We start from the raw sequence: 352,813 nt of genomic DNA on the forward strand, positions 1-352,813 counted from the left end.
AATAGAGCTTGTTCACACTGATGGTTCTAAAGATGTTATTACGGCTAATCACTCATACAACGAGCAACAAATAGCCTGGTTTAAAGCTGGTTCTGCTTTGAATTTGATAAAAGAACAAAACAAGTAGAAAGAAAAATATCAATGATTATGCTGAGGCTGTCGAATTATCGGCAGCCTTTTTTTTTGCGGTTAATCAGGTAAACACCTATCAATACAACACCCATAAATAATAGATGGAAAGCCGTAATAATCTCGCCATCAAACACCCCCCATGAAATGGCAAAAATCGGAATTACATAAGTTACAGACGAGGCAAAAACAGGGGATGCATAACCAATAAGCGTATTCATCATTAACATTGCAATGGCCGTTCCCATAATTCCTAATACAGCGAGGGCTGCTAAATGCCATTGCCAATCAAAGCTCATTCCTACACTTTGCCAGTCAGACATAAAGAAGTTAATTATAGCTGGTGGACCTATAAAAAGGAACGAAAGCGCCGTTATTTTAACACCTGACAAATGACCCAAAAATGACTTTACCACATTAATATTAAAAGCATAGCAGATGGTAGCCAACACAATAAAAAAAGCATAGCTATTAATATTACTCAATGCCACATCTTTGCCCGATGTAATCAAACCTAGAGCCCCCAGCAAACCCAAGGAAATACCAATAAACTGCCGCCCTTTCACCTTTAATTTAAAAAACAACAAACCCACAAGCATTGTAAAAACAGGCGTCAGTGAATTTAACATACCTGCCAAAGCGCTATCAATGCGAGTCTGTGCTTTCGTAAACAAAAAAGCAGGCAGGAAATTCCCAAGAAACCCAGCAATAAACAATGGTAACAGGTCTTTTCGTTTCAATTGCTTTAGGTATTTAACTGATAATGGTAAAAGAAACAGCGATGCAAAACCTATACGCAACGAAGCGGTTTGAACACTGGTGAAGCTTTTCAAACCAATCTTCATTAAAATAAAAGAGCTACCCCATATAAAGGCTAACAGCAGCAAAACAGCAAATTGAAACCATTTCTTTTCCCAAGGCATAAGCAGATTTTTCAACGAAACTAGTATTTTTTTGCTTACCCTGAACGGATTCTAACTTATATCATACCCATTCCCTTTCAATCTTCATATCTTTATTTCAAATTCAATCATATTAATTATGCGTTCACTTTCTATTACCAGTTTTTTACTGGCCATATTGCTACTTGCAAGCTTTCAAACAATAGCTCAGGATGTTTTAACACCTGATGAATTACTTCATCTTAAATCAAGCAGAACGGTGCAGATGCACCCCGATGGTATAAAATTGATTTATACGGTTTATACACCTCGAACCCCCAATGAAGCACCCGGAGGTTCGCACGTAAAATATATGTTGGCCGATTTAAAAACCAACACAAGCACACCTCTTTTTAAGGATGATATTGCCGGAAGTTCACCACGGTGGAGCAACGATGGTAAACATCTGGCTTTTAGAATGCGAACAGAAGGAGCCAACCAAATATTTGTTATTCCTAAGGGCCAAGACGAGGCTATTAAAATCACCAATGAAAGTAATGGTGTAAACAGCTTTATGTGGAACCCGGACGGAAAAGGCTTTGCTTACCTGTCAACAACACCAAAAACAGACAGAGAAAAAGAGCTTAAAAAACGCGGCTATGACTTTATCTTTTACGAAGAGAACATCAAAAACGATAATCTGTTCCTGATTAAAATTGATGAGCATTTTAAGCTAACAGCCAGAACTCAAATTACGAAAGAGGTTAACATTTGGGATTTTAACTTCGACAAAACAGGTAAGCAGCTTGCTTACACAGCGACAGGCCTAAAGTTGATTGATCAAAAATATATGTTTCGCAAAATTCACATCTTCAACCTTGAAACCGGAAAAGTAAAACGTGTGCTTGACAACGTTGGTAAACTAGGCAATTACAGTTTTAGTCCCGATGGAATGCACTTGACTTACACCGGTGCTTTAAACATTAACGACCATGCTGTTAGCCAGCTTTATAAAGTTAATATTGAAAGTGGCGAAACCTCTAACTTAACTCCGAAAAACTACAAAGGCCATATCAGCTGGGGCGATTGGAAGAGCAACAAAGAAATTGTTTACCTGGTACACGAAGGTGTTTATCCAAAACTATACACCGTTGCGCTTAAAAACAGTAAACGAAAACTAATATTAGATGCTAAAACTAGCGGAACCATTTTCAGCGCACCTGTCTTCTCTGCTGATTTTAAGTCATTCGCTTTCAGTGGAAGCACTCCTAAAGACATGTCAAATATCTATAAATGGAATGGTAAAAGTGAGCCAAGCAAAATAACTGATATCAATCCTGAACTATCCAAAAATACATTAGGCGAACAAGAAGTGATTAACTTCTCTGCCCGCGATGGTTTAAACATAGAAGGTTTGTTGATGAAACCGGTTGGTTATAAAACAGGCGAAAAATACCCTTTAATTGTTTATGTACACGGAGGACCTGAATCTCACCATTCCAATGGCTGGCTTTCGGGTTATTCAACTCCCGGACAAGTGATGGCAGGAAAAGGCTATTTAGTAGCTTATTTTAACTATCGTGCCAGCACAGGTTATGGCGTTGATTTTGCGATGGAAGGCTTTAAAGACCCGGCAGGTAAAGAGTTTGATGACTTAGCTGATGGCATTGATTACCTGGTTAACAACTACAGTGCAGATAAAAACCGCGTTGGCATGGCCGGTGGCTCTTACGGCGGATATGCTTCTGCATGGTTCGCTACCTACTACACCGATTACATCAAGGCAGCAGCTGTTTTTGTAGGTATTACCAACATCATCAGTAAAAAAGGAACCACTGATATTGCTTATGAAGAGCTGTATGTACATAGTGGCGAACCGTTGGAAAAACAGTGGGATATGAACCTGAAACGCAGTCCTGTTTACCACGCTCATAAAAGTAAAACGGCCACGTTAATTTATGGTGGTGCTGCCGATCCACGCATCCATCCTTCACAAAGCATGGAGCTATATCGTCGTATGAAGATGAATGAACATCCGGCAGTTCGCCTGGTGCAATACCCGGGTGAAGGCCATGGTAACCGCAAGCAGGTTGGCCGCATTGATGTGCTTTACCGCCAAATTGGCTGGATGGATTGGTATGTAAAAGACCTCAAACCCTTGGATGGTGAGATGCCTCCGCTTGATATAAGCGATAAGTATGGTTTGGATTGGTAAAAAACTTGTATGCGCTACTTTAAAACAGGTAGCGCATTTTTTTTACTTCGAAATTCCCATCTTCAGCTTCTTGCCTTTTATTCTTTCATTTTTCAGAAGCTGTAGCACTTTCTTAATTTTCGTTCTTCGAACAGCAACAAAAGCGCTATAATCGAGCACATCAATCAATCCCAGTTCGTCTTTCTGCAGCTTTCCTTTTTTAAGAAAGAGACCAACAATATCTACTTTGTTAACTTTATCTTTTTTCCCACTGCCAATATAAATGGTTTGCCATTCGGGGAGTTCTGGCAAAGGCATCTCCATTGCTAAGTCTTCAAACACAATATTATCGGATACAAATTCGGGAACTGACTCTTCCTCTGCCATAACCAGATAAGCTGTCCCATCAGCGTGCATACGAGCTGTGCGGCCATTGCGATGCACAAAAGCATCCTCTTTAGATGGCAAGTGATAATGAATGACATATTGAATTTCAGGGATATCTAAACCGCGCGAAGCTAAATCAGTAGTTATCAACAAATGATGACTGCCATTTCGGAACTTTAATAATGCACGCTCACGCTCTTCCTGCTTCATACCTCCATGAAACACATCGTGCTCTACTCCTTGTTGCTTCAGGTGATTACTGATTCTATCAGCCGCATCACGGTGGTTAACAAAAGCCAGCATAGGAGCATTTCCCAAATAACAAATCAAGCGAACAAATACATCCAGTTTATCCTTTCCTTCTGCTCGAACGGCTTTCAATTCAAGCTTGTGAGGCACATTAGTTTCTTCTATAAAATTAAGTTCTTCAGGACTTTTTAATCGCGTAAATGTCGGTATTTCATCCATAGCTGTGGCCGATGTTAACACCCGCTGTCTGACATTTTTCAGTTCATTAATAATTTCCTTCATCTCTTTCTGAAAGCCCAGTTCCAGCGCTTTATCAAACTCATCTAAAACCAGAAAGCGAATGGAAGAAGCATTAAACGAACCACGCCGCAAGTGATCGGCTATCCGCCCTGGTGTACCAATCAGAACAGCTGGTGGATGTTGCAGGTTATTAATTTCCGTTTTAATCGAATGACCACCATAACAACAGTTAACTTTAAAACCTGTTCGCATTTGCTTAAATACCTGCTCTATTTGCAAAGCTAATTCGCGGGCCGGAGCCAAAATCAAAACCTGAACCCCTGAATTATCACGATCGAGCCCCTCTAAAAGTGGCAATAGAAATGCCAGTGTTTTACCAGAACCGGTTGGCGATAACAACACAACATCCTGCCTGTCTTTTATTGCACCAAACGCGGCCTCCTGCATAGGGTTAATTGCCTGTATCTTCAGATTATGTAGCGCTGCTTTACTTATTTTCTGTAACTGTTGCATAGCGCAAAGATAGACTTTAGTTTTCAAGTGGTGACAACAATAATACGTGGTGACATAATTTGAAAACTATTTTCGCTACTTTCCGTATTTCAATTGAAACATGATTTTATGCCCCAATATCTCCTTAGCATTGCCCTTATTATAAGTTCCTGCTTTTCGATACATGCGCAGAAACTCACTTCGCAACAGGAAATATGGTTGTATCGGATTGTACAAAAAACACCAGTATTAAAAAGCAACTGGGATTCGTACTTTTCTTTTGACCAACAAGCATTTATAAAAAACCATTATAGCGATAGTTACATCGATTATGATGCCATTGCGTATTATCAGAAGCACCAACCGCAAAGCCTTGAAATTGATTATTTAAGCATCGCACACTCATCACACGGTTTAATTGCCGAAGCTGCCATAAAACTGACTCTTTGGGAATTGAACGAAGCGTTAAAAAACTGCATCTATAATAAAGAACTTTGCAACGATTCTTTGTTTACTCAGCTGCAATCGACCTTAAAACCTTATATCCCGAGCCGTCTAAGCAATAAGAAAAAAGCAGAACTTTACACCAGTATTATGCACCCCTCCTTGCCCATATTCAAAAAGATGGAGCAACTGGATAGGCTCAAAATTGATGTAGAGAATCAAAAGCTGCTGCTAAACAAATGGAGCGAGACAGTAACCAACTACAGCTTTAAGAGAAGTCAGTATCATTTCAGCACTCTTTCGGGTGGCCAGACATTGGCCAGCACAACATTTTTGGCAGCGGGCGAAGGCAGTGGAACAGCAGGACTTTTATACGAATGGGAACTCAATCCACAGGACAGTACAAAGCGGTGGTATGGGAAAGGTATTGGTTTATTTACTTACCAAACACGAACCAGAAATAATGAATTGAAATTACGACCACACTTATCAAAAAAAATGACCATCCCAGCAGGCCAACCAATGGCCTTACATACGTCACTTTGGGGACTCGATTCATCGTTCAAACCCATGTTAATAGTAACAGATGATACGGTTAGTTACCATCTCTTTGCCATCTCAAACACTAAAAACCTGTCGCCTGATAGTCAATTGAGCACCGGCATCTCACCTATGGAACGCATTGAACAACATCGCCAGCAGAACATTGAAAAACCAATGCTGAAGCTCCAATCAAACAAACTGTTGCAGAAGGCATATAACAATAAACAACTTATTAATGAGCAGATTGAAAAATTGGAAAGTGAGATTGACACATTAAAAAAATATGAACCTGACAACACCGAAGCCATTGAGTACAGATTGCGCCTGATAGACGCCAAATTAACTTCATTGAGTGAAAAAGAACAACGCATTAAAGAACTGGAACAGGAAGCCTCAAAAGACTATAGAACCATTGACAATGCTGAGAAGAAATTACAGAGTATGATTGAGCTGCTAGGCCCCTCTCCACAGCAATGGACCTTCAAAGATGATATTTATACTTTTCCATCGGGCGTGAGGTTTAATGCACCTACTCAGGATTTGATATTTCCGGCCAGCCCACAGGAGCGCGAGTTGGAAATACGATTATTATCAGCCGGTTACTCATTAGAAGGAACAAAAAAAGATGAAGTTCAAGCCTATGTGAGCATTACCGATGCCATTGAACAACAACCAGAACACTTAATATCTGAAAAACTGTCCATTGATACTACCTTTCTTATCCACTTTAACCCAGATGAGTATCAAAAACCAATCAACCTCATTTGGACAAGCAAGCAATTATCTATTCTCCAGTCTTTTAAAAACATCAGGCTCGAAATTGGGAAATTACCCATGCCCGATTCGTTAAAAAGCACCGACATAAAATACCATAACCGCGTAAGAGAATACCAATCACCATTAACGAAGAACGCCATTAATCGTGTGGTTCAACTTCAGTTTATTTCAGAAGATAGCACCTTAATCATTCGTTCACTAGCCAGTGCCGATTTAGTTCCAACCCGACTCTCAAAAGCCCCTGAATCCTTGCGTAATTTGTTGAAAACAAAGTACTACTCTAACACCAATAATGAATACCTGATTGCTTTACGCGCCTATTGCGCCTTGATGAATGCTCTTGACTCGTTTGGCATTTCTACTGCAACAATTAGTAGCGATGAAATCCAGCACAACCTGAACCTTAACGATGAAACAATTCAGCTAATTTTAAACGCGGTAAAAAATAACTAACAGTTTACTTCCACTCAACTATATGGCCGCGGTCTTTATGCAACATTTCTTCTGGCACAGATGTTTTTATAGAATCAGAAAGCCGATCAAGTAACAAACGTTTATAGAAGGCACGCGAATACACTAAACTCACCTCACGAAGCGGAACAGGTGATTCAAATTCTTTGACCTGCTTATGCAAATCAAAAGCCAACTCCTCAGTAGCTAAACCCGGCAATAAGGTATAACCACCTTCTGTGTCCACCATTTTACGAATAGTATCTAAAGAACCACTTTCGAAATGCAAAGGTGATTCTGAACTGACATCGGCCTGCAGCTGACATACATTTAATACTTGTGAACGAAAACAGTGCCCTTCATCCAGCAGCCATAAGCCCGAGGGTGTTAACATATCAACTGTTAAAGAATCAACCTTATTGAGCAAATGATCCGGGTGAGCATAAATCAACACATCTTCATAAAACAAAGGTTGCTCAATGATGTCATTTTCTTCCAGGGGTGTAACGAGAATGGCGGCATCCAACACGTCTTGCTTAAGCGCCTTGACTAACTCCTCGGTTATCATTTCTTTAAAAGAAATTTTCACCAAAGGATTATTATTTTTAAAATGTCCCACAAACAGCGGCAATAAATAGGGTGCCAATGATGGAATGATACCAACCGTTAAATTACCTTCTATCCTTCCCGATTCCTCACGTACAATTTCTTCCAGTCGATTAAACTCATTAATCACAACACGAGCTTGTTCAATGATTTTTTTCCCCACAGGCGTTGTTAAGACCGGTTGTTTGGTTCGGTCAAAAATGACAATATCTAATTGCTCTTCTGCTTTCTTGATTTGCATACTCAAAGTAGGCTGAGTAACAAAACATTTCTCTGCTGCAATGGTAAATTGCTTATAATTATCAACGGCAACCAGATATTCAAGCTGTTGCAAATTAAGTCCAAGCATCTGTTTATCAATTATTATAAATATTACTGATGCAATATATAAAATTTATCTATTTGATTGATATCAATGCAACAGATATATTTGTATCAGAAAATTTAAACAAATAATTACAGTATAATATGAAGACAATTAACGAACTATTAGGACTAAAAAAACAAGAAAGTGCTCAATTAATAAACGACCTAAATAACTTGTTGGCCAACTACCAATTATTTTATCAGAACCTAAGAGGGTTTCACTGGAATGTAAAGGGTGAGAAATTTTTTGAATTACATTTAAAATTCGAAGAGCTATACAACGATGCTGTGGTAAAAATCGACGAAATTGCCGAACGTATTTTAACCTTAGGAGGCACCCCAATGCATGCTTTTGCCGATTACTTGGAAACTGCTGAGATTAAAACTACCAAAAACATTACCAATGGCAATCAGTGCATGGAGTTAACCCTAGAAAATATGGCAACTCTGGTTAAAGTTGAAAAAGCAATGCTACCGTTAGCACAAGACGCTGAAGATGAAGGAACAATTACCTTATTAACCGATTATATCAGCCAGCAGGAAAAAACCATCTGGATGTTACATTCATGGTTGACGAAATAATACTTGTATTGACCGCAAAGAGCGTCTGAAAATCTCAGGCGCTTTTTTTTATTTTAACTGCCCGGCCACAAATCCTGTTGACCAGGCTGCCTGTAAGTTATAACCACCAGTGATGGCATCAATATCCAACACCTCACCGGCAAAATAGAGGTTATCACACACCTTACTTTCCATAGTATTCAGGTTGATACTCTGAAGACTTACACCACCACATGTCACAAACTCTTCTCTAAACTTAGAACTACCATCAACTGAATAAATATCATTCACCAAAATATTAGTGAGCTTATTCATTCCTTTTTTGCCCAGCTCACCCCATTTTTTTCGACTCGACAACTCACACTTTTCCAATAAAAAAAGCCACAGCCTCTCCGATAGCCCATAAGGTTTTACATTGGCCAATACTTTGTTGGGCGATTGTTCTGCAATCGACTGCAGCGTATTGAATACCACATCATTTCGCTGCTCATTACACCAGTTAACCTGGAATTTAAAATGATAATTCGTCTCGTTAATCAAACGCGCACCAAAAGCCGATAGCTTAAGAATAGCCGGCCCACTCATGCCCCAATGTGTTATCAACAAAGGCCCTTGAGCCTTGAGCTTTGTTCCCTGAATGGCCACCATTGCATTCTCCACCACAACCCCCATTAGTTTCCTGACTTTTTCGCCTGGCATATTAAAAGTAAATAACGATGGAACTGGTGTTTCTATTTTATGCCCAAGCTCTTGAAGCCATTTTAAACCAATTAGTGTTGGAGAACCACCTGTAGTTACAATAACTTTATCAAATTGCTCAGGCTTACGAGCATCATCCACAAACTGCAACTCCAGACCTTTTGCCTTTGGTTTGATGGCATTAATTCCAGCATGCGTTATTATCTGAACCCCCAACCGGCGGCACTCTTTTAAAAAACAATCGATAATACTCTGAGAGTCCTGCGAAACAGGAAACACACAATTGTCATCCTGAACAACCAAGGGAACTCCGCGTGACTTAAACCACTTCATGGTATCTGAAGTACTAAATACATGAAAGACCTTTTTTAAACTTCGTCCTCCGCGCGGGTATGCTTTTAACAATTCAGGAATAGACGTACATCCGTTGGTAACATTGCAACGACCGCCACCCGATATCTTTACTTTCGACAATACTTTTCGCGACTTTTCAAAAATAATAACATCAGCATTGGGATAATTCTCCTTTACTGCCATAGCCGAGAAAAACCCGGCAGCTCCTCCTCCAATAATTCCTACCTTCATACTGCGCTATACATAACTTTTTAATAATAGTGGCTTATTCGTATCAAAAACACAAAAGTAATGAATTATCAGCTCCCGTTACTGAATTTCTCTTTTCGCTCTAATGTTTCAACACAAATACAATTGCTATTTCAAGCACATATAGTCCATCCATTATATAAGCCGATTCGAACAGTTTATTTGATAAATCTTCATTAAAAGTTATATTTTTATTACCCAAACAATAATACATACACAATGAAGACCGCAAATATAAAATGCCTCAACAACGGCAAGACCAGCTGTTATGATGTTGGTACATCATTAAAAGACATCGCCAAAGACATGAACATCAAGCTCAGGACCCCCATTCTTGGTGCCTATGTCAACAATAAGCTGCGCGAGTTGTCCTACGAAATATATCATCCTAAAACCATTGAATTTATTGACATTACACGGCCTGATGGTATGCGCATGTATATTCGCAGTTTATCATTAGTCTTATACAAAGCCGTCAATGAAATCTACCCCGACGCACAACTTCGTATTGAGCATTCTGTTTCGAAAGGCACCTACTGCTCGGTTGAAGGCGAAGAGCTTGATATAGATGATGTGATGCGTATTCATGATCGGATGCAAGAAATTATTGACTCCGACACCCCATTTTTTCATCGTCAGGAGGAATCAGAAGATGTGATTAAACGGTTTGAACACGAAAAACAAGCCGACAAGACAGCCCTTATCCGCCATCGCGGACAATTATATACATCCTATCACCAACTTGAAAAACACATTGGTTTATACTATGGGCACCTGGTACCATCAACTGGTTACCTCAAGGTTTTCGACCTCATCAAATATTATAATGGTATGTTGCTACAAATACCTAAGCGCACACACCCCGATGAGTTGGAAGATATTGTGGTGCAGAATAAGATGTTTGACATTTTCCAGGAATTTGCTGAATGGAATCGGGTGTTAAACGTACGTAACCTGGCTGATATTAACGACTCATGCTCCAATGGAAAAGCAGAGACGTTAATCAAGATTTCAGAAGCCTTGCACGAGAAGAAAATCGGTCACATAGCTGATATGATTGATGAACAAAAAAAATCAGTCAAACTGGTTTTGATAAGTGGTCCATCATCAAGTGGCAAAACAACCTTTGGGAAACGATTGGCTATCCAGTTGATGGTAGCCGGTATGAAACCACTTAACCTATCGCTGGATAATTACTTTGTCGACCGAGAAAACACACCTCGCGATGAAAATGGAGAATACGATTTTGAAGCATTAAATGCGCTTGATGTTGAACTATTCAATGAACAGCTGCTGGGGCTGTTGGCAGGCAAAGAAGTGGAGATTCCTAAATTCAACTTTGAAACAGGGCAACGTTACTACGATGGCGAAAAACTACAAATGAATAAGGATAATATATTGATTGTAGAAGGCATTCACGGGCTTAATCCACAACTAACACACTTAATCCCGGATCAATCGAAATTCAAAATATATGTTTCGGCCTTAACATCAGTCAATATTGATAATCAAAACTTGATACATACTACTGATAATCGATTAATACGCCGTATAGTGCGCGATTACAAATACCGCAAATATTCGGCACAGGATACTATTTCGCGTTGGCCTAGTGTAAGGCGAGGCGAAGACTCACATATTTTCCCATACCAGGAGGAAGCTGATGTAATGTTTAACACGGCATTGTTATATGAGTTATCGGTGCTTAAACAACAGGCCGAACCTATTCTTTTGGAGGTTCAACCTAATCAGGCTGAATATGCCGAAGCACGACGTTTACTGAACTTCTTCAGCTATTTTAAACCTATTCAGCCCAGCGAAATTCCTCCAACATCAATCATCCGTGAGTTTTTAGGAGGAAGTAGTTTTAGCTATTAAAGGAAGAATTGAAAAATTAAATCGGTTCATAATAGGAAAAACGGAGCCAAGAATGCGTCTTAGCTCCGTTCTTTTATTAAAAATTAAATTTTCCGTTTGTATTAATTGCTTCAGCATCCGGAATAATTTTTTCAATGGTATCCCAGTGTTCGACCACCTTACCATTTTCGATTCGGAAAATATCATAGAAAGATACCTTTTCCTTCATGAAGATACCTTCAGAAATACTTACCACGAAATTACCTTCCCCGAATATGGCATGATTCTTTTCGTATACCATTGGCATTCCGGCTTCGGCCAATGCAGTTAATGCCTCTCCCAACCCGGCCAGTCCATCTTTTACACCAGGATTGTGCTGATCGTATTGTTCTGTCGAAATATAATCTGTAATCTTATCAGGATTAGCACCAAAGAATACATCATCGAGCAACCCTTTTATAAGTGTTTTATTGGCACCCGTTAATTCTAAATTCTGCACCTCGGTCGGTCCGTCAATTTGGCTACGCCCCGAAGCTGTCTCCGCTACTTTTGCCTGCAGGTTATCCCAATGCTCCACGATTAATCCGTCCTCGAATCGGAAAATATCGATACCTATTTTAGGGCCAAAGAAGTTATAATCAGTATGCGTTATCACAAAATCACCATCTTCAAATACACGCACAGTACTTACTTTAGGTGCCATAGATGGGTCTTTAGTGGCTACTTCTGCCAATGCTCCTAAGGCGGCACCAAACCCTGCCAATCCATCGGCTACAGCTTGATTGTGCTGTATGTATTTCTCAGGATTAATATACGCCACAGGTTCTTGCGCACCGGTTTCGATGCTTTTTAATAACTCTACTACTTTTTGTTTGTTTGATTTATCCATTTTTTCATCCTTATTATCAGCCTCACACGACATAAAAAGGCCTAGGGTTAACACTGTAAGCAGATTAATTTCTTCATCGTTTTAAGTTTTAATGTTACAGTGCAAAGATGAAGGGAAACGGAAGGTGTATAAAGGTCAGTTTACGCCTTTGAATGGTAATTTTCTCCCGCTGGCATATTTAATATTGCTCCCTGAACTCAGAAGGTGTGGCTTCGGTATGCTTTCTGAAATACTTAATAAAGTTGGTTGGCTCACCGTAGCCCAGCTCATAAGCAATTTCTTTAATGCTTTGATTGCTGTGTACCAATAATCGTTTGGCCTCAAGCAACACCCGCTCATCAATTAGTTGTTTGGGTGTTTTATCTAATAAAGTAGTAGTTGCTTTATGAAGCTGTTTATCCGAAATACTCAACTCTCTAGCATACTTATTAACCGAACGCTCTTGATGAAAGTTCTTTTCCAGCAAATCTTTAAAAAGGATCAGGTAATCGAGATTAGCACACGGCTTTAATTCTTCATAGCCCTGTTGACGCATCTCGCGCTCGGCCTGAAACAGAAATATATGTAATAAACTATGTAAAATGCCATACTGCATATTATCGGGCTGGCGGTCAAATTCTACTTCCATGGCATTGAATACAGCCTTTAACTCGCTATTATGCGCCTTATTTAGCACAGCTGTATCGTACAAATCGCTATAAAGCATGGTGGTATTCAAATACCTGACATCGTCTGGGTTTTTACAAAAGAAGTTATCGGTGAATATAATGGACTTGCCCTCATAAATACCTTCCTCATCGAAGAGATTAACAGAGTTATGCGGCACAAAGATAATCTGATGATCCTCCAGCTTAACAGGGTTAAAGTCGATATAATGTGTACCTGCTCCTTTTTCAATCCAGAGAATATGATAGAACTGTGCACGATGTGGTACCACCATCATTTCTTTTTTCGATGAAAATACCTTAGTCAGATTTACAATCTCAAATTCTAATGGTAAACCGTGCTTAAAGCCGTATTTCTTAATATCTGACTTCATCAAGCTGTATAATTCTCCTTTTCCATCTGTTTCCTCCCCCATGCACCTACGTGGTCTAGAAATGGAATCAATTCCATCCCCGTTTGTGTTAACGAATACTCCACCTTTGGTGGCACTTGGGCATATACTTTTCGGTTAATTAACTTATCTTCCTCCAGTTCTCGCAATGTTTGCGTTAACATTTTAGGTGTTATATTACCTATCATCCGCTTTAACTCTCCATATCGCAGCACATTGTTCTTTTTAAAGATGTACCACATAATGCGCGCTTTATGTTTACCTCCAATCCGCCTGAATGCATAATCGAGTGCGCAAACCACCTCATCAGAATTATTTTTCGCCATTTCGTTACTTTTTCATCTCTACAATAAACTGATTAACAGCATTAGTATCTTTTAGCATACTATATATGCATTTAGTATGTACTTGCCTCAAAGCTATATATAAAATAATTTTGTCACAAAATAAAAACAGCAAAATGGATGCAATAGAACTGATTAAAGACCGCCGAAGCGTGCGCAAATACAAAAACGAAAAGGTGGATCGCGAGACCATGAAAGAAATTGTTGAACTCAGCAAGTGGGCACCATCCTGGGCTAATTACCAAATAGCACGTTATACCCTGGTAGATGACGATGCAGTAATAAAGCGACTGGCCGATGAGGGTGTTTATGGTTTTTCGTATAATATTAAAACGCTTCATAAGGCACAAGGTGTGGCTGTTTTGAGCTTTGTAAAGGGTAAAAGTGGCAAACTGGATACACCCAAAGGCAGCTACGAGCCATCGGCCAATAATGTGTGGGAAATATTTGATGCAGGCATTGCTTGCCAAACCTTTTGCCTGGCAGCACATGCCAAAGGTGTTGGTACCTGTATTTTTGGAGTTATCGATGATAAGAAAATAGGAGAAATCGTGAACCTGCCAGCTGAAGAATCAGTAGCCGCACTAATCGTATATGGTTACGAAGACGGCAAGCATGCTCAACCAACGCCGCGCAAAGAGGTAGATGACATTTTACGATTTGTGTAAATTACTGTGATATATTCAAGGATGGCATCTTTACCTGTATGGCTTAAATAAAGATACCATCCTTTTAACCTAATCGTGTGTCAAGTGACTAATTTCTTTTTCTAGATGAGGGAAAAGCTCTATTAATTCATTGCGTGGCTTCAGCTCAAAATCGTCGAAGCTAAAACCTGGTGAAACGGTACAACCAACTAACGAATAGGCCTCATCAGCCACCACCTCGGCACCAAACCAACAGCCACCCGGTACTACAAACTGTGGTATTTCACCATTAATGATATCCCAACCAATCCGGTGCTTTATATACAGTCCTTCGGGCGTAATTATATGCAGTAAAAGTGGAGAACCATCATAAAAGTGCCAGATTTCGTCCTGCTTAATGCGGTGAAAAGCAGAAAAATTATTGGAAGTAAGCAAAAAGTAAATGCAGGTGGAGTAGCTACGACTGCCTTTATAATCACTGCTTAAACTGTCGGCTTTAATCTCACCAACACTTCGGTAGGTCTCTTTAAAATAACCCCCTTCTGGATGTGGGCTTAGGTCAAGTTTTTTTATGATGGTGTCAATCTTGTTCATATCTGCTATTGATGAATAAACGTTTTGTATACATGCAAAAGTAAGGATTAATACCCCCTAATTATTTACAGAAACAGCTGAGGTTTAAGACTATCACTTAACTCCCCCCCTTACCAAAGGAGCGTAAAGATCTGAATATAGCAAATAATGCATTAGCCATTAACACTCCGAATAAAGGTATGGCATTAGTTATCTGCCAATACTTGTTCAATTGCTTCAGTGCATAGCTCCATCATAACCTCATAGCCAGCTTTATTGGGGTGGACACCATCTTCAGAATATTCTTTTTTCATTCCTTGACGGCTATCTACCATTGATGAATAATAGTCGAGGTAGTATAAGTCATGACTATCAGCATATGCTTTTATCATCTCATTGAGTGTTACAATCTTACTGGCTGGATTAAGTCCCGGTTTCCACGGGTAATCATAAACCGGCAAAACAGAACACAGAATAACCTTTATTCTATTGGCCTTTGCCAACTCTGCCATCGAAAAAATATTATCCGCAATCATTTCAAGCGTTGAAGGGCCCGTATTGCCTGCAATATCATTTGTACCAGCTAATATGGTCACCACAGTAGGTTTAAGCTTGATAACATCGGCTCTAAATCTCACTAACATTTGGGGTGTTGTTTGACCACTTATGCCCCTATCGACATAACCATTATCTGAAAAATAAGTAGGAAAATGATTAATCCACGCATCTGTAATGGAGTTACCCATAAATACAACCCTGTTTTCGCCAGCTTTGGGCAATCCTATTTTCAAGTTATCATCTTTGTAACGGTTGAGGTTAGCCCAATCTTGTCCATATGATGTTTGTCCAATAAGCATGCATAACAAAAGTACTAAAGTTAATTTCATATTTTTTCTATTTAATAATTCATTAATAAACACTAAACCATGCTAAAGAATTCACATGGCAGAAATCATAAGGGCTTGCTAATTTACAATTATAAACTTACTCCACTTATATAGAATCTCATAGACAATTTTTTCCTACAATTGCTATTGTGGCCGGTTGTAGGCAATAACGAAGTCTCAGAACGTTGAGCATATAAGACAAAGTACTTGTTTTAATCTCCTAGTTGTTCTTTTTTAACAAGAAACCACTTAGAATCAAGTTTCTTAAAGAAATACTTCACATTGACACCAGTTTCAACTCCTATCCATTGAAAGAGTCGCTCATCAGATTCTCGCAATTTACCTTCAAAATTATCGTATATCTGAGGCCTATAATTGTCGTTAGCATATAGATAGTCGTGCTGCCAATGTGCCTTTTCAATGCTTTTTGTAATAATTTCACCTCCTATTTCTTCAGGATTTTCCCAAGTCCTAAATTCAAGTGGAAATTTAATACGTTCTGCCTGAAATTCTTTATCAGTAGCAAATTTAAATAGGAAAGTATCAAAATTTGAATCATAATCCTGACATAATAACCAACTACATTGAATTATGGCTATTAAAAAGAGAGTGACCTTTTTCATAATTTAATTTGCTTTCTAATTTGGGTACATCCTTAAGATTCATCGTATAGTAACTAATGGCCTGCCGCATGAAGCCCTTAGGTTTGTTGGCAACCGTAATTTATTCTATTGTGTTTTTTATTTTATATCTAATCATTACCTCAATAGTAGGTATCTGATAATATGAATGATTAACTTTCATTAGTGCAGGTAATTTAGGCAATTCCACTTTTGCTGTTTTCTCAATCTCTTGTCCAATTAAAGAGTCTTCTTCTTTTGAATGTGCAAACCTCCAATCGTCAATCTTACCCAAATGATTAAAACCAATTATCAAAAGTATACCAGTTGGTTCCGAATGTTCCTCTTTCAAAGAATTGTAATCAAGATTGGTTTCTATGATATGACTAATAGTATCTTGAAGAAATTTTTCTTCTGGGTAAAGTAATGTATCATCAAATGTCAAATTATTCTTCTGGATTTCTCGTTTAACAATACCATTCCAAACATGATATTGTTTTTCTCTTTCATAAACGGAAGCATATCCCATATTGTGAAATTGTAATCTCTTCCCTCTTGGACTAATCAGTGTGCCTGTAAACCATTCTGCAAAGACCTTACTTGTGCCAAACTCCTCTATTAAATCATAACTGATTAGTTCATCATTATTATTTTTCCCTTCAATTTTAGTCAGAAATAGACTATCATTTTCTAATTTCCATGTTGCCACATATCCCCTCCAACAGGCCGTATGCAATGATTTTAATTCATTATGACTTATGGCCTTTTCATTCTTAAAATTTAAATATGCCGTTAAGGGATTTGTATATAGTTCAAATGTATCTGATTCTATGACTAAATAGTCAGGAATTTGGTGTGTTCCAAATGCATTAATTGATGACATAAATATCACAATAAACATTGCAACTTTGGTCAATCTAAGTTTAATATCCATATCGTTTTTTTATGGTTGCCAACACCACAATAACTGTACTTTTTTGTCCATATGTATGGTATCTGTCAGGCGTTTCGTCTTTTTATCATACTAATATAGATAAATAACAAGACAAAGCAAGTTGGTCAAAATCACATCTCATATAAATACAATACACCTCTTTAAAGCTGGTTCAAATTTGCAATTAGTGACAGCGACTATAAGCTATAAGCACCGATCACAAGTCGGCGTAAGCATGTTTAAAGCGAGCCAATTGCTCTCGATAAAGTTAATTCACACCACACGATCACCTGCACTTAGCCCCTGGGAGATTTAAATACCCGTTGCAAAACCCACTTAGCAAACAGTACCCGATAGTTGATTCATTAATTCGACAGTTCTTACTACCTTTAGCCCTTTATATAAACACATATCGCAACCAAGTTGGAACAAGCACATATGGAGAATACACGCAATCTCGTCATCATACCCACCTACAACGAAAAGGAAAACATCGAAGCCATTATCAATGCGGTATTAGAGTTACCCCGCCGTTTTGAGCTATTGATTATTGACGATAACTCGCCCGACGGAACGGCTTTAATCGTTAAAGGCCTGATGGAGAAGCATCCTGAACAGCTTCACATATTGGAGCGCGAAGGTAAGCTGGGGCTGGGAACGGCTTATATCACCGGTTTCAAATGGGCCGTTGAGCATGGCTATGAATATATTTTCGAGATGGATGCCGATTTCTCTCACCCGCCTAAAGATTTAATCAGTTTGCAAGACGCCTGCTTAAAGGGCGCTGATTTAGCCATTGGCTCACGCTATATTTCGGGTGTTAATGTTGTTAACTGGCCCATGGGACGCGTACTGATGTCGTACTTTGCTTCGGTGTATGTGCGCTTTGTTACCGGCATGAAAATAATGGATACCACAGCGGGCTTCAAGTGCTACACCCGAAAGGTATTAGAAACCATTGACCTGGATAATATCAAACTCAAAGGTTATTCGTTCCAGATTGAGATGAAGTTTACTACCTGGAAGTTGGGCTTTAAAATTGTGGAAGTCCCCATCATCTTTACCGACCGCACCCAGGGAACGTCTAAGATGAGTGGCGGCATTTTTAACGAGGCCGTGTGGGGTGTTATCAAAATGAAAATAGCCAGCTGGTTCAAAACATACAAAAGAGATTGAGGATGGATGATGTAAGGATGGATGATTTATGATGTGGGGATGTGAGGAATTCGGATAGATGATGTGAGATGTTCGATTTGAGATGTAAAACGCAGCTTGCCGGGCGAAGTCGAGGCACTACCAAATTAAAAACCTACTAACCTACATTCTATTGACCTATCGACCTATTGACCTAACAAATCATAATTCAGAACTTTACAAAAACCATCAACCAAACCTCAACTATCCTGTTAAACTACTAAATCCCAAACGAGAAACAGGAAACACGGAACAGAGAACCGAAAACGTATAAACTGATAAACTAATAAATACCATGTCAACGCTACTGATAAAAAATGCCACCGTTGTTAACGAAGGTACCAAAACCAACGGAAGTGTCCTTGTTGAAAATGATTTGATAAAAGCGATTATTACTAATGGCGATGTACCCAAGGCCGATAAAGAAATAGATGCTACTGGTTTATTACTATTACCCGGTGCTATCGACGATCAGGTGCATTTTCGCGAGCCGGGCTTAACACACAAAGCCAACATCGAGAGTGAATCGCGTGCAGCAGTAGCGGGTGGCATCACCTCTTTTATGGAGATGCCCAACACCAAACCTCAGGCCACAACACACCAAGTATTAGAAGAAAAGTATAAGGCAGCAGCCAAAGTATCGCCAGCCAACTATTCGTTCTACCTGGGTGCCACCAACGACAATATTGATGAGATATTAAAAACTGACCCAAAGAAAATTTGTGGTATTAAAATATTTATGGGCTCTTCAACCGGTAATATGTTGGTAGATGATGAGAAAACCCTTAGCCGTATTTTCGCCGAGAGTCCTACTCTATTGACAACCCACTGTGAGGACGAAGCCACTATTCAGGAAAACACCACTATTTATAAAAATAAGTTTGGTGAAGATATGCCATTCAAATACCACCCGGTGATTCGTTCGGCTGAGGCTTGTTACAAGTCGTCGAAGAAAGCATCGGAGCTGGCGCGTAAACATGGGGCGCGTCTGCACATCCTTCACCTGAGTTCGGCCGAAGAATTGGATTTACTGGATAAAGACCTGCCCCTTAAAGATAAAAAGGTAACGGGCGAAGTATGCGTTCATCACCTGTGGTTTACCGATGCCGACTACGACAAATATGGTTCGCGTATCAAGTGGAATCCCGCTGTTAAGAGCGAAAAAGACCGCAACGGATTGCGCAAAGGTCTTATCAACGGCAGCCTCGATGTAGTAGCTACCGACCATGCACCTCATACCATCGAAGAAAAGAACAATAAATACTTCAGTGCTCCATCGGGCGGACCATTGGTGCAGCATGCATTGGTTTCGATGCTGGAAATGGTGAAGCAGGGCATTTTTACGTATGAGTTGGTGGTTGAAAAGATGGCTCACAATCCGGCTATTCTGTTTGAAATTGAGAAACGAGGTTTTATCCGTGAGGGCTACAAAGCCGATTTGGTTCTGGTCAACCCGAACGACAGCTGGGAGGTAGCGCCCGAGAATATTTTGTATAAGTGTGGATGGTCGCCCTTTGAAGGCACCACTTTCTCACACAAGGTGGTTCATACCCTGGTTAATGGTCAATCGGCCTATGCCGATGGCAAAGTGAATACCGAAGTAAGAGGTGAGCGCTTAAGTTTTGACAGATAAAATAATTATTAACTATTAATTATCAATAATTAATGAATAGTAGAAGATACATCAAGCACATGACTTTTTTAGTTGTGTGCTTCTTTTTTGTTTTCAATGCCTGCAAACAAAAACAAGCACCTTCAACAACAGCAACACTTGAAACACCTGGCATTTGCATTGCCGATACTATAATCTATCCGGTAGTGATTATGAATCCGGATTCGTTGGATACCTGGACAGAGCAATGCCTCAGCCAACTGGAACGCCGTCAGTTTGTCGACCAAGTGTTTGATGCCATCTACAAGCACAAAGCTAAAGCCTATAGCTATTTCGACCATGAAGAGTTATCAATAGCTGACGTAAAAGCTATTGAAGAACAAGCGGATTTTAGTCGCGATAAAATAGCCAAACTACAGTTTTGGGAAACCTGGCACTTTGATGAGCATCAAGTGGTGATGACCAAGCAGGTCCATGCGATTCTTTTTGCCTATGAAATTCTGACCGAAGAAGGTGAATTGCGCGGTTATAAAGCTGCTTTTTATGTAAAAATGAAGGAATAATTCAATCCCCCTAATACTTTTACAAAAACATATTTTAAACACCTCCCCCTTCTCCAAGGGGGACAGCAAACAAAACATTTAGAGTGTAGAAATTACGGAGGATTGATTAAAACTGCCACTCCGAAGCCTTCAAGACGTAGCGCGCTGTTTTGCGGCTCACCTGTGAATCAACGACCTCTTTGCCGGCAATCACTTCATCAATGGCCGCATCGGTATAATGACGGATGGTCACCAGCTCCATATTCTCATTGTAACGCACATCAAACTGCTTTTGCAACTCTTCAATAGCTGCTTTCACATACTTGTTATCATCAGCACACACCGAAAAGTTAAGAGCCGATGTCTGCATCATATTCAAGCTCACACGATGCTTTGAGAAGATGTGGAAAATATCGCTCAGGCTTTCTTCGATGATAAAAGAAAAATCTTTCGGCGACATAGAGATAAGTACCTGGTTGCATTTCAACACATAAATTGGCAGTAACTCTCCGCTTTGCTCACTGGTTTTAATAACCGTGCCTTCATTATGAGGCTCTACAAATGATTTAACCAATAAGGGAATTTGTTTATTCTGCAACGGTTTTAAAGTCTTGGGATGAATCACCTGAGCCCCGTAATAGGTCAACTCAATAGCTTCCCAATACGATAACTCATCAATCTTAGATGCCTTAGGGTACCAACGAGGGTCGGCATTTAGCACACCAGGCACATCTTTCCATATTGCCAGATAATCAGCATCTAACACATGAGCAATAATAGCACCCGTATAATCTGAGCCTTCACGACCTAAAGTGGTGGTCAGGTTATTTTCCGTTGAAGCAATAAATCCCTGTGTAATAAATACACGTTTTTCACTTGCCACGTACGCTTCTTTCATTAACCTACTAGTCAATTCCCAATTAACATTGGCACTGCGGTATGTGTCATCAGTACGAATGTAGCGACGGATATCGAGCCATTCAGTATTTAGACCATCTGCAGCCAGGTAGGCATTAATAATGGTAGTACTTAACAACTCACCATACGGCACAATCTGGTCGTATTCAAAATCATAATTTAGTGAGGGTTCGCTCTCCAGCTTGGCTTTTAGTTGCTGTAAGAGTGTTTCAATGCAAGATGTCCCCACCTCTGTTAATCCATCGATAATTTGTACATGATAGTTTTTCAATGCCTCATATCGTTCCTCCAGCTTCGGCTTATCACCTTTCATATAGGCCTCCACAATAGCCTCCATGGCATTGGTTGTTTTACCCATAGCCGAAACAACAACAAACAATTCATCATTGCACCCCTTAACTATCTCTGCCAGATTTCTGACACCGGCAGCATCTTTAACCGATGCTCCACCAAATTTGAATACTCTCATGCTATAAAATTACATCTTCAATTGGTTTCGTAAAAACAAGCAAAACAAAAAATCACTTTCAATTTATAACTATTTCCTTTCACGCGACAACAAGTGAGCCATGTCATTGTTAACAATCAAACCATTGGGTAAACTTACAAATTATTACTAAAACCAATTTACATGACTAAATTTGAAGTAACCACCCTCAACGAATTTATACTGAAAAGCCAGATGGAACTGGACTACAAGGCAGATGGTGGATTCTCGCACATGCTACACCACGTTGGCACAGCAGCCCGAATCGTCAACCGTGAAGTAAACAAAGCTGGTCTGGTTGATATTTTAGGCGAAGCAGGCAACACCAACGTACAGGGCGAAGACCAAAAAAAACTGGACATTATTGCCAATGAGTATTTTATTGATGCCATGCACAGTTGTGGCGAAATATGTGCCATCGCTTCCGAAGAAAATGAGAGTTTTATCTTTTTTGACGATGAGATTGCAAAAAATGCCAAATACGTATTTATGATGGATCCTCTGGATGGCTCATCTAATATTGATGTTAACGTTTCAATCGGAACCATTTTCTCAATATATAAACGTGTGACACCCGAAGGTACACAAGCTACTATGGAGGACTTCTTACAAAAAGGAACCGAGCAAGTGGCTTCTGGCTACATCCTCTACGGCAGCTCAACCATGCTGGTTTACACAACAGGTAATGGTGTTAACGGCTTTACCCTGGACCCGTCGATTGGTGAGTTTTGCTTGTCACACCAAATGATTGAAACTCCCGAAGATGGCACTATCTACTCCATCAACGAGGGTAATTATAAGAAATTTCCCAAAGGTGTTAAGAAATACATTAAATACTGCCAGGAAAGGGACAAAAAAACCAGCCGTCCTTATTCGTCGCGTTACATTGGTTCGTTGGTTTCTGACTTCCACCGTAACCTGCTCAAAGGTGGCATTTTCATTTACCCCGAATTTGAAAACGCTCCAACCGGTAAATTACGTTTACTATACGAATGTAACCCTATTGCCTTTTTAGCCGAGCAGGCAGGAGGAAAAGCCACCAATGGTGAGCAACGCATTATGGAATTACAACCGACATCACTACACCAGAGAACGCCATTCTATACAGGTTCGAAAAATATGATTGAGAAGGTTGAGAACTACTTAAGAAAGTACGGCAAGGATAGTTAATCAATTATTTATATACTCGTTCTAAAGGCTTCTCAGATTGATCGGGAAGCCTTTTTATTTATTAAACACAAACACATACCTCCTATTTTTTTTACTTTTGCACGAAAACAGTAGAACGTGGAGATAAGCCAGATACTTGAGTTATTTCAGAATGACCAACGCATTAAGTCGATAGAAGAATACTTCTCAAAACCAGAAAGCCGATTTTATTTAAAAGGATTAAGCGGAAGTCTGAGGTCTGTTATTCAGGCATCTTTATTATCTCAAGGGCCGCACCTGGTGATTATGAACGATCGTGAAGAAGCGGCTTATTTATATAACGACATCTCCCAATTATGTGGCAGTAAATGCGTTTCTTTTCTACCTTCATCCTACAAACGTTCGCCCGAATATGGTCAGAAAGATTCGCAAAATGTATTGCTCCGCACCGAAGCACTAAGTCAGCTGCATAACAACAAGCAGCTTTTCGTAGTCACCTATCCCGAAGCCTTAATTGAACGCGTACTTTCAGCTGAGTCGCTCGATGAGAATCGCTTAATTATCAATAACGGTGACCAACTGGATATTTCATTTATCACGGATGTATTGAACGAATACCACTTTCAACGTGTCGATTTCGTTTTTGAGCCAGGGCAATATTCTGTTCGTGGAAGCATCATCGACGTCTATTCTTTCTCCGATGAAGATCCTTATCGCATCGATTTCTTTGGCGATGAAGTGGACAGCATCCGAAAATTTAACCTGGAAAATCAACTTTCGAAAGAAAAACTGGAGCAGGTCACCATCGTTCCTAACCTAACCGAAAACCAGGAATCACAAGAACTGACTTCCATTTCGGATTACCTGCCCAAACAATGTAAAATCTGGGTAGACAGCTTCGACTTTATCGAACAACGCATGACGGCCATTAACGAAAAAATCGCCGCGCATACCTTTGAAATTGACGAAGAAGAAGATGATGAAAAAAACTATAGTTTTCTGAGCGCTAAAGATATCTGTGACTTCAAGACTTTTTTTAAAGGATGTCAGCCATTCCCGTTAATTGCTTTTGGCAATGAATCACATCTGCCCGATGCAACGACCATTGCGTTCAACTCCGCTCCTCAACCGGTTTTTCATAAGAACTTTGAATTACTGGAAGAAAACCTGAAAGAAAAGCAGCGCGAAGAATACGATTGCTATATTCTATCAGATAACCCAAAGCAATTTGAACGCCTGCAAGCTATTTTTCACGACAGAGGCATCGAACTGAAGTATGGAGAAATCAACCATAGCCTGCACGAAGGTTTTATTGACCACGATACCCGACTTTGTTTTTATACCGACCACCAGATATTTGAGCGCTATCACAAATTCTCACTTCGCACCGAGAAAGCCAAAGCAGCACAGCAGGCCATCTCTCTGAAAGAACTTAATCGACTAAACCCTGGCGACTTTGTGGTTCATATCGACCACGGTGTTGGACGCTTTGGCGGCTTAGTAACGCAAACTGTAAACGGTAAACCGCAGGAAGCTATCCGACTGGTCTATCGCGACAATGATGTGCTGCTTGTCAATATCCATTCGCTTCACCGCATTAGTAAGTTTAAAGGTAAAGAAGGTACACCGCCTAAAATTAACAAACTTGGTACAGCAGCCTGGTCAAAGCTTAAAGAGAAAACAAAGAAAAAGGTTAAAGATATAGCCCGGGAACTGATTGCCCTATACGCCAAGCGAAAAGCAGAACCAGGCTTTACCTATTCACCCGACACCTATTTGCAAACGGAGTTGGAAGCATCTTTTTTCTTTGAGGATACGCCCGACCAAACCAAAGCAACTGCTGCTGTTAAAGATGACATGGAGAAGTCAACACCCATGGATCGCCTGGTGTGTGGCGATGTGGGTTTTGGCAAAACAGAAATTGCCATCCGTGCGGCCTTTAAAGCCATTGCCGACAATAAACAGGTGGCTGTTTTAGTACCCACCACCATTTTGGCACTTCAGCATTACCAAACATTTAGAGAGCGATTGAAAGATTTTCCGGCAAATATTGAATACGTCAGTCGCCTGCGTAAACCCAAAGATATTAAGGCAGCGCTTAAAAAATTGAAAGAAGGACAGGTTGACATACTCATTGGCACCCATCGCCTGACAGGAAAAGATGTTGAATTCAAAGACCTCGGCCTGTTAATTATTGATGAAGAGCAACGCTTTGGTGTAGCCATTAAAGAGAAACTGAAACAACTAAAAGTGAATGTGGACACATTGACTCTAACAGCAACACCTATCCCCCGCACACTACAATTCTCATTAATGGGAGCCCGCGATTTGTCTATTTTAAACACCGCACCGCCCAACCGCCACCCCATTATCACCGAATTACATGTGATGAATGAGGATATCATAAAAGAAGCCATTCTTTACGAAGTAGAGCGAGGCGGACAGGTATTCTTTATCAACAACCGTGTTCAAAACATAATGGAGGTACAGGCCATGGTGAATCGCATCTTGCCTGAGGTTAAAACAGTGGTGGCTCATGGTCAGATGGAAGGACCTAAGCTGGAAAGAATAATGCTTGACTTTATTGAAGGCGAGTACGATGTATTGATTGCCACCACCATTATTGAGTCGGGGCTGGATATTCCGAATGCCAACACCATCATTATTAACAATGCACACAACTTTGGACTGAGCGAGTTACACCAGCTACGAGGCCGCGTGGGCCGTTCCAATAAAAAGGCATTCTGCTACCTGATGACTCCTCCACTATCGACATTAACCCAGGAAGCCCGACGACGCTTGAAAATTGTGGAAGAATTCTCCGACCTGGGCAGCGGCTTTAATATTGCCATGCAGGATTTAGATATTCGTGGAGCTGGCGATGTATTGGGTGGCGAGCAAAGCGGTTTTATCTCCGACATTGGTTATGAAACTTATCAACGTATCCTCAACGAAGCTCTTCTTGAACTAAAAGAAACCGAATATAAAGAAACCTTTGAAGAGGAAAACAGCGAAACGCCAACCGTTTTTGTCACCGACTGCTTAATTGAAACAGATACGGAACTTCGCTTGCCCGACAGCTATATTGAAAATATAGCTGAACGTATGCACCTCTATCGCGAGCTGGACAACATGGAAGAAGAGGAAGCTTTGGTGACATTTGAAAACAACCTGATTGACCGCTTTGGCCCTATTCCAGAATCGGGGCAGCGCTTGTTTGAACTGGTGCGTATCCGACGAATGGCTAAAACACTAGGTATTGAAAAGATCATTTTCAAAAACAACCTCTTGTATTTCTATTTTGTATCAAATCAGGAATCGCCGTTTTATCAATCATCAATCTTCAGTGGCATCTTGATGTGGATTCAGCATAATTCTAAAAAAGCGGCCATGAAGGAAGGCAAAGAAAAGCTATACCTGATGATGCGTGACATACAGTCGATAAAAGAGGTGAAAGAGTTGGTAAGCAATATGCATGAAACAATTAATGGCTAAAGGCCTTAAAGTTTGGGCAAATAAACCAATTCATATGCTTTCCCAGAAGCATCATATATCTCATGGGCGAAAAAAGATTCCTGTTTGTCGCCATTTGTATAAAGCAGATGCTTTTTATCTATTTCATCAATTTGAAAGTATTCAGGTAGTCGATTGATACGTTGCTTAATTAAATCTGCTCCTTCAAATAGGGAATGAGAAGAAACAGTTTTAATTTTCATCTGGCTATCTGTAATAAAATAGGGCTTTTCATTAATCGTTAGATAATTCATTAACAGCTCGTTTCTCTTACGAGCATATACGGCCATACTATTATCAATCATAGTCACTTGAAGCGACTTCTTTTTATTGAATATTATGGACGAACCTGAAATCTGCGCATAGAACGACTGCCCATGCACATCGGTCATGGCTATATTGACACACTCAAAACCATGCCCATTTTTAGTAAATTCATCCAGCAATTTACCAATACGCTCTTTATCTTTTTCATCAATAAAATTCAGATATGGAGACATTAACACATCTTCCATATAATGCGTTTTAAACAAATCAAGTGCCAGGTTATTAAGGTATTGAATACGTCCATCTTGCAGAATCATCAATGGCATTGAAGCCTCACTGATAAATTGACGATAACCTCTTTCCCTTTCGCGTTGCTCCTGATCCACTTTATGTTTATAATACGCCAAATCGATGGCAATTCCCAATTCCTTTTTATTAACAGGCTTTACTAAAAATCCATAGGAATTAGATACAATAGCGCGCTTAATTACCTGACTACTGGTATCCGATGAAACATAGATGACTGGAATATCCAGTTCGCGCCTTAATTTTTCAGCCGTATGAATACCATCCAACTCCCCTTCAAGATGAATATCCATCAACACAACATCAGGCCTTAGTCGATGACTCAAGTCCACTGCATCTCTTCCATCAGCACATCTGCCAATCATTTCATGACCAAGCTCGCGCAAAAACATGGTGAAAATCGCCGAGATAAACTTATCATCTTCAACAACAAGGACTTTTCGCATAAAAAAGTAGAGTTATCCAAAACAAGCTGCAATGACATTTTGTATCTTTGCAGCTGATTTTAGGGTAAAACAAAATACGGTTTAGTTACAATTTAGCGTGAATTTAGTTATTGACAGAGGAAATACACAGGTTAAATACGGGATTTTTGACCAGTGTCAACTTATGCTTTCCGACTATTCGGATTTTCTTGATAAACAACTGATCAAACAATTAATCAATCAGTTTGAAATTAAAGGTATTATTGTTTCAACAGTTGTTTCGGACCGACACGATGAATTGATTAAAAACCTATCAATCATCAATTGCCCTATTCTTGAACTTAACGCTAATACTCCATTACCATTCAGCTCTTACTATCAATCTAAAGATACCATAGGAAAAGATCGCTTAGCAGCTGTTGCCGGTGCTATTAGTTTATACGAAAAAACAAATATGCTCGTTATTGATGCAGGCACGGCCATAACGTATGAGCTAGTTAATGATAAAAATGAGTTTATGGGGGGTAATATTTCACCTGGTATGAACATGCGCTTTAAAGCGCTCAATACGTTTACCAGCAGATTGCCATTATTGGAGAAGAACCCAGACCATGAGCTCATTGGAACTTCAACAACAGTGGCGATACAGGCAGGTGTTCAAAACGGCATGGTGTACGAAATAGAAGGGTTAATTAATGAATTATCGACTCAATATAAACACTTAAAAACAATTATAACTGGCGGCGATGCAGAATTTTTTGCGCAGAAGTTAAAAAATCCCATCTTTGTACATCCTAATTTAGTACTTATTGGACTTAACAGAATTCTCGAATACAATGCACAATATATATAAGGTTGTTGTAACTTTCTTTTTAGTAGCGATTATCGGACTTTCAGCTACAGCACAAAACAGAACATATTCGCCCTATTCCCGTTATGGCTTAGGTGAAATCCAGCAAGGTGGATTTGGTCGAAACGCTGCCATGGGTAACACTGGTATAGCACTAAGTAGTTCATTCAACCTAAATAATCTCAATCCGGCTTCATACTCTAGCATGGATTCGATTTCATTCTTTTTTGAAGGTGGTGTAACTGGTTTTGACCAAAAAATCAAAACAGATGATATGGAAGCCCATTTTTCGGATATGAACTTCTCCTATTTTGCAATTGGTTTCCCGGTTGCAAGTTGGGGATTTATGTCAATTGGGGTGAAACCTGAATCGATGGTCGGTTATGAGTTCTTCGATGACAATGAATCAACAGATATTCCAATTACCGATGGTAACTATACACGTTCTCAATACCAAGGTAGCGGTAATACCACTAAAGCATACGCAGGCTTAGCTGTAAGTCCCGTCAAGAATTTATCGCTGGGAGCACACTTTTCATATGTTTTTGGCAAAGTAAACCATTATTCCATTGCTCAATTCCCTAATGATGCCAATGCTTTTAAATTAGCTACATCAGAACAAGTATCCATTAATGATTTATACGTGGATTTTGGGGTGCAATACCGGTTGAAATTAAAAGAAAGACACAGCATGACATTTGGTGCTGTTTATCACCCAAAAACAGGTGTTAAAGGTAAATTAAAGAAATTAGTTGCTGCCGGAACAACATTTAATCAGGATGGCGTAACAATTATTAACGCAGATACTTTAAGTTTTAGTGAAACAAAATTCAATGGGAATGCGTTAGAATTGCCAGAGAAATTTGGCATTGGAGTGGCTTATAACATTGATGATTTACTAACGCTTACAGCTGATTACAGCATTGCCAAATGGAGTGAAACAGATTTTCCTAACCTGGCAACCACAACAACAGATGAGAATGCTTTTACCATTGGTGATGCGCAAACCATTGCTTTTGGTGCAGAATATATACCAAATTATAGAAGTGCAAGTTTCTACCCTAGCCGCATAAAATATCGCCTTGGTGCATCATATAAGCAAGATTATCTTGTAACACCTGCTTCGGCCGGTGGCGATCATTTGGAAGACTTTGGCATAACTTTTGGAATGGGATTACCATTAAAAAGAAGTAAAACGTCTTTCAACCTTGCATTTGAATGGGGACAAAGAGGGAGCACCAATGATGGTTTAGTAAAAGAAAACTACATGCGCTTTACGATGAACCTAACGTTACACGAATACTGGTTCAGAAAACGAAAATTTGATTAAAACTAATACAAAAACCAGAATACCATGCCAATGAAAATTGCTACATTATTAATCGCAGGACTGCTGTTTACAGGTTCTGTATTTGCTCAAAAGGGAGTAGAAGATGGGTCGAAGTATGGCCACGGTGAAGATAGCTTAAGATGTTTGGAAAATCTTTCACTTTATTACGAGTATTACAAACAAAAGAATTATGCTGAAGCATTCCCAAAATGGGAAATCGCCTTTAACGAATGCCCGGCTTCAAACAAAAATTTATACTCGCACGGTGAAAGAATCGTAGAAGGTCTTTATAAAAAAGAAAAAGATGCGGCTAAAAAAGCTGAATACTATGATCTTTTAATGAAGGTATATGACCAACGTGCGAAATACTTTGGTAGTGATAGAAAATACCCTACTGCATACATCATGGGTAAAAAAGCTATTACCATGTTGCGCTACAATCGTAACAACCCTGAGGTAATCAAAGAAGCACAACCATTATTAGAAGATGGTTTCAAGCAACTAGGTGCAAAAACTCAGCCTCCTGCATTACTTACATACATGGCCAACAGTGTTGCAATGTATAAGATGGATGCTTTATCGGGTGAGAAATTAGTTGAAGTTTATACAAACGTCACAACAACACTTGGCAAACAAAAAGATGCCACCAAAGAAGCTAACAAGCCGAAATTACAAGAAGTCATCAACCAGGTGGAAGGTTTATTTGCACAGAGTGGAGCTGCTAACTGTGAAACATTGGCTGAGATTTTTGGCCCTCAACTAGCTGAGCACACAACTGACCTTGATTGGCTAAAGCGTGTGAACCGTTTATTAGTGAAAGGTGATTGTGATGAGTCTGAATTATTCTACCAATCATCAGAGTACCTGCATAATATTGAGCCATCTGCTTCTTCAGCATTTGGTTTATCACACATGTACATGAAAACCGGCGATACTGATAAAGCAGTTGAATTCTTAAACGAGGCTATTACTTTAGAAGAGGATCCGACTAGTAAAGCCAAATACCATAACACACTTGGTTTGATATACATGTCGAAAAAGCAATATAGCCAAACCAGAGCTGAAGCTCGCAAAGCAATTGCATTACGTGGCGATTGGGGTGCTCCTTACATCTTAATTGGTAAAGCCTATGCAGCTGGTGCAGCATCATACGGTTCTAAAGAATTTGAAAAGAAAACGGTTTATTGGGCTGCAGTTGACCAGTTTGTTAAAGCTAAGTCGGTCGATGCTGAAGCCGTAGCTGAAGCTAACGAAAACATTGCCCTTTATTCGCAGTACTTCCCTAACACTGAAGAGATTTTCTTCCAGGGATTGAAAGTAGGCGATTCATACAAAGTAGAAGGGTGGATTGGTGTAACTACAACTGTAAGAGCTAAAAAATAAAGCCTTGATACCTATATTAAGAAATAAAACAAAATCAACATATACAGCAAGCGGTCTTGTACTGCTTGCTGTTTGTTTTTTATTAGTGGGCTGCCAGTCAAACAAGCCTGAAGAAATTGCTGCCATAACGAATCGTGAAGAGATTCCATCACTTATCTACGATGAGTTGGAGATGGAGTTAACAGACTCAGGGCGTATTGTTCAAAGGCTGATTTCACCCAAAGTATTGCGCTACGACAGATTGAAAGAACCATACATCGATTTTCCGGATGGTTTACACGTAATCATGTATAGTATCGATGGCGAAATTGATGCCCAGATTAAATGCAGAAGCGCTGTTCATTATGAAAAGAAACAGCTTTGGGAGCTTAATATTGATGTGGAAGCCATGAACCGAAAAGGAGAAGTATTGAATACAGAACAACTCTTTTGGGACATGAAAGAAAAGCGCATCTATTCTGAAAAATTTGTGACCATCACACAAGAAACCAGTGTTTACACAGGAACAGGCTTTGAGTCCGATGAAAAGATGGAAAACTGGTATATTAAAAACCTTCAAGGTGATCTTGAATTTGAAGAATAAACCCGTTTAACAACTTTTTCATATCTTTCCTTTTTTAATAGGTCTAGCTCAGACATGAATGAATACGTGATTATTGCACTAACCCTTATGCTATCCGCTTTTTTTTCGGGTTGTGAAATGGCATTTTTCAGTTCCAACAAATTATTGCTGGAGTTAAACAAAAAGAAGTATCCCATTCCTGCTCGTATTATCGATCGTTTTGTACGAAATCCGGGTGTATTTCTTTCTACAATATTAATTGGAAACAATGTTGCCCTGGTAATTTATGGTTTAAACATGGCCGACCTTATTGAGCCTGTCATCAACCAGTATTTCGAATCAGACATTGCCTTATTATTAATACAAACAGCTTTTTCTACGCTGATTATACTTATTACTGCAGAGTTCTTACCAAAAACTCTGTTCCGTATCCATCCAACCTTTATTCTTAATGTTTTTGCCCTTCCATTGCTGTTCTTCTACCTACTATTTTATCCGCTAAGCAGGTTAACAATGAGCATATCAGACTTTATCATCAAGAAAGTACTGAAGGCTAAAACAACGCACGAACAAGCTAACTGGATGCTCAGCAAAGTAGATTTGGATGATTTATTAACCGAACACCATGAAAAAAGCGACAAAGACGATGAAGGAGCCAACGAAATAAAGCTCCTAAAAAACGCGTTGGATTTCTCTAAATTAAAGATTCGCGAATGTATCATTCCCCGGACAGAACTTCAGGTTATTGAAGTCAATGATGAGTTAGAGCCTTTGCGTAAGCAATTTATGGAAACCGGCCTATCCAAAATATTAGTTTACAAAGATAGCATTGATAACATTATTGGTTATGTGCATGTTTCATCGCTTTTTAAAAACCCAAAGAAATTAAGAAACATCGTCAGCCCTATTTCTATAATTCCGGAAACAATGACTGCCAACAAAGTATTGGAGTTATTCACCAAGGAACATAAAAGCATTGCATTAGTTGTGGATGAATTTGGCGGAACAGCAGGCATTGTGACACTGGAAGATATTTTAGAAGAAATATTTGGTGAAATTAATGATGAGCACGATATACTAGAGCATATAGAGGAGCAGGTTAGCGATAATGAATACCGTTTTTCGGCCCGCTTAGAAATTGACTACCTCAACGAAAAGTATCCGATAAACCTCCCACAATCTGATGATTACGAAACAATTGCCGGACTTATACTTTTCCACAACCAGTCAATTCCTGAGATTGATGACATCATCGAAATAGAACAATTTACCTTTCAGATTTTAGAAGCAAGCAATGCGCGTATTGAGTTGGTTAAAGTGAGTTTTGTAGCTGATTAATCACGATCGAAAAACTTTCTGGCAGCAAAGATGAAAGCACCCTATCGTGTGTCCCATTTTTTTGTATATTCGTAACCTGATTTTAAAATCTACATAATTTTATAAGTAATAACAGAATGGCAACATTAGAGAGAATTAGAAATAAATCTGGATTACTCATTATCGTGATTGCGATCGGACTTTTAGCCTTCCTTTTAGGTGATTTGATGAGTTCGGGAGATTCCATTTTTAGACGACGTAACATGCAGATTGCTGAAATTAACGGTAATTCAGTTTCATATCCTGAATACCAAAGTTATGTAACTGAGTTGGAAGATTACTATAAATTAAACTCACGTTCTTCAGCATTAGATGAAAATACTTCTTACCAAATTCGTGAGCAAGCCTGGAACCAGATGGTACAGGACATCATCATGGATGAAAAATATGAAGAATTAGGAATTGCTGTTACTGCTGATGAAATTTATGAGATGGCAACTGGTAAAAACGTACATCCACAAATTCGTCAGATGTTTACTAATCCACAAACCGGATTATTTGATAAAGCACAAGTCATTAACTTCCTTCAGCAGAAAAACTTAGATCCTAATGCTAATTTCTACTGGTTATTCCTTGAAAAACAAATCAAAAAAGAGCGTTTATTCACAAAGTATCGCGAGTTGATTAAAAAGGGAATGTTTGTAACCACTGCTCAGGCTGAAGCTGAAGCAAAGGCTAAGCAAAACAAAGTTGACTTTGACTTTGTGGTGAAGCGTTATTCATCAGTTCCTGATTCAACTGTTTCAGTTTCTGAAAGTGAAGTTAAAGATTACTACAACGCACACAAAGAAAACTACAAGCAGGAAGCAACACGCGATGTTGTTTACGTAGCATTTGATGTAAAACCTTCGGATGAAGATCGTCAGATGGCTAAGGAATGGATTGAGAAGTCAAAAATTGAATTCGAAAATCCTGAAACAGACGCAATACAGTATGTAAACATGAACTCTGAGTCGAATTACATCGACCGCAACCTTAAGCTTGACCAATTGAGCTCAACGCTTCAAGGCTTTGTTCAGGGAGCTGCCGTTAACGAAGTTTACGGTCCTTACTTAGAAAATGAAACATACAAATTATCACGCATTGTTGCAATCAAGCAAATTCCTGATTCAGTAAAAGCGCGTCACATCTTAGTGAACGACCCTGCATTAGCTGACAGTTTATTTGCATTGATTAAAGGCGGCGCTAATTTTGCTAAAATTGCTCGTGAAAACTCAAGCGATCAAGGCTCTGCTATCAACGGTGGTGATTTAGGTTGGTTCGCCGAAGGAACAATGGTGAAGCCTTTCAACGATGCTTGTTTCGAAAACAAAAAAGGTGCTATCGTGAAAGTTGAATCTCAGTTTGGCATCCACATCATCAACGTTCAGGATAAAGGTAAACCGGTTACAAAGTACAACATTGCTACTTTAGAGCGTAACATTACTTTTAGCACTAAAACAAACCAGCAAGTATATGCACAAGCTGCTAAATTCGCCTCACAAAACAATACTATTGAGAAGTTTGACGAAGCCATTACTACTGACAATCTTGTTAAACGCTATGGAAGAAGCATCAGAGCTAATGACCGCACTGTAAATAACCTACAGCACTCACGCGAGATGGTTCGCTGGGCATTTGAAGCTGACATCAATGACATGTCTGACATCTTCGAATTTGGTGACTCATACATTATTGCATTCTTAACAGGTGCTAAAGAAGAGGGATATCAATCGGTTGCTGCTGTTAAAGGTTCAATTGAAAGACGACTTCGTAACGATAAAAAAGCAGAGGTACTAACGACCGAGCTTAACAGTAAAAAGCAAGGTAATGACATTGCCGCTTTAGCAACTGCTATTGGTAGCGAAGTAATGAGTGCCAACCAGATTGATTTTGGTGCATTCCAGGTTCCCGGAGCTGGTGTTGAACCTGCTTTAGTGGCATTAGCTACTAGTTCAAAAACGGGTGAGTTAAGCAATCCGGTTGCTGGTAACAATGGCGTATATGTTGTTAAAGTGAACAACGTAACCGAAAATACAACTGACGTTGCTGCTGAACTATCTCAATTGAAGCAAAGCAATGGTTTCAAAGTGGATTACCAGGCTACTGAAGCTATTCGCAGTAAAGCTGAAATCACAGACGAAAGAAGCAAATTCTTCTAAAAAACGAGGAATAGAAAATATAAAAGCGGAGCTTAACAGCTCCGCTTTTTTTTATATCTAATTGCCTGAAATTTTTAATCGATATTAAAACTACTTAGGTAACGCTCACCGGTATCGGGTAAAACAACTACAATTCGCTTTCCGGTATTTTCCGGTCTTTTAGCCACTTCAAGAGCGGCATAAAGTGCAGCTCCAGATGAATAACCACAAAGAACACCTTCCTTTTGGGCAGCTTTATGAGCTGTTTCAATAGCCGCCTCATTCGTCACCTTAACAACTTCATCAAACACATCTGTATTCAGCACGTTTGGCACAAAACCAGCGCCTATTCCCTGAATTTTATGTGGCCCAGGCTGACCGCCTGATAATACAGGAGATGCTTCTGGTTCGACTGCTACAATTTTGATAGTTGGCTTGCGCTCTTTCAAAACTTCACCTACTCCGGTTATTGTACCACCAGTTCCAATACCTGCAACAAAGATATCAATCTCGCCATCTGTATCTTCCCATATTTCTTCTGCTGTTGTACATCGGTGAATGGCTGGATTAGCTGCATTATTAAACTGCTGGGGAACAAATGATTTGGGCAATTCTTTGGCAATTTGCTCTGCTCTTTCAATAGCCCCTTTCATTCCTTTTTCAGCAGGTGTCAACACCAATTCAGCTCCAAACTTAACTAACAACTTTCTACGCTCAACACTCATACTCTCGGGCATAGTCAGGATAATACGATAGCCTTTAACAGCGGCCACAAAAGCTAAGCCGACACCTGTATTTCCACTGGTTGGCTCCACGATCACTGTTTCGGCATCCAACAGGCCTTTTTTCTCTGCATCATTAATCATTGAATAGGCAATTCGATCTTTTACCGAGCTGGCGGGGTTGAAAAACTCTAATTTAGCTACAACTTCAGCCTGCCCACCTTCATTTAAGCGATTCACTTTCACCAATGGCGTCTTACCGATTAACTCCGTTACGTTTTGTGCAATCTTACTCATGGTTTTATTGGTTTATATGTAATACATTATACTTTCATTCTCTTCAGTAAAATAGTTATGTAATTTCTCTAAAGTAACACGGCGCAACAATCGTCCATAATCATTACGAACACTTAATAAAAATCGACCTACAGCTTTCTCTGTGTTACTCCCGTCTGTTGCGATTGTCTTATCCAACTTTTCATCCAGAAGCAATACAATTTCATATAGGCTAATTTCCTTTAGAGGTTTAGCCAGCTGATAGCCTCCTCCTGCACCTCGCCGGACATTAACAATATGGCCTTTCCGCAAAGCAACAGCAATGGCTTCTAAAAACTTAAGCGATATATTCTCACGCTCAGCAACTTCCGCCACTCCCAAATAATTTCCTTCTGCCAGCCCAGATAGTGTTAATAATAATCGCAAACCATAATGCATTTTCTTTGGAAACATATCCTACTATTTTACTTTTTCTGTTAGCAAATATGAATCAGTTGATTACTATTTCCAAATAAATAAACACCTTTTTATCCTATTCATTTTATATGATATTAAGTAACAACCTGACTCACAAACCAGTAAAAGCAAAACAAAAAAACTACAAGAAATGGTATTATCCTACCATTTTAGTAGTATTAATAGAAGTATAATTGTAGGAATTTATTAGAATGCCTCACGAATTGTAAAGTAAACTCCCGTATCGCCATGATTAGAACGGCCAAAATCAACCCGGAAATTCAAACCTTCATCTGGTAAAACTTTGAAGCGAAGGCCGCCTCCCATCACCACATGAAGGTCTTTTAAAGGGGCTTGCATAAAGGCTGGAGAAACTTTTCCTGCTCCCGTGAACAACACACCGCCCAGGCGCCACCAAATATGCTTTCTCCATTCACTTTGTGCGTACCAAACATGTTTATCCATGTAACGATAAGGATGCGAAATTCCGCGAAGCAGCCGCGAACCACCAAGAAAAGAAAGTTTATAAAAAGGGACATCTCCCTCAGCTCCTGACATGTATGTCTGAAGAGCCAAAATTGACTTACTCCCCTGCAGAGGTATGTACTTTCTAATATCGAGAGTTGAGGTAAAAAACTCATAATCACTCCCTAAAGCATTACTGTAATAGCTGGTTGCAAATAGCACAAACCAACCACGTGAAGGATAAAGCTGATCGTTTCGGCTATCAAAAGCAAAGCCAGGCCCTAAACCATTGGCCCATCCCCCATGATAACCCATAACATCAGGGGTTAATACATCTCCTTCAATATTGGTAAGATTATCGTTATTGATATCAATACTAACGCCAACAAACCATTTTGCATTTAAGCCCTTAAGTATTTCACTTTTTATTTTGAAGCGATTGATTTCGAATTGTGAAAACGGCGGTACTTTAACCTCGTTGCCAATACCATAAAACTCATCGGGCAAATACAGATACTGGAATTTTGAGATAAACATCCATCTGTTTTTCGTATAAGCATTAACGTCCAACTCAACTTCATACATCCCTGTTGTGGAGAATTTTACAGATGGAGCTATCGTTGTGGGGCGATAGTACTCGCAGTCGATATTTGCATTGGGCTTAATCCGCCAAACAGGCATAACTCCTATATGAAAACCTTGACGGGGCGAATAACCAGCCATTGGATAAAATACCAAGCCATGACGTCCTTTTTCGAACGATACGAGATCGATAAGATCTTCAATCAGTCCAACAGCACCAGCCTCTTCAACAACACTTGTATCTTGCTTTTCTGATTCTTGAGCCTTAATTTGCAAGTGACTCAAAAAAGCAAGTAAAATACCAATCCCAATACTCTTCTGCATTCCTATATTATTGTAGCGCCTCGTTAAAATCATTAATTAAATCCTCACAATCCTCAATGCCAACTGACAGCCTCATCATAGTTGGCCTCACACCCATCGCACTTTTTTCGAAATCCGAAAACTCGGCATAAATCGTTGACTCCGGATGAATTATTAATGTTTTATTATCATTTAGATTAGTAGCCTTACGCACTAACTTTAAGCGATTAAAAAAACGATAACAGGCCTCTTTCGACTCCAGGTCAAACGTCATTACCGCCCCTGGCTTACCATCAAACTGCGCCTGAGCCAATTCATATCCTTTATTACCAACAACACCCGGATAATTATATTGAACAACTTTATTATGCGACTCAAAGAAAGAAGCCAATTGCTTACAATTCTCAACACAACGCTCCACTCTTAGCGGCATAATATCCAAACCCAAGTTCATAAAATGGGCTGTATGGGCTGTCATTGAACCCCCAAGATGCCGAAATATCTCTTTGCGAATACGAGCCACCAAAGCATTTGTTTCATACTTATCTGCCCATTCTTTTAATGCTGGCAATTTCGAATAGTCGTAGGTACCATTATCGAGCACAATACCTCCGAAAGCAGCTGCACCTCCAGAAATAAATTTAGTTGTTGACATTACTTCCACATCGACCCCAAACGACTTCGATTGAAAAACATATGGTGGCGTAATCGTACTGTCACAAACAACTGCAACTCCTTTATTTTTAGCTAATGCACTTAATTGTTTTAAATCAACAATTTCTAATTGAGGATTGGTAATCGTCTCAAAAAAATACACGCGTGTTTTAGCATCTGTAGCTACTTCTACAGTAGACAAATCAGTCATATCAGCAAAACGAACCTCTATTCCCAGCGAAGGTAAAGTTTGCTTCAGTAATGCATACGAATGACCAAACAAATGATTGGACGCAACAATATTACCACCCTGTTCAACCAAGCTTAATAATACATTAGATATAGCTGCCATTCCCGAAGCCAATGCAATAGCTGCATGCGCATCGCTCACTGCTAACATCTTTTTCTCAAAATATTCAACAGTTGGATTTGATGTGCGCGAATAGACATGAGCAAATTTCTTTCCTGAAAAAGTACCGGCAATCTCTTCGGCCGTGTCAAATTCATAGGCTACGCCATCGTACACAGGCATGTGTAAGGCATTGTAGGCGTCATCTTTAGGAAAACTAGCATGCAAAGAACGGGTAATAAATCCCTTTTTATTGTTATTCATCTGGTTTCGTTTCGCAATTTTAACGATTAAAAATAAGGAATTATTGCACTTCCAATACTACCGGAGCATTTTTACCTCATCTTCTGTGATAATATCACCCGTATTACCAAAACCAGCTCTTAAATAGTTCAACACATCAGCTATATCTTTATCTGACAAATTGCGATAACCTGCCATTACACCATTATATGTTTCTCCATTTACCTCTATTTCACCACTCATCCCATTTAAAACAATACCAATTAACTGTTCCTTTTCACCTGATATCACTTTATTTTTAGCCAATGGCGGATACATTTTAGGTATACCTCCGGCATTGGCCTGATGACACGCTAAACAATGCCTCTTATAGACTAACTTTCCATTCTGATTAGCCAACCCAGTCGATTCAACCGTCTTTTGCTCTACATGTTTCTTTTGGGGTGAACCACAAGCCACCAGACCCATTATAAAAACAATTACAATAATAATTTTATGCATTCTAATATTTATTTGATTTAAAAGCTAATCTCCAACAACTACTGAAGCTATAATTTCTTCACTTTCATTGCCTGCAACTCCCATTGCCTGTTTAATGATACCACCAAACAAATCACCCATTTTAACACTATTCATACGTGCCACATACACTTTCCCATCACTCTTTTCATATACTGAAATACGACAAGGCATCATTGTTGAAGCAATTCGTTCATCATCACGTTTAAGAATCAATTGTGCAACATCTGGCTTACACACCTCCATTACCTTTACTTTTTTAACATCGTAATTAAACTTTGCCATGGTGGCTTGCAAATCATGAACATGTGGCGTTTTCCAACCTTTTTCATCAATAGACAATTGCAAACGCTCAAGCGTTTCGTCAAAACCAAATTGACTCTCGCTTTCAATAAGCATCATTTGAGGCGCTTTGTATTTGATGTAAAACACCGTAATAATGGCACCAATTACCAATCCTACAATTAATATTATCACTCTTTCCATTACAGTTTATTTAAAGATTACTACATAGTAACAAATCTACATTTATCAATGTTTAAACCTTTTTGCATATCAAAACGTATTACCTCAATGTTATTTTTCATACTTTTGCTGTTCTGACCCAAGCAACCAAAAATAAGCGCGATGATTATTTATTTAAGGATTCTTTCCAATGAGGTGGAAGACTTTGTTAAGGAAGTGGCGATAGACGACACGCTTACATTTGCTGATTTGCACAATTGTATTCAAGGCACTTTAGAATACGATGCAAGTCAAATGGCCTCATTTTTCACAACCGATAGCGAGTGGAACAAAGAAATGGAAATAACGTTGTTTGACATGGCCGACAGTGGTTCTGAACTACTGAAAGTAATGCAAGACACGCTGATATCAGATTTTCTATTTGAAGAGGGACAACGCATGTTATATATTTTCGACTTCTTCTCGGAACGCGCATTTTTTATGGAAGTGATACAAATTGCCGACGGCAAACTTGATAAACCTAACTGCTACCGAAGTGAAGGGACAACTCCAAAACAAATTATGCTTGGCGACTTAAGTACAGATATTAAAGACACTTCCTACGATGATTTTGAAGATGAATTCGACGGCACACTGGATTCAATGAAATTTGATGAGCTGGATAATTTGGATCACGATGTTAACTTTGACGACCTTGCCGATCAATATTGATTGAGAATGACAAAAACATTAATTGTATTGGTAGGGCCAACAGGCATTGGCAAAACTGAATCATGCCTAAAGCTGGCTCAACACCTAAATACAGAAATTATATCGTCGGACAGCCGACAGATTTTCAAAGAGCTAAAAATTGGAACGGCGGCACCAACGCCAGAGCAATTAGCATTGGTGAAACACCACATGGTAGCCACCCACTCGGTTAACGATTACTATAACGCCTACGAATTTGAGCAGGATGTGCTTAAACTGCTTGAAAAACTTTTTCTGCAACACAACCAAATTTTAATGACAGGTGGTTCAATGATGTATGTTGATGCTGTGTGTAAAGGCATTGATGAACTACCAACCATCGATGCAGAAGTGCGGCAACATGTGATGGACATGCACAACAACGAAGGCCTGGAAGCCGTTCGTCGTCAGCTAAAAATACTTGATCCGGAGTTTTACAACCAGGTGGATTTAAAAAATCATAAGCGAGTGATGCATGCCGTTGAAGTATGTCTGATGACTGGCCACCCCTATAGCTCGTTGCGCACCAATTCGGCAAGAAAGCGCCCATTTAACATTTTGAAGATTGGTCTTGACATGGATCGGGAAGAGCTTTATAATCGTATTAACCATCGCGTTGATATCATGGTAAATGACGGGCTGTTTGAAGAAGCCAGGGAGTTCTACCATCTAAAAGACATCAATGCATTAAATACAGTAGGCTACAAAGAAATTTTTGCCCATTGGGATGGTGATTACGATGCCAACACCGCCATTGAGCTGATTAAACGTAATTCGCGCCGTTATGCCAAACGACAACTTTCGTGGTTTAGGCGCGACAAAGAAATCAATTGGTTTCACCCATCACAAACCGATGAAATTATTAAATTTGTAGATAATCATATTGATTAATTTAACCCACCGGGCCAGTAGCAAAATCCTTGCTCGCGGTTTACACATTAATGGCCCGGTGTTTTCTTTCAGCATGAACACTCCAAAGCAATTCAACATTCGCGTTTACGGGCTTTTAATTAACAAGCAACAAGAAGTATTGATTACCGATGAATTTAGAATTGGCATGTACATGACTAAATTTCCTGGTGGTGGGCTTGAATTTGGAGAAGGTACCATTGATTGCCTGAAACGGGAGTTCCGCGAAGAATTAAATCTCGATATAGAAATAAAAAGTCATTTTTATACAACTGACTATTTCCAACCTGCCATTTCGTTTGAAAACATGCAGCTAATAAGCATTTACTACCTGGTTAAAACACGTTCAACAAAGCCTATTCAAACAAGCAAGACTATTAATGACATTCCAATGAAAGATGGTGCGCAATCGTTTCGCTGGATGGCTATTAAAGATATAAAACCGGAGGAGTTTACATTTCCGATTGATAAGAAAGTGGCTGAGCTACTCCGCTCTACTTTGTAGCCTCTACCACTAAATGAAAAGTTGATCCTGACCAATCAGCCTTATTAAAACCGCCATAGCATTTTATAATAGAAAAATAAGGCTCTAACAGCTCTGTTACTTTCGCATGCGTTAGCATCAGCAAAGGCACTGTGTTTTTTATATCGCCAGAAGGAGTTGTTAAAATCGTCTCAAAATCCACTTTCCCGTCATTGCGATGATGATACTTTCGAACAAAAGTATAAGGCTCTTTTGATATCGTAGGCAGGCTTTTCACATCATCATTAATCACCCTGTCGTAATTAACCAGCTGGAGTAAAAACTTACCTCCTTCTTTTAGCCGATGAGTAGTCGCCATAATCATAGCCTCCACCTCGTCGAGCGAGTGCAAATGCACCAAAGTATTTCCAAAACACAGAGCCACATCAAATAATGCAGGCTGATAATACTCAGTCACCAAACGCATATCACCTTGCTGAAACTTTAAATCGAGTGCCTGTGGCCGCTTTTCTTCCGCTTTAGCAAGCATCTCCTCATCAAAATCAAAGCTTCTAACCCGGGCACTTCTGCGTGCCATAGCAATTGACAAAGAACCTGTACCACACCCAATATCAAGAATAGATTTAGAAACCAATGAACCTTTGCACGCCCCTTCGACAAACGCTAACTGTGCCTCGTTGAACGGGAAAATGGCATCATAGGCCTCCACTATTTCGCTATAGAAAGCCATTAGTCAATTTTTTCCGATACCTGATAATTATTACGTTCATGCCCATTACGCGATACTAACTCGGCTAAAAATCCTGCTAAAAATAATTGTGTACCAATAATCATACTCACCAATGAAATATAGAAATACGGACTATCAGTAACTAGTGGAGCTGAAATATGATAATAAAAAACAGATAACAACTTACTTACACCTAGCCATAATGCCGATAAAAAACCGACAACAAACATCAGCGTGCCTAAAGCACCAAACAAGTGCATTGGTCGCTTACCAAACTTAGAAATAAAAGTAACGGATAGTAAGTCAAGAAAGCCTTTAATGGTTCGCTCTATACCAAACTTTGACACACCATACTTTCTTTCTTGATGCTGCACCACTTTTTCGCCAATACGATTAAAGCCGGCTTGTTTGGCAATCAAAGGAATGTAACGGTGCATTTCGCCATAGACTTCAATATTTTTGATGACATCATGTTTGTAGGCTTTCAAACCACAGTTAAAATCGTGCAACTTAATACCTGACACCATGCGCACTGTACGATTAAAAAGCTTACTAGGCAGCGTTTTTCCAATGGGGTCAAACCGTTTCTTTTTCCAACCACTAACGATGTCGTAGTTTTCCTCGCGAACCATTCGAACCAATTCTGGTATCTCGTCCGGACTATCCTGTAAATCGGCATCCATCGTAATAACAACATCTCCCTGAGCTGCTTCAAATCCGCAATATAAACCTGCTGATTTTCCATAATTTCGGCGAAACTTAATGCCTTTCACCTCCGGGCACTCACCCTTCAGTTTAACAATCTCGTCCCACGAAGTATCAGTACTGCCATCATCGACAAAAATAACCTCATAAGACCAGTTCAGCGGGCTCACCACCCGCTGAATCCAAGTATATAATTCTTTTATTGATTCTTCCTCGTTAAACAAAGGAACGACGATCGATAAATCCATATTAAGCTTCTTCAAATTGTGAACCATCAAACATTGGAGGCTCTTTTTTAAATATAGCTGCTAAGATAAGTGAAATAATGGCTCCCATAATACCACTACCTAAAATACCCATTAACAAAATAGCCATTGGGCTTGTAAACATACGCACCATTTTTTCAACCATCTCAAGCTGCTCTTCCGGAGTTCCTTTTGCCATTGCATCCTCTAAGGCTTTATTAACAATTTGATCAATCAAAGCCGGATCAATATATTTCATCAAAATAAACGTAAAAACACTTGACAGCACTCCTCCATAAATAGCCGTTAAAGTTCCCAAACCAACGCCTTGACCATATTTTAAAAAGCCACCATTTACCTTATCACGATAATTCATCATGGCATATGCCAACATTCCGATAATAATTACGTAAGACAACCAGCTTGCTCCCTGATTACCGGTCAGACCAATTAAATAGATGATTAAAGAATATACGATTAATGCCAGACCTAAATAAAGGCCATAAGTCAATGCACTTTTTCCAATAGATGGGGTTTGATTTTCCATGATTCGTTTTTTTTGTGAATTTTAATGTCAACTAAAATACGAATATCCTTTTAAACTCAATGACTCCCCTTCTTTTTTCTTCACCAATGCATTTGAATAAAAAAAATGAAAAATTTTGTTTTTCATTATCACCACTTTAGATATTAAGAGTAAAAAAAGTGCAGCTGAAAATTTGCAGGGATAAAAAATTGCCCTACTTTTGCATCCGCAATCACAAAGAAACACGGGTAAGTCCCATACGACTAGCTCCTGTTGAACTCCCCCAGGGCCTGGCGGCAGCAAGGGTAGACGGTTGTAGCAGTGCGATATGGGTAGCTTACCCACCTTGCCTGTGTAGCTCAGCTGGCTAGAGCAGCTGATTTGTAATCAGCAGGTCGGGGGTTCGAGTCCCTCCACAGGCTCTCAACAACAAACGCGTTGTGAGAAGGAATTAAAAAATATTGAAAGTATTGATGGGGAGATACCAAAGTGGCCAACTGGGGCGGACTGTAACTCCGCTGACTTATGTCTTCGTAGGTTCGAATCCTGCTCTCCCCACCATTTGCCTGTGTAGCTCAGCTGGCTAGAGCAGCTGATTTGTAATCAGCAGGTCGGGGGTTCGAGTCCCTCCACAGGCTCTTAATACTAACAATATTATTTATTGCGAAAGTAGCTCAGTTGATAGAGCATCAGCCTTCCAAGCTGAGGGTCGCGGGTTTGAGCCCCGTCTTTCGCTCAAAGCCATTCATTAGGATGGCTTTTTTATTGAATTTTCAGTTGGGGAGATACCAAAGTGGCCAACTGGGGCGGACTGTAACTCCGCTGACTTATGTCTTCGTAGGTTCGAATCCTGCTCTCCCCACTTCAAAAGGTTCTGTTGAAAAAACAGAACCTTTTTTTTGTATCCATACTTTCCATTTTATTTGCTACATTTAAGCCAAACGACATGAGCATGTTAGTTAAGATATACCCTGAAAATCCAAATGATAAAGAAATACGCAAAGTAGTAGATATTTTGCGTAATGGTGGCATCGTTATTTATCCAACAGATACTATTTATGGCATTGGCTGCGACATTAACAATGCCAGAGCAGTTGAGAAGGTAGCCCGCATAAAAGACATCAACCTTAAAAAAGCAAACTTGTCGTTTATTTGCTACGACTTAAGCCACATCTCGGATTTTACCAAACCTTTGAACAACCATGTATTTAAGTTAATGAAAAAGCATCTTCCGGGGCCTTTTACCTTTATACTACCAGCCAACAGCAACGTACCAAAACTGTTTAAGAACAATAAAAAAACCATTGGTATTCGCGTACCAGACAATAACACCATTCGTGAATTGGTGAAAGAACTGGGCAACCCTATCCTATCTACATCAGTTAGAGACGAGGATGACATTATTGAATACACCACCGACCCGGAACTGATTTACGAAAAATTTGCCGACCAGGTAGATGTAGTGATTGATGGTGGCTATGGTGACAACGAACCCTCAACCATTGTAGATTGCACCAGCGATGAATTGGAAGTTGTAAGATATGGTAAGGGTGAGATTGAGTTGTAAGTAATTACTCCTTCATAAGAATAAATCAATCGTGAATATCAATTGTAACAGTTGAGCTATTTCCTTCCTCCCCATCCTTACCTTTAATACCATCTGGCCCATTATTACCACTTCCGCGTCTATACCCCAGACACCTCTTACCTGCTCCACCTGCTCCACCCCGTCCACCAGCACCGCCAGCGCCGCCATTTCCTGGAATAGATAGAAATAATGCATCACTGACGTTTAAATTTCCACGTTCAGCAATAACTTCAATTGACCCTCCATTTCCACCATATCCACCTGTTTTCCCGCGTCCGCCTCTTCCTCCATCTTCAGCTGCACTTCCCGTACACCTGGCAGGGCTACCAGTTCGACCAATATTACCCTTGCCACCTACTCCACCAAGTCCACCTTTACTTGCCACATATAGTTGATTATTAGGAGTGACCCACCTAGAAAAACAAATTCTACGAGGATTTGGTGGCAAAGGAGGAGGATATTGGATTACAACATAGCGTAAGCAAACCCTACGCGTCTGACCACGTCTAGTATCGTCTGCATTAATCCGACCGAGGTTAAGTGAAATATTTCTTCCATGCTGGCCTTGATCACCATTCTGACCTTGCCCTCCAGAAGCTCCACCAGTTCCGACAGTGTAAATAGAAGCACCCCATTCTAATCGGGTCCTTTCAGCGCTAAGAATAAATTTGCTATCGCCATTAGGAATTATTAATACTGAAAATGCTCCCAGTGAGAGAAGTCCAACTTCTAATGATTCCAAGCCTTCTGGCAAATAGTATACCTGACCTTCATTTAACGAAAGTTCATTTAATTTTTGATTTCTATTTTGATCCTCCAAAAAAACTTGCGGTTCTGAAAAAATTCGATCATAATGTACCTCTTCAGGTAATATATCAATAAAAGAATCCTCTTGTTCTATATATGATTCGTATGAAACCTGAACACTTGATTTATCTTGATCCATTGGGTTTATAGTTTATAAAATGTTTGTAACCTGATATAGTCAATAGCTTTTTTGCATTGCGGTACTTCTTTGTATGAATATATGTAGGTTATTACATAAAGTCAAATTAATCCTTCATTCAACTAATTTCGTCTAATGAAATCAGAATTATAATACTAATTGATTTCAAGCAGAATTAATAAAGATGTTGCTTAAATACTACGTTCTGCGAATATCAGATGTACAAAAAACCACTTATAGCCTAGTCATTAGACCTTTCAAGTACCTCTTTTATTAAATTAAAACATTGACTTCATAAACATAATTTAATAAATTACTAATGCAAATCTAATACCTAGATCAAATGAACGATAAAAAACAAACCTCAGCAAAAAGTCAAATAAATAACAAAAACGCATACATCAATGTATATCCAAAAATTCTAACTATACAAATTGGAGAAAATTGGAATGATTTTAAAGCTAATTGCTTTACTGTTGATGTATATGACTCATCTGGCAGCCTCATTTCAGAACCAAATACCGGATACAAATTGAAATACTTATGGCAGGTATCTGACTCTTCATCAATTAAAATGGATTATGTAAGATATTCTCACAATATAGACAGTGTGATAGACAATATGAAAAGGCCAGTGGGAAATAGAGAAGGCCTATACTCGGCAACTGTGGAAGTATACAATGAAGGACCTGAAATCCCAGATTGGCCCGATCGACTAAGGGCCGAAGTCGTTGTAAATATCAGGAAAGATCCACACGGATTTTGGGATAATGGAAAAGAAATAAAGAATAATTGGCCTAATAATAGAGAGAAAGTAGTAATTGAAATTTCACCTTTCGACGATGACGAAAAAGCTCCTCTTACTACAATAAAAATAGGAGACACACTATCTGTCAAAGCTACAGTTAAGACATATACTACTGAAGCTGGACGACCACGATTTGGGCATAGAATCGAAACAAAGTATTATGGTAAGATACTAAACCCATCTATAGAATGGGGTTATACGAGAAAAATTGCAGATGGAGAAGATAATATGTGGGGTAAATTTGCTTTGAAAAATGAGACAAACAGTTACAGTGCAGATCTGATAGCAACGACGGAAGGCTATACATTTGTTACTGCTACCTATAAAAATCAGACTACAAAAAGATTTATTCGAATTGCAAGAGATTGAGTTTGTTGAACGTTTAGTTTTTTTTTAAAAAAAATCTCTTCAATTTCATTCCCTCTTTTATTCCGGTAGTCTCTACAAATTCTAAAGCTCTCAAACGATGAATAACGATTGCGTCCAAAATAACTATGGTATTCAGTCTCCAGCTGCTCATAAGCTTCTGCATGAGTTGTTGTATTTGGCACAATGTCCCAAAATGCCGACATAAAACCATCGGTTGAGATAAGCTGTATAATGCGTGTTTGGTTACTCATTGGTTAAAACTCTTAAAGTGTGTTCCTTATATGGTTCAGCGGGTGCGTTGGCTTCAAAGCTCATGTAAGTACCACGGGCATTAATGGCAGCCACCACACCATCAATCTTGTTTTGGCTCTTTTTCTTATCAAATTTAATGTTGTCGTTGGCATCGGTTATGGTCACCGCGTTGCTAAACATCCAGCGCAGCACCGGGTTGCCCATCAAATCTACTTCCATCGCAGTCACTTCGCGCTCAATCTCACGGGTGGGCTGGCTCATATAGCGTATGCCCTGCGGAAACTCTTGCAGTATCTTTTCAAATCCAGCCTTTTGCAAACCTTGCACAACTCCGTGGTAGGCTTTAGCAGGGTCAAAACCAACCATCACTATATTAAACTGCGGTATTATCTCGCTTATATCCTCCACCAACTGGTCAATATCAATCACATCACCCTCAGTCATATTCATCCACCCCTCTTCAACCCACTTACGATAATCAACCCGGTCCTGCATTTCTTCCACTTTGGCTTCAGGTACCCAAAAGTAACTAAGCAACACCGGCCTGCCTTTTATATTAGGGAAGTAAAGCTCAAAAGCATTAATATCGACGTGCGATGCCAGATCGATACCACCGTAGCAGGTTTGGCCCTTCAGATCGTCGAGCGTAATGCCGTGGTTGCAGGCTACCACCTTCTCGTCACTAATCCAAGTTTCCGGAGCATCCACCCACAGGTTCAGGTTCTTAGTTTTAAATGTTACTTCGGTGCGGCCTCCACGGTTAATGGCTTTTTTCAGCTGCTCGCGCATTTTGTCCGGCTCCACCGATACACCATAGTTAGGGCTTGCCTTGGGCCAGTTGCGTTCATCCCTCCAGTCGTCGTCTTTATCCAGGGTAAATATCATCGCAAAAGTGTCATCCTGCTCTTTTATTCCTTCCAAAAATAAGGCGAGAACAACAAGATAACTGTAAACAATTCCAATCGACCAATCAACATTAAAAATGATAAGAACCACTTACCAAATGTTGGTACTTCGTAGAAGTTAAGAGCTGGTCCCACTTCACCCAGTCCCGGGCCAATATTCCCAATTGAAGTAGCCACAGCTCCAAGAGCTGTATCGAGGTCGTAGCCCATAATACTCATTATTATCATGGCTAGTCCCACCGTCATCATATAAATTACAATAAAGGCCAGCACATTGGTAATAATACCCGAATTTACCGCTCGCGTATTATAGCGAACCGGAATCACCGCATTGGGGTGTACCAGGCGCTTCAGTTCAAAGAAGCTGTTTTTCATCAACAGTACGATACGCACTATTTTAATACCTCCACCCGTTGAACCAGCCGAACCTCCGGTAAACATCAGCAAGAAGATAACAATACTTAAAAACGGCACCCACAACAAATAATCGGCCGTAGCATAACCCGTTGTGGTAATGATAGACACGACCTGGAATAAACCATCGCGCCACGCCTGCTCCACTCCATTGGCTCCTTTAGTAAAATACAATACTGCAGCCACTAAAGCGCTAACACCGATAATAATGCCTGCATAAGCCTGAAACTCTTCGTCTTTAATCACCTTTTGAAACTTACCACGCAAGGCACTAAATGACAAAGTAAAGTTAGCTCCGGCAATAAACATAAACAGAATGATAACATACTGAATATAAGGTGATGAAAAATAAGCAATACTAGCTTGTTTGGTTGAATAACCTCCAGTTGCCATAGTTGTAAACGAGTGACAGATAGCATCAAAAGGCGTCATACCACCAATAACTAACAGTACAGCCTCCACAAAAGTAAACAGTACATAAATACCGTATAAGCGCTTGGCTGTTTCTGTAATACGCGGATGCAGTTTATCAGGAGCGGGTCCAGGCACTTCAGCAATAAACATCTGCATACCCCCTACTCCTAACACGGGCAAAATAGCCAGCGACAACACAATAATTCCCATTCCGCCCAGCCATTGAATCAAGCTGCGCCAAAATAATAAGCCATGTGGTAACGCTTCGATATCATTTAGAATACTACTTCCGGTGGTAGTAAACCCCGAAATAGTTTCAAAGAAGGCATCGGTATATGAAGGAATTGCACCACTTAACCAAAATGGCAATAGTCCGAAGAATGAGAATACAATCCATACCAAAGCAACAATCAGGTAGCCCTCGCGCTTACCAATATCCTTTGGAGCCTTGCGCAATGAAAACCCTATCGATCCACCTAATACAATACAGATAGCAGCAGCAATCAAATGGTAAGGCAAATCATATTCACCATATAATAAAGCGACACCTGCCGATAATAGCATAAATACTCCTTCGACTACCAAAAGTAATCCAAGCACTAAAAGTATAAATCGTGTATTAAGCATTTTCCCTTCTCAGTATTTAGCGTGGCAAAGATGTTACTTTTTACAAAACTGTCCTAATAAAAAACTGTTACTTTCGGCTAATCTCGCTTGCCTACCTAATGTAAACGAATTTAAGTATTTATTTTGTCAACTCAAGCCCTTGTGATTTTCCTTTAACCTCTGGTGCTTCAATCTTTCATCCACCTTTTACTACTTTTTCCAAAAATGTGGTGAAAATAAAATCAGAACAGTAAATAACTCTAAACGCCCCAGCAACATCAAAAAAGAGAGAATCCATTTACCTGCCTGCGGTACAGCAAAATAGTTATCAACCGGACCAACCGTCCCCAAACCAGGTCCAATACCTCCCATGGTAGTAGCTGCTGCGCCCATAGCTGAATCCATATCCATCCCAACCACAGTTAAACCAAAGGCTCCTAATGAGAATATGGTCATGTACAACATTACAAAAGCCAACACTTTATACACCACATCCGAAGCTATCGGCTTGCCGTTGATACGCAACGGAATAACCGCATGAGGATGCACCATGCGCTTGAATTCCTGTAAGGTATTTCGAAACAAAATGCCATGCCGCATTATTTTTATGCCTCCCGATGTACTACCTGCACAAGCACCGCTGAACAACAACAAAAACATAAGGTAAGTCAGGTAAGGATGCCAGGCCGTATAATCAGCAGTTGCAAACCCCGTACTTGTAATCAAACTAACCACCTGGAACAAAGCCGTACGAAACGACTCTTCTCCTTCATGGTGATCCAGTATGGCTAGTGTAAATGTGACAATTGCGGTAATAACAGCTATAACAGTCAAGTACACTCTAAACTCCCGATTTTCGAACACCCTGGATATATTACCTTTCCATACAAAATAAAAAAGCGTGAAGTTAGTACCGGCAAAAAGCATAAATACAATAACGATATATTGGATATAGGGCGAATAACCGGCTATACTATCATTCTGAGTCGAAAAGCCTCCCGAAGCAATGGTTGCAAAGCTATGACACAAAGCATCGAAGAGTGGCATACCTCCAAGCATAAGAAAGATGGTTTCAGCTCCAATCAGAACCAGGTAAATACGCCACAACAATTTAGCGGTTTGTTTTATTCTCGGATGCAACTTATCATTACTAATACCTGCCGCTTCGGCATTATAAAGTGACATACCTCCAAATCCAAAATAAGGCAAAATGGCTACAGCCAACACGATGATGCCCATCCCACCGATAAAATGTGTAATGCTTCGCCAAAAAAGGATACCATGTGGCAAGCTTTCGATATCAGAAACAACCGAAGCCCCGGTTGTTGTAAATCCTGATATGGTTTCAAAAAACGCATTGGTGAAATTTGGAATGGTGCCACTAAGAATGTATGGCAAACAACCAAAAAGAGACATAATAACCCACACCGTTGAAACAATAACAAAGCCTTCGCGACGACCAATTTCCTTAGGAACCTTACGCCAAACCCATGAAGCAATACCTCCGGGAACGAGACAAACAAGTGCTGAAAAAATATGAGCATAGAAATCACCCTCTCCATACAGTAGAGAAACACCTGCACTTGCAAACAAAAACAAACTCAGAGCAACTAAAATATGCCCCAAAACTTTAGCTATAAATCGAAAATTTAACATTACTCGCCCATAGAATTGATATGCAAAGTTGTCACTTTTTTTAGCATTAATAAATTTTACGCACAAAAAAAGAGGACCTTTCGTCCTCTTCCCCTTATAGATTGTAGTAGGTAATCTCCCTCACATTTAATTTCTTGAAATCAACCATTCCTTAGCCAAATCAAGCGTTTCAAACGAACGCAAATCACGACCTGTAAGCTTCATAATACCATTATAAACGATACGTTGCAGCCCAGAAATACCAACGACAGCACCATGGCTTACATAAGGTTTGTTTCCACTTATAAACTCTGAGAAAATGTTTTTTATTTCGGCATTGAAATGCATACCTTGAATATTCGTCAATGAAATAACTGATTTTTCTGGCTGCATGCGGATGTAGTCTTTGCTTTCTGTTATTAAAGCTTCAATTTCCGAAATTTCCCTTAGGCCGGTAAAGTCCATAAAGAAAATTCGCTTTCCTTGATAATTGATAATTTCAGGCTTACTCATTTTGTCCATTTTTATTGCATACAAAAATAAAATGCAAACCACTTAGACAGTCACTCCTTTATCAACAATAAGTTAATCTTTATCAAACAGTTTTAAACTATTGACTTTCTTGTTCTAACAGTAAATAATCCATCACATGTTTAACTACACCTTCGTAATCATCAATCCCGGCTTCAACATTATTGGATTTCAGATAGGCATCATTCACTTTTGTAGCCACTAGTTCTACATTCCGATTCATCAAAGCCATCCAATGATAATGTGATTTGTAGAAGTCGTGCCTTACCTCGTAACGAATATTCTTTGCCACTTCTCTAAATCCTTCATGTTTATAGCATTCGTAAACAAAATACTGCAACAAATACAAATTCGCACTGTAAGCCAAGCATTTATCATCTGATTCTGAACACACCAACCAGGCGTAAAAATTAGCCTCCGCCTCACTCGTAACACCAAGCTTGTGAGCCATCTCATGTGCCAAAACCTGTGGATATTCCAATGGTAACACATAATTATTCAAATGAATTTCACTAAAGAAAGGCCCGTAATAACCCGATATAGTAGCGGCACCAAACAGTTGACTTAATGAAATAGATTTAGGCCTGCTCCTTAGTATTGCTATATCTATTTTTAAAAATGACGCTTGCTTCTGGTAGCCTTGCTGTACATGCTCAAGCACATCACTTTTATTTATCGCATAAATGGGCGTGTACGAAGCATTTATTTTATGAACCAGCCATTCAAAAGCCTCCATCAACTCATTAACATCAGCTTTGGCCGATTTCATATTAAGTCGCGCATTAATATCCTGACGATAATAATTAAACCCCCAAAGAACATTGAAAACCCAGTAAACAGTAGCCACTAAAACAACCATGCGCCCCAAAAAACGCTTGAATCGTAAGCGTCGAAACATGACCAATAAAAGGTTAAGCACTAAAAAAATGATTAACCCGGCATATAATACATCATCAATAGAAAATCTAAAATAATTGCTAAACCAAGCTAACGCTTGAGCCAACTTAGGATACAACGCTGAAGCATATATGTTTTCAACGCAACCAGGGCAATACTTACCAATGCGCGTCAGAATGAAGACTGTTAGCGCTAAATAAAGGCTGATGGCAACACTCGACTTATAATATTTCCCTGACATTTTTTTAATCATACTCAAAAATACACATTGTATGCAGCAAATCATCAAAGAGTGATTTCTATTATAGAAATTTATCAGGATTAACCCAAATTAATGTATTAACTTCGCAATCGGAAAACAAAACTATTTTCAAAATGGGTATTGTAATAAAAGAGGTAAACGATAAGAAAACACTAAACGACTTTGTCAATTTACCTTACATACTTTATAAAAACGAGAAGAATTGGGTGCCGCCAATGAAAAAGGACGAGCTCCATTCTGTTATTCCAGAGAAAAACCCGGCTTTTGAGTTTTGTAAAGTGAAGCTTTGGGTAGCGTACCAGGATGGCAAATGTGTTGGCCGAATTGGTGGTATCATTAACTCATTGTGGATTGAGAAGAAAGGTGAAAATATTGGTCGCTTCACGCGTCCTGAATTTATTGATGATAAAGAAGTCAGCCATTTGCTTTTCAACACGGTTGAAAACTGGTTTAAGAAAGAAGGTATGGTTGAAATGCAAGGACCTTTAGGCTTCTCGAATCTAGACCACCAGGGCTGTTTGATTGAAGGGCACGATTGGTTACCTTCGGTTGCTTCTGACTACCACATGGCCTATTACCAGGAGCATTTTAATGCTTTGGGTTACGAAAAAGAAATTGACTGGATTGAATTCCGGATTACTTTCCCCGATGCTTTGCCTGAGAAAGCTTTTAAAGTAGCTGACATGTTAACCAAACGCTATGGCTTAAAAGCACTTAATTTCACATCGAGTAAAGAGCTGGAACCATATAAAGAGAAAGTATTTGCCTTGTTCAACAAAGCTTTTGCAGAACTATTTGGCACTTTCCAGTTACCAGAGAAAATGGTGCAGTTTTACATCAACAAATATTTTCCAATCCTTAATCCGCGTTACGTTAAAATCATCCTTGATAAAGAAGATGAGTTAGCTGGTTTTTTAATTGCATTGCCATCCTTATCGGAAGCCATGCAGAAAGCAAAAGGTAAGCTATTACCCTTTGGCTGGTGGCACGTGATGAAAGCATTGAAAAAGCCCAAAGAAATGGATTTGATGCTGACAGGAGTCAAACCCGAATTACAGAAAATGGGCGTGGCTGCTTTACTAATGAATGATCTTTGGAAAACAGCTAAAGAAGATGGTGTGAAGTATGTTGAAACCACCGGTATGTTGGAAAATAACCATGTGGCCATTCAGATGTGGAAATCGTTTGACCATATTCAACACAAAAGGAAACGCTGTTATAAAAAAGCACTTTAAAACAACAACTATATTTAAAGATAGAAAGGTGCTTGTTTGACAGGCACCTTTTTTAATGCCTTAGAAATGACAAAAACAGAACTTTTAAAAGAAGTAAAAAGCTATGCCATCATCACACTAGGTTTGATGGTGAGTGCTGTTGGCTGGACCGGTTTTATTATCCCTTCCGATATTGTTGGTGGCGGCGTAATGGGGCTGTCCTCATTATTATATTTTGTTTTTGGATTGCCGGTGGGACCAACGAACCTGGTAATTAATGGTATTCTCATCCTTCTTTCGATGAAAATACTGGGAAAAGGTTTCGGTATTAAAACCATCTACTCGCTGGTAACCTTATCATTGTTCATCACGGTGTTTCCGTATTTTATCACAGACCCAATAGTGACCGACAAGTTTATGGCCGCAATTATTGGCGGTGGTATGGTTGGTGCCAGCATCGGCATTTTATTTGTGCAGGGTGGAAGCACGGGCGGTACCGAAATTGTGGCTATGATTATTAATAAGAATCACAACATCAGCCCGGGACGTATTATGATGTTTCTGGATATCATTATCATCAGTTCTTCCATCTTTGTCTTTAAATCGCTGGAAACAATGGTATATGGTTTTGTAGTAGTTGGCCTGATGTCGTACATAGCAGACATGCTGCTTACCGGTTCGCGACAATCGGTGCAGGTGCTGATTATCTCTCAGAAGCCAAAAGAAATTGCAGATAAGTTGTCATCGCAAATCAACCGTGGACTAAGCTTCTTAAAAGGCCGCGGCTATTACTATGCAGGCGACAGAGAGTTTATTATTACCATTGTTAAAAAGTCAGAATCGCACATGGTGTTTCAAATCATTAAAGAAACCGATCCCGATGCTTTTATCTCAGTAGCCAATGTAATGGCCGTTTATGGCCATGGTTTTGATCAGTACAAACCACCTCTTAGCAGCAAGAAACCTGCTAAGCCAAAGAATACTGAGCTCCCGAAAGCTGAGTAAGCACAACATCATAAGCCTCAGGCATTTTTGCTTCGAGGCTTAATTTTTCCTGATTCAGCGGATGTGACAACTCCAATGAAGCGGCGTGCAACAACAAGCGCTTCACCCCTGTAATTTCAGTCATTATTTTATTTAAGGTCCAGTCGCCATGCTGTGTGTCACCCAAAATATCGGTACGGTTCATGGCAAAATGCTGTCGTAACTGGTGCCAACGTCCTGTTTCAGGGGTGGCTCTTACTAGGCTTATTGACACATTCTCTTCCTGCTTGTAACATATCCCTGTTTCGATAGAAGAAATTGTTTTATAAGCAGTTTTTGCTGCCTGACGTTTCTTCTTTTTCTTGATAAGTACATTTTTATCGAAAACACCTTCTCCCGGAACTCCTTTTGCCAAAAGAAGATATGTCTTTTTCACTTGCCTTTGTTCAAACTGTTGACTAAGCACTCCGGCTATTTCGCGTGAGAAAGCCAGCACAATAACACCTGATGTTTTTGAATCGAGCCGATGAACAGGAAAAACAGGCTTATCGGTCAATTGTCCAACTTGCTTCGTCAAGTACTCAGCATCGGCTGGCATAAAATCATTTTTATGAACTGGTAAGTCAACAGGCTTATTAACGGCAATCATTACCTCATCCTGGAATAATATATCATCTGGTGTTATATGCATGTAACAAAGATAGAGGCTTCCAATTGGATTTAACCAACAGAATAAAAATACTTACTATTTTTGCACACTTATTTTATCGCCATATGCAAAAAGAAACCGTAAAGAACATTGTTTTAGCTATAATCGCTTGCTTATTGTGGTCAACTGCTTTTGTAGGTATCAAGATTGGTTTGCAATACACTACACCTATTCAGTTTGCCGGACTTCGTTTTTTCTTTTCAGGTTTATTACTATTACCACTGGTAAAGTCGCTTTCAAACTATTTCAGGGCTATCCGTCAGAACTTCTGGTTAATCATAAAAGTGTCAGCTACACAAACCTTTATATTGTATGCTCTTTTTTATTGGGGAGTGGACATGCTGGACGGTGCATTGGCTGCCATCATTATTGGTTCCCAACCACTTTTTGCTGCACTCACCGCTCATGTGATGATGAGTAATGATAAAATGAGCCTGCGCAAAACACTGACTATCTCATCGGGCATTGGAGGCATTATACTCATCGCTCTTCCTAAAGGACTTAGTGGCCCCGACAACTGGAGCGAGCTGCTTGGAATACTACTGCTAGTGATGGCTAATATTGCGTCGGGCATTGGTAATGTATTTGTCAGTAAAAACAGGGGCAGCATCTCTCCCATCATTTTAAACTCATCGCAAATGATTATTGGTGGCGCCTTCCTGTTTATTTTTTCGCTGTTTACTGAGCCATTTAATGGCTTTCGCTTCCCTGTTGAGTATTATGTGGCATTAACCTGGTTAAGCTTTTTATCTGCCACTGCCTTTTCTTTATGGTTTTTCTTATTGCAAAAACCAACCATTAAAGTCTCGGACCTGAATATCTATAAGTTTATTATTCCGGTGTTTGGCGCCACATTAAGTTGGATAATATTACCTGATGAGTCACCCGATTTCACCTCTTTACTGGGCATGTTAATTATCGGAGCCTCTGTTGTACTATACAGCCTTATTGCCACTAAAAATTAAGATACATCCTTGTAGAGGTGTACCAATGGTGAGTACCGGCTTTAAACTCTTTCGATTGCAGAAAAACATCGAAATTAATACCAAACGATTTATAGCTGACGCCCAGACCAGTTCGCCATTTACCAATGATTTTATTCATTTCGCTAAACTCGACGTAATGGATTTTCTCATTTTTATGCCAGCCTCCCATAAGCGTAGCATTATATCCTACCACCGTTAGCGTAGGCTCGGTATTAAAATACATTTGCCACTTGCTGCTACTCATCAATGGCAGTCCTAGATTATCCATGTAACTATCCATTTTTCCAAGTCTTAAAAGCAAGCCAACAGAAGCATCGTCATGCAATGTTCCAACACGGGCACCTCCTTTGGCATACATGTCGATGCCCGATGATTCGTAAAGTTGCTTCGATACCTCGAGGTTATAATTAACAATTGGCCAATTATACTGCTGATGATGCCAACCATTGGGCAATGTATTGTCCGACCATTCGTGATAGCGATATTGCACCCTACCAGCTCCAGAGGCAGGCCCCATTACTCCAATATCTAATTCAGAATTATACAGCCAACCTGTTTCACTGTTTGCAGCCCTTGAATGCGATGTAAACACTAAAACGCCCGCATATGGCCGGTCAGAATATTGAATCTCATCACTCCTAATATTCTTTGGTGTATATGTTTTCTGAAAACCAGAAAAACCATAAACCACTTTATCATATTCTTTAGGCTTAAGCAGGATTAAATTAGCCGGATTGTACTTAAAAAAGGGATGGAAAGTACCAAACGACATTCCTTGCGTGTAGTAATAATCAGTCATCATAAACACATCATTATCCCAACCCAATTGATAATATGCATTAGGTAATGGTTGCTGCGCCTTAGCTGACAAAGATATATTTGCAGCTATTACCATTATTAATATGTTTCTGACAAACGCTTTCACAAAGAAAAATTTTCTCTTTCAAAGCAAATCTGATTCCATTTAATCTTAAAAAATGCTAAACTTTATTATGATTTTTTTGTCCTTTAATATGCAACATCACAAACAAAGGCCTATTTTTACTATGCAATTGTTGATAACAATTTATAACCAAACATATTAATACCTTATTTATGAAGTTTATTACCACCCTCGTGTTAATGGCTGTTGGTGTACAATTATTGGCACAAAGTCAACTAAATGACTCGATTCAATCGACGAATAAACCGAAACGTTATAATGCAGTTGCTTTACGTTATCATGCAGGTAGAGTTTTGCAAACAAATAGTTTTCTTGAAGGTGAAAACAGTGCTAATCAGGTTATTGATTACTATCAGGCGCTAAATGTGTCTTATTCGATCCAAACCGATGGTAGTAAAGAATGGCACCATATTTTTAATTTCCCTTATTATGGTGTGGCTTTTTATAATGCCAACTTCTTCAATGTTGATGAATTAGGTACCCCCACCGCACTCTTTGGCTTCATGGGCTTTCCGTTTAGAAGAGGAGAAAAGAGTATGTGGGGTTATGAACTTGGCTTTGGGCTGACCTACAACTGGGAGCCCTATGATAAGTATACAAACCCGTGGAATGTAGCAATTGGCTCACATCGAACCGTGTACATTGATGCTAACCTGTTTTATCAATACCATTTGTCACCACGATGGGACATCAGAGGATCGTTTGGTTTTACACACTTCTCAAATGGAGGAACCAAGAAGCCAAATAGTGGCATTAACCTAATATCACCATCTATTGAATTAAGCTATAGTTTTAAAGACAAGCCTTTGCTGATTCGTGAAATTCAGCCAGCTTATGAACAACACTTCGAGGTAGCCATGCAATTTGGTATGGGTGCACGCAACATTTTATACGACAACCCCAATGGCTCTGATCTACCTGAAAATGTACAAGGTACTGCTGATGTAATGCACTCGTATTTTAACCTTTCGACTGCTGTACTAAAGCAAACTACCTGGAAAAACAAGTTTGGTGCAGGTATTGACTTAACTTACGATGAATCGCTCAATGTGACTGTTGATAACCCCGCAGATGGCAGCTTAGAGCCCAACGTTGTTTTTGCCGATAAGCTATCGCACAAAATGATGCTCGGCCTATTTGGTACCTACGAATTCACCATCGACCGTTTGTCAGTGGCCTCTTATTTTGGCGTGTTGGCTTTGCGAAAAAAAGGCACCAATGCCAATCCATTATTGTATCAAAAATTTGGTCTTAAATATCACTTCAAAAACGATATATATGCCGGTTTGTTAGTTCGAGCACATAATTTCTCGGTGGCTGAGGTAATTGAATGGAATTTTGGCTACCGATTAAAATGGCATTGATATTGATTTAACCTTACACAATTTGTGAACTAATATTTGTTACGATGAAAAAGATAGCTTTAATAGGTTTATTATTGAGTTTTACGTTGGTAGTCTTCGGACAACAGGAGGAAAAAAAGTTAACGCGTAAAGAACGTCGTGCACTTCACAAACAGCAGGAGAAAGAACGTTCAGAACTAATGGCTAAAGCACTGGCCATTGCTATTGACGAAAAGCAATGGGTACTGGAAGCCAACACTCTATCTGGTAAACGTGGCACAACAGTTAATGTGAGCAGTAGTTTAAACTTTATAGCCGTTGAAGGAGATGAAGCATTCGTTCAGCTTGGTTCAAATACCGGGATGGGACAAAATGGTGTTGGAGGTGTTTCGGTACGTGGCAATGTTACCAAATACGACGTGAAAAAAAATGAGAAAAAGGGCACTTACTTTATTACACTGTATGTCAGTTCTGCCCTTGGTTCTTTTGATATTCGCCTCGACTGTAATGCCGATGGACAAATTGCCAATGCAACGGTTCAGGGCAATACATCGCGACGTGTTCAGTACCGAGGTGTTATTGTACCAATTGGTCAGTCAAGCGTATATAAAGGAACTCCAATTATTTAAGAAGGTAAAAAAACACTTGTAAGGTCAGGTTATTCCTGGCCTTTGTTGTCTTTAGCTGCATCGTCAATGGGTATATAAAAGTAGAAAGTAGTGCCTTCGCCCAACTTTGACTGCAACCAGATCTGCCCACCCAACATTTCCACTAATTGCTTAACAATGCTTAACCCCAATCCTATTCCTCCATGAATATCGTGTCCATTTTCAACCTTTTGGAAGGGTGAGAAAATGTTATCATGGAAGTCTTCTGAAATACCAAGTCCGGTATCTTCAACGGCAAACAAAACAACTCTATCTCGCAGCTCTTTATTAATTGTTTCATAATGCTTGTCATCAACACCTTCTTTCACCACTAACCTGACATGCCCTTCAGAAGTAAACTTTAAAGCGTTATTTAGCAGGTTAACTAATATTTGTTTAAGTCGTTCGCCGTCAGAAAAAACCCTAAATTCGTTGTCTGAAAGCCTAATATCGAGTTCATAGTTCACCGTCAGACTATCAACATTCAGCTCCAATGATTTAAAAACGTCTTCACATAACTCTGGTAAATTAATCCACCTCTTATGAAGATTTACCTGCCCTGTTTCAATCCTTGAAATATCAATTATATCATTAATTAGTACAAGCAAGCTATCACTACTTTTTTGTACGACACGTGCAAACTCCTTTCGCTCCTCAATACTATATACCTCGCTGCTTAACAAAGTAGAGAAACCGACAATGGAATTCATTGGCGTCCTGATTTCGTGCGATAAATTGGCTAAAAAAGCAGTCTTTAAACGGTCTGACTCTTCTGCTTTCAGCTTAGCCCTTTCCAAGTCGATAGTCCGTTCTTTAATTAAATCTTCTAAATAATAACGATACCGCTCCAGCTCTTCTTTTTGCGAAATTACTTCTTCACGGCTTTCTTCCAACTCTGTATTGGTTAAACGAAGTTGAAACGTGCGATCTTCAATCCGTTTTTCCAAATACTTTTTCTGCCGATTTAAATACCTTACTCTGACCAAGTACATCAGGTATACACCGATAATAATCAGCAAAATCAATGCTGCTTTAAACAATCTACTATCTGTAAAGGTAGGTTTGACAATCAGAACAATAGAATCCCCATCATTATTCCAGTAATGATCATTATTGCAACCTCTTACTCTAAGTGTATATTTCCCTTCAGGCAAAGATGTATAAATCTTATTACTAAATGCCATTAAAGTGTCCCACGAATTCTCATATCCTTCTAGCTTCCATGCAGCTAAATTGCGTGATGAATTTTGATAATTAAGTACACTGGAATAAAACTTTATTGGTTTATGTTTGGTTGAAATTTCAAGTGTATCACTCTCTATTTTTTCCCAGTTAGAGTATACTTCTCCTCCAACTATAACATTATCATCTTCTCGTGAATAAGAGCTTAACTCAACATTTGGAATAGCCTTATTGAGATAAAAACTCTCTGGGTTAAATTCAATAAAGCCACCAAATCCACCCATTAAAATGGTTCCGTCTTTATCCTTAAAATAAGCACCTTCATTGAATTCTCGACACATGGTACCATCGCTTCTTCCAAAACTTAAAGCTGTTTTGTCATTTATAGAATAACGAATCACTTTTGAATTGGAGTTCATCCATAAGTAGCCCTCTTTATCCTCACTAATAGAATAAATATTTGTACTAAGCAACTCATCGTTATTATTCAATTGGGATACTTCTTTAGTTTGCTTATTAAAGCTCAATAAGCCAGTACCATAACTTGCAATCAATAGCATACTGTCATTTTGCATATACAAATGCATCGGACGGTTGTACCTTATGACTCCATGTTTGTTATTTAGTGCTATTGAAAAGCGTTCAAATTTTTTAGTTTTAGTATTAAACGAACTGATAAAGCCATCTTTATCCCCTAACCACAAAATACCTTTCTCATCAAACGAAGCAGTATTCACTTTCATCGCATTATGGTGCCTGAAAGAATCGGGATAAGCAAACGAGTGATATACAAAAGTTTTTGGATTAAGTCGAATGACCCCGTCATATGTAACCAGCCAAAGATAACCATCGTAAGGTTGAACTTCCTTAATAACATTTAGGTTTTGTGCTGTTGAGTTAGAACCTGCAAACCTTGTCCGTTTACAATTCATAGTATTTAAATCAATACTTACTAATCCGTCAAACGTTCCTAACCAAAACATTTGTTGTTCATCTTCATAACCGCAAGTAATGGTATCACGATTAAAAACAACACCATCTAATGCATCAATTCGTTCAGCTTTTTTCCCTTTAGATTTGGAAAAAAGTCCATTATAGGTCCACCACCAATAATTTCGCTTTGAATCTTTGTATAGGAAAAACAAATTATTGGCTAACTCGGTTTTATTCACATTCGTCTTAAACTGTTTAAAACGGGCTGCTGTTTCTTTAAATTTCGATAAACCGTCTTTTGTACCTATCCATGTAAAATCGAACATAGGTGAATAACAAATTGAACTGACCCAATTATTAGCTAAAGCATCATCATCTCCCGTTGCTTTATGTTGTTTAATAATTGAACCATCATCGCGTATCTGAAAAAGACCATTACCATAAGTTCCAAGCCAGATGTTACCCACTTCATCAGCCAGATGACAGGTTAGCATCGGACTATCAACCTTATTCTGATAGAGTATCTGAGCTTTCCCTGACACAATATTTTTGGCCACCAGGCGGTTTCCAAAGCAAACCAATAAAGTGGCGTTATCCTTAAAACTTATTGATTTAATTGATTCGGAGTATTCACAAAATGGTGCTTTTTTGAGTTCGTAATCATTATTCTCAATTTGCTCAACTGAGTATTGATACACGCCTTTATCTGTACCTACATACAGTATGCCTGCATGGTAAATAATATCATGCACATCATACCCACAATCGTACTTTTGAGTATAAAGATCGAAAAATAAGCCAGTTGAAATATCATAAACCTGCAAACCAAAATCAACCGTTCCGATGAAGAGCCAATTTTGAAGTCGGTAAATAGCATTCACTTTACCAAGTCCACGAATGTTGTCACCATTTGCCGGACGCTGAATCTGTTTAGATTTATACGTTTTAAGATTAAATTGATTGACTCCTCCATAATGGGTACCAACCCAAAGAAACTCATTACTCTTATCTACATGAAGGGTACTAATGTTGTTACCAGATAGTGATGTAGAATCATCCGATTCGTGTTTAAAATTATCGAAATAGGTTCCATCAAACAGATATAATCCCTCCGTTGTACCAATCCATGTATAACCAACAGAATCCATAGTTATGCATTGAATAAGCGGGTGTTTAAGCCCATTCTGCTCTCCATAACTAATAAAACTATTCTGTTGCCCTTCTGCAATGACTGATAACAATAGGAATAACACTCCTCCAATGAAGTAACTTCTCAACACACTTGTAGTTTACATTAATCCCCAAAAATTATATAACTGCTAACACAGATACATGAAAATATTATAACGATGATTCACTCTAAAAGTTACGACTGAATGCAACCTTTTACACACATTAAATAATTAAAGCCCAAGCACCTGAATCGCTAATCCGGAAAGAAAGATTACGAAACCAGCAATAGGATGACCAAGGTTTTCGAAGCGCCGAAGATTAACAAATGAAAGCCCATAAGAAATGGCTAACACTGCTCCTGTCATAGTAGCTAAAGTAACAAATCCGAACACACTTGTAACTAATACTAATGCGCCTACACTTTCAATAGCTGCCGGATACATTAATATGGGTATGAGGGGTTCGCATGGTCCTAAAGCAAAAATGATAAACAATACCCATGGGGTTACGTTTTTCGTATTCTCAATTTTATCGGTGTGACTGTGATTGTGCTTTTTGTATAAACGTCGAAGGCCCCATAAAGCATATAGAAGGCCAAAAGCGATTAACGCCCAAGCCGCCAAATTACCACGAATGGATTCAAACCAATTTAGTTTCTCAACTTGCAATTCTAATGCAATTCCTAAAAAACCGACTAAAACGGAACTCAATATATGTGCAATTCCACAAAGCACAGTTAATCCAATAACTTTCCTCAACTTCCACTCTTTAGCTTTCCCAATCATGATAAATGGCAAATAATGATCGGGGCCAAACAGGGTATGAATGAATCCTATTGAAGCAGCACTTATAACTAGAACTTGTAATTCCTGACTCATTTTTTTCTTTTAAAAATAAAAAAATATGACTGATGATACTCTCAATCATACAACTCTGTAGCTTATTTATTCTTAATCTAAATCAGTTTTTCATACGCCATAATGATATTTCTGATGGAGTCTGAACTAATCTCGCTGTAATCAATTTTATCCAGAGCAATAAATTCGAATCCTGAGATATCATCTTTGGCATGCATGTTATCAAAACTCTTTACCTGACATAAAAAACCTAAATCTGTTGTATAAACCGAGAAGCCTGAAAAAATATATTCATTCGGAAAAGAAGCAATATACTCCAAACTAACAACATCCAAATTCAACTCCTCTTTAATTTCACGAATAACCGACTCTTCGGCACGTTCCATCGGATCTACAAAACCACCAGGTAAATCCAGCTTGCCTTTCTCTGGTTCAAAAGCGCGACGCGTGAGTAAAATTTCCCCTCTATTATTAACTATTACGGCTGCAACAGCACAGGCCGAATTGATAAAAAAATGAAAATGACAGGATGCACATTTAAAGGATTTACTCCCATCAAACACAAAATTGGCGGAACCACATTTAGGACAAAATTGAAGTATATCTTGAGGCTGGGTCATAGTTTTGAGATTAGACCAATTAAATTTATTTAACAAAATCAATGCTAAAATTACTTATAAACATTTGATTAATTACGACTAAGCAACTTATATTTGTTGGTACTAAATGTACACAGTAATTTTTGAAACTAACCCTTCATGCCAAAATTAAAGCCATCACCTATTGTTAAATCAGCGTATGATATCCTGGCCTTTGCCTTGAATTTGCAGAGGCATCCGCAATATGAAAATATTTACGTTGATAAAAAGAAAATCAACTACCGACGAACCAAATGGGGCTTTGAAAAAGAAGAGAAGTATAATTTACGATTGGCCCTGATGCGAAAAGAAAGGCAACATGAGCAATTGAGGTATGATTACAATAACCTGGCATATGAATATGAACAATTGCTCAAACGCAAAACCGGTCTTATCCATCATCTAGAAATGGCCAACAACAAGTTGAAAGAATATCGCAAAGAGAAAGGCTTCTTAAAAAAACACCTGAAAGAAGTGTTGGATAAAAACATCTCGATTGAAAAACGCATGCAACGGATGCTTAAACAGGAAGAAAATCAACAACAGCAAATTGAAAAACTTAAAAGCTCAAAAGACAACCTGTTTGAACAAAATAATTACCTGACAGATAAAACCCGGCAACAAAAAACACAGATAAATGCCTTGCAAAAAACCATTGAGCAATTGAAATTGAACAGCACCGAAAAGATGCTTGAAAAAAAGGCCGAATTTTAAATTAAAACGGCCTGATGATTAACTGAAATGCATAGTCTTTAGGTCTGATCAAGTAAGGAGAATGAGGTTTGGCACCCCATGAGTTATCACCCCCTACGCCCATTATTTTATGATCGAGGTGCAAGTATACTTCATCACGCTTAGGCAAATCAAACGGGTGTAACACCCCTCTTTCCTTAGAAGTGAAATCGCTTACAGTATAATGCAAGGCTGAGAAACCAAAAGAACGATTAGCCAATACCTGCAAACCGGATCCTTGCGAATTGCTTAGCTTTAACCAACGAACATCCGTTTTGTATCCATTATCCTGAGGACTGGCATACTCCACATACTGCTCTTTAACCGTGCTGCTATATAAACCAACAAAAGCCGCTGAATTTCTATCGGGGTAATTTTCCCAGGGACCTCTACCATACCAGCTAACATCATTAAATTCAGGTTTTAAAGCTGCTTTCAATCCAATACGTGGCAACATTGGCATCGTAACATCTCCGACTTCAAAAACATAATTAACAATGATTTGTCCATTGCCAGAAACGGTATAGTCCAGGTTAATATACGAATCAACAGGTGGCAGATAGATACGAAAACTAACCACAGCCTGAAAATTACCCAAACGCGATAGTTTTGAATCAACCACCATGGCGCTGTCCATGATGTTTTGCCAAATAGCTAATTTTTCAACCATATTGTAACCATGATCATTATCGTTTGGTGCCTTCCAGAAGGTTGGCATTAAATCTTCGGCTAACAGCTCTTTATCATCATAGGTATAAGAATATAGGTTTCCTGATTCTTTATCAAACTGAGCTAAAAAACGCTCACCTCCCACCACATAGGAGTTATCGCCCTGCAGAATATGCACCGCCAGCTTTGTCTCTTTCTTTTCCGGCATATAGGCAGTCCCCAAGCTTATTTGCTCCGATGCCATTGTGCTTCCAGCTTTTAATAAGCCCCAATCGTCTTTTAAAACAGCGCGTAAATTCAAGAAGTACTCCTTATTTTCTTTTCGCTTCCAGGCATCCAAATAAAATGGCACTTTTTTGGTTTGTCCCGGTTCAATGCCTTCCAAAGACATATTTCCAGCCGAGATAACGTGCCCATCCTCCAACATCTCCCATTCCAACTCAAAGCCATTGAGTGTGACGAAATGATATTTATTGGTTATCCATAAGGCATTATTATCAAAGGGTACGGGATGAAATCCAATGTATTGATACACTTTTTTGACCTCATGAATTGCAGGATGCAAAGTTCGGTCGGGGTTTACCAGTCCATTCATACAGAAGTTGCGATCACTGGGAATATCCTTAGGGCCAAAATCACCACCATAGGCCCAATATTTCTGTCCATCATGGGTGTATTTTACCAAACCTTGGTCGACCCAATCCCAAATAAAACCACCTTGCAGATGATTGTATTGTTCTATCACACTCCAATAGTCCTGCAGATTACCTACGCTATTGCCCATGGCATGCGCATATTCACACAAAATAAGCGGACGCTTTTGCAGCTTTTCACCATAGCGAATCAAATGGGCAATGGGTGCATACATCGGACAAACAATATCAGTATGTGCACTTTCTCCAGCCCGCTCGTAGTGCACTGGTCGCGATGCATCAAAACCATGAATCCACTCAGAACATGCTTCGAAATTAACCCCATCACCGGCTTCGTTGCCCAATGACCAGATAATAATGGATGGATGGTTTTTATCGCGTTGCACCATCCGTTGCACCCGGTCAATATGCGCCGCTTTCCAGGTGGTGTCTTTGGCCAGTGAGCGCTCGCCATAGCCCATGCCGTGCGACTCAATATTAGCCTCATCGATAACATACAAACCGTGTTCATCGCAAAGCTGATACCAAAGCGGATCGTTAGGATAATGGCTGGTGCGCACCGCATTGATATTATACTCTTTCATCAATTGAATATCTTTAAGCATGGATTCACGAGACACAACATGCCCCGTATACTCATCGTGCTCATGCCGGTTAACACCTTTCAGGTAAATGGCTTTTCCATTCACCAATAGCTGTCCGCCTTTTATCTCTACTTCTCTAAATCCAACCTTGATGGCCGTTGATTCAATCACATTATTTTTATCGTCCTTTAAACTTATTTGCAGGTCGTATAAGTTGGGCGTTTCGGCGCTCCATAGCTGTGCTTGCTCAACCAATCCCCGCACCTGCAATTGGGTCGAAACCTTTTCTATCGGCACCAATTGGTTGATGAGTGACACTTGTCTGTTGCGATCCAATAAAGTCGCCTCAATATTATAATTACCTCGGGAATGCAAGGCCTCAATCTCCACATCAACCGTGTAGGTAGCGTTGCGATAAACAGAATCTAAATGGCAGCTAAAATGAATATCACGCAATCGGATATCATTGGTAGCATAAAGGTAAACATCGCGCTCAATGCCCGACAAACGCCAGAAATCCTGACATTCAAGATAGGAACCATCGCTCCAGCGATACACCTCTAAAGCCAGTGTATTTTCGCCTTGCTTAATATATTGACTTATCTCAAATTCGGCAGGTAGTTTAGAACCTTGCGAGTAACCAACCTTTTGACCATTGACCCAAATATAAAAAGCCGACTTGACAGCCCCTAAATGGATAAATACACGTTTACCATTCCAACTTTCATCTATGGTAAAATCCCTGCGATAAGAGCCTACCGGGTTCCAGCCATCAGGGATTTCAGGTGGCTGAGGATTGTCCATAGCAAATGGATAAGTCGTGTTAACATAGATGGGAATACCATGGCCTTCCAGCTCCCAGTTAGAGGGTACTTTTATACTATCCCATGCCGACACATCAAACTCCGCCTTATAAAAATCCACTGGTCGTTGCGAAGGTTCTTTCACCCAATGAAACTGCCAGTAACCATTTAGTAATTTAAAAAACTCAGCATTGTCCCGGCTAAACGAGAGGGCTTGTCTTGACTTTGTGAAGGAATAAAAACTGGCTCGTGCTGGTTCTTTGTTTATGGCAAAGATGGCGGGGTTTTCCCAATCGTTTTGCGCTGATGAACAAGCACTATAACTTGTTATTATTAGGAAACATATAATATGAATGAAACACTTTTGCATCTGAAAAACTTTATCGAACAAAATTAACCTATGTTCTGTGTTAGGGCAATGCCTATATGTACAAAAAAGGGCAGAAACGTTAATACCCCCTTCGCCTTCGGCACTTCCCCCTGTGATGGGGAAGAATGATTGACAGCTTGCAGAAAAGGGCAGAAACGTTATAATCTGCCCTTCTGTATTCAATTTTAACGATTACTAAAATCCGTTTAATTCCATGGTTACGGTTGGTATCAACAGTAAGAAACCAATAATGATTAAAGTTATAATAAGTGGTGCAATCCATTTTACCCACTTCGTATAGGGTATTTTGGCAACACCCAATACACCTATCAATACCGGTGATGTTGGGGTAATCATATTGGTAAAACCATCGCCAAACTGAAAGGCCATTACCGTTGCCTGGCGCGATAAACCAATTAAATCGCTGAAAGGCGCCATAATGGGCATGGTCAAGGCAGCTTTGGCCGAACCACTGGGGATAAAGATATTGATTAGCGTTTGTATGCAATACATGATACCCACCGAAGCAATGTTACCCAGGTCACTCATGGACTGTGCCATGCTATGCAGGATGGTGTGTACGATTTTTCCATCTTCCAGAATCACAATAATACCACCTGCCAAACCAACCACTAAGGCAGCTGACATAATATCCTTAGCACCTTCTAAAAACAGCTTGGTGATTTTATCGGCATCATTGCCCATAGCAGCACCCGACAGAATACCCATCGCCAGGAATAAGGCCGCTATCTCGGTGATGTACCACTCGTAGCCCATCACCCCAATAATTAAAAACAAGATGGTAAAACCCAGGAGGTTGAGAATAAAGAAATGCACCTTTTTGCGCAACGACAGAAATCCGGCAATAGCAAAAAAGCCAGCCATCACAGGCATTACGGGCCAGGTCACACCTTCGCCTCCTCCCATTTTTAAGGTCGTCATGGGATGCTTAATGGCAAATAATATCAATACCACAGTGGTTAAGCCATAGACCCACCAGGCCGAACGTGATGTTTTATCTTCCAGACCTTCGATGGTGCCTGCATTGCGCTGTCGCCAGTACTCATCTTCTTCGTACACGGCCGATGACTTGGGGTTTTTCTTCACCTTGCGGGCATACCATAGGATGTAGGCAAAACCAACTATATTAATCACCACCCAGCAAACCAAACGGTATTCGAAGCCTGAGAACAAGGGCAGCTCGGCTAAGCCCTGTGCAATACCAATGGTGAAAGGATTCAGCACCGCTCCGGCAAAACCCAATCCGGCTGCCACAAACACAATGCCCACACCGGTGATGCTATCGTAGCCCATGGAGATGGCCAACGGCACCAGCACCACCATAAAGGCAATGGTTTCTTCACTCATGCCAAAGACCGCTCCAAAGATGGAGAACATGAGCATGATGAGTATGAGTATAAGGTTATTGGCGCCCACCGCCCGAATGGCTTTATACTTATCGAGTTTCTTTACAAAATCGAGAAAGGATAAAATACCCACATCAATGGCACGCGAATCATTCATAATCCAGAAGGCACCACCAATCATCAGGATAAAGACAATGATACCGGCTCCTTTTTCAAAACCATGCACCATGGCTGCAAATATTTCCCAGGTCTGCGGTTGACTGTCAATACTGTGAAACACCATCTCGGTGGTTTCGACACCATCCACTATTTTGGTTTCTTGCACATACTCACCACCCGGCACAAACCAGGTTGCTACTGCTGCAAACACAATCAGCGAAAAAACGATAACGTAGGTATGGGGGACTTTTTTAAACATAGTTTTTTAAGAGTCAAGATTTAAGACATAAGTATCAAGATGACGCAATATCGCCATAAATTAACAGTGGGCAAAAATAGGATTTTAATTGGATTGTGCTGTATGCTATGGAACAGCTATGAATCCCCATCGCCTTCGGCACTTCCCTCCCGTTTATACGAGGCAAGCCAGGGAAAGAGTGTAATACCATATTGAAAAAAAATAAACACAGAGGCGCGGAGTCACTGAGTTTTTTATGTGGAGCCAAACTTCCCTGGCATCTTTGTGGTGCTTAGGTAGTGGCGAGGATGGAAAAACAGAAACCTGTCAGGTTTTGGAATCCTGACAGGTTTGCAATAATATGCGAGTCTTTATTTTAATTGCTAGCTTTTTACGGCTTTGCCTAAAGCTTCGAGCAGTTGAGGATCATCTTCGAGGGCAATGCGAGCCACGGCATAAAATTCCGACATCCAGTCGTCGAGCTTAGCGAGGGCTTCGTCTTTGGCCTTGGTGGCTGACTCCGACTCCCCTACTTCACGCAAATATGTCGTGCGCTTACTTTTCAGGTTGGCAATTAATTGTTTTGCCTGAGTAACATCATCAAGCGTTAACTTAAGGCGGGCCATTTTTGCCAACAGGGCTTCATCGGCAGCTAACACATCGTAAAAACGCTCTATTCCTGCCAATCGGCTGGCGTAAGCCACCGGCAAGGCTTTATGAATTAAAAGTTTGATTTGTGCATCCGGATCGTTTCGATACACCACCTTTGCCTTTTTGCGATGCAGGCGATAAACTATCTCTACAGCTTCCTTAGCCTCTTTAAAAGCGGTAGAAGCAACAGTGGTTTCATCGTCTTCGGTTTTATTAAACTTAAAGGCTTCGTGAGCCGCCTGGTTAAGTCCTTTACCTTCTTCAATAAGGGCACTGTCATAGCCCATTTCGGCCATTGCGGCGGCAATGGCGGGTTGTGCTACTACATTTTCAAGAGCCACATCGCTTCGTGTCAGCAACTCTGTTTCGGAGTTTTTAAATCTTGCTCCCATTTGTTACAAATTTTAAGATTAAACTTTGGTTAACACCAACCTGCGTTCAGGACTGGCTTCTTTCTGACAGATGCTGTTTATCCTTATCTTTTGTAACTCTGTTTTTCAATTCCTTCTGTATAATTATGTCTTCCTAGCGACCAATGAGGCACTCCTACCGGCCATTTGTTGACCCCGGAGGTCTAATCGTGCGCTCCGGAGCTCTTATCATGCACTCCTACCGGCTGATCATCGGTTCCGGAAGGCCGTTCATAGATTGCTACCGGCTCCTTGAGTATTCCTACCTGTCAATCATGGGTTGCTACGGGTGATTTATTATTGCCCACCAGGCGAGTTGTTGCTATACACTACCTTCTTACTCCATCTCTATGCTTTAAAGTTCTGCCTGCTTTTTCTTCTCCTGTCGATGGGATTGTATCACACTCAAAATAATCAGTACCATAGAGGCAATGCCTAAGTAAATGCCGGCATTGAAGAACCAGCTAAAATCGGTATCGCTCAACAGATACAGCTGAGCTGCTATAACAATAACTGCAAAAATGATGATTAATAATTTTTGTTTTTTCATGGTTGGGGGTTTGGGTAATTGTTAAAGTTTAATGTGGTTTGATATGGCGTAGCGTGACGCTACGCCAAACGGGGAGACAAAATGTTTATTCACTAGCCTACAATTTCTTAATCACATCAAGTATCACAGGAGGTACAGCCGGCATCCCTGTATTTGTTGCGATATTATTGTACAGCTCTGCCAGCTGAACACCATAATCGCGACCTTGCCGCATTAACTTTAATCCCTTGTGCAAAGATGATTCCTCATCGCCCAAAGCATTTATAAAACGTGTTAATCGTCCCTTTGATCTGGCTGGCAATTCATCATCATTATTTTGCGCTGTTTCTAATTGTTCTATAGCCTTCTCAGCCTTATTTATATCTTTAAGCGTAATTTCATAATCATCTTCTGACAAACCTCCGTTTAAAAGCAATTTTTTTTCATCCTCAAAATCTTCCGTTAGATTTTGAACCTCACCCAACATGTTGGAAATAGTTATGGTGACTTCACTTTTGGCAGTTGCTTCAGCCTTTGCATTGGCAGTTGCTGCTGACTGATTATTATTGTTGTTTATATTTTTAATGTGATTGATGCTCATACCCATTTCTTTTAACTGTTTCAATAAATGATTGTCTTTATTTTCATTTGCAGCGTTTTCAATGACAATATCACTAATGATTTGACCAATGTTAACTTGCTTCCACCTGGATTCCTGACAATCAACAAAGAAACTTCTGTTAATTACTTTATCCCAAAGCATATCATAATCGTAGAAGGATGGTTTTTCTTCTGATTGCATCCGTTTAAGACATGTTTCGCAATTGCAAGCGACCTTTGATTTAACGTTTATATTTTTAAAATCTTTATGAAGCTTATCTACAGCGTGGCGAATGTTAGATAACATATGCTTACATCCACTTTTATTGCCACTGATTTTTATATCAATTACTGTTTGGTTCTCTTGTGGATCATTAAATTGCTGAACCTCAGCAAAGGAATTTCCTCCATCAAAACTATCAATCAGCCTCATGCCTGTTTTCCATTGCTGTTCTTTTTCAATCTTATCATTAAGTTGTACAATTAAGCGAGAAAATAAACCATGAGGAATAAAACCATAGTGATACCTGAAACGAAGGTTAGTTTCATGCTCCCATCCATTTTTAGGCTTATCTGACGGCAACAGTAGAGGTGTAATAAAGACATCTTTTTGGTCGGGTATTTCATAACAAATATCAAACTTATCCTTAAGCAACAGATTAATTAACATGACCTTTTCTTCTTCGGAATAATTATTGGAATCCCATTTTGAAAAGGCCTGTTCCCGGGTAAAACGACCACCTCGTTCTTCAATTTTCTTATCAGATAGTATATAATACATACCCTTAGTTAACCAGTTTTGATCCAGGAATATATGTGTACATAAATCCCGATCATCAAAGTACACTAAATCACCCACCGACCTGAAATAATCGAGGCACCAGTCTGCCTGTCGTTTATTAAAGTCTATCGAGGGATCTTCACACAATTTATAATACTCATCTTTACGTATGTAACGCAATCCTTCTCGTTCCTTTAAAGCTTTCCGCACCAATCCCCACTTTCTAGGAACCTTACGGTTAACTAATTCAATGTCCGATAGCTTTTCAGCAATCATTTCCTGTAAGGATGCCCATCTCTTTTTATGCCTGGTCTGAATTTGATTTAGGTTGACTTCAATTGAGTTGATGGTTAATTCAGGGTATAACTCCTGGTACTTGTTTAATGCAAATTTCTCGTTGGCATGCTTTGCTTCCTTGGGGTTTTCTAAAACAATCACATTGCTTTTGGGGCCAAGCAGATTAATTATCTGAAACCAATAATCAAAATTGGTGTTTTCAGCTCGTTTATCCGAAACCAACACATAAAGGCACTCCTCTGTAATAAAGAACTGGTGCAACATTTTTTGGATATTTTGTCCACCAAAATCCCATAAATGCGCTTGTATATTAACGTTAGCTTCTTCAGTATGAACAAACTCTTTACCACGGTTAACTACCACACCAATAGTAGAATCTAACTTGCCTGGTTTTACTTCATATTTGGGATCGAGTAATAAATTCGCAAAAGTAGTTTTACCGGCTCCTCCTTGCCCCAATATCATCAATTTTGACTCGAAAAAAGGAGTTGATCCGGTTTTATCTATTTGTGAAAACCATTCCAATATAGCATCACTGCCTTGTTCTACTATATTTATTGGAGGACTGGTGATTGCATTATTAAACAAAGACACTCCACCCCACTTTCTTAAATTTTGCTGTTTATAGAGCCCTTTCTTTAACAACGGTACTAAACTATCCAATTCTTTGATTTGGTTCGAACTAAGATTTAAATTGACTAACTTTGATAACTCTGTCAAAGAACTTATATCACTAACTTTATTACTTTTAAGATCTAGGCTTGACAAATTAGTTAGATTTTTAAGGGGTAAGATATCACTGATTTGGTTTGAACTAAGATCTAAACTTGTAAGATCTATCATCCTTTCTAAGAAACTAATATCACTAATCTTATTATCACTTAAACGTAAAGTTTTTAAACCAGTTAAGTCTCTCAAAAATTCAGCTTCATAAATTTTATTTTCATGAAGATCTAAACTTTTTAATCCTGACAAGTTCTTTAAAAAAGTATAATCATTGATTCTGTTATTACCAAGATCTAGATTCTTCAAACAAGTTAGACTCTTCAAAAAGTTGTAATCACTAATCTGATTTTCTCTAATTTCTAAAGTTGTCAGACTTGTCAACTTTTCCATAAAGCTAACATCACTAAATTGAACATAACTAAGACCTAAAGTATTCAATCCTGTTAGCTTTTCTAGAAAATGTATGTTACTAATTTGATTGTTTCTCAAATTCAAATTAGTAATATTAGTCAATTTTTCTAACCAACTAATATCATTGATATTATTATAGCGAAGATCTAAGTTGGTTATTCCAGTTAAATTCTTTAAAAAGCTAATATCACTGATTCTACTAAAACTAAGGTCCAAATTAGTTAAACAGGATAGATCCGAAATACAACTCACTTCCTTAAGCGGATTAGAACTAAGTTCAAGATTTGCTAATTTATCCAAATTCTTCAAGGGGCTAGTATCAGTGATTGTATTATCACCAAGTTGTAAGAATTCCAATCCCGTTAACTCTTCCAAGAAACTAATATCACAAATTTGATTCGCTCTAAGAGATAAAGCAATTATGGAAGGTATCCTTTTTAGGACCGAAAAATCATTTAATGACCATTTTTCGAATACATCTCCACCAAAGGTAAAAGCCTTTAAATGTCTTAAGTGTTCGAATTTATCGGGTAGACCTGTTTTGTTAAACTTATTTTGTTTCCCTATATTTCTACTTAGATACCAACCTTGCATTCCAAAATCCCAATAGATCGAACAAAAATTTAGCTCTTCCAACCAATCCAATTCAAAGAGTTCATCCGGAAAATCGGTTAAACCACAATTTCCTAAATCAAGTTTTCCAGTTCTTTCTTCTTTTTCTTTTTTAATTAGTTGTAAGGCTAGTTCACTCATAATACTTGATAACTATTGAAATTAATGGCTTAATAATAAAATCAACTTCACAATTAAGCATACTAAAACATCTTATTATTTTAAACTAATAAATATATCCACTTCACTATATATCCAATATACCTTCTTAACATGCAGATACATATTAAACACCCACATGTATCTTCATCCATGTTCAGATACATTTAACTTTTAACTATTATTTACCGCCCCATTGAACTCTCACATTATCCCCGGTCAGGGAGGCGGTTTCATTTCCGATTAGTGGATACTAAAATAGGATTAAATTTTATTTGCACATCATTATGTTGACAAACAAACACCAACTCTTGAGGAATGAAGGGATATTGGAGATAAAGGGGTGTAAGCCCGTGCTGTCGCACCAATCCCTTCGTGTGATAAAGATAATACACCACGCGAAAGGATTCGCGCGGTAGCATTGGGAGAAACACCTCATCCTCACCTTCTCCTCAAGGAGAAGGAAAAGAACAATTCGAAGTTTTTAAGCACCTTTGAGGTTATTAAGAGCTGAAGGTGAGAAAACAGAAACCTGACAGGTTTGCATCCTTGCAATAACTATGAATCCCCCATCGCCTTCGGCACTTCCCTCTCGTTTATACGTGACAAGCCAGGGGAAGATGATTAACAGCTTGCTAAATTTTATAAACTCTGTGCCTTTGCGGCTCTGTGTTTATTTATTGCGGTATGCACTGCCACTGACTCCGGACTTTAAAAAACCCAATTGATTAAAATCATAGACTTACTATTAACAATTATTCTACTTTTAAATCCGTAAAAATCAGCTAATACAATTCTGATGAAGCAACTATTAATCAAGAACATAAAAAAACTGGTTCAGACCGAAAAAGAGAACCAGCCATATATTGCCGGTGCTCAAATGGCCCAACTTCCATTCATTGATGATGCCTACTTATTAATTAAAGGCGCCTACATCAGTGCCTATGGTTCAATGAGCGATTTGGACGAAGCAGCATTGCCGGCAGATATTGAGGTCATTGACGCCACTGACCGCTTGGTATTACCGGCCTGGTGCGATTCGCACACGCATTTGGTGTATCCGAAAAGCCGCGATGTGGAATATGTGGATAAAATCAAAGGCCTGAGCTACGAAGAGATTGCTGCCCGTGGAGGTGGTATTCTTAACTCGGCAAAGCTAATGGCTACAGCCAGCGAAGACCAGCTGTTTGAGGACGCCATGGTGCGTCTCGAGGAAATTATCAAATGGGGAACCGGTGCCGTTGAAATTAAGAGTGGATACGGTTTAACCACCGACAGCGAGCTAAAGATGCTACGCGTGATTAAACGCCTGAAAGAAGCCAGTCCGCTGACGATTAAATCCTCTTTCCTGGGTGCTCACTCCATTCCGATGGAATATCGCGGCCAGCAGGAGAAATATGTTGACCTGGTGATTAACGAGATGTTACCGGCTGTTGCCCAGGAAAAATTGGCCGACTACGTAGATGTATTCTGCGATGTGGGTTTCTTCACGGTTGAAGATACCGACCGTATATTAAATGCTGCTGCCAAACATGGCTTAACACCAAAGATACACGCTAACGAACTGGATTACTCGGGAGGTATTCAGGTGGGTGTTAAGTACAACGCCCTGTCAGTCGATCACCTGGAATTTACTGGTGAAGAAGAGATGAAAGCACTGAAAGATTCGGGCACGATGCCAACCATCTTGCCAGGAGCTGCCTTTTTCCTTAATATGGCTTATGCACCAGCTCGCCAAATGATGGAAGCCGGCCTGCCGGTGGCTTTAGCATCTGACTTTAACCCAGGCTCATCACCATCGGGTAATATGCAGTTAATTATGGCGATGGGTAGCGTTCTGTATCGCATGCTGCCTGAAGAGGTGATTCATGCCGTAACCAAAAATACAGCTTATGCCATGGGCGTAGACAAGGAGTTAGGTTCTATCTGTGTGGGTAAAAAAGCCAATGTGGTAATTACAAAACCGATTCCGGGCATTGAGTATTTGCCTTATGCATATGGCGAGAATAAGGTGGAATGTACCATCCTGAACGGATTGAAGATGTAAGAAGAAGACATCAGATAAAATTGAGGCTATGAAACATTAAGCCCCCTCTCCCTTCGGGTTTCTCCCCACGGGGAGAATTATAACCATCCAAAATCTTCCCCTGGGGGAAGTGCCGTTAGGCGATGGGGGAAGCAGAATAATAATAAAAAGACGCAAGACATAAGAGTATTTACAATTGTCAATCATCTTTTGTCTTAGGTCTTTCATCCATATAAAGTAAACAAATCGACAAAAACATATACTATGCAACAACTAATAGAATGCGTTCCTAATTTTTCTGAGGGATGCGACATGACAATCATCGATAAGATTACCGATGAGATAAAGAAAATAGACGGTGTTAAACTGATTGATGTTGACCCGGGCAAAGCAACTAACCGTACGGTAGTAACTATTGTAGGAACACCTAACGAAGTGTGCGAAGCTGCTTTTCAGGCGGTTAAGAAAGCGCAGGAATTAATCGATATGCGCTCTCACAAAGGTGCTCACCCTCGCTTTGGAGCCACTGATGTGTGCCCGTTGGTGCCGGTGGCTAACATCACCATGGAAGAGACGGTTGAGTATGCTCACAAATTAGCCGAGCGCATTGGTACAGAATTAAACATTCCAATCTATTGCTACGAGTTTGCGGCTAAAGAAGAGAAACGTAAAAACCTGGCAACTTGCCGCGAAGGTGAGTACGAAGCCATTCCTAAGCGTATTGGCACAGCTGAGTGGAAGCCTGATTTCGGTCCTGCTGAATGGAACGAGAGTGTAGCCAAGTCGGGTGTTACTGCCGTAGGCGCCCGTAACTTCCTGATTGCTTATAATGTGAACCTGAACACCACTTCAACTCGTCGTGCTAACGCCATTGCATTCGACGTGCGCGAGCGTGGTCGTGTTAAGCGCGAAGGCAACCCGGTAACCGGTAAAATCGTGAAAGACGAGAACGGTAATCCGGTGAACATCCCGGGTATGTTGAAGTCGGTAAAAGGTATTGGCTGGTACATTGAAGAATATGGTGTGGCTCAGATTTCGATGAACCTGACTGACATTACCGTAACATCATTGCACAAAGCTTACGAAGCGGTTTATGAACGTGCCAATGCGCGTGGTATCCGCGTGACCGGTTCTGAGATGGTGGGTGTTGTACCCTTGCAAGCCATGTTAGATGCCGGTAAATACTTCCTACGCAAGCAGGAACGTTCAACTGGCATCCCTGAGCGTGAAATCATAAAGATTGCAGTTAAGTCGATGGGCTTGGATGAGTTATATCCATTCGACCCGGATAAGAAGATTATTGAGTACATCCTAAAAGACGATAAGAAGCAGCTAATTGATATGAACCTGACTGAGTTTGCTGATGAGACAGCATCAGAGTCGCCGGCTCCTGGAGGAGGTTCTATCTCAGCTTATGTTGGTTCACTGGGTGCTGCCCTGGGTACTATGGTAGCTAACCTGTCAGCTCATAAGCGTGGCTGGGACGAGCGTTGGGAAGAGTTCAGCGACTGGGCTGAAAAAGGCATGGCTGTTGAAAAAGAATTATTGGCTTTGGTTGATGAAGATACCAACGCTTTCAACAAAATTATGGATGCTTTTGGTCTACCTAAGGGAACCGACGCCGAAAAAGCAGCTCGCAAAAAGGCGATTGATGATGCAACCAAATACGCTATCCAGGTACCTTTCCGTGTGATGGAAGTGGCTTTCAAAGGTTTTGAAGTGATTCGTGCCATGGCTGAGGTGGGTAACCCTAACTCGGTAACCGATGCAGGTGTAGGTGCTTTATGTGCCCGCTCTGCCGTGATGGGTGCTTACCTGAATGTGAAAATCAACGCGGCTGGTCTTGATGATAAAGCTTACGTTGAGAAAGTATTAGCTGATGGTAAAGTGATTGAAGACAAAGCCATCCAGGAAGAAAAAGAGATATTGGAGATTGTAAATGGCAAGATTTAAAAAGCTTCCAGCTGTTGGCTAATTGCTAATAGCGATTTACATGATGTAAGATATAAACGGCTGCCCCTGGGGTGGCCGTTTTTTTTGACGAACCCAATATTTAACACCACGAATGAAACCTTTCATATGACTAAAGGGTATAAATCATACACCCAAACACGTTAATATGAAATTCTATCGCCTCACAAACCTTACTACACTAAGGCTATGGCTCTTACTACTATCATTTGGACTCGCAGCCAGTTCGAGTGTTTTTGCTCAAGACAGTAAATGCAACGATTGCTTTTCAACGGAAGTCAATAGCATCATTGAAGATGGTAATTGTATTACAATTGAACTGCAAGTAGATGCATCCGAATGTGCACAAGCCTTATCACACTTTACGGTCGAAATACCATGTGGCACGGTTACTGAAGCCAGCAATTCAATGGGCTGGCCAATGGAGTTGAACAGCACCGACCCAACAACCAATATTTATGGTCTGAAGGTTGACGAAACTGAAGGCTTTGGTGAAGATGGTGTGGCTGCTTCATTCACGGTCAACTATACTGTTTGCACGGATGATGCCCAGTGCCTGGACCAATTGCTATATGACAACTTTACGCTTGGCTATAAAGCAGGTGAATGTGTTTTCACCGATGAACTTAAATTAAAAGACAATCAACTGGAAGCCTCCATAAATCCAACGCACATCATGTGCTATGGCAATACTGGAAGCATTGATGTGACGGTAACAAATGGCACAGAACCAATTACTTTTCAATGGAACAATGGCGCTACCAGTGAAGATATTGACAATCTGCAGGCGGGAAGCTATTCGGTTGTCATCACTGATGCCAGTGGCGAATCATTAACGCTGGAGACTGTTATCACAGAGCCTGAAGCAATTAAAGTGAATGCCTCTGTCACACATGCCAATTGTGGTCAATCAGACGGTAATATACACTTAGAAATTTCAGGTGGAACAAGCCCCTATGAAATATCCTGGAGCTCGGGTGACACTGGTGCTTCCATCAACAACATATCGGGCGGCACATATTATGCAACGATTACCGATGCTTTAGGCTGCTCACAATCATTTAAATATACAGTGATTGACCAAACTGACTTACAAGCCAGCATAAACACCAACACCATTGAATGTCATCAGGAAGGTAACGGAACGCTTACTGTTGTTGCCAGTGGAGGAACTGAGCCATATACTTACTTATGGAGTAATGGTGAAACAACTGAAACAGCTTCTAACCTTACCAGTGGTAACCATAAAGTAACCGTTACCGATGCTAATGGTTGCTCCATAACAAAAACCGGCTATGTGGTATTGGAGAAGCTTAGCGTTAACCATTCAATTGTAGAACCAACGTGTAATGGTGACGCCAGTGGCTCGGCAACAATAACCATTACAGATGGCACAGAACCTTACGACATCGTCTGGAACAACGGAGAAACCTCTTCAACTATTACTGACTTAACGGGTGGCTGGTATTGGGCCGATATTACCGATGCCAATGGATGTACTACCCGTGAATATGTAAAAGTAAGTGAACCCAACGCCATCAGCATTAATGCATCTGTTAAGCGAGCCTCATGCCAGGAGAATGATTCTTCAATCATCGTTTCTATTGAAGCAACTGGAGGAACGCCACCTTACGACATCTATTACAAGGACCAGCTTACCAATGGTGAAATCAATATTGATAAAGAGGGCTATTATGAATTTACAGCAACAGATGCCAATGGTTGTAGTATTACCGAAAGCATCTATATCACAAGACCTGAAGCAGCATTAGACTTTAGCGTATTTGTTAAACAACCCGATTGTCAAAGCACTTTAGGCTCAGCTGAGATAAACATCAATGATGGAACGGCACCTTACAACATTATATGGCCCGATGGCAACAATGGCTTATCTCGTTATGATCTTACAGCTGGTGAATACCTTATAACTATTGAAGATGCTAACGGATGTTCAGCATCACAAACTATCGTGATTAGTGAAGCGACAATCCCTTCAGTATCATTAAGTGTTCCTAATGCGGTCATTTGCGGAAGTGTTGATAATATCATGAATGCTAATGTGGAAAATGCCGAACTGTTTTCCTGGACCATAACTAATGCCGACGACACATGGTTTATTCAGGATGAACAACCAACTCAATTGCTTTACACTGCAGGCATTGGCGCTGCAACCATCACCCTCGAGGTAACCAGTATTGACGGTTGTACCGCCAGCGATTCAGTCACTCTTTCGTGTGATAACTCTGAAGACGACATAGATGGCACGGACGATGTTAATAATAACGACTCTACTCCTACAGAAGAATGCGAAAATACTTGCTTTGATATTATCCCGGTTGACTGGTACCAGACCTATGACGGGTGTTATACCTATCACGCAAGAGTAAGCACTGATGGCAGTTGTCGTCACGAGCTTTCGCACCTGACAGTAGAAGTATTGAATGGTTCTGTAAGCATTGTGGAGAATTCAAACAACTGGAAAACGGAGCTCAACAACACCGACCCTACTTCAGGCTTATATGGTTTTAAAGTGGATGATATATCCAACTTTGGAAAAGAAAACGATGCCTTCGACCTTAGCTATAATGTTTGCTTTAACAACACCGAAGCTCAGACAGAATTTGTGGTAGCCTACAAGGCAGCTACATGTATTATGCTGGATACATTAACATTTGAAAAGCCGCAAACAGAACCAACTGTCAAGAGTTATCCAAATCCGTTTGTTGACCAAACAACCATTGAATTTACGGCTGAGACGGATGGCAATGCGCTTGTTAATATCTACAGCATTAATGGTGAGCTCGTGAAAATTCTTTATAGCGGACCAGTTGAAGCTGGCACAACTTATTCTTTTGACTTTACAAGCCAAAGCAGTGGCAGCACTATATACTTCTATCGCATTATCTGCGGTGAACAATCAATGCAAGGAAAGATAATACAGACAAAAAGGTAGACCATTAATAATAGGACAATTTTGGTTATACGAAGTAGCGGCTACTGAGAATTCAGTAGCCGTTTCTTTTTGATTAAAATATCATAATTGCCACAGCACCTTGAAGATGTTTAAGAAGTTAATTCCTCCCCCTTAATTCAATCGCTCTAAACCCAAAGCATTCGACATCTTCTCAAGCTCAACTTCATCAAGCTTCGTCACCTGCTTTAATGGCATTAACTTCTGCCCATTTCCATCAAAGAGACAAATCAGGTGTTGCTTCTGCTCAATATCCAAAGCACGATTACTTCGGCTATAAGTGCGATACACCTTGTTAGAATGATAAACGCCAACTTTCATATCCGGTTTAACAGTTATCCACTGTCCGGTTTTAATAATTCCAAATAGCTTATCGCCATTACGCACTTGTTTATGCTCATAATCGATGGTTGTAATTGGTTTGGTAAAAGCTACAAATGCACCAATCACAACCACCACAATACCAGCAAAACCCGACATAACTGTTAAAAACAAGCCAGCACCAAAAATAACCAGTCCACTAAAAGAGCCAACCGGGCCAAAGGTTTTACCCAACGAATTAATTTCTTTCATAGAATGTGTAACTATTGTTAAACGAAGATAATGAATGGCAACGACATAAACACTAACGAAGCATACCTGCTGCTTTTTGGTACATCCATCCTAGTATCTGAACATTTTTCACCTATCAGCACATTCTCTCTTTCGTAACCTAATCATATCTTTACGAAACACTTCAAATACACAAAATATGAGATTTAAACCTTGGCTTATTTTAAGCGTTATTATCGTAAGTTTAACCAGCTGCCATAACAAAAAACAATCGGCTGCTATCCAGATTATTCCAGAACCGCTTTCTATAGAACAAAACAATGGCAAAGCATTCATTGTGGAGAATAGTCTGAAAATTCAGCTGTCCGACTCAGCAATGTTGCCTGCTGCAAGTTTGTTGCAAGATATTACAAAGCAAGACATTGAGCTTATCTGGAAGAATGAAAAAGACTCTTCAGCCGATTTTATCTTTGAATTAAATGCCTCTTTGGATTCATTATCGCACGAAGGCTATGTATTAAACATCAGCTCTGAACAGGTGCAAATACAATCGGCTGGAGCTGAAGGATTGTTTTATGCTGTGGAGAGTATTCGACAACTACTGCCAACTACATTTGATGCCGACGATGAATTAGCACTGCCTGCTTGTCGCATTATCGACAGCCCACGCTTTGCCTGGCGAGGTATGCACCTGGATGTGTCGCGTCATTTTATGCCGGTATCATTTATTAAAAAATACATCGATTACCTGGCCATGCATAAACTCAACGTTTTCCACTGGCATCTGGTAGATGGCATTGGCTGGCGCATTGAAATTAAATCGCACCCAGAGCTGACCGATATTGGTGCCTGGCGTAAGGTAAAACCAGGCTTACGCCCGATGCAAGAATTTGAAGTATGGCGCGAAGGCGATACAGAAGAGAAGTATGGCGGTTTCTATACCCAGGATGAAGTGAGAGAAATTGTAGCCTACGCGACCCAAAAGCACATTACCGTTTTGCCTGAGATAGAATTACCAGGTCACTCCGAAGTGGTGTTTCAGTGCTACCCTCACCTGGCTTGTAAAGATGCTAACGGAAAACACATTAAAAACACAGCTGTTTATTGTGCGGCCAATCCGCAAGGTTACCAGTTGTTGGAAGACGTATTGGAAGAGGTTCTGACCTTGTTTCCTTCGGAATACATCCACATTGGTGGCGATGAAGTGGATAAGAAGTTCTGGAACAAATGCCCCGATTGCCAGAAGATGATGAAGAAGAATGGCTACGATGCACATGAGCTACAAAGTCATTTTATCAATCACTTTGACACCTGGTTAAAAGAGAAAGGCCGCAAGCTGATTGGCTGGCACGAGATACTAGAAGGTCAATTGTCGCCATCGGCCACCGTGATGTACTGGGCCTCTGAAAAACAGGTAAAAGAGTACCTGGAGAAAGGCCACCCAACAGTTTTAACAACGGGCTCTCACTTGTATTTCGATCATTATCAAGGTTTGAGTAAGAATGAACCAAAAGCTTTTGGTGGTTATGCCCCCCTTAAAAAAGTGTATGATTACGAGCCAATTCCTGAGGGTCTTGAGCCACAATATGCCAACCTGGTGATGGGTGTTCAAGCGAATATCTGGACTGAGTTTATGCCTAATGAACAACAGGTGGAATACATGTTGTTCCCTCGAATAGCAGCCCTTTCGGAAATAGCCTGGCAACAAAAAGGCACCAAAAACTGGAGGCACTTCGAAAATAAGATGAATGGTATGCTAAAGCGCTATGAGAGCATGAATATTAATTATGCACAAAGTGCTTTGCGTCCTGGTATCACATTTGAATTTCAGCCCGAAACACACCAAATGAAAGTACGCATTGAAACAGAGTTGAAGGCCGATATTCGCTACACTATTGATGGCACTGAACCTTCATTTACTAATGGAATGACATACACAACCCCATTCTTCTTAGATGCTTCTGCCACTATTAAAGCAGTGACTGTTAAAAATGGTGAAGTGAATTGCGAAACTGAAGTGAAAGAAGCCATTCTTCACAAAGCGGCAGGTGCCGAGGTAGAATTATTCTCACAACCTATTGAAAAATATTCCAGCAATGGACCATTAACCCTCGTTGACACAGAGTTTGGTGGTAACAAATGGGGTAATGGCAAGTGGTTAGGCATCCTTCAAAAAGATTTTGAAGCGATTATCAAGCTTAAAGAAAGTACCGCCATCCAAACCGTTAAGTTCAGCTGCATTGAAGCACCTGGTTCGGGTATTTTCTATCCTGAAACAGTGCAAGTACTTATTTCAGACGATGGTGCCGACTATACACAAGCGGGCGAATGGCAATTGGATAAGACCTACCAAAAACCCTGGTCATTTGATGTTAACGACCTGATTATACCGATTGAATTCAATCGCACAAAGGCTCAATACATCAAAATAAAAGCCAGATATCCACGCCTGGAAGGCACAGGTGTCTTCTTATTTATCGATGAAATAATTGTTGAGTAAAAAAGACGAACAAATCATAGAAGTGGCTTCCATTGGGTGGTCGTCTTAATTACATATTAAAATCCTGTTAACCCAAAAGAGGCTGCCTTTCCAGGCAGCCTCTTTGTTGTTTAGAATGTATTAAGAAGTTGATAAATACAATAATTCACGAGAATAGAATAATGTATCTATCGATCGGAAAAAACTTAAATATGCTCAATAATAAGCTTCTCAAATTCAGCATTAGAAGGAGCCGGTGCAAACGCATCAATAAACTTACCTGATTCATCAATTACAATGAACCTGGGTACACCAAACAGTTCATATTCTTTAAATTCACTGCGGCTACAAATGAACTGCTTTGACTGTTTGTCATGCTCACTTATGTATTTGTTCCAGGCTTTCTTATTGGAATCGATACTGATTGCCATAAACTGGATGTTTTCGTTACTATACTTTTGGGCCAGCTCCTCAAAATAAGGGGCCTCGTTTTTACATGGCCCACACCAGGTAGCCCACACATCGATGACCACCATTTGACCTTTAAAATCGGACAAACTCACCATTTGCCCATCAGTGGTACTAAAGGTTAGGTTGGGAGCGGCATTACCAGGCCCCAGCACTTCATATTTATGAAACGCTTTACTGATCACCTTTTTATATCGTTCTGATTGTAGTTTAGTCTCCACTTCGCCCCTCTGTTCTAACACTTGTTTAACAGGCCCCAGTGAAGCTAAACCATAGCAAAGATTTGAAGCCTCGATAAAGTCGACCAATTCCTGATTCACTTGCTTGGCTCCAAACTGTTCCACCACTGATTCGCAAATACTGCGGTAAGTATCCAGGTTCAGGTAATCAGGATCGTTACCGTCCTTTAAATAGGCACTTACATAAGGTTTAAAATAAACATCAGCACTATCCTTGAAGCTTTTTGCATCGTCATCTTTAAGTTGCTTCATCCAGCTTGCATAAAACCCGTAACATTGCAAGGTATTAGCCGCATCAAATTCGATACGACCTTTCTCCAATTTCATAAAATACTCACTAACATTTGTCAAGCTGTCCAATTGCATATTAGCTTTTTCAACCACTTTTGCCAGGCGTTCAAGCACCTCGTCAAAATCAGGATGGTTATTTAAGTTAACATGGGGAATGTATGAGCCGCCCTTGGGGAAAGGCTTAGAACGCAGATACCTGTTCGCCTCAGCTCCTATTCCCTTAAACACAGCTGCATTTGGTTCATTCAGGTTCACCTCCATCGTAAGGTCATCGCCAGGTGATAAATACAAGGTATTGCGCCCTAAGCGAAAATAGGTCGGCTGCTCAAGCGGGATGGTGATATCAAAGTAGTTACTGGAATCGGTTTTAATTTCAACGGTCTCGCGTAGAATATACCCTTCAGGTGTTTCAATCCGCATGGTTTCCACCGGAGAAAAATTCTTTAGCGTTCCCTTTAAATGCACTTCTTGCAAAGGCTTTTGGGTACATGCCACACAAATTAGTGCCAGGCCTAATATCGTAAATAAAGTTTGTTTCATTTTCAAATCAACATTTCTGTAAACCATTCCGGACGCAGGCAGGCCCGGTCCGGAATGAATACAATTGGTTAAGGCTAATAGGTATTTTGTTTGATGACTCCTTCAGAAACAGTTATGTCATAAGTTGTAATTGGGCGGGCAAACTTCCTCGACTTCTTATCCAAGATATAGGTTACAGGCTCTTCCTTATCATGGATAGCCGATAAGTTGTATGGATAAAATTCACGGGTCATCACCACATCATCGCTTGCATCGTCGTTATTGTTGTAACGACGCACATCAAAAAAGCGCTGTGTAAATGGCATTTCTCGACGGCGTTCGTCAATGATGCACTGCAAGGCTTCATTTTTATTGGCGGCCGACAGGTTAATCACATCGGCTGGCGCATCGCTACTGATACGCTTAGCACGCAGCTGGTTAGCCGTGACCAAACCTTGCTCCCATTCACCTTGTCGAACCTGTGCCTCGGCTTTAATCAACAGCATCTCGGCAACAGTAGGTCCACTTGGCAAATAGCCATTTTCACAGAAAACGTAAGACGGATAGCTCAGCGGTGGATCAACCATACCACGCGTGTACGAGTAGTCTTCAACTACATGGTACTTATAACGTAAATCGTGTGTCTGGTCGTACAGCGCCAACAGGTCTTTAGAAGGTATGAAGTACTCAGTTCCATTATATAAATAACGGTAATAATATAATTCTTTCCAGGCCATGCTGTTCTGCGAATACATGCCTCCATCGAAGGTAATTGGATAATCGATTCGGACATCCTCACCATCCACGGTCACTTCCTCAACAAAACTAGAATAGCTCATTTCGGTATTGTAATCCACTAACACCCCGTGGTCGGCCAAAGCTGCTTCAGCATATTTCTTCGCATTTTTATAATCATGCATGCACAGATAGACACGAGCCGCAAAAGCATTTACAGCGGGCGTACTGCCTCGCCAGATACGATACTTATCATCATCAAACTTCAATTTGCGCTGCAGTTCAAGCGCTTTTCCCAAATCGCTTACAATCAGCGCCCAGGTTTCTTCAAGTGTTGCTCTTTCGGCCGATTCTTCAAAACTGGTGGTCTGCTTAATTGGCAGTCCCATCTCCTGCATGTTTTCATTACTATATGGCAAACAGTAGGTATTGGCCAACTGGTAATAACTGTAGGCTCTCACATAATGCGCCTCGGCTTCCAGAAGACTGATCTCTTCCTGTGTGCCCTCCATTATGTCAAGGTTCGATATAATCATGTTGGCTACAAATATTTTTTCCCATTCATGTGGCCAATAAGGACGCTCATAATCGGGCAAGTATTCCACATCCCAAGTGGCAAACTGCACGATATTAACCCCGTAAATATCTTTATTATCAAAGAGTTCAGTATAAAGACCATAGTCATCACTAGCATGTATTACATCACGGTTAGCCTCTGAAGCAAAACTACGGTAACTATTTAATAGGACATCGAAGTGCTCAACCTTGGTAGGCACCACATTTGATGATTTATTGGGCTCCTTATCCAGAAAGTCGTTACAAGCAGTCAATAGCAGAGCTATTAAAACTAAAAGTAAGCTACTATATTTTTTCATTTTGATAGATTTAAATTTTTAAATAACCGGATTTAGTTGTTACAATGTGAAGTTAAATCCAAAGGTGTACATCGCCTGTGGTTTCATGCCACCCATTGGGTATTCAGGATCCTCATCATAGTCATTAAATACGATGGTTCCCAGGTTATTCACCTGACCATATACCCTGATGCGCTCAAATCCTAATTTAGTCACAATGCGCTTTGGCACATTATAGCTAACATTCACTTCCTGGAATCGAATGTGCGATGCATCAGCGGTCAGGTAATCAAGGTATGGATAGAAGCGCCCCCAGAAATAGTACTTTCTCTCCTGTTCAGGGATTGGCACTATCTCATTTGGATCACCATTCACTACCTCGGAATATTTGTTATTTACCAGATTATTACCTTGCGACATAGCCGGGTAGTTAAACGAATGACGACGGTATACATGACCAAACTTACCGGTAATGATGAACGACACATCGAAATCATACACTTTAAACGAGTTCTGGAATCCTAAGGTATAAGGCGCTACCGTTGTACCTTCGTCAGACATGTACTCGCGAGCGTCCACTCCCGGAGGCCATGCACGGAAAGTGTATTGCTCATCATCAACACCATGGAAAGAAGGTGTCATCTCCGGGTCTGTCTCTGTTCCAACATTTGTCAGTCCGGCATAACGCAAAGCCCACAAAGTATTCACATTGTGACCCTCCATATATTTCACAGTAGGATCGCTACTACCGGTCATATCATAAAAACCGTAGCTTGTTTTATACAAACTCTCAATTTCATTTTTATTGTAGGATAGATTCAGACTACCGTTCCACACGATGTCTTTGCCAACTATTGGCAGATAACTACCAAGGGTTATCTCGATACCTTTGTTGAGCATGGAACCATTATTAAACCTTGCACTTTGCGTTCCATGTACCGAAGGGATTGACTGGGTTACAATCAGATCTTCACTACGTTTGTTATACACGTCCACGGTACCATTTAACTTTCCTTTTAACATGGCAAAGTCAACACCAACATCAATGGTACGGGTACGCTCCCAACGCAATGTTGGGTTACCATAGCTTGACACACTACCCTTAGTATCGTTGGTAATCGCATCAGGTGTACCTGGAATACTAATCAATGGTTTAAACGAAGTTGAACGATCGACGTTACCGTTAAAACCATAGGTAGCTCTCAGGTGTAAGCGATCTAGCCAATCCACATTACTTAAAAAGTCTTCTTTATGCATTTGCCAGCCAATACCCGTTGACCAGAATGGTGAATAGCGATATTTCGGATCATCGGTAATCAGGTTAGAAGCATCGGTTCGGATACTACCCGAAACCGTGTATTTATCATTATAGGTATAAGCCATATTAGAATACAGCGAGAAATAGCGGTCGGTACCATAGCCAAATGATGGCATGCTGTATAAACTTATTGGATGGAAATAACGAGCATATGCCAGTGGCCAGCCATTCCACATTTTCGCCGTTTTATAATCATTTAGTAAGCGTCCCACCGTTAGCTTATCATCATTATAGCCTAAAATATCTGCATCGTACTTCGATTCTGTCACCCGGTCGGTGATTTCACTACCGGCAATAATATTAATGGCGTGCTTTTCATTAAATGTACGGTTAAAACTCAACTGATTACGGAAGTTGTAGTTACGCACCATTGATGAGCTTTGCTGTAAGGCTCCTCCAAATGGTACATTCTGCGTCACTTCACCAGTTGTTCGGTTCCATTCAGAAGTCTCGTTAATCAAGCTACGCATAGTAAACGACTCCTCAGCGTAGTAACTTTTATTTGCCGAATTAAACTGCTCATACATAAATTTACTATCCAGCTTCAGACCAGGTAAAATCTTCACACCCAAACCTGCCTGCAGACGCACGTTCAATCGGCGATTGGTACGATCTCGGTGCTGAATCTCATCAATTGGGTTATACGACCAATCGGCATAAGGGAAGGCCTCCTTGTCAAGCAACTCGTTTAGAATTGGCTGGTAGTAGTTTAGATGATTTAAGTCAGTTAATGAACCATCCTCATTCTTCAACATATCGTAGGGCGATAAGGAGTTAATATCGCTAAGACTAACACCGTTATTGGTACGATTCGTTAGCTGTATCATGGCACCAAAGTCGAAATCAAGCCACTTGGTCACCTTCAGCTGATTGCGGTAATTAACCATGAATTTCTCACCCTTGTTTTCTTTGAAATTGTCTTTATCGCCTTCATACATCAAGGTCAACACGTTAGACATACGCTCACTGGCCCCCGACACACTTAAGTTATATTGCTGTGTAAACGGGTTTTGCAACAAGTTATCTTTAATCTGCTCTTTATTGTTCAGTTGAGATAATTGATTCAGACGCGCATTCATCTCCGACTCAGTGATACGTCCTAAACGGTAATCGTTCATGGTAATATAACCTAATGAATGAGGCGTATCTATGTTTGATAAGGTAAAAGATGGTGCTGCCCATGGCCCGCCAAACATATCGGAATTAAAGCCACGCTTCTCGTATTCAATCACCTCGGCACTGCTGGCCAGTGGATTCACATAGTCCAGATCCAGTTTTGGAGAGAATTTCCAGAAAGAAGAAAACTCCACCTTTGCTTTGCCTTTGGCTGCCTTTTTAGTTGTTACAACAATAACACCGTTAGCCGACTTAGCACCCCAGATTGAAGCTGCTGCCGCATCCTTCAGTAGGGTCACACTCTCCACATCATTCGGGTTGATGCTTGACAAACCACCTTGAATAGGGAAGCCATCAACTACAACCAAAGGCTGGTCGCCATATCTGCTTAAGCTGGTTTTACCACGTACCTCCATCGACACATTTCCATTAGCATCCACGGTTGTCTGCACACCGGCCAAGGTACCTACCAAGCGTTCTGATATATTCGTTGCCGGCTTATCAATCTGCTCCTTATCAACTTTATCGAACGCTCCAGTGGCCCTTTCCTTCGATAGTGTCTGGTAACCTGTTACCACTACTTCATCAAGACCTTGCATCTCTTGAATCAACACTACCTCGAAGCGTGTTTGTTGACCAACAACGATTTCAACATCGGTGTATGATAAACAAGAAACTACCAGCGCCATGCCCTCTTTATGTTCTACCTCCAGCTCAAACTGACCATTGATATCAGTAACACAACCCAAAGTAGTACCTTTAATGCTAATTGCAGCAAACTGAATGGGTGCGCCTTCTTCGTCTTTAACTGTACCTGTTAACTTAACCTTTTTATCTTGTGCAGGCATATTCAAATCTTCTACCTTGATAACAGGCGCTTTATGAATTAAGATCACCCCATTTTCAATCGAAAAAGCATATCCCTGTTCGGACAACAAAGGCTCCAACACATTATCAACCTGTTCATCTAGCACATTAATAGAAATACCTTCTATTTTACCTAACTCTCTACCATTGAATAAAAAGCCAAGGTTGGTTTGTTGCTCAATCGCTTTCAAACATTCCTTCAGCGTAACATTCTTTAAATTGAGTGTCACCCGCTCCTGGCTCAGCACTGTTGCCGATACTTGTAGGTTTAGAATGAATAATAATAGAATTAAATTCTTCATAAAAAATAACGTACGCCTTCGACTTCTCACAAAGCCGAAGACCCATTCTGACATTTTTTTCATAATTTTGTATTGATTATTGAATTAATAAAGGGATCTTCCTTTTATTACAGAGCGGAAAAAGGGCCAATTTTTCCGCTCTCTTTGTTTAGGATTGATCACACACTTTTCTATTTTATTGTTACTGTATTATCTTGTAAATTAAATTCGACATCACTTACCTTTTCAATCATATTTAGTATCACATCAATATTCTCAAATCTTGGCAGGCGTCCGCTAAATGATTCGTTGCGCTTTTCGTTATTGATAAAGAATACATCAATATCGTACCAGCGTTCTAGTTTTTTAAAGATGCTCTCCAACGAATCATCCTCAAAAATGAACCGGCCTTGCGTCCAAGCCATATAAACAGATGCGTTAACCTTTCTTACATTTGCATCCAACGTCGTTTTAGAGAAAACATATTGCTGATTGGGCTCAATAATGATGGGCTCCGGAATTCCTTTCTGATTACTAATTTTTATAAGCCCCTCAACAAGGGTCGTTTCGATCGCCTCATCATTTTTGTAGCAACTCACATTAAATGTAGTACCCAGAACCTCCACATCGTGACCAGGTGTTTTAACAATAAACGGACGTTGCTGGTCGTGTGCAACAGCAAAGCAGGCCTCACCACTTAATATTTCTACTTCTCTTACTGCTTTACTGAAATTGACCGGAAAGCGTAATTCACTCATTGAATTAATCCACACCTTCGTGCCGTCTGCCAATACAAGCGTGAACTCTTCGCCCCTATCTACCCGGATGGTGTTTTGCAAATCGTCAGCGCTTGCTTTTTGGTCATCGGCCTTGTATATTGCCTCTTCACTGGCCAGGTTTATCGTTGTTCCATTCTCCTCAACCAGCTCCTGACTGCCCTGACCCAGTCTTACCCTTTGTCCATTACTTAAAATCAGCTCTGCACTGCGATGTCCCGGCTCAATAGCAGTAACCTTTTGAGCCACCTGTACCTGCTCAGCAGGTTGTTTCACAACTAACGTTACCAGCGTAACCAAAGCCACAACGGCAGCTACCGAAGCCGCTGCCACCGTCCATCGTTTTACCAAACTATTCGTTCCGCGTTTTAATCGACGCGCTACCATATTCCAGGCATGCTCCCGATCTATCTTTTGTGCATTAAATACCCCTTTGGTTTTGTAATAAAACTGAGCTTTTTCATAGTAAGCTTTATTCGCCTTATCGGACGACAACCACGCCTCAAGGTGCTGTTCTTCCTCGTGAGAAAGCTCGTGACGCGCTTTTTTGCGAATCAGCTCAATATCTATACTAACGATGTCTTTTTTCATTTTTGAGTTGCTCATTTCAAGACAAAGACAAGCTCAAATGACAAAGGGTGACATAAAATTTTACTTTTTTTCACTCTTTTCATTAATAGGCTATTTAAAGCCCTGAATTTCTTATATGCAGATGTGCGATTACAAAAGAAATAATAGCCCTGTTCGCTGCAGCAATTTTTCACGCAAACGTTGCCGGGCGCGTTGCAACTGAGTTTTTACCGTATTCACTGAAACATTTAACTCCTCAGCTATCTTCTCCCTCGACAGGCCATCAAGCATTTTCATCCGAAATACTTTCCCCATCTGTTCGGGCAGATCTTCAATTGATTGCATTATCTCATTCAATAGCTTTGGATCAAAATGCTGCAAGTCATCATCGGCCTGCAATACACCATCCATATACAGCAGGTTGTTTTTATCCTTAACCTTAAGGGCCTTCAAATGATTTATGCATTTATTGCGGATCGATTGGTAAAAATAGGCCTTAATGGAAGTTGAAATATTTACCTTTGAAGCATGCTCCCACATGTAAACAAATAAATCCTGCACCAAGTCTTCGCTTTCGTGTTGATCGAACAAAAAGCTTTTGGCAAAAGCTACAAGCTTCTCATAATAATCATCAAACAAAGACTGATATACCTCTTTATTTCCTTTTTTTATTTCATTAAATATAATCTTATCCTCAATTCTCATCTGTGTAGGCTGTCTTAGAATTGGCCAAATATAAATATTTATAATAAAACACTTTAACATCAGTTCTCCACTGCACCATTATCTGCTTAATTTTCAACCATCATTTTAAGTGAAGTTGAAGACATACAAACCATTGAAACGGCTGCCATTAGGTGGCCGTTTTTTTATTCCTGCTCATTGACAGTGCAACATTTGTGTTAGCATTTGGATTATTTATGGTCGCCCATCGCTCCTATTCAACTATATTTTTGTGCTCATCGTAAGCTTACAATTTCATTGTTGAAACTTAAATTAAGTACCATGAAACGGCAAAAATTAATCGTAATTATAGTATCAACCATACTATTGGGCACTACTTGCTATGCCCAGAAGAATCAATACACCATTAACGCAGGTCAGGTACCTGCATGTACCCATGTTCATTTAGATGATTTTCCTCACGACCAGACTTTACCGATTATTAAAGGTTGGGGCGGCATGGCTGTAGACATTAATAATGCACCGGCCGGCACCGATTTCACACCATTGCTTCAGGGCTTGCAAAACGACCATTGCCAGGTGCCGCATTGGGGCTATGTTATCGAGGGGTCTTTACAGGTGATGTACGAAGATGGCTCTAAGGAAGTATTTGCTAAAGGCGAGGCTTTCTTTATGAAACCGGGGCATACGGCTGTTGTGATCGAAGATTTATTCCTCGTCAGTTTCAGCCCTGAGGATGCCATGGAAGAACTAATTAAACATATAGAACAACGTGTGGATGAGCTGAACGGCTCATCCGCCTCCAAATAAAACCAAATTCAAGCGTTCAAAAATACGGGATGAACATTTTCATCCCGTTGACGTTTACCTTTTTTACTCACCTATAAAATTTTAGCTATGCCATTATATATGGATTGTCACCACATGCCGGGCATACGCTTAGAAGATGCAAAAGTAGCCCATATACGTGATGTGGCCGTACAGGCTAAGTATGGCGTTAAATACCATCAATTTTGGATCAATGAAGAAAAGGAAATGGCTTTTTGTCTGATAGAAGGACCAAGCAAAGAAGCTTGTCAGGCCACTCATATGGAAGCTAATTTCATGACGGCGTGCAATATTGTTGAGGTAGACGGAGGTTTGTACTCTGCCTTTATGGCCTATGGTCAGACTATTGACCACGGTGTGGTAATGGAAAAGGACGACCTGCCAGATTCGGGTTTTCGCTTTATTTTAACCCTGGATATTATTGCTTTAACTCAGCTGATTAACTCTGTGGACTTTGAACAGCTCAAATTTCCGGAGGTGCCACGAAATGTTGCCAATGAGCACATTACAAAACACCAGGGGCGATTACTGAAGCAACTACAAAAAGAAAGTATCATTGCCACCTTTATGACACCAGAAGGAGCGCTTCGCTGTGCCTTAGCTATTAAAGAAGAATACGACAAACGATTTTCCGACTCAACAGGGAGCCCCTGGAATATCCGCTATAAAATGGGCATTAGCGTAGGACAGCCAGTGACCGAACATGAAGACCGCTTATTTGAAAAAGCCATTCGCGACAGTAGCCGACTTTGCAAGGTCGCCGCTGATGGGCAAATTAAAGTAGGTAGTGAAATAGGTAAACTCAGTTTTTTATGTGAAGACGAAATCATAAGCAATAATCTATCTGTTCTCGATATAACCGAACAACAATTCTTCAATCAGCTATTTGACCTGGTTGAAGCCCGCTACGCCGATGACGATTTCACGGTTGACAATTTAAGTCGTGAAATTGGTCTGAGTCGCACCCAATTATATCGTAGAACCCGCTCACTAACGGGTAACTCACCGGTGGAGTTTATCCGTGACATTAAATTACAAAAAGCCTTTTACCTGATACGCCAAAGTCCCAAAAACATATCACAAATAGCACTGGAGGTGGGTATTAATAACCCCTCGTATTTTTCTAAATGCTTTCAAAAGAAATACGGCATTGCCCCATCTCAATTAGCAGTTTAAGTACGCCTTAGCTCCCCACTCATTCGTAGTTTATTCACCATAAAAAAACAAGCTATGAACTTCGAATCTTTAAATCAAAAGTGCCGTGGTCAACTCATCCTACCTGATAACCCACAGTATGATGAAGCACGGAAAGTATACAACGCCATGATTGACAAACATCCTGCTGCTATTCTTTTTTGCGAAGATGAAGAGGATGTGAAAAACGGCGTTCTGTTTGCCAAAGAAAACAAACTGGATTTAGCCATTAGAGGAGGTGGCCATAATGGTGCTGGACTGGGCACTTGCGATGCCGGACTGGTACTTGATATGTCGCCCATGAAACAGATAGAAATTGATGTAGATAATAAACGAGCTAGGATTGGCGGTGGTTGCACACTTGGCGAGGTAGATAAAGCCACTCACGAACATGGACTAATGGTACCCGGAGGTATTATCAGTACAACGGGCATTGCCGGCTTAACACTCGGTGGTGGTATTGGATACTTTACCCGCAAGCTGGGGCTCACCATCGATAACCTACTTGGGGCCAGAGTTGTATTGGCTAGTGGCAAAATCGTTAATTGCAATGCTATCCAATATCCTGACTTATTTTGGGCCATCCGTGGTGGCGGTGGCAATTTTGGGGTGGTTGTGGAGTTTACATTTAAGCTCAGCCCAATAAGCATTGTGCATGCAGGCCCAATGTTCTGGGCCCTCGAAGACGCCAAAGAAGTGATGCAGTTCTTCGATAAGTTTACTAAGGAAACTGATAATGATTTATACGGTTTCTTCGCCTTTCTGGTGGTGCCTCCGGGCGACCCTTTCCCTGAGCACCTGCACCATAAAAAGGTATGCGGCATTGTGTGGAACTACACCGGCCCAGCCGACAAGGTTGAAGAAGTATATCGTCCAATACGTGAGTTCAAAAAGCCAATTTTTGATTTAATCATGGAGATATCTGTACCTGATTTAAACAGCTTATTCGACGACCTTTACCCGGCCGGCTATCAATGGTACTGGAAAGCTCACTATGTGAATGAACTAAGTGATGCGTGCATCGATGCCAATATCGGCTATGGCGAAACTTTGCCATCGCTCCACTCAACAACGCACTTCTACCCTATTGATGGAAAAGTACATCAGGTGGCAGCAGAAGAAACGGCTTGGGTTAACCGTAATACTCGCTGGGTACAGGTAATTGTAGGCGTTGATCCGGAACCAATCAATAAAGAAAAGGTGACACACTGGTGCCGTTCCTACTATGATGCCATGACACCATTCGCCATTAAAGGCGCCTATGTTAATTTTATGATGAAAGAGGGTGAAGAACACATCCGCTCATCTTACCGCGAAAATTACGATAAGCTTGTTCAAGTTAAAACAGAGTATGATCCGGATAATCTCTTCCATATTAACCAAAACATCAAACCTTCATAAACAGTTAATTATAAGTCCAAACGGCTATTGCAAATGCAGTAGCCGTTTTTCTTGTTCCTCACCTAAATGATATTATTCAAGGTTTATCTAAAGCAGATTAATTAACTTGCTTTTTAATTCTCAACTCAATATTCGAGCTATGCTTAAAAACTACATTTTTTTAATGACATTGCTGGCCATTTTCTCGACCAGCTGCCAGGCCAAGTACGACAAGTACTTTAGCAATGCAACCATGCGCCTTGATTATAACCACATTGGCAATGCCAGTGAGGAACATTTTGCTTTTGACCAGATGGTGAACGACGGCCAATGGGCCGGTAGTAAAACCATTCTCATCGACGACCTACGCCTGGGCAAGTACTTTTTTGATGTAAAAGACCCACAAACGGGCGAAGTTCTTTATTCCAGGGGCTATTCTAGTATTTATGGTGAATGGGAAACAACCCCTGATGCCAAAGATAACTGGGGTAGCTTCCATGAATCATTGCGTTTTCCATGGCCTAAACAAGAGGTGGATGTCACCATTTACAAGCGTAATATCAAAAACGGTTTTGACCTGGTGTGGACTTACAATGTTAATCCGAATCACCACAGAGCCTTTCGTGCATCAGCCGACAATCATTACAATACGTTTGATCTAGTGGTCAACGGAGCTCCTGAAAAACAAGTTGACATTGTAGTCTTAGGCGAAGGTTATGCCAAAGAAGATATGGGTAAATTTCGTAAAGATGCGAATCGCTTTGCTGAGGTATTATTAAGCACCGAGCCCTTTGCTTCGCATAAAGAGAAATTCTCCATCCGTGCCGTTGAAACACCGGCTCCACATTCGGGCGTTAACCATCCACACCAGGATATTCACACCCGTTCGGCATTATCGGTTACCTATGGTGCTTTCAACTCGGAGCGCTATGCCCTGGGTTACGATAATAAAACCATTCGCAATGCTTCAGCTGCCGTGCCCTATGAGTTCACTGCTATCCTGATGAACGATTCTATCTACGGTGGTGGCGGTATTTACAACCTGTATATCACCGCTGCTGTTAATAATGCCTTCCAGGAATATTTGTTTGTGCATGAGTTTGGCCATCACTTTGCCGATTTAGCCGATGAGTATTACACCTCGGCCACTGCCTACGAGATGGACGCCCAACACCTGGAGCCATGGGAACTGAATGTAACGGCCAACACCGACCCGGAAACCATTAAATGGAAAGATATACTGACAGCTGATACGCCTTTACCAACACCGTGGGAGAAGGAGAAATACGACAAACACAGTATTGAAGTTCAGAAGAAACGTGTTGAAATGCGTAAAGCCAAAGTAGACGAGAAAATTATGGAAAACTTCTTTCTGGATAAAAAGGCCTGGGATGAAAAACTCCTGTCCAACATGAGGTACAGTAACCACGTAGGTGCTTTTGAAGGTGCTCAGTACAAATCTAAAGGCTTATACCGAAGTGCCGCCAACTGCATCATGTTTACACGTCACGACCAATTCTGCCCCGCTTGCCAACGGGCCATCACCCTGATAATTGATCAATATACGAAGTAAAATATTGTCACTCGACAACAATGAAGCGGCTGCCTTACGGTAGCCGTTTCTGTTTTATATCGGATGTATTTCAACGCGTTTTCACTATCTTACTTCCATCAAATGAAGCCACGATGAATATTGTAAAGCTCAAGATACAAGTTACAAGCATTAGCAATGAAGTCATAACTTGCCTTGTTGAGCACCAGTCTGCAAACAATCAGATAAAGTATCATACTGCTTTAAAAGAACTAAGCATTAAGTTTAGCAATTCCTTATCCATCATTATTATCCGTAATCGTTTTCAACTGAAGAAGGTACTAAACTCAGCCTTAAAAGGTTGCGTAACAGTAGGGCAAAATATTAATTGTGTGTTTATTGAAGACTTTCCGTTTTTGAATGAAAGGCAGTTTAACCAATTCATTTGCATCGACAGGCGTCACAAACAGTTGACCATAAATGCTTCTAAAAGCTCTAATGGCAGTTTTCATAAACTGTATACCGATGGTTCACACGTATGTGAAACAGGCCACTCGGCCTATGCCGGATTGCTGGAAACTCCGGATGGTCATCAGGAAATCTTTAGCCGTTCGTTTGACAAGGGAAGCAGTAACCTCATGGAGCTGCTAGCAGTTATTGATGGCATGGAGCGGCTGCAAAAGAAAAATAAGGTGCAATTGTTTACGGACAGCCGCTTTGTAATTCGAGGCCTGGCTCAATGGGTTTACTTCTGGGAACACAACAATTGGCAAACAGCTTTTGGGGCCAAAGTAAAATTTGCCCGCTACTGGCAAGAACTGCATCAACTGTGCGATGGAAAATTAATGGTGCTAAAATGGATCAAAGGCCACTCGGGCCATGAAGAGCAAAGCTTTTGTCATCAGCTGGCCCGGCAAACAGCTGAAAAACAAAACCGGATGACTAAATGAACGATATAAACACCAACTGCTATGAAAAACCGCTTAGCCCATTTAAGGCGCTAAGCGGTTTGATAACTTTCAGGAAAAAAGGGAAACATATAGCTCCCTTTTTATAATTCAGTCAATCGATTACTCTGTTGGTTCTTCGGTTGTTTCAATCGCTGTTAGCTGTGCATCCTGTGTGGTTTTGTTGGCAGCTATAATCTCTACTGCCTCAACGACTACTTGCTCATAACCTTCTTTTTCAAACACTACGGAGTAGCTGCCTGCATCAACACCCAACACTGCATAATTGCCTTCGGCATCCGTAAATGAAGTGGTGTACACTTCCTCTCCCATCATTATTGACACCTGCACGCCTTCAATGGCCACCTGGTCAGCGTCAGTTACCACACCCGTTAAACGGCCGGCAGTTGACATATTGCTCGCCTTAATGGTTGGTTTAAAGTTAAACCCATTAATCCCTTCTGGCGAAGAAAAATCACCCTTCAGTACAAATGATTTGCTAACATCCATATCAAGCAATAGTTCACTGGTAAGACCGCCTGTTACAACAAGGGCTGGGTTAAGAAAAATCTTAATACCTGTTTGCGATCCACTTGGTACTTTAAGCGAATGTTCTGTACCATCCTTCAGCACAATAGAAGCTTCTGACACATACAAACGAATCAAGTCGTATTCGCCTGCTTCTATCTCGAGGTCAACCAAACCAGCTGTGACACCGTTGGTTAAGTCAAGAAGATTAAAGCTCATTTCTTCTTCTGAAACAACAATAAACGGTCCTTCTTCTTCATCCTCAGCATTCCTGATTTCGATTTTGTTAATGGTTACATTCGCTTCTGCAACAAGGTCTGTTGGGAAGGGCGCATCCGTTAAATTAATCTTTAAGGTTCCTGTTGATGAATGACCATCATCGTTGCTGCAAGCCATAAAAAGGCTCGACATTACAATTGCTACTAAAGCAATTAGTTGTTTTCCGTCCATAATCGTGAGATTTTAAATTGTTTTCCAAGCATAATATAAACGGAGAAAGATTGCTTTTAGTTTCGTGCAAGCCATTTTTTTTTGGAGCAAACCACTTGTAAATGGGTATTGAACCTACAGAAACATAATTAATCCCTTGAATGACATTCTGGGTAGTTAACATATCTGGGGGCGCAATACTTGCCCATATGTAATGTATTGTGCACCTTTAGATTCCGTATAGAAAATGTAAACACCATGCGGTTATAAATATATTGGCTGCAATGAAAAAGAACATGACACGAATAATAATCATATCAATAATTGCATTGCTCTCATTTGCAAAATCATTTGGGCAGAATCAAGAACCAATTACTATCGGGCAAAAATATATAATTGAATCCAAGGTTTTAAGTGAAAGTAGAGAATATTGGGTGTATTTACCATCTGACTATGATAAATCAATATATGACTATCCTGTAATGTATTTATTAGATGGACAAGAACACTTTCATCAAATTACAGGAGTTGTAAATCATATGTCTAGACTTGTACAAAGGATGCCAAGAATGATTATTGTTGGCATTGTTTCTAATGATAATGACAGAGTGAGAGATTATACACCTAATCCAATAGAAATATTACCGAATGGAGGTGGCGCTGACCAATTTATTGCATTTCTTAAGAAAGAATTAATCCCTAAAATAGATAATGATTTCAGGACAAATGATTATAGATTACTGTTTGGTCACTCGTTAGCTGGTGTCTGTGTTAACCATATTTTCACAAATTACAACGAGCTTTTTAATGTGTATTTTGCTGCTGACCCTGCAATATTTGTAGACCCAACAATTACAACAGATTTAGAATCTTATATTTCAAATCAGGACACCATAAAATCGAATTATTTCCTATCCGCATGCGGACTAGTTGATTCAACTACAATTGTACCTAATATCGAATTATCTGAGCTTGTAGAATCCAAATATTCTACAAAAGTATCCTGGGATTTTAAGTTTTACTCAAATGAAGACCATGTTTCAATGACTCTAAAAGCAATTTATGACGGCTTAGAACAGTTATACTCAGATTATAAAATTCCAATAGATATATCCATTCTTTTGACAAAGAGAACATCCTGAATCATATAAAACAAAATGAAGACAGATATAAGATTCATGTTGCATTACCCGAACAGCTGGTAAATGAGTATGCCATGCATTTCTGTACGAAACAAAAGTATGATGATGCTCTCGACCTTTTACGCTTAAACCTGGAGAATTACAAAGCTCCATACGAAACATATTATTTTTTGGGACAAGTATTCTCAATGAAAGGAAACAAAGATAAAGCAATAAAATCTTATGAAAGGTCCTATGCGATTAAAGAAATTTGGGATGTAAAAGATAAAATTAAACAAATTAAGAATGAATAAATTTGTAGCCAACAACGTATGAAAATAATAGCCGAAACAGTAGCAATTTAAAGGGCTAAAGTCCGCTTCAACTTTCAAGAATAAGCTATGTCAATTAAGAATAACGAAAAAACACAAACCCTTAATACGAAATTGATAACTGCCCTTGCTATTATTTCCATGATAGCAACTAGCTCCTGTCATCAAAAAACACCCGACACATTAAAGCCCAATATTGTTATTATCAACATTGATGATATGGGTTGGAGAGATGTTGGGTTCATGGGAAGCGGCTTTTACGAAACACCTAACATTGATCAGTTGTCAAGCGAAGGCATGGTTTTCACCAATGGTTATGCGGCCTCGTCCAATTGCGCACCCAGCAGAGCCTGTTTAATGACCGGACAATGGACGCCACGTCATGGCATTTACACGGTTAACTCCTCTGAAAGGGGTGATTCAAAAACCCGGAAAATTATACCTGCTAAAAACACAACGACCTTAGCCGAAGAACATGCCATCATTCCTGAATTATTAAGTAAAAATGGTTACAAAACATGTCATGCAGGTAAATGGCATTTAAGCGACAATCCGTTAACGCGTGGCTTTGATGTCAATATTGGAGGTGGACACAATGGCCATCCTAAAAGCTATTATTTCCCCTATCAAAATGTTAAAATTGAAGGAGGTGAAGATGAGTATTTAACCGACCACATCATGCACAGAACGTTGCATTTTGTCGATACTGTTGCTGATCCTTTCTTTCTTTACTACGCTCCTTATGCCGTGCACACGCCCATCCATCCTGTCAAAAGCCTGCTTAAGAAATACCAACAGAAACCAGCCTGGAATGGTCAGGATAATGCCAAATATGCCACCATGGTAGAAAACCTGGATAGAAATATTGGCTTGTTAATAACAAAGTTAAAAGAAAAGGGCCTTTTTGATAATACCCTGATAATTCTTACTTCTGACAATGGAGGCCTCTTTGGCATAACCAATCAGCATCCGTTAAGAGCCGGAAAGGGCAGCTATTACGAAGGTGGTATTCGTGAACCTTTCTTCTTTGTAATGAAAGGTAAAATAAAGGCCAATTCGAAAAACGATATCCCAATTACTCAACTGGATATTTCTCCAACCATCCTGCATTATGCCGGCATCAATTCGGATAAATTGACGTTAGATGGCAGTGATTTATCGCCCGTTTTAGAAGGCCAATCAGAGCAACTGAACCGCCCTTTATATTGGCATTTCCCCATATACCTGGAGGCATATCAAAAGCATAATAATGAAAACCGGGATTCCCTGTTCCGTACACGTCCTGGTTCGGTCATCCGCTATGGCGATTGGAAGTTGCATTATTATTTCGAAAATGACGAAGTTGAACTCTATAACCTGGCGCAGGATATTGGAGAGCGTAATAATCTGGCTCAAACAAACCAGAAAAAAACAGAAGAATTGTTGGGTTACCTGAAAAAATGGTGGAAAGAAACAAACGCTCCAATACCCGGCATGTTGAATCCGGAATATGAAAATTGAAAAAAGAAAGACATATGAATGTACTGAAAATGATTTTGTGCCTGTTAATGCTGCAAGCTTGTTCAACAAGTAAAGATAACCCGGCATTGGAAATACAAGCACTTCCTATTGATGCAAAGGTAGAAGAAGATATTCTTGTGGGACCATCGGCCCTGAATGACCCCAACCGATTTGTGTGGGGGGCGACTGTGGTCAAAGGGAAAGATGGTCGATATCATATGCTTTATAATACCTGGGAATGCGGGGATAGCATTCCTCCGTTTACTAATTCATGGGTTTTACATTCAAAGATTGCGTATGCCACTTCTGATTATCCGGATAAAGACTTTAAGTTTGAAAAAATTGTTCTCAAGGGAAGAGCTTTGGAAGGAGACTCAACCGCCTGGGATGCGCAAGTGGTAAGTAACCCCCATTTGCGACTATTTAATGGAAAGTATTACCTGTACTATATCGGCTCTGTTGACCCCGGGGTTCAACCCGTGGGTACAAAAGGTGAGAATGTCAATAAAAGAAACAGGGTTCAACAAAACTTTAAAATTGGAGTTATTGAATTTGATGATTTTGACAGTCTGGTGGCAGGCAATTTCATAAGGCCCGACGCTCCGCTTCTAAAACCTAGAACACGGGTTAAGGCAAATAATATTGTCAACCCATCGCCGGAAGGTACCCAACCCAAACCTGATAATATTATTGTGGTGAATCCGGCTGTTGTTCAACGTCCTTCGGATGGAAAATATTTACTATACTTTAAAGGAAATATTTATGAACCACATTGGAAAGGTGTCCACGGGATTGCCATTGCCGACTCCCCCACCGGTCCTTTTACAGCAACCGACCAATTTATTTTTGACATCAAACTGGACAATGGAAAATTGGCTTCAGCGGAAGACCCTTTTGTATGGTATCACAAGACTCACAATTGTTTTTATGCTGTACTCAAAGACTTTACAGGCAAAATAACAGAAGGTGAACCAGGGCTTGCTCTACTTCAATCTGAAGATGGTATTGAATGGGTAAAACCTGCCCATCCTTTTTTTATGAAAAAAGAGATTTCATTGAAAGACGATGGAAAAATAAAAGTGCACCGCCTGGAAAGACCTTTTCTTTTAATTGATGAAGATGGTAATCCTCAGGTTTTATATGCCGCATGTTCAATAGGAGATGTCAACAAAAGACAAGATGGTAGTTCGTTTAATGTCCAAATACCTATTCAACTAAAACTGGATAAGTAAACATGTAGCAATTTAGTAACACATAAACGCAGATCGAAATATGAATAAATGGCTTTTATACAATCTGACAGTCGGTTTTACTGTCTATTGGCTTTCTAACCTGATATTGTGGTTTCCATGGAGTGTCAATGCCACATTAGGCATGAGCTTAATGTTAACTGTTTCACCTGTTATCTGGTTCTTCTCCTCATTTTTATGCATTCGCACTTATCCCGGAAAAAATAGCATGGTCGCAGCGGCATACAACAGTTTGATCTTTCTTGTATTGGCCGTTATAATGGACTATATTTTTTTCGGACTTATCAGAAAGGCGATGGAAGACCTGTACCATCCAACTACATTCTATGGTTACGGCTTCGTAGCTTGCCTTCCGTTTATAGTGGTACTTGCATTTAAGAAACGCATAGAAAAACAAAAGCGTGAAAGCTATCCATCTGATTTTATAAAAGCAGGGCTTATCGGATTTGTTTGTTTTAGCCTGTTGACTATGATCATCCTTTTTGACATACAGGTATAGTTATGACCGATATCTCAACAGACAAGTATAACCCAGGTGCATTTCTGTAATAGATATACAACAAGCCGTAATAAGTATACACCAGCTTGTTGTTTTGAACCTATTTTTGCATTGTTCATTATACTATAAAGCTGTACTTTAACATCTTTAGTCTGTTTTAGTTGGGTTTTTTATATCTTAAAATCACAATAATGAAAGTAATTATAACAGGTTCAACAGGAATGGTAGGTAAAGGCGCTCTTTTGGAATGCCTCGATAGTTCGGCCATTGACAAGGTGTTGGTGATTAACCGCAGTACTATTAGTATGCATCACCCCAAGTTGGAAGAAGTTATACATGAGGATTTCACCGATTTCTCGCCTATCAAAGACAAACTGGCTGGCTATGATGCTTGTTTTCATTGCATGGGTATTTCAGTAGTTGGCCTGAACGAAGAACAATACACCAAAATAACCTATACGATGACTAAAGCGCTGGTCGAAACACTTTATAGCCTGAATCCACAAATGGTTTTCAGTTATGTATCCGGCACTGGTACCGATAGTACTGAAAAAGGTCGTGTAATGTGGGCACGTGTTAAAGGAAAAACAGAGAATCTGATTTTGAATAGAGGTTTTAGAGATGCCTATGCTTTCCGCCCAGGCGCTATTTTACCCGAAAAAGGCATCAAGTCAAAAACAGGCTGGTACAATGCGTTTTATGTCATATTTCGCCCGCTCTTTCCGTTAATGCGCCGCATGAAATCAGTGACAACTACTACCAAACTAGGGCAGGCATTGATTAATGTATCGCTAAAGCCTTCGAGCAAAAAAATACTGGAGAACGTGGATATTAATGGCTTAGTTTAGAAGTTTAATTGTTGATGAGTTGAACTGAAAAACTGAGGAATTGAGAAACGGATAAAGGGGTAAACAAAGAATTCGTAACGGTAACTGGAAACAAAAAACGGAATAAGCATGAAAGACATCATACATATAAACAGTATTAGCGAAGTTCATCAGCACATGGGCCTTGCAGCCCCAAAGCATCCTTTGGTTACCATTTACAAGCACGATGAAGTTACACCCAATATGGATTTGGCTCGTAAAACCTTATCGATTGACTTGTACCAGGTAATGTTTAAGGTATGCCCATCAGGCTCTCTCTCCTATGGCCGCAACAACTATGATTACCACGAAGGCACCTTAATATTTATGGCGCCGGGTCAGGTGGTTACTTTTGGCGATAAGCAGGAATGGGATAAAAATGAAGTAAAAGGAGGCTGGTCGCTTAACTTTCATCCCGATTTAATTCGTCGCTCGCACTTGGGGCAACACATCGATGATTACACCTTTTTCTCCTATGAAGTGAATGAGGCGCTTCACCTCTCAGACCAGGAAAAAACAACCATTGGCGAGATACGCGATAAGATCATTCACGAGTACAGCACTAACATTGACAAACACAGCCAGAAGCTGATTATATCGAATATTGAGTTGATGCTGGATTATTGCACCCGTTTTTACGACCGACAATTTTACACACGTGAAAATTTAAATAAAGACACTGTCAGCCGTTTTGAGAAAGTACTGAAAGCATACTATAACACAGGTAAACAATATGAAACCGGCGTACCTTCAGTGAAATACTGCGGTGCAGAACTCAACCTGTCATCCAACTATTTGAGTGATTTACTCAAAAAAGAAACCGGCAAAAATGCGCAGGAACATATCCACCACTTTGTGGTCAACCGGGCGAAAACGACGCTGCTGAACAGTTCCGATTCGGTAAGCCAGGTAGCTTATGCATTGGGTTTTGATTACCCACAACATTTCAGCAAAATATTTAAAAAGAAAACAGGCCTAAGCCCGGCTGAATATAGAAATGTGAACTAAACCTGATTTACATTCTTATTTAAGTAGCAAATAATTTCGGTGCCCTTGCCCAAAGTGCTCTGAACCTGCATTTGGCCGCCAATACTATGCAATAACTCCTGACACAGGAATAAGCCCAAGCCTGTACTGGTTTCACCATTGGTCCCATTGGCAAACTGATTAATACCCTCCTGCTTGTTTAAGGCCTCTAATTGTTCCTGAGACATACCAACGCCTTCATCTTTCACCCTAAGCACAACATGGTCTTTTTCATTTGTCCAGCTAATAAAAACCTGACCTCCTTCGCTGCTAAACTTAATGGCATTACTCACAACATTGCGTAGCAATACCATCAGTATGTTTTTATCTGACACAATATCGATATCCTCCCCCTCAAACAGCAGTGATATATTTTTCTGTCTCCTAAAGGATTGAAACCAATAATCAATTTCATCCATCAAAAACTCCATTGATAATGGCTGATAATCAGGCTTAAGGTTACCATGTACTTTTTTAAACCAAAAAAGCGTATTGTCGATAAACGACAGCATCATATTGGATGATTCTCCTACAGCATGCACCAATTGCAGGTCTGAATTTTCACTGATGGTCGGTGACATTTCCATCAACGATGTCATACTAACAATGCTGCTAAGTGGCGATTTCAAATCGTGACTCAATACCGAAAACAGTTTGTTTTTGACGGCATTGGCCTGCACCAGCTGCTCATTACTCTTAATCAGCTGGGCATTGCTCTTCTGCAACTCCTGTTTCTTTTGCCTGATATTGAGTAACGCACTAAAAACAACCAATGTTAAAAGACCTAATAGAGCTGAGGCAACGACCATACTTACCAATGAATGTTTATCGTTTTTGAGTTCCATCTCCAATAACTGGCTTTTGGTCTTAAGGAGTTCCGTTTCTTTTTCCTGCTTCATTAGCTCAAAGGCTTTTTGCAGGAATGCCATTTCATCTGTCTTTTTGATGTCATAAATACTGTCTTGCAGTTGAGAAGCTGCATCGGAATAAACATAGGCTTTTTCCCAGTGTCTCATTCTAGCCTCCGCTTCAGATAAAAGTTCCAGCGCTTCCAGTTTAATATCATCCTGCTGATATCTATTTGCCAGTTGCTGCGCTTTGCTTAAATATTGTATTGCCAAAGGATAATTATTTTGTGCTTCAGAATAATTGGCTTTTACAAACAGGTAATTAACATGTTCGCGTGGGTATTGGTCAATATCCTTATGCTGTTCAACCAGCTTGAGATAATAAGCTGCTGAATCTAATTGATTGACATCAGTAAGATACCTGGCTTTGTTGCATTGCGTATGCATAACCTGCTTTGAAATATCCATTTGCAGGTAATATTTAAGTGCCTTATCAACATAGTACAAAGCACTATCATGTTCATTTAAAAAGGCGTACGACAATGCTTTGTTATTCATAATACCCCCCTGCATAATAATATCCTCTACCTCAAGAGCCAGTTCATAGGCTTCGTCATAATATTTTATGCCCTGATGAATTTCATCTCTGCTGCGGTAGATATTGGCAATATTAAACAAGACATAGAGTCGTCCACGTTCGTCAGATATTTTCTCTAAATAATCAATACTCTGTTGATAATACCTTAACGCCAGTGTATAGTGCCCGTTATGCCAATACACATTACCTATATTGATTAACGAGCGACCTGTGTACTTATCATCATTTAGCTCACGCGCCAGATTTAAAGAGCGATCGAGGAATATCAAAGCCGAGTCTAACTCCGAAGTATATATTTTATATGCTCCTTTATAGAAATTATACGTCAGCATGCTTCTTGCACTAAGGTCTGACCTTACAAGTTTATCACCTTTTTGAATGTAAACATCACACTTCTCTGGCTCACCCCTCAGGTAATACATGATGCCTAAACTCATCAATGCCTTTACCTGCATTGAGTCTTGCTGATAAACTTCTGAATTGGTCAACAATAAATTGGCGTAGTAAATAGCACTATCAGTATGATTATAATAGTAATGTTCAAGCAAACGCTCGTACACCTCCGACTGATGCCTGGAATGTCCAGCATGCAATCGCCCCTTTAAACTATCAACATTAATCCCTTTTAATTGTAAACCAACCAGAAGCAATAGCACGATGGCTATATTCCTAGTGATTATTTTCCCCATGCTACTGCCTACGCAGGTTTATCCAATTGGTTACCTCATCAGAGTTCGCCAATGCTTGCTAAACACAAGCTTCCTGTTAACGCATTGGGTATACTAGCTGATTAACAACTCTTTTTGCGTCTTTATAATATCATCTTAAAAAAATATAAATTTCACGTTATATAGGCATCCAAATACCTATGCACTTATCACGTATTTTAAGTAATTAAATAACTTCAATTGCGTATATGCTCTTTTGATTGGTGATCATCTAACACCATCACGCTGGTAACGCCGAAGCCTCAACCGAATGATTCTCTTTTGCAGATGCTGGAGTATACCCAAAGAATAGTCCGAGGTATTTTACTCGTTTAATCAGTAATTCATAAACAAGCACACTCCCCAGTAAACTACACAATGTGACTAATACAAATTTAAGCTCAACAGGCAAGTTAATTGGGAGTATAAAAGCTGCCCCTGCATATAAAAAAATCATATGAAGTATATAAACCGGATATGCCGCCTTACTTAAATAACTCAACCATTTACCAGGCTGGTTCAGGTACTTGTATCCAAAACCTAAAACAGCGTAAATCCATGTCATCGTTTCGAATGGATATAAATATTTGGGTGGAAACAGATCAAAAACCAGCAAGCGCAGCATAAACAAGCAACATGCAAAGCCTGCATAAAGCCAGCGCCATTTCAATATACTTTTCCAAAAGCCATTGCCTACGTAGGCCATCACAAAACCAAAGGCAAAAGCCAGTATGCCTAAGTAGAATCCATGCCATGTTAAAGCATACATTTCATAGGATTCAGGACTTACCCAAAGCGTTTCTGCGACCAATAAACCTCCTAATAACAGCACTGAAAAAGGATGACTCATCAGCCTGGTTAAACGCTGATACAAGTTGGTATTAACCTTGACCTTTAAATAATAAAACAAAGGCAACAATAGGATGACGTAAGCGAATATATTACCAAGAAACCATAAATGTCCTCTGCTTAATGCATAACTAAACGGCTGACTATAATGATTTTGCCAAATCAATTCGTGCAAAGGCACCACCAATGCAACACCAGCCACGAAAGGCAGCAATATGCGCCGGCTTCGCTCACCAATAAGTTGCTTCCACGAACGTTTGCGAATGGCAAAACATACTCCCATGCCCGATACCAAAAACAGTAGCGGAATACGCCACACATTCATCATTGACATGGGAATCCATAGCCATTCTAAGGACTCGTTACTCTGGATAAATCTAATTAATATGCCCCAGGGCTGAAAAACAATGGCAGCATGGTAAATGAGTAACAAACCGATGGCAATCACGCGCAACCAATCAATATCGTATCTTCTTTCTGTTGTTTCCATGAGCTTGAAATGAAGGTTTTATATTGCAATCATTATTTTAATAAAGCGGCCACTTTTGGTCGATTCTCTTCTAAAAACTGATAGTCTAAACGAAGACCAAAAACACCTAAATCGCGATTTAGCTGCTCATAGATAGGTTTTACCTCATTAAACGGACCAGAAACAGCCTGGTAGGCGTTAGACCCATAAGCATCCACCATTGATTTATCAGCACCGTGCTGCAACAGGCATTTTACAATTTCGGTGCGGCAAAAAAAGGCGGCGACATGCAAGGCTGTTGAACCTTCTTTGTTTTTAATGTTCAAATCAGCTTTGGCTTCAATCAAAGCCTTGGCCACCTCAACCTTATTAAAAGTAGCAGCGGTGATTAAAGGTGTTGAACCATACTGATCTTTTTGGTTCAGATCGGTTCCTGCTTTTATATGGTATTTAATGGAATTGACATCGCCCATAAAAGCGGCTGCATGTATATCCATAACATTAGAAGGCTTAGGCTCCTGATTAACCTGTTTTTCGGTTTGTGCTTTTGTACCACACGCACACATAATAATTAAGCTTAGTGTAAACATTGCTGACATCTTCATTACCTTATTCATTTTTGACGTTTTCATAGCTATTAATTTTAACTCCAATTGCGGAGTGGTTTGTAATTGTATTTCGATGATGTAAAGTTGCATCAATTGATGACGCATGACCTATTAAGCATGTAGCCAAGAACATAAAGAATCGATATGTGATATAAATTATGACGCATCTGTGTAAAATATGATGCAGTTGAACGTATTTTCGCGAATTGAAGCCTCCAGATTCTACTCCATTCTCTAACTATAAATTTGTATCTTCAACAACTGAAAACACAAGCATTATCACCATTTATGAACAAGGCATTTAGCAAGCAACTGAAGGAAATCATCCTTAAAAACATATCCAACGAACAGTTTGGTGTTTCTGAATTAGCATCTGAAGTTGGGATGAGTCGCTCCAACTTATTACGCCGCATTCAAAAAGAAGACAATTGCTCAGCCAGTCAGTTTATAAGAAAAATACGTCTCGAAGAAGCCACCACCATACTTCAGCATGAAGACAAAACGGTTTCGGAAGTGGCATTTATGGTGGGATTTAACAGCATATCCTATTTTATCAAATGCTTCAGAGAACACTATGGTTATCCTCCCGGTGAAATGGGACGACAACCAATTGAAAAGGAAATTCCTGATGAAAAAGAAACGCAACACACAAAACCGATAACAAAGTACATCCTATGGGCATCGGCAGTGCTTATTATTCTGGCAGTAGCATTGGGCATCATCTTATCAACCACCAAAACAACACCGGTATTAGAAAAATCAATCGCCGTTCTGCCCTTTAAAAACGACAGTGATGATGCGAATAATGTGTATGTGATCAATGGTGTGATGGAATCGATTTTGAACAACCTGCAATCACTAAAGGGATTAAAAGTAATCAGTCGAACATCGGTTGAGAAATACCGGCATTCGAACCTGAGCATTCCCGAGATAGCCAAGGAGCTGAATGTAAGCTACATTGTTGAAGGCAGTGGACAAAAAGTGGGTAACCAGATTCTGTTGAGCGTTCAGCTGATTGAAGGAGAACGAGATAATCATCTTTGGTCGGAGCAATACAACCGACAAATTGAAGACATCTTCCAGATACAACAAGAGGTAGCCCAGGAAATTGCCAGCTCGGTACAGATAGCGATTGCCCCCGATGAGCAGGAACGCATTCAAAAGAAACCAACCCAAAATCTGCTTGCCTACGATTACTTTTTAAAAGGTGTAGAACAGCTTAATAAAGAAACTGAAGAAGGCCTGGTTAAAGGCATTCCACTGGTTAGAAAAGCGGTTGAAGAGGATGAACAGTTTGCCCTGGCCCATGCCGTTTTATCCATTGCCTATTACTACCACGATTTATTAGCTCCCGGAAATAAATATACCGACTCCCTTATTTACTTTGCCGACAAAGCATTGCTTTACGACCCAACGCTACCTCAAGCATTAACAGGTAAGGCACTCTACTACCTTCAGGTCAATAATTACAAGCAAGCTATTGAATACCTGGAAACAGCCTTGCAGTATAATCCAAACTCGGCTATTGTTATCAACTCTTTGTCGGATATTTACACCAATTATGTGCCCGACACAGAGAAGTACCTCGAATATGCCTTGCGAGGCATCAGCCTCGATATCAACTCACACGATGCCAACACAGCCAGCTACATTTACCTGCATCTTAGCAATGCCCTGGTTCAAAATGGCTTTGTTGATGAAGCCATCATCAGCATCAACAAATCCTTAGATTATTACCCCGGAAACTTATTCTCAGAATATGTGAAAGCCTACATTATGTATGCTAAAAACAAAGATTTAAACGAAACGCGACAACTCTTAATAGATGCCCTGGCTAAGGATTCGACGCGCTTTGATATTATGCAGGAAGTAGGCAATGTTTATTACTATCAGCGCAACTGGGAAACGGCGGCCAGGTATTTCGACCAGTTTCTGGAAATACGAGATTATTTGAACTCCAACGCGTTTGCTCACAAAGACCTTGAGATGGCCTATGTGTACAAACAATTGGGGCAGCACGATAAAGAGCAAAAACTGTTCAAGCAGTTTAAAAACCTGATGGAACACGAGCAATCGGTTTTTCAGTATTTATTTAAGGCCAGCTATTATGCTTACCTGGGAGAGGAGGAGCAATCAATAAAAAACCTTGAGCTGTTCACTCAAGGTAATAATATCCAATTGTGGGTGCCTTTATTCACGCCTCTCGACCCCATGGTTGACAGCTTCAAAAATAAACCTGAATTCATTGAGGTGATGAACCGAATGGAAGCCCGGTTCTGGCAAAAGCACCAGCGACTCAAAAAGAAGCTTGAGCAAGAGAATTTATTGCAGGTTATTCAAGCCTCCTGAACATACGAAGCAAATGCGAAGACTGTTCAGCGAGATGTTCCCTGGAGTCAGTGAACGATAACTTTATTGTTACTGGGCCTCCTCTTTGCTTAGCGTCAATGCCATATCGTCAGCACGCAACACCACCAATGAAGATGAGAATCGCTGTACCCGCCAGCGGTCATTGAGCACAATCAGTGCACTCTTACCAAATGCTAACGACACATAGAGGTCTTCGTTTTTCTCTCGGTCATAATTATCATCCAAATCGTCATAATCAGGATCATAATCATCATCGCTATCATAAAACAAGCTATAAGCGCCGTTGTAGGCATTCCACATCTCGCTCAAATCCGCTCGACTTTGAGCATTCACCATTCCTACTTCCGAAAACTGAAGCTGCACCTCGGTAATGTCGATACTGTTTCGCGTTAACGCATGCTGAAGGCTTACCTGCCAGCTTCCGTTTTTTAATGATTCAGACAATAGGTCTTTGTCTGATGGCACATCTGAATCGGAGCAACCAACTAAGCAGCTGACACATAATCCAAATACCAATGTAATAATCCCTTTCCTATTCATAGTATGAAGTTTTTATGGAAAATTACTACACTCATATTGAGTTAATATTAGCCATATATTAGCTGTGTATTAAAAAACAGCCCCCGCCTGACTTATACCGATTAGTTAATGACCTTAGCCTTAAAAAGACTAACATTTAACGCTGTCATTAATCTCCCGACTAAAGCGCTGAACAAGTTAACGGCATTACAGGGAAATCCCCTTAACTAATTTAACCACCTCACCCGCCAAAGCTACTCTTTACCCATATTATTGTTTAATATATTGATTTACATACGTCGCTCAAGCCGCGAAGGCTCAAACTTTTTCCTCGATGAAAAAGTTAGCAAAAAATCATTGACTACAATATTCAGCGACCCATAACGATACGCTTCGGTGAAAATTTAATGACTCACAGCTTCGGTTCCAAATTTTCTTTTCCTTCGCTTAATCTATGGGTACCCCGCTTAAAATATTGAGGTCAGGGTTCCTGCATACCTGATATTCGTCCTAATCGAAACGTAGTTTCGAACGATTGAAAGCCAGTGATAAGAGTGGATATTGCGAATTGGAACAAAGTGGAAATCGTGAATACATATAAAACGAACACTAATGAACAAATGACGGCTTTGACGAAGGAAAAGGTAAGTCTGAAGCAATAAATCCATCTCTGGTGCGCAGCAATCACCTCTTTCAATCAAATTTTGCATCCTTTTTAAAAAGGATGTGCCTGCCCGGCACTGAGGGCTAAAGATAAGTAAGTTGTATTTTAATACTTAACAATAAAGCGTATAAAGAGTAGTGAAATTCAGGGGAGAAAAAAGCTGACCCCGAGGCAAGCCTCAGGGAATCATATTAATTTAAACACCCGATAATGACATAGTACAGTATAAGAACTGGTGTAACGACCAATGACGCTTTCTATTCATCAATAAAAACAATCTATTCGTCAAACAAAAAGTACTCTCAGGCGCATGCCACCAACAATGCTGACATTTGTCATTTTTTCAAATGCAATCACAAGAGTAAGTTTATGATAAGTATTATGAAATAATCCGCCGGCAGGTCATCAACCGCGTGTTTGCAGACCCGATTGGAAGATGTGGCCGGCGGACTTTCGCAATATAAAACTAAATCGGTAAAAAGAAAGTTGACCATTGGGTATTAATTAATACCAGGCACTAACACAGGGACAGGAGTTAAATATGCAAAACAATAACCAACAAGCTTTTTTACTGATAAAATACAAATTGATATGGCAGTAAAATACAAAGTCATAGAAAGAGGGCAACCAGGTGTTGCGGGTGGAGGCGAAAAAAAATACTATGCCAATGCTGTAAGCAATGGTGAGCTAAGCCTTGAGAAACTAACAAAACGAATCGAAAAAATTAGTACTGTAGGCGGCGCCGATATCAGAGCTGTATTGTATTCACTAGTTGATGTGATGCAAGATGGCCTTGAGGAAGGTGCTATTGTGCGTTTAGGCGATTTAGGCAGCCTGCGCATCAGTATTAGTAGTAATGGCGAAAGCAAAGAGGAAGACATAACAGCACATTCCATTAAATCGTCGAAATGCATTTTTACACCAGGCAAAGAGCTGAAGAAAATGCTAAAAAATATAGAATACCAAAAGGCAGAATAATTTGTCATTTCTCCTGTCCTTAAAAAAAACGTGCCTATGTTTTTGCAAAAACGTAGGCACGTTTTACTAAAAACATGCTTACGTTTTGATCAAAACATAAGCATGTTTTTTTAGCCCCATCGTTAACATTGATTATCAACAACTTACAAAGCGTGCAAAAATGGTAGTTTTTTAGCTATTTCCAGGGTCAAAAACAATCGATAAAACCGCTAAACCTCTGTGTTAATCGACATCATCTATGCTTCCTTTTTATTTCTGGCTTAGACACCATCGCCACACAAAAACTCACTTGTTTAGGGAATAAAATTCTATTTCAGAAGCACTAATCAGGAAAGAGCCTTGCCACGCATAACTTAGAAAATAGAACCGACATAAGATATATACAGGAATGGCCTGGTCATGATTCGATTAAAACCAAACCGCGCTATGCACATATAACCAGAAGTTTAACATTTACCGACCTCTTAAACGATATGCTATATTATTTTTTATATTTTCGTTTGTAATAGATATGTACTAGTACATTTATATAAACGTTAGCGACAACCTTGAAACCTAACAATTACAGATGAATAAACTTAAAACATTATTTAGTTCAAATATTCCGATTGACTGTCATATTTTAAAAGGTAGATTAGAACGTGAAGGTTTAAATTGTTTTGTATTTGATGAAAATATAGTTTGGGTAAATCCTTTTAAAGCAGTTGCAATTGGAGGAGTTAAATTAAAAGTTCCTTCAGACCAATTTGAACTCGCAGAAAAAATATTAGAACAAATAAAGAAAGGCAATTTGTTTGATAAAAATGGAGAATATGAAATAGCATCAATTTTAAATTTGGAATTTGAAAAGCAAACAGAAATTTTAAGAATAAAATCTGACATTCGTAAAAATCCAGCTTTACTTATTAAGCCAATAAAAATTAAATCAACAATTCTAAGTCGAAACGACATTGGCTTAATAATTGATTCTGAAAAGGATTTTCAAACTTTAACTAATAAAAAGTTTAAATTCACTTGGAAAGATTTCTTTTATGAATTATTAGATTTTGATGGAGATGTTTTTAAATATCTAAAACCTAGGCCAGTCGAATATTATTTAGATAAAGAAATTGTAGATAATTATACATCTAAAAGTACATCCGATGCTGCTGTAATTTGTCCTAATTGTAAATCAAATAATACAAAGAATGGTTATGCAATAGATTATAAATGGGATATATTGTATTTGATTTTATCCTTGCTAATTGCTACCCCATTTCCCTTGTTTAGAAAGAAAACTCATTGTTTTGATTGTGGCTACGATTTTAAGAGACAAAAGGCAGCCGCTAACAATGGCTAATAAAGCATAAGTGAGCCGGCTAATTTTGGTTGGTTTGTAGCCTCGGCGACCAGCGCCAAGCAAAAACAGTACAGAACAGATAATGAATACTACAAAAAATAATAAAAATGGAACACTAAGAGGAATGTCATTAATAATCATTCTCTTAATGATTGTTTTGTCATGCTCAAGAAAAAGCGACTCTACCAAATCAGTTGAATATTTGCTTTCTGACACTCTAAATCTAAGGTTAACTAATATTGAGATTCAAATAGATTCTATGAATTCAGGAATCTCAAGAAACCTAAGAGAAATCTTACCATTGAGAGATTCAATAGAGGTAAACTTCAACGAATACTTTGACAAGACTCCAGTAATTTTAGTCCATAACAATAAGCATTTTTACCAAGATACACTTCAGACAACGGGAGGTATGGGATGGTCTTCTGCAGTAAAATTTAAGAGAAGTGAAGTACAAAACACCTTTGACTTAAGAATTGCAGGTAAAAGATATGTTTTCAAAGAATCAAATGTTTATAACTTCATTCACATTTTTTATCATAGTGAAAAGGGACTTGAAATAGTTTATACTAACAAAGGATATATATACGATTAACAAAAAATACCAGGCGCAAACCGCAATAGCGCATAGCAGAGTCAGTAGGATTTGATTGAGCGGTAGCCTTACCTGTGTTTCTTAAAACGGCAGATAAACACCCAGAAGCATGCATAAATCAATCATTTTATAAATTCTTGTAACATTTTTCATGCACTACGTATGCAATCACAGCACACATTATCCGAATAGTTCAATATAAGTAGCATGAAACTTTTTTTTACGCTTTCTCTCGTTTTATTGTCTTGCCTGGCCAATAGCCAGAACAAAGAGCTTAAAATTGCCTACAACTATATCAATCACGCCAAGCCCAATACCTATATGATGGAATTGGTCGCCAACAACGAACAGGTTTTTAGTTATACGATACGACTCACCAAAAGTGGAGCAGGCAAACGCGCTACCTACAAACAAACCACTGATTCGACTAAGTTATTTAAAGACTATACTAACAACTACTTTGTTTACGAAGAGCGCCTGGGACGTGATTACCATGTGATAGAGGAAGAGCTCAAACTGTTTAAATGGAACGAAGTAGGACAACGCGACACCATATTAGGCTACCCGTGCAAAACAGCTTTCGCCGAATTCCGTGGTCGTGAGTACCAGGCTTTTTACACCACCGAACTGCCTTTTACAGCTGCTCCGTGGAAATTACACGGACTACCGGGTGTTGTACTACGGGTGATGACAACTGATGATGTATTGGTGCTTGAAGCACAAGCGGTAGACATAACGGATAATTCAAATATCGTCTACAACCCCTTCAGCAACTACGAGGCTATTTCGTACGATGATTTTTGCAAGCACTACAAAAACTATCGCAAAGAGGTGATTAAAAAACGACACCAACGTGCCAAACAACAAAACCGTCCAGCGCCTAAAAACGATAAAGCACCCCGCATCGAAGTGATTATACCTGAAAACCGGTTTATTTTAAACGATTAGGCAAAACAAAGTCTTCGGATACAATTTAACGTACGCAAGCCATTTCGCTGAGAGGCAACCCATGGCAATCGCATTTAAAATTAAAGAAGTGTTTTGCTCGCGCTATACCGACATAAGCAACGCAGTTTGGGACCCATTGGCATAAACGGAGGGGAGAAAAATTTGATACCCAGCTGTCAGTCTTTAAATTTTTCCCGTAGTGATGTCATAATGGGTAAACGAGTGATTAAGTCGGCGGCCTTTTTCTCCCTTTTTTGGGCTGTAGGCAAAAAGGGGAAGCCTCAACGGCTTGAGTTGAAAAGACAATTTCTTAAATGCGATTGCCGTGAGAGGCAACCGTCTTTTAGTGTTAAAAAACAATTGTTAATTTTAATGCCATCGTTTACAGGCATTATCGTTTAATAATTGATAACACAAACCATGGCAACACTATCCTTCACACCCATTGGCACTATATACACCCCTCACACCACACTTCAAAATATGCCTATTCAACCACTAGGTGCAAAAGGCATTCGTGGAAAAATAGTTTTGAACAAAGCATTTGTTGAAGGACTCAAAGACCTGGAAGGCTTTTCGCACATAACCATCCTCTATCATCTCCATAAAGCAGAAGATTACAGTCTTTTAGTCACGCCATTTATGGATACTGAGAAACGTGGCTTATTCGCCACGCGTGCTCCTAAGCGGCCCAACCCTATTGGAATTTCTACCGTTCAATTAATTGCCGTTAACAACAACGAGTTAATCATTGAAGATGTCGATATGCTTAATGAAACACCCTTGCTCGATATAAAACCCTTCTTTTCAAAATTCGACAATCGGGATGGTTCAAAATCGGGATGGCTTGATGATTTATGGAATGAACAAAAAAAACATACCAAATCGGACGGACGGTTTGCTTAATCGAAAGAACAACTGTTTCTATTTTGCATTATCCCTTTTTTTACGCATTTTTGACACTCAATCAATTAACTGATTAAAGTGAATTATCCGCGCATCATAAAAGGATACCGCTGCTTATACGAATGCCTCATGTTCTATAAGCTCAATTTCTAATGCAGTTAGCTCAACTGTAGCCCCATCTTTTTTTGTTAAAATTGACAACCCATGTTGTTTATGTTATTGTTGTATAACAAGCCTTTAATTCGATTATCATGGCAAAATCAAACATAACTAAAGGTCGCCCCGATCCGAATGGAGCCGGCCTGCCTACCATTAAAGAAATTCTTGGAAAGAAAGATACTGTAAAAGATGCCGAAAGAGCTGCATCAGCAGAAGGTAACTTTTACCAGCCTTTGGGCGATAAATTAGGTCCGGGAATGAATCCACGAATCCAGCGCCTGCGAAAGCTGAGCTTTGAAGCTGAGCCAAGCATTTCTATTGAAAGAGCGCTTCACCAAACAGCCTTCTACAAAGAGCACTACGGCAAATATTCAATCCCCGTTTTGCGCGCATTAACCTTTTTAGATCATTGCCAAAAGAAAACCCTTTACATGGGCGATGATGAATTGATTGTAGGCGAGCGCGGCCCTTATCCCAAAGCCGTGCCTACATTCCCCGAATTAACCTGCCATAGCGTGGAAGATTTTCATGTACTTAACACACGCGACCAGCAACGCTATATCACCAGCCAGGAGGACATTGACATTTACGAGCGTGAAGTCATTCCGTATTGGCAAGGACGCACCCAACGTGAGCGCATCTTCAACCATGTGCCCGAAGAATGGAAACGCGCCTACGAAGCCGGCTTGTTCACCGAATTTATGGAACAGCGGGCACCCGGCCACACCTGTCTCGATGGTAAAATCTATAAAAAGGGAATGCTTGATTTTAAAAAAGACATTAAAGCACACCTTGACGCGTTAGATTACCTCCACGACCCGGAAGCCAATAACAAGGCCGAAGAATTGAAAGCCATGGCTATTTCCTGCGATGCGGTGATAGTATTTGCTGAGCGTCATGCCAAACTGGTTGAAGAAAAGGCCAAGGCAGAAACTGATGCCAAACGAAAAGCCGAGCTGTTAAAGATAGCCGAAGTGTGTCGCTGGGTACCCGCCAATGCGCCACGTAACCTGCACGAAGCCATTCAGATGTATTGGTTTGTTCACCTGGGAACCATCACCGAACTCAACGGTTGGGATGCCATGAACCCAGGCCATTTCGACCAGCACCTGGCACCTTTCTACGAAAAAGAAATTGCCGAAGGAACCATCACACGCGATGAAGCCAAAGAGCTTATCAGCTGCCTATGGATTAAAGTTAATAACCAAACGGCACCGCCCAAAGTAGGTATCACTGCCAAAGAAAGTGGCACGTACAACGATTTCACCAACATCAACATTGGTGGCGTAAAAGCCGATGGTTCCGATGGTGTCAGCGAGGTATCTTACATGATGCTCGAGGTGGTGGAAGAGTTGCATTTACTGCAACCTGGCTCGTCGGTTCACATCAGCCATGTAACACCCGATAAATTTCTGAATGCCGCCTGCAAAGTGATCCGTCAGGGGCACGGTTATCCATCCGTCTTCAGCCCGGAAACCTACATCACAGAACTGCTGGCTCAAGGAAAATCATTGAAAGATGCCCGCGAAGGAGGCTGCAGTGGCTGTATCGAAGTAGGTGCTTTTGGCAAGGAAGCCTATGTACTAACCGGCTACCTGAATGTTCCGAAAATATTGGAAGTGACCCTTAACAATGGTATCGACCCCGTAACAGGTAAACTCGCTGGTTGTAAAACTGGTGACCCACGCAGCTTTAAAAGCTATGATGAATTGTACGCCGCTTTTATAAAGCAGTTGGAATTTATTGTTGACCAAAAGATGCGTGTTAGCAACTACATCGATACCATGTTTGCCAAATATGCCCCGGCCCCTTTCCTATCGGTGGTTATTGATGATTGCATCAGCAAAGGACGTGATTATTACAACAGTGGCCCTCGCTACAACACCAACTATATTCAGTGCACAGGCTTGGGTACAGTAACCGACAGCTTAGCAACAATTAAACATCATGTTTTTGAGAAGCAGACGTTTGGTATGGAGCGTATTTTAACAGCTGTTGCCAATAACTTTGATGGTGATGAAATACTGCGACAGACCATTGTGAACCGCACCCCATTCTTTGGCAACGACAACGACTATGCCGATGATATTGCCTTAAAAGTATACGATGATTTAGTAAAAACCATTGATGGCAAACCGAATATTAAAGGTGGAAAATATCATTTAAACATGTTATCAACGACTTGTCACGTATATTTTGGCAAAGTAATGGGAGCCACACCTAATGGTCGTTTGGCTGGTAAATCCATTTCTGATGGAACGTCTCCTTCGCACGGCTGCGATGTGAATGGTCCTTCGGCAGTTATTCGTTCGCTCACCAAACTGGATCACACACGCTCAGGCGGAACTTTACTGAACATGCGTTTCTTGCCAAGTCTGCTCAAGCGCGATGAAGATGTGGCCAAGATGGGTCAACTCATTCGTAGTTATTTCACCATGGGAGGGCATCATGTGCAGTTTAATATTGTGGACACGGCGACGCTTCGTGCCGCGCAGGAAAACCCGGAAGATTACAAGGATTTATTAGTGCGCATGGCCGGTTACAGCGATTATTTTAACGATATGAATGCCGATTTACAGCAGGAAGTGATTGATCGAACGGAGAATGAATCGTTTTAATTCACATAACCACCTCCCCTCGCTATAAGCGAGGTACTCCTCCTTAAAGGAGGAGAGTTGATTGGCAAGATGTCAATAATTATTCAAACATCTGAATTACAGATTGTAAATCACTCCCCTCCAATTTTAGGAGGGGTGCCGTAGGCGGGGAGGTAAAAACGATTAAACTCTTTGTTTTAAAAAATAATACCACTTAACAATTAATCTTCTTAACAAAACCTAAGTAAGCAATGGTAACTCCCTCTTTAATATTCGATATAAAACGCTATGCCATTAACGATGGTCCGGGCATACGCATCACCATCTTTCTAAAGGGTTGTCCGTTGCGCTGCAGGTGGTGTCACAATCCCGAAAGTCAGAGCAAACTACAGCAGAAAATGTACAATAACAGCAAGTGCATTGCCTGCGAAGAGTGCGTAAAACAGTGTCCAGAGAATGCCTTGTCGCTTGCGCCTGATGGCATTGTAACCAATATTGAAAACTGCAAGTTATGTGGCATCTGTGCCGACGTTTGCCCAACCCTAGCCATTGAGATGACTGGCAAAGTGATGAGCACCGAAGAAATGATGACGCAAATTAAAAAGGAAACCATGCTGATGGATAAATCAGAAGGAGGCGTTACTTTTTCGGGTGGCGAACCTTTGCTTCATCATGAGTTTTTGATTCCTCTGCTGGATGCCTGTGGCAAAGAAGGCATCCACCGCTGCGTAGATACAACTGGCTATGCCAGCCCCGAAATATTGATGGAAGTAGCTAAGCGAACCGAGCATTTTTTATATGATTTGAAAATGATGGATTCGGTTAAACATCAAAAATGGACTGGCATGCCCAACGAGAATATTATTAAAAACTTAAAAATGCTGGCTAAAACCGGTGTTGATATCAATATCCGCATACCGCTCATTAAGGGAGTCAACGATGATGATTGGAACATTCATGAATCGGCCAAGCTATTGGCTGATTTAAATGGAGAAAAGCCAATGGTTAACCTACTTCCTTTTCATAACATCGCCGAAAAAAAATATACAAAGCTAGGTGAAGCCTATGATAAAGGCCAAATGGAAGCACCATCACCAGAACGTATGCAGGAGATTATAGATATTTTTGAGTCTTATGGTATAAATGCCATTATTGGGGGATAACGAAAGGGTAGCTTGTGCGTATCACTCCCTCAAAACAATACGGATGTCATCTTTATTTGTGAACAACCAATAGAGATGACATCCGTTAAAGTTCATTTCTGATTTTTAACTACTCTTTAATAAACTTCTTATAATGCTCGTAACGTTCAAAAATTTGCTGTACATAGGTGTAAGGCTCTGTGCCTCTTAGATAACCATGCTTAACGACTGGATCATTAAAATTTTTAGGGTAACGCAATGCCAGTATCATCTTCTCCACGTTCTCATCCCAAACATCCGGATTCAAATTATACTTTCTGGCCAAAGCACGTGCATCTGTTACATGACCATGACCACAATTATAGGACGCCAAAGTAAATTTAATTTTCTGAATAGGATCGCTCACATCATCGTAATAGCCAATTATTCGTGAAAGATAACGAACACCACCATCCATGCTTTGTTGGGGGTTGCTGCGCCAATGAACGCCTAACTCTTTGGCGGTGGCGGGCATCATCTGCATCAAGCCAACCGCCCCGGCCCAAGACACGGCCGATGGGTTAAACTTCGACTCTTGATAGACTTGTGATGCTAACAAACGCCAATCCCAATCAATCTTTTTCGCCTCTTCTTTTATCAGATCGTCGTATTTACTTATCTGGTTATGCTTCAGGCTATAGAAATCACTTTTTACCCGACGACGATAATCTTTTTTGTTTTTATAGTACTTGTTATAGATGACATAATACTCACTTTTCTTTTTATACGCCGTCAGCCACTTATTAATTTCTTTCAATAGTTTAGGCGACGTTTTTCGAACTACCCAAGCCATATTTTGGGTGGTACTAACCGGTACGTCAATATTTAAAATAGGATAATACGAAGCCATCAGTGTGGCAATATTTAAATCAGCTACCGTTTGTTTCACACGACCATCGGCTACCATTTCAATAATTTCTTCCGTTGTTAATTCGCCAGACAATGTATCGATAAATATCTCTCCACCAATCTCATCAGCCAGGTTCTTTAATCGCTGATGGTATGATGAATGCACGCGCACAGACACTGTATCTCCCATCAATTCAATGGCATCATGCAGCAAAGCATCTTCTATTTCTTTCCAATGAAGGTCGAACCATTTATCGGGCATTTTCTGCACCAGTACTTGTCGGCTCGTATAAAGAGGCTCAGTAAAACTGACAAATTCTTTACGCTTCCGGGTTTCAGTAATGCCGTGAGCCACCAAATCAACATCACCCCGATTGAGGTAATAAAACAGGCTATCGATACTGCCTACTATTTGCAAGTCAATTTTTAATTCTTTGGCTTTGGCAAACTTCTCCAATAGTTCATACTCAAAACCCATTGGTCGCCCTTTATACAGAAAATAACTGGTTCCACTATAGGTGGTCAGCACCTTTAGTACTCCATCTTCTTTTATCTCCTCCCAGTCTTTCTCATATGAAAATAAACTCCCGGTAATATCATCAGCAACCTCATCTATTGCCTCTTCCTGATTGCTTTCCTGATTGTTATCCTCATTATTTCCACAAGCAACAAACATCAGTACAAATACCAATGTTAGTAGAACATTATACCATTTCATGCATGTTGGTTTAGGTCGTTAATAGTTCTTAAAAATATTATTTCTTTACAAATCAGCCAATTTCAAGACATAAAATCAGCATCTAAACGAACTGCGTTGACAATAAAACCACTGCTCCATCGTTTTTTATGTGTCTAATAATTATTTATTTTTGGTTCTTTATAAAAATTCGGACCTGATGCCCATTAAAGCAGACTTCAAATACCTTATATACTTTTTTGTAATCTCTACTGCCCTAAGCGGATGTATTGGAGGCAGCAAACTTGGAAATGCCAATAAAGCTTACCTCATTGGTGAATATGACCGAGCTGCCGTGCAGTTTAAGAAGGCCTACCGTAGAGAGAAACAGCGTTACACAAAAGGTGAAATCTCCTATTACCTTGGAGAATGTTACCGCAAAACAAACAAACCCAGGAAAGCACATTCGCAATACAAAAGAGCTGTTCGTTATAATTACGAAATGGCAGATGCTGGTCTTTATCTAGGCGATTGTTTGTTGGCTTCTCAAAAATATGAGGACGCCATTGAAGCCTACGAAGCCTACCTGGAAAAAGAGCCACTGGATAAACGTGCTCATAACGGCATTGCATCGTGTAAGCTGGCTATGAACGACTCCATTAGAACACGTTATACTGTTGAGAAAATTAAAAAGCTAAACAATACGCGATACAGCGATTTTTCACCGGGTTATGCCAGTACCGACTACGACCAAATCTATTTCTCATCGATGCGCACCGAAAAGAAAAAGCGCAAGAAGAGCCGAATAACAGGCCAGGGAGGTTCGAATATTTACATGGCTAAGATTGATGCCAAAGGCGAATGGACCGATCCTGAGTTACTGGACGAAACCATCAACACACAATTTGACGAAGGCAGTGCCACCATGTCGGCCGATGGGAAAGAAATGTATTTTACCCGCTGTCGCTATGATAATGAGCAAGCTCGAAGTGCAGAAATGTTTTTGGTCAGTCGTTCGGGCGGCAAATGGGGCGAACCTGCACAGATTGAGATTGCAGATAGTTTGCTTGTAGCCCACCCGGCTATCTCACCCGATGGTGAAACATTGTATTTTGTAAGTGACATGCCAGGTGGACAAGGTGGTAAAGACATCTGGAAAACTAAAAAAGGTGGCGAAGGAGGCTGGGGCGAACCAGTTAATATGGGCAGTGTCATCAACACGGCCGGTGATGAAATGTTTCCTTCCGTGCGCCTTGATGGCTCTATCTACTTTAGTTCTGACGCACATATTGGCTACGGTGGTTTAGATATTTACCGTGCTGTGTTTAACGAAGAAAAGCAAGACTGGGAAGTGCATAACCTAGGACATCCTATCAACAGTGAAGGTGATGATTTTGGCATTGCTTTTAAAGGCCTGGAAGAAGCAGGCATATTCAGCTCATCGCGAGGCAGCTCCAAAGGGGTTGATAATCTGTATGAATTTAGTTTACCAAAACTTGAGTTCAGTATGAAAGGCCAGGTGTACAGCCAGAAAACGGATGAACCAATCACGGATGCCTATTTACGTTTGATTGGAACGGATGGCACCAATGTCAAGCTCAACATACGAAACGATGGTAGTTTTGGTGCTAAGCTGGCTCCACGCACCGAATATGTATTTATGGTGGCTTCAAAAGGTTACTTTAACTACAAACATAAGCTATCGACCATAGGATTGGCCGACAATAAGGAATTTGACTTTGAAGTAGGCATGATGCCTATGGAAGACGCCATCGTTCTGAAAAACATTCATTTTGCCAAGGATGACCCGGAATTGAACCATGATGCACAGCAGGAATTGAACCGTTTAGCAGCCATCTTAGGCATGAACAAAGAAATTGTATTGGAGATTGTGGCCCATGCTTCAGGCGAAGGCTCCAATTCGCAGGCCGTGGTTCTATCACAAAAAAGAGCACAGGCTGTTATGGATTACCTGATGGACAAAGGCATTACTACTGAACGCTTATCAGCTAAAGGTGTTGGAGATTCCGAACCAATAACTGTCACTAAACGTCAAGCTAAGAAATATAAGTTCTTAGATGAAGGTGATGAATTATCGCAGCGTTTTATCAAGCAAATAAGAGGTAATTCTAACAAAGAGGCGGCGCACAATTTAAACAGGCGTATTGAATTTAGAATTAAGGAGTGAAATTTCAGTTGCCAGAGGCTAGTTTCTAATGGCTAGCAACTAATTTCTTAACCAGAATAACCATTGGCTCCGACAGATAAGTTATTCCAAAGCTCCACAACACAATACCTACTAGTAGGTAAAGCAGAAACTTTCGCGTATTATCAAGCAGAGTCATGCCAATAATCAAGGCGATAAAGGGGCCCAGCAAACCAGTTACCATCAATCCTAAACCATGAACCCCATATTTTTCCATCCAGGTGGAGAACTTGGCTTTCTTCGCTTCAAAAGTCTTAGTGCCATATTTCTTCATCAGCCACTTACGAAACGGTTCGCCTGAAAAATAAACCAGTAAAGCCGAAGAAACAGCGCCTAATGAAACCAACGATGCCGTCATCCAAGGTTTCAGACCAAAAGCAATGCCAACGGGAATTCCTTTCCAGATACCTGATGCTCCGGCTAAATAAACGGCGACATATTTTCCTATTTCTTCCATGGCGATTTATAAATGGCTGCAATGATAGTAAAAAATTACCGCCTCGCCTGATGTGCTGCTAATTTACTTGTACCTCATCGGCAAATATCCACGAAGGAAGACCAACAGCATGATGCCAGTCCGGAGCTACCTTCATATTTTCAGCTTCTATTCTGATATACCTGGCTTTCGTTTTCGGAAAGGATACACTAAATAGTTGGGTATCGTTTATTTTGCTGTCCTTTTTTAATGGCCGGCGATTAATGGCTTTTCCTAAGGCATTGTAATGAATCCCATCGGTCGATGCAGAATACTTAACCACCTGAGGGAAAAATACCACATGGTTCATCACTTGAAGAAAACCAGTTGACAAATATTGAATCATTTCTTCTTGCTCAAGATCAATAACAGCCACCATATCATTACCTTCGAAACCTAACCAATTGGCATAAAAACTTCCGCCACCAAAAGCATTATCAGTAAGTGTTTGCGGATTTTCATCGGCATATTTTTTAGGTTTCGTCAAGAGTGTCACTGTTTTACCTGATGCCAGATTATTAATAGCAGCGCGTTCCTGATGACGTTTATATAGCTCCAGATAATCAGTCACCATAAAGCAGGTTTCATTCATCATGTTAATATCACCATCGCTACAACTCTGCTCAAAAGCATCGACTTCTTTCTTTACAAAATCACTATTACGCAGGGAATATTTCTCCGAAAGATTAGCCCTACAAGCTTCCAACGTAGCATACCTTACTCCAAGCCTTGCCCGTCTTACACGCTTTAATAATTCTGGCGCATCAACCACTTTTTCCTCGGCCTGGTCAAAGATTCCGTTATAGATATCCAATGCTTCCGGCCTCAAAAAAGAAGCAAAAGCCTGAGATGGTCCTCCATACAAAAACAGGAAGAAATCAGGTTTCAGCGCCAATTCATTATGCAACTGACTAATATATTCGGCTATTTCATGACCGGCCTTACCATAATAACCATCGCAAAACTCGCGAATAAGCACATCGGTATTGCGTTGCGGATCCCATAGCAGGCGTGCCATCACATACGAACGGAGTTCAAATAATTCACTCGGGTTATGGCTATGCTGTTCAAAAATCCACTTAGCATTATTATCTGCAAAAAATCGGATATTGGGCGCCAGCGTATAAATATTGGGGAAGGGTGCTAAGAAATTAGTAAACTGAGTAGTATAATCCCAAATACGAATGTTTTCAGTTAGTTGTTTCCAGTCTTGTAAATCAGTTGCAAAATCAGTACAACCTTCTTCAATAGGTTTACTACGATCGCATTCGATGGAGCAAAGTGTAATCAGCACATTGTCCAGCGGCTTTGTTTTGCATGCTTTACGGGTATATTGATACGCCAGCGTTGATATTGTTTTATCAGGAAAAGATTGAGCGACGGCATTCACAAAACGAATCATCGAACCGGACGGACTGCCTTCTTCTTTATCAACAGCAGCACATTTTTCACATTGACAATATTGGGTATTATCATCCTGGCTAACCGATACAACAGATGCAGTTGGATTATTGATAAAAATATCGGCAACCTTTTCTTTAACAATTTTCAACACATCCGGATGATTTAAACAAAGCTGAGTAGGTCTCCTTTTCCCGTTAATCATGGCATAATATTCCGGATGTTCCTCGAAGTACTTATCTGCGGGAACAAAACGATGAAAAGTATGTACTCTTGCTCCCGGAGCATACATTGGGAAAGCTTCGTATGTCACCCTTTGCTTATCGGCAAAACCGTGATGCTCGTAAAATAACTTCGAATGAACAGTGCGCACATGTACAGGCGGCGAATAGCTATAACTTTTATCTTTATTAATCAGTAATTTTGCCTGTAGTGGAACTGTTTCTGCATCCGGTGCCCAAAACCGGCAGGAAAGTTCCCGCTCCAAAAACTCATAAACAGCATACCTTAGGTATTGTGCGTCACTCGCCACAATGTGTAAATCGGCACCATTCATGCGGTAAGCTATAAACGGACTATCGCTATCCTCATCAATTATAAGCTTAATAACAGGCCCTTCATATACCTCTGATCCATTTATTATAGACAGCTTTGCCTTGGTCGATTTTAAAATATATTGCTGTAATGCTTCAGCAGCTTCTTTCTCTGAAGATGTAGCATTAGCACTTATTGCAATTTTGTAATCTGATTTGCCATTTTTGATTAAAGTCATCGTTGAAGACTGACAGGCAAATAAAAATAGTGCCAACAATAGGCTTAAAAGGACTTGTCTCATAGCTGTATATTTTCAATCAATTTAAAGGGTTATTGACAAGAGTCAGATTGAAGTATCCAAATATATTAACTATCAACATCATCTGGCGGACAAGTATGTTCAATAGTTGACCAACTATGTTTACGAGATACAAACAGAGGTTATTTTACATCTGCTTTCCTTTTTTCTGCGCGATAAAACTCACTATAATTAATTGAAAAGCATGATAAATCATGATGGGCACCAAAAACAATCCTTGCCCGGCCACATTCTGAAACAGCACTTTAGAAAATACTGTTCCGTGCACCAACGACTTTTTTGAACCACAAAACAAAGCAGCAATCTTATCTTCACGATTAAAATTCATTAACCCTGACAGAAAACCAATTACACCATAAACAATAATGAACAGCGCTAAGACCGAAATACCAATTAACAATAAATCAAGCCAGCTAATTTCTTCAAATAGTCCGGCAGTGAACGACTTGCTAAAACTCTTGTAAACGATAAGCAGAATCACCATTTTATCAAAACGAGCCAATTGCTTTATATGTTTTTTTATAAATGCACCAAAGTATTTGTGTAATACTAGCCCCACAATGACAGGTACTAATATCTTGAGTAACAAGTCAAGTATGATTTCTGAAAAATCAAAAGCACCTTCGGCAGTCCAGAATAACCCCATCCAAAGGGGCGTAACAACTATTCCTATCAATCCGGATATGCTGGCATTAAAAATAGCACCGGCCATATTTCCTTTGGCTAACACCACCATTACCACCGACGATGAAACAGTGGATGGCAACGCTGCTAAAAAAAACATCGCTAACCATATCATTTGTTGCTCCTCGCTCCTCATCAAAGGCTTGAAAGCTATAATTATCAAGGGAAACAATACGAATGTTGCCAATTGAACGAGCAGATGAAGACGATAATTACTCAATCCTTCTTTCATTTGTTGCGGACTTAGCTTCAAGCCATAAAAGAAGAATATAAGCGTAATGCCTACATCAGTTAATAACTCCAAATTGATTTTTCCATTATAGATACCTGGTTGTGGAAAAAACCAAGCCAATGCAATCATTGTTATAAGGCCAATTATAAAAGGATCGAGTTTTTTGAGCATATGAGAAAGCGATTATTAGACAAATGTAATATATCTCACAATTATATAATTGTAACAACCTGGGTTCGATATGAAATCAATTACTCAAACCTCTTGATAACAGCTATTTAAAAGTTGCAAGCCATGCCTTTATTAAATGTTTAATCTACTTCTCTAAATTTTATTACTATACTAAAATACAGAAACAAAAAAGAGGGAGCTAGTTACCTAACTCCCCCAATTCATTGTTTCCCGATTAGTTGTTATTCTTTTGTTCGTCCCGTCCACCAAACTGGTGTATCGTGGTCATTTTTGTATGCAACTGCTGCAAAGTTATCAGGATTAGTTGTCTCTTCACTTGATGGATAATAGAAACGCTCCATCCACACAAAAATATCAGAAGTAGGTGTTAAAACACCGTAATCCTTCTGAAGGCGTCGAGTTTCACTCCACACTTCCCAATAGTTTAAAATGCTCAAATGAGCCATTTTTTGATAAAAGATCTCTTTAATCTTATCATAGTCACTCATCGCATTAAATGCAGCCACTTTATTATCAAGGAATGCAGCTATAGTAGCAGCATCAGGCTTTGAAGGTTGTGAACCATCCATAATGGCAACTGGTATAGCTGGAGACGATGCATCATCAAACGTGTTACTTCCATTCACCTCGTAAAACCAATCAATAGACTGTGAAATAGCTGTACGATACTCCTCGGCAGCATTAACACTTCCAGCAACACCCGGATATCTGATGGCAGCTTCAGCCAATAACAGGTGCGTTTCAGTTGGTGAAAATGCAGGGTACTCCATGTCAAAGTTAAAAAAGGTTTTCTTGTTATAGAACGAGAAATAAGGTTCTAAATGGTCATCATATGCCCAGTTCTTAGCATTGTCAATACGCTCCTGATCATACCCTAAAGCTTCCATATCCGTTTGGATTTTGTCAAACTGAGTAGGTCCCCAACTATCACAACCTACATAATCACCCCATTGATTAGGTTGAAATACTACATATGTCCTTGGATCAATCTGATCGGCAGGTGCAGTTGGTGAAGTATATCCAAAGATATCCTGCATTACAAAACGTGGTGCATGAAAATTATACCACATTTCCTTCATGGCTCTTGGCCAATACCATGCCATCACGTGCGCATAGTCGGTTTCTGCCAACCCAATGAAATCCTCGGCCTCAGAAACTACTGGTTGATTATTAGAAATAATATCGCCAATAATTTCCTGTGCTTTAGCCGCATCCACATTGCTTAAACGCATGGCCATTCTTAATCGTAAGGAATTAGCAAATTTTCGCCACTGCTCAATATTACCATCATTAAGAATATCATGTACCAAAAACTTCTGGTGAGCCAGGGAGCTATTTAATTCATAACCATCTAGTATGGTTTGAATTTCATCTAATGACTCCAATAATGTTGTATAGATATACTCCTGGGTATCATACTTCGCCCAGAATTTTTTCTGATAAGCTCCATTTGCCTCAGAAAATGGCACATCATCATAAATATCAGTCAGACGCTGAAACATGTAGGCCTTAACGATATTAATACAATGTACATAAATGGCATAGTCTTCCTGTTCTTCTTCCGACAAATTATTGAGCAACAAGTTCATCACCGGGATGTTCTTGTTGAAATCCACATATGTTTTATTGAACTGAGTATTTCTCAATGTTGCTCCAGACCAACCTGTCCATAAGGTATATGAACCTGGCTCATAATTATTAAATGCTGCATAAGGGAATGTTCCCAAACCAAACAAACGATTAAAAGCACGGCACTGGTGATAACCAGGTCCATATTCGAGACGAAACAGTTCAGTTGGCTGAAGCGCACCTGTAAAGAGCATAGCAAAATCTGCCTGGGTCACTTTATCCGGGTTGTAAAACTCTTCTTCCAGTTCATCCTGACAAGAAGACAATCCTAAAACGAGGCCTGTCAACATTAGTAAAAGTAGTTTACTAATCAGGTCATGTATCTTATATATTTTCATAGTATTTTATTTAGAAAGCAAGTTTAACTTCAAATCCATAACTTCTTACACCTGGTAAACCAGAGTACTCAGTAAACTCATTGGTACCTGCAAATGATTCCGGAGTAACGTTTGGAATATCCTTATATAGATAAGCAATATTGGTTCCGAAAACTGAAACTCTGGCTCTGGTCAGGAATGTATTGCTTAAGTACTTCTTTGGTACTTCATAAGCAAAAGTGATGCGACGTAAGGCTAAATAATCACTCTTAAATACCACATCTTCTGTAATATCCATATAGCCTTGCCAATAAGTTCTTTCGTAATACTGCTGAGCACTGATTAATTGATCATTAGGCGTTCCATCACCTTTTACACCGTCCAGAATAACTCCATCATGGAATATCCATTCATACTTCGAATCAGTAGGTGCTGCATCTGAATGAGAACTTAATCCTACTAAATCACCATTGTTATTGATATAATATGGCAAACCTCCTCTTGCTTCATCGCGATATTTTAATGACTCAACACCTGTACCATTGCCTCGCAAGTACATGTTTGTTTGAGAAATTAACGTTCCTCCAAACTGGAAGTCAAAGTCAAAATCCAGATAGAATCCTTTATAACCAAAATTAGTATTAAAACCACCTATTACATCAGGTAATTCTTTACCTACTTTAACCTGATTTTCAGTATCAAACTCATAAACACCATTTGAGCCAACTACAAGGTTACCATTTTCATCGCGTAACCATGGATTAATATAATATTCACCAAATTCACCACCTACACGTGCTTCACGACTTGCACCTGTAACACCCCATAATGGAAGTATTTCAACACCTTCTGCTAATTTTTTAATCTTAGTGTTATACTTAGCCAGGTTAAGGGTAGCACTCCATACGAAGTTATTTGTCATAATTGGCTTACCGGTCAATTGCAATTCAATACCATTATTTTGAACATCCCCAGCATTAGTAATAATACGGTTTACACCTGATGAGCGCGGAACATCCAAAGCCATTATCTGGTCATATGTATTGGCTTTAAACCATGAGAAATCAATTCCTAAACGATTACCCTGAAACATATTAGCTTCAAAACCCATCTCTATTTCACGCTTACGTTCTGGCTTCAGGTTTTCAGTTGGGAATGTACCTTCGGCAATCGCTTTATCAAAATCAACTGGTGGCATATCACTTGATGCTGTTTGATATGGAATACCATTGTAACTATCAACATTAAAATTCAGGTTACCAAAATAGGCTGGTCCTGGACGCCCCACATCAGCATAAGATGCACGGAACTTAGCATACTTAATAAAATCAGGCAACGCCAATGCTTCACTTGCAATCCATGACAGACTGACACCTGGGTAGAAATAGCTATTGTTAGCAGGAGGTAAAATACTTGACCAGTCATTCCGTCCTTGTACCTCTAAATACAAATAATCGCGGAAAGCTATTTGCGCCGAACCTAACACACCATAAAGAGTATATGAAGTACGACTCCCGCTACCTTCAGATTTCACATCTTTACGTGAATTAGTTAAAGAGAACCAATTCTCAATTAAAAATTCCTGTGTTAATGACTTTAAACTTCGGTCCATACTATATTCATAAACACCACCTATAAACCCAGATAACCTGAAATCATCATTGATTTTCTTATCGAAATTTAAGAGTGCCTGATTAGTTAGCTTAAGAATGTTTCGCTCACTAACCGAGTAATAACCTTGTGTAGGATCTTCATCCAACGGACGCATTACTTTCTTTTTCACTTCACCCAATTTGCGTGTCATATCAAATCCTGAGCGTAAAGAAAGTGACAACCAATCGGTGAATTCAATACCCAAATTAGCCGACTGGATAAAGTGGTGACGTTCTTCATCAAAATCATTCTGTGTCTGGTTCCAGAAGTATGTAGAACCAATCTGACTAGCTGCAGAACCTGCTGCCTCACGACGTTCCTTGTCTCTAAAATACCAATAAACACCCGTTTCGTCATGGATATTCTGTTTCCATAATTCAGGCTTCATATCGCGATTCACACCATATGTCACCAACTCATCCTGCATTCGGAAAGGTGCATTGTGGTTAAATGTGTAATAATAATTACTGATATAGCCTAGCTTGATTTTGTCGGAAATATTAATATTTCCATTAAAACTTAGTATGTGGTTTTTCTGCTCAGCACCTATAATTGTACTTGTATACTGCTTATTAGTGTATGAAAAACGGAAGTTTCCAACTTCACCAGCATTTGATAATGCAACGCTATTAGTTGCCAAGTGACCAGTTTGAAAAAGATCACTGTAGTTATCCGGTTGTGCTGTATAAGGCCTCATCTGTCCATCCCACCATAATATTTCACGACCATCCATTTTAGGTCCCCATCCGGCAGCACCACCAGAACCCCAAAATACAGGCGTTTTCACACCATTAACATCTTGATACTTAAATCCATACTCATCAGTCATATCGGCATCAAGCCCTTCAACAGCCATGGTATTACCTGTACCAAACTCATTTTGTAAATCAGGCACAAAGGCTGTATTGTCCCAGGTATAACTTGATGCCACTTCAACACCAAAACCTTTTTTGCTTTTACCCGATTTAGTAGTGATTAAAACAACTCCATTCGCACCCGCATGCCCATATAACACAGACGCCTTAGCTCCTTTTAGAATTTCCACCGACTCAATATCTTCAGCATTGATATCGTTGATACCAGTACCACGGTCACGTCCATCCCTATCATTTCTGTTCATTCCTGAATTCTCATCAAAGATTGGAATACCATCCACCACAAATAAAGGACGAGTAGATGAAGATTCTGTCAGCGATACTGAGTTACGGATATTAATAATCATACCTCCGGTAGGACCATTAGCTGTGCCTGAGATTTTAACACCTGCAGCCTTACCATATAACGATGTCAAAGGGTTTACCGGCACACCACTTTTTACCAATTCATCAGACTTAATAGAACTTACCGAGTAACCAAGAGCTTTTTTATCGCGCTTAATACCCAAAGCTGTAACCACTACTTCGTCCAAACCAGTTGTTTCTTCAATCAGGGTAATATTAATTTCACGGGTTCCTCCAACAACAACCTCCTGATCTGTAAACCCGATGTAGGAAAATACTATTACATCATCGGCATTGTCTACCTCAATATTATAAGTTCCATCGATACCGGTGATAACACCGTGTTGAGGGTTCGTCTTTTCATAAACATTAACGCCTGGAAGCGGCTCACCATTAATATCGGTGACTTTCCCGGTGACTGTTAAGGTTTGTTGTTGAATACTATTGTTATTTTTTACAACAGCTGACAACACAACATGATTCTCAATCATAGAGTACCGCACATCACTGCTTTTAAATACAGTAGCCAGCAGGTCTTCTAACGACTGGTTGTCAGCTTTAACGGTTATACCTTTATTTACATCGATATTTGAATCGCTGTAAATAAAAGTTACATCGGTCTGTTTTTCAATCTCCTCAAGAAGCTGCTTGATGCTAACATCTTTGAGATTTAGGTTCACTTTTGATTGCGAGTAAACATTGGCTGATAACTGCAATGTACCCACCAATACAAATAGTATCAGTAGTTTCATAATTCTTAATGTTTGTAGCCAGGAAGCATACCAGCCTCCCGAACAGGCTTTTTCTGCACTTTTTTTCATAGTTTTGTAATGAATGTTAATGAATATCCAACTGCAATTGGATGTTTTAAATCTTATCAGGAGTATGTTGGCGCATATTCCTGATTTTGGCTAACAATCTCTTTTAATTTCTTTTACATAGGCTAAAGGTTTAGAATTGTAATAGAAACCCGCTCTCCATCAATATGATATTCAAGCGGCTGAACTAGTTTCATAATATTTAGTAATTCACTCAATGATTCAGACTTAACCGTAAACGTAAAACGTTTCTGTGCCAATAGCTCACTATTATTTAGCTCTATAGCAACACCATACCATTTATCCAGCTTCTCAATCACCTCAGTAAGAGGTGTATTATCAAACTTCAACACATTATCTTTCCAGCAGATAATATTGTTAATATTACCTTCAATTATTTGCAGACTATTTCTGTAGCCATTGGCCAAAGCCACCTGACCAGGTAGTATTCCCACCTTTTTCCCATTCAACAAAGACACATCAACTCTACCTTCGAGTAAAGAGGTTTCTGTATGTGGCGATGAAGCGTAGGCCATCACATTAAATTTTGTCCCTAACACTTTCACTTCACAATCTTTAGTGTGCACCAAAAATGGCAAATCGGCGTTGGAGGCCACTTCAAAATAAGCTTCACCTTCAAGGCTAATGTTACGGTTGACACGCCCATAATCCGTGTTATAGGTCAACACTGAGGCAGAATTAATCCATACAATTGTACCATCAGGTAGTTCGAGTCGACTTTTTTCTCCACTTGGCACAACCGTTTTAACGAGAAGCACCTCAGTACCTGCATTTTGTTGATAAAGCATTAAGAAACTGACCCCAGCTAACAAAACCACAACTACAGCAGCTACAGCCTGCCAGATTCTCAACACCTTTTTAAGCTTTAAAGCAGAGTTAACAGACACATTTTGAATATGAGATTTAAACTTCAACCATTCTTGCCTGGTATCAGCCACCTCATTGGCATCAAGATAAGAGCTTTCCCATACATCTTTTATTTCAACATAATATCGAGCATTGCCTTCGTTCTCTTTAACCCAATCAACTAGCTCATATTGCTCCTTAAGAGACAAATCACCTTCCAGGTAATCAATTATTCTTTTTTCTATTGTTTGTAAATCCATTTCTTTTCAGGCTTCATTGCTATAACACATCAACTGCTTTTTACCCTACCCATAATTTTAAGATTTTTTACATTTTTTCACATACCCAATAGAATAACAACGCTTCACCACCTTACAAGTAAGTAGTGTGCTGCATTGAAAACTAAAACATCTAATGATTTATAAGAAAATAGATAGCAATTCGGCAAATTCCTTCCTGAACACAAATAACGCTTTGGTAATCTGTTTTTCTACCATTTTAACAGAGACTCCCATCCTTTCAGCAATTTCTTTGTTTTTTAAGCCTTCATTACGACTCATTTGAAACACCTCTACACATCCCTTTGGCAAACGATTCATAACCTGTCCGAACTGCTCTTCGAGTTCCAACTCCAAAAGACTTGTGAAGGGATTATCTGGATTGCAAACAACAGAACGCTCAGCCGCATTCATCACGGCAGCCGGAGTTTCGTCAATAGTTTGTAGTTTTTTGTTATCTCGTATTGTATTTAAGGCCTTGTTTCTGACCGCCTGAAATAAATAGGCTTTCGCATTACCTTTAAAAGTCCGATGTTCAATCTGTTTCCAAAAAGCAGTAAAAACCTCCTGAACAATATCTTTAGCCAGCTCAGTATCATGCACATATTTATTAACATACAAAACCAATCTGCCATGATATTTCATATAAAGCTGTTCAAAGACAACAGCTCTTTCATCAGACGACAGATTTCCAATTTGCATATCAATTAATTTCCCTTCCATTACCTCCTTAATTATATACAACCCTTATATGTCTATAATTATTTTGTGTTTTCCTTTCGTCGTTATCGACAATACAAATGACAACAGTTTTTAACCATTGTTAACGTTTGCAAATTACGGATTTCTGCAGACAAAATCATTCTCTTGATAGATATACAACTTAAAAAGAACATAATTCCCCTAATAAAGAACATTATTTTAGTATTCACTGACACACCATAAGCCACTGAATCCTTCACTAAATGGATTTTAGCATAAAACACGACTCTATAGACGCTTTTTTTGATGATGCCGAAAGATTGTACTATTTTTGCACTCCGAAATAGGGTAAAAAACTGATAAATTTATACTTGTGAGCTCAGATTCGAGATACAACCAACGCGGCGTTTCCGCTTCAAAAGAAGATGTACACAACGCCATTAAAAACATTGACAAAGGCGTATTTCCACAGGCATTCTGCAAAATTGTTCCTGACATACTTGGGGGCGATGATGAATATTGTAATATTATGCATGCCGATGGCGCCGGAACAAAGTCATCACTGGCTTATCTCTACTGGAAAGAAACAGGTGATGTATCGGTTTGGAAAGGAATAGCTCAGGATGCCATCATCATGAACGTGGATGACTTGTTGTGTGTTGGTGCTACAGAAAACATCCTGGTTTCATCAACCATTGGTCGTAACAAAAACCTGATTCCGGGTGAAGTCATTTCTGCCATTATTAATGGAACAGATGAACTACTGGCTGAGTTGAGAGAAATGGGCATCAGCATATACCCTACCGGGGGCGAAACAGCTGATGTGGGTGATCTTGTAAAGACTGTTATTGTTGACAGCACGGTAACTTGCCGCATGAAGCGTAGTGATGTGATTTCGAACCACAACATTCAGCCCGGCGATGTTATTGTTGGTTTATCATCATCAGGTCAGGCGACTTACGAAAAAGAATACAATGGTGGTATGGGAAGTAATGGTTTAACTTCTGCCCGCCACGACGTTTTTGCCAAATACTTGGCAGGAAAATACCCTGAGAGTTTTGATGGTTCAGTACCGGAAGATTTGGTTTACTCAGGTAACTACAAATTAACCGACAGCGTAAAAGACTCCCCGCTTGATGCCGGCAAATTGGTACTTTCGCCTACCAGAACCTATGCCCCGGTAATCAAAAAGGTATTGGACGAAATGCGCAGCGATATTCACGGTATGGTTCACTGTTCGGGTGGTGCTCAAACCAAAGTATTGCACTTTGTGGATAATGTCCATGTAATTAAAGATAACTTATTTGATGTTCCGCCTCTTTTCAAAACCATTCACGAAGAATCAGGTACAGACTGGAAAGAGATGTACAAAGTGTTTAACATGGGACATCGCTACGAAATATATTTATCACCTGAAAAGGCTGATAAAATTATTGAAATTGCCAAATCATTTAACATCGACGCACAAGTTGTTGGTCGTGTGGAAGCGCACGAAGGCAAAAAACTGACCATCGAAAGTGAATTTGGTACTTTCGAATATTAAAGGCAACTGAAAACACTTGCTCACTGAGCGAAGCCGAAGTGATTATCTATTGATAATATATATTCATATAATTTCATCTCGACTTCGCCCGATGACCAACGTTCATTTTCAGAACAGCTAATTGAACGATAGACGTTTATACGCCTGTCAATTGTTTAATGATTGTCAACAACTAAGATATGGCACAACACGATTTATTAGAAAAACTGGAAGGTCTTCGATTGCGTTTCCTGGAGGTATCTGAGCAGATTACCAATCCGGAAGTTATTGCTGACACCAAAAGATATGTTAAGCTCAACAAAGAATACTCAGAGCTTGAAAAAGTGGTTACAGTTCGTAACGAATTTGAAAACACTTTAAACAACATCGAATCAACAAAGGAGATGCTCAAAGAAGAGACGGATCCAGAGATGAAAGAGATGGCCAAAATGGAGTTGGACGAGTTGGAAGCCAAGCTTCCAGTGATGGAGGAAGAAATTAAAGTACTTCTCATCCCTGCCGATCCTCAGGACAGCAAAAATGCAGTGCTTGAAATCCGTGCCGGAACAGGTGGTGATGAAGCCAGTATTTTTGCCGGCGAATTAGCACGTATGTATACCAAATATTGCCAGGACAAAGGCTGGCGCGTTGAAATCACCAATAGCAACGAAGGGACGTCCGGAGGTTATAAAGAAGTGGTGATGAACGTAACGGGAACTGGGGTGTATGGTATTTTAAAATATGAATCAGGTGTTCACCGCGTTCAGCGTGTGCCACAAACCGAAACACAAGGGCGTGTTCATACATCAGCTGCCACTGTAGCGGTTTTACCTGAGGCCGAAGAGTTTGATATTGAATTAAAGACTGAAGATATCCGTAAAGACACTTACTGTGCATCAGGACCTGGTGGACAGTCGGTTAACACCACTTATTCAGCTATCCGATTAACACACATCCCATCAGGCATTGTGGTTACTTGCCAGGATCAAAAATCACAGCTGAAGAACTTAGATAAAGCCATGGCTGAACTACGTACGCGTCTTTACAACTTGGAATACCAGAAATACCTGGATGAGATTTCATCGCAGCGTAAAACGATGGTGTCATCAGGCGACCGTTCGGCTAAGATCCGTACTTACAACTATCCGCAAGGACGAGTTACCGATCACCGCATCAACCTGACAATGTACAACTTGCCAGCCATTATGGATGGTGATATTCAGCAAATCATTGATAAACTAATCGTTGAAGAAAATGCTGAGCGCTTGAAAGCAAGCGAAATGTAAAAATGCGATTCGCATTTTTACAGCTGACAGCTATTAGCTATTAGCTATTAGCTTTTTTTAAACAAATAATCATTTTGCTAGCAGCTAACAGCTAGCAGCTAACAGCTATACAATATGACATCACAAGAGCTTTTTGAAAACATTAAAAAGAAGAAGAGTTTTTTATGCGTTGGGTTGGATACCGACATCAATAAAATTCCACGTCACTTATTAGACACGACTGATCCTATCTTTGCTTTCAACAAGCAGATTATTGATGCAACACACGATGTAGCGGTTGCCTACAAACCAAATTTGGCATTTTACGAGAGCCTGGGCGTAAATGGCTGGAACTCGTTGGAAAAAACGGTTAACTACATCAAATACAATTACCCTGACATTTTCATTATTGCCGATGCCAAGCGTGGCGATATTGGCAATACCTCAGCGATGTATGCCAAGGCATTCTTCGACCACATGGAGTTTGATTCAGTAACCGTTGCTCCATACATGGGCGAAGATTCGGTAAAGCCATTCTTAACACATGTTGACAAGTGGGTAATTTTATTGGCATTGACCTCAAACAAAGGTGCTTTCGACTTCCAGTTTATGGAAGAGAAGGACGAGAAGTTATATGAGAAAGTGATTAAAACCAGTGCCACATGGGGAACGGAAGAAAACTTAATGTATGTAGTAGGTGCCACTAAAGCTGAAATGCTGGCAGATATACGCAAACTGATTCCAAATCACTTCTTATTGGTTCCTGGAGTGGGTGCACAAGGAGGAAGTTTAGAAGAAGTGGCTAAAAACGGAATGAACAGTAAATGTGGTCTGTTAGTCAACTCAAGTCGAGGTATTATTTACGCCAGCGATGCTGAAGATTTTGCTGAGAAAGCGCGCGAAAATGCCATTGCTGTTCAGCAAGACATGGAGAAGTTACTAAAACAGCATGGTCTGATTTAACAACCATCTATAATATATGAAAGCCCGAAGCAGTTTTGTTTCGGGCTTTTTTGTTGCTCTAATCACAATAGCAACTTGCGCTTCTTAACAATATATTTTAATTTCAGTTGCTAAACCAATCCTCATGAACGAAGAATTTCTACATTACATCTGGCAGCACAAACTTTACAAACCCGAACTCACTACTGTAGCTGGCGAACAAATGGAAGTCATTCATCCCGGCACCAGAAACACCGATGGAGGCCCTGACTTTTTTAATGCGAAGATTAAAATAGACGACACACTTTGGGCAGGCAATGTGGAAATTCATCAGAATGAAAAAGAATGGTATGAGCATCAACATCACAAAGATTCGACCTACAATAATGTTATCCTGCATGTTGTTGAACAGCATACATCATCCACCTTAAACTCAAAAGAAAGGGAAATTCCCGTATGTCAGATTGAGATCAGCCCTGAATTACGAAATAATTACCAGCAACTATATTTTAACGAAAGTTGGATTCCTTGTGCAGATGCCATTTCAGCGGTTCAGGATTTCACCCTCCATCAATGGATTGACCGACTCTTGATTGAAAAATTACAGGAAAAATCACTTCTTATCGAATCCTTACTTGAGGAATCAAATAATAATTGGGATCAGGTCTTTTTTGTGCTACTGTGCCGCAGTTTTGGTTTTGGGATAAACGGCTTACCTTTTGAACTCATGGCACGACAAACACCTTTTAACACCATACTTAAGCATGCCGATAATTTATTTCAGGTAGAAGCTATTTTATTTGGTCAGGCAGGTTTTCTGGCTAATGCAATGACGGATAATTATTCTATTGCACTAAAAAAAGAATATGAGTTTCTGAGAAAAAAATACAATTTCAAACCTATTGAGCAACACCTTTGGAAGTTTCTTCGCCTTCGGCCAGCCAATTTTCCAACAATACGCCTCGCACAGTTAGCGCAACTCATTGTTTATACAAAAGGATGCTTCGATACATTGCTCAACCTGCAAAACAAGAAGCACCCTTTAACTTTGATAGACATTACTGTTTCAGACTACTGGAAAAATCATTATCGACTAAATACTCAGTCATCAAACTCATCCAATAAAACATTAGGAAAACCATCACGACTAAGGATAATTTACAATACAATTATCCCTTACCTGTTTATATATTCGGCAAAACACCATAACGAAGTACAAAAAGAAAAAATCATTGACTATCTTTATCAACAGCCCGCAGAAAAAAACATCATCATTGATAAATGGGCTGAATTAGGAATTATTTCAGAAAATGAGGCACAAGCTCAAGCACTCATTTACCTGAAAAAGACCTATTGCAATAATAAGAAATGCCTGAGTTGCAGAATCGGACATGAAGTTTTATGCAAAAGATAGAAAACAATACAGTATACCACGATACAATCAAAGCCCTCTTAACAGCCGCAGGCCTGTTGATACTGACTATTGCCATCGGTTCGGCCGGCTTTATACTTATTGAAGGCTACCGATTTGTCGATGCTGTTTACATGACAGTTATAACAATGGCTACTGTTGGTTTTCGGGAAGTTGTACCTTTAACCGATGCAGGTAAGATTTTTACCGTTTTTCTTATTATTTTTAGCTTAGGAATTTTTGGTTATGTCATCACCCAGGTAACACGTATTGTTTTTGAAGGCGTATTGCATCAATCATATAAAGCTTATCAATTGAGAAAAAAGATTGTCAAATTAGAAGATCACGTTATTGTTTGTGGATTTGGACGCAATGGCTACCAGGCTTGTGTTGAATTGTCGGAGCACGGAGAACAGTTTGTTATAGTTGAAAAGCGCGACCATGTGGTTTCGCGCATCCTTGAAGATCCTGAACTTTTATATGTACAAGGAGATGCCAGCTCTGAAGAGGTACTGGATGCCGCACAAATAAGGAAAGCCAGAGCTTTGATTACAGCTCTTCCTAATGATGCGGATAACATGTTTGTGGTTTTGACAGCTGCCGAAATGAATCCTTCACTGAAAATCATCAGCCGTGCAAGTGACTTCCGTTCCGACACCAAACTTAGACGAGCAGGTGCTACCAATGTGATTATGCCTGATCGAATTGGTGGCCAGCGCATGGCTAAATTAGTTACACAGCCCGATGTGGTTGAATTTATGGAGTACATCTTACTACAACGCTCCAAAGACGTACAGCTCATGGAAATCGATTGTAACAAACTGGCTGTTGTTAATTACAAAAAGACCATCCGAGAGTTAAAATTGAGAGAAAAATCTGGTGCAAACCTGGTGGGCATAAAAACAGGAGAAGGTGCATACCTGTTCAACCCCTCACCCGACATTGAAATTACACCAGCAGATAAATTATTTGTATTAGGCTCTCCAAATCAAATTGAGCAGTTCAAATTAATTCTCACGGGTGCCGAACAAGTCGTAAGCAACTCAACCAGTCTTAGTTAACATTAACTTGAACTTTTATTATTAATTAAATATATTTTTAGCTACAACCTTTTTTGACACAATAGAGTATACATTAAAATGGCGCTGATTTAAAAACATTTGTTAAGCACTGTTAATTTTTGGTTCGCTTTTTGATATGTAATTCAGCGTAAAATAAAATTGGAAACCCAAATACTAATATTATGAATACGAAAAGATTTTTTGGAGCAGCGATTTTAACTCTTGTCGTTTTATTGAGTTTCAACAGCTGTAAATCAAAGGAGAAAGTAAGCACAAATGCCGAGGTAGGAACCATCCTTGAAGATATGCCTTGTGAAGACAAAGGTCGTTCTGACAAAAACTATTTCCGCGCCAGTGCCATGGCTACCAGCTCAGACCTAAGCTTAGCTGAAGAAAAAGCCCTTCTTAATGCCAAGCAGAGATTGGTGACCTTAATTAGTTCAAACACTAAATCGGTAACCGATCGCTATGTCAACGAACGTGAATTTGGCGATGCATCAGAATTTGAAGCTAAATTTGAGAACCTAACACGCGAAGTGGCAGATGAAACCATTTCAAATGTGGTTGTTGCCTGTCAGAAAAAAAGCGTATTACCAAATGGCAAATACAGAGGATTTGTTGCTGTTGAGGTAAGCAAAGAAGACATTCTTAATGGCATTAGTAACAAACTAAGCGGCAACCAAAAGCTTCAGGTTGATTACGACAAGGCCAAGTTTGAAGAAATCTTCAACCAGGAAATGGAAAAATTAGCAAAAGAACAAGGTTACTAAGATGAGCATCGGGATGTAGATGAGAATAACAAACATCCCGTTCTCAGATAACAATACACAAAAGCAGGCTAATACAAGTTAGCTTGCTTTTTTTTGTAAAAAACTAATAGCCATTCGCTTGCTGCTAAGAAATTAATATCTATCTTTGCACCCGCAAAATATATTTAAATAAAGTATTATGTACTTAACAAAAGAGAAAAAGCAAGAAATCTTCGAGAAGTACGGGAAGTCGAATACTGATACTGGTTCTACTGAAGGCCAGATTGCATTATTTTCATACCGTATTGCTCATTTGACTGAACACTTAAAGTCAAATCGCAAAGATTATAGCACGCAGCACGCGTTGATTAAGTTGGTAGGTAAGCGTCGTAGCTTATTAGACTACTTAAAGAAAAAAGATATCGTAAGATATCGTGAGCTAATTGCAGACTTAGGTATTCGTAAGTAAGCAACTCTTAAAAAACATTCAGAAGGCAATTACCACAGGTAGTTGCCTTCTTTTTTTAATATATTCTTCTTCCATCCTCAATAAATCACTATTTCACTTAATTTATTGAGTTTAAATATAAAACAATCCCCTTCTTTTTTATCGTAATCAAAGTTTAATACATATCTTTGGCGGTGATAAAAGAAGGATAAAAAAAGATTAAAAAATTGTCATGATTAAACCATTTGAAAAAGTTATTGAACTGGGTGATGGCAGAACAATTACCATTGAAACAGGAAAGTTAGCTAAACAAGCTGACGGATCGGTAGTTGTAAAAATGGGTGGTACCTATTTATTAGCAACGGTAGTTTCTGCAAAAGAAGCAAAACCAGATGTGGATTTTATGCCACTAACCGTTGAATACAAAGAAAAATACGCAGCTGTTGGACGATTCCCTGGTGGATTTCAGAAAAGAGAAGCGCGTCCATCGGATTATGAAATATTAGTTTCACGTTTAATTGACCGTGCACTACGTCCACTATTCCCGGACGATTACCATGCAGATACTTTTGTAACAGTTAATCTAATCTCAGCTGATGCGGAAATTCTTCCTGATCAATTAGCTGGTTTAGCTGCTTCTGCCTGTTTAGCCGTTTCAGATATTCCGTTCAACGGTCCTATTTCTGAAGTACGCGTGGCACGTGTCGATGGCGAATTGTTGGTAAACCCAACGGCTACTCAATTAGCTGAGGCCGATATGGACATTATTGTAGCCGCTACCTTGGAAAACATTATGATGGTAGAAGGTGAAATGTCAGAAGTTTCAGAGGCTGAGTTGTTAGACGCTATGAAAGTGGCTCACGATGCAATTAAAGTTCAGTGCCAGGCGCAGATTGAAATGATGGAAGCGCTAGGTAAAACTGAAAAACGTGAGTATTGCCACGAAGAAAATGACGAAGAACTTGAAAAGAAAGTTTGGGAAGCTACTTACGACAAAGCATATGCAGTAGCTAAATCAGCGAATCCAAACAAGCACGAACGTATTGATGCATTTGGTGCTATATGCGATGAATTTATTGAAGCCAATTATCCAGAGGATGCTGAAGAAGAAGCTCCAATTGGCCTTATTAAAAAATATTACCACGACGTTGAGAAAGAAGCAGTTCGTAAAGTTGTATTGGACGAAAAAGTTCGTTTAGACGGTCGTAAGACTGACGAAATTCGTCACATCTGGAGCGAAGTTGATTACTTACCAGGACCACACGGTTCAGCCGTATTTACACGTGGTGAAACACAATCGTTAACAACCGTTACCTTAGGAACTAAGTTAGATGAGAAATTGATTGATGATGTAATGAACAAGAGCTACGAGCGCTTCTTATTACACTACAACTTCCCTCCTTTCTCAACTGGCGATGCGCGTCCTGCGCGTGGTATCAGCCGTCGCGAGATTGGTCATGGTAACTTAGCATTCCGCGCCTTAAAACGCATGCTTCCTCAGGACTACGCCTATACTGTTCGTATTGTTTCTGACATTCTTGAGTCAAACGGTTCGTCATCAATGGCTACAGTTTGTGCGGGTACCTTAGCTTTAATGGATGCTGGTGTACCAATTAAGAAGCCTGTTACAGGAATTGCAATGGGATTAATTACCGACACTGAGACAGGAAAATTTGCTGTTCTTTCAGATATCTTAGGTGACGAAGACCACCTTGGAGATATGGACTTTAAGGTAACCGGTACGCGCGAAGGTATTACAGCTACGCAGATGGATATTAAAGTCGATGGACTTTCATACGAAGTATTAGAGCAAGCACTAAACCAAGCAAGAGCTGGTCGTTTGCACATTATGGATAAAATCGAAGAAACGATTAAAGAACCTCGTGAGGATTACAAACCACACGCTCCACGTATCATTAGCTTCGATATTCCTAAGGATATGATTGGTTCAGTAATTGGCCCTGGTGGTAAAATCATTCAGGAAATACAAGCGACTACCGATACTGTTATCACGATTGAAGAAGAAGGTGATGTAGGTCACGTTGCTATCTCGGCTTCTAACAAAGACTCTATCGATGCAGCGACAGCTAAAGTGAAAGCTATTGTTGCTGTTCCTGAAGTGGGTGAAGTATACCGCGGTAAAGTGAAATCAATTGTTCCGTTTGGTGCATTTGTTGAAATTCTTCCAGGTAAAGACGGTTTATTACACATCTCTGAAATTGAGTGGAAACGACTTGAAAAAGTGGAGGATGCTCTTAAAGAAGGAGAAGAAGTTGAAGTGAAGTTAATCGAGGTTGACCAACGATCAGGTAAATTAAAGCTTTCGCGTAAGGTTCTGTTACCAAAACCAGAACGCAAAGAAAAACCTAAGAAAGACTAAGTATTAATACTTATATAGATGACAAGGCCGGCTCAAAAAGTCGGCCTTTTTTTTATTTTCGATTTTACTTTCTATATTTTCGCTTTAAACAATTGGCATAATGAAACATCAGGAAGCATTTGATTTGCTCAACGAACAATTAAACGATATACCCAAGGCTCAAATCCGCTCCTTAAGCCTGGCCGTTTTACCGCGTTTAATGAACGCCTTAGACGAGAACAGCGAAGCTTGTCCCGACTGTAAAAAGTTAGGGAATGAAGGCGAACATTTTGTTCGTAATATTCGTCCACTTTTTCAGCAAGACACCAATGCCACAAAGCAGTTTGAGCAATGGGTGGAAGAAGCTCAAAAACACCTAAAAATAAAACATCAGCAGCATGTAAAAGGTCGATTAACCTCGACCTACACAACTATTGGCATGGCCATAGGAACACTAATCGCCTTCGGATATATTTATTTATCCAATAATGAACATATGTTGGGAGGTATTAGCATTGGTTGGGCCATTGGCATGCTAGCTGGTTATATCTTTGGCAAAGTTCAGGAACGTAAACTCTCGCAACAAAATAAACTCTATTAAACCTCATTTTATGAAACACCCATTTTTAATTGCACTCTCATTTTTATTAATTATGAATGCATGTAACTGCGACAAAAGCAAGATCGCTTATCCCGAAACACGAAAAGGCGATGTTGTTGATGATTATTTTGGCACCCAGGTAGCCGATCCTTATCGCTGGCTAGAAGATGATCGTTCCGACGAAACTGGTCAATGGGTTAAAGCACAAAACCAGGTAACAGACGCATACTTGGAAGCTATCCCTTTCCGAAGCCAAATCAACGCAAGGCTAACAGAGATTTGGAATTACACACGTCAATCGGCTCCTTTTAAAGCTGGCGACAGGTATTTCTTTACTAAAAATGATGGGCTGCAAAACCAGAGCGTTTATTACATGCAGGAATCACTAGACGATGAGCCGGTTTTGTTTCTCGATCCAAATACCTTATCTGACGACGGCACCGTTTCATTAACCAATTTCTCAGTTTCCAACGATGGTAAATATTTAGGTTATGGCATTTCGCGTGGCGGCTCCGACTGGCGCGAGTTCTTCGTTAAGAATATTGAAACTGGCGAAGTATTAAAAGACCATCTACAATGGATTAAGTTTTCAGGTATTGCCTGGTACAAAGATGGCTTTTTCTATAACCGTTATCCTACTCCTGCCAAGGGCGATGAACTAAAAGGAGAAAACAAAAACAGCCAGATTTTCTACCACAAAGTAGGAACGCCTCAAGAGCAAGATAAACTGATTTATGAAGACCCGGCAAACCCACTTTGGGGATTTAGCGCATCTGTGACAGATGACGAAAAATACCTCATAATTGGCGTGACCGAATCGACCAGCGGAAATGCCCTCTACATTAAAAACCTGGAAAAGGATTCTGAAATTGTTAAAGTAATAAGCAATTTCGAAAAAGATTATAGTGTTATTGAACACGTTGATAATCATCTATGGGTATATACTAATGATAATGCTCCCAAGTACCGCGTGATGGCCATTGACACAAATAAACCAACACGTGAGAATTGGACAGAACTAATTGCGGAAGATGAGAAAAATGTGCTGCAGAGCGCCACATTAACAGGCGGTAAAATATTTGCCAATTATATGAAAGATGCTCGCTCACTTGTTAAAACGTTTGACAAAAAAGGTCATTATCTTTATGATGTTGAGCTTCCTTCTATTGGTACAGTAAGTGGCTTTTATGGCAAAGCTGATGAATCAGAAACATTCTACACATTCTCTTCATACACCTACCCATCAGTAGTATACAAGTATGATACCGACAAAAATGAATCATCGCTTTATCATCAGACAGAGATTGATTTTGACATCAACAATTACGAAACCAAGCAGGTGAAGTATAAAAGTAAAGATGGTACGGAAGTACCAATGTTTATCGTACATAAAAAAGGACTGGACTTGGATGGAAATAATCCGACCTGGTTATATGGCTACGGTGGCTTCAACATTAGCTTAAATCCCCGTTTTGATGTGCGACGCCTTTTGTGGCTCGAGAATGGTGGTGTGTATGCCGTTGCCAACATCAGAGGCGGTGGCGAATATGGCGAAGAGTGGCACAAAGCCGGAACATTAATGAACAAACAAAATGTTTTCGACGATTTTATTGCTGCTGGGCACTATTTAGTCGATAATGGTTACACCGCCCCTCAATATCTGGCCATCCAGGGGGGCTCAAACGGCGGCTTATTAATTGGGGCAGTCATTAACCAGGCACCAGACTTGTTTAGTGTTGCTTTTCCTCAGGTAGGCGTCCTTGATATGCTTCGCTACCAATACTTTACCATTGGCCGCTATTGGGCTACAGATTATGGAACAAGCGAAGACAGTAAAGAAATGTTTGAGTACTTATACAATTATTCGCCACTACATACAATCAATGGTAAGTTAAACTATCCATCAGTAATGGTGATGACAGCTGACCATGATGATCGGGTGGTTCCAGCACACTCGTTTAAGTACATTGCCACTTTGCAGGAAAAATATAAAGGCAAGAATCCAACCTTAATCAGAATTGAATCCAATGCAGGGCATGGTGCAGGAACACCAACTGCCAAAATCATTGAAGAATGGACCGATTTATATGCTTTTGCTTTTTACCAAATGGGATTAACGCCTAATTAAATAATTAATAAGCATAATATGAGTCATACTAAATGATTGAAACATGGCGATTAAAAAACTTTATGCATGACTCTGTTTAGACAAAAAAACTAAAAATCAGTTTAATAAATAGTACTAACCATTAAATGAAAAGCTATGTTTTTTTACAATAAAACGGCATTTATTGTGTTATTTAATTATCTTTAGTCGATGATTACATCATTTAATGGCGTATCTGTCTTTAATTTTTTAAAAACATTTTTAATTTTGCAGGAAACACTGTAGATTAAAGTCAAAAACAAATAATTGGGTAAACATTATGAAAAGAATTAGAATTTCTCTAATTGCATCTCTAGCCGTAGCAGCTTTGTTAGCTAGCTGTTCAGGTTTAGATAAAATGAACAAAGGTGCTAAGGACGTTAGTTATTCAGTCAATCCTCCAGTATTAGAAGCTCACGGCGGACAAGTTGATCTTGATGTGACTGTTCAGTTCCCTGAAAAATACTTCGACAAAAACGTAAGCATTGAAGCTACTCCTGTATTGGTATACGAAGGAGGCGAAACTGCTTTCCCTTCATACCGCGTACAAGGTGAAAACGTTGACGGTAACGACAAAGTTATTTCTAACGCTACAGGTGGTACATTCACTTACAGCAACTCTGTTCCTTACAACGAAAACATGCGTGTTTCTGATTTAGTTGTTCGTATTAAAGCAACTAAAAAAGGTACTACGAAAGAATTTGATGATTACAAAATCGCTGATGGTGTAATCTCTACTTCTGAATTAGTAGCTGACCAGGGTGCTCAGTCAGCAATTGGTGATGACGCCTTCCAAAGAATTATCGCTGAGGCTAAAACTGCTGACCTATTCTTCTTAATCCAGCAAACTAACATCCGCGGTTCGGAGCTAAGAAAAGAAGACATTGCTGCTTTGAAAGAATATATGAAAGAAATTCAAGGTACTGAAAATGTAAACTTCAAAGGTGTTGACATTACTGCTTATGCTTCTCCAGACGGACCAGCTGACTTAAACAGCAAATTAGCAACACGTCGTGAAAAAGTAGCTAAAGACTACATGACTCGCGAAATGAAGAAAGCTAAAGTTGAAGGCGGTACTGATGATGCAATGTACACGTTGAAAAACACTCCAGAAGACTGGGAAGGTTTCCAGGAGTTAATGGCTAAATCAGACGTTCAGGACAAAGAACTTATCTTACGTGTTCTTTCTATGTACAGCGACCCTGAAGTACGTGAGCGTGAAATCAAGAACATGTCAGAAACTTTCAGTGTAATTGCTGACGAGATTCTTCCAAAATTACGTCGTTCACAAATGTCTATCAATGCAGAAATCATTGGTAAGAGCGATGAAGAAATTAAAGAAATTGCAGCTAACAACCCAAGCGAGTTGAACCTTGAAGAAATTCTTTATGCTGCAACTTTAACTGAAGATTTAGATGAGCAATTAAAGATTTACAAAGATGCTGCTGCTAACCACACTCAATGCTGGAGAGCTCAGAACAACATCGGTTGTGTTCTTTATGCAAAAGGTGATATCGCTGGTGCTAAAGCTGCTTTTGAAAAAGCTAACAGCCTTAAGTCAGGTGTTGCTGAAGTAAACAATAACTTAGGTGTTATCGCTCTTCGCGAAGGCGATGTTGCTAAAGCTGAAGAATTCTTCGGTGCGGCTGCAGGTGCTGGTGCTGAGCTTGATAATAACTTAGGTATTGTATCAATCCACAAAGGTGACTACGATGCTGCTATCCGTTACTTTGGTAACAGCACAAGCTGCAACGCTGCTTTAGCTAAAATCTTAGCTACTAAATACGATGCTGCTTTGTCAACTATCAACGCTAACACAATGGAAGTAGGTTTCAAATACTACTTAAAAGCAATTGTTGGAGCAAGAACTGCTGAAAACGACATGATGTTCGACAGCTTACGCAAAGCTTGTGAGTTAGACGCTAAATTCAAAGCTGCTGCAGCTACTGACATGGAGTTTGCTAAATTCTTTGAAGATGCAACTTTCAAGTCTATCGTTCAGTAATTAACATTACAACATACAAAAAAGGGTGAATCGTTTGATTCACCCTTTTTTTTGTCTTTATAAAATAAGATCTAACTCATTTTACGAAACAGCTCCCACAAAGCAATCCCCGCACTTACCGATACATTAAACGAATGCTTAGTTCCATACTGCGGTATTTCCAGGCATATATCGCTCAAGTCAACAACTTTCTGCTGCACTCCTTTTACCTCATTCCCTAATACCAAGGCAATCTTCTGCCCAGCCTGTGGCTGAAAATCAATTAAAGATGTACTATTTTCGACTTGTTCTAAACTGCAAACGGTATAGCCAGCCTCCTTCAATTGTGAAATAGCATCTTCTGTTTTTTCCTCATATAACCAATCCACCGAGTCCTCAGCCCCCAAAGCGGTTTTATGAATTTCCTTATTGGGAGGTGTCGCTGTAATGCCGCATAAAATAATCTTCTCCACTTTTAAGGCATCCGAAGTTCTGAATACGGAACCCACATTATTCAAACTTCGTATATTATCCATCACAACAGTAATAGGCATTTTATCACTGTTTTTAAACTCTTCAACGGTCATGCGATTTAACTCGCTCGTTCTTAATTTTCTCATTCACGGTAATTTTGACAACAAAAATAGCACTATTCCTGTTTTTATAGGTAATTGAATATTAATCGTACCCTTTATTGGAATATTAAATCCTAAAAAATATGAATATACACGAATACCAAGGAAAGGAGATATTGAAGTCATTTGGCGTAGCCATTCAAGAAGGAATAGTTGCTGAAACACCAGAAAAAGCCATTGAGGCCGCCAAGCAACTCAAGGAAGAAACCGGCACTGGCTGGTGGGTTGTTAAAGCACAAATTCATGCTGGCGGACGAGGCAAAGGCGGCGGAGTTAAATTGGCCAAATCATTAGATGAAGTAAAAGAAAGAGCCTCTGATATCATTGGCATGAACCTGGTGACACATCAAACAGGACCTGAAGGCAAACTGGTGAACAAAGTATTGATCGCACAAGATGTTTATTATCCTGGAGAAAGTGAAACAGATGAATTTTACATGAGCGTTTTACTCAACCGTTCTACTGGCAAGAATATAATCATGTATTCAACCGAAGGAGGAATGGATATTGAGGAAGTTGCGGACAAAACACCTCACCTGATTCATAAGGAAGAAGTTGAGCCAGGCGTTGGACTCCTGCCTTTTCAGGCTCGTAAAATTGCTTTTAATCTTGGTCTATCAGGAAACGCATTTAAGGAAATGACCAAATTTGTTGATGCCTTATACAAGGCATACGTGGCAACTGATTCATCAATGTTTGAGATAAATCCGGTTTTAAAAACATCGGATAATAAAATATTGGCTGTTGATGCTAAAGTTAATTTGGATGATAATGCGTTGTTCCGTCATCCTGACTATGCAGCCATGCGCGATTTAAGTGAAGAAGATCCTTCTGAGACCGAAGCCAGCAAAAGCAACCTCAATTTTGTGAAACTGGATGGTAATGTTGGCTGTATGGTGAATGGAGCCGGCTTAGCCATGGCTACTATGGATATCATTAAATTATCTGGTGGTGATCCTGCCAACTTCCTCGATGTTGGTGGTGGTGCCAATGCCACTACAGTTGAAGCCGGACTTAAGATTATACTTAATGACCCAAATGTAAAAGCAATCCTTATCAATATTTTTGGCGGCATTGTGCGCTGCGACAGAGTTGCCAATGGTGTTGTTGAAGCCTATAAAAACATTGGAGAAATAAATGTCCCAATTATTGTACGTCTGCAAGGCACCAATGCTGAAGGTGGTAAAAAGATAATTGATGAGTCAGGGCTAAAAGTTTATTCAGCCATTACGCTAAAAGAGGCGTCTGATTTAGTACAACAGATTGTAAATTAATAGCCAATCGACAAATAAGAAAGCGGGATTGCTCACCTGAACAATCCCGCTTTTATAGGCTCTTTATAATTGATTACCACTTAACTGGTTTACGACGTACCGGCATGCTCATACAACGAGCACCACCACCACCACGAGATAGTTCTGAACCACCAATGGTCACAACATATTTTTCATAATCCTTTAAGTCAACTACTCCACTAATAACATCGTTGGCTTTGATAATTTCAAAACCGTTTTTGTTCATCTCTTCCATGGTATAAACGTTGCGTGCATATCCCAATACTTTTCCTGGTCCCATAGCAAAGAAGTTAGCACCACTATGCCATTGCTCGCGTTCCTGAGTCCAAATATCACTTGAACCACCACAGCATATAGGTTTCATATCCATCCCTAAATCTCTCAGGCACGAAACCAGATTCTCTTTCTTCTCAATAGAAGCCACTTCTCCATTATCAACCGTAATAAGAATAGTACTGTAGCGACTGTCTTTCATGATTAGCGGTTCATACACCATACAGGCATCCTTATCAAGGAAAGTAAACACCATATCCAGGTGAATAAACGACTCAGGTGTATCAGGCAGTTGCTGCACTACCACATAATGACGTTCTTTCTTTTGCTTTAACTGATTAATGATAAAATCAATTCCTTGCGATGAAGTACGGGCACTGTTACCAATGACTAGCACATCTTCACGGGCAATTTGTACATCACCTCCTTCAATCATGGTTTCGGCACCAACATTATAGAAGTTAAGTGGATTAACCGTTTGAGTTTTAAAACGAGCCGAATGGTTAAAAATAGCCTCCATTACAATGGCCTCACGTTCACGCACTTTATTAGCCATTTTTGAGATCAGCACTTTATCATACATGGTCACGCTGGCATCGCGCGTAAAGAAAAAATTATGCAATGGTCGTAATGAGTAGCGATCATCGGATAAAAAAGTGGTTAAAGAATCTGTTTTTAAGCTCACTCCCTCAATTAACTGACGTGCCAATTCAGGAGCAGGCAACTCTAACAAATCCTCTTTAATATTTAAAACCTGCTCATAGGTGCAAATCTTTTCAATCAGGCTAAGCTTAATCTTTGGCTGTTCTAATATCTCAGCCAATAAATCTTTAACTTGGTAAGTTTGCGTTACTTTTTCCAGAACACCCGAAAACTGCTTGTATTCATCAACAGCAACTGACAAGTTTAAAATGTCACTATATAAAGCGCGCTCTGCATTAGAGGGCGTCATATTCTCCACCTCTTTGCCCGGCGTGTGCAATATTACACCTTCCAACTCTCCTATTTCGGAGAACACACCAGTATCAATGGTTTTTATCATGGACTATTTGGTTTAAATTTTATTTGGTTTCTTCTTCGTCGCAAATTTAAAAACCAAAACCAATTAAAAAAATGATTGAATGCACTTCTTTAAATTATTCAGCATTAGCTAGTAATGCATAAAAATACAGTCCATTGAATAATTACTCATCTATGACCCCATCGCGAATGAAAAGCTTAGCTTTGGAGGCAATGGCAACTCTTTATTGACTTTGTTTTTATCCCATTGTTCAAAAAGGGCTTGCTGATATATTTTTGCACGCTCCTTATCATTCAGAAAAACAGATGACAGTAGTTTTCCATCAGCATAATACATAAAACGATGAATATCACCCTGCTTTTCCTCTATTACTTCGTGATGACCAGGTATAACCAATTCATAAGCTCCCGAAAACATAAACAGGCCGAACACCTCCGATTTTAAACGATATGGCGGAAGCGTATGTTTCTCAGGAGTACCCAAAACATTGAGAGCCGCCAGTTTACCCTGATGCTCGGCCGCATGCCATAAGCCCGTCACGACACCTCTTGCATGTTGTGCCACATCGCCGGCAGCCAAAATATCATTATCCGATGTCTGTAAATACTCATTGACAACAATGCCTCGCTCAACTTTTAAATCGGCTTTGATAGCCAGCTCAACATTAGGGATTGCACCCGTGCAGGCAATAATGGCATCAAACTCGAGTTCTTGCCCTTGAATATTTGCCTTATAAACATCGCCACATTTTTGAACAGCATTGACCGACACTCCTGAAAACAACTTAACATCTTTAGCCAGCATTTTCTCTACCAACACATTTAATAATGCTTCGGGAAACAACTTTTGTAACGGTTGCTTCATTCGACTAGCCAATATTACCTGTTTACCTTTTCTGGTTAACTGGTCAGCCGTCTCAACACCTTCAACACCTCCACCAATAATCAGGAATCGCTCTTTGTCAGCACATGCCTCCAGCACCTGATCCACATCATAAGCATTTTGGACCCCAAAAATTTCTTTTGTCTTTATACCGCTTAATTTAGGAACAACGGACATTGCCCCGGTAGCAATCAGCAATTTGCCGTAACTAAATACCTTACCTGATTTGGTGCTAATAATCTTCTCAGCACTATTGACATCAATAACACGATCAAACAATAGAGTCACATTATTATCTTCGTACCACTGTTCATCAGCAATTTTAAATTCATCTTTATCAAAACCACGCACCATATTTTTGTTAATCTTGGTGCGTTTATATGGTAACCTGTCTTCGCCATGCACAAGGAGTATTGTTCTTGTATCTCCCTGTTCGCGCAATGTTCGAATAAAACTTATAGATGCTATACTGGCTCCTATCGCAATAATTGGATAGTTCTCTGAAATCATATCTTATTTATTTTTATTCAATAATTAGAAAATCATTATAATATCTTTGCATTACTTAATAATTATAACAATCCGAAGCCATTTGGGTTGAATACGATTATAAACAATGAATAAAAGATTAGCATTAGCCCTCCCTCTGTTATTTATCGTCCTGATGGTCGACGCACAACAGCAATTTGATTTTAATTTATTTAATGGTTCGGGTGAGCTACGTTCAATCTATGTCCAACGCCATCGCATTAATGACAAATACACAATTAATCTTGATGCTGGTTCATACCTGGGATTAGGAAATAATATATGGACCAGGTGGGGTTTTAGAGGCAGTGTTCAGCGCACGCTTTCTCATAACTATAAAGTAGATTTTGGTTTTATGTACAACCGGACTCACTATAAAGGTGAAGTTGAACTCAATAATACCGACGAAGAAATTGATGCTACGCGACATGAGTATCGCCCGTTTCAATCGTTTAACATTAGCTACCCGCGTTTTAAAGCCTCAGCACTCCAACATCGTTTTCGTTTGGAGGAACGTTTTTTTATTCATAAGGATGTTCGCGATTTTAAAATGCGTCTCCGCTATCTCATCCAGCACATGGGACGATTCGATGGGAAAGCCATTGCACCCAAATCACTTTACTATCGTGCTTTTGCTGAGTTTAATTTCAATATTTACCAGGAAGCTGAAGATGTTTTTTGGGTTAGAGGACGTTATTGCCTTGGCTTAGGTTATCAATTTAGCTCAAAGTTCACTGCTGATGCCAATTACTATTATGAACACACCAAAGTAGCCAGTGGTATTGATCAGATAATCACACATATCTTTCAACTAACAATACGACAAACAATAAATTGGAACAAATAAATCAGATATTTATTCGTTTATTAAAAATGCAGCTATTTTCGTGGTAAATTACCAAAGTATGAATCAAACAGGCACTTCTAAAGCAATAACAAAGTTTCTATTACATCTTCATCCCCCAAGAGTGAATGCGCAAGCCATTAAATACACGCGCACCTTTGGATTGGGAGGAATAGCTGTACTCTTATTTGTACTGCTGTTTATTACAGGTATGCTGCTGCGTTTTATATATGTACCTTCTGAGAAAGGCGCCTATGATTCAATAGTATATTTACAGCAAGAAGTATTATTTGGACAGTTGCTACGAAACATGCACTACTGGAGTGGTATGCTGCTGGTGATTGTATCATTCCTACATGTCATCCGCGTTTTTTACAGCCAATCAATTTACAACGAACGACGCAAAAACTGGCTCTATGGATTATTGCTGATGTTTTTAGTCATCCTATCCAATTTTACAGGGTACCTGTTACCATGGGACCAATTGGCTTACTGGGCAGTTACCATCATGACCAACATGTTAAGTTACATTCCTATTATTGGCGAAAGTTTGGCTTCACTTGTCCGTGGAAGTACTGACGTGAATGAAGGAACTTTATTGCGTTTCTATCATTTTCACACAGGCCTTTTACCGCTTTTAATGGTATTTGTGATGAGCATCCATTTTTGGTTAGTTAGAAAAGCGAAAGGTGTTACAGTGGCCGATGCTACAAAAAAAGACATGGTCAAAACTAATCCTGAATTGGTTTATAAAGAAATTGTTGTAGCTCTTTCATTAATATTACTACTCATCATCTTTTCAATGGCGGTGGATGCACCATTACTTGACAAAGCTAATCCACTCATTAGCCCCAACCCAAGTAAAGCACCCTGGTATTTTATGGGATTTCAGGAGTTATTACTGCATATGCATCCAGGATTTGGGATATTTATTGTACCTGTATTAGTTACAGCTTTCCTAATCTACATTCCATACACTAAAGACATTAATATTAATACTGGCGTATGGTTCAATAGTGAAACAGGTAAAAGAGTTACTATTTGGTGTGCCTTTTATGCTATTGTTTTCACCATGCTCATTATCATCAACACCGAGTATTTGCTTAAATTTCAGCAATGGGCACCCGATTGGCCGGTGCTGATAACAACAGGCTTGTTTCCACTACTGATATATGTGGCACCTACCTATCTGTTTTTACTGTTTATTCAAAACAAACTAAAAGCGAACAAGATAGAATTAATAATGGCCTTGGTTACCATATTACTCACAGCCTATTTGGTAATGACCTTTGTAGGAAGCTTGCTAAGAGGAGAAGGCATGCATTTATTTGCCTAAAAATCAAACTATGGATTTTATTAAAAAAATAACAAGGCGCAGTTTTATTAAGAAAGCCATTATTACTTTGGTTTCTCTTGAACTTATCTATGTACTTGTCAATTTACTTAAGAAGGGAAATCAAACAACCTCATCATCAAATCTATTTGAAGCTGGCGATGTTGATTTGTTTGAAAAGGGGAAAGTTTATCCGTTTAGCACCGAGCGTTTCTACCTGACACGCCTCAAAGATGGTGGCTTTTTAGCATTGTCAACCAAATGTACACACCTGGGATGCACAGTTCAATATAAATCAAAAGAGGACAAATTCCTCTGCCCATGTCACGCGTCGGCCTTCAATAAACAGGGCGAAGTCTTATCGCCTCCCGCCACGCGAGCCTTAGATATTTTACCGGTTAGTATTCATGATGGTAAAATATGGGTTGATACAGCTAACCCGGTGAAACGCAACAAATACAATCGCTCACAAATAACATACGCTTAAATGATTAATACGCGACTTTATAATAATATGATGCTGGCACTTGTGGGTGCATTGATTTTACTTTTACCAGCCTATCTGCTCATCAAAACATACAGTCAGCAGCCTGATCGGGCAGCTATAGAGGAGCCTCATTTTGTTGGTCGCGAAACATGTATTGAATGCCATTTACCTGAATATAACGACTGGGTGGGTTCGCACCACGACAGAGCGATGGATCTTGCCAATGACACTACCGTGCTGGCTAATTTTGACAATGTGACCATTGAAGGCAACGGCATGACGCACCGCGCCTTTATGAAAGACGGCAAGTTTATGATTAATACCGACGGTGAGGATGGCACGATGCAAGATTTTGAAATCAAGTATGTTTTTGGATTCACACCGCTGCAACAGTTTTTAGTTGAATTTGATGGCGGACGCTTGCAAACATTGCCTTTAACATGGAATACCCTGGATAGCTGTTGGTATCATATGGTTGATTCGATTTATCACAACGAAGATATTCACCACGACAACTGGCTGCACTGGACCAACCAGGCACAAAACTGGAACAGCATGTGCGCCGATTGCCATTCTACCAACTTACAAAAGAATTATGACCATATTAATGACACCTACCACACTACCTGGTCGGAGATTGATGTGAGTTGTGAGGCCTGTCATGGTCCATCATCGAACCACCTGAAGTGGGCCGCACTGCCAGAATATGCGCGCGATGAATACGAAAACTATGGCCTGCCAATTAAAACGAGTGGCATCTATAACGAGCAATATGTCGATAACTGCGCCCGCTGTCATTCGCGCCGCAGTTCATTAGGCGATTTTGATTATACCACACAAAATATTCATAACCACATCATTCCTAACCTCCCTGATGTTCCTACATGGCATCTTGACGGACAGATTCTGGAAGAGGATTACGTGTATGCTTCATTTACGCAAAGTAAAATGTATACTAAAGAGCGCGAAGTACAGTGCAACGATTGTCACAATGTACATAGTGGCAAACTGTTGTTTGGTGATGACTACAATGCTCTGTGCCTGCAATGCCACACTGCAGATGTATACGACACACCCGACCACCATTTTCATAAAGAAGTAGGCATGCCGGGCCAGGCTGTTACATCATACGATGGAATTACTTACGATGTAGGCTCAGGAACTTTATGTATCAACTGCCACATGCACGGCGGCTATTACATGGGCGTTGACTATCGTCGCGATCACAGTTTTAGAGTACCTCGCCCCGACTTATCAATAAAATATGATGTGCCAAACGCCTGTAATCAGTGCCATGCGGACAAAAGCAACCAATGGGCCGAAAATTACATTACGAAATGGTATGGCGAGAACAGAACCTATCATTTTGCCCAGGCTTTTGACGATGCCCGAAATGGAAGCACAGAAAGCATTCAGCGCCTGAAAGGTATTATTAACGATGAGCTTTATCCGCATAACATTAGAAGCCTATCGGTTCAGTATCTTGGTAATTACTTTCAGGATACATTGAAAAAGGAGGTGGACACCTACTTAAGTAACCTTTATCCTGATATGCGATTGGCAGCTATTAGAGCCATTCAACTAACTGCCGAAGATGATTTAAACCTGCTCTACCCGATGCTGCGCGATGACACCAAAGCCATCAGAACGGAAGCGGCTCGTATTATTTCGGCAGCAGGACTTGAGCAGATACCAGCCAAACACAAAAAGGCATACGACAAAGCCATAAAAGAATATGAAGAGATTTTGATTTACAATGCCGATTTCCCCATCGGTAAATTCAATCTGGCTAATCTATACTATAACAGAGGTAACTACACCGAAGCTGAAACATTCTATTTAAAAGCTCTTCAACAGGATGAAGAATTGCATTTTGTCAAACTCAACCTGGCATATCTGTATAACAGGACTAAGAAAAATGAACAAGCAGAATTACTGTTTCGTGATTATTTAAAACACGAACCGGAAGATGCCCAGGCCATGTATTCCTTTGGCTTGTTATTATCTGAAGTACAAAAGTATGACGAGTCACTTACCTTCCTGGTTAAATCATATAACCTGCAGCCAGACAGGCCTCGTGTAGCACATAACATTGCCATGATGTACGATTTCAGGGGCAAAAAAGCCAAAGCTGAAGAGTTTCTGAAAAAAGAAATTGAGCTTTTAGATAATTACAATAGCAATGCTGAACTATTACGTTTTTACCTGACTAACAACATGAAGGAAAAAGCCCTTGCGTTGGCCACTCAAATGAAAAAGAATTACCCAGATGTTGAGGATTTAAATCAGGTGATTAAGCAGATAAAACAATAACAAAATTCACACAAGCCCAACGACCTAAGGTATCCGTGTGCGAATTGTCATGTTTTAAATAATCTCAAAAAGAATATATTTGTCGTTTACTATCGATTGATACAATCATAGTATATCCCATTCCTACAAAACTTTAACTAGAATTCAGTTAAACAATCATATGCACTCCTGCGTAAATGCCTGAGTGTTAAAAAAAACTAACCAAATGAAGCAATTTTTATTTTTAGTGCTGATGTTCTGTATCATGTCGGGTACAGCAACTGCACAGTTTGATTTAAATGCACCGGTTCCTGTTGATCCTGAGGTTCGGACAGGTGTACTTGATAATGGATTGACGTATTATATCCGCCATAATCAGGAACCGAAAGAACGCGCCAGCTTTTACATTATTCAGAATGTAGGTGCTATTCTTGAAGATGATTCACAAGATGGTTTAGCTCACTTCTTAGAGCACATGGCCTTTAATGGCACCAAGCATTTTCCTGGTAAAGGAGTAATTTCTTCTTTGGAGCGCCATGGAGTCGCTTTCGGACGTAACATCAACGCCTACACAGCGCAAGACGAAACCGTTTATAACATCTCAAATGTACCAGTTGGACCAAATGGATTACTGGACACTTGTTTGTTGGTATTACACGACTGGTCAAACTATTTGCTTTTGGAAGAAGAAGAGATTGATGCCGAGCGAGGTGTGATCTCCGAAGAGTGGCGTACGCGTCGTAATGCTGGTTTCAGAACCCGCAACCAAATGATGCCAGCCTTATTAAATAACTCAAAATATGGCGAACGTGACGTCATCGGCGAATTAGATGTTATTAAAGGATTCGAATACGATGAATTACGCCGCTTCTACCACGACTGGTATCGTACCGATTTACAAGCCATTGCTGTCGTTGGTGATTTTGACGCAGCTGAAATGGAGCAAAAGGTGATTAAGCTATTCTCTAAGATTCCGGCCGTTGATAATCCTAATGAGCGTTACGAGATTAAGGTAGAGCCCAAAGCTGAGCCAACTTTTAAATTGGCTTTAGATAAAGAAAACCCTCAATCGAGCGTTTCCTTGTATGTGCGTCACCAGGCAGAAACTGCAGCTGACAAAAACCACAATACACTTCGTACAAATTACATGCAGAGCCTTATAAAAAGCATGATTAGTACACGCATTAATGAACTATTACAAAAAGGAAATCCTCCATTTATTAATGGTTCTGTCAGCTTTTATAATTACCCTCGTACGGTTGAGATGCTAAACATCAGCACAACGGCTAAAGAAAATGAAGAAGCAAAAGCATTTGAAGCCATCTTAACTGAAGTAGAGCGCATTAAACGCTTTGGGTTTACCGAAGGTGAGTTGGAACGCATGAAAGCTCAAATGCTAATGGGCTATGAAAACTACTACAAGCAACGTGATAAAATAAATCACGACAGCTACTGTAAAGAGATTGCTGATTTATATCTTGAGAATGTTCCAATGCCTGGTATTGAGTATGAATTCAAGTTTGCTCAGGCTATTATACCAAGCATCACAACACAAGAGCTACAGGATTACTTCAATACTATGTACACAAAAGAAAACCGTGTAGTCATTGTGACAGGTCCTGAAAAAGACGGTATTAAGCATTTAAACGAAACAGAAGCATTTGCTATTATCAGCAAAGTTGAGAATAATGCCAATATCGCAGCTTATGTTGATGAAGCTGTTAGCTCATCATTGGTTGAGGACCTACCTATTGAAGGCAAAATCGTGTCGGAGAAAGCACTACCTGAGTTTGATGCCGTTGAATGGACACTAAGCAACAACACTAAAGTTGTTTATCGTTATGCCAACTACAATAAAAACCAGGTGGCATTGAGCAGTTACAGTAAGGGTGGTTCCTCGTTGTACGAAGTGGTTGATTTACCAACAGCCAGCATGGCTAGCGATTTTGTACCTGCATTTGGTATTGGTAACTATGATGCTATTGCTCTTCAAAAAGCGCTTACTGGCAAAAATGCAAAGGTTTCATTTGACATCAGCGGTTTATCAGAATCTATTAGTGGCAGCTGTCGAACACAAGACTTTGAAACCATGATGCAGCTGGCCTATCTTCACTTTGAGCAACCACGTTTCGATGAAGAGGCTTTCAATGCTTTGATGGCACGATACATGGCATATGTGGCTAACATGGGCGATAATCCTAAAAAAATAATGCAGGATAGCATAAGCCAAATTCGCACTAACTACCACGAGCGTAACCTAACATTCGACACAGACTACCTGAAAAAAGTTTCGTTCAATCGCATGGAAGAAATTTACAGAGAGCGCATTAGTAATGCCTCTGACTTTACATTCTTCATTGTTGGTGATATTGAAAAAGACCTGGCTAAAGAAATGACTGCCAAATACATCGGTGCTATTTCTTCAAACGACACAAAAGAAACCTGGAGAGATAACAATGTAAACGGTCCTGAAGGTATCACTCAAAAAACCATTCCTGTTAAGCTCTCAGAACCCAAAGCAACCGTGCAGATTTTCTACAACGGAGCATTGGATTATACTCCTGAAAACCGTCTGGGAATGTCATTCATCAGTGCAGTTCTTCGTTTACGATACACCGAAAGCATTCGCGAGAAGGAAGGTGGAACCTATGGTGTAGGTGTTAATGCATCGGTTAACCACTTCCCAAAATCAGAAGGTACAGTAGCCATTCAGTTCGACTGTGACCCTGAGCGCGCCAATGATTTGATTCCATTGGTATATGCCGAGATTGATAAACTTACTAAATCAGGTGCATCAACCGAAGATCTGGATAAAACACGTAAGAATATCCTTAAAAGTCGTGCCGAAAGCAAAGAGCAAAACAGCTATTGGCTAGGTAATATCCGTAGCTATTACGTCAATGGCACCAATATGACTTTAGCCGAAAACTATGAAGATATTGTAGAAAACATGAATGCTAAAGACATTAAAAAGCTGGCGAAGAAATTCTTTAAGAAAGCTGATAAAATTGAAGTAGTATTTGTTCCAAAAGAGGACTAGTCCATAAAAACCAACATAAAAAAAGGCAGCCTATGAGCTGCCTTTTTTTGTTACCATCCTCCAAATAGAATTACAAATTAAAAACTTATTAACAAAAACACGCTTTCAGGCTTAGGATGTAAAGGCTATATTTGCAACAATGTTGCATTTAATCACCTAATACACATCCAATGGATAATAAAAAAATACCGGTCACAATAATCACTGGTTTTCTTGGAAGCGGCAAAACCACCCTTCTGAATAATATCATTCAGAAACACAAAGACAAGAAATTTGCCATCATTGAAAATGAGTATGGAGACATTGGTATTGATAGTGACCTTATTATCAACAATGATGAAACGATATTTGAACTAAACAATGGTTGCATTTGCTGTTCTTTGCAAGATGGTTTTCAAAATACAATCAGCAGCTTATTAAACAGCTCACACAACTTTAACCACCTGTTGATTGAAACAACTGGCATAGCCAATCCCGATTCGGTCATCAGTACTTTTATTGCCACCGAAGAAATTCAGAAACAGTTTATAATCGACAGTGTTATATGTGTGGTTGATGCCGTTAATATTGAAGACTTTATTAACGAACAAGCTGAAGTACGTAAGCAACTGGCGCTGGCCGACATCACACTCATCAACAAATCCGAATCGGTGCATCAGGATTATTTGAACACAATACAAAAGCTTATTGGTGACCTCAATCCGATGACACACACTCACACTGTTTCCTATTCTAACATCGATGATATCAATATGCTGGATAACTGCTACTTCACGAGTCAAGCCATAGAACGCAAAACGATTAATTTCTCACTTGCCAATGGATTCAGGCTTGATAAACTGATGAACCAACACGATATCTCAACAGAAGGCTTTATCTTGACGGAAAATATCGATATGGAAAAATTTGAGACCTGGCTCAAAGGCTTTCTGTTCTTCAATAGTCATTCTATATTTAGAGCAAAAGGTATTTTAAGCGCTCCCAATTCAAATCAAAAACTAATCTTTCAATCCATCAAGACATCGTACCAACTGGGATACGGGAAAGACTGGGGCCAGGAGAAACGCTTTTGTAAATTGATAATTATCGGGAAATACATCGACCGGGATATGATAGAAAGCAGCTTAAAACAATTAATTGTTAAAGCATAAGGTATACTCACACTGATTGACAATCACACAAAAATAGGACACCTATGATATCAACCAAAGACTTAACCATAGATTATAAACGAGGAAAGCAACTCTCTTTTCAAGACATCCAAATTAATAAAGGAGAACAGTGGCTATTAAAGGGTAATTCTGGTACTGGCAAAACCACACTACTACATATGCTGTCAGGCATACTATGCCCTTCTTCAGGTACGATCATTGTCAATGGGATTAATTTTAATCAACTTAACCAATCTAAGAAGGATACATTCAGGGCTAATACCATTGGCCTGATCTTCCAAAAAAACTTGTTTGTTTCATCATTAAACATGTATAGCAACCTGGTGATTGCCCGTAAACTGGCCGGTCAAAGCATTGATAAAAAAGCCATACTTCAATTAACGGATGAATTGGATATATCGGCTTTATGCGATAAAAAACCTTTTGAGTTAAGCCAGGGCGAACAACAGCGCTTCTCAATCGCTCGCGCTTTAATAAACCAACCCAAGGTTATATTGGCCGATGAACCCACATCGAGCCTGGACGACACAAATTGCCAACGATTTATCGATACCATCACCAAGGTATGTAAGCAGCATGATGTGACCCTATTGGTTGCCACGCACGATAATCGATTTAACACACAATTTAAAAACACGATACATCTAGCATAAGCATGAAAGAAATACTTAAACTTGCTATCGCTCAGTTACGAGCCAAACCATTCAATACCTCTTTAAGCATTGTAATGTTCACTATTGGCATGAGCATTATTTCCATTCTTATGCATTTTGAAAACCACACGCAAAGCAGGATGCAAAACGATATTGCCGGCATTGATTTGGTGGTTGGTGCCAAAGGCAGTCCACTTCAACTGGTTTTATCGTCAGTTTTTCATGCCGATTATCCTACCGGTAATATCAGCTTGCAGGATGTCGATAAAATTAATCAGCATCCACTGGTTAAACAGACCATACCAATTGCGTTGGGCGATAATTATAAAGGCTACAGAATTGTAGGTTCGAATAGTGAGTACCCCCAGCTTTATGAGGCTAAACTATCTGACGGCCAATGGAACAGCAACGCCATGGAAGTGACACTTGGTGCTAAAGTAGCCGCCCAAACAGGACTAAAGCCAGGCGACCAGTTTACTGGAGTGCATGGCTTTATGGAAGTAGGTCACCACCACGATGAGGATATATATACCGTTACCGGTATTATGGAAAAGAATCATTCGATCATCGATCAGCTTATTCTGACAAAGGTAGAAAGCGTGTGGGCAGTGCATGACAATGGACACGAGGCCTGCACGCATGAACACCACGAAGAATGTGACCACAACCAACAGCATGAGAGTAATCACGAACACCATGAAGGCTGCAGCCATAATCATTCAGATGAACATCAACATAATGCTTCATCTTCGCTGGAAAATGTGCTTGCCAAGGTTGATAACAATGAAGAGTTAAGTGCTGAAGAAATGCAGGTTTTCAATGAGCACAGAGGTCATTTGTCTGAAAAACAGCTTAAGGCGAATGAGGCGATTACCTCGTTACTGGTGTTTTACAAGAGCCCCATGGCAGCGACTACCCTGCCACGCATCATTAACCAGAATACGGTGATGCAAGCAGCTTCACCTGCTATTGAATTAAATCGTTTATTGTCGTTAGTTGGCATTGGCTTGACAACACTTAGATTATTGGCATGGATTATCATTATCTTTTCAGCCTTCAATCTGTTGATTCATATGCTCAATCGTCTTAACCAGGAATTAAATGAGCTTGCTCTGCTGAGAGCTCTCGGCATATCGCGATTCAAATCATTGCTTTTATTACTGTCGCATGGCCTCTTATTAGTACTAAGTGGTTGGATGCTTTCTATTGTTACAACCAGAATTGCCCTATTGGCTCTATCTCATTTTATCGAACACATCGACTTTTCAATCGTTCAACCCTTGTTGAAAGGTGAGTATTATTTATTAATCTATGCCGCTGCAATTGGCGTATTAGCCGCTCTTATTCCGGCTATAAAGGCTTACAAAACTAACATCCATTTCCTGCTCAATAAGCTTTAAACAAACTCGTGTTAATTTTTTGGTTGTACTTTAGTCCTCAGGATTTCGTAACATATAGAAAATGAAGAAAATAATTGCTTTATTACTCCTCACAATAGTTGTACAAATAAACTTGTCAGCTCAAACCAGCAAAACAAATGATGCGTGGGACTTATTACTGAATGATGTAAAAGTACGTTTTCTCTATTCTATCACCTATAACACGTATCTGCCCAGGCCTAAGTTTGGCAAAGAACTAAAGCAACTGAATGGAGCGGAAATTACTGTCAAAGGCTTTTTTCTGCCGGTTGATGTAACAGGCAGTGTCTTTGTGCTGTCGTACAACCCAATGAATACTTGCTTCTTTTGCACTGGCTCGGGCATCGAAACCATTATTGAGATCAATCCAAAAGATGACCACATTAAAAAGTTTAAAAACTTAAAAACAGACAATTACATACAAGTAGAAGGCACATTAAAACTGAATGCCAAAGATTATGAACACCTGGTGTATGTATTAGATAATGTGGAGTTGGTGAAAGTAATTAAATGAGTTTCAAATTAGTACTTTTACCAACTAATCTCGTTTCCTTTTGTATCGAATCTGCGGTACCTTATCCAAATACACTTTAGAAGAAACATACTCAAAGTCTAGCGGCTGAACTAAATCACCAAATAATGTATAGCCTCCGCCCAGCAGCACTGGAATGGTGGTAATAATTAAATCATCGATTAAATCTTCCTTTAAAAAGTTTTGAATGGTATTACCCCCATCGATATACAAACGGTGATAACCACGCCAATTTAATTGCTCTACTATCTTGGGTATTGTTCCTTTCACGAGTTCAGCTTTACCGGTAAATTCTTCGGGAATACTTTCCAACGAAGCGCTCAATATAAATACAGGCTTGGTATAAGGCCACGGACAATCAAACCCGCATACCGTTTCAAAAGTTACGCGCCCCATAACAATGGCATCTACTTCGCTCATAAACGATTCGTAGCCCATATCTACCTGGTCGGGGTTAGGAATACTGAACAACCAATCTAAACCACCATCTTTATCAGCGATATAACCATCGAGGCTGGTGGCGATAAATACCTTATTTCTTTTTTCCATCGACTTAAATATCAATTAATCTAACGAGCCCAGGCATGGCCAACTACCAGGTAAAAACCAAAATCATCATTACTCCAGGCGAAATCCATTCCTCCGCTTAAACCAAACACACGCGCTATGAGATAACGAAATCCTGTACCTATAGTACGAACCGATTGATTTGTCTTCAACCATCCTTCTTCCAATGGAGAGGTAATACCCATTCCCGTAAACCCGAGTACCTCCCAACGGTAATTCAGCTTATAATTAGCCTGTAACTCCAACAGATTTGTATTATTTCCCTGATATTTAGCTGCCGGGACACCACGCATATTTATGCCTGGTATAGACCAAAAAGGTGTATGCTTGCTGGCATACTGTGTTTCCAACCTTGCTCCAAGCGTTGCTCTATCGCTTAAATCACCAAAAGCCAAGATCACTCCAGTCAGGCGGCCGTATTGGCCTGCTCCCCCCATCCAATCATCACTATAGGTTCCTTTTATCTGAGCATAAACTCCTTTAGATGGCGAAAAAACATTATCACGCGTATCAAAATCAACCATTAACGACAATTCGCTTAGTGTAGAATTAAACTGTTTACCAGTATACTCCGGTATATCTATTGGTAATTTAAAGGTATTAGTGCCATCGTAATAAAAGTAGCGACCGCCAACAAAGAAATCGGACTTACCCAAACGAAACTTAAGCTGCTGGATACTCATCCAGGTATCCATATTCATCTCAATAGGAGTTGACAATATATTATTTGGCCCATAATAGTCAATGTTGACATAGCCTTTCATAACGGCACCCATATATCGTATCCTGTCCTGTTTCCAAAAGCCAAGGTGAAAAAGCCCGCCAAACCAGGTGCCATTCTCTGTAAAACCGCCAAAGCCACTGGTGATATCGGGTATATTTCCTTTTTCCATGATAGAGCCATGAAAATAAGACAAGGCCATTCCACCACCATATCCAACTGCGGGTTCAGTTATAAACATAGGAACGGGCAGTACCCCTTTCTTCTCGGTCAGAAAAGTACTCATGTCAAGGGCATTGTCAAGCGTGTCTCTGAATGTGGATGTTTTTGCTTGTGAAAAGACAACAACATTAATCAAGCTGCAGCCCAGAATAAGAAGAAACTTTCTCATTTTAGTTGGTTAATTTGGTGGTTAAAAATTAGCTGAACGAGTATTTCAAATGACTTCAAAAAACATATCGTTCTTAACAAACGTACTAATAAATTATATAAGTTTCTATACAAAAAGACAATGCGGCTATCAAATAAAATACTCTGGCTCTTTTCGTTCCGAACAATTGGTATAGAGTCGATCCCTAATTTCATCTATCATGGCGTTATCCAAGACTCTGGCCTGTTCGGGACAATAACGGGTGCAGGCACAACAAACAGTGCATTGTGCTCCGTTAGTCTCAAGCGTTTCGGACATAGTAATTGCATTTGTAAGACATACACCGACACAAATTCCACATTTGGTGCATCGCTCAGGAACGGTAGTAGGGTAAATTGTAGCGGGCATTTGTTTATAGGGTTTATAGGGGTAGTTGCCTTGAATAGCAGGCTCAACACACCCCCCTTCTACCTCCAGCTTCTGACTAATAAGGTCTGCAAAATCTTTACATTTCTGCAAATCATCGCTATCGGGACGATGCTGAGCAATTGGTTGTGCTTTGGTTGAATAGGAGTGTTCGCCAATAAAAGCCGCTGCAGCTAACACCTTAAAACCACCATCATGCACAATGTTGTTAAGTTCCAGCAAGGCATCATCGTAATCGCGGTTGCCATATACAACCACAATAACTACCGGCGACTGATTGCCCTTCAATTGTTTAAGATTTTTAATGATTTGTTGTGGCAAACGCCCACCATACACAGGCAAGCCTATTATAGTGAGACTATCAGCTGATACCGTATGCAACAATCCCACAGGTTCCTTGGCCAGGTTGGTTTCTGAAGTGGGCTCCAACTCAATATGCCGGGCTATTTCATTAACAATTGTTTTGGTAGTTTGCGTTGGCGAGTAATAAATGATGTTTATGCTCTTCATTTTCGTTAATCGTGTTTATCGGCATCACTACATTCAGTATCTGTTTTCAACCAGTCAGAACGCTTAACTATTGTGTTGCCTTATTTTTCATCTTAAATACATGTATAACTATCACTATTTCGATAGAAATACCTCTTTTATCAAATTCTATTCTTCTACTCGTTTCCTGAGAAGAAATAGTAATTACAAACTGCTAATATCCGTGCTTTCGCAACAGATTTCCTTAGTTTCAGAAGGATTAAGGTTAACAACAAGGAAAGGTGGCGAAGCAAATTGACCTTTCATCCCTTTCTCAAACATATCCTTTTAACAAACCTCTTGTATAACTTGATTAGAACAAGCTGAGACGAATATCACCAAAACAATTGCAGGTATAATTTCATCTGGTTTTTTTTATGAAACACATCGTTTATTTATACAGTCATATATTTGCTCATTACAAAATCCAAAAGTGCACAATATATACCATTTGAGCATGCATTGTACACAATCATATGTTATATCACACGATATAAAAAACTCACTTCTACAAGACCCCTGTTAATCTCGCATCTTATTTAATCTTCGGTTTTAAATTTTGTTTTACGGTTGCACTATCGTACAAACCTGCCGAAAGTAAAAAAGGCTGCCCTAAATAACAAGACAGCCTTCATATCATATAAAAACTAAGTTAAAATCGCAAACCTATATTAACAATAAAACCGCTCATATTGGTGACTCCCATTTCCATAATACTGCCCGATGATTGCTTACTGGCAGGTACATTACCAATCCGGTTTTCGAAAGGCGCAGCCTGCTTCTCAATATAGTCTGAGCTGCCCAGGTAATAGATGCCTTCGATAAAAAAAGCAGTTTTACGACTTGGGAAAACAATGCCTCCGCCCACAAATGGTTCAAAAGCATCTTTCCAGAGTAAATCGCCGCTCTCACTAACAGATCTATTCGTATAAAAACCCTGATTGAGAAGATCATCAATTAACAGGTCCCACTGCTCGTAATAAGCCTGGTTAGTGAATTTACCACTTTGCTCATAAGTAGCAGTGAGGGCATGGCGGTACTCCACTCCCCCCTTGGCAAAGAACTCCCAGTTACCGGCAAAGGCATTTAGCTTAATAGCAATTGGCACATTAAGCAGCGCCAAATCTTGCGACTCTTCCAGTTCATTAGCTGAAAACCGATAACTAACATCATCCCCTTCACTATCTACACCTTTTAGGGTTGTGGCATACGATTCAATACTACCTTTAAATGAACCAATAAAATAACTGGCACCTGTTTCAATACCAACATATTTAATGGGTCGATACTCAATAAAAAAGCCCCCATTTAAAGGAGTAATTGCTTCTCCTGAGTAAGAATCCAAATCATTATCCCAAAGCATCTGACCGCCTCCGGCTTTCAGTCCCCAATATACTTTTTTATAACGTTTCTCTGGTTTTACCGGTTTATTCTGCTCTACAGCCACCGCAGTAGAATCTGTTTGTGCATCTACTGTAGTTAACAGCAACATACATCCGAGTACGATATATAGAATTTTCTTCATCATCAATTTAATTAAGAGTGAGAGGCACATGGCCTCACACTCATTTTATCTACTTCTGAATAATAATTTTACGTTTCTCAACCAAGCCTTCGGCCTGTACCTCTAACACATAAACACCCGGTTTTACGTTGGTATCATCGTAATCAATCAACCTGGTATTTGTGTACTCGTTCTGAGATACCAAATGACCTGCGATATCGTACAATCGCACAACGGTTTTATCTTGCTGTTGAGGCAATTTAATAACCAGTTGCTGGCTTCGCTGAACAGGATTCGGATGTACGCTCATAGCCTTTAATCCGCCACCTTCAACTGTAAGTGTATCGGAATAAACAGTACAGCCTGATTTAGCATCAAGAGCCGTTACAAATACATCACCACTGATATTAGCCAAATCAAAATATTGCTTAGTGTCTTCCACATTATCACCAATATACCATTTGAAATCAGAAAATTGCTGTTCCGAATTATCTACAAATACCACATCATCCCATTTATCTTTTAATAGTATCTGATTGCTCAATTTCAGATCCAGTGTTACATCTTTGGTTATTGAGTTGCCACACATATCGTTCACAACCATGGTATACACACCGGCATACTTTTCAGAGAATCGTTCCACATTAAGATTTGGAGAATATAGGTCATCCGAATAAACAGTACCTTCTCTCATCCATTTATAACCAGCCAGGTAATCGCCATCAAACGTAACAGGCAAGTCAACGGCATCAAACAAGCATAAGTCTAATTGACTAGCTTCAGGTTTGATTACAGCCGGCTTACAACTTCTGATGGTAAATGAGAACTTAACATCTGTTGTTGGAATTTTGCTGTTGTAGGCAAACTCAATAGCTTCTGCCGGAATTTCAATGGTGTATGTTTCATCAAAAGCCATTGGATTATTATGATTAAGGTTAAGCTTAATACCCTGATCCACTAACTCGGTTTCATAAAACACTTTCTCTGGTGTCATAACAACCGCATCATAATCCACTACTTTAATAGCCTGGTTAAAACTGATGCTTATTGGTGCATCATATTCCACATCCACAGCATCGTGACCGGGCGTAAAGCTTACTGCTTCTATTTTGCCTAACTGATAAGGGCCAACCTCAGAAGCACCTATATCAACCTGACCATAGAATGAACGGCTCTCATTCTTATATAAATCCATATAAGCAAAACCAGGCAAATAAGTATCGGTACCCTGGTTGTAACATGAGCTAAACTTACCAAGACGATAATCCTTATTGGCGGCATCCATAAAATCAGGATTGCCTTCTACAATATTGGTTCCCGCATATCCATTCTCAATACATGAGTAACTTGCCTCTGCATCGCTCAATTGCGTTCCGGTGTTGCCATACAAAATTGTATTCAACACATCTCCAGGCGATTTTATGCCTGATGTATTGGCCGTTACAGTGGCATTAACCATTTCGAGTTTCGAATTGACATCGCCATAAACAACGGCATCTGTAGAGGTATTATTATCAATTTGCGAATTATACACATACACCTCCGAATTAGCATTGTAAATAGCTGCTCCATTACCACTCTTATTGTCCGACAGGTATGAATTCAATACCTGGTATGATGCATAATTCGCATTGATGGCGCCGCCATTGTTGGCATCGGCATTCGCTTTTGTGAGAGTAAAACCATCAATCACAACACCTTCAACCGGCTCCTGCGAATTACCAGTAATGGTGATTAAGTTTTCTGAGTTATCACTATCATCATCCTGAGTTCCGATATCACCACTAATAATAGTATGGTCTTTATTGCTGAAACGCTCATAACGTTGTGTTTCTGTTCCGGCAAAGCCCCCATATAATCCAATATACGAAGTAAGGTGTAGCGTTTCACTACGGCTGGTGCCGGATGTCACCTTATAGGTTCCATTGGCCACCCATATTTCATCACCTTTAACTGCCGCATCAACAGCTTCATTAATCGTTCCAAAGGCATTATCCCATGATGAACCATTGCCAGTTGAACCGGCTTTAACATACAATGGTTGTTCACTTCCAATATAAAAAGTAGCAATGTCCGACCAATAGGTATAAGCTTCAGTTTGAACACCAACCTTCCACTGGTAGCCCTGGCGATAATCAAAGTTGAACGATAACATTCCCCAATATCCTAAATTATCCACCTTCTCATATACCTTGGTTTCATCATCAACATCCCAGGATTTAAAGCTCATCTTGTACTCTGTTGCATCCATTGCATTAGGATCAGGCGTTACACCATCTATATCAGCTCCCAATGTCCAGGTATAACCCAATACACCAGAGGGACTCTCGGGCGATTTATCAGCCGGACGAACGGTTTTAGGATACGATGCTTCATACGCCCCCATATCAACAACACCCCAGCTTACACGGCCAATACCATCCAAGTCGTAACGAACACCGTCAGGTATTGAATCGTTGAAGCCAGCATTAATGGCTGGTGAATTGGGCTGTAATCGGTAGTTACCATTTTCAGCATCCACAAACAAAGGATCTTCATTGATTACTGCATCGCCATTATTCATCCCTTCAATACATGAATACACATATTCACTTTCGTAATATCCGGAGACATTACGTTCTCCATTGTTCCATATGATTGAGTTACTTACATAAAATACACCTCTACTATTGCTGTTTAGGCCACCACCATCATAAGCCGCTTTATTATCAACTATTGTACTGTTATTTACATAAACATCACATTCATAAGCACCCACAGCCCCCGAATTATTGTTACTAATATTTCGGGTTAATAATGAATTATTGATTCTCATGGTTGATCTCGTAAACACACCTGCTCCAACACTTTCAGATGTATTATCTCTTACAATCAAATTATTCAATTCAACGTAACCACCCTTCGAATTAAGTCCTGCAACCTGACCATAATTGTGACTTCCTTCAGCAACCCCATTACAAATTGTTAATCCATCAATTATAAGCGTATCTGTTTCCTGCAACGCTACCTCTATTATACGATGCGCATTATCAGTAGTCACATTCGGCAATCCAATATCACCACTTAACAATGTTAATTCAGGATTCAGTTTTCTATCTGTTAAATAGACTTCCGACCCTTTAAAACCACCGTAGATTTTCAGTTGCTTATTTATCTCAAATGATTCGGTACGATCATCTGCTTTACTAGGATAATAAGTTCCTGCTGCTATCCATATTTCATCGCCAGGTACAGCTTCGTTTATCGCATCCTGCAGGTTACCAAAAGCATAATCCCATCGGTCGCCATAGCCACTCGAACCTTCTTTAACCTTTATGGCATAATAATGAGTTAAGGAAAATGACATTACCTGCGAGGGTATTTCTTCACCATTCATAATAGCTATAACCTGCCACTGATATTCATTACCATTGCTTAAGCTTGCGGTATAACTCATTTCGGTGAGGTCGGCAACGATTGTTTTGTCATTACTATCTGTCCAGTATTCTAAACGATAGCTTTCAAAACCAGGATCAGTAACCCCTTCAGGCATGCCCCATTCAAAAGTAACATCAGTACCTAAAAAGACCCCTTTTATTATTTCGTGGCTTACCGGACTTGTTGCTATTGGTGTTATCACCCCACCTTCGAAGCAGCCCATATCTACCACCTCTTCAAGAATACGCTCACCACCGGCAAAATCGGTAGTTATAGCATCAGGTATTGAATCATTTATCCCGGCGTTAATACCTGGCGAAAGAACTTGTAAGCGGTAATCGCCATTTTCTGCATCGACAAATAATGGATTACCAACAATATTTCCGTCACCATAATAAGACTCTTCGAGTAATGAGTATGTTACCTTGGCTCCATAAACATTATTACTTGTGTTACCTGTATTGTTGCATATTATTGAGTTAACAGCCTCCAGGCCTTTTGTATCATTATCGCTATAAATACCACCTGCATTATTACTTGTGTTATTATACACCACCGAATTAATCAGTTTGGTGGTTCCTGTCTCATGATGCACTGTAGTACCATTGTTATCAGGAGCTGTATTATTACTAATGATCGAATTAGTAATAATAATATCTGCACCATTGTTATAAAGAGCACTTCCCCTATTATCACTCTTGTTTTCTTGTATCCAGGTATTATTTAACAACAGAGTACCTCCTGTTGCATATACTCCACCTCCGTATTGGTGCCCGCTATTCCAATAATTTGAGTTACCATCTTGAATGATAACACCATCAATCCAAGCTGAATCAGAAGCTAACATTTCACATTCAACAACATGTGTGCTGTTATCTTCCTGAGATGTTAGGTCATTGATTTCACCGCTTAAAATGGTTGAATTCGTGTTCCAATTGCGTTCTGTTAATAGAGTTTCAGTACCATTAAAACCACCATACAGCTTAAAGCCATTTTGTAAGGCAAATACTTTCAAGCGATCCGATTCGGCAGGTTTATAAGTGCCTGCTGCTATCCAAAACTCATCGCCTCCAACAGCACTTTGCATAGCTTCTTGCAGATCTCCAAAAGCACTTCCCCATGAAGTTCCATCCCCGGTTGCCCCTTCTTTTACATATATCGGATGATTATGAGGCACATTAAATGACTGTATCAGGCCATTAATAACATCACCTCCCACAACATGGGTTACAATGCGCCACCTCACTATGCTACCAGCATTTACCGTAATATTTGTAAACTCGTTAGGAGTATAAGTGGTTTTCATTTCGCCATCATTCAGCCAGTAATCGATTGAGTAGGACTCTACATCAGGTTTTGTAACTCCTTCTTCCCATTCCCACGACAACAGCACATAACTACTTGCTGCATCAATTTCAATTACTTCATTATTATAAGGCTCTTTTACCAGAGGGGTAACAATGCCACCCTCTAACACTCCCATATCAACCTCATCGTTGATAATACGGTTGTTACCTCCAAAGTCCTGCTTCAGTGTTGCCGGTAATTTTGTTTTATCTCCGGCATCAATACATGGTGACAAATAATGTAAACGGTAATCACCTTCGTCTGCATTGATAAACAAAGGATCTGAGTTAATATTACCATTACTTACACTTCCTCCTTGAATACATGAATTGGTAACATCTATAGCTGAAACACCACTTTCCATGTTAGTATTACCCCATATGATGTTGTTGGTAAATAAACCGTTACCGGTAATCATTATATTCGCCTCATTATTAACAAAAACGCAATTACTCAAGTGATTTTGCGCCCTGTACCCATCCACAACATATGTCCACTCAGCCTTGTTTTTACTAAAAATTGTATTGTAACAATTAAGCTGTCCACCTTTGTTTTCGATAGCTGCACCATCGTAGGCTCGGTTGTTATCAAAGATACAGTTAAGCACATTGGCTGTACCTTTATTTATGTGCATTCCTCCACCTTCACTATAACTATATGCATCTCTAATAATCAGGCCATCAAAAGTTGCAACATTCCCATGCTCGTTGCTATAGTAAATAATTCTATTGGTATTATCTGAGTCATCCAGCTTATCACCAATTTCACCACTTAATACCGTTTTATTTAATCGCCAGTTACGCTGGTCAATACTTTCTTCATCACCAGCAAATCCACCAATCAATTTAACGCCTGTTGTTACATCAAAACTAGCCTCTCGATTAAGATCATCAGTGGTCGTATAGTATGTACCGGCGGCAATCCAAATTTCATCACCATTAACAGCCAGCGCCAAAGCTTCATTGATGGTTCCAAAGGCATTGGCCCAACTACTTCCATCACCGCTACCTCCTTCTTTGACAAAGTAAGGCGTATCCTGAGCTATGGAGAATGTGCTGATTTCAGAGTAGTTGACATCTCCTGATTCGGCAATAACACCCGAACGCCACGTGTACTCCTTAGCGGCAGCCAAACTAAGATTGATTGTAAAATCGGTGCTTACTTCAGCTCGTGTAACAGCACCATCTTTCTCCCAATACTCAATAATGTATTTAGAGATGGTGTAATCGGCCTCAGTCATCCAACCTCCTGTTAAGTCAAGTGGGTAATTGGCCTCACTGGTTTTAAACACTGTACCGTTGGCAGGAGTATTGGCAACAGGACAGATAACTGCGCCTTCAAAAGCTCCCATATCAACTATATTATCCTGTATACGTTCTTTTCCGGCAAAATCTTTTACCAACCAGCCTGGAAGCGAATCGTTACAAGCCGAATTGATACCAGCGGATGCACTATTAAGTCGGTAATCATCGTTATCGGCATCAACAAAAATGATTTTATCACTAATATTCTCATAGCCATAATCTCTGTCAAATCGGTTATAATTAGTTTTTGAGCTACTACATTCGTAATAATTATATTGCGAAACGTTATTAGTGAAAATTGAATTACTAACACTATTGACATTATCAACGGCACTTGTTTGGTATGCTGAGTTTGAATCAAAAACAGAATTTATAATGGCAGAGTTGCCACTTAACATACTTATAGCACCGCCATCGTCTGCCGAATTATTTTTAAAAATACAGTTAGCAATAACAGTCTCGCTATTATTTAACACAATGGCACCGCCATCTTCATCGGCTTCATTATTTTTAAATAGCACATTACTAATAATCTGGCTGCCATTATTAACCATTAAACCGGCACCCATACTGCCATCACCGCGCCAATCTCCCGCAAATCCATCCTGAATAATAAAACCATCAAGAATAATGGAGCCTCTGGCATTGATAACCATAACATGTTTCGAGTTATCTTGTTTTTTGGCGACATCGCCAATGTTTCCGCTCAGAATTGTTTTATTGACCAAAGCATTGCGCTCGTCTAAGCTTGCTTCATTACCTTTAAAACCACCATAAAGCTTAACGCCGGTTGCTACATTAAAGCTAACTTCTCTATCTCCAGTTGATGATGGCAAATAAGTACCTTCGGCGACCCATATTTCATCTCCATCAACAGCCACATTCAAAGCCTGATGAATATCTCCAAAAGCATTAGCCCATGATGAACCATCGCCTGTTGCACCAACCTTTACAAAATATGGTGTTCCAGTAGGCAATGAAAAGTAGCTTACCTGAGAATAATTTATGGTACCGTCGTCTAACTCAACACCATAGCGCCAGCTTACATTCTGTCCTACTGTAAATGATGTGCTATACGCCAGATCACTTCCTACATCAACTGAGGTGATATTGGCAGGGTTATTCCAATACTGAATAAAATACCTGACGATTGAATAATTGGGTGTCGCAGGCCATTCTCCTGTAAAATTAACAACGCCAGTCCCTCCATTACTTGCGATAGTTTCAAAATTAGCGGGACTTACGGTCGCAGGTGTTATAGTTCCACCTTCTGACGGTCCTGCATCAATGATATCATTAACTAATCGAGCATTACCAAAATAATCGGTGTCAACGCCTTGCATATATGAATTATCACCAGCATCAATGGCAATTGCATTGTATCTTAACCTAAAATCACCATCCATTAAACTAATAAAACCTGGATCTGTCGATTTAACATTAGAACGTTCAATAAGACCATACGTCGCTCTTCTGGCTCCGGTATTGTTCAATGTTTCAACAAAAATAGAGTTGGCAACAACGGCATTGCCAGAATTATAGCTATATAAATCAACGCCAAAACCTTCAGCACTTGTACCATAGTCGGCTTCAGATTTATCCATTACATTATTATACCACAAACAGTTATAAAAACTACCTTCTCTTTGAACATAGGCTCCAGATCCCATATAAGCAGTATTTGAGGTAAATATGCAATGCACAAAAACAGGATTTGAGCCATCTTTACAATATACTCCACCACCATCATTACGGGCCTTATTGTTATCAAACACTACATTAATAACAAAAGGGGATGCATTTTCGCAACGCATTCCTCCACCGCTACCAGCTTCCCATCCATAAATCTGATTATTACCATGCTGCACGATAAAACCATCAAATATGGTAGACTTATTAATAACATTATACTCGGATCCAATGGCCTTTACCACTGTGTAGGTATTGTCGCTCTGATCTAACGGCATACCAATATCACCACTAAGTATAGTTTGATACTCGTGCCAATTACGCTCCTCCAGGCTAGTCTCCGTTCCAATGAAGCCACCATAGAGCTTTACACCTGGCTGAAGTTCAAAAGAAATAGTCCGGTCATCAGATGTGGTAGGTTTATATATCCCTTCAGCTACCCATATTTCATCTCCACTAATGGCATCAGCCAAAGCTAATTGAAGATCAGAATAGACAGTTGATTGTGATTGCCAGGCATTACTCACGTCATTAGGCTTTACATACCTAATGGTAGACATGGCATTTGAGGTAATCGTACATAAGAGTATTAGAACTATTATGCTACGCATGTTGATGTATTTCATTTTATAATAATAAGTAAGGTTGTCATTGTTAAGAAAACGCACAAATATACATTCATTAAGTAAAGTAGACTTATACGCCCATCTGTTCAAATAGTTATAAACTTAGACCACATACCATGCACAAAAGTATAAATCTCCCGAAACGCCTGTTACAAACAACTATTAAACAACACAATACAATCTTCAACCAATTCACCTCTAAGCATAATTTAGAGAGATTATACTTAATATAATTTGATGAAATTTGTATTTTATTTGATGAAATAAAATGAATGTACAAATGATAGCAGACTTGCTTAAAATACCTTATTTTTAATCTTCATTATAACACAATTATCATGACAACTAAAAAAAAAATAGCCGTTATTTTATCAGGATGCGGTGTATACGATGGTGCAGAAATTCATGAATCGGTACTAACGCTTTTGTCCATTGCCAAACAAGGTGCTGAATACACCATTTTTGCCCCTGATGTAGAACAGCATCATGTTATCAATCATCTTAAAGGAGAACCAACTGATGAGAAACGTAACGTACTGATTGAAGCTGCGCGCATTGCTCGAGGTGCAATCAAACCTTTAAACGAATATAAAGCCACTGATTTTGATGCATTGGTGTTACCTGGCGGTTTTGGCGCAGCTAAAAACCTTAGTACGGTTGCTTTTGATGGCCCCAACTGCACTGTAGAAGCTGAAACCGAAAGAGCAGTAAAAGAAACGCATGCTGCCGGCAAACCAATTGGAGCCTTATGCATTACTCCAGCAGTGATTGCAAAAATATTAGGTGAAGTAACCGTTACCATTGGTCAGGATGAAGGTACAGCTCAGGCCATTGAAGCCATGGGAGGCAACCACGAGACAACCAATCATGGGGAAGTGGTGGTTGATGAAGCCAATAAGATTGCCACAACACCTTGCTATATGCTGGATGCTAACATTCTGCAAATTGCCGAGGGTGCCAACAATGTGGTGAAAGCAGTATTAGAGATGGCGTAAAATTGACAAACTGTCGAATCGTTAACTGCTTAACAAAAAATGATGTGTACAGAGCTACATTACACTATAAGCCACAACAAATAGGGAAAAACAAAAAGGTTGCAACATATGCTGCAACCTTTTTTTGTGTAGATTTTTTTCCTTTTCTTTCAATTAAAGGTATATAGGTCAATAATCAATTATATACTATTCACCTAACAACCTATCTTATCTGTGGAATAACAGTTCACGGTATTTTGGTAACGGCCACATCTCATTATCAACCGTTAGCTCTAACTTATCGATATGGTAACGAATAGAATCAAGGTAGGGACGCACCTCTTTGTCGTAAGCATATGCTTTTTCAGTTTCTGATTCAATGATGTTACATTTCTTACGTGCTTCAACCATCTCAGCCGTTTTAGCCTTAATAGAAGAAATATGTCCAGAGATTGTCTTAATTAACTCCTTACGTGCTCCAGCCAATTCTGCAAACTCTTTATCATCAAAGATATCACGCATACCTTGTACGTTGTGAATCAACTCCGTTTGGTACTGAATAGCTGTTGGTACAATATGATTAATGGCTAAATCACCTAATACACGTGCTTCAATCTGAATCTTCTTGGTAAATTTCTCCATCTCTACCTCCACACGAGCTTCCAGCTCACGATCAGACATTACCCCTGTTCCAACTAAAATATCTTTAGAACTCTGATCCAAATACTTAGACAACGACTCAGGCACAGAAGTAATATTGGTTAAGCCACGCTTAGCCGCTTCTTCTTTCCACTCATCCGAGTATCCATCACCGTTGAAACGGATAGGATCCGACTCCAAAATCACCTTCTTAATCGTTTGGAAGATAGCTTCGTCTTTCTTAACACCACTTTCTATTAAAGCGTCAACATCTTTTTTAAACGCTTCTAACTGAACAGCCATAGCAGCACTTAAAGCTGTTAAAGGAGCAGCACAGTTGGTCATTGAACCAACAGCACGGAACTCAAAACGGTTACCTGTAAAAGCAAATGGCGATGTACGGTTACGATCGGTGTTATCTAATAAAATCTCAGGAATACGTCCAATACCAAGTTTTAGAGCTGTCTTCTCATCTGGCGTCATCTTTTGGTCGGTAATACGCTCAGCCAAGTTATCCAACATATCTGCAATTTGCGAACCAGTAAATACAGATATAATCGCTGGCGGTGCTTCGTTTGCTCCCAAACGGTGGCTATTTGAGGCTGTTAAAATAGAAGCGCGCAATAAATCCTGACTCTTATATACAGCGGCCATGGCATTCACCACGAAGGTTAAGAACTGCAGGTTGCCTTTAGGGTTTTTACCTGGAGCCATTAACACCACGCCTGTATCTGTTGCCAATGACCAGTTGTTGTGCTTACCCGAACCGTTAATACCAGCAAATGGTTTTTCATGAAGAATAACTTCAAATTTGTGGTGACGAGCCACGCGCTTCATCACATCCATCAACAACTGGTTATGGTCATTTGCCAGGTTAGCCTCTTCATAAATAGGAGCAACCTCAAACTGGTTTGGTGCCACCTCGTTGTGACGTGTTTTAACAGGTATACCTAATTTATGACACTCTATCTCAAGTTCAATCATAAATTTACCCACGCGCTCAGGAATAGAACCAAAATAGTGATCATCTAGCTGTTGATCTTTAGCTGACGAATGCCCCATTAAAGTACGGCCAGTTGTCATCAAGTCAGGACGAGCCTGGTATAATGCCGTATCAATTAAGAAGTACTCTTGCTCCCATCCTAGGTTAGTGTGTACTTTTCTTACGTCTTTGTCAAAATATTGAGCAACACCTACAGCAGCCTTATCAACAGCGTGCAATGCTTTAAGGAAAGGTGTTTTATAATCAAGCGCTTCTCCGGTATACGAAATAAATACTGTAGGAATACAAAGTGTAGTACCGATAATAAATGCTGGTGATGACACATCCCAGGCTGTATATCCACGAGCTTCGAATGTTTGACGAATACCTCCTGATGGGAATGATGAAGCATCAGGTTCCTGCTGAGCTAATAACTTACCAGAAAATGACTCAATCATGTTACCATTATCACCATAATCTAAAAAGCCATCGTGCTTTTCGGCAGTACCATCAGTTAATGGCTGAAACCAGTGCGTATAGTGTGTCGCCCCGCGCTCCATAGCCCAGGCTTTCATACCAGAAGCTACATTATCAGCAACCTTACGATCGATTGCATCACCTTTATCGATTGCCACTTTTACTGCCTTATAAGCGTCCTGTGACAAATATTTCGACATTGCTTCTTTGTTGAAAACTAATTCCCCATAGTAGTCAGTCGTTTTAGCTGAAGGAAAGCTTACTTCTTTTGCTTCCCTGTTCATCAATTCGGCTAAAGCCTGAAATCTTAATTGTGCCATAGTCTTTTTATTTTTTATCGAGTTAGCAGGAGCAAAAATATACTTTTTTATACATCAACCATCATTTCAAGGGTCAAAAATGAATATTTTTTCATTTTTTTATTGATTAAAGGCTATTTTTTCACGGTCTATGCATAATTATTTAACATCCACTTTCAATACAACCCCATTTTTAGGCACCCTCACGAAAAGAAATACTAAAATCAATATCAAAAAAAGCCACCCCTATAAAAAGGATGGCTTAATATTATAAATATCATTTTCAAAAAAAGGGCACTTACTTAAAACACCCCTTTATGAAATTCTATTATTTTCCCATTTCTGCAAAATACTTGTAGAAATAAGGAATTGTATTGATACCATTAAAGAATTGCTCTAACGGATAGTTTTCATTTGGCGAGTGAATAGCATCAGCTTCTAAACCAAATCCCATCAACACTGATTTAACACCTAAAATACGTTCAAATTCAGAGATAATTGGAATAGAACCACCACTACGAACTGGTACCGGGCGCTCACCAAATACTTCTTCACAAGCTTTTTCAGCAGCCTGATAAGCTGGCAAATCAATTGGGCAACCATATGCCTGACCTCCGTGTAAGTGCTTCACATTCACCTTAACACTCTTAGGCGCGATTGATTCAAAATGCTTACAGAATAATTCTGCTATTTTTTCATGATCCTGATCTGGTACCAAACGAGAAGATATTTTAGCATAAGCTTTTGATGGCAATACCGTTTTAGCACCTTCGCCAGTGTATCCACCCCAGATACCACAAACATCAAAGGATGGACGAATACCTGTACGTTCATTGGTTGTAAATCCTTTTTCACCAGCTAACTCTTCAACATCCAATGCGTTCTTGTATTCTTCTTCACTAAATGGAGCTTTAGCCATCATGGCACGCTCTTCATCCGATACTTCAATCACATCGTTGTAGAAGCCAGGAACAGTAATATGACCGTTTTCATCGACCATTTGTGTAATCATTTTAGCCAACACATTGATAGGATTGGCTACAGCACCTCCAAACAGACCAGAGTGCAAATCCCGATTAGGGCCTGTAACTTCTACTTCCCAGTAACACAACCCTCGAAGACCAGTTGTTATCGTTGGAACATCAGGGGCAATCATACCAGTGTCCGATACAACTATCACGTCTGATTTTAACAACTCTTTATTGTCTTCGCAGAACTTAGGCAAGCTTGGCGAACCAACTTCTTCTTCCCCTTCAATTAAAAACTTAACGTTACATTTCAACTGGTTAGTCTTCACCAGGTATTCAAAAGCTTTGGTGTGCATAAAGCCTTGACCTTTGTCATCATCAGCACCACGAGCATAAATTTTACCATCGCGGATTTCTGGCTCAAAAGGAGGCGATTGCCACAATTCCAATGGTTCGGCTGGTTGCACATCGTAGTGAGCATATACCAAAACTGTTGGATATGATGGATCCATCAGTTTCTCACCATAAACGACCGGGTTACCTTCTGTTTCCATTACCTCAGCCTTATCAGCACCACCAGCCAGCAATAATCCTTTCCAGTGCTCAGCACATTTGTACATATCTTCTTTATGCTCTGGCTTCGAGCTAATAGAAGGGATACGAATTAAACCGAACAACTCATCAAGGAAACGTTCCTTGTTGTCTTCAATGTATTGTTTTAAATCTTGCATCTTATTATTGTTATTAATTTATTATCTGATTGAAAAGTACATATCTCATCAACAATTAGCAAGGATAAATCTCATGCTTTGGCCTTAGAACTACTAAAATTGATGAATCTCATTAAAATAAAAAGCGGCAACCCGAATTGTTCAGGTTGCCGCTCTATTTTATTGTAAATGAAGCTTATTTACTTGATGTTATTGAACACATTAGTGACATCATCGTCTTCTTCAAACTTAGCCAATAACTTATCAATCTCGGCCATTTGCTCTTCATTTAATTCTTTGGTATCCTGCGGAATACGCTCGAATTCTGCATTCTCAATCTCAAAACCATTATCTTCAAGATACTTTTGAATAGGCCCAAACCCTTCAAAATCGCCATAAATCATGATGAACCCTTCATCTTCAAAAATCTCCTGAACACCAAAGTCGATTAGCTCCAACTCCAACTCTTCCAAGTCAACGCCTTCTTTCATCACAACTTTAAAGTTGCATTTGTGCTCAAACATATAATCAACACAGCCAGATGTACCTAAAGAACCTCCATACTTATTAAAATATGAACGAACATTGGCCACCGTACGAGTTGTGTTGTCTGTTGCAGTCTCAACCATAAAGGCGGTACCAAAAGGACCATAACCTTCGTATACCACTTCCTTATAATCAGCAGTATCTTTGCTGGTTGCTTTTTTAATGGCACGCTCAACATTATCCTTAGGCATATTAGCCGCCTTGGCATTCTGAATCAATACTCGCAAACGTGAGTTACTCGACGGATCAGGCCCGCTTTCTTTCACACACATGGTTATTTGTTTGCCAATCTTTGTAAATGTTTTGGCCATCGTCCCCCATCGTTTGAGCTTTGAGGCCTTTCTGTATTCAAATGCGCGTCCCATTTCTTTAAAAATCTTCTTTAATTATTCCGCAAATTTATAAGGGATTTTTGATATTTCTAATAAACACTACACTTTTATCGCAAAATGCTTTAGGAAATAGTCAGATTTAGGCTGCTTTAAGCTTGATAACCACACTGTCAATTCACTATTTTTATTACTTTTGCAGCTATAATTGTTACCTCTGAATGGCAAAAAAAGCAAAGAAAAAGCAACAAAAAGTAATTTCACGCGAACAAGCACTACGTCGTAAACACAGAGCTACTTTTTTGTTGAATGATAAAGAAAAAGACGCCGTTAATGTATATTGTAAAAAATACAAAATAGGCAATAAGTCTAAATTTATGCGTGAAGCCGTTATGAGGGTTGTAATGGAACAGTTCTTAGATGATTACCCTACTCTATTTGAAAAGCAAGACTTAGATCGCTTAATATCTGAATAAGTTGTATTTATCGCCACTCTGGCATTTCAGCATTTTCGAAATATAATTCACGACTTCCACCACCTGCATCCATCACATAGATATCTTTCTGTCCGGTACCTGTATTAGAGGTATTGACAAAAATTAATTTAGAACCATCGGGCGAAAAACGAGGTTGCAAATCGTTCGTCCCATTCGTTTTATTAGATCCCGAGACATCTGTCACTGCAGCATCTGCAATAGTATATGTATATATACGTGAATCAAACATACGACCATAAGGATCATTAATGTTGGCATTATCATGCGTATAAACGATCTTTTTACCATCAACGCTAAAGCTAGGATTCTCTGTTCGACCATCAACATTATCAACAATCATCGTTAAATCACTTCCATCTGGATCCATCAGGTATATTTCACTATCATAGATGTTTACACCTCGGGTTTGAACCACCAATTTCCCAGCCTGCCCCGACCAGTCTACAAAAACATAGTTTCGTCCTGCTGGAGCTGTTGAAACCGTAAACAAGCCACTACCATCTTTATTGATGCGATACAACTTGTCGTAGTGACAAAAAAGAATCTGATCACCCGTAGGCGACCAACAAAAACCAGCGCCTGGATTGTGGTTACCATCTACCGGAAGCGGTGAAACACGCTTGGTGATTTGCTCCTCGCCATAAACCAGGTAAATGTAGTTCTGAGAATTATAAGTTGCTGAAAAAATAACCTCATCGGTCACCGGGTTAGCCCGTGGAAAATTATTAGATATAGTCTCTTGTGTCAAGCGATGTCTCGAACCTTCTTTTTCTCCTGACAAATAAATATTAGCATCACTAACACTGGTAAACAAATAGGGCAAACTAGAACTACTTATTGTATTAAAGTTATATAAATCGCTCTGGCCTACCTGCTCGTCGTTTTTTTTTGCTATCAGTGTCCAAAAGTGTTTTTTCGAATAACTTAAGTTCTCCGCAATATAAAAAGTATCAGTTATTTCCTCAACTGTAATAATTGGTCCCTCAGATTCGTTGGTATAGACATTCAGCTCAAAGGCAATATCACTCGAATCGCTTACTCCGGTATAGTTCCACGAAAAAGTTACAGGAACTCCAACATCCTCTTGACTTTGTAGAGGAGAAGTATCTGCAAACTTAACCGTATTAGCAGCCAAGTCTCCATCTTCTAACTGAATTACTATGTTTGTTACCTTATCTTTATTAACCTTCACCGTTGTTGAACCACTCGCATATTCATGTTTTGAAGCAGTTACAACATAATCACCTTCTTCTAGCTCCTCAATTATAAATTTTCCATCAGCATCTGTTTTCACTGATAAGCTTGGAGGATTAGTACTAATCACTGCTCCTTCTAATGGTTTTCCAGTAACTTTGCTTTCTACAACACCAGATATTGTTCCATTAAACTTTTCATCAATTGTATCCTCACAAGAACAAACTAATGCAATTATAAATACGCTTAAAAATATAGAATACTTTGCCATCTGTATATTATTTTCTTTTTATCAGTGTTTTATTATACCAACCACTTCCAAATTGGTAACTCACCCCAATTCTTCCTTCCCACAACATATCATTATAAGAGCCATACTTTTGTCCATCTATATCATCAGATGTAAAAAACTTATTAGCAATTGACATATTTACTTTGACCCTTTTAGACAACACAAAATCTAACCCCACTGCGCTACCCACGTATGTAAATCTATTCTTCACTGTCAAATCTTCAGCCATTAATTCATTTGACAACATACCATATCCAACTTTTACATATGGAGATATATTTTCTTTAGGCAATAAATCGAAACGCAGCGATGGCGTATACGCAATATATTGGTTATCACCAATAACCTTTGAATCTAACTGCCCATAAACAAATTCATTATCAAAAGATATGGTTGGCGATAGCCTGATATTCAAATTAACACCTGTACTAAAGCCAACGGCAGCATCTTCAGTATCCATATCGGGGTAAGTAACTCCACTAATAATTCCAGCACTTACCATACTTCTATTATCCTCTAGTTGTCTTCCTAAATGATCAATACTAAGGTTCTCATTCTTCTCATTGATATAGTCATTAACAACACTTTCGATATGCGCCACATTACCATTTGAAGCCCAAAGCCCTTCTTTGATTCCCTCAACAATCAAGCTATAAACAGCCTTCTCAATCGCCTCCGTCACCGCCATCTCTGATGGTTCATTATAAGTTATCCCGGTTTCTGCCTCCAGTAATCGCTTAAACTTCACATATCGAAAGACTGAGAAATCAATTTTTTGAGACAATATCGATTTTGTACTATACACTGTTTTTAATATCTCACCATTCTTAGTTGAAACAGCTCTCAGATAAATGCTAACCCTATCTTCTCGATATTGGCCAGAACCACCAACGCCAAAATAGCGAAGTCCAGCTCCTCCTGTTCTAACATTTGTTTCATAAGAAATAATACCACCCTCAAGGATAATACCAGCGAACAACAGTGGACTTAAGGCTGTTTGTGCTTTCCCTTCGTAGGCCGCTAGGGTATTGGTTATAATCTGACGCTCTGCACTTAGGTTCCCCAAATTTTCACGCTCCAACGGTGTAAACCAACCCGATTCTTCCAATGATCTGATTAATATGGTTGTTGCCCCTTGTGTCACAGCGGTTGACCAACTTGAGCCATAATCTGATGGCTTATATTGACCTGTTTGGTCTCTGAATTTATAAACCGCTGCTACCAGCTTTTCCTGAGGTGGCGGTAAGCTCTTTAACTCAGAATGAAAGGGCGTTTCTGCTCCTAAACGAGCAGGTTCGGTTTTATGTGTTTGATGAATTGTTGGACTGCATCCCCATAGACCGACAATCATCAGCACAAAGTAGAAAAAAATAAATCTCATGCCTCCTGAATTCTAATTACTATTGGTTTGGTACCGTTACACTTGTCTGGCCTCCATTTACAACATCTAAAATAGAGACATTGACGCCATCTGCTCCTTCATTAACCTGAATATGATAATCTCCAACATCATATACCCCAGGTTCTAAATCTCCTTCTCCAAATTGATTATCAACCAACTTACGACTTAGTTGATATAATATTTGACGGTTTAAATCTTCCTGAAAAGAGGCTAATGGATCAGAATTATCAGCAGCATCAGGATCTTTAAATTTATTTTGTGATTCGGCCTGACTTAGCAACCAGGAATAATTATACGAATCGCCACCAAAAGCAGGGTTAATCGGCTTGTAAACGAAATCCTGTGCACTGCATAATGTTGTGAACAACATTCCAACGAATAAGAAGAGTACTGTTTTCATTATATATAGTGTTAGGTCTATTTATGTTGCTTTAATTGTTGCTGTTGACGAATCAGGGCCTGTTGAGCAATAATCTCACGAATTATTTGCTGCTCTACTACACCTACTGCTTGTTTGGCCATCAATTCAACCTCATCGTACCGACGCCTCATCATTTGTTGATACAATAATTGTTCTTTTAGATATACTTCAATGACCGTATTATTCATTCTAAACGGTCGTTCTTTAATTTTTATAAAGTAATTTTTATAACCAACAGGTTTTCTCCAATATGAAAAAAACAGTTCATAAAACTCCCGACCGGATTTCGACATTGTTTCATCCATCACAATACCATCAATCTCAAGCGTTGGAGGCTCTATGAGCTGTTTCTGTTGTTTTAGCTTTTGTTCTTTTACTTGCCGGTCATATTCCTTAACCAAATCTAAAATGGCCTGAGGCACTTCTTTTTTTAAACTGTCTGTTTTTACAATTACTGTATCCTTTGAAATTTGCTGCGCCCTTAATACTGATATAGAAAAAGCTGCAACAATAATAAATACTAAAACTTTTATCATTTAATTATTAATATTGAATCACAGCAGCACTTGCTCCATTTCTTTGGCTTATTTGAATATCCTTGTTATTATACTTTTTTAAATCTAAAATATTATTATTTGAATTTTGCACAATCGTAGCAGTCCCTCCACTTCGGTCGGTTCCATAAAATGTTCCGGTAATTTCGTTCCCAGAACCCATTTGCATAACAGTCACACTCCCATTACTTCCATAATTTTTGTTTGTTACGCCATTTCCATCACCATACTGCTCTATAAAAGAATCGTTTCCGTATAGATCTTCGTTTTCAACAACGTTTCCATCTCCAATCTGAAGAATATCTACAACATTATTATTGTTATATGAGTTGTGTAAGATGCGATTCTTATTCCCATCTTGCTCAGATTTAAACACATTATTATCACCTAGTTGACTCGCAATAACAACATTACCTTCTCCTTTTTGAGAAATTTTCATCTGGTTATCCTGACCAACCTGGGTCATAAAAACAATATTTCCTTTACCTCCCTGATCGAAGTTTACCTGCTGAACACTTACCAGGTTCTCACCATTTTGAGCATTGCATAGCGCAAGCGCAAAAAACAATGCTGACACAATTAGTAATGACTTCATAGGTATTGGTTTTTAATTTCATCGCTTTTCGTTAAAAAAGCTCATGTCTAATGTACTTAAAAATAAATGTATCTATAAATATACTTGACCATTGTCAGTTATTTATAGATTAACAGTTGTTAATTAACAACGAAATAAAAAACAAGGGAGTGCCTAACACCCCCTTGCTGTATAAAATTAGTACTGAATAGTTAAAGCAACATTATTATCACCCCACTGATCAACTAAAGAATTCTGAGTTGTACTTCCAATTTGGAAAGTCCATGCATGGTTGTTAGAACCACCATACTGGTTAATCTGACTCATATGTCCACCCATTCCAGTTTGATAACTAATTGCTGTACTACCTTCCTGGTTGTTCTGATAGATACCTGAACGTCCTAGCAAACTACCTTGCTGTACAACAGCTGCCAAAGACATTTCTGAATTAGTCTGACCAATTCCTGCAAAGTTACCAATACCATCAAATTGGCGTACATAAGCAGTTGAATTCTCATTACCTTCTTGTCCTACTAAAGCAAGATTTAAGCCACCATCATATTGGAATACTAAAGCTTGAGTTTCTTTATTATCTCTCTGACCAACGATTGCAGCTTCTGCAATACCAGCTTGCTCAACAACAGCAAGGTTATCACGTCCACCATCCTGAGCAACAGCAGCAATTTGTAAAGCACCTTCCTGAGTTACATAAGTCTCATTTCTCTTACCATCAATTTGAGCAACAGCTGCAATTCCAGCAACACCACTCTGACTTACATCAGTAATATTTTTCTTACCACCAAACTGGTTTACTAAAGCCAAACTAGCATCTCCACTCTGGTCAACACTTGCTTCATTTTTAACACCGTCCATCTGAGTTACACCAGCAATATTATCATCACCACTTTGAGCAAGCCAAGCACTATTTTTAAGACCTGATTGCCCAACCATGGCAGCATTATCATTACCTGACTGACCAACTTCAATATAACCTTTATCGCCTGTTTGGTATACAGTGGCGCCATTTCTTTTTCCAGACTGATCTACATAAGTCTTATTCTTTTCGCCCTCCTGCATTACATAAGCAGTGTTACGCTTTTTACTCTGATCAACAAAGGCTTTATTTTTAAACCCACCCTGCTCAACTGTCGCAACGTTAAATTTTCCAGTCTGAGTAACACCTACGCGACCTTCGTTACCATATTGCCATACAGTTGCTTCATGTCTATAAGGAGCCACAGCACCAGGCTTAGTTGTCTGATCAACAGTAGCCTTGTTATCATTTCCTTCCTGAGTTACCCAAGCACCTAAATAAGTACCATCCTGAGCAATCTTAGCTTTGTTATCATCACCATCTTGGTAAATGGTAGCTTCATTATTTTCATCTACCCAGCCACCTGAAGTTTTCTGATCAATAACCGCTTTATTGCGATCACCAAACTGCATTACTTCAGCATAATTACTTTCTTCAGTCTGAAGAATTTTAGATGAATTATCATCACCAACTTGACCAACCAAAGCTGTATTTTTCTTACCAACGATGTCCTGGTTTTGCTTAACAACTGACTCGTTACCATTACCTACCTGATCAACATAAGCTGTTTGTTCTTCACCTTTTTGCTTAACAAGCGAAGTATTTCCCTCAACAGAAGCGCCACTTTGAGTAACTACTGCTACATGACCAACTCCTGAAGAGTTTTGTTTGATTGTTGAAGTGTTAGTTTGTGCAAATGCAACAACTGTAAAAGCGCTAAGCGCTACACTAAAGAGTAACTTTTTCATGATTGTTTGTTTTAGGTAAAACATTAAAATTTATTATTAATTATTTATTTGCTCGACCAAAGCATTATTTCTGTTTCCTATCTGGATTGTATTGTTCATATTCGAATCTCCTTCCTGAAGAATATTTGCCTTATTTGCAGTCCCCAACTGTAATACATTAGCTATATTACCTTTACCTATTTGCTGCCGGGTTTTCAACTCGTTGCTTTCTCCAAACTGACCAACCATTACAGTTTGATCGCTTTTCAATTGATCCACTTCAGCTATATTACCTTTACCCATCTGTAATAGGTAAGCTTCATTGTTCACATAATCACCTGCACCATATTGATAGACATCACTTTCATTTTGTTCGCCTATCTGAGTTATAAAAACTCGACTATTCCTCAACTGCTGATTAACCATTGCTTTATTCCCTGTTCCACCCTGAAGTATTACCGCTTCATTGCCTGCTCTGTTATACCGGTCATTTTGCGTCAGTCCTATTTCATTCTTTGCACCAGATTGAAAAGTTATGGCTGTATGTTCATCACTTGATTGGCTCATGTCAAGCATATTTAATTCACCAACCTGCACGTAAGCCCCCCTATTATTTGACCCTTCTACCTCTAGGTTAATCTGATTAGCACTTCCTACTTGTAAAGAGGCATGCTTATTATCATCACCCTCCTGCAATACATCATTCATATTCAAGGTACCCACCTGACCAACGAATAAACTATTATTGTTTCCCACTTGAGATGATTCTGAATTATTTCCTACCTGAGACAATATATTTAGCGGAAATAATATCATAAATAGAAATATTAAAACTGATACAAATGTGTGTTGTTTCATTACTATGCGTTTTAGGTCGAACAAACATATTACAACTCCAGTGCCAAAAAATACATTAGTCTGATTTACTGGCTATTAACACAATGTACATTAAAAAATCCCAATACAAAGCGACCACTTTCGGTCGGCGACAATTAGAATACTCCTTCCATAAACTCACTAACCACCTATATCACTACCACTTACAACCCCACAGGCAGTTCCTTTAACCAATGACCCAAAATGGTCAGTTGTAATTTTTTTATTTGTTTTATTAAAAAGATGAAGAAAAAACTTTTATTCGTCAGAATTCAGCAAATGGATAGAAGCGCTTAATTTAAAGACTAAAATGAAATTTTTGTTGACGAATAAACTTGCATAACTCAAACCCTAAATTGAGCAAAAAAATTGGGGATAAAAAAGAAGTAAAAAAAGAGGCACAAAAAAGCGACCGATAATGGTCACCAACAATTTCAGACCACTTTTCTTAAGCTTCATACTGCCTTATTCTTGCGTATTCAAAGGCTTTTCAGCCATATACGCCATTACTCTTTTCTTAACTCTAAAAAAGGCTCTTAACAACCTCTTCAGCCGCACTAAACCTTAGCTTTCTTACAATAAATTTCCCTAAAAAAACATACATATCCCCAACTTATTTCCCGGGCACTATTCCTCTCTCAAACACTACACCTATAAACTAAGATTTATACCTCCTACTCTACAATCTATTGGCCGATCCTACAAATACCTGAATAGAATCATACCTAGGGCACATTCAGGTTTAAATCGAGGATGACACATATTTAGCTCATTATTTTGTCAATGATAATTGTATAAACATTGAAGAAACATTGAGCGAACTTCGACGAAACATTGAATAAATTACCTGCATGCTATGAGGCAGGCACGAAGCAGCCCATAGAAGCCCCTTCACCATAATGTATGCTATGGTGTTAATTCCGAAATAGTGGCCATCAAAAAAAAGGCGACCATTATGGTCGCCTCTTATTCTATGCCGTGTTTTTTAAGTTTTCTATTGAGCGCCTGACGCGTTATATTAAGCTTCTCTGCAGTATGCGTCTTGTTATGACTACAAGCTTTCATCGCCTTAAGGATAGTCTCTTTCTCAATGATTTCCAAACTATAATCTTCCTCTTCGGCTCCATTATTTGAATGCTCTTCCGTAAAATTCAGATGTTGGGCTTTTATTACATTGGAGTCACACATGAGTATCGCTCTTTCTATAACATTCTTCAACTCGCGTATATTACCCGGGTAATGATGATTAACCAAAAGATTCATGGCTTTAGAGTGCATGCTGACAATTCCCTTATTGTGGGTTTCGGCAAACAAACGAACAAAATGATTAACCAAAACAGGAATATCCTCACTCCTTTCGCGTAGGGGCGGAATATGTATATGGAATGAATTTAACCGGTGATATAAATCCAGACGGAATTGTCCTTCTTCTATCATCCGCTTCAGATCTTTATTGGTAGCACACACGATACGTGTATTCACGGGAATGATATCATGAGAACCAATACGGTTCACTTTTCTTTCATCCAGCACTCGCAGTAGTTTCGATTGCAAAGCCAGGTTCATATCACCTATCTCATCCAAAAACAAAGTACCTCCATTAGCCCGCTCAAACCAACCTTCGTGATTAGATAGAGCACCTGTAAATGCACCTTTCTGATAACCAAAAAACTCACTTTCGAATAGGGTATCCGGTATAGCCGTACAGTTGACCGGGTAAAATGGCGCACCACTTCTATCGCTCATGCTATGAATACCTCGCGCGATCAACTCCTTACCACTTCCACTTTCTCCGGTAATCATAACCGAAGTCATATCGGCCTGCGCCACGCGCTTCATTAAAGTATTTATTTCTTTAATTGGCTGACTTATCCCAATAAACTCAATACCCCAATGTGCTTCAAACTTCTTCCTCGACTCTTCCAGCTGACGATCGACTACATAGTTTTTAACCCTGAATTGCTTATAGCTCTCGCATTTTTCAATGGCTGCTCTTAATTCCTTAGCTCTAAATGGCTTTTCAATATAATCGCGAACACCTAACTTCAATGATGCAACAGCATTTTTAATACTAGCCTGTCCGGTAATTATAATGCCTTCAATTTCAGCATACCTTTCTTTTAACTCACTATAAATAGACAAGCCATCTTTGTCTATCAAGTTGATATCCAATATAGCCAAACGCGGCACGGAATCTATTTTAACTTCTTTATATTCGTTCCATGACTCAAAAGCATACACATCGACATTATCAAAGACAATGCTATCTTTAATTTCTTGCCGAAGCTCTTGTTCATCTTCAAAAAGTAATATCGTATACTTCATCATCAATCTTAATAAACGATACTTAACTTGTTCGTATTAAATGAGTATAAATTTCTTCAATTACATAAAGTTCTACTTGACAGACGGAAAAGTGAGGGTTGTTTTAAAACACTTACCTGCCCTTGACTGTACTTCAATAGAACCTTTCATTTTTCGCATCAGGTTATTAATTATAAATAAACCAAGCCCGGTTCCTCCTGCACTCTTTTTTGTTGTGTAAAATGGCTTAAACAACTTACCAATCTCATCTTTTGTCGTCCCAAGTCCATTATCAACAATAGCCACTTTCACTAAATTATCTTTCCTTTCAATTGTCACCTTAAGCTTAGGCTTAAAGCCGCTTTGCGCATCCAGTTTCACCTGCAAAGACTGAAGGCTATTCACTAGAATATTGACAAACACCTGCTCCAACTCATTGATCGTCCCTTCTATAAAGGCTTCTTCCTCGTGCTTAATAACTAAGATTAACCCCTCAACCTGCAGGTAACTTATATCCTCCAATGCCAGGTTTAAAACATTTTGAACACTTATTGACTCGTCTTTTCTGTCGGGCACCGACGAGAACTGTTTCATCTCATCAATAATACCACGCATACGCATGATTTGACGTTGAATCTGTTCTGTTTTTTCAAGCAAATACGACTCGCTGACAGCTCCCATCTGCCATCTATCAAGCATATTATCAATCTTAAGACTCAAATGAGTTAATGGCTGATTCAACTCATGAAAAATGGCAGAAGCTATTTCACCCAAAGACTCCAATCTACTCTTTTTAAGAAGCTTGAGTTCATAGGATTTATTCAATTGAAACTCATCCTGCACCTGCTTCCTTAATTCCTCATTTTGATCTTCCAGGTTTTGCTGAACTTCAATAAACTGCGTTAAATCTTTTACAGCAGCCAAATATAGCTCTTCGCCTTCAATATTGATTGGAATTAAATTCAGTAAGAATGTTTGATTATTTTCGGCACCTTTAAAATGACATAACACAGCGCGCGAATTGGCATCAGACTCTATCATTTTCAGGTAATCAAACTTTTCGGGCGACAAAACATTTGTCTTGATAATTTCCTGAATAAAGATGGGCTTTAGCACAATTCTACTTTCCAAAAAGTAATCGATAAAAGAGCGATTTAAACTGAATATCTCTCCATCTTTTTTAACCAGAGCAATCGGATAAGGTAATTTATCAATTGGTATTTCACCCTGATTCTGCTGACGTTGAAAAATGCCTATTAATTCTATCTTATCACCAAAATTTTTGAATTTACAATTAATCTGCTCAACATCATCATCACCACAAACGACCAACTCACCTACCAACTCACTTATGGATTCGTCATTAATAAAAGTGACAAACCGAACTTGCATAGCTTGCGGTAAGAAGTCGCGAATATTAACAGCAACAGAAATAAAGCCTCTATCTATTAAGTCGCCATGCGATTTAATAACATTACCTGCATTATCTAATAAAAAATAAAAGGCTTCCCTGTTTGTAATATCCCGGTTAATAGTTTGCTGATTAAGATACATATACTCCCTCTCATCTATTCAATGAACAAATAAAAGTATGGTGAATAAATTACTTTTTCAGCAAATATTGATTTACGGCTGTTTTAACAAGACTATCGTGGGATATTTTTAGATAAACAACATTTACCCCTCTGCAAATGGAAGTACTTTGACCCAATTTTTAATGCGAATATCGGTCAGATCAGGCTCATTATCTTCATCTAAGGCCAAACCAACTAAGTCATTGCCAATTTGCGCCTCTGATTCCGAAAAATCATATCCGTCAACAGGTATTCTTCCTACAACATTCCAGCCTTTTTCATAGAGCAGGTTATATAACTTCCCCATTCCATTGCAAAAGGTATCAGGATAAGTATGCTGATCGCCCAAACCGAATAACGCAAAAGTTTTGCCAGACATATCTATTGAAAGAAGTAAATCGACAAACAATTCAAAGTCATCCTGCAAATTTCCAACTCCCCAAGTGGATGTGCCCAGAATTATATTATCATATTGTAATATTTGAGATACCGTCAAATCATTAACCGGCAAGCAGTCAGCAATAGGAATTGCCGCCTTCAGTTTTTCGGCCACAAATTGCGTATTACCCAATGATGAGCCATAGAAAATCGCTGTTCGCATAGTTTTCGTTTAGAATTATGGGAAATTAACAGCTGGAATATTAAAAAGTTTACTTTTTACGAATCAAAGAAATACCATCCCTAAATGGTAAGATGACCTTTTCCACTCGCGCATCCTCTTTCACCATCTGATTAAAGGCTAAAATCTCTTTAGTATAGGCATCATTTGGATGGAGTTCTTCAACCACTTTGCCATCCCACAAAACATTATCGGCCAAGATATAACCTCCGGTATTTAGTTTGTCAAATATTAGTTCATAATATCGACGATACTGACGCTTATCTCCATCCATAAATACTAAATCGTATTGCTTATCAAGTTGTGGAATAATATCCAAAGCACTTCCAATGTGTAACTGAATGGTTTGATGCATTTCCGCCTTGTCAATAAACGACTGAATAAATTCCTCGTTTTCGTCATTGATTTCAATGGTATCAATAACAGCTCCCTCTTTCTGAAGCCCCAAAGCCATACTAATCGCCGAATAACCGGTAAACGTCCCAATTTCCAATATATTTAATGGATTCATCATCTGCACGAGCATCTTCAGAATTTTACCTTGCACATGACCACTTAGCATGCGCGGCTGCAACATTTGAATGTGTGTTTGCCGATTTAATTCCTGAAGAATGGGTTCTTCATCATCAATGTGATCTAAAATATATTGTTCGAGGTCGATTGAATAATCAGTCATTTCTATTGATAGATTAAATATGAAAGCATGGTAGGGTCTAAAATTTCATTGGCCACTTCCTGCAGGTCTTCTGCCTTGATAGCATCTATTTTTTTATAGATTTTTTCCAGCGAATCCACCTGGTCGTACAACAAATAGCTTTTACCCATGGATAACATCAGGTTTTCACGGTTATCAAACGAGATAGTCATCTGGCCTTTTAGTTGACGGATGGCTTTATGCAACTGCAAACTGCCCAATGGCTTTTCACGTAATAGTTTAAGTTCGCGATCGATGATATTAAATGAACGAATCAGGTTCTCCTCATCCGTTCCAAAGTAGATATTAAAAACGCCGGTTCCGTAATAAGGTGCGTAATTCGATTCTACATTATAAGCAATGCCATTCTTTTCGCGCAAGGCCATATTCAAACGAGAGTTCATCCCCGGCCCGCCCAACAGGTTATTCAACAGATGAAGATGCAGGCGCTTATCGTGTTTAAAATCATAAGCCACATTACCAATTATCACATGACATTGGTGGGTGTCTTTTTCGATTGTTTGCGATTCAGGAATATAGAGATTAACAGCCGGACGGTCCAACTCACGAAGATTTTCCGGTTGTTCACCCAAATATTTTTCTGCCCATTTAAGTACTTTTTTAAATGACACATTGCCTACTGAGCAAAACACCATCTGATCAGTACTATAGTTCGCCTGCATAAACTCACGAATCATTTGCTCATTAAAACCCTTTAACTTCTTCTTGGTTCCAAGTATGTTACGCCCCATTGAGTCGTTTTTATAGAGCATTTCTTCAAACTCATCAAAAATAAGTTCAGCCGGACTATCTTTATAAGAATTAATTTCATCCACAATCACCTCTTTCTCTTTTGCGAGCTCCTTCTCCGGGAAAGTAGAATTAAAAGTAATATCATGAATTAACTCAATGGCACGCTCAAAATCCTGCTTAAGAAAAGAAGCATAAATACAAGTCTCTTCCTTAGTGGTATAAGCATTTAATTCTCCGCCCACATCATCGAGACGACTCAGCACATGATAGGCTTTGCGTTTTTTAGTGCCTTTAAAAATGACATGTTCAATAAAGTGTGCCATTCCATGCTCTTCCTCTTTTTCATCGCGCGAACCAGTATTTATGATCAATCCGCAGTAGGCTACAGGCGACTTATCTTGCTTATGTATGATGCGAATCCCATTTCGCAGTGTGTATATTTGATAATCCATTAATTTTTTTTGAGGATGCAAAAATACTAAACATCAGGCAAATTCACACACCTGACAAAAAAAAGCAACACTAAAATCATAAAAATGTTTTTGAGGTATAAAATCTTTGTCTATATTTGCACTCGCATTTCGGAAGAGATGTTACCACAAGCCCCAATACGTGGGGATTTGACCAAGATTGGTGCCATAGCTCAGTTGGTAGAGCAACGGACTGAAAATCCGTGTGTCCCTGGTTCGATTCCAGGTGGCACCACCAGTCATAAGGCTGATTTTAGGGTTTATTATTAAGCTGTGGGGACAGCTTAGTAATCCAAAAGGGTAAAGGGTTATTGTTTATGTTATTTTTACTTAGGTAAAAGTAACTCGGTGCCATAGCTCAGTTGGTAGAGCAACGGACTGAAAATCCGTGTGTCCCTGGTTCGATTCCAGGTGGCACCACAAGAAGGGAAGGATGAAAATCTTTCCCTTTTTTTATACCTTAAATCCTATGAAATACTTCGTCTATATCATCTATAGCCCTCAAACAGATTCATATTACATTGGACAAACTCAGAATATTGAACAACGTATTCAACTCCACAACAGTGGACATTTTAAAAATTGTTCAACTAAATTCGCCAACGATTGGGAAATATTCTTTCTGCTCGAATGCAATTCTAGAAAGCAAGCTTTAGCAATAGAAAAACATATCAAAAAGAATCGAAACAGAAATTACTACAACAACCTGGTTAAATACCCTGAAATTAGCCACAAATTATTATTAAAATATTTGTAGTGTCCCTGCCGCGATAGCTATCGCGGCGATTCCAGGTGGCACCACAAGAAGGGAAGGATGAAAATCTTTCCCTTTTTTTATACCTTAAATCCTATGAAATACTTCGTCTATATCATAAATCCTTAAGGTTTGCGAAACCTTAAGGATTAAAAAGATTGGCACCCCATTAATTACCTGGCCTCCAGATTAAACAATCCTGATGCCATCGTTAGCTGTATTATAAATAGCAGCCTCATCAAAGGACGTCATTTCATTGAGCATGGCAACAGCCCCTTTAATTACTGAATAAGCAACAGCCGAACCTGTTCCTTCTCCAAGGCGAAAACCCAAGTCGAGAATCGGCTCGCCCCCTAAATAATCCACCATCTTTTTATGCCCCTGTTCCTTTGACTGATGTGAGAAAAAGGCATAATCCACCACCAATGGATCAATAGCATGGGCAGCCAACAAAGCAGAAGTTGTGATAAACCCATCGGTTATGATAAGCATACGACGCGATGCAGCCTCAAGCATAGCACCTGCAATAGTAGCTATTTCCAAACCTCCGAATCGAGCTAAATTCATAATAGCATCATCTGAAACACCATGTTTGGCAATGGCATTTTTAAGCACCTGAGCTTTATTCAAAACCCCTTCTGGTGTTAACCCCGACCCCGGACCAACTGCTTGTTCAATATCCATACCAGTATAAACGGATAACAAGGCTGAAGCAGGTGATGTATTACCGATACCCATCTCACCAAAAGCTACCACATTACTACCCTCTTCAGCTATATTAGCAACAATTTCACGACCATTACTTAAGGCTTGCATGCATTCCGCAATCGTCATGGCCGGCTCTTTCAAAAAGTTGCGTGTGCCTTTTCTGACCTTAGCATTAATCAACTTTGGATGTGGTTTAAAATCAAAATTGACCCCCGCATCCACCACACGTAAATCAAAACCATACACTCTGGAAAAAAGACCAATGCCGCCACCACCGTTTAAAAAGTTTAAACATTGCTGCCACGTAATTTCAACCGGACAAGGACTCACTCCTTCTTCACAAATATTATGGTCAGATGCGACGGTTAACATCACCGGCTTTCTTAATTCCGGAGTTAAAGTTCCCTGTATCAATGCAACTTGTTTGGCCATTGCCTCCATCTGCCCTAAAGAACCTACAGGCTTTGCTTTTTGATCAATTTTATACTGAATATCTTTCTCCAATTCGAGATAAAGAGGCTTAATAGTCAGGTTATCTAGTTTTATCATTGTATTATATATCTACCTATTACACACAAAAGAATACAAACAGCCGTTACTGCATGATTGACGTACACAGTCCTTTTAATATCCGCATACTCCAAAAACCTATTATTGTCGCCAATAAATGGTTTATCAACCAATTGACCGTGATACACATTAGAGCCACCAAACTGCACATTTAAAATGCCAGCCAGCGCGGATTCCGGGTAGCCCGCATTAGGACTACTGTGCCTATTCCCATATTTAAACACGAATCTCACTCCACGATACGAACAAGCAACCAGCACCATCAACAAAGCTGTTAAGCGCGCCGGAATATAATTAGCCACATCATCAATGTAAGCCGCCACACGACCAAAATAAATGTAGCGTTCGTTCTTATAACCAATCATTGAATCGAGTGTGTTAATCATTTTGTAAGCCATCATACCCGGAACTCCTAATAAAGCAAACCAAAACACTGGTGCAACCACACCATCACTCAAGTTTTCAGCCATTGTTTCCAAAGCTGCTTTTTTAATTTGCTGCCCACTTAATTGCGAAGTATCACGTCCCACAATACGGCTAATTTGCTTTCGCCCTGCTTCCACACCTTCTTTTTGCACTACCTTAAAAACAGCAACCCCTTCTTTTATCAATGTTTTATTCGCTAAACCAAAAAAGAAAAAGAACCCCGTTATTACAGCTGTCAATATTGGTGATACTAATTCAGACCAATGCATTAGGGCAACAAACAACACATACACCATTGCGATTAACATCAAGGCTGTTACAGCTCCTTTCAATAGACGGTAATCCCCTTTATTCATACGCTTCTCAAAGAACGAAATTGCCTTACCAAAGTATACAATCGGATGTGGCAGTCTGACAGGATCCCCAAAAATCAAATCGAGAACATACGCACCAACAACAGCAATAATCATCAACACCTTACTTTCATCCATCAGCAAAAAATAGATTTAAGAGCCTTAACCAGCATTTCGTTTTTCTCACGAGTCAGTGTTGCGACACGAATATGATTATCGCTCAAGCCTCTGAAATTAGACGCATCGCGTACTAATAATCCAAAATCTGACACCAACAGCTGCTTAAGTTCATTTGCCAACATAGGTGTCTTGACCAGAAAATAGCCCGTTGATGAAGACAATACTTCAAATGCATTTAGCTTACTGAGTTCAGTTTGAAACTCACGCGCTAAACCCAGATAAGTTAAGCGCTCATCATCACCAATCATTGAATGATTTAATGCAAACTCTCCCGCCTTAAGTGCCAGGCTATTGACAGCCCAAGGTGGTCGATAGTTGGTAATCTCTTTTATTTGAGTATGATGACCTAAAACATATCCTAAACGCAAACCTGGCAAACAATAATTTTTTGTCATTGATTTAAGAATCAATAAATTCTTAAACTTACCCACAAAATCAGCCAGCGAAATAGCATCAATGCAAAAATCTGCATAAGCCTCATCGATGATAAAAAGCGTTTGAGGATTATTTTTTATCAGGTCTTGCAACAGCTCTCTCGAATAAACCTGACCAGTTGGATTATTGGGATTACATAGCCAGAATAAACCTTCAGGCGTATTCATGCCTGGCGCTATAAAATTGGCACCACAAAAACTCAGTTGATGATTATGAACCTGACAAGCATGCTCATATTCTGAAAAGGTTGGTTTTATAATGCGGCTTGCCTTATTTTGATGACAAAGAGCAATTAAAAAAATGGCTTCAGCCGTTCCGTTGCACACCAACACCTGATCCTCGGCTACATGATGATAATCGGCCAATTGCGACGTCAACGACTCACTCTGAAGCTCCGGATAATTAGCAATACAAGCAACCTCGTTCTTCAGATACTTAAGTAAATCAGGATGCGGACCTAAATACCATGTATTAGTGCTAAAATCTGCTTTTATCTCATGGCGAAAACGATACGAATCATTACCATGATGAAATTGTCCGCTTTTACTTAATGTCAACACTGGCACTTTCATAAATCGATTCAATATTTACATGTTGGCGCAGATGCTTTGCCAGACGGTTGTATTCGTCATCTTTGAATGTCTTATAGCAAAAGATATCCTCCTTGCCGGAACTAAATGGGCGAAGCAAGTGATTAATAACAGTAGCATTGTCCAGTATACCGTGCATATATGTACCCCAGCAACGTTCGCTCAGATAAACACCATCGGTGTGTCCATCCATAGTTCTCACCAGTGGTGCAACATTGCTATTAAAAGTACTTTGCCCCATATGAATTTCATAACCATCGCAAACATGCTTGTCATCCATAAAATAAAACTGCTGCTGAACGGTTGTTTTTTCATCGGTAATAACTGTATCCATCGGTAATAAACCAATACCTTCAACCGACTTTACCGCACCTTCGATTTGCTCTGGATCGCTAATGTTTTGCCCCAGCATCTGATAACCTCCACAAATCCCAATCACTGTTTTGCCAGCAGCATACATCTTTTTAAGTACTTCCGGAATTTGCTTTTCCCTGATGAACTGCAAATCTTTAATGGTACTTTTTGAGCCAGGTAAAATAACAATATCAGCTTTCTCAATCTGCTGCAAGTCGGTTGTATAATATACATGAACACGCTTATCAAACTGCAAAGCATTGAAATCGGTAAAATTGGACATCTGCTGCAGTTTCACAACCGCTATATTTACCTTTCCTTCGGCGGCTTCACTATTTCTTGCATCCAACACTACCGAGTCCTCATCTTCGATGTAAATATCTTTGAAATAGGGCACTACACCAACTACCGGAATCCCTGTTAAATCCTGAATGATTTGCCGCCCTTCATCAAACAAACGAACATCGCCACGAAATTTATTGATAATAATACCTTTTATAAGCTGTCGCTCTTCTTCTTCGAGCAACATGATGGAGCCATAAACACTGGCAAACACTCCACCTCGATCAATGTCAGCAACCAGGTAAACGTCAGCTCCAACCCGCTTCGCCATGCGCATATTAACAATATCGCGTTTTTTAAGGTTAAGCTCCGAAATTGACCCTGCCCCTTCCATAACGATTGGTGAATAACGTTTTTGCAAGCGTTCAAAGGCAGCATACGCTTCATCAAACAACCTGGCATTATCATCTTTTCGGAAATATTCATAGGCAGAACGGTTACCAACAGGTTTGCCGTTAAGAATAACCTGCGACATCATCTCTCCACTGGGCTTTAGCAATACCGGATTCATATCGGTATGGCAAGCTATTTCACATGCTTCAGCCTGGGTAGCCTGCGCCCTGCCTATTTCGAAACCTTCGGGGGTTGCGTAGCTATTCAATGACATATTCTGAGCCTTAAAAGGAGCCGGACGATAACCATCTTGCTTCAATATCCGACAAAAACCAGCGTTAATAACGCTTTTACCAGCATCAGAACAGGTACCAACAAACATTATTGGCTTTAATTCTTTCATAAGCAGCGGGCTAAAATTTGCGCAAAGATAACAATTAATGAAACGGGCTTTTGCATTTCGTTTATTCTTATTCCATATTTTTTCAACAGTAATAAATGAGCATTGAACAATTACATATATCTTTAAAGCCATCTAATCCCATTTGTGAAGAAACATGCAAGAATCTACTACCCCAAACGAAACAGAGTTAATCACCTGTAAAAATTGTGATTATCAATTCACCGGTAAATTTTGCTCTAACTGCGGTCAATCGGTTAAAGAACTGGAACGCCCATTACGTTTTATGATTGCCGATTTTATGGGCACTATCATCACGTTTGACACGCGGCTGGTTAAAACATTGGTGACGATACTTTTTAAACCAGGCTATCTGACCATTGATTATCTATCTGGTAAGCGAGCACGATACATGCCACCATTCCGCTTTTACCTCTTCATCAGTTTTGTGATGTTTTTGTTGATGTCCTTAGTCACCAATAAATCGATTAAAGACAATTACGATTCGACCAAAGAAGACATCAAAACAGTTAAAAATGAAGTAGCAGCAGTTGCCGATTCGGTACAAAACGGCAACGACTCTATTTATGTGGCCACTCGGGAAGCCATTAAAGCAGAACTGGATAGTGCAAAAATTGATTCGAGCCAAATGGATGATCTGGATCAGTTGATGTCCTCCATCGAAAACATAACGGATGGTGCAGAAGATGATGATTCAAAATACAGCAAAACGGCCAAAATGATTGAGGAATATCCTGAACTGTACATCAATAAACTGTATCAGTTTACGTCATGGTCGTTGTTTTTATTTATGCCCATATTTGCCTTTTTGCTATGGATTAGTTTTTACAGAACTAAGAAGCTATACATTGGCCACCTCATCTTTTCATTGAATATCCATTCGTTTATTTTTACCATAACAGCTATTGTTATTGCCGTCAACCTCATTTTTAAGAACCACTCAACAGCATGGATTGGCTATCTGTACTTTTTGGTCCCTGTTTACCAGGTGATTGGTGCCCGGCGTATATATAAGCGAAAATGGATTAATGCCTTCTTTAAAATGACATTAATCTGGATGATGTATACCTTTGTTTGGTTGGTCGGTTTAATCATCATTGCTGCCTTATCGTTTGTGGGCCTAAATTAAATCAGATGGAAAACAAAGGACTGGTCATAGTATTAACCGGTGATGGCAAAGGAAAAACAACGTCGGCACTAGGTATGCTGCTGCGCATGGCAGGTCATGATAAAAAAGCTTGCGTGATTCAATTTATGAAATCATCGGACGCAGGCTATGGCGAGTTTAAAATGATGGATCGGCTAGGCATTGAAAACCACCAGGTTGGCGCCGGCTGCACCTGGACTGTGTCGAAACAAGCCACAATAGACAGCATAAAAGAGGCCTGGAACCTAACTAAGCAAAAGGTTTTAAGCGATGGTTATGATTGTATTTTATTAGACGAACTAAACATCGCTCTTTCTCTTCCGGAAATTTTTGAAGACAAAATTATTGATGCAAGTGAAGTTATTCATCTCATCCAACAAATGCGACAACAATTTCCCCAACGTCACCTGATTATCACCGGACGTTATGCAGTGCCAGAACTAATTGAAGAAGCCGATTTGGTTTCTGAAATAAAAGACATTAAACATCCATATACCAAGGGCATTAAAGCACAAAGGGGAATTGAGTTTTAAAGACAGCCACTCTCAACCCAATGTTTTTTTTGATTTTATTCTATTGGTATTGCAATCATCTTAATGCATATTTTCCTTCATCTTGATACTTATAACTAAACTTTTATCTTTGCAGCTCTCAATAAAAGGTAAGGATAGATGATTCAGATTGATGATAAGATAATTAGCACGGATATTTTTGAAAAAAGGTTTGTGTGCAACCTCGACAAATGTAAAGGCGAATGTTGTGTTGAAGGCGAATCGGGGGCGCCATTGGAGGATGATGAAATAGAGAAAATTGAAGAAATCTATCCTGTTGTAAAATCATTTCTGACTGAGAAAGCGATTCAGGAAATTGAAAAACAAGGCAAGTGGATTGTTGATTCGGATGGCGATAAAGTGACACCAATCATCAATGGCCGCGAGTGTGTTTACACCTATTTCGACGAGAAAGGCATTTGCAAATGCGCCATTGACAAAGCCTACCAGGAAGGACTAATCGATTTTAAGAAGCCCATTTCGTGTCACCTCTATCCGATTCGGGTGACTAAGTATCCTGATTTTGAAGGCTTAAACTATCACACCTGGCCTATTTGTCATCCGGCAAGAGAACTTGGCAGCCAATTGGGTGTGCCGGTCTATAAGTTTCTGAAAGAACCCATCATCAGAAAATATGGCGAGGCTTTTTACAACGAGATGGAAGACGTTGAGAAAACATTAAAACAGCAAGGTATTTTAAAAGGATAAATTCAATCTACCCCATCCCACCGCATTTAGCGGTGTACTTCCCCTTTTGCGTGGGCAAAAAGGGAAGAATTTTAGGAATACTTTTTATTATTTTATCGGAATATAAATAGCCGTCAACCAATCTGCCGGGTCTACCACTATAATTGGGTCATTTAAATACACTTCAATCGGGTCTATTTTTTTATTGGCTTTTAACTTCTTGTAACGCAGATAGCTGTAGGCAGCCGCCCAACCATTACCCAAATGCTCATAATCTCCCTTAAACAGCACTTTAATGGCTCGTATTTTTGGATAGCGGTCCTTATAAAATTCATCTCCAGGCATCAAATCACTCTTCACAGGCACTCCGGATGAATAGGTACATTCAGGATCGGTAAAATCAAATTTGTGGTAGATAGAAAAAGCCGTTTCCGGTTCTACCTTTTCAGTTTCGCACAAGGCATTAATTTTAGCAAAAGTAGCTTTCATGGACTCACCAACCTCATTCATTAAGCAGGTTTCTTTAATGGCAACAAATTCAAAACTATCCAGTTCTGAAACACCTTCTAAAGTAACTACTGAGTTTATTTTACCTTTTTCCATCAAGTCTTTAATCATTTTCAGGCCCCGCTCATAATCCATACCAATCCATGGTTCCATTTGCTTAGCCATAAACTTTAAGAAAAACGGCATTGCACCTTTCATGCCCCACGTCACTTCACAACCACCGTCGGCATCATTAAATTGCCAATAAACTTCCGACTTTGATTTAAATGGTTTCAAGAAACGTATTTCCTGTCGAATAGACTCATTTTCCATTAACTCCAGGTGCTCTATTTCGCCAGAGCCAACCAAGCTTCCAATCCAGCTATTAATGGCTCCAACACCCAAGCCGTCATTGGTCATTGTCACTTTTGCATCCGGTTCCATACATAACCAGGGCGACCAGCTTTTCCAGGTTTTAAAATCAGAAATCAATTCATAAGCTTTCTCTTTAGGCACATGAATCACCTTCGTCTTTTTAACATGATACGAACCATCGATGCTAATTAACCAAATAACCAAGCCCAGAACAATGACACCTATTACAATTAATACTATACTCATAATGAACCTATTTTAGTTAAAACAGGGGAGAAGTTAACGTAAATTTCAGCTCTAATCAAGTTAGTATTTTATTAGCACAGGCTGACTAAAAACACCCTCTGCTCCATACCTGTTTAATGTTGCCACACGAACCAAATACTCCTTCTTCAGTTTCGTTTTTTTCTTTGGCAGACGGTACTTATTTTTATAACAAGTATCAAATATAAACTGAGGGTTTTCCGGGGCAAATGCCTGCGATGGATGATATAAATAAATAACAAATCGGTTTGAATAGTCTGTGCTGTTTACCTTCCACTTTATTCGTTTCGAATTCGATTTAAGCTGCCCTATTTCAGCAATACTCTCTCGATGTTTTTCCCTATCACCATGAGGAACCAAAGCTCTGTTGCGATAAAACTCACTCTTTAACGAATCCTGAAACCCAAACAGGTCGCGCTTAAAGTGTTTGTAACTAAAAAACACGTTCCCGTTTAAATTCGGATAATCGCGTACGCTCTTCATCTGATATGGCAATTGTGACTTGTCCTGCCAATCAGGTTGATCATTTCCTATTTTATAAACACCATGACCAATGTAAACCGGTACATCGTAATGGTTTTCGTTCCACCACTCCGACAGATAATTATAATTTGCCACCGGATGCGATGTTCCCCAATACAATTGTGGTACCACATAATCTACCCACTTATTTTGCATCCATAATAAAATATCAGCATGTAAGCCATCGTAGTTAGTGGTTCCGGCCCTCGACTCCGAACCCCTTGGATCATCGCTTTTATTGCGCCAAACTCCAAAGGGACTAACACCAAATTGCATCCAAGGCTTAATTGATTTTATAGTAGTATGCAAGGATTCTATAGTTCGATCTACATTATGACGGCGCCAGGCATTAATATCCTCAAACTCGGCCAAACCATATTTCAGATACTCGGCAGAATCCGGGAAGGTTTCATCTTTAATAGGGTATGGATAAAAGTAATCATCCATGTGGACGCCATCAATGTTATAGTTCTGCACCAATTCGCGCACCACTTTATTAATATGTTCATTCGATTTGGGATGGCCAGGATTGTAATACAGTTTATTACCATACTCCACAAATAATTCTGGCTGACGGTGAAATGGATGCTTCTCCGGCAATTCATCCTTTAAATTCATCGAAGCGCGATAGGGATTAATCCAGGCATGTAACTCTAAACCATACAAATGCGATTGCTCAATCCAATATTGTAAAGGATCGTATTTGGGCTTTTTGCCAGCTTCACCACTCAATACTTTTGACCATGGTTCCAATTCTGAGATATACAATACATCCGAAGCAGGACGCACTTGCAGAAAAATAGTATTCATTCCCAATTCCTTACAGTGCTTTATTATTTCGAGTGCCTCTTTTTTTTGTTGTTTAACCTTTAGCCCTGGCTTACTTGGCCAGTCAATATTAGCCACTGTGGCTACCCATACTCCTCGCATCTCATACTTGGGTGACGCTATTTGAGCATTCACAAAAACAGGCCAAACCACCAAAAATAACAGTAGCGTATACATAAGAAAAGGGCGACAATAGTTATTGTTTCTCATAGTCATAAATTAGTTCTTCAAAAATAACAATCGTTCATTAACAACATAAGCTTAACCGAGCTATTTATTCGATATTTAATGCTCCATTTTTCAAGACCTTATTTTGTGCTATCTTTATATGCTCATAAACACAGAAAACTTGAACTTTATGGCGCAATTTCGATTAAAAGGGATGGCCAATACGATCCAAAAAAAAGTTGTCATCGCATTTATCATTATTATCCTGATAATGTCGGTGGTTTCTTTTTTAAGTATCCGGGGCATACGCCGCCTGTCGAATGTAGTTGACAGCACCGAGCAGGTTAACCGCCTGCAAGACAACATCTATCACCTACGACTCAATGAAAAACGCGCATTAATATCTGGCGACCCAGCCCTCATTCATAATGTTGACTCTTTGACATTAAGCATTAGTAATCGTTTACAGAAGATAAGCCAATCAGAAGCCAATCCTAATACTAAAAAAATGTTGGCTCCCATGCTCGATCATATTACTGCTTTCAACAAAGATTTTAAGCTTTATGCTCAATTGCATAGCTATTACAACAATTTGGTCTTCAAGACTGACAGCATCTTTAATGTTATTGAAAAGGAAGAAGCTACACAGCAGCGCTTATTAAAAGAGTGGCTGACCCAAAACCGCAAATCACAAGCTGAAGCTATAACTAACTATAACAAAGCACACGGCTACCTGATAACTATTCGTTCATTACAATCCCGCATAAGCATTGATAACATTAGGGCCACCAAACGAGATTCGCTTGAAAGTTTGTTTGACAAAACACTCAACCTAACTTTCATCATCGAAAACCAGATAAACAATATTGACGCTCGTAGTTACATGAAACAATTCAGGGCTCATTTACGACATTATGAACAAACCATAATGCGAACGATTGACCTTGTCAACAACATCAATACTGAGCAAAAATCGCTTCGTGAAAATGCCCTCATCTTGCAAGAGAATGCTGAAAAGGCATCCGTTATTCAGTCGCAAATGTTGAACAAATGGGGCGAATTAAGTCTCAATTTCCTGGTTATATTGGTGCTGGTTGCTATCGTGGCAGGACTACTGGTACTTCGATTCTTTATTTTCACCATCACCTCTGACGAACGTAAACGGCGCCATGCTGAAAATGCTATTGAAGATAACCGTCGCTTGCTCGATGATATCATTAACAACTCTAAAGCACTTATCTATGTAAAGGATCTGGACGGACACTACTCTTTGGTGAATCAAAACTGGTGCGATGAAGTTGGCATGACGGAGGAAGAGGTTATTGGTAAAAAAGGTGACGCTTTATTCAATAAAAAACTTGCCGATGAATCCCGCGAACTGGATTTACAGGTTATTAACAATGGAGTACCTATTCAGTACGAAGAAGAAATTGAATTAAGAGCCGGCAAACGCTATTTCTTATCCAATAAATTCCCGATCAGAAATAAGAAAGGTGAAATACAAGCTATTTGTGGCATCTCAACCGACATTACAGAGCTCAATAAAGCGCTGCGCGACCTTGAGAAAAGTCGTGAAAATTACCGAAACATTGTTACCAACGTTCCGGGTATTGTTTTCACCGGTTTGCTAGACGATAGCCGCACCATGCTGTTTTTAAGCAGTGGCTTTAGCAAAGTAACCGGTTTTGAATCCGAAAACTTCCTTGATGGTGTACAAACATTTACCAACCTCATTTTTGAGAATGATCGAGAACGCGTTTTAGACACCATTAAACAAGCGGTATTGCGCAACCACTCATACGAAGTAGAATACCGCATTGCCGATGTTAAAGGTGAGATGCGCTGGCTGCACGAAAAAGGCATGTCGGTAAAGCAAAGTGATGGCGGACATTACCTGCAGGGTGTAATGATTGATGTTACAGCCACTAAAGAAGCAATTTCGGAGGTAATGATGCGCGATCGTTTCCTTGAAGGTGTAGCCGAGGCTGTTAAAGAACTCATTGTCAATCAGGATTCCATTGAGGCTATTAAAAAATCGTTACGTATTGTGGCTCAGAGTGCCATGGTCGATCATGCCTTCATATTTAAGAATGACCTTTCGCAAGGCAATAAGCAACCAACTGCCACACACATGTACGAATGGCAGATCGATAAAATAAAACCGATTGAACGCTCAAATTTGAGCCATATAAAATATAACCAGATAGGTTCGCGCTGGTTTCACTTTTTATCCGACAAAAAAGATATTAGTGGGTTTAAAGATGACTTTATTCCAGAAGAGCAATTCCTATTCGATGAGTTAGGACTAGAAAGCTTGTTGATTGTTCCTGTTTTTGCGAGGGATACTTTCTGGGGCTTTATCGGTTTCGGAAACACCGACAAAGGCATGCATTGGGTTCAATCGCACCGGGCCATCTTCAGAGCCTATACTGTTACATTAGGTATTGCCATTGCTAAAGAAAAAGATGCAGTGCTGCTTAAAGAAGCCAAAGATGATGCCGAGGCCGCCACACGAGCTAAAAGTGATTTCCTGGCCAGGATGAGTCACGAAATACGCACACCGATGAATGCCATTGTTGGCTGGACTCATCTAGCCATCGAAAAAGAAAGCAACCCCGGACAAGCTGATTACCTGCGAAAAATACAAGGAAGTTCGAAATCTTTACTTGGCATTATCAACGACATTCTCGATTTCTCAAAAATAGAAGCCGGCAAATTGGCTCTGGAAGAAATTGATTACGACTTAGAGCAGGTCTTTGATGATTTAAGCAATATGGTGGCATATAAAGCACACGAAAAAGGATTAGACTTTATATATGCCCTGCATGCCGACGTACCATTAAACCTTATAGGCGACCCCTTACGTTTATCGCAAATACTGGTTAACCTGGTTAATAACGCCATCAAATTCACCAATACCGGAGAAATTGTGACCAGCGTATTGGTACTACAGGAAGATGATGAGGAGGTGGAATTACTGTTTGAAGTGAAAGATACAGGTATCGGCATCAAGGAAGAATTACAGGAATATTTGTTTGACTCCTTCTCGCAAGCTGACGTTTCTACCACGCGCAAATATGGTGGTACAGGCTTAGGGCTGGCTATCTGCAAACGCTTATCCGAGTTAATGGGAGGCCGCATTTGGGCAGAAAGTGAATATGGAGAAGGAAGTTCATTCTTCTTCACCATGAAAGCCGGCAAACAGAAGGCTCAAAAACGTGATTTATTGATTCCTCCGGAAGATTTAGCTAACAAGCACGTACTTGTTCTCGATAACCATCCGGCTACCTCTTCAATAATTAAAGACATGCTGGAGTTACTTAATTTTAAAGTGACTTTAGTAAGAAGAAGCGATGCTGCTATTCTAAAACTAGTCGAGAGTCGTCAAACAGAGCCTGTTGATTTAATTATTGCAGATTGGGACTTGAAAGGTAGTAAATTTAAACATGCCGCACAGGAGCTATACGTCAACAACACGCAAAAAATTCCAACGTTGGTATTAATCAGTGCCTTTGGTCAGGATAACGAATTACAATCCTTTATAAAAAACAATACTGTAGGCTCTATTATCAAGCCGCTTAACTTCTCAACTTTGCACGACGCCTGTCTGGAAGCTTTTGGCAAAGAAAAAACAAAATCATCATGGCGCAAGAAAGAACCAGGACTATACCTCAACGAGTTGCGCGAACAAGAGAATGTTAAAGTGCTTTTAGTTGAGGACAATGAAACCAATAAACAAATTGGAATAGAACTGCTCGAATTAGCAGGTGTAAGTGTTGACGTTGTATCGAACGGGGAAGAGGCCATTGCTGCCGTTAAAGATGGAGGTGCCAATTTCTTCGATCTCGTACTAATGGACATTCAGATGCCTGTAATGGATGGTTTTGATGCCACCAAAGGCATTCTTAACATGGAAGACCATGCCAGCTTGCCAATTATTGCAATGACGGCCGATGCTATTGGTGGAATTAAAAAGAAATACCTCAACGCCGGCATGGTAGATATGATTGCCAAACCCATAGACCCGGAACAGGTTTACAAGAAAATATTAAAGTGGGTTGAAAAAAGACGAGGTGGAAAGCGGCATAAACGCAAACCTATTGCCATTAAAGAAAAGCCTATAATTGAGATACATGAGTCGAGCAATAATCTGCCAGAAATAAAAGGTATCAATGTTCACGAAGGTGTGAAACGATTTGCTAATCGCTGGGACTTTTTTAAGCGACTTTTGCAGCGCTTCTATTTCGATCACCTTAATTTTATGACTGAATTTAATAATGTAAGAGAGTCTGAACGTGAAGTAGCAGAACGGATGCTACACTCGTTCAAAGGTATATCAGGTACCATCTCAGCTCCAAAATTATATGATCTAGCCATTAAAACAGAGCATGATTATAAAAATGGTCATCCCGAATTTAATGAGCATTTCAAAGAATTATCGCAAGAATTGGAAACTATTTTGCAAGAACTAAGTACAAATAAAGCAGTTGATGTTGAAGGCTTTGAGAAACCAAATTAAATTATATGCAAGCATTTTATCGACTGTTTATTGCTTTACTGGTATTCACCGGCATTGTTGCGTGTGAAAAACAAGTACAAGTAGGCAAGCCAATCATTGCTTTTAATTTTAATAACTCACTTAAAAATACCGGAATGGCAACAACTGCCATTTACGGCCCACAGTCTGTGTCTTATGCATTTGAAAAAAAAGACACATGCGTTGACTTATCTTTAAATGCAGCTAGTCGTAAAGCTCTGTCAGTAAAACTCAACGACAATTTTTCACTTCATGATTATAATGGTTTTACAATATCGTGCTGGGTAAAGAAGCATCCTAACGATCCAGAATCATACACCATTTTATCACACACTAAAAACGATTCACTTGGCTGGAAAGGCTGGAAAATACAAACGCAAGCCAACGGTGCCTGGCAGTGGAGCTTTTCTGATGGACTTGAAAAATGGCATTATAAACCCACAACAAAACAGCGAATCAATGATAACAACTGGCATCAACTGGCTTTTTCGTACAACGCCAATAAGCAAGAAGCCAGATTATACCACAATGGAAAAAATGTTGCTATCTATTCGCTTCCAGGCATAGTTTTTAAAGTAAATAACCCAACCATAATCATTGGCAACGATAGCATTAACACCGATGAAACAGATTTATTCAATGGCTACATTGATGATTTAATGGTATGGGCTCGTGTGATCAACGATGATGAAATAAAAGCCATTGCCAAACAGAAAAACAATATAAAGATTCATAAACACGAAGCTGATGAAACCATAAAAGTGATGACCTGGAACCTCTGGGACGATGGCATTCACGATGGACGATATGTGGGCATTCAACGAATCATTGAGCTAATCAGAGATGCTAATCCTGATCTTGTTTTCCTGCAAGAGGCAGATAAAGCCAGCATATCAATTGCTGATGAACTCAACTATTTGTTATACAAAAGAAGTGATAATTTGTGCCTGCTTAGCCGTTTTCCTATCGTTAACACGCATAACGTGTTTAATTCCAATGTTTCGGCTTGTATTGAAGTGGCTCTGGATGATAAAAACACACTAATTGCCTGCCCAATAAGATTGAGTGAAGAGCCTATGCTCGATAGCTACATAGGTTCCCAAGCCGCTCAAGTAGACTCTATTTATAAATGGGAAGCTGAAACGCGGGGAAAAGAAAGTCGTTTCCTTTTAAGTGAATTAAGCCCTTTCATCCAAATGGCCAATGAAAAACCTATTATCATTGGCGGTGACTTCAACAGTGGTTCGCACTTGGATTGGACAGAAGCAAATGTATCAAACAAATTGGGCTTTGCCATTGAATTTCCAAGTAGTGTTAACTTCCTCAAAAAGGGTTTACACGATTCTTTTCGCATTTTATACCCCAACGAAACAAAACATCCGGGACATACGCGTCCACTTCGAGGTGACACCATGCTTCCCAACAGGACAAGCTTTATTTATTACAAAGGAAATAAAATCATTCCCACCCAAAGCACTGTAATGACGAACCATCCCAATGGATTTCCTTCAAACCAGGCTGCTGTGCTTACCACATTCTCGTGGCTAAACGATTAGTTTAACTATATTTCATTCGTGCCATAAAAAAAATGTAAATTGGGTAAGGGAAAAACTCATGCTGAGTGTCCTTTAATAAACCAATTGTAGATGGCCACACAATTAGACGTCAATAATCAAGATTATAAGCTTTTACAAAAGATAAAGGCTGGTGACGAAACGGCCTTTGAATTGGTTTTTAAAAATTATTATCCACATTTAGTGCTTTTGGCTCAAAAATATTTGGGCGACAAAGACCTGTCAGAAAGTATTGTACAAAGTGTTTTTGTAAAAATGTGGGAAAAAAGACGGGAAATTGAGATACGTTCATTAAAAGGCTTTTTAGTAGTGGCCGTTCGCAACAAATGTACCAACGAGTTGAAACATCAGCAAGTGGTACGTGAATATGAAAAAATAAATGATGCTAAAGATGAAGCTGTTTGGATGACTTTTAATGAAAACGTGTATTTGCAACGCATTAATAATGTAATTGAAGAACTACCCGAACAGCGCCGTCGCATTTTTAAAATGAGTCGAATGGATGGGTTGAAATACAGAGAAATAGCTGAAAAATTAAATATATCGCCAAAAACAGTTGAAGTGCAAATGGGTAAAGCACTCAAGTACCTGAGGGAGCAATTGCAACCTCTTAAAAAGCAATTGTTGGCAACCATCGCGTTATTAATAATGCTTTAATTGTGAGAATGATGAAGAACGAGAATGAAAATATCAGTTGGGAATTGTTGGCCAAAGATGTGTCGGGAGAACTGAATGCTGAAGAGCATTTAAAGTTACAACAAGAACTGTCCAAAAATCCGGATATTGAAAGGCAAGTAAAAAAGCTATGGGGAGATGCACACTACGCTCAAGCCTTAAACGATATTGACACGGATGGAGCATGGAAAAATGTACGTTCTCAAATGCAAAACAATCGAATTCGTCATATTAAGTTATTGGGTGCCATTGCAGCCATTTTACTCATAGCATTGGCTACAAGTGTTTTCTTTGGTCTTTTCTCTCAACAACAAGAAATTACGATTACCACCGCACAAAGCATCGAGCAAGTAGTTTTGCCTGATGGTACAATTGTCGATTTGAATTTTGGCAGTCAATTAATTTATCCAGAAAGTTTTAGTTCTGATGTTAGACAGGTCAAACTAATTGGAGAAGCTTTTTTCGATGTGACAAGAAATGAAGAAAAACCATTTATTATTGAAACCGATCAACTAAACATTAAAGTACTGGGAACATCATTTAATGTAAAGGCTTATAAAAACACCACCGATTCAGAAGTAATTGTTTCAAGCGGAAAAGTTAGAGTGAATGCCAAACAAGCAGATTACAATGTCATATTAAAGGCTGGTGATGCAGCCAATTACTCCACTGTATCAAATAAGCTGGCAACACGTAAGGTATTTACGCCAAACTATAAAGCCTGGAAAACTAAAGAAATAGAGTTTGATAACACTGCACTGACAGAAGTGCTGTCAACCATTGAACAAACCTATCATATTACTATCGAAATTGACGAATCACTTCGAATTAATGATAAAGTTTTCAATGGAACATTCAGTCAGTATTCGCTTGAGCATGTGCTGGATGCGGTTTGTACATCCTTTAATTTAAAGTACAATAAACAAAATGGAACCTACCATATTTCGGCAATCCATTAGTAATAACACCTACAATTAGTAAAAAAATAATATATTGTAATAACATCTGATAACCCAAAATCAACATTAAACAGCACCAATGATTAAGCTTTTGAATAGTAAATACGTTTTACTCGTTTACTTTTTTTGCTTATTTATCAATGCTAATAGCCAGGTTACTTCGTTTAAACAACAAAAAATCACCATAGAGGCGCTGTTTGACTCACTTACAAACCATACTTCTATCGACATAGCGTATGATGTAAATGCAATACCACACGATAGCGTTATCAATGCTAACTTCCAAAATAAACATGCCTTACAAATTGTTCAGGAGGTATTGGTCCATCAAAACGTTGATATCAGCTATTTGAATGGCCAGATTATAATTAGCAAAACCCTTGAAACGGCCATTCAGAAGGAAAAATCAATTCGGTTAATCGGAACTGTTTATGATAAGGACGATGGCACAACACTTCCGCTGGTGAACGTAACAGTTATGGGTAAGCCCTTAGGATCCATCACCAATAACCAGGGGCAATACGAGTTTAAGCTTCCCTCCCATTATGCAGGCGAACAACTGGCATTTTCATTTCTGGGATACCATACCTCGTATTTTAATGTTCCACAACATGATTCATTGATTAACATTGAACTTCAACCAACATCTATCCAGCTCAATGAAATAGAGGTTACTTATAAAGATCCTCTTAAAATAATTGAACAATTACAAAATCACTATCCAGAAAATTACATTAATCAACAATGTGTGCTTGAAGGTTTTTTCCGCGAATCGATTAAACAAGACGGCGCATACGTTCAGGTTTCAGAGGCCATTATCCAGATAATTAAACCATCATATGCTAAGCCATCAAGTATGGAACGCGTTAAATTCATCAAAGGTCGTAAGAAAAATGACCTGCAATCGATGGATTTTGTAGATTTTAAGCTGGAAGGCGGACCATTTCAGTTCTCGCGTGTTGATATAGCCCGCTACCAGGACTTCTTCTCAGCTGATAACGAACTTTATAAATATAATTATGATGGTATTGACGTTTTGGACGAAGAGATTGTGTACAAAGTTAAATTCAAGCCACTAACAGACGATGGTGATTTGCTTTATTATGGCATCTTATACATCCATGCCGATAGTTATGCTTTGGTTAGAAGCGAATTTCATCTAACGAACCGGGCCTTGCGCAGCAGCGGACGCTCACTCATCCGGAAGGCATCTCGCAAAATTAAAGTAAAACCGATGAAGGCATCCTACTTTATCGACTATCGAAAATTACAGGACAAATGGATATTAAACCGGATTAAAGGCGAAATCGTTGTTAAAATAAACGAGAGAAAGCATAAGATAAATTCTGAATTTACGGCAACTACCGAACTTCTGATTAGCGACTGTGAGGTTAATGGTAAATACAAACTTAAACCATCTGAGCTATACAAATCACGATTTGTATTGGCAGATCAAATAAAAGAGACAGACGAGCAGTTTTGGAAAAACTACAACATCATCCGGCCGGATGAATCGCTAGAGAAAGTGTTTAAAAAAACTAAGGTTGTTTCCAATTAAGTTGATGGGACGATAAAATGAGTGGTTTTATTGTCTTAGCTTGGAAACAACCTCATGGGATTGGTCATTGAAAAAATCTTATGCGCAATGTTTCTGCAAATAATCAATGGTTGATTTTACAGAAGTTAATTGCGGTAGCTCTTCATTCTGAATAGCTACATCAAAACGCGTTTCTAAATAAAATAAGAAACAATTCATGTCTAATTCATCAACAAATAGTTCATCACGTAGCGATGCTTCTTCACTAATTCGGTTCTTAGGCACACCAGTTTTTCTTAAAACTTTGTACAAATTACGCCTGATCGCTTTAGCATTCATAATCAAATCTATTTTTGTTTACATCATTAAGACAACCCATATTACAAGTGGACGTACTCTAAATCTGAATTTTTTTCAAAAAAATTCAATTTTTCTACAAACACAACCTTAATGAACTGATTTTGTGCGCTTTAAAAAATAAAGTTTTTTCACATTTTCTCACTATCTTTGAATCAATTAATATTCCTGACAAGAAATATCGTGAGAAAGCTACTTTTTTGTTTAGCCCTAACGGCAGTATGTTTACTTTCTTCCTATGCACAAGTCGATTCTTTAAGTAATAAAATTCTTAATAATCTCGACTCACTACGCTTTGCTGAATATGAAGGAAATTCCTTTAAGATAATGCCGTATGTAGCACCTTCCTACACTCCTGAAACGGAATGGCTTCTATCAGGCGGAGGTTTAATCACATTTAAAACGTATAAAGACAAGCTTTTAAATTTATCATCCATCCCATTTTCTGTCGGATACAGTACCAATGGTTCTTTTGCGGTAAAAGCTATCAATGTCATTTACTGGAAAAATGATAACATTCGTTCAATCGGTGAATTTCAATTGCGTGATATGCCTGATAATTATTGGGGAATTGGCTTTCAAAATGGAGACACAATACCGCAAGGAGAAAACACAACTGCTTACAAGCGTAATTACTGGCGATTCTACCAACGGTTAATGTTTCGTACAAGAAAAGATATTTTTGTAGGCCTGGTGGTAGATATTAATAGAACCCGCGCCGAGGACATGAATCCATTAATGCAAAATGACATACATGTCAAAGAGGGTGGTACCGACATATTTAACACGGGCATTGGAATAGAAATCGATTACGATTCGCGTGATTTTGTACAGAACGCATATGATGGTTTTTTTATTAGTGGAATTTTTACCGCTTATGATAATTTCTTTGGAGGCGAAACCGACTATAATATCCTGGAACTGGATTACAGACACTACAAAACCATACGACGAGAGCGAAGAACGCTTGCCTGGCAGTTTAAAAGCCGGTTTACATTCAGTGGTTCAACCCCGTGGACTGACAAATCGATGCTTGGTGGGCTTGAAAACATGCGAGGTTATACAATGGGACGATTCAGAGACGATAACATGATGTTTACAACGGTTGAATATCGTCACATGTTTAAGCGAAAAACCCTCAATAAAAAAAATAATTACAACAGTCGATTTGGTTACGTTGTATGGCTGGGAACCGGTTCTGTGGCTTCCACAATAGAAACTTTCACACACTGGCTTCCTAATGGCGGTGTTGGTTTAAGAGCTGAGCTGCAGCCGCGAATGAACATCCGTGTGGACTATGGTATTGCTAAAGGAGAAAATGGTGTTTACATCACATTTGCTGAAGTATTCTAAAATCTATTCTTCTCTCTTTCTGCACCTAACACAATTTACAGACTGCATCTTTCCAGGTTTTATCAAATAACTTTCTGCCAAGTGTATTTCTATTTTATCTTTGCCCGGTAAAAAATATTATCATGCAGAATTTATTCGAGTGCAAAGTCAAATACGAGAAGATTGATGAACAATCTGGAAAAGAAAAAAAAGTAAGCGAAACATACTTGATTGATGCCGTATCATTTACAGAAGCTGAATCTAGAATCTATAAAGAAATGGAATCGATGATTCGTGGCGAATTTGTTGTTACCAACATTCGAAAAGCTAATTACACCGAGATTTTTGAAAACGAAGATGGCGACATCTGGTACAAAAGTAAAATCTCATTTGCTTCTGTCGACGAAAAATCGGGTAAAGAGAAAAAGGTAAGTAATCAAATATTAGTACTGGCCAGCGATGTTAAAGATGCTTTTGACAAAATTCATCAGGGCATGGGCGGTATGACGGTTGATTTTGACATTAATGCCATTGCCGAAAGTCCAATCTTAGATTTTTTCCCATATTTTAAAGGGGATGAAGTTAATGAAGAAATACCTTCTAACCTGAAGCCTTTGAGTGAAGTTCAACCGGCTGATAGTCCTACTGAATTTGAAACAGAATAATATATTCGAAGAGGGCTTAACTTTAAATTGTTAAGCCCCTTTTTTATAAATATTTTTGAATTCTGGCATCCAGTGCAGCCTGGTCTTTCTTAAAGGCAGATAAGCCTGCCATATTTAATAAGGTATCAATCCCAATTTTGTAATTTTCAATTCGTCCACTCCATTTATTATGATGTGGAATCTTTCCATCCTCTTCCAGTTGTACAACTTCGCTCTGACTCAACTCTGGAAAAACATCATGGCAACCATATTTATGAAAAAGCTCTATTAAAACCTCAGGGCTAGGAGGAACTTTAGACGATAACTTAACTGCGACTTCCCTTTCCTGATCACTTACTTGCCAAAGATGCTTAAGATTGAGTTGCTTGATTAAGGCATCACTCGGAGCAATCATCTTTGGTTCGGCAACTTGAGTTTGTGCATTAAACGCTTCAACCACTTTAACCGGAATTGTCAAAACATCCGTTCCAACCAAAGCATTAAGCTGCTCAACCGTTCGAATGCTGGCAGCTATTAACTTGGTGTTGGCATAGCCACGTTCATTTACTTTCCGCAAACACTTTTGGGTTTCAGCGGTTACCCTCTCTCCAATATCACCTGCACTTGTAAAACCATTATTAGCAAAGTATGCACCTACCCTACCCACAAAAACATTGGAATAAGCTGGTTTAGCAATCATGCTTGCCAACACATTCTGCCGAACACTAAAACACAGGGTCATATTAACCGGAATACCGTCATTGTGTAGTTTACGAGCACCGATTAAACCTGCCGGTGAAAAAGGCACTTTAATGATAAAATGCTCTTTGCACAACTCAAACAATCGCTTTCCTACCACGTAGGTCAATTCAGCATCATGAGCATAATTAGTATGCAATTCAACACTCACCTTACAGTTAAATGATTTTGCCAGGTATAAACCATGAATAGCATTAAGACAGAATGCCACTTCAGCCACTTCTTCATCCTGAGTCATCCCGTTAAGCTGAGCGCCTATTTGTTTAATAAAAGAATCATAAACACCCTTTTGCACTTCGGCATTCAAAAGCGTGTTATTAGTTGTCAATGCCGAAAAGTCATTTGTCCACAAGCGATTGGCAGCCTCATAATCGCCTGTATCCATCCATAAATGACTACCTGAAAATAGCATTTTTGACCAGGAACCGTTAGCTTCTGTTTGTTTTGGATTAATTTTGAGCTGATTGACAACATCGTAAATAAACTGATTAGGTATTGGATTTTTCATTGTATGGAGGATTGTTTGTTATAAATTTAACCGATACTTTTCTGTAATTCAAGACTAAGACAACAATTAAAGTTGATAAAAATCAGGTTAGAAGCATTGATCTTTTGTCGAAGAGAAGTAGTTCGCTAAATCCGCCTTACGTACATTTGCCATATTAAAACAAAAGGACATGATGGAGTCAATAAGAGAGATATTTAAGATTGGCAGCGGACCTTCAAGCAGCCACACAATGGGCCCCAAAAAAGCGGCTGAATTGTTTATTGTTCGACAACCAGATGCTGCATCATACAAAGTAACGCTTTATGGCAGCCTGGCAGCTACCGGTAAAGGCCACTTAACTGACTTCGCCATTGAACAGGTGTTCGAAAAGAAAAATTTGACGCTCACTGTCGAATGGAAGCCCGATGAGTTTCTACCCCGTCATTCCAACGCATTGACTTTTTATGCCTTTGATAATAACAAGAAAGAAATTGACCGATGGACAGCCTACAGCGTAGGTGGAGGAACCGTTATTGATGACTTCACACAAGAAGAAACGCAAACTGTTTATGAACTCACATCGTTGGATGATATATTAAAATGGTGCGATACCAATGGAAAACATCTGTGGGAATATGTTGAAGATGTTGAAGGCCCTGAAATATGGACTTACCTGGAAAAGGTTTGGAAAGTAATGAAATCCGCCATTAAAAAAGGATTGGATGAAGAGGGCGTATTACCCGGCGCACTTAAACTGCCACGAAAAGCAGCTTCATACTATACCAAAGCTAAAAACTTCAGCGGCCGTATGGAACGACGCTCGATGATATTTGCCTATGCATTAGCCGTTTCGGAACAAAATGCAGCTGGCGGAACCATCGTAACAGCACCAACATGTGGAGCCAGCGGTGTTTTACCTGCCGTTCTTAAGTTTGTTGAAAGCTATTACGAAACGTCTGACAAGAAGATTTTGAGAGCCCTGGCTACAGCCGGGCTTATCGGTAATTTAGTTAAATACAATGCATCTATATCAGGTGCTGAAGTTGGTTGCCAGGGCGAGGTAGGAACAGCTTGTGCGATGGCTTCAGCTGCCGCTACTCAATTATTTGGCGGAACAATCTACCAGGTTGAATACTCTGCAGAAATGGGGCTAGAACATCACTTGGGCTTAACCTGCGATCCTATTGCCGGCTTGGTACAAATACCGTGTATTGAAAGAAATGCCTTTGCTGCAGCACGAGCTTTAAACCACAATACCTATGTTTTGCTGTCGGATGGGCGCCACCGGATAACTTTTGATGAAGTTGTTAAAGCCATGAAACAGACTGGCCACGACTTACCCAATATTTACAAAGAAACATCAACCGGTGGACTAGCTGTATTTCATCAGGCTAGAGACATAATGGACAAATAACTTTGTAATCGAATTCTGAAATTTAAATCGAACTCAGGTTAGTACAGAGAGGCTCAACAGAGCCTCTTTTTTTAACTTTTATTATGGTCAAACACCATTGCCACATTATTAAAAATACCTATATTTAGTTTTACTAAACCAAACACATTGAAATCATGGAAATCTTATCAAATGCAGCCGTCATCTGGTTTATCGTTGGTACAGTTCTGCTAATCCTCGAATTTATCATTCCCGGAGTATTTATCTTATTTTTTGGCGTTGGAGCTTGGATAACTGCTTTATGTGTTTATCTATTTGAACCTTCTCTGGCGATGCAATTTCTCATTTTTTGTTCTACATCGATATTATCGCTTGTATTGCTGCGTTCATTCCTGCTCAAGAAGCTCTACAAAATGCCTGATTTGGTTGATGATCCGGATGAAGAGTTTGCTGGAGAAATTGGAGAATGCATCAGTAACATCCGTCCCGACTCGGATGGAAAAGTAGAGTTTAAAGGTACAACATGGACGGCCTCTGCCGGTGAGGATATATTTGCCGGCGCAAAAGTCAAAATCATCAGAAAAATTGGTCTCATCCTTGAAGTTGAGCCTGCTTAAGAATTATTTTAACCACTAATTATTTACATTTTTATGGATGCACAAAGTATTGTTTTAATTGCAGTTATTGTTATAGTTGCAATCATTCTTATTTCTTGTATTAAAATTGTTCCGCAACGTTCAGCTTATATCGTTGAACGATTGGGTAAGTACAATGGAACACTAACTGCAGGATTTCATTTCTTAATGCCATTCCTTGACAAGGTATCGTACAAACACACTTTAAAAGAAGCCGCTATTGATGTCGCTTCGCAATCATGTATCACTAAAGATAATATTGCCGTAGAAGTAGATGGCGTATTATACCTACAGATTATTGACCCTAAAAAAGCCTCTTATGGAATTGACAACTATGGCTTTGCGGCTATTCAGATTGCTCAGACAACCATGCGTAGTGTAATTGGTCGCCTGGACCTGGATAAAACCTTTGAAGAACGCGAAACCATAAATACCAGCATTGTTGAGGCCGTTGATAAAGCCAGTGACCCATGGGGAGTTAAAATTACGCGCTACGAAGTAAAAAACATTACGCCACCTCAGAGTATTAAAGACGCCATGGAAAAGCAAATGCGTGCAGAACGTGAAAAGCGTGCCATGATTGCCGAATCGGAAGGTCAGAAACAAGCTAAAATCAACGTGGCCGAGGGAGATAAGCAAGAGTTAATTGCCAAATCGGAAGGTGAAAAACAAAAACGTATTAACGAAGCAGAAGGTAAAGCCGCCGAAATCGAATTTGTAGCATCGGCGACCGCTAAAGGTATCCGCGAAATTGCATTGGCTATTAATGAAAAAGGTGGTATTGATGCCGTTAACCTTCGTGTTGCCGAACAGTATTTAGGTGAATTTGGTAAATTGGCTAAAACCAACAATACTATGATTATTCCTTCCAATATGTCAGATGTTTCAAGTATTATTGCTACAGCAACATCAGTGCTGGAACAAACGAAAAAATAATTCACACCATACTTTGTGAAAACGAGCCTTAGGGCTCGTTTTCTTTATATTTTAACGCATTTCTCCTTATCATCGTATCTCCTATTTGTCCATTACAAAAAGCTGATTAGATTTATTACCTTTGGCAACTTCTTGATTAAGAAACGGCTTATGACCACTGAAGAACAACATCTTAATTTAATAGCACAAGGCAATAAGGAAGCTTTCGAACAATTTTTCCAGCAGTCGTATATGCGCCTATTGAATTATGCGAGTTTGTTCATTCCCAACCGGGAAATAGCCGATGATATAGTGCAGGAAGCTTTTATCAATTTTTGGAATAAGCGTAGTGAACTGAAAGCTGGTAAATCAATCGAAGCACTCATGTTTACATCCGTTCGCAACAGGTGTTTAAACTATTTGCGCGACCACCAAACTTACTTATCGCACATTGACCAGCTTCAAACAGAAAAACTTCAGTTTTTAAGCCATTATGACTTTCTGGGCGAAGAGGAAGAGTCGATCGAAGAACTTTTAATAACTGAATTGCATGCTGCATTGGATAGTTTACCTCCCAAATGCAAGGAAGTATTTTTACTAAACAAGATCGAGGGTTTCAAGCAAAAGGAAATAGCTGAAAAGCTGGATATATCCATCAAAGCGGTTGAAAAACACATTGCTGTTGCTAAAGTAAAACTACGCGAACACCTCGAAAAAAAGTTTCCCGCCCTGGGGCTTCTCATTACTTTTTTTCTCGACTTTTAACATTTCTTTAAAAATGAGGTAGGGTTTTTTTCAACGACCGGGTAATATAATTAGAAATAGAAACGGTCAATGGAAAGAATCATTATAAAATATCTCCAAGGTACAGCAAGTAAAGATGAGCAGAATGCTCTCCTGGAATATCTGAGGAAGGATGAGTCGAACCAAAAGTTCTTTCAGCAGCAAAAGGATAAGTGGAAAGCAGAAGGAAACAAAATGATTTCGCTTTCGACATGGAAGGCCTGGCAAAAGGTTAACAAACGGGTTGATTCAACACCAGGCAAGAATAATGCATGGCTTAAAGTTGCTTTATCAATTGCCTCCGTCCTGATAGTTGGATTGTTAGTATCGACTTATATTTTTATTAATAAGTCCGAAAACATTATAACTGTCCAAACCAAACATGGACAGAATTCCGAAATTATTTTACCTGACTCATCTATTGTTCACTTAAACGCTAACTCAAGCATCAGCTATAATGCGTTATTGTTCTCACTTAACAGAACAGTCAACATGACCGGCGAAGCCTTTTTTGATGTGCGCAAGCAATCATCAAAAAAATTCATATTAAACATTAACAACCTGAATGTAACAGTACTTGGCACACGCTTTAATGTCAATGCCTATGAAACGAAACAATCGATTGATGTAGTGCTTGAAGAAGGCAGTGTTGTATTAACCATGGATGATGCACCAAGCTTCAGGAAAATGCTGCAACCTGGTGAAAAAGCCTCTATCAACATCCAGAACAGAAATTTTGTTTTATCACAGGTTGATACTAAAAACTATTCCTCGTGGAAGGATGGAGTGCTCTACTTCAAAAACAATAGTTTAAGTGACTTCTTTGCAGCCCTAGAAAAACGATATGGCGTTGATTTCATACTGGAAAACAATGATATATTACACAATATGAATATCAGTTTAACAATAGACAATGATCACTTAAATGATATTATTGAGGTGGTACAACTAACACTACCGATCACCATTAAAACAGAAAAGAACACCTTTAAAGTTAAACTGGATAAAAAGAGATATAGCTTAATCAGTCAAAAACAATAATAATTAGTTCGAAAAAAATCAGGAAAGTGTTGCGACCACTTCCCTGATAGGTAACTGCGGAATGCAGTATTATTAAATAATTAAACACTGTAAATTTATGAAAAAAATGTGGTTCATGAAACCGCCTAGGCATGCTGTAGGCGGAACTAAACTTCTTAGAGCTATGAAGTTAATAATTATTTTACTAGTAGCGTGTGGTTTAAACCTATCCGCTACAGTCAAAGGTCAAAAGCTGGATTTAAAGATTAAAAACGGCTCCCTGACCGATGTGCTCAATGCTATTGAGAAACAAAGTGATTATCGCTTTGCCTATAGTGCTGATTTTTTTGAGATAAATCGCGAAGTGAGTTTAAATGTACAAGGCAAAGAAGTTACCGAAGTGCTTGATGAACTTTTGGAGGGAACTGACTATTTATATCGCTTGCAGGGTGACTTTATAGTTTTTATACCAAAAGTAAAAAGAGAAACTAATCGTGTTATTCAGAATCAATCCATAATTATTAAGGGTATTGTTACAGATACTGAAGGCGATCCGCTTCCTGGAGTAAATGTGTTTGAAAAAGGCAACTCAATTAATGGTGTAATTACCGACTATGACGGTAATTACCAAATAAGTGTGAGTTCATCAGAAAGTACCATTGTGTTCTCATACATTGGGTTTCAAAGCCAGGAGATAATTGTTGCGAGCAGAACCAACATTAACATTACGCTAGTTGAAGAAGCTACTGACCTTGACGAAGTAGTAGTAACTGCACTGGGTATTTCGAAAGAGAAAAAACGTGTAGGTTATGCCATTCAGGAAGTCGATGGTAAAGCAGTACAAAAAGCGATTGCTCCCAACGTTATTGAATCAATGACAGGTAAAGTAGCAGGATTGACCATTACCAACAGTAACGAATTTTTCTCCGATCCTGGCATTTACCTGCGTGGTGAAAAGCCATTGATTGTAGTTGATGGTGTGCCGGTTGGAACCGATATGTGGAACATTAATTCTGACGACATCGAAGGTTTCTCTGTATTGAAAGCAGCCGCTGCCTCTGCACTATATGGTTCAGCAGGTAGAGATGGAGCCATCCAGATTACAACCAAGTCAGGTGCTAAAGGCGATAAAGGAACAACTGTAACAGTTAACTCATCCAACACCTTCCAGACTGGTTTTATTCGTATCCCAAGAGCACAAACTCAATACGGACCTGGTGACAGTGGTATTTATGAGTATGTTGATGGTAAAGGCGGTGGTAAAAACGATATGGACTACGTAATTTGGGGTCCTAAATTTGACGGTCGCTTATTACCTCAGTACGACTCACCTATCGATCCGGAAACAGGAGAAAGAATTCCTACTCCTTGGGTAGCTCGCGGAAAAGATAACCTGGGTAACTTTATGGAAACAGGTGTTGTTAGCTCAACTAATGTAACTGTTCAAACGGTTGGCGAAAAAGGTTCATTCACCATTTCAGATACCTATCGTTACAACAAGGCATCTGTACCAGGAGCAAAAGTGAACATTAACACTTTGCGCCTAAGAGGTTTATTAAACATTACTGATAAGTTGAACATGGATGCTTCTTTACAGTACAACTACCAGTATGCCGACAATATGCCTCGTAGTAATTACGGTCCTCACTCTCCTATTTACAACATGACTATCTGGGGTGGTGCGCATTACGACATTCGCAACTACAGAGATTATTGGAAAGAAGGTAAAGAAGGTGTTGAGCAGAACTGGGTAGAAAGCTGGCGTTACAACAACCCTTATTTAGTAGCATACGAGTACAACCAACCATACGAAAAGAATGATATCCTTGGATTCATGAAGTTAAATTACAAGTTTAATGATAAACTCGACATGTTCGTAAGAACACACGTTAATAGCTACACCACTATTCAGGAAAGAGAAGTACCTGTTGACATGTATGACTATGATGTTTCTGACAGAGGTGGCCGTTATTCTCATACTCAACGCAACAGAATGGTATCCAATACCGATTTTCTGATTAACTACAAAGATAAATTCTTTGATGGTGCATTTGATGTACAGGCTTCTTTTGGTGGAAACCAAAGAATAAATAAATACAACTATGTATACGCCAGTACAACACAGTTGGTTGTGCCTGGTGTATTTAAGCTAAGTAACTCCGTTGATAGGGTAACACCTACATCCTACAAAGAGAAGAAAGGTGTATATAGCTTGTATGCTTATGCCGACCTGGGCTATAAAGACTTCTTGTTCATGAATATTTCAGGGCGTGTTGATAAATCATCTGTTCTTCCAGAGGAAAACTCATCGTTCTTTTATCCTTCTGTATCGGCAAGTGGTATCGTAAGTAACATGGTTAACTTACCAAATGTTATTTCATTCCTGAAAGTGCGCGGTGCCTATGCTAAAGTAGGTGGCGATCAGATTGGAAACTTGGGTGTTTACGGAGCTCAAAACTCTTATTCAACCGGAAGCCGCATCCGTAACCTGCCTTATGCAACTTACCCTGATAACCTGGAGAATCCTGATTTGGAACCTTCGTACAATTCATCTTGGGAAGCCGGTTTAGAAGTTAAGTTCTTCAACAACCGCCTTGGCTTTGATGCCTCATGGTACCAGAATACTTATGGTCCTGCTATCTATTCAATGGAATTTTCAGATGCAGCCGGTTACACCAACATGTACCTTAACGGTAAGAAAACCAGGAAAACAGGCATTGACTTAACGATTAAAGCAACCCCTGTTAAGAAAAGAGATTTCAACTGGGATGTATTGGTTAACTTCGACACCTATGAGGAAACCTTATTGGAGTTACCAGACCTACCGGATGGAACACCACAAACTGCTCAAGGTTACGTCAAAATAGGTGAAAGCATTAATGACTATTGGTACAAAGACTGGGAAAGAACACCGACTGGGGAACTAATTATTGGTGCTAACGGCTTACCTGTTGCTACTGACTTCTACGTGAATCATGGTAGTAGTATACCAGATTTCTCATTGAGTATGACCAATACTTTCAATTATAAAAACTTCAACCTGTCATTCCTGATTGACGGTCGTTTCGGTGGTGTGGCCAGCGACAGATATGAAAGAGACCTGTGGCGCTCAGGTTCTCACCCTGATGCCATTCACCCAGAACGTGAGTTATCAAACATTGCCTATGTCTACGGAGGCGATGCCGCCACCATGCTGATAGAAGGTAAAAAGGTAATTGCTGGTGATGTTGAGTACGACGGCGATGGAAATATTGTTAGTGACACCAGAGAGTATGCAGATAACGATGTAATGGTGGATTACCAACGTTGGGCTAAAAACTACATGGGCGACTGGAAAAGTAACATTATTGACAAGACCTTTATCAAGCTAAGAGAAGTAACCTTAACTTATAATGTTCCAAGACAAATACTTAACAATACATTCTTAAGTGCAGCATCTGTTTCATTTGTTGGCCGTAACCTGTTCTACTGGACCAAGGCCGATACATTTGGCGATATGGATACCTATTCGATGGGTACCGTATACACCAACCTGCAGTTGCCTTCGCAAAGAACCTATGGATTCAATATTAATCTTGCATTCTAAAATTGACAATAATGAAACATACAATAAAATTTTTCTCTTTTCTGTTAGCTATTGCAACACTTAGTAGTTGTTTAGACTTTGAAGAGTTACGCGAAAACCCAAATGAGCCCAACTCGGTACCTCCAGGCTTATTATTTACAGCTTTAGTACCTGGAGCGACCTCATCATTCTCAAATGCATACATGCATGCACAGTATCACGTAAGAGCAGATACCGATTATGGTGATTTTAGCTACCGTTACGGTTCATCAAGCTTTAAATACAACAGTCTAAAAGACATCAATAAGATGGAAGAAGAAGCTGTAACGGCTAACGCACCTGCATATTTAATTATGGCCAAATTTCTACGTGCAGTTTACTATATTTCAATGACACGTGATATGGGTGATATTCCAATGTCGGAAGCAGTACAAGCAGAAGATGGAATTTACCGTCCTAAATATGACTCTCAAAAAGAGGTGTATTTACAATGCCTTACCTGGTTGAACGAAGCTAGTATTGAGTTGGGTGATTTCATTTTGGAAAACCCTTCGTTTACGCTAAGTGGTGACTACTATTTTGACGGTGATTTAAGAGCCTGGCAAAAAGTAATTAATACATTCACGCTTCGTACACTTATCTCATTAAGCATTAAAGCTGATGATGCAGATTTGGATGTAAAAGGACGCTTTGCCAATATCATTAATAATCCGGCTGACTACCCATTAATGGAAGGATTGGAAGACAACATGCAGATAGAACATTGGGACGAAGATGGCTTCAGAGGCATCTACAACCCAAACAACTCGCAGTACCTCAACATTATTGTTTATGCCGACACATACATTGAGCTGTTGAAAAACTACCAGGATCCAAGATTATTCGAAATAGCTGATCCTACACCTGAGGCAGTGGCTGCCAATCCAGAAGATCCTGAAGGAGTTAGAATGGACTTTGATTCTTATGCGGGTTGCGATATCTCAGATCCGGTAAACACTAACGCTGTTAAGCGAGCTGAAGGAAAAGTATCTAAACCTAATGCTGCCAGATTCAATAACTTTATTGGTCAGCCTTCAATCTATATTGGATACGCTGAGCAGGAATTGCTTATTGCAGAAGCAGCGCAGAGAGGTTGGATTCCTGCCGACGCTGAAACACACTACAACAATGGCGTGCGTGCTTCAATGAATTTTTACAATGTAGCCAGTTCAGACATAAATGACTACTTGAGTGGATTTGGTGCCTATGAAGACGATCTGACTAAAATTCTTGAGCAGCAATACATTGCTTTAGCTGAAAACTCAGGTTGGGAAGCATTCTTTCTAAACAGAAGAACAGGTGTGCCTACTTACAAATTATCTGAAACTAATCAGGTAGAACAATTGCCTGTTCGATGGATGTATCCTATATCAGAGAATCAGGACAATTATGAAAATTATAGAGCAGCATTAGTGGCTCAGTTTGGTTCTGAAGTAGATAGTCGTGACGGTGTAATGTGGATTCTTCAAGACTAAAACCTTAATTATCATCCGATTGATTAGAAATAATTATGATGATTTTAAAAATGAAAAAAATGACAAAACATATTCAACATAGAAATTTGAAGTTCCTAACTTCATTATTACTGGCTGCGGTAGTACTTTTCACCGTTGGTTGCGACAATGATGGTGAAGGGTGGAATGACTCAAGGTATTTAGAGGATTACGAGATTAATTGGGATAACCCTAATCCCGTAACCGGCTTGCCTTATACCGAAGAAGAGTTGGCAGAATTGACATATGATCCAACTCAGCAAGAGCGTTTTAAAGGCGAGCAGGCGGTAGTGCTTTCACTATTGGTATTAAAGCCAATTGAGCAAATAACTGCTATGGACGGAACGACAGGTGATATTCTTCTTACAGAAACGGAAACCGTAGCTGACGGAGAAAAATATCGTATTACATTTAATACAACACTAGCAGAGTTAAATATCGAGTACGGTACAAGTAAACCGTTAAAATTTGATATTTCGTATGCAGATAAATCTGTTGGTAGTTCATACTTTAAAATTATAGCACCTGTTCCAATGCCAGATGTGTCTGAAATATTGGTAGGTCAATGGCGATTTGATAATGCATCAAACCTAGTGGAGGCTACTATTGGTAGTGATATTGTACTTGGAGGTTCAATGAGTCACTCTCCTACTGATGGTGTAACAGAATCTGATGGTGCTGCTTTACTTGATGCAGGTACACACTATTCTATCAATCATGGACTACCAGCTGTTGGTGGAGATAAGGTAAATGAGTATACCATTATATTTGATTTCATGATGTCATCGGCTAATCATAAAAATTACGCTCCAATTTTCCACCCTAATTCAGATGCAAGTGCCGCATTCTACTCCTATTATGGTTGGTATTATTTCCCAGCTGCCGGTTCGTACGGAGGCTATGGCTATTTTTATGATTGGAGTAGAGTCATCTTTACGGTATCAGAGGACGCTGCAACAATGTATGTGAATGGTGAGCTTAGTTATTCTACATCAGCACCAACCGACGGTGCATATGCGCTTGATACAGATGCATTGTCAATATTTACAGGAGGTATTCCTTATTATGTATCAGAAATAAGCCTGTTGAATATTGCTTTAACTCCGGAATGGGCTACTGAGGATATCCCACCAGTAGGAGTACCTTTAGAATAGCGTGTGATTAATACTTATGATAGATTTTACAAGCTTTTGTAAAGTCGAAAACCATTAATTGCCGCAGTCCAGGTAGCGGACTGCGGCAATTAACAACTAAAAATATTAAGCAGCTAACTTGGTGAACAATTCAATTATGAAGAAGGTAAACCTTATCATTCTCTTTATTCTTTTAATTGCCTGTAAAGACAATACAGTAATTGCATCTGTTAACAACGATGCAATGAACGGTATCTCACAAGACAGCATTCCAGCACCTGTGGCACAGTGGACATTTGACGATGCCACTGATTTATTACATGCCACTATTGGCAATAATTTAGTGCTTCATGGCACTCACAAGGCCATTGATGGTCCAACCAAAGAAAACGGAGCCGTTCGCATTGGCCCGGGCAGCTACTACACTGCCAAACACAACCTGACACCTCAAGCTCACCAAACTTATGTAAATGAATATTCAGTGTTGTTCGATTTCAGAATAACAGGTATTGACAACTGGCATCCCCTGTTACAAACCAACACTGACAATAATGAAGATGCCGAATTATACATTCGCTACCCACAAGGTTCTGCCGGCTATAGTACTACCGGCTATTCCTACACCAAAATGGGCATTAACAATTGGCATCGCCTGATAATGGTTGTTAACAACGGAAGCGAATACACTTTATACCTTGATGGTAAAAAAATATTAACAGGCAAAGTACAGGAGGTTGACAGCAAATACGGACTTCGCCCCGAACTGTTACTGTTTGCCGATAACAATGGCGAAGACGATTGGATTGATGTAGCTCAGGTAAGCATATACGGCAAGGCATTAACTGAAGCGGATATCGCGGCGGTTGGCCCACTGAAATTATCACCCAATCCTATCATTACACAGCCCTGGCTTCAGAATGTAACAGCCAATGGCATTACGGTAATGTGGGAAAGCAAAGTACCGGAAACCGGAACGTTACACTATGGTGCAACACAGGAATATGGTAAAGAAATTGCATCAAGCGTTGTTAAAACAAATGCCGGCACCTATATCCACAAGGCTGTAATTACAGATTTGGAGCCCGGCTCAGAATATTTCTGTCAGGCAAAGGTTAATGGCTATGCATCGGATGAGCGCAGCTTCACCACTGCCCCATCACCACCCGATGCGTCTTTTAAAGTAGCCATGTGGTCCGATAGCCATTACGCCAGTCCATGGTCAAAAATGGCCGCCTATATTGTTGACACCATACAACCTAATTTCGTTTTTAACGCTGGTGATATTTCCAACTCGGGTAACTACAGATATGATTTAGGAACTGTTTTCCTCCCCTACATCTGCGGCACCATCGGTTCACAGGTGCCATTTTATACCACCTTTGGGAACCACGATGTAGGCGCGCGCTGGGGAGGCGGTGATTTAATCAGACAGTACCACGACTTGCCTAATGAAGTAAACTCAGACCCGAATGCATTTGACGGAAGCTACCTGATGATGTACTCCAATGTGGCATTTATTAGTATCGACTGGAATAAAATGGAGGAAGATCTGCAACCAGACGGATGGTTCGAAACAGTTCTGCAATCAGAGCAAGTTCAGAATGCCCGGTTCCGATTTGTATTCATTCACTGTGCTCCCTATTACGAGAGATGGCAAAAAGCTGAACAAGCGGCCGTAAAAGATAATCTCCCCAATATGGCCGAAAAATACAAAGTAGATGCGGTATTTAGTGGTCATATGCATGCTTATGAAAGAGGTGTGAAAGGCAATGTACAATACATCACCATTGGCGGTGGTAGCTATATGGATGAGGGAGAACCTGTTGGTCCGGTTATCTATGACCACATTGTAGTCGGAACCGAGAAAGAGAATAATCCTGATAACTTTAATAATGGTTTAACCAACAACATCATGACCCTTGAAGTTGATGGAGATAAGGCAGCTATCAGTCTGCATTATTTTAGTAAGGCCGGTGACTATTGGGGAATAATAGAAACCATTGAAATTAGTGAATAAAATATAAGGTTAACCTGCATTGAAAGATGCAAGAACTATTGAACAAAAATATTAGAGCTTTATCGGGAGTACCTGCTAAGAAGGAGAATAAAACTCCAAAATCATAATATAAAAACGTTAACAAAATGTGAGAACAATAAGGGAGACTGTCCATTAGGAAAAATAATTATCTCACTATAAGCATTTTTGTATTTGACAAGGAAACTAACCAAAGATTCTCCCTCTTAGCTTTTAAAGCCAAAAACGATTACAAAGAAATAGTAGTCACTTATTTCCTTTGTTTGAATTTTGTATTACAAAAAGGGGTATTTATCAGCCAAATGATAAAAACTCAACATGATATAAAGAAATTAAACATTAAACGCCGTGAAATTACATCGTTATTTTAAAACAGCCATTGCCGTGCTTGCGATCGGCACAATGATCACCGGCTGTGGTCAAAAGACAGAAAAATCACAACAGCCAAACATTATTTACATCCTGGCCGATGATTTAGGTTATGGCGATTTAAGCTGTTACGGCCAAACAAAATTTGAAACGCCAAACATCGATCAACTGGCAGAACAAGGAATGCGTTTTACTGATAACTATGCCGGTTCACCGGTTTGTGCTCCATCACGTTGCGTACTGCTTACCGGCTTACACTCCGGACATGCCTACATCAGAGGAAACGATGAGTGGAACGAACGAGGCAATGTATGGGATTATGAGCGGATGTTATCTGACTCTTCCATAGAAGGACAACGCCCCTTACCTGTCAATACGCTTACGCTGGGTTCGATGATGCAAAGTGCCGGCTATACAACTGGTGTTTTCGGAAAATGGGGATTAGGCGCACCAGGCACCGAAGGTGAACCTGTAAAACAAGGGTTTGATGAATTTTACGGGTATAATTGTCAGCGACAAGCACACGACTTATATCCAAACCATCTGTGGGAAAACTCAACACGTGTGGTTTTGCAGAATGACACACTATTTCCTCACGACAAGGCAAATGCGGTAGCAAATATTCACGATGAAAATGAATATGAGAAATTTATTCAGAAAGAATATGCACCAGAGCTAATCCACAACAAAGCAATCGATTTTATAAAAAAACATAAAGACGAGCCATTTTTCATGTATTATGCCACTGTATTACCTCACGTTCCGTTGCAGGTGCCACATAAGTATCTCGACAAATACCATGAACAATATGGCGATGAAGAACCCTATCCGCATGCCTCGCATTATTTCCCAAGCCGATACCCAAGAGCTGCCTATGCGGGTATGATCAACTGCCTTGATGACCATATAGGAGAATTGGTGGCCACGCTTAAACAAGAAGGGCTGTATGAAAATACCATTATTGTATTTACAAGCGATAATGGCCCTGCATACAATGCCGGTGTCGACCTGCATTTTTTTGAGAGTTCAGGTCCTATGGCTAATGGTTACGGCCGAACCAAAGGATTTGTATACGAGGCTGGTATTCGTGTCCCACTTATTGTCAGCTGGCCCGAAAAAATTGCAAAGGGAACAATAAACAAACAATTAACTTCATTTCAGGACTGGATGCCAACCTTGTGTAACATAGCCAGACTTAAAACACCTGAAAATACAGATGGACAAAACCTTATGCCAACCCTTCTGGATATCAACAAAAAAATCCACAGCTACCTTTATTGGGAGTTCCCCGAGTATAACGGCCAACAAGCTGTTCGCTTAGGCAAATGGAAAGCCGTACGCACCAATATTCAAAAAGGAAATATGGAAATTGAATTGTATGATCTGGACAATGACATTAAGGAATCTGTAAATGTCGCTAACCAGCATCCTGAAATAATTGAACAAGTAAAAAATATCTTCTTAAAGGAGCATACTCCTTCTGAGTTAACTACATTTCGAATGAAAGCATTAGGTGATTCTGAGAACTAAAAATGAAGTGAACACAATGAAATTACATCGTTATTTTAAAGCTACATTAGCAGTAGTGGCAGTGGGTGCCATACTCAGCAGCTGCGGTCAAAAGGCAAAAACACCACAACAGCCAAATGTTATTTATATTCTGGCTGATGATTTAGGATATGGCGATTTAAGCTGCTATGGACAAACAAAATTTACAACACCCAACATCGATAAGCTGGCCGAACGAGGTATGCGATTCACACAGCACTACTCTGGCAGCACCGTTTGTGCTCCGTCGCGCAGTGCTTTAATGACTGGCCAGCACACCGGCCATACTTATATCCGTGGCAACAGGGAACACAAGCCCGAAGGACAACATCCATTAAAAGGTGATGTCGTTACAGTTGCCGAGTTATTTAAGCTGGCAGGTTACGCTACCGGCGCTTTCGGAAAATGGGGATTGGGCTACCCAGGCTCGGAAGGCGATGCCAATAATCAGGGATTCGATACCTTCTTTGGCTACAACTGTCAGATGCTGGGTCACCATTATTACCCTTATTTCTTACGCTCAAATCAGGACAGCCTGGTATTGGAAGCGAATGCAGGCAAACAAACAGGTATTTACGCTCCTCACCTAATACATGAAAAAACACTACAATTTATTGATGACCACAAAGATGAGCCTTTCTTTTTGTATGTGCCTTCAATCATTCCTCATGCCGAACTATTTGCGCCTGAAGAATACCTAGAGCGCTTCCGCGGAAAATTTGAACCTGAACATACATACAAAGGTGTGGATGAAGGCCCCCGATTCAGAAAAGGACCTTATGGCTCTCAGGCCGAATCGCATGCAGCTTTCGCCGCAATGATTACACTATTGGATGATCAGGTTGGTGAAATTGTACAAAAAGTAGAAGACTTAGGTTTAGCGGATAATACAATTATCATTTTTACATCCGACAATGGCCCGCACGTTGAAGGCGGTGCACAGCCAGACTACTTCAACAGCAACGGCCCTTTCAGAGGCTACAAAAGAGATTTGTACGAAGGAGGCATCCGTGTGCCGTTCATTGCCAGCTGGCCGGGGGTTATTGCCGAAGGAACCACATCTGATTTATTATCTGCCTTTTGGGATATGATGCCAACATTTGCAGATATTACGAGCCAAAATGCACCCAAAGGCATCGATGGTGTTTCGATACTTCCGACTTTAACCGGAGAAGGCGTACAGAAAGAACACGACTTCCTCTATTGGGAATTTCATGTTTGGGGTGGACGTAAGGCGCTAAGAATGGGCAACTGGAAAGCTGTTCAGTACGGTATCTCTAAAAATCCGGATGCCCCAATTGAGCTTTACGATCTTTCTGTTGACCTTGGAGAAACAAATAATATTGCAGACGAGCATCCGGAAATAGTCAATAAAGTGAAGACTATCTTCGGTACTTGTAGAGTTGAATCTGATGTTTTCAAGTTTTAAACTTGATTAATCCACCATCTTTCATTTACTAATATCAATCAACAAATAGAAACACAACGAAAGTTATATCGTTTTCATTTTATTTTTAAAATTAAGAAACGTATTTTTACCGTATAAAAGTAATTTATACTCTTATAAACTTTCAAATAAGAACAAAGGCTATGCAAAAACTCATTTTACTAATCAGCTATGCAATTTTACTAACTGTTCTTTCAGGATGTTACGAAAAGACACCTACTCAACCCAATATTGTAATCATCTATGCCGATGATTTGGGCATTGGTGATGTCAGCTGCTACCAGGCAGGTACCCTCAACACTCCGGGTATTGATAGAATTGCAGCTGAAGGAATACGTTTTACCAATGGATATGCAACAGCTGCAACCTGTACTCCGAGCAGATACAGCTTACTAACAGGTGAATACCCATGGCGAAACGAGCGTGCAAGAGTATTAGCTGGTAACTCGGCTCTATTAATTGACACCACGGCTAATACACTTCCCAAACTACATAGAGCCAATGGTTATGCCACCGCAGTTGTGGGTAAATGGCACTTAGGTTTGGGCGACGGAAACATTAACTGGAACGTACCGATTACGATGGGTGCCAATGAAGTTGGTTTTGAGCACTCCTACATTATGGCGGCCACCAACGACCGTGTTCCAACTGTCTATGTTGATAATGGTAATGTTGTAAACCTGGATGTAAATGATCCGATTGAAGTCAGTTATTATAAAAATTTTGAAGGAGAACCTACCGGAAGAGAAAATCCTGAACTATTAAAAATACATCCAAGTCATGGCCACGACAATAGTATCACTAATGGCATCTCACGTATTGGCTATATGAAAGGTGGAAAATCAGCGTTATGGGTCGATGAAGATATGGCTGATAATTTTCTGGATAAAGCAAAACAATTTGTAAGTCAGAACAAGAACAATCCGTTTTTCTTGTTTTATGCCTTACACCAACCGCATGTGCCACGTGTGCCCAACCAACGATTTGCCGGAAGCTCAGGTATGGGTCCACGCGGCGATGCGATTTTGGAAGCCGACTGGTGTGTTAATGAGTTCCTGAAAACGCTCGACGAACTTGGACTATCAGAAAACACACTGGTTATATTCTCAAGTGATAACGGCCCGGTGTTAGACGATGGCTATCAGGATCAATCTGATGTACTAATTGGTGAGCATACCCCTTGGGGTAATTTCAGAGGTGGTAAATACAGTTTATATGATGCAGGTACCCATGTGCCATTCATGGCCCGCTGGAAAGGACAAATCAAACCAGGCGTTTCGGATGCATTGATTTCACAGGTAGACCTGTATGCTTCCATTGCCGCCTTGTTAAACAGTGAGAACACGCGACCTGACAGCCAAAACCTGCTGGATGCACTTACCGGAAAAACAACAACCGGACGCAGCCAACATATTACGGAAGGCTTACAAGGTAGAATAGCTTACCGCGAAGGCGACTGGATTCTGATCCCTTCCTATAAAGGCGGTAAGAAAATCAGCTGGGGCGTCGATATAGAAACAGGCTTCTCATCTGAGCCTCAACTATACAATGTAAAAGAAGATCCAGGCCAACAAAATGACCTGGCCGCTGAGATGCCAGAAAAAGTTCAACAAATGCAAAAAGAATTTAATGCTATTAAATCTAATCCCCAATAGGACTATTAGCAATACATAGGATAGTAGGTGTATAATATCAAATTACTTAAATTCAGATTTAAAATTCAATTCAAAAAATAAATAAGACTATGGCAACCGACAGACGATCATTTCTGAAAAACATGGCCCTTGGTGCCGGTGTTGTAAGTGCTGCCCCACTAACGGGTTGTTCTACGGGTTCTAAAGAAACCGAGCAAGTCGCTTATATTCGTAAGAATTCAGAGCGCGTGCCTAAAATGCACTTCAATATGTGTGGATATGCTGCCCCAAAACTGGACACAGTACGTGTTGGTTTTGTAGGTATTGGCGACCGTGGAATTGGTGCGGTTGAACGAATGACATATATAGATGGCGTAGAAATAACTGCCATTTGCGATACGCGTCAGGCCGCTTTGGATGGTGCTCAGACAAAACTAGAAAAAGCCGGCTTGCCAAAAGCAAAAGAATTTACCGGTAGCGATACGGCCTTTATGGACTTATGTAACAGCAACCTGGTTGACCTGGTTTACATTGCTACTCCGTGGGAATGGCACGTACCTGTCGCTATTGCTGCCATGAAAGGGGATTCACATGCAGCCGTGGAAGTATCAACGGCCAAAACCATGGATGAGTGCTGGGAAATGGTTGAAGTATCGGAGCAAACAAAAAAACACTGTGTTATTTTGGAGAACTGTTGCTACGATTTCTTCGAACTGTTGACTCTTAACATGGCGCGTCAGGGTGTATTTGGCGACTTGGTACACGGTGAAGGTGCCTACATTCACGACCTGGATTACTGGCACTTCAACAAGCCACAGGATGATCGTCCGGGAGGTGATGGCGCATACGATAAACTATGGCGCTTGCACGAAAACACACGTAAAGCCAACGTATATCCAACACACGGACTAGGCCCAATTTGTCAGGCAATGGATATCAACCGCGGCGACCGTTTGGACTACCTGACAGCCATGATGTCGGATGACTTTACACTAGCCAATCGCATTAAAGAATTAGCACCTGACCGCCCGGATTTGCAACAGTTTATTGGCAAAGAAATGCGTGGTAATATGGATATGCAGATGATTCGCACGGTTAAAGGTCGTACCATTATGATTCAGCACGACATTAGCTCGCCACGACCATACTCTCGTATTCACATGTTAAGCGGAACGAAATGCTTTGCTCAGAAATGGCCACTTCAGCACATTGCCTTTGGTCATTACACTGTATCGGAAGAGAAAATGCAGGAGCTTTGGGACAAATACACTCCTGAGATTATTCGTCGCGTAGGTGATATGGCTAAAAAAGTTGGTGGTCATGGTGGTATGGATTTCATTATGGACTGGCGCCTGATCGACTGTCTGCGCAATGGTCTTCCGATGGATATGGATGTATATGATGCTGCTGCATGGAGCTGTATCACACCATTGAGCGAATGGTCAATCTTAAACGGTTCAAAACCAATTAACATTCCTGACTTTACTCGTGGATCCTGGAAAACCAACAAACCGGTTGAACTAACCCTTAAGGGTGGAGGTACTACAGGCGTTAGAAATCTTTCTGATGCCGATTCGAAAGGACAACTTTCTGTACACTAATTCATATAGCAGCAGGTGATTAATACCTGCTGCTTACTACATAATAAACAACTTATTACTATTTCATCCGGCACTATTTCTGGCCGGGTAAACTCATTACAATGACAAAGCATTTATTTATATTACTATTTGCTGTTGCGGCCATATTAAATACAAGGCCTGCTGCTGCCGATAATTTAAATGACTGGGAAAACCCAAAAATGTTCAATCAGAACAAGGAGGCTCCCCATGCATCGTTCATGAACTTTTCAAATATGAATGATGCCATTGAAAAGAAACACGAGGCATCGGTTTACTACAAAAGCCTGAACGGCACCTGGAAATTTAACTGGGTAAGAAAACCAGCCGACCGACCTGTTGATTTTTACAAGCCTGGTTATGATGTATCCAATTGGGATGATATTCCGGTACCATCTAACTGGGAATTGGAAGGCTACGGCATTCCTATCTATGTTAATCACCAGTACGAATTTGCCGATTACAAAAAACCGGTTTCGGACGAGATTAAATTTGTTGAGACAATTTATCCTGCTAATCCGGGACAAGTGCCTCACGATTATAATCCGGTAGGCTCATACCGCCGTACATTTACCGTTCCTCAAAGCTGGGACGGACGTCAGATCTTTATTCAGTTCGGAGCGGTTAAATCGGCTTTTTACATCTGGATTAACGGACAAAAAGTAGGTTACAGCCAGGGCAGTAAAACCGAAGCCGAATGGGACATCACCAAGTACCTGCAAAAAGGCGAGAACACTTTAGCTATTGAAGTGTATCGCTGGAGTGACGGCTCCTACCTTGAGTGCCAGGATTTTTGGCGCATCAGTGGTATCGAGCGCGATGTATTCATCTACTCTACTCCTAAAGTGCGTGTGCGCGACTTTTTTGTACAAGGCGATTTAGATGAGAACTACACAAACGGTATTTTAAAGCTGGATGTTGACCTGAAGAACCACACTAAAGGACTTCGCTCGGGCAACTACAAGCTGACTTACATGCTGCTTGATCGCAACCAGAAAGTGATTGCTGAAGAATCTTCTATTGCTAAGATTAACAAGAAAGAAGATTTACAGTTGCACTTTGAGAAAACCATTGAGAATCCTTTAAAATGGACTGCTGAAACACCAAACTTATACACCTTGGTGTTACAATTGGAGGATTCAAAAGGCAACAAAGAATACTTGTCGGCTAAAACCGGTTTCAGAAAAGTTGAAATCATCGACGACATTTTCTACATTAACGGGGTTGAAGTGCTGATTAAGGGAGTTAACCGCCACGAGCACAACCAGCTAACGGGCCACGTTGTGAACGAAGAGGATATGATTCATGAAATCAGACTCATGAAAGAGTTCAACATCAATGCAGTTCGTAACTCACACTATCCAACGCATCCTCGCTTCTACGAGCTGTGTAACGAATTTGGTATTTATGTGACCGATGAAGCCAATATTGAATCGCATGGTATGTATTATGGCAAATACTCGCTGGCTAAAAATCCTGAGTGGAAAGAAGCACATGTTGACCGCAATGTACGCATGGTAGAACGTAGTAAGAACCACCCTTGTATCATTGTTTGGTCGATGGGTAACGAAGCCGGCGACGGTGAAAACTTCACAGCTGTTTACGACTGGATTAAGCACCGCGACCCATCTCGTCCGGTTCATTACGAGCGTGCCGAAATGCGTGAAAACACAGATTTGTTCTGCCCTCAATATCCGGGCGTTCGCTACCTGAAGCAATATGCATCGAAGCACCAGACTAAACCGATGATCATGAGTGAATACTCGCATGCCATGGGTAATAGTACAGGTAATCTGGCCGACTTGTGGGATGTGATTTACGACCGCACCAACCGCCAGTTGCAAGGTGGATACATTTGGGACTGGATTGACCAGGGCTTGTTGGAATACGATGAAGAAGGCCATCCATACTGGACATATGGTGGCGATTATGGCGAGAACATGCCAACCGATGATAACTTTGTGTGTAACGGAATCATCTTCCCTGATATGACGCCACAACCGGCCGTTTGGGAAGTGAAATACGCTTATCAGTATGTGCGTTTCTCAAACGAAGGATTGCCAAACGGACAATATAAAATCACGAACTATCACGATTTCATCACGATTGATAACTATGATATCCGCTACAACATTACTGAAAACGGTAAGGAAATTCATCATGGTTTTGTAGATGTTGCTTTGAATCCGCACGAAAGCAAAGTGATTGAACTTCCAGCTCTTCCATTGAAAGGCCAGCCAGACTGCGATTATTTTATCGACTTTTCGGTTCGTCTGAAAAAAGCTGTTTCTCTCTTAGAAGAAGGATTTGAAGTAGCTCATGAGCAGTTTGCTTATCCAGTGCCGGTTCATCCGATTGCTGCTGTTGAGCAATATGACAATCTGAAAGTGAACCAAAACAATAGCTTCATCAATGTAGAAGGTAAGAATTTCAACATCGCATTTAGCAAAAGCGAAGGAACCATCTCGAGCTGGACTGTTAACGGCATGAACCTGATGCAGCACGGCCCGGTTATTAACTTCTGGCGTGCTCCTAACGATAACGACAAAGGAAGCAACATGATTAATCGCCTGGGAATCTGGCGCGAAGCAAGCCACTCCGTTAAAGCTACCAACGTAAACGTTGAGCAGCCAGCAAGTTACAAAGCGATTATTAACGTTAGCTATTCAATCGAAGCCATCGCTTCTACTCAAACAGTGAGCTACGAAGTATTGGGCAATGGCAAAGTAAATGTAACAAGCCAGGTGCAATTAGGTAAAGAAGACTTGCCAACGCTGCCTCGCTTTGGTATGCGCATGGAAATGCCGGTTGAATATGACAACCTGAAATTCTTTGGACGCGGTCCGGACGAAAACTATTGTGACCGTAACCGTGGGGCATTTGTTGGCTTATATAAAAGTAAAGTTGCCGACCAGTATGTTCCTTATGTACGTCCACAGGAGAATGGCTACAAAACAGATGTGCGCTGGTTCGAATTACGTAACAACAATGGCTGGGGATTAAAAATCAGCGGATTGCCAACATTAGGTTTCTCTGCATTGCACAACCCAATTGAAGATTTCGACCAGGAGACTCATAAAGAGTTTAAACACCTGAACGACATTATTAAGCAAGACGGTGTTTTCGTGACCTTCGACTTGAAGCAAATGGGTGTGGCTGGTGACAACTCTTGGGGAGCAACTCCTTACGAGCAGTACACCTTACCGGCTCAGAACTACGAATTTAAATTCAGTATCGAGCCTGTATTTTAAAGAATAGACAAAAGGTTATATTTCCACAAAAGAGTCTGGTTAATTTTGATCAGGCTCTTTTGCTGTTTAAAAAGGCTACAAATACAGTAAAGCTGTTATCCATAAGGGGTGCTAACAAGTTTTTAAATACTATTTTTGGACTGAATACAGTTAAGTAGACATGAGAAAAGCAGTTGTTCGAATAATATTGGTTGGCATTGTACTGTTCCTGTTGAGTTTTTTATTCAAAAAAGCAGATCAATACACTTCTACTGATGCCTATTGCAACAGCTGTCACGTGCACGAGCATGCACATACCTCATGGATGCAGTCGCCACACAATAACTCGTGCGAACAAACTGTACACTGTATCGATTGCCATCTGCCACCTAAAGGACAAGGCTTTTATAAAGAAAAGGTCAAAGCCGGTCTTCGCGACCTGTACGCCTTTTACACAAAAGATTCTACCGATTTTAACTGGCAACAAAAGTCTCAGGTTGACTTTGCCAAACACCATACATTCGAACAATCCTGCATTCAGTGTCACCCCAAGCTGTTCCCTTCTGACTTATCGGAAAACGGCGAGTTAGCACATTGGCACTATCAACAAAATAAGGAGGAGATGCATTGCATCCAGTGCCACATGAACATTGGACACGGAACGGATAAAAAGGCCAGCCATAACATCACCCTATTTACCAAACAGCACAAAAAAGACACAATATATACTCAGGCTGCCAATAGTATCGGACTGACTGCATTTATCGAAACCATCCCCGGCAGCGATATTGCGTTTAAAATGTTGCCGGTTCAGGGAGAAGCTAATAATACAAACGACTCCGCTGCAATTCAATCCTTTTTTATTGGCGAGATTGAAGTCAGCTGGGACGAGTACTTGCTATTCCTATCCGAAACAGAATCGGAAGGACGCACAGAGCATAACCAAGTGGATGGCATCTCTGGCGCCACACCTCCATGGGGCAATCCCGATCAAGGCTGGGGCATGGGCCGTCGCCCGGCCATTACCATGACGCACCATGCGGCAACTGTTTACTGTCAATGGCTATCGCTCAAAACCGGCAAAGACTATCGCTTACCAACCGAAGCTGAATGGGAATACGCTGCCTCCAAAGCCATTGAAAAGGAAGGCTTGAATAGCCAACTCACCAATACCAACAAAACCAATACACTTGAACCCAATGCTGTTGAAGCGGATGGCATTGGTGCCCGTCACCTGTTTGGCAATGTAAAAGAATTTTGTTCCGATGCGTTTGGCCAAAGCACGAAAGAATTTGTCATCAAAGGCGGTTCGTTCAAGTCGGATATTAAGACTTTATCTCCTTCCTTCCGCGAATCGACCCAGCACGATAACTGGCTGAAAACCGATCCACAGATACCCAAAAGCATTTGGTGGTATTCTGATTGTAACGATGTGGGTTTTAGAGTTGTTTTGAGTTACCATTCAAACGAAAACTAATTATTATGAGCAAGCAATCACGTCGCGATTTCATCAATAAAAGCCTGCTGGCCGGTGGACTGACACTGGCTGCCGGAGCTATGAGCTGTCGTCAAAAGAACGAAGCCAGGCCACTGCCCCAATCGGCACCCGATGGACCGGTTCTGAAAGCCGGATTGATTGGTTGTGGTTCTCGTGGAACAGGTGCAGCTCTTAACTTTTTAGATGCAGGCCCCTCCTTGGAGATTGTGGCACTGGGCGATGTGTTTGAAGATAAACTACAAAAATGTCGTGCTAACATCAAAAAAGAGAAAGGCATTGAGATAGACTCTGAGAAATGCTTTGTTGGTTTTGATGCTTATGAAAAAGTGATTGATGCCGGCGTGGATATCGTTTTGATGGCCACACCACCCTATTTTCGTCCTCAACAGTTTGAAGCTGCAGTGAAAGCAGGCAAGCATATTTTTATGGAGAAACCGGTTGCAGTTGACCCGGCCGGAGTACGTTCCATTATGATTAATGGTATGCGAGCGCAGGAAATGGGTCTTTCGGTCGTAACCGGAACACTCAAAAGGCATCAGGAAGATTACCTGGTTACTTATCAAAAGATTAAGAGCGGTGCTATCGGAGAAATTGTGTCAGGCAATTGCTATTATAACCAGGGCAAGCTGTGGCATGTTAACCCGCGTGCCGAATGGAGCGAACTGGAAGCCATGCTGCGCAACTGGGTGAACTGGTGCTGGTTATCTGGCGATCATATTGTAGAACAGCACATACACAACATCGACCTGATGAACTGGTTTATTGGGTCTCATCCTGAAAAAGCAACCGGTTTTGGAAGTCGGCAGCGCAGAACAACAGGCGACCAGTACGATAATTTTAGTGTGGATTACATTTATCCAAATAACGTGCACGTACACAGTATGTGTCGCCAAATAAACGGTTGCTCAACCAATGTGACCGACAACATCCGCGGCACGCACGGTTACACCAACTGCGAAAACACCATTTTTAATCCTCAGGGCGAGGTGAGATGGAAATATCCATTGACTGAAGAACAGCAAAACGATCGCTGGCACTTCTTCTGGCGCGCCTTTGTACAGGAGCACATCGACCTGGTAACAGCCGTCCGCACCAATCAACCAATCAATGAGGCCCAACAAATTGCGGAATCATCGCTGACTGCCATAATGGGACGTGTATCGGCCTATACCGGCAAAATGGTGACTTGGGACGAAATGCTAAACAGTGAACTGAAATTGGGCCCCAAACATTTTGTCATGGGCGATGTAAAGATGAATAAAACAATTCCTATCCCCGGCCAATAATGGATGACCAATTGCAAATAACGTGTCCGCATTGCCAGTCGTTGTGGAATAAAAACGACTTAAACCGTAGCTGCTGCAATTGTTTTTGCTGCACAGGATGTGAAATCTACATCTGCTCCCATTGTCAGCAAGAAATCATCATTCGACCCATTGGTAACCCTCCTGACATTAAGTATCATAAAGATTAATTTATTTTTCCTCCTGTTTTTGGTAGGGTACGCGCTCAAGAAATCGGTAGATGAATAAACAAGTATAACTTAAAACTCACTACCATGACGAAAAAAATTTATACCACAACACTTGCCCTGTTTCTGATTTCACTATTAGCACTTTCGAATAATCCGGTTATAAATAGGCCAATCAATCAGCACGTGCTAATAAGTAAAGGTATTACATCAGGCGAATTAACCCGGGCTGAAGCTATTCAACTTAAAAAGCAACAGGTGCGTATCAATCGCACTAAAAAAGCAGCTCGCGCCGATGGTGTTATCACCAGGAAAGAACGTGCTATTATTCTACACAAACAGAATAAAGCCAGTGCCAATATCTATCGTAAAAAGCATAATAACCTCAACCGATAATCATTAAAAATATGATGCTTCAATTAGCGATACTGTCGCTAGTCCTCAGTGCATTTATCCTTATTCAATTATGGAAATGGGGAATGAACGACAAAAACAAACCGAAATACAAGAAACCATCCAAAGAAGTTTTTTCGTTTCAAAATGGAACCTTCAATTACGAAGAACAAGAACTATAGCTGTTCGTAAAGCGCCTAATGCTTCTTTCATGGCAGAATGCCATAACTGAAAACATTCAACAACCAATTTTAACACCCCTTTGCAAAACAAATCATAACGCAGCACAAAAAGTGTTAACCCTCATTTTTCTGGCATGCTTTTTATTGTTTATCGACCAAACATTAAAAACGAAAAACGATGAAAACAGTATTCAGTATTTTAATAGCCGTAGGGCTTATGGCAAGCACAACTGCTAACGCCAGAGAAAGAGGAGTTATCAAGATTAATAAATATCACAATTCCGATTTATCAATTATCTCCATCATAAATTGTGGCGATGCGTCCAATCATCTTCAGGTGATTAATAACAATACTGGAGAATCAGTATACTATGAATCGCTTAACACGAAACAAACCTATCAAAAAGTATTCGACCCTAATCAACTCGATAATGGAGACTATACGGTATTGTTAAAAGGAAATGATTACGAAATTCAGAAAGACTTCAATGTTCAATATGGCCGATTAAAAGATTCAGATGTGGTGAAGGATATCTATACTGACACCAGACAAATGAAGTTTTATATCGACCCCAATAATGAAACACTGACGATGGGTTTTATTAATGCTGACCAAAACGACATGGAATTTCAATTAGTTCATCTTGACAGGAACAAATTGGTTGAAAACATGAAAGTTGGCAACAAAATCGGGTATTCAAACAAATATGAATTATCAGGCTTGAGAAGTGGCCAATACCGAGCTACATTAATAGCCGGCAACACACATTACCATTACGACTTTACACTTTAAACAACAATCGTCATCAATGATGATTAACACATAAGCAAACCGGGCCATGAAGGTCCGGTTTATTTTTGCCAACAAGTGAAATAACACTATAAAGAGCTTATTAACCTGAGTTCGATTTAAATTTTAAAACTCAGTTTGAAATAAAGAGCTGATTTACAATGAATAATTTTAGAGGAATAGTGAACTATTGCGATAAAATTTGAAGCAGTAAATCAGGTATTTATTCAAAGCTTATTAAGTCCACTATACGAACAGCAATCTTCTTCGTGTAATCGACTCAAAATAGCCCGCTATTCTTTCGTCAATATACACTTGAACCTTACCATTCGTAAGCGTTCTGAGTTCAAAATTTTACGTCGAACTCAGGTTATTACATTTTTTTAACGTTTATAGCTATTCCAGCAATAAACTATCATCCATGTGTCTTGTTTACTTTTTGGCAGTTAAAACGTTTCCAGCGATTTAGACAGACCTTTTAATTTACTGTTAATTTGTCTATTTTTGCGCCGTTTTAACAGATGATTATAAAGCAAATACACAAAAAGATTTAAATATTATCACATGAGCAAGAAAACGATTTTGATAATCCTTGATGGATGGGGATACGGAGACCACTCGAAATCAGATGGTATCTTCACAGGTGAAACGCCATATTTCGATAGTTTGGTTAAAAATTACCCCAACTCTCAACTACAAGCCTCTGGCGAAAATGTTGGTTTGCCCGACGGACAGATGGGAAACAGTGAAGTAGGTCACCTAAACATTGGTGCCGGACGTGTTGTTTACCAGGATTTGGTAAAAATTAACCGCGCCTGCGCCGACGGTTCCATTGCTCAGAATCCTGAAGTTGTTAAAGCGTATACCTACGCCAAAGAAAACAACAAACAGATTCACTTCTTAGGATTATTATCAAAAGGTGGTGTACACTCAAGTCAGCAGCACCTGTACAAATTATTAGATATTGCCAAAGAATACGGTATTGAGGAGCGTGCTTTTGTTCATGCATTTATGGACGGACGTGACACAGACCCTAAAAGTGGTAAAGGCTTTATGACCGAACTGCTTCAGCACATGGAAAAATCAGGTGGTCAGGTAGCATCAATGATTGGTCGTTACTACGCCATGGACCGTGATAAGCGCTGGGAACGTGTTAAGGAAGCTTACAACCTGATGGTGAATGGAACTGGTAAAGCAACAAGCGATATTCTTTCAGCAATTGATGAATCATATGCCGAAGGTGTAACCGATGAATTTATCAAAGCAGTGAGTCATGTTGATGCGAACGGTAAGCAGGTAGGAACCATCAGCGAAGGCGATGTGGTTGTATTCTTCAACTTCCGTAACGACCGTGCCCGTGAAATTACACAGGTATTAACGCAGCAAGACATGCCGGAAGAAGGTATGAAAACCATTCCTTTGCACTATTGCACCATGACACCTTATGATGCTACTTTTGAAGGTATGCACATTTTATTCGACAAAGATAATGTGTCGAACACCATTGGTGAGGTGGTTGCCAACGCAGGTAAAAAGCAGTTGCGTATAGCTGAAACAGAGAAATACGCTCACGTAACTTTCTTCTTCTCGGGCGGCCGCGAGGCTGTGTACGAAGGCGAAGACCGCATTTTGGTCAACTCTCCAAAAGTGGCTACATACGACCTTCAGCCTGAAATGAGCGCACACGAGGTAAAAGAAAAGATTGTTGCTGAGTTAAATCAGAACAAATATGATTTCATCGCCTTGAATTATGCCAATGGCGACATGGTAGGTCACACTGGCGAGTACGAGGCGATTATGAAAGCTGTGAAAGCTGTTGATGAGTGCCTGGAAGCTACGGTTGAAGCTGCTAAAGCGAATGGTTATGAGGCCATCATCATTGCTGACCATGGTAATGCCGATAACGCTATCAATGCAGATGGTTCACCAAACACAGCTCACTCGTTAAACCCAGTACCTTTTATTTGGGTAACGGAGCGTCAGGGTGATATTAAAAATGGTATCCTGGCCGATGTAGCACCATCCATCCTTCGCTTAATGAACATTGAGCAACCGGAAGAAATGACTGGCGAAGCCTTGATTGAATTGAAGTAATTCTAATCAATAAAATATAAAAAGTGGCTGTTCCTGATATTGGGAACAGCCACTTTTGTTTTTACAATTTTGAGTGCCAGGATTTCTGTCTACTGTTCACTCGTATTACAGTTGAACAAATGACCAATTCAACAGTTTTTCAGTTCACCAAACAAAACCTCGCCAATATCGTTTCATACAAAATTGAATTGATGAACCAGCACAAACGAAAAGAACTGCAAGCAGTCAAAGTAATCAGCAATGACCTTTTAACGGATGATGTTCATTACATATCTGTTGAGAAACCATTTGACTTTAAAGCCGGCCAAGTCGTTGCCATCGCCATGCATGCCGATGATGAGCCTCGCCTCTACTCCATTGCATCGGGCATCAATAAACAACACTTGAGCATTCTTTTTGATGTAAAACCCGATGGAGAGTTAACTCCGCCTTTGTCGCTTGTTCAACCCAATGACACCGTTTATATTTCGGAGCCATTTGGCAAGTTTCTGTGTCTGGAGCAACCGGCTACCTGGATTGCCACAGGAACGGGCATCGCGCCTTTTATTTCACTGGTTGAATCAGCTCGGGCTGAAAACATCCATTTATTACATGGCGCACGAACCTTGGATAAGTTTTTCTTCCAGGATTACCTGGAGGCGCAACTGGGCCATAATTACCTACGCTTTTGCACGACCGAATCCAATGAAAAAACCATTGCAGGTCGACTTACCAGCTATCTGGAAAACACTGAGAACCTTCCAACCGATAATAAATACTATCTTTGCGGCAGTTCGCAGATGGTAATTGATGTGAGGGAAATACTGATTGCCAGAGGCATCGCTTTTGATAATATTATTGCAGAAATATACTTTTAAAAATGAGCAAAGAGGCATTATACGGAAAAACACTGAGTGAGTTAAAGACATGTGTGAAGGATTTGGGTTTGCCCGCATTTACCTCCAAACAAATTGCCGACTGGTTGTACAAAAAACATGTGACAACCATCGACGATATGACCAACTTGTCGAAAAAAGCAAGAACGGAACTCAACGATAAGTACGAGGTGGGCTTAATGCCGCCGCAATCTTTTCAGGAATCAGTTGACGGCACCAAAAAGTACCTTTATCAAACCAGCAACAACCAGTTTATTGAAGCCGCCTATTTACCAGAGGACAACCGCAATACCTTGTGTATCTCGTCGCAGGTAGGCTGTAAAATGGGCTGTTTATTTTGTATGACAGCGCGACAGGGCTTTCAAAAGAACCTGACAAGCAACGAAATACTCAACCAGATTGCCAGTTTACCCGAACGCGACACGCTGACCAATGTCGTCTACATGGGTATGGGCGAACCAATGGACAATATTGAGAATGTACTTAAAAGTCTGGAAATCATCACAGCTGAATGGGGTTATGCCTGGAGTCCGCGTCGCATTAATGTATCAACCATTGGCGTAGTGCCGGCCATGCGCCGCTTTATCGAAGAATCGGAAGCACACCTGGCCATTAGCTTACACTCTCCATTTAATGACGAGCGCAAACAGTTGATGCCCATTGAAAACGTGTACACTGCCGAGAAAGTCATTGAAGCCTTGCGCGATTATGATTTTGGTCGTCAGCGCCGTATCTCGTTCGAATACATCATGTTTAAAGGCGTTAATGATTCGCCACAACACGTAAAAGGATTACTGCAGTTACTCAATGGCATCAAATGCCGCGTCAACCTGATTCATTTTCATCCAATCCCGAATTCACCATTGGAAGGAAGCGATTACAAAACAATGGAATTTTTCCGCGATAAGTTATCTCAGAAAGGCATCACCACAACCATTCGGAAATCAAGGGGCGAAGACATCTACGCCGCATGTGGCTTATTGTCAACAAAAAAACTCATCAAAGAGAATAACGAAAAAGATTATTAAACCATTCTATATTCTTTCCTCCTTACTACAGCTTCCTATTGACATTTAGTTTTAAGCTTCTTAGTTTTATCAATAATTGATATTATTAACAATTAAATCCAGGCTAAATGTTAAAACTTATTTTGAATGGAACAGTAGGTAAAGATGCTGAAGTTAAAACCGTAGGTGAGCGAAAAGTCATCAATTTTGATGTAGCTGTATCCATGGACTACAAAAATGCACAAGGCGAAAAAGTTGAACGTACCGAATGGGTAAGAGCTGCCATGTGGCGAAGTGAGAGACAAAGCACTAAAGTTGCCGAGTTTTTGAAAAAAGGACAAAAAGTACTGCTTGAAGGCGTCCCTGGCAGCGAGGGCTATCAGAGCAAAGACGGAACAGTGAAGTCGACCATACACGTCAATGTTAAAGAATTGGAGTTACTAAATTAACAACATGAATAAGCAAAGGCTGCACCATTAAAAAAATTGCAGCCTTTGTTCAAAGACCAGTTTTCGATTTAAACACCATCGCTCTTCAATAATTCTTGCTATTTTTGAATAACAAATACAAGCATCATGAAGACACTTCCGATTATTATACTTCTAACAACCCTATTCGTAGCAGCCTGTGGCCCTAATAAACAAGAATTAGCCAAAGAAAGATTTAACCGGGCAGAACAATTATTTAATCAGAAAAAGTTTAACGATGCTAAATTAGAGATTGACTCCATCGAAGACCTCTATCCCAATCAAATTGAATATGTAACTCGTGGCAATGATTTATTGCGCAAAATAACCATTGAAGAACAAAGACAAAACTTAGTGTTTTTAGACAGCATGCTACAAGTTAAGCAAGCTGAATTAAAGCCTTTAATGAAGAATTTTACCGAATCATCAGATTACGGAACTAAAAAAATTCTCATTCACAAACGTCAAAAGCCCGAAAACTCATATGGCAGAACCTACCTGAGAGCTCACCTCGACCTGGAAGGCAACTTCTACATCTCAAGCCGCTACACAGGTACCGAAAGAATCTACCACGACCAGATAAAGGTATACTTTAGCGGGAATAGTGTTTTAAGCGAAGAAATAGCCGAAGATGGGTTTAACAACCGTCACTTTGAAGATGGTGAAAACCAATGGGAAGTGGTTAGTTATAAAGATGGCACCGACAACGGGGTGGTTGATTTTATTGCCAACAATGCTGATAAATCATTAAAAGTACAATTCCGTGGTAAAAAATACTTTTACATTGTGATGGAAAAATTTGATAAAGAAGCCATTCGCGATGGCTACGAAATATCATTTGTTTTAAAAGAAATTAAGCGAATCGAAGAAGAAATAGATAAAGTAAAGGCTGAATTGGGCCGCCTAAATGCCTAACAGAATTGCAATATTTCAAAAGCTGTTACAAATATTTGTAGCAGCTTTTTCGTTTTAATACAGTTATAATTCCTTAATTCACAGGCGTTACTTTCTATAAAGCCCTATTCTCACAACTTTCATAATCAATTTTAGCCCTTTCATCAAAAAAGTGAGCCACAAGGCATAATCCTTAATAACTTTAGCTAATTAGTTTTTACCAAAACTACTTTGATTATGCAAACCCAAAACCCAATTAACAAGTTGTTAAAAATAACTTGTATAGCTTTTTTCGCGATAATATTGCCCCAAATTACTATTGGGCAAGAAATTACTATTTCTGGCACTAATGGAACAGAGGGTTCAACGGCTGGACAATTCACGTTCAAACCGGCAACTCCTTTCACTAGTAATGGAGATATAACCATCACCTTCACAACAGGTTCTGGTTTTGCAAGTGAAACAGATGACTTTACTGTATCAAGCAAAACCATACCTTATACAACGAATGACACAGAAGTCTCTCTTGACATTAACATAGTAGACGACAGCGTAGTAGAAGGAACGGAAACAATTGAGATTTCTGTAACAACTACTGGAACTGCTACTTTCACTAGCAGTATTAATCCTACTATCGACATCCTCGATAATGATGTGGCCGGCTTCAGCCTATCAACTTCCACACTTGACATTGCTGAAAATGAAAACAAAACCTTTAACGTTGTCCTTTCTAAGGAGCCGGAAAGCGATGTTATCATTGATTTAATAGAAGATACTAATCACAGTGATATTATTACCCTCGACAAAACAAGTCTGACATTTATTCCAGGTGAATGGAATGTTTCGCAAACTGTAACAGTTAGTATTGAAGACGATAATAACCTGGTGGATGAAACAACTTTTATCACAGCTTCAGTCAACTCCGGAAGCAATAGCCACTTTACCAGTCTATCTGACAAAACCATCACGATCAATGTAAGTGACGATGATACGGCTCCTGTTTTCACCTCATCACCAGGCACCTCTCCTATTGACATTAACGAAGATGCTTTTTACTCTTACGATATTGTTGTAAGCGATGCTGATGGTGACATACCTACTATTACACTCGTAGAACCAGCCAGCTCATCATGGTTAAGCATTACCCCCACTGGTGATGGCACTGCTACATTAAGCGGTACACCTTTACAAGCCGATGTAACCAATGGCACCCCGCTTACCGTAATACTTCGTGCTACAGACGACTTAACTAGTACCGATCAAACCTTCACGCTGAATATCATCAACGTAAATGACTTACCAGAAATAACATCCACAGATGAAGAAGCAGCTACACAGGGCACATTATACGAGTATACAATTACCGCCACTGACGAAGATGGCGACAACATACAGTTTTCGTTAAGTAATACGCCAAGCTGGCTGGCCCTATCCGACAATACAAGTACCAGCACAAAGCTTTCAGGAACTCCTGGAAATGACGAAGTTGGCGATAACAATGTAACGCTTGTGGTAAGCGACGGTAATGCCAGCTTTAATCACACGTTTACCATTACGGTGGCCAACATTAACGATGCTCCAACATTTACCTCAACAGCTGTCACTGCAGTTGATGAGGATATTGCTTATAGCTATGACATTGTTGTCAACGACATTGATGTGGGAGACAACTTAACCATAACGGCCCCTACCAAACCCGCCTGGCTTACATTTAGCGATGGCACCGATGGTACAGCCTCTTTAACAGGGACACCAAGCAATTCGGAAGTAGGCGACCATTCGGTAGTCCTCAATGCCAATGATGGAACAGTTGATGTTCAACAGTCGTTCACTATTACGGTCAGTAACATCAACGATGCACCAACCTTTGTTAATGCACCAACGGATACACATACTAACGAAGATGCTGAATACAGTCAATTACTTGAAACCAATGACATTGACAATGGAGATGTTGTAACCCTGGAGGCAACTACCATACCTGGCTGGTTAAATTTAACTGACAACGGCAACACAACCTACACACTTACAGGAACACCTTTACAAAGCGATGTTGGCGTTCATGCTATCTCAATTAAAGCAACTGATGGCGATGCCGAAACATTTTTAAATTATAACATCACAGTTGTTAATGTTGATGACTCCCCAATTATTACCAGTAGTACCTTCTCTACAGCAGAAAATACTGCAATTACAATTGAATTAAGTAGTTTCGCCTCGGATGAAGATGGTAATTTAGATCCTTCATCATTGGTTATCACGTCAGGCCCATCCAATGGTTCAACATCGATCAACTCAACAAGTGGTGATATAACTTACACACCAAACACATCCTTTTCAGGAAGCGATAATTTTAATGTACAGATACAGGATACTGACAGCAGATACAGCAACACAGGAACGATCACTATTAACGTTTCTAGCGAAGCTCCAAGTGCCGTCGATGATTCGTATACTATTAACGAAGATACTCCAAGCGTATTTGATGTATTAGCCAACGACACCGATCCGCAAGATAACATCAATGCTGGCTCATTAACCATTGTTGATGCGCCACAACACGGAACAGTAATATTCAATAGCGACAACAACAACTTTGAATATACACCAAACACCAATTACAATGGTTCCGACAGCTTTACCTATAGTGTTTGTGATGTTACAAGCTATTGCGATCAGGGAAGTGTTTCGATTACCATTACAGCGGTTAATGACGCTCCTACCTATAGTTCTAGTCCTACAACAGAAGTTAGTCAGGATGCGACTTATACCTATAATATCGCCGTGTCAGACATTGAAACCGCGACCTTGAGCATAGGTTATTCAGGCACTCTACCCACCTGGTTAAGCCTTACCGACAACGGCGATAACACAGCCGTTCTGACAGGCACACCCACCAACGACAACATTGGTTCATTCCTAATCACACTCACAGCAAGTGATGGGGACTTAACAACACCTCAAGAATTCACAATCAATGTTACCAATGTTAACGATGCTCCGGCATTCACTTCATCAGCTACATCCGAGACCAATGAAGATGAAGCTTATAGTTTCACCATAACAGCCACCGACATTGATGCAGATGATGTATTAACTTTCGGCAGTTTAGAAACATTACCAACCTGGCTGACACTTGTAAATAATAATGATAAAACAGCTACATTAAGTGGTAATCCGGGCAATGACGAAGTAGGTACTTATAACATTACTTTGACAGTAAACGATGGTACAATAACTGTGGAGCAAGCTTTTACACTGACAGTTCTCAATGTCAATGATGCGCCCGTATTTACTTCAGGAGCAATAACTACAGCAACACAGAATATTACTTACGAATATTCAATTGTAGCAACTGATGTTGATGTTAATGACAACCTGTCGTTTACCATGCCTGTTGGCCCGACTTGGCTAACACTCACTGACCTAGGTGATAAAACAGCTAATTTATCAGGCACACCTGGTGCTGCCGATATTGGCAATCACAATGTCACTATTCGCGTTAATGACGGAACTGTTGATGTCGACCAGTCATTCGTCATTTCAGTTGAAAATGTGAACGATGCACCAACGTTTACATCAACACCAGAAGAAACATGGAACGAAGACGCTCTTTACAACTATAATATCACCACAAACGATGCTGATGGCGATAATGTAAGCATCTCGGCAACCGTTATCCCAACCTGGCTATCACTGACTGACAATGGAGATGGAACAGCTTTGTTAACCGGTACACCTGGTCAGAATGAAGTTGGCACCGCTCACAACGTTAGTCTGACGGTAACAGACACTAACAACAGTAGTAACGAGCAAAACTTCTCTATCACCGTCAATAATGTGAATGATGCTCCGGTTGTAAGCAACAAAAACTATGCAACACAAGAAAACGTAGCCACCACCATTTTATTTGGCGATTTTGCTACTGATGAGGATGGCAATATCGACGTTAACAGCTTGTCAGTTACACGGGCAGCCGAATATGGCTCCACCTCTATTGAAGCAGGAACAGGCAATATTACCTACACACCCAATACGGGCTTCTCGGGAGTTGATTACTTCGAAATACAGGTAAGCGATAACGATGGAGCCAACAGTAATATCGGACGCATCGATATAACTGTTTCTAACGAAGCTCCTAATGCCGTTAATGATGATTATACTATTGATGAAGATTCGCCAACTGATTTTAGCATTTTGGATAACGATACCGATCCACAAAACAACATTAACAATGAATCGTTAGTTATTTTAACAGCTCCACAGAATGGTACCGCAATAATTAACAGCGATGCTTCAATAAAGTATACACCCAATAGCAATTACAACGGTTCTGATAGTTTTACCTATCGTATTTGCGATGATTCAGACTATTGTGACGAAGCCACCGTTAACATCTCTATCACATCAGTAAATGATGCCCCAATAGTGAATGATAACGAATACGAAATAAACGAAGATGAACGGACCGTATTTGAAGTATTAAACAACGATAGCGATATCGACAATGAAATTGATGCAAATACTATCCAGATTGTAACAAATGCAGCTAATGGTGTAACAACGGTTAGTTCAGGCACCATTACCTATACCCCGAATAGTAATTATAATGGCTCCGACAGCTTTGAGTATTCTGTGGCCGATTCGGATGGTGCAAGAAATCAGGCAACTGTTACTATTACAGTTAACCCGGTTAATGATGCACCTGATGTGCTGGATGACAGTTATTCCATTGATGAAGATCAGGAAAGTACTTTCGATATCTTAGCTAACGACTCTGATATTGAAAATTCAATAGTTGAATCATCTATTGAGATAAGAACTCAGCCAAGCAATGGTCAGGTAACCATTAACGCCAATAATGTTAGCTACGCACCCAATGCCGACTATAACGGAAACGACAGTTTCAGGTATTCAGTAGCCGATGAAGATGGTCTGCGAAGCGAGGCAAGCGTGCAAATTACCATAAATGCAGTAAACGATGCGCCACGTTTAAATAATGACACCTACTCAACAAATGAGGATGAAAGCATCAGGATGGCAGTGCTAGAAAACGATGAAGATATTGACAACGACATTGAAGTATCTTCACTAAACATAGCAAGCTGGCCATCAAATGGTTCCCTATCTATCGATAATGGCGAAATTATCTATGTTCCGAATGATAACTTCAACGGAAGTGAAGAGATCGCTTATACTGTTGCCGACGAATCGGGCAGCGTTAGTAATACTGCTTCAGTTAATATCACCATTATTCCTGTAAACGACCTGCCAATCGCCAATGACGATGAAGCAACCACACCTGATAACACAAGTATAAAAATTGATGTTGTAGCCAATGATACTGATGCCGATAATGACCTCAACTTATCATCAATCGTGATCACCAAACAACCAGACCATGGCGAAGCAATTCCTGAAGATGGTACAGGTTTAGTCAATTATATTCCAGACTTAAACTATTATGGTAGTGACAATTTCCAATACCGCATCTGTGATAGCAAAGGCGAATGTGCAACAGCCACAGTTCGCTTAACCGTGACAACAGGTAATGTTAAACCTAATGCCAACCCCGATTATAAGGTGGTAGATGAGGATGCCTCTACTTATTTTAATCCTTTGGAAAATGATAATGATCCAAACCACAACCTCGATTTTAAGAGCCTGACAATTGTTGAAGGTGCACGTTTTGGCACCTATCAACACACTTCGGGTAGTACACGTATTGACTACTCGCCAAATGCTAATTACTTTGGTAACGATACAATTGTGTATAGTGTTTCAGACTTGGGTAATCCGCCATTAACGGATCAAGACACTATCTTTATTACCGTTAATCCGGTAAACGATGCACCTGTTGCTGTTGATTATCAATTCAATGTCGTTGAAGGCACACCAGCAATGGTTAACCTGGCTGAATTAGGCAGCGATATTGAAATGGAAGCCTTAAGCATTTCCATTTCACCTGATTCTCCAACTGTGCCAGGAATAATTAAAATCCTTAATCAAACAACCCTTGAATTCACAGCCAACATTGGTACACTTTGTTCAACATTTGAAATTAAATACCTACTAAGTGATATACAGGGAGGCCAAGCTGAAGCAACCGTTTACATCAATGTTGTTCCGCTTGATTCTGATTTTGACAACATTCCGGATGCCATTGAAAACTCGGATGGCAGCAGTCGTGATACTGATAACGATGGTCTACCCGATTATATGGATGATGATTCTGATGACGATGGCATTTCAGACTTAATTGAAGGTGGAATCGTTAACATGTGTAACGATTCGCCTGTTGACACCGACGGCGATGGCACCTCTGATTACCTGGATGAAGATTCAGATAATGATGGACACACCGATAAAGCAGAAACAGATGCTGATTGTGACAATGATGACACGCCTAATTACATTGATTCATTCGACGACTGTGCCGACCGGGCAACAATAGATATCCCTGAAACTTTTACGCCAAATGGCGATGGCATCAACGATTACTTTATCATTAAAGGAGCCACATCTGATGACTTAAAAGACAACGAATTGTTTGTGTTTAACCGTTGGGGTGGCCAAGTTTTCCACATGGTGAATTACGACAATACCTGGGATGGCAAATCTAATTCAGGCACATTAGGAAGCGAAATACTGTCGGAAGGAACCTACTTTTATGTATTCAAAGCCAAAAATGGCACGTTGATTAAAGGAACAGTATATATTAAGCGATAAAAAACCAACTATGAATTTGACAACTCAACAACACTTATCGCTTAAACCTGGCGATTTTGTAAAACTTCTCATCTGCTGTGCTCTTTTGGTGACCTCGTTGCCACAAACAATTCAAGCACAGCAAGACCCTTTGTACACACAGTACATGTTCAACACTTTGGCTTACAACCCTGGCTATGCCGGCACACGCGAAGTATTGAGCCTAATGGCTTTATCACGCCATCAATGGGTGGGTTTTGATGGAGCGCCTTCAACCCAAACATTAACAGCTCATTCATCGGTTGGCAAAAATGTGGGTTTAGGATTTACATTAATGCATGACCGACTGGATCCAACAAGGCAAACAGGTGTCTATTTTGATTACGCCTATCGTTTAAAAATCACCGAAAAGAGCAAACTATCATTAGGAATTAAAGGTGGTTTCAATTTCTATCAAAATAACTTTACGAGTCTTAGTACAGGTAATGTTGCAGATGATCCATCATTAAGCGGTTCGGATTACAATAAATTCCTCCCCAACTTCGGTTTTGGACTGTTTTATTACTCCGACAAGTTTTATTTTGGTGCATCCATACCAAAACTACTTGAAAATAAATTGGATAATGGCGACATTGAAGTCTTGGGAGAGAGCGGAAAAGAAACCCGTCATTACTTTTTTACCGGTGGATATGTTTTTGACCTTAACGAAAATGTGAAGTTCAAGCCTAGTATTTTAGCTCGTTTTACACAAGCAGCACCGATGTCAATGGATATCAACCTGAACTTCCTATTTAAAGAAAAACTATGGCTGGGAGGTTTCTATCGCATTGAAAGCTCATTCGGGGCAATCGTACAATATCAATTTAACCAACAGTTTAAAGTTGGTTATGGTTACGACATGACAACCAACGAATTGAGCAGTTACAACAACGGCACACACGAAATAATGTTACTATATGAGTTCAATTTCACAAAAGAAAAAGTTCAGCATCCAAGACATTTTTAGCATGAGAACCTGGCTAATTGTTTTAGCATTTAGCTTCTCACAAATAGCTTTTTCTCAGTCGAAAGATCTGGAAAAAGCCGATGAGCTCTTTAATAGTTTCAACTACTCTAAGGCCATTAAAGCCTATGAGAAGTTAATTAAAGAGGGGCAACACACCTACTATTGCTATACTAAAATTGCAACGGCTTACTCAAAGCTAAACAACTACGAAGAAGCTGCTGTTTGGTATAAAAAGTGTACTGAGCACCCCGATCTTAATTCGGAAATATACCTGGCACTTGCACAGGAACTATTGAAAGCTGGCAAGCAACAAGAGGCTTCGATTTATTTCCATAAGTATTACCAGCAAAACAACTTGCCACATCAGCTCGCAACCCAATCCTTTATCGAATATTACAATGAACTGATGAGGGATTCGAGTCGATACAAAATTATTCCGTTAGCCATCAATACACAATTTGATGAGTTTGGACCAACCTTGTATCGAAGCGAGATGGTTTTTACGTCCAATCGACCTATTAAGAGTCTATCAAAACGAAGTGATGTTCAAACCGGGCAATCGTTCTTTAATTTATATTCGTTAGATAAAACGAGTACAGAAGCTAAGTTTTTCAGCAAAGAACTTCAAACTAAATATAATGATGGGCCCATCTGTTTTTCTAGCGATGCAAAAACAGCTTACTTAACACGTAACACCAATTTTGACACAAAAGAGGTCAATACCTTAGATATTTTTGTGGCTCAAAAAGAAGGCGACAACTGGTTGAAAGAAGTAAAACGACTGCCCATACGAAAAGGTGCCTATACGGTTGCACATGCCTTTATCACCAAAGACAATAAATACATCTATTTCTCATCAGATATGCCGGGTGGATTTGGAGGTATGGATCTATACGTGTGCGAGCTAAAAAACGGATTCCTGAGCCAACCAAGGAACTTAGGTCAATTTGTTAATACAGCGGGTAACGAAATATTCCCCTTTATTGATTCAAACGGAACACTCTATTTTTCTTCAGATATGCATCCTGGCTTAGGTGGTTATGATTTATTTTTCTCGACGCTTGTCAATGGCAACTACACTTTGCCTTTTAACCTGGGTTATCCGGTCAATACAACGGCGGATGACTTTAGCCTTGTTTTGGATAAAAGTAATGCCTTCGGTTTCTTTGCTTCAAACCGCGATGGTGGTGCCGGAGGTGACGATATTTACGCCATTCAGTTTGTCAATCCATTGGCTTATTGCATTATTGAGGCCAATATATACAGTGAAGAAGATTCAAACTTATTGTCCAATGCATTTGTTAATATTACCGATGTTGAAACCGGCAAAATCATGACCGTTAAATCTAACCGATCGGGTAAGTTTAATTGTTATTTGAAAAAAGATAAAAAATATACTTTTGAGGTTAAACGCAAGTTCTACTCTGACTTTAAAGGAGTTCTGACACCTGAACAATTGCAACAATATGATGTATTAAAATTAAATATCGGACTTAAGGAAAAGTAGGCTTTTTATCGCTCGCGTTTTATTATTTTTGCGGCAATGAACGAGTCTTTTTTAGTCTATCACGAGCCCGTATTTCGCCCGCCATCAGAGGCGAATTCAGTCATCATTCAAGTTACTCATGGTTGTAAATGGAACAAGTGTCATTTTTGCGAAATGTACACAAGTAAAAGCTATTCGGTTAAACCACTGAGTACTATCAAAAAGGAAATATCTTTACTATCAGGGATGCATCCAGATACTAATCGCATCTTCATTGGCGATGGCGATTTATTTACGGTTGATTTCCCTGTTATACTCGAAACAATACAGCTCATTAAAGTTCATTTTTTAAAGGTGAAGCGCATTTCATGCTATGCTTCAACGCGCGAACTGAACAAGTTTGACAAGCTGCAATTAGCTCAACTTAAAGAAGCCGGCCTTGATTTATTATATATCGGCCTTGAATCAGGCGATAACGAAGTGCTTGCATTAGTCAACAAAGGAACAACAACCGAAGAACAGGCAGCTGCTTCCTTAAAAGCTAAAAGTGTTGGATTTAAGCTATCAGTTATGATACTTAATGGCCTGGGAGGACGCCAGCACACTTACAATCACGCTATCAATTCAGCGAAGTTATTAAACCAGATACAACCTGAACTACTGGCTATGTTGGTTATCTCCTTCCCCTATGGTTTTGAGCATTTTAAAAATCGTGTAAAAAACAACTTTGAACCATTATCTCAATTGGAAATGCTGAAAGAGATGCGTCTTCTATTACAACATCTTGAATTAAAAAGTACTGTTTTCAGAAGCGACCATGCATCTAATTACTTGGTATTTAAAGGTGGTTTAAATCGTGATAAAGATACATTCATTAATCAATTGGATCATATTATCGAACATACGATACATGTTCCGAAACCACATTTGAATGAAAGTAGATTTTTATAATCTACTTTTTCATTTTTAACACAACAGGCACCGAAAGAAAAGCCATAACACCAACTATTTTATACGTGACCTCCAGGCTGAGGTAGTCGCCCATCAAACCAACCAACATAACCATCACTGCTCCCACAAAAAAGGTTGTGGTCATAAACAGTGAATTAACAAAACTGTTATGTTTGGTTTTGTACTCATTAACGATAGCCAGGAAAACAGGTCCGGTAGCAAACAAAAACAAACCAGTGGCAATTAGCGCAATGATCTGAAGCCAGCCTGTAGAAAATAAAAACGAAAAGAATAATACAGGAGCTCCTATTGAGGCAATTAATAAGGTATTTCGCCGCCCAATCTTATCAGAGATGGTGCCGGCAAAAAACGTTCCGACCACACCAGCTCCTTGCAAAATAGCCAGAGCAATACCAGCAAACCAGGTCGACTCACCACGGCTGGTCAAAAATACTGGTAAATAAAAAGTCAATGCTGATTTCATGGCCGCCCTGAAGAATAGTATCAAGGCAATACTTCTGATAAGAGGAAAGAAACTTTTAAAAGTCTTCAAATAATCCATGCCTCCACTGGTATTCACATTTTCAGCAATGGAGATGTTTCGTAACCTTAGGTATAAAATACCAGACGCCAAAATACCAGTCGGAATAAAGTAAGTAACACCCTGAAGTCCCCACAGTTCAACAGCTCCCAAAACCGCAACCGGTCCGGCGGAACGCGCCAGCTCACCTCCAACCATGTAAAAACTCATGCCCATTCCAATCCGATTTCCAGACACCTTACGCATCATTACAGGTGAAGGCACATGAAAAAAGGTACTGCTAATACCACTCATCAGCACCAGGAATATTAAGGTCATTTTATTAGGCGCAACCGGAACCAGACTCATGGCTATGGCCGTAAGTGCCGGTGTAAAAATAACAAAATAGCGAGCCTTGGTACGCTCGGCCAACATACCCACTAATGGATTCAACAATGTAGGTAAGCGTTGCACCACTGAAAGAAAACCGGCAAAAGTCAGGCTGATGCCCATCGAATCGCGCAACAAAGGCAATAGTGGCGCTAAAAATGCCGTATAGATATCATGAAAGAAATGGGCGACTGCGATTAAACTGACTTTACCCAATTGAAATTTTCCTTCTTTACTCATAAATTGTGATTAATATTCTTTTGGGGACAAAAACAGGTAAAAAAAATCCTGAGCACAAACCCAGGATTCTTATTTAATTAAAATGGTAAGTCTTCTTCAGGACTTGCAGGTGGTATATCTGCTTCATTGAATGAAGGCGCTGGTGCATCTGGTGGCAATACAGCTTCTTCTTTTTCAATTCGCCAGGCTTCCAGGTTTGAGAAATAGTTCACACGACCATCTTTCTCCCATTTACGACCACGAATATTGAAGCTCACCTTAATTTTATCACCCACTTGAATTGGGTCCATTAAGTTACACCTGTCCTGTGTTAATTGAAATTTAATAAAATCGTTCCAATCCGAGTTACGTTCATTCACTACTTCAATAACAAACTCACGTTTTTTAAAACTGGCACTAATATCTTGAATATCGTCTTTAACGATTACATTTCCAGAAATTTCGAAATTCATACTACCTTATTATTCGTTTACTACTACTTTAATTATTTCATCACCCTGACGAATATCGTCAATTACATCAAGGCCTTCAACCACTTTACCAAAACAAGTATGCTGTCTGTCAAGGTGCTGCGTATTTTCGCGACCATGACAGATAAAAAACTGAGAACCACCTGTATTGCGTCCGGCATGTGCCATTGATAAAACACCTCGGTCGTGATACTGATTATCGCCATCTAACTCACAATCTATGCTATAACCCGGGCCTCCTGTTCCAGCACGCGGACTACTTTTATCTCTTGAATGAGGGCATCCTCCTTGAATCACAAAATCAGGAATGACACGGTGAAATGATAAACCATCGTAAAAGCCTTCTTTGGCAAGCTTTATAAAATTATCTACAGTATTAGGAGCATCGTTCTCGTAGAATTCAACCTTCATAATACCTTTTTCGGTATGAATTTCTGCTGTTTTCATAATCTATTGTTTACTTTCTTTTCTTCTCACTTCGTCAAGCAAAAGTACGATAAATAGTTGAAGCATCACAGCAGATATTTTGCTCATTTTAGTGAATTTCAAATAAGCTTCTTCCGTCGCATACTTTCATTCAAATTAATCTCATACTGGTTGTTCATTTTCGTACACCCCTTTGTTACGCCAGCGGTCAATATTAAAAGACCTCAAAGTCCGCTATAAATCCTTATTACCTCATTTTGTGTTTGTTATATTTTTTGGCATGTCGATTGAAGTATTGTCAGCGTTGTTAAATATTAAAAAACTATTGTCATGAGAACTTTAAGTAACCTAACAAGCGTAAAATCTATTTCAAGTGTATTATTTGTAATTTTAGTGATGTCTTTAAGCGTTTCTGCTCAACCAATGATGGACGAAGTAATCGACTATGAAAGACACTTGGAAGTTGAAAACTGGATGACTGATTTGGATTCTTTTAACAATGAAGAACCATCAATGGAGATTGAAGAGTGGATGAGCGATGTTAACAATTTTTACAGTGACGAAGTTGAAACGCTAGAGGTAGAAGAATGGATGACAAACCTAGATAATTTCTATACTGAAGAAGCTGATGTTATAGAAGTAGAAGCATGGATGACTGATCTTAAATCATTTAATATTGACGAAGAAACTCCATTAGAAGTTGAGCTTTGGATGACATCTTTAGATGAATTCAATAATACTTTTGATACTTACCTGTTGGCCGATGCTGATGAAGTAGCCATGGAAATTGAAGATTGGATGACCGATTTAAACGCTTTTAGCAAAGTAGACGCCAGCGAAATTGAAGGTGTTAAAACTATTGATATCGAATCGAATTGCCCTGTATTAATTGCATTGAAGTACTAGAAATAAAGTCATGACAACAACATATCTTCATGCCGGCTCTTGTCGGCATTTTTTATGCTTAAAAATACCGAATGGACTGAACACCTTTATTTTCTTCTTTCTTCGTTACTTTCTTGCGATTAAAACGCCTGTCACGGTTACGCTTAAGAAAGCTATTGCTATCAATTATCAGTGAAATCTCGTGACTACCAACGCCTAGCGAAGGCTCACTCCCAACCGAAAAATCATATGAATAACAAATGGCCAACGATTTTGAAACCTGTACATTTAATAAAGAGGCCAAAGTTTGATTGTTACGATAAGATGCTCCAACCCAAAATAAATTTTTATACATCATCTGAAGGTTCACATCAAAAGAATGATTGGCTGAAGTCCTTAATCGTGCTAAAAAAGAGGGCTTTAAAAACACATTTTTACTAACACCAAAAGCATAGCCCGAAGTGACATATGCTGTTCGATAGACCTCCAATACTGCACCATTCGTTTCATCCTGCGACAATTCTGTATTAAGTATCTGCGGCATCGATACTCCAAAGTAAAAATGAGGTGAATATACAAAGGCGCCTGCACCAAAATTTGGCTTCAAACTATTTTCAATATTCTGGGCAAAGCTTGGATCATTATCCTCAATCACTTCTAACGATGACATGCCAATATTAAAATGGCTTATTTTGGCACTCAAGCCTAGTGACAAAAACATATTATGATTAAGCCTTATTAAATAGCTATACACCGCTGTTAATTCACTATTTTGAACTGGTCCGTTCTGATAATGCAATACACTACCGCCCAGTGAAGCCATTCGTTTATTAAGTGGCGAATGCACATTAATCGCATAAGCTGTAGGAGCATCTTTGATACCCATCCACTGTTGGCGCGAAAGCACATTAACGCTAAACGAATTTCGAACACCAGCATAAGCCGGATTAATCATCAACTGACTATTCATGTATTGGGATGAAAGCATATCAGCCTGGGCGAAAACACCCACTGGCACCACTAACAAACTAAGCATCACCATTTTGATAAGTCGCCACCTGATATGTGTTTTATGTTTACTTGGCGACATATAGAAAACCGGTTAATTGATTATCAAACCCTTTAATGCTAATGATGTAATAATACGTGCCGGCAGCAACTAATTTTCCTTTGTTGTTACCCTTATTGGCAATACCATCCCAATCATTTTTATAATCATCATTCTGATATACCTGGCTTCCCCACGAATCGATAATGGTAATCTGTATTCCCTGATAAGTAGAAAAATCGGGCACATAAAAAGTATCATTAATACCATCTCCATTGGGTGAAAAGCCTTCTGGCAGGTAAAAATCAATATTCCCGCCATGACGAACATCGAACAAAATTTTGGCCTGGCTGCAGTCATTATCAATATCGCACACAATATATTCCAGAACGTCTTGCCCAACAAAGCGACGTTCAAACTCAACCTCCAGCTTATTATCCGAGTTTAATAAATAGCTTCCTTGCCTCAATTCACCAATAATGGTGATGGTTAAAGGTTCATCTCCATTAATAATATCATTGGCCAGCAAATCTACTTCAACTGGAGTTCCATGCAGGTAGGTAACCGTATCGTTAAGAGCTTCAGGCTTAAAGTCGACATTCTCTATTTCAACAAAAACACTTGCCTCATCGCAACTACCATCGACGTTACAAACTTTATATCTGAACTCATCACTTCCAAAAAACGAATGATCTGGTATAAAAGTAATGGTATTGTCAGACTCAATTACGGCCTTTCCATTTTCAGCGTCTACGGCAATTGATAAACTTTTAACGCCCTTCTCCAGGCCAAAATCGTTATTGAGCACAGGAATGTTAACCGACACATTCTCAAAACCTTTTATCAGGTCATCATACGCATAAACGGTTTCCTGCCCTTTTAACTGATGGATAAAAAAGGAGGACAATATAATTATGAAAGCATATTTCCGCATAAGGGGCACTTCTTCTGATTCTCTCAGCAATCAAAAATAACACTATTAGCCCTTTAAACAATAGCAATTGCTACCTCTTTAATTTAAGCCGTTTAATTGCCTTGTTGCGTTTATTTCTATTACGCTCAGAACAAGGTATTGAGGCTTTGGATTTATCTTTACAAATGCGATACTTACAAATCAACTGGTAGGCACTCCCATAGTCCAGCTGAGCACCTGTTAAGCCTAATTGATACTCCAGTCCCACCAGAAAATTATTTAGCTGAACACCAGCTGTTACACCAAGTCCCAGACTTTTACCAAATTGATGATCCATTGTTCGACGATAACTCACCAGCCCCCACAACGAAAGATTCGGATCGGGCGTTGGAAAAAAGCCTTTAACACTCATATCCAGTTTACTATCGACCAGCATATTTCGACGATACATTATAAGTGGCTCAAGAAAAATATCACGGTCTGCTATTTTAAAAGTTGTACCTCCATGAATATGGATATCTGATGTTAATGCCGGTTCATCTTCATGACTGTACATGGGGTTATTTTGCGGTAAAATGTTAGTCACCGAAAAACCAACATGATAATCATTGTATTTAAAAAGAATACCTGCATTGGAATTAAATCCCCAGCCACTTTCATTGGCTCCAGATAAAGTGGGATCTAATAATGCTCCATCGGTTAATTGTGTTTGATCAACAGAACTCTGCTCTGCATTTATTGACATACCAAAGGTCATAGATGCAGTTCGACGACGCTTTTTAGTAAACATCACCTCATACGACAAAGATGCCTGAAAACCCATCTCGGAATAAAAGCCATTTCTATCATTATAAAAATAAGCTCCCATACCTAAACTTTCAGTTAATGGTCCCTGATAACTTAACACCTGTGTCGTTGGTGCGTCATCCATACCAAACCACTGCTTTTGATAATAACCACTAAACTCGTAGCAGCCTTTATAAAAACCAGCTCCAGCCGGATTCATCAGGTACAAATCATATAGGTACTGATTCGTTATATAATATTTCTGCGCTTTTGCTGCCGAAAAAGCAGCAATCAATAAAAGCAATAGTAACAACTTCTTCATCTTATCACCTATCTCTTAAGCGTGATGTGCCCTTTCAATAACTTCCTGAGAGGTAATACTTCAATCACATACCAATAAGCATCTGATGGCACCGGCTTACCAATATACTCTCCGTTCCAACCGGGTTCTGAAGCCTTATACTCAATTAACAGCTTCCCAAAACGATCGTATATCTTTATGATTGAATCCGGGAATTTTTCCATTCCATCAATTTCCCACCTGTCATTAAATCCATCTTTATTTGGCGTAAAAAAATTTGGCACATCAATATCTACCATGGAATTTAACAACACTGTATCTGTTGCCATACAAGTATTCATATCGCGGACCTGTACAATGTAAGTTCCATTCTCCAGTTCTTTAAACAAACCTTCTTCCTGCCATGCCTCATCGTTAAGAGCATACTCATACGGTTCCGTTCCTCCTTCGGCTAAAACACCAATCTGACCATAAATCAAGGTATCAAGTCGGGCAATAACTGGCGTTTCGTTATACACCACTGTTGTTGTGTCGTGTAGCCAGAAACAGCCATCGAGAACACTTACCCAATATTCGCCAGGCTCCTTAACTGTATATGTCGGGAATCGACTGTCGTCGAACCAGCGATACTCAATAAAATCATACCCGGCTTCAAGCAATAAAGAATCGCCATTACATACAGCTGTATCAGGGCATAATTCATAATCAGGCGCTGGTAAAGCATGAACCATTCGAGTATCAAATCCCCAACAGTTGTTACTATCACGTACTTTCACAATATTAACTGTATCAGAGAAATTGGCATATGTATAACGACCAATATCACCATTGTGCCACTCGTAATAGTCAAAGCCATCATTGGCCTCAAGTTCAATAATATCAACCGGACAAATGGCTGTATCCGGCCCGATAGTTACATTAGGGATAGGATGCCAGTTAACACGTGCTGTTGCTTCACCCACACAACCTTTATCTGTTTCGGCAGAAAGCGTGTAAACACCTTTGGTAACCGTAATAGATGGTGTTGTCGCTCCATTTGACCATTGAAAGTTTGTTAAGCCCACCGGAGCAGTTAAAGTACCTAAGACGCCTGAACACTCGGTGACATCAGCCACAACAATATTTGGAAGTGGATTAGCCGCAATTAATACATCATCTTCGGCTGTACATCCATAAATATTCGTTACCTCAATACGATACGTATTACTGGTGGTCACCTGCAATGATGATTCGTTTAAGGCATCATCACCATTCCAGCGATAGGATGCGTAAGTTGGATCAGTCGTTAAGGTAATCACATCACCTTCACACATTTCGCGGTCCGCCCCCAGATCAACTTCAGGAACAGGCAGGGTATTAATTACAAGAGTATCTTCACTCTCGCAACCATTAGCATCTTCTATCAAAAGGCGATAAGAACCGGCTTCATTAGTATTCCAATCAGCATTTGCGACAAGGTGTACATCACCACCTGCGTTAACCTTATACCAATCATATGCATTAGCTGTTACGACAGGATTTGATAAAGTCACTGTTACATTTTCGCAGGTCTCAATTGGGTCGGGAAGATTAATTGCCGTTTTAGCAAATTCACCTATTGTTACATTATCAGTTGCTGAACAACCATATTCATCATAGGCAATCACCTCGTATGTCCCGGCTCTATCTACTTCTAACTGAGCTGTTGTATAATCGTTAAATCGACGCTCGCTGGTATTCCAAACTAAATAATCAAATGCACCATCGGCCTGAGTAAAATTATCCACTGATATAATTGTAGTAGCATCAGGACAGATATTAGCCGATGAGTTCAAAGCAACAGTTGGATTACCGTGCTCTGTTACAATAATCTCATTCGTTTTTGTACACCCCCCAATAGAAGCCTGTACCTCATATGTACCTGATGTTGCTACTCTAATTTCGGAACCAACTAAAGTATTATCTAGTGTTCCATTTACCGACCAGGCATAAGAATCGTAACCTGTTGTAACAGATATGGTCACTTCTTCTCCAGTACATAAATTTTGACTTAAACCTAATTGGGGAGCAGGTGCATTAACAAATGATACTTGTACATCATCTTCTACACGACATCCATCAACATCAATCGCTGACACGTAATAACGTCCACTATCATCTGGCCCGGCAGGACTAATTTCATACTCATACTCAGGTGTAGGCGTAGGTAAAGTATTTATCGCTCCAACACCATCCTTTTGGAAACGCCATTCATAGTTGCTATAATCGCTTCCCTGGTTGATCGTTAAGGTGATACCAGCACACTCTTCACGATCTGGCCCCAAATCAAAAGGTTTCGGCGGTAAGAAGTCAAAGTTAAACTCATCACGAGTGGCACAACCATTAGCATCAGTAATTTCTAACCAATAATCATCAGCTACATCAACAGCAAGGTCAGTTCCTGTTGAACCATCTGACCATAGATATGTAAAGCCTGCTCCTGTTAATGGAGCACTAATTGTAGTCACAGCCATTTCGCAACCTAATTGATCTGCTAAATCAAACACTGGCAAACCGTGAACTATAACAGAAAAATCTTGGGTCACCGGGCAGCCTTCAGCTCCCCAAACTGTTAATGAATAATTACCTGAACGCTGTGGTTCGATATAATTTTGTGTCTGGTCAGCATTTATCACTCTACCGTTTAACGACCATTCGAAACGTTCGATTCCGGTATTATCGGCCACGATGCGTTCGCCCATACACACCTCTGTTCTATCAAGATTAATAACAGGAAGTGCATGCGTATTTACTTGTTTTCTATCGGTATTCGAACAATTAAGCTCATCTGTTACAGTTAACCACACATCTTCTGTATCGCCTTCCGTTAATACCACAGAAGTGGAGTTACCCGTTGTACCGTCAAACCATTCGTATGTACCGAGTCCACTTGGAACAGTAAAGGTAATTGTTTCATCCGGACAAACTGTGGTATCGGCGCCCAATTCAAATTCTGGCAATAAAAACTCAACATAAATACTATCGGTTTGAATACAGCCTCCGAAGTTAACTTCTGCTTCTACCCAATAAGTACCTGATTGAGAAACTGCAAATGTAGGATTGGTCGACTGCACAACATTACCGGTATGCTCCGAGAACCAATTGTATGATTTCATGGTTTCTGAAGTACTTAATACTATTTGATTACCCTGACACTCTTGTGTAGGACCTTGCAAATGCAATTGACCATAGGATGAAAAATACCCATAACTGGTACTACCCTGGTTCTCATCAAGAACACTTAAATGGAATAAACCATTGGTATTTTCAATGGTATGAGGTGCACCTGTTGTAATATTCAATTGAATAACGCCACTGTACCATGTTTCCTCTGCAGCACCAGTGTCTGTTCCAACAACCTTCTCCCATGTAATTCCATCCAAATCATTTAACACATTACCACCCTGATCTCTAAAAATAAACGAATTAAGGTTTTTCTCCTGTGTCAATAATTGAACCCAAAATTCCAGTGTAAACGTTCGAACAAAACTTACTGAGCGGGAACCTGTACAATTTGTACTGGGTAATATGGCACTCCCCATTTCATTACCAGAACTATTCCATAGACTGGCTAATTGGTATGCATAAACTGGTTTATCCGAATCGATATAAAGCGCATTTCCATCAATATCTAATTCCAACTGCTCCCCTCTCGAAAGTCGTCTTACAAACTGGCGGGAATCATAGGTAACAGTTACATAAGTGTCATCCTGGGTTGCCAATACATAAACCTTATTAATGGTTCGCGTATCTGGATTAGTATTAACAGCAATATATTCTGTTCCAATCACCGAGGTTGGAATCAACTGATCACCAATAAGGTCATACGGACCATATCCTTGCCCCTGCCAGACACTGTCGTCACTTATAGTAATTGCAATGTCTTTATCGGAAGTGACATATGTACCAGCTAAAGATGAAGCCGGTGAAGAGTCATTTTGATTTTCGACACAATAGCTTTGCCCTCTATTCAAAGTAATCGTATAGGGTGTATTAGCAGCATGTCCTACAACCGCAACAGTTGGCACAATGGTAATCGTTGTATTATCTTCTGTTGCTACAATATCAACTTTTTCATCTGCAATCTGGTTGTGAGGTTTATTGCGATATGTATTTTGGGAAGGAACAAAAAACTCTGTACCAAGTCCATTATGTCCTTTTAGTGTAAACTTATCCGGATTAACACCATTAGCAACTTCATAATAGACTGTGATATCTGCATCAGAAGTAATAAGTATCCCCTTGTTATTTATTCTATCTGAAGGGCGGTTTTCAACTACATCTTTATCCAAATCAATGCGCTCCTGCGTGTTGGCATTTATTCTGACATTCTGAATTACTCTTCCGCCATCGGCTGGCATGCTAACAGTAACGTTTGCATCCGTATCTAATGCTGTTATTCGAAACACAATTGGTTCATCACCATGATCAACCGTTACTTCAGGTGCAACAAACCAAAACTCTCGTCCTACCTGAGAGTTTGCACTAAACACTAGTAAAAACAAACAATAGCATACAAATAAGCTCTTCTGCATGGCATTACATATTAGGTCATACAAATATTACTACGCATTCACAAAGACTGCATAAAACACTTTGAGCAACTGATTAACTCAACCCAACCCACAATTTCCAACTAGCTTACTCGTAATAATAGCTTTGGTAAAAGCTAATAAGTCATTTCCGTCCAACCCTTTACTTTAAGCTTTTTTATAATACTGCAATAGTACCTATAAGGTTGCAAAAAACATCAAATATTTAACTAAATTTTTTTTAAATACTGTGACCCTTCTGGTTATTACATATTTACAAACGCTAAATGCCTTTTAAAATTATAACACAAAAAATATGAGCGTTCTTGTTTCTAAATAAAAAAACGCTAATTTCGGTGCATTAAGTAACAGACAATGTTATTGACATCTTCACATTCTAACAATCTAAACAAATCTGGCAAAGGACTCTACGAGTGCTGGATTTATTGATCCTTTCTGACAGATATTTTTATTCTGTTTGAAAATACAAACCGTAAATCAAACAACTTATCTAGTTTTATTAAACGAATGTAAAATCTTGCATTGATAAATGCTATTACCAATTTCATTGCGCACATACCTGCCCATCAAAATTCATTTTACTGGTAAGGCAATTACATATGCATTAACATATTACACATGAAAAAAACACTCTTTTCTTTGATGGTAAGTATGCTTTTAATAGCAGCTTGTCAAAAACCTATATCCACACCTGAAGAGTTATTCAATCTATCTTCATCAATTGATTTTGAAGAAATCACAACAGATACAAGCTTATATGAGCAATCATGGCTCATTTATTTTACACAACCACTTGATCACTCAGCTCCTGCAAAAGGAACTTTCAAACAGCGAATCTGGTTATCACACAAAAACATACATTCGCCAACAGTATGTGTAACCGAAGGCTATGCTGCCCACAGAAACTATACATCTGAATTGGCTCGTCTAACAGAGTCGAATCAGTTAATAATAGAACACCGCTATTTTGCCCAATCATGTCCAGACAGCTTGGATTGGCAATATCTTACAGTGGAACAAGCCGCTGCTGATCATCATCGTATCATTCAATTTTTCAAAAAACTTTATCAGCAAAAGTGGGTAACAACTGGGATTAGCAAAGGAGGACAAACAGCAATATTTCATCGGGCATTATACCCTAACGATGTTGACCTTAGTGTTCCGTATGTAGCACCTATCAATCTGGAAAGAGAAGATAACAGACTCTTTTCTTTTTTTAAGCAAGTTGGCTCCAGCGATGAGCGACAAAAAATCTTTAATTTTCAAAAATCAGTCTTCGAGAAACGAAGCGAAATTTTGCCACTTTTTAAATCTTATGCCTTGGACAAAGGTTATACATTTCGCATGGGCTATGATAAGGCATTTGAAATAGTTGTACTTGAGTATCCATTCTCATTCTGGCAATGGGGAAATCAAATTGACCAAATACCAACACCGAATGCAACAGCCAATGAACTATTTGAACACCTAAAAAAAGGCAGTGATATTGGGTATGTCTCCGATCAAAGCTGGAATGATATAAAGCCATTTTTCTATCAGGCCTATAAAGAACTTGGTTATTATGCCTATGTACCTGGGGAGCTATCCAAATACATTAAAGCCTTTGATAAAGACACCATCAGCAGTAACATGTTTGCTCCCGGAGGAGATACCTTAAAGTTTATTCCTACAATGCCTATGATAATGACTAAACTCTCCGAGTCAAACCCGCAAATTATTGCAATTATTGGACAGAAGGATCCATGGGGTGCTACCTCAATCAATAATGAGCATTTGAGCAACACTATCAGAGCTATTGACCCAAATGGTTCCCATTTGACGAGGATTAAAACATTACCCAAGCCTGTTCAGGAGGATGTCATTAAAAGAATAAAAGAACTACTGACCAGTGAATAATTAACAAAAAAAGGCTTCCAGAACGGAAGCCTTTTTATTACTACGTGGTTTCTAAAATTTGGGTTAGGTAGTAATGGATATCTTTATTTACTTGTTGATACTAAATATTTGGTTAACAAATCTATTGTTGCCTTACCGTTACCAACAAATATTTTATCATCAATAAAAAAAATCGGTCGCTTCAAAAATGTATATTCTTCTGTCAAAAGCTGCCTGTAATTTTCCTCACTCAGATTTTTATCTTTCAGCTTTTGTTGCCTGTATTTTTGAGATTGCTTATTAAAGATACGCTCGTAACCACCAGCCCTGGTTGCCAATGAATCAACCTCTTCAATATTCAATGGTTCTGCCTTTATATCTCTAACTTCGAATTCGCCAAAAAGCTTTACCTGTTTGAGTATTCGTTTGCACGTACTGCAACTATTCAATAAATACACTTTTCCTCTCAACACAATTTGGGGTTTTCGGTTTTGCAACATCAAAGATAACAAAGGACTACAAAAGAGTACCTTAAACATTAGAGTAATCATCCACTATTTGGTAAACAACCTGTTTTTGTAGATAAACACCTGTTTTTTGTACACCACACAAAAAAGTCCACTGAGTGTCAGTGGACTTATAAAAATTATTTGTTCTTAAAACTATTCTTTTGAACCGCCGCCAAATACCCAGCGTACATTTAATCCGAAACCATTAAAATCAAAATCAGTATCTTCCACAATCCAGAATGTTGGACGCCAATCTACTCCTATGGCTAAAGGCACTGTTCCAAAGCGATACTCCAATCCCGCTTCTCCTGAAGCACCAAGTAGGAAAGTGGAGCTCCATACAGCCATTGATGGACCTGCTCCAACATACCAGTTGAACGCTTCGCCTCCTAAAGGACGATATAAGAAATCCCATAACGCTTCTGCTGCAAAGCCATCATTAAAGAACCCTACATCAGCATGAATACGACTAAACTGCCCAACACCAAAAACTCCGTCGACAGCTACACCTCCATGCCCACTCATACCACCAAAACGAACACCAACTTCTTGAGCCTGGCTACTTAGAGCAACCCCAGCTACTAATGCTAAAACAAAAAACAATCTTCTCATAATTTAGTATTTAAAGTTAAAATAATGCTTAGAAAGCAAATTGTATGATTAATATATATTATTTCAACCAATAATCTAGTTATTTAGCTAAACCCACAATCATAATTTTTGTTCAGATAATTTTATTCTTGCATACACAATTTACGATGTTGTTATTAAAGTTTCAACCCTAATTTAACTATGGTTCAATTACTTAAATAATTCCAAGCGTTAAAAAATAACTTTAAAATCGTCTTTCATGCTAATTTCAACCCAGCCTTTGTCAACACATAACTGTTTCATCTCATTATTATTATACGAATACTCCCGAACCTCATCATCATGATTAACAATCATTTGCAAACTCACCCTGGAATTTTTAGAGTATTGAAGCATGTGGTAATCTCCTTTTGAATTACCAATTGCAACAACTGGTATTTTTCCAATTTTATTAAGAATATTCACTGGTTTACCAGCCTCATCATTTATAGGTTGAATAAACTCATGCTGACGAATCAAAGTTGAGGCTCCAACTTCTTCATTGAATTTAGTCAGCACAGTGGAGCCAATGACATTTGTTACAGGAATACCGATAATTTCGGCACAAAAACTTCTTGTAAACTGCGGATCAGAGCCTGAAACAATGTATACCTCATACTCATTATCCTGAAGGTATTCTATCATTTCTAACATCGGTTGATAAACTAAATCCCTGTATGACTGACCAAAACGTTCATCCTTCACCGTTTCGAAATAATCCGCTACTGCATTCTGGTATTGTTCATTAGTAAAACCGTCTGTTGCGTAGAGCAAAACACTAAACAAACCATCAGGAGCAAAATAACTTACGTTCTTAAAATGATCCCAATCTTTATCAGCTATAGCCTTAAATGGTTGCTTTTCTTTTAAAGCCGGATTCTCAGCCATTCTTTTATGCATTTCTCTTATCGCAAAATCAAAAAGTACATAATTAGGTTTTTCGAGCAAAATAGTGCCATCCATATCAAAAACTGCAATCCTGTCTTCAATTCTTATAAAATCTGGATGCATTTTATCGCTTGTTTTTTCAACAAACTCGATAATGGCACTCCGAGCTACTCCATCATTCCATGAAGGTAAAACCAATTTTTCTTCCTGCTGAGATGGATTGCAAGCCAACAAAAAAAGAAATAGCAATAAATAAAGTTTATTCATAACGATAATATTTCTGAAATTCTTAAACAAGTTAACTGATTGATTTTTATATTTCAAGCCTATTTTATACGCAAGCCCATCACACAAATATCATCTATCTGTTCACAGCCGGCTTTCCAATCTTCAATGGTTTTATCAAGGATTCCCTTCTGCTCAATCATCTTAAGATTGTGAGAATTAATCAAAAGTTCCTTAAACCGATTATACCTGAACTTAGCTCCATCAGGGCCACCAAACTGGTCTGCATAACCATCAGAAGACATGTAAAGGCAATCTGCTTTCTGAAGTTGAATGGAATGATTAGTAAATGTTTTTCTTTTACGATATTTACCAATCGGCTGACGGTCCGCCTTATACTCTTCCAAAGTATTGGAACGCACCAGGTAAAGTGGATTATTGGCTCCTGCATATTCCAGAATTCCTGTCGATGATTGGTAACAACATAAAGCCAAATCCATCCCATCTTTTACTTCATGATCACTCTTTTCAAAATAGTTTTCCAGCAACACAACGGCATTATCAAGAATTTCAGCCGGTTGTGAAAGCTTGAACTCTTTAACTAAACGTGTCAGGATATTACTGCACATAACACTGACTAAAGCTCCGGGTACGCCATGACCAGTGCAATCTGCAACAGCAAAAAAAACTTTATCACCCACCTGCTCTAACCAATAAAAGTCACCTGCCACTATTGATTTGGGTTTATACAAGACAAAATTCTCCCCCAGTAATTCGTCTAATAAAGCTGAAGATGGTAATATACCAGCCTGAATGTGCCTGGCATAATTCAACGAATCCAATATAGCTTTGTTCTTTTTTTCAACAAGCTCTTTCTGGGCAACAAGCTCAACAGTTCTCTCTGTCACCTTTTGTTCCAGGAGCTTCAGTGCCTTTTCCTGTGCCTGTTCTTTCTCTTGAATTTCAAGAGAAAGACGTTCACCAATTCCTTTTGAAAAGAGAATCATTTGCCCAACTACCGCAATTTCAAGAGCATTGTTAATAAGAATAGAATGGGTATCAATGCCTATCAAAACATTGATCAAAGCACCAATGGACAATATTACATTGCTCAACAGTAATAACCTGGCAGGTTTATATGCATTGCGTTGCCGCCAAACCGGAACATTCATTAAAGTAAAAATGAACACAGCCCACAATGCCACTATTAAAGTAGAAGGTTCTGTTCCTAAACAATGCAACACTCCAAGTATCACAAAGAGAAAAACACTTGCAGCTATTAAGATTGAGATGATAATGTTCCAAACTCCTTCTCTTATTCCTAGTTTTAGATAGGAACGAACAAACCATAAATAGGATGTAATAATTATCACTGATGCCAGAATCATTACTAATTCAAGTATCAATGGCGATAATAAGTGGCTAATGGTTTCAAAAATAAACGTTTCTCGAATGGCGAAGAACAAAGCGAAGCCTAAAACATAAAAAATATACGGTCGATAAGTTTTATCTTTTGTTGAAAGCCAAAAAATGAAATTGATGATAAGAATAACCAACAGCGCACCTAATAAAAAACCGTCCATCAGAATTTTGGCATTTAACCGATGATATACTCCAGGTGTGCTATACATTAAAACACGGGGCTTTTGTTTCAAAGACGTGTAGGAGACTTGCGCATAAGCGTAATTTGATTGTTGAGTTGCGGTTTCTATAATGACGCATGCACGCATTTGGTACATAAACAGTCGCTGGTCTTCGGCCAAAATACCTGCATTTCGATGCTTCACAAGCTGAATACCCTTTTGCTCAAACAATTCAACCTTATTGGCTCCCTCAAAATCGATAATTTTCGACGAAGTGTAATTCAGCTTTAGTTTATAAACGACCACTACCGGCTTGTCAACCAATTTTACACTGGTAAATGGTTTCCATTGAATGGAGTCATCAATAAAGTGTAAAAAATTATTTTGCCACTCATTAACAACACTCACCTCGATGGCATCATCATCAATTTGTTCAGCTTTAACCGTCCGCTTACCTGAGTTACCGCTGCAAGCAGCAAGAAAGGCTGCTAATAGCATTATAACAACCATCGCTGCGCACCTTCCTGATGTATAATAAAAGACTTTCACTTTTTTAGGTTTGGTTACGAATTCAACAATTAAGTATAATAAAGGTTTTAATACGATATGCTTGCCCGATTCGGAGCATGTTTATAACTGACAATTACTACTCCAGAGAATAACACAAAATCTCAAAATAATCTGCTCAATGTTTATTCAATCATATTTCAATGAACATTGAGTAAACTTCGAATTAAACCTGTGACAGACATATTGCTGGTCAGTAGCAGATACCTGTATATCGCCTTAAGTAAAAACCTAATCATCCCACTAGGCAAACCTTATTCAAAAGGATGAAAGACATTAGCTTAATGATGATTTTTAGTGTGACAAATAAATACTTACATTTGCATCTGTATTTAATACATTAAAACATATTAAGATGGCTAGTGTAAGAGAATTAAAAAAAGACATCAACTTTTTAGCTTCTGAGTTAGTAACTGAAGCATACGTTAAGCAATTGGTAAAGGAAGATGTTGATAATGATAAAATTGCTCAGGTGATGGTAAAGGCAATCGAATTTAGAAACGACTTGGTTGCCAGAGCTAATCATCCTGACGCAAAGGATAACGCAAAGATGGTTAAGAAATACTATCAAAATCTTAGAACAGATATGATGGAGAAGTTCTTAGCTATTTCGAAAGAAACAAACGAACTTTAAACGTCGTTATCCAACAAAACTAAACTTCCATCAAATTCTGGTGGAAGTTTTTTTATCCCTATAAATTGGGAGGCATCATTAGAGGCTGTCATAACACCCAAAACAGAAACACTCACATCAACTTCATTTACTGTACTTTACAAAATTCCCTCCCTTCTGTTTTCAGAATCATTTTCCCAACTTTTAGGGATTTCACTAACTCTTTCATTACGGTATTTTTGCACCGAAATAACAAAGAATAGTCTCCAAAAATAATTTGGAAGTTTAAATCTAACGGAAACAATATTGAAATGAAAAAATTCTTAACTATTGCTGCTTTTTGGGCAATTTTAACAAATGCGTTTGCTCAAACAGACCAGAACGATCAACAACAGCTAAACTCAGCCCAACGCCTTCTGAACTCCAACCAGGGCTTAACCATTGGCGGATATGGTGAAGTTCATTATAACCAGGCTTTAGATGGAGACACCTATAATAATGGTCAATTGGATGTACACCGCGTCGTTATGTTATTCGGGTATAACTTCAACGAAAAAACACAATTTGTTACCGAGCTTGAATTTGAACATGTAAAAGAAGTATATGTAGAACAGGCATTTATTCAGCATAAATTATCGAATGCGTTTCAGTTCCGTGGGGGTTTAATGCTCATACCAATGGGTATTGTTAACGAATACCACGAACCAAATACCTTTAATGGAGTTGAGCGACCATTAATCGACAAGTACATTGCACCTACAACCTGGCGTGAGATTGGTGCTGGTTTTACCGGAAATATCCTTCCTGCTTCTATTCGTTACCAGGCATATATAGTTGGCGGCTTTAATGGTTATGACGGTTCAGCTAAGTTTAGCGGAAAGAACGGGCTGCGTAAAGGTCGCCAAAAAGGAGCAGAAGCTTATGTCAGCTCACCAAACTTCACTGGTAAAGTCGAGTACTTTGGAATTAGAGGTTTAAACATTGGTTTATCTGGATACTTTGGTGACTCACAAAGCACCTTATATGATGGCATCGAGAAAAATGATAAAGATGCCGTTGCTGCAGCTGACTCTTCAACAATCGGAATGGCAATGATTGGGGTGGATGCACGTTACACTTATGGTGGCTTGCAACTGCGCGGTCAGTATTATCACACCTCGCTATCAAACACAAAGGAGTATAACGAGTTTACTGGCAACGACCTTGGCAGTGGCATGTTTGGCTACTACCTGGAAGCTGGCTATGATGTATTTAAACATTTTGATAATGTAAAAACTGGATTGATTCCTTTCGTACGCTACGAAGCATATGATACGCATAGTAAAACAGATGGTAACCTTGCTAAAAATGATGCATACGATGTGAAAGCTATCACTACCGGCTTAACGCTTAAATTAACTCAGAATGCTGTATTGAAAGCAGACATGCAGTTTGTGAAGTCAGCAGCCAGTGATGAGTATGCAAAAACGTTTAATGCCGGTTTTGGTATAATGTTCTAAGAAAAGATATGAAGCAATCAGTATTAATATTCGTATTAGCAGCATTGAGCTGCTTGGCTTATGGACGTGGAGATATTAACTACGAGCATAAGGCTATCCAAAAAACGCTTGAGAAAAGCTTAAGCCTCGTTAATCCGCAGTTAAGCGAATTAGTATTACCAGCCAACTATGCAACTGGCTTTGAAGGCAAGTTTTTTAATGTAGCTTGCGATAATACTGATGCCGATATAAAATACATGTACATTGGACGTGTGAACAGCTGTCGTGCAGGCGGCTGTTCCATGCCAAGTGCATTGTCACAAGGAGGCGAATCGGAATACTTCGATTACCTAATGGTATTTAATGCCAAAGGCGAAGTGATAATGGTCAAAGTATTCAACTATCAGGCAACACACGGCCATGAAGTAACGGCCAAAGGATGGCTAAAACAGTTTATCGGTTACAATACTTCAGAAAACGAACTTGAAGTTGGAAAGAACATCGATTCTATTTCAGGCGCCACCATATCAGTTAATGGCATCACCCAGGACATTAGCGATAAAACACAAATCATCAACAAATACTTAGGTCAATCTTAGTACTTAAAGTCTATTAGAAGCTGCAGAGCTTCGGGCTCCTCATCCTCACCTTTGAAGTTTGATATTGTGAGTCCTAAAAGTCGGATGGGTCTGTTCAATGGTGCTTCTCGAATTAATTCCACAGCTAATTCGCTCAATAACTTCTGGTCGATTGGCTCTTGCAATGTCTTTGAACGGGTTATCTGCTCAAAATTATCAAATTTCACTTTTAGTGTTAAGGTTTTTCCTTGCTTACCACTTTTTGCCAAACGCTTGACCAAGCCGGCTTTCAATCGCTCAATCTCCAGTTTAATTTGTTGCTCATCAACCAAATCCTTACTAAAAGTATTTTCTATTCCAACAGATTTTCGCTCCCGATGCGGGCGCACTGGCCGCTCATCAATGCCTCGGGCGATATCATAAAAGTACTGTCCTGCTTTTCCGAAATAATGAATCATACGTGCTAAATCGAAGCGTAATAAGTCTTTGCCTTTATGAATATCGAGCTGATGCATCTTCTCAGCCGTCTTTTTGCCAACTCCAAAGAATTTTTCAATGGGCAATTGCTCAACAAAAGCCTGCACATCCTTAGGTTTGATAATATACATACCATTGGGTTTGCGCTGGTCGCTGGCTACTTTTGCCAAAAACTTATTAGCACTAACTCCGGCTGATGCTGTCAGTTGGGTCTTCTCCAAAATCTTTTGCTTGATTTCGCGCGCCACCTGTGTTGCTGATTCAATGCCTTTCTTATTTTGAGTAACATCCAGAAAAGCTTCGTCCAACGAGAGCGGCTCCACCAAATCCGTGTATTCAAAAAATATCTCGCGTATCTGAGCTGACACTTCTTTATACACCTCAAAACGATGCTTTTGAAATATCAGGTGCGGACAACGACGCAATGCCACTTTCGATGCCATAGCCGAACGAACACCGTACTTGCGGGCTTCGTAGCTCGCTGCTGCTATCACTCCCCGGTCACTGCTACTGCCTACCACAACGGGCTTGCCTCGTAACTCCGGAAAGTCGCGCTGCTCAACCGATGCAAAAAACGCATCCATATCGATATGAATAATCTTACGTGTCAATGGATTTTAATTGGACTGCAAGTTATAAAATTAGTCATGAGTTAAACTGTTTAAAAGTTGAGGAATTGAGAAACTGAAAAATCGCCAAACTGAGGAGTATATTATAACGTCTCCGGACTCAAATAATAAATCAGAAATCATCCATCATACATCATTATCCTCTATCTTCGCAGTTGAAATGAAGAAATCTGTTGACTTAACACAAGGGCCAATTTTTAAGCAATTGGTCAAGCTGGCATTGCCTATCATTGGCACATCGCTCATGCAAATGGCCTATAACCTGACTGATATGATATGGTTGGGCCATTTGGGCAGTAATGCTGTTGCATCGGTAGGGGGAGCCGGCTTTTTTATCTGGCTGGGCATGTCGCTTTTGTTGGTAACACGTGTAGGAGCCGAGGTTGGTGTGTCGCAAGCTTTGGGGCGAAAGGAACAAGAAACAGCTGCGCGTTTTGCCCGTCATTCTCTTTTTTGGGCTGTTTTGCTTTCTTTAGTTTACGTGGCCATCACCTTGCTGTTTACACCGCAATTAATTGGTATTTTTCGCTTATCCAAAGGAGTAGTTGAAGATGGTGCCATCCTCTATCTGCGCATCGTTTCCATTGGTTTCCTTTTCACTTTTGTCAATCCTACATTCCAGGGAATTTATAATGGTGTAGGCAATAGTCGTTTACCCTTTTATTATCTATTAGTAGGCTTAGGCCTTAACATGCTCCTTGATCCTATTCTGATATTTGGCTTAGGTTTTATACCTGCTCTTGGCATTAAAGGAGCCGCATGGGCTACCGTCATCGCTCAAGTTGTGGTGTTCGGTATTTTTTTCATCCGTTTTGTCTGGATGAAAGAAATCATCAACCCGGATTTTAAGCGCTTTAAACTAAGTAAAGACATTTCGTTGAAGATATTCAAACTAGGAATGCCCGTTGCTACCGAGAGTTCTCTATTCGCTTGTTTTGCATTGATTTTAGCCCGCATGATTACCAAATGGGGCGATATTCCTATAGCAGTGCAAAGTGTAGGTGCACAAATAGAAGCCATTTCCTGGATGACTTCATCGGGATTTGCCACGGCATTGGGAAGTTTTACCGGTCAAAACTTTGGCGCCAACAACTGGAACCGCATCAAAAAAGGTTATTACACCACTTTAGGTATTGGTATTTTCCTGGGAACCATCGTTACCGTGTCGTTTATACTTTTTGGCAAGCAAATATTTTCATTGTTTCTGCGCGAACCAGAACCTTTACAGATGGGCATTGTCTATCTGAAGATATTAGCCGTATCGCAAGTGTTTATGATTATCGAAATCATCACACGTGGTGCTTTTAATGGTATTGGGCGAACAGTACCTCCTTCCATTATTGGCATTGTGTTTACTGGGGCACGTGTACCCGCTGCCATGGTTTTGTCGCTCGAAAAATACCTGGGGATGCTGGGCATTTGGTGGGCCATCAGTTTATCAAGTGTTGTCAAAGGTATTGGGTTAATGGGCTGGTACATAACCGTACTTCATCGTTCGGGCACAGAACAAGCGAAAAAGAAGAAAGTGCGTTTATCGTTTCTGCCTACACGTCAGCGACAACAAATTAAGATTGAAGAACTAGAAGACTAGAAAGTATAAGAAGCATGCTAAAAAATAAATCAAGAAAAGTAGAGTTAAAAGTATCGGCTGATGGTTCACACACCTTATTTGTTCCTGAGCTGGATGAACACTATCATTCTGTAAATGGTGCTCATAATGAATCAATGCATGTATTTATTGAGCCCGCTTTGCGTTTTTGTCAAAAAGAAACGGTCAATATCCTTGAGATTGGTTTAGGGACAGGTTTGAATGCATTTTTAACCGCAGTTAATCAAGGTAATAAAACCATCTTTTACCATGCCTTGGAGAAATTTCCGATTACACCGGAAGCAGCAGCACAACTGAATTTTGCAAAGACAGAATCAGAGCAACAACTTTTCTCCAGACTTCACAACCTTCCCTGGAACGAAACAGAGGAATTGCAAACTGGCTTTACTTTACTTAAGGATGAAGCCGACCTGACTAATATTGATTTTAACAAACAATACGACCTGGTTTACTTCGATGCATTTGCCCCTGAAGTACAACCGGAGATGTGGAGCGAAAGCATCTTTCAAAAAATATACGACGCTATGAATTCCGATGGCATCCTTACAACCTACTGTGCTAAAGGGGTTGTCCGCCGCACCATGCAAGCCGTTGGATTTACAGTTGAACGTCTGCCTGGCCCTAAAGGCAAACGAGAGATGCTGCGAGCCATTAAAGCTTAATATTAATAAGAAAATGCCGATGAGAATAACACACCGGCACTTTTTTTATATTTCATCGGAAAGCTTTCCTATTTCGACACTTTTTTCTCAAAAGATGAAACAACCTGAATGCCTTCCTTCTTCCATTTAGCAATCAACTCATCCAGATTCACTCTGAATAGCTGGTAATCCTTCTTCTCAAGGGCGGTCCAACCCACCTCGGCATAGGCAGCCAGGCGCGGAAACACCATGTTATCCATATTGCTCACTTCAGGTATCCACTCACTCCACATCTGACAGCCGCTACCCAACACTTTATGGTGGTATTTAGCATCCAGACCATCTGGTATGGGGTTAAACTCATAGGCTTTCTCTAAGGGGATGTATTCGTAGGAATAATCCAGGTAGGTATAAATGTGGTAGGAGTTGACAATATCGTAACCACCCTGCACGGCCTCATTGATCAGCTCAGGGCTTCCTTTCCAGAAATGAATAATGGCACTCTTAGCCAATTGTTCCGACACCTCCACATCTTCAGCCTTTTGCCATTCATGCACATTACCGCCCAGTATCTCATTCCAGCCCATCATGCGGTGCTTGTTGGCATCCAGATAATTGGAGATACGATTGGTAAAATACACCTGCAAATCGGCTGGCGTTTTTAAGCCTTTCGCTACCATAAAGTCCTGCACCGTTTCTGAGTTTTTCCAGGCCTCAAAACGCACCTCATCACCACCAATATGCACAATATTTTCGGGAAATAGCGCCATCACTTCATCCAGTACATCTTCCAGAAAGGCATACACACGGGCATCAGCCACGTTGAACGAATCAGGCAATTTACCAAACACCACAGGCACCTCTGTTAGTTCACCAATAGTGCCCAGCCAGGGATATGCTGCAATCGCTGCTGAGGCGTGTCCAGGCATCTCAATTTCAGGAACGATGGTGATGTGACGTTGTTGTGCGTAGCTGATGATGTCTTTGATTTGCTCCTGGGTATAAAAACCACTATGCGCCTTTCCTGAGCGCTCCTTACTGTCCCAGCCACCTATTTGCGTATTACTGCGCGAAGCTCCAATCTCTGTCAGCTTAGGATACTTTTTTATTTCGATGCGCCAGCCCTGATCATCGGTCAGGTGCCAGTGAAAAACATTCATCTTTAATAAGGCCATCTGGTCAAGCAGTTTCTTCACCTGCTCCTCACCCTTAAAATACCTGGCCTCATCCAGCATAAAAGCACGCCAGCTAAAACGCGGCTGGTCTTCAATACTCACCAATGGCAATTCATAAGTCTTTTTGGCAGAAGCATCCAGCGGCAACATCTGCCTCAATGTTTGAATTCCATAAAACACACCAGCTGCGCTAGCACCAATGATTCCAATGCCATGCTTGTTAATCTCCAATTGATAACCTTCTTCACCAAGTGATTCGGCTAAGTTGACATTGGTTGTTAAGGTAATACCCTGCCCTCGCTTAACCGCTTTTTTTATGGCGACTTTGCTATAAGGTGCCAACACCTCCTTTAAATAGCTGGCATTATCACTATTGTCGGCATCCGCCATAATGCTGATAGCCGACGGAAGCTTAAAAACGCCATCCTTTTGCACCACCTTCAGCGGCTGCGGTATCACACTCACCGACTGAGCAGCCACGAAGTTAGCCAGCAATAACATACCGGCCAATAAACCTAATTTCTTATTTTTCATCATAGATATTGATATTACTGATTGTAGAGTATTCCCAATATTCAACCCACGTTGGGGCTGTTTCTACTTGTACATTTATCACCCCCTGGCTCCACCAGGGGTTATTATTATTAACGTCCTTCAGACATTACTTTATCCCAAAAACAGAATTAAACATTCCTAATTTATTAATCTTTTAACAGGAAAAACTGTGGCCGGCCATATAATCGCAACTCTTTGAGCCTGCCCGACTGTTCATTATACGAATGCCTTAAACGTACTCCTTTCACACTGGTTATTTCGCCCAAATCAACTATCACGCAGGGACGCTGGTCATTCTCGCCGGCTTTCCATTGTGTTCCAAGGTTGCCATCAATGATGTATTCAGCAAACCCTTTATCCTCAACTTCAGAACTGACATAAACCACCTTCCAGGTATCCTTTGTCAGTACGTTGCCATCCTTATCAATCACATCCAACTCACAAACACCTAGCGATTTGCCATCATTGGTTGAAAGCGCTTCCAGTGCCAGATGACGCATAGTTACCGGACTATCGAACTGAAACTCCTGCCAGCCTTGCTCATTACTCATCTCTGCCTTTAGTACCACATCACCACTCTCCAGCACAGGCTTCAGGCCGTAATCCAATGTGCTTTTCTCACGCTTGTTTTTATCGGCCCCAAGCTGGTCCAGTATTGGCTCTTTAAGACCTTTTACAGTTCTCGCACCAGTATCTTCGAAAGCGAAAATCACCAGTTCATTCTGCCCCTTCTTCAGCCATGGCCCGGGGACGTATAAGGTTTGCTGAGGGCCAATATTCCAGAACTTTCCTAAAGAACGTCCATTAATCCAGGCAGCTCCCTTGCCCCAGCTACTCAGATCTAAAAATGTATCACCAGTACTGTCGAGCGTAAACGTCGCGCGATGAAAAGCAGGTTGTCCTTTTATGTGATTATTTTGATAGTTGAAGCTGCCAACAGGCGCCTTATACAAGGGCAATGAGGTGCATTTCCACCCCAGAAGTTCGGTACCATTGATACTCACTTTTTCAGTAATACCTTTGCGATTATTCAGGATATCGGCACCATAGTTAACACGCCCCACATTTTCAACGATGATCTCCAGCTTAGCCGGAACATCTTTCACATCTATCTCCATGGAGCTTTGACGGTGACGCCTGTCGAGACTACCAACCTGCTTACCATTCAACAGCACTACGGCATAATCCCTCACATCTTTAATGGTCAGTGTACCTTTCGTCTTTTCATTAAGGATTGTTTCGTAATGTATATAGCCAAAGTCCTGCTCCATCTCCTCCATACACAGCGGCCTTTCAGCCTCAACAGTTTTTTCAAAAGCGGCGGATAAAGGTGCGGATTCAGTGAGTACCAGTTCCTCAATCTCAATGACCGGATTGGGTGCCGGCACCTCAGGCAATTGTTCATCTTTATACAGATGCTGTTGCAACATCTCCCTGAACGCCCAGTACTTCGGATACATATTACCATACTCTCCCAGTGGTGCGTCATAGTCGTAGCTGGTGGGCTGTGGCGCATAACCATAAGCCGTGTTAGCACCGTTAGTATAGTCAAAATTAGTCCCTCCATGAAACATGTAGATACTCACCGACACATTATTATTCACCATCCACTCCAGTTGCTCAGCAGGCTTTTTATAGTCGCGATACGAATGTGGTGTTCCCCATACATCGAACCAGGCCGGATAGAACTCTGCCACAAAATAAGGTCCGCCCGGATGAAAGCGATCGACTGATTTAAAGATGTCTTCGCCCACCGCGCCGTTGACCGTGCTTAAGGTGCCATCCACACGACCCGCCTCCATCTGCCCGGCGCCATCACAGGTCATCAGTGGTACATTAAACCCGGCTTTCTTAAGCATATCGCGCAGTTTACCCAGGTAAACTTTATCGGCACCGTAGGAACCATACTCATTCTCAACCTGCACCATCAGGATGGGTCCACCATTACTAAGCGTTAAATCAGACAGCTCTTCGCCCAATCGCTGGATATAGTTCTGACAGGCCTGCAGAAAACGCTCATCATTGCTACGATAAACCATGCCCTCCTCTTTGAGCAGCCACGAGGGATATCCTCCAAAATCCCACTCTGCACACACGTAGGGCCCCGGACGAAGAATCACAAATAAACCTTCCTCCTGCGCAATCTGGATGAAGCGTTTGATATCGGCTTGTCCCTCAAAATCAAATACACCAGGTTGTCGTTCGTGGTAATTCCAAAACACATAGGCCGACACCGTATTGATGCCCATGGCCTTTGCACGCTTCATACGGTCGCGCCAGTATTCTTTGGGAATGCGCGGATAGTGCATCTCCCCACAAATCAACTGAATGGGCTGCTCATCCAGATAAAAATTTCCCTCTTTTATCTCAAAGCGGCTTGTTTGAACACCAGAAGATGCACATGACTGAAGCAATGCAAATAGCAAAGAAGTGCAAAGCATCAAAAAAAACTTAGGCATGTTGTACAATTTCATGAATCGTATTATTTAATTACTTGAGGTCGACGTAATCTTTACTACCCTGCACTGATGTGGCTCCACAGTCAATTTTATCTGAGCAGATGGTTTAAAATCAAGGTTTTTATGCATCCACAAATCGCGCACCTCTACTTGTCCGTCAAAACCTAACTGGGCGAGATCGAGTGCTATTTTCCGTTTCTTATCATTATCGCGGTTAAGAAAACCAACGGCCCATGAACCATCTGCCAGTGGCTTGGCCCAGATCTCTTCAGCTCCATCTTTGTGGATGCGGGATGCCTGCTTGCCCAACTCATCCTGATTAACAGCGATAAGCTCCTGATTGGTAAGGATGCGCTTGGTATCAGCATCCATGTTGCGGATGTCGCAGGTCATCAGTAAAGGAGCCGACAAAAGGGACCACAAGCCAAACTGCGCTTCATACTCGGTTACCGTGCAGCCATTGGCACCATTTGCCGAAGAAGATGCTCCTGTTCCATTGAGGCCAACCACCAGCATATCAGGATCGTTCCAACGACCGGGTCCGGCGAACTTTTCCAGTCCCACCTGACGGTCCAAAGCTTCCATGATGCCGTTATGTCCGTTATTATACTGCCCATGCTCCCAAGTATCGCGCAAATCCCAGGTGGTGCGCCATAGCTGACCATCCACCTTTTCGCCCCATAGCCATGGTGCCCGCTGCCCCCACTCACAAATGGCAAACACCATTGGACGGCCGGTTGCTCTAACAGCTTTTATGAATTTCTCGTAGCGCTCTATGCCAGTCCATAAGTCTTCGGGCGCATGGCAATAGTCGCATTTGATGTAATCTACACCCCATTCGGCGTAGGTTTGTGCGTCCATCTCCTCATAAGCTAAACTACCCACCATGCCGGCACAGGTGTATTCGGCAATATCTGTATATATTCCAAACTTAAGCCCTTTGCTGTGGACATAATCCGCTACCACCTTCATGCCATTGGGAAATTTCTTGGGGTCAGGATACACCTTACCATCGGCATCGCGACCGCCATGCCACAAATCATCCAGAATGATGTACTCGTAACCGGCCTCCTTCAGCCCGTTCTCCACCATAGCATCGGCCAGTTCCATCACAATGCTTTCGCTGATATTACCTTCGAACAGGTTCCAGCTTATCCAGCCCATGGGAGGTGTTGGGGCTAACACATCTTGTTGTGCCTTCACCGACAACCCAAGGACACAGGTGAAGCATACTAGTAATTGGATTATTTTATATTTCATAATTCTAAAGTAAGTATAAAAAAAAATGCCCCGAAGGGCATTTTTAGTGAGTATTATTAATAACCTTCATTTTGGTCTAATAGCGGATTTTTATCCCGCGATGAGGTTGGAATCGGCATCAGCATTAAACGCTCATCCCAAACCTTCAGCGCACTTTTGTTACCAACCGGATCATAGGTCTGACCTTTCATCACCACACTGGCGGCCTGATCTCCTTTAATACCACCATTACGCTTATCATCTTCGTATAAACGAATGTCAAAATACCTTAGCCCCTCACCTGCCAATTCAATACGGCGCTCGCGACGAATAAAGTTGATGGCGTCTTCTTTTGAAAGACCCGCAGGTACATCGGGCATACCACAGCGGTCTCTTAGTTTGTTCAGTTCTGTAGTAACCGTTCCGTCATAACCGGTTGTTTGCGTATGCGCCTCGGCATAAATCAAAAGCATCTCGGCCAGGCGGATAACAGGGAAGTCGGCTCCACTCATGTAATAGGCATCACCCCATACAGAAACCACATCATCACCGCCACTCATTTTACCAAATACGAATCCACTCTGTCCGTAATTATTGATACTATGGATATACTCAAAGTATAAGTCGTCAACAAAGGTGTTAACCGATGCAAAAGGGAAAACAATGGACGCATACAAGCGACTGTCTCGGTTCAGGTACTGATCCATATATGGACGCTGTGGCAACTCATCAATAATGGTTGCTAATGCCTGGCTAAATGTCAGGTTGTCGTCCACCTCATCTGGATTGCCATCGGGACCCGCCTGGATTGTTGCGACTTCCTCTCGCAATGCCTTGTAGTTATCAATACGTGTTGGAATATCCTGCAATGCCGGTTTGGTTTGTCCGTCAGCGGCCCAATAGTCATCCACCAAATCCTGAATAGGTGCCACAGTGGCCCACGCCTGCTTGCTTGACAAATTAGGAGATAAAAACGAAGTAATACGGTTAAAATCACCATAGTCTTCAGAAGCCATGTACTCCTTAGCAATAATTACCTCTGAATTACCATCCACGTTCCACACATTGCGGTAGTTAAAAATACCGTCCAGGAATTTCTCTTCATCAATTCCTAGCGCATCAAAATCCATTAGTCTTTTGAAATACTCCCGATCTTTGAGGTTTTGATCGCTCAAATCACCTGAATAAAACAAACTGTAACCTCCATTATCGATTACGTAACGCGCCGCTTCTTCAGCTGTTGCATAATCGCCAAAGAAATAGGCTGCACGTGCTTTTAAAGCATAGGTCATAGCCCGGTTAAAATGCGCGGGTTCATTTGCTTCGGGAAGAATCTGAGCGGCATCTTCCAGTTCATCCAATATCCACTCTCTAACTTTTTCAGCCGGCTCACGTGGCAGTCCATCATCAAAGCTATTGGCAACAGAGTCCACAATGGCTACATCACCGTAGAAAAGTGTCAGATTGGTATAATGCCAGGCACGCATCACCCGTGCCTCGGCCTTTGTAATATTGCGAACATCCTCATCTACTCCATCAAACTCATCAATTTTGTCAATAAGAATATTACACACCCGGATGGATGAGAAGTTATTACCACGGTCTCCATAACTTGCCCAATCTCCATAACCAAAACTCTCAGAACCTGATACAGTATTGCTCTGAATTTTCACTCCATGACTATCCCACGAATTACGGGAATAGGCATTATCGGCGTAGCCATCAATAAACACATTATCAGAACCCGGTATCTCCGCATAAACAGCATTGAGTAACTCGGTCACCTTAGACCCGTCAATTTTGGATGGATCGAGCGATCCTTGCGGTGCCTTCTCCATGAAATCATCGGAACAACCGACCATCGTGATGAGGGACAGCATACCGAATAATATTGATTGATATATATTGCGTTTCATATGATTGATTTTTGTCTTCATTTGCATTAGAAAGTAATGAAAGCTCCGGCGGTAAAGGTTTTAAGCCCTAGTTGCGCTCCACGACTTGAGGAACGTTCGGGATCAAAATCTTTCATGCGCTTATCACCGCGGATAGTAAATAAGTTATCTCCTGAAACATAGAATCTCACCTTTTGCATACCTGCTTTCTGAGATATGTGATTTGGCAGGCTATAGCTCAGTGTGATGTTTTTCACACGGAAATAGTCGCCATTGAACAACCAGTACGATGAACGAATACTGTTATAGGTATAGCGATCGTCGGTTTCTTTAAACAGTTTTGGATAGTTGGCATTCTGATTGCTCTCGGTCCAGTAATCCAGTTGCCATTCGCGTGGCACAGCACTGTTAAAAAAAGCCTGCGATGCTTCATTATCCATATACACCTTAACACCTGTTACGCCCTGACCAATTACAGACAGCGCCCAGTTTTTGTATTTCAGATCGAGTGTTAAGCCATAGGTAAAGTCTGGCACATCCTGACCAACTACTGTTCGGTCTTTATCATCGATAACACCGTCATCGTTCTGATCCACGAACTTTACCATACCAGCCTCAGGTATTTGTGTACCGTAAGGAATCACGTTACCTGATTCGATATCCTTTGTTGAATACAAGCCATCGGCGTCGAGCATGTAGAAGCTACCAATTGATTCGCCCACCTTATAAATCCAATAATCATCCGGTGGAAGCATATCCACATTATCACCCAAATCAACCACTTCGTTCTTATTATTGGCCATGTTTACCCCAACAAAGTATGAGAAGTCGCCCAACTGTTTCTGGTGGGTCAATGCCAATTCAATACCACTATTGCGCACCTGGCCAACATTTCGTGCAGGAATGCTTGAGCTGCTGATACCTGTTTCTATTGCCACATCATTAGCACGAATAAGAATATCGTTAGTCAAACGGTTATAATAGTCAAATACGAAGCCGAACATTCCGTTATTCACCATCAGGTCAACACCTATATCTGTTGTAGTTGTTGTTTCCCAGGTCAGGTTTGGATTGGCAATACGGTCTTCATTCAGGATTGAAACCACTTTTCCTCCAAGGTAAGTTGTTCCCCCAGCAGCATAAGTTGAATAGGTATCGTATAATCCAATATTGTTGATATTACCATTTTTACCCCAGGATGCTCTCAACTTAAGGTTATCCAACCAGGTAAAATCAGACATAAATGCCTCTTCATTAACACGCCAACCGGCAGAGAATGATGGGAAGTAGCCCCAACGGCCCTCTTTTGCAAAACGCGAAGAAGCATCGGCTCTCAGGTTCGCTTCAAACAGGTACCTCTGGTTAAAATTATAGCTGATACGTCCAAAATAGGATAAGGTACTTTCCTCCTGGAAATCAAATCCAGGACTATCATCGCCTTCCACTTTATTGGTCACCAACTGATCCTCAGGATCTGTTGAACCACCCGAAATAGCATTCATATCATTACTACCAAAGTTCTTACGCCCCACTTTCAATACTTTATATGTATAGGTATCAGCATGCATACCGGCCATTACGTCAAAATTGTGTGAGTCATTAAGCGTTTTGCTGTAATTGATCCAGCCATCATAAATCAGTTTCTCCGAATAACGCCAGTTCTGGTTCATTTGGTTTACTTCAGAAGCTGTTCCGGGAATGATACCGGTTGAAGGATTCAGGAAGCTTGGTACACCATCCATTTTATTCTGGAATTCAAAGGTTCGCTCATCCCAGTAACGATAACCTAACTGGTTGGTAAATTCAAAGTCCTTAAATGGCTTAAGCGTTGCCGCTACGGTTCCCAGTAAATGACGCGTATCTCTGTTCTTGCGCCCTTTTTCTTCAAGTGTGCGCAGGGGATTATAGTTAATCTCTTCAGCTGTCGCTTCACGGCCGTTACGCACCGAACCCCATTCGCCGTTTGTATGACGGGCTACCTGGGTTGGTGGTACACGCAAGAATTCGGTTAAGGCTGCGTAGCCTTTTTCTCTATCATATTTTTTATAGATAAAATTAACATTAGAGGTCACCGTTAACCAAGGCTTTAACTCCGCTTTTGTTTTTGAAGAGAAGTTGTAACGATCTGTTGCTTCACCAGGCGTAAGCGTCTCATTTTTAAGGTAACCCAGTCCGAAATTGTACTGTACCTTATCGCTACCACCTGAAAATTGCAAACTGTGCTTTGTAAACAAGGCTTCGTCTCTTAGCACCTCATCAAACCAGTTGACATTAGGATACAGATCCGGGTTTGTGCCGTTTTTATAATTCATCACATCCTCTTCACTAAAACGCAAACCATCGGGTGTAATGCCGGAGTTAAGTTCTGAAACACGATACATATCAGCGTACTGCCATGAGTCCAATACCTTAGGCACATAAGTAGGTGTTTGCATACCAAACGAACCGTTGTAATCAACCGTTAGCTTGTCTTTCTTACCACTTTTGGTGGTTACCAACACCACGCCATAGGCTGCTTTAGCACCATAGATAGCAGCAGAGGAGGCATCTTTCAGGAAAGTCAGGTTCTCAATAGAGTTAGGATCGAGGTTACTGAAAAAGTCAGAGCTTACCTCAATACCATCAACAATATACAGTGGAGACGATGATCCAAGGTTACCACGTCCGCGAATATTGATTGAAGTACTACCAGAACGAGAGATAATGGTAACACCTGGTACGACACCCTGCAACGATTTCAGCATGTTGTCAGTAGGACGGTCTTCAAGTAATTTGTTATCAACCGCGGCCACAGCACCGGTCAGGTTCACTTTCTTTTGAGTACCATAACCCACTACCACTACTTCATTTAAGTCGGTGAATTCCTCCACCAATGTGATATCAATTGTAGTGCGGCCCGAAACATTCACTTCCTGCGGCTCAAAGCCAATATAGGAATAGGCCAGAATGGCATCGCCCGAACTAATATTGATGCTATAAACTCCATCGATTCCGGTAATGACACCGTTGGTTGGGTTCGATTTCTCGTACACGTTCACGCCTGGCAAAGGCTCACCATTTACGTCAACCACCGTACCCGTTACACTGATCTGCTGCTGTGCCACCGTTTGAACAGCAACCTCCTTGTTGGTTAAAATCACCTGGTTGTCAATAATGCGATAGGCCACATTACTCTGCCCAAAGAGTTCATCCAGCACATCCTCAATATTCTCATTTTTTGCATCAATGCTCACGGTTTGATTCACATCCATGCTTTGAGGGCTGAAAAAGAACTTGTAATTAGACTGCTCTTCCAATGCACTGATTACCTGAACAATCTTTACATTATTGAGCTTTAAATTCACCTGTTTCTCTTGCGAGTAGCCGGTTGCAGACCAAGTCTGAACGACTCCGACTAATAATAGAACAACAATTGCTTTCATAATCCGCAATGCTCGTTTATGGGTATGAAGAGCCCATACCCATGGGTTCTGGTTTTTTTTCATAAATTTGTAATGTTTGTAGGGTTCTAAAAAATAACGCTTTGAACACTCTGCATTCTAAACAGGATCGTGTGCCACCACTTTCCTGTTTTCTTTTTTTATAATTATTGATTACTACTAATCACCACCTTTCTTTTTGAAAATGAACCATCCTTCAAACGCTTCGGATGCTCAATCTTATACCTTATTGGTAAAATCAATTTGGTTATTTCCAGGACTTCTTCCAGCCGCTCGTTTTCAATTTTCGCGTATACAGGTAAAGACTCCAGTTCTTTGTCGGCGATTTCGATATCGACATTATAGAACGTCTCAAGTTCTTTCGCCGCATCCAGCAAACTTTTATTCTTTAACACCAATATGCCCTTGGTCCAGGAGAGCTGCTCCTCTGCTGTGGCCTGTGCAATATTAAAAGCATTGTCCACACTACTATAGGTATACTCTTGTCCTGGTTGGAGCACTGCCTGATGTTCGTTATTGTTTCCCAGCATCTCCACGCTTCCCTCCTCCAGAAATACGCTTGATATATCATCGTTTTCGTAGGCCTCTACGTTGAAACGGGTACCCAGCACCTTCACTTTAAAACTGTGGGTCGAAACCACAAATGGATGGTTGGCGTCTTTTGCCACTTCAAAGAAAGCTCCTCCCATGAGGTCAACAGCCCGCAATCCGTCCGCCTGTGCATATTGCAAAACAGAACCGGCCTGCAACCATCCTGATGAACCATCGGGCAAAAAGAAACGCGTGCGACTATTCTGTGGCGACTCTACAGTAATACTATTCTGAGCCATTGAAGGTGATTCCTGGTTAAAATAATAAAGTGCCGCTACCACCATCAGCGGTATTAACAGGATAGCTGCAATGCGTTGCACCCACTGCCCAATATTCCTGATGCTTCGCCTTTTAGTCTTGCGTTCGAGCTCCTGTGCTTTGTAAAATATTTTGTAGTACAATTCATCGGGTTCATTAAGGACCAGGTCATCACGACTACTCACTTCATCCCAATGATTCTCCAGCTCCTTTTTAAACGCCTGCTCATGTTCTTCGGTCTGTAAATAATTATACAGCAACTGATAATCATCTTCAGAAAGGGATACTCTGGTTCTTAATTTTTCTATGATCTGATCAAATTGTATCATATATGACTTGCTACTTTTACTCCTATTATCCTTAAGATAAATCAGGGTCCTATTAGTATTTGATTTTTTTTGAATTATTTGTCAATCCCCAACCTGTAATCAATACAACTGACACTTTAACAGACAAATATTAATATAAGGTCAGAAATAACAATAAGGCCAGTCCGCCTTGTAGCTGTTCACGTATCTGTCGGTAGGCAGCAGTTAATTGATTCTTAACCGTTTTTTCTGATAGCTGAAGGTGTGCTGCCACCTCGTTCACTGTCAGCCCCTCTTTTTTACAAAGCAGGTAAACCATTTTACGCTTCTTGGGCATCTCTTCTACAATGGCATCAACCTTTCTGGCCAGCATTGCATAATCTATTTCTTCGCTAGCTTCGGACCCGTTCTGGTCATGCTCCAGGTAGTAGGATTGTATTAGCTCATTCTCACGTTTCTGCTTTATAAAGGCTTTGCGAATTTCATTATAGGCGATGGTGAAAATGTAGCCTTTCACCGACTCGTTATGCTTAAGTTCATGGCGTTTTTGCCACAGTTTAATAAACACCTTCTGCACCACCTCCTCTGCATCGTCCTTTGAAGGCATATAATGCCCGGCAAACTCTAAAAGTTTGCGACCATATTTAAGGTACAAGCCTTCAAATGCTTTAGTTTCGTCTATTGCAAAGACCTTCACTAATTCGGTATCTGGTGTATCTGGCATCACCTGCTAGCATTTTTTTGAGCCGTTAAAATAAGTTAATAAACCAGAGAAATGCAAAACAAAAAGAAACACATTGTGCTTTCGTTTCATTTCTTAAGTACTAAAATTTATTCGATTCCTAATATTCTAATTACCCAATAATAATAATATCCTTTCTTATGTCTGTATTTGCCTAAATCTATTATCATCACTATGGGATTTCAAATATCATATTGTCATATTAGTTGATCATTATCCTTGTTGTCCAGTTTCAATATTAGTACTTTCACTTCGTAAATATTAATTAATTCAAATTGAACATCTATGAAAAAGTTATTATTACCAATGGTAGCTCTTTTAGGAATGGTAGCCTGTCAGCCCAAAGTGACTTACACCAGCTCTATCGACAATATCCAACAAAAGGTGGAAGAATTTATTCCGGTAAAATTATCAACTGATTTATCTGTTTTAACAGAAAAAGAAAAACAGATGCTTCCTATTTTATTTGAAACAGCACAAATAATGGAAGATTTATACTGGAAACAAGCCTGGGGCAACCGCGATGAATTGTTAAATAATGCTGATAATGAGTATTTGAAAAAATTTATCAAAGTCAACTATGGTCCATGGGAACGCTTAAATAATAATCAATCGTTTGTAGCTGGCATTGGAGCCAAACCTAAGGGTGCTCAGTTCTACCCAACCGACATGACCAAAGAAGAGTTTGAAACTTTTGACCATGCTAAAAAGTCGGATTTATACACCATTGTTCGACGCGCAAAAGATAACTCATTAGAAGTACTTCCTTATAGCGAAGCATATAAAACAGAATTAACTAAAGCATCGAACCTGCTTAAAAAGGCAGCTGAATTGGCCGAAGATGAAGGCCTCAAAAACTACCTGACATTACGTGCTGAGGCTTTACTAAGTAACGATTACTTAGCCAGTGATATGGCATGGATGGACATGAAAACTAATACGATTGACTTTGTAGTTGGTCCTATTGAAACCTATGAAGATGCTTTGTACGGTAGCAAAGCTGCATTTGAGTCGTTTATCCTGATTAAGGACAAAGAGTGGTCGGACAAGTTAGCTCATTTTGCCGCTTTATTGCCACAATTACAGCTATCATTGCCTGTTCCTGCTGAGTATAAAGCTGAAGTTCCAGGAACAGATAGTGACTTAGGTGCCTACGATGCTTTATATTATGCGGGTGACTGTAATGCCGGTAGTAAAACCATCGCCATTAACTTACCTAACGACCCACAGGTCCATATTGAAAAAGGCAGCCGTAAACTACAGTTAAAAAACTCAATGCGTGCTAAGTTTGACAATATCCTGATTCCTATCAGCCAGGTAGTGATTGCTCCTGAGCAACAAAAACATGTTAAGTTTGATGCTTTCTTCGAAAATACCATGTTTCACGAAGTAGCTCATGGTCTTGGTATTAAAATCACCTTAGATGGTAACCAGAGCGTTCGTGAAGCAATGAAAGAAACCGCATCCTCTATCGAAGAAGCCAAAGCAGACATCCTTGGCTTGTATATGGTGAAACAATTGGCTGAGATGGGCGAGTTACCAAACAAAGACCTGATGGACAACTATGTTACATTTATGGCTGGTATATTCCGTTCAGTTCGTTTTGGTGCGGCCAGTGCACATGGTAAAGCGAATATGATGCGTTTTAACTATTTCCAGGAGCAAGAGGCATTTACATATAACAAAGAAACTGGTTATTACACTATTGACTTTGATAAGATGACAGAGGCGATGAATAAGCTATCAGCAGAAATCCTTATTATGCAAGGCGATGGCAACTATGATAAAGCGCAAAAAATGTTAGCGGAGATGGGTACTATTCGCCCTGCCTTGCAAGCCGATCTTGACCGAATTGCCAAAGCAGGTATTCCTCGCGACATTGTGTTCGAACAAGGCCCTGAAGTTATTGGTTTGTAAGAAATTACTATTCTAAATAAATACCAAAAGGCGATTGCTCCCCTAAGCAATCGCCTTTATTTATAATCCCAACACTCTCCTAGCCCTCTCCTGTTTCCTTTTATAGTTAATCCCAAAATTGTCATTAGACGTTGTCATAATGCCAATTCGATGAAGAATATCTAAACATTCCAGCAAAGCCGAAATGTAAGATTATCTATATCGGGATTCCCTCGATACGGCTTTCGCCTGTTGCCATTATCAAATTTTTAAAATTCCTAATGACAAATCTCGGTTAATCATTTATCCAACGGTTCAATTTGTGCCAACCGCCGGCATTGTAAACTTCACTAAAGCCACTCTCTAATAATATTCCTTTTGCAGAGGCACTTCGCATGCCCGATGCACAACAAACCACTAGCGGTGCGTTCAGCTTTTTTAGTTTTTTAATGGCCGTTGGATTCAAACGATCCAATGGAATATTAACCGAACCATCAACGTTTCCGTATTTAAATTCCTCAGGCGTACGCACATCTACAATTCGGGCGCCCCGCTCCATAGCATCCAACACTGCCTCTTTTCTCTTACCAAATATAAAATCAAATAGTCCCATACTTTTATGATGATTTAATCTCCGTTTTTGTCATTAAAATAAGTGGATAAATAATTACATCTGAGCCATCATGGCTGCAATACCTCCACCATTTTTCACATTGGTAAAACCGCGCTGTTGCAACACTTGCATCGCATAGGCCGAGCGCGCTCCAGATGCGCAATACACAATAATTTCCCTGTCTGTATTATTACCTAAATCAGCCTTACCAGCCATAATATCATCCAATGGAATATTCACAGCATCAGGAAAGGCACCGCTCATAAACTCACCAGGCGTACGAACATCGACAATTAATCGAGCCATCTCATCCTGGGTTACGTTCTGGTTACTTTCCACCTCCTGAGCAACCTCTTTCTCACCGAGACTTTTGGCTTCAATTGGCAATTGTATGACGTCAATATTCTTAAAACCTACTGACATAGCCTGACGCTGCAATGAGGTATGACCTCCTGAAATGTTATACACCTCATCAAAGCCTGCACCTTTTAGCGTGCGTAAAGCCTGGTGTCCTTTTTTACCGGTTTCATCATAAACAATTACTGGCACACCTTTAGGAATAGCCTCCAGATGCTGTGGCAACATCTCTAATGGCAAGTGATGCGCTCCTTTTAAATTACTCTTTTGATATGCAAAAACATCACGCACATCCAGCACCACCAAACGTTTGCCAACAACAAACTCATCTAATTCAGATGCCAATAAACTTGGGCTAAAGCCCGATAGCTTGTTTTCAGCGGCGTAAGCGGCCATGTTCATGGCATCATTCGCCGTTCCGATTGGAGGTGAGTAGGCAAAGTCCATATCAGCAATCTCTTCTACCTTAATTTTAGCAGCCGCTGCTGTTGCCAACACGTCTAATCGCTTATCTGCACCTTTATAACCAGCCGTTTGTCCGCCGAGGACCACACCTGTCTGACGATCGTAAACTACCATCACACTCACGGTTTCAGCACCCGGATAATAGGATGTATGGTGTTCTTTATGCACCACTACCGCGTCGGCATCAATACCAGCTGCTTTAGCTTGCTTTAGCGACATACCTGTGATACCAGCCACAGCTTCAAATACACGCACTACTGAAGTACCAATCGATCCTTTGTAAGCATGCTTACCACCCAAAGCATTTTCTGCAGCAATTCGTCCTTGTCGGTTAGCCGGACCAGCTAAAGGAATACGTACTTTTTTATTACTCACACGGTGCTCAATCTCAACCATATCACCGGCTGCAAAGATATCTTTATCGGATGTTTGCAGGTACTCATCCACCAACAAACCTCCTGCTTCACCTATCTCAAGGCCGGCATCTATAGCCAGTTGCAAAGTTGGGCGTACACCAATAGATAGCAACACCATATCGGCATCCAATTTCTCACCAGTATCAAGCTCTACAGAGTTATCATTAATTTTAACCACTCCTTTCTCTGTGTGTACACCAACACCGTATGAATGCAACTCTCGGGTAATGAAACCTGCTGTTTCGGCATCCATCAACGACATCACGTGTGGCATTTTTTCCACCACATGTACTTTCAAACCTCTTTTAACAAGAGCTTCCACCATCTCTAACCCAATAAAACCGCCACCAACTACTACAGCTGTCTTTGGTTCATTATTATTCAGATGATTATCAATCTTGTCCATATCATCCAAAGTCCATAAGCTAAATACATGGTCGTTATCTGCTCCTGGCAAATCGGGTTGAATTGGGCGACCCCCCTGGGCCAAAATCAGTTTAGTATATTCGTATTGTTTTTTACTTCCATCTCGAGTATCCAGTGCATTAACAGTGTGCCCTTCCTTATCGATAGAAGCTACTACGGTATTAACATGCACATCTACATTGTATTGCTCCTTAAAACTTTCAGGGCTTTGCAATATTAAGCTCGAACGATTCTTAATATCTCCTGCGATATAATAAGGTAATCCACAGTTGGCAAATGAAACATCAGGCCCAGCCTCCAGCATGGTTATTTGTGCATCTGGTGAAATACGTCGTGCTTTTGCTGCTGCTGTAGCTCCTGCAGCAACCCCTCCGATAATGACAATCTTTTCCATATTGATTATATTTTTTGTTTGTTTTTTCTCCTTAACGAATAATTCGGAGGCAAAACTAATGCCACAAAAAAGACTGTTTTGTGCCTATTGTCACATAAGAGAATTTTAGTGAGGAGTCTGAAAATATTGAGAAAAGAAATCCGATTAGTGTAACGTTTTACACCTTGTAAAAGAAGAAGATAAATAAATATTGTAATACTGACAGTTCTATCAATTAGGCGAATCAGCGATTCAACAAATAAACATTTCAGCTATAAACCTACAACCCAATCAACTCAATTTTATTTCGAGATAAACGAATCTTGCCCAATTTTTCAAGCTGCTTAAGAAGACGTGAAATAACCTCACGGGAGGTGTGCAGGTCATCAGCTATTTCCTGGTGAGTACCAAGTAGGGTGTTTGTATTTCGTTCCTCAGATAATTGTATCAAATAGTCGACTAAACGCTCATCCATCTTTTTAAAGGCGATACTGTCAACAGTATTCAGCAGTTCTTCAAATCGCAAACGGTAGGATTGCATAATAAAACTGCGCCAACCTTTATATTTCTTCATCCAGTCTTCCATACAGCGGATGGGCACCATAATGGCTGTAACCTTCTCAATAACGGTTGCCCGCACTTCGCTTCTGGCCTGTTCCATGCAACACGATAAAGTAGAGGCGCAGGTATCTCCTCCATTTAAATAATAAAGTAGTATTTCGTTACCGGCACTGTCCTCTCGAACCACTTTAATCACACCTTCAATCAAAAGGGGCATGGCCACCACATCATCGCCAATCTCAATGAAATTATTGCCGGCTTTCAGGGTTTTAGTCGTGCAATACCGCTCCATCTCTACCAAAAGTGATGGTTCTATTAATATTGGAAATTTCTGCTTAATAATTTCTTTTATATCCATTGCCCAGTTTTTACACGAAGATAATTCTAAAAATTATATGACATCCTGAAACTGAAATAATGACCTTCTTTCGTATAGGAATAATAAGGTTGCATCATAATCATTTCAAGCACATCCATCCACATGCCAACTGTCTGGCTATGGTGCCAGGTATCTGAACTTTCACCACTAAGCCAAACACGGCCTACATCGAAACCGCTCAACACACCAATATCCATTGGCAGATAGCGGTTATCCCAATCGATAAGTTGCAAACGTAAATCCAGGTTCTCAAAAAACACCTGCTCGCCACGAAAACGATTATTTCGGAAACCTCTTAAATTGGTGCGGTTACCCAAATTTGGATATTGATAAAACTGAGCATCTCCACTAATAGATTGGTAACCTATATTATTGGCCAACACCAGTTGCGGATGATTGGCTATGGTTAAATAAGCCTGCATATTGGTTCCAAATGTCCATAATACATTCGTATTGGTCACATCGTCCTGATAACTTAATGACGCATTAAAACGAATACCATTGGTAGGTTTCAACTCCCGATCGACATAATTGATGCTGTAATCAATTTTAGCTCCAACAAAACTATGCCTTTCTAATTCAGCTTCGGTAAAACCGAGTATCGGGTCTTGCCCCACTCGACCATCAGTATCTTCAATACGGACCGACTCAAAGGTAGGCCCAAACTTAAAATTGATATACGAATTACGACTCTGGAAACTAATCAATGGCTCTATTCGATAGGCACGTTTACGCACCCAATTGTATTGCTTTTTAAGGTCATAATTAACCGACTCATTACCATAGCCAAAGAAGTTTTCTATACTCGGATAGTCGATATGAAGCGAAGGGTGAAAATCCACATTCTTCACCAAGTCAGGGAAATGACCTTCGTACATCACCATGAAGGCATCCTGGCTTCCGGGAGCCACCAGAGCCGCCACCATCTGTTTGGATTTGTATGGTTCGTTACGCCAACCATGACGGGTCCATGAGTGTGTTAAGCCTAACCAAATTCCATCATCTAAAGTATAACCTCCACGTAAAAATGGCAGATTGGTGTTGTATTTAAAGCCATAGCGATCGTACTCATTCACATCAACATCATCAGATGTTTTGTCTTTAATATTCCTACCTACTAATTCAATCCCTTCAATGGTATCGTATGCATAAATTGCCTTGGCATCAGACGTATTGATGATTTTATCATCGTCTTCACCACCAATGATTCGAATTTTGATTGCCTTGTTATCGGCTCCAGAAACAATAAACTTATCATCACCACGCAAACCATATAAGCGTACTTCTTTTGTTTCATCAGGGGTAAACATACGTGAATACTTTAGTAAATCACCCTTTGATTTGCGCTCAACAAAGTATTTCACTTCTACTTTCCCATCTTCAAAACGCTTAATTTCAAACCGGTCATCATCATCTGTAGCAGACACCTCCACTTCGGCACTTAAAAAATCGTATAATTTGCGACTGATTTTAAGCATATTACCCCGACGTTCCTTCAATAAGGCAATCACTTCTTTATTTTGTTCTCTCACCTCCGGAGGCAAACCCCAAAGTGCCGAATCAATAACTTCATCCGTCATATTGGCTTGCAGCTGTTTGGTGATGCGCTCCCACTCACTCCACTCTAAATCATTAAGGAAGTAACGGTCGAAATAGCGCGCATTAAATGACAAATATTTGACATCGCGCACATCACCTTTCATGGTTTTAAACTTCTTCAAAAGAAAAGTAGACACATACACCGGAATCACACCTTCGAACTTATAAAATACCTGGTCACGATCGCGCGGAATTGGTCGGTAAATGGTCCGCTCCTCTTCCTCAAAACTGGCCCATCGCCACTGGTCATCATGCCTGTCCCAATCGTGAATAAACAAGTCGAACAATCGCGACTTTAATACCCATTCCTGGTCGACAAAGTGTGTTTTCTTCTCGCGCAGATTCTCCAATAAATCCGTGTAACCAATAATATTTTCTGAATTTCCAAAATAGTCAGCATCGCTCCAATCGCCCGATGGACGTTGTTCTAATAAATACACTTCCTCGGGAAAAAAAGCATTGTAACTACCCAATCCACGCTGGTGCTTTAAGTACACCAGCTCAGGCTGCGTCGAATACACACCAGCCGCTTCTGATAAGGAAGGAATCATCAAAGCTCCATAAGGGTGACTGGCCGAATTCTGATCCTTCATAATATTTAAGGCTTTCAAATCGGCAAACTTAGCATCAACCAACCTGGTATAATCCTTATTAATTGATCGTAAAATATACTGCTGACCATTCGCCTTTTCCATCCGTAATGAATTGGACGACATACCGCCACCTTTTTTGATAGGTGTTAATCCGCCATGTTTTGTTTCTAAAGCAATCAGTGGCATTTTCACATTGGTGGCCCACATACTCCGATACTGCTCACCCAAGAAAAACTTCATGGTTTTACTGCCTTCAAACACGGTATTGGCGGCTACTATCGTGTCTTTTCTTGTTAGTGCCGGATAAACTTGCTCTGTTTTTCTGCTGCCAGCACGTGGCGTCCGCATTTGCTTACGATATTCCAAAACAGGTTCTACATCAAAATCACTAACGGTATAATATTCAATCCAGGCTTCAGAGTTTTTATAGAAATCAATTTTGACATAACCACGTTCTTCACGCGTAAAATCAGCTTCACCTCCGGCAGCGGCGTACGTTACCTTACTACCCGAACCGCTGATTACCTGCTTTATTTCATCCTCATCAAAGTATTGCAGGTTATGCTCGTGCCCCGATGCAAAAGTGACATTCACATCCCATTTTTCAGCCACATCAAATAAACCTTCAACCAAATCCTGATACAAATGATTACTCAAATCCTGCACCGAACCTGTTGTTTGTCGGAATATGGGATAAACCGAACCTATGACAGGCAGTGGAATCCACATACTATTGTTTAGCTCATGCAAAGGGAAAACGTGATGCTTAAATGCAAAATAACCGCCATGTGTTCCATTACTCATTAGCGGATGATGCATAAAAACGATTATCTCATCATTTTTATAATTCATGAATATCTCCTCCATTCGCACCAACAAATCTCCACGTGTTTTAATATCGCATCCTCTGTTCATCTTCTTCTCCACCTCCCAGTCTTGCAACCACCATTGAGAATCAACAAATACGTACACCAGGTCTTTATCAACCTTCACCACTTTGGGGTCGCCACAACCATCGCCCGGATAAAAGCGCACTTTCTTATCCACTAAACTATCTCCAAAAGCCTCAACAAATTTCTCCTGACGCTTAATGCGTTTTAACCCACCTTTCTTCCCTTTTTTCCAATCGTGATTACCGGCAATAAAATATGTGTTTCCACTGGCTGTTTTAGCCAATTTCAGCTGAGCAAAAAGAATTTGTTCACTCTGCACCCTCTCTTCTCGCTTTTTCGACGGTAATCCTAATGGATAAATATTATCACCCAAAAACACTAAATCACTTGGTGCTTCTAATGTCGCCAAATGCCTTTGAACAGCCGTCAAAACAAAGTTTTGTCCACTCACTTTATCATCGAGTTGTCCGGCATCACCAATTAAAAAAACTGTACGAATTGGCTTGGCAATATTCTTATTCTCGTAACGCCTCCAATCTTTTTCGTCCGCACTATAATAGGGAGCTTTAGCTGTAGAGCATCCCATCAATAAGACACAAAAAGCATATGTCAGATACTTTTTCATTATTTGAGTTCATTAAACTTTAGCAAACGCCCTTTACGCCCTTTCCCTTCAGATGCGATAAACAGGTTATTATCTGCATCAAAGCAAATCCCTTCAGGTTGAGGCAATGCGCTTATATCTAAAAAAACAAGATATTCGATTTGTTGTTGCTGATTGACCACCACCAACAAACTTCCTCGTGCCGATAAGATGTAATAATGACGGCTAACGGGATGAATAGCAATACCAGATGGTGAGAAGCGCTTTAGGCGCCACTTTTGTTGACTTTCGAGTTGAAGTTTCTCGCCTAAATCTTCAAGGTCATCAATATCTATTTCTACAACCGGTTCCTCTTTCAGCTTTTCTTTATCCAGGGAATATTGGTAAACAGCCTTTTTCCTTCTTTTCTCATCCAGAGGTAAGCCTTTGCAGGCTATCAGCAGGCAATGCGTATGCGCATCATAACAAAGTCCCTCTGCATCGTTCTTCGATTTCAGAGTTGTTTCAATCTCCTTTGTTTTACCCTTTGAGCGATTATATCGAAAGAGTTTCCCATTGCTTTTCAAAACGTAGATGTGCTTACCTACTTGAGCGATGCCTTCGTAATCTCCGTTCTTATGAAATTCGTAGAGTTTTTGTCCACTATCGGTTCGTTCTTCTACCTGGTAAATATGTCCCTTTTCATCGTTGATGGCAATAATTGTGTTTTGAGCCAGGGCATAATCGAGCCCTGAAATTTCCTGGAGATCACTATTTAATTCCCATCTATTTGCCGGATGGGCATAATCATAAGAAATGCTTGTTGCCTCCGCAATTTCAACCACCTGGCTTCCAATACCAGTGCACGAACACATCAATAATAACAAAGCCAATAATCGACTTCCGGTCTTTAACATCTTCACTATTTCATCTTCTTTCATCAAAGAAAGATAAGAAATCATTTAAAAACTATAAATCATTCCTGAAGCCGCAAAAACGACGTGTGAAGTAAAATGCTTAACACTCTATAGCAAACCAACCAAAAAAACACCAATGCTGATAAAAAAAGCGATTAAGAACACATTGTATGACCATTGTAACAATTGATACTTACAAAGCGTGTAATGATTGAGCATAAAACTGGCTCGCACCTGGTTGCCAATTTGCAAATCCTGATTACGGACCACCGCATCCATTGAGCTTTCATATTCTTCAAGGCTTACACGTTTCATCATCATAAAACTGTTGTGCTTAAAATCGGGATACTTTTCCTTCATCTCGCGGTGATACTTGAACAAGCGATGAATATAGGCACCAATTGGACTGGCTGTTAATAAAGACAATACAAGCGAAACACCGCTGCCAATTAACAATACGATTCCAATTTTATTGCCATTATTGATGTACAAATCCATTTTTTGACTAAACACAATGAGTAATGAAATGATGGCCGTATTGATGCGAACCATTATCATCGCTTTTCTATCCGCCATGGTCATACGATTGATGAGCATGCGAAAATGATTTCGATAAAACGTTTGAAGAGCTTTTCGTGGCTCTTGTTTCGTATCATATGTCTTCCGTTTCTTTTTATTCTTCTTTTTTTGGTCTTCAACTACACCTACTTCTTTATCCTTAACCACAACATCGTTATACAATTCATATTCGATGGCATCTTGGGTAAAATCGTTATTCATATTATATATCTATATATTTAGATACAAATATATAAAATAATCCATCATCCAAACAAATATCACTTCTCTGCCATCGATATATCAATAAAAACTTACCTAAATTTGCACTTAAATAATAAAGCCTAACAAATTCCAAAAATGCAGATTCCTCAACAATACAGCTTCATCGTTCAACTGGGCAAAGCCCTTCACACTTACGGTGTTCCATCTTACAAATCACAAATTTACCTGACAGAAATTGCTGAGAAAAAAGGTATTAAAGGTAGTTTTATGGATACACCTACCTGGATTAATTACGTGTTTTACGAAGAAGATGAAAATACATACAACCATGTTGAATGCGTTCCGCCGGGAGAATTAAATTTAGGTGCTCTTTCCGAAGTGGTTGAAATTACTAACAATGTCATCTCAAACGAGTTGACAACAATGGAAGCCAAAGAGAAAATAAAAGAGCTCGACCAGGCAAAGTTTGGTTATAGCAGAATCATCGAACTCCTATCATTTATGGTTTCAGCCGGTTCTTTCTGCGTGATTTTAAACACCAACTGGCTATCTGTATTAGTGGCTACTCTGCTGGGCGCTATCATATATGGGGTCACTGCCTTGTCGAAAAATTCGGGCTACATCAGAAGTACGTTAGAATCGTTGGTGGCCTTTTTAGCAACGGTCATCACAGGGCTTTTATCGATCCTGTTGCCCGACATCAATATTTCAATGACCATACTGGCTTCCATTATCGTTTTTATTCCCGGCTTATCGTTAACAACAGCTCTGGAAGAGATTACCTCGCGTAGTCTGGTATCGGGAACAGCCAAACTGTTCGATGCATTGGTATCGTTATTTAAACAGTTTTTTGGTGTGGTGCTTGGCTTGGCGCTTCTACCCCTGTTCATCGAATTACAACCACACGTCGTGAATGACGATATCCCGTCGTGGGTTGACTTACTGGCCATTCCTCTTCTATCCATTAGTCTGATGCCGGTTTTTAAAGTACGCCCCAAAGATATTCCGCTTGGTGTAGTAACGGGTTTTATCTGCTTTTACACCACCCTGCTACTCGACTTTACGGGCATTCTGGTTAGTATTTTTTGCGGCACCATCGTTGCGGTCAGCATCAGCAAATTATTTGCCCACTTGACTAAAGCGCCTCGTTTGGTGTATCTTATACCCGGCCTCATCATGCTGGTACCCGGTAGTAAAGCGTTTATCGGTTTGAGCACTCTGTTTTTAAACACACAAGTGAGCAATAGTGGAATGGGCGAACAAGTAATCTATATTTTCATGGGCATCATCGGCGGGCTTATTTTCTCCGGAACCTTTATGGATAAACGCCTTGGCGAGAAAGCAAATAGTGAAAATGCCATATTTAAAAGGTAAGGATTGAACGTTAAGAATTGTGAAACTGTACATGAATAAAAGCTGCGGAATAGATTCTTCGTTTTAAGTTTCGTACATTTGCGGCCTATTTAAAATAGGATAAGAAACCAATCGACCCGCAAGTTATAACACTCTGTTATCAAAAGGATAGCAGCATTAAGATTTTTTTGAAAAACGCGTTAGCATGAAGTTATTAGTAAAAACCTTTCATGGTTTAGAAGATGTATTGGCTGAAGAATTAAAGGAATTAGGAGCCAAGGATGTAACACCAATCAAACGAGCTGTCACATGTACCGGCGATAAAGAGGTTCTTTATAAAGCCAATCTGCACCTGAGAACTGCGCTTCGCGTTCTGGTTCCTGTTTTAACTTTTAAAGCCAAAACCGAAGACGAACTTTATAAAAACATCTATAAATTCGATTGGTCGGCCTACATTACTGAAAAAAACACCTTTGCGATAGATGCCGTCGCTTTTTCAGACTATTTCAAACACACAAAATACCTGGCCTTAAAATCAAAAGATGCCATTGTTGACCAATTCAGAGATAAAAATGGCCAGCGCCCATCGATAAATGTTGAAAAGCCTGACTTGCAAATCAACATTCACGTTTCAAACGACCAATTTACGGTTTCTCTGGATAGCTCGGTTGAATCGTTACACCGAAGAGGCTATCGTAGCCCACACCACAAAGCGCCATTAAATGAAGTATTGGCAGCGGGTATGCTAAAAATTGCCAAATGGCACAAAGACATTCCTTTGATTGACCCTATGTGTGGTACCGGAACCATTTTGATGGAAGCCGCCATGATGGCTTGCGATATGCCGGCTAACTTCAAGCGCAAACACTTTGGATTTATGTCGTGGGCCGACTTTGATAAAGCATTATGGGAAAAGATTTATACCGAGGCTGAAAATAAAATCCGCTATCCAAAAGTAAATATTGTTGGTGGCGATAATAATCCTCAAGCTATCGACATGGCGAAGACTTCTTCCCTGGATTTTCGATTGAATCGTCAAATCAGAATTATCCGCTCCAATATGGAAGACCATATGCCACCGGCACCGCGAGGCATGATGATTACCAACCCACCTTATGGTGAGCGTTTAACGAAGGACAACATCAACGAATTCTATAAAAAGATAGGTACTCACCTTAAAAAGAATTATACCGACTGGCAAGCCTGGATTATCACTTCAAACATGGATGCACTGAAGCATGTTGGTTTGCGTCCCGACTCAAAATACAAGCTTTACAATGGCTCATTAGAGTGCCGATTTGTGGCTTACGATATGTTTGAAGGCGAAATGAAGGAATTTAAAAAGAAGGTCAATCGAACAAGAAGACGAATCGATAGTTAATATATTGAAAATTCGTTGAATGGCTTATTTGATGATTTGATTTTTAAATCTGTCTGCTAGTTTTTTTTGGCTAATAGCTATCAGCTAAAAGCTGGCGGCCAAAAGATAAAAGACATGCAAAACAGAATTACAGAACTCTTCAATATTCAATACCCCATTATTCAGGGCGGAATGGTATGGTGCAGCGGCTGGCGACTGGCCTCGGCTGTGAGTAACAACGGCGGACTTGGCCTCCTGGGTGCAGGCTCAATGTATCCCGAGGTTTTTCGTGAACACATCCAAAAGATGAAAAATGCGACCGATAAACCCTGGGGCGTTAATGTGCCACTTTTGTACCCCAACATTGATGAGTTGATGCAAATCATCGTGGAAGAAGGTGTGAAAATCGTCTTTACGTCTGCTGGCAATCCGACTAAGTGGACGGGATTTTTAAAGGAAAAAGGCATCACTGTTGTTCATGTGATTGCCAATGGCCGTTTTGCTAAAAAATGCGAGGAGGCAGGTGTGGATGCAATTGTTGCCGAAGGCTTTGAAGCCGGGGGACACAACGGACGCGAAGAAACAACAACACTTACTTTGATCCCTTCCATTAGGCAGCAAACCAACTTACCATTAATTGCTGCAGGTGGCATTGGCACTGGCAAAGGCATATTTGCAGCATTGGCCTTAGGTGCCGATGGTGTTCAAATTGGTTCTCGATTTGCCATCACCGAGGAGTCATCTGCACATGCTGCATTTAAGCAGTTGGTGGTTGAAACCGGCGAAGGCGGCACCTTGTTATCGCTTAAAAAGCTGGCGCCGGTGCGTTTAATGAAGAATGCGTTTTTTGAACAGGTTCATCAAGCTGAGAAAGCAGGTGCTTCAACATTGGAGTTACAACAGCTACTTGGTAAAGGACGAGCCAAAAAAGGTATTTTCGAAGGTGATTTGACCGAAGGTGAACTTGAAATAGGACAGGTAGCCTCTTTAATCAATGACATTAAACCTGTTGCCGAAGTTTTTAACGACCTGTTAAGTGAATACCGTAGTGTAAAAGAAGAGGCAAGCTCCAATCAACGATTTGATTTCTGATGATAAATATTGAAAAAAGAACCTTATCCAACGGGCTACGTGTTGTAGTTCACGTTGATAAAAGCACACCCTTAGCGGCTGTCAATTTACTATATAATGTGGGCTCAAAAAACGAGCAAGCCGACAAAACCGGCTTTGCTCACCTGTTTGAGCATTTAATGTTTGGGGGCAGCAAAAACATCCCCTCTTACGATACACCTTTGCAAATGGTGGGTGGCGATAACAACGCCTGGACAAGCTGTGACATCACCAACTACTACCTGACCTTGCCGGCAGCCAACCTCGAAACAGGTTTCTGGCTGGAGTCAGACCGTATGCTGGAGCTCGATTTTTCGGAAAAAAGCCTTGAAGTACAGCGAAAGGTGGTGATTGAGGAATTCAAGCAACGCTACCTCAACCAACCCTATGGCGATATACCGTTGCTGCTAAGCCCACTGGCGTATAAGGTTCATCCTTATCAGTGGCCAACCATTGGCAAGGATATTTCACACATTGAGAATGCCACGCTGGATGATGTCAAATCATTCTTTTACAGTCACTATGCGCCCAACAATGCGGTACTGTGTGTTTCGGGTAATGTAAAGCCCGATAAAGTATTTCAACTGGCTGAGAAATGGTTTGGTGACATCCCTTACCGTGAACTGGACGCAAAAGAAATTCCACTGGAGCCCAAACAGTTGGAAGAACGTCAGCTGGAAGTTGAACGTAAAGTGCCTGCCGATATGATTTATAAAGTATTTCATATTGGCCAACGCACCGATGATGATTTTTACACCGTTGATTTGCTCTCCGATGTGCTTTCCAACGGACCATCGGCCCGCATGAACCAATCACTTGTTAAAGAACAACAATTATTTAGCGAGGTGAATGCCTATATTTCAGGCGACCATCATCCTGGATTATTCACTGTAACTGGCCGTTTATTACCCGGCACCACAATGGAAAAAGCGGAGGAAGCCATACAGGTTGAACTGGATAAAATCAGTTCGGATATGGTGAGCGACTATGAGTTACAGAAAGTTAAAAATAAGATTGAGTCATCCTTAGTCTTCTCAGAAATCAGCTTTTTAAACAAAGCCATGAACCTGGCATCGTTTGAATTATTGAGCCAGGCCGAAGATATTAATGACGAAGTTAATAAGTACCGGGCCGTCACAGCACAAGGCCTGCTCGACTGTGCTCAAAAGACATTCAGACCAACAAACAGTTCCACATTGTATTATCGCTCAAGCCAATAAATATGCAGATCAACCGACACGAAGCTCCTGAATTTAAAAACATTGACGCCTTTGAGCTATTGCCCATTGAGACCTTTGAACTGAACAATGGGATTAAAGTACATTTGATGCAAGCCGGTTCACAAGAAGTGGCCAAGCTGGATTTCCTGTTTCCGGCAGGTTCAGTGCAAGCCAATAAACCACTGTTGGCATCCATCACAAATAAAGCCTTGTCGGAAGGCACAACAAATAAAACGGGAGCTGAGATATCAGAGAAAATAGATTTCTACGGCGCCTTCATCGGCCAACAAGCATCCTTTCATCATTCCATTGTTACCCTTGTTTCGCTAACGCATTTTTTGCCACAAACATTAGCGATACTCGAAGACATGGTTAAAAATCCGGTATTTGAGCAGAAGGAAATCGATACGCTTATTAACAAGCGAAAGCAAGAATATCTGATTGAAAGCGACAAAGTAAAAACGCTGGCCACACGTGCTTTCACGCAAAACCTGTATGGCAAAGAGCATCCGTATGGTAATTACGTCACCATGGATGACTTTGAGAATTTAACTCGAGAAGATGTCATCCGTTTTCATCAAAAAGCCTATATACCTGAAGGAACACATATTATAATCTCAGGTCAGCCGGGCGAAAACATTAAAGCATTGCTTAACCAGCACTTTGGCGAGCAATGGTCTGATGCGTCTGTTCTGAGTGATTCTAAACCAAATGAAAACCTGGTACAGGAAAAAAGCATTTTTGTTGAAAAAGCTGATGCACTGCAGTCTTCCATCAAAATAGGTATTCCCCTGTTTACCAAAGATCATCCCGATTTTCATGGCATGCAAATCCTCAACACGGTGCTGGGTGGCTATTTTGGTTCGCGCCTGATGACCAACATCCGTGAAGAAAAAGGCCTAACCTATGGCATTTCGTCCTTTATAATGACCTATAAATATGCCGGATTCCTGGTTATCAGCTCCGATGTTAAAGCCGAGAACAGAGACCTGGCTGTTAAAGAAATTATGAACGAGATACGCCAGCTGCGCGACGAGTTAATTGGCGATGAAGAGTTGGAGTTAGTACGCAATTTCTTATTGGGCGATATGATTCGCAACTTCGATGGTCCTTTTGCCACGGCTGATAACTATCGCGGTTTGATTGACCTTAACCTACCAACAACCTACTTCAATCAGTTTTTTGATGTTCTGAAAAACATTACCGCTAAGGAGCTTCAAGCACTGGCACAAAAATACTTTAAGGAAGAAAATATCATTAAAGTAATAGCTGGCAAATGATGTTTGATATCCATTTAAGCTGGCAAAAAATATTATAACGTCTCTAAACAAAAATAACACAGAGACACTGAGTCGCAGAGTTTTGTTTTAATAAACCTTCAAATACGCTGCTCCTTTGTGTCTCTGTGTTTATTATTTTACATCATTTCATTCGTCCAAAGATGGTTATGTCCTTTGCTTCAATGAAAGGAAATAAGTATTTTAGTTCGCTTTAACGACTACGTGCATGACTAAATTGGATTGGGAAGAAGAAGATAAATTAATTCGTGAGCAATTCAGCAAGCTCATGGAAGCTTGTCCGCGTTGCCAGACACCAGAGAATACCAAACTGGTAACCAAAGCTTTTGAGTTAGCTCATGAGGCACATAAAGGTATGCGCCGAAAATCGGGCGAACCTTACATTCTGCACCCCATTGAGGTAGCACGTATTGCTGCCGAAGAAATAGGGCTCGGCACCAAAGGTGTTATCGCGGCCTTATTGCACGATGTAGTTGAAGATACCGATTACACGGTTGAAGATCTTCAAAATATTTTTGGTGAGAAAATAGCCTCCATTGTGGCTGGCCTCACCAAGCTGGAAGGTGTTTTTGATCAAAGCACATCCATACAGGCCGAAAACTTCCGCAAGTTATTATTAACCATGGTAGAAGATGTGCGCGTTATATTGATTAAGCTGGCCGACCGGCTACATAACATGCGCACCCTCAACTCAATGCCTGAACACAAGCGCTTGAAGATTGCGGGCGAAACATTATACTTTTATGCTCCGCTGGCTCACCGCTTAGGCTTGTATGCCATTAAATCGGAGCTGGAAGATTTAAGTCTGAAGTATGAATTACCCCAGGTCTTCAATAACCTTAGTCAGAAAGTTAAGGACAGTGAAGAACAACATGTTGAATTTATCAATCATTTTAAAGAACCGATTGAAAAACGTCTTTTAGCCGAAGGCTATGAATTTGATGTGGTGGGACGTCATAAATCCATCTATTCCATCTGGAGTAAGATGCAAAAGAAAGATTTACCTTTTGAGGAAGTGTATGATGTGCTGGCTATCCGCGTCGTTTTTACGCCTAAAAGCCATTTACCGGAAAAAACACAATGCTGGGCCATCTATTCCATGATTACCGACATCTATAAGCCCAAACCAGACCGCTTGCGCGACTGGGTGTCGACACCAAAAGCGAATGGATATGAAGCTTTACACAGCACGGTAATGGGACCCGATGGCAAATGGGTGGAAATTCAGATTCGCACCAAACGAATGGATGAGATTGCCGAACGTGGCTTTGCAGCACACTGGAAATACAAAGGGCAGAAAGAAAAAGAATCAGAACTGGACAAATGGCTGGAGATGATTAAAGAGCTACTTGATAATCCAGATGCTGATTCTTTAGAGTTTTTAGACGATTTCAAACTCAACCTGTTTGCTTCTGAAATCATGATATTTACCCCTAAAGGTGAAGTACGTGTACTTCCCAAAGGAGCAACAGCATTGGATTTTGCCTTTGACATCCATACCGACATTGGTTATAAATGCATTGGTGCCAAAGTAAATTTTAAACTCGTTCCGCTTAGTCATCAACTCAAAAGTGGTGACCAAGTCGAAATCATTACTTCTGAAAAACAGCAACCCAAATACGATTGGCTCAACTTTGTGACTACGGCTAAAGCCAAGACACGAATTAAAAATGCCTTTAAAGAAGAGCGTAAGTCAATCATTGAAAAAGGTGAACAGATTTTAGAAGATGCTCTTCACAAGAAGAAACTCACCATTAACTCCCGCATTCTCAAAAAAATACTAGACTTTCACAAGCTACAGAAACGCGATGAGCTGTATTTTAAAATAGGGAAAGGCACGTTAAAACTCGACAACCTGCACAAAATTCTTAGTACTAAGTCAACGAACAAATGGATTCGCTACTGGAAACTGAACTTTGGAATGTCGACCAACAAACAAGACACCGACCAAGCCGAACCTCCTCAAAAGAAAAAACAAGTCGTTTTATCAGACAATGAAGAGCAGGATCAGTTCACAATTTCAGAATGCTGCAATCCCATACCAGGCGATGATATTTTGGCCTTTCAGGATGATAATGACAAAATAATTCTGCACAGCCGAAAATGCCCCATTGCCCTTAAGTTAATGTCGAGCCAGGGTAACCGTATTGTGTCTGCTCAGTGGGAATCACATAAAATACTATCTTACCTGGCTCTGATTAATTTATCGGGCATTGATAAAATGGGAATCGTTAGCCAGATAACCAAAGTTATTTCGGAAGACCAGAATGTTAACATGCGTTCTATTAATATAGAGAGTCACGATGGCATTTTCGAAGGTAGCATCTACTTGTACATTCATAATACAGAGGATTTAAATAACCTCATTCTAACCATTATGAAGATTAAAGGAGTGCATAACGTTACACGACAAGACCGCATTAAAGCTGATTTATAATAATTCTAAACAAGTATTTTTTAATCACGCTATTTTAATTATTTTTAGGCTCTATTTTAATTGAGACTGCATATGAATAAGGTAGAAGCCAAAGATGTGGTAAAACAGCTATTCACAGAATACCTGCAACGCAACGGACATAGAAAAACACCTGAGCGTTATGCCATATTAGATGAGATTTATAGCCGCGATGGACACTTCGACATCGAGTCGCTTTACATCTTTATGAAGAACAAAAACTATCGTGTTAGTCGTGCTACCTTATACAACACCATTGACTTGTTATTAGATTGTAAATTAGTCATCAAACATCAGTTTGGAAAAAACATAGCGCAATTTGAGAAAGCCTTTGAATCCAAGCAACACGATCACCTGATTTGCACCAACTGTGGAAAAGTAATTGAATTTTGCGATCCAGGCATTCAAACTGTATTGAACAATGCAGCCAGCTTTAATGAATTTAAAGTGTCGCACCACTCATTGTATGTTTATGGTACCTGCAAAGACTGCCTGAACGAAGAAACGAAAGAATAACATTATTCGATAAAAAAACAGAGCTTTACAATAGCTTTTAACGGTATATTGTGTACTTTTACAAATCGGAATTCTGAGCCAATCGGAAGTCCGATTTTTCATGTTATACCATTGATAAAAAAGTGTTTAACATGACATTGAACAAGCCGCCGTGCTTCGATTCATTTACAAACAACAGGCTCATCGAGCATAATATTAAAACGAAAGAGAATGAAGGTTGATGTTTTACTAGGACTCCAATGGGGGGACGAAGGCAAAGGAAAAGTTGTTGATGTTTTGACTCCTCAATACGATGTCATCACCCGTTTTCAGGGAGGACCAAATGCTGGTCATACCTTAGAGTTTGACAATTTCAAACATGTATTGCACAATATCCCATCGGGTATTTTCCACAACGATAAAGCTAATATTGTTGGAAATGGTGTGGTATTGGATCCTATTACATTCAAGCACGAAATCGATTCATTAAAAGAAAAAGGTTTCGACATCACTAAAAACCTTTATATCTCAAAGAAAGCGCATTTAATTTTACCAACTCACCGTATTTTGGATGCCGCATCTGAAGCTTCTAAAGGTAAAACCAAGATTGGTTCAACATTAAAAGGTATTGGCCCAACCTACATGGATAAAACCGGTCGAAACGGCCTTCGTGTGGGCGACATCCTTCATAACTTCGAAGAAAAATACGCTGCATTGAAAGAGAAGCATGTAAAAATGCTTGAAATGTACGACTTCGAATACAATATTGAAGAGTTCGAAAAGGGTTTGACTGAAGGCATTGAAACACTTAAGAGCTGCATTATAATCGATAGCGAACACGAAATTAACAAACACCTTAAAGCGGGTAAAACCATTTTGGCAGAAGGCGCTCAGGGTACCTTGTTAGACATTGACTTTGGTTCGTACCCATTCGTAACTTCATCGAACACAATTTGTGCCGGTGCTTGTACGGGTATGGGTGTGGCTCCAAATAAAATTGGTGAAGTATTCGGTATCTTCAAAGCCTATTGTACGCGTGTAGGTAGCGGACCGTTCCCTACTGAGTTATTCGACGAAACAGGTGAAGAGTTGCGTAAAGCAGGTCACGAATTTGGAGCTACTACAGGTCGTCCTCGCCGTTGTGGCTGGATTGATTTAGTGGCCTTAAAATACTCGGTAATGATTAATGGGGTAACTCAGCTTATCATGACTAAAGGTGATGTATTAAGTGGTTTTGAAACCATTAAAGCAGCAACTGCTTATAAATTACCAGACGGAACCATTACTGAAGAGTTCCCATTTGAATTAACAGATGATGTAAAACCAGTTTACGAGGAAATCAAAGGCTGGAAAGAAGACTTGACAGGTGTTAAATCAGAAGATGAATTCCCGCAGGCCTTAAAAGACTACATTGCTTACCTTGAAAAGCAATTAGAGGTGCCTATCACCATCGTTTCGGTTGGTCCTGACCGCGAACAAACGATTGTGCGCAAATAAGACGAAAGACGAGTAATCTTACGATATATCGAAAGCCTGCATTGTTGCAGGCTTTTTTTGTTTCTATCCAAAACTAACTGACATTCCCCCATACTTTCAAATCCACCTTTGATTCAATGGCCCCGTTATCTGACTTGGTCAGAACTTTGCTTGGCTCGTTCGTTCCTTTTGGTTAGTATTTTCGGAAATATATTCTAGACATACGGGACTTCGGTTAACATTCTTCGTATACATTTCTCATCTTTATCCATTCGATAAAAGCAAATAATACCAATGGCACATCTCTAATACACATTTTTAGATAAGAAAGTATTCTTCATCCGAGCACATCACGCCCTGTTTTGAGCACAATAAAACAGCCATCTAATAATAGATGGCTGCATATATATATCTAAAAGGCAACTGCTACTTATTATTCCGCACCTTTCTCTAAACCATATCCAAATTTCTTATCCGCTTGCTTTAATTTAAACGATAAGAAAATAGAAATAACACCACATGCCACCAAAATCAAAATTGGAATTGTATAGTCATAAACTGCATTGCCTGCTTGTATAGCATCTAACTGGTCTTTATTCACAAAGTCAAGTAATGCGCCAATACCCCAGAAGAAGGCAGCTAATCCATAGTTTTGAATCGTAAACATGAACGAATAAGCAGAACCTAAACGACTCTCAGGAACAATCTTAGCTACTGAAGGCCACATAGCTGCCGGCACCAATGAGAAGGCAATACCTAAACTCAACAGTCCGAAATATCCAAGATATACATTATTGAATACCGATAGTGACAAGTGAGCAAAGATTAACAATAAAGAACCTAAAATCATTAATGAGGCTGCTTTACCATTTTTATCTACATAGCTACCAAAAATTGGTGTAAAGATGATAGAACCAAGCGGAATCAAAGACGCCGTTTTTGGTCCATTATCCAACCACTGCGAGAACACATCCCACATACTGCCAATGTATAACGCAAATAGTGCTCCGATAACAACGCGCGCAATCAAAGCCTGCGCATTGGATTTTAAGCGCGGTGGAATTGTTGAAAAAGCAATGGCAAACAAGAATAAGCCCACAAAAACCAATGAGTTTCCTAAGGCAGGGCTTCCATTGACTACAATATTTGCACCTTCAGGTAATGCTGATGTAAACCCGAACTTATTTACCAACAAGTCGGCAGCATACTGAATGAATGGAAATACCGCTGCGTAGAAAGCAACACATAAAAGAGTAATATAAATGAATGCTGAGTTTTGAAGTAACTTCAACAAGTCAGCAATTTTAAACTCTTCTTCTCCACCTTCTTCGGCAGCTTCTTTATTTTGCTTGTCAAGTTTAATATCGAAGAAGATATAAACCACGAACATAATTAGTGCAATACCTAACAATGAAGCTGCAAAACCAACAGCTGTTGAGAAGTGTCCGCCAGCGATATCAGGAGAAACAGCAATACCCATAGCAGAACCTAAACGACCGAAGCCCATGTTGATGGCCATAGCTAATGCCAGCTCATAACCTTTAAACCACTTAACAATAGTACGGGTTGCCACCACACACACTACTTCAAGTCCCGAACCAAACATCATACGACCAACAATCATGGCCCATAACACCGTGTTAGGATCATCGCCAAAAGTACCGATAGATGCTAAATAAACCACTAAACCACCGGCTGCAGAAAGACCACCGAAGATTAAACCTGCTAAGCGAACACCCCATTTATCCATCAGGATACCACCAAGCATAATCATACCAAACAGGTTGGCAAATGTTGTTAAACTGATGATACGACCAAAGTTTTCACTTGTAAAACCGTACTCATCTAGTAATAAATCTTTTACCCCACCAAAGAAATCCTGAAACCAATATGTAGAAAAGGTTAAGGCACTTAATAAGATCAAGGCGAACCAACGCAATGCGGCTGAATCGCGCAAAGTCTTTTGTATTTTTTCTGTCATTACAATTTGTAGTTAGTTATACGAACAAAAAAGAATAGCCGCAATTGATATTGCAGCTACTCCTATATAAAATTATTTATTTCTTTACAGGTATACTTTTCAGTGTCTCCTCCAAATACTCCCAGAACAGACCAACCGTTTCGATATTTACTTTTTCATCAGGTGAGTGCGGAAAGCGGATAGTAGGACCAAAAGAAATCATATCCCAATGAGGATAAGCACTTCCTAAGATACCACATTCCAAACCAGCGTGAATCGCTTTAATTTCCGGCACCTTACCCCATTTCTTCTGATAAACATCCTGCATAGTTTTCAAGATTGGAGAATCCATATTTGGTTTCCAACCGGGATACTGGCCACCAAAGCTAATTTCAGCACCTGCCAAACGGAATACGCTTTCCATTTTTGAGGCTAAAGCTTCAATTGCAGTATTAACAGAGCTACGCATCAAAGCCTGAACAATGATTTCGCCATTACCAGACTTAACAATCGCCAGGTTAGTAGATGTTTCTGTTAATCCTTCCATGTCAGTACTCATGCGCATCACACCGTTTGGTGCAGCTATCACACCGTTGATTAGGTCATCCTGCGTTACTTCATCAATAATTGACACTGGTAAATCTGTTTTCTCAGCCGTGAATGATAAATCAGGCTCAACAGAACCAAACTCTGATTTATAAATTTCTTCGTACTCTTCCAGGCTTTCGATGAAGTCATCAGCATTTTCAGCAGGTACAGTAACCACCGCAAAGGCTTCGCGAGGAATGGCATTGCGCAAGCTACCACCATCGATAGAAGCCAAACGTGCCTCATCGTTAGCTACTGCAAATTTCAGAAAGCGGAACATTAGCTTGTTAGCATTACCGCGTCCCAACACGATATCCATACCTGAGTGACCACCTTTTAAACCGGTCATCGACAACTTAAAAGCAACAGAATCAGCTGGCACTTCCTCATCTGTATATGTAAATTTCGCGTTGGCATCACAACCACCGGCACACCCCACATATAATTCACCTTCGTCTTCTGAATCCATATTCAGCAAGATATCACCCTTAAGGATACCAGGCTTAAGCGCATTAGCGCCAGTCATCCCAGCTTCTTCATCCATAGTAATAAGTGCTTCTACCGGCCCATGCTCCATATCAGTAGCCTGAAGAACAGCCATGGCAGCTGCTACACCAATTCCATTATCAGCACCTAATGTTGTTCCGTTAGCTGTTACCCAACCATCTTCAATATATGTTTCAATCGGATCTGTTTCGAAATTGTGCTCTTTATCGCTATTCTTTTGTGGCACCATGTCAATATGGCTTTGAAGAATAACACCCATACGGTCTTCATACCCCGGAGTAGCAGGCTTGCGGATAATAATATTACCCACCTCATCGCGAATAGTTTCTAAACCTAATGATTTACCAAACTCCTCCATAAAATCGATGGCCTTTCCTTCTTTTTTCGAAGGACGAGGAATTTGAGTTAATTTATAAAAGCTTTCCCAAAGACTCTGGGGAGATAACTTAGCTATTTCGTCGTTCATGACTAATTATTTAAAAAGGGATTATTTAATTATTACTTTCTATCGATACTTTGGAGTGCACCCGTTTTTGGATTGATACGAATACTCACATTTTCCTGCTCCAACACATTAGATGGCATCGAAATTACCTGACCAAATTGTCCGAGATATACTTCTTTCTCTTTAATCAATACATTCTTGTCGATAATTTTAATGGTTGCTTTACCAGGCTGACAATAATATAGTCCATTACGCACTTCCTGTCCTTTTTCCTCAGCGACAACGGCATCTGGCAATTGCTTTTCTTCATTGGCTTCCAACTCAAAATAAACAGGCGCACCACTCACATCCATTTTATCAACAATACCCGAAACCGTTGAAAATCGGAATAACACATCATTGTTAGTACTCATTTTATCAGGAATAATATCATAAGACTGTGTCATGGTAAAAGTCTCGGTTTTACCAATAAACAGCTCCATGTGTTCTTTTTCCAGTTGGTTTAATTCGCGCACCATCACCTCATACGACTGTCCGTCGGGGGGCAGTTGCTCAAAGTCGCTGGCTAATATTTTAAATCGACGCTTACGAATTTTATAAATGTAATTAGCAGTTTCTTCTGCCATAGCAGCTGTCGAAGTCTTAACCAACTGCTTTTCTATCATAGCCACATCATTAAAGTTAACATCATCAATGGTAGGCACTTCGGTTACTGTAAACTCTTTCAAATAACAATCAGAGTCAACAAAGCCGCTGTTAACACCAGCTAAAACACCTGAAGAAGTCAAATTAATAAACGGTGCAGAACTTGGACCTGAGTAGGAAATAGAATAACGTTTATTATCATCAGGCCTACCATAGGTTTCCACATTAACTGATTTAATGCGCCACTCTTCTTTATCCTCCGTCACCACATCACTCACATTCAACATTTTTTGAGAATAACGATAAAATGGTCCTACTTTGCTAATGGTTTTCTCCACTTCTACATTGACACGAATAACAGTTGTTGGCAAACTATAAAGCAAAGCGTTAGCAGTGGCATTATTCATTTGCGCTACATCTTGTACATTAACTTTACCGGGAACAACAGGCTGTTGTACTGCACACGAAGACAAAACAGCTGCAGCACCTATGGCAAGAATAAATTTCTTCATCATCTTAACTATTAATGATTAATAAGGCCCAGAGATAAGCAATTTTTAAGCCAAAACTCAATACACCTATATCACAACAAACGTCGCTTTATCCATCAAAGTACGACGAACACCAAAGGTAAACGAAAAAAATTAAAAGCCAAGATGATAATTATCGCCTTAATTGCTGAAATGCAACACCTATTTTTGAAATAATATCAGAAGCAACGATGGCTTCCTCAGCTGATTCATCCAACAATAAGTCTGCTGCCAAACCGTGCAGATAAACACCCATACGAGCCGCTTCGAGTGGCGGATAGCCTTGAGATAACAATGACAATAACATGCCGGTTAATACATCGCCACTCCCGGCCGTTGCCATACCATAGTTGCCTGTCGAATTAAAATAACAGTGCCCTTCAGAACTAATCACGGCTGTGTAGGCCCCTTTTAGCACCATCGTTACTTCCATATCTTTGGCAAAATTGATGGCTTTTTGTAAGCGCTCAAAAGCGCTGTTACTTTGGCCTGCTAAACGATCGAACTCACCGGGATGCGGCGTTAATATGGCATTATTTGGCACCAGCCCCCATAACTCATCATCAATGGATAGAATATTGAGCGCATCAGCATCGAGCACAATTGGTTTCCCATCCAACGATTCCAATAATTCACGTAAAGCAGTTTGCGTATTGGGTTTGATTCCAATACCAGGCCCTATGCCAATAGCTGAATAAGCCAACACATCAGGAAACTCTGATATTAAAATATCAGAACGGTCAATATTGGTCATGGCCTCAGGCACAGCTGTTTGAATAATGGGATATCCCAAACGAGGCACATGCGTAGTTAATAAGCCCACACCTGTCTTTAAACAAGCTCTGGAAGCTAAAACAGCAGCTCCCATTTTTCCGTAATTACCTGCCAATAATAAAGCATGACCAAAGTGTCCTTTATGTGCAAAACGACTGTGATTTTTGAGCAGTCGCTTGACATGACTGACTTCAGTATAACAATAGTCCGATTGTGTTTCCTTAATTATAACAGGGTGCAAACCTATATCCACCACATGCCATTCGCCAACATAGTTTTCATTCTCGGGTAGCAAAAAAGCCAGTTTGGGAAACTGAAAACTAATGGTATGCTCCGCCATGATAATGGCATCCAAGTTATTCGAGGCATTATCCTCGCCAAATAAACCAGATGGAATATCAATACTAATCACCTCTACATCCTGATCATTAATGTATTCAACCAGGTTTTTAGCCAAGCCGCCTAGTGGACGATTTAATCCTGAACCAAAAAGTCCATCGATAAAAATATCCTCATCACTGATTTGTGTAAATTGTTCTTCTGAACTTAAAAACCTGACACAGTCCTTAATCAATTTTAGCCTTTCCAGGTTCATTTTTCCATCCTTACTAAGCTTCTCTGTCGGCGCTATTAAATAGACCTGTACTGCACGTCCATCTTGAATTAACATGCGAGCTACTGCCAATGCATCACCACCATTATTTCCAGGTCCAACCAGCACAGATACATCGCCATGCGGATATAGATGGGTAAACTTTTTATAGAACTGTAATGATGCTCTTTCCATCAAGTCAATGGATGCAATGGGTTCATTCGCGATTGTATATTGATCAATAGCTGAAATCTGAGTTACAGGAAATATCTTCATCTGAATAATTATAAGTCGACAACTATCAAATTTACAAAGATTTTAAAAGGTTTGGCATTTTTTCAAAAGCATTAAAAGATACGCTGTTAAAAAGTTAATTATTAATAATTTCTTAATATTTGTACCCTTTACATTTCTAACGCTCATATGCTTACGGCTCACCTGCTATAAAGCATGACGCTTACGATTTGTAAGTGAACCAAAAAAACATATATTTGCCACACTTTGAATTAACAACTAATTATAAATTAAATAGATATGTTTAAACAACATCCTAAAGGACTAATACCTGCCGCTCTTGCCAATATGGGTGAGCGATTTGGTTTTTACACAATGATGGCCATTCTTGTGCTTTTCTTACAGGCTAAGTTTGGATTGAATGGTAAAGATGCAGGGCTTATTTATTCTGTTTTCTATGCGTTAATTTACATCTTGTCACTAGCAGGTGGTTTCATTGCCGATAGATTAAGAAACTACAAGGGAACCATTTTAAGTGGTTTAGTGGTAATGGGACTTGGTTATGTTTTTCTTGCCATTCCAACCGGAGCTAACTCATTCACTCTTGTAATGACTTGTCTGGCTTTATTCGTTATTTCTTTTGGTAACGGACTATTCAAAGGAAACTTACAAGCGTTAGTTGGTCAGATGTATGATAACGAAGAGTATGGTAAGTATCGTGACTCGGGTTTCTCGTTGTTCTACATGTTTATTAACGTTGGTGCTATCTTTGCGCCATTCATCGCTGTAGGTGTTCGTAACTGGTGGTTAAACAGCAACGGTTTTAATTACAATGCCGACCTTCCTGCTGTTTGTCACTCATTTATTGACGGAACTATTTCTGCAGAAGCAACTACTAAATTCCAGGAAATGGCTAATGCCGCCAATGGTTCCACGGTAGCTGATCTTGGTGCATTTGCAAATGAATACTTAAATGTGTTCTCAACTGGATTCCACTATGCATTCGGAACAGCAATTGTTGCTATGCTTATTTCTTTGGTTATCTACATGGTAAACAAGAAATATTTCCCAAATCCAGGTGGACACGATGAAGCAACAAATGCAGGTGCTAAAGCTGATGCTCCACAAATGGATGCTAAAGAAGTTAAACAGCGTTTATATGCTTTATTTGCTGTATTTGCTGTAGTTATTTTCTTCTGGTTCTCATTCCACCAGAATGGTTTAACCCTCACTATGTTTGCTAAAGATTTTACCGACTTAAGTATGATTAACATCAACTTAGGAAGTGTAAGCATCCAGGGAGCTGAGTTATTCCAGTCTATCAACCCATTCTTCGTTGTATTCTTAACCCCGATTGTAATGGCTGTGTTTGGCTGGCTACGCTCGCGCAACATGGAGCCTTCAACACCTAAGAAAATTGCTATCGGTATGTTTATCGCAGCTTTAGGTTTTGTGGTTATGACTCTTGGCTCTATGGATTTACCATTATTCTCTTCAATCGATCCAAACCAGGGTGGAACACCACTTGATTTAGCTAAGAAGGTAACGCCAATGCTATTGATTGGAACTTACTTTATCCTTACTGTAGCTGAATTATTTATCAGTCCACTTGGAATCTCATTTGTATCAAAAGTAGCTCCTCCACAATACCAAGGTATTATGCAAGGTGGTTGGTTAGGCGCAACTGCATTAGGTAACCAGTTATTATTTATTGGTGCAATCTTCTACGAATCTATTCCAATCTGGGCAACATGGACAATTTTTGTGGTAGCATGTATTATTTCAATGTTCACTATGCTATTTATGTTGAAGTGGTTAGAAAGAGTTTCGAAGTAATTTGAACTTAACTATATACTAAAAAAGAGGCCAATTGGCCTCTTTTTTTATGTCTCATCATGAAGTATCAACATAGGGTGCTCTGGATGCAACACCATTTTTTTGGTTACACTAGGATGGAATAAACGTTCAAAGAAAGACTCGTTATGCCTAACAAGCGTTACAATATCAGCATCATTCTCATCCATAAATTTTAAGATACCATTGCAAACATCTTCACCTTCAATAAAGTTGAAACTTAAGTTCAATCCTTCGAAGTGAGTCGCTATTTTATTCTCTGCTTCTAAACGATTCACATAATCATCTTCCAGCACATTCACAAACATCAAATCAGCATGGAAATGATTCGATAAGTCACGCAATGGATTCACCACATCGTCTACTTTAACATCTTTCAAATCTGTGGCGAATACAATTTTATCGGGTTTTTTAAACTTGGCATGCTTAGGAACAACCAACAAAGCCGCATTAACATGCTTCACTACTTCGTAGGCATTACTTCCTAATAAGAAATTTTCAAGTGCTGTCTCTCCCCGGCAGCCCATCACAATTAACTCGGGTTTAAAGTCAGCGATTTCATTCTGGACAACTTCCATTAAATTGCCAAAGCGAGAAGCTAATTCAACGCGCGCATTAGGAAAACGCCTATGCAAGAGGGACAACTCATTCTTCAGTCCTTTCAGACTTTCTTCGGCCAATTCTTCTTTTACCTGCATAATATACGGACTGCCGCTAAACTCGAGATCGTAAGCATTAAGAAGGTCAAAATACACCTTTTCGTTTTCGAACATCTTGAGGGCGTACATGGCGGCATTCCTGGCAGTGTCAGAAAAATCAGTTAACAACAAAATCCGTTTCATAGCGTAATGATTTTAGGATTTTAGCTTTCTACTTGCGACACCGGCTTGAATAACCGTAGGAAAACTCATCACCGAACATTTTCGGAAAAGGTAATGCTATATTAGTATACGGAAGTTAGGAATAATTAGTTGTATTTTTAATCTACAGAATCAATTAGTTCATCAATAATATTGCTGCGTTAGTCAATAATAAGAAACCTAATTTCAAACTTGAGGTAATTAATCTGTTACGACAATAATGAATGGACTCTTCGAAGTAAAAATCGCCCTTCCAGATTTTGATCATCTACACTATGACCTTCTATTTTATTTGGGTCAGACAATTCGGCAATGCGGTCATCTAAACAGTATTCAACATCGAAAGGTGCATCCACTACTTCATAACTTTTACCGCGTAGCATCAAACGCTCTTCAATCACATCACCCTCCACATCGATTGAAATAAGGAATGAACCTTCACCATAAATATATTCACGATACACCAGAGTTCCGGATATCTTTTCACCAGCCTGTTTTAACACAGCATAACCCATATCAAACCCTGCTTCAAACTGTTCAAAAAATTGCCACTGACCGGTTAAATTCATTCATCAAGCACTTAGTCGGAAGACTGTAGTCAATAGCGATTGATAATAGTGACTAAAGCCTTCTTTAATTCATACAAAAAAGAGCTGGCAAATATAGCCAACTCTTTTGATATTTTATTATCAGGGGTTATCCTTATGCGGCTGGAATGCCACCCATACCGAATACCATTGCCAAAAGTGCTACAGTTTCAATAACACCCATGGCTGCAATGTACATACCCGCTCCCTGCTTGTCGTCAACAGCTAAGTTAGAACAAGCTGCAGCACCTGCACGTCCCTGCATAATTGCTGAAGCAGCAATAGCGATACCTACGAACAAAGCAAAAATCATCTGATTTGTATAACTATCAGGATTAAGATCAGCTCCAATTAAAGAGTTCATGAAAATCATACCATAAATCACCTGACTTAAGGGCATACCAACCATTGCCAATGCTAATGCCGGTAATTTCTTTTTGTCTTTAATTGATTGCTTCCAAAGTCCCATTGCACCCATTGCTGCAATTCCTGTTCCGATTGCTGAACCTACACCTGCGATTCCTAAAGCGATGGCGTGACCACCAAATCCATTTACTACTGTTAATAATGTCATTGTTTATAGTTTTATGAGATTTTACTTATTTTTTTAATTTAAATGGGTTGTATTCACTACCCGAGAATTCTACACTGGCATGCCCTGCATATTCCAACATATTCAGACGAACACCGTGCACCAATACCGCCATAGCGGCTAATGTCATATTTAAAGCGTGACCAAGCACCAAAACCAACACAGCACCTACTCCTGATGCAATGGTTGTGATACCCTCTCCAATGGCCATGTCGTTAAAACTACTGGCCATTAACACCGTTGACAATCCAACAGCATACAAACGAATGTATGAGATGACGTCGGAAAAACCATTAATAACGTTTAAAGGAAGGTTCCCCAAAGAGGATAACATACCTTTAAATAATGGCTGTCCCGGGCTTGAGAATAAAGCCACCAATACGGCACCTCCAATAAATAGCCACGGCATATATTCAGGAGCCTCAATTCCTAAAACCATTTTATTTACCAGGAAGTACAATCCCCATACAATAGAAACCCAACCGAGCTGAGCGACAGGGATGACACTGTTGATGTACTTCCATCCTTTTTGAAGGTGACCAATGGTCAGGTGCACTGCTCCAATCAGGAACATAAACTGCTGAATCTTCAGGTTATCTCCTCCAAAACTAGCCAGTTGCTGCACTTGCAATTGCTTCAAAAACGGAATATTGGCAATGGTCTCAGCACCAAAATAGGTCCCGGTCAACACACCCCATACCATTACAGACACAGATAACGTGTAAAACAAACCAAACTCAATCTTCTTAACAAAACCTGTTTTCCAATGAGCAAAAAGAGTCAGCGCAAAAAAGATAAGACCGTAGCCGGCATCTCCCACCAATATACCAGTGAAAAATGTAAAGAAGACCAAAAATACTTTGGACACATCTATTTCGTCATATCCCGGAACTAAGCCCATAAAGTTCATGACTGGTTTAATCTTATGCGTCCATTTTGGATTCTTAAGTAATGTTGGCACCAAATCATATTCGTCATGGCGTGGTTCTCTGACCACATACCCCCAACCATTTTGTTCGGCTACATCCGTAACATTACTTACCTTATCCTCTGGGATAAACCCTTCCCAGCAACGCACTCTATCATGATAAGCTATACCTCCATACTGAACAGTGCGAATTGTTAAGCGGCGGTTTCGCTCCTCCAAAGCATCAATCAAAACGTTTTTCTGAGCACTTAATTGAAGTAATAACTGCTGACCGTTGGCCAACTCAGTATTCTTTTCACTTAAGGCGAGCTCCACTTCTTGTTTTGAAACACCGGGTAATTCTATCGGATGATAGTTTAATGTAGCATCCTTATCTTCGCTGATAAGTACCACCTGACTATGTCCATTAGATTGAGCTACAACTTCTACATTATCTTGATTACGAAGATTTTTCAAGTCCTTATCAGGCACTTCGTAAAGCTTTAGGTAGACGCCACTTTCATTAATTGCCCGGATAGCTTCTAACGAAACATTACCCCAGCACTCATACCACTGCTGAGCCTTATTAAGTTCTGCTACCTGCTTTTTAAGTTCGCTTGTTATTGTGTCAGCTTCAATCACTTTTTGCAATAAAGCCACCTCTCCACGCTCTTCTTTGCTATAATCCGGGACTTCAATTGAGGAAACTGATTCAGCTCCATCACATTCATCCAATATAGCAATAGCCTTCTCCAACTCACCGATACGCTTTTGAACACGCTCTATCGACTCATCCTTAGCCGGCTGAAAAGGTGAAATATGCATTAAGCCCAAATTGCCCAAAACCGTCAAATCCTCATCCATATCATTGGTAGGATTGGCCATAAAGAGCAATAGCTTTTTCATTTTTATAATCATACCATCGCTCCTTCCCTTTGACTGGTTTTAACAACTTTGGCCGTTGCAATCGTCAGACGTTCATCATCTTGCAGTTTCTGGCCAATTTTTCGAATTGCTATTTTCGCATTTGGAATACGACGATTTTCAAACAACTTAATTCGGGCACGAACATCTAACAGCTCTTCTTCAAGTAAACGAATCTGCTCTTCCAAACAGTCTATTTCAGCCATCAGCTGTAATTGTTCCTTCATAAGTTCAATAGCATCGTCAACCCACAATGGTGTATCATCTTGAATAGGTTCAACGTTGAAATCAACACTTTCGTATTGATAAACACGTACACCAGCCACATCAATAGGCTTTGTTATCACTTCATTGACAGCAATATAAGATGCAATATCTACATGCACATCACTCATTACCGCTACCCATGGTTCTGCCTTTCGATTATTTCGATCAATCACCTGACGAATTTCATCAATCCGTTCAGTAATGGTGTTAATTGTTGACATCAAAGATTTCTCCATGGCTTCGAACAAAGGCAGCATACGTAACGACACCTTCAGAATTTTCTTCTGACGGGCACGCTCTGTTTTTGTGTATTTAATTTTTACTCCTGCCATTATTCCTCCTTCTTTTTAGGCGGGTTCACAACAGACGCCAATACCTGAGAGCCACGTTCATTATCAAAAGAGTTTAAACGATTTAAAATTTGCAAACGCAATTTATAAACCATAATCTCAGTTAATGTAAACGCTTCGCCCGCCACAATGGAGTCAAGTTCTTCCCACTGCCAACGCATTATTAGCTTTTCGCGTTCTAATGGGTTAGCATGAACAACTGTTACTGGGAAACGCGTTAAACCGGGTGTGCGCCTTTGAGCTTTAGCTGCTCTGAGTTCCGCCATGTCTTCTTTCATCTCATCCAACATAACGGCAATTCTTTTAAGACTCACCTTCCCTTCTGAATCGGTTGCCTGGTAAATATCAACCGGTTCAAGTTTTTTAAAGTGCTTTGCCGACAATTGACTTTTGGCATCGGCGGTAAACTCCTCCATGCTTATGGGGGGCACCTGACCAAACTTCAACGAGGGCAAACTACACATTAAATAAACCAAGTTCGACATGCTTAAGCCTCCTGGTTTTGGGTTATGCGCTCAACCAAATCTTTATTTAAAAGGGCAAACATGGCCTGTTGTATATCACTATCGCTCAATACAAACTGCACACCGCTGCTCTCTTTTGACTGCACTACAATCTTAGCTGCATTATTGACTAATGGCTTTAGCTCCACTTCTTCATTTAAGCCAGCTTTAGATATAAAGGCCTCCATTGCTTTTAAGGTCTCAGCTGGTACAGATACAGCTTTCTGGCCTTCGATTGAAGCAACAACCGCCTTGGTTAACTCCTGCAGATACTGTTCTTGGGTAAATAAACTTTCGCTTAAACCTCCAAAGATGGACTCCATGTATTTAAGAACGGCCACTTTGGTTGCCTCAATCATATCCCGAGAAGCCTGCTTTAAAGCCATCTGTGCATTGTTTTCTACCTGCTCAGCTTTAGTGTTAGCCTCATCTATAATAGTCTTCTTTTGAGCTTCAGCCTCTGCGATAATGGCCTCAGCTTGTTTCTTAGCTTCTTCAATAATGCGTTGCTTTTCAGCCTCTCCTGCATCAATGCCTTGCTCCTTAAGCTTCGAAACTATTGTTTCCAGGTTTTCTTTATTATCGTGCATTTCGTTCATTTTTTTTAATAGATAACCGATTAATTCTTATCCCAATATTCTTCAATCAGTTTTTTACTGAGGCCTGTTTCTGTAGGATCGAAATGGCGCTTAAGAATAGCCCAACATTTATCTAAGGCTGCTTCCAGCTCAATTGGTTCACCGAATGGTTCTTCAACATTTTGGATAAAGTCGGTACGATAACGTAATAGTTTTTGCGAATATGGGTCATTGGCAGCTCCTACTTCTGATGCCTCTTGTGCTTTTTCGGCATCCGCTAATAATGAAGCCATGGCAGTCATGATAGCACGGTGGTCGCTACGTGTTTTGCCGTTTACACCTTGCTTCAAACGTGATAACGAACGCGCTAATTTCAGCTTACCATTCTCTAAGAAGAACTGTCCCTCTGTAATATAACCTGTGTTATCAGGTACTGGATCTTCCAACGATTCCAAAGTTGTGGCACCAATAATGGTGATGGAGCCCGCGCCTTCAATATCAGCAGCCACCTCGTAGCGTTTGGCTAACTCAGAATATAAAGAACCTGGATAGCCTTGAAGTGAAGGAATCATATCCTGGTAGTTGGCAACATTACGTAAAATATTGGACCAGTTAGTCATATCAGTTAAGAGTACCAAAACATCTTTTCCCTGATCACCAAACTCACGTGCCACACTTAAGGCCACATCTGGCAACATTAAACCTTTAATCTGTGAATCACCAGCCAGGTGAGTAAACATGATGGTCTTATCAATATTACCCGATTGAGACAACTGGTCTTTAAAATACTGATACTCATCAAACTTCAATCCAATACCGGCGAAGATAATCACATCTGCCTGAGCCCCTTGAGCAATCTGTGACAATAAGCGGTTATAAGGCTCTGTTGGGCCAGCAAAAATTGGAATCTTCTGCGATTTCACCAATGTATTAAATACGTCAATCATTGGAATACCTGTCCATAAAGCTTGCTTAGGTACGTTACGCACTGTTGGATTTAGCGTATCCAGACGCGTTGACACTTCTTTCTCGAAGATCACCTCTGGTCCACCATCGGCAACTTCTCCAGAACCATCAAAGCTACGTCCTAACATCTTGTTAGAAAAACCTGCCGTTAATGGCACTTCGTGCATGCGAATTTTAGTTCGCGTGCTTAATCCTGCAGTACCATTAAACACCTGAAAACGTGTTGCATCCTCAGTAATATTAATGGCTTTAGCAAACGATAAGCTCTGACCCGAGTCAGCTTCTAACAATTCAACTACGTGATTGAGTGCTACTCCAGGATTGCCCTCTACAGAGATAAGAGCTTTACCTACTTCGCTAATTTTATTTATCTCTTTTCTTATCATACGGCGTATTCCTCCTGTAAAATAAATTTGGCAACTGCATTTGGTAACTGAGCTAATTGCTCTTCAGTAGTAGCCGAATAATTCCAATCTTTCCACCACTGGCGCAGCTCATCAAACTTGCTTTTGATCATCTCTTTTAATTGCTCATCATCCATGTTAGCAGCCTCAAATGCTATTTCGCTATCAATTAAGTTCTGCACGGCTTCATTGATGACATCCAAACGCTCAGGTCGCGTACAAGCATCTATCTTATCAAAGGCATCTTGCTGCATCACACAGAAATCAATGGTCAAACCTTTTTGAAACTGCACATAATTAGATACCGGTACTTTTTTCAAACCAATGGTACTAATTGTTTGATCGATATCATTGGCGTTATTTAAGGTCTGAATCATCTTTTGACGATCTTTCCATGATACAAAGCCATCGTAAACAGATGTTGTATATACTAAAGGATCGATAGCTGGATATTTTTTCGCATCGGCACGGTCCTGAGATAATCCCCAGAAACCACCAGTTGCATCCATTGTGGCTTGTGTTACCGGCTCCTGGAAGTTACCACCAGCAGGAGATACTGTACCAATAAAGGTTAGAGAACCTCCAGTACCTAGGTCTTCGCCAGCACGTTGGTACATACCTTTAATCTGATCCGGAATATCCATTGGGAAGGCCTCCGGTCCAGGAATATCACCCTGACGACCACTACGCTCGCGTAATGCCTGTGCCCAACGCGAAGTTGAATCCGCTAGCAGCACTACTTTTTTACCTTGGTAACGGTAATATTCACCTACTGTTAAAGCAATAAACACTGAAGCCTCACGAGCCGCCACCGGCATTGAACTGGTATTACCGAAAATACACATACGCTTCATCAACGATTCACCGGTTGTTGGATCTTCTAACTCAGCAAATTCTTTAAACACCTCAACTGCTTCACCAGCACGCTCACCACACGCAGCCATAATCATAATATCCGCCACAGCATATTTACAAAGTGAGTGTTGTAATACAGTTTTACCGGCACCAAAAGGCCCTGGGTTACCAACAGTACCACCGTAACCAACAGGGGCTAACAAATCAATAACACGCGTTCCCGTAGAGATGGGCTTACTTGGAATAGCTCGTTCTTTAAATGGAATTGGTTTTTTTACCGCTTGTCGGAATGCCAACTTAAGCTCGTGTTTTACACCTAACTCATCTACCACAACAGCAACTTGTTGTGTAATATTAACTGAGCTTTTTTCAATAACACTTTCAACTTTGCAAGTCCCAAAACTAAATGGCACTAATATTTTATGATCCACCTTGCCTTCAGGTACAGAACCAATCACATCACCGCCGGCAACCGAATCACCAACTTTTACACTAGGCGTGAAATCCCATAAGGCTTCCTCGTCCAAAGATGGAGCATTCATTCCTGGTTTTAAGTAAGCATCTTCTTCACTTAATTTATACAATGGATTTTGAAGACCATCCCATACACTTGTTAAAAGCCCAGGCCCCAATAATACAGATAAAGGAGTACCTTTAAATACTACTTCATCACCAATTTTAGCTCCTGTCAAGTCTTCAAAAACCTGCATTTCTACAATACCTGCATCAGCATTTTTTGGATCAGGTATAATCTGCAAAACCTCCGCCTGGAGGAATTTCCCATCTACGGAAATCTCAGCAGTTTCCCCCATTATTACATCATCAAAGAATCGGGCTTTCACCAACGAATCCTGGATGGAAATAAGGTTCCCTGTCCTCTTTTTATTGATATCGTTCATAATTTATATTTTAAAGCCAGCTGGTTTCTCCAACTAACTCCCCATTACTAATTTGAAAACACATACAATTTAGGCATGTTATTTACTGGAATACTATTAATTAACATTCTTCTGGAAATCAAATATAAGTTTTTTTGACACTCATCCCACATTAATTTAGAAGGATTATAAAGAGCTAAATGATGATAGTTAAAAGGTAAAACGAATGTATATAAATAATCATTCAAATGGAAGTAATAATGAATGAACGCTATCAATTTTCGAATAAAATAACATAAATAAGTTACGAATGTGAAAAGATGATTTTTGATACATTAGGAGCTGTTTATCTTTTATTTTTAAATAAGTAAACTGAGGCAAAAAAATAAAATCAAGTCAGTAAATTCTCTCCGTTCTATGAATTTAAAAAAAGCAGCATAACCATTATGGCACAAAAAAAGCCGTCCCACCACAGGACGGCTTAGCAAAACATTAACCATAAAAACCAAATTCAAGCCAAATGCTAGCAGATGGCCGAACTTCGCGCCTTCTTAACCACTTGGAAGGCGTTTTCTATCTGTTCTATCAAATCCTGTGGATTCTCAAGCCCAATACTTAATCTAACTAGTGACGGCGAAATACCTAATTTCGCTCTGTCTTCCGGAGACACATCAACATGTGTCATTGTAGCCGGATGCTGAGCTAAGCTCTCTGTCGAACCAAGGCTCACAGCTAATTTAAACAATTTTAGATTGTTAAGGAATAAAAACGCTTCTTTTTCTCCCCCAACAATATCAAACGCAATCATCGAACCTGTTGATAGGCATTGACGATCAAAAATATCTTTTAACTCCGGCTCATCATCCAATAATCCAAGATAGTGAATTTTGTCTACCATCGGATGATCTTTCAGGTAATCTACTATAATTCGTGCACTCCGGGCTTGTTCTTCCATGCGCACTTTTATTGTTTCCAGGCTTCGTTGTAATAACCAGCTCGAATTTGGATCAAGCTGACTACCAAAGAAGGTTCTCATACCTTTTATTTGTCCAATTAAGGCAGACGGCCCAGTCACTGCTCCTGCAATAACATCACTGTGTCCGCCAATAAATTTAGTCGCCGAATAAATCACTATATCGGCACCAAACTGCATTGGATGCTGAAAAACAGGTCCTAAGAATGTATTATCAACTGCAAAAATGCATTTCTTTTCTTCTGTGCTAAAATACTTCGCGACACGCGACACCATCTCCATGTCAATAATAGAGTTGGTAGGATTACCAGGTGTTTCTACATAAACCATTGAGGGTTTACGTCCTGGAAAAGCTTTTTCAACGCGCTCAATAATCACATCTTCACCTTCGCCTTTTACAAACGTTACAACATCAATATTGAACTCAGGCAATACATGGTTAAAGAAGTGATCGGTGCCGCCGTAAACCGGTCCGGAATACAATAAAACATCTCCTGGTTTTACAAATGAAAATACAGTCGTGGAAATTGCTCCCATACCGCTTGAAAAAAATGCTGCTGCATCCGTCTCATCCCAAAGTGCTAAACGTTTCTCCAGAATATCCATATTCGGATGGTTCAAACGAGAATAAATCATTCCCATCTCCTCGCCTTCTTCCTTCTCTCTCAAACCATAGGCTAATTCAAAGAAAGCCTTGCCCTCTTCTGCTGAATTAAAGCAGTAGGTAGAAGTTTGATAGATAGGGCTTTTCACGGCTCCTTGATGTGCATGTGCATCATAAGCATGTGACATCATCAAACTTTCTGGTTTCATCTTCTTATCCATCGTCGAAATATTTTTTAACAAATTTAGCTATATGCAGTTATTTTAACTACATATATTAACTATATTGGCATTTCATTCTATTATATTTGTTTATTGAAGATTTTTTAACTATTTAATCATAAAAAAATGGCCCCTACAGAAAAATATTCTCCCATCAACCTGGATGATACCGATAAAAAGCTACTAAAACTGTTACAAGAAAATGCCAAGATGACCACTAAACAACTGGCACATCATCTCAATCTATCGACAACTCCAGTATTTGAGCGCATCAAACGCCTGGAGCGGTCAGGCGTCATTGAAAAATATGTGGCGATTATTAACAAAGAGAAAGTTGGTAAGGAATTAGTGGCTTTTTGCAATGTATCGCTCAAACAGCATTCGCACAATGTTATACACGAATTTGAAACAGAAATAGCCAAACTACCAGAAGTTATTGAATGTCATCACATAGCAGGAATGTTTGATTATACTCTAAAAGTAATTACACAAAACATGGAGACCTATCATAACTTTATCTACAATAAGCTGGCATTAGTTGACAATGTAGGTAATGTACAAAGTTCTTTTGTCATGCGTGAAATTAAGTCAGGTACCGAGCTACACCTGGATTAATCATTCGTATCCAGTGGCACATAAAAGAAAAAGTTGGTGCCTACACCTTTTTCGGATTCCAAACCAATTTTGCCATTTAATAACTGAACCAGGTTTTTGGTGATGGTTAATCCCAATCCATTTCCGGCATATAAATTAGCAGTGTTATTTTCCACTTTCAAAAAGCGGTCAAATATACGATTTTGATGTTCCAAACTAATACCAATGCCACTATCTTCAACGCTAAAACGTGCAAAGTGGCCTTCTTTAACCAGCATGACTTTAACGTAGCCTGAAGCCGTGAACTTAATAGCATTACTTATTAGGTTGTTCAGTATCTGCCGCAGCCTGAAATTATCAGATAATACGCGTATTGGTTCATCGGGCATGGTGAGCTGAAAACTTACCTGCGGCTTATCTTTTAACGTTTTTGAGGTATTAAACGATTCAAACACTTCTCGAATAAGCTCGGATGCATTAATTGAACTCACGGCAATTTTTAACTGCCCCGATTCAATCATTGAAATATCAATAATATCATTTAGCAGGTGAAGCAAATTATCGCCATTGGTTCGTATCAACTTTGCAAAATCATTTTTTTCACCATCGGAAAAGGAACCGTCGAGCAGTAATTCTGAAAAGCCAATAATGGCATTCATAGGTGTTCGAATTTCATGACTCATATTGGATAAGAAAGCTGACTTTAACCGATCAGACTCTTCTGCTGCCTCCTTTGCCAACTTCAACTCCTGAGTTCGCTGATCCACCAGTTCTTCCAGATTTTTCGCAAAACTCTCTATCTCCTCCTTCTGTCTGGCAATTTCATCACGCTGGCGATGGGCAATATTACGCTGTAATTGAATCTCTTTGGTCCGAATACTTACACGCTTTTCAAGAATTTCTTTATCTCGTTGCAAACGATGATAATATAAACGCCCCACAACATACACCAAGATAATTGTTAGACAGATGCACAAAAATATAAACCAGGTCGTTTTCCAGTAAGGAGGTTTTATTATCAGTTTAAGAACCTTAATATTATCACACAAATAACCCTCAGCATTGCTGGAACGCACCTGTAACTGATACTCCCCAGGACTTAGATCGATAAAGGTCAGGTTTCGCTTCTTCTTTAATGGAATCCACTCTTCTGAATTTGGCAGCATTCGGTAGTAATAGTCTATCTCAGTTGGCTGGTGATAATCAAGTGCTGCAAAATTGAGTGTAAAAAAACGTTCATCGGGTTCAAAATAAATTGTATTCGCCGTTAGTATGGAAGCATCCAGAACAACAACATCAAAGTCAGTTGAATCTCTAACAGTAATTGGCTGCCCATACAACTCTAAGGACGTAAAATATAGCGGCGGTTTATACATGGATTGCCTGATACTATCCGGATGAAACACGTTAAAGCCATTAATACCTCCAAACACCAGGTTTCCATTACCAAGCTTTTCAGAAGCAGTATTAAACTCATTACTTTGCAGCCCGTCATTGACATCAAAGTTAATAACCTCACCTGTATTGATATCAACCTGAGAGATACCTTTATTAGTACTTATCCATAATTTGTTATGATGCTCCAAAATCTGATAACAGCATGCATTGGCCAAGCCCTCTTTCAGTCCATAACGGCTAGTAACAGTTAAGTCACTATCAACTTGACATACCCCTTTATCAGTAGCGAACCATAGGCGTTGAGCAGAATCTTCATACACCGAATGAACACCTGCTGTATATAGGCCCAGCTCACCTGTATCTTCGGCGAAAGAAAAATTAAAAGAATCTGTATCTGCATTATATACATTCACCCCATTGGGACTTGTAATCCATAAATTACCATCGCCAGACTCATGCACGTCCCAAATTGTCACATAGCTTGTCATTCCGTTATTATGCTCAAACGGGTAGCGTTTTATGGTGTTAGTATTCAGGTTTAGCATCGCTAATCCATGGGCAGTACCTACCCACAAGTTTCCTTTCGAATCTTTTTCGAGTGCAAATACCTCAAAATCGGGCAACGATGATTCATCTTCTACCGAATGATTGTATATAACATTTTCGCGTGTTGATTTATTATGTTTTATCAATCCACTTGAGGTGCCAATCCACAAATAATCACCATCGTGTAAAAGCACCCACACTGAAATATCTTTTCCAGAACCGAAAGGAAGGTAACGGTTTATCTCACCATTGGCTGAATTCCAAATGGAAATACCTTGCATGGTGCCTAGCCAAAGAACACCATGCGCATCTTCATCCATTGCATACACCGATTTCCCATAAAGACCATCTCCTCCTTTAGTTTGATAATAATGAAGAAACTGGTTACTGGAAATATCCTGGTGAATAGCACCACTGCTTTTGGTGCCCAACCAAAGGTTATCACGTTCATCAACCAGGAGGCAACGAATAAAGTTATCCTGCAGGGAATATATATCGTATGGATCTTTTTTAAAGTGTTCAACCTTACCGTCTGGGAGTACATGATATAAACCTGTGAGCCCGCTACTCAACCACAGTTCGCCTCTCTTATCAACGGCTATATCACTTACTTTGATATTATCAAGAAAGAGCAAGCGTACCTCTTTGGTGGTCGTATCAAATTCAAAATAACCACCATCGGTTGCCACCCTTAATGTATTATTAGCCGTATTAAATTCTAACTCTGAAATGATATTACTTTTATCAGCCTGATGATCATCAGCTGATAGTGAGTACTGCTTGAATTGTCTTTGTTGGGTATCAAGTTCAACAATTCCCTTTCCATAAGTACCAACCCATAACGTATAATCATCAGCGGCTAACACGGCCGTTGGAACCACGTAAGGAAATTCAGCATTATGTTCTTCATTAACTTCAAAATTGTTAAAAATACCCGTCTGTGGATTGAAAATACTAACACCATACGACGTCGCCATGACAATATTCCCACTGATATCCTGGCATAAATCATAAACAAAACCAGACAGGATAGAGTTGTTGTCTTTATCATACAAATAGTGAGTGAACAACTCATTTTGGGGATTAAAAACACTTAATCCCCCCCCATTGGTTCCGATGTATATCAGGTCATTTTCTCTATCTTCCAGCAAACAATTAATGGTATTATTGAGTAGTCCGGTTTCTGGGCCATCATCTGTTGAAAAAATGGTGACTCCAATGCCATCGAAACGATTTAAACCTTCTTCTGTTCCAAACCATACAAAACCACGATGATCTTTTAGCATACAATTAATTGAATTTTGCGACAGTCCTTCATCGATTGTAAATGAGTAACTGGTGTATCGTTTTACCTGAGCAGACATACTCAATAATGCGACTTGCCCTACCCAGAAAAACAGGAACAGCTGATATATGGGATTAAATTTCTTCAAGCATACTTAATTTAAGGCAATTATAAAATTAATGAAAGTTATATCTTATCCAAATCAAAAAGCGAAACAAACAAAACCTCACATCCATTGTTTAGAATCTAAAGTAAAATGATAATCAAGAAAAAAAATGGATATACTAGAGAAACTAAATTGGCGATATGCCACTAAAGAGTTCGATGCTTCAAAAAAATTATCGGAAACACAATTAAATTTATTATTGGAAGCCACTAACCTGGCGCCTTCATCATTTGGACTACAACCCTTTTCCATCGTTGTAGTTGAGGATAATAAACTTAGAGAGAAATTAAAGGCTGCGGCCTGGAATCAGCCTCAAATAACAGACGCCTCTCAATTAATATTGTTTGCCATTAATACCGACTTGTCAGAAAAACATGTTGATGACTTTATAGCTCGTATTTCAACAACGCGAAATATACCCGTGGAATCATTAGCCGAATACGAAAACATGATGAAAGGCTCTATTAAACAATTGCCTAAAGAAGAGTTGCAAACTTGGCAGGCTAAGCAAGCCTACATTGCCTTAGGGCAGTTAATGGTCACCGCAGCGGTGGAAGGCATTGACACTTGCCCAATGGAAGGATTTGACAAGAAAGAATTCGATAAAATCCTTGGCTTAGAAGATAAAAAACTGTCTTCGGTTGTAATAGCCGCAGTTGGTATCCGTTCTGCTACCGATAAATACCAGGCACTACCCAAAGTTCGAAAAGCACTTGATGAACTGATTATAAAATTATAACAAAACAAAAACGGCTTGCAGATTTTGCAAGCCGTTTTTCATTCATTCTTTTTCTGTACTCATCGAAGGCGGATAACTATCTGCATTAATTCCTCTTTGCTTATTAGGTTCGGCGTCCATTTTAAAATGTAATTCGCCTCCGTTCAATAAATCATCATGCGTGATGTAATTTTTATTCCAGGTATTGCCATTCACCATTAGGCTATTGACGTAAACATTATCTATTCCATTATTTTCACTTGAGATAACCAACTTTTTACCATTTGGAAGACTCACATTCACTTTATCAAAAATAGGACTTCCGAATACATACATATCCTGGCCAGGACACACCGGATAAAAACCCATAGCACTAAACACATACCAGGCTGAAGTCTGTCCATTATCTTCATCGCCACAATAGCCATCTGGATTTGGCGTATACAATTTATCCATCACCTTTCTCACCCAGTATTGCGATTTCCAGGGTTGCCCTGCGTAATTGTACAAATAGGTCATATGCTGAATAGGCTGATTACCATGCGCATATTGTCCCATATTCATAATCTGCATTTCACGAATCTCATGAATCGGGAAACCATAATAGGAATCATCGAAAACCGGAGGTAATTCGAATACTTTGTCAAGCTGACTAACAAATGCTTCATTGCCTCCCATAAGCTGCTTTAAGCCTTCAATATCATGAAATACAGACCAGGTATAATGCCAGCTGTTTCCTTCGGTAAAAGCACCACCCCATTTAAATTCGCTAAATGGCTCTTGAAAAGTACCATCTGCATTTTTACCTCTCATCAACTTATTATCCGGGCAGAATAGATTTTTGTAATTCTGTGCACGTTTAGCAAACAAATCTATTTCATCCTGAGGCTTGTTTAATGCTTTAGCTAATTTATAGATATTGTAATCAGCGAAGGCATATTCTAATGTCCGTGCAGCATTTTCGTGAATACCCACATCATACGGAACATAGCCTAATTCATTATAATAAGAGGCTCCGTAACGCCCTACTGACGTAATATCTTCTAAATAACCATTGGTATTCTTTATAATTGCTTCATATAGGGTCTCAATATCATAATCGCGCATTCCCTTTAAATAAGCATCGGCAATATTAACGGCAGAGTTAGAGCCAATCATACAACCACGGTGACCAGGACTTGCCCACTCTGGTAGCCAGCCACTTTCTTTATAAGTATTAACCAATCCCTCCATGATTTGATTATTCAACTCCGGATACATAATGGTGAAAAAAGGGAATACGGCTCTGAAAGTATCCCAAAATCCATTATCGGTAAACATATAACCTGGAAGTACTTTTCCGTTATAAGGACTGTAATGAACCACCTTATTATTTTGATCGTACTCAAAGAATTTACGTGGAAACAACAATACACGATACAAGGTGGAATAAAAAATTCGCTGTTGATCAATCGTACCTCCTTCTATCTTAATCTTGTCCAGCTCTGTTCGCCAAGCCTGATAAGCTTTCTCTTTAGTCGTATCAAAGCTATCTTTTCCAATTTCCCGTTCTAAGTTTAACTGCGCTTGTTCATAACTTATAAAAGAAGATGCAACCTTTGCGTGAACTTGTTCTCCTTTTTTAGTCTGGAACTGAATAACTGCACCAACATGATACCCTTCTTGTTCATTTGCATCAATTAACTCATCTTTATTCCATGTTTTTACACCAGCAATGTCTTTGTCGAATTCTATAACAAAATAGTTATGAAAGTTCTCTGGCACGCCTCCCGAGTTATTTTTACAATAACCAATTAGTTTTCGTTCTTCCGGTATAACCTTTACATATGACCCTTGGTGAAAGCCATCAACAAGAACATAGCTCTCCTCATTTTCAGGAAAAGTAAAACGAAACTGTGCGGCCCTCTCAGTTGGAGATACTTCAACATTTACATCATAATCGGCCAAATAGACCTGGTAATAATGTGGACGAGCAGTTTCAGCTTTGTGCGAAAACCAACTTGCACGTTCATTTTCTTTAAATTTTAATTCGCCTGTAACAGCCATCAAGCTAAAAGCGGCATAATCATTTATCCAAGGACTAGGTTGGTGCGTTTGTTTAATCCCACGAATCTTATGAGCGTCGTATTGGTACGCCCAACCATCTCCCATTTTATTCGTCTGGGGCGTCCAGAAGTTCATACCCCAGGGTGTCGCAACAGCTGGATAAGTATTACCGTTAGAAAGTGCAAACTCAGAATCTGTACCCATTAAGGTATTAACATATTCAACTGGATCTTCAACCACCAAGCAATTGGTAGTTTTTGTATCATCACAAGAAGTGACCAAAAGTAAAGCAAGTACTAAAAATACTGCATGTTTTCCTAATCTCATCATAGCGTTCGTATTCACAATTTTCTTGCAAATTACATAGCTTTTTCCATTACAAACAACTATAACAGCCTAAATAATAGAGCAAAGAACAAATGGGACCTGAGTAAAAACATTTATCCACCGTGTTTAATTCAACAACTTCTATTTAGGCGAGGAGTATATATAGCTTGATTAACAAACCCCCTAAACACAAAAAACCCCTTATTCGAATGAATAAGAGGTTTCTCTAAAAAAAGGCGGCGACCTACTCTCCCACTTCTACGCAGTACCATCGGCGCTATCGGGCTTAACTTCTCTGTTCGGAATGGGAAGAGGT

General features: G+C 39.9%; 263 protein-coding genes, 7 tRNA genes and 1 rRNA gene (1 of these 271 only partly in view). 141 read left to right on the plus strand and 130 right to left on the minus strand.

The genetic code is table 11. The features are described 5' to 3' along the window. On the plus strand, window positions 1-127 hold the 3' end of the coding sequence (locus tag J1N10_RS00715; RefSeq protein WP_262324752.1) for an aconitate hydratase. The gene continues 2,138 nt to the left of window position 1, outside the view; the window shows 127 of its 2,265 coding nt (coding positions 2,139-2,265); the start codon falls outside the window, past its left edge; it ends in the stop codon at window positions 125-127. 37 nt (window positions 128-164) lie between these two features. Here J1N10_RS00715 and J1N10_RS00720 read toward each other — a convergent pair whose 3' ends face one another. After that, the gene (locus tag J1N10_RS00720; protein WP_262324753.1) at window positions 165-1,052 is read right to left on the minus strand and encodes a DMT family transporter; all 888 of its coding nucleotides are present in this window, start codon (window positions 1,050-1,052) and stop codon (window positions 165-167) included. Between the two features lie 118 nt (window positions 1,053-1,170). On the opposite strand from J1N10_RS00720, the gene J1N10_RS00725 reads away from it, so the two are divergent. Beyond that, entirely contained in the window at window positions 1,171-3,225 is a 2,055-nt protein-coding gene (locus J1N10_RS00725; RefSeq protein ID WP_262324754.1) for a S9 family peptidase, read from the plus strand. A gap of 42 nt (window positions 3,226-3,267) precedes the next feature. On the opposite strand, the gene J1N10_RS00730 is transcribed toward J1N10_RS00725, so the two are convergent. After that, window positions 3,268-4,593, minus strand: a complete 1,326-nt coding sequence (locus J1N10_RS00730) for a DEAD/DEAH box helicase (RefSeq protein WP_262324755.1) — start codon at window positions 4,591-4,593, stop codon at window positions 3,268-3,270. 108 nt (window positions 4,594-4,701) lie between these two features. Here J1N10_RS00730 and J1N10_RS00735 point away from each other — a divergent pair, with 108 nt between their 5' ends. After that, window positions 4,702-6,789 carry a hypothetical protein gene (locus J1N10_RS00735; RefSeq protein WP_262324756.1) on the plus strand — a complete coding sequence of 696 codons (2,088 nt, stop codon included), beginning with the start codon at window positions 4,702-4,704 and terminating at the stop codon, window positions 6,787-6,789. 4 nt (window positions 6,790-6,793) lie between these two features. Here J1N10_RS00735 and J1N10_RS00740 read toward each other — a convergent pair whose 3' ends face one another. Beyond that, the gene (locus J1N10_RS00740; protein WP_262324757.1) at window positions 6,794-7,741 is read right to left on the minus strand and encodes a hydrogen peroxide-inducible genes activator; all 948 of its coding nucleotides are present in this window, start codon (window positions 7,739-7,741) and stop codon (window positions 6,794-6,796) included. Window positions 7,742-7,860: 119 nt separating this feature from the next. Between J1N10_RS00740 and J1N10_RS00745 the strand changes: the two genes are divergently transcribed. Next, a complete protein-coding gene (locus J1N10_RS00745; RefSeq protein WP_262324758.1) occupies window positions 7,861-8,340 on the plus strand; it encodes a Dps family protein in 480 nt (159 codons plus the stop codon). Window positions 8,341-8,388: 48 nt separating this feature from the next. Here the strand turns inward: J1N10_RS00745 and J1N10_RS00750 are convergent, their stop codons facing one another. After that, window positions 8,389-9,603 (minus strand): BaiN/RdsA family NAD(P)/FAD-dependent oxidoreductase, encoded by a 1,215-nt coding sequence (locus tag J1N10_RS00750; RefSeq protein WP_262324759.1) that lies wholly within the window; start codon window positions 9,601-9,603, stop codon window positions 8,389-8,391. Window positions 9,604-9,840: 237 nt separating this feature from the next. Between J1N10_RS00750 and J1N10_RS00755 the strand changes: the two genes are divergently transcribed. Beyond that, on the plus strand, window positions 9,841-11,499 hold the full coding sequence (locus tag J1N10_RS00755; RefSeq protein ID WP_262324760.1) for a nucleoside kinase: 1,659 nt from the start codon (window positions 9,841-9,843) through the stop codon (window positions 11,497-11,499). A gap of 76 nt (window positions 11,500-11,575) precedes the next feature. Here J1N10_RS00755 and J1N10_RS00760 read toward each other — a convergent pair whose 3' ends face one another. From J1N10_RS00760 to J1N10_RS00770, 3 genes are all read right to left on the minus strand, one after another. Beyond that, window positions 11,576-12,400 carry a nuclear transport factor 2 family protein gene (locus J1N10_RS00760; RefSeq protein ID WP_262324761.1) on the minus strand — a complete coding sequence of 275 codons (825 nt, stop codon included), beginning with the start codon at window positions 12,398-12,400 and terminating at the stop codon, window positions 11,576-11,578. A 145-nt stretch (window positions 12,401-12,545) separates the two neighbouring features. Beyond that, window positions 12,546-13,448, minus strand: a complete 903-nt coding sequence (locus tag J1N10_RS00765) for an AraC family transcriptional regulator (RefSeq protein WP_262324762.1) — start codon at window positions 13,446-13,448, stop codon at window positions 12,546-12,548. Further along, window positions 13,406-13,750, minus strand: a complete 345-nt coding sequence (locus tag J1N10_RS00770; protein ID WP_262324763.1) for a winged helix-turn-helix transcriptional regulator — start codon at window positions 13,748-13,750, stop codon at window positions 13,406-13,408. Before J1N10_RS00770 ends, J1N10_RS00765 begins: the two co-directional genes overlap by 43 nt. Window positions 13,751-13,884: 134 nt before the next feature. Here J1N10_RS00770 and J1N10_RS00775 point away from each other — a divergent pair, with 134 nt between their 5' ends. Further along, entirely contained in the window at window positions 13,885-14,436 is a 552-nt protein-coding gene (locus J1N10_RS00775; protein ID WP_262324764.1) for a nitroreductase family protein, read from the plus strand. Window positions 14,437-14,505: 69 nt separating this feature from the next. On the opposite strand, the gene J1N10_RS00780 is transcribed toward J1N10_RS00775, so the two are convergent. From J1N10_RS00780 to J1N10_RS00795, 4 genes are all read right to left on the minus strand, one after another. After that, window positions 14,506-15,009 carry a cupin domain-containing protein gene (locus J1N10_RS00780; protein WP_262324765.1) on the minus strand — a complete coding sequence of 168 codons (504 nt, stop codon included), beginning with the start codon at window positions 15,007-15,009 and terminating at the stop codon, window positions 14,506-14,508. Between the two features lie 185 nt (window positions 15,010-15,194). Continuing rightward, on the minus strand, window positions 15,195-15,875 hold the full coding sequence (locus tag J1N10_RS00785; RefSeq protein WP_262324766.1) for an SGNH/GDSL hydrolase family protein: 681 nt from the start codon (window positions 15,873-15,875) through the stop codon (window positions 15,195-15,197). 212 nt (window positions 15,876-16,087) lie between these two features. Continuing rightward, on the minus strand, window positions 16,088-16,498 hold the full coding sequence (locus tag J1N10_RS00790) for a DUF4348 domain-containing protein (protein WP_262324767.1): 411 nt from the start codon (window positions 16,496-16,498) through the stop codon (window positions 16,088-16,090). 100 nt (window positions 16,499-16,598) lie between these two features. Then, window positions 16,599-17,429 carry a hypothetical protein gene (locus tag J1N10_RS00795; protein WP_262324768.1) on the minus strand — a complete coding sequence of 277 codons (831 nt, stop codon included), beginning with the start codon at window positions 17,427-17,429 and terminating at the stop codon, window positions 16,599-16,601. Window positions 17,430-17,867: 438 nt separating this feature from the next. Here J1N10_RS00795 and J1N10_RS00800 point away from each other — a divergent pair, with 438 nt between their 5' ends. The 3 genes from J1N10_RS00800 (at window position 17,868) to J1N10_RS00810 (ending at window position 20,798) form a co-directional block, all read left to right on the plus strand. Continuing rightward, a complete protein-coding gene (locus tag J1N10_RS00800; protein ID WP_262324769.1) occupies window positions 17,868-18,605 on the plus strand; it encodes a polyprenol monophosphomannose synthase in 738 nt (245 codons plus the stop codon). Window positions 18,606-18,918: 313 nt separating this feature from the next. Then, window positions 18,919-20,256, plus strand: coding sequence for a dihydroorotase (locus tag J1N10_RS00805; RefSeq protein WP_262324770.1), 1,338 nt, complete (start codon window positions 18,919-18,921; stop codon window positions 20,254-20,256). A gap of 32 nt (window positions 20,257-20,288) precedes the next feature. Then, window positions 20,289-20,798 (plus strand): hypothetical protein, encoded by a 510-nt coding sequence (locus tag J1N10_RS00810; RefSeq protein WP_262324771.1) that lies wholly within the window; start codon window positions 20,289-20,291, stop codon window positions 20,796-20,798. 106 nt (window positions 20,799-20,904) lie between these two features. Here the strand turns inward: J1N10_RS00810 and J1N10_RS00815 are convergent, their stop codons facing one another. Beyond that, window positions 20,905-22,164: an aspartate kinase gene (locus J1N10_RS00815; protein WP_262324772.1), complete on the minus strand. Its 1,260-nt coding sequence runs from the start codon at window positions 22,162-22,164 to the stop codon at window positions 20,905-20,907. Between the two features lie 162 nt (window positions 22,165-22,326). Between J1N10_RS00815 and fbp the strand changes: the two genes are divergently transcribed. Together fbp and mfd are read left to right on the plus strand one after the other, a co-directional pair. Further along, complete coding sequence (gene fbp / locus J1N10_RS00820) at window positions 22,327-23,352, plus strand: class 1 fructose-bisphosphatase (protein WP_262324773.1); 1,026 nt, start codon at window positions 22,327-22,329, stop codon at window positions 23,350-23,352. 117 nt (window positions 23,353-23,469) lie between these two features. Continuing rightward, on the plus strand, window positions 23,470-26,826 hold the full coding sequence (mfd, locus tag J1N10_RS00825; protein WP_262324774.1) for a transcription-repair coupling factor: 3,357 nt from the start codon (window positions 23,470-23,472) through the stop codon (window positions 26,824-26,826). 5 nt (window positions 26,827-26,831) lie between these two features. Here the strand turns inward: mfd and J1N10_RS00830 are convergent, their stop codons facing one another. Further along, window positions 26,832-27,863, minus strand: coding sequence for a response regulator (locus J1N10_RS00830; protein WP_262324775.1), 1,032 nt, complete (start codon window positions 27,861-27,863; stop codon window positions 26,832-26,834). 97 nt (window positions 27,864-27,960) lie between these two features. On the opposite strand from J1N10_RS00830, the gene J1N10_RS00835 reads away from it, so the two are divergent. The 6 genes from J1N10_RS00835 (at window position 27,961) to J1N10_RS00860 (ending at window position 35,485) form a co-directional block, all read left to right on the plus strand. Next, the gene (locus J1N10_RS00835) at window positions 27,961-28,695 is read left to right on the plus strand and encodes a type III pantothenate kinase (protein WP_262324776.1); all 735 of its coding nucleotides are present in this window, start codon (window positions 27,961-27,963) and stop codon (window positions 28,693-28,695) included. Further along, complete coding sequence (locus J1N10_RS00840; protein WP_262324777.1) at window positions 28,679-30,022, plus strand: hypothetical protein; 1,344 nt, start codon at window positions 28,679-28,681, stop codon at window positions 30,020-30,022. Before J1N10_RS00835 ends, J1N10_RS00840 begins: the two co-directional genes overlap by 17 nt. Window positions 30,023-30,046: 24 nt before the next feature. Continuing rightward, complete coding sequence (locus J1N10_RS00845; protein ID WP_262324778.1) at window positions 30,047-31,405, plus strand: tetratricopeptide repeat protein; 1,359 nt, start codon at window positions 30,047-30,049, stop codon at window positions 31,403-31,405. Between the two features lie 4 nt (window positions 31,406-31,409). Continuing rightward, window positions 31,410-31,988 (plus strand): LPS export ABC transporter periplasmic protein LptC, encoded by a 579-nt coding sequence (gene lptC / locus J1N10_RS00850; protein WP_262324779.1) that lies wholly within the window; start codon window positions 31,410-31,412, stop codon window positions 31,986-31,988. A 54-nt stretch (window positions 31,989-32,042) separates the two neighbouring features. Then, window positions 32,043-33,305, plus strand: a complete 1,263-nt coding sequence (locus J1N10_RS00855; protein ID WP_262324780.1) for a hemolysin family protein — start codon at window positions 32,043-32,045, stop codon at window positions 33,303-33,305. 116 nt (window positions 33,306-33,421) lie between these two features. Next, on the plus strand, window positions 33,422-35,485 hold the full coding sequence (locus J1N10_RS00860; protein WP_262324781.1) for a peptidylprolyl isomerase: 2,064 nt from the start codon (window positions 33,422-33,424) through the stop codon (window positions 35,483-35,485). Between the two features lie 74 nt (window positions 35,486-35,559). Here J1N10_RS00860 and cysK read toward each other — a convergent pair whose 3' ends face one another. The 6 genes from cysK to J1N10_RS00890 all read right to left on the minus strand — a co-directional run bounded on the left by cysK (window position 35,560) and on the right by J1N10_RS00890 (window position 40,519). Then, a complete protein-coding gene (cysK, locus tag J1N10_RS00865) occupies window positions 35,560-36,483 on the minus strand; it encodes a cysteine synthase A (RefSeq protein ID WP_262324782.1) in 924 nt (307 codons plus the stop codon). A 12-nt stretch (window positions 36,484-36,495) separates the two neighbouring features. Continuing rightward, window positions 36,496-36,915, minus strand: a complete 420-nt coding sequence (locus tag J1N10_RS00870) for an RrF2 family transcriptional regulator (RefSeq protein WP_262324783.1) — start codon at window positions 36,913-36,915, stop codon at window positions 36,496-36,498. 210 nt (window positions 36,916-37,125) lie between these two features. Then, window positions 37,126-38,289 (minus strand): outer membrane protein assembly factor, encoded by a 1,164-nt coding sequence (locus J1N10_RS00875; protein ID WP_262324784.1) that lies wholly within the window; start codon window positions 38,287-38,289, stop codon window positions 37,126-37,128. A 7-nt stretch (window positions 38,290-38,296) separates the two neighbouring features. Next, entirely contained in the window at window positions 38,297-39,535 is a 1,239-nt protein-coding gene (locus tag J1N10_RS00880; protein WP_262324785.1) for a PLP-dependent transferase, read from the minus strand. A 57-nt stretch (window positions 39,536-39,592) separates the two neighbouring features. After that, window positions 39,593-40,015 (minus strand): c-type cytochrome, encoded by a 423-nt coding sequence (locus J1N10_RS00885; protein WP_262324786.1) that lies wholly within the window; start codon window positions 40,013-40,015, stop codon window positions 39,593-39,595. A gap of 24 nt (window positions 40,016-40,039) precedes the next feature. Then, complete coding sequence (locus J1N10_RS00890; RefSeq protein ID WP_262324787.1) at window positions 40,040-40,519, minus strand: DUF302 domain-containing protein; 480 nt, start codon at window positions 40,517-40,519, stop codon at window positions 40,040-40,042. Between the two features lie 141 nt (window positions 40,520-40,660). Here J1N10_RS00890 and J1N10_RS00895 point away from each other — a divergent pair, with 141 nt between their 5' ends. From J1N10_RS00895 to J1N10_RS00905, 3 genes are all read left to right on the plus strand, one after another. Next, window positions 40,661-41,209, plus strand: coding sequence for a plasmid pRiA4b ORF-3 family protein (locus J1N10_RS00895; protein ID WP_262324788.1), 549 nt, complete (start codon window positions 40,661-40,663; stop codon window positions 41,207-41,209). A 6-nt stretch (window positions 41,210-41,215) separates the two neighbouring features. Continuing rightward, complete coding sequence (miaA, locus tag J1N10_RS00900) at window positions 41,216-42,118, plus strand: tRNA (adenosine(37)-N6)-dimethylallyltransferase MiaA (RefSeq protein ID WP_262324789.1); 903 nt, start codon at window positions 41,216-41,218, stop codon at window positions 42,116-42,118. 73 nt (window positions 42,119-42,191) lie between these two features. Continuing rightward, a complete protein-coding gene (locus tag J1N10_RS00905; RefSeq protein WP_262324790.1) occupies window positions 42,192-42,641 on the plus strand; it encodes an NUDIX hydrolase in 450 nt (149 codons plus the stop codon). Here J1N10_RS00905 and J1N10_RS00910 read toward each other — a convergent pair. Genes J1N10_RS00910 through J1N10_RS00920 form a run of 3 tightly spaced genes read right to left on the minus strand, consistent with a single transcriptional unit; the run spans window position 42,631 to window position 44,847 of the window. Continuing rightward, complete coding sequence (locus J1N10_RS00910) at window positions 42,631-43,350, minus strand: class I SAM-dependent methyltransferase (protein ID WP_262324791.1); 720 nt, start codon at window positions 43,348-43,350, stop codon at window positions 42,631-42,633. The genes J1N10_RS00905 and J1N10_RS00910 overlap by 11 nt on opposite strands. Then, complete coding sequence (locus J1N10_RS00915; RefSeq protein WP_262324792.1) at window positions 43,350-44,303, minus strand: glycosyltransferase family 2 protein; 954 nt, start codon at window positions 44,301-44,303, stop codon at window positions 43,350-43,352. Before J1N10_RS00915 ends, J1N10_RS00910 begins: the two co-directional genes overlap by 1 nt. A 1-nt stretch (window position 44,304) precedes the next feature. Next, the gene (locus J1N10_RS00920; RefSeq protein WP_262324793.1) at window positions 44,305-44,847 is read right to left on the minus strand and encodes a DUF4199 domain-containing protein; all 543 of its coding nucleotides are present in this window, start codon (window positions 44,845-44,847) and stop codon (window positions 44,305-44,307) included. A 327-nt stretch (window positions 44,848-45,174) separates the two neighbouring features. On the opposite strand from J1N10_RS00920, the gene J1N10_RS00930 reads away from it, so the two are divergent. From J1N10_RS00930 to J1N10_RS00955, 6 genes are all read left to right on the plus strand, one after another. Then, window positions 45,175-45,248: transfer RNA gene (locus tag J1N10_RS00930), tRNA-Thr, on the plus strand. Window positions 45,249-45,301: 53 nt separating this feature from the next. After that, window positions 45,302-45,387, plus strand: a tRNA-Tyr gene (locus tag J1N10_RS00935). Window positions 45,388-45,390: 3 nt separating this feature from the next. Continuing rightward, window positions 45,391-45,464 (plus strand) — tRNA-Thr (locus J1N10_RS00940). Window positions 45,465-45,489: 25 nt separating this feature from the next. Then, window positions 45,490-45,562 (plus strand) — tRNA-Gly (locus tag J1N10_RS00945). A gap of 43 nt (window positions 45,563-45,605) precedes the next feature. Beyond that, window positions 45,606-45,688, plus strand: a tRNA-Tyr gene (locus J1N10_RS00950). 90 nt (window positions 45,689-45,778) lie between these two features. Further along, window positions 45,779-46,393 carry an L-threonylcarbamoyladenylate synthase gene (locus J1N10_RS00955; protein WP_262324794.1) on the plus strand — a complete coding sequence of 205 codons (615 nt, stop codon included), beginning with the start codon at window positions 45,779-45,781 and terminating at the stop codon, window positions 46,391-46,393. A 25-nt stretch (window positions 46,394-46,418) separates the two neighbouring features. On the opposite strand, the gene J1N10_RS00960 is transcribed toward J1N10_RS00955, so the two are convergent. Further along, on the minus strand, window positions 46,419-47,234 hold the full coding sequence (locus J1N10_RS00960) for a hypothetical protein (RefSeq protein WP_262324795.1): 816 nt from the start codon (window positions 47,232-47,234) through the stop codon (window positions 46,419-46,421). Between the two features lie 469 nt (window positions 47,235-47,703). On the opposite strand from J1N10_RS00960, the gene J1N10_RS00965 reads away from it, so the two are divergent. Further along, a complete protein-coding gene (locus J1N10_RS00965) occupies window positions 47,704-48,537 on the plus strand; it encodes a hypothetical protein (RefSeq protein WP_262324796.1) in 834 nt (277 codons plus the stop codon). A 243-nt stretch (window positions 48,538-48,780) separates the two neighbouring features. On the opposite strand, the gene J1N10_RS00970 is transcribed toward J1N10_RS00965, so the two are convergent. The 5 genes from J1N10_RS00970 to J1N10_RS00990 all read right to left on the minus strand — a co-directional run bounded on the left by J1N10_RS00970 (window position 48,781) and on the right by J1N10_RS00990 (window position 54,432). Further along, entirely contained in the window at window positions 48,781-49,710 is a 930-nt protein-coding gene (locus tag J1N10_RS00970) for a terminase TerL endonuclease subunit (protein ID WP_262324797.1), read from the minus strand. After that, window positions 49,698-51,149, minus strand: coding sequence for a TrkH family potassium uptake protein (locus J1N10_RS00975; RefSeq protein WP_262324798.1), 1,452 nt, complete (start codon window positions 51,147-51,149; stop codon window positions 49,698-49,700). The genes J1N10_RS00970 and J1N10_RS00975 overlap by 13 nt, the downstream gene beginning before the upstream one ends. Window positions 51,150-51,338: 189 nt before the next feature. After that, on the minus strand, window positions 51,339-52,784 hold the full coding sequence (locus tag J1N10_RS00980) for a TrkH family potassium uptake protein (RefSeq protein WP_262324799.1): 1,446 nt from the start codon (window positions 52,782-52,784) through the stop codon (window positions 51,339-51,341). Between the two features lie 126 nt (window positions 52,785-52,910). Then, window positions 52,911-53,276: a hypothetical protein gene (locus tag J1N10_RS00985; RefSeq protein ID WP_262324800.1), complete on the minus strand. Its 366-nt coding sequence runs from the start codon at window positions 53,274-53,276 to the stop codon at window positions 52,911-52,913. A 97-nt stretch (window positions 53,277-53,373) separates the two neighbouring features. After that, window positions 53,374-54,432 carry a DUF3810 domain-containing protein gene (locus tag J1N10_RS00990; protein ID WP_262324801.1) on the minus strand — a complete coding sequence of 353 codons (1,059 nt, stop codon included), beginning with the start codon at window positions 54,430-54,432 and terminating at the stop codon, window positions 53,374-53,376. Window positions 54,433-54,566: 134 nt separating this feature from the next. Here J1N10_RS00990 and J1N10_RS00995 point away from each other — a divergent pair, with 134 nt between their 5' ends. Then, on the plus strand, window positions 54,567-55,688 hold the full coding sequence (locus J1N10_RS00995; RefSeq protein ID WP_262324802.1) for a GNAT family N-acetyltransferase: 1,122 nt from the start codon (window positions 54,567-54,569) through the stop codon (window positions 55,686-55,688). Between the two features lie 66 nt (window positions 55,689-55,754). Next, entirely contained in the window at window positions 55,755-56,672 is a 918-nt protein-coding gene (locus J1N10_RS01000) for a YitT family protein (RefSeq protein WP_262324803.1), read from the plus strand. Here J1N10_RS01000 and J1N10_RS01005 read toward each other — a convergent pair. Then, a complete protein-coding gene (locus tag J1N10_RS01005; protein ID WP_262324804.1) occupies window positions 56,635-57,342 on the minus strand; it encodes a pseudouridine synthase in 708 nt (235 codons plus the stop codon). The two genes, J1N10_RS01000 and J1N10_RS01005, sit on opposite strands and share 38 nt — an antisense overlap. Window positions 57,343-57,425: 83 nt before the next feature. Between J1N10_RS01005 and J1N10_RS01010 the strand changes: the two genes are divergently transcribed. After that, window positions 57,426-58,325 (plus strand): DMT family transporter, encoded by a 900-nt coding sequence (locus J1N10_RS01010; RefSeq protein WP_262324805.1) that lies wholly within the window; start codon window positions 57,426-57,428, stop codon window positions 58,323-58,325. On the opposite strand, the gene J1N10_RS01015 is transcribed toward J1N10_RS01010, so the two are convergent. Beyond that, complete coding sequence (locus tag J1N10_RS01015) at window positions 58,315-59,241, minus strand: lipid A deacylase LpxR family protein (RefSeq protein ID WP_262324806.1); 927 nt, start codon at window positions 59,239-59,241, stop codon at window positions 58,315-58,317. The genes J1N10_RS01010 and J1N10_RS01015 overlap by 11 nt on opposite strands. 200 nt (window positions 59,242-59,441) lie before the next feature. On the opposite strand from J1N10_RS01015, the gene J1N10_RS01020 reads away from it, so the two are divergent. Continuing rightward, complete coding sequence (locus tag J1N10_RS01020; RefSeq protein WP_262324807.1) at window positions 59,442-60,653, plus strand: acyloxyacyl hydrolase; 1,212 nt, start codon at window positions 59,442-59,444, stop codon at window positions 60,651-60,653. A 44-nt stretch (window positions 60,654-60,697) separates the two neighbouring features. Continuing rightward, window positions 60,698-61,261, plus strand: a complete 564-nt coding sequence (locus J1N10_RS01025; protein ID WP_262324808.1) for a DUF4251 domain-containing protein — start codon at window positions 60,698-60,700, stop codon at window positions 61,259-61,261. A gap of 29 nt (window positions 61,262-61,290) precedes the next feature. Here the strand turns inward: J1N10_RS01025 and J1N10_RS01030 are convergent, their stop codons facing one another. From J1N10_RS01030 to J1N10_RS01040, 3 genes are all read right to left on the minus strand, one after another. After that, the gene (locus J1N10_RS01030; RefSeq protein WP_262324809.1) at window positions 61,291-64,671 is read right to left on the minus strand and encodes a sensor histidine kinase; all 3,381 of its coding nucleotides are present in this window, start codon (window positions 64,669-64,671) and stop codon (window positions 61,291-61,293) included. A gap of 126 nt (window positions 64,672-64,797) precedes the next feature. Then, complete coding sequence (locus J1N10_RS01035) at window positions 64,798-65,445, minus strand: urease accessory protein UreH domain-containing protein (RefSeq protein ID WP_262324810.1); 648 nt, start codon at window positions 65,443-65,445, stop codon at window positions 64,798-64,800. Between the two features lie 77 nt (window positions 65,446-65,522). Further along, window positions 65,523-66,044: an NUDIX hydrolase gene (locus J1N10_RS01040; RefSeq protein ID WP_262324811.1), complete on the minus strand. Its 522-nt coding sequence runs from the start codon at window positions 66,042-66,044 to the stop codon at window positions 65,523-65,525. Between the two features lie 138 nt (window positions 66,045-66,182). On the opposite strand from J1N10_RS01040, the gene J1N10_RS01045 reads away from it, so the two are divergent. Continuing rightward, window positions 66,183-66,776 carry a hypothetical protein gene (locus J1N10_RS01045; protein ID WP_262324812.1) on the plus strand — a complete coding sequence of 198 codons (594 nt, stop codon included), beginning with the start codon at window positions 66,183-66,185 and terminating at the stop codon, window positions 66,774-66,776. Window position 66,777: 1 nt separating this feature from the next. Here J1N10_RS01045 and J1N10_RS01050 read toward each other — a convergent pair whose 3' ends face one another. From J1N10_RS01050 to J1N10_RS01070, 5 genes are all read right to left on the minus strand, one after another. Beyond that, window positions 66,778-69,873 carry a glycoside hydrolase family 2 TIM barrel-domain containing protein gene (locus J1N10_RS01050; RefSeq protein ID WP_262324813.1) on the minus strand — a complete coding sequence of 1,032 codons (3,096 nt, stop codon included), beginning with the start codon at window positions 69,871-69,873 and terminating at the stop codon, window positions 66,778-66,780. 195 nt (window positions 69,874-70,068) lie between these two features. Continuing rightward, complete coding sequence (locus tag J1N10_RS01055; protein WP_262324814.1) at window positions 70,069-71,658, minus strand: YfcC family protein; 1,590 nt, start codon at window positions 71,656-71,658, stop codon at window positions 70,069-70,071. A gap of 362 nt (window positions 71,659-72,020) precedes the next feature. After that, entirely contained in the window at window positions 72,021-72,680 is a 660-nt protein-coding gene (locus tag J1N10_RS01060) for a hypothetical protein (RefSeq protein ID WP_262324815.1), read from the minus strand. Between the two features lie 373 nt (window positions 72,681-73,053). Beyond that, on the minus strand, window positions 73,054-73,248 hold the full coding sequence (locus J1N10_RS01065) for a hypothetical protein (protein ID WP_262324816.1): 195 nt from the start codon (window positions 73,246-73,248) through the stop codon (window positions 73,054-73,056). 97 nt (window positions 73,249-73,345) lie between these two features. Then, window positions 73,346-76,795: a leucine-rich repeat domain-containing protein gene (locus J1N10_RS01070; RefSeq protein ID WP_262324817.1), complete on the minus strand. Its 3,450-nt coding sequence runs from the start codon at window positions 76,793-76,795 to the stop codon at window positions 73,346-73,348. Window positions 76,796-77,612: 817 nt separating this feature from the next. On the opposite strand from J1N10_RS01070, the gene hutI reads away from it, so the two are divergent. The 3 genes from hutI (at window position 77,613) to J1N10_RS01085 (ending at window position 83,763) form a co-directional block, all read left to right on the plus strand. After that, the gene (gene hutI, locus J1N10_RS01075; protein WP_262324818.1) at window positions 77,613-78,860 is read left to right on the plus strand and encodes an imidazolonepropionase; all 1,248 of its coding nucleotides are present in this window, start codon (window positions 77,613-77,615) and stop codon (window positions 78,858-78,860) included. 243 nt (window positions 78,861-79,103) lie between these two features. After that, the gene (ftcD, locus tag J1N10_RS01080; protein ID WP_262324819.1) at window positions 79,104-80,792 is read left to right on the plus strand and encodes a glutamate formimidoyltransferase; all 1,689 of its coding nucleotides are present in this window, start codon (window positions 79,104-79,106) and stop codon (window positions 80,790-80,792) included. 166 nt (window positions 80,793-80,958) lie between these two features. Next, complete coding sequence (locus tag J1N10_RS01085) at window positions 80,959-83,763, plus strand: T9SS type A sorting domain-containing protein (protein ID WP_262324820.1); 2,805 nt, start codon at window positions 80,959-80,961, stop codon at window positions 83,761-83,763. A gap of 132 nt (window positions 83,764-83,895) precedes the next feature. Here the strand turns inward: J1N10_RS01085 and J1N10_RS01090 are convergent, their stop codons facing one another. Then, on the minus strand, window positions 83,896-84,354 hold the full coding sequence (locus J1N10_RS01090; RefSeq protein ID WP_262324821.1) for a hypothetical protein: 459 nt from the start codon (window positions 84,352-84,354) through the stop codon (window positions 83,896-83,898). Window positions 84,355-84,532: 178 nt separating this feature from the next. Here J1N10_RS01090 and J1N10_RS01095 point away from each other — a divergent pair, with 178 nt between their 5' ends. Next, entirely contained in the window at window positions 84,533-86,833 is a 2,301-nt protein-coding gene (locus J1N10_RS01095) for a beta-N-acetylhexosaminidase (RefSeq protein WP_262324822.1), read from the plus strand. 185 nt (window positions 86,834-87,018) lie between these two features. On the opposite strand, the gene J1N10_RS01100 is transcribed toward J1N10_RS01095, so the two are convergent. From J1N10_RS01100 to J1N10_RS01120, 5 genes are all read right to left on the minus strand, one after another. Continuing rightward, window positions 87,019-88,350 carry a TlpA family protein disulfide reductase gene (locus J1N10_RS01100; protein WP_262324823.1) on the minus strand — a complete coding sequence of 444 codons (1,332 nt, stop codon included), beginning with the start codon at window positions 88,348-88,350 and terminating at the stop codon, window positions 87,019-87,021. A 74-nt stretch (window positions 88,351-88,424) separates the two neighbouring features. After that, window positions 88,425-89,939, minus strand: coding sequence for a RagB/SusD family nutrient uptake outer membrane protein (locus tag J1N10_RS01105; RefSeq protein ID WP_262324824.1), 1,515 nt, complete (start codon window positions 89,937-89,939; stop codon window positions 88,425-88,427). A gap of 39 nt (window positions 89,940-89,978) precedes the next feature. Then, window positions 89,979-93,521, minus strand: coding sequence for a SusC/RagA family TonB-linked outer membrane protein (locus tag J1N10_RS01110; protein ID WP_262324825.1), 3,543 nt, complete (start codon window positions 93,519-93,521; stop codon window positions 89,979-89,981). Between the two features lie 170 nt (window positions 93,522-93,691). Continuing rightward, entirely contained in the window at window positions 93,692-94,867 is a 1,176-nt protein-coding gene (locus tag J1N10_RS01115) for a FecR family protein (RefSeq protein ID WP_262324826.1), read from the minus strand. A gap of 129 nt (window positions 94,868-94,996) precedes the next feature. Then, window positions 94,997-95,551 carry an RNA polymerase sigma-70 factor gene (locus tag J1N10_RS01120; protein WP_262324827.1) on the minus strand — a complete coding sequence of 185 codons (555 nt, stop codon included), beginning with the start codon at window positions 95,549-95,551 and terminating at the stop codon, window positions 94,997-94,999. A gap of 300 nt (window positions 95,552-95,851) precedes the next feature. Here J1N10_RS01120 and J1N10_RS01125 point away from each other — a divergent pair, with 300 nt between their 5' ends. The 5 genes from J1N10_RS01125 to J1N10_RS01145 all read left to right on the plus strand — a co-directional run bounded on the left by J1N10_RS01125 (window position 95,852) and on the right by J1N10_RS01145 (window position 101,413). Next, window positions 95,852-96,340, plus strand: coding sequence for a cupin domain-containing protein (locus J1N10_RS01125; RefSeq protein ID WP_262324828.1), 489 nt, complete (start codon window positions 95,852-95,854; stop codon window positions 96,338-96,340). An 87-nt stretch (window positions 96,341-96,427) separates the two neighbouring features. Continuing rightward, the gene (locus J1N10_RS01130) at window positions 96,428-97,534 is read left to right on the plus strand and encodes a nickel-binding protein (RefSeq protein WP_262324829.1); all 1,107 of its coding nucleotides are present in this window, start codon (window positions 96,428-96,430) and stop codon (window positions 97,532-97,534) included. Between the two features lie 54 nt (window positions 97,535-97,588). Continuing rightward, on the plus strand, window positions 97,589-98,953 hold the full coding sequence (locus tag J1N10_RS01135; protein WP_262324830.1) for an FAD-dependent oxidoreductase: 1,365 nt from the start codon (window positions 97,589-97,591) through the stop codon (window positions 98,951-98,953). Window positions 98,954-99,092: 139 nt separating this feature from the next. Further along, entirely contained in the window at window positions 99,093-100,505 is a 1,413-nt protein-coding gene (locus tag J1N10_RS01140) for an IgA Peptidase M64 (RefSeq protein WP_262324831.1), read from the plus strand. 113 nt (window positions 100,506-100,618) lie between these two features. Then, the gene (locus J1N10_RS01145; protein ID WP_262324832.1) at window positions 100,619-101,413 is read left to right on the plus strand and encodes a ribonuclease H family protein; all 795 of its coding nucleotides are present in this window, start codon (window positions 100,619-100,621) and stop codon (window positions 101,411-101,413) included. A 120-nt stretch (window positions 101,414-101,533) separates the two neighbouring features. Here the strand turns inward: J1N10_RS01145 and J1N10_RS01150 are convergent, their stop codons facing one another. Beyond that, on the minus strand, window positions 101,534-102,388 hold the full coding sequence (locus tag J1N10_RS01150) for a DUF4382 domain-containing protein (protein WP_262324833.1): 855 nt from the start codon (window positions 102,386-102,388) through the stop codon (window positions 101,534-101,536). Window positions 102,389-102,651: 263 nt separating this feature from the next. Here J1N10_RS01150 and J1N10_RS01155 point away from each other — a divergent pair, with 263 nt between their 5' ends. The 7 genes from J1N10_RS01155 to J1N10_RS01185 all read left to right on the plus strand — a co-directional run bounded on the left by J1N10_RS01155 (window position 102,652) and on the right by J1N10_RS01185 (window position 108,943). After that, window positions 102,652-103,509 (plus strand): alpha/beta hydrolase, encoded by an 858-nt coding sequence (locus J1N10_RS01155; protein WP_262324834.1) that lies wholly within the window; start codon window positions 102,652-102,654, stop codon window positions 103,507-103,509. Between the two features lie 74 nt (window positions 103,510-103,583). Further along, a complete protein-coding gene (locus J1N10_RS01160; RefSeq protein ID WP_262324835.1) occupies window positions 103,584-103,802 on the plus strand; it encodes a tetratricopeptide repeat protein in 219 nt (72 codons plus the stop codon). An 87-nt stretch (window positions 103,803-103,889) separates the two neighbouring features. Next, window positions 103,890-105,320: a sulfatase gene (locus tag J1N10_RS01165; protein ID WP_262324836.1), complete on the plus strand. Its 1,431-nt coding sequence runs from the start codon at window positions 103,890-103,892 to the stop codon at window positions 105,318-105,320. Window positions 105,321-105,334: 14 nt separating this feature from the next. Next, window positions 105,335-106,552, plus strand: a complete 1,218-nt coding sequence (locus tag J1N10_RS01170) for a glycoside hydrolase family protein (protein ID WP_262324837.1) — start codon at window positions 105,335-105,337, stop codon at window positions 106,550-106,552. Between the two features lie 40 nt (window positions 106,553-106,592). Further along, window positions 106,593-107,069 (plus strand): hypothetical protein, encoded by a 477-nt coding sequence (locus tag J1N10_RS01175; protein ID WP_262324838.1) that lies wholly within the window; start codon window positions 106,593-106,595, stop codon window positions 107,067-107,069. Between the two features lie 191 nt (window positions 107,070-107,260). Beyond that, entirely contained in the window at window positions 107,261-107,917 is a 657-nt protein-coding gene (locus tag J1N10_RS01180; protein ID WP_262324839.1) for an NAD-dependent epimerase/dehydratase family protein, read from the plus strand. Window positions 107,918-108,025: 108 nt separating this feature from the next. Continuing rightward, on the plus strand, window positions 108,026-108,943 hold the full coding sequence (locus J1N10_RS01185; protein ID WP_262324840.1) for an AraC family transcriptional regulator: 918 nt from the start codon (window positions 108,026-108,028) through the stop codon (window positions 108,941-108,943). On the opposite strand, the gene J1N10_RS01190 is transcribed toward J1N10_RS01185, so the two are convergent. From J1N10_RS01190 to J1N10_RS01200, 3 genes are all read right to left on the minus strand, one after another. Beyond that, on the minus strand, window positions 108,940-111,096 hold the full coding sequence (locus tag J1N10_RS01190; RefSeq protein ID WP_262324841.1) for a sensor histidine kinase: 2,157 nt from the start codon (window positions 111,094-111,096) through the stop codon (window positions 108,940-108,942). The two genes, J1N10_RS01185 and J1N10_RS01190, sit on opposite strands and share 4 nt — an antisense overlap. A gap of 259 nt (window positions 111,097-111,355) precedes the next feature. After that, the gene (locus J1N10_RS01195) at window positions 111,356-112,453 is read right to left on the minus strand and encodes an acyltransferase family protein (protein WP_262324842.1); all 1,098 of its coding nucleotides are present in this window, start codon (window positions 112,451-112,453) and stop codon (window positions 111,356-111,358) included. A gap of 32 nt (window positions 112,454-112,485) precedes the next feature. Next, entirely contained in the window at window positions 112,486-113,064 is a 579-nt protein-coding gene (locus J1N10_RS01200) for an ankyrin repeat domain-containing protein (RefSeq protein WP_262324843.1), read from the minus strand. A 264-nt stretch (window positions 113,065-113,328) separates the two neighbouring features. Here J1N10_RS01200 and J1N10_RS01205 point away from each other — a divergent pair, with 264 nt between their 5' ends. Continuing rightward, the gene (locus J1N10_RS01205; RefSeq protein ID WP_262324844.1) at window positions 113,329-115,389 is read left to right on the plus strand and encodes a helix-turn-helix domain-containing protein; all 2,061 of its coding nucleotides are present in this window, start codon (window positions 113,329-113,331) and stop codon (window positions 115,387-115,389) included. A 69-nt stretch (window positions 115,390-115,458) separates the two neighbouring features. Here J1N10_RS01205 and J1N10_RS01210 read toward each other — a convergent pair whose 3' ends face one another. Next, entirely contained in the window at window positions 115,459-115,950 is a 492-nt protein-coding gene (locus J1N10_RS01210; RefSeq protein WP_262324845.1) for a hypothetical protein, read from the minus strand. Window positions 115,951-117,184: 1,234 nt separating this feature from the next. Here J1N10_RS01210 and J1N10_RS01215 point away from each other — a divergent pair. From J1N10_RS01215 to J1N10_RS01245, 7 genes are all read left to right on the plus strand, one after another. Further along, window positions 117,185-117,571: an HU family DNA-binding protein gene (locus J1N10_RS01215; protein WP_262324846.1), complete on the plus strand. Its 387-nt coding sequence runs from the start codon at window positions 117,185-117,187 to the stop codon at window positions 117,569-117,571. A gap of 568 nt (window positions 117,572-118,139) precedes the next feature. Beyond that, entirely contained in the window at window positions 118,140-118,910 is a 771-nt protein-coding gene (locus J1N10_RS01220) for a putative signal transducing protein (protein WP_262324847.1), read from the plus strand. A gap of 82 nt (window positions 118,911-118,992) precedes the next feature. After that, window positions 118,993-119,505 (plus strand): hypothetical protein, encoded by a 513-nt coding sequence (locus J1N10_RS01225; RefSeq protein ID WP_262324848.1) that lies wholly within the window; start codon window positions 118,993-118,995, stop codon window positions 119,503-119,505. A 207-nt stretch (window positions 119,506-119,712) separates the two neighbouring features. Further along, complete coding sequence (locus J1N10_RS01230; RefSeq protein WP_262324849.1) at window positions 119,713-120,453, plus strand: GLPGLI family protein; 741 nt, start codon at window positions 119,713-119,715, stop codon at window positions 120,451-120,453. 420 nt (window positions 120,454-120,873) lie between these two features. Next, window positions 120,874-121,359: a tRNA (N6-threonylcarbamoyladenosine(37)-N6)-methyltransferase TrmO gene (gene tsaA / locus J1N10_RS01235; RefSeq protein ID WP_262324850.1), complete on the plus strand. Its 486-nt coding sequence runs from the start codon at window positions 120,874-120,876 to the stop codon at window positions 121,357-121,359. 251 nt (window positions 121,360-121,610) lie between these two features. Continuing rightward, on the plus strand, window positions 121,611-124,136 hold the full coding sequence (gene hypD, locus J1N10_RS01240) for a trans-4-hydroxy-L-proline dehydratase (RefSeq protein WP_262324851.1): 2,526 nt from the start codon (window positions 121,611-121,613) through the stop codon (window positions 124,134-124,136). Between the two features lie 230 nt (window positions 124,137-124,366). Next, the gene (locus tag J1N10_RS01245; RefSeq protein ID WP_262324852.1) at window positions 124,367-125,278 is read left to right on the plus strand and encodes a glycyl-radical enzyme activating protein; all 912 of its coding nucleotides are present in this window, start codon (window positions 124,367-124,369) and stop codon (window positions 125,276-125,278) included. A 109-nt stretch (window positions 125,279-125,387) separates the two neighbouring features. On the opposite strand, the gene J1N10_RS01250 is transcribed toward J1N10_RS01245, so the two are convergent. Then, the gene (locus J1N10_RS01250; RefSeq protein WP_262324853.1) at window positions 125,388-126,863 is read right to left on the minus strand and encodes an MltF family protein; all 1,476 of its coding nucleotides are present in this window, start codon (window positions 126,861-126,863) and stop codon (window positions 125,388-125,390) included. Between the two features lie 178 nt (window positions 126,864-127,041). Here J1N10_RS01250 and porE point away from each other — a divergent pair, with 178 nt between their 5' ends. Continuing rightward, window positions 127,042-129,009, plus strand: a complete 1,968-nt coding sequence (porE, locus tag J1N10_RS01255; protein WP_262324854.1) for a PorE family type IX secretion system protein — start codon at window positions 127,042-127,044, stop codon at window positions 129,007-129,009. A 25-nt stretch (window positions 129,010-129,034) separates the two neighbouring features. Here porE and J1N10_RS01260 read toward each other — a convergent pair whose 3' ends face one another. The 7 genes from J1N10_RS01260 to J1N10_RS01290 form a co-directional block, all read right to left on the minus strand. Continuing rightward, window positions 129,035-129,484: a small multi-drug export protein gene (locus J1N10_RS01260; protein ID WP_262324855.1), complete on the minus strand. Its 450-nt coding sequence runs from the start codon at window positions 129,482-129,484 to the stop codon at window positions 129,035-129,037. 58 nt (window positions 129,485-129,542) lie between these two features. After that, window positions 129,543-131,738, minus strand: a complete 2,196-nt coding sequence (locus J1N10_RS01265; protein WP_262324856.1) for a DUF4838 domain-containing protein — start codon at window positions 131,736-131,738, stop codon at window positions 129,543-129,545. A 145-nt stretch (window positions 131,739-131,883) separates the two neighbouring features. Beyond that, the gene (locus J1N10_RS01270) at window positions 131,884-132,843 is read right to left on the minus strand and encodes a bile acid:sodium symporter family protein (protein ID WP_262324857.1); all 960 of its coding nucleotides are present in this window, start codon (window positions 132,841-132,843) and stop codon (window positions 131,884-131,886) included. Window positions 132,844-133,085: 242 nt separating this feature from the next. Beyond that, window positions 133,086-134,831 carry a SusD/RagB family nutrient-binding outer membrane lipoprotein gene (locus J1N10_RS01275; RefSeq protein ID WP_262324858.1) on the minus strand — a complete coding sequence of 582 codons (1,746 nt, stop codon included), beginning with the start codon at window positions 134,829-134,831 and terminating at the stop codon, window positions 133,086-133,088. Between the two features lie 10 nt (window positions 134,832-134,841). Beyond that, on the minus strand, window positions 134,842-138,504 hold the full coding sequence (locus J1N10_RS01280) for a SusC/RagA family TonB-linked outer membrane protein (RefSeq protein ID WP_262324859.1): 3,663 nt from the start codon (window positions 138,502-138,504) through the stop codon (window positions 134,842-134,844). 122 nt (window positions 138,505-138,626) lie between these two features. Next, on the minus strand, window positions 138,627-139,628 hold the full coding sequence (locus J1N10_RS01285) for a FecR family protein (protein WP_262324860.1): 1,002 nt from the start codon (window positions 139,626-139,628) through the stop codon (window positions 138,627-138,629). 159 nt (window positions 139,629-139,787) lie between these two features. Then, window positions 139,788-140,369 (minus strand): RNA polymerase sigma-70 factor, encoded by a 582-nt coding sequence (locus J1N10_RS01290; protein ID WP_262324861.1) that lies wholly within the window; start codon window positions 140,367-140,369, stop codon window positions 139,788-139,790. Between the two features lie 352 nt (window positions 140,370-140,721). Between J1N10_RS01290 and J1N10_RS01295 the strand changes: the two genes are divergently transcribed. The 11 genes from J1N10_RS01295 to J1N10_RS01345 all read left to right on the plus strand — a co-directional run bounded on the left by J1N10_RS01295 (window position 140,722) and on the right by J1N10_RS01345 (window position 154,857). Beyond that, window positions 140,722-141,891 carry an AIR synthase related protein gene (locus J1N10_RS01295; RefSeq protein WP_262324862.1) on the plus strand — a complete coding sequence of 390 codons (1,170 nt, stop codon included), beginning with the start codon at window positions 140,722-140,724 and terminating at the stop codon, window positions 141,889-141,891. Window positions 141,892-142,070: 179 nt separating this feature from the next. Next, the gene (prfA, locus tag J1N10_RS01300) at window positions 142,071-143,156 is read left to right on the plus strand and encodes a peptide chain release factor 1 (RefSeq protein ID WP_262324863.1); all 1,086 of its coding nucleotides are present in this window, start codon (window positions 142,071-142,073) and stop codon (window positions 143,154-143,156) included. Between the two features lie 114 nt (window positions 143,157-143,270). Then, window positions 143,271-144,098: an orotidine-5'-phosphate decarboxylase gene (gene pyrF, locus J1N10_RS01305; RefSeq protein ID WP_262324864.1), complete on the plus strand. Its 828-nt coding sequence runs from the start codon at window positions 143,271-143,273 to the stop codon at window positions 144,096-144,098. A 124-nt stretch (window positions 144,099-144,222) separates the two neighbouring features. Next, complete coding sequence (locus tag J1N10_RS01310; protein WP_262324865.1) at window positions 144,223-145,491, plus strand: DUF2851 family protein; 1,269 nt, start codon at window positions 144,223-144,225, stop codon at window positions 145,489-145,491. Beyond that, on the plus strand, window positions 145,479-146,549 hold the full coding sequence (locus J1N10_RS01315) for a potassium channel family protein (protein ID WP_262324866.1): 1,071 nt from the start codon (window positions 145,479-145,481) through the stop codon (window positions 146,547-146,549). Before J1N10_RS01310 ends, J1N10_RS01315 begins: the two co-directional genes overlap by 13 nt. A gap of 182 nt (window positions 146,550-146,731) precedes the next feature. Further along, window positions 146,732-147,319: a hypothetical protein gene (locus J1N10_RS01320; protein ID WP_262324867.1), complete on the plus strand. Its 588-nt coding sequence runs from the start codon at window positions 146,732-146,734 to the stop codon at window positions 147,317-147,319. Between the two features lie 178 nt (window positions 147,320-147,497). Further along, complete coding sequence (rpsO, locus tag J1N10_RS01325) at window positions 147,498-147,767, plus strand: 30S ribosomal protein S15 (RefSeq protein WP_262324868.1); 270 nt, start codon at window positions 147,498-147,500, stop codon at window positions 147,765-147,767. A 211-nt stretch (window positions 147,768-147,978) separates the two neighbouring features. Beyond that, window positions 147,979-150,126 carry a polyribonucleotide nucleotidyltransferase gene (pnp, locus tag J1N10_RS01330; RefSeq protein ID WP_262324869.1) on the plus strand — a complete coding sequence of 716 codons (2,148 nt, stop codon included), beginning with the start codon at window positions 147,979-147,981 and terminating at the stop codon, window positions 150,124-150,126. Between the two features lie 100 nt (window positions 150,127-150,226). Then, window positions 150,227-150,706 carry a hypothetical protein gene (locus J1N10_RS01335; RefSeq protein ID WP_262324870.1) on the plus strand — a complete coding sequence of 160 codons (480 nt, stop codon included), beginning with the start codon at window positions 150,227-150,229 and terminating at the stop codon, window positions 150,704-150,706. A gap of 10 nt (window positions 150,707-150,716) precedes the next feature. Then, window positions 150,717-152,834 (plus strand): prolyl oligopeptidase family serine peptidase, encoded by a 2,118-nt coding sequence (locus tag J1N10_RS01340; RefSeq protein ID WP_262324871.1) that lies wholly within the window; start codon window positions 150,717-150,719, stop codon window positions 152,832-152,834. A gap of 298 nt (window positions 152,835-153,132) precedes the next feature. Continuing rightward, window positions 153,133-154,857, plus strand: a complete 1,725-nt coding sequence (locus J1N10_RS01345; protein ID WP_262324872.1) for a hypothetical protein — start codon at window positions 153,133-153,135, stop codon at window positions 154,855-154,857. 71 nt (window positions 154,858-154,928) lie between these two features. Here the strand turns inward: J1N10_RS01345 and J1N10_RS01350 are convergent, their stop codons facing one another. Further along, window positions 154,929-155,456, minus strand: coding sequence for an RNA methyltransferase (locus J1N10_RS01350; RefSeq protein WP_262324873.1), 528 nt, complete (start codon window positions 155,454-155,456; stop codon window positions 154,929-154,931). 98 nt (window positions 155,457-155,554) lie between these two features. Here J1N10_RS01350 and sucC point away from each other — a divergent pair, with 98 nt between their 5' ends. Then, window positions 155,555-156,745, plus strand: a complete 1,191-nt coding sequence (gene sucC / locus J1N10_RS01355) for an ADP-forming succinate--CoA ligase subunit beta (protein ID WP_262324874.1) — start codon at window positions 155,555-155,557, stop codon at window positions 156,743-156,745. Window positions 156,746-156,818: 73 nt separating this feature from the next. Here the strand turns inward: sucC and J1N10_RS01360 are convergent, their stop codons facing one another. After that, complete coding sequence (locus tag J1N10_RS01360; RefSeq protein ID WP_262324875.1) at window positions 156,819-158,081, minus strand: arginine deiminase; 1,263 nt, start codon at window positions 158,079-158,081, stop codon at window positions 156,819-156,821. Between the two features lie 150 nt (window positions 158,082-158,231). Beyond that, window positions 158,232-159,452: an NAD(P)/FAD-dependent oxidoreductase gene (locus J1N10_RS01365; protein ID WP_262324876.1), complete on the minus strand. Its 1,221-nt coding sequence runs from the start codon at window positions 159,450-159,452 to the stop codon at window positions 158,232-158,234. Window positions 159,453-159,558: 106 nt separating this feature from the next. Here J1N10_RS01365 and J1N10_RS01370 point away from each other — a divergent pair, with 106 nt between their 5' ends. The 9 genes from J1N10_RS01370 (at window position 159,559) to J1N10_RS01410 (ending at window position 171,223) form a co-directional block, all read left to right on the plus strand. Then, window positions 159,559-160,317, plus strand: coding sequence for a DUF2490 domain-containing protein (locus J1N10_RS01370; protein ID WP_262324877.1), 759 nt, complete (start codon window positions 159,559-159,561; stop codon window positions 160,315-160,317). A gap of 58 nt (window positions 160,318-160,375) precedes the next feature. Continuing rightward, on the plus strand, window positions 160,376-161,650 hold the full coding sequence (locus J1N10_RS01375; RefSeq protein WP_262324878.1) for a cytochrome b N-terminal domain-containing protein: 1,275 nt from the start codon (window positions 160,376-160,378) through the stop codon (window positions 161,648-161,650). Between the two features lie 10 nt (window positions 161,651-161,660). Further along, entirely contained in the window at window positions 161,661-162,134 is a 474-nt protein-coding gene (locus J1N10_RS01380) for a QcrA and Rieske domain-containing protein (RefSeq protein ID WP_262324879.1), read from the plus strand. After that, window positions 162,135-164,447, plus strand: a complete 2,313-nt coding sequence (locus J1N10_RS01385; RefSeq protein WP_262324880.1) for a cytochrome c3 family protein — start codon at window positions 162,135-162,137, stop codon at window positions 164,445-164,447. 205 nt (window positions 164,448-164,652) lie between these two features. Beyond that, the gene (locus J1N10_RS01390) at window positions 164,653-167,466 is read left to right on the plus strand and encodes a M16 family metallopeptidase (RefSeq protein ID WP_262324881.1); all 2,814 of its coding nucleotides are present in this window, start codon (window positions 164,653-164,655) and stop codon (window positions 167,464-167,466) included. A 170-nt stretch (window positions 167,467-167,636) separates the two neighbouring features. Further along, complete coding sequence (locus tag J1N10_RS01395; RefSeq protein ID WP_262324882.1) at window positions 167,637-168,617, plus strand: CobW family GTP-binding protein; 981 nt, start codon at window positions 167,637-167,639, stop codon at window positions 168,615-168,617. A 44-nt stretch (window positions 168,618-168,661) separates the two neighbouring features. Continuing rightward, on the plus strand, window positions 168,662-169,291 hold the full coding sequence (locus J1N10_RS01400; protein ID WP_262324883.1) for an ABC transporter ATP-binding protein: 630 nt from the start codon (window positions 168,662-168,664) through the stop codon (window positions 169,289-169,291). 2 nt (window positions 169,292-169,293) lie between these two features. Further along, window positions 169,294-170,691 carry an ABC transporter permease gene (locus tag J1N10_RS01405; RefSeq protein ID WP_262324884.1) on the plus strand — a complete coding sequence of 466 codons (1,398 nt, stop codon included), beginning with the start codon at window positions 169,294-169,296 and terminating at the stop codon, window positions 170,689-170,691. Window positions 170,692-170,752: 61 nt separating this feature from the next. Next, window positions 170,753-171,223 (plus strand): hypothetical protein, encoded by a 471-nt coding sequence (locus tag J1N10_RS01410; RefSeq protein WP_262324885.1) that lies wholly within the window; start codon window positions 170,753-170,755, stop codon window positions 171,221-171,223. 24 nt (window positions 171,224-171,247) lie between these two features. On the opposite strand, the gene J1N10_RS01415 is transcribed toward J1N10_RS01410, so the two are convergent. From J1N10_RS01415 to J1N10_RS01435, 5 genes are all read right to left on the minus strand, one after another. Next, window positions 171,248-171,790: a dihydrofolate reductase family protein gene (locus J1N10_RS01415; RefSeq protein ID WP_262324886.1), complete on the minus strand. Its 543-nt coding sequence runs from the start codon at window positions 171,788-171,790 to the stop codon at window positions 171,248-171,250. Between the two features lie 20 nt (window positions 171,791-171,810). Further along, window positions 171,811-172,920 (minus strand): BamA/TamA family outer membrane protein, encoded by a 1,110-nt coding sequence (locus J1N10_RS01420; RefSeq protein ID WP_262324887.1) that lies wholly within the window; start codon window positions 172,918-172,920, stop codon window positions 171,811-171,813. Between the two features lie 129 nt (window positions 172,921-173,049). Further along, a complete protein-coding gene (locus J1N10_RS01425) occupies window positions 173,050-173,835 on the minus strand; it encodes an EFR1 family ferrodoxin (protein ID WP_262324888.1) in 786 nt (261 codons plus the stop codon). A gap of 670 nt (window positions 173,836-174,505) precedes the next feature. Beyond that, window positions 174,506-175,381, minus strand: coding sequence for a hypothetical protein (locus J1N10_RS01430; protein WP_262324889.1), 876 nt, complete (start codon window positions 175,379-175,381; stop codon window positions 174,506-174,508). Window positions 175,382-175,427: 46 nt separating this feature from the next. Further along, on the minus strand, window positions 175,428-183,725 hold the full coding sequence (locus J1N10_RS01435) for a choice-of-anchor Q domain-containing protein (RefSeq protein ID WP_262324890.1): 8,298 nt from the start codon (window positions 183,723-183,725) through the stop codon (window positions 175,428-175,430). 353 nt (window positions 183,726-184,078) lie between these two features. Here J1N10_RS01435 and elbB point away from each other — a divergent pair, with 353 nt between their 5' ends. After that, window positions 184,079-184,735, plus strand: a complete 657-nt coding sequence (gene elbB / locus J1N10_RS01440; RefSeq protein ID WP_262324891.1) for an isoprenoid biosynthesis glyoxalase ElbB — start codon at window positions 184,079-184,081, stop codon at window positions 184,733-184,735. A gap of 207 nt (window positions 184,736-184,942) precedes the next feature. Here elbB and J1N10_RS01445 read toward each other — a convergent pair whose 3' ends face one another. The 3 genes from J1N10_RS01445 to J1N10_RS01455 all read right to left on the minus strand — a co-directional run bounded on the left by J1N10_RS01445 (window position 184,943) and on the right by J1N10_RS01455 (window position 189,700). Beyond that, complete coding sequence (locus tag J1N10_RS01445; RefSeq protein WP_262324892.1) at window positions 184,943-187,132, minus strand: glutamine synthetase III family protein; 2,190 nt, start codon at window positions 187,130-187,132, stop codon at window positions 184,943-184,945. Window positions 187,133-187,439: 307 nt separating this feature from the next. Then, the gene (locus tag J1N10_RS01450) at window positions 187,440-188,810 is read right to left on the minus strand and encodes a dipeptidase (RefSeq protein ID WP_262324893.1); all 1,371 of its coding nucleotides are present in this window, start codon (window positions 188,808-188,810) and stop codon (window positions 187,440-187,442) included. A gap of 179 nt (window positions 188,811-188,989) precedes the next feature. After that, complete coding sequence (locus J1N10_RS01455; protein WP_262324894.1) at window positions 188,990-189,700, minus strand: YebC/PmpR family DNA-binding transcriptional regulator; 711 nt, start codon at window positions 189,698-189,700, stop codon at window positions 188,990-188,992. 185 nt (window positions 189,701-189,885) lie between these two features. On the opposite strand from J1N10_RS01455, the gene J1N10_RS01460 reads away from it, so the two are divergent. Then, window positions 189,886-190,140 (plus strand): hypothetical protein, encoded by a 255-nt coding sequence (locus tag J1N10_RS01460; RefSeq protein ID WP_262324895.1) that lies wholly within the window; start codon window positions 189,886-189,888, stop codon window positions 190,138-190,140. A 7-nt stretch (window positions 190,141-190,147) separates the two neighbouring features. On the opposite strand, the gene J1N10_RS01465 is transcribed toward J1N10_RS01460, so the two are convergent. The 12 genes from J1N10_RS01465 to J1N10_RS01520 all read right to left on the minus strand — a co-directional run bounded on the left by J1N10_RS01465 (window position 190,148) and on the right by J1N10_RS01520 (window position 203,631). Then, entirely contained in the window at window positions 190,148-191,626 is a 1,479-nt protein-coding gene (locus tag J1N10_RS01465; RefSeq protein ID WP_262324896.1) for a carboxypeptidase regulatory-like domain-containing protein, read from the minus strand. Between the two features lie 7 nt (window positions 191,627-191,633). Beyond that, on the minus strand, window positions 191,634-193,028 hold the full coding sequence (locus J1N10_RS01470) for a CsgG/HfaB family protein (protein ID WP_262324897.1): 1,395 nt from the start codon (window positions 193,026-193,028) through the stop codon (window positions 191,634-191,636). Window positions 193,029-193,047: 19 nt separating this feature from the next. Continuing rightward, window positions 193,048-193,449, minus strand: a complete 402-nt coding sequence (locus tag J1N10_RS01475; RefSeq protein WP_262324898.1) for a curli production assembly/transport component CsgF — start codon at window positions 193,447-193,449, stop codon at window positions 193,048-193,050. Window positions 193,450-193,466: 17 nt separating this feature from the next. Next, window positions 193,467-194,006 carry a curli production assembly/transport protein CsgE gene (locus tag J1N10_RS01480; protein ID WP_262324899.1) on the minus strand — a complete coding sequence of 180 codons (540 nt, stop codon included), beginning with the start codon at window positions 194,004-194,006 and terminating at the stop codon, window positions 193,467-193,469. Window positions 194,007-194,013: 7 nt separating this feature from the next. Continuing rightward, window positions 194,014-194,619 (minus strand): hypothetical protein, encoded by a 606-nt coding sequence (locus J1N10_RS01485; protein WP_262324900.1) that lies wholly within the window; start codon window positions 194,617-194,619, stop codon window positions 194,014-194,016. A gap of 177 nt (window positions 194,620-194,796) precedes the next feature. Next, entirely contained in the window at window positions 194,797-196,380 is a 1,584-nt protein-coding gene (locus J1N10_RS01490) for a hypothetical protein (protein ID WP_262324901.1), read from the minus strand. Between the two features lie 36 nt (window positions 196,381-196,416). Then, the gene (locus tag J1N10_RS01495; protein WP_262324902.1) at window positions 196,417-197,217 is read right to left on the minus strand and encodes a hypothetical protein; all 801 of its coding nucleotides are present in this window, start codon (window positions 197,215-197,217) and stop codon (window positions 196,417-196,419) included. Between the two features lie 984 nt (window positions 197,218-198,201). Then, on the minus strand, window positions 198,202-199,563 hold the full coding sequence (locus J1N10_RS01500) for a sigma-54-dependent transcriptional regulator (RefSeq protein ID WP_262324903.1): 1,362 nt from the start codon (window positions 199,561-199,563) through the stop codon (window positions 198,202-198,204). 69 nt (window positions 199,564-199,632) lie between these two features. Next, on the minus strand, window positions 199,633-201,093 hold the full coding sequence (locus J1N10_RS01505; RefSeq protein WP_262324904.1) for a sensor histidine kinase: 1,461 nt from the start codon (window positions 201,091-201,093) through the stop codon (window positions 199,633-199,635). A 123-nt stretch (window positions 201,094-201,216) separates the two neighbouring features. Next, window positions 201,217-201,714 carry a flavodoxin gene (locus J1N10_RS01510; protein ID WP_262324905.1) on the minus strand — a complete coding sequence of 166 codons (498 nt, stop codon included), beginning with the start codon at window positions 201,712-201,714 and terminating at the stop codon, window positions 201,217-201,219. A gap of 49 nt (window positions 201,715-201,763) precedes the next feature. Further along, entirely contained in the window at window positions 201,764-202,408 is a 645-nt protein-coding gene (locus tag J1N10_RS01515) for an O-methyltransferase (RefSeq protein WP_262324906.1), read from the minus strand. Window positions 202,409-202,410: 2 nt separating this feature from the next. Next, complete coding sequence (locus J1N10_RS01520; protein ID WP_262324907.1) at window positions 202,411-203,631, minus strand: M16 family metallopeptidase; 1,221 nt, start codon at window positions 203,629-203,631, stop codon at window positions 202,411-202,413. 180 nt (window positions 203,632-203,811) lie between these two features. Between J1N10_RS01520 and J1N10_RS01525 the strand changes: the two genes are divergently transcribed. The 3 genes from J1N10_RS01525 to J1N10_RS21280 all read left to right on the plus strand — a co-directional run bounded on the left by J1N10_RS01525 (window position 203,812) and on the right by J1N10_RS21280 (window position 204,406). Beyond that, window positions 203,812-203,887, plus strand: a tRNA-Phe gene (locus tag J1N10_RS01525). Window positions 203,888-203,996: 109 nt separating this feature from the next. After that, a tRNA-Phe gene (locus J1N10_RS01530) sits at window positions 203,997-204,069 on the plus strand. A gap of 49 nt (window positions 204,070-204,118) precedes the next feature. Beyond that, window positions 204,119-204,406: a GIY-YIG nuclease family protein gene (locus J1N10_RS21280; protein WP_410053430.1), complete on the plus strand. Its 288-nt coding sequence runs from the start codon at window positions 204,119-204,121 to the stop codon at window positions 204,404-204,406. 186 nt (window positions 204,407-204,592) lie between these two features. Here J1N10_RS21280 and cobT read toward each other — a convergent pair whose 3' ends face one another. From cobT to J1N10_RS01550, 4 genes are read right to left on the minus strand one after another with little or no spacing between them, the layout of a single operon-like run. Then, window positions 204,593-205,660 (minus strand): nicotinate-nucleotide--dimethylbenzimidazole phosphoribosyltransferase, encoded by a 1,068-nt coding sequence (gene cobT / locus J1N10_RS01535; RefSeq protein ID WP_262324908.1) that lies wholly within the window; start codon window positions 205,658-205,660, stop codon window positions 204,593-204,595. Next, window positions 205,657-206,598: an adenosylcobinamide-phosphate synthase CbiB gene (cbiB, locus tag J1N10_RS01540; protein WP_262324909.1), complete on the minus strand. Its 942-nt coding sequence runs from the start codon at window positions 206,596-206,598 to the stop codon at window positions 205,657-205,659. Before cbiB ends, cobT begins: the two co-directional genes overlap by 4 nt. Continuing rightward, complete coding sequence (locus J1N10_RS01545; RefSeq protein ID WP_262324910.1) at window positions 206,598-207,659, minus strand: pyridoxal phosphate-dependent aminotransferase; 1,062 nt, start codon at window positions 207,657-207,659, stop codon at window positions 206,598-206,600. Before J1N10_RS01545 ends, cbiB begins: the two co-directional genes overlap by 1 nt. Beyond that, the gene (locus J1N10_RS01550; RefSeq protein ID WP_262324911.1) at window positions 207,619-209,097 is read right to left on the minus strand and encodes a cobyric acid synthase; all 1,479 of its coding nucleotides are present in this window, start codon (window positions 209,095-209,097) and stop codon (window positions 207,619-207,621) included. Before J1N10_RS01550 ends, J1N10_RS01545 begins: the two co-directional genes overlap by 41 nt. A 154-nt stretch (window positions 209,098-209,251) precedes the next feature. On the opposite strand from J1N10_RS01550, the gene J1N10_RS01555 reads away from it, so the two are divergent. The 3 genes from J1N10_RS01555 (at window position 209,252) to J1N10_RS01565 (ending at window position 211,521) form a co-directional block, all read left to right on the plus strand. After that, on the plus strand, window positions 209,252-210,244 hold the full coding sequence (locus J1N10_RS01555; protein WP_262324912.1) for a DUF3667 domain-containing protein: 993 nt from the start codon (window positions 209,252-209,254) through the stop codon (window positions 210,242-210,244). A 5-nt stretch (window positions 210,245-210,249) separates the two neighbouring features. Continuing rightward, on the plus strand, window positions 210,250-210,795 hold the full coding sequence (locus J1N10_RS01560) for a cob(I)yrinic acid a,c-diamide adenosyltransferase (RefSeq protein WP_262324913.1): 546 nt from the start codon (window positions 210,250-210,252) through the stop codon (window positions 210,793-210,795). Between the two features lie 138 nt (window positions 210,796-210,933). Then, the gene (locus J1N10_RS01565) at window positions 210,934-211,521 is read left to right on the plus strand and encodes a DUF3109 family protein (protein WP_262324914.1); all 588 of its coding nucleotides are present in this window, start codon (window positions 210,934-210,936) and stop codon (window positions 211,519-211,521) included. Window positions 211,522-211,608: 87 nt separating this feature from the next. Here the strand turns inward: J1N10_RS01565 and J1N10_RS01570 are convergent, their stop codons facing one another. Beyond that, a complete protein-coding gene (locus tag J1N10_RS01570) occupies window positions 211,609-212,607 on the minus strand; it encodes an SRPBCC family protein (RefSeq protein WP_262324915.1) in 999 nt (332 codons plus the stop codon). 60 nt (window positions 212,608-212,667) lie between these two features. Then, window positions 212,668-214,185, minus strand: a complete 1,518-nt coding sequence (locus tag J1N10_RS01575) for a glycoside hydrolase family 10 protein (protein WP_262324916.1) — start codon at window positions 214,183-214,185, stop codon at window positions 212,668-212,670. 148 nt (window positions 214,186-214,333) lie between these two features. Between J1N10_RS01575 and J1N10_RS01580 the strand changes: the two genes are divergently transcribed. From J1N10_RS01580 to J1N10_RS01600, 5 genes are all read left to right on the plus strand, one after another. Then, entirely contained in the window at window positions 214,334-218,662 is a 4,329-nt protein-coding gene (locus J1N10_RS01580) for a response regulator (protein WP_262324917.1), read from the plus strand. Window positions 218,663-218,667: 5 nt separating this feature from the next. Further along, window positions 218,668-220,236: a LamG-like jellyroll fold domain-containing protein gene (locus J1N10_RS01585; protein WP_262324918.1), complete on the plus strand. Its 1,569-nt coding sequence runs from the start codon at window positions 218,668-218,670 to the stop codon at window positions 220,234-220,236. A 90-nt stretch (window positions 220,237-220,326) separates the two neighbouring features. Then, window positions 220,327-220,911, plus strand: a complete 585-nt coding sequence (locus J1N10_RS01590) for an RNA polymerase sigma-70 factor (RefSeq protein ID WP_262324919.1) — start codon at window positions 220,327-220,329, stop codon at window positions 220,909-220,911. An 8-nt stretch (window positions 220,912-220,919) separates the two neighbouring features. Beyond that, a complete protein-coding gene (locus tag J1N10_RS01595) occupies window positions 220,920-221,888 on the plus strand; it encodes a FecR family protein (RefSeq protein ID WP_262324920.1) in 969 nt (322 codons plus the stop codon). A gap of 79 nt (window positions 221,889-221,967) precedes the next feature. Beyond that, window positions 221,968-223,446, plus strand: coding sequence for a carboxypeptidase-like regulatory domain-containing protein (locus J1N10_RS01600; protein ID WP_262324921.1), 1,479 nt, complete (start codon window positions 221,968-221,970; stop codon window positions 223,444-223,446). Window positions 223,447-223,524: 78 nt separating this feature from the next. Here the strand turns inward: J1N10_RS01600 and J1N10_RS01605 are convergent, their stop codons facing one another. Continuing rightward, on the minus strand, window positions 223,525-223,764 hold the full coding sequence (locus J1N10_RS01605) for an acyl carrier protein (RefSeq protein WP_262324922.1): 240 nt from the start codon (window positions 223,762-223,764) through the stop codon (window positions 223,525-223,527). Window positions 223,765-223,965: 201 nt separating this feature from the next. Here J1N10_RS01605 and J1N10_RS01610 point away from each other — a divergent pair, with 201 nt between their 5' ends. Next, complete coding sequence (locus J1N10_RS01610) at window positions 223,966-225,135, plus strand: outer membrane protein assembly factor (protein WP_262324923.1); 1,170 nt, start codon at window positions 223,966-223,968, stop codon at window positions 225,133-225,135. A 122-nt stretch (window positions 225,136-225,257) separates the two neighbouring features. Continuing rightward, a complete protein-coding gene (locus tag J1N10_RS01615; RefSeq protein WP_262324924.1) occupies window positions 225,258-225,779 on the plus strand; it encodes a DUF4494 domain-containing protein in 522 nt (173 codons plus the stop codon). A 43-nt stretch (window positions 225,780-225,822) separates the two neighbouring features. Here J1N10_RS01615 and J1N10_RS01620 read toward each other — a convergent pair whose 3' ends face one another. Continuing rightward, on the minus strand, window positions 225,823-227,025 hold the full coding sequence (locus J1N10_RS01620) for a transaldolase family protein (protein WP_262324925.1): 1,203 nt from the start codon (window positions 227,023-227,025) through the stop codon (window positions 225,823-225,825). Between the two features lie 169 nt (window positions 227,026-227,194). On the opposite strand from J1N10_RS01620, the gene J1N10_RS01625 reads away from it, so the two are divergent. The 28 genes from J1N10_RS01625 (at window position 227,195) to J1N10_RS01760 (ending at window position 269,684) form a co-directional block, all read left to right on the plus strand. Further along, complete coding sequence (locus J1N10_RS01625; protein WP_262324926.1) at window positions 227,195-228,418, plus strand: L-serine ammonia-lyase; 1,224 nt, start codon at window positions 227,195-227,197, stop codon at window positions 228,416-228,418. 155 nt (window positions 228,419-228,573) lie between these two features. Beyond that, a complete protein-coding gene (locus J1N10_RS01630) occupies window positions 228,574-229,014 on the plus strand; it encodes an NfeD family protein (RefSeq protein WP_262324927.1) in 441 nt (146 codons plus the stop codon). 33 nt (window positions 229,015-229,047) lie between these two features. Then, window positions 229,048-229,968, plus strand: coding sequence for an SPFH domain-containing protein (locus J1N10_RS01635; protein ID WP_262324928.1), 921 nt, complete (start codon window positions 229,048-229,050; stop codon window positions 229,966-229,968). Window positions 229,969-230,118: 150 nt separating this feature from the next. Beyond that, window positions 230,119-230,712 carry an RNA polymerase sigma factor gene (locus J1N10_RS01640; protein WP_262324929.1) on the plus strand — a complete coding sequence of 198 codons (594 nt, stop codon included), beginning with the start codon at window positions 230,119-230,121 and terminating at the stop codon, window positions 230,710-230,712. A 69-nt stretch (window positions 230,713-230,781) separates the two neighbouring features. Next, on the plus strand, window positions 230,782-231,771 hold the full coding sequence (locus tag J1N10_RS01645; protein WP_262324930.1) for a FecR family protein: 990 nt from the start codon (window positions 230,782-230,784) through the stop codon (window positions 231,769-231,771). Between the two features lie 163 nt (window positions 231,772-231,934). Continuing rightward, window positions 231,935-235,336: a SusC/RagA family TonB-linked outer membrane protein gene (locus J1N10_RS01650; protein ID WP_262324931.1), complete on the plus strand. Its 3,402-nt coding sequence runs from the start codon at window positions 231,935-231,937 to the stop codon at window positions 235,334-235,336. 11 nt (window positions 235,337-235,347) lie between these two features. Next, complete coding sequence (locus J1N10_RS01655; protein ID WP_262324932.1) at window positions 235,348-236,829, plus strand: SusD/RagB family nutrient-binding outer membrane lipoprotein; 1,482 nt, start codon at window positions 235,348-235,350, stop codon at window positions 236,827-236,829. 59 nt (window positions 236,830-236,888) lie between these two features. Next, complete coding sequence (locus J1N10_RS01660; protein ID WP_262324933.1) at window positions 236,889-238,001, plus strand: hypothetical protein; 1,113 nt, start codon at window positions 236,889-236,891, stop codon at window positions 237,999-238,001. Between the two features lie 136 nt (window positions 238,002-238,137). Beyond that, on the plus strand, window positions 238,138-239,997 hold the full coding sequence (locus J1N10_RS01665) for a metallophosphoesterase (RefSeq protein ID WP_262324934.1): 1,860 nt from the start codon (window positions 238,138-238,140) through the stop codon (window positions 239,995-239,997). A 366-nt stretch (window positions 239,998-240,363) separates the two neighbouring features. Continuing rightward, window positions 240,364-241,914, plus strand: a complete 1,551-nt coding sequence (locus J1N10_RS01670) for an arylsulfatase (RefSeq protein ID WP_262324935.1) — start codon at window positions 240,364-240,366, stop codon at window positions 241,912-241,914. A 16-nt stretch (window positions 241,915-241,930) separates the two neighbouring features. Then, complete coding sequence (locus tag J1N10_RS01675) at window positions 241,931-243,361, plus strand: arylsulfatase (RefSeq protein WP_262324936.1); 1,431 nt, start codon at window positions 241,931-241,933, stop codon at window positions 243,359-243,361. A gap of 161 nt (window positions 243,362-243,522) precedes the next feature. Further along, entirely contained in the window at window positions 243,523-245,034 is a 1,512-nt protein-coding gene (locus tag J1N10_RS01680; protein WP_262324937.1) for a sulfatase family protein, read from the plus strand. Window positions 245,035-245,123: 89 nt separating this feature from the next. Beyond that, window positions 245,124-246,614, plus strand: coding sequence for a Gfo/Idh/MocA family protein (locus J1N10_RS01685; RefSeq protein ID WP_262324938.1), 1,491 nt, complete (start codon window positions 245,124-245,126; stop codon window positions 246,612-246,614). Between the two features lie 101 nt (window positions 246,615-246,715). Then, window positions 246,716-249,883 (plus strand): glycoside hydrolase family 2 TIM barrel-domain containing protein, encoded by a 3,168-nt coding sequence (locus tag J1N10_RS01690; RefSeq protein WP_262324939.1) that lies wholly within the window; start codon window positions 246,716-246,718, stop codon window positions 249,881-249,883. Window positions 249,884-250,043: 160 nt separating this feature from the next. Further along, window positions 250,044-251,339, plus strand: coding sequence for a NapC/NirT family cytochrome c (locus J1N10_RS01695; RefSeq protein ID WP_262324940.1), 1,296 nt, complete (start codon window positions 250,044-250,046; stop codon window positions 251,337-251,339). A 5-nt stretch (window positions 251,340-251,344) separates the two neighbouring features. After that, on the plus strand, window positions 251,345-252,646 hold the full coding sequence (locus J1N10_RS01700; protein ID WP_262324941.1) for a Gfo/Idh/MocA family protein: 1,302 nt from the start codon (window positions 251,345-251,347) through the stop codon (window positions 252,644-252,646). A gap of 272 nt (window positions 252,647-252,918) precedes the next feature. Then, a complete protein-coding gene (locus J1N10_RS01705) occupies window positions 252,919-253,227 on the plus strand; it encodes a hypothetical protein (protein WP_262324942.1) in 309 nt (102 codons plus the stop codon). 11 nt (window positions 253,228-253,238) lie between these two features. Further along, on the plus strand, window positions 253,239-253,406 hold the full coding sequence (locus tag J1N10_RS01710; RefSeq protein ID WP_262324943.1) for a hypothetical protein: 168 nt from the start codon (window positions 253,239-253,241) through the stop codon (window positions 253,404-253,406). 178 nt (window positions 253,407-253,584) lie between these two features. After that, window positions 253,585-254,199, plus strand: coding sequence for a hypothetical protein (locus J1N10_RS01715; RefSeq protein ID WP_262324944.1), 615 nt, complete (start codon window positions 253,585-253,587; stop codon window positions 254,197-254,199). 561 nt (window positions 254,200-254,760) lie between these two features. Continuing rightward, entirely contained in the window at window positions 254,761-256,290 is a 1,530-nt protein-coding gene (gpmI, locus tag J1N10_RS01720; protein WP_262324945.1) for a 2,3-bisphosphoglycerate-independent phosphoglycerate mutase, read from the plus strand. A gap of 119 nt (window positions 256,291-256,409) precedes the next feature. Continuing rightward, on the plus strand, window positions 256,410-257,147 hold the full coding sequence (locus J1N10_RS01725) for a ferredoxin--NADP reductase (RefSeq protein WP_262324946.1): 738 nt from the start codon (window positions 256,410-256,412) through the stop codon (window positions 257,145-257,147). A gap of 2 nt (window positions 257,148-257,149) precedes the next feature. Further along, window positions 257,150-258,193 (plus strand): 23S rRNA (adenine(2503)-C(2))-methyltransferase RlmN, encoded by a 1,044-nt coding sequence (gene rlmN, locus J1N10_RS01730; protein ID WP_262324947.1) that lies wholly within the window; start codon window positions 257,150-257,152, stop codon window positions 258,191-258,193. Between the two features lie 107 nt (window positions 258,194-258,300). Next, window positions 258,301-258,621 carry a single-stranded DNA-binding protein gene (locus tag J1N10_RS01735; RefSeq protein WP_262324948.1) on the plus strand — a complete coding sequence of 107 codons (321 nt, stop codon included), beginning with the start codon at window positions 258,301-258,303 and terminating at the stop codon, window positions 258,619-258,621. Between the two features lie 126 nt (window positions 258,622-258,747). Continuing rightward, the gene (locus J1N10_RS01740) at window positions 258,748-259,554 is read left to right on the plus strand and encodes an outer membrane protein assembly factor BamD (RefSeq protein WP_262324949.1); all 807 of its coding nucleotides are present in this window, start codon (window positions 258,748-258,750) and stop codon (window positions 259,552-259,554) included. A 216-nt stretch (window positions 259,555-259,770) separates the two neighbouring features. Further along, a complete protein-coding gene (locus tag J1N10_RS01745; protein WP_262324950.1) occupies window positions 259,771-266,262 on the plus strand; it encodes a tandem-95 repeat protein in 6,492 nt (2,163 codons plus the stop codon). A gap of 10 nt (window positions 266,263-266,272) precedes the next feature. Further along, window positions 266,273-267,247: a PorP/SprF family type IX secretion system membrane protein gene (locus tag J1N10_RS01750; protein WP_262324951.1), complete on the plus strand. Its 975-nt coding sequence runs from the start codon at window positions 266,273-266,275 to the stop codon at window positions 267,245-267,247. A 1-nt stretch (window position 267,248) separates the two neighbouring features. Then, window positions 267,249-268,754, plus strand: a complete 1,506-nt coding sequence (locus J1N10_RS01755; protein ID WP_262324952.1) for a hypothetical protein — start codon at window positions 267,249-267,251, stop codon at window positions 268,752-268,754. A gap of 36 nt (window positions 268,755-268,790) precedes the next feature. Then, entirely contained in the window at window positions 268,791-269,684 is an 894-nt protein-coding gene (locus J1N10_RS01760) for a radical SAM protein (protein WP_262324953.1), read from the plus strand. 1 nt (window position 269,685) lies between these two features. Here the strand turns inward: J1N10_RS01760 and J1N10_RS01765 are convergent, their stop codons facing one another. The 3 genes from J1N10_RS01765 to J1N10_RS01775 all read right to left on the minus strand — a co-directional run bounded on the left by J1N10_RS01765 (window position 269,686) and on the right by J1N10_RS01775 (window position 271,751). Next, window positions 269,686-270,834: an MFS transporter gene (locus tag J1N10_RS01765; RefSeq protein ID WP_262324954.1), complete on the minus strand. Its 1,149-nt coding sequence runs from the start codon at window positions 270,832-270,834 to the stop codon at window positions 269,686-269,688. 77 nt (window positions 270,835-270,911) lie between these two features. Next, window positions 270,912-271,286, minus strand: coding sequence for a DUF3127 domain-containing protein (locus J1N10_RS01770; RefSeq protein WP_262324955.1), 375 nt, complete (start codon window positions 271,284-271,286; stop codon window positions 270,912-270,914). 9 nt (window positions 271,287-271,295) lie between these two features. Continuing rightward, window positions 271,296-271,751, minus strand: coding sequence for a peptidylprolyl isomerase (locus J1N10_RS01775; protein ID WP_262324956.1), 456 nt, complete (start codon window positions 271,749-271,751; stop codon window positions 271,296-271,298). Window positions 271,752-272,060: 309 nt separating this feature from the next. On the opposite strand from J1N10_RS01775, the gene J1N10_RS01780 reads away from it, so the two are divergent. Then, window positions 272,061-272,636: a hypothetical protein gene (locus tag J1N10_RS01780; protein WP_262324957.1), complete on the plus strand. Its 576-nt coding sequence runs from the start codon at window positions 272,061-272,063 to the stop codon at window positions 272,634-272,636. Window positions 272,637-272,694: 58 nt separating this feature from the next. Here the strand turns inward: J1N10_RS01780 and J1N10_RS01785 are convergent, their stop codons facing one another. From J1N10_RS01785 to J1N10_RS01800, 4 genes are all read right to left on the minus strand, one after another. Beyond that, a complete protein-coding gene (locus J1N10_RS01785) occupies window positions 272,695-273,705 on the minus strand; it encodes a PorP/SprF family type IX secretion system membrane protein (protein WP_262324958.1) in 1,011 nt (336 codons plus the stop codon). Continuing rightward, the gene (locus J1N10_RS01790) at window positions 273,692-274,597 is read right to left on the minus strand and encodes an Ig-like domain-containing protein (RefSeq protein WP_262324959.1); all 906 of its coding nucleotides are present in this window, start codon (window positions 274,595-274,597) and stop codon (window positions 273,692-273,694) included. The genes J1N10_RS01785 and J1N10_RS01790 overlap by 14 nt, the downstream gene beginning before the upstream one ends. A gap of 70 nt (window positions 274,598-274,667) precedes the next feature. Next, the gene (locus J1N10_RS01795) at window positions 274,668-275,684 is read right to left on the minus strand and encodes a PorP/SprF family type IX secretion system membrane protein (protein WP_262324960.1); all 1,017 of its coding nucleotides are present in this window, start codon (window positions 275,682-275,684) and stop codon (window positions 274,668-274,670) included. A gap of 8 nt (window positions 275,685-275,692) precedes the next feature. Beyond that, window positions 275,693-280,216 carry a T9SS type B sorting domain-containing protein gene (locus J1N10_RS01800; RefSeq protein ID WP_262324961.1) on the minus strand — a complete coding sequence of 1,508 codons (4,524 nt, stop codon included), beginning with the start codon at window positions 280,214-280,216 and terminating at the stop codon, window positions 275,693-275,695. A 636-nt stretch (window positions 280,217-280,852) separates the two neighbouring features. Between J1N10_RS01800 and J1N10_RS01805 the strand changes: the two genes are divergently transcribed. Continuing rightward, window positions 280,853-282,130 (plus strand): S28 family serine protease, encoded by a 1,278-nt coding sequence (locus J1N10_RS01805; RefSeq protein ID WP_262324962.1) that lies wholly within the window; start codon window positions 280,853-280,855, stop codon window positions 282,128-282,130. Window positions 282,131-282,213: 83 nt separating this feature from the next. Here the strand turns inward: J1N10_RS01805 and J1N10_RS01810 are convergent, their stop codons facing one another. From J1N10_RS01810 to J1N10_RS01825, 4 genes are all read right to left on the minus strand, one after another. Further along, window positions 282,214-282,660, minus strand: coding sequence for an arsenate reductase family protein (locus J1N10_RS01810; protein WP_316044915.1), 447 nt, complete (start codon window positions 282,658-282,660; stop codon window positions 282,214-282,216). 111 nt (window positions 282,661-282,771) lie between these two features. Beyond that, the gene (locus J1N10_RS01815; RefSeq protein WP_262324963.1) at window positions 282,772-283,230 is read right to left on the minus strand and encodes a hypothetical protein; all 459 of its coding nucleotides are present in this window, start codon (window positions 283,228-283,230) and stop codon (window positions 282,772-282,774) included. A 210-nt stretch (window positions 283,231-283,440) separates the two neighbouring features. After that, window positions 283,441-284,403 carry an HAD family hydrolase gene (locus J1N10_RS01820; protein WP_262324964.1) on the minus strand — a complete coding sequence of 321 codons (963 nt, stop codon included), beginning with the start codon at window positions 284,401-284,403 and terminating at the stop codon, window positions 283,441-283,443. Window positions 284,404-284,462: 59 nt separating this feature from the next. After that, window positions 284,463-286,493: a 7TM diverse intracellular signaling domain-containing protein gene (locus tag J1N10_RS01825; RefSeq protein WP_262324965.1), complete on the minus strand. Its 2,031-nt coding sequence runs from the start codon at window positions 286,491-286,493 to the stop codon at window positions 284,463-284,465. 373 nt (window positions 286,494-286,866) lie between these two features. Here J1N10_RS01825 and J1N10_RS01830 point away from each other — a divergent pair, with 373 nt between their 5' ends. From J1N10_RS01830 to J1N10_RS01840, 3 genes are all read left to right on the plus strand, one after another. Beyond that, window positions 286,867-287,145 (plus strand): hypothetical protein, encoded by a 279-nt coding sequence (locus tag J1N10_RS01830; protein WP_262324966.1) that lies wholly within the window; start codon window positions 286,867-286,869, stop codon window positions 287,143-287,145. A gap of 290 nt (window positions 287,146-287,435) precedes the next feature. Continuing rightward, window positions 287,436-288,623: a hypothetical protein gene (locus J1N10_RS01835; protein ID WP_262324967.1), complete on the plus strand. Its 1,188-nt coding sequence runs from the start codon at window positions 287,436-287,438 to the stop codon at window positions 288,621-288,623. Between the two features lie 8 nt (window positions 288,624-288,631). After that, on the plus strand, window positions 288,632-289,201 hold the full coding sequence (locus tag J1N10_RS01840; protein WP_262324968.1) for an FMN-binding protein: 570 nt from the start codon (window positions 288,632-288,634) through the stop codon (window positions 289,199-289,201). On the opposite strand, the gene dinB is transcribed toward J1N10_RS01840, so the two are convergent. Continuing rightward, window positions 289,198-290,268 carry a DNA polymerase IV gene (gene dinB / locus J1N10_RS01845; protein WP_262324969.1) on the minus strand — a complete coding sequence of 357 codons (1,071 nt, stop codon included), beginning with the start codon at window positions 290,266-290,268 and terminating at the stop codon, window positions 289,198-289,200. The genes J1N10_RS01840 and dinB overlap by 4 nt on opposite strands. A 178-nt stretch (window positions 290,269-290,446) precedes the next feature. Between dinB and J1N10_RS01850 the strand changes: the two genes are divergently transcribed. Then, complete coding sequence (locus J1N10_RS01850) at window positions 290,447-291,877, plus strand: MATE family efflux transporter (protein WP_262324970.1); 1,431 nt, start codon at window positions 290,447-290,449, stop codon at window positions 291,875-291,877. Between the two features lie 14 nt (window positions 291,878-291,891). After that, window positions 291,892-292,557, plus strand: a complete 666-nt coding sequence (mnmD, locus tag J1N10_RS01855; protein ID WP_262324971.1) for a tRNA (5-methylaminomethyl-2-thiouridine)(34)-methyltransferase MnmD — start codon at window positions 291,892-291,894, stop codon at window positions 292,555-292,557. Window positions 292,558-292,625: 68 nt separating this feature from the next. On the opposite strand, the gene J1N10_RS01860 is transcribed toward mnmD, so the two are convergent. From J1N10_RS01860 to J1N10_RS01890, 7 genes are all read right to left on the minus strand, one after another. Then, on the minus strand, window positions 292,626-294,248 hold the full coding sequence (locus J1N10_RS01860) for a beta-N-acetylhexosaminidase (RefSeq protein WP_262324972.1): 1,623 nt from the start codon (window positions 294,246-294,248) through the stop codon (window positions 292,626-292,628). A 164-nt stretch (window positions 294,249-294,412) separates the two neighbouring features. After that, the gene (locus tag J1N10_RS01865) at window positions 294,413-296,725 is read right to left on the minus strand and encodes a beta-galactosidase (protein WP_262324973.1); all 2,313 of its coding nucleotides are present in this window, start codon (window positions 296,723-296,725) and stop codon (window positions 294,413-294,415) included. A gap of 27 nt (window positions 296,726-296,752) precedes the next feature. Continuing rightward, on the minus strand, window positions 296,753-297,985 hold the full coding sequence (locus tag J1N10_RS01870; protein WP_262324974.1) for a glycoside hydrolase family 27 protein: 1,233 nt from the start codon (window positions 297,983-297,985) through the stop codon (window positions 296,753-296,755). 56 nt (window positions 297,986-298,041) lie between these two features. After that, window positions 298,042-299,880 (minus strand): RagB/SusD family nutrient uptake outer membrane protein, encoded by a 1,839-nt coding sequence (locus J1N10_RS01875; protein ID WP_262324975.1) that lies wholly within the window; start codon window positions 299,878-299,880, stop codon window positions 298,042-298,044. A gap of 26 nt (window positions 299,881-299,906) precedes the next feature. Beyond that, entirely contained in the window at window positions 299,907-303,344 is a 3,438-nt protein-coding gene (locus J1N10_RS01880; RefSeq protein ID WP_262324976.1) for a TonB-dependent receptor, read from the minus strand. Between the two features lie 101 nt (window positions 303,345-303,445). Then, the gene (locus tag J1N10_RS01885) at window positions 303,446-304,477 is read right to left on the minus strand and encodes a FecR family protein (RefSeq protein WP_262324977.1); all 1,032 of its coding nucleotides are present in this window, start codon (window positions 304,475-304,477) and stop codon (window positions 303,446-303,448) included. Window positions 304,478-304,607: 130 nt separating this feature from the next. Then, window positions 304,608-305,180 carry an RNA polymerase sigma factor gene (locus tag J1N10_RS01890; RefSeq protein WP_262324978.1) on the minus strand — a complete coding sequence of 191 codons (573 nt, stop codon included), beginning with the start codon at window positions 305,178-305,180 and terminating at the stop codon, window positions 304,608-304,610. 303 nt (window positions 305,181-305,483) lie between these two features. On the opposite strand from J1N10_RS01890, the gene J1N10_RS01895 reads away from it, so the two are divergent. Beyond that, on the plus strand, window positions 305,484-307,115 hold the full coding sequence (locus J1N10_RS01895; protein ID WP_262324979.1) for a dipeptidyl-peptidase 3 family protein: 1,632 nt from the start codon (window positions 305,484-305,486) through the stop codon (window positions 307,113-307,115). A gap of 274 nt (window positions 307,116-307,389) precedes the next feature. Here the strand turns inward: J1N10_RS01895 and J1N10_RS01900 are convergent, their stop codons facing one another. The 6 genes from J1N10_RS01900 to J1N10_RS01925 all read right to left on the minus strand — a co-directional run bounded on the left by J1N10_RS01900 (window position 307,390) and on the right by J1N10_RS01925 (window position 316,049). Continuing rightward, entirely contained in the window at window positions 307,390-307,707 is a 318-nt protein-coding gene (locus J1N10_RS01900; protein WP_262324980.1) for a rhodanese-like domain-containing protein, read from the minus strand. A gap of 54 nt (window positions 307,708-307,761) precedes the next feature. Further along, window positions 307,762-309,765: an FAD-dependent oxidoreductase gene (locus tag J1N10_RS01905; protein WP_262324981.1), complete on the minus strand. Its 2,004-nt coding sequence runs from the start codon at window positions 309,763-309,765 to the stop codon at window positions 307,762-307,764. A 259-nt stretch (window positions 309,766-310,024) separates the two neighbouring features. Further along, window positions 310,025-310,663, minus strand: coding sequence for a Crp/Fnr family transcriptional regulator (locus J1N10_RS01910; protein WP_262324982.1), 639 nt, complete (start codon window positions 310,661-310,663; stop codon window positions 310,025-310,027). Window positions 310,664-310,689: 26 nt separating this feature from the next. After that, window positions 310,690-314,394, minus strand: a complete 3,705-nt coding sequence (locus J1N10_RS01915) for a metallophosphoesterase (RefSeq protein WP_262324983.1) — start codon at window positions 314,392-314,394, stop codon at window positions 310,690-310,692. Further along, window positions 314,394-315,293, minus strand: coding sequence for an SdiA-regulated domain-containing protein (locus J1N10_RS01920; RefSeq protein WP_262324984.1), 900 nt, complete (start codon window positions 315,291-315,293; stop codon window positions 314,394-314,396). The genes J1N10_RS01915 and J1N10_RS01920 overlap by 1 nt, the downstream gene beginning before the upstream one ends. A gap of 84 nt (window positions 315,294-315,377) precedes the next feature. Further along, on the minus strand, window positions 315,378-316,049 hold the full coding sequence (locus J1N10_RS01925; protein WP_262324985.1) for a hypothetical protein: 672 nt from the start codon (window positions 316,047-316,049) through the stop codon (window positions 315,378-315,380). 138 nt (window positions 316,050-316,187) lie between these two features. Here J1N10_RS01925 and J1N10_RS01930 point away from each other — a divergent pair, with 138 nt between their 5' ends. The 8 genes from J1N10_RS01930 (at window position 316,188) to J1N10_RS01965 (ending at window position 326,840) form a co-directional block, all read left to right on the plus strand. After that, entirely contained in the window at window positions 316,188-317,426 is a 1,239-nt protein-coding gene (locus J1N10_RS01930; protein WP_262324986.1) for a threonine/serine exporter family protein, read from the plus strand. A gap of 184 nt (window positions 317,427-317,610) precedes the next feature. Then, entirely contained in the window at window positions 317,611-318,786 is a 1,176-nt protein-coding gene (locus J1N10_RS01935; protein ID WP_262324987.1) for a THUMP domain-containing class I SAM-dependent RNA methyltransferase, read from the plus strand. A 114-nt stretch (window positions 318,787-318,900) separates the two neighbouring features. Next, window positions 318,901-319,857 carry an NAD(P)H-dependent flavin oxidoreductase gene (locus tag J1N10_RS01940; RefSeq protein ID WP_262324988.1) on the plus strand — a complete coding sequence of 319 codons (957 nt, stop codon included), beginning with the start codon at window positions 318,901-318,903 and terminating at the stop codon, window positions 319,855-319,857. Continuing rightward, window positions 319,857-321,095, plus strand: coding sequence for a M16 family metallopeptidase (locus J1N10_RS01945; protein ID WP_262324989.1), 1,239 nt, complete (start codon window positions 319,857-319,859; stop codon window positions 321,093-321,095). The genes J1N10_RS01940 and J1N10_RS01945 overlap by 1 nt, the downstream gene beginning before the upstream one ends. Before the next feature lie 2 nt (window positions 321,096-321,097). Further along, window positions 321,098-322,375, plus strand: a complete 1,278-nt coding sequence (locus J1N10_RS01950) for a M16 family metallopeptidase (protein ID WP_262324990.1) — start codon at window positions 321,098-321,100, stop codon at window positions 322,373-322,375. 226 nt (window positions 322,376-322,601) lie between these two features. After that, window positions 322,602-324,830 carry a RelA/SpoT family protein gene (locus J1N10_RS01955; RefSeq protein WP_262324991.1) on the plus strand — a complete coding sequence of 743 codons (2,229 nt, stop codon included), beginning with the start codon at window positions 322,602-322,604 and terminating at the stop codon, window positions 324,828-324,830. A gap of 72 nt (window positions 324,831-324,902) precedes the next feature. Continuing rightward, complete coding sequence (locus J1N10_RS01960) at window positions 324,903-325,364, plus strand: Fur family transcriptional regulator (RefSeq protein WP_262324992.1); 462 nt, start codon at window positions 324,903-324,905, stop codon at window positions 325,362-325,364. A 210-nt stretch (window positions 325,365-325,574) separates the two neighbouring features. Continuing rightward, window positions 325,575-326,840, plus strand: coding sequence for an adenylosuccinate synthase (locus tag J1N10_RS01965; RefSeq protein WP_262324993.1), 1,266 nt, complete (start codon window positions 325,575-325,577; stop codon window positions 326,838-326,840). Window positions 326,841-327,252: 412 nt separating this feature from the next. Here the strand turns inward: J1N10_RS01965 and J1N10_RS01970 are convergent, their stop codons facing one another. The 4 genes from J1N10_RS01970 to J1N10_RS01985 all read right to left on the minus strand — a co-directional run bounded on the left by J1N10_RS01970 (window position 327,253) and on the right by J1N10_RS01985 (window position 333,136). Continuing rightward, on the minus strand, window positions 327,253-328,800 hold the full coding sequence (locus tag J1N10_RS01970) for an MFS transporter (protein ID WP_262324994.1): 1,548 nt from the start codon (window positions 328,798-328,800) through the stop codon (window positions 327,253-327,255). A gap of 76 nt (window positions 328,801-328,876) precedes the next feature. Beyond that, window positions 328,877-330,340 carry an aminoacyl-histidine dipeptidase gene (locus J1N10_RS01975; protein WP_262324995.1) on the minus strand — a complete coding sequence of 488 codons (1,464 nt, stop codon included), beginning with the start codon at window positions 330,338-330,340 and terminating at the stop codon, window positions 328,877-328,879. Window positions 330,341-330,372: 32 nt separating this feature from the next. After that, entirely contained in the window at window positions 330,373-331,479 is a 1,107-nt protein-coding gene (locus tag J1N10_RS01980) for a DUF4831 family protein (protein WP_262324996.1), read from the minus strand. A 148-nt stretch (window positions 331,480-331,627) separates the two neighbouring features. Next, on the minus strand, window positions 331,628-333,136 hold the full coding sequence (locus tag J1N10_RS01985; protein WP_262324997.1) for an NAD(P)H-hydrate dehydratase: 1,509 nt from the start codon (window positions 333,134-333,136) through the stop codon (window positions 331,628-331,630). A 258-nt stretch (window positions 333,137-333,394) separates the two neighbouring features. Between J1N10_RS01985 and J1N10_RS01990 the strand changes: the two genes are divergently transcribed. Continuing rightward, on the plus strand, window positions 333,395-334,930 hold the full coding sequence (locus J1N10_RS01990; protein ID WP_262324998.1) for a peptide MFS transporter: 1,536 nt from the start codon (window positions 333,395-333,397) through the stop codon (window positions 334,928-334,930). Window positions 334,931-334,977: 47 nt separating this feature from the next. On the opposite strand, the gene J1N10_RS01995 is transcribed toward J1N10_RS01990, so the two are convergent. From J1N10_RS01995 to J1N10_RS02040, 10 genes are all read right to left on the minus strand, one after another. Further along, window positions 334,978-335,790 carry a universal stress protein gene (locus J1N10_RS01995; RefSeq protein ID WP_262324999.1) on the minus strand — a complete coding sequence of 271 codons (813 nt, stop codon included), beginning with the start codon at window positions 335,788-335,790 and terminating at the stop codon, window positions 334,978-334,980. 227 nt (window positions 335,791-336,017) lie between these two features. After that, window positions 336,018-336,377, minus strand: coding sequence for a hypothetical protein (locus J1N10_RS02000; RefSeq protein WP_262325000.1), 360 nt, complete (start codon window positions 336,375-336,377; stop codon window positions 336,018-336,020). Window positions 336,378-336,510: 133 nt separating this feature from the next. Next, on the minus strand, window positions 336,511-336,969 hold the full coding sequence (locus J1N10_RS02005; protein WP_262325001.1) for a hypothetical protein: 459 nt from the start codon (window positions 336,967-336,969) through the stop codon (window positions 336,511-336,513). A gap of 25 nt (window positions 336,970-336,994) precedes the next feature. Further along, window positions 336,995-338,800 (minus strand): V-type ATP synthase subunit I, encoded by a 1,806-nt coding sequence (locus J1N10_RS02010; RefSeq protein ID WP_262325002.1) that lies wholly within the window; start codon window positions 338,798-338,800, stop codon window positions 336,995-336,997. 8 nt (window positions 338,801-338,808) lie between these two features. Beyond that, on the minus strand, window positions 338,809-339,417 hold the full coding sequence (locus J1N10_RS02015) for a V-type ATP synthase subunit D (protein ID WP_262325003.1): 609 nt from the start codon (window positions 339,415-339,417) through the stop codon (window positions 338,809-338,811). Continuing rightward, window positions 339,417-339,920, minus strand: coding sequence for a DUF2764 domain-containing protein (locus J1N10_RS02020; protein WP_262325004.1), 504 nt, complete (start codon window positions 339,918-339,920; stop codon window positions 339,417-339,419). The genes J1N10_RS02015 and J1N10_RS02020 overlap by 1 nt, the downstream gene beginning before the upstream one ends. 2 nt (window positions 339,921-339,922) lie before the next feature. Next, window positions 339,923-340,528: a hypothetical protein gene (locus J1N10_RS02025; protein ID WP_262325005.1), complete on the minus strand. Its 606-nt coding sequence runs from the start codon at window positions 340,526-340,528 to the stop codon at window positions 339,923-339,925. A 29-nt stretch (window positions 340,529-340,557) separates the two neighbouring features. Further along, window positions 340,558-341,868, minus strand: coding sequence for a V-type ATP synthase subunit B (locus J1N10_RS02030; RefSeq protein WP_262325006.1), 1,311 nt, complete (start codon window positions 341,866-341,868; stop codon window positions 340,558-340,560). After that, window positions 341,865-343,640: a V-type ATP synthase subunit A gene (locus tag J1N10_RS02035; protein WP_262325007.1), complete on the minus strand. Its 1,776-nt coding sequence runs from the start codon at window positions 343,638-343,640 to the stop codon at window positions 341,865-341,867. Before J1N10_RS02035 ends, J1N10_RS02030 begins: the two co-directional genes overlap by 4 nt. A gap of 502 nt (window positions 343,641-344,142) precedes the next feature. Further along, window positions 344,143-345,417 (minus strand): cystathionine gamma-synthase family protein, encoded by a 1,275-nt coding sequence (locus J1N10_RS02040; protein ID WP_262325008.1) that lies wholly within the window; start codon window positions 345,415-345,417, stop codon window positions 344,143-344,145. A 126-nt stretch (window positions 345,418-345,543) separates the two neighbouring features. On the opposite strand from J1N10_RS02040, the gene J1N10_RS02045 reads away from it, so the two are divergent. After that, on the plus strand, window positions 345,544-346,032 hold the full coding sequence (locus J1N10_RS02045) for an Lrp/AsnC family transcriptional regulator (protein WP_262325009.1): 489 nt from the start codon (window positions 345,544-345,546) through the stop codon (window positions 346,030-346,032). On the opposite strand, the gene J1N10_RS02050 is transcribed toward J1N10_RS02045, so the two are convergent. Further along, window positions 346,029-349,388 carry a hybrid sensor histidine kinase/response regulator gene (locus tag J1N10_RS02050; RefSeq protein WP_262325010.1) on the minus strand — a complete coding sequence of 1,120 codons (3,360 nt, stop codon included), beginning with the start codon at window positions 349,386-349,388 and terminating at the stop codon, window positions 346,029-346,031. The two genes, J1N10_RS02045 and J1N10_RS02050, sit on opposite strands and share 4 nt — an antisense overlap. Before the next feature lie 127 nt (window positions 349,389-349,515). Between J1N10_RS02050 and J1N10_RS02055 the strand changes: the two genes are divergently transcribed. Next, window positions 349,516-350,145: an NAD(P)H-dependent oxidoreductase gene (locus J1N10_RS02055; RefSeq protein WP_262325011.1), complete on the plus strand. Its 630-nt coding sequence runs from the start codon at window positions 349,516-349,518 to the stop codon at window positions 350,143-350,145. A 42-nt stretch (window positions 350,146-350,187) separates the two neighbouring features. Here J1N10_RS02055 and J1N10_RS02060 read toward each other — a convergent pair whose 3' ends face one another. Both J1N10_RS02060 and rrf read right to left on the minus strand, forming a co-directional pair. Next, on the minus strand, window positions 350,188-352,500 hold the full coding sequence (locus J1N10_RS02060; RefSeq protein ID WP_262325012.1) for a GH92 family glycosyl hydrolase: 2,313 nt from the start codon (window positions 352,498-352,500) through the stop codon (window positions 350,188-350,190). Window positions 352,501-352,728: 228 nt separating this feature from the next. Beyond that, a 5S ribosomal RNA gene (gene rrf / locus J1N10_RS02065) occupies window positions 352,729-352,813 on the minus strand; the annotation flags it as partial.

Origin of the sequence: Carboxylicivirga litoralis (genome assembly GCF_025499605.1) — a bacterium.
Classification (GTDB): domain Bacteria; phylum Bacteroidota; class Bacteroidia; order Bacteroidales; family Marinilabiliaceae; genus Carboxylicivirga; species Carboxylicivirga litoralis.

What these genes read in the sequence shown, in the direction of transcription:
- J1N10_RS00730 (WP_262324755.1), bottom strand. Translation starts at nt 4,593, where the DNA reads ATGCAACAGTTACAGAAAATAAGTAAAGCAGCGCTACATAATCTGAAG.
- J1N10_RS01290 (WP_262324861.1), bottom strand. Translation starts at nt 140,369, where the DNA reads ATGGAAGGGAAATTAATTGATATGCAAATTGGAAATCTGTCGTCTGAT.
- J1N10_RS01565 (WP_262324914.1), top strand. Translation starts at nt 210,934, where the DNA reads ATGATTCAGATTGATGATAAGATAATTAGCACGGATATTTTTGAAAAA.
- J1N10_RS01390 (WP_262324881.1), top strand. Translation starts at nt 164,653, where the DNA reads ATGAAGCAATTTTTATTTTTAGTGCTGATGTTCTGTATCATGTCGGGT.
- J1N10_RS01690 (WP_262324939.1), top strand. Translation starts at nt 246,716, where the DNA reads ATGACAAAGCATTTATTTATATTACTATTTGCTGTTGCGGCCATATTA.
- J1N10_RS01515 (WP_262324906.1), bottom strand. Translation starts at nt 202,408, where the DNA reads ATGACTGATTATTCAATCGACCTCGAACAATATATTTTAGATCACATT.
- J1N10_RS01485 (WP_262324900.1), bottom strand. Translation starts at nt 194,619, where the DNA reads ATGAAGTCATTACTAATTGTGTCAGCATTGTTTTTTGCGCTTGCGCTA.
- J1N10_RS01170 (WP_262324837.1), top strand. Translation starts at nt 105,335, where the DNA reads ATGAATGTACTGAAAATGATTTTGTGCCTGTTAATGCTGCAAGCTTGT.
- J1N10_RS01990 (WP_262324998.1), top strand. Translation starts at nt 333,395, where the DNA reads ATGTTTAAACAACATCCTAAAGGACTAATACCTGCCGCTCTTGCCAAT.
- J1N10_RS01710 (WP_262324943.1), top strand. Translation starts at nt 253,239, where the DNA reads ATGATGCTTCAATTAGCGATACTGTCGCTAGTCCTCAGTGCATTTATC.
- J1N10_RS01550 (WP_262324911.1), bottom strand. Translation starts at nt 209,097, where the DNA reads ATGAAAGAATTAAAGCCAATAATGTTTGTTGGTACCTGTTCTGATGCT.
- J1N10_RS00980 (WP_262324799.1), bottom strand. Translation starts at nt 52,784, where the DNA reads ATGTTAAATTTTCGATTTATAGCTAAAGTTTTGGGGCATATTTTAGTT.
- J1N10_RS01245 (WP_262324852.1), top strand. Translation starts at nt 124,367, where the DNA reads ATGGTAACTCCCTCTTTAATATTCGATATAAAACGCTATGCCATTAAC.
- J1N10_RS21280 (WP_410053430.1), top strand. Translation starts at nt 204,119, where the DNA reads ATGAAATACTTCGTCTATATCATCTATAGCCCTCAAACAGATTCATAT.
- J1N10_RS01920 (WP_262324984.1), bottom strand. Translation starts at nt 315,293, where the DNA reads ATGAAAGAAGATGAAATAGTGAAGATGTTAAAGACCGGAAGTCGATTA.
- J1N10_RS01040 (WP_262324811.1), bottom strand. Translation starts at nt 66,044, where the DNA reads ATGACCCAGCCTCAAGATATACTTCAATTTTGTCCTAAATGTGGTTCC.
- J1N10_RS02010 (WP_262325002.1), bottom strand. Translation starts at nt 338,800, where the DNA reads ATGAAAAAGCTATTGCTCTTTATGGCCAATCCTACCAATGATATGGAT.
- J1N10_RS00800 (WP_262324769.1), top strand. Translation starts at nt 17,868, where the DNA reads ATGGAGAATACACGCAATCTCGTCATCATACCCACCTACAACGAAAAG.
- J1N10_RS00735 (WP_262324756.1), top strand. Translation starts at nt 4,702, where the DNA reads ATGCCCCAATATCTCCTTAGCATTGCCCTTATTATAAGTTCCTGCTTT.
- J1N10_RS01140 (WP_262324831.1), top strand. Translation starts at nt 99,093, where the DNA reads ATGCTTAAAAACTACATTTTTTTAATGACATTGCTGGCCATTTTCTCG.
- cobT (WP_262324908.1), bottom strand. Translation starts at nt 205,660, where the DNA reads ATGATAAAACTAGATAACCTGACTATTAAGCCTCTTTATCTCGAATTG.
- J1N10_RS01405 (WP_262324884.1), top strand. Translation starts at nt 169,294, where the DNA reads ATGAAAGAAATACTTAAACTTGCTATCGCTCAGTTACGAGCCAAACCA.
- J1N10_RS01425 (WP_262324888.1), bottom strand. Translation starts at nt 173,835, where the DNA reads ATGAAGAGCATAAACATCATTTATTACTCGCCAACGCAAACTACCAAA.
- J1N10_RS01615 (WP_262324924.1), top strand. Translation starts at nt 225,258, where the DNA reads ATGCAGAATTTATTCGAGTGCAAAGTCAAATACGAGAAGATTGATGAA.
- J1N10_RS01360 (WP_262324875.1), bottom strand. Translation starts at nt 158,081, where the DNA reads ATGATAAAAACCATTGATACTGGTGTGTTCTCCGAAATAGGAGAGTTG.
- J1N10_RS01650 (WP_262324931.1), top strand. Translation starts at nt 231,935, where the DNA reads ATGAAGTTAATAATTATTTTACTAGTAGCGTGTGGTTTAAACCTATCC.
- J1N10_RS00740 (WP_262324757.1), bottom strand. Translation starts at nt 7,741, where the DNA reads ATGCTTGGACTTAATTTGCAACAGCTTGAATATCTGGTTGCCGTTGAT.
- J1N10_RS01335 (WP_262324870.1), top strand. Translation starts at nt 150,227, where the DNA reads ATGAAACATCAGGAAGCATTTGATTTGCTCAACGAACAATTAAACGAT.
- J1N10_RS01250 (WP_262324853.1), bottom strand. Translation starts at nt 126,863, where the DNA reads ATGAAATGGTATAATGTTCTACTAACATTGGTATTTGTACTGATGTTT.
- ftcD (WP_262324819.1), top strand. Translation starts at nt 79,104, where the DNA reads ATGCAACAACTAATAGAATGCGTTCCTAATTTTTCTGAGGGATGCGAC.
- J1N10_RS01125 (WP_262324828.1), top strand. Translation starts at nt 95,852, where the DNA reads ATGAAACGGCAAAAATTAATCGTAATTATAGTATCAACCATACTATTG.
- J1N10_RS01785 (WP_262324958.1), bottom strand. Translation starts at nt 273,705, where the DNA reads ATGTCGCCAAGTAAACATAAAACACATATCAGGTGGCGACTTATCAAA.
- J1N10_RS02020 (WP_262325004.1), bottom strand. Translation starts at nt 339,920, where the DNA reads ATGTCGAACTTGGTTTATTTAATGTGTAGTTTGCCCTCGTTGAAGTTT.
- mnmD (WP_262324971.1), top strand. Translation starts at nt 291,892, where the DNA reads ATGCTAAAAAATAAATCAAGAAAAGTAGAGTTAAAAGTATCGGCTGAT.
- J1N10_RS01500 (WP_262324903.1), bottom strand. Translation starts at nt 199,563, where the DNA reads ATGATGAAGTATACGATATTACTTTTTGAAGATGAACAAGAGCTTCGG.
- J1N10_RS01800 (WP_262324961.1), bottom strand. Translation starts at nt 280,216, where the DNA reads ATGCAGAAGAGCTTATTTGTATGCTATTGTTTGTTTTTACTAGTGTTT.
- J1N10_RS01570 (WP_262324915.1), bottom strand. Translation starts at nt 212,607, where the DNA reads ATGAGTATAGTATTAATTGTAATAGGTGTCATTGTTCTGGGCTTGGTT.
- J1N10_RS01375 (WP_262324878.1), top strand. Translation starts at nt 160,376, where the DNA reads ATGAATCAAACAGGCACTTCTAAAGCAATAACAAAGTTTCTATTACAT.
- J1N10_RS00895 (WP_262324788.1), top strand. Translation starts at nt 40,661, where the DNA reads ATGATTATTTATTTAAGGATTCTTTCCAATGAGGTGGAAGACTTTGTT.
- J1N10_RS00985 (WP_262324800.1), bottom strand. Translation starts at nt 53,276, where the DNA reads ATGAGTAAGCCTGAAATTATCAATTATCAAGGAAAGCGAATTTTCTTT.
- J1N10_RS00815 (WP_262324772.1), bottom strand. Translation starts at nt 22,164, where the DNA reads ATGAGAGTATTCAAATTTGGTGGAGCATCGGTTAAAGATGCTGCCGGT.
- J1N10_RS02055 (WP_262325011.1), top strand. Translation starts at nt 349,516, where the DNA reads ATGGATATACTAGAGAAACTAAATTGGCGATATGCCACTAAAGAGTTC.
- J1N10_RS01925 (WP_262324985.1), bottom strand. Translation starts at nt 316,049, where the DNA reads ATGAATAACGATTTTACCCAAGATGCCATCGAATATGAATTGTATAAC.
- J1N10_RS00875 (WP_262324784.1), bottom strand. Translation starts at nt 38,289, where the DNA reads ATGCAGAAGAGTATTGGGATTGGTATTTTACTTGCTTTTTTGAGTCAC.
- J1N10_RS01195 (WP_262324842.1), bottom strand. Translation starts at nt 112,453, where the DNA reads ATGGAAACAACAGAAAGAAGATACGATATTGATTGGTTGCGCGTGATT.
- J1N10_RS02005 (WP_262325001.1), bottom strand. Translation starts at nt 336,969, where the DNA reads ATGACATTATTAACAGTAGTAAATGGATTTGGTGGTCACGCCATCGCT.
- J1N10_RS01350 (WP_262324873.1), bottom strand. Translation starts at nt 155,456, where the DNA reads ATGAGAAAATTAAGAACGAGCGAGTTAAATCGCATGACCGTTGAAGAG.
- J1N10_RS00855 (WP_262324780.1), top strand. Translation starts at nt 32,043, where the DNA reads ATGAATGAATACGTGATTATTGCACTAACCCTTATGCTATCCGCTTTT.
- J1N10_RS01665 (WP_262324934.1), top strand. Translation starts at nt 238,138, where the DNA reads ATGAAGAAGGTAAACCTTATCATTCTCTTTATTCTTTTAATTGCCTGT.
- J1N10_RS01580 (WP_262324917.1), top strand. Translation starts at nt 214,334, where the DNA reads ATGGCGCAATTTCGATTAAAAGGGATGGCCAATACGATCCAAAAAAAA.
- J1N10_RS00920 (WP_262324793.1), bottom strand. Translation starts at nt 44,847, where the DNA reads ATGGAAAATCAAACCCCATCTATTGGAAAAAGTGCATTGACTTATGGC.
- J1N10_RS01135 (WP_262324830.1), top strand. Translation starts at nt 97,589, where the DNA reads ATGAACTTCGAATCTTTAAATCAAAAGTGCCGTGGTCAACTCATCCTA.
- J1N10_RS01775 (WP_262324956.1), bottom strand. Translation starts at nt 271,751, where the DNA reads ATGAAAACAGCAGAAATTCATACCGAAAAAGGTATTATGAAGGTTGAA.
- J1N10_RS01380 (WP_262324879.1), top strand. Translation starts at nt 161,661, where the DNA reads ATGGATTTTATTAAAAAAATAACAAGGCGCAGTTTTATTAAGAAAGCC.
- J1N10_RS01980 (WP_262324996.1), bottom strand. Translation starts at nt 331,479, where the DNA reads ATGATGAAGAAATTTATTCTTGCCATAGGTGCTGCAGCTGTTTTGTCT.
- J1N10_RS01160 (WP_262324835.1), top strand. Translation starts at nt 103,584, where the DNA reads ATGCATTTCTGTACGAAACAAAAGTATGATGATGCTCTCGACCTTTTA.
- J1N10_RS01445 (WP_262324892.1), bottom strand. Translation starts at nt 187,132, where the DNA reads ATGGCACAATTAAGATTTCAGGCTTTAGCCGAATTGATGAACAGGGAA.
- hutI (WP_262324818.1), top strand. Translation starts at nt 77,613, where the DNA reads ATGAAGCAACTATTAATCAAGAACATAAAAAAACTGGTTCAGACCGAA.
- J1N10_RS01625 (WP_262324926.1), top strand. Translation starts at nt 227,195, where the DNA reads ATGATGGAGTCAATAAGAGAGATATTTAAGATTGGCAGCGGACCTTCA.
- J1N10_RS01020 (WP_262324807.1), top strand. Translation starts at nt 59,442, where the DNA reads ATGAAGTTTATTACCACCCTCGTGTTAATGGCTGTTGGTGTACAATTA.
- J1N10_RS01930 (WP_262324986.1), top strand. Translation starts at nt 316,188, where the DNA reads ATGCAGATTCCTCAACAATACAGCTTCATCGTTCAACTGGGCAAAGCC.
- J1N10_RS01740 (WP_262324949.1), top strand. Translation starts at nt 258,748, where the DNA reads ATGAAGACACTTCCGATTATTATACTTCTAACAACCCTATTCGTAGCA.
- J1N10_RS01025 (WP_262324808.1), top strand. Translation starts at nt 60,698, where the DNA reads ATGAAAAAGATAGCTTTAATAGGTTTATTATTGAGTTTTACGTTGGTA.
- J1N10_RS01210 (WP_262324845.1), bottom strand. Translation starts at nt 115,950, where the DNA reads ATGAATAGGAAAGGGATTATTACATTGGTATTTGGATTATGTGTCAGC.
- J1N10_RS02025 (WP_262325005.1), bottom strand. Translation starts at nt 340,528, where the DNA reads ATGCACGATAATAAAGAAAACCTGGAAACAATAGTTTCGAAGCTTAAG.
- J1N10_RS01400 (WP_262324883.1), top strand. Translation starts at nt 168,662, where the DNA reads ATGATATCAACCAAAGACTTAACCATAGATTATAAACGAGGAAAGCAA.
- J1N10_RS01850 (WP_262324970.1), top strand. Translation starts at nt 290,447, where the DNA reads ATGAAGAAATCTGTTGACTTAACACAAGGGCCAATTTTTAAGCAATTG.
- prfA (WP_262324863.1), top strand. Translation starts at nt 142,071, where the DNA reads ATGGCACAACACGATTTATTAGAAAAACTGGAAGGTCTTCGATTGCGT.
- J1N10_RS02015 (WP_262325003.1), bottom strand. Translation starts at nt 339,417, where the DNA reads ATGGCAGGAGTAAAAATTAAATACACAAAAACAGAGCGTGCCCGTCAG.
- J1N10_RS01145 (WP_262324832.1), top strand. Translation starts at nt 100,619, where the DNA reads ATGAATATTGTAAAGCTCAAGATACAAGTTACAAGCATTAGCAATGAA.
- J1N10_RS00955 (WP_262324794.1), top strand. Translation starts at nt 45,779, where the DNA reads ATGTTAGTTAAGATATACCCTGAAAATCCAAATGATAAAGAAATACGC.
- J1N10_RS01480 (WP_262324899.1), bottom strand. Translation starts at nt 194,006, where the DNA reads ATGATAAAAGTTTTAGTATTTATTATTGTTGCAGCTTTTTCTATATCA.
- pyrF (WP_262324864.1), top strand. Translation starts at nt 143,271, where the DNA reads ATGACATCACAAGAGCTTTTTGAAAACATTAAAAAGAAGAAGAGTTTT.
- J1N10_RS01005 (WP_262324804.1), bottom strand. Translation starts at nt 57,342, where the DNA reads ATGCATATAACACCAGATGATATATTATTCCAGGATGAGGTAATGATT.
- J1N10_RS01575 (WP_262324916.1), bottom strand. Translation starts at nt 214,185, where the DNA reads ATGAGAAACAATAACTATTGTCGCCCTTTTCTTATGTATACGCTACTG.
- J1N10_RS01865 (WP_262324973.1), bottom strand. Translation starts at nt 296,725, where the DNA reads ATGCCTAAGTTTTTTTTGATGCTTTGCACTTCTTTGCTATTTGCATTG.
- J1N10_RS00880 (WP_262324785.1), bottom strand. Translation starts at nt 39,535, where the DNA reads ATGAATAACAATAAAAAGGGATTTATTACCCGTTCTTTGCATGCTAGT.
- pnp (WP_262324869.1), top strand. Translation starts at nt 147,979, where the DNA reads ATGATTAAACCATTTGAAAAAGTTATTGAACTGGGTGATGGCAGAACA.
- J1N10_RS01685 (WP_262324938.1), top strand. Translation starts at nt 245,124, where the DNA reads ATGGCAACCGACAGACGATCATTTCTGAAAAACATGGCCCTTGGTGCC.
- J1N10_RS00770 (WP_262324763.1), bottom strand. Translation starts at nt 13,750, where the DNA reads ATGGCGAAAAATAATTCTGATGAGGTGGTTTGCGCACTCGATTATGCA.
- rlmN (WP_262324947.1), top strand. Translation starts at nt 257,150, where the DNA reads ATGAGCAAAGAGGCATTATACGGAAAAACACTGAGTGAGTTAAAGACA.
- J1N10_RS00750 (WP_262324759.1), bottom strand. Translation starts at nt 9,603, where the DNA reads ATGAAGGTAGGAATTATTGGAGGAGGAGCTGCCGGGTTTTTCTCGGCT.
- J1N10_RS00905 (WP_262324790.1), top strand. Translation starts at nt 42,192, where the DNA reads ATGAACACTCCAAAGCAATTCAACATTCGCGTTTACGGGCTTTTAATT.
- J1N10_RS01780 (WP_262324957.1), top strand. Translation starts at nt 272,061, where the DNA reads ATGAGAACTTTAAGTAACCTAACAAGCGTAAAATCTATTTCAAGTGTA.
- J1N10_RS01900 (WP_262324980.1), bottom strand. Translation starts at nt 307,707, where the DNA reads ATGGGACTATTTGATTTTATATTTGGTAAGAGAAAAGAGGCAGTGTTG.
- J1N10_RS02040 (WP_262325008.1), bottom strand. Translation starts at nt 345,417, where the DNA reads ATGGATAAGAAGATGAAACCAGAAAGTTTGATGATGTCACATGCTTAT.
- J1N10_RS01490 (WP_262324901.1), bottom strand. Translation starts at nt 196,380, where the DNA reads ATGAAAAAGTTACTCTTTAGTGTAGCGCTTAGCGCTTTTACAGTTGTT.
- J1N10_RS01205 (WP_262324844.1), top strand. Translation starts at nt 113,329, where the DNA reads ATGAACAAGGCATTTAGCAAGCAACTGAAGGAAATCATCCTTAAAAAC.
- J1N10_RS01180 (WP_262324839.1), top strand. Translation starts at nt 107,261, where the DNA reads ATGAAAGTAATTATAACAGGTTCAACAGGAATGGTAGGTAAAGGCGCT.
- J1N10_RS01045 (WP_262324812.1), top strand. Translation starts at nt 66,183, where the DNA reads ATGCCAAAATTAAAGCCATCACCTATTGTTAAATCAGCGTATGATATC.
- J1N10_RS01060 (WP_262324815.1), bottom strand. Translation starts at nt 72,680, where the DNA reads ATGGGAGCAAGATTTAAAAACTCCGAAACAGAGTTGCTGACACGAAGC.
- J1N10_RS01640 (WP_262324929.1), top strand. Translation starts at nt 230,119, where the DNA reads ATGACCACTGAAGAACAACATCTTAATTTAATAGCACAAGGCAATAAG.
- J1N10_RS01765 (WP_262324954.1), bottom strand. Translation starts at nt 270,834, where the DNA reads ATGAGTAAAGAAGGAAAATTTCAATTGGGTAAAGTCAGTTTAATCGCA.
- elbB (WP_262324891.1), top strand. Translation starts at nt 184,079, where the DNA reads ATGACAACTAAAAAAAAAATAGCCGTTATTTTATCAGGATGCGGTGTA.
- J1N10_RS00805 (WP_262324770.1), top strand. Translation starts at nt 18,919, where the DNA reads ATGTCAACGCTACTGATAAAAAATGCCACCGTTGTTAACGAAGGTACC.
- J1N10_RS01660 (WP_262324933.1), top strand. Translation starts at nt 236,889, where the DNA reads ATGACAAAACATATTCAACATAGAAATTTGAAGTTCCTAACTTCATTA.
- J1N10_RS01115 (WP_262324826.1), bottom strand. Translation starts at nt 94,867, where the DNA reads ATGAAAAAAGACATCGTTAGTATAGATATTGAGCTGATTCGCAAAAAA.
- J1N10_RS01960 (WP_262324992.1), top strand. Translation starts at nt 324,903, where the DNA reads ATGAATAAGGTAGAAGCCAAAGATGTGGTAAAACAGCTATTCACAGAA.
- J1N10_RS01460 (WP_262324895.1), top strand. Translation starts at nt 189,886, where the DNA reads ATGGCAAAAAAAGCAAAGAAAAAGCAACAAAAAGTAATTTCACGCGAA.
- J1N10_RS00840 (WP_262324777.1), top strand. Translation starts at nt 28,679, where the DNA reads ATGCACAATATATATAAGGTTGTTGTAACTTTCTTTTTAGTAGCGATT.
- J1N10_RS01830 (WP_262324966.1), top strand. Translation starts at nt 286,867, where the DNA reads ATGGCTAGTGTAAGAGAATTAAAAAAAGACATCAACTTTTTAGCTTCT.
- J1N10_RS00810 (WP_262324771.1), top strand. Translation starts at nt 20,289, where the DNA reads ATGAATAGTAGAAGATACATCAAGCACATGACTTTTTTAGTTGTGTGC.
- J1N10_RS01465 (WP_262324896.1), bottom strand. Translation starts at nt 191,626, where the DNA reads ATGGCAAAGTATTCTATATTTTTAAGCGTATTTATAATTGCATTAGTT.
- J1N10_RS01935 (WP_262324987.1), top strand. Translation starts at nt 317,611, where the DNA reads ATGAAGTTATTAGTAAAAACCTTTCATGGTTTAGAAGATGTATTGGCT.
- J1N10_RS01835 (WP_262324967.1), top strand. Translation starts at nt 287,436, where the DNA reads ATGAAAAAATTCTTAACTATTGCTGCTTTTTGGGCAATTTTAACAAAT.
- J1N10_RS01220 (WP_262324847.1), top strand. Translation starts at nt 118,140, where the DNA reads ATGAATAAACTTAAAACATTATTTAGTTCAAATATTCCGATTGACTGT.
- gpmI (WP_262324945.1), top strand. Translation starts at nt 254,761, where the DNA reads ATGAGCAAGAAAACGATTTTGATAATCCTTGATGGATGGGGATACGGA.
- J1N10_RS01630 (WP_262324927.1), top strand. Translation starts at nt 228,574, where the DNA reads ATGGAAATCTTATCAAATGCAGCCGTCATCTGGTTTATCGTTGGTACA.
- J1N10_RS00915 (WP_262324792.1), bottom strand. Translation starts at nt 44,303, where the DNA reads ATGGATTTATCGATCGTCGTTCCTTTGTTTAACGAGGAAGAATCAATA.
- J1N10_RS01815 (WP_262324963.1), bottom strand. Translation starts at nt 283,230, where the DNA reads ATGAGAAGATTGTTTTTTGTTTTAGCATTAGTAGCTGGGGTTGCTCTA.
- J1N10_RS01150 (WP_262324833.1), bottom strand. Translation starts at nt 102,388, where the DNA reads ATGGACGGAAAACAACTAATTGCTTTAGTAGCAATTGTAATGTCGAGC.
- rpsO (WP_262324868.1), top strand. Translation starts at nt 147,498, where the DNA reads ATGTACTTAACAAAAGAGAAAAAGCAAGAAATCTTCGAGAAGTACGGG.
- J1N10_RS01385 (WP_262324880.1), top strand. Translation starts at nt 162,135, where the DNA reads ATGATTAATACGCGACTTTATAATAATATGATGCTGGCACTTGTGGGT.
- J1N10_RS01840 (WP_262324968.1), top strand. Translation starts at nt 288,632, where the DNA reads ATGAAGCAATCAGTATTAATATTCGTATTAGCAGCATTGAGCTGCTTG.
- J1N10_RS01435 (WP_262324890.1), bottom strand. Translation starts at nt 183,725, where the DNA reads ATGCGTAGCATAATAGTTCTAATACTCTTATGTACGATTACCTCAAAT.
- J1N10_RS01735 (WP_262324948.1), top strand. Translation starts at nt 258,301, where the DNA reads ATGTTAAAACTTATTTTGAATGGAACAGTAGGTAAAGATGCTGAAGTT.
- J1N10_RS01635 (WP_262324928.1), top strand. Translation starts at nt 229,048, where the DNA reads ATGGATGCACAAAGTATTGTTTTAATTGCAGTTATTGTTATAGTTGCA.
- hypD (WP_262324851.1), top strand. Translation starts at nt 121,611, where the DNA reads ATGGCAAAATCAAACATAACTAAAGGTCGCCCCGATCCGAATGGAGCC.
- J1N10_RS00765 (WP_262324762.1), bottom strand. Translation starts at nt 13,448, where the DNA reads ATGGGGGAGGAAACAGATGGAAAAGGAGAATTATACAGCTTGATGAAG.
- J1N10_RS01970 (WP_262324994.1), bottom strand. Translation starts at nt 328,800, where the DNA reads ATGACAGAAAAAATACAAAAGACTTTGCGCGATTCAGCCGCATTGCGT.
- J1N10_RS01475 (WP_262324898.1), bottom strand. Translation starts at nt 193,449, where the DNA reads ATGAAAACAGTACTCTTCTTATTCGTTGGAATGTTGTTCACAACATTA.
- J1N10_RS00830 (WP_262324775.1), bottom strand. Translation starts at nt 27,863, where the DNA reads ATGCGAAAAGTCCTTGTTGTTGAAGATGATAAGTTTATCTCGGCGATT.
- J1N10_RS00760 (WP_262324761.1), bottom strand. Translation starts at nt 12,400, where the DNA reads ATGTCGTGTGAGGCTGATAATAAGGATGAAAAAATGGATAAATCAAAC.
- J1N10_RS00795 (WP_262324768.1), bottom strand. Translation starts at nt 17,429, where the DNA reads ATGGATATTAAACTTAGATTGACCAAAGTTGCAATGTTTATTGTGATA.
- J1N10_RS01950 (WP_262324990.1), top strand. Translation starts at nt 321,098, where the DNA reads ATGCAGATCAACCGACACGAAGCTCCTGAATTTAAAAACATTGACGCC.
- J1N10_RS01100 (WP_262324823.1), bottom strand. Translation starts at nt 88,350, where the DNA reads ATGAAACAAACTTTATTTACGATATTAGGCCTGGCACTAATTTGTGTG.
- J1N10_RS01010 (WP_262324805.1), top strand. Translation starts at nt 57,426, where the DNA reads ATGCAAAAAGAAACCGTAAAGAACATTGTTTTAGCTATAATCGCTTGC.
- cbiB (WP_262324909.1), bottom strand. Translation starts at nt 206,598, where the DNA reads ATGGATGAAAGTAAGGTGTTGATGATTATTGCTGTTGTTGGTGCGTAT.
- J1N10_RS01770 (WP_262324955.1), bottom strand. Translation starts at nt 271,286, where the DNA reads ATGAATTTCGAAATTTCTGGAAATGTAATCGTTAAAGACGATATTCAA.
- J1N10_RS01430 (WP_262324889.1), bottom strand. Translation starts at nt 175,381, where the DNA reads ATGATGAAGAAAATTCTATATATCGTACTCGGATGTATGTTGCTGTTA.
- J1N10_RS01880 (WP_262324976.1), bottom strand. Translation starts at nt 303,344, where the DNA reads ATGAAAAAAAACCAGAACCCATGGGTATGGGCTCTTCATACCCATAAA.
- J1N10_RS01915 (WP_262324983.1), bottom strand. Translation starts at nt 314,394, where the DNA reads ATGAAAAAGTATCTGACATATGCTTTTTGTGTCTTATTGATGGGATGC.
- J1N10_RS01505 (WP_262324904.1), bottom strand. Translation starts at nt 201,093, where the DNA reads ATGTATCTTAATCAGCAAACTATTAACCGGGATATTACAAACAGGGAA.
- J1N10_RS00890 (WP_262324787.1), bottom strand. Translation starts at nt 40,519, where the DNA reads ATGGAAAGAGTGATAATATTAATTGTAGGATTGGTAATTGGTGCCATT.
- J1N10_RS01310 (WP_262324865.1), top strand. Translation starts at nt 144,223, where the DNA reads ATGAACGAAGAATTTCTACATTACATCTGGCAGCACAAACTTTACAAA.
- J1N10_RS00995 (WP_262324802.1), top strand. Translation starts at nt 54,567, where the DNA reads ATGGGTATTGTAATAAAAGAGGTAAACGATAAGAAAACACTAAACGAC.
- J1N10_RS01895 (WP_262324979.1), top strand. Translation starts at nt 305,484, where the DNA reads ATGAAAAAGTTATTATTACCAATGGTAGCTCTTTTAGGAATGGTAGCC.
- J1N10_RS01595 (WP_262324920.1), top strand. Translation starts at nt 220,920, where the DNA reads ATGATGAAGAACGAGAATGAAAATATCAGTTGGGAATTGTTGGCCAAA.
- J1N10_RS01870 (WP_262324974.1), bottom strand. Translation starts at nt 297,985, where the DNA reads ATGAAATATAAAATAATCCAATTACTAGTATGCTTCACCTGTGTCCTT.
- J1N10_RS01340 (WP_262324871.1), top strand. Translation starts at nt 150,717, where the DNA reads ATGAAACACCCATTTTTAATTGCACTCTCATTTTTATTAATTATGAAT.
- J1N10_RS01875 (WP_262324975.1), bottom strand. Translation starts at nt 299,880, where the DNA reads ATGAAACGCAATATATATCAATCAATATTATTCGGTATGCTGTCCCTC.
- J1N10_RS01415 (WP_262324886.1), bottom strand. Translation starts at nt 171,790, where the DNA reads ATGGAAAAAAGAAATAAGGTATTTATCGCCACCAGCCTCGATGGTTAT.
- J1N10_RS01000 (WP_262324803.1), top strand. Translation starts at nt 55,755, where the DNA reads ATGACAAAAACAGAACTTTTAAAAGAAGTAAAAAGCTATGCCATCATC.
- J1N10_RS01725 (WP_262324946.1), top strand. Translation starts at nt 256,410, where the DNA reads ATGACCAATTCAACAGTTTTTCAGTTCACCAAACAAAACCTCGCCAAT.
- J1N10_RS01260 (WP_262324855.1), bottom strand. Translation starts at nt 129,484, where the DNA reads ATGGAAGAAATAGGAAAATATGTCGCCGTTTATTTAGCCGGAGCATCA.
- J1N10_RS01910 (WP_262324982.1), bottom strand. Translation starts at nt 310,663, where the DNA reads ATGGATATAAAAGAAATTATTAAGCAGAAATTTCCAATATTAATAGAA.
- porE (WP_262324854.1), top strand. Translation starts at nt 127,042, where the DNA reads ATGCCCATTAAAGCAGACTTCAAATACCTTATATACTTTTTTGTAATC.
- J1N10_RS01805 (WP_262324962.1), top strand. Translation starts at nt 280,853, where the DNA reads ATGAAAAAAACACTCTTTTCTTTGATGGTAAGTATGCTTTTAATAGCA.
- J1N10_RS01090 (WP_262324821.1), bottom strand. Translation starts at nt 84,354, where the DNA reads ATGAAAGAAATTAATTCGTTGGGTAAAACCTTTGGCCCGGTTGGCTCT.
- J1N10_RS01600 (WP_262324921.1), top strand. Translation starts at nt 221,968, where the DNA reads ATGATTAAGCTTTTGAATAGTAAATACGTTTTACTCGTTTACTTTTTT.
- J1N10_RS01790 (WP_262324959.1), bottom strand. Translation starts at nt 274,597, where the DNA reads ATGCGGAAATATGCTTTCATAATTATATTGTCCTCCTTTTTTATCCAT.
- J1N10_RS00990 (WP_262324801.1), bottom strand. Translation starts at nt 54,432, where the DNA reads ATGTCAGGGAAATATTATAAGTCGAGTGTTGCCATCAGCCTTTATTTA.
- J1N10_RS01130 (WP_262324829.1), top strand. Translation starts at nt 96,428, where the DNA reads ATGCCATTATATATGGATTGTCACCACATGCCGGGCATACGCTTAGAA.
- J1N10_RS01795 (WP_262324960.1), bottom strand. Translation starts at nt 275,684, where the DNA reads ATGAAGAAGTTGTTACTATTGCTTTTATTGATTGCTGCTTTTTCGGCA.
- J1N10_RS01745 (WP_262324950.1), top strand. Translation starts at nt 259,771, where the DNA reads ATGCAAACCCAAAACCCAATTAACAAGTTGTTAAAAATAACTTGTATA.
- J1N10_RS01675 (WP_262324936.1), top strand. Translation starts at nt 241,931, where the DNA reads ATGAAATTACATCGTTATTTTAAAGCTACATTAGCAGTAGTGGCAGTG.
- J1N10_RS01395 (WP_262324882.1), top strand. Translation starts at nt 167,637, where the DNA reads ATGGATAATAAAAAAATACCGGTCACAATAATCACTGGTTTTCTTGGA.
- tsaA (WP_262324850.1), top strand. Translation starts at nt 120,874, where the DNA reads ATGGCAACACTATCCTTCACACCCATTGGCACTATATACACCCCTCAC.
- J1N10_RS01285 (WP_262324860.1), bottom strand. Translation starts at nt 139,628, where the DNA reads ATGGATTTACAAACAATAGAAAAAAGAATAATTGATTACCTGGAAGGT.
- J1N10_RS01410 (WP_262324885.1), top strand. Translation starts at nt 170,753, where the DNA reads ATGAAGAAAATAATTGCTTTATTACTCCTCACAATAGTTGTACAAATA.
- J1N10_RS01095 (WP_262324822.1), top strand. Translation starts at nt 84,533, where the DNA reads ATGAGATTTAAACCTTGGCTTATTTTAAGCGTTATTATCGTAAGTTTA.
- J1N10_RS01585 (WP_262324918.1), top strand. Translation starts at nt 218,668, where the DNA reads ATGCAAGCATTTTATCGACTGTTTATTGCTTTACTGGTATTCACCGGC.
- miaA (WP_262324789.1), top strand. Translation starts at nt 41,216, where the DNA reads ATGACAAAAACATTAATTGTATTGGTAGGGCCAACAGGCATTGGCAAA.
- J1N10_RS01995 (WP_262324999.1), bottom strand. Translation starts at nt 335,790, where the DNA reads ATGAAACGGATTTTGTTGTTAACTGATTTTTCTGACACTGCCAGGAAT.
- J1N10_RS01470 (WP_262324897.1), bottom strand. Translation starts at nt 193,028, where the DNA reads ATGAGATTTATTTTTTTCTACTTTGTGCTGATGATTGTCGGTCTATGG.
- J1N10_RS01890 (WP_262324978.1), bottom strand. Translation starts at nt 305,180, where the DNA reads ATGCCAGATACACCAGATACCGAATTAGTGAAGGTCTTTGCAATAGAC.
- J1N10_RS01420 (WP_262324887.1), bottom strand. Translation starts at nt 172,920, where the DNA reads ATGAGAAAGTTTCTTCTTATTCTGGGCTGCAGCTTGATTAATGTTGTT.
- J1N10_RS01760 (WP_262324953.1), top strand. Translation starts at nt 268,791, where the DNA reads ATGAACGAGTCTTTTTTAGTCTATCACGAGCCCGTATTTCGCCCGCCA.
- J1N10_RS01230 (WP_262324849.1), top strand. Translation starts at nt 119,713, where the DNA reads ATGAAACTTTTTTTTACGCTTTCTCTCGTTTTATTGTCTTGCCTGGCC.
- J1N10_RS01700 (WP_262324941.1), top strand. Translation starts at nt 251,345, where the DNA reads ATGAGCAAGCAATCACGTCGCGATTTCATCAATAAAAGCCTGCTGGCC.
- J1N10_RS01820 (WP_262324964.1), bottom strand. Translation starts at nt 284,403, where the DNA reads ATGAATAAACTTTATTTATTGCTATTTCTTTTTTTGTTGGCTTGCAAT.
- J1N10_RS01050 (WP_262324813.1), bottom strand. Translation starts at nt 69,873, where the DNA reads ATGCAAAAGTGTTTCATTCATATTATATGTTTCCTAATAATAACAAGT.
- J1N10_RS00860 (WP_262324781.1), top strand. Translation starts at nt 33,422, where the DNA reads ATGGCAACATTAGAGAGAATTAGAAATAAATCTGGATTACTCATTATC.
- J1N10_RS01345 (WP_262324872.1), top strand. Translation starts at nt 153,133, where the DNA reads ATGAAAAGAATTAGAATTTCTCTAATTGCATCTCTAGCCGTAGCAGCT.
- J1N10_RS01065 (WP_262324816.1), bottom strand. Translation starts at nt 73,248, where the DNA reads ATGAAAAAACAAAAATTATTAATCATCATTTTTGCAGTTATTGTTATA.
- J1N10_RS01645 (WP_262324930.1), top strand. Translation starts at nt 230,782, where the DNA reads ATGGAAAGAATCATTATAAAATATCTCCAAGGTACAGCAAGTAAAGAT.
- J1N10_RS01070 (WP_262324817.1), bottom strand. Translation starts at nt 76,795, where the DNA reads ATGAGTGAACTAGCCTTACAACTAATTAAAAAAGAAAAAGAAGAAAGA.
- J1N10_RS01955 (WP_262324991.1), top strand. Translation starts at nt 322,602, where the DNA reads ATGACTAAATTGGATTGGGAAGAAGAAGATAAATTAATTCGTGAGCAA.
- J1N10_RS01495 (WP_262324902.1), bottom strand. Translation starts at nt 197,217, where the DNA reads ATGAAACAACACACATTTGTATCAGTTTTAATATTTCTATTTATGATA.
- J1N10_RS01120 (WP_262324827.1), bottom strand. Translation starts at nt 95,551, where the DNA reads ATGAGAATTGAGGATAAGATTATATTTAATGAAATAAAAAAAGGAAAT.
- J1N10_RS01215 (WP_262324846.1), top strand. Translation starts at nt 117,185, where the DNA reads ATGGCAGTAAAATACAAAGTCATAGAAAGAGGGCAACCAGGTGTTGCG.
- J1N10_RS00745 (WP_262324758.1), top strand. Translation starts at nt 7,861, where the DNA reads ATGAAGACAATTAACGAACTATTAGGACTAAAAAAACAAGAAAGTGCT.
- J1N10_RS01695 (WP_262324940.1), top strand. Translation starts at nt 250,044, where the DNA reads ATGAGAAAAGCAGTTGTTCGAATAATATTGGTTGGCATTGTACTGTTC.
- J1N10_RS02060 (WP_262325012.1), bottom strand. Translation starts at nt 352,500, where the DNA reads ATGATGAGATTAGGAAAACATGCAGTATTTTTAGTACTTGCTTTACTT.
- J1N10_RS01175 (WP_262324838.1), top strand. Translation starts at nt 106,593, where the DNA reads ATGAATAAATGGCTTTTATACAATCTGACAGTCGGTTTTACTGTCTAT.
- J1N10_RS01945 (WP_262324989.1), top strand. Translation starts at nt 319,857, where the DNA reads ATGATAAATATTGAAAAAAGAACCTTATCCAACGGGCTACGTGTTGTA.
- J1N10_RS01810 (WP_316044915.1), bottom strand. Translation starts at nt 282,660, where the DNA reads ATGATTACTCTAATGTTTAAGGTACTCTTTTGTAGTCCTTTGTTATCT.
- J1N10_RS01520 (WP_262324907.1), bottom strand. Translation starts at nt 203,631, where the DNA reads ATGGATTATCAAATATACACACTGCGAAATGGGATTCGCATCATACAT.
- J1N10_RS00790 (WP_262324767.1), bottom strand. Translation starts at nt 16,498, where the DNA reads ATGAAAAAGGTCACTCTCTTTTTAATAGCCATAATTCAATGTAGTTGG.
- J1N10_RS01110 (WP_262324825.1), bottom strand. Translation starts at nt 93,521, where the DNA reads ATGAAGAATTTAATTCTATTATTATTCATTCTAAACCTACAAGTATCG.
- J1N10_RS01280 (WP_262324859.1), bottom strand. Translation starts at nt 138,504, where the DNA reads ATGAAAAAAAGTGCAGAAAAAGCCTGTTCGGGAGGCTGGTATGCTTCC.
- J1N10_RS01455 (WP_262324894.1), bottom strand. Translation starts at nt 189,700, where the DNA reads ATGGGACGCGCATTTGAATACAGAAAGGCCTCAAAGCTCAAACGATGG.
- J1N10_RS01905 (WP_262324981.1), bottom strand. Translation starts at nt 309,765, where the DNA reads ATGGAAAAGATTGTCATTATCGGAGGGGTTGCTGCAGGAGCTACAGCA.
- J1N10_RS01985 (WP_262324997.1), bottom strand. Translation starts at nt 333,136, where the DNA reads ATGAAGATATTTCCTGTAACTCAGATTTCAGCTATTGATCAATATACA.
- J1N10_RS01200 (WP_262324843.1), bottom strand. Translation starts at nt 113,064, where the DNA reads ATGAAAACGTCAAAAATGAATAAGGTAATGAAGATGTCAGCAATGTTT.
- J1N10_RS01750 (WP_262324951.1), top strand. Translation starts at nt 266,273, where the DNA reads ATGAATTTGACAACTCAACAACACTTATCGCTTAAACCTGGCGATTTT.
- J1N10_RS00975 (WP_262324798.1), bottom strand. Translation starts at nt 51,149, where the DNA reads ATGCTTAATACACGATTTATACTTTTAGTGCTTGGATTACTTTTGGTA.
- J1N10_RS01590 (WP_262324919.1), top strand. Translation starts at nt 220,327, where the DNA reads ATGGCCACACAATTAGACGTCAATAATCAAGATTATAAGCTTTTACAA.
- J1N10_RS01105 (WP_262324824.1), bottom strand. Translation starts at nt 89,939, where the DNA reads ATGAAAAAATATAGTAGCTTACTTTTAGTTTTAATAGCTCTGCTATTG.
- J1N10_RS01510 (WP_262324905.1), bottom strand. Translation starts at nt 201,714, where the DNA reads ATGCGAACAGCGATTTTCTATGGCTCATCATTGGGTAATACGCAATTT.
- J1N10_RS01320 (WP_262324867.1), top strand. Translation starts at nt 146,732, where the DNA reads ATGAATACGAAAAGATTTTTTGGAGCAGCGATTTTAACTCTTGTCGTT.
- J1N10_RS01680 (WP_262324937.1), top strand. Translation starts at nt 243,523, where the DNA reads ATGCAAAAACTCATTTTACTAATCAGCTATGCAATTTTACTAACTGTT.
- J1N10_RS00870 (WP_262324783.1), bottom strand. Translation starts at nt 36,915, where the DNA reads ATGTTTCCAAAGAAAATGCATTATGGTTTGCGATTATTATTAACACTA.
- J1N10_RS01015 (WP_262324806.1), bottom strand. Translation starts at nt 59,241, where the DNA reads ATGGTAATAGCTGCAAATATATCTTTGTCAGCTAAGGCGCAGCAACCA.
- J1N10_RS00965 (WP_262324796.1), top strand. Translation starts at nt 47,704, where the DNA reads ATGAACGATAAAAAACAAACCTCAGCAAAAAGTCAAATAAATAACAAA.
- J1N10_RS02030 (WP_262325006.1), bottom strand. Translation starts at nt 341,868, where the DNA reads ATGATAAGAAAAGAGATAAATAAAATTAGCGAAGTAGGTAAAGCTCTT.
- J1N10_RS01755 (WP_262324952.1), top strand. Translation starts at nt 267,249, where the DNA reads ATGAGAACCTGGCTAATTGTTTTAGCATTTAGCTTCTCACAAATAGCT.
- J1N10_RS01860 (WP_262324972.1), bottom strand. Translation starts at nt 294,248, where the DNA reads ATGATGAAAAATAAGAAATTAGGTTTATTGGCCGGTATGTTATTGCTG.
- J1N10_RS00775 (WP_262324764.1), top strand. Translation starts at nt 13,885, where the DNA reads ATGGATGCAATAGAACTGATTAAAGACCGCCGAAGCGTGCGCAAATAC.
- J1N10_RS00785 (WP_262324766.1), bottom strand. Translation starts at nt 15,875, where the DNA reads ATGAAATTAACTTTAGTACTTTTGTTATGCATGCTTATTGGACAAACA.
- J1N10_RS00755 (WP_262324760.1), top strand. Translation starts at nt 9,841, where the DNA reads ATGAAGACCGCAAATATAAAATGCCTCAACAACGGCAAGACCAGCTGT.
- J1N10_RS00725 (WP_262324754.1), top strand. Translation starts at nt 1,171, where the DNA reads ATGCGTTCACTTTCTATTACCAGTTTTTTACTGGCCATATTGCTACTT.
- J1N10_RS01365 (WP_262324876.1), bottom strand. Translation starts at nt 159,452, where the DNA reads ATGATTTCAGAGAACTATCCAATTATTGCGATAGGAGCCAGTATAGCA.
- J1N10_RS00780 (WP_262324765.1), bottom strand. Translation starts at nt 15,009, where the DNA reads ATGAACAAGATTGACACCATCATAAAAAAACTTGACCTAAGCCCACAT.
- J1N10_RS01620 (WP_262324925.1), bottom strand. Translation starts at nt 227,025, where the DNA reads ATGAAAAATCCAATACCTAATCAGTTTATTTACGATGTTGTCAATCAG.
- J1N10_RS01370 (WP_262324877.1), top strand. Translation starts at nt 159,559, where the DNA reads ATGAATAAAAGATTAGCATTAGCCCTCCCTCTGTTATTTATCGTCCTG.
- J1N10_RS01705 (WP_262324942.1), top strand. Translation starts at nt 252,919, where the DNA reads ATGACGAAAAAAATTTATACCACAACACTTGCCCTGTTTCTGATTTCA.
- J1N10_RS01155 (WP_262324834.1), top strand. Translation starts at nt 102,652, where the DNA reads ATGAAAAAGAACATGACACGAATAATAATCATATCAATAATTGCATTG.
- J1N10_RS01035 (WP_262324810.1), bottom strand. Translation starts at nt 65,445, where the DNA reads ATGAGTCAGGAATTACAAGTTCTAGTTATAAGTGCTGCTTCAATAGGA.
- J1N10_RS02045 (WP_262325009.1), top strand. Translation starts at nt 345,544, where the DNA reads ATGGCCCCTACAGAAAAATATTCTCCCATCAACCTGGATGATACCGAT.
- J1N10_RS01715 (WP_262324944.1), top strand. Translation starts at nt 253,585, where the DNA reads ATGAAAACAGTATTCAGTATTTTAATAGCCGTAGGGCTTATGGCAAGC.
- J1N10_RS00910 (WP_262324791.1), bottom strand. Translation starts at nt 43,350, where the DNA reads ATGGCTTTCTATAGCGAAATAGTGGAGGCCTATGATGCCATTTTCCCG.
- J1N10_RS01605 (WP_262324922.1), bottom strand. Translation starts at nt 223,764, where the DNA reads ATGAATGCTAAAGCGATCAGGCGTAATTTGTACAAAGTTTTAAGAAAA.
- J1N10_RS01885 (WP_262324977.1), bottom strand. Translation starts at nt 304,477, where the DNA reads ATGATACAATTTGATCAGATCATAGAAAAATTAAGAACCAGAGTATCC.
- J1N10_RS01165 (WP_262324836.1), top strand. Translation starts at nt 103,890, where the DNA reads ATGTCAATTAAGAATAACGAAAAAACACAAACCCTTAATACGAAATTG.
- J1N10_RS01190 (WP_262324841.1), bottom strand. Translation starts at nt 111,096, where the DNA reads ATGGGGAAAATAATCACTAGGAATATAGCCATCGTGCTATTGCTTCTG.
- J1N10_RS01275 (WP_262324858.1), bottom strand. Translation starts at nt 134,831, where the DNA reads ATGAAAATATATAAGATACATGACCTGATTAGTAAACTACTTTTACTA.
- cysK (WP_262324782.1), bottom strand. Translation starts at nt 36,483, where the DNA reads ATGAGTAAGATTGCACAAAACGTAACGGAGTTAATCGGTAAGACGCCA.
- J1N10_RS01655 (WP_262324932.1), top strand. Translation starts at nt 235,348, where the DNA reads ATGAAACATACAATAAAATTTTTCTCTTTTCTGTTAGCTATTGCAACA.
- J1N10_RS01185 (WP_262324840.1), top strand. Translation starts at nt 108,026, where the DNA reads ATGAAAGACATCATACATATAAACAGTATTAGCGAAGTTCATCAGCAC.
- J1N10_RS00845 (WP_262324778.1), top strand. Translation starts at nt 30,047, where the DNA reads ATGCCAATGAAAATTGCTACATTATTAATCGCAGGACTGCTGTTTACA.
- J1N10_RS01315 (WP_262324866.1), top strand. Translation starts at nt 145,479, where the DNA reads ATGCAAAAGATAGAAAACAATACAGTATACCACGATACAATCAAAGCC.
- J1N10_RS01085 (WP_262324820.1), top strand. Translation starts at nt 80,959, where the DNA reads ATGAAATTCTATCGCCTCACAAACCTTACTACACTAAGGCTATGGCTC.
- J1N10_RS01555 (WP_262324912.1), top strand. Translation starts at nt 209,252, where the DNA reads ATGCAAGAATCTACTACCCCAAACGAAACAGAGTTAATCACCTGTAAA.
- J1N10_RS01055 (WP_262324814.1), bottom strand. Translation starts at nt 71,658, where the DNA reads ATGTTTAAAAAAGTCCCCCATACCTACGTTATCGTTTTTTCGCTGATT.
- J1N10_RS00720 (WP_262324753.1), bottom strand. Translation starts at nt 1,052, where the DNA reads ATGCCTTGGGAAAAGAAATGGTTTCAATTTGCTGTTTTGCTGCTGTTA.
- J1N10_RS01975 (WP_262324995.1), bottom strand. Translation starts at nt 330,340, where the DNA reads ATGAACGACGAAATAGCTAAGTTATCTCCCCAGAGTCTTTGGGAAAGC.
- J1N10_RS01225 (WP_262324848.1), top strand. Translation starts at nt 118,993, where the DNA reads ATGAATACTACAAAAAATAATAAAAATGGAACACTAAGAGGAATGTCA.
- J1N10_RS01265 (WP_262324856.1), bottom strand. Translation starts at nt 131,738, where the DNA reads ATGAGACAAGTCCTTTTAAGCCTATTGTTGGCACTATTTTTATTTGCC.
- J1N10_RS01940 (WP_262324988.1), top strand. Translation starts at nt 318,901, where the DNA reads ATGCAAAACAGAATTACAGAACTCTTCAATATTCAATACCCCATTATT.
- J1N10_RS02035 (WP_262325007.1), bottom strand. Translation starts at nt 343,640, where the DNA reads ATGAACGATATCAATAAAAAGAGGACAGGGAACCTTATTTCCATCCAG.
- J1N10_RS01450 (WP_262324893.1), bottom strand. Translation starts at nt 188,810, where the DNA reads ATGCAAGATTTAAAACAATACATTGAAGACAACAAGGAACGTTTCCTT.
- J1N10_RS01965 (WP_262324993.1), top strand. Translation starts at nt 325,575, where the DNA reads ATGAAGGTTGATGTTTTACTAGGACTCCAATGGGGGGACGAAGGCAAA.
- J1N10_RS02000 (WP_262325000.1), bottom strand. Translation starts at nt 336,377, where the DNA reads ATGAATTTAACCGGTCAGTGGCAATTTTTTGAACAGTTTGAAGCAGGG.
- sucC (WP_262324874.1), top strand. Translation starts at nt 155,555, where the DNA reads ATGAATATACACGAATACCAAGGAAAGGAGATATTGAAGTCATTTGGC.
- J1N10_RS01270 (WP_262324857.1), bottom strand. Translation starts at nt 132,843, where the DNA reads ATGCTCAAAAAACTCGATCCTTTTATAATTGGCCTTATAACAATGATT.
- fbp (WP_262324773.1), top strand. Translation starts at nt 22,327, where the DNA reads ATGACTAAATTTGAAGTAACCACCCTCAACGAATTTATACTGAAAAGC.
- J1N10_RS01560 (WP_262324913.1), top strand. Translation starts at nt 210,250, where the DNA reads ATGGAAAACAAAGGACTGGTCATAGTATTAACCGGTGATGGCAAAGGA.
- J1N10_RS00885 (WP_262324786.1), bottom strand. Translation starts at nt 40,015, where the DNA reads ATGCATAAAATTATTATTGTAATTGTTTTTATAATGGGTCTGGTGGCT.